Raw genomic sequence first — 453040 nt, 5'->3', positions numbered from 1 at the left:
GATTGACCTGCTGTGCGTCATGCTGTTTTTCAGCGGCTGCAACAGTGCTGTCCAGCTTGGGAATGGCCGAGCTCAGCCGCCCCAGAGTTCGCCGTTGGGACCGCTTTGCGGGGCGGTCACGCCGAAATGCTGATAGGCCAGGCCCGTGGCGATGCGCCCGCGCGGCGTGCGCTGCAGGTAGCCTTGCTGGATCAGGTAGGGCTCCAGCACGTCTTCGATGGTGTCGCGTTCTTCACCGATGGCTGCTGCCAGGTTGTCCAACCCGACCGGGCCGCCGCCGAACTTGAAGAGCACGGCTTCCAGCAGCTTGCGGTCCATCAGGTCGAAGCCGACCGGGTCCACGTCCAGCATCACCAGGGCGGCGTCGGCCATCTCGCGGGTGATGCGGCCTTCGCCCTTGACCTCGGCATAGTCACGCACGCGGCGCAGCAGGCGGTTGGCGATACGCGGCGTGCCACGGCTGCGGCGGGCGATTTCCAGCGCGCCTTCCTCGACGATGGGCGCATTCAACAACCCGGCGCTGCGGGTAACGATGCGGGCCAGCTCGGGCGGTGTATAGAACTCCAGCCGGGCGACGATGCCGAAGCGGTCGCGCAGCGGATTGGTCAGCATGCCGGCGCGGGTGGTGGCGCCCACCAGCGTGAAAGGCTGCAGGTCCAGGCGCACCGAGCGGGCGGCCGGACCTTCGCCGATCATGATGTCGATCTGATAATCTTCCAGCGCCGGGTAGAGGATTTCCTCCACCACCGGCGACATGCGGTGGATCTCGTCGATGAAGAGCACGTCATTGGCTTCGAGATTGGTCAGCAGCGCGGCCAGGTCGCCGGCGCGCTCCAGCACCGGGCCCGAGGTCTGGCGCAGGTTCACGCCCATCTCGCGGGCGATGATGTGGGCCATGGTGGTCTTGCCCAGGCCGGGCGGACCGAACAGCAAGGTGTGGTCGAGCGGCTCGCCACGCTTGCGGGCGGCCGAAATGAAGATTTCGAGCTGGGCGCGCACCTTTTCCTGGCCGACGTATTCGTCCAGCTGCTTGGGCCGCAGGGCGCGCTCGATGGCTTCCTCGTTGGCCGAGGCCGGGGTGGCGGAGATGATGCGCTGTTCGGAGAAATCGTCGGTCTGGATGCTCATGCTCTAATCCTTGTCTGGCCGGGCTCAGCCCTTGGAGAGCGCCTTGAGGGCCAGCTTGATGCCGTCCGAGACGCTGCTGTCCTTGGGCACCTGCTTCATGGCCAGGGTCGCTTCCTTGTCCGAATAGCCCAGCGCCAGCAGGGCGTTGAGGATGTCGGCCGAGGCGTCGCTGTGGACCACGCCGGCCACCGCGCCAAGATCGGCACCGAACTTGCCCTTCAGTTCCAGCAGCAGGCGTTCGGCGGTCTTCTTGCCGATGCCGGGCACGCGGGTCAGGCGGCCGGCTTCCTGCAGGGTCACGGCCTGGGCCAGGTCGGCCACCGACATGCCGGAGAGGATGGACAGCGCCGTGCGCGCGCCCACGCCGGAAATCTTGATGAGCTCCTTGAACGTATTGCGTTCTTCGGCGGTCCCAAACCCGAACAGGATGTGCGCATCCTCCCGGATGGCCAGGTGGGTCAGCAGCGTGACCTTTTCACCCAGGCCCGGCAGGTTGTAGTAGGTGCTCATGGGCACGGCCACTTCGTAACCGACGCCCTGGCAGTCGACCAGCAGGTTCGGGGGGATTTTTTCTAGAAGAATTCCGGAGAGGCGACCGATCATGGCGTCAGGGATGTGCGTGGGAGGCAGCTTCTGTGATAATCCCGCGATGATACAGCACTGTTCGGATAAACAGTATCCAAGCCACCCCGCAGAGATGAAGACAAAGGAAAAACATGGCCGGTAGCGCCTTCTTCGCATTGATTGACGACATCGCCACCGTGCTCGATGACGTTTCCCTGATGACCAAGGTGGCCGCCAAGAAGACGGCCGGCGTGCTGGGCGACGACCTGGCCCTCAATGCCCAGCAGGTCGCGGGCGTGCGCGCCGAGCGGGAATTGCCGGTGGTCTGGGCGGTCGCCAAGGGCTCGCTGAAGAACAAGGCCATCCTGGTGCCGGCGGCACTGGCCATCAGCGCCTTCATCCCCTGGGCGGTGACGCCGCTGCTGATGCTGGGCGGCGCTTTCCTCTGCTTTGAGGGCTTCGAGAAACTGGCGCACAAGTATCTTCCCCACGATGAGGAACATCATGAAGTCGCCGCCAAGGCGGACGACGACGTCGATCCGCTGGTCTACGAGCAGGAAAAGATCAAGGATGCCGTGCGCACCGACTTCATCCTCTCGGCCGAGATCATCGCCATCACCCTGGGTACCGTCGCCGGTGCCCCCCTGCAGCAGCAGATCACGGTGCTGGTGGGCATTGCCCTGATCATGACGGCGGGCGTGTATGGGCTGGTGGCCGGGATCGTCAAGCTCGATGACGGCGGCCTCTATCTGGTGCAGCATGCGGGCGCGAGCGCCTGGGGACGCTTCAAGGCCGGTATCGGCCGGGCCGTCCTGGCGGCGGCCCCGAAGATGATGCGCAGCCTGTCGGTGATCGGGACGATTGCCATGTTCATGGTCGGCGGCGGCATCCTGACCCACGGCCTGCCTTTCGCGCATCACGCCATCGAGGCGGCGGCGCAAGCCGTGGAGGGTGTGGCGGTAGTCGGACCGGTCCTCGGGGCGATCACTCCGGCGGTCTTGAATGCCCTCTTCGGCGTGGTCGCAGGGGCAGTGGTGCTGGTGATGGTGAAGCTGGTGCAGCGCGTACTGTCGCTCTTCAAGAAAAAAAACTAACCGACCAGACGCCCGCCACGCATGCGGATGCCCTTGCGCGCCAGCGCCGGGGCCAGCGCGCCGAGGTCCGACAAAAACCCTCCCCCATGCGCATGGCAGATCGCCACGCCCAGCGCGTCGGCAGCATCGGTGCCCGGCAGGCCGGGCAGCTTCAGCAGCCGCGCCACCATCTCCTGCACCTGCGCCTTCTGGGCGCGTCCGTGGCCGGCTACGGCCTGCTTGACCTGCAAGGCGGTGTATTCAGCTACCGCCAGGTCGGCGGCCACCAGCGCGCAAATGGCCGCGCCGCGCGCCTGCCCCAACAGCAGGGTGGATTGCGGATTGACGTTGACGAACACTTTTTCGATGGCCGCGCAGTCCGGTGCATAGGACTTCACCACTTCGCCGACGCTGGCCAGGATCACCTTCAGGCGTGAAGGCAGGTCGCCATCCGGCGTCTTGATGGTGCCGGAAGCGATATAGGAGAGCGTGTTGCCCTGCTTGTGGATGACCCCGAAACCGGTGGTGCGCAAGCCAGGGTCGATGCCGAGGATTTTCATGCCCGCCAGTCTAACCGATCAGGCGGGCATCCCGCGTCAGAACAAGACGCCCTGCCCCGGATCCGCGGTTTTCTGGCGCGGGCGGCGCTGGGTGGTCGCGGGCAGGCCGCTCTTGCGCGAGCCGTGCTTGTCCTGGATGGCATCGGCTTCGGCCCGCGCGGTACTGCTGCTGCGCTGGCCGTAGAGGGCGTCCTTGGCGTGCTGGAGGGCCGTCTTCTCATCCACGATGGGGTCGGGATAAGCCGCCGTGCCGACTTCCGGCACCCAGCGCCGCACGTACTGGCCCAGCGGATCATGATCGCGCGCCTGCTTGGCCGGCGAATAGATGCGCAGGGTATTGATGCCGGTGGTACCGGATTGCATCTGCATCTGGCTCCAGTGGATGCCCGGCTCAAAATCCAGGAACTGCCGCGCCAGGAACAGCCCCGGCGCGCGCCAGTGCAGCCACAGGTGATAGGCGGCAAAGCTGACCAGCATGGCGCGCATGCGGAAGTTGAGCCAGCCGGTGGCGCACAGCTGGCGCATGCAGGCATCGATCATGGGATAGCCGGTACGGCCTTCGCACCAGGCATCGAAACGCGCCTGCGCCTCCACGCCCCACGGACCGCCATCGCCCGGACGCAAGCCATCGAGCGAACGCGCCACGTTGCGCCATTCGATATCGGGCTGGTCTTCCAGCTTCTGCATGAAGTGGCAATGCCAGCGCAAGCGACTGGAAAAGCCGCGCAGGCCGTAGGCCAGCTCGCGGTCGGCCGTGTGTTCGATGGCCAGCTCGGTAGCCTGATGCACGCTGCGCATGGAAATGGTGCCGAAGGCCAGATGCGCACTGAGCCGGCTGCAGGCTTCGGGTGCGGTCAACGGACTGGACATGGCGCGCCGGTAATCGCGCCCGCCGCCGCCGAGGAAGGCGCGCAGCGTATCCCATGCCGCTGCCTCGCCAGCGGGTGGTTGCAGGCGCACCTCGGGCAAACCCAGTTCGGTCAATGTGGGCAGCCTGTCGGGCTGCATCCCTTGCGGCGCAAGGAAGCCGACCGGATTGGCAACCTGCGCTGCCTCCATGCGCTGCACCCAGCGCGCGGCCCAGCCATCGCGGCTGCGCAGGCGGCGCACCACGCCGGTTTGCGGAAACTCCTGCCACTGCACGCCTTGGATGCGGCTCCAGCGGTTCACCGAAATATCGCGGGCATAGCTCCAGGCCGGGCCGGTTTCTTCGTGGCTGAAGAGATGGGTCACACCCCGCTCGCGGCGCAAGGATTCCAATACCTGCACCGCCTCGCCAATGCGCACCAGCAACGGCAGGCCGCGCTGCTTCAATTCGATCTGCAAGGGGGCGAGGGAACGCAACAGGAAATCCACATGACGCGGATCGCATTCAAAACTCTGCAACCATGCAGGCTCGATGATGAAGACCGCAAACGCACGCTCACACCGTGCCGCCTCGGCCAGCGCCGCGTGATCGCGCAAGCGCAGGTCGCGCTTGAACCAGACCAGGCCGACGCTCATGTCAGCCTCGGTCCTGGCGGCGTTCGAGCCGCACCACCAGCCGTTGCACGGCCGGACGTACGCGCAGGAAGCCGCGATAGCTGCGCTCCATCAGCCACAGCATGCCGGGCAGACGCACCAGCCGGGCCAGCCAGCGCCATCCCGGCAAGGTGGCCCACAACTTCACGAAGGCCTCGGCACCGCTGAAGACCACGCCATCAGCGCGACGCACATGGAAGCGCGCCAGCAACTGCTCACGCGTCATGCCCGCAGGAAGCTCTGTGGCGGGCACATCCGCGCGGCTGATATCGCAAAAGCGCAGCGGGGCATCCTGCGCACCGCGCTGGTACACGCCGATCTCGCGCCGGCACAGCGGACAGGCACCGTCATACAGCACGGTGATCTCTTCCTGTGGCGCACGAGGGTCAGGGTCAGGCTGCGCCATCGCGCCGCTCCTTGCGCTCGGTGCGCGCCAGCAGCTCGGCGGCGCTCTGCAGGCCTTGCGTGCTGCGACGCCACCACTGGGTGAACAGGTCGCTGGGCTTGTCGACCACCGGGAACAGTTCCGGTGCCGCTACGCATTGCGCCCACAGCGGCAGCCAGGGAGCCAGATGCGGATCGGCCACACAACGCACGCTGCGCGCAGACTTCAGCGCACGGCCGACGGTGGCGGCATCACCATGCCAGCACAGCGATGTCAGCTCGCGCATGCGCGCACCAACGAAATCCCAGCGGCGCTGATCCCAGGGCCAGAGCAGATGGAAGTCCGACAGATACAGGCCCACCACCACAGTGTCAGCCGGCAGATCGGCGGGCAATTCGCCCAAGCTCCACGGATGGACCAGCCAGACATCCCGCCCGGCTACCGCTTCCGCCTCCGGGCTCACACTGCCCAAATGTTCAGGTGGCACTGGCAGCAGGGCCGGCTCCTTGCAGCGCTCCCGCGCGCGCTGGGCGGGTTCGGCGGCCACCGGGTCGGGATTGAGGGCGATTTCGCCCAACGCTTCATAAGTGGTATCTACCACCGTGCCCGGGCTATGCCACTCGGCCGGGGCGTACTTGGCCACGTTCTCGGCATTGAACAGATAAGGCTTGTGGCTGCCGGTCCCGGCCACCCACTGCCAGCTCAGGTGATTGCTGGCCAGGTCGCCATCCAGCAGATGGCCGACCATCCAGTCCGCCCCCGCGCGCCAATGCACCTTGCGCAGATGCACCACATAGCTGGCCAGCCACATGCGCGCGTGGTTGTGCAGGGTGCCGGTGGCATAGAGGGTGCGCACGGCCTGGTCGATCACCGGCAGGCCGGTGGCGGCCTCGCGGATATCGGCCGGCAGTTCGCGCGCATAGGCCGACTCCGGCAGCGGGCCGGCGTGCAGCGAATCAAAAATGCGCGCCCCGCGCCTGGCCCACACGTAGCGATAGAAGGCGCGCCAGCCCAGCTCATAGACGAACTTGTGCTGCACATCCAGCGCCTGGCGGCTGCACACGCCCGCCAGCACCTCGCGCAGGCTGACGAAACCGTGCGTGAGATAGGGCGACAAGCCGGTCACCGCGCCATCGAGGCTGTTGCGGGTGCGGGCATAGGCGCCGGGACGCACGGCGGCAATGCGCTCGCGCGCGGCGGCCAGGGTCGGCTGCAGGGGCAGCAGCGCCAGCGGTCGCGGCGTGGGGACCGCAGCGACGACAGCAGAGGCGGCGGGTGCAGCGGGTACGTCTTCCGGGGAAGGGGCATCCAGCACCAGGTCGAATTGATGTTTGCGATACATGGCTCGACTCCTCAAAGGCCAGGGTGGGCGCGCTTGCGGCGGCAGGCTTCGGAACAGTATTTGACCTCGTCCCAGTTCTTGGCCCAGGCGCGCCGCCAGGTCATGGGCAGGCCGCACACGGCGCAGGGCTTGCTGGGCAAGTGCGCCTTGTTGCCGCGATGTCCAGTGACTTGGCTTTTCTGTTTCATGACTCAAGATTGTACTGAATAAATGCTTCACACTTGACTCATGACGTCAAATTAGCGTCTATAATCTGTGTCAAACATGATTCACCGGAGCCCATCATGAGCCTTGCGCAACCGACCACTTCCCCGGCCCTTGTGGCCGACAAACCTGCTGGCGAAGCCTTGCGCCGCACTGGCGCCGTGGCGCGCATGCTGCGCATGCCGGTGGCCACGCTGCGGGTGTGGGAGCGCCGCTACGCACTGACCCAGGGCAAGCTCTCGCCCAGCGGCCAGCGCCTGTATTCGGAAGCCGATGTACGCCGGCTGGCGCTGATCCGGCAGTTGACCGAACTGGGCCACGCCATCGGCAGCCTGGCCGGGCTGGATATGGATCAGCTGCAGCAAGTGGCGGCCACCCACGCGGAACTGCACGCAGCCCGTCCGACGCCACCGGAAGCGGTGCAGGGTCAATGGCGGCTGGCCGTGATCGGCTCCACCCTGGCGCAGCGCCTGGACAAACCCGGCCTGCTGCAGCGCTTGGGCCGTCCGCTGCAATTGCTGGGTCCGTTCGAGAACATCGAACAGGCCGCCATGGCCTTGAAGCGGGAAGAAGTGGATGCCCTGCTGCTGCACGAGCCGCAGTTGCACGCCGGCTGGCTGGGGGCGCTGGAGAGTTCGGCGCCGGCCCTGAGCGGGCTGCCCATGGCGGTGCTCTATGGATTTGCCAGTGAAGCGGTGTGCGAGACGCTGGCGGCGGTAGGCATCAGCCTGCTGCGTGCGCCGCAGCCCGACGTGGTGATCCTGCAATGGCTGCGCGGCCTGGCGGCGCTGTCGTCACCGGCGCGCGATGAAGAGGCAGGCGACAAGGCGCTCCCGCCGCGCCGCTGGGATGACAATGAGTTGATCGCCTTTGCCAACCAGTCCACCACGGTGGCCTGCGAGTGCCCCCGTCACGTGGCGGAATTGCTGATGCAGCTGTCGCAGTTCGAGCGCTACAGCGCGCAATGCGCCAACCGCAACGTGGCTGACGCACAATTGCATCAATACTTGCAGCAGCTGACCTCGGAATCGCGGCAGCGGTTTGAAGCGGCCTTGACGCGCATTGCCATCCATGAAGGAATGATCAGCGAAAACAGCTGAGCCCAGCGCACTGCGGCACACGAAGCACCAACAAAAACGCCCGGCATGAAGCCGGGCGTTTTTTTCGGATCTGGCAGCGATCAGTGACGGAAGTGACGGGTCCCCGTCAGCAGCATGACGACATCGCGCTCATTGGCCGCATCGATGACTTCCTGGTCGCGCATGGAACCACCCGGGTGGATGACGCAGGTGGCACCGGCATCGACCACCACATCCAGGCCATCGCGGAACGGGAAGAAGGCATCCGACGCCACGGCCGAACCGGCCAGGGTCAGGCCGGCATTCTGCGCCTTGATGGAGGCGATGCGTGCGGAATCGATACGGCTCATCTGGCCGGCACCGACGCCCAAGGTCATGCCATTGCCGCAGAACACGATGGCATTGGACTTGACGAACTTGGCCACGCGCCAGGCGAACATCAGGTCCTGCAGTTGCTGCTGGGTCGGCTGCTTCTTGCTGACCACCTTCACATCGGCCAGCAGAACATTCTTGGCGTCCGGCGACTGCACCAGCAGGCCACCGCCGACACGCTTGAAGTCGTAGCCATTCAGACCGGTGCCCAGCGGGATTTCCAGCAGGCGCACGTTCTGCTTGGCAGCGAAGATCTGCTTGGCTTCAGCGCTGAAAGACGGGGCGATCAGCACTTCCAGGAATTGCTTGGCCACGGCTTCGGCCGCTGCGGCGTCCACTTCGCGGTTGAAGGCGATGATGCCGCCGAAGGCCGAGGTCGGGTCGGTCTGCAGGGCCTTGCTGTAGGCTTCCAGCGGGTGGGCACCGATGGCCACGCCGCAGGGGTTGGCGTGCTTGATGATGACGCAGGCGGCTTCCGTGGCAGGGTCAAAGCTCTTGACGCATTCCCAGGCCGCATCGGCATCGGCGATGTTGTTGAAGGACAGTTCCTTGCCCTGCAGCTGGGTGTAGTTGGCCAGGGCGCCATCGACCTTCTTGATGTCGCGGTAGAAGGCAGCGCTCTGGTGCGGGTTCTCGCCGTAGCGCATGTCCTGGACCTTCTCGAAATGAAGGTTCAGGGTCGAGGGGTAGGCGCTGCGGGTGCTGTGCTGCTTGTCTTCACCCAGGGCGGTGAAGTAATTGGTGATGGCGCCATCGTATTGCGCGGTGTGGGCGAAGACCTTCTTGGCCAGCGCGAAGCGCTTTTCGTAGGGCAGGTCGCCACCGGACTTCAGCTCGGCCAGCACGCCTTCATAATCGGTCGGATCGCAGATGACGATCACGTCCTTGTGGTTCTTGGCCGAGGAACGCAGCATGGCCGGGCCGCCGATGTCGATGTTTTCGATCGCATCTTCCAGCGAGCACTCATCCTTGGCCACGGTCTGCTGGAACGGGTACAGGTTCACCACCACCATGTCGATGGTGGGGATGCCGTGCTGTTCGAGGGCAGCCACGTGCTCGGGGAAATCGCGACGGGCCAGGATGCCGCCATGGACCTTGGGATGCAGCGTCTTCACGCGGCCATCCAGCATTTCCGGGAAACCGGTGTAGTCGGCCACTTCGGTGACCGGCACGCCATTGTCGGCCAGCAGCTTGGCGGTGCCGCCGGTGGACAGGATGTTGACGCCCATGGCGGACAGTGCGCGCGCGAAGTCGAGCACGCCTGCCTTGTCGGATACGGAAATGAGTGCTTGTTTGATCATGGTAGGCAAGACTGGTAAGGAAAAGGAAACCTGAAAAACCGTGGAAGGAAACTGCACCCGCGCACCCTCCCGGCGCCCGCTCTGGCGCGCCGGCAAGGCTGGTGGCGGCTACAGCAGGCCGTGCTGCTGCAGCTTCTTGCGCAGCGTGTTGCGGTTGATGCCGAGGATCTCGGCGGCCTGGGACTGGTTGCCCTCGGCGCGCGCCATCACGGTCTCGAAGACCGGTTTTTCGACCGTGGCCAGCACCATGTCGTAGACATTGGTCGGTAGCTGTTCACCCAGATCCCGGAAATATTTTTCCAGGCTCTTCTTGACGACATCCTCAATACTTTCTTTGCTCATTGTTCTGCTGCTTCTGTTCTTGTCGGCGCCACCCCGCAAGCCCGAATGCGCCGTTTTCCCCCGGGCGCGATGGTGCGTGGCGATGCCGTGTTGTTGATCAATTGCGCCCGCTGTTGCCGCTCGCGCCAGCGCATCCGAACCCCATTGTCCTGTCGTGCTGTCCTGCCATCCTGCGGTGTTGCTTCAGGCGGCCAGGGCTACCTCGTCGGCCAGTCCGTATTGCAGGCGATCGCCATGCACGGCCTGGTCGGCAAAGAATTGCCGCACCGCCTGCAACTGCTGGCCGCAGTCTTCGATGCGGTTCATGCTGCGGCGGAAGGTCTCGCCGCCCGGCAGGTCGCGCACATACCAGCCGATGTGCTTGCGTGCCGTGCGCACGCCCAGGTAGTCGCCATAGAAGGCGTAATGGGCTTGCAGGTGTTCATCCATCAGGTGCGCCACCTCGGTCACCAGCGGTGCCGGCAGGTGCTCGCCGGTGCGCAGGAAGTGATCGATCTCGCGGAAGATCCAGGGCCGTCCCTGGGCTGCACGGCCGACCATGACGGCGTCGGCCCCGGTCAGGCGCAGGACTTCGCGCGCCTTCTCGGGGGTGGTGATGTCGCCATTGGCCACCACCGGGATCTTCACGGCAGCCTTCACGGCGGCGATGGTCTCGTACTCGGCCTCGCCGCTGTAACCGTCGGCGCGGGTGCGGCCGTGCAGGGTCAGCATGGCGATACCGGCGGCCTCGGCGCGAGCGGCAATCTTGAGGGCGTTCTTGTTGGCGCGGTTCCAGCCGGTGCGGAATTTCAGGGTCACCGGCACATCCACCGCCGAGACCACCGCGTCCAGGATGCGCGCCACCAGTTCCTCGTCCTGCAGCAGGGCCGAACCGCACCAGCTGTTGCAGACCTTCTTGACCGGGCAGCCCATGTTGATGTCGATGATCTGCGCACCGCGCTCGACGTTGTACTTCGCGCAATCGGCCAGCATGACCGGATCGGCCCCGGCGATCTGCACCGCCTTGGGTTCCATCTCGCCATCGTGGTTGATGCGGCGCGAGGTCTTCTCGCTCTGCCACAGGCGCGGATCGGACGCGGCCATTTCCGAGACGGCATAGCCCGCCCCCAGCTGCTTGCACAACTGGCGGAACGGACGGTCGGTCACACCCGCCATGGGGGCGACGAACACGTTGTTGCGCAGGGAATAGGGCCCAATGTTCACGACGTGGATAGGGGGAGATACGGGGAAGGGCGCTATTTTAGCGCGATTGCCTGCCTCGCCCAACAAGAATCGGGCGCGGTTACATCTTTGGGGCTGATTATTTATTGGGCAGCGGAGATTGTTGGAGAAATGCTAATTCGCAGTATCATTCGACGGGAATCTCACGCCGATTTCACGAAGGCCAGCAGGCTGTCTGCCGATTGGCGCAAGCCTTTGAGGATCGCAGCGGCCACTTTGGGCGGGAACCCCTCCGGCAGATCGGCCTGCACGGTGGCAATGACTTTCTCGGTGTGCTCGCCCAGTTCGCGCAGCAGCGCCAGCGGCCCTTCGCCGTTCTCGGCCACGATGCCGAAGTGCGCGCCGAGGGCCGCCCAGTGACGTGGCAGGATATCTTTCATCCTGCGATGCACGTTGCGGGACCGTACTGCCATCGCCATGGCAGCCCGATGCGGCGACAACTTGCCGGGCCCTTCGCCGATCAGGGGCAAGACAGACAGCACGTCATACAGCGGCGTCAGTTCGTATCGGCCACCGGGCTTGAGGAAGAGCGAGAAATTCTTGGCATGGCCGTCGGTAGCCCACAACATCCAGAACAACACCTGGGCCTGGAAGAAGTACCGACGCGCGGCCACCGGATCGATGGCACCGCCCAACAGCGCCATGATTTCCTTCATGCCCGGGCCACCATCGGCTTCATATTTGCGCCAGGGTGAAATCCCGCTGGCCTGGCACAGGTCTTCCTGCGGCAAACGCAGCAGTACGGTCTGCCCGCTGACCGGATCGCGGCTCCAGCGGCGGTCGAAGCGCTCCACTGACAACACCCGCTGCGCTCCAAAACGCAAGATTTCGCAGGTGGCCACCGGCATGCCATAGGCTGCCAGGATGCGTGAGCACAGCCATTCATTCTCGACCGAATGGGGCAGATCGAGCTTGAGGCCACCGACCACACCCATGGGCAATTTCAGGATGTGCGTAGTGGGAGTGCTACCGTGAGGCAAGCACCATTGCTGCTGGTACCACAACAGGGCGGTCTTTTCCTGGGCACCTGCCAACGAGAGACGCAGCTCTTCATCGTCCTTCAGGCCCATTGGCAGGGGCTCCGTAATCTGATGCAGCAACTCTGCGACTTCGTTGTCACTCAAGGGCCTGGACTCGATCACCGGTCTGGCTGAGGGCACCACGCCCGCCGGCAGGATCTGGAGCGCGCCCACGCAATCCCGGCCCGCTTCGGCCAGCAGTGCAAAGGCATCAGTGTCGGCGGCCTGGTAGCGGCGTGCGAGGCGTTCGCGGATGAGCTTGCTGTCGGGAAGCAAGTTGTCGAAATAGTGATGGACGATCTCGCCGCGATGGGGTGGATTGCCGGGCTTGAAAGGCAGCGACAGCGACAAGGGACGGCCGCCGGGCGATGCCACCCACTGCGGGTCGTAGTGCAGGCTGTCGCCTTGCGCCGTGATGGCCCAGGTGCCAACGAAACTGCCATTCATCCACAGCCCCAGCTCCCTGGGCTTGCGACGCTGCGCGGTCACCATGAAGCGTCGTCGAGAGGAGGGGTATCGCTCGATGGGCGCGCATTGTCCGCTTTGCGCAGGACCAGCTCGACGCCCAGGATGTTGAGCAGTTCCACCAGCCGGTCGGCACTGACCTTGTCAGCGTTGCGCTCCAGCGAAGACAGGTTCTGCTGGGTCACGCCCAGGCGACGGGCAACCTCCGTCTGGGTCATGCCGGATTGCTTGCGGTAGGCCTGCAGCAGCTGTGGCAGCTGGTGGCCAGTACGGACGGGAAATTCACTCATACAACCCCACTACGAAGTGATATGAAACAAATCATACGTTGTTTCATCACTTTACGTGTTGTGGTTTGTATTCGAGTAATACAAATTTAAATTTGTATTTTTAAATTACAAATTATAGATTGTAGATAGCAAAAAGATCAGCGATCCACCTCATCCAGCGTCTCCCGCTGGAGATGCCCGATCTCGCCCCAGGAGCGGATGTGGGCACGTTCGCCATCCCAGTGCAGGCGATTGACGCTGGCATTGAAGATGTCAAACGTACGGGGCTGGGCAAAGGAAGTCTGGCTGGCCCAGTGATGCACGCACTCCAGCACGCCGCCATGGGTGACGATGGCCACCTTGCGATAGCGGCCCGAGGCCAGCACCCGCTGCACGGCCGCCACCGAACGTTCATAGAATTCGCGCATGGTCTCGGCGATGCGCTCGCCGGCGGGATAGCGGAAGTCCGGCTCGCGTGCCTTCCACTGGCGATACGCCTCGGGATAGAGCGCTTCGATCTCAGTATGGCGCAAGCCCTCGAAGCCGCCGTAGCAGCGCTCGCGCAAGCCCGCATCGATCTGCACCGTCAATCCCGCTGGCCCGGCCACGGCCTGGGCCGTATCGCGCGCACGCTGCAGGTCGCTGGCGAAGACGGCATCGATGCCCTCCCCCGCCAGCGCCTCGCCCAGCGCCAGGACCTGGCGCTGGCCGGCCTCGTTCAAGCCGATGTCGATATGCCCTTGCAGGCGCTTGTCCACGTTCCAGTCGGTTTCGCCGTGGCGGATCAGCAGGATGTCGGTCATGCAGTGCAGTCAGGTCAGCTACGCGGTACCGCGTTGGGGTTGAGGGTGTAGAGGCCCGTGATGGCGGCCTGATCCAGCACGTGGTCGCGCAGCGCAGTGACCACGACCGAGCCTTCCAGGTTGCCGGACACCGGCAGTTGTTCCACATCCAGCGCATACAGCGTGAAGATGTAGCGGTGCACCAGCGCATCGTTCCACGGCGGGCAGGGGCCGTCATAGCCGAAGTAGTCGCCGCGCATGTCGCCGTCGCCGGCGAACCAGCCGGTGTAGTCATTGATGCCCTGGCGCGCGCCCGGCATGACGTCGCCCAGTACGGCCGGGCCCGGCTTGCCGCGTGCGGTCACGCCGCTGCTGAACTGGCCGGCCTTGATCTGGCTCACGCCCGCCGGGATATCCACCAGGGTCCAGTGATAGAAATCCACCCGCGGCAGCTCCAGCGGCACGGTCTTGCCTTCCTGGTTCACGTCGTCGCCGCGCGAGGGCACGTCGGGGTCATGCACCACCAGCGCCAACGACTTGGTGCCGGCCGGCAGATCGCTCCAGGCGAAGTGCGGATTGCGATTGGCAGAAAGGGCCACGTGGGTCTTGGGATCCATCACCGCAAAGGCAAACTCGCCCGGGATGTTGGCACCGTCCTTGAAAGAATCGCTCCAGAATTTCATATCACCTCCAAAAAGTAAGGCCACATGCAACACGCATTACGAATTCATTTGGGGACGCGCCGCCGGGCTTCAATGCCGGGCTGGATTTTATTCAGTAACGTTCATATCGGCAGCCGGCGCCTTGGGCTTGACCTGCAGCCAGAAAGTCACCGGACCGTCGTTGGTGAGCGACACCTTCATATCGGCTCCGAAGCGCCCCGTTCCCACCCTTTCCTCGCCATGGCGCGCACGCGCCTGGGCCACGAAGTGGTCGAACAGTTGCCGACCCAGTTCCGGTGCCGCCGCAGGCGTGAAGGATGGGCGGGTGCCTGAATTGGTATCGGCCGCCAGCGTGAATTGCGGGATCAGCAGCAAGCCGCCTTGCACGTCGGCAACGCTGCGATTCATCTTGCCGGCCTCGTCGCTGAAGACGCGATAGGCCAGCAGCTTCTTCAAGAGGGCGTCGGCTTCGGCCGGGGTGTCGTGGCGCTCGGCGCAGACCAGCACCATGAGCCCGGTGCCGATGCTGCCCAGCGTCTGGCCATCCACCACCACCGAGGCCTGGCTGGCCCGCTGCAAGAGGGCAATCATGCGCGTTCCAGCTTACGCCAGGGTGACGCGGGCGAACTTGCGCTTGCCCACTTGCACCACGCACTGGCCGGCCTCGACCTTCAGGCCCTTGTCGCTGATGACGGTGCCGTCGATGCGCACACCGCCCTGCTCCACCATGCGCAGCGCTTCCGAGGTGGAGGCGCACAGGTTGGCTTGCTTCAACAACTGGCCGATGCCCAGCGGCGCGCCCGACAGCGAGACTTCCGGGATATCGTCCGGGATGCCGCCCTTGGAACGGTTCACGAAGTCGGCCAGTGCATCTTCGGCGGCCTGCTGCGAGTGGAAGCGGGCGACGATTTCCTGGGCCAGCGCCACCTTGATGTCGCGCGGGTTCTTGCCGGCCTCGACCTCGGCCTTGTAGCCGGCGATCTCGGCCATCGAACGGAACGACAGCAGGTCGTAGTAGCGCCACATCATCACGTCGGAAATGCTCATCACCTTGGCGAACATGGTGTTGGCCGGCTCGGTGATGCCGATGTAGTTGCCCTTGGACTTGGACATCTTCTCCACGCCGTCCAGGCCTTCCAGGAGCGGCATGGTCAGGATGCACTGCGGCTCCTGGCCGAAGTCCTTCTGCAGTTCGCGGCCCACCAGCAGGTTGAATTTCTGGTCGGTGCCGCCCAGCTCCAGGTCCGACTTCAGGGCCACCGAGTCATAACCCTGCATCAACGGGTAGAGGAATTCATGCACCGAGATGGGCGTGCCTTCCTTGAAGCGCTTGGTGAAGTCATCGCGCTCCATCATGCGCGCCACCGTGTAGCGCGAGGCCAGCTGGATCATGCCGCGGCTGCCCAGGGCATCGCACCATTCGGAGTTGTAGCGGATCTCGGTCTTGCTTGGGTCCAGCACCAGGCTGGCCTGGGCAAAATAAGTCTTGGCGTTGATCTCGATCTGCTCGCGCGACAGCGGCGGGCGGGTCGCATTGCGGCCGGACGGGTCGCCGATCATGGAGGTGAAGTCACCGATCAGGAAGATCACCTGGTGGCCCAGGTTCTGCAGCTGGCGCATCTTGTTGAGGACCACGGTGTGGCCCAGGTGCAGGTCGGGCGCGGTCGGGTCCAGGCCCAGCTTGATGCGCAGCGGCTGGCCGCTTTGCTCGGCGCGCGCCAGCTTTTGCGCGAATTCGCTTTCGATGAGCAGCTCATCGGTGCCGCGCTTGGTGATGGCCAGCGCCTCTTGCACCTTGTCGGTGAGGGGCAGGCGGGAAGGGGCTGCCTGGGCAGGCGCAGCGGCGGCGGAGGTGGACTGGTCGGCGTTCATCGATATAACTAAAAAATTGGCTTTTGTAGGACAGGACCGCTAAATCGTGTTGCTATAATTCCGACTTTCGTTTTTTCTGCCCAGCGCCAGGACGCGGCCTCAGAAGCTCAGCAGCAGGAAAACGTTCTCGACCCGTAAGCGATGTTACGCGGGCGCAACACGGCGGGGGGACAGGAAACGCCGCATTGCAGCCATCACCCGCCATCCGCCACGGAAACGTCAGATTTTAACGTATTCGGTTTGCATGTTCCCACAAGATAAACTCAAGCACGTCTCGTCCCTGTGCTTCTCCGCGTTGCAGTCCTGCCACCACAAAGTCGCCGCTTCCTCGCCCAAGACCCGCATCATCGGTGCCAGCGCCCTGTTCCTGGCCGCCTTCACCATCGGTGCGGCCGGCTTCGCCCCGGCCGAGCCGGACCTGCGCGATGCCCCGGTGAACCCGATTTCCAAGGAGCTGGCCCTGCCCGACCTGCAACAGCAGGTCAGCGCACTGGAAGAGCGTGCGCAGTATTACGTCAACGAAGAGAAGGTCCGCAGCGGCGACACCCTGGCCACCCTGCTCAACCGCCTGGGCGTGGACGACGATGAAGCCACCGCCTTCATCAAGTCCGATACCCTGGCACGCACCGTAATGCAGTTGCGCGCCGGCAAGCGCGTCGTGGCCCAGACCGATGACAACGGCGAGCTCATCAAGCTCTCCGCCACCCTCGACGATGGCAGCGATACCCCCAAGAACCTGGTCATTGCGCGCCAGGACGGCAAGCTCACCGCCCAAGCCCAGCCCGCCGTGCTGGAGCGCCGCGTGGAAATGCGCGCCGGCACCATCTTCTCCTCGCTCTTCGCCGCCACCGACACGGCGCAGATCCCCGATGCGGTGGCCATGCAGCTGGTGGACATGTTCGCCACCAACATCAACTTCGCCTCCGACCTGCGCCGCGGCGACCGTTTCAACGTGGTCTACGAGACCTACTACCAGAACGGCGACCTGGTCCGTACCGGCCGCGTGCTGGCCGGTGAATTCGACAACGCCGGCAACCGCTACCAGGCCGTCTGGTTCAGCGACCCGGCCAGCAAGACTGGCGGTGGCGGCTATTACGCCTTCGATGGCAAGTCGCTCAAGAAGGCGTTCCTGAAGTCGCCCCTGGCCTTCACCCGTATCTCTTCCGGTTTCTCGATGCGCCTGCACCCGATCCTGGGCCAGTGGAAGCAGCACACCGGCGTGGACTTCGCCGCCCCCACCGGCACCCCCATCCATGCAGCCGCCGATGGCGTGGTCGATTTCGTGGGCCAGCAGAACGGCTACGGCAACATCGTCGTCATCAAGCACTGGAGCGGCTACTCCACCGCCTACGGCCACATGAGCCGCTTCGCGTCCAACATCAAGAAGGGCATGAAGGTCAGCCAGAATGACGTGATCGGCTTCGTCGGCATGACCGGCTGGGCTACCGGCCCGCACCTGCACTACGAGTTCCGCGTCAACAACCAGCCGCGCAATCCGCTGTCGGTGGAGGTGCCCAACAACCAGGCCCTGACCGGCCCGCAGTTGCAGCGCTTCCGCACGGTGGCGGCCGACATGCAGCATCGCATGGCCATGCTGCGCGTGCCGGGTGCGCCCGATGTGAAGCTGGCGGCAGCCAAGTAAGGGACGGCTTTCCGAACTCCCCGACCAGGGCGGCGCTGTAGAATCAGCGGCCGCCCTTTTCTTTTTCCGAACTGCCTGCCATGAACGATTCTCCCTTTTTGACCATCGGCCTGATGTCCGGCACCAGTCTTGACGGCGTCGACGGTGTCCTGGCCGCCTTCGACGGCCAGGCCGTCTGCGCCACGCTGGCGGCGGCCTACGTGCCCTTCCCCGCCCACCTGCGCGCGGACCTGATGGCCCTGCAGGCCGCCGGGCCCAACGAGATCGAACGCGAAGCCCTGGCCGCCAATGCGCTGGCCGTGCATTACGCCGACTGCGTGGCGCAACTGCTGCTGCAGGCCGGCAAGACGGCGGCCGACGTGCGCCTGGTGGGCGTGCATGGACAGACCATCCGCCATCGCCCCGAACTCGGTTTCACGCGCCAGACCAACAACCCGGCGCTGCTGGCCGAACTGTGCAACATCGATGTGGTGGCCGACTTCCGCAGCCGCGACGTCGCCGCTGGCGGCCAGGGCGCACCGCTGGTGCCGGCCTTCCATCGCGCCATCTTCGGGGATGCGGGGCAGTCGCGGGTGGTCGTCAACATTGGCGGGATCGCCAACATCAGCATCCTGCCGGCGCAAGAAGAAGGCGCTTACGGCTTCGATACCGGTCCTGGCAATGCGCTCATGGATGGCTGGATTCACCTGCACCAGCAACGCGCCTATGACGCCAACGGCGACTGGGGCGCCTCGGGACAAGTGCATGCGGGACTGCTGGCGCAATTGCGTGATGAGCCCTTCTTCCGCTTGCCGCCACCCAAGAGTTCGGGACGCGACCTGTTCCATCTCGACTGGCTGCAGGCGGCGCTGCAACGTACCGGCGCCGAACTTGCACCGGAAGACGTTCAGGCCACGCTGGCCATGCTCACGGCCAGCACCATTGCCGACGCCATCATCGCGCACGCACCCACGGCGCAGCAGGTCTATGTGTGCGGAGGCGGGGCCGAGAATGCCTTCCTGATGCGGCTGTTGCAGCAGCAACTGGACGGCCGCGCAAGCGTGCAATCGACGGCTGTACTGGGCGTGGCACCGCAGCATGTGGAGGCGCTGGCCTTTGCCTGGCTGGCGCGGCGCTTTGAATTGCGCCTGCCAGGCAACCTGCCCGCTGTGACGGGCGCGCGTGGCCTGCGCGTGCTGGGAGCGCTCTACCCTGCGTAATACCGGGGCCGCGCCCACAACGAAAAAGCCGTCCAGTGTTGAGCCGGACGGCTTTTTTCATGTCGATAGCGAACGGTGCCTTACCGCACCAAGCTTTGGTAACAACAGTGACCAGATTAGTAACGGCTGATACGACCGTTATCCAGCCGGACGCGGTCGCCCACGCGGAAGTCGGTATTGTCTTCCTGCGCGAAGGTCTGCAGGGAACCATCGCTCATGCGCACGCGGATGTTGTAGACCTGATGGCCTGCGGCGCTGTTGCGCTGGACCTGGTTGCCCGCATAGGCACCACCGGCGGCACCGGCAACCGTAGCCAGCACCCGGCCCGTACCGCCGCCCACGGCGTTGCCCAGCAAGCCGCCAGCCACGCCGCCCACCACCGCACCGGCCACGCCGTTGCTTTCCTTGTGCGTCACTTCGATGGCTTCCACCACGCCGGTGCCGGAATAGGCGGCCACCCGTTCATAGTTCTGCGAGGCAGGCGCCGCGCCATAGGGGGCTTGCTGCGGGCTCGCGCAGCCAATGAGCAGGCCGGCGAAGCTGGCGCTGACCACGGCCAGCGAGACGGTGTGATGACGGATGGACATGATGTTCTCCTATGCGAAAACACGGATGCGCACCTCTGCGCGCCTGTGCGATGGATGATGATCGCAGTGTGCCGCGCACACCTTGTGCGCGGCATCGGAGAAGCCCGGGAATCGGTGTCGGAGAAATGAGGACGTCGCCGTCAGCAGACAGGCTTCAATTGAGCCAGCCGCGCCGACGGAAATACCAGAATGGTGCGATGGCCGACCCGACCATCATGAGAATGGCCAGCGGATAACCGACCACCCAGTCCAGTTCCGGCATGACCTTGAAGTTCATGCCGTAGATGCTGGCAATCAACGTCGGTGGCAGGAAAGCCACCGAGGCCACCGAGAAGATCTTGATGATCTTGTTCTGGTTGATGTTGATGAAACCGACGGTGGCATCCATCAGGAAGTTGATCTTGTCGAAGAGGAAGGCGGTGTGGCCATCCAGGGATTCGATGTCGCGCAGGATCTGGCGCGCATCCTCGAACTGCTCCGAACTGAGCAGACGTCCGCGCATCAGGAAGCTGACCGCGCGGCGCGTATCCATCATGTTGCGGCGGATGCGGCCGTTCAAGTCTTCTTCGTGGGCGATGGTGTTGAGCACGTCGGCGGCGGCCTGGTCGGAGAGGCTTTTCTTGAGCACGCTGGTGCTCACCGCTTCGAGCTTCTGGTAGATGCCTTCGAGCGCGTCGGCCGAATATTCGGCATCGGTCTCATAGAGGTCCAGCAGCACATCGCGGTAGTCGCCGATGGAACCGGGCCGCGAGCGCGCGCGCATGCGCACCAGGCGAAACACCGGCAGGTCCTCTGCATGCACCGAGAAGAGGATATTGCGTGCCAGGATGAAGGCCACCGTCATGGTGGAGGAAGAATCGTCGTCGCCTTCGAAGAGGAAGTCGGTGCGCAGGTGCAGGTCGCCGTTCTCGGCTTCGAAGTAACGGGCCGAGGCTTCGATGTCGCTGAATTCGTCCTCGTCGGGCAGGGTCACGCCGTAGATGCTCTTGACCCAGGCGCGCTCTTCGTCATTCGGCTCGGTCAGGTCCACCCAGACCGGCGCGGCCTGTTCGAGGTCGGTGCGGCTGTCGATGTTGACCTGGCTCAGCCGTCCGTTTTGCAACACGAATACATTGATCATGGGTTCTCGCTCGGTGGAACGCGGGGTGAAGAGTCCCGGGTGAAATGCGGCAGCCCGTGGCGACAGGCGCGAAACGTGCGCAAGTGTACGTTCAAGCCCCGTGCCAGGCAAGCGCCAATCCAGAGCGGGCGGTATGGCTGTGGTGAGCGTGGCGCGCTGTCATACGGCGGTCATCTGGCTGCGGCAGCAGCGCCGGTTTGGATTACTTGTGCGCCGGCGGCAGCGTGGCCGCGTTCATGCGGCGCAGGATCAGGCTGGTACGGGCGGCCAGGTAGCCGGAGCCACGATTGCGGTCGTAATAGCGCGGACGCGGCAGCATCACCGCCAGCCGCGCGGCTTGCTCCGCCCCGAGGCCGGCGGCGGTGGTGCGGTAGTAATGCTGGGCGGCCGCCTCGGCGCCGAAGACGCCGTTGCCCCACTCCACCACGTTGAGATAGAGCTCGAAGATGCGCTGCTTGTCCAGCAGGAATTCCAGCATGTAGGTGATGATGAATTCCTGGCCCTTGCGCAGGTAGCTGCGCTCGCCCGAGAGGAACAGGTTCTTGGCCAGCTGCTGGGTGATGGTGGAACCACCGGCCACTACCTTGCCCTTCTTCTCGTTCTTTTCGTAGGCCTTCTGCAGGGCCTCCCAGTCGACGCCGTCATGCTCGGAGAAATTGGAATCTTCCGAGGCGATGATGGCCCGCTTGAGATTGTTGGAGATGCGTGCATAAGGCACCCAGCGGAATTGCAGCTGGGCATTCGGGTCCTTCTCGCGCAGGAGGGACAACTGCTGGCGCATGAAACTGGTGGACTCGGGATTGTGGTCCTTCCACCACCAGATCTGCACGAAGAAGTACAGCTGCAGCAGCAGTACCAGCGTGACGGGCAGGACGATGATCCAGAAGAGCAGCTTGCGTAACGATTTCATGTGCCGGTGGTGGTTCTGTTCCAGGTTCTAGCGATGCGGGATCGAGGCCTCATGCAGATCTGCAGACCTGCAGTCCTGCAGTCCTGCAGTCTTCTACAGGTGTGACGGACTGCAGCCCGCCTCTATTGCGACAATTGCTGGCGCAGGCTGGCAAACACCTCGGCGGTGGCCGGCCGCACGCCGCGCCAGAGCAGGAAGGCTTCGGCGGCCTGCTCGACCAGCATGCCCAGGCCATCGCGCACGCTGGCGCCGTGTTGCTGGGCGCTCTGCATGAAGATCGTGGGCTGGCGGCCATACATCATGTCGTAGGCCAGGGTTTCGCTGCCATACACCGACACCGGCAGCGGCGGCAGGTCGTCCGACAGGCTGGCCGAGGTGGCGTTGATGATGAGGTCGAACACGCCGCCCAGCTCGGCATAGGCGGCGCTGCGCACCGGACCGTATTCGGCGAACTGCTGCGCCAGCTCCTGGGCCCGGGACTGCGTGCGGTTGACGATCACCAGCTCGGCCGGCCGCTGTTGCAGCAGCGGCAGCAGGGCACCGCGCGAGGCGCCACCCGCCCCCAGCAGCAGGATGCGGCGTCCCGCTAGCGCCTGGCCGGCATTGGTCACGATGTCGGTGACCAGGCCGGCGCCATCGGTGTTGTCACCAAGGATGCGGCCGCCTTCAAACTTGAGCGTATTGACCGCCCCCGCCAGGCGCGCGCGCTCGGTCAGCTGATCGGACAGGGCGTGGGCTTCCAGCTTGAAGGGGACAGTGACATTGGCGCCGCGTCCGCCGCGCCGCTGGAACACCTGCACCGCTGCCTTGAAGCCGTGCAGCGGCGCCAGCAGGCGATCGTAGTGCAGCCACTGGCCGGTCTGGGCAGCGAACTGCGCATGGATCTCGGGCGACTTGCTGTGGGCAATCGGGTTGCCGATGACGACGTATTCATCCATGGTGTTCTAACTGCTCCCTCGTTCTCTGTTCTTGTCTGTGGCCGGGCCGCTGATGCGCTCAGCTGGCGCCCAGTTGTGCCTGCACGCCCTGGTCGCGGGTAAAACGGAAGGTCACGATGACTTCCCATACGTCATCCTTGCCGCTGGTGCGCATGTTCTCGGGGAAGCGGCCGAACGGCGCCGAGCGCCGCACGATGGCCACCGCCGCCTGGTCCAGCGCGGCATTGCCGGAACTGGTGCGCACCACCACGCCGCCATCGCGCTCGTAGAGGCTGCCATCCTGGAACACCGGGATCACGACCAGCAGTTCACCGTAGAGCTTCTTGCCGTCGCGGGTCGGGAAATTCAGCGTGCCGACCTTTTCCACCTTGTCCTGCAGTGCCTTGAAATACTGCGCATAACCCACTTCGCGGGTGCTCGGCGTGATCTGGGTTTTCTTCGGGCGCTTGTTGTATTGCGCGATATCCTTGGCCAGCTCGGCTTCCATGCGCGCCATGGCCTTGGCGGTCTCGGTCAGGTCGCGCGCGTTGGGCTGCGGCGTCTCGGTCGGCTTTTGCAACTCGCTGCTGGCCACGTGCTGGCGCGCCTCCTGCAGCTGCGCCAGCATCTTGCGCTGCTGCTGTTCCAGCTCGGCCACCTTGCGCTGGGCAGCCTTGACGCTGTCGCCGCTTTCCACCCGCTGCATGTCCGGCAGCGGTGACCTGGCACGGCCGTCGTCGGCGTTGCCGCCGCCATCCAGGTTGGCCTGCGCCAGCGCCTGGGCATTGACCGGCTTCTTGTCATGCTTGGCGTTGACCAGGATGACTTCCAGCTCCGGATCGGACGGCTTGAAACGGAAGGCATCGGGCGCGGCGAAGTGCACGGCCAGCAAGAGGCCATGCACCAGCAGCGAGATTCCGAGCGCAACGCTCAGCAGACGGTGTTGGGCAAACAGATTCACAGCAAACGGGAAGCGACGACGATAAACACAGCGCCAATTCTACGCCAGCACCGGCTCATTGGGCCGCTTGCGCGGACGGGTTTTCGCCGGCGTCGGCTGCAGGATTGCGTGCATCATCCTGTGCAGCATCCTGATCCGAATCCTGTGCAGAATCTTGCGCAGCATCCTGTTCAGCGGCCGCTTCTTCGCCCTGCTCTTCGCTGCCCATGGAGGCCATGCCTTCGAGCAACTCGTCATCGTCTTCACCGAGGTCGCTGGCCAGCGCCTGGGCCGCGGCGGCCGGCACTTCCAGCAGGCGCGCCTCCACGGTCAGGTCGACCTCGTCCCAGCGCAGCAGGTCCAGCTTGACCTGCAGGCCGCGCGCCAGTTGCGGCAGGCCCGGCATGCGCAGCACCAGCGGGATGTCCACCAGACGCAGGATTTCATCCTTGAGCACCACGGCTTCCACGGTGCGGGCGTTTTCCTGCGCCAGCCAGCGCAGGCACCAGTAGCGTTCCATGGTCGATTGGAAATCGGCATAGCCGGAGTAAGCCGCATCGAAGCCCGAGACGATGGCGAAGAGATCGGCATCGCGCGGCTTGAAGGGCGCCACCAGCGGCGCGGTCACGCCGTGCTCGATGCAGGCCAGGATCTGCCACTGGTTGACCAGGTCGGTATAGCGGCGCAGCGGCGAGGTGCTCCAGGCATATTGATCCACGCCCAGGCCCTGGTGGGGCGCGGCGTGGGTGACCATGCGCACCTGCATCTTGGCGGCCCAGCCGCCGGCTCCGCCGCCTTGTGCGCGGTAGATGCCCGGCACGCCGTGATCGGCCATGAGCTTGCCCCAGGTGCTGTTGGCGAAGATCATCAGCTCGGCCACGATCTTGTCCAGCGGCGCGCCACGGCGGCGGCGCACGATGCTCACCACATCGTTCTCGACGTAGAAGTTGAAGTCGACGCGGTTGTTCTGTTCCGGGCGCAGGCCAAAGCTCTCGCGCTTGGCCATGCGGCCCTGTTCCAGCAATTGCACCCACTGCCACAGCAGCGCGATCTCTTCCTTGTGCGGATAGTCGCCGCGATTCTCGGCCAGGGCTTCCTCGGTGACCAGCTCGTCGAGGTCGTTGTGGCGCAGGTTGGCGGCGATCGGCACCCGCTCGGCGCGGGTCTCGGTGCCCAGCACTTCCCAGCTGGCCGCGTCCAGCGTGGCATACAGCGACAGCGCAGGACGGGCAGCACCGGCATCCAAAGTATAGGTGGCCACCAGGTCGTCGGGCAGCATGGTGATCTTTTCGCCCGGCATGTAGACGGTGGACATGCGCGCACGTGCAATCGCATCGATGGCATCGCCACGCTTGATGGCCAGGCCCGGGGCTGCGATGTGGATACCCACGCGCAGCTTGCCGTCAGGCAGACGGGTGACCGACAGGGCATCATCGATCTCGGTGGTGGTCACGTCATCGATGGAGAAGGCCTGCACATCGGCCAGCGGCAGGTCGGTGGTGGCCGTCGGGATATCGATGGCCGGAAAGCCGGTGCCGCGCGGGAAGAATTCGGAGAGGAACCGCGCGTAATGCAAATCCTTGGGCGAGGCCACGCCGCCGGCGGCCAGCATCAGGCGCTGCGGGGTGGTCTGCATTTCCTTGGCGGCGGCGTCCAGGGCCTTGAATTCGATGCCGTTCTTGTCCGGCTTGAAGAGCAGTTGCAGGGCGATGGGGCGGAAGGCTTCCGGCAGTTTGTGGGCCTTGAGTTCTTCCACATACACGGCCTGTGCGGCCAGTTGCTGCTTCTTCTTTTCCAGCCCGGCCAGGGCCGCCTGCAGCGAGGCTTGCGGGGCCGCCTTGTAGCGGCCACGGCCCTTCTTGTAGAAATAGATCGGTGCGCGATGCAGGCACAGCAGCAGGCCGGCCGCTTCCGGCGGCAGCGGGGCGTGGCCGAAATACTCGGCGGCCAGCTCGGTGAAACCGAATTCTTCTTCGCCGGCCACTTCCCACAGGAAATCCAGGTCGACTTCGTCAGCGATGGCCTGGGCCTGTTGCATCAGCTCCTGCGGCGCGGGGGCAGCGAATTGCAGCAGCGCATCGCGCGACTTGACCTTGGCGCGCTTGCCGGAGGCCATCTCGACCTGGTAGGACTCGCCCTGCTGGGTCATGATGGAGCCGGCCTTGAAGTCGCCGGATTCTTCGAACAATAAATTCATCTGCTTCTATCGCTTTTCAATCGGTACGTGGGCCGGCAGCGGACGCATGAGCGCCTCCAGTGCCGGCAGGAAAACATCGGTGACCATCAGCACGCCGCCGCGCCGGGTAAACAGGGAGCGGCGCGCCAGCAAACTGGTCGGCAATTCGGACCCGGGCAAGGCCTGCGCGATGCGGCGCATCAGCGGGTGGCCGGCGGACAGCCGAGCATACTGGATGGGGCTGCGCCCGACCAGCGGATCAAAGAACAAGTTGGCCCCCAGGGGCGTGGTGCCGAGCTTGCTGAAAAAGGGCCAGTCGGACTTGACCGAGCTGGTCGACAGCACCGTATGGCCGAACACTACCGGTTGCCCGTCGCCCAGCAGGATGACATCGCGCTCCACCACCCGGCTACGGGGCGATATGCACAAGGCTTCATGTTCATCGGCCAGGATGCGGCCCGGGCGCTGGCGCAGCAGGCGCACGCTGAAGCTTTCGGTCCGGCGCTTGAGCTTCAGGGTCATGGAACCGGGGTCGGCCAGCCAGGCGCGGGTGCGCCGCGTCAGGTCGCCATCAGTGGCCAAGAGCGCCGCCAATGCCTGCGGATGCGCCATCCAGCGCGCCTTGCGCACAGCCTGCGGCATCAGCGCACCGCCTTGCCGGGCAGGTCCACGCCACAGAAGGCCAGCACCTCGTCCAGATGGTCGGCAAACTCGGCCATGCCATGGTCGCTGCCCTCGATGACGGTCTGGCGCGCGCCGGGGTAATGGGCCACCATCTCGCGCCAGTCCAGCACTTCGTCACCGGTGGCCGCGAGCAGGAAATAGCGTTCGGGGCGCGTGATCGCCGGCACCGACAGGGCCAGCAGCTCGGCGATGTACTCGCGCTTGAATTCAAAGGGTTCGTCGGAGTGATATTGCGTGGTCACGCCGACATAGGATTCCAGGTCGCGCGGCGGCTTGACCGCCGGGTTGACCAGCACCGCCCTGCAGCCGGTGTGTTCGGCCAGCCAGGTGGCGTAGTAACCGCCCAGCGACGAGCCGACCACGGTCAGCTCGGCCGGGTCCACCCCTGCCACCAGCGCACCCGCCAGGGCGATGGCCCCGGCCGGCGAGGCCGGCAGTTGCGGGCAGACGTACTGGTCCTGCAGGCCGAGCCCGGCCATGCGCTGTCCCATCACGCGCGCCTTGAAGGACTGCGGCGAGGAACGAAAGCCGTGCAGGTACAGGATCATGCCAGCGCGTCCAACAGCTTCTGGTGTACGCCGCCGAAGCCGCCATTGCTCATCACCAGCACATGGTCGCCAGGCTGCGCGGCGGCCTTGACGGCTTGCACCAGCGCATCGAGGTCGTGGAAGGCAGCGGCCTTCTGGCCCAGCGGGGCCAGCGCCTCGGCCAGGTCCCAGCCCAGCGCATCACGCCCGGACTGGGCGCCGAAACCGAAGACCAGATCCGCTTCGGTGAGGCTGCCCGGCAGGGCTTCTTTCATCGTGCCCAGCTTCATGGTGTTGGAACGCGGCTCCAGCACGGCCAGGATGCGGGCGGCACCGACCTTCTTGCGCAGGCCGGCCACGGTGGTGGCGATGGCGGTCGGGTGATGGGCGAAATCGTCATAGACGGCCACGCCATTGGCGCTGCCGCGCAGCTCCATGCGCCGCTTCACGCTCTGGAACGCGCCCAAGGCCTCGATGGCCTGGGCCGCCGGCACGCCCACGTGGCGGGCAGCGGCAATGGCGGCCAGGGCGTTCATGCGGTTATGTTCACCGGTCAGCGACCAGTCCACCGTGCCTTGCGACTGACCTTCGAAGAAGACCTCGAAACGGCCATCCTCGTGGGTCTGCAGCGACCAGCCGGGCTGCCCGGCGGCCACGCCAAAATCTTCACGTTCACTCCAGCAGCCGCGCGCCAGCACACGCTGCAATGCGGCTTCGCGGCCATTGACGATGACCCGGCCGATCCCGGGCACGGTGCGCACCAGATGGTGGAATTGGGTCTCGATGGCGGCCAGATCGGGGAAGATGTCGGCGTGATCGTACTCAAGATTGTTCAGCACGGCGGTACGGCTGCGGTAGTGCACGAACTTGCTGCGCTTGTCGAAGAAGGCGGTGTCGTACTCGTCGGCTTCGATGACGAAGAAGGGAGACGGTCCACCCTGGCCATCACTGCCCAGGCGCGCCGAGATGCCGAAGTTCATCGGCACCCCGCCGATCAGGAAGCCCGGCTGGTAGCCCGCGTGCTCCAGCACCCAGGCCAGCATGGCCGAGGTGGTGGTCTTGCCATGCGTGCCGGCCACCGACAGGACCCACTTGTCCTGCAGGATGTTCTCGCCCATCCATTGCGGACCGGAGACATAGGGCAGGCCGCGGTTGAGGATCTCTTCCATCAGCGGGTTGCCGCGCGAGACCACGTTGCCGATGACGAACAGGTCCGGCTTGATCTCCACCTGGGACGGCTCGAAACCCTGGGTCAGGGTGATGCCCTGGGCTTCCAGCTGGGTGCTCATGGGGGGATAGACGTTGGCGTCGCAGCCGGTCACGGTATGGCCAGCCTCTTTGGCCAGCACGGCCAGGCCGCCCATGAAGGTGCCGCAGATGCCGAGGATGTGTATATGCATAGCGAATCTTGGGGTGTAATCCCGCGATTTTACCTGAGCCGGCGGGCGCCACCTCTAACGAGTATCATGTCGCCCATGCCTGAATTTGAATTCACCTCCCCCACCGAGCAGCTGCGCGCCGAAATCGCCGCCGCCGCGGCCCGCATGATCGCCGAAGATGGCGCCGACTACGGCAGCGCCAAGCGCAAGGCGGCCAGACAGATCCTGGGCAACCAGAAGGTACGCGGCGAGATCATGCCCGATAACGAGCAGATCGAAGAAGAAGTCCGCATCTACAACGAACTCTTCTTTGCCGACACCCAGCCGGCGCGCCTGTTGCACCTGCGCCAGGTGGCCCTGCAGCTGATGCAGGACCTGGAGCAGTTCAATCCTTATATTACCGGCGCGGTGTGGAATGGCACGGCAGGTGAACATTCGGACATCCACCTGCAGCTGTTCTCCCCCAGCGCCAAGGATGTCGAGATTTTCCTTCTGAACAAGAACGTGAACTTCGAGGTCGGGGAGACCAGCCACTTCCGTACCGGCCAGGCGGTGGAAACCCTGAGCTTCCTGCTGCCCCAGCGCGGTGCCGACCCCGAACTGGCCCATCTGGCCCTGTACGACGAAGACGACCTGCGCGGCAGCCTCCGTGCCGCCCCCGGCAAGCGCCCAGAGCGCGGCGATGCGGCTGCGCTGGCAGCGCTCATCGATGCCCCCTCCGAGGACTGATTCATGACGAAACTGAAAAATGTGATCCTGTTGGCCGTGGTTGCGGTCGTTTGCGTCGGTGTTGGCGTCTATGCCAGCCATCGCGCCAACCCGCCCGCCTCGCCCGAGACCCAGGCGCTCAACAAGCTGCTGTCGCAGTCCATGCCGGACGCCACCGGCCAGACCCAGTCCCTGGCGCAATACAAGGGCAAACCCCTGGTCGTGAATTTCTGGGCCACCTGGTGCGGCCCTTGCGTGGAGGAAATGCCCGAGCTGACGGCCTTGCAGCAGGAGATCGCGCCGGTGCAAATCCTCGGAATTGGCGTCGATAGTCAGGAAAATATCGCCAAGTTTGCGCAAAAGTACCAAATCCGCTATCCTCTCTTCGTTGCCGGAACCGGCGCCACCGATTTGCTGCGGCAATTCGGCAATCAGGCGGGCGGTCTTCCGTTCACCGCTCTGGTGGGCAAGGACGGCAACGTCAAGAAGGTCTACCTGGGCCGCATCAAGTTCGATGAACTGCGCGCCGACCTGTCTCAGCTCTGAATCGCAGAGTCACTTGCAGGGCCACCTCGGCGGCCCGCAAACGCAAATCCGTGAAAAGAAAGTTTTTCTTGCCAAATGATGGTATTTGACGGCAAAATGCGCGCATCGTCGTCAAACGGAGCTTAATCTCCATGGCAAAACAGCTTCTCCTGCTCAATGGACCGAACCTTAATCTGCTCGGAACCCGGGAGCCGGAAGTCTACGGATCCACCACGCTGGCCGATATCGAACAGCGTGCACAAGAACAGGCCCGCGCCGCTGGCGCGAACCTGGCCACCTTCCAGAGCAACCACGAAGGCGCCCTGATCGACCGCATCCACCAGGCGCGCCTGGAGGGGGTCGATGGCATCATCATCAATCCGGGTGGATTGACCCATACCAGCGTGGCACTGCGCGATGCGCTGGCCGGGGTGGCGATTCCCTTCGTGGAATTGCATATCTCCAATGTGCACCAGCGCGAGGAGTTCCGGCATTTTTCCTATCTGTCCGGCATCGCCCGGGCAGTCCTGTGCGGCTTCGGGGTCGATGGCTATCGTATGGCCGTTGATTTCTGGCTGCGTCAATCCTGAGGGCGGACACGCCGCTTCGAACGGATCGCTTCACGTACTGCAAGACCCAGACTGAACCCGCCGGGCGCCACAGAGCGCCGGCGTTTCGTTTAACACTACTCATCTACATTCCGAGGGATTCAAATGGATTTACGAAAACTCAAGACGCTGATCGACCTGGTTGCTGAATCGGCCATCGAAGAGCTGGAAGTCACCGAAGGCGAAAGCAAGGTCCGCATCGTCAAGTCGTCCCCGAATGCCCAGAACCAGGTCGTGATGGTGCCGCAACAGCAAGCCTACGCTCCCGCCGCTGCCCCCGTGGCCGCTGCCCCGGCTGCTGCTGCTCCCGCTGCCGCACCGGCGGCGCCGGCCGTGCCGGAAGGCTACATCGTCAAGTCGCCCATGGTCGGTACCTTCTACCGTTCCTCGGCACCGGGCGCACCGGCCTTCGTCGAAGTGGGCAAGGAAGTCAAGGAAGGCGATACCCTGTGCATCATCGAAGCCATGAAGCTGCTCAACGAAATCGACGCCGACAAGGGTGGCGTGGTCAAGCAGATCCTGGTGGAAAACGGCCAGGCCGTCGAGTTCGGCCAACCGCTGTTCGTGCTGGGCTGATTCCCGCCGCAGCAGTCCCTGGCCTGGCAGCAACGGCCGCCGCGCGGCACATGCCGGCTGCCGCGGCCCGGCTCCGGAACCTATAACGCTTGAACCTGGCGACGCCTCATTCCTGTTATGTTTGAAAAAATCCTCATCGCCAACCGTGGCGAAATTGCCCTGCGTATCCAGCGCGCCTGCCGCGAACTGGGTATCAAGACCGTGGTCGTGCACTCCGAGGCCGACCGCGAGGCCAAGTACGTGAAGCTGGCCGATGAGTCGGTCTGCATCGGCCCGGCCCCGTCGGCCCTGTCCTACCTGAACATGCCGGCCATCATCAGCGCCGCTGAAGTCACGGACGCCCAGGCGATCCATCCCGGCTACGGCTTCCTCTCGGAAAACGCCGATTTCGCCGAGCGCGTGGAACAGTCCGGCTTCGTCTTCATCGGCCCGCGCGCGGAAAACATCCGCATGATGGGTGACAAGGTCTCGGCCAAGCAGGCCATGATCCGCGCCGGCGTGCCCTGCGTGCCGGGCTCGGAAGGCGCGTTGCCGGACAACCCCAAGGAAATCGTCCAGATCGCCCGCAAGATCGGCTATCCGGTCATCATCAAGGCCGCCGGCGGTGGCGGTGGCCGTGGCATGCGCGTGGTGCATACCGAAGCCGCGCTGATCAATGCCGTGACCATGACCAAGACTGAAGCCGGGGCTGCCTTCGGCAATCCGGAAGTCTATATGGAGAAATACCTGGAAAATCCACGCCACGTGGAAATCCAGATCCTGGCCGACGAGCACAAGCAAGCCATCTGGCTGGGCGAGCGCGACTGCTCCATGCAACGCCGCCACCAGAAGGTGATCGAGGAAGCGCCAGCACCGGGCATCCCGCGCAAGATCATCGAGAAGATCGGCGAACGTTGCGCCGAAGCCTGCCGCAAGATGAACTATCGTGGCGCCGGTACCTTCGAGTTCCTGTACGAAAATGAAGAGTTCTACTTCATCGAGATGAACACCCGCGTGCAGGTGGAACACCCGGTGACCGAAATGATCACCGGTGTGGACATCGTGCAGGAACAGATCCGCATCGCCGCCGGCGAAAAGCTGCGTTACCGCCAGCGCGACATCGAACTGAAGGGTCATGCCATCGAGTGCCGCATCAACGCCGAGGATCCGTTCAAGTTCATCCCCTCGCCGGGCCGTATCACGGCGTGGCACGTGCCGGGTGGTCCTGGCATCCGCGTTGATTCGCATGCCTACTCGGGTTATTTCGTGCCGCCCAACTATGATTCGATGGTCGGCAAGGTGATTGCCTACGGTGCGACCCGCGAACAGGCCATCCGCCGCATGCAGATCGCGCTCTCGGAGATGGTGGTGGAAGGCATTTCGACCAATATCCCCCTACACCGCGAGCTGATGGTGGATGCGCGTTTCTTCGAAGGCGGAACCAATATCCATTATCTGGAACATAAGTTGTCGGAACGCCCGACGGCGCCGGAAGCGGACAAGTCCCTCAAGAAGTAAATCGCAGTTCAGCAGCAACAACGGTAATAACAGTAACAACAGTAACGACAGCAAAGGCAGGCAAGCATGGCTTGGGTAGAAATCGTCATCGAAGTGGCGCGCGAACAGGCGGAGGCATTGTCCGACGCCCTGATGGACTCTGGCGCCCTCTCGGTGTCGGTGGAAGATGCGGATGAAGGGACGGACGCCGAGCGTCCGCTCTTCGGCGAACCCGGCATGGAACCGGAAGAAGCCGCCTGGGACCGCAGCCGTGTGGTGGCGCTGGCCGGCAAGGATGCCGACCACGCCACCATCGTCATGGATGCCGCCAAGGCCATCGGCCTGGACTATGCCCTGCCCTTTGCCACGCGCAACGTGGAAGAGCAGGACTGGGTGCGCCTGACGCAATCCCAGTTCGAGCCCATCCACATCGGCCAGCGCATTTGGGTGGTGCCCAGCTGGCACGAGGCACCGTCCGATCCGGACGCCCTGGTGCTGGAACTGGACCCGGGCCTGGCCTTCGGCACCGGCAGCCATCCCACTACCCGGCTCTGCATGGAGTGGCTGGAAGCCAATGCCGCCCAGGCCCAAACCCTGCTGGACTACGGCTGCGGCTCGGGCATCCTGGCCCTGGTGGCCGCCAAGATCGGCGTGCCGCAGGTGATCGGGGTGGACATCGATCCACAGGCGCTGGAGTCGGCCCAGCACAATACCGAACGCAACCACTGCAGCGCGACTTATTACCTGCCGGAACCCTTCGCCGCAGCCCACCCGGAAGGTGAGCGCTTCGACGTGGTGGTGGCCAACATCCTGGCCGGCCCCCTGCAGCTGATGGCCCCCATGCTGGCCGGCCGCGTGCGCGCCGGCGGTTCGCTGGTACTCTCGGGCGTGCTGGATCGCCAGGCCCAGGAAGTCATCAACGCCTACGCGCCCTGGATCGCCCTGACCGTCTGGGCCGAACATGAAGGCTGGGTGGCCCTGGCAGGCCGCCTGCCGGAGTAATCCATGGCGTTGGCGACCCAGTGTCCGCACTGCCTGACCATCTTCAGGGTCGCCAGCGACCAGCTCAAACTGCGCGGCGGACTGGTCCGCTGCGGCAATTGCCGCCAGGTCTTCAACGGTAACGAATTCCTGGTCGAGGCCAGCGTGGCCGACGGCCACTACCAGCCGGCAGCGGGCAGCAAGGCCCAGGCCGGGATGGCGACACCGGTGTTTGCGCCGGCACCTTCGTCCTCCTCGGTCCCGACGCCCCCCGCTAACAGCCCCTATGAACGAACTGGCGCGCCGCTGACCGCGCAACAGCCTCCCTTCGTTCCCCCTGCTCAAACGCCCGTCCCCGAGGTGAACGTTCCTGCGCCGCAGCCAATGTCGGTAGCCGCGCCCGTCCAGGCTGCTGCGTCGGCTCCCTCGCCTGCCGCCATCCCGGTCATTGCCGAGCCTAAGGTGTTCCGCTCGCCGACCAGTCCGGGCTACCTTCCGGATCTTGGTGCGAACTTCAAACCCGCTGTGCCTGTGGACAAGACAAGTCCCGAGGATCAAGCCAGCAGCTCGATGCCACCGCAAGAGGACGGTCCCGACAGTGGTGCGTTGCTGCGCCGCTCTTCGGGCGAGCCTGACGAGATTGCCGCGCCGCCCGAGGTAGCTGCCGTCTTCCGCATCGACGACGAACCTGTGTTGCATGATGTGGCCGGTGACAAGGAGAGCCTGCGCGCCGATGACGAAAAAGCCGGCACGCAAGCCGCAGAGGACGACGACGAGCCCGCCGACGAACCCGGCTTCGTCAAACGCGCCGAACGCCGCGCGCGCATCAGCCAGGCCATGAAGATCGTGATGATGGTGCTGGCCGGCGTGATGGTGCCGGTGCTGCTGCTGCAATCGCTCTATTACTGGCGCAATCCGCTGGCGGCCTCCGTGCCGCAGTTGCGCCCCATGCTCAACGGCATGTGTGTGGCCTTGCATTGCACCGTGGGCCTGCCCACCGAGATCGAGCGCCTTTCGCTGGAATCCAATGAACTGCAGGTGGTGCCGCCCAACCAGAACGTCTATGCGCTCTCGCTGATGATGCGCAATCGCGGCACCAGCGCCCAGGCCTGGCCGCATATCGAGCTCACGCTCAACAATGACGATGAGAAAGCGGTGGTGCGCCGCGTCTTCCGTCCGCGCGACTACCTGGCCGACCCGGCGCAGGTCGACCGCGGCATCGCGCCCGAGAGCGAGCAGCAGATCAAGCTCAACTTCGAGCTCAAGGATGCGCTGGTCTCGGGTTATCGCATTTATCTCTTCTACCCCTGATCGCTGCTGATCTTCACGGATCATCAATGCACGGCCTGAAGACGAAACGACTTGCATCAGGTTCAGACTGCGCGTCGCTTTTCTTCTACAATGCGGCATTGTTCACTCACTTGTCCCGACCACGCCATGAGCTCACTGATCTGCGGTTCCCTCGCTTACGACAACATCATGCAATACGAGGGCCGCTTCGCTGAAGCGCTGCTGGCCGACCAGTTGCACAAGGTCAACGTCTCCTTCCTGGTGCCGACCATGCGCCGCGAGTTCGGCGGCTGCGCCGGCAACATCGCCTACAACCTCAAGCTGCTGGGCGGCGAGCCCATCGTGATGGCTACCGTCGGTCTGGACAGCGCGCCCTACATGGAGCGTTTTGCCACCCTGGGCATCTCGACCCAATGCGTGCGCCAGATCGAGTCCTCGTTCACCGCGCAGTGCTTCATCACCACCGATGCCGACAGCAACCAGATCACCGCCTTCCACCCCGGCGCCATGACCTGGTCGCACGAGAACAAGGTTGCTGACGCTGGCGCTGTCAAGTTCGCCATCGTTGCACCCGATGGCCGTGACGGCATGCTGCAGCACGCGCAGCAGGCTGCTGAACTGAAGATCCCGCTGATCTTCGATCCGGGCCAGGGCATGCCGATGTTCGATGGCAATGACCTCAAGAACTTCATTGACCTTGCCACCTATGTCGCCGTCAACGATTACGAAGCCGAACTGCTGACCGCGCGTACCGGACTGTCGCTGGCACAGATCGCTGAACGCGTCACTGCCCTGGTGGTCACGCGCGGCGAACTGGGTGCCGACATCTTCGTGGGCGGCAAGCACCATGCCATCCCGTGCGTTCCGGCCGACAAGATCGCTGATCCGACCGGCTGCGGCGATGCTTTCCGCGCCGGCATGCTGCATGGCCTGACCGAAGGCTACGACTGGGAAACCACCGGCCGCCTGGCCAGCCTGATGGGCTCCATCAAAATCGCCTCGCAAGGTCCGCAGAACCATGCGCCGTCCAAGGCGGAGATCGAGGAGCGCTTCCACAAGGCCTTCGGTTATCGTTTCGGCTGATGTAAACCGGGCTGCCGGCAGCCCGGCCTGACCAGGAGAATTGCGATGCGGAACCCTTCCCTGTTTGCCTTGCCTGCTGCTGTTCGCATGCGCCTGCGCCGCTGGTCTGGCGCCTCGCTGCTGTTGGGTGCGGCGCTGTGTTCGCAGGCTGCGCTGGCGGCATTGAAACCGGGCGACAAGGCGCCTGAATTCTCGGCCCCGAGTTCACTGGGCGGACAGGTCTCGACCTTTTCGCTCTCGGAAGCCCTGAAGAAGGGACCGGTGGTGCTGTACTTCTACCCGGCCGCCTTCACCTCCGGCTGCACCATCGAAGCCCATCTGTTTGCCGAGGCCGTGGATCGCTACAAGGCCCTGGGCGCGACCGTCATCGGCGTGTCAGGGGACAACATCGAGACCCTCAACAAATTCTCGGTCAGCGAATGCCGCAGCAAGTTTGCGGTGGCGGCCGACGTGGACAAGAAGATCATGAAGGCCTATGACGCCCAGTTCATGAAGGTCACCGGCTATGCCAGCCGCACCTCCTACGTCATCACGCCCGATCACGCCATCCTCTACGAATACACCGACATGAATCCGGAAAAGCATGTGGAGAACACCATGCAGGCACTGGAACAATGGTCGGCCAGACGGAAGCGCTGAGCGAAGGCCGCAGGGACTGCGCAGATGAAAAAAGAGCCGGACGATGTCCGGCTCTTTTTCATTGACGCGGCGCTGGCTGCCGGGTCAGAACACCCCGAAGAGCAGCGCACCCACCACCCGCACGGCGATCTGCAACAGGATCAACAGTACCAGCGGCGAGAGGTCCACGCCACCCAGCGGCGGAATGATACGGCGCAGCGGGCTTAGCAGCGGATCATTCAAGGCGCGCACGAACGGCGCCAGGGGTGCATGCGGGTTGACCCAGCTGAAGACGGCTTCGAGGATGAGCGTGGCCATGAAGCCATAGCAGATCCACTCGAAGAAGCGCTCCAGCGACACCAGGAAGATGAGCTTGAAATCGAAATTGGTCTGCCAGCCCAGGATGGCGATGATGGACAAGAGCACGATCAGGAACGCCCCCACCAAGCTGGCCCAGTCATGGCGGCCGCCCGGCATGAGCCGGCGCAGGGGCAGCACCAGCCAGTCCGAGAGCTGGTAGACGAATTGCCCCACCGATTGCGGCGGACGCACGCGCACTACCTGCATCCAGAAACGCAGCAGCAGGACACCGGCCAGGATGCTGGCGACGGCGTTGACGATCATCGTGAAAATACTATGCAGCACAGGGATCTCCATCAGTGAGAGGCAGGGCACATACTAGTGGGCAAGCGGCTGCAGCGCAATCGCAAGCTGAACGCGGTATCAGACGGCAGCCCAAGCGCGGGCGCCGCGAGCGAGCATACCTGAGCTTTCATATATTGTGCCATTGCGGTGATTTGCCAGAGCCTTGATGCAGCATGGATCGCCGTGGACATGGCGGCGCAATCGTGCGGACATAAAAAAACCGCTGCATGGCGCAATGCCATACAGCGGCCTTCAGTCTGAGGGGATCAGACTAGACGCGCGCCGATCTTACGGACGGCCAGCGCCGGTCGGGAACGGCCATGCAGCGGCCGGGTTCAGCACGGTCTTGGCGGCCGGTGCTGCTGCGGCGGCTGCCGGCTTGGCGGCTGCCTTCTTCGGAGCGGCGGCCTTCTTGGCGGCTGCCTTCGGAGCTGCAGCTGCCTTGGGCGCTGCGGCCTTCGGAGCGGCTACCTTCTTGGCGGCTGCCTTCGGAGCTGCAACCTTCTTGGCTGCTGCGGCCTTGGGAGCGGCTGCCTTCGGAGCGGCTGCCTTCTTGGCGGCGGCCTTGGGGGCTGCAACCTTCTTGGCGGCTGCCTTCGGTGCTGCAACCTTCTTCGCTGCAGCGGCCTTCGGAGCGGCTGCCTTCTTGGCGGCTGCCTTCGGCGCTGCAACCTTCTTGGCTGCTGCCTTCGGAGCTGCAACCTTCTTCGCTGCGGCGGCCTTCGGAGCGGCTGCCTTCTTGGCTGCTGCCTTCGGCGCTGCAACCTTCTTGGCTGCTGCCTTCGGTGCTGCAACCTTCTTGGCTGCGGCGGCCTTCGGGGCTGCGGTCTTCTTGGCTGCTGCCTTCGGTGCTGCAACCTTCTTCGCTGCGGCGGCCTTCGGAGCTGCGGTCTTCTTGGCTGCTGCCTTCGGTGCTGCAACCTTCTTCGCTGCGGCGGCCTTCGGAGCTGCGGTCTTCTTGGCTGCTGCCTTCGGTGCTGCAACCTTCTTCGCTGCTGCCTTCGGAGCGGCTGCCTTCTTGGCAGCTGCCGGCTTGGCGGCGGCCTTGGCCACGGTCTTCTTGGCGGCTGCGGCCTTGGGCGCGGCTACCTTCTTGGTGGTTTCCTTGGCGGCTGCCGCCTTCTTTGCCGCCGGCTTCTTCGCCGCGGTCTTCTTTGCTGCTGTTGCCATTTTGTTTCTCCTTCTTCACGTGAATGGAAAAAATCAAGCTTGATATAAGCAACCCGCACGCGACATCGCGATGACGCGGGCGAGCTATTCATCGGCACAAGCCGCCTGTGGCTTGCGCTAATGAATTCGGCACCAGCTGAACTGCTGCATCCCCTCACCTATGCAGCGCTTCAGCTATCTTGGCGACGCCCCTCCGGTAGTGCCCGCGCAATGGCGCAGGAAGATGCGACTACGGGAGCAGGCGCGACACCAAAAAAAACGCCAGCGTGTTCAAACGCTAGCGTCGGAATCGCGTTCCTGAAAAACCTTGGTGTTTTTCAAAGGAAAAGCCGCCTGACCCGACAAGATGGGGTTAAGCGGCGATAACAGAGAAGATGGATTCGGTCTCTGACTGTTCATTAATTTGGCGTAGGCCTTTTCCGTTTCAGCAGCCGGGCATCTTGCAAGCTACCCGGCTCCTGTTGTGCATCATGTCTCGATGAAGAGAACTTCAAGACTGCACATCATTCCCAACTCAGTGCGCCCCCGGTTTGGTATTCGATGACACGGGTCTCAAAGAAGTTGCGCTCCTTCTTCAAGTCGATCATCTCGCTCATCCACGGGAACGGATTTTCTTCTTGTGCGAACAGCGGGTCCAATCCGATTTGCTGTGCGCGGCGGTTTGCGATGAATCGCAGGTAGCCCTTGAACATGGTAGCGTTCAACCCGAGCACGCCTCGCGGCATTGTATCCTCTGCGTAACGATATTCCAACTCCACCGCGCGTAAAAACAACGATTTGATTTCGTCGCGGAACTCCGGAGTCCACAGGTGCGGGTTCTCCATCTTCACGGTGTTGATCAGGTCGATGCCGAAGTTGCAGTGCATCGATTCGTCACGCAGGATGTATTGATACTGCTCGGCCGCACCCATCATCTTGTTCTGGCGACCCAGTGCCAGGATCTGCGTGAAGCCCACGTAGAAGAACAAACCTTCCATGATGCACGCGAAGACGATCAGCGACTTCAACAGCTTCTGGTCATTCTCCATCGTGCCGGTCTTGAACTCGGGATCGGTCAGCGTATCGATGAAGGGAATCAGGAACTCGTCCTTGTCGCGGATCGATGCGACCTCGTGATACGCATTGAAGATCTCGGCTTCATCCAGGCCCAGCGATTCGACGATGTACTGGTAGGCGTGGGTGTGGATCGCTTCTTCAAAAGCCTGGCGCAGCAGGTACTGGCGGCACTCCGGCGCGGTGATGTGGCGATAGGTGCCCAGCACGATGTTGTTGGCGGCCAGCGAGTCGGCTGTGACGAAGAAGCCCAGGTTGCGCTTGACCAGACGGCGTTCGTCTTCGGTCAGGCCGTTGGGGTTCTTCCACAGCTCGATGTCGCGCTGCATGTTGATCTCTTGCGGCATCCAGTGGTTGGCGCAACCGGCCAGGTACTTGTCCCAGGCCCACTTGTACTTGAAGGGCACCAGCTGGTTGACGTCGGTGTGGCCGTTGATGATGCGCTTGTCGGCGGCATTGACGCGGCGGGTGGTGTCGACCTGCTCGCCGTTGCCGGCCATCAGTGCCGGATTGAGCGCGGCGTTGGTCTGGCCGAAGGCCGGTTGCAGTTGCGGCTGCAGGTTGGGGGTGCGCGGCGCCTGGGCCGGTTGCTTGACTTCATCATCCCAAGAAAGCATCTGTGGTTCCTCTTTACTTTATCGGTAGCTGCCGGCGAGGTCGCATGACCATGGCGCGGCGGGTGTCTATCAGGTGACAACGGCGCATCCGGTGAAGTTCACCGCGATGCGCCGGCTAGGGTGGGCAGGACTTGGGACAGTGGTGCTGCCGTCATCTCGGATGACCTTGAATCATCCTCATCAGCAGGCCGTCCCGGCCCTGCCCGGATTGCTTACTGGCAGGCCTCGCACTCTTCAAAGCCCGCGTCGCCCGGACGCATGGTGCAGACCGGACCATCGGCTTCGATCGAAGCACCCGGGGTCGGCATCACGTAGGCAGCCGAGGCAGCGGCGGCCGAAGCGATCGGTGCGGCCGGCACGGCAGGTGCCGACGCCATGGCACCGGCGCCGCCGTCAACGGCCACGGCGTTCAGTGCACCCGCACGGGAAGTGGACTTCTCGGTGTGGGTCGCGCCGATGGTGCGCAGGTAGTAGGTGGTCTTGAGGCCACGCAACCACGCCAGCTTGTAGGTCTCGTCCAGGCGCTTGCCGGAAGCACCGGCCATGTAGATGTTCAAGGACTGGGCCTGGTCGATCCACTTCTGGCGACGCGAGGCGGCTTCCACCAGCCAGGATGGATCCACTTCGAAGGCGGTGGCGTAGATGTCGCGCAGGTCTTGCGGGATGCGGTCGATCTTGGCCAGGCTGCCGTCGAAATACTTGAGGTCGGCGACCATGACTTCGTCCCACAGGCCACGGGCCTTCAGGTCGCGTACCAGGTACTCGTTGATCTCGGTGAATTCGCCCGACAGGTTCGACTTCACGTACAGGTTCTGGTAGGTCGGCTCGATGCAAGCAGACACGCCGATGATGTTGGAGATGGTCGCCGTCGGGGCGATGGCCACGCAGTTCGAGTTGCGCATGCCGTGTTCGGCGATGCGTGCACGCAGGGCGGCCCAGTCCAGGGTCTCGGTGGTGTCGGTTTCCAGGTAGCCGCCGCGCTCTTGCGCCAGCAGTTTCAGGGAATCCTGCGGCAGGATGCCGCGATCCCACAGCGAACCGCGGTAGGAAGCGTAACGGCCGCGCTCTTCAGCCAGTTCGGTCGAGGCCATATAGGCGTAGTAGCAGACGGCTTCCATGGAGCGGTCGGCGAATTCGACTGCGTCCATCGAGGCGTACGGCACGCGCTTGATGTGCAGGCAGTCCTGGAAGCCCATGATGCCCATGCCCACCGGACGGTGGCGCAGGTTGGAATCACGTGCCTTCTTGACGGCGTAGTAGTTGATGTCGATGACGTTGTCCAGCATGCGCATGGCAGTGCGGACGGTCTTTTGCAGCTTGGCATGGTCCAGCTCGCCATTGACCAGGTGCGCCGGCAGGTTCACCGAACCCAGGTTGCAGACCGCGATCTCGCTCTCGTTGGTGTTCAGGGTGATCTCGGTGCACAGGTTGGAGCTGTGCACCACGCCCACGTGTTGCTGCGGCGAACGGATGTTGCAAGGATCCTTGAAGGTGATCCACGGGTGGCCGGTTTCGAAGAGCATCGACAGCATCTTGCGCCACAGGTCGTTGGCTTGCACCTTCTTGAAGAGCTTGAGCTCGCCACGGGCAGCCTTGGCTTCATAGGCGGTGTAGGCTTCCTCGAAGGCACGGCCGAACTTGTCGTGCAGGTCCGGGGTGTCGGAGGGCGAGAACAGGGTCCACTCGCCCTTTTCCATCACGCGCTTCATGAACAGGTCGGGAATCCAGTTCGCGGTGTTCATGTCGTGGGTGCGGCGGCGATCGTCGCCGGTGTTCTTGCGCAGTTCGAGGAATTCCTCGATGTCCATGTGCCAGGTTTCCAGGTAGGCGCAGACCGCGCCCTTGCGCTTGCCGCCCTGGTTGACCGCCACGGCGGTATCGTTGACCACCTTCAGGAAGGGAACCACGCCTTGCGACTTGCCGTTGGTGCCCTTGATGTGCGCACCCAGGGCACGCACCGGGGTCCAGTCATTGCCCAGGCCGCCGGCGAACTTGGCCAGCAGGGCGTTTTCCTTGATGGCTTCGTAGATGCCGTCGAGGTCGTCGGCCACGGTGGTCAGGTAGCAGGAGGACAGCTGCGAACGCTGGGTACCGGAGTTGAACAGGGTCGGGGTCGAGCTCATGAAGTCGAACGACGACAGCAGGTCATAGAACTCGATGGCGCGGGTTTCGCGGTCGATTTCGTTCAGTGACAGGCCCATGGCCACACGCATGTAGAACGCCTGGGGCATCTCGATGCGGGTGCCGCCGATGTGCAGGAAATAACGGTCATACAGGGTCTGCAGGCCGATGTAGCCGAACTGCAGGTCGCGCTCGGGCTTGATGGCGGCAGCCAGCTTGGCCAGGTCAAACTGGGCCAGCTTGGTGTCGAGCAGCTCGGCTTCGATACCCTTCTTCACGTATTGCGGGAAGTACTCCAGGTACTCGGCCGGGGCGTCGGCCTGGGCCACTTCCTTGCCGAAGACTTCCTTGCGGATGGTGTGCATCAGCAGGCGCGAGGTCACCTGGCTGTAAGCAGGGTCCTTTTCCATCAGCGCGCGGGCAGCCAGGATGGCGGACTTGTACAGCTCTTCGACGGGCACGCCGTCATACAGGTTCTTGACGGTTTCGGAGAGGATGGCTTCGGCATCGACGTGCGATTCCAGGCCGACGCAGGCAGCGGCGATCAGGGAACGGACTTCGTTGATGTCCAGCGGACGGCTCTGGCCGTCTTCGGTCACATGCAGTTGCGGTGCGGCCACTTCGGCCTTGGTGGCGGCGCCTTGCTGGGCGCGCTCTTCCATGCGCTTGGCGCGGTACAGCACGTAGGCACGGGCGACGTCATGCTCGCCCGAACGCATCAGGGCCAGCTCGACCTGGTCCTGGATATCTTCAATATGGAAGGTGCCACCGGTGGGCTGGCGGCGCACCAGCGCCGACACCACGTTGGTGGTCAGTTGCTCGACCATCTCGCGCACACGCGCCGAAGCGGCACCCTGGCCACCGTTGACGGCCAGGAAGGCCTTGGTCACGGCGATGGAAATCTTGGAGGGCTCGAAACCGACCACGGCGCCGTTGCGGCGGATGATGCGGTATTCGCCCAGGCCAGCGGTCTGGGACACGATGGCCTGGCCTTCGGCGGAACCTTCCAGCTCGGCAGAGGTGCCGAACGGGGCGGGCGATTTGACGGAAATTTCTTGGGTTGAGCGCACTTAGCCTCCTGGGGTACATGGGGCAGATGGCCGGGGGTTGCCACCTGCGTTGCTAATAACTTCATCCGGGCCCCGAACGGCAAAGGGCCCGCGAACGGCGGAAGCGTCCCACAATGACTGTCCCTTGCGTGGACATTCATGCTGACGCAAAACTGCTTGAAACTGATGTGTGGAACGGAATTAAAAGAAGGAGAACCGGGGGCGTTGTCGTACTTGGTTACTGCCTCGCGGGTCTTGCACCTTCTGAAGCACTGCCTGAAACGGGCCTGCCGTGGATGAAGGCCCGACACCAACAACAAGTTCAACTGAACACTACATCTAGTATCAAAACATCGAATGGGACTAATTCTAGTAGCGGGTCCGGGCGGATGCAACCGCTATTTAGAGAATTTTTGTGCTGCTCAAGCTTGACTTTTGTGAAGGCCAAGAGGGAAGCGCAATTGCGCCGCGTTAACAATTTTCACCATTTTGTTGTGATAGCCGTCCCAGTCGAAGAAGGGGCCCGGGTCGGTCTTGCGCACCGGCGCGATGTGCTCGTGACCGGCCACGGCGGTCAATCCGTAGCGCGTTACCAGGGCCTGGGAGAGCTGCACCAACGTCGCATATTGGGCTTCGGTGAAGGGTTCGAAGTCGGTCCCTTCCAGCTCGATGCCGATGGAAAAATCATTGCAGCGCTCGCGTCCCTCGAAGCTGGACACCCCCGCATGCCAGGCGCGGCGATGGGCCGGCACGAACTGCACCACTTCGCCATCGCGGCGGATCAGGAAGTGGGCCGAGACGCGTAGCGGACGCAGCTGGTCAAAATAGGGATGCGCGTCAAAGTCGAGCCGGTTGCAGAACAGGTCGGCGATATAAGGGCCGCCGAATTCACCGGGCGGCAGGCTGATGTTGTGGATCACCAGCAGCTCGGCGGCCACACCGTCGGGACGTTCGTCGCAATTGGGCGAGGGTTCGCGGCGGGCGCGATCGCACCAGCCGTCGCCATCGATGATCCAGGCGCCGGGCTCAGGGAAGGCAGCGTCCATGCTCAGAAGGAAGCCAGGCGGCGATGCTCTTCGCAGCAGTATTGCGCGCCGGAGGCGTGAACCACCGCCTCGGAGGACGGGAAGTGGATGCCGCAATGGGCACACTGCACCATGGTCTCGACATTGCTGTCGCCACGGCGGCGAAAGCGCGAGGGCTTGGGACGCGGCATGCCCGGCTCGGGCTCACCGGCGGCCGGATTGCCATCGGCGGCACGGTCGCTGCCGGCCAGCATGGATTTCTTGGCGCGCTGGAACCACACCACCACGGCCAGCAGGACCACCAGCCAAATCAGATATTTCATGTCAGAACCCGATGCAGCACGACTTCGAGAACGAACCGGCTGCCCACATAAGCCAATAAAAGGATGGCGAACCCGGCCAGCGTGAAGCTCAGCGCGGTCCGCCCCCGCCATCCCTGCCAGCGGCGGCCGGCCAGGAGCAGGCCGAACAGCAGCCAGGACAGCATGGTGAAGACCGTCTTGTGGTCCCACTTGAATGGTGTCCCGAACAACTGCTCGGAGAAGACGACACCCGATAGCACCGTCAGCGTCAGCAAGGTGAAGCCGAAGGCGATCAGGCGAAACAGCAGTTTTTCCATGGTCAGCAGTGCCGGCAGGCGATCCAGCGCCAGCCCGAACCAGCCCGACTGGGCGGCCGGACCGGGCCGGGTATGCAGGCGCGACTCCTGCAGCACCATCAGCACCGCATGGAAGGCGGCGATGGTGAGCGTGCTGTAGGCCAGGATGGAGATGGCGATGTGCGCCAGGAACCAGTCGGACTTGCCAGCCAGCGCCACCATGTTGCCGGGGAAGGCACTGGGCAGCACCACCGCTACGGCTGCCACCGGCAAGACCAGCACGCGCATGCTGTCGAGCGAGAAATTGCGATTTTCGAGCCAGTAGGCCGCCACCGAAATCCAGAGCGTAGACGACAGCATGACCGCAAAGCCCACCCGCAGTGCGTCGGGCGCGAACATGTCCGACAGCAGCGCCCCGCCGTGCAGCATCCAGCCGGCCACGATGCCCGCCGAAATCGGCACGCGCCGCTCCGAGGGCATGAAGGCGCAGCCCAGATAGAGCAGTGCAGCCAGGATGAAAAAATAAGTTTGCATCACCCGAGTTTACACTATCTCGGCCTCCGGCCTTCTTGCGCCCGGTCAGCCGGCGCGCGAATCGGGCTCGCCAAATGCGACACGGCAGGGGTTGCCTGCCGTGTCGGACGCTTCACTATAGAGAGCCGCAGCCGCGTCAGTCGACCGCCGCCGCCTTCATCTCCGCATTGTGATGGCGCTGCTGCTCCTCCATCACCAGCTGGCCCAGTTCGCGTTTCAGGGCATTGAACTCAGGGTCCGCCGGATCGCGCAGGCGCGGCAGGTTCACCAGCATGTCGCGCTTGACCGTGCCTGGACGGTAGGTCATGACCACGATGCGGTCGGCCAGGTAGATGGCCTCCTCGATGCTGTGGGTGACGAAGACGATGGTTTTCCTGAACTCGTCCCAGATGCGCAGCAGCTCATCCTGCAGGTTGCGCCGGGTCAGCGCATCGAGGGCACCGAAGGGCTCGTCCATGAGCATGATGGGCGAATCCAGCGCCAGCACCCGGGCGATGGCCACCCGCTGGCGCATGCCGCCCGAAAGATCCTTGGGGAAGCGGGTGCGGAAGTCGATCAGGCCCAGCTTGTCCAGCAATTGCGTGACGCGCTGGTGGATCTCGGCCTTGGGCGTTCCCTTGATCTCCAGTCCGAAGGCCACGTTCTGTTCCACCGTCATCCAGGGGAAGAGCGCGTATTCCTGGAACACCATGCCGCGATCCGGTCCCGGCTCGGTAACCACCTTGTCGCCGGTGAGGATCTGGCCGGACGATGGCAGGGCAAACCCGGCGATGGCGTTCAGGAGCGTGGACTTGCCGCAGCCGGAAGGGCCCAGCAGGCAGACGAACTGGCCATCCGGGATATCGAAATGGATGTCCTTGAGGGCCACGACCTCGCGGTCATCGGTCTTGAAGACCTTGTGCACATTCTGTATACGAATGCGCGGGGAAGCATTTGTCTGGTTCATCTCAGTTCTCCAGCCCGCGATGCCAGCGCAGCATGTAATTGTTGAGGCGGCTCATGCCCAGGTCGATCGCCAGACCCAGGAGGCCAATGGTGATCATGCCGGCGATGATCTTGTCCGACCAGAAATATTCACGTGCCTCCATGATGCGGAAGCCCAGGCCATTGCTCACCGCAATCATCTCGGCCACGATCACCACGATGAAGGCGGTCCCGATGCCGATGCGCACCCCCGATAGGATGTAGGGCACCGCCGCCGGCAGCATCACCCGCAGGAACAGCGTGGACTGGCTCGCCCCCAGGTTGCGGGCCGCGCGCAGGTAGATGCTGTCGACCTGGCGCACCCCGGCAATGGTATTCATCAGCACCGGGAAGAAGGCCCCCAGCGAGATCAGGAACAGCGCCGGCGGATTGCCCAGCCCGAACCAGAGGATGGCCAGGGGGATGTAGGCAATCGGCGGAATCGGACGGATCACCTGCACCGTCAGGTTCATCAGCCCATAGATGCGCTGGCTGGAGCCCATCAGCAAGCCCAGCGGCAGGGCCAGCCCGGCACCGATCAGGAAGCCGGCCACCACCCGGTACAGGCTGCCGATGGCATCCATGATCAGTTCACCCGAAAAGGCCCAGGCCAGCCAGCTGCCGGCCTCAGGCTCATAGGGTTTCAGGGGGGTGGCGTATTCCACCCATTTCTTCAGGACCGCCCAGGGCGAAGGCAGGATCTGCGGATTGATCCAGCCAGCCCGGGAGGCGCCCTCCCACAGCGCGATCACGATGATCGGCACCAGCAGCCCCTGCAGGAAGCTGCCCTTGTTGTTCTTTGCCATCGAGATTCCCCCGTCTTACTTCAGGTTCATGCTCTTCTTGGCCTGCTCCAGCAGATCGGTCTTCACCCAATCCTTGGCCACAGGCGGCTTGGCCATCTTGCCGGTGCCGTACTTGGCCATGGTGTCGGTGGTGACCTGGATGTGCTCGGCCGTGATGTCGTAGGCGTAGGGCGAGTTGCCGATGGCGTCGTAGAAGTCTTCCTTGGTGATCTGGTTCTTGAAGATCACTTCACGCACGTACTTTTCGGCCACTTCCGGCTTGTCGATGAAGGTCTTGGTCGCCTCCAGGAAGCAGCGCATGAACTTCTCGGCCAGGGGACGCTTCTCGGTGTAGAACTTCTCGGTCATCACCATGGTGCGATAGGGCTCGCCGATGGGGGTGTCATACGGCTTCATCACTTCCACGCCGAAGCCCTTGTTGATGGCCTGCGAGGATTGCGGCTCGCTCTGCATCATGGCGTCGATGTTCTTGCCCAGCAGGGCCTGGTTCAGGTCGGCGAAAGCCAGATAGACGATGGTGACATCCTTGGCGGAAAGGCCGTTCTGGCCCAGTTCGGCATCCAGCAGCACTTCATGGATACCGCCCCGGGTGACGCCCACCTTCTTGCCCTTCAGGTCCTTGACCGACTTGATGCCGGAGTCCTTGCCCGCCACCAGGCGCGCGCCGCCCTTGGCGAAACCGGCCACCACATAGATCGGAGCGCCGTTGGCCCGGCCCGAAATGGCGGCCTCGGAGGCGGTCGTACCCACATCGAGCTCACCAGCCAGGATGCCCTGCATCACGTCCGGGCCCTTGGCGAAGACTTTTTCATCGACCTTGATGCCACACTTGGGGGCGATCTCCTTGATGTAGGACACCGCGCCATAGTGGGCGAACTTCAGGTTGCCCAGGCGGATGACGTCGTCGGCCGCGTGGCTGCTGGCCGAAAATCCGGCGCAGGCCAGCAGGGCCAGCGCGATCCATTGTTTTTGTTTTGGTTTTTGCTTTTGCTGATGCATTTCCACTCTCCTCTGGTGTGTATCGTTGTTGATACGGCGCGCCGGCGGCAGTCGTGCAGGCCGGCAGTCTCGATGGCGTTGGCCCGTGCTGCGTGGCAGGGGCCTTGATTATTCTGTGCGCTTGGAAATTCAGCGCCCATGTATACACAAAGAGCGCAAGCCGTACAAGCTGTTAATTTTACGTAGCGTCCCCATCTGCGGCGCACGCGCCGGCAGGGGCGCAGCGGGGCTGATCGGTTAGAATGCAGGATTGCCCGCCGCCCCCGCCTGCGCACTCCCGGTGCGTCGTAGTCCCGGCCAGCGGCCCTGCGGCCTTTCCGCCCCCATACATTTGCAGATATCACCATGCTAGACAACCTGACCCAACGCCTCGCCAAAGTCGTCAAAACCATGCGCGGCGAGGCGCGACTGACCGAATCCAATACCGCCGAGATGCTGCGCGAAGTGCGCCTGGCCCTGCTGGAGGCCGACGTGGCCCTGCCCGCCGTGCGCGAGTTCATCGCCAAGGTGAAAGAAAAAGCCATGGGCGAAGAGGTCATCGGCTCGCTCACCCCCGGCCAGGCCCTGGTCGGCGTGGTCCAGCGCGAGCTGGCCAGCCTGATGGGCGCCGACCTCGGTGCCGAAGCCTCGCAACTGAACTTTGCCACCCAGCCGCCGGCGATCATCCTGATGGCCGGCCTGCAGGGTGCCGGTAAAACCACCACCGTCGGCAAGCTCGCCAAATACCTGCGCGAGAACAAGAAGAAAAAGGTCCTGACCGTCTCCGCCGACGTCTACCGCCCGGCCGCCATCGGCCAGCTGCAGACCGTGACCGGCCAGGCCGGCGCCGATTTCTTCCCCAGCCAGCCCACCGACAAGCCGGTCGACATCGCCCTGGCCGCGCTGGATTACGCCAAGAAGCACCACCACGAAGTCTTGATCGTCGACACCGCCGGCCGTCTGGGCATCGACCAGGCCATGATGGATGAAATCCGTGCCGTGCACGCCGCCATCAAGCCCATCGAAACCCTGTTCGTGGTCGACGCCATGCTGGGCCAGGACGCCATCAACACCGCCAAGGCCTTCAACGACGCCCTGCCGCTGACCGGCGTGGTGCTCACCAAGCTGGACGGCGACTCGCGTGGCGGTGCTGCGCTGTCGGTGCGCCACATCACCGGCAAGCCCATCAAGTTCGCCGGTGTGGCCGAAAAGCTCGACGGCCTGGAAGCCTTCGATCCTTCGCGCATGGCCAACCGTATCCTGGGCATGGGCGACATCCTGGCCCTGGTGGAAGAGGCACGCAAGGGCGTGGACATGGAAGCCGCGCAGGACCTGGCGCACAAGATCAAGGGCGGCGGCAAGTTCGACCTCAATGACTTCAAGGCCCAGCTGTCGCAGATGAAGAAGATGGGCGGCCTCACCAGCCTGCTGGACAAGCTGCCGGCCCAGATGCAGGCCGCCGCCGGCAACGCCAACATGGACCAGGCCGAGAAACAGGTGCGCCGCATGGAAGGCATCATCAACTCCATGACCCCGCAGGAGCGTGCCAAACCCGAGCTGATCAAGGCCACCCGCAAGCGCCGCATCGCCGCCGGTGCCGGCGTGCAGGTGCAGGAAGTCAACCGCATGCTGTCGCAGTTCGAGCAGATGCAAACGATGATGAAGAAGCTCAAGGGCGGCGGCATGATGAAGATGATGCGCGGCATGAAGGGCATGCTGCCGGGCGGCATGCGCTGACCGTTCTGGCTGCAAAGCCTTGCTGGACAAGGCTTTGCGTCCCTTCTGCACGACCTCCGGCGGTCTCTGCTGCCGCCGGGAAAACTCCCCTCCTCCGCTTTTCCTCTCCGTTTTCGAGCCCCGATCCGGTCTCTCCGGATACGTTTTCTGCCCGCGTCGTGCGCACGAAAACATGCCCTTCTTTCATCGCTTTTGCTTCACCTCCGATATCGTCAAAGCAGCCCTTTTCCGGACTTCCACGATCCGCCGCGATCCCTTTACCGGCGCGGCTTGACGGCGGATCGGGCCGGCTCGTTGTTTCCTGGCGCTTTCACTGGAAAATCCACTAAAAAATACTTGCGTGGCCGTGCAAAGAGCACCACTATTAGCGGTGCGTAAATGACGCATTCATCTCATTCTTGTGAGGAGTCTTTCCGATGGCCACAGCAAAAAAAGCAGCAGCCGCAGTAAAGAAGCCAGCAGCAAAACCCGCAGCCAAACCCGCAGCCAAACCCGCAGCTAAAGCAGCCGCCAAACCGGCCGCCAAAGCCGCTGCTCCCAAGGCAGCAGCCAAGCCTGCAGCCAAGGCAGCGCCGAAAGCCGCACCGAAGGCCGCTCCCAAGGCAGCCGCTCCCAAGAAAGCCGCAGCAAAACCCGCCGCCAAGCCCGCAGCAAAACGCACTCCCAATGCCGCCTTCATGAAGCCGCTGACGCCGTCGGCAGCCCTGGGCGAAGTGGTCGGCGCCAAGCCGCTGCCGCGCACTGAAGTGACCAAGAAGGTCTGGGAATACATCAAGAAGCACAAGCTGCAGAACGCCGAAAACAAGCGCAACATCGATGCCGATGACAAGCTCAAGGCCATCTTCGGCGGCAAGAAGCAAGTCACGATGTTTGAAATGACCAAGCTGATCTCGGCTCACCTGAGCTGATCGACGCCCGCGGTTTGCAAGCGACTTGCAAACAAAAACGCCCGCAGAGGTCATGCGGGCGTTTTTGTTTCCGGGTGTTTCAGCAGCCGTGGCCTTGTCCACCGGTTTTCCTCTTGTCTGACGCCGCATGCAGCGCTTCTCTGATGGCCTCCAGGCCGCTCACCGCCTACCATGGCGGTTCTGCAGGGTGTGGCACTGGCCGCAAAGGCCGGTAATCAGCTTTCCAGCTCACATCGCCTCCGGCAGAACTGAATAAAAGAACCGAAAACCGGAAACCGGGTCTATCCCTGTGCCATCCACTGATGAGCCTGCACGCTCATGACCAAGAGAAAGGAAATGACCATGCCAAATCAAACCGCCACCCTGCGTCACCAGCTGCTGCGTTCGGCCAGCGCCCTCGTGATCGGCCTGGCCGCCCTGGGCGGCGCCTCGCACGTGTTCGCAGCGGGCAAGGCCGGCCAGTCGGAATACCAGCAGCAGATCGCCGCCTGCAAGAGCGGCGCTTCCACCGAAGACCGCGCCACCTGCCTGCGTGAAGCCGGCGCCGCCCAGCAAGCCGCTGCACGCGGCACGCTGACCGATCCCGGTACGGACCAACTGAAGGAAAACGCCCTTCGCCGCTGTGAGGGCCTGCCGCAATCGGATCGCATCGATTGCGAGAAGCGCGTCAACGGCCAGGGCAACAGCGATGGCAGCGTCGCCTCGGGCGGCATCCTGCGCGAGACCGTGACCATCGTCCCGGCCAAGTAACCGTCATTTCGCGCCGCCCAAAAACAAAGGCGGACGCCATGGCGTCCGCCTTTGTCATTGCAGCCTGTGGAAAGATCAGGCAGCCAGCTTGCCCTGGATGAAGGCCAGCGCCTCGGCCAGTGGCACCTGGGTAGCTTCGGCATCGCGACGGCCCTGGTACTCGATGTTGCCATCCTTGAGGCCACGGTCACCGACCACGATGCGATGCGGCACGCCGATCAGTTCCCAGTCCGCAAACATCGCGCCCGGACGCTCGCCACGGTCATCCAGCACCACATCCACGCCGGCTTCGGTCAATTGCGCATACAGCTTGTCGATCTCGGTCTTGACGGCTTCGCTGCGGTCATAGCCCATGGGGCAGAGCACCACTTCAAAGGGCGCAATCGAGGTCGGCCAGATGATGCCGCGGTCGTCGAAATTCTGTTCGATGGCCGCGCCCAGGATACGGGTCACGCCGATGCCGTAGCAGCCCATCACCAGCGGTTGCGGCTTGCCGGACTCATCCAGGTAAGTCGCCTTCATCGCTTCGGAATAGGTGGTGCCCAGCTGGAACACGTGGCCCACTTCGATGCCGCGCTGGATCGCCAGCACCCCCTTGCCGTCCGGCGAGGCATCGCCTTCGACGACGTTGCGGATGTCGGCCACCAGCGGCTCGGGCAGGTCGCGGCCCCAGTTGGCACCGGTGTAGTGGAAATCGGCTTCGTTGGCGCCGCAGACGAAATCAGCCATGTTGGCCACCGTGCGGTCGGCCACCACCTTGACCGGCTTCTTGGTGCCGATCGGGCCCAGGTAGCCCGGGGGCGTGCCGAACCATTCGACGATCTCGGCTTCGTTGGCGAAGCGGTAGGTGGACAGGCCCGGGATCTTGCTGGCCTTCACTTCGTTGAGTTCATGGTCGCCGCGCAGCAGCAGCAACCAGATTTCCTTCTTGGCCGGATCTTCGTTGTCCACCGCCAGCACGATGGATTTGACGGTGCGTGCCAGCGGCAGGCCCAGCAGTTCGGCCACGGCTTCGCACTTGGACTTGCCGGGCGTGGCGGTCTTTTCCAGCGCCTGGGTGGCGGCACCGCGGCTGCTGTCCACGGGCAGCGCTTCGGCCGCTTCCATGTTGGCGGCGTAATCGGAGGTGGGGCAATAGACCAGCGCGTCCTCACCGGTGGCGGCGATCACGTGGAACTCGTGCGAGCCGGAACCGCCGATGGCGCCGTTGTCGGCGGCCACGGCACGGAACTCCAGGCCGAAGCGGGTGAAGATGCGCACGTAGGCGTCATACATGGCCTGGTAGGACTTCTTCAGGCCATCGACATCGCGGTCGAAGGAGTAGGCGTCCTTCATCGTGAATTCGCGGCCGCGCATGAGGCCGAAACGCGGACGGCGCTCGTCGCGGAACTTGGTCTGGATGTGATAGAAGTTGACCGGCAATTGCTTGTAGCTGCGCAGCTCGGTGCGGGCCACATCGGTGACCACTTCTTCGGAGGTGGGCTGGATGGCGAAGTCGCGGCCATGGCGATCCTTCACGCGCATGAGCTCGGCACCCATCTTGTTCCAGCGGCCGGTTTCCTGCCACAGCTCGGCCGGCTGCACCACCGGCATCAACAGCTCGACGGCGCCGGCGCGATTCATTTCCTCGCGCACGATGGCTTCGACCTTGCGAATCACGCGCAGACCCATGGGCATGTAGGTGTAGATGCCAGCCCCCAGACGCTTGATCATGCCGGCACGCATCATCAGCTTGTGGCTCACGATTTCAGCGTCGGACGGGGCTTCTTTCAGGGTGGAAATAAAAAAACGTGAGGCGCGCATGACGGTCGGTTCTTTTTAAAAAGAGGAGGGTTATAATCGTTCCAATTTTAAAGGATTAGCTGGCTGATGCGCCCTTTCTTTGCAGATTTGCTCCTAGTTTCAATGACATCCGTGCATCGATGTGATTGCTCCTGACCCGCTTGGCGTACCGGTTTTTCCGTGTACGCCCGCAGTCGCATGAGCCTGCCTGAAAGGGACTTCCAGCCGCAGAAAGTTTGAGGATCACCATGCTGGATCGAGAAGGCTTCCGCCCGAACGTCGGCATCATCCTGCTCAACGCCAATAACGAGGTGTGGTGGGGCAAGCGCGTACGCGAGCACTCCTGGCAATTCCCGCAAGGCGGCATCAAGCACGGCGAGACCCCCGAACAGGCGATGTTCCGGGAACTGGAAGAAGAGATCGGCCTGCGTGCCGAGCACGTCAAGATCATCGGCCGCACCCGTGACTGGCTGCGCTACGAAGTCCCCGATCATTTCATCAAGCGCGAGGTGCGCGGCCATTACCGCGGCCAGAAGCAGATCTGGTTCCTGCTGCGCATGGTCGGGCGCGATTGCGACGTCAACCTGCGCGGCACCTCGCATCCGGAATTCGATGCCTGGCGCTGGCATGACTACTGGGTGCCGCTCGATGTGGTCATCGAGTTCAAGCGCGAGGTCTATCAGCAGGCGCTGCAGGAATTGTCGCGCTTCCTGAATCGTCCGGGCCACGGCCCGCGCCGTGCCGAGCAAGCCGCACGCAGTGCGCATCCCCACAAGAATCCGGGCCAGGCCGTACAAGCCCAGCCCTGCAACGGCGCGAGCACGCCGGAAACCAAGTGAGTTCCATGCCCTCTTTCCAGCAACCTGAACCCCCACATTCCCTGTTCACCGTGCGCGGCCTGCGCCGCGCGGTGCTGGCCTGCTCGCTGCTGGCGGCCTGCGCCGGCGCACTGGCGCAGAGCTTCGATGAAGAATTCGACGACGAGGACAAGCCCTGGCAGGAAATCGCCGTGCAGTTGCCGCCGACACCCCAGGAGCAGAACCTGGCCGAGTTCTACCTCAGCCCGAATGCCACCATGAAGGCCTACATCGATACCAATTCGGTGTCGATCGGCACCGACAAGGTGGTGCGCTACACCGTGCTCACCAAGACCGAAGGCGGTGCGGTCAACGTGATGTACGAAGGCATGCGCTGCGAGACCTGGGAAAAGAAGACCTACGCCTTCGGCCATCCCGATGGCAAATGGTCGCGCTCACGCCGCGACAAGTGGCAATACATCCGCGACATCGGCGTCAACCGCATCGATGGTGCGCTGTTCAAGGATTATTTCTGCGAAGGCAAGATCATTGCCGACAATGAGAACGTCAAGAGCATCGTCAATCGCCTCAAGACGCAGACGCGTATTGATCCTGTGCGCCGTTGATCCGTTTGCCGGTCTGCACTATGCAATAAAAAACGCGGCCTCGGCCGCGTTTTTTATTGCCTTCACGAAATGATTTATATCGTATATATCGTATAAATAATTTCTTTCAAGCAATGCGATACATCGCCTTCACAGCAACACCAGGTTATCCCGATGCACCAGCTCCGGCTCCTCGACGAATCCGAGGATAGCCTGGATCTCGGAGGAAGGATGGCGAATGATGCGCCGAGCATCCGAGCTGTTGTAGTTGCTCATGCCGCGCGCGATGGCGCGGCCGCTCTCGTCCACGCAGGTAATCACATCACCCCGGCCGAACTCGCCCGAGACTTCGACCACCCCGATGGGCAGCAGCGACTTGCCTTCCAGGCTCAGCTTCTGCACTGCGCCGGCATCGAGCACCACGCGGCCGGCGGTCTTGAGGTGATCGGCCATCCATTGCTTGCGCGCGGTCAGTTGCGCGGTCTCGGCATTGAGCTGGGTACCGATGGCTTCACCTGCGGCCAGGCGCGTCAAGACCTGTTCCTCTCGTCCCCACGCGATCACGGTATGTGCGCCGGAGGTGGCCGCGCGCTTGGCGGCGAGGATCTTGGTCAGCATGCCGCCACGGCCGATGCCGGTGCCGGTGCCGCCGGCGATGAGCTCCAGCGACGGGTCGCCGGCACGCGCTTCGGAAATGAGGGTAGCCGCCGGATCCTTGCGCGGATCGGCGGTGAACAGGCCCGGCTGGTCGGTGAGGATGATGAGCGCTTCGGCTTCGATCAGATTGGCCACCAGCGCGCCCAAGGTGTCGTTGTCGCCGAACTTGATTTCATCGGTGACCACCGTGTCGTTCTCGTTGATGACCGGCACCACGCCCAGTTGCAGCAGGGCGAACAGGGTGGAGCGGGCATTGAGGTAGCGTTCGCGGTCGGCCAGGTCGGCGTGGGTCAGCAGCACCTGCGCGGTGTGCAGGTCGTGCTTGCGGAAACTGGTTTCGTAGATCTGCGCCAGGCCCATCTGGCCCACGGCCGCGCAGGCCTGCAGGTGATGGATGCCGGTGGGGCGCTTGTCGAAGCCCAGGCGCTGCATGCCTTCGGCCACCGCACCCGAGCTGACCAGCACCACTTCCTTGCCCAGCGCGCGCAGCTGCGCGATCTGTTCGGCCCAGCGGGCGATGGCGTTGGCGTCCAGGCCCTTGCCATCATTGGTGACCAGGGAAGAGCCAACCTTGATGATGAGTCGCTTGGCGCGTTGAATGACCGATTGCATAGTGTTCCGGGTTCTGATTCTTCTGGGAGCGGTCGGAAAATCCGACAGGCAGAGATGATAGCCCGAACCGCCCCCGCGCGCAGCCCCAAGAAGCCTCAGGGCGGCGCCGGCATGAATCAGTCCAGGACCTTGAAGCGCGGATCGTCCGGATCAATGCTGGAGATGGCGCGGGCTTCCTCGGTCATCTGGGTTTCTTCGGCGCGGTGCTCTTCGGCGCGCTTGGTTTCCAGATACTTGTAGATGTCGTTGATGAGCTCTTCGCAGCCATCACGGTTCAGCGCCGAGATCTCGAAGACCGGACCCTTCCAGCCGAAGCGCTTGACGAAATCCTTCACGCGCTTGGCGCGTTCGGCCTCGGGCACCACGTCCAGCTTGTTCAGGACCAGCCAGCGCGGCTTGTCGAACAGGGACTGGTCGTACTTCTTCAGTTCCTGCACGATGGCCTTGGCTTCCTTGACCGGATCGACTTCTTCATTGAAGGGGGCCAGGTCGACGATGTGCAGCAGCAAACCGGTGCGCTGCAAGTGGCGCAGGAACTGCACGCCCAGACCGGCGCCATCGGCCGCACCTTCGATGAGGCCGGGAATGTCGGCAATCACGAAGCTCTTTTCATGGCTCACGCGCACCACACCCAGGTTGGGGTGCAGGGTGGTGAAGGGATAGTCGGCGATCTTCGGACGGGCGTTGGAGACGGCCGTGATGAAGGTCGACTTGCCCGCATTGGGCATGCCCAGCAGGCCCACGTCGGCCAGCACCTTCAGTTCCAGGCGCAGCTCGCGGCGCTCGCCTTCCTTGCCTTCGGTCTTCTGACGCGGGGCGCGGTTGGTGGAGGTCTTGAAGTGGATGTTGCCCCAGCCGCCTTCGCCGCCCTTGGCCAGCATCACGGTCTGGCCGTGGAAGGTCAGGTCGGCGATGTGTTCGCCGGTGTTGATGTCGACGATGAGCGTGCCCACCGGCATGCGCAGGTAGACATCATCGGCACCCTTGCCGTAGCAGTCCGAGCCACGGCCGTTTTCGCCGCGACCAGCGCGGTGCAGCTTGGCGTAGCGATAGTCGATCAGGGTGTTGACGTTGCGGTCGGCCACGGCCCAGATGGTGCCGCCCTTGCCGCCGTCGCCGCCGTCGGGACCGCCGAAGGGGCGGAATTTCTCGCGGCAGAAGCTGGCGACACCGTTGCCGCCATCCCCTGCCACGACTTCAATACGTGCTTCGTCGATGAATTTCATGATTTGGACGCCTCATGGGACATGGGAGCCGCTAACAAAACGTCGATGCATCCTCGGTCCTGGTCAGGACCCACCCCAGCGCTTCCGACGGAAGGCTGGGCTCGGCGCTTTGTTGACGGCTCTTCAAAAATCAAAAAGGCTCCACCATCGGCAGAGCCTTTTTTATGCCTGGTTTCCGGGCGAACCCGGATGACAGGAACGCTTACGCCGTAACGACGGTAGCGTATTGACGCTGTTGCAGGCCCTTGACAACGAACTTGACCTTGCCGTCCTTCAGGGCGAACAGGGTGTGGTCCTTGCCGACGCCGACGTTTTCGCCAGCGTGGACGCGGGTGCCGCGTTGACGGACGATGATGCCGCCAGCGTTGATCACTTGGCCGCCATAAACCTTGACGCCCAGGCGTTTCGATTCTGAGTCACGGCCGTTGCGCGTAGTGCCGCCGCCTTTTTTGTGTGCCATTTAAAACTCCTTGATGACTTTGGATGAGCAGTTCGTTCGGGTCAACGCTTAGGCGTTGATGGAGACGATTTGCAGTTCGGTGTAGTTCTGACGATGGCCTTGACGCTTTTGGTAGTGCTTGCGACGACGCATCTTGAAGATGCGGACCTTGTCATGGCGACCTTGTGCTACCACAGTAGCCAGCACCGTAGCACCTGCGACCAGCGGCGCACCGAACTTCACGGTTTCGCCTGCGCCCACTGCGAGCACTTGATCCAAAGTGATTTCGGAGCCAATGTCAGCCGGTATCTGTTCTACTTTGAGTTTTTCGCCAGCAGCAACTTTGTATTGTTTGCCGCCGGTTTTTATGACCGCGTACATGTGAAACCTCACGAATGAATGAATAAGAACGATTTTTCCCTTGCCGCGCCCGTCAAAAACCCATGGCGAAACAGGAAAACCGCAAATTATACAGGCACTTAGCCGCTCGGTCAAAAGACTTGACACTTTGGCCGACCTCTGTACAACACAGTTTCCGGCAGGACAATGCAAGCTGGCTTGCCTGCCTGACAACATGCGGCAACGCGATGGCATGCAGGCATTTTCATGGCGGCAATGAAAAACCTGCAGTTCCTGCCCACACGCTCTTTGGCGTGCTGCCTGCTTGTCATCGTATAATCCGGGGAATAACCATTTCCCACAGGTTCCGCCTTGTCTGCCGCCGTACAAAACGCTTCGCAACAAACCATCATGCATCCGATCGTCGCCGACATGGAGGCGGTCAACGCAGTCATCCGCCGGCAGCTGTACTCGGAGGTGCCGCTGGTCAACCAGGTCGCCGAATACATCATCAGTGCGGGCGGCAAGCGCCTGCGCCCGGTGCTGGTAGTGCTCATCGCCAATGCCTTCGGCTACAAGGGCGAGCATCACCATTCGCTGGCGGCCGTGATCGAATTCATTCATACCGCTACCCTGCTGCATGACGACGTGGTGGACGAATCGTCATTGCGCCGTGGCAAGCAGACTGCCAATGCCATGTTCGGCAATGCGGCCTCGGTGCTGGTGGGCGACTTCCTGTATTCGCGCGCCTTCCAGATGATGGTGTCGGTGGGCAATGCCCGCGTGATGGAAATCGTGGCCGATGCCACCAACGTCATCGCCGAGGGCGAGGTGTTGCAGCTGCTCAACATGCACAATCCGGATGTGGACGAGGCCGGCTACCTGCAGGTGATCCGCTCCAAGACCGCCAAGCTGTTCGAGGCTGCCAGCCAGATCGGCGCCCTCATTGCGGGTGCGGACGAAGCCGGGATCGAAGCCGCCGGTGAATATGGCCGCTCCATCGGTACCGCCTTCCAGCTGATCGACGACGTGCTGGATTATTCCGGCAACAGCGCCGAGATCGGCAAGAACGTCGGCGACGACCTGCGCGAAGGCAAGCCGACACTGCCGCTGATCTGGCTGATGCAGCACGGCACCCCGCAGCAGCGCGAACTGGTGCGCACCTGCATCGAGAACGGTGATGAACAGCATTTCGACGAAGTGCTGTCGGCTATCACCCATTCGGGCGCCCTGGCTTATACGCGCGAACAGGCGGAAATCGCCGCCCGGCGCGCTGCGGATGCAATTATTTCACTTCCTGATAGCCAATTCAAAAAATCCCTGTTAAAATTATCGGCTTTCGCAGTAGATCGAAATCACTGACTTAGATCTCACTCGACGGGGTGTAGCTTAGCCTGGTAGAGCGCTACGTTCGGGACGTAGAGGCCGGAGGTTCGAATCCTCTCACCCCGACCAGAATTACCTTGTAGATCAAGGACAAAAAAGCCCAGCAGCGATGCTGGGCTTTTTTATTTCCGGATTCCATTGCCCATTGCCGGCCACCACCCAACAAAAAGGCGGAATGCGCGACATCGCGCATTCCGCCTTTTCTTTCACATCGGCCTTGCGGACCTGCCCGCTCAGCCAGATTCCTGGCGGGGCATTTCCGAAAACTTCATTCAGGTTCCATTTCCTGCCAGACCGGGGCCTTGTCGACGCGGTGGCGCCACTCAACTGCCCCAATCCCCATCCAGCGTCGGATCCAGATTGTCGATCACCGCCCGCGCCCAGCCCATGCCGCGCTCCACGGCCAGCGCCGCGTTATCGAACCGTCCAGGCAGCTGGCGACGCGGAAACAAGGGCGGCTCCAGCCCGCTGCTGTCGGCGATATGAACTTCGGTAACCTCCCACAGCCCGCCCGCGCCATGACAGCGCAGCGAAATATGAAAGCCCTTGTACTGCTCCCGATGATTGACCGGAGCTTGCATATTTTTTTTCTTTCGCAAAACCGATCATGTGAGCACAGGCCGTCGCCGCAGGCGGGCAACCGCGAGATGTCAGGCGGCGCACCACTCCCGCAGGCGTGGGAGGGCGCGCCGCGCGAACTCAGCGGCGGCGGAAACCCGGACGGGGGCCGCTGGGGCCGCGCTGTTCCAAGTGACGGAAGATGATGCGACCCTTGTTCAGGTCGTAGGGAGACAGTTCCAGCGTGACCTTGTCGCCCGCCAGAATCTTGATGAAATTCTTCTTCATGCGACCAGCCGTGTAGGCGATCAGCGAATGGCCGTTGTCCAGCGCCACCCGGAAACGGGAGTCGGGGAGGACTTCGGAGACTTGTCCTTGCATTTCGATCAGTTCTTCTTTTGCCATTTTCTCTTTCTTGTGCGTGAGCACGCGACCTCGACAGAGGAAGGGCTCGGGGATTTGCAATCTCTGGCTTTGACGACTGGCCACGCCAAGGGAGGCCGGGAGCGTTAAGGTCGGAGGACAGTTGAACCCGCTGGCGGCGAGACCGGCAGCGCAGTGTCTTTACTCGGGGAAGCGGATGAAGATGCGAATCACGCGGATTGCAAGATGCTGTACGACAAGACGCGTGGGGATCAGGATTTCCGCTCGGTTCTTGAGCGATCCATGCATTATACGCGATTTTTGCCCCTCCCGCCAATGCGCGCCACAGCGCGCCCTGCTGTGGTTTATCTGCGCCATTGCACAATCGATATCGATTCATCGATGCCACAGATAAACAAAACATTGCGCCGCACGCCTTCAGCGCAAAAAAACGCCACCGCGAGGGTGGCGTAAAAAACTACCAGAGGTTCTGCAAAAACAGATAAATCATTTACACATTGCTGCGTTTCAGGCCGTCGGGCGGCCGATCTCATCGCTCGATGGTGCGGCTCCAGCGCGTATTCCAGACGGCGCGATTCTTGTTGATCTCATCCCAGTCCACCGCCCGTGCGGCCTTGACGAAGCCATTCATGCGCGCCTGCTCGGCCGCTGCCGTGCCGCTGACCTGGACCTTGGTATTGGTCGGGTTGTAGTTGCCGTTTTCCAGCGCCAGGGCTTGCGCCTGCGGCGAGAGCAGGTAGGCTGCCAGCTCCTGGGCCAGCTGCGGCTCGGTATTGTTGGCGATCACGCACTGCGCCACCATCAGCACGATGGCGCCTTCCTTGGGCTGCACGTATTCCACCGGCACGCCCTTGCTCTTCAAGAGCGTCGATTGCGTGGGCGTGTAAGGGAACAGGGCCGCCTCGCCGGTCTGTGCCATCTCGGAAATCTTGGCCGAGTTGGAGATGTACTCCAGCACATTGGGCCCGATGGTGGAGGGCCAGGCCTTGAAGCCGGGATCGACGTTGGCATCCGTGCCGCCTTTGAGCTGGTTGAAGGCGAGGAAGGCATGCAACCCGAAGGTGGACGAAGGCAGCGACTGGAACACCACGCGCCCCTTGAGCTTGGGGTCCGCCAGGTCGAGCCAGGAGGTTGGCGGCGCCCAGCCCTTCTCGGCATAGACCTTGGTGTTGTAGGCCAGGCCGGTGACGCTGATGGTCACGCCGGTAGCAAGGTCATCCTTGATGTGCGCCACCGGCAGCAGGTTGGCCAGGTGCGGATTGGGCTTCTGCTTCTCGCACAGGCCCATGCCGACGGCGCGATACATCACGCCATCGTCCAGGAACATCAGGTGCATCTGCGGCTTGTCCTTGGCGGCCTGGGCCTTGGCCAGGATGTCGGCCGACCCGCCGGGCACCACGGCGATCTTGACGTTGTACTTCTGCTCGAAGGGAGCGAACACCGCCTGCGTGAAGGTCTTCTCCATGTTGCCGCCATTCATGCCGACGTACAGCGTGCGGGTCTGCGCCTGCACCTGGGCGACGGTGGCGGCCAGCAACAGTCCGAGGGCAGCGGTGCGGGAAAGCGACATCATGAGATCTTCCTTTCAGGGTGGGAGGACAACAGGTCGACAGCGTCGGAACGTGGCGCCAGGAAACGGCCAATCGAGAAAGCATCCAGCGCGATGGTGCTGCGGCCATGCAGTACCAGCTCGGCCAGCGCCTCACCGGCAGCCGGCCCGATCTGGAAACCGGCACCGCAGAAACCGAAGCCATGCAGCAGGCCCAGTTGCGTGGTGCTGGGGCCGATCACCGGATGGTGGTCCGGCAGGTAGCCTTCCACCCCGCTCCAGCTGCGGATGATGTGGACATGGCGCAGCGCCGGCAGCAAGGCCGCCGCCTGCGGCAGCAGCCCGAGAATGGAATCGTGCGAGGCGCGGGCGCGCAGTTCATCCTGCTCGTAGCCGCGGCCGCCGCCCAGCACCACGTTGCCGCGCGCTACCTGGCGGCAGTAGATGGAGCCGCCCTCCACGCCCAGGCTCCAGGGCAGGAAGTGGGGAATCGGTTCGGTCACCACCATGCTGGGATGGCCGCTGGTCAGGGGGACGGTCTCGCCAAAAGATTGCGCCATGCGATTGGCCCAGGCACCGGCGCAATTGATGAGCACTTCCGCACGCACCTGCAGGGTATCGCCACCCTGCCGCGCTTCGGCCACGAAGTCGCGGCCATCGTGGCCCACCTGCATGACTTCGCAACGCTCGATCACGGTCGCACCTGCCGCTTCGGCCGCGCGCGCAAAGGCCGGCGAGACCAGGCGCGGATTGGCCTGGCCATCTTCGGGACACAGCGAGCCGCCGACCGCCGCGCCACCCAGCCAGGGACATTGCTGGCGCAGGCGTTCGCCGCTGATGAGTTCGATCCCCAGGCCATAGGGGCGGCTCAGTTCGGCATAGGCGATCAGCGATTGCATGTCGGCCTCGCTACGGGCCAGCTTGAAGTGGCCGCTGCGTTCGTATTCGCCGGTGGTGCCGATCAGGGACTGCAGATCGCCCCAGATCTCATGTGCGCGTTGCGACAGCGGCAGCTGCACTTCGGGCCGGCCCTGGCGGCGCACGCCGCCATAATTGATGCCGCTGGAACGCGCACCGCACAGGTCGCGCTCCAGGATGGTCACGCGGCGTCCGGCTTTGGCCAGCACCAGTGCAGCCGAGGTGCCGACGATGCCGCCGCCGATGATGAGGACTTCGGTATTGAGGCTCTTCATGAGGCATCCTCCTGCGCATGCAGCGCGATCACGCGCGCCGGGACCGGCTCGGGCGCCGGTACATGCATGCCCAATGGAATCGGCTTGATCGGTGCCTGGCCGCGCAGCCGTCCGACTTCCTGCACCGGCAGGCTGGCAGCATGCGCCAGGATTTCGGCGGCCGCCGCACCACACATGCGGCCCTGGCAACGGCCCATGCCAACGCGGGTAAGCGCCTTGAGCCGGTTCATTTCCGCTGCGCCTTTCTCGCGCACGGCCGCGCGCAATTCACCGGCGCGGATGTTCTCGCAGCGGCAGATCACCAGATCGTCCGGTGCGGTGGCCGCCCAGCGTTCGGGGAAGGGGAAGGCGCGTTCCAGTCCGAGTCGGAAAGCGCCGATGCGCGCCAGCTCGGCTTCGATCTGCGTCACACGGGCCGCATCGACGGCGATGCCGCGATCCTGTAGCAAGGCCAGCGCAGCGCGTTCGCCGGCCAGCTCGGCGGCATCGGCCCCCATGATGCCGGCACCGTCACCGGCGAGATAGACGCCCGGCACGCTGCTGCGGGTGCTCTTGTCGCGCACCGGCAGATGCGCGCGCTGCAGGCTGTCGAACTGGAAGCGGCAACCCAGCAGATCAGCCAGTTGCGTTTCAGAACGCAGTGCATAGCCGAAGCCGACGGCATCGCATTCTATGCGCTGCTCGGGACCGGGCTTGCCACCTGCGCTTGCCAGGTTCTCGCGGCGCCAGACCAGCGCCTGCACGCGCGCATCGCCTTCCACGCGCAGCACCCGCGCGTGCGAATGCACCGGCACGCCATGCAGCTTGAGCCAGGCGAGGTAGTAGATACCCTTGGCCAGCAAGGCCGGCTGGCCCAGCATGGCGGGCAGTGCGGCGATGCGGTCGGCCAGGCTGCTGCTGTCGAGCACCGCCGCCACCCGCGCACCGGCCTTGGCATATTGATAGGCCACCAGATAGAGCAGCGGACCATTGCCGGCCAACACCACCGAGCGCCCGATGGCACAGCCCTGGAACTTGAGCGCGACCTGCGAGCCGCCCAGCGTATAGACGCCCGGCGTGGTCCAGCCGGGGAAAGGCAGCACGCGGTCAGTCGCACCGGTGGCCACGATGATGTCTTCCCAGGCCAGGGTGGACGCGGATTGCGCACCGCCCTCCATCAGGTCCAGCAAACCCGGCTGGGCATTCCAGACGAGGGTGCCGGGACGATAGTCGATGGCCTCGCGCAGCGCATGGAAAGTACTGTGCACCGATTGCGCGCGACTGGCTTCAAAACCGTAGAGCGTCTTGCGGCTGCGCAGGAAACCGCGCGGCGGCTGGCGATAGATCTGGCCGCCAGCCTGCGCGGCTTCATCGATGACGATGGGCCGCACGCCATGGGCCAGCAGCGTCTGCGCCGCACGCACACCGGCCGGGCCGGCACCGACGATGACGGGAGCTGCGCGCGTCATGCGGGTTCCTCCTGGCCGCTGCGCAATTGCATGCCGGCACGGATGAAGGTGGAGCAGGCGCGCAGGCGCTCGCCGCTGTCGGTGGCGATCCAGCAATCCTGGCACGCGCCCATCATGCAAAAGCCGGCACGCGGCTGGCCGCTGAATTCATTGCGGCGCAGGCTGCAGGTATTGGTCAGCACGGCGGTCAGCACCGTGTCGCCTTCCAGCGCGGTCGCCGGGCGGCCGTCCAGCGTGAAGCTGACCGCAGCGCGATCGCCTTCGGCCAGCCGCACCAGCTGGGCCTGTGCAGGAGCAGAGGTGTGATTCATGAACGCCCCACCAGCACGCGGTCCAGGCCATAGACCCGATCCAGGATGATCATGGCCACCGCCGTGATGCCCACCATCAGCGCCGAGACGGCCGCCATCATCGGATCGATGGATTCGGTGGCATACATGTACATGCGCACCGGCAGCGTCACCGTCGAGGGCGAGGTCACGAAGATGGACATGGTGACTTCATCGAAGCTGTTGATGAAGGCCAGCAGCCAGCCCCCGGTGATGCCCGGCAGGATCATCGGCAGGGTGATGCGCAGGAACACCGTGGAGCGCGTGGCCCCCAGCGACAGGGCGGCATGCTCGGCGCTGCGGTCGAAGCCGATGAGCGCGGCCATGATCAGGCGCATGGTGTAGGGCGTCACCACCAGCGAGTGCGCCAGCACCAGCCAGCCGAAACTGCCCGCGCCACCCACCACCGAGAACAGGCGCAGCAGCGCCACGCCCAGCACCAGGTGCGGAATGATCAGCGGCGACAGGAACAGGCCCTGCAATACGCCGGACCAGCGATGCGGATAACGCACCAGCGCCATGGCCGCCGGAATGGCCAGCGCCGTGGAGATGGTGGCCGCTGCCAGCGCCAGCCAGAGGCTGTTCCAGAAGGAGCTCACGAAATCAGGAAACTCAAACACCGCCTTGAACCAGCGCAGCGAGAATTCAGGCCCGTTCATGGTCAGGGTGTTTTCGGGGGTGAAGGCGATCACGCACACCACCAGGATCGGGGCCAGCGTGAAGAGGATCACCAGCGCATTGAAGCACAATGCAATCGGTCCGTTCTTGTTCATGGTTCAGCCCAGCGCTTTCTTGTAGCGGCGTTCGATCATGCGGTTCCAGCCCAGCATGATGACCAGGTTGGCCACCAGCAGCAGCAGCGCGATGGCTGCGCCCAGCGGCCAGTTCAGTTCGTGCAGGTATTCGTCATAGATGATGGTGGCCATCATCTTCAGGCGGCGTCCGCCCAGCAGACCCGGAATGGCAAAGGAGCTGGCCGACAGGCCAAAGACGATCAGGCTGCCCGAGAGAATGCCGGGCATGATCTGCGGCAGCACGATACGGCGCAGCACCGTGATGGGCGAGGCACCCAGTGACAGCGCCGCGTTGGCCACGCCACCATCGAGTTTCTGCAGCGAGGTCCACACCGGGATCACCATGAAGGGCAGCATCACATGCACCAGCGCAATGACGATGGCCGTTTCGGTATAGAGCAGCTTGACCTTGGCAAAACCCAGCGCCACCAGCGTACCGTTGATGAGGCCTTCGGGACCGAGCAGCATGCTCCAGCCAAAGGCGCGCACCACCACCGAGATCATCAGCGGGGCCAGCACCACCAGCAGCATGATGGAGCGCCAGGGCTTGCGCATGCGGTTGAGGATGTACGCCTCGGGCGCACCGACGACGATGCAGATCAGCGTGACCAGGCCCGAGATCCACAGCGTGCGCCAGAAGATGCCGTAGTAATACGGATCGGTCAGCACCGCTGCGTAATGCTCCAGCGTGAAGGTACCGGCCTTGGGGCCGGTCTCGGCATCATAGGCGTTGAAGGAGAGCAGGAAGGTCAGCACCAGCGGCACCAGCAGCATCACCGTGCACAGCACGATGGCCGGGGCCGACATCAGCCAGGGCAGGCTGCGCTGGCCGGGCGCCTTGTCGCTGGCGGCGGCACTCACCACGGGCGGTGCCACGGAAGTCGTGCCGGCCGCGCTCATGCTGCGACCCCTTCATCGCTGCGGGCGGTGGAGACCAGGCGCAGGCTGTAGTCGCTCCATGCCAGGCCGACGGCAGCACCCTGCTCCAGTGCTTCGGCACCATCGTTGGCCGACAGGACCGAGAGCAGGCCCAGCGGGGTCTCCACTTCATACATCCATTGGCTGCCGAGGAAGAAGCGGCGCACCACTTCGCCATTGCAGCGGCCCTGGCCGGGCGCGGTACAGCGGATCTTTTCCGGACGCAGGCCCAGCACCACGCGGCCACCGCCGCGCAGTCCGCTGTCGGTGCTCTCCAGCGACAGCATCATGCCGCCCACCGCGATGTCGGCACGTTCACCTGCGGCACCGACCACCTGGCCTTCGAGCAGGTTGGCCTTGCCCACGAAGGTGGAGATGAAGCGGTTGGCCGGATGTTCATACACGTTCACTGGACGGCCGACCTGGGTGATGTGGCCGGCTTCCATCACCACCACGCGGTCGCTGATGGACATGGCTTCGCTCTGGTCGTGCGTGACCATGATGGTGGTGGTGCCGACCTTGCGCTGGATGTCGCGCAGTTCGAATTGCATCTCTTCGCGCAGCTTGGCGTCGAGGTTGGACAGCGGTTCATCCAGCAGCAGCACCGGCGGGGCGATCACCAGCGCGCGCGCCAGGGCCACGCGCTGGCGCTGGCCGCCGGAGAGTTCGCGCGGATAGCGCGCACCGTGTTTTTCCAGATGCACCAGCGACAGGGCCTGCGCCACGCGGTCGCGCTTTTCAGCGGCGCCGCACTTGCGCATCTCCAGCCCGAAGGCCACGTTCTGCTCCACTGTCATGTGTGGGAACAGCGCATAGGTCTGGAACACGATGCCCAGGCCGCGCGTATTGGGCTTGGCGTGCGTGATGTCGCGGCCGTCGAGTTCGATGCGGCCGCCGCTGACGGCCTCGAAGCCCGCGATCATCTGCAGGGTGGTGGTCTTGCCGCAGCCCGAAGGACCGAGCAGGGAGATGAACTCACCCTTTTCCACCGTGAGGTTGAACCCCGATACCGCCTGGGTATCGCCATAGAACTTACTGACATTGGTCAGCGTGAGAAATGACATTGCAAGCTCCCTGTCGCAAGGTTCGGGCGCTGCACGGCTGGCGGGCTTGTCGGCCGGCGGGCGCTCCGATGCATACTTTCAATTACGCAACCCCATCGCTGAAGCGATGTGAGCGGCGCGTCTCCTGTTTCGTTATTGATGCAATTTCGGTGCCAATTCTGCTATCGTATTTCGACAGTCGGGAAATTTTTTATATTTATTCCATTCAATGAAATGCATCGGCGAGCGAACCGCCGTCGATTCCACCCAGCAGACAAAGCCCCCTCATGAGCGAGCACAACGACGAGGCCACGGCCGCCAGCGCCCCCGCCTCCCTGCCGGTCAACGGCATCCAGCGCACCTTTGCGGTGTTGCGTGCACTGGCCGATGCACCACCGCAAGGCATGCGGGTGACGCAAGTGGCCAAGGCCATCGGCCTGACCCAGGGCACCACGCACCGGCTGCTGCAATCGCTGGCCGGGGAAGGCGTGGTGGAACAGGATGAGCGCAGCAAGCTGTATCGCCTGGGCATGGACCTCTTCGCCCTGGCCGCACGCGCCGGCAATGCGTCGGATGTGCGCAGCCTGTGCCGCCCGGCGCTGCTGCGGCTGTGCGGCAGCCTGGGCGACACGGTCTTCCTGCTGCTGCGCTCGCGCTTCGATGCGGTGTGCGTGGATCGCGTCGATGGTCCCTTCCCGATCCGCGCCTTCACCGGCGACATCGGCGGGCGGGTCGCCTTGGGTGTGGGCCAGGGCGCGCTGGCCATCCTCGCCTTCCTACCGGAAGAAGAACGCGAGGAAGTGATCCGCTACAACGTGCCGCGCCTGCGCGAGTTCGGGGTCTATGACGAGGTCTACCTGCGCACGGAAATCGAGCGTGTGCGCGAGACCGGCTATGCCGCGCGCCAGGCCGGCCTGCTCGATGGCATGGCCGGGCTGGGCGTACCGCTCTTCGATGCCGGCGGCAACATCGTCGGTGCCTTGAGCGTAGGCACGCTCACCGCGCGCCTGACCACGGAACGCCTGCCCACCGTAGTGCAGATGCTGCAGCGGGAAGCGGCCGCCCTGTCGCGCCGGATCAATCCCTTCGACCCGGCCTTGCGCCGGCCCATGCACCAGGCCAATCCCGTGGAGCCACAAGCATGAGCTCGCCCGCCTCTCCCCTTGCCCCCGTGCTGCTGATCAAGTCCGGCGGTGCCGCCGCGCTGGCCGAGTGGCGTGCCAGCTTTCATGAATTCGCGCCCGAACTGGGCCTCGACGTGCGCGCCTGGGACGATCCGCAAGTCGATCCGGCGCGCGTGCAGTTCGTGCTGGTGTGGCAACCCGAACCGGGGCGGCTGGCGCAGTTCCCCAACCTGCAGGCCATCATCAGTGCCGCAGCCGGCGTCGATCACATCCTTGCAGACCCGCACCTGCCGGCGCTGCCCATCGTGCGCATGGTCACCCCTGAGACGCAGCAGCGCATGGCCGAATTCACGCTCATGAGCAGCCTGATGCTGTTGAAGGACATGCCGCGCATCATCGCCCAGCAGGCGCGTGCCCAATGGCGCGAATTCTCCACGCCCCGCACCGCGCGCGAAACCCGCGTGGGCGTGCTCGGCCTGGGTGCGCTGGGCCTGTCGGCGGCGCGCATGCATGCGGCGGTCGGCTTCGAGACCGCCGGCTGGGCGCGCTCGCCGCGCAGCGAAAAGGACCTGGCCTGCTTTGCCGGGGCCGATGCCTTGCCGGACTTCCTGGCCCGCACCGATATCCTGATCTGCCTCTTGCCCGAGACCACCGATACCCGCCACCTCATCAATGCCGATCTCCTGCGCCAATTGCCGCAGGGTGCTGCGGTCATCAACGTCGGCCGCGGCAGCCACGTGTGCCTGACCGATCTGCTGGCCGCGCTCGACAGCGGGCACGTCTCCGGTGCGGTGCTGGATGTGTTCGATGAAGAACCGCTGCCTGCCGAGGCTGCCGTCTGGCGCCATCCGCGCGTGCTGGTCACGCCCCATGCGGCGGCTACGCCCTCGCGCCGCGAGCGCGCCAGGCAGGCGGCCGTGGCCATTGCCGCCATGCTGGGCGGGCTGCCGCCGCCGCATCTCTACGACCGGGCCAAGGGTTACTGAAGGGCAAGTCCGGGCGCAGCCGCCACACCGCCCCGCCGCCCGGCTTGCGGGATACGCCCCCATCGTCTAGACTTTGGCGCTCGCTGGCCGCCCTGGCTTGCCTGTCATGACGACACGCGAACAGGCCCGCCGACTCCCTCCCATGCGTGAGGGCAACCCACTGACGGCAACGTTTGGATACCGTACCCATATGGGTGCAAGCTCTTGCACTCCTCATTCTCATTCTGCTCTCGGCCTTCTTTTCCATGACCGAGACGGCGCTGATGGCCGCCAACCGCCATCGCCTGCGGCATTTGGCCAAACAGGGCAACCGGGCCGCCATCACCATCCTGTGGTTGCTGGATCGCACTGAGCGGCTGCTCTCGCTGATCCTCATCGCCAATACCCTCATCAATGCGCTGGCCACGGCCCTGGTGACGGCGCTGGCCATTGCCGCCTTCGGCAACCACCAGCGCGTGATCACGGCGGCCACCGCCTTCGTGGCGGCGCTCTTGATCATCTTTGCCGAGATCGTGCCCAAGGTGATCGGCGCCACCCATCCCGAACGCATTGCGCTCTTTACCAGCTTCATCCTGAAGCCGCTGATGCGGGTGGCCAAGCCGCTGGTGTGGTTCGTCAACATCTTCGTCTCGGCCATCCTCAAGGTCTTGCACATCAAGACCGGAGCGCGCGCGGCCGAGCAGCGCATTTCACCCGAAGAGCTGCGCTCCATCGTGCTCGAAGGCGGCAGTTTCATTCCGCAGAAGCACAAGAGCATCCTGCTGAACCTGTTCGACCTGGAAAAGATTTCGGTGGAAGACGTCATGACTCCGCGCGCCCAGGTCGAGGCCCTGAACCTGGCCGCCCCGGTGGAGGAGATCCTGCACCAGCTGGCCACCTGCTATCACAACAAGCTGCCGGTGTTCGAGGGCGAGATCAATCAGATCGTCGGCATCCTGCATGTGCGCAAGACGGTCTCGCTGTTCCGCCAGGAAGACGACATCACCCACGACGACATCCGCGCCCTGCTCTCGGCCCCGTATTACGTGCCGGTGGAGACCGATGTCTTCACCCAGCTACAGTACTTCCAGGAAAACCACGAACGCCTGGGCATCGTGGTCGATGAATACGGCGAAGTGCAGGGGCTGGTGACGCTGGAGGACATCATCGAAGAGATGATCGGCGAATTCACCACCTCCTCGCCCGGCTCCTCCGGCGAAGGCTTCGGCTGGGACAAGGACGGTACCTGCCTGCTCGAAGGCAGCGCCACCCTGCGCGACATCAACAAGCGCCTGGGCCTGAAGCTGCCGCTGGATGGCCCCAAGACCATCAACGGCCTGCTGCTGGAAACCCTGCAGGACATTCCCGAAGCCGCGGTGTCGGTCAAGATCGATGGCTGCGTGATCGAGATCGTACAGGTACAGAACCAGGCCATCCGCATGGTCAAGCTCATTGCCATGCCTGCGAAAGTGAAGGCACAGGACTGAGCCTGCGCCGGGCCTCGCAGGCCGGCATCGAACTCCTCCGATTTTGTCCCGCGCAAACGGCCGGCCCGCTTTTCGGGCGGCCACCGCGCGTGGGAGACTTGCCCTCCCCTGTGCGTTGCCCTGCGGCAGCGCCCCTGCGCGAGGTCTCCCATGCTGCACACTCCCGACACGGCCGTGGCCGAAGATGACGTTCCCGTGGTGCGCCTGTTGCACAAGCTGCTGGCCGATGCGGTCGGCATGGGCGCGTCCGACCTGCATTTCGAACCCTTCGAACATGTCTTCCGCGTGCGCCTGCGCCTGGATGGCGTGCTGCATGAGCTGGCGCAGCCGCCGCTGAGCTTGCGCGACAAGCTGGCCACGCGCCTGAAGATCCTGGCGCGGCTGGATATCGCCGAAAAACGCCTGCCCCAGGATGGCAAGATGCGCCTGGCGCTGGGCGCGCGCACGGTGGATTTCCGTGTCTCGACGCTGCCCACGCAGTTCGGTGAAAAGATCGTGCTGCGCATTCTCGATACTGCGCAGGCGGCTTTGTCGATCAGCGACCTCGGCTACGAACCGGCCCAGCAGGAAGCGCTGCTGCAAGCCATCAGCAAGCCGCACGGGCTGGTCCTGATGACCGGGCCGACCGGCTCCGGCAAGACGGTCTCGCTGTATGCCTGCCTGCAGCGGCTGAACCAGCCCGGCGTGAACATCGCCACCGCCGAGGATCCGGTGGAAATCAACCTGCCCGGCATCAACCAGGTCAGCATCAACGAACGCGCCGGACTGGACTTCGCCCTGGCGCTGCGCGCCTTCCTGCGCCAGGATCCGGATGTGCTGATGGTGGGCGAGATCCGCGACCTGGAAACCGCCGACATCGCCGTCAAGGCTTCGCAGACCGGGCACCTAGTGCTCTCCACCCTGCACACCAACGATGCCCCGGCCACGCTCACGCGGCTGCTCAACATGGGCGTGCCGGCCTACAACATTGCGGCATCGGTCAGCCTGATCGTGGCCCAGCGGCTGGTGCGCAAGCTGTGCCGCTGCCGCCGTCCGGCCGGTGGCACGCCGGCCACCTTCGTGCCGCACGGCTGCCCGGCCTGCAACCAGACCGGCTTTCGCGGGCGCACCGGCATCTATCAGGTCATGCCGGTCAGCGCGGCCATGCAGTCGCTCATCCTGGCCCAGGCCGGCACATTGGAACTGGGCCGGCAGGCGCAAGCAGAGGGCATCATCGACCTGCGGCGGGCGGGACTGCTGAAGGTCTTGCGCGGTGAAACCAGCGTGGGAGAAATCCTTGCCTGTACCTGATCGCAAGACATCGGCGTCCGTATTCCGCTGGGAAGGGCTGGACCGCCACAATCGTGCGCAACGCGGTGTGGTGCAAGCCAGCGATGAAGCGCAGGCACGTGCCCGGCTGCGCCAGCAGGGGATGCGTGTGGCGCGGCTGCGGCGCGAGGAGCGTGCGGCCGGACCCGACAACAGCCCGGCCCCTGCATCAAACCCGGCCACGGCCAGGACCCGTGGCCGCATCAGCGCCAAACAGATCGCCCTCTTCACCCGGCAATTGGCCACCATGCTGCGGGCAGGGTTGCCGCTGCTGCAGTCGCTGGATGTGGCCATTCGCGGCGCCGGCCAGAGCGCACTGGCCGCGCTGCTGGCCGATGTGCGCCAGGCCGTGGCGCGCGGCGAGAGCCTGCATGCGGCGCTGGCGCGCCATCCGCGCCAGTTCGATGCGCTCTTCTGCAACCTGGTGCGCGCCGCCGAAGAAGCGGGGATGCTCGACATCATGCTGGAGCGCATCGCCCTTTATCGCGAAAAGTCACTGGCCTTGCGCGGCAAGGTGCGCGCGGCCTTGGCCTATCCCTGCGCGGTGGTGCTGGTGGCCATCATCGTGACGGTGGTCATCATGCTGTGGGTGGTGCCGGCTTTCGAGCAGATGTTCCAGCAGTTCGGGGCCGAATTGCCGCTGCCTACGCGCATCGTCATGGCCACGGCGCGCCTGCTGGGCCAGCATGGCCCGTGGCTGCTGCTGGGCACGCTGGTGGCGGGCGTGCTGGCGACCCTGGCGTGGCGGCGCTATCTTCCGCTGCGACTGGCGGCGCAGCGCCTGAGCCTGTCCTTGCCGCTGTTCGGCAAGCTGTTGCGGCAAGCGGCGCTGGCGCGCTGGAGCCGCACCTTCGGCACCCTCTTCGGTGCCGGCATCGCCCTCGTGGAAGCACTGGAAACGGTCTCTGGCGCGGCCGGCAACGTGGTCTATGCCGACGCCTCGCTGGCCGTGCGCGACGCCGTGCGCAACGGCGCCTCGCTGCATGCGGCCATGCAGGCCACGGGCGTCTTCCCCGACCTGGCAGTGCAGATGACGGCCGTGGGCGAAGAGGCCGGCGCCCTCGACGCCATGCTGGCCAGGATCGCCGATCTCAACGAACGCGAGGTCGATGATGCCGTCACCGCCCTCACCAGCCTGATGGAACCCGTTATCATGGCGGTGCTGGGCGTGGTGATCGGCGGCCTGGTGGTGGCGATGTACCTGCCGGTGTTCCGCATGGGTGCAGTGGTGTAAACCGGCACGCCTGTCTTCCCCTTCTTTGACGACCAAACCAGTTGAACCCGACGATGTCTTTCCTGGATGCCCTGGCCCTCCCCGGCAACACCATGCTTGCCGGTGTGGCGGCGCTGCTGGGCCTGCTGGTCGGCAGCTTCCTCAATGTGGTGATTCACCGCGTGCCGCTGATGATGCTGCGCGAGACCGCCAACTTCGTCGCAGGGGAACGCGGCGAAGCCCTGCCCCATGCTGACCGCTACAACCTCTGGCTGCCCGCCTCCGCCTGCCCGCATTGCGCCGCGCCGCTGGCGCAGCATCACAAGATTCCCGTACTGAGCTGGCTGCTGCTGCGCGGACGCTGCGCCTTCTGCGCCCACCCCATCAGCGCGCGCTATCCGCTGGTGGAACTGCTGACCGCACTGCTGTTCGCCCTGCTGGCATGGCGTTTCGGCCTGGGCCTGCACGGCGCGGCGCTGATGATGTGCGCGTCCTTCCTGATTGCGCTGGCGGTGATCGATGCCCGCACCATGCTGCTGCCCGACGACCTCACCCTGCCCTTGATGTGGCTGGGCCTGCTGGTCAACGTGGTGCATCGCCTGGTGCCGCTGCAGGATGCCGTGCTGGGCGCGATGGCCGGCTATGGCGTGCTGTGGCTGATCTACTGGATCTTCAAGCTGGCGACCGGCAAGGAGGGCCTGGGCTATGGCGACTTCAAGCTCATGGCCGCGCTCGGGGCCTGGCTGGGCTGGCAGGCCTTGCCACTGGTCTTGCTGCTGGCCTCGGCGCTGGGCGCAGTGCTGGGGCTGGCGCTGATGGGCTTTGGCCGCCACCAGCGCGGCCAGGCCATTGCCTTCGGACCCTGCCTGGCCACTGCCGGCATGCTGACCCTGCTGATGGGCCATGGCTGGCTCACGCAACTACTCTATGACTTCTGATCCCATGACCTCATTGATTGAACGCTTCACCATCGGCCTGACCGGCGGCATCGGCAGCGGCAAGACCACGGTGGCCAACCTGTTTGGCGAACTCGGTGCTTCGCTGGTCGATACCGACGCCATCGCCCATGCACTGACCGCACCGCAGGGCCTGGCCATCGATCCCATCCGCGATTATTTCGGTGGCGAATTCATCGATGCGAACGGTGCCATGGACCGCACCCGCATGCGCCAGCACGTCTTCGGCAACCCGACGGCACGCCATGCGCTGGAAGCCATCCTGCATCCGCTGATCCGCAGCGAAACCGTGCGCGAGGCCGAGGATGCCGCCGGTCCCTATGTCATCTTCGTGGTGCCGCTGCTGGTGGAGTCCGGCACCTGGGTCGGCCGTGCCAGCCGCATCCTGGTGGTGGATTGTCCGGAAGAGTTGCAGATCGCGCGCGTCATGCAGCGCAACGGCCTGCAGCGTGAGGAAGTCGAAGCCATCATGGCCGCGCAGGCCAGCCGGCAGGCGCGGCTGGCGGTGGCACAGGACGTCATCGACAACGGCGGCAGCAATGCCGACCTGCCGCATCAGGTACGCGAGCTGCACGCGCGCTACATGGCGCTGGCGGGCGGGCACTGAGCGATGGTGCTGGCCGCGCGGCAGCGGCAATGCACTTGGGCAGCGCGGCAAATGCGATGCGCTCCTGCGGCTTCATTTGATGCCGACTGCATTTGTAATTTTCTGCTGCATGGGTCAGAATCACAGACATTGCACATGTTGACGAGGTTATTGCACCCACGCGGCCTGTCAGCGGCCTAACAAGTCCGGTTCAACCAATAAAGGGATCATGCTTTGATCGTCTACGAATACCCTTTCAATGAGCGTATTCGCACGCTGTTGCGACTGGAAGATCTCTACGAGAAATTCGTCTTCTTCCTGCACCAGGAAAGCCCGCATCAGCATCACATCGCCCTTGCCACCATTTTTGAAATGCTGGAGGTCGCCGGACGCGCCGACCTCAAGTCCGACCTGCTGCAAGAGCTGGAACGGCAAAAGCAGATCCTGCTGGCCTACCAGTCCAATCCCAATGTCGAGCCCGAGATGCTCAATGCCATCCTGGCCGAAGTCGACCAGGCCAGCAGCGCCCTCTCGGCCGCCCAGGGCAAGACCGGCCAGAACATCCGCGACAATGAATGGCTCATGAGCATTCGCGGCCGCACCATCATCCCGGGCGGTGCCTGCGAATTCGACCTGCCGGCCTATTACGCCTGGCAACAGCATCCCTACGAGCGCCGTTTCCAGGACATCTCCAACTGGTTCGCCCCGCTGATCCCGCTGTTCGATGCCATCGCCATCGTCATGCGATTGCTGCGCGAATCCGGACATGCAGTAAAAATCAACGCCGAAGGCGGCAGTTACCAGCAGATGCTGCAAGGCAAGGTCTACCAGATGCTGCGCCTGTCGCTGGACATCAACCTCGGGGCCATCCCCGAGATCTCGGCCAACAAATACATGCTGTGGGTGCGTTTCACCCAGCAGGATGGCGACGAGAAGCCGCGCTCCTTCGAGGGCGAAGTGCCCTTCGAACTGGCGCTGTGCGGCTTTTGATCCGTAATCTGAATTGAATGAAGTGAAGTAAAACGTATGGCAACGATCGTAGACTGCCCGACCTGCGGCACCAAGGTGGAATGGAGCGAGAAGAACAAGTATCGCCCCTTCTGTTCCGAGCGCTGCAAGCAAATCGACCTGGGTGCCTGGGCCGAAGAAAAGTACACCATCCCCGCAGTGAACCTGCCGCTGGAAGACGAAGGGGACAAGCCCGTGCAGTGATGACTGGCTTTTTCCTTCATTTCACCTTAAAACGACCCATCTTCAGGCTTTGTCGCCATAGCGCAGCTGATCCAGCCACTGGAGCAGCGGGATGGTGGCCGGCAGCAGCGGTTCCACCCCTACGCTGCCCTGCCAGGCAAAGGCCTGGCCTTCCAGGCTCTGCGGCTCGCCGCGCCACTGGCGGCTGATGTAGAAATGCAGGCGTACATGGGCATGCGGATAGACGTGCTCGACGCCGCACCAGGGCTCGCCGTCCAGCACCTCGATCCCCAGCTCTTCCTTGAGTTCGCGCTGCAACGCCGCGAAGATGCTTTCGCCCGGCTCCACCTTGCCGCCAGGGAATTCCCAGTACCCCGCATAAGGCTTGCCGTCCGGACGCTGGCCCAACAGCACGTCGCCGTTGGGCTGCATCAGGATGCCCACGGCCACGTCGATGGGCTTGGCCACCGCCTTGGAATCGCCGCTCATCAGCCTTGCGCCTTGCCGGCGTAGTCGCGCGCGAACTGCCAGGCCACGCGGCCCGAGCGCGAGCTGCGCTGCAGCGCCCAGCGCAGCGCATCAGCGCGGGCTTCGGCGATCTGCGCATCATTGCAGCCGAAGTGGCGCAGCCAGTGCGCCACGATGTCCAGGAAATCGTCCTGCTTGAAGGGGTAGAAGGTCACCCACAAGCCAAAGCGCTCGGAAAGCGAAATCTTTTCTTCCACCGTTTCGCCTGGGTGCAGGTCGCCATCCTCGGTGTGGGTGTAGGTATTGTTGTCGGAGAGGCGCTCCGGCATCAGGTGGCGGCGGTTGGAGGTGGCGTAGATCAGCACGTTGTCCGACTGCGCGGCGATGCTGCCGTCCAGGGCCACCTTCAGCGCCTTGTAGCCGCCCTCGCCTTCCTCGAAGGAAAGATCGTCGCAGAAGACGATGAAGCGTTCCGGACGCGCCGCCACCAGTTCCACGATGTCCTGCAGGTCGTGCAGGTCATCCTTGTCCACTTCGATCAGGCGCAGGCCACGGTCGGCGTACTGGTTCAGGCACGCCTTGATGAGCGAAGACTTGCCGGTGCCACGCGCGCCGGTCAGCAGCACGTTGTTGGCCGGGCGCCCTTCGACGAACTGGCGGGTGTTCTGGTCGATCTGTTCCTTTTGCGGCCCGATGTTATGCAGGTCCGACAGGCCGATCTTCGAGATCTGCCCCACCGCCTGCAGGTAACCGGGACGCTGGGCAGTCGCACCACGCCAGCGGAAGGCGACGGCGGCGTTCCAGTCGGGCTCACGGGCGGCGGCGTTGGGGAGGATGGCTTCGACGCGCGCCAGCAAGGCTTCGGCACGCTGCAGGAATTGGTCTAGCTGGGTCATGGTGATCGCAAATCGGGATGAACGGGGCGGGAATGCACGCGCCATTGTGGCGCAAGGCGCTGGCGGCCGGTGTGAATAAAATTGATCCGAGGGCGCGGGCATTCATGTTGCCGCCACCATCCCGGGCGCGCCACCGGCCCCGGGGATGGGTGGGCCGATGGCGGCGAAACGCCGCGAGGTGAAGAAAAACGCTCAGGAACGGTAGTCGGCGTTGATCGAGACGTAGTCGTGCGACAGGTCGCAGGTCCAGATGGAGGCCTTGGCCGTGCCGCGCGCCAGCTTCACGCGCACCACGATCTCGGCCTTCTTCATGACGCGCTGGCCGTCTTCTTCGCGGTAATCCGGGTTGCGGCCGCCGTCCTTGGCGACCCACACATCGTCCAGCCACAGGTTGATCTTCGACACATCCAGGTCGTCGATGCCGGCATAGCCGATGGCGGCCAGGATACGGCCCAGGTTCGGATCGGAAGCGAAGAAGGCGGTCTTGACCAGCGGCGAATGGCCGATGGAGTAGGCGATCTGGCGGCACTCTTCGATGCTCTTGCCGTCTTCCACGGCCACTTCGATGAACTTGGTCGCGCCTTCGCCATCGCGCACGATCTGGTGCGCCAGATGCTGCGACAGGTCGGTGACGGCAGCGGCCAGCTGCTTGTATTCATCGCTGTCGGCGCTGGTGATCTCCAGTTCGCCGGCACCGGTGGCCATCAGGATGAAGGAATCGTTGGTCGAGGTATCGCCATCGATGGTGATGCAGTTGAAGGAGTGGTCAGCGGCATCCTTGACCAGCTGGTTCAGCAGTGCCTGCGGCAGCTTGGCGTCGAAGGCCAGGAAACCCAGCATGGTGGCCATGTTGGGCTTGATCATGCCGGCGCCCTTGCTGATGCCGGTCATCACCACCTGCTTGCCGCCGATGGTGAGCGTACGCGAAGCGGCCTTGGGCTGGGTGTCGGTGGTCATGATGGACTCGGCCGCGTTGAACCAGTTGTCGGCTTTCAGGTTGCCGATGGCTTGCGGCAGGCCGGCGATGATGCGATCAGCCGGCAGCGGCTCCAGGATCACGCCGGTGGAAAACGGCAGGATCTGCTGCGGCTCCACACCCATCTGCTGGGCCAGCGCGGCACAGACCGACTTGGCGCGCTGCAGGCCTTCTTCACCGGTGCCGGCGTTGGCGTTGCCGGTGTTGATCACCAGGGCGCGGATGGGCTTGCCGGCGCTCAACTGCGCCAGGTTGGCCTGGCAGATCTGCACCGGGGCGGCGCAGAAGCGGTTCTTGGTGAAGACGCCTGCCACCGTGGCGGTCTCGGCCAGCTTCATGACCAGCACGTCCTTGCGATTGGCCTTGCGCACACCCGCTTCGGCATGGCCGAGTTCGATGCCGGCGACGGCTTTCAGGTCAGAAGGAACGGGAATCGGGGAATTGACGGCCATGGCGAGCTTTCAGCGTAAAAATCGGAACGCGTATTTTAAACACTTTCCGTCACCGGCTGATGACGCAGGAACTCGCTTTCGATGATCTCGGCGCTCATCCTGGCCCATTGCGCATACTGGCCGTGGCCCGGATGGAAGCGGTCAATCGCCATCTCATGCGGCAGCGCCCATTGCAGGGAGCAGTAGCGCAAGGCGGCCTCGGCATCGATCCAGTCGCGCAGGGCGCGGTCCAGCTTGCGCGCATAGCGGCCCAGATACCAGCGCAGCGGCTGCGGCGCCACCGGCAGCAGGTGCATGGGCGGCAAGCCCGAGAAGACGATGTGTTCCACCCCGGCCTGGGCCATGAGGCGTTCGCACAGCAGGCGCAGGTTGGCCACGTAGCGTTGCGGGCTCATCTGCGAGGTCACGTCGTTCACGCCCAAGGCCACCACCAAAACGGTAGCCGGACCGATGTCATGGCGCGTCAGCAGGTCCAGCGCTTCGAGCGAATTGACGCCGCTCTGGGCCACCAGTTGCCAGGCCACCGGATGGCCGGTGCGCTCGGCCAACTGGCGTGCCAGCGGCTGGGCCAGGGCTTGCTCCTGATGCTCCACCCCGACCCCGGCGGCCGAGGAATCACCCACCACCAGCACGCGCAGCGGCTCGGCCACCAGCCGGGGCTGCATGGGGGGAAACTCCATGCCGCTGCGCGGACCGGCCGCTTCCGGCAGGCGCAGCGCAGTCTGGCGCAGGCGTTTGGCTTGCGCCAGCAAGAGCGGTCCCAGCAACAGTTTGCCCAGGATCAGCATGGGCAGCCCATCACGGCAGCAGGTTCTTGACCACCACCAGCCACGGGCGCGCGGCAATCGGCTGGGCGCGGCCTTGCTCATCCACCGGGATCAGGGATTCGGAGACCGAATTGAAGACATTGCCCCCGATCACGCCAGCCCAGCCATCATCGGCATGCACCTCCACCACCAGGTCGCAATGGCCGGCCAGGCCGGGGCGGATCTCGTCGATGGAGGTGATGTTGTTGTTGCCGCGCGGGGCGCAGATCAGGTCCCCGGGCGCAATCGGCTCGCTCTCGGCGGGACGCAACACGAATTGCGGCGAGGGGCGCGACTGGCGGTCCTTGAGGAAGCTCAAGTAATTGAAATGGGTTTCGTTGGGTGCGAAATCCTGCGGCGGCACATTGGTGCTCACCATCAGCCAGGAAATGAAGGCCGCCGACCAGGCTTGCTGGCAGTCCGCACCGGTGAGGTTCTTGCCGACCGCGTGCCAATACTCGGCCACCCGCTGCACGGCCTCACCCTCGTCTTCCAGCAAGCCCAGGCGCGGGGCACTGAAGGGTTCATGGCGCATGTCGATCTGCTGGTTGCCAAAGAAATCCCACTCGGCCTTGGCCGCCTCCACCAGCGCCGCCCGCGTGGGGGCAGCGGTGCTGATGGCCACGGCGGGCACGCCGGTATTGGTCACCGGGATGGAGGGCGTGACGGGCGCGTAGCCGGGGTTGCCGCTGTCGCGCCACTGCGGCAGCGGCGAGGAAGCGCAGCCGGCCAGCAGGACGGCGATGGCGGTGGCAGTGAAGCTGAGACGGGAAGCACGAAACATCTTGGCGAGGCACATCTTCTTGTTCTCCTGGGCGGCAGGCGTGGGCTGCCGGAGCGTTCATCATAAAGGGAGCCAGGCCAATTTTGCAGAAGCCTTCACCTGCAGGATGTAAAAAAGGCCGCCCACCCGCTTGGGTGGACAGCCTCTTCACTTCTGGCCGGAATGCGGCCGAACCGGGGAACGTCTGGTTCAGGCCAGCTTGCCGTGGCACTGCTTGTACTTCTTGCCGCTGCCGCAAGGGCAGGGATCGTTGCGGCCGACCTTGGGGTATTCCGATCCGTCGTCTTCGCCATCGGCCTGGGCGGTCGGTGCCAGCAGTTCTTCCGGCGCGGCTTCGGGATCGAAGTCGGCGTGCTGGTAGTTGACGTTGATGGGCGAGCCACCGGACATGCTTTCCTCGGCCGCTTCGATTTCTTCGCGGCTCTGGATGCGCACGGTCATGACGACCTTGATGACTTCGTTCTTGATCAGGTCCAGCATCTGGGCGAACAGCTCAAAGGCTTCGCGCTTGTATTCCTGCTTGGGGTTCTTCTGCGCATAGCCGCGCAGGTGGATACCCTGGCGCAGGTGATCCAGTGCGGCCAGGTGTTCACGCCAGTGGTTGTCGATGCTCTGGAGCATGACGCTGCGCTCGAAACCGGCGAAGGCATCCACGCCGACCACGGCCACCTTGGCTTCGTAGGTGTCCTTGGCGGCGGTGAGCAGGCGCTCCAGCAGCTCGTCTTCGGCCAGGTCGGGTTCTGCCTTGAGCATGGCTTCCAGGTCGATGTCGAGCTGCCATTCGTTCTTCAGCACGGCTTGCAGGCCGGGGATGTCCCACTGCTCTTCCATCGACTCGGCCGGCACGTATTCGCGGAACAGGTCGGTGAAGACGCCCTCGCGCAGGGAGGCGATCATCTCTGCCATCTCGGCCGACTCCAGCAACTCGTTGCGCTGCTGGTAGATGACCTTGCGCTGGTCGTTGGCGACGTCGTCGTATTCCAGCAATTGCTTGCGGATGTCGAAGTTGCGGGCTTCCACCTTACGCTGGGCCGACTCGATGGAGCGGCTCACGATGCCGGCTTCGATCGGTTCGCCTTCGGGCATCTTGAGGCGGTCCATGATGGCGCGCACGCGGTCGCCGGCGAAGATGCGCAGCAGCGCATCATCCAGCGAGAGGTAGAAGCGCGAGGAGCCCGGGTCGCCCTGGCGGCCGGAACGGCCACGCAACTGGTTGTCCACGCGGCGCGATTCGTGACGCTCGGTGCCGATGATGTGCAGGCCGCCGGCATTGACCACGTGGTCGTGCAGGGACTGCCATTCATCGCGCAGCTGCTGCGACCTGGCGGCCTTGTCGGCATCCGACAGGGACTCGTCCGCTTCGATCAGCTGGATCTGCTTGCCCACGTTGCCGCCCAGCACGATGTCGGTACCACGGCCGGCCATGTTGGTAGCAATGGTGATCATCTTGGGACGGCCGGCCTGCGCCACGATCTCCGCTTCGCGCGCGTGCTGCTTGGCGTTCAGGACATTGTGCGGCAGCTTGGACTTGGTCAGGATGCCCGAGAGCAGTTCCGAGTTCTCGATCGAGGTGGTGCCCACCAGCACGGGCTGGCCGCGCTCGTAGCAGTCCTGGATGTCCTTGACCATGGCCATGTACTTCTCTTGCGCGGTCTTGTAGACCTGGTCCTGGCGGTCCTTGCGGGCATTGGGACGGTTGGGCGGGATCACCACGGTTTCCAGGTGATAGATTTCCTGGAATTCGTAGGCTTCGGTGTCAGCCGTACCGGTCATGCCGGACAGCTTGGCATACATGCGGAAGTAGTTCTGGAAGGTGATCGAGGCCAGGGTCTGGTTCTCGTTCTGGATCTTGACGCCTTCCTTGGCTTCGACGGCCTGGTGCAGGCCATCGGACCAGCGGCGGCCCGTCATCAGGCGGCCGGTGAATTCGTCGACGATCACCACTTCGCCGTTCTGCACCACGTAATGCTGGTCGCGGTGATACAGGGTGTGCGCGCGCAGGGCGGCGTACAGGTGGTGGATCAGGGTGATGTTGGCGGCATCATAGAGCGATGCGCCCTCGGGCAGCAGGCCCATCTGGGTCAGGATTTCCTCGGCCTTGTCGTGACCGGCTTCGGTCAGCAGGACCTGGTGGCTCTTCTCGTCCTTGGTGTAGTCACCGGGGACTTCGATCTTGCCCTTGCCATCCGGAGTCTCTTCGCCGATCTGCAGGGTCAGCAGCGGCGGCACGGCGTTCATCTTGTGATACAGCTCGGTGTGGTTCTCGGCCTGGCCGGAGATGATCAGCGGGGTACGCGCTTCGTCGATCAGGATCGAGTCCACTTCGTCGACGATGGCGAAGTTCAGGGCGCGCTGCACGCGGTCATCGGCATCGAAGACCATGTTGTCGCGCAGGTAGTCGAAACCGAATTCGTTGTTGGTACCGTAGGTGATGTCGGCGGCGTAGGCTTCCTGCTTGACGTCGTGTTCCATCTGCGACAGGTTCACGCCGGTGGTCAGGCCCAGCCAGCTGTAGAGGCGGCCCATGTCTTCGCAGTCGCGCTGCGCCAGGTAGTCGTTGACGGTCACCACGTGCACGCCCTTGCCAGCCAGGGCATTGAGGTAGGCCGGCAGGGTCGCCATCAGGGTCTTGCCTTCACCGGTGCGCATTTCGGCGATCTTGCCGAAGTGCAGCGCCATGCCGCCGATCAACTGCACGTCGAAGTGGCGCATCTTGAGCACGCGGCGGGACGCTTCGCGGCAGACGGCGAAGGCTTCCGGCAGGATCGCATCGAGCGTCTCGCCACCGGCGATGCGTTGCTTGAATTCGGGCGTCTTGGCTTGCAGTTCGGCGTCGCTCAGCTTCTCGACCGACGGCTCCAGCGCGTTAATCTGGCGGACGATTTTTTGATATTGTTTGAGCAGTCGCTGGTTACGGCTGCCGAAAATCTTGGTCAGGAATGACATGCTTGGATTCTATAAAAGCGCCGATGAACGATCCGGCAGAGTGACGTTGGGCTCCCGGCCGCGGGATTCCAGCCGACAACGCCCGAAAATAAACCATGGATTCTAGCATGCAGGCCGAGGGCATTGGCTCGCCAGCCCCTCTTCATGCCGCCTGCACGCCGCATTCGCTTTAGATCGGGCGTGTTTGCAAGGTTTCAATGGGAGAGGGAGATTTGGCAAAAATCGTCATGCCGGGCTTGCCAGAGATGCAATGATGCACCCGGAATGCGGCCTGCAGGCCACCCTGCCCGGCCGCAAACGCCCGCCCCACGGCGGCAAGCGCCTGACCGAACTCGGCTCAACGGGCTCAGCGGCCCGCGACGAAGACCGGCATCTGCTTGGGCTGGTTGCCGCCGGTGGCGCCGAGCGCCAGGAACTTGCGCGGATCCTGGGCGATGCCGCGGATGCGCACCTCGAAGTGCAGGTGCGACCCGGTCGAACGCCCGGTCGAACCCACATCGGCCACGTGCTGGCCGCGCTTGACGATGTCGCCCACCTTCACGAACAGGCGCGAGGCGTGGGCATAACGGGTGATGATGTTGTTGCCGTGGTCGATTTCCAGCATGTTGCCGAACTGATAATGATATTCCGAGGCGATCACCACCCCGGCGGCTGCAGCGACGATGCGGGTGCCGACCGGGGCCGGGAAGTCCAGGCCTTCATGGAAGGCGTTGTGGCCGCTGAAGGGGTCCAGCCGCCAGCCGAAGCTCGACGAGTTGTAGGCCACGTTGACCGGTTGATTGGTGGGCAGCAGGCGCGACTTGATCTTGTCGCCCATCAGCGTGGATTCCACCGCGTTGAGGTAATCGGCGCGGTGGCCGGCATCCTGGGCCAGGTTGTCGAGCATGCGGCGCAGCTCGTCCATGCCGACATCCCGGCCGGAGCCGGCGATGCTGGAGACTTCGGCGCCGCCGCGACCGGGCAGCTCCTTGAAATTGAATTCTTCCGGACGGATGCCGGCCAGGCCCTGCACGCGTTCGCCCAGTGCATCCAGGCGCATCATCTGGGCCTGCATCTCGCCGACCTTCACGGCCATCATGGCCAGGTTCTCTTTCAGGAATTTTTCGTTGCGGCCATCTTCTTCCTGGCTCATCGAGACGGCCAGCTTGTGCAGCATGGGCGCGGCATCCGGATCGCCGGCCTTGTTGAGGAGGAAATAGGTGATGGACAGCGAAGCGCCGGCGATCAGGCCCACCAGCAGCAGCAACATCAGCAGGAGGTGCTTGGTGCCGAGCGTGACCGATCGGGCTTTGGTGAAACGGGGGTGCAACAGGATAATTTGCATCTTTGCTCCTTGGTCTCCGGCCGGTCAGACACCGGATGTGATAAGGTTTAAAGATGAAGTACGCATCTACGTTTACCCCTTATCGGCCTGCTCCCACGAGTGCCCAACGCATGGCGAAGAGCACGAAGGGCGCCGCGGATTTCTTGCGGTCGAATTCGACGATGGCGGCGCTGTTGCCCGCCCTGGCTCGCATGGGCACGCTGCAGCAGTCAGTGGCCGCGAGCTTGCCGGCGATGTTTGCCGCGTGTCAGATCTTGCAGTTTGAAGCTGGCGTGCTGGTCATGAGCGCGCCCAATGCAGCGCTGGCGGCACGGTTGAAGCAGCAAACCCCGAGGCTGCAGGACCGCCTGCTGAAGGACGGATGGCAGGTTAATTCAATCCGAATCAAAGTGCAAGTTGGCCGGACGGCCCCCCCGTCCCCGCCAAAACGGGTGCTGGAGCTGACCGACAACGCCCTCACTTCCTTCGCCGAACTCAGCAGTACGCTGGCCCGCGATCCGCGCAGCCAGGGCCTGAAGGAAGCTATCGACGCCATGATACGGCGCCGCGACCAGCGCAGATTGGCCAAGCAGGCAGGAGAAGACCCGCCATTTCTCGAGGGAAAATAGTCCAAAAAATAGCCGGATGACGAAATCCTTCTAAAAAATTTACAAGATTTCTCTCGTCAGATCGCCAGCAAGCGCTCGCCAGAAAACCGAACGCCCCGGTCCAGGCCGGGGCGTTTTGCATTGAAGCGTCTGCAGCAGGGCAAGCGTCAGTTCAGCGCCCACTCCTGCTTGGCTTGCATCACATAGGTCTGCGGTGCCTGGTCGAGCTGGTCGAAGCTGACGATTTCATAGGCATCCGGCTGCGACAGCAATTCGCGCAGCAGCAGGTTGTTCAAGCCATGGCCGGACTTGTGGGCATCGTAGCTGGCCAGCAGCGGGTGGCCGATGATGTACAGGTCCCCGATGGCGTCCAGTATCTTGTGGCGCACGAACTCGTTGTCGTAGCGCAGGCCGTCGGCATTGAGGATGCGGTACTCATCCATGACGATGGCGTTCTCGAAGGAACCGCCACGGGCCAGGCCCATGCCGCGCAGGGTTTCCACATCCTGCATGAAACCGAAGGTGCGCGCGCGGGCGATTTCCTTGACGTAGGAGTCGATGCCGAAATCAACCTCGGCCACCTGGCCGGTACCGTCCACGGCCGGATGGTTGAATTCGATGAAGAACTTCAGGCGGAAGCCGTCATAGGGTTCCAGGCGCGCCCATTTTTCCTTGTCGCCGGTGCCTTCGCGCACTTCCACCGCCTTCTTGACGCGGATAAATTTCTTGGGCGCGTTCTGCTCCTGCAGGCCGGCCTGCTGCAGCAGGAACACGAAGGACGAGGCCGAGCCATCCATGATGGGGATTTCTTCGGCGGTCAGGTCGATGATGAGATTGTCGATGCCCAGGCCGGCACAGGCCGAGAGCAGGTGCTCGACGGTGGACACCTTGGCGCCATCCTTGGTCAGGGTCGAGGCCATGCGGGTATCGCCCACGCCGGTGGCGATCATCGGCAGCTCGACCACGGGATCGAGATCCACGCGGCGGAACAGGATGCCGGTATCGGCTGCGGCCGGACGCAGGGTCAGCTCGACCTTGGTGCCGGAGTGCAGGCCCACGCCCGTGGTCTTGACCAGATTCTTGATTGTGCGCTGTTTCAACATCCGGCCATTATAGCCAAGATGCCCCTGCCCCGCCCCGCGCGGTGCGGCTTTGTTGCAAATCGTTCCTATCTGTAAAACAGGGGACGGAGGCGCTCATTCATCGATCACAACGATAAATCCGTTTCCACAAGGAAAAACGGCATGCCGCAGCATGCCGTTTCTTCTCTGCCTGATCGCCGGGGCGATCCGGCACGTATCAGCCCAGCTGGCCCAGCAAGGTTTGGGCGTCGGAGACCTCGAACTTGCCCGGGGCTTCCAGGTTCAGCTGCTTGACCACGCCGTCTTCGACCAGCATGGAGTAACGCTGCGAGCGCACGCCCATGTTGCGTTCGGTCAGGTCGAATTCCATGCCCACGGCCTTGGTGAAGAGGGCGCTGCCGTCGCCCAGCATGCGCACGATGCCGGTGGCCTTCTGGTCGCGGCCCCAGGCGCCCATGACGAAGGCGTCATTGACCGAGATGCACCAGATCTCATCCACACCCTTGGCCTTGAACTGCTCGGCCAGGGCGATGTAGCCCGGCACGTGCTTGGCCGAACAGGTCGGGGTGAAGGCGCCCGGCAGCGCGAACAGCGCGATCTTCTTGCCCTTGACCAGGTCCGACACCTTGAAGGCGTTGGGGCCCAGGCTGCAGCCTTCGGTCTCGGTCTCGATGAATTCGGTCAGGGTGCCTTCGGGCAGGCGGTCGCCGATCTTGATGGTCATGGTGTTTCCTCGTCTGGTTGTAGGACAGTGAATTAAGTGGTGAAACAGATGCATCTGCCGCGATTGATCGATTCAGCAGATGAGTTGCCGGCGCGCTGCGCACGAAAAAACGCCGCGCACCAGGCGCGGCGTTAGTATGCCTTGGAACGGAGCGGCCTGCTGTGAAGCTGGCAGCCGTCCGTGGCCCAGCGACGATCAGTCCGCCTGCTTGCGCAGGAAGGCCGGGATGTCGTAGGTTTCCATGCCGTTCTTTTCCAGGGCACGCACGGTGTCGGAAGCCGACTCGCGACGCCACACGGCCGGGGCCTTCAGGCCGCCGAAAGTGGCACCGGCCGGTTGCGCGCTACCTTGCGGCATCACGCCACCGACGGCCATCATCGGCTCGTTGTGGGTACCGGTGCGCATGACCGGGGTCTGCACCAGTTGCACGGCCTTGCGGGCACGGCCCAGGCCGGTGGCCACCACGGTCACGCGGATCTCGTCACCCATGCTGTCATCGTAGGCGATGCCCTGGGCGATCGAGGCGTCCGGTGCCGCGAAGGCGCGCACGGTAGCCATGACTTCCTTGATTTCCTTGCCCTTCAAGCCACGGCTGGCGGTGACGTTGACCAGCACGCCGCGCGCGCCGGACAGGTCGATGCCATCGAGCAGCGGCGAGGCCACGGCCTGTTCGGCCGCCACGCGGGCGCGGTCCACGCCGGCAGCGGTGGCGGTACCCATCATGGCCTTGCCCTGCTCGCCCATGATGGTCTTGACGTCGTTGAAGTCGACGTTGATGTGGCCGGGCACGTTGATGATTTCGGCGATACCGGCGACCGCGTTGTTCAACACGTCATCGGCGTGGGACAGCCATTCGATCATGCTGTCGTCTTCGTAGATCTCTTCCAGCTTTTCGTTCAAGATGATGATCAGCGAATCGACGTGCTGGGTCAGCTCTTCCAGGCCGGCGTCGGCGATGTCCATGCACTTCTGGCCTTCGTAGGAGAAGGGCTTGGAGACCACGGCCACCGTCAGGGCGCCCAGCGACTTGGCCACTTGCGCCACCACCGGCGCAGCGCCGGTGCCGGTACCGCCACCCATGCCGGCGGCGATGAAGACCATGTGTGCGCCGCGCAGGGAGTCTTCGATGCGGGCGCGGGTTTCCTCGGCCAGGCGGCGGCCGACGTCGGGCTGCATGCCGGCCCCCAGACCGGTATCACCGATCTGGATGACGTTGTGCGCCTTCGATTGCTTCAGTGCCTGGGCATCCGTATTGGCGGCGATGAATTCGACGCCGGACACACCCTTGTTAATCATGTGCTGCACGGCATTGCCGCCAGCACCGCCAACGCCCACGACCTTGATGATCGTACCCAGCGTCGCATTGTCGACCATATCGATTTCCATGATGACTCCTTAAAATATATGTGTCCTGCAGCTGGCAGTTGATAGGCATCACGCGGTGTGACGACTAGCAACTGATCACTGCTGTCCGTATGTGTGCTTCCCTGTTGTTTCTATTTTTGATGCTGATACCGATGCTGCCAATGATGCGACTGATGCCTTGAAACCTTAATACACTGATACCGCTATTCTAAGAAAACACGGCTGCAAATTTGCTGCCGTTCTCATCAATTTTTACTGCCAGAACCGTACAACCGAACCGCCAGCAACGACCAATGCTTTTACATCCTGATGCATTCACCACAGGCCGCTCGTGGCAGCCGGCGGGAATGGATCAGAAATTGCCGAGGAACCATTCCTTCATGCGCTGCCAGACCGCCTTCACCGAGCCTTCCTGGCGCGTCACGATGTAGCCGCGCAGATACTGTTTCTTGGCTTCCTGCAGCAGGCCCAGTACGGTCGAGTAGCGCGGGCTGCGCACCACGTCGGCCAGCTGGCCGCTGTATTCGGGCGTGCCCAGGCGGGCCGGCTTGAGGAAGATGTCTTCAGCCAGTTCGGTCATGCCCGGCATCATCGCCGAGCCACCGGTGAGCACGATGCCCGAAGAGAGCACCTCTTCATAACCCGACTCGCGCACCACCTGGTGCACCAGCGCGAAGAGCTCTTCCACGCGCGGCTCGATGACGGCCGCCAGCGCCTGGCGCGACAGCGTGCGCGGATTGCGGTCACCCAGGCCGGGCACTTCCAGCGTCTCGGTCGGATCGGCCAGGATCTGCTTGGCCACGCCATAGCGCAGCTTGATTTCTTCGGCTTCCAGCGTCGGCGTACGCAGGGCCATGGCAATGTCGTTGGTGATCTGGTCGCCGGCAATCGGGATCACCGCGGTATGGCGGATCGCACCCTCGGTGAAGACGGCCACGTCAGTGGTGCCGCCGCCGATGTCGACCAGCACCACGCCCAGCTCGCGCTCGTCGGTGGTCAGTACCGAATCAGCCGAAGCCATCGGCTGCAGGATCAGGTCCGACACTTCCAGGCCGCAGCGGCGCACGCACTTGACGATGTTCTGCACGGCAGAGACGGCGCCGGTGACGATGTGTACCTTCACTTCCAGGCGGATGCCGCTCATGCCGATGGGCTCGCGCACGTCTTCCTGGTTGTCGACGATGAATTCCTGCGGGACCGTGTGCAGCAGCTGCTGGTCGGTCGGGATGTTGACCGCCTTGGCGGTCTCGATCACGCGCGAGACGTCGGCGGCGGTGACTTCCTTGTCCTTGATGGCGACCATGCCGCTGGAATTGAAGCTGCGGATGTGGCTGCCCGCAATGCCGGTATAGACATTGCGGATCTTGCAGTCGGCCATCAGCTCGGCTTCTTCCAGCGCGCGCTGGATGGATTCGACAGTGGCCTCGATGTTGACCACCACGCCTTTCTTGAGCCCCTTGGATTCGGACTGCCCCAGCCCGATCACTTCATGGCGGCCATCGGGCAGCACCTCGGCCACCACCGCCACCACTTTCGAGGTGCCGATGTCCAGACCGACGATCAGATTTTTTGCGTCTTTTGTCATAGCGTTCCGCTTATTTCTTTTTCCCGTTCATTGCCGCCAGCACCATTCCATCTGCCTTCAAGGCCATCCCGTTGGGATAGCGCAAGTCGACGCTTTCTATCTTGCCCTGCAACCTTTCCAGCAGCTGCGGATACACCGCCACCAGCCGCGCCACCCGTTCCTTCAACACCGCATCGCCCTGGTCACGGCCCAGCTCGACGGTCATGCCGTTATCCAGCCGCACGGTCCAGGCGTAGCGGTTGGACAGCACCAGCGACTCCGGCTCCAGCTTGATGGGCGCAAACCACTGGCGAAACAGCGCCAGCCGCGCCACCACCTGCTTCTCGCTGCCGGGCGGGCCATCGAACTCCAACAGGTCACCGTCATCCTCGGCCTCGGCCAGGTTGGCGGTGAACACGTCACCCTTCTGCGAGAGCAGCTTGCCATCCTCGCCCCAGGTGCCCAGGGCCTTGTGTTCCTCGATCTTCACCACCAGCCGGTCCGGCCATTCACGCCGCACCATGGCCTTGCGCACCCAGGGCACGGCTTCGAAGGCCGCCCGCACCGCCGTCAGATCGGCGGTGAAGAAATTGCCATGGATGCGCGGCACCGCAGCTGAGCGCACCGTCAACGCATTGACCTTCTCCAGCGGCATGTCGCCGGAGGATTCGATACGTATCGTGTGCAGCGTAAACATCGGCCGCTGCGCCACCCACCACAAACCCGATGCCACCAGGGCCAGCAGCACCAGCGCAATGAGCGCACTGCTGATGGCGTTGAGCATCTTGACGTCCTGCCACATCGACGCGTTCTTCCTTAAACCCGGGCCGTCACGGCTGGCCCGCCTGCGGCGTCCAGTCCTTGGAGGGCGTCATGTCCAGCGACGCCATCTGCAGGATCGTGCAGCACAGGTCTTCATAGCTCAGGCCCACGGCCTTGGCCGCCATCGGCACCAGCGAATGGCCGGTCATGCCCGGCGAGGTATTGATTTCCAGCAGGAAGGGCTCGCTCTTGCCATCGGCCTCGCGCAGCATGAAGTCCACACGGCTCCAGCCACGGCACCCGAGCGCATTGAACGCACGTACCGCCAGATCCTGCAAATGGCGAGTCAGTTCCTCGTCAAGGGGCGCCGGACACAAATATTTCGTGTCGTCGGTGAAATACTTGTTCTGGTAGTCATAGTTGCCCTCCGGTGCGCGGATCTCGATGACCGGCAGCGCGCGCGCCTCGCGGCCCGTGCCCAGTACCGGCACCGTCAGTTCGCGGCCACGGATGAACTCCTCGGCCAGCACCACGCTGTCATAGCGGGCGCAGAGATCGAAGCCTTCCTGCATGTCCGAATAACCGTTGACCTTGGCAATGCCGATGGTCGAGCCTTCGTGCGGCGCCTTGAGCATCAAGGGCAGGCCCAGCTCATCAGGGACCACGCGCAGCTGCTCGCGCGTGGTGGCCTTGGCATCCAGGCTCAGGAAGCGCGGCGTCGGCAGGCCGTGCGAGAGCCAGATGCGCTTGGTCATGATCTTGTCCATGGCGATGCTGGAAGCCATCACGCCGGGGCCGGTATAGGGCAGGCCCATCTGTTCCAGCGCGCCTTGCAGCGTGCCGTCTTCACCGTAGCGGCCATGCAGGGCGATGAAGACGCGGTCGAATTTCTCGGCCTGCAATTCACCCAGGCTGCGCTCGGCCGGGTCGAAGGGATGCGCATCCACGCCCTTGCTGCGCAAGGCCTGCAAGACGCCGTTGCCCGACATCATCGACACTTCACGCTCGGCGGAGCGGCCGCCGAAGAGCACGCCGACACGGCCGAAGGCCTTGATCTGGTCCTGGCTGATCATGCGGCCCCCTGTTCGTTCTTGCCACCGGCTTGCGCCACCAGGCGGCCGGGTACGGCGGAAATCGATCCCGCGCCCATGGTCATGACCACATCGCCATCGCGCACCACATTGCGGATGGTCTCGGGCATGTCGCCGATGTCGTCCACGAAGACCGGCTCCACCTTGCCCGCCGCACGCAGCGCATGCGCCAGCGAACGGCCGTCGGCGGCCACGATGGGCGCTTCACCGGCCGAATACACTTCGCCCAGCACCAGCACATCGGGCGAGGACAGGACCTTGACGAAATCCTCGAACAGGTCGCGCGTGCGGGTATAGCGGTGCGGCTGGAAGGCCAGCACCAGGCGGCGGCCCGGATAGGCGCCCCGGGCGGCGGCGATGGTAGCGGCGGTCTCGACCGGATGGTGGCCGTAATCGTCCACCAGCGTGAAATGGCCGGCCGGATTGCCCTGTGCATCGGTGATCGGCACTTCGCCATAACGCGTGAAGCGGCGGCCCACGCCATTGAATTCGGTCAGTGCCTTCTGGGTGGCGGCATCGTCCACGTCCAGTTCGCGCGCAATCGCGATGGCGGCGCAAGCGTTCTGCACGTTGTGCATGCCGGGCTGGTTCAGGCTCACCTGCATGGGGGCATAGCCGTCCTGGATCACGGTGAATTCCATCTTGCCGTCGACGGCCTTGGCATCGATGGCGCGCACATCGGCGTCTTCATGGAAGCCATAGGTGAGGATGGGCTTGGAGACCATGGGCATGATTTCGCGCACGTGCGGGTCATCCAGGCAGAGCACGGCCACGCCGTAGAACGGCAGGCGCTGGGTGAACTCGACGAAGGCCTGCTTCAGGCGCGCGAAGTCATGGTTGTAGGTTTCCATGTGATCGGCGTCGATGTTGGTGATGACTTCGATCACGGGCGTGAGGTTGAGGAAGGACGCATCGGACTCATCGGCCTCGGCCACGATGAACTCGCCGGTACCCAGCTTGGCATTGGCGCCGGCGCTGGTGAGGCGGCCGCCGATGACGAAGGTCGGGTCCAGCCCGCCCTGTGCCAGCACGCTGGCCACCAGGCTGGTGGTGGTGGTCTTGCCGTGGGTGCCGGCAATGGCGATGCCCTTCTTCAGGCGCATCAATTCGCCCAGCATCACTGCACGCGGCACGATGGGGATGTGCTTCTTGCGGGCGGCCAGCACTTCCGGGTTGTCGCCCTTGACGGCGGTAGAGGTGACGATGGCGTCGGCGCCTTCGATGTTCTCGGCCGCATGGCCGTAGCGCAGGTTCACACCCAGTTGCGCCAGGCGCTGGGTGGCGGCGTTGCTGCCCAGGTCCGAGCCGGAGACGCCATAGCCCAGGTTGAGCAAGACTTCAGCAATGCCGCTCATGCCCGAGCCGCCGATGCCGACAAAATGGATGTTCTTGACGCGATGCTTCATGGTGTTACCAGTCCTTCCAGCACGCGCGCGATTGCCTCATTGGCATCGCGCCGGCCTTGTTCGTACGCCGCCTGCGCCATGGCATGGCATGCAGCGCGGTCCAGTTTCTGCAGCAAACCGGCCAGGTGATCCGGCGTCAGTTCGCGTTGCGGCAGGTGAATGGCCGCCTTGTTCTGTGCCATCCATTTGGCATTGTCGATCTGGTGCGAGGTGGTCGATACCGCCAGCGGAACCAGCACGCTGGCCACACCGGCGGCCGTCAGCTCGGACACGGTGATCGCGCCGGCGCGACAGATCACCAGGTCAGCCTCGGCATAGCGGCGCGGCATGTCGTCGATGAAATCGACCACTTCGGCCTCTACGCCTGCGGCCTCATACGCTGAGCGCAAGGCGGCGATGTGCTGCTTGCCCGATTGATGCGTCACCTGCGGACGCAGCTCGGCGGGCAGTTTTGCCAGCGCCGCCGGCACGTTGTCGTTCAACACCTTGGCGCCCAGGCTGCCGCCGACGACCAGAATCTTCAGCGGGCCGCTGCGGCCGGCGTAACGCTGGGCCGGCTGCGGCAGCGCGATGATTTCCTTGCGCACCGGATTGCCGGTGACCTCGGCCTTGCCTGCGGCTTTGCCGAAATCGGCAGGGAAACCGAACAACACCTTGGTCGCCATCGGCGCCAGGGTCTTGTTCGACAGCAGCAGCGCAGCATCCGCATTGACCAGCACCAGCGGCTTGCCACGCAAGCGCGCCATCATGCCGCCCGGCACGGTGACGTAACCGCCCATGCCCAGCACCACATCGGGGCGGCGGCGGCCGAGGATGGCATGGCAATGCAAGAAGCTTGCCGCCAGGCGCCACACGCCCTTGACCGTATGCATCAGGCCCTTGCCGCGCAGGCCGGCGAAGACGATGCTGTCCATCTCCACACCATGGCGCGGCACCAGCTCGCGCTCCATGCCGTGGGTGGTGCCCAGCCAGCTCACCTGCCAGCCGCGTGCACGCATGGTGTCGGCAATGGCCAGGCCCGGGAAGATATGGCCACCGGTACCGGCGGCCATGATGAGCAATGTGCGGGGCGCGTTCATAGGCGGCCTCCGCGCATGAGCACCCGGTTTTCGTAATCGATGCGCAGCAGGATGGCCAGGCCCACGCAGTTCAACAGCACGCCCGAACCGCCATAACTCATCAGCGGCAGCGTCAGGCCCTTGGTCGGCAGCAGGCCCAGGTTCACGCCCATGTTGATGAAGGCCTGCACGCCCAGCCAGATGCCGATGCCCTTGGCCACCAGGCCGGCAAAGGTCAGATCCAGCGCGATGGCCTGGCGGCCGATCTCGAAGGCATGCTTGACCAGCCAGTAGAACAGCAGCACCACCACCAGCACGCCGACGAAACCGAGTTCCTCGCCGATGACGGCAAGCAGGAAGTCGGTATGCGCTTCGGGCAGGTAATGCAATTTTTCCACGCTGCTGCCCAGGCCCACGCCGAACAGTTCGCCACGGCCGAAGGCGATCAGCGAGTGCGAGAGCTGATAGGCCTTGCCCAGTGCGTTTTCTTCTTCCCAGGGATTCAGGTAGGCGAAGATACGCTCGCGCCGCCACGGGGAAGTCACGATGACCAGCGAGAACACCGCCACCAGCGTGGCGCCGATGCCGCCGAACCAGACGCCGTTGATGCCGCCCAGGAACAGGATGCCCATGGCGATGCAGACGATCACGCCGAAGGCGCCGAGGTCGGGCTCCAGCAGCAGCAGCAGGCCCACCAGGCCGACGGCGGCGGCCATCGGGAAGAAGCCCTTGACCAGCTTGTGCATCACCGCCTGCTTGCGCACCGTGTAGTCGGCGGCGTACAGCACGATGAAGAGCTTCATCAGTTCGGAGGGCTGCAGGTTGATGATCTTCAGCGAGAGCCAGCGTTTGGCGCCGTTCACACCCTTGCCCACGCCCGGGATGAGCACCATCAGCAGCAGGATCAGGGTGATGGCGAACAGATAGGGCGCCCACTTCTGCCAGGTCTCCATGCGCACGCGGAAGGCCAGCGCGCCCGCGATGATGGAGAGCACGATGAAGATCGCCTGGCGGATCAGGAAGTGATAATTCGAATAGGAGGCGTACTTGGGCGAATCCGGCAGTGCCACCGAGGCCGAGTAGACCATCACCATGCCGAACAGCATCAGCAGCAGCACCACCCAGATCAGCGGCTGGTCGTATTCCATCATGCGCGAACGCTGCTCGAAACCGATGCTGCCCGATGTGCTGCCACGGCCACTGCGACCGGCGGCCGCCGGCGCGGCTTCTTTCAAGCCACCCAGCCAGCTGCGCATCGAAGACAGGCCCAGTTTCATGCCAGCACCTCACCGCGCGAAAGCGCCAGTTCACGCACCGCATCCACGAAGACTTCGGCGCGATGGGCGTAGTTGCGGAACATGTCCAGGCTGGCGCAGGCCGGCGAGAGCAGCACGATGTCGCCGGCGGTGGCCAGTTCGCCCGCCTTTTCCACGGCGGCTTCCAGGCTGGCGCAATCGATCAGCTCGACCCCGCTGTCGGCCAGGGCGGCGCGCACGGCAGGAGCATCGCGGCCCATCAGCAAGACCGCACGTGCATATTTCTGTACCGGCAGGTCCAGCGGCGAAAAGTCCTGGCCCTTGCCGTCGCCACCGGCGATGAGCACGATGCGGTTGGGACGGCCACCCAAACCCAGGCCATTGAGCGCGGCGACAGTGGCACCGACGTTGGTGCCCTTGCTGTCGTCGTAGTACTCCACGTCCTGGATCACGCCGACCAGCTCCACCCGGTGCGGCTCGCCGGTGTACTCGCGCAGGCCGTGCAGCAGCGGCGCCATCGGCAGATCGATGGCGCGGCACAGGGCCAGTGCAGCCAGGGCATTCATGGCGTTGTGGGCACCGCGAATGCGCAGGGCATCGGCGGGCATGAGGCGCTTGAGGGTCACCGGCGGCGGCAGCATGTCCTTCTGCTTGCGGCGGCGCTTGCCTTCCGGCACCTCGTCGTCTTCATGCACGAAGGCATTGGCCAGCCACAGCATGCCGTTGTCGTTGACCAGGCCGAAGCTGTTGGGCGTGGACGGTTCATCCAGGCCGAAGGTGGACAGCGGCGCAGTGGCGGAGCTCATCTCCATCACCAGCGCGTCATCGCGATTGAGCACGCGCACGGTGTCCTGGCCAAAGATGCGGGCCTTGTCGGCGGCGTAGTGCTCCATGCTACCGTGCCAGTCCAGGTGGTCCTGGGTCAAATTGAGGACGGTGGCGGCGTGCGGCTGCAGGCTGTGCGTGGTGTGCAGCTGGAAGCTGGAGAGCTCCAGCACCCAGGCTTGCGGCATGGAGCCGCGATAGGTCGGCTCAGGCGGCGGCGGTGGCGGGACTTCCACCAGCGCATCTTCCTCGGCCTTGCGCGAGACTTCCATGAAGTCGCCCAGGTTCATGGCCTCGCCGGTGGTCGCCGGGGCGTCGATCTCGGCCTGCGGGATCACGTCGGAGGCCACCTCCAGGGTGGCTGCCTCGGCATCGACTTCGGAAGAGACTTCGGCGGCGAGCTGCTCAGCGTCCTGTACCGCTGGCTGTGCAGTGTCCGGGCCTGCTTCCTGTGCAATTTGCTGCGCAGGATCCTGTACACCTTCCTGGCCGTTTTCTTGCACGGTTTCCTGCACCTCTTCACCCGTCGCCAACAATTCCAGCTGCGGCGCCGGTTCGGGTTCAGATTCAGGTTCAGGTGCCGCTTCCGGCTGCGCCTGCAACACCGGCACCGCAATCGCAGCGGCCGCCTCGATGCTGGCGGCGGCACGGCGATGCTTCTCGGCTTCGGCCGCCTGCTGGGCCTCCAGCACGGCCTGTTGCGCGGCTTGCGCCTCGGCTTCAGCAGCCGCCTGTTCGGCGGCAATCACATCCTGCTCGGCCAGTTCGGCCAGGAACACCTTGTCCTTGATGACGGCTTCGCGCAGCACATCCAGTGCGGCCGGGCTGATGTTGCCCGCCACCTGCACCGACAGGCCGGCGCGCTGGCACAGCAGGCCGGTCAGGCGCGTCACGGTGGTCTTGCCGTTGGTGCCGGTGATGGCCAGCACCTTGGGTTGATACAGGGTCTCTTCGCGCAAGGCGGCCAGCGCCTGCGCAAACAATTCGATTTCGCCCCACAGCGGCAGGCCGCGTTCGGCAATGGCCGGCATCAGCGGAGCCAGCTCGCCCTCGGGCGCTAGGCCAGGACTGACGGCGACCAAGTCGATGCCATCCAGCAAGGCCGGCGACAAGGGCTGGCCCAGGACCGCTTCGGCCTCGGGCGCATCGGCGCGCAAGGCGGCCAGGCGCTCGGCCAGGGCCGCTTCGCCACGGGTATCGGCCACGCGCACGCCGGCGCCGCAGTAGACCAGCCACCGCGCCATTGCCAGGCCGGACTCGCCGAGTCCGAGCACCAGAACGTGTTTGCCCGAGTAATTCATCGTTGTTTCCAGACTCACTTCTTCACTTGTTTCTTGCCCTGCAGGGACTGCCCTGCCAACCACCAAGGCGCCGCTTGCCATGCTTCACAAGGGGCGCCGTTTTTGTTCATCCCGCCTGTTTACCGCAGCTTCAGCGTCGACAGACCGACCAGCACCAGCATCATGGTGATGATCCAGAAGCGGACCACCACCTGCGTTTCCTTCCAGCCCTTCTGCTCGTAGTGATGGTGCAGCGGCGCCATCAGCAGCACGCGGCGGCCGGTGCCGAAACGCTTCTTGGTGTACTTGAAATAGGCCACCTGGATCATCACCGAGAGCGTCTCCACCACGAAGATGCCGCCCATGATGAAGAGCACGATTTCCTGGCGCACGATGACGGCGATGGTGCCCAGCGCGCCACCCAGCGCCAGTGCGCCGACGTCGCCCATGAACACCTGCGCCGGGTAGGCGTTGTACCAGAGGAAGGCCAGCCCGGCGCCGCCCATGGCGCCGCAGAAGATCAGCAGTTCGCCGGCGCCCGGGATGTGCGGGATGATCAGGTACTTGGCATAGGACGCGTTACCGGTCAGGTAGGCGAACAGGCCCAGCGCTGCGCCCACCAGTACGGTCGGCATGATGGCCAGGCCATCCAGGCCGTCGGTCAGGTTGACCGCATTGCTGGTGCCGACGATGACGAAATAGGTCAGCGCGATGAAGCCCCACACACCCAGCGGATAGGTCACGGTCTTGAAGAAGGGCACGATCAGGTCGGCCTTGGGCGGCAGGTCCAGGCTGAAGCCGGAACGCACCCAGGCCACGAAGAGGTCGAAGACCTTCATGTTGCTCACTTCGGACACCGAGAAGGCCAGGTAGAACGCCGCCACCAGGCCGATCAGCGATTGCCAGAAATATTTTTCGCGCGAGCGCATGCCTTCCGGATCGCGATAGACCACCTTGCGGTAGTCATCGACCCAGCCGATGGCGCCGAAACCGAGCGTGACGATCAGCACGATCCACACGAAGCGGTTGGACAGGTCGGCCCACAGCAGGGTGGAAATGCCGATGCCGATCAGGATCAGCACGCCGCCCATGGTCGGGGTGCCCGACTTGATGAGGTGGGTCTGCGGACCATCCTGGCGCACGGCCTGGCCGACCTTCATGCGGGTGAGCATGCGGATCACGGCGGGGCCGGCGATCATGCCGATCAGCAGGGCCGTGAGCGTGGCAAACACCGCGCGGAAGGTGATGAAGTTGAACAGGCGCAGAAAGCCGAAATCCTGTTGAAAATTCTGTGCGAGCCAGACCAGCATGCTAATGGGTCTCCTGTTGATGTTGCGTGAGGGATTCAACGTTGACCAGATGCTGTACAACTCGCTCCATCTTCATGAAGCGTGAACCTTTTACCAAAACGGTCGCGCCCTGCGGCGCGGCCTGCTCCACCGCCGCATTGAGCGCGGTGATGTCGTCGAAATGCATGGCCTGCGCTACGTTTTGCAGCGTGGGACCATACGAAGTGACGGCGTATTTCGTCAATTCGCCCAGTCCGAAGAAGAGCGGGATGCCACGGCTGCGGGCATAAGCACCGATCTCGGCATGGAACTGCGGACCCTGGTCGCCGACCTCGCCCATGTCGCCCAGCACCAGCACGCGCGGCCCGGCAATGGCGGCCAGCACGTCGATGGCGGCGCGCACGGAATCGGGATTGGCGTTGTAGGTGTCGTCGATCACCAGCGCGCCGCTGCGCGCCACTTTGCGCTGCAGGCGGCCATTGACCGGGGCGAAGCTTTGCAGGCCGCGCACCACGGCGTCCACCGCAATGCCGGCACCCAGGGCGCAGGCGGCAGCCGCCAGCGCGTTGCGTACGTTATGTTCACCGACGGCGGCCAGTTCGACCTTGAACTGTGCGGGCGGCACGGCCAGCCCTTTCACCGTCACTTGCAGGGTGCTGCCGAAAGCGGTGGCCTGGTAGCTGGCGCTCACATCGGCTTGTGCATTCAGGCCGAAGGTCAGCACGCGGCGCGCACCGGCCTCTTCACGCCAGAGTGCGGTGAAATCGTCATCGGCCGGGAACACGGCCACGCCATCGGCGGGCAGGTGGCGGATCACGGCGCCGTTTTCGCGGGCCACCGCTTCCACGCTGGCCATGAATTCCTGGTGCTCGCGCTGGGCATTGTTGACCAGGCCCAGCGTGGGCGCCGCGATGCGCGAGAGCACGGCTATTTCGCCCGGATGGTTCATGCCCATCTCGATGACCGCCGCCTGGTGTTGTGCGCGCAGGCGGAACAGGGTCAGCGGCACGCCGATCTCGTTGTTGAAATTGCCGCGCGTACCCAGGTAGCCGTCGTCACCGAAGGCGGCCGCGAGGATGGCGGCGATCATTTCCTTGACGGTGGTCTTGCCGTTGCTGCCGGTGACGCCGATGACCGGAATCTGGCGCTGCGCCCGCCAGCCATGGGCGATCTGGCCCAGTGCGGCACGGGTGTCGGGCACCACGATGGCCGGCACGGCCAGGCCCGGCGGCACACGGTCGACCACCACGGCGGCAGCGCCCTGGGCCACGACCGTCTCGAGGAAATCATGCGCATCGAAACGTTCGCCACGCAGCGCGACGAAGACATTGCCGGGCTTGACCGCACGGCTGTCGGTGACCACGTCATTGAGGTCGAGCACGCCGGCCGGGGCATTGACCACGCCCGGCACGGTGTGCGCAGAGGCGGCTTCCTCGGCGGCGCGGATCCATTCCAGCAACTGGCGGAAATCGAATCGCATCATGCGCCCCCCATCATGGTCGAGCGCGCGGCAAGCGCCAGCGCGACGTGGTCGGCATCGAGGAAGGGCAATTTCTTGCTGGCGATTTCCTGGTAGGGCTCATGCCCCTTGCCGGCCAGCAGCACCACATCGGCCTTAGTGGCATGGCGGATCGCCCACAGGATGGCACCGGCGCGATCGGGCAGCACCGTCGGTTCAACGCGGCTCATGCCGGCGCGGATCTGCTCGATGATGGCATGGGGATCTTCGGTGCGCGGGTTGTCGCTGGTCAGCACGACCTGGTCGGCCTGCTCGGCGATCTGGCCCATCTGCGGGCGCTTGCCGGGATCGCGGTCGCCACCGCAGCCGAACACGCACCACAGCTGGCCGCCGCGCTGGGTAGCGACCTGGCGCAGGGTGGACAGGGTTTTGTCCAGGGCGTCGGGCGTATGGGCGTAGTCGATCACGATCAGCGGGACATCGGGTCCGCCGAATTGCTGCATGCGGCCGGGCGCCGGGCTCAGCGCGGCGGCGGCCGCGACCAGGGCATCCCAGGCCACGCCCTGGGTGAGCAGCACGCCCATGATGCCCAGCACGTTGCTGACATTGAAGCGTCCCACCAGCTGGGTCTTGACCTGGCCGCTGCCGAAAGGCGAATCGACATGGAAGGCAGTTCCGGCATGGCTGCTGCGCAGCTGGCTGGCACGCAGGGTCGGTACGCCGTGCGTGTCGCCGCCCTGCTCGTCGGCAATCGCGTAGCCGATCACCGGCAGCTTGCGCTCGGCCAGCAGCGGCAGCAGGCGCTGGCCCATGCCGTCGTCCAGGTTGACCACGGCGTGTTTCAGGCCGGGCCACTGGAACAGCTTGCGCTTGGCGTCTTCGTAGGTCTGCATGTCACCGTGGAAATCCAGGTGATCACGGGTGAAATTGGTGAACAGGGCGACATCGACGTGCATGCCGTTCATGCGGCCCTGGGCCAGTCCGATGGAGGAGGCCTCGATGGCCAGCGCACCCACGCGGGCCTGGGACAGCTTGAACAGGCTGCGTTGCAGCAGCACGGCATCCGGCGTGGTATAGCCGGTGACGTCAAAGCCTTGCGCCTTGCCGTTGATGAACGTACCCACGCCGAGCGTGCCGATCACGCCGGCAGTGCTGGCACCAGCCAGGCGAGAGAGTGCCGTCCCCAGCCAGTAGGCGCAGGAGGTCTTGCCATTGGTGCCGGTGACGGCCACCGTCAGCATGCCCTGGTCGGGCTGGCCATACCAGGCCGCAGCAATCTCGCCGGCACGTGCCTTCAGATCGGGCACGGCCAGGTGCGGCTCTTCGATCTGGGCGGGCCAGGTGTAGCCGTCGGCTTCATAGAGCACGGCTGCAGCACCGCGCTCGACGGCATCGGCAATATAGGAGCGGCCGTCGGCGTCGCCCACATAGGCGAGGAACACGTCGCCCGGCGCCACGCGGCGGGAATCCGAGGTCAGCTGCGCAGTCGGCGACGCCTGGCGCAGCCAGGCGAGGATCTCTTGAAGGCTCAGAACGCGCTGGGACATTACATGCTCTCCTCTAGCGGTTCTTTGGGAATGATGATGTTGGTCACGCTGGAATCAGGCGGTACGTTCAATGCGCGCAAGGCATTGGCGGCCACGTTGGCAAACACCGGACCGGCGACCGGGCCGCCGTAGTGCTGGCCTTGCGGCTCGTCGATCATCACCGAGATGATCAGGCGCGGGTCCGACATCGGGGCGATGCCCGAGAAGGAGGCCACGTACTTGCGCACATACTTGCCGCCCTCGATCTTGTAGGCAGTACCGGTCTTGCCTCCGACGCGATAGCCCGGCACCTGCGCCTGCGGTGCCGTGCCGCCGGGGGCGACCACGGTTTCCAGCATGCGCCGCATCTGCAGGGCGGTATCGGCCGAGATGACGCGCTGGCCGATGGGCGAATCGGTGACCTTGGTGAAGGACAGCGGAATGATGTCGCCATTGCGGGCGAAGATCAGGTAAGCGTGTGCCAGCTGGATCAGCGAGACCGAGATGCCGTGGCCGTAGCTCATGGTGGCCTGCTCGATCGGGCGCCACGACTTGTAGGGACGCACGCGCCCGGCCACCGCGCCGGGGAAGCCGAACTTGGGCTGCTGGCCGAAACCGACCGTGGTGAACATTTCCCACATCTCTTCCGGCGGCATGCCCAGCGCGATCTTGGCAGTGCCGATGTTGGAGGACTTCTCGATGATCTGCGCCACCGTCAGCGGACCGTGGGCATGCGAGTCGCCGATGGTGGCGGTGCCGATGGTCATCTTGCCGGGCGCGGTCTGGAACACGGTCGAGGGCGTGACGCGATGGGTATCCAGCGCCAGGGCGACGGTGAACGGCTTGAGGGTCGAGCCAGGTTCGAAGGTATCGGTCACGACGCGGTTGCGCAGCTGCGCGCCGGTCAGCACCGAACGGTCATTGGGGTTGTAGGTCGGCAGGTTGGCCAGGGCCAGCACCTCGCCGGTCTTGGCATCGACCACGATGATGCCGCCGGCCTTGGCCTTGAATTTGTCGACCGCCTCCTTCAGTTGGGTGAAGGCGATGTACTGGATCTTGCTGTCGATGGACAGGGTCAGGTCGCGGCCGTCATGCGGCTCGCGGATGGATTCGATGTCTTCCACCACGCGGCCCAGGCGATCCTTGATGACGCGGCGGCTGCCGGTCATGCCGGCCAGGGTCTTCTGGGCGGCCAGTTCCATGCCGTCCTGCCCGGCGTCTTCGATGTTGGTGAAGCCGACCACGTGCGCCATCACCTCGCCCTCGGGATAGAAGCGCTTGTATTCCTTGCGGGTCTCGATGCCGGGGATGCCCAGCTTGACGATCTTGTCGGAAGTCTCCTGCTCGACCTGGCGTTTCAGGTAGACGAAGCTGCGGTCCGAATCGAGCTTCTTGCGCAGTTCGGCGTCGCTCATGTCGAGCAGCTTGGCCAGCTGCACCAGCTTGTCCTTGGGGGCGGCCTGCACGTCTTCCGGGATGGCCCAGATCGCCTTGACCGGCACCGACGAGGCCAGCACCTGGCCGTTGCGGTCGGTGATCTTGCCGCGCGTGGCGGGCAGCTCCAGGGTACGCGCGTAGCGCGAAGCGCCTTGCTTCTGCAGGAAATCGGTCGATACGCCCTGCAGCCAGAGCGCGCGCACCACCAGCGCCACGAAGGCGGCAAACAGCACGAACAGCACGAAGCGCGAGCGCCACGCCGGCAGCTTGACCTGCAGGATGGGATTGGAGGAGAACGCCACGCCCTTGGAGGCGGCCACGCGGCCGCCGGAGAGGTTGGTACGCGGAGGCATCTTGGTCATGGCGCCCCCACGGTCAGGTATTGGGTCCGGGCGGCAGAGACCGGGACCATGCCCAGGTCACGGCGCGCCAGTTCCTCGATGCGGGCGTTCTTGCCCAGCGTCGATTGGTCCAGCTGCAGCTGCGCCCAGTCGACGTCGAGCTGGCGGGCCGCGCTCTGGGCGCGTTCCAGCTCGATGAAGAGGCTGCGGGCCTTGTACTGGGCGCTCACGACCGACAGCGCGCAACCCACCAGCATGATGGTCAGCAGGATGCACAGGCGCCCGGTCATGCAGGCGCCCCTTGGGCCGTGGTGGAAACAACGGGCGTGACCCGCTCCAGGCCGCGCATGACCGCCGAGCGGGCGCGCGGGTTGGCGGTGACTTCCTCAGTGCTCGGCATGACCCGCGGCAGCAGGCGGGCCGGGGCTTGCGGCAGGTCCACGGCGCGGATCGGCAGGCGACGGTCGGGCTGCGGCGCATGGGCTTTGGAGGCCATGAACTGCTTGACGATGCGATCTTCCAGCGAGTGAAAGCTGATCACGACCAATCTCCCGTGCTGCGCCATCTGGGCAAACGCCTTGTCCAGACCTACTTCGAGTTCTTCAAGCTCTTGATTGACGAAAATCCGTACAGCCTGAAAGGTACGAGTGGCCGGGTCTTTGCCTTTCTCGCGGGTTTTGACGGCTTGTGCCACGAGCGCGGCAAGCTGTCGTGTGCTTGAAATTGGCTCGATTGCCCGGCCAGCAACAATCTTCTTTGCAATCTGAAAAGCAAACCGTTCTTCCCCATAATCTCGTATCACCTTTGCAATCTGCTGTTCATCTGCCGTTGCCAGCCATTCCGCTGCCGACACGCCACGGGTGGTATCCATGCGCATGTCCAGCGGGCCATCGAGGCGAAAACTGAAGCCGCGCGCGGCGTCATCGACCTGCGGCGACGAGATGCCCAAATCCATCAATACGCCGTCGACCTGCGCAATGCCGCGTGCGGCCAGCGCCTCATCCATGGTCGCGAAGCTGTCGTGCACGATCTCGAAGCGTGCATCGTCAATCTTCTGCGCCGTGGCGATGGCCAACGGATCCTTGTCAAATGCGATCAGGCGCCCTTGCGGGCCCAGCCTGGACAGGATGGCGCGGCTATGACCGCCGCGGCCGAAGGTTCCGTCCAGGTAAATGCCATTGGCGCGCTCGCCCGCAATAGCCAGCGCGTCCACGGCTTCTTCCAACAGCACGGTGCGGTGCTGCAGCTCGGGCACCGGTTGCAGATTCATCTTGTGCGGCCGTCAGAAGGAAAAGTTGCTCAACACATCCGGCATGCCACCCGCCACAGCCTCGGCTTCGCTTTCGGCCAGCTTGACGGCATCCCAGATTTCGAAATGACTCCCCATGCCCAGCAACATCACATCACGCTGCAAACCAACGGCCGCGCGCAATTCAGGCGCGATCAGGATGCGGCCGGCGCTGTCGAGCTCCACGTCCTGGGCGTTGCCCAGGAAGATGCGCTGCCAGGCACGGGCCGACATCGGCCAGTTGGCGATCTGCTCACGATGCGTCTCCCAGGTCGGGCGCGGGAAAAACAGCAGGCAGCCATGCGGATGGCGCGTCACGGTGGCGCGTCCTTCGCACTGCACAATCAGGGCGTCACGATGCTTGGCCGGAATGGTCATCCGTCCTTTGGCATCGAGATTGAGTGCTGACGCGCCCTGGAACACTGTGTTTTTCCTTCGCCTGCGGCGAGTGAGATTGCTGATCGGGTGCCGTGTCCTGCCGGGCAAATGCAAATAACACCACATATGCCCCACAAAAAAACACTTTTTGACACTGCCGCCCACTTTAGTGGATGCACTATTGCAGGTCAAGCGGTATACACCGGGAAAAACCGCGATTTTGCTAATAAAGTCAAAGACTTAGCGCACTTCCTTAAAACCCGCACTTCATAACATTTGTGAGGAAAATGAAGGACTTAGCATTTACATTGAAGGTGCAACCTGAGCTATACACATGTGTTTGGCGCCAGAATTGCGCAACGGCGCGGATTTGCGCCGCATGGAAGAGGGGCTGTGCCCGATTTCGGGGCAGTCCGGCGAGGGGAAATCAAGGGAGTCCGGACGCACCCGATTTGCGAGTGGGGAGGACCAAGGGACATGGATTTTGCAGTGCAACTTAAGTTCAGTGGAAGTCGCTGAAAAGCGGAAAAAAAATCCTGCGGAATTCTGGCGAGCACCATGAGGAATTCGTCGGGAAGGATCGCCGCGTTCAGCGCACATGGGTGGTCAGCCGACGCCGAAATCCGCTTCAAACCCGAAACTTCATCAAATTCTTCAACAAATGAATGGCGGCAAGCGTTTTTGTTTTGACTTCCGCGGCGCGCAGCTTTTACTATCCGTGTCTTTGGGAAGATCGAACCGCAAAAATGGCGCTGGAAAACGTCGTTGGCGGGTGCTCAAAAGCACGTCGATTTTTTTCAATCAAAGGTCGGTCACGCGCAGGTCAAATCGGCTGAAAACGCAGATAGGGCTTGCGGATCCGCCTCATTCCAGTGCTAAAATCTGGGCACCTTAACAGTGAAAGGAATTTTAAAGTGAACAAATCTGAATTGGTTGACGTTATCGCCGCCGACACCGAGATCTCCAAGGCAGCAGCCCAGCGCGCGCTGGACTCCGTCATCGAGAACATCATCAAGGCCGTGACCAAGGGCGATACCGTGCAATTGGTTGGCTTCGGTTCCTTCTCGACCGGCAAGCGCGCTGCTCGCACCGGCCGTAACCCGCAAACCGGCGAAGAAATCAAGATCGCCGCTGCAACCACCGTGAAGTTCTCGGCTGGCAAGGCTTTCAAGGAAGCCGTGAACAAGAAGAAGAAATAATTTCACGCTTCGCGCATTTGAATGCCCTAAACCAGGTTCAGGGCATTCAAATCGAGGCCGATTCGACAGGATCGGCCGCCCCCCGCCTCCCTCGCTTGCCTCCCCGCTTCAGCACTCTCCCCTCCCCTGATTGATCTTCACTTGCGCACTGTGGGCAGTGAATGCATGATGCACCGCATCAGTTTTCGCGCAGGCCGCGCCAGCACAGTTGCCGCGCGGCGCAGCACACACAGCAGGAGCAGTCTGCGTGAGCCGCAAGCTTCGTTTGCCAAGGCCACCCGCAGCGCCTAGAATTTTTTCGACCCGCATTCTGAACACCGCTTCACTACCGCCAGCAGTCCCCGTGCACCATGAACAGCCGGCCCGTCCGGCCCATCCAAGGAGACCGTCGATGAATAGCCCTGCCCAGCGTCCGCCACTTCCTCCCTTCACCCGCGAGACCGCCGCCATGAAGGCGCGTGCCGCCGAAGATGCGTGGAATTCGTGCGATCCGCAACGCGTCTCGCTGGCCTATACCGAAGACAGCCGCTGGCGCAATCGCGCAGACTTCGTCCACGGACGCGCCGAGATCGTCGCCTTCCTCACCCGCAAATGGGCACGCGAACTGGATTACCGCCTCACCAAGGAAGTCTGGGCGCACGAAGGCAACCGCATCGCCGTGCGCTTCGCCTATGAATGGCACGACGATTCGGGGAGCTGGTTCCGCTCCTATGGCAATGAGAATTGGGAATTCGACGAGCATGGCCTGATGCGCCTGCGCCATGCCTCCATCAATGACCTGCCGATCAAGCAAGCCGACCGCAAATTCCACTGGGACCGTTCAGGCCCGCGCCCGGCCGATCATCCGGGCCTGTCCGAACTGGGTCTGTAAGGCCGGACCGCTGGCCCGGCCGGGGAGTGCCTGAAGCCTTTCAGGCACCCAGGTCAGCCAGCGGATGATCCGCCTGCGGCCACGGATCAGCGAAGAAACCGTCCACCCATTGCGGCGTGGCAGCGGCCAGCGAGGCCGGATTCCATTGCGGTTTCTGGTCCTTCTCGATGATCAGCGCGCGGATGCCCTCGACGAAATCGGGGCGTGCTGCGCAATGCAGCGAGACCACGAATTCCAGACGGAACACCTCCGCCAGCGACAGCGGACGCACCCGCTTCTGCAAGGCATAGCCCAGCCAGGCCGAGCCGGGCGAGCCGGCGCGCAGGGTCGCTTGTGCCTTGGCGAGCCAGGCATCCTCGGTCTGCAGAGTGAGGATGCCGTCCACGATCTCGGGCAGCGTGGGCCGGCGGCACAGCGAGTCGATCTGATCGAAATGCGTGCGCAGGTTGGAGGCCGCAAAGACGGCCGTGCCCTCGTTGGAGGAAGAGGCCTGCGCCATGCCCAACACCCGGTCCAGCAGTTCGGCATCATTGCCCTGCCCCCACGGCTGCATCAGCAGGGCATCGATTACCGAGGCCTTGGCGGCGTGCGCCACGCGGTAGTCGGCCAGCCCGGCGAAGAGCGCGTCGTTCGCGTTGAGGTTGGCGCCGGTCAGCGCCAGGAAAATGCCGGTCTTGCCCGGCATGCGCGCCAGGAACCAGCTGCCGCCTACATCCGGATAGAGCCCGATGGTGATCTCCGGCATGGCCAGGCGCGATTTTTCGGTGACCACGCGATGGCTGCAACCGGCCATGAGGCCGATGCCGCCGCCCATGACGATGCCATGGCCCCAGCACAGGATGGGCTTGGCGAAGCTGTGGACAAGATAATCCAGGCGGTACTCGTGCTCGAAGAATTCGGCTGCGTAGGCATTGGCGCGGATGTCCTCGCGCGCAGGCGAGGCGTGATGCCCGCGCATGGAGTGATAGAGCTGCTGCAAATCGCCCCCGGCGCAGAAGGCTTTGTCACCCTGCGCCTGCAGGATCACCATGGCCACGCCCGGATCGTCTTGCCACTGCTGCAGTTGCGGCGTGAGCAGCCGCACCATCTCCAGCGAGATGGCGTGCAGCGTCTTTTCGGAAGCGAGGGTGGCGATGCCGATACGACGGCCGTTGGCGGCCGTCAGTTCTTCGAATGCCACGGGGGCGGCGGTTTGATTCATGGGTCTCCTGGGTCTCTGGCGAGCCCGCAGTGCCCACGGGCCGCAGTGTGTTTTATGGAAATGAATTCAATGAAGCAGGCCGGTAGGCCGGATTCTGTTACGGCGGGAAACCCGCTATGACAGCCATTCCTCTAGGCGACGGATCACTCCGCCGCTCAAGCTTTCTACCCGCACGCTCCGCGAGCCACATCAACGCGTGCCTATTTGAAATTGCTCCGGGTGGAGGTTACCGCGTTTCACCGTAACTGAATACGCTCGTCTCTGTGGCCCTGTTCCTCGCCTTATACCGGCTTGCGCCGGCTTTCAGCGGACGGCCGTTAACCGTCACCCTGCTCTGTGGAGTCCGGACCTTCCTCCCGCCGCCTCCTTGCGAAGGCGGCCAGCGGCTGTCTGGCCTGCATCGGGCGCTATTGTAGCGCAGCATGGGCCGGCGCCGGGCATCGGCCGTTGCAAAACGCTTTTGCGCGCGCGCAAAAGCTCATGCCAATTCGGCATGTGACACGGTTGCGGCTCTTCGGTAGTCTGCTGCTGATCCGCTGCAGGCCACGCGCCGCGCGGTTCTTGACTGACTTCAACGAAATTCCATGCATATCTGCGTAATGGGCGCCGGCGTGATCGGCGTGACCACTGCCTACCGTCTCCTGCAGGATGGCCATCAGGTCAGCCTCATCGATGCTCGCCAACAGCCCGGCGAGGGCACCAGCCAGGGCAATGGCGCCCAGCTCAGTTACTCCTATGTGGCGCCGCTGGCCGACCCCTCGGTCTGGACCAAGTGGGCTTACTACCTGTTCAGCAAGGATTCGCCGCTGACCATCCGGCCTACCGCCGATCCCGGCCAGTACCGCTGGCTGCTGGACTTCCTGCGCTGCTGCAACGCGCAGCGGGTGCGCCAGACCACCATCGACCTGCTGCAACTTGCCTTCTACAGCCGCGATCAGCTCACGCAATGGAACGCCGGCCTGCAGCTGTCATTCGACCATCAACGATCCGGCAAGCTGGTGATGTTCACCGACGCGCAGGGACTGGAAGCCGCCGCGCAGCAGGTGCAATTCCAGTCGCAATACGGCTGCCAACAGGAAGTCCTGAGCGCGGCCGAATGCATCCGCATCGAACCGGCGCTGGGCCACTCGCAGCGCGACTGGGTCGGCGGCGTCTACACGCCCAGTGAAGAAGCCGGCGATTGCCCGCAGTTCTGCCGCGCGCTGGTAGCGTCCATGCAGGCCCATCCGAACTTCCGCTTCATCGGTGGTACCCGCGTCAGTGAGGTGCGCCTTGAAGGCCGCGCGCTGCGTGCGGTACAGGCCGGTGGCCAATGGATCGCCGCCGATCGCTTCGTGCTGGCGCTGGGCGCCGAGAGCGTGGAGTTCGCCCGCTTGCTGGACTTGCGCCTGCCGCTCTATCCGCTCAAGGGTTACAGCATCACCGTACCGCTGGAGGACGAAGCCAGCCGCACGGCAGCACCCCAGGTCTCCATCACCGACATCGCCCGGAAGATCGTCTATGCGCGCCTGGGCCAGCGCCTGCGCGTGGCCGGACGCATCGAGCTGGTGGGCCAGGATCACAGCATCCCGCCGGCGGCCATCGAAGAATTGAAGAACGGCCTGCGCGAACTCTTCCCTGGCTGTGCGCTGGGTGAGGATGCCACGCTGGCGCCGTGGATGGGCTTCCGTCCGGCCACCCCGAGCGGCGTGCCGATCGTGGGCGCCTCGCCGGTGGAGAATCTTCATCTCAACATCGGCCAGGGTGCGCTGGGCTGGACGCTGGCCTGCGGCAGCGCGGCGCTGGTGGCCGACCAGATCGCCGGCCGCCGGCGCGCCATCGACGACACGGCCTTCCAGTACCGCGGCTGAAGAAGTTTCATGCCAGGCTTCGGCATTCGGACTTAACATGGTCTCTGGCCTGCAATGGCGCAGGCCCATCCATGGGAGACGAACGATGCGGGAAAACCGGCTGCGCACCCTCTTCGCGCAACAGCAACTGGCCCTCTCGGGCTGGGTATCGATGGGCAATTCGCTGCTGGCCGAGGTGCTGGGCCACAGCGGCTACGATGCGGTGACGGTGGACTTGCAGCACGGTCCGTTCTCGATCGAATCGGCGCTGCCCATGCTGCAGGCCATCTCCAGCACGCCCGCCGTGCCGCTGGTGCGCTGTTCCGAAAACAGCCTGGGAGAAATCAACAAGCTGCTCGATGCCGGTGCCTATGGCGTGATCTGCCCGCTCATCAACACGGCGGCCGACGCCGAGCGCTTCGTGCGCGCCTGCCATTATTCACCGCGCGGCGGACGCAGCTATGGACCGGCGCGCGGTTTCCTGTATGGCGGCGCAGACTACTTCGCGCACGCCAACGCCACCATCCTGACCCTGGCCATGATCGAAACCCGCGAAGGCTACGCCAACGCTGAAGCGATCCTGCAGACCCCGGACCTGGACGGCATCTTCATCGGCCCCAGCGACCTGGCCATCGAATTGGGCCTGGCGCCGGATGCCTACGAGGATGCACGCCTCAACGAGGCCATCGATCATCTGCTGGCGCTGGCGCGCAAGCTGGGCAAATACGCGGGGATCTTCGCCGGCACCATGGAGATGGCGCAGCGCATGAAGGGCATTGGCATGAACCTGGTGGTGCCGGGCACTGACATTCAGCAGATCAAGGCGGAGGGGGCCCGCAGGATCGCTGCGTTGCGGTGATAAAGAGGAAATATGAAGTGTGCACCGGCCAATCGGACCTGGCCGGTTGAAATCGGGACGACTTGGTGAAGAAAAAGGCGGAAAACCATCTGCCTTTTCGTCAGGCACTCAACCGGCAAAACTGATTTGCGGCTTCAGTCCCAGCTTGCCGGCCAGGGTCACCAGCATATCCAGGCTGAAATCCTCGACCTTGCCTTTCAACAGCCGGGAAACGCGCGGCTGCGTGATGCCCAGTTCCTCGGCGGCCTTGGCCTGGGTCCATCCTTTTTCTTTCAGCCGCTGCGAGGTTTGCGCCAGTACCTTCACGCGCATGAGCATGACTTCCGCCTCGGCAGGTTCAAAGCCGAGATCAATGAACACGTTGCCGCTACCGGAAACAATGCTGTCGTCATTCCAGCGGGGATCAGTCGTTTGCATGTTCAAGCTCCTATCATTCGGTAACGCCGGGCTGCAAGATCGATATCGGCCTTTTCGGTTTTCTGCGTCTTCTTCTGAAAGGCGTGAAGCACATAGATCGCTTCGGCAAACTTGGCCACGTACATCACACGAAATGCACCACTGGCTTTGTCTCGATAGCGAATCTCGTAGACACCCTGGCCGACGTTTGGCATGGATTTGAAGTCGCTGGGCTCGACGCCGAACTGAACGCGAGCCAACTCTCCACCCAAGACGCGCCGCACATCGTCGGGCATATCACGCAGGTCAGAGAGACTGGAACCGAGAAAACGCAGGGGCTTCATGCAAAAATAATACAAGTACTTGCATATTTATGCAAGTACTTGAATAAGCATTAACCGCCTCCTGATGCGCCGTTCAGCCCCTCACCACCCGCCCAAAGAACGGATAATTCGGATCGTTGTACCCATGCGTGGACGCATGCCCCGGCGTGACCAGGCTGTCGACCAGTGCCTCTTCCTCGGCGCTGATCTTCATTTCCGCCGCATCGTAGTAATCCTCCATCTGCGCCAGCGTGCGCGGTCCGGCGATGACGCTGCTGATGGACGCGTTGGCCAGCACCCAGGCGGTGGCGAACTGGCCCAGCTTGATGCCGCGCGCTTCACAATGCTGCTGCAGGCGCTGGGCGATCAGCAGCGATTCCTCGCGGAATTCGGTCTCCATCATGCGCTTGTCGCCGCGGCCGGCTCGCGTGTCCTGCGGCGGCTTCTGGCCGGGCTGGTACTTGCCGGTCAGCACGCCGCGTGCAATCGGGCTGTAAGGCACCACGCCCAGACCATAGTTGGCGCAGGCCGGCAGGATTTCCACTTCGGGCTGGCGGTTCAACAGGTTGTAATACGGCTGGCACACCAGCGGCAGCGGGACGTTGTTCTTCTCGCACAGGCGCACGATCTCGGCAATGCGCCAGCCACGGAAATTGGAGACGCCAAAGCCGCGGATCTTGCCCGCACGGATCAAATCGCCCAGCGCCTGCACGGCCTCTTCCAGGTTCTCGTCCTGGTAGTCGCGGTGCATGTAGAGGATGTCGAGGTAATCGGTATCGAGCCGCTTGAGGATGCTTTCGGTCTCGCGCACGATCCAGCTGCGCGAGTAGTTCGACTCATTGGGCTTGCCGCTCATGGCATTGCCCAGCTTGCTGGCCAGCACCCACTCATGGCGCTGCCCGGCCAGCAGCTTGCCGACGATTTCCTCGGACTTGCCCTTGGTGTAGACGTCCGCCGTATCGATGAAATTGATGCCGTGCTCGCGGGCCGATGCCACGATGCGGCCGGACTCTTCCAGATCGGTCTGGTCCCCGAACATCATGGACCCCAGACACAGGGCCGATACCTTCAGGTTGCTCTTGCCGAGGCGACGATAATGCATGCTGTCTCCGAATCAAATGGGATGTGGATAACTTAACTGCCGCAAGCCGCTCATTCTAGCGAGCCTCCGCAACACCTGCTCAAGCTCACAGCACCGGCGCTTCCTCTTCCTGCCAGCGCCGCTTGTCGCGCAGCGGCGGCGCACCGAACAGGCGGCTGTATTCACGGCTGAACTGCGACGAACTCTCGTAACCCACGCGATGCGCGGCAGTGGCCACGCTGGCGTCGGCGGTGAGGATCAATTTGCGGGCTTCCTGCAGGCGCAAATTCTTCTGGTATTGCAGCGGACTCATGGCCGTCACCAGCTTGAAATGGTGATGCAGCGAAGAAACGCTCATATGCACATCGCGCGCCACATCCTCGATGCGCAAGGCCTGGTCATAACCCTCCTTGATGAGGCGGATGGCCTTGGCCACGCGGTTCATCTGGCTGTCCTGCAGCACGGTCTGGCGCAACAGCGCTCCCTGCCCGTTCATCAGCAGGCGATACAGGATCTCGCGCCGGATCATCGGCGCCATGATCGGCACATCGCGCGGGGTCTCATGCAGGCGCAACAGGCGCAGCACCGCATCGAGGAGGTCGACATCCAGGCGGTTCACATACAGGCCGCGCGCAGCCCCTTCGCCGACATTGGCGGAGGCGGGAAGATTCTCGTCGCCGATCAGCTCACCGATTTCCTGGGTATCGAGCTCCAGCCGCAAACCCAGATAGGGTTCATCGGGACTGGTCACCATGACCTTGCCGACCACCGGCAGATCCACCGAGGCAACCAGGTAATGCATGGGATCGTATTCGTAGATTTCATCGCCCACGAAGATGCGCTTGGAACCCTGCGCAATCACCGCAAAGACCGGCTTCTGCACCGCATGCTTGGGGCCGGTCGGACAGGTGATGCGATAGATTTCCAGGTTGGGGATGGCCGTGGCCAGCATGCCTTCGACGCCGGCCGTATAACGCTCCAGCAGTTGCAGCAGCTCCTGCTGCATGGCCTGGAAACGCGGATCATCCTGCGCCCGGGCGGGTGCACTCTCCACGGCCTCACTCAGCAGCAGCGGGCCGGCATCCTGAACGGAATGCAGATCGAGGTCCATAAGCTCCTCTCATTGAAAGACAGACGCGACTGTAGCGCGGACTGGCAACTGCCTGATCCTCCGCCCTCCATCGACGGAGAATCGGGCAAGAATTTTGCAGGATCAGGTATGCCCTTGCACGATTGAGCGCGGCCACCATCGCAACATATCGCCACAACACCCGTCCCAGCGCGATTCCACCTGAAACTCCAGCGACCAGGAATAGAGAATCGGGCAAAAAATCAGCAGCTTAAGGCACGCGAAAACACCGGCCCGCCCTGCATAATCCTCGCCGAACCCAAGCCAGATGTGCGCCGATCAGAACACGCTCTCGGCGATGTTGTATTGCTCCACCACCGTGCGCACCGTGGTCGACTCGGGCTTGTTGACGAAGTGGCACTCGCTGTCTTCCATGCCCATGGTGCAGGCCTTGTTCAGGGGGCAGGTGGCGAACAGTTCGGCCACCCAGTCCACGAAGGCGCGTACTTTGGGCGAGAGATGGCGGTTGTGCAGGTACACCACGGAAATGGGCAGCGGAGCCGGCTTCCATTGCGACAGCACCTCCACCAGGCGGCCCTCATCGAGGTGGCGCGACACCATGTAGAGCGGGGCCTGCACCATCCCGAACCCTTGCAGTGCGCACTCGACGTAGGCATCGGCATCGTTGACCGAGAGACGGCCATTCATCTTCACCTCGCGGGTGATGCCCTCGACCACGAAGTCCCAGTCGATGGTGCGGCCGGTGCGGCTGGAGAAGTAATGCACCGACTGGTGCTGCTGCAGGTCTTCGATGGTGTGCGGCACGCCATGGCGCTCCAGGTAGGTGGGCGAGGCGCAGGTGACGGTCTGGAAGGTACCGATGCGGCGCGCCACCATCGAGGAATCCTGCAGGTCGCCCACGCGGATGACGCAGTCCACCGCTTCCTGCACCAGGTCCACCGGACGGTCGCCCATGCCCATGACCAGCTCGATGTCCGGGTACTTGCTGTAGAAGTCGCACAGGTTGGGCAGCAGCATGAGCCGGCCGATGGAGCCGGGCACGTCGATGCGCAGCCGCCCCTGCGGGCCGCGGGTGACGTTGCGGAAGGATTGTTCAGTCTCGTCGACGTCGGCCAGGATGCGCACGCAGCGCTCGTAATACGCCGCGCCGTCGGGCGTGAGGCTGATGCGGCGGGTGGTGCGGTTCAACAGGCGCACCTTGAGCATGCTCTCCAGCCCCTGGATCAGGGTGGTCACGGTAGTACGCGGCAGGTTCAGGTTGTCGGCAGCGCGCGTGAAGCTGTTGGCATCCACCACAGCAGTAAAGACTTGCATGGCCTGGAAACGGTCCATCGCTCTCTCCTTTGAGGCCGCCGCCAGACAAACACCGGCGCGGCAAACGGGGGCCAAGACTGTTTCATGCAAGCCCAGGCGCCGCCCCCGGCGCGCCGTCTTGCGATGAGGGGATGGACCTCGATCAGGGTGACCAGCCTCATCCCAATTTAAACCAAATAACGACAAAAGCCAGCCAACTTTGCGTATCAGATGGCAACGTGACCCATATTGCTGCGCCACTTCCGCCCTCTGAACCCGCTGTAACAAGGCTTTTACTTCACTGAAAGGACCAGCAAAGTGAACGAATTGATCGTCCTGATTGTTCAGACTTACCGAACAGTGTTGTTGGATTATAGGTGTTTATTTGAGTCCCTGCTGTGGCGCACAATCCGCTTCATTCTTGGACAAGTGGCTTCGGCCCAGGCGCTCATCATGCAAGCTTCCGCTCCGCTGGACATCCGCAATTTCTTCGTTCCCGGCCCGCTGGGACGTATTCCCGTGCGCCTGTACCAGCCCGCTGCTGCCCTGGGCAAGGGCGAAAAACGCCCGCTGGTGCTGTACTTCCACGGTGGCGGTTTCACCAGCGGTTCGCTGGATGACGCCGATACCCCGGCCAGCTTCCTGGCCGAGCACAACCAGGCCGTGGTGCTGTCGGTGGGCTACGCGCTGGCGCCGGCCAAGCCCTTCCCGGCCGCGCCCGAAGATGCCTTCGCAGCTGCCACCTGGGCCTGCAAGAACGCCGCCGAGCTGAAGGTCGACCTGGACCGCATGGTGGTAGCCGGTGACGACGCCGGCGGCAGCCTGGCCGCCAGCCTGACGATGATGACCCGCGACCGCTGCGGCAAGCCGCTGGCCGCCCAGGTATTGATCAGCCCGATGCTGGACCCGAGCATGCGCCTGCTGGGTGATGCCACCCGCCTGCAATCGGACGTTACCGCCGAAAATTGCGCGGCCAGCTATCGCCAGTACCTGCCGCAAACCATGCAGCGCCTGCATCCCTATGCCGCGCCGCTGGAAGTGAGCCGCCTGGCGGGCTTGCCGCCGGCCTTCATCGCCACCGCCGAACGCGACGTGCTCTGCCCGGAGGCCGAGAAATATGCCTCCAGCCTGATCCTGGCCGGCGTTCCGACGCAGGTGTCGCGCTTCGTGGGCATCACCCATGGCGCGCTGCGCACCCACCTGCCCTTGCTGACCGAGATCGTCAATTTCCTGCGCTGCCGCTTCGCCACGCTGCGACGCGATGCCACGCTCCCCGAATTCCTGCCGCATCCGCTTCACCCCTCCACTTCACTCTGAGGATAAGAAAATGAATACTCCCGCTCCGCTGCGCAAACGCTTCGCTCTCACTGCCACGGTCGTGGCCGTCATCGCCCTCTCGGTCGGTGGCGCCATCTCCGTGGTGGGCCTGTCGGCCAATGCTTCCACTGCCCCGACCGCAGCTGCGGCTGGCGCGCCGGTGGATGTGGCCGAAGTGGTCCAGCGCCAGATCATCGACTGGCAATCCTATTCAGGCCGCATCGAAGCGGTCGATCGCGTCGAGGTCCGTCCGCTGGTAGGCGGAACCCTGACGGCCGTGCACTTCAAGGATGGCGCACTGGTCAAGAAGGGCGACGTGCTCTTCACCATCGATCCGCGTCCGTATGAAGCCGAAGTCGCCCGCGCCGAAGCACAACTGGCCGGCGCCGAAGCGCGTGCCGGCTATACCGCCTCCGACCTGGCCCGTGGCCAGCGCCTGCTGGGCGACAACGCCATCGCCAAGCGCGATTTCGAAGAGAAGCAGAACGCCTCGCGCGAAGCTTCGGCCAATGTCGCCGCCGCCCGCGCTGCCCTGCGTGCGGCCCGCCTGAACCTGGAATACACCCGCATCACCGCACCGGTCTCGGGCCGCATCTCGCGCGCCGAAGTGACCGTGGGCAACGTGGTGAACCCGGGTGCAGCCAATACCCCGCTGACCACGCTGGTGTCGGTAGCCAAGGTCTATGCCTCCTTCGACGTGGATGAACAAAGCTTCCTGAAGTACGTGAACCCGGCGCGCGCCGCCGGCGCCTCCGTGCCGGTGGAGCTGGGCCTGGCCAATGAAGACGGCTACTCCCGCAAGGGTCGCGTCGGCTCGGTGGACAACCGCCTCGATACTGCCTCAGGCACCATCCGCGTGCGCGCCATCTTCGACAACGCCGATGGCCAGCTGGTCCCGGGCCTGTATGCGCGCGTGCGCCTGGGCGGCGGCGAGCCGCACCAGGCCGTGCTGATCGACGAAAAGGCGCTCGGTACCGACCAGGACAAGCGCTTCGTCATGGTGGCCGACAAGGACAACAAGGCCAATTACCGCCAGGTGGTGGTGGGCGCCGGCCATGACGGCCTGGTGGTGATCGAAAAGGGTCTGCAGCCGGGTGAACGCATCGTGGTCAACGGCCTGCAACGCATTCGTCCGGGTGACCCCATCACCCCGACCGTGGTGCCGATGCAGGCGCAGAACGCCAAGGCTGCACCGGCCGCTGCCGCCGGCAAGGCCTGATCCGCACCAGCGCTCTCGCATTCAAGGAAGAACAAGTCGCAGGGGCTGCAAGGCCCGCTGCCAGGGCATTTGCATCCTGACGACTGACAAGGAACCCACATGAATATCTCAAAATTCTTCATCGACCGCCCGATCTTCGCGGGCGTGCTGTCGGTACTGCTGCTGCTGGGCGGCGTGCTGGCCATGCTGCAGCTACCCATCTCCGAATATCCGGAAGTGGTGCCGCCTTCCGTGGTGGTACGCGCGCAGTATCCCGGCGCCAACCCCAAGGTGATCGCTGAAACGGTGGCCTCGCCGCTGGAAGAGCAGATCAACGGCGTCGAAAACATGCTCTACATGCAGTCGCAGGCCAACAGCGACGGCAACCTCACCATCACCGTCAACTTCCGCCTGGGCGTCGATCCCGACAAGGCCCAGCAGCTGGTGCAGAACCGCGTCTCGCAAGCCCTGCCGCGCCTGCCGGAAGACGTGCAGCGACTGGGCGTGACCACGCTCAAATCCTCGCCCACGCTGACCATGGTGGTGCACCTGACCTCGCCCGACAACCGCTACGACACCACCTACCTGCGCAACTACGCGGTCCTGAACGTCAAGGACCGGCTGGCGCGTATCCAGGGCGTGGGTGAAGTCGGCCTGTTCGGCTCGGGCAACTACGCCATGCGCGTCTGGCTCGATCCCAACAAGGTGGCCCAGCGCGGCCTGACGGCCACCGACGTGGTGCGCGCCATCCGCGAGCAGAACGTGCAGGTGGCGGCCGGTGTGATCGGTGCCTCGCCCAGCTCGCCGGAAACGCCGCTGCAATTGTCGGTGAACGCCCAGGGTCGCCTGAAGACCGAAGGCGAATTCCGCGACATTATCCTGAAGGCCTCGCCGGACGGCGCCACCACCCGCCTGGGTGACGTGGCCCGCGTGGAACTGGCCGCCTCCGAATACGGCCTGCGCTCGCTGCTGGACAACAAGCCCGCCGTGGCCATCCCCATCTTCCAGGCCCCCGGTGCCAATGCGCTGGATGTCTCGACCCAGGTGCGCGCGGCGATGAAGGAATTGTCGGCCGACTTCCCCAGCTCGGTGAGCTACAGCATCGTCTATGACCCGACCCAGTTCGTGCGGGCTTCCATCGAAGCGGTGGTGCATACCCTGCTGGAAGCCATTGCATTGGTCGTGATCGTGGTGATCATCTTCCTGCAGACCTGGCGCGCTTCCATCATTCCGCTCTTGGCCGTGCCGGTCTCCATCATCGGTACCTTCTCGCTGATGCTGGGCTTTGGCTACACCATCAATGCACTGTCGCTGTTCGGGATGGTGCTGGCCATCGGTATCGTGGTCGATGATGCCATCGTGGTGGTGGAAAACGTGGAGCGCAACATCGGTGCCGGCCTCTCGCCGCGCGACGCTACCTATCGCGCCATGCAGGAAGTCTCGGGCCCCATCATCGCCATTGCGCTGACGCTGGTAGCGGTGTTCGTGCCGCTGGCCTTCATGACCGGCCTGACCGGCCAGTTCTACAAGCAGTTCGCGATGACCATTGCGATCTCCACCGTCATCTCGGCCTTCAATTCGTTGACGCTGTCCCCGGCCCTGGCCGCCCTGCTGCTCAAGGGCCACGGCGACAAGCCGGACTGGCTGACGCGCCAGATGGACCGTTTCCTGGGTGGCTTCTTCATCCGCTTCAACCGCTTCTTCAACCGTGCCTCCGACAACTACGGTGGCGGCGTGACCGGCGTGATCAAGCGCAAGGGTGCCACCATGGGTGTGTATGTGGTGCTGCTGGCGGCTACCCTGGGCGTGTCCTACATCGTCCCCGGCGGCTTCGTGCCAGGCCAGGACAAGCAGTACCTGGTGGCGTTCGCCCAGTTGCCCAATGGCGCCTCGATCGACCGCAGTGAAGAAGTGATGCGCAAGATGAGCGACATCATGCTGAAGGAACCGGGCGTGGCCAGTGCGATTGCCTTCCCTGGCCTGTCCATCAACGGTTTCACCAACAGCTCTTCGGCCGGTATCGTCTTCGTGGGCCTGAAGCCTTTCGAGGAACGCAAGAGCAAGGAACTGTCGGGCAATGCCATTGCCGCCTCGCTGAACAAGAAATTCGGCGGCATCAAGGAAGCCTTCACCGCCGTCTTCCCGCCGCCGCCGGTGATGGGCCTGGGTACGCTGGGTGGCTTCAAGATGCAGATCGAAGACCGCGATGCGCTGGGCTACGCCGAACTGGACAAGGCTGCGCAAGCCTTCATGAAGGCCGCTGCCAAGGAACCGGCGCTGGGCCCGATGTTCTCCAGCTACCAGATCAACGTGCCGCAGCTGGATGTGGAACTGGATCGCGTCAAGGCCAAGCAGCTGGGCATTCCGGTCACCGACGTCTTCAACACCATGCAGATCTACCTGGGTTCGCTGTACGTAAACGACTTCAACCGCTTCGGCCGCGTCTATCAGGTGCGGGCCCAGGCTGATGCGCCCTTCCGCGCCAAGGCCGAGGACATCGCGCAACTGAAGACCCGCAACGATGCCGGCGAGATGGTGCCGCTGTCCTCCGTGGTGAAGGTCAAGCAGACCTTTGGTCCGGAAATGGTGGTGCGCTACAACGGCTATACCGCGGCTGACATCAACGGTGGTCCGGCCCCGGGTTATTCCTCGGACCAGGCCCAGGCTGCGGCTGAAAGGGTGGCTGCAGCCACCCTGCCGCGCGGCATCAAGTTCGAATGGACCGACCTGACCTACCAGAAGATCCTGGCCGGCAATGCAGGCGTGTGGGTGTTCCCGATCAGCGTGCTGCTGGTGTTCCTGGTGCTGGCGGCACTCTATGAAAGCCTGACCCTGCCGCTGGCCGTGATCCTGATCGTGCCGATGAGCATCCTGGCGGCACTGACCGGTGTGTGGCTCACCCGTGGCGACAACAACATCTTCACCCAGATCGGCCTGATGGTGCTGGTGGGCCTGTCGGCCAAGAACGCCATCCTGATCGTGGAATTTGCCCGCGAACTGGAGATGCAGGGCCGCACTGCCGTGCAAGCCGCCATCGAAGCCAGCCGCCTGCGTCTGCGCCCGATCCTGATGACCTCGATCGCCTTCATCATGGGTGTGGTGCCGCTGGTGACCTCTTCCGGCGCCGGTTCGGAAATGCGCCATGCGATGGGCATTGCGGTGTTCTTCGGCATGCTGGGCGTGACCCTCTTCGGCCTGTTCCTCACGCCCGTGTTCTATGTCCTGCTGCGTACCATCGACCGCCGCGCACTGCACTCGGCATCGCATCACGAAGCCCCGATGACCGCCGGCACCCACATCGCCCACGCTGCACCGGGCGCACAGGATGATCGCTGATCTGCGGATCGGCCCATGAATGGAGCAAGAAAAATGATGACCCAATCTCTCTCGATCGGCCGCCTGCTGCGCCCCGTGCGCATCAGCTCGGCCCTGCTGGCGGCATTGCTGGTGTTAGCCGGCTGCTCGGTGGCCCCGACCTATGAACGTCCGGCGGTGGACACCCCGGCCGCCTTCAAGGAAGCCGCCCCTGCGCCGCAGACCGGCGAGAACGGCAGCCAGTGGAAGACCGCGCAACCGGCCGAAGACATCGCCCGTGGCCAGTGGTGGAAGATCTTCGGCGATGACAAGTTGAACACCCTCGAAGACACCGCCCAGCAAGCCAACCAGGACCTCAAGGCGGCCGCCGCCCGCCTGGGCCAGGCGCGCGCCCTGACCCGCGATGCGCGCTCGGGCTACTTCCCGCAGGTGGATGCAGGGGTCGGTGCGACCCGCCAGCGCCCGTCGCCCGCCTCGCAAGGCTTGCCGGCCGATGCCAACACACAACCGTTCACTCTTTATCGTGCTCAGGTGAACGTTTCTTACGAAGTCGACCTTTTCGGCCGGGTCGCCTCGACCGTCGATGCCGCCACCGCCGACGCCCAGCGCAGCGAAGCGCTGTTCCACTCGGTGCTGCTGGCCCTGCAGGCCGATGTGGCACAGCAGTACTTCCAGGTACGTGAGTTGGACGCCGCCGCCGAGCTCTATCGCGGCACCGTCGAACTGCGCCAGGAATCGCTGCGCCTGGTGCAGCGCCGCTTCGATGAGGGCGACATCAGTGAAGTGGACGTGGCCCGCGCCCGTTCCGAACTGGCCTCGGCCCAATCGGAAGCGCTGGGCATCGCCCGCCAGCGCGCCACCGCCGAACACGCGCTGGCCATCCTGCTGGGCCGCACCCCGGCCGAGTTCTCGCTGCCGCCGCAACCGCTGACGCGCCTGAGCGTGTCGGTGCCGGCCGGGCTGCCCTCGACGCTGCTGGAGCGCCGTCCGGACATCGCCGCTGCCGAACGCGCCATGGCCGCCGCCAATGCCCGCGTGGGCGTGGCCAAGTCGGCCTTCTTCCCGGCGCTGAACCTGACCGGTGGCCTGGGGTATGAGTCGGCACAACTGGGTGATCTGTTCAACTGGTCCAGCCGCACCTTCCTCCTGGGCCCGCTGGTGGGCACGGCGCTGTCGATGCCCCTGTTCGATGGCGGCCGCCGCCAGGCCGGTGTGGATCGTGCACGCGCCAGCTATGAAGAGCAGGTGGCGACTTATCGCGGCACGGTCCTGAACGCCTTCCGCGAAGTGGAAGACAACCTGGCCAACCTGCGCATCCTGGACGACCAGAATCGCGCGCAAGACGAAGCCGTAGCCGCTTCCTCGCGTGCCGCCAAGCTCTCGCACACGCAGTACCGCGAGGGCGCGGTCAGCTACTTCAGCGTCATCGATGCCGACCGTACCGTGCTGCAAACCCGGCGCGCCTCGGTCACGCTCGATGGCGAACGTGCCCGCGCAACAGTCAACCTGATCCGTGCCCTGGGCGGCGGATGGGGTGGACCGGCCACGCAGCTGTCCTCTTCGCAGTAAGCCCCTGCCGGGCCTGCTGTCCTGCGGCAGGTCCGGCCCGACCCAAGCCATTTCTGGAGAGATCACCATGACCATCACCCTTTACCAGGCCAGCATCCCGTTGCTGGTGCGCGGCCTGAACACCCTTTCCACACTGCTCGAGAAGGCCGAGCAGCATGCCAGCCAACACCAGCTGGATGCGCAGCAACTGCTGTCGGCCCGCCTGTATGAAGACATGTTCCCGCTGTCGGCCCAGATCCAGCGCGCCAGCGATACCGCCAAGGCCACCGCCAGCCGCCTCTCGGGCGTGGCCGCACCGGCCTTTGCCGATGACGAGGCCAGCTTTGACGAACTGCAGGCGCGCATCAACAAGACCCTGCTGTTCCTGGAAACGGTCACGCCCGAGACCGTTGACGGCCAGGAAGAACGCCCGGTCACCATGAAGCTGCGCGGCGAAGAGCGCACCCTGACCGCCCAGGAGTACCTGACCGTGTTCGGCCTGCCCAACTTCCTGTTCCACGTCACCACTGCCTACGGCATCCTGCGCCAGCAAGGCGTGAAGCTGGGCAAGATGGACTTCCTCGGCCTGTAATGCCCATGCAAAAGCGGCCCGCATCCTGCGATGCGGGCCGTTCCTGAAGCGATCGTTTTCCCGTGGTATTTTGCCCGCCCCGCGTCGTGTCTCCACGCGCCGGCGGGCTTTTTTACGCCACCTGCGGCAAGCCCGCGCGTTCCAGCAACTGGCTGCAACGCTGCGACAAGGCCACCACGCGCAGCGTCTTGCCGGTACGAACGTAGCGCTCGGCCAGGGTCTGCACGGCCGCGATAGCGGAGTGGTCGGCCAGGCGCAGGTGGCGGCAATCCAGGGTGACCTGTTGCGGATCGTTGGCCGTATCGAAGAGGTCGAGGAAGTGCGTGGTGGAGGCAAAGAACAGTGTGCCCTGCGGCAGGTAAGTACGGCTGCCGTCGGCCTCGTCGCGGCGCTCGGCGCTGATTTCACGCGCATGCTGCCAGGCGAAGTTGAGCGCGGTGATGACGATGCCGCACAAGACGGCCACGGCCAGGTCGGTCAGCACCGTGATGATGGTCACGGCGATGATGACCAGCGCATCGCTGCGCGGCACCTTGCCCAGCACGCGCAGCGAACCCCAGGCAAAGGTTTCCTGCGCCACCACGAACATCACACCAGCCAGCGCGGCCAGCGGAATGCGCTCGATGGCCGGTGACAGGAAGAGGATGAACAACAGGATCATCCCGCCCGCCACCACCCCCGAAAGACGCGAGCGCCCGCCCGAACCGAGGTTGATCATGGTCTGGCCGATCATGGCACAGCCACCCATGCCGCCGAACAATCCGGAGACGATGTTGGCCGCGCCCAGCGCCAGGCATTCGCGGTTGGCCTGGCCACGGCTGGCGGTGATCTCGTCGGTGAGGTTGAAGGTCAGCAGGGTTTCCAGCAGGCCGACGATGGCCATCAACACCGCATAGGGACCGATGATGCGCAGCGTCTCCAGGTTCATCGGCACGCTGGGCCAGTGCAGTGGTGGCAGGCCACCGGCGATCTGCGCCATGTCAGCCAGGGTGCGGGTGTGCAGGCCACTGAGGTAGGTCACCAGGCCCACGCCGAGAATGGCTGCCAGCGCCGGCGGAATCGCCTTGGTCACGCGCGGCAGCAGCCACACGACCAGCATGGTGGCCAGGGTCAGGCCGATCATGATGGCCAGCGCCCCACCCTGCAGCCATTGCGGACCAGCGGGCGTCTCGACGCGGAAATGTTCCAGCTGCGACATCGCAATCACGATGGCCAGGCCATTGACGAAGCCCAGCATCACCGGATGCGGCACCATGCGCACCAGCTTGCCCAGCCGCAGCGCGCCGAAGAGCAGCATGATCAGGCCCGAGAGCACCACCGTGGCCAGGAAATACTGTGCACCATGCTGGACGACCAGGGCCACGATGACCACCGCCATCGAGCCGGCCGCCCCGGAAATCATGCCCGGGCGGCCACCGAAGAGGGCCGTGATGGTACAGATGAAGAAAGCGCCATACAGCCCCATGAGCGGGTTCAACTGCGCCACCAGCGCAAAGGCGATGCATTCGGGCACCAGCGCAAACGAGGTGGTGAGGCCGGCCAGAACGTTCTGGCGCAGGTCGCGCAGGCGCGAAGTGGGAGCAATGGTCGTCATGGACAAGATCAGCAGGAAATCAGCCGCCGCAGGAGCAGACATTGCGGCAGGTGTGGAAAAACAAGGGAGACCGGCAAGATGCCGTGCCGGCAAGTCAGGCGCGCCGGGCAGGGATGAAGGCACTATTTTACCGCATTGCAGCATAAGGGCCCCGCAAGCCCTTTACGGTCTCATTCCCGCGAATACAGTACCCGCAGCGCCACGCGCCGCTCCTCCGGCGGCAACTGGTTGACCGCGCGCAGGTAGGCGATGGAGGCATCGCAGGTGGCATCGGGGTCGGCCTGGCGCCGCAAGGGTGAGGACAGCAGTTTCAATTGTTCCTGGGTCAGCGGCGCGAGCGCCTTGCGCATCACGCGGGTACGCTCGGCCAGGCTGTAGCGGCCGGCATTGGCCGGGTCGGCGTCCCGCAGCAGGCGCTGCGTCATCACCTGCTCGCGGTTGGCGAATTCCTGGGGCAACGCCGATTGCGGGGCTTCGCGGCCGGCCGCCGCCTCCGCGCGCGAGCGCGGGTAGATCAGTTCGGTGCAGGCCGCCACGCTGATGCCGCGCAGGGCCACGGCTTCGTCCAGCAGCAATTGCTGGAATTCGGCCAGCGACTGGTCCGAAGCGATGGGCAACAGGCGCCGGCTCAGCAGTCCGACCTGCTCGCGCCCCACGGCCAGGATCTCAGCATCCGAGGCATGGGCCTGCACCTTGGCCCAGGCCAGGTCGATGGTGCGGGCGAAGTCGGCGGGGTGATAGCGCGCCATGATGTCGAACAGCGCGCCCTTCTTGAATTCGGCCTCCAGCACGTCGCGCGAGGTGGCGATGGTGGCCAGCTGGGCGGTCTCGCCACCCGGCGCCAGCCGCGTCAGCACGCCCGCCTGCAAGAGCTGGCCCAGTTCCGGATACCAGCTTTGCGCGGCCGGCGTGTCGGCGATGCGTTCGATGAAATCATGCGGCAGACCCAGCTTGCCGTAGGTGTCGAAGGTCAGCTTGCGGTCGAAGCTCTTGTTGATGCGGTCATCACCGCCGACGGTATAGAGCGTATGGAAACCGATGTGGGCGCGCGGGTCCATGGCGCGATCGCGGCCGGCCAGGAAGGCCAGTGTGCAGGAAGATGAACACTCCTGCTCCACGTAGGTATTGAGCTGGTGGCGGCGGATCACATCGCCCACCAGCTTGCCTTCGCGCACCCAGCCGCCAGCCGAATAGAGCACCACTGTCCTCACTGCCGGATGCTGCTGCAGGAGGGCCTCCAAACCATCGGCGGCACCGTCGTTCATGCCCCCTTGCAGCAAGACCGAGCGGCCATCCACCCGCACCTGGTACACCACGGGCGGACCCAGCTGCTTGCCCAGCGCAATGTCGAATTGTTCACGTACCGAATGCGCCGCGCGCCAGGTGCTGGTGGCCATGCTGATGACGCCGCAGACGATGAGGAACTTGACCACCACCTCGGCCCAGCGCCGTCCGCCGCGCGCCACGTGCCGGCTGGCCGAGCGCCAGCAGCCGCACACGCCCCAGGTCCAGGCCAGGTAGCTGAAGGCGGCGATGCCCAGCACGCCGGCCATGCCGTAGCGCGCGGGCATGTCGTTGGTCAGCCGTGCCAGCACGGAAATGGCCAGCGCCGGCACCAGCGAGGTCAGCAGGACGGTATGCAGCCAGTAGGAACGGCCGAGCGAATAATCACCGCGCCAATGACGGCGCAGGAAACTGGCGGGCGGGCGAGCGGGAACGGACAATCGGGTTACTGCCTGGGACACGTGATGCTTTTCCTCGATGCGCCGGCGCACGTTGCGACGGCGTCTGCAATGAAGGGAAACGTCATGAAGCCATCAGCATAACCCAGCTTGGCCCGCTGTTGCGCTTTCAGCCGCCATGGCCGGGGATGCGCGACAGGTCGACCTCGTCGATCTGGCTGGGATGCATGAATTGCTCGGCGTATTTCTCGTAGATGCGTTCGCGCACGAACAGGTCGAACAGGTCGGGGTCGATGTGGTTGCGCGCCTTGAATCCGGCCAGGATGTCCACCGCCTCGTTGAGCGTGTTGCCGCGCTTGTAGGGACGGTCGGCGGCGGTCACCGCCTCGAAGATATCGGCCACCGCCATGATGCGCGCCTGTACCGACATCTGATCGCGCGTCAATCCCTTGGGGTAGCCCTTGCCGTCCATGCGCTCGTGGTGGCCGCCGGCGAACTCGGTCACGCGCGCCAGCTGCTTGGGCCACGGCAGCGACTCCAGCATGCGGATGGTGATGACGATGTGATTGTTGATGATGGCGCGCTCGGCATCGTTGAGGGTGCCGGCACGGATGCGCAGGTTGCCGGCTTCCTCGTCATCGAGCAGCTTGCGGACCTGGCCATCGGGACCGCGCCAGCTGCGCTCGGCGATGTCGAGCACGCGTTGCTGGTCTTCGGCGCGCATGCCCTCGTTGCCGTAGTTGATCCGGCGCAGGAAATTGCGCTCCTCGTCCAGCTGCAGCCGTTCGGCCTGCAAGGCAGCATCCAGCTCGGCCGCCTTGTCTGACGTCAAGGCCGCGCCCAGGGCCAGCTTTTCCTGCAGCACGCGGATCTCGGCGTCGCGCTTGAGGACTTCGAAACGGGTATCGACCAGGTGGATGCGGTCGAAGATGGTTTCCAGCTTGGTGGCTTTTTCGACGATGTGGCTGGGCGTACCGATCTTGCCGCAATCGTGCAGCAACGCGGCCAGCCACAGTTCGCGGCGGTCGGCGTCGCTCATGCGGAAGTCAGCCAGCGGACCTTCGGTGGCATTGTGCGCGGCCTCGGCCAGCATCATGGCCAGCTGCGGCACCTGCTCGCAGTGGCGGCCGGTGTGCGGGGACTTCTCGCCGATGCCGATGTTGATGAGCTTGATGAGGCTCTCGAAGAGGTTTTCCAGACGCCCGATGAGCTGCTGGTTGGTCATGGCCATGGCCGCCTGCGAGGCCAGTGCCTCGATGAAGCGCTGGTCGGTCTCGGAGAAGGGGACAGTCTGGCCGCTCTCGGGATCGATGGCATTGATGAGCTGCAGCACGCCCACCAGTTCGCCTTCGTGATCCTGCATCGGCACGGTCAGGATGGACTGCGAGCGGTAGCCATACTTCTCGTCGAAAAGCCGCATGCCGTTGAAATTGAAACCGGTGGCCTGGTAGACATCGGCAATGTTGACCGAATGCCGGGTGTTGGCCGCATAGGCCGCCACCGCCGCCAGGTTGGGCTTGCCGTCCGGCAGGGTCAGGGCGATGTCGGGAATGGAGACCGCCTGGCCGCTGCTGCCGCCCTGGTGCATCTTCAGGGTCTGGTTGACCGAGATGTCGAAGCACAGCGCCTCGCCGTTTTCGGTGCTGCGGTAGAGCGTGCCGCCATCGGCGCGGGTGATGTCGCGCGCGGTCAAGAGGATGCGTTCCAGCAACAGGGGAATGTCGCGCTGGCTGCCCAGCTCGCGGCACAGTTCGGTCAGCCGCTCCAGGCGATAGGCGATGTCGCGGTGCTCGCCGGCGGTGGGCGCCAGATCATGCCTGCTGGCCGGCGCGCTCATGCTGCCCGCTCCCCGGCGCGGCAGTGCTGGCACTGGCCGGTCTGGCAGGTATAGGCTGCTGGTTGGACTGCTGGCAACATGCGGCTCCCTGAAGCGTTGGCGGATGAACTCGGCGCGGTCATTGCGGCATGGCAACGCCGGCGCACTTTTTACGGATGCTTTTTCGGCATCATCTAGATTCTAGAACGAGAGCGCACGCCGTCTTGCAGCGAACTTGGGGGGAATTGGCCGCCAATTCTGCGCTTGGCGCAACCACAGTTGCAAACACGTCGCCACGGTTGAGCTCAGGGTTCTCCCGATTGCGCGTATGCGCCGAATCCCTTAACATCCCGGTATGTTGCATGATTTGCCACATCGTCCGCAAAGCCAGTCCTGGCAAGGGTTTCCGGACTGCAACAAGCTTCCTTTCCAGTCAGCACCGCGGGGGCGGCGACGGAAGCTTCCATCCTATGAGCGGCAATCACAATGCGTGTAGAAATTTTGGGCTGCAGCGGCGGCATCGGTGGCAATGGCATGCGCACCACCTCCCTGCTCATCGATGACGATATCCTGATCGACGCCGGCACCGGCGTAGGCGACCTGCCGCTGGCGCGGCTGGCGAAGATCGATCACGTCTTCATCACGCACGCGCACCTGGATCACATCGCCTGCCTGCCGCTGATGATCGACAGCGTGGGCGACATGCGCAGCACGCCCCTGACCATGCATGCCACGCCGGCGACCCTGGAGATCATCCGCAAGCACATCTTCAACTGGCACATCTGGCCCGACTTCAGCGTCATCCCCACGCCCGAGCAAGCCTTCTTGCGCTTTGCCACCCTCGAACTGGGCCAGCCGGTGGAGATCGGCCAGCGCAGCATCACGCCGCTGCCGGCAGCCCATACGGTGCCAGCGGTCGGTTACGAAGTGCGCAATCACGCCAGCGGCGCGTCGCTGGCCTTCAGTGGCGACACCTGTATCTGCCCGCCGCTGTGGGACGCGGTCAATCGCATCGCGCAGCTGCGCTATCTCATCATCGAAGCTGCCTTCGCCAACCGCGACCGCGAGCTGGCCCTGCTCTCCAAGCACCTGTGCCCCAGCCTGCTGCTGGAAGAACTGCAGCACCTGCAAGGCCGCCCCGAGGTCTTGATCACGCATGCCAAACCCGGCCAACTGGAAGAGATCGCCGCCGAGATCGCCGCCGGCCACAGCGTACACCAGCCGCGCATGCTGGCCGCGGGCACTCTCCTGGAATTCTGAGCCGCCGCCGCACCCGCAAAAAAAGGCGCCGCACCGGCGCCTTTTTTCATGGCCGCCTGCGGCGCCCTGGCGCTTACTGGGTCACGCAGGCATCGAGCTTGGCCGCCCCGATTTTTTGGGTACCGGTATTGCCGTTGCTGCTGATGGCCGGCGGCATCGTCACCGTCACGCCCTGCGCGGGCGGCACGATCACCGGCGGTTGCGAGAGCGAAGGCACGAAGCCGAACTGGCCCGCGCTATAGAGCTGCGTTCCGCTCGGGTTGGTGACCTGGATGGCCCCGGTCACCACATCCACGTGCAAGCCATTGGCCGGTGGCTGGCCGCTCGGGGTCGGTACGCCGCCGCAATCGTTCTGGCAGAACAGGGCACCGAAGTGGGTGCCGCGAATACCGATGGTGGCCGTGGGCGTATCGAAGTTGACCGCCTCGTGATTGCGCTTGCCCACCAGCCCGGTCACCGCGCGCAGGCCGCCCTTGACCAGGCCGATGGCAACGGCGTCGTTCTTCGGTTCTTTCTCGTCATAGAGGTATTTGCTTACGGCCACCTCGGAGCCCGGGCGCAGCACGATCTCGCCGTTGTCGACGAACTTCACGCGTGCATAGGTCTCGCGCTCGGTGATGAGCGTGTCGCCTTGCAGGATGGCCGATTTCACCGACAGCACCACGCGCGCTCCATCGGCATGGCGCACGCTCAACACGCCCGACAGGTGAGTCACCTGCCCGACCACCGGTTGCGATTGCGCAAAGGCCGACATCGCCACCATCCACAGGAACACCAGGAGCAGCGCTGCGCAAGGAATCCGCAGCGGCGCGGGCAGGTTTTGCTTGAAGAAATTCATGGGCTCACGTCATCCAATTGTTCAGGTACACATCGGCAGCGGTTTCTTGACCTGCTTGCGGTTGTCGCCTTCGTCGCCGAAGTGGTCCGCCGTCCCGCCCACGGTCTGGCTGGCACTGCTGGCCTGCTGCACCACGTTGCCGGTGCTGTGCGCTGCGCTGTCGGCCACCTGTGCATTGTTGAGCGTGGCCTGCAGGTTCGTGGTCTGCTGGTTCTGCTGTTGCTGCACGACCTGCGCGGTCTGGCTGGGCTCGGCAACCACGGCGATGGCGGCACTGTTACCCACGGTACTGCTTGCGCTGGTGGAGGCTACCGGCGTGCGCTTGCCGTTGGCGTCGGTGATGGTCACGCCCTGGGCATAGCCGATCAGCTGTCCGGAGACCACCGAGAACAAGGCCACGCCGGGTGCGGCCGTGGAGATGTTGGCATTGATGGTCATCGAGTCGCCGGCCGACAGATTGATGTTGCCGCCGGTGGTGACCAGCACGCCGTTGATGACCAGCGCATCGTTGCTGCCCGAGGACGCGCTGGCCGTCAGCGTGATGGTGCCGGTGGCGCTCACGCCGCCGCTGCCGATGGTCAGCGGGCTGTGCGTGACCAGGCTCACTGAGCCGTTGGCGCTCTTGACCTGGCCGCTGGCGTCGATGCCCAGCGAACTCAACAGGTTCGACGTGTTTAGCGTACTGCCATCATCCATCATCGGAAGATTGCCGAGGAAGCCGGCCTTGCCGCCAATGGCCGAGGTCACGATGCCGCCCGTATTGTCGATGCTGACGTTGCCGCTGGCGGTCGTGACGCCATTGATGGCCACGGCGGTCGCATCGGTGGTGTTGAGCGTATTGGTGAGCGTGATGTTGCCGCTGCCGCTGTTGTTGGCGGCGAAGCCGGCAATCTGGTTGCCGCTGTTGTTGAGCACGATGCCGCTGCTGGCCGAGGCCACCAGTTGCGAGCGCACGTGCAGGGCGCTGCCGCCGGCCTGTGCAATGTCGCCGTTGCGCGCCTGCAGCAACAGGTTGTCGGCGCTGATGTTGCCCACGCGCAGGGTACCGCTGTCCTGCAGCAGGGCCGCATCGGCCAGGCTCATGTTGCCGCCGGTCTGGCTGAAGGAGCCCGCCACCACCAGGCGCGAGCTGGCGTTGCCGGTGACCTGGCCGTCAGTGACCGACAGGCTGCCCAGCCGCACGTTGCCCCCCAGGGTCAGGTTGCCGCTCTGGAGATCCACCGTGAGCGCCGACTGCGACGCATTGTTGATCGTCAGGCTGCCCGGCATGACGGCCAGGCGTTCGTTGAAGCTGAACTCCTCCTCGCCGCAGTACTCGCAGGAACTGCCGATGGTGATGCTGCCGGAACCGCGGGTATTGCCATTGAGGACCATCGATCCCGATGAAATCTGTACGCTGCCGCTCACGTTGTTGGTGCCGTTGACGATGAGCGTATCGCTGACATCAATCTGGCCGCCCAGGCTGTTGATGCCATTCATGGTCACCGTGCCGGAGGACACATTGAGCGAGCCGGTGATGCTGGTGGCACCGCTCAGGCTCAGGTTGCCGCCATCCACGCGCACCCGGCCCGAGACGCTGGTGGCGTTGGCGACGCTGACGTTGCCTTCCCAGATGTTGAGCGTACCGCTGATGTTGGCGGCATTGCGCACGGTCAGGCTGTCACCGTTCTGGTAAAGGTAGCTGCCGCTCTCCAGGATCAGGTTGGCTATCGTATCGTTGCCGTCCTGGTGGCTCATTTCCTTGCCGGCGCCGATGACGACCGTATCGATCTGGGTCGGCAGGTAAGTGTTGCTGCTGCTGACCCAGTTGCGGCGGTCACCCCATCCGGCTTCATTCTGCGAACTGGCCAGCGTGAACGTATCCGGGCCGCTCAGCGCCAGGCTGACGGTGCCGCAGCTGTAGATGGCCTTGACCATCTTTTCGGTCCCGCCCAGGGTGACGATGTCGCCCGTGACGTAACGGAAATAGCTGTTGGTCGACATCGGGTTGGCGAAGCTGAACACCTGCAGGGCCGCCGACGAGCTGTAGCCGTTGAGCAGGCTGGTCTGCAAGGTGCCATTGAGGCTCACCGAGCTGGTGTTGAAATTGACGCGGTCATAGCCATTCTGCGCATCCGAAGCGATGTCAATGAGGATCTTGCCGCCACCGTATTGCTCGTACTTGCCGCCATTGAGGGTGAGCGTACCGATCTGGCCCCTGCCTCCCGGTGCCAGCGTGCCGTTGTTGCCGATGGTGCCTTCGGCGGTAATGACGCCATTGCCGGTGATGGTCGCATTGGCGTTGTTGTCGATATTGCCGAAGCTGGCACTGCCGTCGGCCAGCGTGATCGTGCCGTTGTTGGTCAGGCGGCCCGACCCGGAGAGGAGGAAGCGAGACTCCCCGCCCGCGCCCACCAGCATGCTGCCATTGGCGTTGTTGACCACCTGGCCGGTGGAGTAGACCTGCCCGGTACCGGTCATGCTGATGTTGCCGTTGTTGACCAGGCCGCTTTCACCGATGCTGACGTTGCTGTAGCCGCCACCCAGCGTGATGGTGCCGTTGTTGACCAGACCGGTGACATCGATCTGGCTACCGCCATCAGCCAGCAGCCGGCCACTGCTGCCCACGGCAACCTGCCCGGCCGCCAAGCCGCCGAGGCTGCCCAGGCTGACAGTCCCGTTGATGGACAGCGAGCCGTTGGTAAAGCCGCCGCTGGAGCCATTGCGTACATTCAGATTGCCGCCGCCCAGCGTGATGGTCGCGTTGCTGCCGACGGTGACCATGTGCGAGACATTCGGGTAACCGATGCCGGTGTTGAGCTCCAGGTTCAGCATGCCTTCGTCGGCGCGGATATTGGCGTTGATGCTGATGTTGTTGGCAGCGTTGAGCGTGAGCGTACTGGGTTCCTCGCCGCTCTTGACGATGTTGGCGCTGACGGTGATGTTGCCGCCCTGGCTGCCACCGGAGCCGGTCACCAGCCGCACATTGGTGCCGTTGCTGAGCTGCCCGGAAATGGTCGAGGCCAGGATCTGCGAACCGCTGCCGGTGGAGGTGATCGCATAATCGGTGGAGCAGGCGGCCACCCCCGTATTGACGTTCTGCGTGGTCGTGGAGACCACTTCCAGATCATAGGGGTCGATGAGCCAGGTGCCGCCCGAGCCCACCCTGGGCACCTTCACCACTTCCAGTTGCTGGAGCCCCGAGGTATCGACGAAACCGCCCTGCCCGGGCGCGCCCAGGGCCGAGACATCGCCATCGATATGTGCCGCGTTCCCGGCGTAGAGCGTGATGTTGCCGCCCTTGGTGCCATCGGCGGAGATGCTGGAGTTGGCCGTGGTGGTCAGGTTGCCCGAGGCGCGCAGGAAGATGCGTCCCCCCTCGCGCACCACGCTGGAGGCATTGATGACGCCGCTGTTGGTGATCAGGCCCGCGGCCACGCCGATGCGCCCCGCCTCGGCCGTGATCGTGCCCAGGTTGGTGACGTTGCCGGCACTGCCGGTGACGTTGACGGTCACCCCCGGGGTCGCGGTATCGGCCAGGGTGACAGTCTGGCCGGCGGCCAGGATGACCTCGCCCTGCGGGCTGGTGATGACACCGCTGTTGGAGACGCTGCCGCCGATCAGGTAGACGCTGCCGCCGGTCGCCGAACTGATCTTGCCCTGGTTGTCCACCAGGCCGGCCGTCCCATCCTTGGCGAAGTTGAGCCGCCCGGCCAGGAAGTCGCTGTCGCTGATGGCCAGCGAGGTGGCGATGAAGCGCCCCGCATCGATGGTGCCGCTGGGCCCGATCACCACGCCATTGGGGTTGTACAGCACCACCGTGCCATTGGCCGAGAGCTTGCCGTAGATCTGCGAGATGTCCGCCCCGCTCACCTTGGCCAGCAAGGCGGACGCAGCACTCGGCTGGGCCACGTTGACCGCCGCATCGGCGCCGATGCTGAAGGAGGCGAAGCGCGCGATGGCCTGCGGCGACAGCTGGTTGATGTTGAGCGTATTGCCGTTCTGGCTGAAGCTGAGGTTGCCGTTGACCACGCTCCAGCCGGTGGGCAGGGTGCCGGGTGCGGGCGCGGCGGCCAGCACCGGTGCCTGCCAGGCCGCGCACACGGCGAGGGCCGCCAGGGAAAGGCGCGCACCGGGCGCCAGCACGCGCTGCCAGGCGCGGCGCAACAGGCGCGACAGCAGCATCGGCAGCGGCTTGCGCGCACGCCACGACAGCGTCAGCCTGCGCTTGCCCACGCGCACCGTGACCGACGGGGGCAGCAGTTCGATGGCCGGCTGCGCCGGGGCTTGCACGGGAGTGGATGTCGATGTCATGTCAGAACCCCAAGGTGGCGCTCAGATGGGCGTTGAGATCGCCCCGCTGTTCGGTGGCTGATTTGCCATTGAGCAGAACCCGCGCCACGTCCAGGCGCAAGCTGAAGTCGCGGCCCAGCGTGTAGCGCAAGCCTGCGCCCAGACTGGCCAGCGTCACCGTCGAAGACAGCGTGGACGCCGCAGTGACATTGTTGTTGGCACCGCGCCCGGCATCGACGAAGCCGAGCAGGCGCAGGTTGCCGCGCATCTCGCTCTTGGCCAGCAGGTCGGGCGTGTAGAGTTCGTTGTTGATGACCACGCCGCTGTCGGCGGCCACGGCGCGCTCGGTGAAGCCGCGCACCGCCGTGGCGCCGGCCAGGCCGAACTGCTCCACCGCAGGCAAGGCCTGGGACGACACCTGCAGCACACCGGCCAGGCGCACCTGCCAGTCATCCTTGAACACCTTCAGCCAACTCGCGCCGCCACGGATGACGACGAAGTTGTCCATCGACTGGCGCGACCCGGAGAAGAGCGAATAGCGGTCCGTCACCCCCAGCGTGTCGTTGCGGCGCGCCTGGCCGGTGGCCAGGTTGCGGGCGATGCCGAGGTTGTAGTCCAGCAGCTGGCCCACCCCTTGTTGCTGGGCGCTGTAGCTCACCGACAGCGGCAGCGTGGAGTACGGCAGGCAGGTATTGAGCGAGGCGCCATTGAGCAGACCGCCATTGATGTTGCAGGAGGAATCGACCTTCTTGTAATCGGCACCGATGACCAGCTTGCTGCTCCACTCGCCGCTGCGCGCAAAGTAGTGGTTCCAGCGCAGCGCATAGATTTCGCCGCGGCCGGTGATGTTGAGGGTGGAATTGAGCGCCAGCGTCTGGCCCGAACTCACGTTGGATTTGCCGTAGATGAGATCGAGGCTGTCCCCCATGCCGTAGAGCGGCACGCGATAGCCCAGCGAATAGAGATCGACCTTGGCGCCGGAGGGACTGTCGGGCGAAGTGGTGTAGGCCACGGTGCCCACGTGATCGCGGTCGAACAGGTTGCTGTGCTGCAGGGCCACGCCGGTGCGCCAGTGCCCGGTATCGCCGCTGCCGCTGTTGTCGACGTTGAGCATCACGCGCAGGGGACGTTCATCCTTGACCGCGATGGCGGCATCGATCTGGTTGGTGGTCTCGGAGGCGGTCAGCGTCACGTTGACCTGCTTGGCCGGGTTGTCGTTGGCCAGTTGCACCGACTCGGAAATGCGCCGCAGGTTGGGTGCGCTGCCCTCCACCAGCTGGGGAATGCTGGCACGAATGTTCTGCTCGCTGAAATGGCGGTTGTCGCTCACCACCACCTTGCCCACCACCGTCTCGACCACTTGCAGGCGCACCACGCCACCGGTCAGTTCCTGCTCCGGCACGCTCACTTGCACGGCCGTGTAACCGGCGCTGCGATAGGCGTTTTCGAGGGCTTCCAGCGCTTGCTGGATATCGCCATAGACACGGCCGGCCCCCTGGAAGGGCGCCACCGCAGCATCGAGCGTGGCCTGGGGCAGCAAGGTATTGCCTTCCACCGCAAAGCGCGTGATGTCGAAGCGTTCGTCATTGTGTGCTGGCGCACCCTCGACCGTGGTAGCGGCATTGCCGGGCGCCGGTGCTGCCGGTTGCGCGAAAACGGCCATGGCACTGCCCAGCAGCGCCATGCCCATCAGAGAATGCCCCAAGCATCGTTTCATCGTTTCAGTGACCCGCCCCCCGGCGAGCCCTCCCAGTTTTCTTGTTGTGGAGCACGGCCTTGGCCCTGCTCTCACTGCCACCTTTCCATCTCGCTCGCTGCCTGCGGCGGTGCCACTACCAGAGTGGCACGGACGCAGGACCTGGCCGACGCACGCTGCGCCCTGGCCACGGAAACCGACAACAAAAAAAGATGAAAAGGAACCCCTGAAGCAGACTTGCCCGGCAGCGACATTCCACTTCTTGCAGGAGGGATCGCATCGCGGCCGGGGGCGCTACCGCCTTGCCAGGCGGCATCGCACTTGATGCTTGTAAAGTATACTGACAAGGGCTGACCGCGTCGACAAGATTCGACCAAAAACCGCCTGTGGCGGGCGTTTGCGGGCCATTGCCCAACGTTTGATTGCCGTCCGGAAATCATTTCCGGGGGCCGGGTGCAAAGAATTTCAGGCAAACCCATCCGGCGAGAACATTTGCGCACAACGTGTCAGGGCGCTGTCAGGATGCCAATTTCCCGGCGGAAAAAGGAGGCACCAACGTCCGGACGAACTCCTCGCGCGCCATCGCTGTTGCCGACCGGCACCCGGGCGCGCGCTGCTTACTTGGTCTCGAAAGTGGTCACGCCATCCCAATCGGCCGGGGGCGGTGCCTGGCGGTAATGGGCAATGCGCTCCAGGTAGAGCGCATACAGTCCACGCGCCTGGGCGGCCTGCAGCGCCTCGATGGCGGCCTGCGCCTCATCCCAGCGTTGCGCACGCACCAGGGCCAGTGCCGCATGCCACTGCTCCACTTCGGCGCGCAGCACGGCATCGAGTTCGCTCTCCAGGGCCAGCGGTTCGAAGATGGGCACCGGCTCGTTCTTGCCCTTCACGCGCACCCGGTCCAGCTCGCGGTAGGCGAACTGCGGCGCAGCCTGGCGCGTGGCATCACCGACCAGCACGCCGACCCCGTAGACCTTGGTGATGGACTCCAGGCGCGAGGACAAATTGACCGCATCGCCCATCACCGTGTATGCGCGGCGGATGCGCGAGCCCATGTCGCCCACGCGCATCTGGCCGCTGTTCAAACCGATGCCGATCTTCAGCGGCGGCCAGTTGCGGCGCGTGAATTCCTCGTTGAGCAGCAGCGTGGTCTGCTGCATCTTCAGTGCTGTCGCTACTGCGCGGGCGGCGTGATCGGGTACGTCCAGCGGGGCTCCCCAGAAGGCCATCACGGCGTCGCCGATGTACTTGTCGAGGGTGCCGCGATTGCCGCGAATGTCTTCCGACATGGCCGTCAGGTACACGTTGATGTATTCGCGCAGCTCGTTGGGCTGCAGGCTCTCCGAGATGGTGGTGAACCCGCGCACGTCGGAGAACATCACGGTCAGTTCGCGGATCTCGCCTTCCATGTTGTAGCTGGCCGGATTGGCCGCCATTTCGGCCACCAGTTCCGGTGCCACGTATTCGCCGAAGAGGTTGACGATGGCCTTGCGGTTGCGATATTCGAACAAGTAGCCCCAGGCCAGGTTGCTGATGAACAGCAGCGCCACCAGCAGCAGCGAGGACGCCAGCGGCAGCACCAGGCCGGCGCTGTCATAGAGCCAGTAATTGAGTCCGCCCAGGGCCGCCGCCGTCGCCAGCGACAGCAGCACCGAGGCCAGCGGCCCCAGCGCGGGCAGCAGCAAGCCCAGCAGCAGGCCGGCCAGCGCCACCTGCAAGCCGTCATAGCCGACCGCGAAATCGGGCCGGGTCTTGAAGTCATCATCGATGATGGAGGCGATCAGGTTGGCGTGGATCTCCACCCCCGGATAGACCGGGCTCACCGGCGTGGCCCGCAAGTCGTTCAAGCCCGGCACGGTGGTCCCCACCAGCATGACGCGGCCATCGAGCTGGTCATGCGGATAGGTGCCACGGATGACGTCCACCGCCGGGACATAGCGAAAGGCACCGCCCTGCGGTCCGCCACGGCCGCGATAGGTCACCAGCGTGGTCAGCCCGCGCTCCACCGGAATGATCAACGGCTGCGGACGCGCCTCCACGGCGATGGCGGCCAGCGCGTCGTAGTTCTCCTTCTGGCTTCCCAGCAGTCCGTCGGCGCTGGTCAGGAAGACCGGCTTGATGCGCTTGCCATCGACCGCGACCCGGGCCGTGGCCAGGGCCAGCGACTCGTAGAAGTCGTCGCCATGCCGCGCCAGCAGCGAGACCGTGCGAATGAGTCCGTCGTCATCGGGGACCGGATTGAAGAAACCACCGGCGCGCGCGGCCGCCTGCAACTGCGGCAGGTTGGCGCCATAGGCGCGCCAGCGCACCACCTGCACATCGCGCCCGCCCAATGCGGCCACGCCGAAGGCGGGTGGCGGCAACTGGCCCTTGACCACGGCGCCCTCTTCGTTGGAGAAGGCATAGCCCATCACTACCGGCTGGCCCTGCAGGGCAGCGGCCAGGCGTGCGTCGTAATCCATCTGCGGCTTGAGCAGGCGCAATTGCTGCGCCAGCTGCGGCACGTCCTTCAAGGGCCCGTGCGCCAGGTCTTCCAGGCGCCCGTACCCGGAGGTGGTGTCGGGCTCGGCGAAGACCACGTCGAAACCGACCGACTGCGCCTGGTAGGCATGGGTCATCTGCTCCACCAGCTTGGCCACCAGGTCGCGGCTCCAGGGCCAGCGGCCCAGCTCGTTGATGCTGCGTTCGTCGATGTCGACGATGACGATGCGCGGATCCAGCGCCGGCTTGGCCACGCGCATGCGCAAGTCATAGAAGAACAGGTCCATGCGCTCGACCACGCGATTGGGCAGCACGCCCACCACCACCGCCTCGGCCAGGCCGATGAGCACCAGCGCCAGCAGCCAGCGCGCCCAGTACTTGGCGAAGACGGTACGCAAACGACGCAACATGGACTTTCCCCCGATTCCCTTTTTGATTGGCTGCGATCATGCCACCAGTTGCCTGCGCCCACAATCGGCGCTGCACGCCGGGAGTTGCCACACGGCATGACTGCATGAATAGGGGAAATAAGCCAGACGCGATGAACCGATGCGCAAAATGGGTTCTAATGATTTCCCGCCACCGATGAAGGAGCCCCGCATGCAGCCCATTCCCATGATCACCCTGCGCAATGGCGCGCAAGTCCCGGCACTTGGCCAGGGCACCTGGAACATGGGCGAGTCGGCCGCGGCCGCCGGCGCCGAGGTGCGCGCCCTGCAGGCCGGCATCGACCTGGGCATGACCCTGATCGATACCGCCGAGATGTATGCCGATGGGCAGTCCGAACGCATCGTCGGCCGTGCCATCAACGGCCGCCGCGAACAGGTCTATCTGGTCAGCAAGGTGTTGCCGCACAACGCCAGCGAGCGCGGCACCATCGCCGCCTGCGAGGCCAGCCTCAAGCGCCTGGGCACCGATCACCTGGACCTCTACCTGCTGCACTGGCGCGGATCGCATCCGCTGGCAGCCACCATCGCGGGCATGGAGACGCTGATGGCGCAGGGAAAAATTCGCGGATGGGGCGTCAGCAATCTCGACACCGACGACATGGACGAGCTGGCCGATGCGCCCGGTGGCGAGCAGGTGCTGTGCAACCAGGTGCTCTACAACCTCTCGCGCCGGGGGATCGAATATGACCTGCTGCCGCAGGCAGCGCAAAGCGGCGTGGCCGTGATGGCCTATTCACCCATCGAGCAGGGCCGCATCCTCAAGCAGGCGGCCCTGAAGGCGGTCGCGCAGCGCCACGGCGTGACACCGGCTCAGGTAGCGCTGGCGTGGGTGTTGCGCCGTCCCGGGGTCTTCGCCATTCCCAAGGCCGCCGATGTCGCGCACGTGCAGGCCAACCGGGCCTGCCTGGCGCTGCATCTGAACGAAAATGACTTCAGTGAACTGGATGCGGCCTTTCCACCGCCACGGCGCAAGCAGCCGCTGGCGATGTTGTGAAGCAATGACCCCTCAGGCCGCTGCTTCCAAGGCTTGCAAGGTCTTGAGCAAGTAGCGCACGGCCGCCGGAATCGGCGCAATCACCGGCACCGGAAAACGCTGCGCCAGTGCCATCGCCGCCTGCCCCAAGGGGCCGCCGCCTATCACCACCGCCTCGGCACCATCGCGCTCCACGCAGGCGCGCACGGCTTGCGCCAGTGCCTCTTCCAGGGCCAGCGGATCGGCCGCCAGCGCGCGTGGATCACCGGCGGTCAGGCGAATGCCGGTGTAGAGCGCAGCCACGCCAGCCTGCTGCGCTTTTTCACCAATCACCTCAGCCAGCTCCGGGGTGACGGTGGCCACACCGAAGCGGCGCCCTCCCTCGGACGCCTCCAGCATCGACGCTTCACACAGCCCGGCGACGGGCCGGCCATCGAGCGCACGCAAGCGCTCGATGCCGGGGTCGCCGAAGGCGCTGATGATGGCGCCCACGCTATGCCGACCGCCTTCGCGCCAGTTGCGCTCGACCTCCGCCCCCGCCGCCGCCAGCTCCACGGCATTGACGATCATCTCCGGCCCCTGCCGCGCACTCACACCGCTGAGCGCGTATCCCGCTGGCAGCGTGGTGCGGGCGATGGCCACCATCATCTCGGTGGTGGCCTGGGAGGAATTGGGATTGATCAACAGGATATGCGGCATGCCAGACTCATGAAAAAGGAAATCAACTACGCGCAACGACCGCCTGCACCCCAGCCTCCGGCGCAGTCTCCTCCAGCGGTGCATCGGGCGATTTGCCATAGGTCTCGGGCACGGTACGGATGGCCACAGTGAAGATGCCGTACATGGCAGCGATCATGCCGAACACGCCCGCCAGCCCGAAGGCATCGAACAGGCGGCCGGCCACCAGTGGCATCAGGGCACCCGCCGCCGTGCCGGTGGCGAGAATGAAGGCAGTGCCGAAGGCGCGCACGCGGGTCGGATACAGCTCCGGCGCGAAGATCCAGATGGTGGTGTTGAGCAGCAGCACGAAGAACTGGAACACCGCCCCTGCCGCCAGGATCAGCACGATGCTCTTGGCCAGGAAACCAATGGCCAGCGCCGCCAGGCAGGCGCACATCGCACCTGCGGTCAGCACGCGCTTGCGCGGCAGATGGAATCCGAAGACCGAAGCGGCAATTGCCCCCAGCAGGCTGCCGCTCTGCATGACCATGGTGAACAACAGGCTCTTGGAAATGGTGTAGCCCAGGCTCACCAGGATGGTCGGCATGAGCGTGAGCACCGAGATCTGTGCGCCATAGGTCATCCAGATGGCGATGCACAGGGGCAGCGTGCGGCGCGCCAGCGCACCCTGGAAGATTTCCATGGAGCGCACCTTGGCCGGGGCGGCCTGCTGGCGGCTGCCATCGTCGCTGATCCAGTCACGGCCTTGGGGTGCCGGGCCGGAGAGCTTGCCACTGGCCAGCCGCGCCAATACCTCGTTGGCCTCGGCGATCTTGTGGCGCGAGAGCAGGAAGCGCGGCGTCTCCGGAATGTAGCGGCGATAAAAGGCCCCCAGCAGCGCCGGCAGCATCAGGCAGAAGAACAGCCAGCGCCAGCTGTTTTCACCAGGAAAGAGCGAAAACACCAGCAGCCCGAAGGCCGGTGCCAGGAAATTGCCCATGCCGCCCGCGCCCACATTGACCAGCCCCACGGCGGTGCCGCGGAATTTGCTGGAACAGAACTCGGCCAGCATGGTGACCGCAATGGCGATCTCGCCACCGAGACCGAAACCGACGATGGCGCGGCCCACGGCCATGACCGTCAGGTCCGGGGCCAGCGCGCAGATGCCTGCCCCCAGCGTGAAGAGCAGCAGGTCCAGGCTCAGCATGACGCGCCGACCATAACGGTCAGCCACCAGACCCGAGACGATGCGGCCGATGGCGGCGCTGGCGAAGGTGACCGTGTTGAGCAGGCCGATGTCGGTCGCCGTCAGGCCCCACTGCTGCTTGAGCAACGGGCCGACCAGGCCGATGGCGTTCTGTTCGAAGCTGTCGAAGAGACAGCCGATCAGGATCAGGAAGATGATGGTGTGATGCGAACGGGTTACCCCGATCTTGTCCAGCGCGCCGTCCAGTTCGGCCACGCGCGGCGAGTGCGGCAGGTCGGGCGATGAAAGTGTGGGTCCGGCCATGGTCTGCTCCTCTTGCGTTGGAAGGTCCAATGAGTGCTGCTCGGTATGTGCATCGGGTGATGCGAGGCGGTGAGACCACGGCGACCTGACCTTGCGGCCATGAAAATACTGTAGTCCAGCATGCCCAGGAATGAAAGTACGATTTCAATTTATATTGTTAATTGAAATTTGAATTTCATTCGTGCAGCAGCACTAGCAATCTGCGTGCCAACCATCGCCCCCGTATGAAATCTGGATTTCAGGACAAAATGACCTGCCGGAAGGGCCCGGTACGCGCCGCAAGAGGGCGTGCAGCGCGGTCAGCGCACTGCCAAGGGGCGGCACGCATGAAAATCGTGAGTCAAAAAAGGGAAGCGCCTGAAATCAGGATTTCAATGTGGAAAGAAGGCAATTCTCCAACATTCCACCGCAGCAACTCAATCGAAGTCGCCCAGCTCCTCATGCTCCTGCTCCACTGCCGCCAGCCGCTTGCGTCCGGCCGCACCACTGGCGTCGATCACCAGGGTGGACAGCAGATCACACAGCGCCATCACGCCGACGTGATTATCCAGCGAGCCGGGACCACGGCAATGCGCCTGCAGCGACCAGGTGGCCAAGGCATAGTCGGATGAAGCCTGGTCACTGATGTAGAGCAGATAGGACCCGGCGCGCGTGGCGGCCTCCAGCAGGCGTTCCATCTGCCCGGTCTGGCGGCGCGTGCCGAAGACGATCACGCAATCGCGCTCGGACAGGCCGGCGGTATATTCGGCGAGGGTCTCGCCCGGCCCCGGCAGGCAGCTCACGCGCGGCAAGACCTGGATGATCTGCCAGCGCAGGTAGAGTGCGAAGGCCTGGCTGCTGCGGCTGCCGAAGATCAGCACCTGGGGCGCGTTGACGATGGCGCGGGCAATCTCGGCCAGGGTGGCGTCGGAGAGGCGCTCGAAGGTTGCCGCCAGGTTCTGCTGGGATTGCTGGAAGTGCGCCGCCACCGAACGCACCTGGCGCGCAACACCGGCGCTGCTGGCGTGGAACAGCGGGGAGCCGGTTTCCTGTTCCTCGCGCACGTGGCGGCGGGCTTCCTCGTAGCTCTCGTAACCGACGCGGCGGATGAAGCGGCTCACGGTCGAAGGCGACACGCCCGCCAGTTGCGCCAGCTCGTTGCCGGCATAGCTGGCCAGCTCGCCCGGAAACTCCAGCAGGAAGTCCGCCAGCTGGCGTTCGGTACTGGAGAGTTCGTCGAGTTTGCTGCGCACGCGGCGCACGAAGGATTCGGCAGAAGGTTTCATGTCGGTGCGGGGCAGATCGGCGATGCAGTTCAATGCGGGCGGTCGCGAAGCCGTGGCGGGCGAACTGCTTCATCTCGCCGCAAACCCGCGCGATCCGGACCGGGTCGCCGCATTGTATAGCAGCCCGGACCTGCGGCGTCAGCCGAACTTGCGCGCCGCGTCGATGGCCAGGCCGCTGCCGATGCTGCCGAACAGGTCGCCTTCCACATGCCGCGCCTGCGGTGCCAGCGCACTGATGCGTTCGCGCAGCAGGCGCACGCCGCTGGAGCCGCCGGTGAAGAACACGCTGTCGATGTCGTCGGCGCGCAGGCCGGCCTGCTGCAACAGCGCCAGCACGGTCTGCTCCACCGATTGCACCAGGTGGTCGACGGCACCGTTGAAGTCGCGGCGCATAAGCGGCAACTGCTCGGGCTGGCGCAGGCGGTCCAGGTCCAGCAGGGTCTGCTCGGCGCTGGAGAGCGCGATCTTGCCCGCCTCCACCTGCAGCGCCAGCCAGTGGCCGCAACGCTGCTCGACCACATCGAGCAGGCGCGCAAAGCGCTCGCGGTCGGCCACTTCGCGCGCCACGTCCTGCAGCTGCTGCCAGGCCTTGCGGGTGTAGAGCTGGTTGATGGTGTGCCAGGTGGCCAGGTTGAAGTAATAGCTGGAGGGGATCTCGGCATTGCCCTGCAGGCGGCCGCCCAGGCCCAGCAGCGGCATTACGCAGGCCAGGCTGAAATACTTGTCGAAGTCGGTGCCGCCGATGTGCACGCCGCCATTGGCCAAGATGTCCTCGCGCCGCTCGCTGCGCGCCGCGCGCTCGGGCGAAAGACGCACCAGCGAGAAGTCGGACGTACCGCCGCCGATGTCGACGATGAGCACCAGCTCTTCCTTGTCGATGCGCGACTCGTAATCGAAGGCGGCGGCAATCGGTTCGAACTGGAAGGCGATGTCCTTGAAACCGACATCGCGCGCAATCTCTTCCAGCGTATCCTGGGCCAGTTGGTCGGCGGCCGCATCGTCATCGACGAAGTGTACCGGACGGCCCAGCACCACCTTGGAGAACGAGGTCCCGGCCGCGCGTTCAGCCCGCTGCTTCAATTCACCGATGAACTGCGAGAGCAGGCCGCGATAGGGCAGCGCACGGCCGCCCACTTCGGTCTGGCCATCGATGGCGCCGGAACCGAGCAAGCTCTTCAGTGAACGCATCAGGCGGCCTTCGTAGCCGGCCAGGTATTCGCCCAGGCCAGCGCGGCCATAGCTGAAGCTGTTCTCGTCGGCATTGAAGAACACCACCGAAGGCAGCGTGGCCTTGCCGTCTTCCAGCGGCAGCAGCAGGGAATCCCCGGCCTGCGGACGCAGCCAGCCGACCGTGGAATTGGAGGTGCCGAAATCCACACCGCACGCGTTCGCCATCGATCACTCCTTCTTTTTTGGGTCGGCAATCATATAGAAAACCACCGTGCTTGTCTGCACGGCGTCATGGCGGCGTTTGAAGCAAACAACATGCCGCCGTGAAACCATTGCCGACCCGGCAATGCCAGGATGACAAGCCAACGAAAAACGGCACCGCCAGGCAAGGCTGCCCGGCGGTGCCGTGGGAGGCACTGGCTAAAACCGCTGTGGAAAACTTAGAATTCCTGCGCCACCGGGCGCAGCACCACTTCGCTGATATCCACATTGGCCGGCTGCTCGATGGCATAGGCAATGGCGCGCGCCACCGAATCGGACGGAATCTGGTTGGCTTCATACCAGGCCAGCAGGGCTTCCGAGGTTTCCTTGTCGCTGCTGTGGGTCTTCAGTTCGGAATCCACCGCCCCCGGGGAGATGATGGTGGTGCGCACACCGTCCGGTGCTTCGGTGCGCAGGCCTTCGGTGAGGGCGCGCACGGCGAACTTGGTCGCGCTGTAGACGGTACCCATGCCGGCGAAGACCTTGATGCCCGCCACCGAGGACACATTGATGATGTGGCCCGAGCCCTGCGCGGCAAAGCGCGGCAGCGCGGCGGCGACGCCATAGAGCACGCCCTTGACGTTGACGTCGATCATGCGGTCCCACTCCTCGACCTTGAGCTTGGCCATCGGGGCCAGCGGCATGATGCCGGCATTGTTGACCAGCACGTCGATGCGGCCGAAGTGCTGCTCGCCCTTGGCGACCAGGGCTTCGACGTCGTCGCGGCGCGCCACGTCAGTGGTCACGGCGATGGCCTGGCCACCGGCGGCGGTGATGTCGGCCACCAGTTTTTCCAGACGCTCGGTGCGGCGTGCACCCAGTACCAGCTTGGCACCCAGTGCAGCCAGGTGACGTGCGGTGGTTTCGCCCAGGCCGCTGCTGGCGCCGGTGATGACGACGACTTTGTCCTTGATGTTGTTGCTCATGATGAATCCTTTCCAGTGATGGGGGTTGGCTTGCGGTTGCTGCGTGTCGATGGAAGGATTATGGGTGGCGCCACTATGCCAAACAATGGAAATGATAAGATTACAGAATTCCATTTTAAGGAATCATCATGCTCAACCGACTGGAGATGCTGCGCATCTTCTGCGCTGCCGCCGATACCGGCAGCTTCAAGGACGCCGCCATCCGGCTCGGCATTTCACCGCAGGCGGTCACCCGCGCCATCCAGGAACTGGAACGCCTGCAAGGCGAGATGCTGTTCCATCGCAATACGCGCCAGGTGCGCATCACCAGTTTCGGCGAAGCGCTCGCCGAACGCGCACGCGAAAGCCTGCGCGATCTCGATGGGCTCTTCGACACGGAGGCCGCCAGTCCGGCCGACGAGATGAGCGGATTGGTGCGCCTGGCCGCACCATCTGCGTTCGGACGCAGCCGCCTGCTGCCCATCGTGGAGCGATTGGCGCAGGCACATCCCGGCTTGCGCTTCGACCTGCGCCTGACCGATCAGCGCGCCGATGTGGTGGGAGAAAAGATCGACATCGGCATCCGCGTCGGCACCGTGCCGGACAACCGCTTCGTGGTGCGGCGCCTGGCCAAGGTGCGCTTTTATGTGGTGGCCACGCCGCGCTTCCTGCGGCGCCATGGCACCCCTGAGGACACCGAAGCCCTGCGCGCCCTGCCCTGCACCGCCATGCTGGACCGGGGCACGGGCCGGCCCTGGCCCTGGCTGTTCGCGCAGGAGCACCAGTGGATGGCCGACCATGCCCGCTTCCTCTGCGATGATTCCGAGGGGGAATATCTGTTGGTGAGAAGTGGCGTGGCCATCGGCCAGATCGCCGGTTTCCTGTGCGAGGACGATATCGCGGCAGGACGGCTGGTCCCCGTCATGACTGATCTCGAACCCGATCCCTGGGACATGTACCTCTACCGCCCGCAACGCGGGCCGGTGCCGCCGCGCCTGCGGCTGGTGTTCGATACGCTGGTGCGCGAATTCGCCGAATGAACGTGCAGGCTTACCAGCGGCAGTCGTGATCCATCAGCACTTCGGCACTGCCCTGTTCCTCGCGGTCGAAATTGACCGGCATGTTGACCAGGAAGAAGCCGGTGCTGCCATCGGCAAAACGCGCGCCGGTCAGCAGCAGTGACTGCGAGGCCATGTTGTCGGCCGCATAGGCGCTACGGGCAGCGGCCAGCTTGAAGGGATCGTGCTGCGCCAGGGCATCGGCAGGCAGGCGCATGACCCAGTAGCGATGGCCTTCGAAATACCACGGCAGCCATTGCTGGAAAGGATCGCCCCGGTGATCGGCGAGGCTGGCCGCCACATCGCGGCGCATGCAGTCGATGTGCAGATGCAGGTGCAATTGCGAACGGCCGGCGGCCGAATTGATTTCAATGCCCAGCTGTTCATCGGAGAGCGGACGGCCCAGGGCCTGCGCCACACGGGCGCGCTGCTCCCAGGCATAGGCCCAGTAGTTGGGGGCATCCGCTTCCAGCAAGGCGGGACTTTCAATGCCGGTAAGCCGCCGGGTCGGCATGAGCAGGTACTGCGCCGGGCCGACGATGTCCTTGAGGACCACAAAGCCGCGCGCCAGATCGACCATCACGCACGGTTGCGGGCGGCCGGTGGCCTGCATGCCGGGGACGCATTGCTGGCTGGTGATTTCCCACAGCTTGTGGGGATCGGCAGCCTGGGCCGGCGCAGCCGGCAGCGTCAGCCACAGTCCCAGCAGCAGGGAAAGGCAGGAAGGAAAACGGGAAAGCAGTCGCATCGGAACCGTCCGGAGCAAGGGGCAGCAAGGCCGTGCAGGGTAGCGGGCCGGTGTTTCCGCAGGATGACAGCGATGCGGCCGGAAGGATTACTTGTCGCGCGTGGCCTGGACCAGGCACTTGGAAAGCTTGTCGAAATGCAGCCAGGCGGCCTGGCTCAGTTCGACCTGCTTGCGGCGCGGGTCTTCGGTATCGGCCAGCACGATCCAGCCCTTCTCGCGCATGGATTTGAGGCGCGCATGCAGCATGGCGGGCGAACCGAATTCGCTTTGCGCCATCAGGTCGCGCACCGACAGCCGCTGCTGGTCCTGGCCGGCGCGGGCGATGAAGGCCAGGATCCGGTCTTCGAGCGGATCCAGCGTAGCCAGTGACGGCAATCCCCGCAGTGCTTCGGCCAGTTGCAGAAATCTCAGGTAGATATCCGCCGGCCGCTTGTTTTTACCCATATGGCGATGGTGTTGGTTGTTGTCGTGCAAGTCCGCAACGTGCTACGTACGCAGAACGCACAACGCGTAACGCGCGCGCGACATCGTTCCAGAATTGATAGCGAATCATACGCCGGGCCTGCCTGAAAGTGCAATCTTTACCGCCTTTACCGGCAGCAATGCCTCCGGCGGTAACGTTTGCACGCCGATTTGCGAGGCGTATGCGCCACACTGCTGAAAATTGTTGAAGTGCAGCGCCCTGCCGCATTGGGTAACATACGCGCCGTTCCGCATGTCCCAGCCGCCCCCGCCATGCCAGCCTCGTCCGACCACCGTTCCGTCCTGCGCACCCACCTGGCCGCCATCGCCGGCACGGCGCTGTGCTATTTCCTGTTCTATTCCATCAATGAATGGCTGTTCCGGCGCACCGAGTTCACTGAGGGCATCGCCTGGATCTACCTGCCGGCCGGCGTGCGCCTGATCTGCACCCTGCTCTTTGCCGAGGCCGGCTGCGTGGGCCTGCTGGTGGGCTCCCTGGCCACGGCGGCCACCTACCAGCTGTTCCCGCATGACCTCATCGCCGCCGCCGGTTACTGCCTGATCTCGGCCGGCGCACCCTACCTGGCCTACCAGCTCACCCTCTCCGGCATGGACCTGGGCCGCAACCTGGCCAAGCTCAACACCACCCGGCTCATGGCCTGCATCCTGCTCTATGCACTCTCCAATCCGCTGTTCCAGCTGATCTGGTTCGTCATGCGCGGGGTCTATCCGGATTTCTGGAGCGGCTTGATCGTCATGTCCATCGGCGATCTCTCGGGCTCGCTGATCGTGGTCTACCTGTGCAAATTGCTGCTGTCATTCTTGCCCCGCATGCCGCTGCCGCGGCGCTGACCGCAGTGCGCGCACTGTCGCCGGCAGGCGTCAGTCGGCAGGACAACTTCGAACTTGCGGGTAACCTGAGGCAACATTTTCTTCACCCGGGTTAACACCAACCTGCGTGGTGTAATACGCCCGACACATTTCCTCGCTACGCTGCGCATCGCTATAAAAACTATAGCGCTACAAATCGTATAACGAAGCTTCGAGGAGTGTGGCATGCGCAGTTGGGACGAACCCAAAAAACGGAAGGCCCGCGTCGAGATCATCCCGATGATCGACGTGATGATGTTCCTGCTGGTCTTCTTCGTGCTGATCAGCCTGAACGTGATTCCGGCCCTGGGCCTGAAGACCCAGCTGCCCAGGTCCTCCACTGCGCAGGACCTGAAGCCCCAGACCAAGGCCATCATCACCATCGCCAAGGATGACGTGATCCAGGTCGATGGCGACAATACCACCCTGGACGCCCTCACCGCCCGCCTCGACAAGCTGCGCAAGGGTGACGAGAAACTCAATCTCATCATCAACAGTGACCGTGGCGTGGAAGTGCAGCGCCTGGTCGACGTGATGGATACGCTCAAGAAGGGCGGCTTCGATTCCATCTCGATTGCCACCCGCAAGCCGTGATGATGAACGCTCCCGTCCTCTTCCGTTTGCGCGAGCCGCTGGCCACGCTGCCCTCGCTGGCAGTACTGGCCGTGCTGATCATCGCCGGTGTGCAGAAGGCCACCGAACTGCAGCGCAAGGAAGATCCGCAGCCGGTCCAGATCTCGCTCACGGAAGTGCCGCCCCCTCCGCCGCCGCAACCCAAGCCGCAAGTGCAACCGCAGCCCAAGCCGGTGGAGCCGCCCAAGAAACAGGAAGCCCCCAAGCCCGTGGCCAAGCCAGCCCCGGCCAAGCAGGCGAGCGCGCCGGCAGAGCCGGCACTGCCCTCGGCCACCGCACCGATCCTGCCGGCCACACCGCCGCAGGCGAGCGCCCCGGCCGCGCCGCCCGTGCAAGCGGCACCGGTGGCACCACCATCGCCGCCACCGGCCAACACCGCCAACATCGAACAGACCTACGTGGGCCAGTTGCGCGCGCATCTCAACAGCATCAAGCGCTATCCCACCGGCCGCGAAGCCAGCACCCTGCGTCCGCAAGGCAAGGTGCGCGTGTGGTTCGTGTTGAAGCGCGATGGCAGCGTGGTCGACAGCGGCATCGAGAGTTCATCGAACTCCATGCTGCTCGATGATGCCGCCCGCAAGACCATCAACCGCGCCGCCTTCGCGCCCTTCCCGGAAGACAGCTACAAGGGCGAGAGCACGCACCGGTTTACCGCCGATCTGGAATTCATTCCCGTCTGACGCGGCTCGCAGCAGTGTGCCGGGGCCGCGTACCAGCCGCAACGATTTCAACAGCAGTCCAACAAACCCAGGGGAACACGACATGCAATGCAAACTCACCCGGCTGTCCTTGCTGATATCCGGGCTCTTCATGGCAGGCGCACCGGCCTATTCCTTCGCCCAGACCACCACCGACGTCGGCACCGTGACCGTGCAGGGCGGCGGCAGCGCCAGTGCCGGTACGGCGGCGGCCACCGGCCTGATCCAGGCGGAAGATTCGCCCAAGGCGCGCAGCTCGGTCAACCGTGACTACATCGAGAAGCAATCGCCCACCGGCACGCCCTACCAGATGATCAACCTGCTGCCGGGCGTGAATACCTACGACAACGACGGCTCGGGCCTGTTCGGCGGCAACATCCGCGTGCGCGGCTTCAACAGCGACCAGCTGGGCTTCACCATCAACGGCGCACCGGTCAACGACTCCGGCAACTTCGCGGTCTATCCGCAGGAGTACACCGAGCCCGACAACCTGTGCAACGTCTTCGTGACCCAGGGTTCGACCGACACCGAAGCGCCGCACGTGGGCGCCACCGGCGGCAACATCGGCATGACCTTCTGCGCACCGGAAGACCAGCAGCGCATCCGCGTGACCAATGCCTTCGGCTCCAACAGCCTGTGGAAGCGCTATGTGCGCTTCGATTCGGGCAAGCTGCTGGACAACAAATTCAAGTTCTTCATCTCGTATTCCAAGACCACCGCCGACAAGTTCAAGGGTCCGGGCGGCGCCATCAAGGATCACGTCGACATTGGCACCAACTTCGACCTGGGCCAGGGCAGCTTCATCAACGCCAACCTGCTCTACAACCGCCAGCTCAACAACAACTACCGTTCGCTGACCAAGACCCAGATCTCCCAGCTGGGCCGCAATGCCGACTTCGGCAGCACCGTGCCGCAGCACCAGCCTGCGGTGGGCGGCACCGCCCAGAACGACACCACCTATGCGCCCAACGTGGCGGCCAATATCGCCAACAACGCGTACTACGCCTACAACCTCAATCCCTTCGAGAACTGGCTGGGCACCATCAATGCGCACTTCCAGCTCAGCCCCACCTCCAGCCTGGATATCGATCCGTATTTCTGGTACGGCTTCGGCACCGGCGGCAACCAGCTGCAGACCGTACGTGAAGGCGGCGTGGCCGGTGCCAGCCAGCTCGGTGGCGGCGCACGCGACGTCAACGGCGACGGCGACCGTCTCGATACCGTCTACGCCTACGAAGGCAGCCGCACCCGCACCTATCGTCCGGGCGTGACCTTCAAGTTCAACCAGCAGCTGGACAATCACCGCCTCCTGGCCGGCTACTGGGTCGAGCGCGCGCGCCATCAGCAGACCGGTCCCTTCAGCCGCGTGGACAACAACGGCAACATCGCCGACCTGTGGCAGGACAACTCCGACCTGTGGCTGCGCAATGCCGATGGCTCCATCCTGCAATACCGCGACACCATGACGGTCAGCACGGCACAGTCGATCTTCCTGCAGGACAGCATCAGCATGATGAACGACAAGCTCAACGTGCAAGTCGGCGGCCGCTATTCCTCCATCGACCGCGATTTCACCAACAACCCGAGCACCGGTTCCACCAGCGGCACCAACAGCTATTCCAGCGCCGGCTACTACAAGGTCAAGAAGAACTACGCCGACTTCCTGCCCAGCCTGGGCGTGCGCTTCCAGCTCGATGAGAAGCAGTCGGTGTTCTTCAACGCCGCCAAGAACTTCAAGGCACCGGGCAACTTCTCCTACTTCGGCCTGCTCTCGGGCGGCACCATCGTCAACGGCCAGCTGGTCGGCGCCACCCAGCGCGAAGTGCCGGTGGACAAGGAAACCTCCTGGAACTACGACCTCGGCTACCGCTACAACACCGAGAAGTGGATGGCTTCCGGTTCGCTGTTCTACATCGATTATCACAACCGCATCGCCAGCGCCTACAACCCGAGCACCAACAACAAGACCGACTACAACGTCGGCGACGCCAGCTCGCATGGCCTGGAACTGGAAACTGGCTACGCCTTCAACCGCAACCTGTCGATGTACGGCTCGCTGTCCTACATCAAGAGCAAGATGAAGCAGGACCTGCGCAACGGCTCGACCCAGTTCCTGCCGACCTCCGGCCGCGAATTCCCGGATACGCCTAACTGGCTGTCGGGACTGTCGCTGCAATATCAGCAGGATGGCTGGTACGTGTTCGGCCAGGCCAAGTACACCGGCCGCCGCTACACCACGCTGGTCAACGACGATGCACTGGGTGGCTACACCCTCTTCAACGCCGGTGCCGGCATGACCTTCGCGTCCACCACCTGGCTGAAGAAGCCGACGGTGCGCCTGAACGTCTACAACCTGTTCGACAAGCAGTACCTCAACCTCAACGGCGGCAGCGGCAGCCAGTTCACCACCAACGCAGTGGCGGTCAACGGCATCCCTGGCACCGATCCTTCGCTCTACATCGGTGCCCCGCGCACCTTCACCGTCACCCTGACCGCGGATTTCTGATCGCGGCCTGAACCGGGCGGCCCGCACCTGCAACACGGGCCGCCCATCACTGTAAGAGAGGCAAGCATGAACATGCAATTACTCCACGAACTGGCCTTCTACCTGATGTACGCCTGCGCGGCGCTGGCCATCTTCGTCATCGTCGAACGGGGCCTCTTCTTCGGCTATACCATGCGCCAGGCCACGGGCCTGGAGCGCGCCATGACGCACGCGGTGCAGCATCTGGAGGAACTGCCGGCCAACCTGACGTCCCGCCCCAGCCTGCCGCTGGCCCTGGTGTCGGACATCCTGGCCGAAAAGCATCACCTGCATACCGAGAAGGACCTGGAAGATTTCAGCGAGTCGGTCTACATTGCCAAGCGCGGCGAAGTGCAGCAGCGCCTGTGGATCCTCGATACCATCGTGACGGCCGCCCCCCTGCTGGGCTTGCTGGGTACCATCCTCGGCATCATCGACACCTTCAAGGCACTGGCGGTGCAGGGCGTGTCCGATCCGGGCCAGGTGTCGCAGGGCATCGGCACGGCGCTCTATGCGACGGCACTGGGCATTGGCATTGCGGTGGTCGGCATGTTCTTCTTCAACCTGTTCCAGGAACGCATCGAGCGCATCAACGATCACCTGAAGGTCCTGATGCTGCGCGCCTGCGTCGGCCGCCTGAACCCGCAGCCGCAACACAGCCCGCAACCGCAGGGCAAGCTGCACATCGCCTGAACGCAACACTGACCACGCCTTTGCTGACATCATGATCCTCGCACCACGCCGTCTGCTGCTTCGTCTCGCCGCCGCCTTCGGGCTGGTTCTGTCGCTGGCCACGCCGGTGCGGGCCGAGTTCGCCATTCCGGGCTTCGAGCTGGTCCACACCGTGCCGCGCGAAACCGCGCTGGCCACGCCCGACCTGCGTGATGCGGCCGTGGTGTGGAAGGAGATGTTCGACAGCGCGCAGCGCGAGATCGTGTTCGGCCAGTTCTACGTGGCCGGGCAGGACGGCGAGGCGCTCGACGACATCATGGCGCACCTGGAGGCAGCCGGACGGCGCGGCGTGAAGATCCGCTTCCTGATGGAAAAGAAGGGCGAGTTCGCCTCGGTCCCGGCCACCATCGAGAAGCTCAAGCGCATCCCGAACCTGGACTTCCGCCAGATCGATTATTCCCGCATGACCGGCAACGGCATCATCCACGCCAAGTATTTCGTGGTCGATGGCCGCAGCGCTTATGTGGGCAGCCAGAACTTCGACTGGCGTTCGTTCTCGCACATCCATGAGACCGGATTGAAGATCACCGACCCGGCCGTGGCAGCGCAGGTGCAGGCCATCTTCGAGATCGACTGGGCGGCGCAGGCGGCCATCGCCGCCGGACAAACCCCGGTCATGACCAATCGCAGCGTGGTCCCGGCCGATGTGGCGCGCGGCAATTACCTGGTGGCCAGCCCGAATGCCTACAACCCGCCCGGTGTGGGCGATTCGCAAAGCGAACTGGTGCGCCTGATCGGGGCAGCGCAACAGGAAGTGCGGGTGCAGTTGCTGGACTATGCGCCGCTCTCCTATGGCCCCAACCACACCCGCCCGTATTACGCCGTGATCGATGACGCCCTGCGCGCCGCGGCCACGCGGGGCGTGAAGATCAAGCTGATGGTCTCCAACTGGAACACCGAGGCCCCCGCCATCGGCTACCTGCAAAGCCTGGCGGTGCTGCCCAACGTGGAGATCCGCATTGTCACGCTGCCGCAGGCCAGCAGCGGTTTCATCCCCTTCGCACGGGTGATCCACACCAAGGCCATGAGCATCGATGGCAAGGTGGCCTGGGTCGGTACCAGCAACTGGGCCGGCGGTTACCTGGACAACTCGCGCAACCTGGAAGTGGTGCTGCATGACGCGGCCATGGCGCAGCGCGTGGCGGCCCTGCATGAGCAGACCTGGAGTTCGACTTATGCCCAGCCCATCGACGTGCTGAAGGTTTATCCCAAGCCGGCCAAGGGCAAGCCATAAGTGGCACTCAGGGAGCCAGGCCCATCATCTGCCGGGCCAGTCCCACCAGGTCAAAGACGGGACGCCCGGTACGCTGGGCTATGAGGCCCGCCACCGGCGGCATGTTGGTGCATTCCAGCAGGATGGCGCGCACCTGGGGCTGGGTGGCGACCAGGTGATCAGCTGCCGCCACCATCTCGGCATGCACGCGTTCCATATCCCCTTCGGGCTGATTGCCCACGATGACGCGGGCGAATTCAGAGTCCACCGGCATGCCCACGATGGGCGACTCCATGCTGCCCCCCAACGCAGCCAGGTGCGCCGCACCGAGACTGGCACCGGATGCCGTCAGGATGCCGACATGGCGGGCACCGCCGAAGGCGTGATACAGCGTGGGTAGCCAGCACAGGCTGGAACTGGCAAAGGGAATCTCCAGCGCCGCCGCGATGGTCTGCTGATGCAGCGCCAGGAAACCGCAACTGGTCACGATGGCCTTGCAGCCATCCGCCTGCAAGGCCTGCGCCGCATCGACAAAATCGTCCACCATGCCGCTGGCCCGTTCGAAGATCACCTTCTGGGGCGAGGCCCGGCTGACCTTGCGCAAGCGCACCGGGAAAGGAAAGGTCTCGGGATTGCCGATATCGCCCACGGGACGCGGAAAAACGGTATCGAGCATGACGATGCCAAGCATGCGGGTCCTCTGCAAAAAATCGGAAGGTATGCCCGGCATTCTACCCCGGGCAATCCGCCTGCTATGCGCCACCCACAGCCAATGGGTCCTTGCCCATGGCCTTGATCCATGAATAGACCGGCGGACATTCATCGACAATGGATTCGGAGACGATATCGATAAGCACCGGCCCGTCGCTGGCAAAGGCCTCATCGAGTGCCGCGACCAGTTCTTCGGCATTGGCCGCGCGCAAGCCCTTCAGGCCAAAGCCTTGCGCGATACGCGCCACGTCCAGCCGGGTGAAATCGACCGAAAGATATTGCGCATCGTTGTGCAGCTTCTGCAGCGCCTTGATCCAGCCGAAACAGCCATTGTTGAAATGCAGCAGCACGGCAGGTACCTGCAGGCGGGTCAGCGTTTCCAGTTCGCCACAGGACATCGAGAAGGAGCCATCGCCAAACAGGCCGATGGGCCGCACATCGGGCCGCGCCAGCCAGGCGCCGACCACCGCCGGAATCGCATAGCCGAGTCCGCCGAAGGCGCGCGGAATCACCAGGCGCGAGCCATCACCGGGCAGGCGCAGATAGCGCGTCATGTGCGGCGTAGGGGTGCCGGCGTCGGAGACCATGACCGCACGCGGCGGCAGTCGGCGATTCAATTCGTGGACTACGCGCTGGGGCTTGAGCGGCAAGGCATCGCTGTGCAAATCGGGTTGCGCCAACGCCCAGAACTGCCGGCGCAAGCCATTGAGCTCGCCATTCCAGGCGCGCGGTTCATGATCCTGCACCAGGGGCAGCAGGTCCTGCAAGACCGAGCGCACATCACCGGCCATGTTGAGATCATTGCGACCGGTATTGCCCAGCACGGCCGGGTCGATGTCCACCTGCACGCGCTTGCGCTCCTGCTTGCTGGTGGGGAAGGTCCAGCCGATGGTGACCACCGATCCCATCTTGCAGCCCAGGTAGACCAGCAGGTCACTCTCCTCCACTGCCCGTGCTGCATGGGGATGGAAGCCGTTGTCGCCGATGACGCCCAGCGCCAGCGGATGCTCGTCCGGCACCGCCCCCTGACCGGTGATGGTGGTCACCACGGCGGCATGGATCTTCTCGGCCAGGGCCAGCAGGGCGGCACCGCCATTGGCGTGCATCACGCCGCCACCGGCGACCAGCACCGGACGGCGCGCCTCATCGAGCAGGGTCGCCAGCTGCCGCACCAGATCCGCATCGGGACGCATGGGGAAGGCCGGAAAGCGCCGGCACTCGGGCTCGGCGTAAATCTCGTCGGCGGTACTGGCCGAGTCGTGGGCCAGGATATCTTCGGGGAAGGTCAGGTGCACCGCGCCCGGACGACCCGAGGTTGCGGTCCGGAAGGCGCGCCTGACTGCCTCCGGAATCTTGGCCGTGGTCTTGACCTGGAAGGAGAGCTTGCACACCGGCTCGAACAGCTTGGCGTTGTCCAGCTCGGTAATCATCCCGCGTCCTTCGCCCTTGAGCGGAATATCGTTGGTCAACAGGATCAGCGGGATGGAAGAACTGTTGGCCTCGGCCATGCCGGGCAGCGAATACATCGCACCGGCCCCGCTGGGACATTCAGCCACGCCGGGCTTGCCGCTGTAGCGCGCATAGGCGTCGGCCATGTAGAGCGCCGAGCGCTCGTCGCGCGCCATGACGTGGCGCACCCGGCCAGAACGGTTCAGGGCCTTGTAAAAGGCCACATTGGTATCGCCGGGCACGCCGAAGATCACTTCCACGCCGTATTCTTCCAGCAGTTTCACGAGGACGTCTGCACCAGTCATTTTTTCTCCGTTGAGGTAGGGATAAGTCAGGTCTTGCTCATTGATAACGGGCCAGGGTCAGGCCATCGATGTCGATGGCCGGCGGGGTACCCGTGATGAGGTCCGCCACCACACGGCCGGAACCCAGAGACATGGCCCAGCCGGTCGAACCGTGACCCAGGTTGAGGAACAGGTTGCGGACCGGCGTGGGGCCCAGCACGGGCGGTCCATCAGGCGTCATGGGGCGGCGTCCGACCCAGAACTGCGCGTCATCAAGATCGCCGGCCAGCGGGAACCAGTCACGCATCACCTGACGCAAGGTGTGCAGGCAAGCGGCACGCAACTGCAGACGGTCATCGCCCAGTTCGGCGGTACCGGCCACCCGCACCACGTCACCCATGCGGGTGATGGCCGTCTTCAAGGATTCATCCATGACGGCCGCACGCGGTGCCGCCTCGGGAAAGCGGACGGGAATGGTGGCCGAATAGCCCTTGACCGGATACAGCGGCACCCGTATGCCCAGCGGTGCCAGCAAGGCATGGCTGTCCACGCCGGCGGCAACCACCAGGGCATCGCATGCCACCTGCCCGGCTTGCTCTGCGCTGCGCACCTGCAGGCCCTGCACCTGTCCACCCTGCACCAGCAGACCGCTGACCTGCGTACCGAAGCGGAACTGCACGCCCATCTCCTCGCACAGGCGCCGCAATTGGCGCGCGAAGACCGCGCAATCCCCGGCCTCGTCATCGGGCAGGTACAGGCCCGAACGTGGCTCGACGCGTGCGTGCTGCAGCCCCGGCTCGGTCGCCACGCACTGCGCTGCGCTGAGCCGCTGGTGGGCAATGCCGGCTTGCTCCAGCAAGGCCAGCGCCGGGGCCGCCATCTCCTCGTCGAAGCGGCTGCGAAAAAGTTGCAGATAGCCCTGGCTGCGGCCGTAATCGCAGGGATGCTGCGCCAGGAACTCGTGCAGGCAATCGCGGCTGTAATAGGCGATGCGCTGCATGCGCAGCTTGTTGCGGCGAAAGCGTTCCAGCTCACAGTTGCCGAGCCACTGGCTGATCCAGCGCCATTGCCGCAGGCTCAGGCGCGGCCGGAACACCACCGGCGAACTGGCCTTGAAGAGATACTTCAGGATCTTGCCCGGCATGCCCGGTGCCGCCCACGGCGTGACGTAGCCCGGGGCAATCACGCCGGCATTGCCGGCACTGGTCTGGCAGGCCACATCGGCCTCGCGCTCGATGAGCACCACCTCGACCTGGCGGGTGGCCAGCCAGTACGCGGTGGCCGTGCCGATGATGCCACCTCCGATGACGACGACTTTCATGTGCGCTGCACCTGCAAAAAGAGTGGAGCATGGAAGGGACCGGTGGTTTCGCCGGCATGGAGAGCGCAGTCTAGGCGGCAGCGCTGACACAAAAAAGGGCAAGATCGTCGAAAAGCTGGTCTAAACTGACGTATTGACGTGCCGTTTCGTCATTTTGTAGTGTTTGACGTCTTTTTTTCCCTTCTCCGGAACCCACAGCATGATCAGACTGGACCAGCTGGACGATGTCGATCGCCAGATCATTTCCGAACTGCAGATGAATGCGCGCGCCTCGGTGACCGACATGGCGCGCCGCCTGGGCCTGGCGCGCACCACCATCCTCGCCCGTGTGGAGCGTCTTGAAAAAAGCGGCATCATTGCCGGCTATACCCTCAAGCTGGGGCGCGACGTGCTTGACCCCAGCCTGCAGGCGTACGTCGGCATCACGCTGCAGCCCAAGGCCGGCAAGGATGTGGTGCGGCGCTTCAATCGCATGCCGGAGGTCCACCAGCTCTGCGCCGTCAGCGGCGAGTTCGACTATGTGGCCTGGCTGCGCGTGAGCACGCCGGAACAGCTTGATCGCATCCTCGATGAAATCGGCGAGATGGATGGCGTCATCAAGACCACGACCTCGGTCGTGCTGGCCCGCAAGATCGACCGCGGCGATGCACCGAAGACCCGCTGAGCGCGCGGATTTCGACGTCACGCTACAAATCGACGAAATGACACTACGAAACGTAGTGTCCTGCACTACTTTCTGACGTTTTGTCCGTATATTCTGTCCAGAAAGCTCCCTAGAATGAAGACCAGCCTCTTCGTCTTTTTCCTCAGGGAGTTTCATCATGCGCACGGTTCTATTGGGTTCGGGTCACATTGGCCAAACGATTGCACGCTTGCTTTCCGAGAGCGGCGACTACAACGTCACCATCGCCGACCGCGATGCCCAGGCGCTCAAGGCTGTCAGCGCACTCAACATCGAAAAGGCGGTGGTCGATTCCTCGGACGCTCAGGCACTGGAATCGCTGCTGCGCACGGCCGATATCGTCATCAACGCGCTGCCGTATCACATGGCCGTGAAGGTGGCAGGTGCTGCGCGCAATACCGGCACCCACTACTTCGACCTCACCGAAGACGTGCAGGCCACCAAGGCCATCGCTGCCCTGGCGGCGGACGCGCCCGTGGCATTCATGCCGCAATGCGGGCTGGCGCCGGGGTTCATCGGCATCGCCGCGCATCATCTGGCGGGGTCCTTCGATGAGGTCTACGACGTCAAGATGCGCGTGGGCGCATTGCCACAGTATCCGACCAACGAGCTCAAATACAACCTGACCTGGAGCGTGGACGGACTGGTCAACGAGTACTGCCATCCCTGTGAGGCCTTGCGCGATGGCGTCAAGGTGGCCGTCGATCCGCTGGCCGACATCGAGCACTTCTCGCTGGATGGCGTGGAGTACGAGGCCTTCAACACCTCCGGTGGACTGGGTACGCTGTGCGAGACCCTGGCGGGCCGCATCCGCAATCTCGACTACAAGTCGGTGCGCTATCCCGGGCACCAGCAGCGCATGAAGTTCCTGCTCAGCGATCTCGGCCTGAAGCACGACCAGGAACTGCTCAAGGACATCCTGCGCAAGGCGGTGCCCACCACCATGCAGGATGTGGTGCTGGTCTTCGTCACGGTCAGCGGCATGCGCGGCGACAAGTTCGTCCAGGAAGTCTTCACCCGCAAGATCTTCGCCATCCATGAGGAAGGCCGCTACGAAAGCGCCATCCAGAGCACCACCGCCTCCGGTGTCTGCACCGCGGTCGACCTGTTCCGCCAAGGGAAGTTGCCGCAGCGCGGCTTCATCAGCCAGGAGGCGATCAGCCTGCCGGACTTCCTGGCCAATCGATTCGGCCAGGTCTACGCCTGATCCCCGGCGCGCCCGTCTTCCATGTCCGGCACCCATCCTGACGGCCTGGAGGACGACGGTACCGTCGCCGGCCGTCGCCTCCATCAGGCCAGCTGCCATTGCGGCGCGGTGCGCCTGCGTTTCCTCTCCCGCATCGAGGAGGTGGTCCAATGCAATTGTTCCTACTGCACGCGCAAGGGCGCGCTGCATCATCGCATCGAGGCCCGGTGCTTCGAGCTGCTGGCCGGTGCACAGATGCTGAGCCAATACCGCTTCGGGACACTGCGCGCCACGCATTTCTTCTGCCGCCGATGCGGCACCCATACCCATTGCCATCCGCGCTCGGCGCCCGCCCAGATCAACGTCAACGTGCGCTGCGTGGAAGACGTGCACACCTGGCTGGCCTCAGTGAGGATACGTGACCATGACGGCCGGGCATGGCCGCTGCAGCCGCCCTGAGCGCCAAGGCATTGCGATTTGCACTGCAGCGTGCGCCGGGTGGCATCAGCGAGGATAATTGTTAAATAATTTCGCAGTACGGAGCGCCAGCTTCTGCAGCGACAGTCACAACGACAGCGACAAGAACGACCATAGCGAACGCGAGCGAGGAGCACCCGGCCCTGGTGCTCCATCACCTTGGTGCAGACCCGGACGATCATGGTGCAGCCGGCCTTCCAAAAGACGCTGGCGGGGATCGTGCAGCATCGTGGTTCCCTCCGGGTGGATGGCATGAAAATCGCTAGGTCGACACAGCTTCAATGCGCTTTGGCGCTGTCCTGTTTTTTTTTAAAACGAACACCAAGAGCACGAGCCACGACCCACCCACCCAGGAGACTCACATGAGCATTTCACGCAGACACTTCATCCAGTCGGCACTGGCCGGCACCGCCGCCTTGAGCATGCCGGCGGCCTTTGCGCAGGATATCGAATCGACCATGGCGCGCATCAAGCGCACCGGCAAGCTGCGCCTGGGCGCGATCAACGGCGCCGTCCCTTATTTCAACAAGGATCTGGTGACGCAGGAGTGGAAGGGATTCTGTGCCGATTTCGGGCGCGACCTGGCCAGGTATCTCAAGGCAGAAGTCGAATGGGTCGAGACCACCTGGGGCAATGCGGTACTGGACGTGCAGACCAACAAGATCGATGCGCAACTGGCGATGGCGCCCACACCGCAGCGCCGCGAAGTGGTCGATTTCAGCAATCCGCTCTACAACAACATCAATACCGTCGTTGCCCGCAAGGGGCTGGAGTTCAAGGCCTGGGAGGACCTCAACAAACCCGAGATCAAGATCGCCGTGGACGTGGGTTCTTCGCACGACCAGCTGGTCACGCGCATCCTGCCCAAGGCCACCATCCTGCGCTTTGAAACCTCGGCTGCGGCCACCATGGCCCTGCAATCGGGGCGCGCCGACTGCCAGGTGCTGGTGGTGCTGCTGTCGACCTCGCTGCTGGTGAAGCTGCCCAACATCGGCCACATCGTCTTCCCTACGCCGGATGAAACGGCGCCCACCAACATCGGCATTCGCAAGCAGGCCGACCAGAGTTTCGTGACGGCCGTCAACGGCTGGCTGGAGGAATCGCGCAAGGCCGGCCGCATTCGCGACATCATCGTGGCCAACATGGAAAATCTCGCCAAGGTGCCGTCGACGGCCTTCCCACCGCAGCTCAAGTTCTGAGGAGCGGCCATGTACAGTTGGGATTTCGGGATGCTGTGGCAGTACCGCGGCATTATCGTTTCGGGTGTCATCACCACGGTACTCTTCACCATCGTGGTGGTCATCACCGGCATGATGGTTGGGGTGCTCGTGGGACTGGGCCGGGTTTCCTCCAACCGTTACGTGTGCGGTGTGTTGCGCGGCTATGTGGAAGTGTTCCGCTGTACGCCGGTGCTGGTGCAGCTGATCTGGTTCTACTACGCCCTGCCGGTACTGCTGGGCATCGAACTGTCACCCTGGATGGCGGCCGCGCTGGCATTGACGCTGTACGGGGGCGCTTTCTACTCGGAGATCGTGCGGGGCGGGATCGTCTCCATCGATGCCGGGCAGACCGAAGCGGGCCAGGCCATCGGCATGACCCGCTGGCAGGTGATGCGGCGCCTGGTGCTGCCGCAGGCCTTCCGGCGCATGACGCCGCCGCTGGTGAGCCAGTCCATCATGCAGTTGAAGAACACCTCCCTGCTCTCGGTGCTGGCCGTCCCCGACCTGGTCTACCAGGGCCAGCTGATCGCCCACGATACCTATCGCCCGCTGGAAATCTACACCTTGGTGGCCGTGCTGTATTTCATCATCCTGTTCCCGGCCACGGTGGTGGCCAAGCGGCTCGAACTCCATCAGATCAAGGCTTGAGGAAGCGCCATGAGCAAACCCATCATGATTTCGGTACGCGGCTTGAAGAAGTCCTTCGGCGAGCAGACGGTGCTCAGGGACATCAACCTGGAAATTGCCAAGGGCGAAGTGGTGGCCCTGATCGGCCCCTCGGGCTCGGGCAAGTCCACCCTGCTGCGCTGCCTGAACCTGCTTGCCGCTCCCAACCACGGGGTCATCAAGATCGGCGGCGAATGTTTTGACTTCGACCAGACAGTGCCCGAAAAACTGAGCGACCGCACCATGGCGCGCTTCCGTGCCCAGACGGGGATGGTCTTCCAGCACTTCAATCTCTTTCCCCACATGACCGTCGTGCAGAACGTCATGGAAGGTCCCGTGACGGTATTGCGCCACCCCAAGGCCCATGCACGGACCCAGGCCATGAAGCTGCTGGCGCAGGTGGGGCTGGCGGAGAAGGCGGAGATGTACCCCGAGAAGCTCTCCGGCGGCCAGAAGCAGCGCGTGGCCATCGCCCGCGCGCTGGCCATGGATCCGGAGGTGATGCTCTTCGATGAAGCCACCTCGGCACTGGATCCGGAGCTGGTCGGCGAGGTCCTCAACGTCATCAAGCAACTAGCCGAGCGCGGCATGACGATGATCCTGGTCACCCACGAAATCGCCTTTGCCCGCGAGGTGGCCGACAAGGTGATCTTCATGCGCGATGGCGTGGTGGTCGAGGCCGGTCCGCCGGCCCAGGTGATCGATGCCCCGACCGAGGCCGCCACCCGGGCCTTCCTCGCGCGCGTGCACAAGATCGCGGCCTGATCTCAGGAGCCCGGCTTCACTTGCCGCCGGTCACGTCGAGAAAGGTTCCCGTACTGAAGGAAGCTTCGTCGCTGGCCAGCCAGAGGATGGCGCGCGCCACTTCCTCGGGCTGGCCGCCCCGCCCCATGGGGATGGATTCGCGGACCCGGTTGACCCGGTCCGGCTCGCCGCCGCTGGCATGCATCCCGGTGTAGATGTGGCCGGGCCGCACGCAGTTGACGCGGATGCCTTCACGCGCGACCTCCTTGGCCAGGCCCGTGGTGAAGGTTTCCAGTGCGCCCTTCGAGGCGGCATAGTCGACATACTCGTTGGGACTACCCAGGCGGGCCGAGGCCGAAGACACGTTGATCACCACGCCTCCCTTGCCCTGATGGCGATAGGCCATGCGCTTGACCGCCTGCTGTGCGCACAGCATGGGTCCGATGGCATTGACCGCGAAGATGCGCTGCATGCGCTCGAAACCCAGGTCTTCCAGGCGTGACTGGCGCTCCAGCATGGCCGCATTGTTGACCAGCGCGTCGATGCGGCCGAAGCGCGCATCGATGGCAGCGAAGAGCTGCGCCACCTGCTCCGGGTCGGCGCTGTCGGCCTGCAGCGCCAGCGCCCGTGCGCCGCGCTGCACGACATCGGCCGCCACCGAATCGGCCGCAGCCGCATCGCGCAGATAGCTGAAGGCTACATCGTAGCCACGGTCAGCGGCCAGCCGCGCGGTGGCGGCGCCCATGCCGCGGCTGCCGCCCGTGATGAGGATGACGGGCTTGGTTGATGCGTGAGTCATGATAGATCTCCATGGAGTGAGCAAAACGGGAGGGGACCAGGAACGGCCATCGGGTCAACCGATCAGTACCGTCCCCGCTGCGATGGCAGCACAGGCCAGCATGCGCGGCCAGGTCAGGGTCTCGCCCAGAAACAGACGGCCGATGACGGCGGCGAACAGCACGCTGGTTTCGCGCAGCGCCGAGACCGCACCCATCGGTGCCAGCGCCATGGCCTGGATGACGATGCCATAGGCCAGCAGCGACACCAGCCCGCCCGTGAAGGCGGTGGCGCAGGTCGCCGCCGAGGCGGGCGGCTGCCACAATGCGCGGGGGCCGCGCCAGGCCATGAAGACGGCGGGCATCAGCAAACCCCAGCCGGCGCACATCCATGCGGTATAGGCCATGGGGCTGCCGGAGAGCCGCACGCCCAGGCCATCGACCACGCTGTAGGCGGCGATGAAGCAGCCGGTGCCCAGGGCATAGCGCAGGCCGGACAGCGCCACCCGGCGGCCCCTGGACGCCAGCGCGAGGATGCCGCCCGACACCAGCCCTATTCCCAGCAGCGCTGCCGGGCCCGGCGTTTCACCGGCCAGCAGGGCCGCACCCAGCGTGACCAGCAGGGGCGAGCTGCCACGCGCGATGGGATAGGTCTGGCCCAGTTCACCACTACGGTAACTGCGCACCAGGAACAGGTTGTAGCCCACGTGCAGCAGGGCCGAGAGCAGCCCGTACGGCCAGCTGGCCGGCAACGGCACGGGCAGCCATGGGGTGGCGGCCAGGCTGGCCACGGCTACGGCCAGGCACATCACGGTCATCGACCAGAGGCGGTCCGCGCCGTTGCGCAGCAGCGCATTCCAGCTGGCATGCAGGAAGGCGGCAAGAAGGATGAGCAGGACGACAGGCAAAGGCATGCGCCATGGTAAGCAGGAGCGCCGCCGGACAAAAGCGAAGTCTCCTCATCCCGCCATGAGCAAATCCTCATGCCTGGCGCCGAGGCGGCAAGCTTGCATCTCAGTAGCGCGCACCGGCGGCCTGTGACTGCGCCTGCAGCCAGGCCCGGAAGCTGGCCACGTGCGGCTGCGTTTCCACGCCCTTGGGACAGACGAAGTAATACGCCAGCGGAGAAGGCAAGGCCAGCTCGAACAGCCGCACCAGGCTGCCATTGGCCAGTTCCTGCTCGACGTGGCCGCTGCGGGCCAGGGCCACGCCCTGGCCCAGCAGCGCGGCTTCGATGGTCATGTTGGTATCGGCCAGGCGCACGCTTTCGCGCAAGGCCGAAACGCTCACCCCGGCTTGCTGGAACCACAGGTCCCACTTCGGCACCATGTCGGCCCCGGCGCGCGTGAGCAGGGGATAGCGGCGCAGATCGGCCGGCTTGCGGGGCATGCCCAGGCGCGCCAGCAGGGCCGGACTGGCCACCGGGAAGACCTGCTCGCGGAACAGGAATTCCGAAAACAGGCTGGGGTAGTGGCCGGGACCGAAACGGATGGCCACATCCGGTTCGGCCGGCGTGAAGTGGATGGCCACATCGGTGGTCTCCAGCGTCACCAGCAGCTCGGGATGGGCTTGCGCCAGCGCCGGCAGCCGGGGCAGCAGCCATTTGAGCGCGAAGGAATAGGTGGTGCTGACCTTCAGCGGCTGCCGCCCTTCCTGCGCGCGCAACTCGGCCAGGGTGGCCTCCAGCCGGGCGAAGAACTCGCGCACCACCGGCGCCAGCGCGGCCCCGGCCGGGGTCAGCGTGTTGGACTTGCCGCGCTGGAACAGCGTCATGCCCCACAGCGCTTCGAGGTGGCGCAGCTGGTGGCTGACCGCACTCTGGGTGACATGCAGCTCTTCCGAGGCGGAGGTGAAACTGGCATGGCGGGTCGCCACTTCAAAGGCCCGCAAGGTGGCCGTGGGGGGAAGGTCTCTCATGGGTGCGCTCAGGGATGGACGGCTGGAAACAACGGTCATGAATGAAAGCTCATGATAGCAACAGCCGCTGTCTTGCAGTCCGGAAAGCCCCTCGCAAGCGCACGAGAAAACCGGGAAAAATCCCATCTATACATACCGTCTAATTTTAGATAATATGTATCGCATGACCTCCCGCTCCCGCAAAAAGAAAACCGACCGTCCCGACCACGCGCTGCTGCTTTCGCAATTGCAGCAGGTGGCCAGGGGCCTGGGCGAGACCTTCGCCCCTTTCTGCGAAGTGGTGCTGCACGACCTGCGGGACGCGGATCACTCCATCGTCGCCCTGCACAACAACCTGTCCGGCCGCGAGGTGGGTGACGCCACCACCGAACTGGGTCTGGCGCGCATCGCCGACGAGAGCTATCCGCAAGTCCTCACCAATTACGCCAACACCCTGCCCGACGGACGCCAGGCCAAGAGCACCTCGATCGGCATCAAGGATGCCGACGGCAAATACGTGGCCGCGCTGTGCATGAACATCGACCTGACCCTGTTCGGCGCACTGCAAGGCATGCTGCGCCAGTTCGGCGGCATCGACAACGCGGTGCGGGTGGCCGAGACGCTGGAGCCGGCGGGTGCCGATGCCTTGCGCCAGCGCATCGATGCCTTTGCCGCGCGGCTGTCGGCCACGCCGCGCAGTCTCAAGGCTGAGGACCGGCGCCAGCTCATGCGTGAGTTGCGCCAGTCCGGCTGCATGGACGTGCGGCGCGCAGCCGAGATCGTGGCGGCGCACCTGGGGGTGTCGCGGGCGACGGTCTACAACGACGAGAAGCAGTGAGGCGGTGCGCGCCGCTATCGCCCGCCATGTTTACGGTCCTCATCTTTCCATCCCACTTGAAGGAAACCTCATGATTCCCCTCTCCAGCGCTACCGAATTGCCCAGCTTTGCCGACGTCCTGCTGGCCGCCGAACGCATCAAGCCCTGGGCGCACAGGACGCCCGTGCTGCGCTCGCGCACGGCCGATGCGGAAGTGAGCGCGCAACTGTTCTTCAAGTGCGAGAACTTCCAGCGCATGGGCGCCTTCAAGTTCCGTGGCGCCATGAATGCGCTTTCACAGTTCGACAGCGAGCAGCGCAAGCATGGCGTGATCACCTTCTCCTCCGGCAACCATGCCCAGGGGACGGCGCTGGCGGCGCAGCTGCTGGGCATTCCGGCGGTGATCGTGATGCCCCAGGATGCCCCTGCGGCGAAGGTCGCCGCCACCCGCGGCTATGGTGCCGAGGTGGTGATGTATGACCGCTATACCGAGGACCGTGAAGCCATCGGTGCGCGCCTGGCCGCCGAACGCAAGATGACGCTGATCCCGCCCTACGACCATCCGCACGTGATGGCCGGCCAGGGCACGGCCACGCTGGAACTGCTGCAGGAAACCGGGCCGCTGGATGCCCTCTTCGTTTGCCTGGGCGGCGGTGGCCTGCTCTCCGGCGCGGCGCTGGCGGCGCGGGCGCTGTCGCCCGAGTGCAAGATCTATGGCGTCGAGCCGGAAGCCGGCAACGATGGCCAGCAATCACTGCGCGCAGGCCAGATCGTGCACATCGATACCCCCAAGACCATTGCCGATGGCGCCCAGACGCAGCACCTGGGCAAGTACACCTTCGAGGTCATCCGCCAGCTGGTGGACGACATCCATACCGTCAGCGACGCCGAGCTGGTGTCGGGCCTGCGCTTCTTCGCCGAACGCATGAAGATGGTGGTCGAACCGACCGGCTGCCTGGGCTTTGCCGCGGCCCGCAAGCTGAAGGACCAGCTGCAGGGCAAGCGCGTGGGCGTCATCATCAGCGGCGGCAACATCGACCTGGGCAAGCTGTCGGGGTATTTGTCCTGATGATTGGCCGTATCAGCGCCCCCAATCTCGCGCGGGCTCGTTTTGGCTTACAGTGTTGAGCCCTCATCGTTGACTGTTGATCCCTCCACTCACTCACAAGGACTGGAAACACCATGCCCCATCTCGTTCTGGAATACACCGGCAATCTCGCACTCGATGTGCAGCCCACGCTGCTCAAGCTCAATCAGGCGCTGGTGGCCAGCGGCCACTTTGAAGAGAACGCCATCAAGGCGCGTGCCGTGCGCTTGGACAACTACCTGGTCGGTACCGCTGCCGAGGCCAAGCGTGCCTTCGTGGCGCTGCGCCTGGCCATCCTGACCGGCCGCACGCTGGAAGAAAAGAAGTCGGTGTCGGACCTGCTGGGTGCGGCGATCCAGAAGGACCAGAGCTGGCCCAAGGACCTGCAGGTGCAGATCACCGTGGAAGTGGTCGACATGCAGCGCGAGACCTATTTCAAGGTCGCCCTGCAATAAGCCGATGGCGTGCCGCTGCTGCCCTGGCAGCGGGTCCTCCAAAACGAAAAGCCGCGCGGTGCAAACCGGGCGGCTTTTTCTTGGGCGAAGGACGCAGCGCGATGCTGTTCTTGTGATGCCGCGCTGGCGTCTGCTCAGTGCCTCAGGCGTTCAGGAGGCCAGTGCCGTTTCACGCAGGACTTCGCGGAACTGCACCACGTTGCCTTCTGGATCGAAGCCATCGCAGGCCCGGAAATCCGGTCCGCTCCATTCGGCAAAGGCGGGCTTCATGCCACCGCCGAGCTGCTCGGCAGACAGGCGTGCATGGGCAAGTGAACGAACGGGAAGGAAGAGCTTCACCGGCACGTTTTCACGCAGCACCGGTGGTGAACAAATCTCCACCCTGGCTGCCGTGGCTGGTGGAATCGCATGAATCACCAGCAGGAAATCCTCGGCCTCGATCACTACCTTCTCGGCCTGGGCCTGCTTGGGAACCACCGCCAGCACCTGCGCATAAAACGCGGCGAGGCGGGCTACATCTTTGGCGAACAGGACTGCGCCTGCTTTGGGCTGGGTCGACATCTCTGCTTTCAAAAACGTTGATCGGATCAAACAAGGAACGGCAGAGTTTATTTACGACCATTGCGCTTGGCAAGCATTAATCGTCACCTTGTGGCGACGCTGTTGTGTCGCCATCCGGCGACGCCCTTCTGTCGCTCTTCGCCCGACATATTGCAGAGCAATATAAGAATCCGCTGACACGCGAAAGTGGTGCTGTCCGATGCGCATTTCTTCACATTGAAACTAAGCTTATGCATCGCCGAGAAGAGACTAACAAAACGTCAATTGTCAGCATGATCAGCCAAGCTGTTTGTATGTGATCGGAATAGCATCGTTTCAGCTTCGAACGCGTATAAATTGTAAGAGGATGTTCCAAAACGCTTTACTTCCGAACTTGATCTGCTACCTTGATGTCGCAGGGCAACATGATGTGCAGTGAAGAAAAAGAAAAATATTTCCACTTGCGCAGCGAGATGCCACGCCGTCCTCCCCACTGCATTCCACGATGCGCTGACGGCGACCAACGACAACGCCAATCAACCCTCACGAGTAACGCGCCATGAACATTCGAGACCTGCACGCTCAGTACACTCCCGAACGCTCCATTTTCAAGCGGTCCACTTCCGCGCACGGTGCCGCCAGCGTAGGCACCGCAGACCGCATCGAGCTCGCGCACACCGACAGCGATGCCGACGCCTGGCTGGAGCCGGCACTGTCGGATTTCATTTCGCTGGCCTCCAGCGTCTGCGGCACGCCCATGGGCATGTTCAGCCAGCTGCATGCCGACATCGGGCTGCAGCATCCTTACCTCTCCGTCAACAATGGCCGTGGCGATGCGCGCAATCAATGGTGGCGCTTCCCTGGCCAGACGGGCGTACTGCGCAATGCGGTGGACTTCTCGCTGTGCGAACTGGCCGCACGCACACCTGGCCAGATCACCGAGGTCAATGACCTCAGCAGCGACCTGCGCTTTGCCAACGGAGCGCTGGCACGCGGCAATCCGGCGGTGCGCTTTTATGCGGGTGTACCGCTGGTGTCGGGCAATGGCGACGTCATGGGCACCCTGTGCGTGATGGACCGCCAGCCGCGTACGCTCACTCCGGCACAACGTGACGCATTCCAGAAATTGGCACGCCAGCTGGAAGCGCAGATCGACAGCCATCGCGCCATGCAGAAGCTGGAACAGCAGACCATGACCGATGCCCTGACTGGCATCGGCAACCGCCGCAGCTTCGATTCGCGCCTGCGTGAAGAGTGGACGCGCCACCTGCGCAACGCCCGTCCGCTGACCATGCTGATGGTGGATGTGGATTACTTCAAGCAATACAACGATACCTACGGCCACCCGGCCGGTGATGCGCTGCTGGTGCAATTGGCGCGCGTGCTGCGCTCGCCGCTGCGGGCCAGCGATTTCCTGGCGCGATATGGTGGCGACGAGTTTTCGCTGATCCTGCCGGATACCGATGAGACTGGCGCGATGCAGGTGTCGGATCGCATCAAGAAGGCGGTGGCCCGCGTGAAGTGGCCGCACACCGACATCGAGATCAGCCTGGGCGCGGCCACCGTGACACCGTCGGAAATGTGCGACTTCAGTGCCTTGCTGCATGCGGCGGACCAGGCCATGTATCAGCGCAAGCATGGGCGTAATCCGCGCAATGCTTGACGGATGGAATCGATGAACGAGTGAGGAATTGAAATAAGATATCGGTTCGCGGCCTTTCCTGTCTCCGCCAAACGCCGCTGTGCTCACAGCGGCGTTTGTCGTTTGAGGATGCTCACCCGGCGCCGCTGTCTGTCACCGTGGAAATCAGCGCGGCACCGCAACTGGTGCGATGGCCTTCGAAAGCCACTGCAACGCCATCGACCTGGATCGTGGGATGGCCCTCGATGATGATGCAATCCTCATGCCCCTTGAGCGGGCAGGTGCAGGAGTCTCCGACGCGGGCAACGGCTTTTCCCCTTACCGCTGTACGCGCACCGGCACTGACGACTTTGCCGCCGTGGGTGGTCGGATCGCCGAGACGGATGACGCCTTTCATCTTGATCTCCTTTTCAGATGGATGACCGGCTGGTCAGTCCGAGTAGCCTTGCATATAGGTCGACCAGTCGAGGTCCTTCCTCAGCCCCCACCAAGGCAGGTAGGCGTAACCTTCGCCACGCGCGCGGAACCAGTTTTGCTCGGGATCGAAGACGCGGGAACGATCAGGTGGCGTCACCACCACCGCCGTAGCCTTGTCGGGCTCGGTCGTGCCGACCACCATCACCGGCCTGCCTTTGTGATGGGCCCAGGCGATGGCCAGTGCCACGTTGGTGATGGCTGTGCCCGCACGCATGTCGCCCAGCAATTGCGGGGTGTTGAAAGTCTGCTTGAGTACATCCAGTTCGGGCAGGCTCTGCGTCATGGCCTGCGCCAGCGTGCCGATGCGACGGCCTGCTTCTTCCGTTCCTTTGCCAGCGTCGTGGATGACATAGCGGATGTCGTAGGGTGAGATGGATGCCTGTTCTGCGGCTGACTGGATTGCGCTTTTCCACCCACTTGCGGTTCGGCTTTCTCCTTCAGTGGTAGCGAAATCCTCGACCCTGCGAACTGCGGGTCGGGCGATCCATGCAAGAGGTTCGCGGCCTGTGTTGAACTTCGGTCCCGCCAGGATCAGCAAAGTACAGTTCTCGCTGATCCGACCATACTCGGGAAACTCTGGCGCATCCATATTCATGACCCAGACCGTTTTATCCGGGTGCGCTTCCAGATAATCCATCCCGGCTGAGAGGGAAGTGAAACCGGCGCTGGCGCCGCCTCTGGCAACATTAACGTCAGCGGGGATGTTCCCAGTAGATATCTCTGGGTTATGAAACTCGAACTCTCCTTTAAATGCCTCTCGCGTGCGCTCCGACGCATCATCTGACGTCAAGATTGGGACATCAGGAATCGCAACTTCGACTCGGATGCCATGGAGTTCGCGCCACTTCTTCCGGTTCTCCGGCTGGATCGTGTAGAAGTAGTCGCTATTCAGCGCATACTGACGACCAATAGGCTTAACGATTTCTCTTAAATAATCGGATAGATAGCCTGGGAAGACGCTGCTTCCATCCTTAAATACACTTTTCCTATCGAAATTGAAGGTCAATGGCGCAATTGCTTGGATACTCGTGAACGTGGCCGGGTCTCTTCGGACCTCGTCGTCATCCTTGTTAGGCTTCGCTATTCCCAAGGTCCAAAGCAACTGCCACTCCGTCGGATAATCTCTTCGCATCAATGGGTTAAGCCATTGAACACCAAAGACCTGCACCTGAAAAATTTCTGCACTCGCAGCCACCAAGGACACTTCGTTGACTTCGATAGCTCTCGAAGAACGATGCATGACAGCAGTTACGACAAGCACCACAAGTGCCGCAATAGATAGCGGCAACAAAATGAATCGATTCTTCATGTCCTTTTCCAACGATGGGGCAGCCTTCGCCGCGAAAGCTCGTGCTGACCTCTCCTGTCAGTCCGAGTAGCCTTGCATATAGGTCGACCAGTCGAGGTCCTTCCTCAGCCCCCACCAAGGCAGGTAGGCGTAACCTTCGCCACGCGCGCGGAACCAGTTTTGCTCGGGATCGAAGACGCGGGAACGATCAGGTGGCGTCACCACCACCGCCGTGGCCTTGTCGGGCTCGGTCGTGCCGGCCACCATCACCGGCCTGCCTTTGTGATGGGCCCATGCGATGGCCAGTGCCACGTTGGTGATGGCTGTGCCCGCACGCATGCCTGTCGCGCACGGACTTGATGAGCCGCGCCAGGCGCAGCGCGGCGTGGACATAGTAGGCGCGGTGCGGGCAACGATAGACGTCGCGCCCGGGCACCGGATTGAGATGCTGCGCAGTCAGCCACAGGAACAGGCGGTCATTGAGGCCTTCCGTCCAGAGATCGGCGATGGTCGAGCAACCGTTGGCGAAGGGCCCGCCGCCCCAGTAATCGTTCTCGTTGAGCCAGACGTTCTTGCCGAATTGCCTGAGCTCGGTCTTGCTGGCCTTGTATCCCCAGCGAAAACGAATGACCGGCGAATAGTGGGACCCTGCATTGATGAAGTTCTCCGCACCGCGCCGGGGCGCAAGATAGCCGTCGGCCGTCAGTTCGGGCGTGTATTGCGCCGGCATCAGGCGTCCCGAACCCGGCCCGCTGTAGACCATCTGCTCGGGCCGCCGGGCCAGCCTTTCGTTGAGCCCCTCGCACAGGCCGCGTTCAGTGCTCTCGTACCACTCCCCGTCGGAGTTCACGCCATGCACCAGGATGATGACCCCGGGCAAGGGCAAGTGCTTGTAGAAAAGCGCCTCGCCATGGTTGGGCAAGAGGGGGACCTTGCCGCCACTCACCACGCGGCGGGATTGTGCGGCATCGGATGTCGTGCTCATGGACTCGTTCTCCTTCAGGAATCGGCGTCGAGAAAGCGAATGCGCAGCTGCTCGAATGCATCACTGGAAATCGCACCGGAAGTGCCCTTCTCATCGGTCTCCCCGGTCAGCCCGGCACCGTCACTGCGGTCGATCTCGAAGCGTGCGCCCGGCACGCTCTGGCCATCGGTCGGGCGGACCAGGACAGGCTTGCGGCCCACTGCCTCCTTGGCGAACCTGGGCAACTCGCCGGGCGTGGTCTGTGCATCGAGCCAATGATGCTTGGCCGCATGGATCGACGCCGCTCCGCTGCAACCCAGGTCGATCTTTCCTCTCCCAAGACGCAGATAGCTGCCGTCCGAGGTCGCCAGCAGGATCTCGTCGGCCGCGATGACTTGCACCTTGCCCTCGCTGGCGCTCAGCGTCAGGTTCCTGGCCGCCTCCACACTGGTGTCGTTGTGCTGCGATTGCAGCTTGAGCTGGCCCTGGTGCGCGATGAGCTTGAGGTCTTCCGACTGGGCAAACAGCGACATGCCCTTGCCTGCATTGGCCGTCAGGTGTTCGCCGCTGGCCAGCTGGATGTGGCGCAGTGCCACGGTGTCGCAGTTCTCGCCGGCATGCGTGACGGCGGTCTCGGGGGTACTGAAATGCAGGCCGGCCGGTGCCGTGATGGCGACCACCGGCGTACCGCCGTCTCCTGCGGAGGGTGCGGTATTGGAGCCATGCTCCCAATGCTGCAACTGGCGATACAGGCGCTCATGGGCAGCATGATCGGCGGCCATGGCCTGGTGTCGCGCTGCGTAATCGCCAATGCCGGTAAAGAGCTGCACGCATTGCTGCATCAGTGCGAGCGTTTCTTCCCTGGCAAGCTGGTGGCCGCTGGCGTTGAGGCGGGCAAAGGCGGTGATGAGCAGGCCATGGGCCGTGCGCAAGCAACCTGCGGCATCGGTGGCCAGCTCAAACCCTTCGCCGCGCGGTGCCGAATTTCCTTCGTTGCGTGGGGAGCCCAGCCAGCCCTGGTTGAGTTGGGTGGCAGCGTGGTCCGACAAGAGCTGGGCACTGATCTGGCCTGCGCTATCGTCGAAGCGCAGGTGGCTGTGCCGGTCCGCCTTGAATTCCTTGCTGCGGATCCCGGAGAGCGCGCTGTTCTCCGGCAGCTTGCCCTGGTGCGAAAACTGCGGCGGGCAATGCGTGCCATCGTAGAGGCAGCCCAAGGCCACCGGCTTGTCCGGATGATTCTGCAGGAAGGCGATCAGGATCTCGCTGCCGACCCTGGGCCAGAAGGCGGTGCCGAAGCCGGCATCGGCCCAGGGCTGCAAGACGCGGATGCGGGCCGAGTCAGCAGTGGAGCCGCTGGCACCGCGCTGGCCGGGGTGTTCATGCGGCCGGGCAAAGAGAAACCGGACGGCGATGCGTCCCATCTCGTCGACATCGACGTCCTTGTCACCATCGCCGACCACGACGGCACTCATCATGCCCAGCTTGGGCACCTGGTCCGGGTCATACGACGGCACGATGACGGTATCGCGCGCAACGCACTCAAATGCATTGCAGTAGACGGGTACGTCCACCGCAGCCTGGTCACCCAAGGCGGCGCGCGCCGGCAACCAGTCCTCCATCAAGGCGGCCATCCAGGGGGCGTCCAGCACCAGGGCGTTGCGCGCATAGAGCCGCAGTTGCGTGACGGTGAAGCGGCGCGCGCGTTCAGGCAAGGTATCGATATGGGGCTGCCCGCTCAGCGCGAACTGGGTTCCGGCCCGCAAGGAGCGCACCACGCTGCGGGCGCGATAGCCACGCGCCGCCAGCTCATGGGCTTGCATCCTGGTGCGGGCCATCTGCTGCTGGTGTGCACGTCCGGCCGCCAGGAAGGGCGGGCCATATTCATACTCGCCCAGGCTGCGCGCCAGGGAAAGACCTGCCTGACCTTGCTCCCTGAGCGCGCCTTCCTGCACTTCCATACACCGGTTGGATTTGTAATCGAAGGCGCTCAGCGTGACTTCGCCAGGCAATGGCTCACACCACGCTTCCCATTGATTGACGGTATCCGTACGTTCCAGGGCGTCCGCACGGTGGTAGCGCAAGGCAACGGCGGTTTGATCCGGGTAGGCTGTCGGATGGTCGGCCAGATGCAGATGATGGACCGGCTCCCCGCCCTCGAGCGTGAAGCGGAAGTGCCATGCGATCCCTTCCTGGCGCCAGATGCGCTGCAGGAAAGCGGCATCGCTCTCGCCGGCCTGCATGATGAAGGCGCGCTGCGGGTAGGTCTTGTGCAGGCCCCGCGTATGCCAGCGTAAGGCGGCGGCGAGGATGTTGTTGTCGTGGCGGTGCTCGGACAGTATCTGGTCGCTGATCTCAACTACCGAACGATCACAGAAGACACGCCAGGTCTTGCGCTGCTCCAGCAGATGCAGGGCATCGCAGAGCTCGATCTCGAAGAGCACGGCACCCGCTTCAGAATGCAGCTGCCGTACGGAAGCGGCGAGACCGCACACGAAGGCAGGACCACCGTCAACATCCTTGACGGAAAAACCGACCGGCATTCCTTGCAGATCGTCGATACCGACATCCGGCGTACTGCTGGCGCATTGCAGCCGGTAGCGCACATTGCCGCACACGGTCTCGCTTCCGCTGACTTGCAGCGCGACCAGCTGGCCTACCTGGGGGGTTGCAGAGGCTGGCCAGTGAAGCTTGAGCAGGCGCCGCTCGTGCGTCAGGAGTTTGAGCATCGCGCCCAGGGGCGCAGAGGTCATGTCGGGTGAGGCTGTCATGGAGCGAACACAGAGCCGGGAAAGCTCTGCATGCTACCGAACAGCCGGGCAAAATCATTTAGTCAAATTTCTAAATTTCAGCTTCATTGCGCGCCTGCTTTTTGCGGATAGCAAAATGTTTTGCTCAATTGCCCGTTTTCACTGAACGTAGCAAATGGAGCGCCACCAGCATCGCCAAGCCCACCACCACCGCCCCCGCCAGATACACATCCTGCACACCCGCATGGCTGGCCAGCGCACCGGCCAGCGGGCTGGTGATGCCCAGCGACAGATCCAGGAAAGCCACATACGCCCCCATGGCCAGGCCGCGCGTCTGCGGTGGTGCGCGGCGCATCGCTTCCACGCCGAATCCGGGGAACACCAGCGAATAGCCAAAACCGGTCAGTGCCGCACCCGCATAGGCCATCCAGGCGCTATCAGCCTGCCAGATCAGCAACTGGCCGCACACCTCGATGACCACACACACCAGCGCCACTTTTGCGCCACCGACCTGGTCCGGCAGATGGGCAAAGAACAGTCGCGCCACAATGAACGCCACACCGAAACTGGTGAAGGCCAGCGAGGAATCCCCCCACGACCGTGCCGCAAACAGCAAGGCAATGAATGCCGTGATGACACCGAAACCGACGCTGGAGAAGGCCAGTCCCAGTCCAGGCTGCCATACCGCACCGAGTACCTGGTAAAACGGCGTGCGGCGGCTGGCACCGGGCGCTACGCCACGCACGGGACTGACGGCCAGCAGGGCCACTATCGGCAAGAGCACGCTCACGCCGGCAATTCCCGCAAATCCCCAGGCCTTGCTGACCGCCACACCCAGCGGTGCACCGCCGGCCATGGCCGCATAGATGGCGATGCCGAGCCAGGCCATCACCTTGCCGCCATGCTGCGGTCCGACCAGGGCAATCCCCCAGCCCATGGTGCCGGTGATGACCAGGCTCTCGCCCAGCGCCAGCAGCACGCGTCCGGCCAACAGCACGGCCACCGAGAGCGCAGGCTGGTCCAGCCACAGCAGGGAGGCCAGATAAACCAGCCCCGACAGCGCCGCCGCCACGAAGCCGCTCACGACGGCTCGCTTGGCACCGCGCAGGTCAGCCACATTGCCGGCCCAGGCACGCGAGAGCAGGGCCGCAGCGAACTGCGCACCGACCACCACACCGACCACGGTGGCGTTCATGCCCAGCGCTTCTTTCAAATGCAGGGGTAGCACCGGCAACTGCAGGCCGATGGTGAGAAAGGCGATGAAGACCGCCAGCGTCAGCGGCGCCAGTGCCAGGAAGACCGACGTGCTGGAGTGAGGCTTGCCAGCCTGTTTTCCATTCATGGATATACCTCGAAGATAAGGGTTGATGGTTGCTTGCAGGAGTGCTGCGCATGGCTGCCGTTGAAGGATGGGATGATGCGCAGTAGAATGCGACGAATCCGTCATATTCGATGCGAAGCAGTATGCGACGGATTCGTCAGGTTTCCTAGTCGCATTCCATTGAGGTCTTTTTCTCTCCCCTGTCCTTGCCATGAACAAGCCCCGCCGCCCCGAGATTTCCCTGCGCAAGACACCCCAGCAGGCCCGCTCCACCGAACTGGTATCGGCGATCCTGCAAGCGGCTGTTCAGGTTTTGCTGCGCGAAGGGGCGACGCGCTTTACCACCGCGCGCGTGGCCGAGCGGGCGGGTGTGAGCGTGGGATCGGTGTACCAGTATTTCCCCAACAAGGCGGCCATCCTGTTCCGCCTGCAAGCCGACGAATGGCAGCAGACCACGGGGATGGTGCGCCAGCTGCTGCAGGATACGAACAAGCCTCCGGCACACCGCCTGCGCGAACTGGTGCATGCCTTTTTGCGCAGCGAATTCGAAGAGGCCCAGGTACGGATGGCGCTGGCCGATGCCGCACCGCTCTACCGCGATGCGCGCGAAGCTGAAGAAATGCGCCATGACTGGGACGGCATCATCGCGCACTTCATGCGCGAAGCCTTGCCGGGGGTGTCCGCACCACGGCGCAAACGCGCAGGGCAAATGATGATGACCACGCTGACCACGGCGGGCGAGCATCTCTCGCGCGATACGCCACCGGCCAAGGAAATACGCGCCTATGGCGAGGCCATGGCCGACATGTTCTGTGCTTACCTGGAGAGCCTGCAGCGCTGAATTGCGCTCATGCCTTGCGCTTGCGCGGTGCCGCCGTGGAAGCGCGCTGCACCAGTTGCGGTGTCGCGGTCACCCGCATTACGGGTGAGGGACTGCGGCCCTCGATCAGGGCCAGCAGGAGGTCGATGGACATGCGCGCGGCCTCTTCCGTGGGCACGGCCACGGTGGTCAGGGCCGGACGCGAGACCCGCGCCCACTGGATGTCGGTGATGCCGATGACCGAGATGTCGCGCGGTACGTTCAACCCGAGATCGGCGATGGCATTCATCGCACCCAGTGCGGGCAGGTCATTGCTGGCGAAGATGGCCGTCAGTGCCGGCTCTTCGCGCAGCAGCGTCATGGTGGCCTGATAGCCCGCCTCAACCGTATCACCGATGTAGCGCGCACTCTGCAAGGTGTGCTTGATGCCAGCCGCGGCGCAGGCCTCGACGAAGCCTCGGTAGCGTTCGGCATGGATGCCGCTCTTCTTGCTGCCTACCAGCGCGCCGATGTGGCGATGGCCCAGCCCCAGCAGGTGCTGCGCAGCCGTCGCCCCGGCCGCATAGAAATCCACTGCGATGCAGGGCAGCTCGGGCGGGGCATCCGGTTTCTCCCACATGCACAGCACCACCGGGGCACCGCGCTGCTCGGTCTTCTTCAACTCATCCATGGGCAGGTTGGCGTTCATGATGAGCACTCCATCGGAGAGCGTGCCGGCAATCTGGTCCAGATAGGCGCGGCCGGTATCGGGATCGTCGTTGGTGTTGCAGACGATCAGGAAGCGGCCCCGCTCGCGCGCCGCACGCTCGGCCGCCAGCGCGAACTCCGGATAGAACGGGTTGGCGATGCTGGAGACCACCAGCGCCAGCGTCGGCGCACGCCCTTCAGCGAGCGCGCGCGCAGTCAGGTGCGGGCGATAGCCGAGCTGGGCGACTGCCTCCAGCACGCGCTGGCGCGTCTGCTCGCCGACCTTGCCGCGCTGGCGCAAGACGTTGGACACAGTGGCCGAGGTGACACCGGCCAGACGGGCGACTTCGGATAAGGTGGTCATGGGTGCATGGAGTTGGAAGCCCTCGCATTCAAACCGCTTATGCCAGGCTTGTCAACGCGCACGGACCACCGGCATTGGCCGCAATGGGTGCGATACGCAAGAAAAATTGAGAAATGATTTACGCCTTTCGCGGGCCATCACGGCCGCGCTTGCTGACAAAACGCTGGCGGTTTCCGGTTACAGGATTGTTGTTGCAGAGGCCATCCAAGATGGGTATGATCGACCAAAATATTTGCCAACCCAAGACGGCAACACGCTCAGAACAACGACGTGGAGACAACCCCCGATTGCACACAGGAAACTCAGGCGATCTTTTTTTTGGGTCACTTGATTAAGCGCTTAACCTGACGCCCCGCCTGCCTCGTGGCGCCCTGCCCTGCAATCCATTTCTGTTAGGAAATCGTGATGGCCAGCATCAGCTTGCGTGCAGCACAAAAAGCCTACGGCGACGCACCGCCGGTAATCCGCAATGTCGACCTCGACATTGGCGAACATGAATTCTGTGTCTTCCTGGGTCCGTCCGGCTGCGGCAAATCCACGCTCCTGCGCAGCATCGCGGGGCTGGAGGATCTCACCAGCGGCGACCTTTACATCGGCGGCAAGCGCGTCAATGACGTGCCTTCGGCGCAGCGTTCGGTGGCGATGGTGTTCCAGAGCTATGCGCTGTTCCCGCACATGACGGTGTATGAAAACATGAGCTTCGGCCTGACCCTGGCCAAGCTGCCCAAGGCCGAGATCGAACAGAAGGTGCGCGAGGCCGCACGCATCCTGCAGCTGGAAGAACTGCTGCTGCGCAAGCCCAAGGAACTCTCCGGCGGCCAGCGCCAGCGCGTGGCCATCGGACGCGCCATCGTGCGCCGTCCCGGCGTGTTCCTGTTCGACGAACCGCTCTCCAACCTCGACGCCACCCTGCGCAGCCAGACCCGTATCGAGATCGCCCGCCTGCATCGCCAGTTCGAACAGGCCAGCGTGGTCTACGTCACGCACGACCAGGTCGAGGCCATGACCCTGGCCGACCGCATCGTGCTGCTGCATGCCGGTGCCGATACCCAGCGCTTCGGCAGCATCGCCCAGGTCGGTGCGCCCATGGAGCTGTATCACCATCCGCGCAACCGTTTCGTGGCCGGCTTCATCGGTTCGCCGCGCATGAACTTCCTGCCCGCGCAGGTGGTGAATACGCAGGAAAACGGCATCCTGATCCGCCTGCAGCAGAGCGACGAAACCCTGCTGGTGGCGGCCAAGGGGCCGCTGCAGCCGGGCCAGCCGGTGACCCTGGGCGTGCGCCCCGAACACATGGACATCGGCAACCAGGGCCAGTACGGCATCACCCGCGAAGTGATGCTGGTGGAGCGCCTGGGCGAGCAGACCTATGTGCACCTGGACGAACCGGCCGGCCAGCCACTGGTGGCCAAGGCCCCGGGCGATGCCCACATCGCGCGCGGCGAGCGCCTGCGCGTGTCAGTCGCGCCAAGCTGCGCCTATCTGTTCGATGCGGACGGCGTGGCGCTGGCACGCACACAAGTTCATCCGGGCCTGGCTGCCGCCGCCTGATCAGGCAGTGCGCACGCGCCCTCTTCTCTTGACGCTTCACTACCGCTAAGGAACCACGATCATGTCGTTACGATTGGGAGTCTGTTACTACCCCGAACATTGGCCAGAGACCATGTGGGAAAGCGATGCCCGGCGCATGAAGGCGCTCGGCATCAAGCAGGTGCGCATCGGCGAATTCGCCTGGAGCCGCATCGAACCTTCGCCTGGCGAGCTGCGCTGGGACTGGTTGGACCGCGCCATCGAGGTACTGGCCAGCCACGGCCTGGAAGTGGTGATGTGCACCCCGACCGCGACCCCGCCCAAGTGGCTCATCGACCGCCATGACGACGTGCTGGCGGTGGACGCCAACGGCCGCGAGCGCGCCTTCGGTTCGCGCCGCCATTATGATTTTTCCTCGGACTCGTACTACGAAGAATCGCAGCGCATCGTGCGCCTGCTGGGCGAACGCTACGGCCAGCATCCGGCGGTGACCGCCTGGCAGCTGGACAATGAATACGGCTGCCACCAGACCGTGGTCAGCTATTCGCCCTCGGCCCAGCGCCGCTTCCGCCAGTGGCTGCGCCAGCGCTATGGCAGCATCGATGCGCTCAATACCGCCTGGGGCACGGTGTTCTGGAGCATGGAATACCGCAGCTTCGACGAGATCGATGCGCCCGTCGGCACCGTCACCGAGGCCCATCCCTCGCATCGCCTGGACTATCGCCGCTTTGCCTCGGACGAAGTGGTGCGCTACAACCGCATGCAGGTCGAGATCCTGCGCCCGCTCTCGCCGGGCCGGCTGATGGTGCACAACTTCATGCAGATGTTCCTGGAGTTCGATCATTATCCGGTAGCGGCCGACCTCGATGTCGCCACCTGGGACAGCTACCCGCTGGGCGCACTCGAAGTGATGTGGTACGACGCCGAAACGAAGGCCCGCTGGCTGCGCACCGGCCATCCCGATTTCGCCAGCTTCAACCACGACCTGTATCGCGGCATGTCGGCCCAGCCCTTCTGGGTGATGGAACAGCAGCCCGGCCCGGTGAACTGGGCGCACTGGAATCCGGCCCCGCTGCCCGGCATGGTGCGCTTGTGGAGCTGGGAAGCCTTCTCTCACGGAGCCGGTTGCGTCTCCTACTTCCGCTGGCGCCAGTGCCCGTTCGCACAGGAGCAATTGCACGCCGGGCTGAACCGTCCTGACAATCGTCTCGACGTGGGCGGCACCGAAGCCGAACGCGTGGCCCAGGAAATCATCGCGGTGGAAAACGCCAGCGGTGCCCTGGCCCAGCCGCGCGGCAAGGTGGCGCTGCTGTTCGACTACGATGCCAAATGGCTCTTCGAGATCCACTTCCAGGGTATCGACTTCGAGTATGCGCATTTCGCCTTCGACTATTACTCGACCCTGCGTTCGCTCGGTCTGGACGTGGACATCGTCCCCCTCAACGCCGACCTGCAAGGCTACGCCATGATCGTGGTGCCGCCGCTGCCCATCGTGCCGGACGACCTGCCGGGCCGCATCGCAGAGAGCGGCGCGCAGGTGGTGTTCGGGCCGCGCAGCGGTTCCAAGACCAAGTCGCTGCAGATTCCCTCGACCCTGCCGCCGGGCCCGCTGCAACAATTGTTGCCGATGCGCGTATGGCGCGTGGAATCGATGCGCCCCAACGTCAGTGAAACAGTACGGTTCGGTACGGAAGAAGGCCAGGCCCGCTACTGGCGCGACCTGATCGAAGCCGATGGCGACGGCCTGCAGACCATCGCCACCTTCGCCGACGGCCATCCGGCCATCGTGCAGAAGGAGCGCGCGCACTACCTGGCCGGCATCTTCGATGCCGGGCTGACCACGCACTACTTCGAGCACGTGGCGCGCGCGGCCGGACTGGCCCCGCAACGCCTGCCGGAAGGCTTGCGCCTGCAGCAGCGCGGCGGCCTGCAGTTCGCCTTCAACTACAGCGACGCACCGATTGCGCTGCCGCACGCCGACGGTGCGCAGTTCCTGGTCGGACAGGCGGCGCTGGAACCGCAGGGCGTGGCGATCTATCATCCGCGCACGCAAGGATAAGCAACACGCCGGCCTCACTCTGGAAGACAGCACGGCCGCTGCGGCAGCCGTGCATGAGCAGGCAACAGAACCTGCGCAGCAACGCCTTACCGTGAACCCAAAAGAACCTGGAAGATCCACGACACAGCTGTTTGAACCAAACATTCGGAGACAACAATGAAGAAAATGATGCGCATGACCGTGATCGCCGGCTGCCTGGCCGCCTCCGCCGCCTGGAGCGCCGCCGCCCTGGCCGGCACGCTGGCCGTCAACATCGCCTACAAGGGCGCCGTGCAACGCACCGTGTGGCAATCCACGGTCGATGAATTCAAGAAGGCCAACCCGGACGTCGACGTCAAGGTGTCCTTCATCGAGGAAGAAGCCTACAAGGTGCAACTGCCGGGCTGGCTCTCGACCCAGGCCCCGGACATCATCAACTGGCACAACGGCGAACGCATGGCCTTCTACGCCAGCCGCGGCCTGCTGGAAGACCTGAGCGAAGACTGGAAGAAGAACGGCTGGGACAGCACCTACGCCTCCACCAAGGAAGCCTCGTCCTGGCAGGGCAAGCAATACTCGGCACCGACCGTGTATTACTCCTGGGGCATGTTCTATCGCAAGGACCTGTTCAAGAAGGTCGGCGTTGCTGCAGAACCCAAGAGCTGGGATGAATTCCTGGAGGCCTGCAAGAAGTTGAAGGCCGCCGGCATCGCCCCCATCGCCGTGGGTGGCCGTGACGCCTGGACCCTGGCCGGCTGGTTCGATTACCTCGACCTGCGCATCAACGGCAACGCCTTCCACCAGCAGTTGATGGCCGGCGAGGTGGCCTATACCGACCCGCGCGTCAAGAAGGTCTATACCGCCTGGAAGAGCCTGATCGACAACAAGTATTTCATCGACAATGCGCTGTCCTATGACCTCGATGGCGCCCAGCCCTTCCTGTTCCAGGGCAAGGCCGCCATGATGTTGATGGGCACCTTCATCGCTAAGGGCTTCCCGGCCAAGCTGGCACCGGAGATGGGTTACTTCCAGTTCCCCATCATCGATGCCAATGTACCGACCGCCGAAGAAGGTCCGACCGAATCCATCCACATCCCGGCCAAGGCGCGCAACAAGACCGATGCACGCCGCTTCATCGCCTTCGTGGGTACGCCTGCCATCAGCGCCAAGCTGGCCGATGGCCTGGGTTCGCTGCCGGCCAACAGCAAGTCGCCGGCCCCGGCCGATCCGATCTCGCGCATCGGCTTCGAGATCCTCTCCAACGCCAAGGGCGGCATCTCGCAGTTCTATGATCGCGACATGACCAAGGAAATGGCCGATGAAGGCATGAAGGGCATGCAGAAGTTCCTCAGCGACCCGACCAGGATCGATGACGTGCTCAACGAGCTGGAACAAAGCCGCAAACGTATCTACAAGAAGTCCTGATCGTCGTCGTTGATGCCTGGCTGGTCCAGGCAGTCCATCCGGGCCATCCCGCCTGCCCCGTGCAGCAGCGGGATGGCCCGCAGAAAAAGAAGGAGACCCCGCCATGCTAGCGCCCACATCCGCCGCGCAACCGCCTGCGACCCAACCCGCTGCCACGCCGGTCTCGGGCCCGCAGCGCAGTGCCGCCCGCCGCAATCGCGCTGCCTTCTGGTTCCTGGCGCCGGCCTGCGTGATGACGCTGGTCTACGTGCTGTACCCGATTCTTTATACGATCTATCTCAGCTTCTTCAGCTGGGATGGCATGACCGATCCCAAGTACGTGGGCCTGGCCAACTACATCGAACTGTTCCATGCGCCGACCTTCTACACGGCCTTGAAGAACAACGTACTGTGGCTGCTCATGTTCCTGCTGGCCCCGCCCATGGGCCTGGCCATCGCGCTCTACCTGAACCAGAAAGTGGCCGGCATGCGCGTGGTAAAGTCGCTGTTCTTCGCGCCCTTCGTGCTCTCGGGCGTGGTGGTCGGGCTGATCTACAGCTGGTTCTATGACCCCAGCTTCGGCCTGCTGTCGCTGATCCTGGGCCAGGGCGTGCCGGTGCTGGGCGATGCGCGCTATGCCACCTTCGGCATCATCTTCGCCGCCCTGTGGCCGCAGACGGCGTATTGCATGATCCTGTTCCTCACCGGTCTCACCGCCCTGAACCATGACCAGGTGGAAGCGGCCCGCATGGAAGGGGCCAAGGGCTGGAGCATGCTGCGCTACGTGATCCTGCCGCAGCTGCGTTCAACCACCTTCATGGCCTTCGTGGTCAGCATCATCGGCGCGCTGCGCAGCTTCGACCTGATCTCGGTGATGACCAGCGGCGGTCCTTACGAAAGCTCCACCGTGCTGGCCTATTACGCCTATGACCAGGCCATCAAGTATTACCGCCAGGGCTATTCGGCGGCCGTGGCGGTGACGCTCTTTGCCATCATGCTGGTCTACATCATCTATCAACTGCGCCGCATGCTGCGCGACGAACGCTGATCATCCGTCGCCGCACGTCCATCGCCCAACGTTCAAGAGAAAAGAGAGATCGCCATGTTCCCCATGCCGATAGAAAAATGGAAGCCGGTCAACCGCGCGCTCTACCGGGCTTCGCTGCCGGTGGCGCTGCTGATCTGGCTGCTGCCGATGCTGACCGCGCTGGTCACCTCGATCCGCTCCAACGATGAACTGATGACCGGCAACTACTGGGGCTGGCCGCAGGACTTCGCCATGCTGGAGAATTACCGCGAGGCGCTGACCGCCTCGCCCATGCTGCATTACTTCTGGAACAGCTGCCTCATCACCATCCCCTCGGTGATCGGCGCCATCTCGCTGGCGGCCATGGCCGGCTTTGCGCTGTCGACTTACCAGTTCCGGGGCAACACGGTGCTCTTCGCCACCTTCGTGGCCTGCAACTTCGTGCCGCAGCAGATCCTGATGATTCCGGTGCGCGACCTGTCGCTGTCGCTGGGCCTGTTCAACACCATCACCGGGATGATGCTGTTTCATATCGCCATGCAGACCGGATTCTGTACCTTGTTCCTGCGCAATTTCATCAAGCAGTTGCCCTTCGAGATGATCGAGGCGGCGCGCATTGAAGGGGCCAGCGAATGGACCGTGTTCCATCGCATCGTGCTGCCGCTGATCCGGCCGGCACTGGCCGCGCTGGCGGTGCTGGTATTTACCTTCGTGTGGAATGATTACTTCTGGGCGCTGGTGCTGACCCAGGGTGATGACGTGGCGCCCATCACCGTGGGCGTGGCTGCGCTGCGCGGACAATGGACCACGGCCTGGAACCTGGTCTCGGCCGGATCCATCCTGGCAGCGCTGCCCTCGGTGATCCTGTTCTTCGTGATGCAGAAGCAATTCGTGGCCGGGCTGACCTTCGGGGCCAGCAAGGGCTGAAGCGTCGCGGCTCCCTTGCCGCAGGGCTGGCACTCCCGCCTCGGCGCCTCTCAGTGGTACCGGGGCGGGAGCCCGCTCTGGATCATCAATGGGTCATTGCGCCAGCGGCGGCGAGGCGCCGACAGCGGGTATCGGCGCTTGCGCAGCCTGGGCCGGCGTTTCGTACCCAACACCCATGGCCTGGTAGAGCGTGGCCGTATCGTTCATGCGGCTGGCGGTCGCACGAATCTCACCCAGCCTGGCATTGAGATATTGGCGCTCGCCCGCGCGCGCCGCACTGGCCGGGTAGGCTCCCAGTTGCGCACGCCGCTGTGCATTGCGCCAGCCCTGTTCGGAGGCCGTGCGCGCGGCGGCCGAGGCCTGCAAGGCATCGGCATCCTGGGTCAGCGCCACCAGGCTATCGGCCACGTTCTGGAAAGCATTCAACACGGTCTGGCGATAATGCGCTTCGGCGGCGAAATAGGCTTCCTTGGCCGCATCGCGCCTGGCGCGCAGGGCACCACCATGGAACAGCGGCTGCGTCAGCGACGCCCCCAGTCCCCAGACTGCGCCGGCACCGCCGGTGGCCTTGGCCCAGGAAAACCCGGACTGGCCGAAGGACGCACTGATGGACAGGCTGGGGAACATCTCGGCCGTGGCCACCGCCTGTTCGGCCGCCGCCACCTTCAGCGCCGCATCGGCGGCGAGGATGTCGGGACGCTGCTTGAGCAGTTCGGAAGGCACCGTCATCGGCACCTGCTCGGGCAGCTTGAGGCTGGCGATATCGAGATCGCTTGGCGCGGCGTCCGGCGTACGTCCCATCAGCACCGCCAGGGCATGGCGCGCCCCCTGCCATTGCGCCTTCAGCGCCGGCAGGCTGGCGCGCAATGATTGGGCGCTGGCCCGCGCGGACAACACATCATCATTGGAGACTGCACCCAGTGCGAGCCGCCGCTGCAGCTCCTCCACATCGGCATCGGCCAGTGCCACCAGGCGTTCGGTATCGGCCACCTGCGCGCGCAGCGAGGCGGCATTGATGGCGGTGATGACCACATTGGCGGCCACCGCCCGGCGGGCCGCGTCGAACTGGTAGGACTGGGCATCGACTTGCGCAGCCAGTGCCGAGTTGGCGAAGCGCTCCACGCCGAACAGATCGAAGGTATAGCTGGCGCGGATCTGGCCGGCGAAGACGTTGTAGAGATTGGTGGTCGGGCCGATGTTGGGCAAGCCCAGGGCACGCTGGCGCTGGGCCTGGCCGACCGCATCGATGGTGGGCCAGAGCGATTCATCGATCTGCGCACGCAATTGCAGGCGCGCGCTGGCCAGGTTGCGGTCCGCCTCGGCCAGCGAATGATTGCTGCGCAAGGCTTCCTCGACCCAGGCGGACAATGCCGGCGAGCCATACGCGCGCCACCATTGCGGCACGGAGCGCTGGCCCAGCACGAAGGTCTGGCGGGCCTCCTGCGGACCCAGTGCCGCCCGGGTGGCCTCGGCGGCGTAATGGGCCGGCTGGGGCGTGGCAGGCGCCTCCCCGGTCGGGCCCAGGGCGCATCCGGAGAGCAGCAGCGCGGCGGCCAGGGCCACGACGCGCACCTGCGGGGCGGACATCAAACGAACTGCGCTCATCAGTGACTCCCTTGCGCGGCATGGTCGCGGTGATGGGTTTCATCCGGCTTGACCCGGTAGCACAGCGCATACAGCGCCGGCAGGTAGAACAGGGTCAGGATGGTGGCGATGGTGATGCCGCCCATCAGGGCAGTGGCCATCGGACCGAAGAAGTTGCTGCGCAACAGCGGGATCAATGCCAGCACGGCCGCTGCAGCGGTCAGCGTAATGGGGCGGAAGCGGCGCACGGTGGCCCCGACGATCGCATCAAAACGGCCTCGGCCGGCGGCGATGTCCTGCTCGATCTGGTCCACCAGAATCACCGAGTTGCGCATGATGATGCCCAGCATGGCGATGGTGCCCAGCATGGCCACGAAGCCGAAGGGCTGGCCAAACAGCAGCAGTGCCCCCACCACGCCGATCAACCCCAGCGGTGCGGTCATGATCACCATCAGGGTGCGGCCGAAGCTTTGCAGCTGCACCATCAGCAGCAGCAGCACGGCGATGACCATCAGCGGCATCTGCTCCGAGATCGAGGATTGCGCCTTGGCGTTTTCTTCCACCGGTCCGCCGACGTCGATGCGATAGCCCACCGGCAACTCGCTGCGCAATGCATCGAGCTTGCGGTTGACGTCATTGGTGACGTCGATGCCCTGCACGCCGGCGTGCACGTCAGCCAATACGGTGATGGTCGGCTGGCGATCACGCTCCCAGATCACGCCGTATTCCAGCGTGTTGTGGAACTGGCCGAGCGCGGCCAGCGGCACCGGGCCGTTGGCCGTGGGCATGGACAAGGTGGCCAGGCGCGAGGGGTCCACCCGCTCGCTGCGCGGGGCACGCAGGTCGACGCCGATGAGCTTGTCGCGTTCACGGTATTGCGTCACCGTGAAGCCCGACAATTGCATGGCCAGGAAATTGGCAATCTGCTGGCTGCTCAAGCCCAGTTCACCGGCACGCTTCTGGTCGATCTCGAAAGACACCGAACGCTGGGCCGGTTCATCCCAGTCGAACTGGATGTTGGTGGCGCGGCTCTCCTTGCGCAATTCGGCGGCGACCTGTTCGGCAATGGCGCGCACCTTGGGAATCTGTTCGCCGCTGATGCGGAACTGCACCGGGAAGCCCACCGGCGGGCCGTTCTCCAGCCGCGTCATGCGTGTACGTGCGCCGCTGAACTGCTTGCGCAGCGGCTCCTCCAGGGCGCGGGCCAACGCTTCACGATCTTCCACCGACTTGGCGGTGACCACGAATTGCGCAAAGTTGGGGCTGGCCAGTTGCTGGTCCAGCGGCAGGTAGAAGCGCGGCGCACCGACCCCGACGAAACTGACTACGTGGTCGATCTGCGGACGGTCCTTGAGCAGGGCTTCCATGCGCACGGCCTCACGTTGCGTAGCTTCAAAGGAGGCGCGCTCCGGCAGGTGCAGGTCGATCAGCAATTCGGGGCGGTCGGAGCTGGGGAAGAATTGCTGCGGCACCAGCGCAAAGGCCGCCAGGGAACCGATGAAGAGCACCGTGGTGGCAATCACCACCCGCCCCCGGAAAGCCACGCACCAGGCCACCGAACGGCGCAGCCAGGTGTAGATGCGGGTCTGGTAGATGGGATGGTCGTGGTCTTCCTCATCATGGCCGGCATGCGGATTGGCGGCGATCTGTTCATCGGTGAGCGCGCCCGGTTTCTCCTTGAGCATGTGGTAGCCCAGGAGCGGAATGAGCACCACCGCCGCCAGCCACGACAGCAGCAACGCAATGGCCGAGACCTCGAAGATGGATCGCGTGTATTCCCCCGTGCCGGACTTGGCCAATGCGATCGGCAGGAAGCCGGCCACCGTCACCAGGGTGCCGGTCAGCATCGGGAAGGCGGTGCTGGTGTAGGCGAAGGCCGCGGCGCGGCGGCGGTTCCAGCCCTGCTCCAGTTTCACTGCCATCATTTCGACGGCGATGATGGCGTCATCCACCAGCAAGCCCAGCGCCAGCACCAGCGTGCCCAGCGAGACCTTGTGCAGGCCGATGTCGAACAGGTACATGAACAGCGACGTCACCGCCAGCACGATGGGAATCGAGATCACCACCACCATGCCGGTGCGGATGCCCAGCGATACCAGGCTCACCACCAGCACGATGGCGACCGCTTCGGCCACGGCTTCCAAAAAGTCATCGACTGATTTTTCCACCGCATGCGGCATGCTGGAAACCGCCGTCAGCGTGAGACCTGCGGGCAGGCGCTTGCGCAATTGTTCAGTGCGCTCGTCCAGGGCACGGCCCAGGTGGATCACGTCGCCGCCCGGCTGCATGGTCACGCCGATGCCCAGCACCGGCTGGCCATTGGCACGCATCTCCTGCTCCTGCGGTTCGTCGTAGCCGCGCGTGATGGTGGCGATGTCGCCCAGGCGGAAGTTGCGGTTGTTGACGTGGATGATCTTGTCTTCCAGCGCGCGCAGGTTGTCGAACTGGCCGGTGGGACGCACGTAGACGCGGTCACTGCTGGTGGTGATGAGGCCGCCCGGCACCACCGCATTTTGCCCGCCGATGGCGTCGGCCAGTTGCTGCGGGCTGATGCCCAGGCGCGTCATGCGGGTGTTGCCGATGTCGATGTAGATGCGTTCCTGGCGCTCGCCGAAGTAATCGATCTTGGCCACGCCCGGCACATGCAACAGTTCGCCGCGCAGCTGGTCGGCATAGTCGCGCAGTTGCGCTGGCGTAAAACCATCGCCGGCCAGTGCATAGATGTTGGTATAGACGTCGCCGAACTCGTCATTGAAGTAAGGGCCCTTGACGCCCTGTGGCAAGGTGGCCGCGACGTCACCGACCTTCTTGCGCACCTGGTACCAGGTCTGCGGCACTTGCGAGGCGGGGGCCGTGTCCTTGATGGTGAAGAAGAGCTGCGACTGCCCCGCGCGCGAATAGCTGCGCAGGAAATCCACATCGGGCGTTTCCTGCAGCTTGCGCGCGATGCGGTCGGTGATCTGCTCCTGAACCTGGCGCGCGGTGGCGCCGGGCCAGTCGGTCTGGATCACCATCACCTTGAAGGTGAAGGGCGGATCTTCCGATTGCGACAGGCGCGAGTAGGAACCGATACCCAGCAGGGTCACCAGCGCCAGGATGAAGGTCACCAGCGCCTGGTGCTGCAGGGTCCAGGCGGAGAGATTGAAACGGCCGGGCGCGCTCATAGGGCGAAGTCCTCGGCATGCAAGGGCGCTACCGGCTTGACCTTCTCGCCCACGGTGAGGGTATGCACGCCTTGCACCACCACCTTGTCCTGTGTGGCCACGCCTTGCGAGAGCGAGATGCTGCGCTCGCCATAAGCGGCCACCGTGACCGCACGCAATTCCAGCTTGCCCTCGTTGCCAACGATCCATACCGCAGGCTTGCCGCCCTGATGGAACAGGGCGGTCGCCGGGAGCAGCAGCACCTGGCCCTGCGCCGTATCGGCCGGGGTGATCTTCACTTCACCGGTCATGCCCAGGCGCACGCTGGCGTCCGGCTGTTCCAGGGTGACCTTGATGCGGAAGGTACGGCTCTGCGGATCGGCCGCCGGGCTGACTTCACGCACGCGGCCCTTGTAGGTCTTGCCGGGCAAGGCCGCCAGCGTGACCTCGGCGGCGGCACCGGGCTGCAGGCCGGCCAGCTGGCGGTCCGCGACATCAGTGACCACGTCCACCGCACCCGACCAGGCCAGCGAATAGACCGGCTGGCCAGGACTCAACACGTCTCCGGTATTGGCCTGCTCGGCGCTGATGACGCCATCATGCTGGGCCACCAGGGTGGTGTAGTCGCGCTGGTTGCCGGCCACCGAGGCGCGGGCCTGGGCGGCCTTGAATTGCGAGAGGGCAGCGGCGTGCGCATCCTGGCTCTGCTCCAGTTGCTGGGCGCTGATGAGCTGTTCGGCGGCTTGTGCGGTGTCGCGCTGCAGTTGCTTCTGCGCCGCGTCCAGATGCTGGCGGGCGGAGTCCAGTTCGGCGCGGGCCGAGGCGGCATTCTGGTCGGCGTCCGAGGGATCGAGACGCGCCAGCACCTGGCCCTTGCGCACGGGGTCACCCAGATGCACGCGGCGTTCCACCAGCTGGCCGGCCACGCGGAAAGAGAGCGAGGTCACATAGCGCGACTGCACTTCGGCCGGCAGGTGCAACGGCCGGGTGCTGCCACGTTCCTGCGCCTGCAGCACCACCACTTCACGCGGAGCCTCGGCCACCGGCGCGGGCTTGCTGCAGGCCGAGAGCAACAACGTGAAGGGAATCGCCAGCAGCGCCACGCGCGCCAGCGGGGCGCGGCGAGAAACCGGGACAGATGTGGAAAGACGGCCGGAACACGGACGGTAGACTGGCTTCACAGCATTCCTTTCGGGAAAGGGTGGTGTCAGGTGTCGGATCGCGGCGCGTTCCGCATCTTTACAAAAGTTCAGCGATTCTAATGCACATATGAATTCAGATGCAAGCTTGTATCCGAATACAACAGTGTTAGAATCCAGCCCCATGACACGCCAACGACTCAGCCGCGAGCAAAGCCGTGAGCAGACCCGGGAACGTCTGCTGGAGGCGGCGCACGCGGTGTTCATGCAGAAGGGATACGCGCAGGCCAGTGTGGAGGATATCAGCACGGCCGCCGGATATTCGCGCGGCGCCTTCTATTCCAATTTCGATGACAAGGAGCAGCTTTTCTTCGAGCTGCTGCGCCGTGAAGGCGAGAGCATCGACCGCGGCTTCGAGCGCATCCTCGATGGCGGACTGACCGATCCGGCAGCCCTGCGCGACGCGCTGGCGGTGCAGTATTCGGCGCTGTACCGCGATGACAAGTGCAGCCTGCTGTGGATGGAAGCGCGCATCATCGCACTGCGCGACGAGAAATTCCGTGCCCAGCTCGATACCTTCCTGGAACAGCGCTACGGCCAGATCACCGCCTTCGTCGAAGCCTACTGCCACCTGACCGGTACCGCCCCGGGCGCACCGCCGCGCGAGATCGCCATCGGCCTGATGGCCTTGTGCGAAGGCGTGAGTTTTTCCTATCGCTGCGTGCCGCACATGGTCGATGGCAAGACCGCCGAATCGGTGCTGGCGTGGTTCCTCAAGGCGTCCATTGCGGTCGCTGCCCCCGTGGCTCCCCCTGCTGCTCCCGACGCAAAAAAGGCGGTGCGCAAACCCGCCACCGCCCGCAAGAAACGCCCGCCTGCCGACTGATCCGGGCTAGCCGGCCGTCTTCAACGGCGCGCAGAGCCACTGCGCGATCTGCGGCCAGGCCTCGGCCAGCGTGCGTCCCCCCATGAACAGGCCGATGTGGCCGCCCGGCACCACGCGCTGCGTGATGTGCTCGGGTGCCGTACCCACCAGCTGCGCCGCGTTGAGCACCTGCTCGGGGGTGGTGATGTCGTCGCGCTCGCCGGCCAGCAGGTAGAGCGGGCAGGTGATGTCGCGCAGGTTCAGCATCTTGCCCAGGGCGACGTACTGGCCGCGCGCCAGCAGGTTGTCCTTGAAGATCTGGCGGATGGCCTGGAGATACCAGCGTCCCGGCAGGTCGATCGGGGTTTCGTACCAGGCGGCGAAGGTCTCGCGCTTGGCCAGGTAGACGGGATCATCGATGTGCTGGAACAGGTCCACGTGTTCGGTGAAATAGTGCTCGTCGGGGTGCATGTTCTTCCAGCCCTGCAGCATGAAGCTGCCGCGCATGAGTCCGCCGCCGGTACGCACCAGGTCTTCGTAGAAGCGGATAGGAGTGCGGTCCACCATCTGCTTGAGCGGCCCGTCGCCGGCCCCGGCATCGATGGGGGAACCGGCCAGCACCAGGCGCTGTACCTTGTGCGGAAAGCGCGCGGCAATCATGGCCGAAATCCATCCGCCCTGGCACAGGCCGACCAGGTTGGCGCGCCCGCCCAGTTCATCGATGACCACGCACAGGTCGGCCAGGTAGTTGTCGATCTCCAGGTCCTTCATGTCTTCGCTGGCGCTGTGCCAGTCCGTCAGGAAGACGTGCCGCACCCCATGTTCGAGCAGAGTCTCCACCAGGCTCTGGCCCTGGTAATAGTCGGCAATCACCGAGGTGTGCCCGGCATAGGGCGCCACCACCAGCGTGGGCACCGCATGGGACGCAGCGGCCTTGCCGTATTCGCGCAGGCTCAGGGTACGCAAGGCCAGGCGCACCTTATTGGCGGTGGCCATCTGCGGGTGATGCAAGGCGTGCAGCTTGGCCTCCTCTTCCAAAAAGCGCAGGTGCTTGTCCACTACGTCCTGCCCCTGGCGGAAGACTTCGGTGGCCAGCATCATGGGCCAGAACAGCGGGACGCAGCCGGGACCGGCGGGCGCGGCATCGTGCGCGGCATGGGGGGCGTGGCTGGCAGGGGAAGTCGTCATGGAAGGCTCCGGGGGGATTGGATGAGTCTTGCCGCATCGTCGGCAATGACCTGTTCTTCATTGGTCGGGATCACCAGCACCCGCACACGGCTGGCCTGGTGGCTGATGCATTCGAGATGCTGGGCATTGGCGCTCTCGTCGAGCTGCACGCCGAGCCAGTCGAGGCGCGCGCAGATGGCCGCACGCATGCGGGCGTCGTGTTCGCCGATGCCGGCCGTAAAGACCAGCGCATCCATGCCACCCAGGGTGGTGGCCAGGCGCGCGGCTTCGCCGGCACAGCGCAGGGCAAACAATTCGAGCGCCTCGCGCGCGGCCGCCTCCTTGCTCTGCTGCAGGGTCCGCACGTCGGCGCTCACACCGGACACCCCCAGCAGGCCTGACCGGTGATACAGCAAGTCTTCCAATGCTGTGGGCGTCATGCCCTGCTGCAGCAGGTACAGCAGCACGCCCGCATCGAGCGCCCCGCAGCGCGTGCCCATGGGCACACCCTCCAGCGTGGAAAATCCGGTACTGGCATCGACGCTGCGTCCGTTCTGGATGCCGCACAGGCTGGCACCGTTGCCCAGGTGCGCCACCACCACGTTGCCGTGTGCCTCGGGCAACTGGCGGCGCCGCAATTCACTGGCGATGTAGCTGTAGGAAATGCCGTGGAAACCATAGCGCAGCACGCCCTCCTCATGCAGCTTGCGCGGTAGCGCAAAGCGGCGCGCCAGGGCATCCTGGCTGGCGTGAAACGCGGTATCGAAGGTGGCGGTCTGCGGCAGCCCCGGACGCAGCCGCGCGATGGCGCGGATCAGGCGCAGGTTCTGCGGCTGGTGCAAGGGCGCCAGCGGGGCCAGGGCTTCCAGTTCCTGTTCGATGCGTTCGTCCAGCAGGACCGGGTGCGCCAGATGCAGCCCGCCGTGCACCACGCGATGGCCCACCGCACACAGGGCGCCCTGCTCATGGCCCACTTCGAGCTGGTGCAGCACCTGTTCCAATACCTTGTCCATGGAGGCGGCAGGATCAGCATCGATGCCCATCTCGGAAGTCACCCCCTCGATCTCCAGGCGCAGCCGCAAGGGAAACAGATGCAGGTCGAGCTGGCCGTGGCCGATCTTGCTGGCGCTGCGGCCGTCGAGGCGAAAGACGCCCAGCTTGATCGAGGAGGAACCCGCATTGAAGGTCAGCAGCCAGCGGTTCATGTGCTCTCCTTGCCGATGGCCTGCACCTTGCTGCGCGACGCGAACAGGCGCGCCAGTGCAGAAGAGGCCAGCCGCACGCGCAGGCTGTCGGCGCGGCTGGTGAGAATCACCGGCACGCGCGCCCCCAGCACCAGCCCGGCGGCCTCCGCCTGCGACAGGTAGATCAATTGCTTGGCCAGCATGTTGCCGGCCTCCAGGTCGGGCACCAGCAGGATGTCGGCGCTGCCCGCCACGGGCGAATCGATCTGCTTGATGCTGGCCGATTGCAGGCTGATGGCGTTGTCGAAGGCCAGCGGTCCGTCCACCAGCGCGCCGGTGATCTGGCGCCGCGTGGCCATGACGGTAAGGGCCGCCGCATCCAGGGTGGAGGGCATGGCCGGGTTGACCGTTTCGACTGCCGCCAGCACCGCCACATGCGGACGCGGCACGCCCATCACGTGCAGCAGGTCGATGGCGTTCTGGCAGATGTCGCGCTTGTGGGCCAGGGTGGGCGTGATGTTGATGGCCGCGTCGGTGATGATGAGCGGCTTGGCGTAGGTGGGAATGGCCATGGCGTAGACATGGCTGATGCGGCGTTCGGTGCGCAGCCCCGAACCGGCGGCGACCACCGCACCCAGCAATTCATCGCTGTGCAGGCTGCCCTTCATGAGCGCGGCCACCCGCCCCTGGACGGCCAGTTCGACCGCGCGTGCGGCAGCGGCGTGGCTGTGTTCGGTGGATTCGATCTGCAGGCCCGCCAGCGACAGGCCCGCCGCTTCGGCGACCCGCCGTATCTTGGCTTGCGGCCCCACCAGGAGCGGCTCCAGCAGGCCTTCTTCACGCGCCTCGAGTGCGCCCTGCAAGGCCTCGGCAGAACAGGGATGGACCACGGCCACCCGCATGGGCTGTGCGCCCAGGGCATCGCGGATGAGTTGACCGTAGCGCTCGGCAGGCGTGGCCTGCGCAGGTGGGAACATGTCGACCTCCTTTGGGGGATGGCATGACGCAGGACGCGCTCATGCGGGCTTGCTGTGTCGCAGCATATCCCCGGCAGGAGGTGAGTTCAATTGCAGGGCTGTCCGCCGGGGGGACAGAGAACACAAAGCTTGATCTGGTTCAACTTTGGTCCCGTGATCCGGTCGATCAGGCCGGCGCCAGAGCCAGCACATGCTGGCGCGCGCGCTCGGCGGGCATCGGTTCGGCGAAGTAATGGCCCTGCATGGCGTGACAGCGCATGGCTTGCAACACCTGCAGGTCTTCCTCGCTCTCCACGCCTTCGGCCACCACCTGGAAGCCGAAGGACTCGGCCAGCTGCAGCACCGCCGAGACCAGGGCCTGGTTCTCGGTCTGGTCGGCCAGGCCGGTGACGAAGCTGCGGTCGATCTTCACGCGCGAGACATGCATCTGGCGCAGGAAACCCAGCGAGGAATAGCCCACCCCGAAGTCGTCGATGGCGATGCTCACGCCCTGCATCGCCAGCGAAGTCAGTGTCTGGGTGGCGGCCTGCAGGTCCAGCGCGGTCTCTTCGGTGATCTCGATTTCCAGCATGCGGGCGGGCAGGTTCTGGCGCTTGAGGGTGTCCGCCACCAGGTCCTCGATGACGATGCGCTCCATTTCGCGCGGCGAGATGTTCATCGACACGCGCAAGTCGCTGCGGCCGTTGTCCTGCATGAAGCGGATCATCGCCGCGACTTCCCCCATGATGAAACGCAGCAGTTCTTCGGACAAACCGGCCAGTGCCGCAATCTCGATCAGATCAGGCGGTGCGATGGCGCCGTGGCGGCGGTGGGTCCAGCGCAGCAGCGCTTCGAAGCCGTCCAGCGCACGCCCGCCATCACAGACGATGGGCTGGAACCAGACCTGCAGTTCGCCATCGGCCAGTGCCTGCGCAAGGTCGCGCTCGACATCGCGCTTCATCTGCAGATGCGCATCGAGCACCGCGTTGAAGACCTGGTACTGGTTGCGGCCACGGCGCTTGGCCTCGTACATGGCGGCGTCCGAGCAGACCAGCATCTCGTTGATGTCGTCCCCGCGCGAGAGGTAGATGCCCACGCTCAGGCCGATGTGGCGATGGGCCAGGCGGGAGAAGGGCTGGCGGATGGCCGCGATGAAGCGCTGGGCCACCTGTTCCGGCAGCTCTGCCTGTGCCGTCAGCCGATAGAGGATCACGAATTCATCGCCGCCCAGGCGCGCCAACGTGGCGCCCTCGGGCAGGGCGGCCTGCAGGCGCCGTGCCACTTCGATGAGCACCTGGTCGCCCGCTTCGTGGCCATAGGCGTCGTTGATGACCTTGAAGCCATCGAGGTCGAGGAACATCAGGCAATGCCGGTCCTGCTGCTGGGCCAGCACCTGGGTGGCCACCTGCATGAAACCGGCGCGGTCCAGCAGGCCGGTCAGCAGGTCGTGCTCGGCCTGGTACTGCATGCGCGCGGCGAACTGGCGCAGGTCTTCGTGCGCCACGGCCAGGGCCTGGTTGGCGGTGGTGGCTTCGTTCTTCAGCGCGCAGGCGCGCGAGAACATGCGCTCGCCCACGCGCGCACCGCGGATCAGCCCGGCGAGATAGATCACGGCGGTGGCGGCCAGGGCCAGGCGGGTCGGGGTACGGTTGAATGCGAGCAGGCAGAAGATCACCGACAACAGCGGCGGCGTGATGAAACTGATGGGGATGCGGGCAAAGGCAAATCCGTGCGTGACCGCACCGGCCGTGATGCCGCACACGCAGGTGAGGTAGAACAGCGTTTCGGGCGTGGTGTAGCCCTCGCTCAGCCAGGGCATGCCGGCCCAGGCGATGCCCGAGACCAGGGCCAGGATCCAGTGCAGGCGCAGGTTCAGTTCCACCACGGCGCCCTGGCCGGCGGGCTCGCCGCGCCGGTGCATCCACGGCACCAGCTGCGCCACGCGCTGCGGCGACAGACGGCACAGCGGGATGCGCACCACATTGACCAGCGTGGCGCAGGCCAGCCACACCAGGGCAATCCAGATCTTGCCGGAATGCCAGGCCACGAAAGTGGAAATGCCACTGAGCACGAAGGCCACCGGAATGGACAGCATGACCGTATGTCGCGCAGCCGATAGCTGGTCGGCGCGGATCAGTTGTCGCAGTGCGATCCGGGAGGCCTGGTCCCCGGCGCCGGTTTCTGTCTTGAGTTCGTTCACTTCTCCATCCCGTCATGCCCGTCTGCGCTGCCGGCCGAGCGGCCAGGCAGAACCGGCTGGGCCTCCCTGCCCAGGGTAGCGCTACCGGTCGCGCGTATTATCCAATGAATAAGAAGAATTCCCGTCAAAACATGAGCCCGATTGAGATGTATCAACGAGTTGTTGGCGCGGAAGAGACAAGCTCCGGGCTTGTTGGAACCCATTTCATGACCTGGAGAACCCTCATGTCCCAAGACAACGGCAACTGGTTATCGGCCGAACAGGCCGTCATGCCCGATGGCAGCGAACGTCACAACTTGCCCCTGGTCAACAGGAAACTGCCGCAGTTGTCGCCGCAACAGGCCGCCGGGGACGCCTCGGTGGCGGCATCTGAAGACGCGCCGCCACTGCCCACCACGCCATCGGCGGCCGGCTGAGTTTTCCCGCAGCAACAATTCCTGGAGGGATTTCCGGGCACATTGCCACGGAAGGCTAAAATGGAGCGGTATTTACTGCGCGGCAAACTGGCGCTGCTCCTGTCATGGCTCTCGATCCCTCCACTCTCCTCATCCTCACCATTGCGCTGGCGGCAGCCGCCTCCCTGTACCTGGCCATCGAATGGGGCAGCGTGCGGGAACGCTCGCTGCTGCTGTGGAGCAGCGGTTTCGCCATCATCACGGTCGGCTCCTTCCTGGCGCTGCTGCGCTCGCGCGGCTACCTGGTGGTGGGGATCTGGTTCGCCAATGGCTTGCTGATCGCCGCCCACGGCTGCTTCCTGGCGGGGGTGGCCAGGTTCACGCGGACCCGTGTCTCGCGCGGATGGTGGCTCATTGCGCTGCTCTGGCTGCTGATGCTGCTGCTGCCTGCGCACGCCTGGTGGTCGCGCGTGATGCTGGGGCTGCAGTCGCTGATGATCGCCGCCCTCACCTTGCACGCCAGCCTGCTGCTGCGTCCGCACGGCGCCTCCTTGAGCGTGGGCGCGGTGCAGCTGCGCTATGTGCTGCTGATCCACGGGCTGTTCTATCTCGCCAAGGCGGTTTCGGCACTGGCGCTGGGGGCGTTCGTGGATCTGGCGGCCTTTGGTGGCACGCTGATCCAGATCTCGCTGGTGGAAGGATCGATGGCGGTCATGCTGATCGCCTTGTCGATGACGGGCACCGAACGCCATCGCCGCGAAGAACGCATCGGCCAGCTGGCCGCGCGGGACCCGCTGACCGGCCTGCTGAACCGCCGTGCCCTGCAGGCAGGCGCGCCGGCACTGCTGGCACAGGCCAGCGAGACTCATCCGGGCGCGCTGCTGCTCATCGACATCGACAACTTCAAGCAGGTCAACGACCTGCACGGTCATGCAGCGGGCGACAAGCTGCTCGAAGCCCTGAGTACCCTCCTGCGTGATGTGCTGCCCGCCGATGCCCTGGCCGCGCGGCTGGGCGGGGATGAATTCGTGATCCTGTTGCGGGATGTGCGGGAAGAACAGGTAGCGCATCTTGCAGAACAATTGCGGATGGCCTTCGCCCACGTGGCGCGCAAGGGAGTGCAGACTCCCGATGCGGTCAGCCTGAGCGTGGGTGCCAGCCTTTACACCACGCCCGCGCTGACGCTGGAAGAGCTGATGGCGGCAGCCGACGCCGCCCTGTATGACGCCAAGCGGGCCGGGCGCGACCGACTCATCGTGAGCCCGGCACACCTCACTGCAGCCAATCCTTGAGCCGGTACCAGGCCCCGACCAGGGGCAGGAACCAGGGCTTGCCCAGGTGACCGGGAATGGCCGGCCAGTCGAAGTCTTTCCATGGATTGAGATCGGTCCGGCCGTCCATGACCTCGGCCATCAGTGTCCCCATGAGGCTGGCCATGTGGGTGCCGTGGCCGCTGTAACCCATGGAATAGAACACGCCATCACGCTGTCCGGCACGCGGCAGGCGGTCCATCGTCATGTCGACCATGCCGCCCCAGCAGTAGTCGATGCGGACCTTGGTCAATTGCGGGAACACCTCCAGCATCTGGCTGCGCAAGATCTCGCCGCTCCGGGCGTCGGACTGCGGATTGGACACCGCGAAACGCGCGCGTCCGCCGAAGAGCAGGCGATTGTCCGGCGTCGCCCGGAAATAATTTACAAAATTCTTGGTGTCGGTGTACATGCGCCGCGTCGGCAGCAACTGTGCCAGCAGCTCCGCCGGCAAGGGTTCGGTGACAATCAGGAAAGCGCCGACCGGCACGATGCGGCGGCGTATCCAGCCAAACGGACCGACCTGTGAAATGCCGCTGGCCAGCAGCACCTGGCTGGCACGCAGGCTGCCTGCCGGCGTCTGCACCTGATAGCCGCCTCCCTGCGCCTTCAGGCCCAGTACGGGCGTGTGTTCGAGGTAGACCGCACCGCGCCGCTGGGCGGCGTGGGCCAGGCCACTCACATAACGGCCGACGTGCATGCCGGCACTTTTTTCCATCAGCAGTCCACCGTAGTAACGGTCGCTGCCCAGTTCGTCACGCAGCTCGGCGCGGGTGATCAGGCGCGTGTCTGCATCGACATTGGCGGCCAGCAGGGCCTGGCTGCGCGCCAGCTTGTCGACGTGCTCGGGCTTGGCTGCCAGCTTGAGCTTGCCGTAGCGTGCAAAACTGCAGTCGATGGATTCCTCGCGCACCAGCCGTTCCACCGTATCGACGCCGGCATCGAAGGCGCGATAGAGCCGGTTGGCCCATTCCGTTCCCAGGCGTTGTGAGAGGGCAGCGTAGTCCTGCGCGAAGCCGTTGTTGCACATGCCGCCATTGCGGCCGGAGGCGGCACCGCCGACAACATCCGCTTCGCACACCACCACCCTGGCCCCCTTGCGCGCCAGCGCCAGGGCCGCCGCTGAACCGGTGATGCCGCCGCCGACGACCAGGACGTCGCAACCGCCCTCGGGCAAGGCGGTGTGGGTGCTGACGAAGGGGGACGAGGTGTCCAGCCAGTACGACTTCAATTGCATCAGGAGCTCCATCGACAGTCGGCAGCCGGATCATGAACGCAGGGGACGAGGCCGCAACGGGGTGTGGACTGATTATGGTGCGCGCTCCCGGTACGGTGATTAATGCTCATTGAACGCAGCATTAAACGCAGGTTAATGCTCGTGCAGCGCCCGCCCTTGCTGGCTGCCAGCAGGACGAGCGGCGCAGCGTAACGAAAAATGCCGGAAAGCCGCCGTTTAAAAGTAGAAGCTGCTCCGATCCCGGCGCAATAAGAATTATTAGTTGGAGGCCGACGGCCATACTTCTTCCATCCCCAACGAAGGAGTTTGAGCAAATGACTTTCAAGCCGAAGTACATCAGTTTTGACTGCTATGGCACCCTGATCAATTTTGAAATGGGCCCGACCGCCCGCAGGCTCTTTGCCGATCGTGTCGACGAGAAGCGCATGCCGGCCTTCCTGGACAGCTTCCGTTTCTATCGTCTGGACGAAGTGCTGGGCGCCTGGAAGCCCTTCTTCGACGTGGTGGAATGCGCCATCCAACGCGCCTGTCACGCCCACGGCGTGGAGTACCGCGCCAGCGATGCGCAGGCGCTCTATGCGGCCGTGCCGACCTGGCAGCCGCATCCGCATGTGGTGGAGACGCTGGAGAAGATCGCGCCCCACATCCCGCTGGTGATCCTGTCGAACTCCATGATCGACCTGATTCCGCACAGCGTGGCGCACCTCAAAGCACCCTTCCATGCGGTCTACACCGCCGAGCAAGCGCAAGCCTACAAGCCGCGCGGGCAGGCCTTTGAATACATGTTCGACCAGCTGGGCTGCGGCCCGGAAGAGATGGTGCATTGCTCGTCGAGTTTCCGCTATGACCTGATGACGGCCAAGGATCTCGGCTTCATGGGCAAGGCTTACATCGACCGCAATCACGAGCCGTACTGCGATGGCTATGGCGTGAGCCGGCTGACGGACTTCCGCCAGCTGGCCACACTGGTCGGCCTTTGATGGCTGCCGTCGCGCCTACGAGAGACGGGACGCATCATGCTTGAGACCGCATTGCAAGAACCCGCCGCCTTGAACACGGCGGCACCTGATCTTGCGCCGGCAGCGCTGGAACAACTGGCCGCGGCCCTCTATGGCATCGCGGGCAAGTCCAGCGCGCTGGGAGGTGAGCGCGACCAGAACGCCTGCATCGAGAGCGCCGATGGCACGCGCTACGTGCTCAAGATCAGCAATCCTTCCGAACAGGCCACCGTGGTGGATTTCCAGATCGCCGCGCTGGATCACATCGCGCGGGCGGCACCGGACCTTCCGATTCCCCGCGTACTGCGCTCCCTGAACGGGCAAAGCATCGAACAGGTGACACTGCCGGATGGCAGCATGAGCATGGTGCGCCTGCTGACTTACCTCGATGGCGTACAGATCAAGCATACCGAACGCAGCGACGGCCAGCGGCGCGCCATGGGCAGTGGCCTGGCCAGGCTGGACCTGGCCCTGCAAGGATTCAGCCATACCGGGGCGCATCATGACCTGCTGTGGAATGTCTCCACAGCGCACCGCTTGCGCGACAAGATGGAGAGCCTGCAGGATCCGGCCAAGCAGCAGCTGGCACGGCACTTCATGGCGCGCTTCGAACGAGATGTGCTGCCGCACCTGGGCGAGGTACGGGCGCAGGTGATCCACAACGACTATCACCTCTACAACGTGCTGGTGGCACCGCAGGAGCAGGAACGCATCACCGGCATCATCGATTTCGGCGACATGCTGCACGCGCCGCTGGTGGGTGAAGTCGCCACGGCGGCGGCCTTCCACATGACTGGCAGCGAGGATCCGTTTTCCGGTCCGGCGCAGTTCGTCGCCGCCTATCACGCCGAGCTGCCGCTGACCGCGCCGGAACAGGAGATCGTGGCCGACCTCATGGTCACGCGCCATCTGGTCACGGCGCTCATTTCCGAATGGCGCGCGGTACGCTATCCCCACAACCGCGCCTACATCATGCGGCACAACCCGGCGGCCTGGGAGGCGCTCGGCCAGTTGGCCGACCTGCCACGGCAGGACGCGCGTGACCGCCTGCTTTCCGACATCTGACACAGGAGCATTGCATGAGCACCCCTACCGACCTCACCATGGTCAACGCCTACATCCCCGGCCGCGCCGACGTCGGGCCCGTCACCGGGGCCCTGATCGAACGCCGCAATGCCCTGCTGGGGCCGGCGTACCGGCTGATGTATGAACATCCCTTGCACATCGTGCGTGGCGAGGGCGTCTGGCTGATCGATCCGCAGGGGCGGCGTTATCTGGATGTGTACAACAACGTCACATCGCTGGGACACTGCCATCCGGCCGTCACCGCAGCGATCTGCGAACAGGTGCAGACGCTGGCCACCAACACGCGCTACCTGCATGACACCATCCTGGAGCTGGCTGAACGCCTGCTGGCGACGGTGCCGGAAACAGCGCTGGCACACCTGATGCTCACCTGCACCGGCAGCGAAGCCAATGACCTGGCCTATCGCATCGCCAAGGTCCGCACCGGCGGCACTGGGGTGATCGTCACCGACACGGCTTATCACGGCATCACCGATGCGGTCTCGCAGTTCTCGCCCTCGCTGGGCAGCAGCGTCAACCTGGGGCCGCATGTGCGCCTGGTGCCGGCCCCGCGCGCCTATCACACGCCGGGGCAGGATTTGGGAGAAAAATTCACGCGCGACGTAGAAGCCGCCATCGCCGACCTGCAACGGCACGGCATCCGGCCTGCTGCCCTGATCGTGGATTCACTGTTCACCAGCGACGGCATCCTCCCCGGACCTGCGGGCTTCCTGCAGGGCGCGGTGCAGGCCATCAAGGCAGCCGGTGGCTTGTTCATCGCCGATGAAGTGCAACCGGGCTTCGGCCGCACGGGCCAACACATGTGGGGCTTCCAGCGGCATGGCGTAGCGCCCGACATCGTGACCATGGGCAAGCCGATGGGCAATGGCCAGCCGGTCGCCGGCATCCTGGCCACTGCGGAGGTGCTGCAGGAATTCGGGCAGCGTTCGCGCTACTTCAATACCTTTGCCGGCAATACGGTCTCGTGTGCCGCCGCGCTGGCGGTACTGAAGACGATAGAAAGCGAAGGCCTGATTCCCCATGCACGGGAGGTCGGTGGCGTGCTGCTTGACGGCATCCGTGCGCTGGCCGAACGCCATGAAGCCATCGGCGACGTGCGCGGTACGGGCATGTTCGTGGGCGTGGAACTGGTGTCGGACCGGGCACTTCGTACGCCAGACCGGACACTCACCAGCGAGGTGGTCAACCGGATGCGCCAGAAGGGCGTGCTGCTCAGTGCCTGCGCGATGGGCCACAACGTGCTCAAGATCCGGCCGCCGCTGGTGCTTTCGGCCGATCAGGCGGGCATGGTGATCGATGCGCTGGACCAATCGCTGACCGAAGCCCGGGCCGCTGCGGTACGCGGCTGAGGCCGATGATGCGGTGCTATGATCGATCCATGCGCACCCCCGACCCCATCGACCGCACCGACATCAAGATCCTCGAGCACTTGCAGCGCGAGGGCCGCTGTTCGAACGTGGAGCTGGCCGAGGCCGTCAATCTCAGTCCCAGCCCCTGCCTGACCCGGACCAAGCGCATGGAAGAAGCCGGCGTCATCGCCGGCTATGCCGCCCAGGTCGCGCTGGACAAATTGGGCAGCCATGTCGTGGTGTTCTCCGAAATTACGCTGGGCAGCCACCGCCCGGCGGACTTTCGCAAGTTCGAACAGGGCGCGGCCAAGTATGCGGAAATCGTGGAGTGCTACAACGTCAGCGGGGGGTATGACTATTTGCTCAAGATCGTCTCGCCCACCGTGGCGCTGTTCCAGGAGTTGATGGAACGCCTGCTGGAGGACGAGATCGGCATCGAGAAATTCGCCAGCCGCATTGTGTTGCGCCATCCCTATGAGCGGCGGGTAGAGCCGGTGGAGGTGATTGCTTCGGGGAAGAGCAGCTGGAAGTAGCGAGGATGTGGTGATCTCTGCATGCTGGCGGCTTGTCATTTCTCCGATGACAGGTAATAGCCGCCAGCGCAGTCCAGGTAACGATAGTCAAAGACGGGAGATAAGACTACGTCGCCTTGCTCATCAAGCCACACGCCATAGTTGGACCGCTCAAAATAATCCAGGCAGGCCGTCTTTTTCTCCGGCTTCAGGTAGGACATGACCAGTGCGACGGCATCCTTGTTCAACTGCAGGAAATTTCCTTGCGTGCGGACACCTGCCTTGCGCAGGGAGGGGGCATATCGATTGATCAGCGCTATGGGTGGAAGCTGCTTTCCCGTGCTGATATCGAAGGTCCATCCCACTTTGTCGAAGACATGGTTTCCAGCGCATGCACTGGTGACGTTAAAGACGATGCTCATGGTTCGGAACGCCATCAGGGCTTCATCAAACTCTGCTTCATAAGCCCATGCACCACCTTGTGGATCGGGACGACAGGTTTTCCCCTGTGCAAACAGCGATTGATAAAACTTTTCCATGGCGGCATGGATCTGGCTGGCTGCGTCCTTCGATATCCTTCCTCCTGGCTTCACCCTTATCTTCTCGGTATAGATGCGATTCATTGCGTCACGTGGACCGGTTTTTCTGTAGACGGATATATCGAATTTTTGGTCGTCGAGTTCGAGTTCTCGTGCTTGACCGAATTGGCACAGCGAGCACATCGAGAGTGTGGCAATCAGCAAAAACATGATGTTCACGGCGCCACCTTTCGATGCGGCCGAATGAAATACTCTCGGCGGCATTCGGTATAGGGATACGCTCAGTGTCAGTTTCGACGTCTCTGGCGCGTGTTCCAGGCAACCTTATTTCGCCAAAGAAGTGGCGAACTTCTCACTCAGGACGGGAGCGCCTCTTGATCCCCGGCAGATGTTGTCGAGACATGCGCCTGTTCTTCTCGGTGCTGGGGCGCGCGTCAAAGCCGGACTTTTGATTTTGGGCCAAGAGGGTGTCGGGATACTCAAGAAGGAAAATAAGGATGTCCTCGACGAACAGTTAATGGAATCCTGCGCCAGATTTCTTGCAACCGCAGGCTTTCGAGTGTGGGTCCGGGATGGAGTGTTGGTCCTGATGCCCTCCTTTCAGTATCTCCCGCATAATTGACTTGGTCAAAAAGCACCTCGTATCCCCATGGCGCGGTTGAGTCAGGATCTTTGCAATCTGTCGCCTCTGAATAAAGAGATGCGTACAAATGCTCAAGTGCAAGATTGATCCTTCTAGCCTTAGCCTTCGCAAGTATTCTTGACGTTCTTATTTCTATCTTTTCGATGTAGAGCCTGTTCACTGCCTTCAAGGATCCGGTTTGACGGTAGAGAGAGCGGGTGAATTCCAGATCACCATATTTACGCTCTTCAGCAAGAGCGTATGGCAAAAATATTATCCCAGCGCATATCGCTGTCAAAAACCAAACGGATTTCATAGCATCACCTTTTTGATCCTCTTTGTATGCGAAATACGATCCTCCAGTGAGGAGCTTTTCTCCCATTCTTTGTTATCTCTCCCGCCGTTTATCGCGTGTGTCACCGCTCTAACGTTGTCGAGGTCCATGGCGGATAGGGTAGGAGGCTTCAACAGCACCACGTACCATGTGCCGATGTCGACGCAGTTATAAGCCTCCTCAAGAATCACGTTTGGATTTGCGATATGCGGCGGTCGAAGTGGTTTGCTTTCATTCGTTCCATCTTTCTTCTTTACTTCCCATCCAACATCGAAATCTCCTCCTTTTTTCAACCACCCTCTGAATGACCAATATTCGACGTAGTTGTAACGGCCAGTAAGCTGTTTGATTCCGCGCCCCTTGAATTTTCTGCCATCGACAGCCATGATGTTGCCGATATCTGTTCTTCCTTCGTACTGGCTGCCGTCCGACCTCTCAAGCATTCGGTTAAGACTTTCGGATTCAACGGCGGCTTGACCAAAGAAATGCGCCATCCGCAACCGACTGTTGAGCCCATACTTGAAACAGCACTTATTGATCTCAGCGCGATACTTTTCCCGGAGTTCTTCTGAGGTGCCATGACTGATCGTGGCAGCAGCGAGAGAGCCCGTGGACGGATAAACCAATGCCAGCTCTTCCTTCGACAACCACATGCACTTCGCCAGATGCTCAATAAACTTGATCGGATGCACATGCCAAACTCCGCGCGCATCCGGCAATCCCGGCACCTTCTCCCAGAAGGTCTGGCGTTCGATATGCCGGAGCAACTTCTGAAACTGCTCTTGCGTCAATTTCTGCGCACCGAAGTCCTCCCTGGTCACACGCTCATAGCGCTGAGCGATGCCCTGGTTGCTCCACTCGGTGGGATGACGGGTAACCACATGGCGGACCAGTTCATCCTTGTCTGACTGCGCAGTCGTCGTGTCAGTGCGCCCTTTCTGACTCTCCTGAATCAGGCGCTGCAGGCCCTCGTCATCCATGAAGCCGTCAGCACTGAATTGACCATGCTCCTCAACCTTCCTGAAATCCTTCCAGTCGCCATCGCTGAGATACTTCACCGTACTTTTTTCGGCCCAGAAGATCTTGTTTTGATCCGGTTTGAAGATCTGGATCCAGAGTTTGCCTTCATATTGGCGCTCCTGGAATTCGCCGGCCTTCAACCACGGTCCGCTCCACGGAACGATCAAACTGCCAGCTTCCAATGTGCGGGCATTCGTGACAGGATTCTTGGCATATGCGCACGATGTGACCCAGCGAGAGCTGACTGCATTGATGATCGGACTTCAACTGGACCTGCAGTTGTTCAGGCGTATCGTCGAGAACCAGATGATTGCCACGTCCGCCCGGCGCATTTCCAGTGCCCGTTGCAAGCTCGCGGCTGCGCCAGCCAGTCAGTGCCCGCTGCTCGGGCAAGGTCCAGGGTGGCATGTTCCGGCGATTTGCCAGGGCAGCGAGAATGATCGGTCGATCAGGGTCACCGGATAGCCAGTGCACGACGACTTCCGAGCCCACCCGGGGAATGGCCGCGCTTCCGAGCTCAGCACCAGCCCACGGTCCGGCGACCCTGATCCAGGCCGAACTGCGGTGATCGTTGCTGCCGATCCGGTCCCAATGAAACTGGACCTGGACTCGTCCATATTCATCCGTCAGGATACTGTCGGAACTGGAAAGACCCACTACGGTTGCAGTCTGCGGAGCCGAGATGCGCGTGTCTTCACTGTTGAACTGGCGCCCTGGCCGCCAAGGCACACTGCGGCGTGAACAAGTCAGCCAGTGATGGTATTGGAAAAACTCGGACTGGCCCCTTTGGAGTACATTGTTGACGGCCTTGTGCCTGATGGAAAGGATCAGGAAATCATCCTTGCCGCTGGCATCGGCCCTGCCGTAAGGCCCGTGGTTGAAGTGATCGACCAGGCGGAAGTAGCGGCCTGGCTCCATGTAGCGCGAATTGCCTTCACCCTGATGAAATTTACCAACGGCCTCTATTTCTTCCATACGTAGCTTGGCCATCTCGTACCCTGCATCGCCATCACGGAATCCATAGGCGCCGACAAACTCATGCGACTCCACATGGGGCACGCATCCCTGCTGATTGATCGTAGGCGCATTGCGCGAGATGGGCCACGGATCCTTGAAATTGAAGGAACTCAACGCTACGCTGGCCGGCACGATCTCGCGCACGGATATCCACCGGTGCATGCCATCTTCTTCATCCGTCCCGCCCTGGTCATGGAATCGTACCTCGGGGCCACCGTCGATCGGCAGACAGCGCGTGGAATCGCTGGCGACGACGAATGTATGACCCTGTTCATCGTGCCGATAAAAATAGTGCCATCCTGCGGCTTCCCACCGACGGCTGAGATAATTGAAATCGGTCTCGTCGAATTGACAGGCATCGGTCATGGGAGGGTCTTCGCCTATGACCAGCCATTCCCAACGGGGATAGAAGGAATAGTTCTTGAAGATGATCTCGCTTTGTTCGCGCAACGATTTGCCGTGAAAGAGATAGCTGTCCCTGCGCAAGCTGAGCAATTTCATCCATGGCCCGAGGTGCGCTTCATAGAGAGTGAGCGCGCCGTCGGAATGCATACGCCGAAAGCCAAAAACATAGCCGGATAAGTAACGTACACCGCCATCTGCGCGGATCATGGCCACATTGAGCAGCTTGCCCTGCATCTCCTTGAGAGAGAGACAGGGCTCATCCGACACCAACTGTACTTTGAAAGAAAAGTCACGCGAGAGGCATTCCTCAGCCTCGATTTGATGAACCGCGAAGTTGGCCTCCGGGGCATCCCGATGCGGAAACCGCAGCCGCAGAAAGCGCTGCTGCTCTGCGCTCTGCATCAGCAGGGCCAGGGATTTCAAGGTCTCGTTCATCACTCCTCCTTTAAATTTTTACCTGCGCTGAAGCGAGGTGAAAAGGAGGAAGATGTTATTCACTTCGAGTCCGTCTCGATAGCGAATAAATCCTAGAATTGGAGCCAGAATAAAGTGGCCGACCGGCTCACAGTCAGCAACCCGTCGTGTAACTTTTGATAAACTACCGATTACTTTTGAAACATTGCTAGCAATGGGATTTCAGCACAACTTGAAGGGGCGGTGCGCCGACTAGGTCCATCGCCCCTTCAATAATGCTTATGCAGCGCCAACCATAGGAGAGGAGCCCGGCATCAGCCAAACTGCCTGAAATCCGGCTTGCGCTTCTCGAAGAACGCCGTGAACGCTTCCTTGGCCTCGGGCGCGGTCAGCATGCGCGAAAAGTGCTCGATCTCGGCCACCATCTGCTGTTCGGTCGCGGTGACGCGATTCTTCTTCATCAGCTGCTTGGTCACCCGGATCGACGCCGCCGGCAGCGCCGCCAGCTTGGCGGCCTGCTGCTGCGCATAGGGCAGCAATTCCTCCAGCGGCAGCACGCGGTTGACCACACCCATCTGGCAGGCTTCGTCTGCGCCGAAGGCTTCGCCCAGCAACAGCTTCTCGGCCGCACGCTGGTAACCCGCGATGTGCGGCAAGAGGAGCGAAGACGCCGCCTCCGGACACAAACCCAGTTGCGTGAAGGGCATCGAGAACTTGGCATTGTTGGCCGCATACACCAGGTCGCAATGCAGCAGCAGCGTGGTACCGATGCCCACGGCCACGCCGGAGACGGCGGCCACGATGGGCTTGCTGGCATGGCTGATCTGCCAGAGGAACTGGAATACCGGCGCATCCTGGGTCTTGGGCGGATTTTTCAGGAAGTCTTCCAGGTCATTGCCGGCCGAGAAGGATTTGGGCTTGCCGGTGAAGAGGATGGCGCGGACCGCATTGTCAGTCTCGGCCTCCTTCAAGGCATCGGCCAGCTGCTGGTACATGGCCGCGGTGATGGCATTCTTCTTGTCTTCGCGGTCGAAGTGGATGGTCAGGATGCCATCGGCCTTGGTGAGCTGGATATCCATCTGCACAGTCTCCTTGAATGTTATAAATGATTTATAAGGTTCATGAAAAAAGCCGCACGGCATGCGCAGTGCGGCTTTTGCATCAGGCCTTGCAGGCGCGGATCAGACGCGTTCGAAGATGCCCGCCGCACCCATGCCGGTGCCCACGCACATGGTCACCATGCCGTACTTCAGGTTCTTGCGGCGCAGTGCATGGATGGTGGTGGCGGCACGGATCGCACCGGTAGCCCCCAGCGGGTGGCCCAGGGCAATCGCACCGCCCATGGGGTTGACCTTGCTCGGGTCCAGGCCCAGGTCGCCGATGACGGCCAGCGCTTGTGCCGCGAAGGCTTCGTTCAGTTCGATCCAGTCGATCTGGTCCTGGGTCAGGCCACCGGCCTTCAGGGCCGCAGGAATCGCTTCCTTCGGACCGATGCCCATGATCTCCGGCGGCACGCCGCGCACGGCGAAGGAGACGAAGCGCGCCAGCGGGGTCAGGTTGAACTGCTTCAGGATCTTTTCCGAAACGATGATCAGCGCACCTGCGCCATCGGAGGTCTGCGAGCTGTTGCCGGCAGTGACGCTGCCCTTGGCGGCGAAGACGGGTTTCAGCTTGGCCAGCGCGGCCAAGTTGGAATCGGCGCGCGGACCTTCGTCCAGGGCGACGGTACGGGTCTTGATGTCGATCTCGCCGGTGGCCAGGTTGGGGAAGCGCTCGACGATCTCGACCGAGGTCATCTCGTCGGCGAATTCACCGGCCTGCTGTGCGGCGATGGCCTTCTGGTGCGAAGCCAGCGAGAACTCGTCCTGCGCTTCACGCGAGACCTTCCACTGCTGCGCCACCTTCTCGGCGGTCAGGCCCATGCCATAGGCCATGCCGACGTTCTCATCCTTGAAGGCATTGATGTTGATGGAAGGATGGAAACCCATCATCGGCACCATCGACATCGATTCCGCACCGGCGGCGATCATGACATCGGCCTCACCGACGCGGATACGGTCGGCGGCCATGGCGATGGCGGTGATGCCGGAGGCGCAGTAGCGGTTGATGGTGACGCCGCCGATGGTGTTGGGCAGGCCGGCCAGCAGCACGGCATTGCGCGCCATGTTGAGACCCTGTGCGCCTTCGGGGAAGGAGCAGCCGACGATGGCGTCCTCGATCAGCTTGGGATCCAGGCCCGGCACCTGCGCCACGGCGGACTGGATGGCACGTACCAGCAGGTCATCCGGGCGGGTGTTCTTGAACATGCCACGCGGCGCCTTGCCGATGGGGGTGCGGGTGGCGGCGACGATGTAGGCGTCTTGCAGTTGTTTGCTCATTACCAAATCTCCTTGGACTCTCCCTCCCCTTCAGGGGGGAGAGAGGTTTCATTAATTGCGCACAGGCTTGCCGGTTTGCATCATGCCCATGATGCGTTCCTGGGTCTTGGGGTGGTTGAGCAGCTCCATGAAGAACTTGCGCTCGATGTCGAGCAGCCATTGTTCATTGACGATGCTGCCCTCTTCCACTTCACCACCGGCGACGGTCTCGGCGATCATCTTGCCGAGCTTGAAGTCGTGGGCCGAGATGAAGCCGCCATCACGCATGTTGACCAGCTGCGCCATGATGGTGGCCAGGCCGTTGCGGCCGATCACCGGCACCTGCGGCGGCAGTTGCGGACGATAACCGGCATCGAACAGCGCGCGCGCCTCGACCTTGGCCACGTGCAGCAATTCATAGGGGTTGAAGACGATCACGTCATCCTCGCGCAGGTAACCCAGCTTGCGCGCTTCCAGTGCGGACTTGGAGACGTTGGCAGTGGCTGCAGCGAGCATGTATTCCTTCAGGAATTGCAGGATGTCGTTGCCACGGGCTTCCTTGGCAGCGCGCACGGCGGCTTCCTTCAGGCCGCCACCGGCCGGGATCAGGCCCACGCCCACTTCCACCAGGCCGATGTAGGACTCGATGGAGACTACGCGCTTGGCGGTATGCAGCAGCAATTCGCAGCCACCGCCCAGCGACAGGCCGGCGACAGCGGCGATTACCGGCACGCTGGCGTACTTCAGGCGCTGGTGCGCCTGCTGCAGCTGGTGCACCACCGGCTCGATGGCCTTGACTCCACCGGACATGAACAGCGGCAGCATCGACTGCAGGTCGGCACCTGCGGAGAAGGCACCGCCTTCGGCTGCATCCGGATGCCAGATCACCAGGCCCTTGAAGTTCTGTTCGGCTTCGGTGACAGCCTTGTTCATGCCATCGATCACGCCCTGGCCGATCACGTGCATCTTGGTCTTGAAGGACAGGATCAGCACATCGTCGTTCTGGTGCCAGATGCGCACCGATTCGTCTTCGAAGAAGGTGGTACCGGCGCTCTTGCCATCGGCTGCACCCTCGCCCACCAGCGGGGCACGGAAGGCCTGGCGCTGGTAGACCGGCAGCTCGGAACGGGCCACGTCGGCCTTCTTGGAGGGCGACCAGGAGCCCTTCGCCGAATGCACGCCGTCACGGCCATCGAAGACCCAGTCGGGCAGCGGTGCGCTCGACAGTGCCTTGCCGGCCTCGATGTCTTCCTTGACCCATTGCGCGATCTGCTTCCAGCCGGCAGCTTGCCAGGTCTCGAAGGGACCGACGCTCCAGCCGAAGCCCCAGCGCATGGCGAAGTCCAGGTCACGGGCGTTGTCGGCCACCGATTCCAGGTGCACGGCGATGTAGTGGAAGGCATCGCGGAAGATGGCCCACAGGAACTGGCCTTGCGGATTGGTCGAATCATGCAGCGCCTTCATGCGCTTGACCGGATCCTTTTCCTTGAGGATGCGGGCGATGATGTCATCGGCCTTGGCGCCGCCAGGAACGTAATCGCCCTTGGCCGGATCGATGCGCAGGATGTCCTTGCCCACCTTCTTGTAGAAACCGGCACCGCTCTTCTGGCCCAGTGCGCCCTGCTCGACCAGCTTGGCCAAGAGCGGCGGGGTGGCATAGGAGGAGGAGAAGGGATCGTCCTTCAGGTTGTCCTGCATGGTCCGGATGACGTGGCCCATGGTATCCAGGCCCACCACGTCGGCGGTACGGAAGGTACCGGACTTGGCACGGCCCAGCTTGGCACCGGTCAGGTCATCGACCACATCGACCGAGAGGCCGTACTTCTCGGCTTCGATGATGGTGGCCAGGATGCCGAACACGCCCACGCGGTTGGCCACGAAGTTGGGGGTGTCGAAGGCCCGCACCACGCCCTTGCCCAGGGTGGTGGTGAGGAAGGCTTCGAGCTGGTCGAGGATGTGCGGTTCGGTCGATTGGGTCGGGATCAGTTCGACCAGGTGCATGTAGCGCGGCGGGTTGAAGAAGTGCACGCCGCAGAAGCGCGCCTTCAGGCCCGCATCGAAACCTTCGGAGAGAGCATTGATCGACAGGCCCGAGGTATTGGAGGCGAAGATTGCCTTGGGGCCGATGTGCGGGGCGACCTTCTTGTAGAGGTCGTGCTTCCAGTCCATGCGCTCGGCGATGGCTTCGATGATGAGGTCGCAGCCTTCCAGCACGGCCAGGTCATCCTCGTAGTTGGCGACCTGGATCAGGGCCGCGTCATCCTTGTTGCCCAGCGGAGCGGGGCTCAGTTTCTTGAGGTTCTCGATGGCGCGTTGCACGATGCCGTTCTTCGGGCCATCCTTGGCCGGCAGGTCGAACAGCACGACCGGCACGCGGGCATTGATGCAGTGGGCGGCAATCTGGGCCCCCATGACGCCCGCGCCGAGCACGGCCACTTTTTTGACGATGAAATTGGACACGCAAATCTCCTTTGCTGGTGCTGCAAACATGAAACATGAATTCGGGCCTGGCAAGGTGCTGCGCCGCTGGGACGAGCGCTCACTGTACGCTCTTTATCCCGGGTGCGGCGGCTCACAGCATGCCCTGCCGCAGTGACGCCCGCGTGACGCCGTCACGGGCCGCATTGCGTTGGATCAACGCCGCGTGCAGGCGTGCAGCCCGCGCGCGGCGTGGTGTTGCGATCAGAACAGTTCTGCGTCCAGCGCCATCAGGTTGGCCGCACCCGAACGGGCCTGGCGGATCAGCATCGCGGTTTCCGGCAGCAGGCGCGCGAAGTAGAAGCGCGCCGTGGCCAGCTTGGCGGTGTAGAAGGCGTCGCCGCTGTCCTGCTTTTCCAGCGCGATCTTGGCCATGCGGGCGAACAGGTAGGAGAACACCAGGTGGCCCACCACGCGCAGGTAGGGCACGGCCGCCGCACCGGCTTCATCCTGGTTGGCAAAGGACTTCATGCCGATTTCCATGGTCAGCTTGGTCACCTTGTCGCCGATGTCGGCCAGCGGGGTGATGAACTCGGACATGGACTCATCGGTACCATGCTCTTCCACGAAGGCCTGGATCTGCGCGCCGAATTTCTTCAGCTTGGCACCGTTGTCCATCAGGATCTTGCGGCCCAGCAGGTCCAGCGACTGGATGGTGTTGGTTCCTTCATAAATCATGTTGATGCGGGCATCGCGCACATATTGCTCCATGCCCCACTCGGCGATGTAGCCGTGGCCGCCGTAGACCTGCAGGCACTCGGAGGTGGCCATCCAGGCGTTGTCGGTCAGGAAGGCTTTCACCACCGGGGTCAGCAGGGCCACGATGTCGGCGCTGTCCTTGCGCACCTGCTCATCGGGGTGGGTCAGTTCCTTGTCCAGCTCCAGCGCGACGTAGGAGGTGAAGGCACGGCCACCTTCGGCGAAGGCCTTGGCGGTCAGCAGCATGCGGCGCACGTCCGGATGCACGATGATCGGGTCAGCCGGCTTGTCGGCGGCCTTGATGCCGGACAGGCTGCGCATCTGCAGGCGGTCCTTGGCGTAGACCAGGGCGTTCTGGTAGGCCACTTCGGTCAGGCCCAGGCCTTGCATGCCCACGCCCAGGCGCGCCGCGTTCATGAACACGAACATGGCCTGCAGGCCCTTGTGCGGCTGGCCGATCAGCCAGCCGGTAGCGCCGTCCAGGTTCATCTGGCAGGTGGCGTTGCCGTGGATGCCCATCTTCTCTTCGATGGCACCGCAGAAGATCGGGTTGCGCGCGCCCAGCGAGCCATCGGCATTGGGCAGGAACTTGGGAACCAGGAAAAGTGAAATCCCCTTCGAACCTTCCGGCGCATCGGGCAGACGTGCCAGGACCAGGTGAACGATATTGGCGGACACGTCGTTTTCACCGGCGGAGATGAAAATCTTGTTGCCGGTGATCTTGTAGGATCCATCGGCCTGCGGCTCGGCCTTGCTGCGCAGGAGGCCCAGGTCGGTGCCGCAATGGGCTTCGGTCAGGCACATGGTGCCGGTCCATTCGCCCGAGACCAGCTTGGGCAGGTAGAGCTGCTTCTGTTCATCCGAACCGTGCGCATGCAGGCACTCGTAGGCGCCGTGCGACAGGCCGGGGTACATGGTCCAGGCCTGGTTGGACGAGTTCAGCATCTCGTAGAAGGAATTGTTGATGGTCAGCGGCAGACCCTGGCCGCCGAAGTCCGGATCACAGGACAACGCCGCCCAGCCGGCCTCCACGTACTGCTTGTAGGCTTCCTTGAAACCCTTGGGCGTGGTCACGGCCTTGCTCTCGCGATCGAAATGGCAGCCCTCGCGGTCACCCGAATGGTTCAGCGGGAACAGGACCTGCGAGGCGAACTTGCCGCCCTCTTCCAGCACCTGGTCCACCAGTTCGCGGTTGGTGTCGGCGTGGGGCGGCAATTCCTTGAACACTTCCTCGACATTGAGCAGCTCGTGCAGCACGAATTGCATGTCGCGCAAGGGGGCGTTGTATTGGGGCATGAATGTCTCCGGACGGGTTACGCTGCCTTCCTGGCAGCCGATTTGGAATTCTTGGGGGCGCTGGTACTGGCGCTGTCGCTGCCCTGCGGGCGGTAGCTGTCGATGAGGCGGCGGAAGCTGGCCTCGGCACGCTCGACGCTGCCGGGGATGTGCAGGAAGCGCGCATCGTGATGCAGGGCCAGGATCAGGCCATACATTTCATAGACCATCTGGCTGACCTCGATGTCGGTGCGCAGGTGGCCGGCTTCCATGGCCTGCTTGATGCAGCGCTCCAGCGCATCGCGCCAGGCCTGGACCATGGCAACGAGGTGATCGCGGATCGCACCAGGACGGTCGTCATACTCGACCGCGCCGCTGATGTAGATGCAGCCCAGGGCGATTTCCACCGTGACCTGCTTGATCCAGCGCGCGAACATGCCTTCCAGGCGCGGCAGGCCGCGCGGCTCCTTGATGGAGGGATAGAACACGTCCTGCTCGAAGCGGTTGTGGTACAGGCGCACGACCTCGATCTGCAGGTCCTCGCGCGAGCCGAAATGGGCGAAGACGCCGGACTTGCTCATCTTCATCTTCTCGGCCAGGAGGCCAATGGTGAGCCCTTCCAGGCCATCACGGCTGGCCAGCTCCAGCGCCACATCCAGGATGGCGGCGCGGGTCTGCTCGCCCTTGCGCAGGAACTTGGGCCGGGCGGGCGCGGTGGTCACCTTGCTTGTCTCAGTCATCGTTGTCTCTTTGATATCCGCCGCAGGCGGCGACGGGAAGGAACCGGTTCGACGGGCGCGGCTCGGGGTCCGCTGTCTTGTGCCCTGGATAACCCGGCATGAATTTATCTTCATGCAGAATTTATTCGAACGATCGTACTATTATTCATCGCGCCGCAAATGTCAAACAAAAAATCGGGCTGTCTTGTGGTACGGTTTTTTTCCGGGCAGCAAGCCTTCAGGCGGATTCGGGAGGGGGGCTGGCGGCGCCCAGCAGGTCGTGGGCGTCGAGCAGGGCGTAGACGATGGTGGGGTTGTTTTCCAGGCACTTGCGGATGGCCGCCGGGATGGTGTCGCGCGTCTTGCGGCACAGGCCGGGCTGCTCGGCCAGGTGGATCTGCAGGCCGCGCACGGTGCGCACCTCGTTGGCACCAGGGCTGATGTGCAGGTGGATGCCGAGGTTCTTGCGCATGAGGCTGCCCACATGCAGCAGCTCGTCGTAGGTGCTGATGCGGGTGATGCGTTCGATCAGGCGTTTTTCTTCTTCACGGGTGAGCCAGAGCACGCGGGCTTCCGGCGCGTGCAGGCATTCCAGCAGCGCCTCACGCTGGCAATCGCAGGCACCGGGCGGGCACTCCTTGCGCAGGGGCCGGGCCACGGGGACGGACTGCATCGATTCGGAAGAGACCACCTGAGACATCTGCACCTTTGCACCTGGGTTGGAGAAAAGACAGGCCGGGGAAAACGGCCTTCATCTTACAACGAGCCAGCGCTGCGGCGGGATCAGGATGAGGACCGGTCCAGCAGGCGGCGGTCACGCTTGGTGGGGCGTCCCTTGATCTCGGCCGAGGGTTCGCGGAAGAGGCGATGGCGTTCGGCCAGCGCGGCACGGCGCGTGATGCTCTCTTCGGTTTCCTGATAGAGGGTAGCGGCAATGGCGGCCGAGCCGCGCTTGTCGGCGATGCCGGTGACCAGTACTTCCCATTCGGTGGAACCGTTGTCGATGTCCAGGCGGTCGCCGTTCCTGACGTTGTGGGCGGGCTTGGTGCGCTCGCCGTTGAGCTTGATGCGGCCGCGCTCCACGGCTTCGGTGGCCTGCGACCGCGTCTTGAAGAAGCGTGCGGCCCAGCACCATTTGTCGATGCGGGTGGTGTCCATGTCGGGATGAGAGTTGATCAGTGATGCTCAGTGAGTAGCGGTAATTATCGATATTTTTTGAATCATTTGCTCAAGAAAATCGGGATTCACTTCCTTTCTTTGGTGAATCCATGACCTGGCGGGGAGGCGTCACTATGCTGGCCAGTTTTTGTGACCGCGCTTGTCGCTGCCGTCCATTCCGCCATGACAGATCACTTCCAGAGCATCACTGCGGCGTTTGCGAGCGCCGTACTCTCGCAGCAACACCGTCCGCTCAGGCTGCGCTGGCGACCGCAGGAAAGTCGTTTCGCGCAATGGCTGCTGGTGCAGCGGGTCGATATCGAGGAAGCCTGGCTGGAAGGACTGCAGGCGAAACTGACCTGCGTGTCCGGCGATCCTGAACTGCCGCTGCAGGCCCTGCTGGGACAGCCACTGGGCATCGAGATGGTGACCGATCGTGGTGGAATGCATCACACCAACGGGATCATCACCGAGGCGCGTGCCGGCCAGGCCGACGGTGCGCTGCGGGTCTACCAGCTCACGCTCAAGGACGCGCTGTCGATCATGGAGGAGCGCATCAATACCCGCGTCTTCCGTCAACTTAGCGTGCCGCGCATCCTGGAGATCATGCTGGGTGAATGGCGCCAGCGCAGCCCGGCATTGGCCATGGCGTTTCAGTTCAACCTGGATCGTCTGGAATCTCGCCGCTATCCGGCGCGCGAGATCAGCCATCAGTTCAACGAATCCGATGCGCACTTCATAAGACGCCTCTGCCGGCGCGAAGGCATCGGCTGGTACGTGGCCAGTCCCCAGCCTGCTGACGATACAGGCAAGACGGCCGATGCGGGCATTCCCGTGCACACGCTGGTGTTTTGCGACTACGCCCCTCTGCTGTCCCAGGCCGCTGCCGGCACCGTGCGTTACCACCGCAGTGGCGCCACAGAGCAGCGCGACACCATCAGCGCGTGGAGCCGTCAGCGCAGCCTGGTGCCGGGGCGGGTGTGGCGCGGCAGCTGGGACTACAAGGCGGTACGCGTGGACGAAGCGGCCAGCCAGAATGTGCTCGACCAGGGCGATACGGGCCGGGCCTTGGCATGCGTCCTGGGCGACGGGCTGATCGAGGCCCCGCACGCGGCCGATGGCCAGCAGGATCACTTGCGCCTGGCGCATGCCCGCATGCAGGCGCACGAGGGCCGCAGCGAATCCTTTGAGGCCAGTGGCACGGTGCGCGACCTGGCGGTGGGGCACTGGTTCGAGCTGGAAGGGCATCCCGACATGCACGGCCACGATCGCACCTTGCGCGAATTCATCGTGACCTCATTACGCCAGCAAGCCGAAAACAATTTCCCCAAAGCGCTGCAGGATGCCATCGAGCGCCTGCTGCCCGCCTCTACCTGGCAGACCGATGTGCCGGGCGCAACCGACATGCGCTACCGCAACCAGCTCACCTGCCGCCGCCGCAGCGCATCGCTGACGCCGCACTACGATCCCGGGCTGCATCTGCCGAGTGTGCATCCGATCACTGCCCTGGTGGTTGGCCCTGCACGGGAAGAGGTGTACTGCGACGAACTTGGCCGTATCAAGGTGCAACTGCAGGGGCTGCAGGCGGAAGATCATGTTCACGCGCAAGGTGCAGGCACCAGCGGAGAGGATCGCGACAGCGCTTTCGTGCGCGTATCGAGCGCATGGGCGGGTGCGGGATATGGACACGATGCCGTGCCGCGGGTCGGCATGGAAGTGCTGATCGATTTTCTCGGGGGTGATCCGGACAAGATGTTCGTCGCCGGTGTCCTGCACAACGGCATCAACCATCCGGCCCGTTTCAGCCATGGTGGTGGCTTGCCTGGCAATCGTTTTCTCTCCGGGATCAAGTCCAAGGAGATCGACGGGATACGCTACAACCAGCTGCGCTTGGATGACACGCCCGGACAGATCAGCACGCAACTGGCCAGCGAGCATCAGCACAGCCAGATCAACCTGGGTTATCTCACCGAGCCGCGCCACGATGGGCAGGGCGATGACCGTGGCGAGGGATTGGAGGCGCGCACGGACGGGCATGGTGTCCTGCGCGGGGCCAAGGGCGTCCTCATTACGGCGCAAGCGCAGGACAGTGGGCGCGGCCGCATGCTGGAGCGCGAGACCCTGCTGGACACCCTGCACAGCCTGGAGGAACTGGCGCAGCGCCTGAGCCACGACGCCGCCAGGCACCACGCAGAAGCGACCGATCTGGCGCAACTGGCGCGCATCAGGAAGCAGCTGCAGGCATGGGATACCGGCGAAGGGGGCGGCGGCACAAGGCACGCTGCGGCGCCCATGGTCGCCCTCGACGCCCCGGCTGGCGTGAGCGTGACCAGCCAGGACACCATGGTGCTGGGCGCGGCCCGGCATATCGACCTGGTCAGCCGGGACAATACCCAGCTCAGTGCCGGACGCAAGCTGCTGATGCGGGCAGGAGAAATGTTCGCTGCCTTTGCCGGCAAGCACATGAAGCTGATCAGCGGCAAGGGCAGCATCAAGGTGCAGGCTCACGAAGAACACGTCGAGCTTCAGGCTGCGCGACGCATCCTGCTGGAGGCCAGCGAAGAGATCATCCTGCAGGCCCCCAGGATCAGCATCCGCTCGCGCGATGACACGCAAATCCATGGCGGCGGCAGCTTCAGCCGCTGGAATGCCAGCCTCATCGAACACGGCACCAGCGGACAGTGGCGACAACAGGCTGCCGAACACAATGTGCTGGGTCCGGCCAATTGTCCGTCACCGGAGATCCCGCCGCCGCCCACCTATGAAGACTTACAAAAGAGCAACAGTTTGCTGGTACGCCTGCGCAGCCATGCGCGCGATGGAAGGCCGCTGGCATACCAGCCCTATACGCTTTTCAAGCAGGGGGCGCAGATCGCCGTGGGCGTCACTGACGCGGCCGGGCGATTAAGGATCGAAGGCCATCAGCCGGGCGACGACAGCTACTCGGTCAAGCTCCCCAATGGCTACTGCTTTGATTTACCGGTCCACGAACAGATCAGTGCACTGGACCAGCAACTGGCGGCCTCGGGCTACCGCAGCACAGAAGCGGACGCAGACAGCCGCCTGCGCCATGCAGGCGCCTGAACCCCTTCCCTTTTTGGATCATCGCCATGACACAGACTTACCACCCGGGCAGCGTTCCTATCGACTTGCGCAAACGAAGCGCCACCGCAACCGCGCAATGGCTGCTGGAGCGCGCAGAAGACAGCAATGCCCCGATCTATCACGCCAACCAGCTTGAAGTATTGATCTGCGGCGAAGAAGGCTTTGCCCGTATCTTGCAAGACATCCGCCAGGCAAAGCACAGCGTGGAAATCATCTGCTGGGGCTTCGACCCTGCCATGGAACTGGAACGCAAGGGCAACACCTGGCCTCGCGGTCCGACCTGGGGGGATTTGCTCAGGGAGGTCGCGGCCGGCAAGTACAACAATGGCAGCCCGGTCAACGTACGCGTGCTGTGCTGGAACGAGAGCCCGATCTCGGGCATGGCAAAGAATACGCCTGGCTACGACGAGCTCGACGCAAAGAAGCTCAAGAACATCCGGGATAAGGAACGCCTTTCCGGCAAGCCGCACGAAGCCGGTCTCACGCCGCAGGAGCGCCGCAGCCATTTCAATGCACTGTGGTTCTTTGAAGCGACCCATGGCACGCATGCTCATCTCACTTTCAAGGTCCGTGCAGGCAATGCCGACAAGGTCCGGGAGAGTCTCAAAGAGGAGAAATCGACCAAGCTTACAATCACTGAGCATCACTCCCTGGTTCAGGCATCGACTGCTCATCAAAAAACGATACTGATCGACTATGCCCATGCCAACGGTGAACATGCCGTCGGCTATGTAATGGGCTTGAACAGCGTGACAGACTACTGGGACACGCGCCGGCATCTGTTTCACGATCCGCGCCGGGGGGCAGCATGGGAAGGCGGCGGGGATGCTCTGCCCGGATTGAAGCCGTTTCAAGATTACGCTTGCCGCATTTGCGGCGAGGCGCTCATCAGCGTGAGCAAGAATTTCGTCGATGCCTGGAACCGGGTGGCCACGGCTGACCAGAAAATACAACGTGCGCATGACCTGCGGTCGCCACCTGCCGGCCTCAAGCTACGCGCGGGCAAGGCCGCTCACCGCGCCCAGATCGTGCGCACCCAGGCGGAGGAAGGCGACAAGACCATCCAGCGCCTGTACCGGCAAGCGACCAGCTTCGCCTCCAACTACATCTACATTGAGAACCAGTATTTCCAGTACACCGAATGGGCGCGGTATCTCAAGCAGCTTCGGCGAGACTTCATCGCAGCGTGGCAGGCGCCTGGACAGTCATTGAAAAAACTTCCCAATCTGCATGTCTTCATCGTCATCCCCACCCCGGAGCGCGCGCAGAAGCAAGCCGACGACGAGGCCGAGCAATGGTTCAGAGAAGGACTCGCCGTTACCAGTTATGACCTCTGGCCGGACGATCGAGATTACGTAAAAGCAGCCCTTCTCTGGAAGAAAGCTGCCGAAAAAGATCACTGGCGCGCCATGCTGAACCTTGCCAGTCTCCATCTCAACGGAACAGGCGTAGAGCACAATACTGAGCGCGCTGTGCAACTGGTGGAGAAGGCTATGCTCACGGGCGCCCCGAAGGCCTTTGACCTCATGGGAACTTATCACATGAACGGAACGGGTGTTACGCAAGATGCAACACGAGCATATGCTTTCTGGTGGTACGCAGCCGAAATGGGGAATCCCGACGCACTAGCTTATCTTGGGGATAAACTCAACGCCTCTTATGATGATCCCAAAGGAGGCTTCTGGGGAAACAAAGGTATAGCCTTAGAAATGCTTGAATGTGGCTACAAGCAAGAGAATGGAAGCGCTGCATATCAGTTAGGTCAGGAGCTGAATTTCGATAAGCAGTATGAACGCGCTTTAAATATTCTCCATGACGGCGTCAAGTTCGGCAGCGAGGAAAGCGCCAACAAGCTGTTCGTCAACTTTGATCAGGGACGAGAATTAGTTAGCGGACTTGTGGACCAAGACCGCGCAGAGCGTTACGCCGTCGTTGCTGACATGCTCCGCCTCAACCCCGATCTGCGCCTCCCCAACCTTGACAAGGTCCTCCCCCTGCCTCCCGCCATCCTTCCCTATTGGGACGGCGAAGCGCAAACCCTGATCGATGGTGCCAAGCCCGTCAAGACAGCCTCACTGGCGGACATCAAACCCTCCCCCGCTTCACTGCGTCAGGGCCGCGCTCACATCCCGGACGGCTTTGTCCTCCCCGACGAGCCGCAAGGTGGTCACCTGATTCAGCATCTGCATACCGATGCCATCATCAGCGGCTTTTGGCTCGCCCAATTGGCCAAACCTTACACACCCAAGCAAGTGGCATGGAATGCTGCGCAGGTACCGATGTACTACGCCCTGGGCGAACCCTTCACACCCCCTGAAGACATCACAAAAGAGTCCGGCGTCCTTCGTTTCCACTATCTCGGCACACCGATTGCCAAACCGCTGGCTGCACGGCATATCCCTAACTGGCGCGTTCCGCAAGGTGTGTTGCGGGAGGTCCCCGTCCCTTCACGCGAATTGCGCTCCAGCGGTTTGCTCCCGGCGCCTGCTACTGGTATCTGGCATGGCGAGGTCGATCCCACACATCCGCTGGCCAAGGTCTTCAACCAATGGAACCGCCAAGCCTACGTCGAAGAGGGACAGCCTTTCCCTGACCCGCGTGAGCGCGGCCTGGACATTTCTCCAAAAGATATCCAGTGGCAATGGCTGGACCAGGCCAATGAGCCTCTGCCATCAGGACGCAAGGACATCACCATCCGCAACTTCAGTCCGTCAGAACCGGCATCAACAACCCGCTGAGCTGCACCAACCCGCTCTTGCCCCAAAGAAAAACGCCGGCTCGCAAGCCGGCGTTTCTTCATCACAACAAGGTGTTCAACAAGCTCAACGCTCCACGGCCAGCGCCACACCCATGCCGCCACCGATACAGAGGCTGGCCAGACCCTTCTTGGCATCCCGGCGCACCATCTCGTGCAGCAGCGTCACCAGCACGCGGCAGCCGGAGGCACCGATGGGGTGGCCCAGGGCGATGGCGCCGCCGTTGACGTTGATCTTGCTGGTGTCCCAGCCCATCTGCTTGTTCACCGCAATGGCTTGCGCGGCGAAGGCTTCGTTGATTTCCATCAGGTCCAGGTCCTGCGCAGTCCAGCCCGCCTTCTTCAAGGTCAGCTGCGATGCCGGTACCGGGCCCATGCCCATGATGCTGGGATCCAGGCCCGCCGAAGAATAGGCCTTGATCCTGGCCAGCACCGGCAGACCCAGTTCAGCGGCCAGCTTGGCCGAGGTCACCACCACGGCTGCTGCACCATCGTTGATGCCGGAGGCGTTGCCGGCCGTCACCGTGCCGGCCTTGTCGAAGGCCGGACGCAGCGCGGCCAGGGCTTCGGCAGTCACGCCGTGCTTGACGAATTCATCGGTATCGAAGACCACGGTTTCCTTCTTGCCCTTGATCTCGATGGGCACGATCTCATCCTTGAACCTGCCAGCCTTCTGCGCCGCTTCAGCCTTGTTCTGCGAGGCGGCAGCGAAAGCATCCTGCTCTTCGCGGCTGATCTCGAACTTCTTGGCCACGTTCTCGGCGGTGATGCCCATGTGGTACTGGTTGTAGACGTCCCACAGGCCGTCCACGATCATGGTGTCGGTCAGCTTGGCATCGCCCATGCGGAAGCCGTCACGCGAGTTGTTGAGCACATGCGGCGAGGCGCTCATGTTTTCCTGGCCGCCAGCGATGACGATCTGCGCGTCGCCGCAGCGAATCGCCTGCGCCGCCAGCTGCACCGCCTTCAGGCCGCTGCCGCAGACCTTGCCGACCACGAAGGCCGGGACCATGTCAGGCAGGCCCGACTTGATGACCGACTGGCGCGCCGGGTTCTGGCCCAGGCCCGCGGTCAGCACCTGGCCGAGGATGACTTCGCTGATGGCTTCGGGCTTGATGCCGGTCTTGGCCAGCAGGGCCTTGATGACTTGCGCACCCAGATCGGCCGCCGCAATCTTCGACAAGGATCCGCCGAATTTGCCGATCGCCGTTCTCTGTGCTGCGACAATGACCACATCATCCATAACTCGCTCCTTTTATTGAAAGTGCAGGAAGCCGCGCGCGGCCGCCCTTCGAAAACCGGGATGGTCATCTTATTCCATTTCAGCTTCGAAGGCGATATGGTGAATTTTCGGTAAATCAAACACCTGGCAAAAAGCCTCAGGCATCTTTTCCGAGCGTGATGATGTGAATTACCGTGCGATAAAGGAGGAAGGCCGCACCATACGCCGCCCGCTTGTACCAGGGCACGTGCAGGAAGTCCGACAGGTGCACCACCCTGCCCCCGGCCGCACCGGCTTCGATCTCCTGGCGCAGGTAAGCGGCGAAGGCCGGATCCTGCACCACCACGTTGGCTTCCTGGTTGACGAACAGCGACAGGCCGTCATAGTTGCTCGACCCCACAGTGGCCCATTTGTCGTCCACCACAGCCACCTTGGCATGCAATTCGGTATGGGTGTATTCGACGATGCGCACGCCCGCGCGCAAGAGCTTGGGATAGAAGGAATGCGCCACCGCATCCTGCATCACGAACTGCCCCACGCCCAGCAGCAGGGTCACCTTCACCCCGCGCATGGCGGCTTCCTCCAGCGCGCGGCGCATCTTGCGGCCCGGCGCGAAGTAAGGATTGGCAAGGAAGGCGGTCTCGCGGGCACGCCCGAGCGCCTGCAGATAGGCGCGCTGGATGGTGCGCCGGTTGCGGAAATTGTCGCGCACCACCAGCGCAGCCTGGGTCTGGTCATGCACCGGACCCGGATGGCCATGGCGCAGCCGCTTGAAGTTGCGCCAGCGCGCCTTCAGTTTCATGCGCCCCACGCGCAGCCACTGCGCCTGCACTTCACGATAGATATCCTGCACCAGCGGACCCAGCACGCTCACGGCGAAATCCCAGCGCGGTGCGGGCAGCGCTGTGATGTGGTCACGGTCGGAGACCATGTCGTCATTGATGTTGAGCCCGCCAACGAAAGCCACCTGCCGATCCACCACGCACAGCTTGCGATGGCTGCGCGCCACGCCGCGCCGGAACCAGGGATTGAAGGAACGATGCTGCACCCCGGCCGCCGTCAAGGCAAGGCGTAATTTGTTAGTATTTTCACGGCCGGTGCCGAGCCAGTCATTGATGACATAGACCACAACGCCGCGCCCGGCGGCCCTTTGCAGGGCTTCACAGACAAGTACCCCCGTATCGTCCAGGGAGAAAATGTAAGTTTCCAGATAGATCTCGACGCGTGCCGCATCGATGGCGCTGATCAGGGCGGGATAGAAACCCACGCCACTGTGCAGCAGCGCAATCTGGTTGCCGTCGGTAAAGGTGAGGTGGCGCAAGATCAGGCCAGCTGCAGTTCGGTCACGATCGGGGCGTGGTCCGACAGACGCGCCCAGGGGCCATCCTTGAGGACCTCCGCCGTTTCCACGCGGAAACCACGGACGTAGATGCGATCCAGCCGCAGCCACGGCATCATGGCCGGGAAAGTGCGCGCCGGGCGGATCGGTGCCGACAGGCCACCCAGCCGGCGCAAGCCCTGCATCACGCCGCGCGCATTGGGCTGTGGCTGGTCGAATACTTCGGTCACGCCCAGGTTCTGGTACAGCGTGCGGCTCAGCTGGTTGGTCCAGTCATTGAAATCGCCGGCGATCAGCAGGGGCGCATCCGGCGGCGAGGAGCTGCTCACGGCCTGGATCAGCGCATCGATCTGGCGCCGGCGGCCGCCGGCGAACAGCCCCAGGTGAATCACATAGCAATGCACCTCCACCCCTTCGATGGGCACCACGCAATGCAGGATGCCGCGCGACTCGTAAGCGTGGTCGGAGACATCCTGGTTGCGGATGGACGCGATTTCAAAACGCGAGATGAGCGCATTGCCATGATGGCCATGGTCATACACGGCATTCATGCCGTAGGCGGCATGATGCGTGTCGCCGGCAAGATATTCATGCTGCCCCTGCTGCGGCCAGTTGGAGGCGTGGCGCAGGGCGTTGAGGTCGTGGCGGCCCTGCACTTCCTGCAGGAACAGGATGTCCGGATCCAGTTGTGCCAGCGCCTGCTTCAACGCCAGGATGCGCGGGCGGCCGGCAAAGGAGGTCACGCCCTTGTGGATGTTGTATGTGGCAACGCGCAGCTTCATCGATGCAACCTTTCTCTTGTTCTTGTCCGGTGGCGGTCCCGCGCAAGACGCTGGCTAGGTCGCCAGATAGCGCGGCAACTGCAGGATCGCTTCCGCATTGGAGGGCGAGAAACAGCGGTCGGCCGCCTCGCGATACGGCAGCCAGACATGGCGGGTGTGCTCGCGCGGGGCCAGCGTCACCGGAATATCGCGCGGCACCAAGAGGCCAAAGACATGTTCGGTGTTTCTCGTCACGCCTGGCGCATAGCGGTGCCGCCAGACCGGATAGATGTCATAGATGTTGGAAAGTTGCCAGTCACGCAGGTGCGCACGCGGCACGCGGTTTCCGCCATCGTGCAAGGAGTCTACGCCGGTGTCGGCCACCACGATGCCGGTTTCTTCCTCCACTTCGCGTCGGGCGGTCTCCGACAAGGGCTCATCAAGGGCATCCTTGGAACCGGTCACCGATTGCCAGAAACCGGGCTGGTCGGCGCGTTCGATCAACAACACGTGCTGATCGGCGCTGTGGATCACCACCAGCACCGATTCGGGAATCTTGTAGGGCTTGGCTTGCGTCATGGGCCTGTCCGTGAGGCGTGAAAGGCTCCATTGTATCGGGACGGCAGCGTTTCAGAGCAGCGAGGCTTCGCTCTCGTCCACCAGCCAGCTGCGAAAGGCGCGGGCGGCTGCGTGCTCGATGCGGTCGCGCGGCCACACTGCGTAATAGCCGCCGCCCAGGCTGGCGCTGGCTTCACAGGCGCGCACCAGCAGCCCTTGCTCCATGCAGGCGTCGATCATGTGGCGCCAGGCCAGCACGATGCCCTGCCCTTCCATGGCCAGTTGCAGCAGCACCGGATATTGATTGGAAAGGATCTGCTGTTCGATGCGTACATCGTCCACCTCGTTGTGCGCCAGCCAGTTCTGCCAGGACATCCACTGGCGCTGCCCGTCTTCCAGCATCAGCAGGGTCTCCTGGGGCAGCTCGGCCGGGGCCAGCGTGCGGCCCTTCAGATAGGCCGGCGAGCAGACCGGGAACACTTCCTCGTCATACAGCCGGCGCACCGCCAGGCCCGAGGGCGGGCCATCGCGCAGGAAGTAGATGCCCATGTCGAAATCGGTTTCGGAGAGCTGGGCCAGGCTGTCATTGACGACCAGGCGCAGGTGGCAATCCGGATGCTGGGCACGAAAACGCGCCAGGCGCGGCGTCAGCCACAGCACCGCCACCCCCTGCGAACAGGCCACCGTCAGTTCCTGGTGGCCCTTGCGCTTCATGATGTCTTCGGTGGCCTCGGCACAGTCGACCAGCAGGCGCTGCACCAGCGCGGCATAGCGCTGGCCGCTCACCGTCAGGCGCAACGCGCGTGGCTCGCGCAGGAACAGCTTCTTGCCGAGAAAGCGCTCCAGCTGGGCGATCTGTCGGCTGATGGCGCTTTGCGTGAGGTGCAGTTCAGCCGCCGCGCGGGTGAAGCTGCCATGGCGCATGGCCGCCTCGAAGGCGATCAGCGAAGGTAATGGGGGAAGGGGCGATATACGCATGGTCGGCGCTCCGGCTCGAAAGGTCTCATCCAGGTCGAGATGGTAGAGCGAAAAGCATGCCCGCCGCTGCTTTCCCATGACGTACGGAAAGCGGCGGCGGAAAAGATGCATCAGCGGCTGCGGTGGATATGGCCGGATTGCATGACCAGCGACAGGTGTTCGCCCTGCCCGGTCAGCAGCGTGATGTCTTGCAGCGGATTGCCGTCGACCACGATCAGGTCGGCCAGCGCACCGGCACGCACAGTGCCCAGTTCGCCTTCGCGCTGCAGAATGGCAGCGGCAATCGAGGTGGCCGAGCGGATGGTGTCGAGGTTGCCCAGGATCTCGGCGCGGATCAGGAATTCGGTCGACTGATCCTGATGCATCTCGCCCAGCAGGTCCGAGCCGAAGCCCATCTGCACGCCGTGCTCGGCATAGATGCGCAGCGAGTCACGGCCAGCCTGGCGTACCGATTCGATCTTGGCCACCGAATCGGGCGGCAGGCCCAGGCGCGCGCCATCACGGGCCAGTGAGTCGTAGGTAACCAGGGTGGGCACCACGAAGGTACTGTGCTCCCGCATCACGCGTGCGGCCTCGGCATCGACCAGGTTGCCGTGCTCGATGGTGCGCACGCCGCAGCGCACGGCGCGGGCGATGGCGCGGCCAGTGTAAGCGTGCGCCATCACGTAGGTCTGCGCGGCCTCGGCTTCGGCCACGATGGCGCGGATTTCATCTTCGCTGTATTGGGTATTGCCGATGGGGTCGGTGGGCGAAGCGACGCCGCCCGAGGCCATGATCTTGATCTGGGTTGCCCCCTTCTGCAATTCCTCGCGGGCCGCCAGGCGCACGGCATCCACACCATCGGCCACGCGCGCAATGGCACCGGCGCGGAAGGCACAGGAGCACGGCTCCAGCACATCGGAACGCGGCCGGAAATCGCCATGGCCACCAGTCTGCGACAGCGCCTTGCCCGAGGGGAAGATGCGCGGGCCCGGCACCAGGCCGATGGCAATGGCTTGTGCCAGGCCCCAGTCGGCACCACCGGCATCCCGCACACTGGTGAAGCCGCGATTCAACATGGCTTCGACGATGGGCAAGGCGCGAATCGAGGTCAGCGAGCCGGGCTGCAAGGCATTCAGGCCCAGGTTGGCCAGCGAGGCCAGCACGTGAACGTGGCAATCGATCAGGCCGGGCATGACGGTCTTGCCGGTGACGTCGATCACGCGTGCACCGCTCACCTCCAGCGGGGTGGCGGAGACATCGATGATGCGGTCTTTTTCAATCAGGACATCATGGCGCGGGAAGAGGCTACCCAGTGCCGGGTCGAGGACGTTGCCGCCCTTCAGGAGAATCTTGGTCATGGCGAAATTCAATGTTGTTGCAGGTACTGCGGCTCACGCACGAAGCGGGTGCCGACGAAGCTGATGGCAGCGGCAATCATCACGTAGAAGGCCGGCGCCATGTTGTTGCCGGTGGCGGCGATGAGCCAGGTGATGAAGAAGGAAGCAAAGCCGCCGAAGATGGTCACGGCCAGGTTGTAGGCCACCGACAGTCCGGTGGAAAGCACCTTGGCCGGGAACAGTTCGGAGAAGGCCGCCAGGATCGGGCCGGTATAGGCCGCAATCAGGGTGCCGAAGACCAGCTGGAAGATCAGCAGCGTGGACAGGCTGGGCGCGCTGTTGATGTAAGCGAACATGGGATAGGCCAGCACCAGGATCAGCGCGGCAGCACCCGAGAGCAGCGGACGCCGTCCGATGCGGTCGGCCAGGCGGCCGACGATGGGGGCCAGCACCATGATGCAGAGTCCACCGACCATGCCGGCGATGAAGCCGGTGGTTTGCGGCAGCTTCAGCACCTTCACCGAATAGGTCGGCATGTAGAACAGCAGCACATAGGTACAGACCGTCCACAGGATCACCATCGAAAAGCTGGCCGAGGTCTCGCGCGGGAAGTTGCGGATCACTTCCTTCAAGGGCGAATCGGTCTTGTCCTTTTCTTCCAGGAAGGTCGGCGTTTCTTCGAGGTGATTGCGGATGTAGTAACCGACCGGGCCGATGATGATGCCCAGCAGGAAAGGCAGGCGCCAGCCCCAGCTGGCCAGTGCTTCCGGTTCCAGGCTGGTGGTGACGAAGGTACCGACGGCCGCCCCCAGCAGCACGGCCACGCCGATGCTGGCCTGAATCCAGCTGGAGTAATAGGCGCGTTCACGCTCGGGTGCATATTCGGTCAGGAAGGCAGTGGCGCTGCCCATTTCGCCGCCGGCCGAGAAGCCTTGCAGCAGGCGTGCCACGACGATGATGAGCGGAGCGAACAGGCCCACGCTCTCATAGGTCGGTGCCAGGCCGATCATGGTGGTACCCACCGCCATGAGCAGGATGGTGACCGACAGCGCCGCCTTGCGGCCCACGCGGTCGGCGTAGATGCCGAGCAGGATGCCGCCCACCGGGCGCATGAAGAAGCCGACACCGAAGGTGGCCACGGCCAGCAGCAAGGAGGTCAGGTCGTTACCGGTCGGGAAGAACAGCTTGGCAATGATCACCGCGAAGAAACTGTAGACGGTGAAATCGAACCATTCGAGACCATTGCCGATCACGGTGGCAATGATCGCGCGGCGGCGCTGGTGATTGGTCACCACCGGAATCCCGCCGGCTGGTAATGTCGTTGCTTGCATGCTCTCCCCTCATGTCAGACGTTGATATGCGGCCGATAATAGGGTCAGCGGGAGACGGGCGGAAATGATATCTGCGCATGCCGCCATGCTCTGTGCGCATGCATGCGTAAATGATTTGGCGATTTTCCGCCTTAACTTTTTATATTGTTTATATCGTTTAGAAATCCGCTGCCGGAATGAAAAAAGCGCGTGCATTTCTGCACGCGCTTTTTTGTTGCTGCCCTTTTCGATTCATCAACCCCATCAATGAATCGATGGGGAGATGAATGTCGAATCGATGAATCGAAAAACTGAAAATCAGTAAATCGATCAGGCCTTCACTGCCGGCTCGGTATTGCGCAGGCGGATATGCAGCTCGCGCAGCTGCTTCTCGTCCACTTCCGACGGGGCGTGGGTCAGCAGGCACTGGGCGCGCTGGGTCTTGGGGAAGGCGATCACGTCGCGGATCGATTCGGCCCCGGCCATCATGGTGACCAGGCGGTCCAGGCCGAAGGCGATGCCGCCGTGCGGGGGCGCGCCGTATTGCAGGGCGTCCAGCAGGAAGCCGAACTTCAGGCGGGCTTCTTCGTCATCGATCTTCAGGGCGCGGAACACCTTGCTCTGCACGTCGGCGCGGTGGATACGGACCGAGCCGCCGCCCAGTTCCCAACCGTTCAGGACCATGTCGTAGGCCTTGGCGATGGCCGCACCCGGGTTGGTCGAGATGAAGTCTTCGTGGCCATCCTTGGGCGAGGTGAACGGGTGGTGCAGGGCAACCCAGCGCTGGCCGTCTTCGTCGTATTCGAACATGGGGAAGTCGACCACCCACAGCGGACGCCATGCGTCGTCGAACAGGCCGTTCTTCTTGCCGAATTCGCTGTGACCGATCTTCACGCGCAGCGCGCCGATGGCATCGTTGACCACCTTGGCCTTGTCGGCACCGAAGAAGATCAGGTCGCCGTCTTGTGCGCCGGTCTTTTCCAGGATGGCGTTCAGGGCCGCATCGTGGATGTTCTTGACGATGGGCGACTGCAGGCCGTCACGGCCCTTGGCCTTTTCATTGACCTTGATGTAGGCCAGGCCCTTGGCGCCGTAGATGGCGACGAACTGGGTGTAGGCGTCGATTTCCGAACGCGGCATTTCAGCACCGCCCGGCACGCGCAGGCCGACCACGCGGCCGCCTTCGCTGTTGGCAGCGCCCGAGAAGACCTTGAAGTCCACGTCCTTCATGACATCGGTCAGCTCGGTGAATTCGAGCTTGACGCGCATGTCCGGCTTGTCCGAACCATACATGCCCATGGCGGTGGCGAAGTCCATCACCGGGAACGGGTTCGGCAGGTCGATGTCCAGCGCATTCTTGAAGACCAGGCGGATCATGCCTTCGAACAGGTCACGGATTTCCTGTTCGTTCAGGAAGGAGGTTTCGCAGTCGATCTGGGTGAATTCCGGCTGGCGGTCAGCGCGCAGGTCTTCGTCACGGAAGCACTTGGTGATCTGGTAGTAGCGGTCGAAGTTGGCCACCATCAGCAGCTGCTTGAATAGCTGGGGCGATTGCGGCAGGGCGAAGAATTCACCGGCGTTCACGCGCGAGGGCACCAGGTAATCGCGGGCGCCTTCCGGGGTGGACTTGGTCAGCATCGGGGTTTCGATGTCGATGAAGCCTTGGGCATCCAGGAACTTGCGCACTTCCATGGCGACCTTGTAGCGCAGGCGCAGGTTGTTCTGCATCTGCGGACGGCGCAGGTCCAGCACGCGGTGGGTCAGGCGGGTGGTTTCGGACAGGTTTTCGTCATCCAGCTGGAACGGCGGCGTCACCGACGGGTTCAGCACTTCCAGTTCCTGGCACAGCACTTCGATCTTGCCCGACTTCAGGTTGGCGTTGGTGGTGCCTTCCGGGCGGTTGCGCACGAGACCGGTGATGCGCAGGCAGAACTCGTTGCGCACCGATTCGGCATTCTTGAAGACATCCGCGCGATCCGGGTCGCAGACCACCTGGACCAGGCCTTCGCGGTCGCGCAGGTCGATGAAGATCACGCCGCCGTGATCGCGGCGACGGTGCACCCAGCCGCAGAGGCTGACGGTTTGGCCGAGCAGTGCCTCGGTAGTGAGGCCACAGTATTGGGTTCGCATGGACATGGTTTGATTCCGTTGACAGTGTTCTTGTTGGATTCTAGAGAGAAGACGCTAAGGGCGAAGGCGGGGCTGGCCGGGCAGCGGACTGCCGGCCGCCCCCTCAATTCTTCGGCGCCGCCGCGTCGGTGATGATCTTCTTGTCGGTGACCATCTCGGGGGCGACCACGCCCATGGAGACGATGTACTTCAGGGCTGCATCCACCGACATGTCGAGCTCGATGGCATCGGCACGCGGCAGCATCAGGAAGAAACCGGAAGTCGGGTTGGGGGTGGTGGGCACATACACGCTGATGAACTCACCCTGCAGGTGGTTCTTGACCTCGCCACCAGGTGTGCCGGTCAGGAAGGCGATGGTCCACGAACCCTGGCGCGGGTACTGGATCAGCACGGCCTTGCGGAAGGCATTGCCGGAGGGCGAGAACAGCGTATCGGAAACCTGCTTGACGCTGGAATAGATCGACTTCACCACCGGAATGCGGGTCAGCAGGCCTTCCCACAGCAGCACCAGGCGGCGGCCGATGAAATTGCGCGCGGCCAGGCCCGTGATGAAGATGATCAGCAAGGTCAGGATCGCCCCCAGGCCGGGGATGTTGTGGCCCAGCCAGTGCGCCGGCCGCCAGGCCTCTGGCAGCAGGAGCAGCGACTGGTCCATGGTACTGATGATCAGATTGAGCACCCACAGCGTGATGGCCAGGGGAACCAGGATCAGCAGACCCGTGATGAAGTATTTGCGCATGGGGGAAAGGAAGACCTCGTTAGCTGGCGCTGGGGGTGGACGGTGCCGCCGCAGGGGCAGCCGCCGCCGGCGCCGGTGCGGGCGCAGCCGCCGGGGCTGCAGCGGCAGGTGCTTCGGCAGCCGCAGCGGGGGCGTCGGTGGCGCCGGCAATGCCGGTGCCATTGGCACCCTTGCTGTTGGCCGTGCCACTGCCATTGCCCCGGAAATCGGTCACGTACCAGCCCGAACCCTTCAACTGGAAGCCGGCCGCAGTCAATTGCTTCCTGAAGCTGTCCTTGTTGCAAGAGGGGCAAACGGTCAACGCATCGTCAGAGATCTTCTGCAAGACATCCTTGGCAAAACCACACGCTTTGCAGCGATACGCATAAATGGGCATGACTCACTCCGCAAAAAACTTCCAAAACCCTGAATTATAAAGGCTTTTGGCGGAGTTTTAGTGAACCTGCCCGCGCAGGCGATGCGCTGGCGCGACGGCCACTACCGTCGCGCCAGGCAAAGTTTGCCATTTTGCAATTTTATTCACTGCCCTTGAGGGCAGCGGCTCAACTCTCCACCGGGGCGGCGCGGCTGCTGCGCAGGGTGTCAAGAAATTCACGACACCACCAATGCACGTCGAACCGGCGGATGTTTTCCATCAGCGCGGCATGGCGCTCGCGCCGTTCGCCCTGCGACATCTGCAGGGCCTGCTGGATGACCTGGGCGGTGCCGTGGGTGTCATACGGGTTGATGATGAGCGCATCCTTCATCTGCTCGGCCGCACCGGCAAAGCGCGAGAGCACCAGTACGCCCGGGTCCTCCGGATCCTGGGAGGCGACGAATTCCTTGGCCACCAGGTTCATGCCGTCACGCAGGGGCGTCACCAGCGCCACCGCGCAGGCGCGGTACAAACCCGGCAGGCGGCGGCGCGCCACGGTACGGTGGATGTAGCGGATCGGCATCCAGTCGAAGTCGCCAAAGTCGCCGTTGATGGAGCCGCACAGGCTTTCCAGTTCGCGCTGGATGTCGCCGTAGGCTTCCACGTCTTCACGGCTGGGCGAGGCGATCTGCAGCAAGGTGGCGCTGTGGCGATTCTCCGGATACAGGCGCAGCAGCTCGCGGAAGGCGCGGATGCGCTGCGGCAGGCCCTTGGAATAATCCAGCCGGTCCACGCCGATGAGCAGGCGCCGGCGCGAATATTCGGCCTTGGTGCTTTCATAGGTATCGCGCGCTTCCTTGGCCTGGCCCAGGCGCTGGAACTCGGCCACGTCGATGCCGATCGGGAAGGCGTTGGCATGCACCGTGCGGTTGAAGGCGCGGAACTGGTTGGGACCGACCGGTTCGGCGGTCGCTTCGGCCTGCACGTACTGGGCGAAGTGCTGCAGGTCGGCGTGGTTCTGGAAGCCCACCAGGTCGTACGCAAACAGCGCACGCATGAGCCATTCATGCGAAGGGATGGCAGTGAGGATCGGCGGCGGCGGCAGCGGGATGTGCAGGAAGAAGCCGATGCGCGCCTCGCAGCCCATGGCGCGCAGTTCAGCGGCCAGTGGGATGAGGTGGTAATCGTGGATCCAGACGATGTCATCGCGCTTCAAGAGCGGAAACAATTTACGCGCGAAGAGTTGATTGACCCGGCGATAACCGCCCAGATGGCCCGCTTCGAAATGCGCCAGGTCCAGCCGATAGTGGAAGACCGGCCACAGCACGCCATTGGCGTAGCCGCGATAGTAAGCATCATGGTCTTCCTGCGACAGGTCCAGTTCAGCCAGCGTGACGGGGCCGGCCTGGTTGACGCGCAGCTCGCCCTCGCCGGGCGTGCCGTTCTCGGCGACCTTGCCGCTCCAGCCGAACCAGAGTCCGCCGGTCTTCTTGAGGGTCTCGCCCAGGGCGACGGCCAGCCCGCCGGCAGCCGGCTTGCGGGGATCGGCGAGGCGATTGGAAACGACGACGAGTCTGCCCATCAGATCACCGCCTCCCACGAAGCCGACAGGCGCATCGCACAGTTGATGATGCCCACCATCGAATAGGTCTGCGGGAAGTTGCCCCACATCTGGCGCGTGACCGGATGCGTATCCTCGGACAGCAGGCCCAGGTGGTTGCGGGCATCGAGCATGGCCTGGAAGATCTCGCGCGCCTGCTCCTTGCGGCCGATGCGCGCCAGCGCATCGATGCGCCAGAAGGTGCAGATGTTGAAGGCAGTCTCGGGACGGCCGAAATCATCCGGGGCTTCGTAGCGGCGCATGTAGGGGCCGTCGCAGAGGGACTTCTCCAGCGCTTCCACGGTAGAGATGAAGCGCGGATCGGTGGGCGAGATCAGGCCCACTTCCACCATCAGCAGCACGCTGGCATCGAGGTCGCGCCCGCCGAAGCTTTCGGCATAGGCCTGGCGCTGTTCATTCCAGGCTTCGGTAAGGATGCGGTCGCCGATTTCCTTGGCACGGTCGCCCCAGTAGCGGGCGCGCTCGGGCAGGTCCACGCGGGCGGCGATCTTGGCCAGGCGGTCGCAGGCGGCCCAGCTCATGAGCGCCGACGAAGTATGGATGCGCGAACGGGTACGCAGCTCCCACATGCCGGCGTCGGGCTGGTTGTAGACTTCATAAGCACGTTCGCCCACCGCTTCCAGATGCTGGAAGTGTTCGGCCCCGGCGCGATGGTGCAGGCGCATGTCGTGGAAGGCCTGCGCCGCGCCCAGCACGATGTTGCCATAGACGTCGTGCTGGAAATGTTCATACGCCTGGTTGCCCACGCGCACCGGCTGGTGATGCTGGTAGCCCGGCAGGTGATCCAGGATCTGTTCGGGCAGCGCTTCTTCCAGGCCGATGCCGTAGAGCGGCTGCACGTGGCCGCCGCCGGAACGCACCACCACATTGGTCAGCCAGCGCAGGTAGTCTTCCATGGTGCCCAGCTCGGAGAGACTGTTGAGGGCTCGCACCACGAAGAAAGCGTCACGCAGCCAGCAATAACGGTAGTCCCAGTTGCGCTGGCTGCCCGGTGCTTCGGGCACGCTGGTGGTCATGGCGGCGATGATCGCGCCCGTATCTTCATACACCGACATTTTCAGCGTGATGGCGGCGCGGATGACGGCATCCTGCCACTCCAGGGGCGTGGCCAGCGCACGGCTCCAGTTGCGCCAGTAGGCCGTGGTTTCCTGCTCGAAATCACGGGCGGTATCGTTGATGCCGCCATGCAGGGTTTCGTCCGGACCGAGGATGAAGTTGTAGGGGCGGCTGACCACGAAGGCGGTCTCGTCGACGATGTAGCTGATGGGCGCATCGGTATTGAGGCGCAGGGTCTGTTCCTGGCCGACATAGCGGATGTGGTTGCTGCCGCGCGTCTGCAGCGGCACTTCGCGGCCCCAGTCGAACTTGGGACGCAGCACCACGCGCATGCGCGGCGCGCCTGAGAGCGGATGAATGCGGCGCACCAGCTGCAGCGGACGGAAGAAGCGGCCGCGGCTCTGGAAGCGCGGCGCCAGGTCGGTGATCTCGATGCCCTGCCCCAGCGTGTCGTACAGGCGGGTGCGCAGCACGGCGGTATTGGGTTCATACCACTGCTCGCTGTGGGAAAAATTCTCCAGCTGGAAGGCCCACAGTGCCCCGCTGTCGGTAGGGTCGAGCAGCGCATTGAAGACCGGATCGCCATCGAAACGTGGCAGGCAGCACCAGACGATGCGGCCCATCTTGTCCACCAGCGCCGAGAAGGCGCAATTGCCGATCACGCCCAGCTCCAGCGAGGAGGTCGAGGGCATGTCATGCGCCTGGGCGGCCAGGTGCGGTTGTTCGGTGTGCTGCGTCTGGGAATGCGGCTGCGGTTGCGCTTCTTGCTGCGGATCGGGGCTGGGCTGGCTCATGGTTCCTCGTGCTCTGTTCTGTGGGTCAGATTTCTTGGTGGAAGGCGATGTGCTGCGAGCCGGCAAACATGCCGGCAAGACGGCTATCCGGAGGTGCTGCGCACCTCCACGCTCTGGCGCAGCAGGTGCAGGACGGCGGCCGGATCGGCCAGCCGCTGCAGGGCCTGGCTGGGGCCGGCACCGATCTTGATGCCGAGTCCGCCGAAGACTTCACCCTGGGCGATGGCAAAGCCGGCCTCGTCGGTGACGTCATCGCCAATGAAGACCGGACGGCGGCCCCGGAACGGGGCCTCATGCAGGAAGGCGGCGACGGCATCGCCCTTGTTGATGTGCGGCTTGGCTTCCACCACCATCTTGCCGTGCAGCAGGGTAAAGCCCGGTTCATGGCGCAGCGCGTCCATCATGGTCTCCACGCAGCGCTGTTCCAGATGGGCGGCGTGGCGGTAATGCAGCGCCAGTGCGCCGCGCTTGAGTTCCAGCTGCAGGCCGGGATGCGACTCCACCAGCGGCAGCAGGCGCTCGCGCAGGTGATGCACGTCCGGCACCGGTTGCTGCAGGATGCGGCCATCGGCCGTGCGGCGCTCGGCACCATGCACACCGGCCGCCGGCAGGCGCAGCGGGGCCAGGAAGAAGTCCAGTTGATCCAGCGGGCGGCCGCTGACGATGGCCAGTGCGCCGTCCGATTCTTGCTGGATGCGCTGCAGGAGCGTGATCAGCTCCGGCGGCACCACGATCTCTTCAGGCTGGGGTGCCAGGTCGACCAGGGTGCCGTCAAAGTCCAGAAACAATGCATCCGCAGACACATCGTAGGGGCGTGTGTGCTCAGTCATGCCATTTCAGGTTGATGGAAAGCAAATAAGTTCCGGGTGGACCTCGAATTATTGTCAAATAAATATCGAATAAGTTCGAAAACCCGGGCGTCGGAATTGCTTTGACAGCGCCTGGCCCAGCAGTTCTGGCGGCCTCCCGAAAAAGACAAAACGGCCGCGCGGCAAGGCCGGGCGACCGTTTCAATCAGGCAAGAGCGATCAGGACTGTACGCTGCCCTCGGTGGGCACCGCCACCATGGGCGGCACCGGGGCCAGCACCTGGGGCATGAGCGAACCGACCACCATGCCGCCGATGGAGAACAGCAGGCCGGCCAGTTGCGGCGGCCACAGGCCGTCCGGGGCGGCGTATTCCAGCGTGATCCAGGAGACCAGGCCCAGCACCATGGCCATCAACGCCCCCTGGCGGGTGGCGCGCTGCCAGTAGACGCCGAAGGCCAGCGGCACGAAGGCGGCCACCAGGGTCACCTTGTAGGCGTTCTCGACCATTTCATAGATGCTGGACTGGCTGTTCAGGGCCAGCGAGGTCACGCCCACCGTGAAGAGCAGCACCACTGCACGCATTGAGAACAGGAATTCACGGTCGTTCTTCCACGGGCGAATTTCCTTGAGCACGTTCTCGGTGAAGGTCACCGAGGGCGCCAGCAAGGTCGCGCTGGCGCAGCTCTTGATGGCCGACAGCAAGGCGCCGAAGAACATCACCTGGGCGAACACCGGCATCTTTTCCATGATGAGGGTCGGCAGCACCAGCTGGGAATCGGTTTCCAGCAGGCGCGAGACCATGGCCGGGTCGATCAGCGTAGCCGAATAGGCCAGGAAGATGGGGATGAAGACGAAGAAGAAATAGATCACGCCACCCAGCACCGAGGCGTTGCGCGCCACATTCTCGTTCTTGGAAGACATGACACGCTGGAACACGTCCTGCTGCGGGATCGACCCCAGCATCATGGTGATCCAGGCGGCAAAGAACCAGAGGACGTCTTTCAGTTCAGCGGCCGGCCAGAAGTTGAACTTGCCGGCCTCCGCAGCGTGCGCAATCACGACCCCCGGACCGCCGACCATGCCCGAAACTTCAACTCCGATATACAGCATGCCGACCACCACGATGATCATCTGCAGGAAGTCCGTGATGGCCACGGCCCACATACCGCCCATGAGGGTGTAGACCAGCACGCTGCCGGCACCGATGATCATGCCCCAGTGCATGGGGATGTAGCCGCCCGAGACCACATTGAAGACCAGGCCCAGCGCCTTGATCTGCGCGGCCACCCAGCCGAGGTAGGAAATGACGATGCAGATCGTCACCAGCATTTCAGCGGCACGGCCGTAGCGCTTCTTGTAATAGTCGCCGATGGTCAGCAGGTTCATGCGGTAGAGCTTCTTGGCGAAGAACACGCCCACCAGGATCAGGCACAGCGACGAGCCGAAGGGATCGGCCACGATGCCGCCCAGGCCGTCCTTGAGGAAGGTCGAGGATACGCCCAGCACCGCCTCGGAGCCAAACCAGGTCGCAAAGACGGTCGCGGTCACCACCGACATCGGCAGCGAGCGGCCGGCGACGGCGTAGTCCTTCGAACTCTTCACATAGCGGGTGGCATACAGGCCGATACCGACCGAGATGACCCAGTAGAGGACGACGAACCAGAGCAGTGCATTCATGCCTTTTTCCTTGCAGGGGGGGGTAAGAAAAACGCGCATTATAGCGGCAACTTCCTCGCGCAAAGCCGCTTGCGGCAAGACTTTTCATCTGTCGCCGCGGGACCACAGCCGGGCTGGCCAATGCGCGCGGATCACCCGCAGGGCAAGCAAGAATTGCTCCCGCCTGCAGGGGGCGGACATTCAGGATTTTGTCAGGGGAGATGAAGCGGGAGTGAAGCTTCCTGCGCCGCCGGAGCCGGCAGCGCAGGAGCAAGCGGAATCAGGCGCCTTCGTTGTTGCGCTCGTAGGAGGGGCAGCCGTTCTTGCCCCACTTGCCGTCGCACAACTTCCAGAGGCAGCTTTCGCGGGCAAAGACCGACAGCGCACTGCATTGCTTGACCTGCTCGGCCAGCGTCGGCACGGCCTGCACTTCGACCACCTCCGGCACGGGCACGACGGCCTGGGCGCGTTCGGCCTTGGCACGGGCATTGGCCAGTTGCGCCTCGGCTTCGCGGCGCCGCTGTTCGCGCAGGGCCAGGGCAGCATCCTCGCGACGGTGGCGGGCCTCGGCGCTGGCACGCTTCTGGGCCAGCAGATGGGCTTTTTCGTCGGCTTCCTGCTGCAGCCCGGCGATGGCCTCGGGGCCAGGTGCAAGCTCGCTGGCCGACGGTTCGGCCGCCTCCTGGCTGGCCACCGGCACCACCGGCTCGGCCGGGGCGGGCTTGGACAGCGAGGGTAATTGCTGCATCACCGGCTTGAGAGCGCGTTGCGGCCATTGGGCGCCCAGCCACAGGGCCACACCGATGATGGCCAGGGTCAGCAGCGACACCAGCAAGGCGCCTCGGGTCGAGGCCTGCACCTCGGGTTCGGTGCGCGCACCGCGTGGCCCCCGGCGGGTGGCCGGTGCGGGCTCCTCCTGCACCGCCACGGCGGGCGCCTCGTCTTCGTAAGGCAGGCTGGCGACGGCCGCCGTCACGGCAGCCGCTGCGACCGCCGCTGCGGTGATGTGCGAGGCACGGACTTCGAGTTCTTCCTCACTGAGCGCCGGCGGCGATATCACCGTGCGTGCGCGCTGAGCCGGCTCATTGACATGACTGGCATGACTGACGTGGCCGGCAGGCTGCACGCCCTCGCTGGCGGTGCGCCGGTCACGATCTTCCTCTGTACGTTCCAGAACTTGCATTGGAATTCCCCTGTATTGCGCTACCGACCACCGTCCCGGTGGCCCTGGTGTGCTCCCTCACGTCCATGATGGCTGCCTGGTCTCCAGTGTCGGGCGTATAGGCCCCCAGGCGGTTTTGATGCTGCGTTTGTTTTTTGGACGGATGGCTATTTTGCGCCGAAATTTCTGAAAGGCAAAACAAAAATGCGGCTCTGCAAAAAATATCTGTGGCCCAAGCCGGGCGTGACTTGCCGGGCGATTAACAATCCGGCGTCAAAGAATGTGAAAAAAGAAACGGCAGCCCCGTTTCCGGGACTGCCGCTTGTCAGACTGACAGCAAAACGTCTCAGTCCACGATCTTTTCCAGCGCGAACAGGTCGGCCGGATTTTCGCGCGCACGGACCAGATGGGCCTGGCTGCCCTCGACCAGCACTTCGGCTGCACGGCCACGGGTGTTGTAGTTGGAGGCCATGGTCATGCCGTAAGCACCGGCCGACATCAAGGCCAGCAGGTCGCCCTCATGGATGGCCAGTTCGCGCGAGCGGGCCAGCCAGTCGCCGGATTCACATACCGGGCCGACGACGTCGTAGATGCGGGGCTGGCCGGCGTTTTCCTTCACGGTCTGCACGCCATGCCAGGCTTCGTACATGGCCGGACGCATCAGGTCGTTCATGGCGGCATCGACCACGGCGAAGTTCTTTTCTTCACCATGCTTGAGGTATTGCACTTCGGTCAGCAGCAGGCCGGCATTGCCGACCACCGAGCGGCCCGGCTCGAACATGACCTGGATCGGGCGGCCGTCGTACTTCTTTGCACGCCAGGCATCGACGCGGGCGAACACGCGGGCCAGATAGTCGCCGATGGCGACCGGCTGCTCGTCGTCATAACGGATGCCGATGCCGCCGCCGATGTCGAGGTGGTGAATGGGGATGCCCTCGGCTTCCAGGGCATCGACCATGTCGATGACCTTGTCCAGCGCTTCCAGCAGCGGGGCGTCGTCCAGCAGCTGCGAACCGATGTGGCAGTCGATGCCGACCACTTCGATGTTGGGCAGGGCGGCCGCTGCGCGGTAGCAGTTCAGGGCATCGTCATAGGCCACGCCGAACTTGTTTTCCTTCAGGCCGGTGGAGATGTAAGGGTGGGTTTTGGCATCCACGTTGGGGTTCACGCGCAGCGAGATGCGCGCGCGCTTGCCGAGCGCACCGGCCACCTCATTGAGGCGCGCCACCTCGGGGATGGATTCGACGTTGAAGCAGAGGATGTCATGTTCCAGCGCCAGCTTCATCTCGTCGCGGCCCTTGCCCACGCCCGAGAAGATCACCTTGCGCGCATCACCGCCGGCGGCTACCACCCGCAGCAGCTCGCCGCCGGAGACGATGTCGAAGCCCGAGCCCAGCTTGCCCAGCAGGTTCAGCACCGCCAGGTTGGAATTGGACTTGACCGAGTAGCACACCAGCGCGCCGCCCTTGCCGCCCTGGTCACGGCCGGCCGCACGGCAGGCATCGGCATAGGCCGAGAAATTCTGCACCAGCGCCGCCTTGGAATAGACGTAGAGCGGGGTACCGAACTGGTCGGCCAGGGCTTGCAGGGAGACGTCTTCGGCGTGCAGCGCGCCGTTGCGGTAGGAAAAGTGGGACATGGGGATCCGGAAAAGTCAGCGGAAAAAGGCAGTTCGGTGGAGTCGCCTGGCGCAGTCCCCGCCCTCATCACGGGGGGACCGGCTGCGTTGCAGCGTGATGTTTCAGCCCGGCATCATCGTTTGGGGGCCTCGGCGGCCGGCGTGTCGTCGGCGCCAGCTGCGGCTCCCGCCTGGTCCTTCGCCGCTGCCGGGGCGGCCGGCTGGGTGCGCACGAACGGATCCGGCGGCACCTTGGGCATGTACAGCGGGCCTTTCTGGCCACAGCCGGCCAGCATCAGGACGGCGGCGCACAGCGCCAGGGAAGCTGCACAACGAGCAGGAGAATAGTGTGACTTCACGATAAAATGGCGGATTACATCGAAATCTTAGAATGACTTGGAGTGTAGCATGACCGAATCGGAATTCCTGGACCTGGCTGACGCCACCCTCAACGCCATCGAGACGGCCCTGGAAGATGCCTGCGACGCCAGCGACCTGGATGTGGAATGCAGCCGCAGCGGCAACGTGCTGGAAATCGAGTGCGTGGACAATGGCTCCAAGATCATCATCAACAGCCAGGCCCCCATGCAGGAAATGTGGCTGGCCGCGCGTTCCGGGGGCTTCCACTACAAGTTCGACGGCAGCCACTGGCTCAACACCCGCGACGGCAGCGAGCTTTACGCCACGCTGTCGGAAGTGGTCAGCAGCCAGGCCGGCGTACCGGTCACCATCAAGCCCTGAAGCGGTGCGGCGCCCGCCTGTGTCTTGCCGCATCCGCGGGGGCGCAGTTGAGCGGGCGCCGTTCCGCCTTCACCCGTCCACGTGAATAAATCCGCAGCATCCATGCGTCGATCCCTCCGACATCCTGCCTTCCTGTTCCTGCAGCGCGGCCTGGCGCGCCTGCGCTGGATCCTGGTGCTGACCGTCCTGGCCGTGGCCGCCGCCCTGCTGCTGCCGCCGCTGGTGACACGCTTCAACCACGACCACAGCCCCCAGGCCCAGGCCGCCGAAAAAGACATGCAAGCCATCGCCGCCGGGCTGGAACGCTATCGCCAGGACAACGGCCGCTATCCCAGTGCCGCCCAAGGCCTGCTGGCCTTGGTGATCAAGCCCACCCGCGCGCCGGTTCCGGCGAACTGGCCCATCGGCGGCTACGTCGAGCGCCTGCCGCGCGACCCTTGGGGCAATTCCTACCAGTACGGTGCCGAGGATGACGGCAGCGCCTACGAGCTCTATTCCTTCGGCCAGGCCGGACCGGAAGGCGGCGCTGACGGCGAGCAGGTCATCCGGCAGCACTGAAGCGGTCCATCACCCTCACTTGTGCAACGGGGCGGCTCAGGCCGCCCCGTTTTGTTTCATCCCGGCTATCCGGCCTTACACCACATCAGGGAAGGCCGTGCGCAACCGGTACTGGCGCTGCCGGTAATTGCCTTCCGGCCCGCTGAAACCACAGTCCACGTCACCAAACAAACGGCTCACGCGATTGATGGCGGCGCGCTGGGCTTCGGTCTGCACGGCAATCAGGCGGCGCTTGCTGCGGGCGTGATGGGCGCAGATGTCAACCACCAGACAGTGGCCGTAATCGGCCTGCTTGATGTCGATGAGCAGCGCTTCCGGCTTGGTCAGCCCGAACGTCGCCGCCAGTTCGATACGGGCGCTGAGGAAGGGATTGCTGTTGCGCAGCTTGTCGCTGAGCTGCGCCAGTGCCTGCTGCGCCCAGGGCTGGGCAGTTTCCTCGGCCATGAACGGCCGCAGCGCTTCAAGCGCACTCGTTTCTCCCTGCGCGGCCGCCTGCTGCCACCAGTAGAGCGCCTTCACGTCGTGCATGGGGTCATCGCGGCGATTGCGCCAGAAAATCTGCGCCAGTTCGCACTGGGCCTCGACCAGCCCGGCCTCGGCGGCCTTCTCCAGATACTGCTGGGCTACCTGCAGGTTGCGCTGTGAATAGATCGAGCGCGAATAGATGCGTGCCAGCGCATGCCAGGCCTGGGCCGAACCGCCCTCGCCGGCCAGCAGCAGCCAGTGCAGCGCCTTCTTGAAATTGGCCAGCCCCTGCTCCATGAACACACGGTTGCCGGCGCGGTCGATCTTGGCGCACAGCAGTCCCAGTTCCAGGCGTGCCTCGACATCGCCCGCCACGGCCGCCAGTTCGAACAGGCGCATCAGTTGAGACAGGTCCGGCGTGGCCGCGCGCGCGTGCCACTGGCCATAGCGCAGCAGCAGCGTGGCTTCCTCGGCGTTGAGCTGCACCAGGCCGGCGGCATCGCCATCCTTCTCCAGTTGCGCCAGGGCTGCGCTGTTGCGTTCCATCAGGCGCTTGACGAGCACCACGGCGCCGCGCGCAAAGGCCTCGCCCTGGCCCTGGTGCCAGGCTTTGTCCAGCAGCGCGTATTGCGCCTGCTCGATGCCGGCGCGTGCGGCTTCCCGCACCAGCCTTTCCTCCACGGCCGAGGTCGGCAGGCCGGGGACCATGGGCTGGCCGTGACGCTGCATCTGTTGTGCCAGCAACCATTGCGCCTCATGATCATCGCGGCTGGCCAGCAGCGACAGTGCCGCAATCGCACGCGCATGCGCATTGCTGTCGAACTGTTCGGTGTGTTCCAGCACCAGGCGGGCAAAGATGATGCCGGCCTGCGGTACGCCGGCTTCGAAAGCCTTCTCGTACCAGATGGCCGCTTCCTGCGGCGAAGACAATTCCTTGACCTGATCGTAGGTGATGTTGCGGCCGATGATCATCCATGCATCGTCCACGCCCTGTTGCGCAGCGCGACGCAGCCAGTAGAAAGCAGTGCCCTTGCTACGCGGCAGGCCGCTGCCGCCGTTGAGGTAGCGACGACCCAGGGCCAACTGCGCACGGGACTCACCTGCACGCGCGGCCTTGATGACGGCCAGCTCTTCTCTCGTTGCCATGTTCTTTTCCTTTCTCAGCAAATCCGCAGTCACGAAACTGCGGACGAAAACGTCCCCGCTGGCGCAGCAAGCTGCGTCAGTCCGGTGTGCATCAAAAACTAAGTATTTGAATGCGGGTCCGCCACGGCGTTGTGGGGCGGTGCGATGCGCGGGTCATGGGAGAGGATGAGCTCATCGCGCATCGAAGTAGTGCTCTCATTAGAGCAGTGCGCCGCAAAAAAGTGCGCGCTGGCGAGAGCTTATTACGCTTTCTTTACAGTCATCAAGATCGGCCTCCAGTAAGGCTTTTGTCAGCTTATTGCGATCGGAAAGCGAGTATTTTGCAGTGCAGAAAATGAGCTTTACCGCACGCCATGGGCACTGGCGATGCACCAAACCCGAGTGCAATGCGAAGAGAAAAATGGGCCGGCGGAAAAATGGCTGCATTCATGCGCCAGGCGAGAAAGTCAGTTACAAAATCTAACAAAATGACAGCAACGGAAGTACATGAAGCGAACATGAAAAAAGCGCCGCATGAACCTCATGCGGCGCTTTTTTTGCTCACTTGTGCATCACACTGCGCCGCCGGGAAGACGACGCAGCTCAACTCACATTAGAACTTGTGACGGATACCCACGGCGACGGCGCCTTGGTTGCCATCGGTGCCGGTGCTGTCGGAGACGCCCGGGTTGACCATGTCGCTAGCCTTGGTGTAAGCCAGGAAGGCGTACAGGTCGGTGCGCTTGGACAGCCAGTAGTCGGTACCCAGGCTGACTTGGGTCAGCTTGGTCTTGTTGGACACGCCGTCGAAGTTGGCACGGGTGTGGTCCACAGCGGCCAGCAGCTTCAGCGACGGGGTCAGCGAGTAAGCGGTACCGATTTCGTAGATGTCAGCCTTGTTGGAACGAGCCAGGGTGCGGTTGGTCACCGAGGTCAGCGAACCGACGCCCACGGCGGTCAGGTTGGCCTGGTTGTTCAGGTCTTGCTTGACGCGCGACCAGTTACCGTACACACGTGCCGGACCGAACTGGTAGGACGCTGCCACGTTGAGGACCTTCTGCGCGGTGCTGCCCGAGTTCGCGGCCAGGGTGTTGACGCTGGCGGTGGTCGAGGTTGCAGGGATCAGCGAGACGTCAGACGGAGTTGCACCGGCCTTGGACTGGTAGTAGTTGATGCCCAGACCCAGCGGACCGTTGTCGTACTTGCCGCCAACGCCGAAGGATTGACCGGCGGAGGTCTGGCCAGCGGTTTCGCCGAAGCCGTACATCAGGTTACCAGTGAAGCCGCTCAGGTTGGCCGTGGTGTAGCTGATGGAGTTGTTGGTGCGGGTGCCTTGCAGGCGATCCAGGCTCGAACCGGAGTTGTTGATCCAGCCACCGAAGTCTTGCACGGCGGTGTAAGCCGAGATGGTGTCTGCGAAGTCGGTTTGACGGCCGACCAGCACGGTACCGAAGTTGCCAGCCAGACCGACCACGGACTTGCGGCGGAACAGGTTGGAACCGGTGGAAGCGTCGGAGCCTTGCAGGCCGCCGTTGTCGTTGGTGAAGCCGGTTTCCAGTTGGAACACAGCCGACAGACCGCCGCCCAGATCTTCAACACCCTTGAAGCCGATACGCGAACCCTGGATGATGCCCGAGTTCAGGCCAAACTTGGTGCCAGTGCCGCCGGCGGCGGTAGCAACCTTGCTTTGGTAGACAACACCGGTATCGACGATACCGTAGATCGTGACGGAGCTTTGCGCATTGGCTGCGCCTGCGAACGCGCCCAGAACGGCGAGTGCCAGCAGAGATTTTTTCATGTGACGTCCTTCTCTAAAAATAGTCTTGAGGATCCGCACTTGCAGTCGGATGGGCAAACATTAATGCTTCTCGCCGCGCATGACTGCACCTTGGTCGATAGAAGTCATTTTTTAGACGGGAGCCAAAGATTGAAATGGCAATTGTTGTATTTTTTTATCGCCAGTTTCGCTTCCACGTTTGCAGCCCCGCTTCAACATCGGCCGCCATCAAGGAAAAAGCGCCGGTATCGCTACCGGCGCTTTGCGTCATTTCTAACATTTTGATACATCTTTGCCGGCAGAGCTTGCCTGCATTCTCATTCCTTTTCAGGATTACCGACGAGCTTCTTCAACAGGTCCGACTTCAATTGCTGGCGCTGTGCTGAGGCATTCTTGCGATGCGCACCCGCGCCACCGGCACGCTGCTGCGCGGCCAGCGCCACCGGATTGCGTGGCCTGGATTGCGATGGCTCGATGCGAAAACTCAGCTTCTGCCGTGTTCCCAAAGTCTTGTTGGCCATCGCATTCTCCTTGCCTCAGCGGGCGTCATGCCAGCATCGCGTTACAGCACGTAGCGCGACATGTCCTCATCCACGGCCAGCTCGCCCAGGCGCTCGTCGACATACCCGGCATCGATGAGCAGGCCGTCCACACCGGCTTCGCCTGCGGTGAAGGAAATCTCTTCCAGCAGCTTTTCCATCACGGTATAGAGACGGCGCGCACCGATGTTCTCGGTCTTCTCATTGACCGTATGCGCGATCTCGGCCAGGCGCTTGATGCCGCTGTCGGCGAATTCGATCTTCACGCCTTCGGTGGCCAGCAGCGCTTCGTACTGCCTGGTGAGGCAGGCATCGGTGCCGGTCAGGATGCGCTCGAAATCGGCGATCGACAGCGAATCCAGCTCCACGCGGATCGGGAAACGACCCTGCAGTTCCGGAATCAGGTCGGAAGGCTTGGACAGATGGAAGGCACCGGAGGCGATGAAGAGAATGTGGTCGGTCTTGACCATGCCGTACTTGGTGTTGACGGTCGTGCCCTCTACCAGCGGCAGCAGGTCGCGCTGCACGCCGGCGCGCGAGACGTCGGCATTGCCGTTCTGCGAGCGGGTGGCGATCTTGTCGATCTCATCGAGGAAGACGATGCCGTTCTGCTCGACATTGGCGATGGCCTTCTGCTTGAGCTCTTCGTCGTTGACCAGCTTGGCGGCTTCTTCCTCGATCAGCAGCTTCATGGCTTCCTTGATCTTGATCTTGCGCGCCTTCTTGCGCTGGTTGCCCAGGCCCGAGAACATGGACTTGATCTGCTCGGTCATTTCTTCCATGCCCGGCGGCGCCATGATTTCCATCGACGGTGCAGCGTCATTCAATTCCAGCTCGATCTCGCGATCATCCAGCGCCCCTTCGCGCAGGCGCTTGCGGAAGGTCTGGCGGGTGGTGTTCTTGTCGTCCTTCTCGCCGCTGGCACCGCCCTCGGGCGTAAAGCCAAAATCGCGGGCAGGGGGCAGCAGCACGTCCAGGATGCGATCCTCGGCCGCATCCTCGGCGCGGGTGCGCACCTTGCGCGTTTCCAGCTCGCGGGTCTGCTTGATGCCGATGTCGACCAGGTCGCGGATGATGGTGTCCACGTCGCGGCCGACGTAACCGACTTCGGTGAACTTGGTGGCTTCGATCTTGATGAAGGGCGCATCGGCCAGCTTGGCCAGGCGCCGCGCAATCTCGGTCTTGCCCACGCCGGTGGGGCCAATCATTAGGATGTTCTTGGGCGTGATCTCGTGGCGCAGCGGCTCCTCGATCTGCTGGCGGCGCCAGCGGTTGCGCAGGGCGATGGCCACCGCGCGCTTGGCGCGAGCCTGGCCGACCACGTGCTTGTCGAGTTCGGAGACGATTTCCTTGGGAGTCATATTCATGGTGGTGATCTTTACGCTGTGACGATTCATCGGAGAAATAGGCAGGAAATGCGCGCTGCGCGGCTTATTCCAGCGTCTCGATGATGTGGTTCAGGTTGGTGTAGATGCACAGCTCCCCGGCGATGGTCAGCGACTTCTTGACGATCTCGGCCGGGGTCAGCTCGGTGTTCTCATACAAGGCCTTGGCGGCCGATTGGGCATAGCTGCCGCCGGAACCGATGGCGCCGATACCGTCATTGGGTTCGAGCACGTCGCCATTGCCGGTGATGACCAGGGTGGTATCGCGGTCCGCGCACAGCAGCATGGCTTCCAGGCGGCGCAGCATGCGGTCGGTGCGCCAGTCCTTGGCCAGCTCGACCGAGGCGCGCATCAGGTTGCCCTGGTGTTTTTCCAGCTTGGCTTCGAACAGGTCAAGCAGGGTAAACGCGTCAGCCGTGCCGCCGGCGAAACCGACCAGGACCTTGCCGTGATAGAGCTTGCGCACCTTGCGCGCACTGCCCTTCATGACGATGTTGCCAAGCGTCACCTGGCCGTCACCGCCGAGCGCGACCTGGTTGCCGCGACGGACGGAAAGGATGGTGGTGCCGTGAAATTGTTCCATGCTTGCCTCTGTTCAATATGTGCCGGGGAGCAGCGGAGGGACGTACCGGTTCCGCATTCCTGTCGAGATGGGGCTGGCCGGCCGGATTGCAAGTCATGCCATCGGGTGGGCCGCCATCGAGGGCAATATTCTACGCCCACAAGAAAAACGGGCGCCCTGGCCACAAGGCCGGGGCGCCCGTCTCAGGCGGCGGGAGCGATTACACCGAAATCGTCATCAGGCTGGCATTGCCGCCGGCGGCCGTGGTGTTGACGCAAAGCGCGCGCTCAGCCAGCAAGCGCCACAGGGGAATGGCACCGTCTTCGCTGCACAGGATCAACGGCACCAGCGCACCTTCGCGCTCGGCCAGGCGCACGCGCCATGCGGCAGCCTGGTGGCTGTCCACCAGGGCGGCCTGCAGCGCTTCGGCCTCCAGCTGGCTGGCACGGCGGATGGCCGCACGCACCGGCGCGGGCAGGCCGGCCGGCAACAGCGCCGCGGTGGTCTCATCGACCACCACCGTATTGCCGGTGGCGAAGGCCGCTGCCAGTTGATTCAACAACGTACCGACGCTGGCGGCCACGCACAGCACCAGGCCACGCGGGGCGAAGCCCAGGGTATTGCGCTCGCCGGTGGGGCCAGGCAGCAGCAGGCTGCGCTGCAGCAGGCTGTCGCGGTGATAGCGCTCACCGCTGGCGGCCAGGCGCTCGTGGCCATGGGTGCGGGCCCAGTCCAGCAGGCTGTCCAGCAGCGTGTTGGGCACTTGCGCCGGTTGCGCGCGGGTCAGTTCCTCATGCAGTTGCGCATGGCGCTGCAGGCGCTTGAGGTAGAGCGGGCCACCGGCCTTGGGACCGGTGCCGGACTTGCCTTCACCGCCGAAGGGCTGCACCCCCACCACCGCGCCCACGATGTTGCGGTTGACGTAGATGTTGCCCACGTGCGCACGCTGGGCCACGAAATCGATGGTCTCGTCGATACGCGAATGCACGCCCAGGGTCAGGCCATAGCCGGTGGCGTTGATGGCATCGATCAGCTGTGGCAGCGCATCGCGGCGATAGCGCAGCACGTGCAGCACGGGGCCGAAGACTTCGCGCTGCAGTTGCGCCAGGTCGTCGATCTCGATGACGGTCGGCGCCACGAAGGTGCCGTGCTGGCAATCCTCGCCCAGCGGCAGCTGGTGCACGGCACGGGCGCTCTTGCGCATGCGCTCGATGTGGGCCAGCAGGTTCTGCTGGGCCTCGGCATCGATGACCGGGCCGATGTCGGTGGAGAGACGGTCCGGACGGCCCACGCGCAGTTCGGCCATGGCGCCCTTGAGCATCTCCAGGGTACGGTCGGCGATGTCTTCCTGCAGGCACAGGATGCGCAGGGCCGAGCAACGCTGGCCGGCACTGTCGAAGGCGGAGGACAGCACGTCCTGCACGACTTGTTCGGCCAGTGCCGAGGAATCGACGATGAGCGCATTCTGGCCGCCGGTCTCGGCGATGAGCGGGACATCGCCATGTTCGCCGCTGCCGTCGCCATCATCGTGCTTGCGCTGGGCCAGGGTGCGGTTGATGAGCTGCGCCACTTCGGTGGAACCGGTGAAGATCACGCCCTTGACGCGCACATCCGAGGTCAGTGCCGCACCCACGGTCTCGCCCCGGCCCGGCAGCAGCTGCAGGGCGGCGCGCGGCACACCGGCCTCATGCAGCAGTTGCACGGCGCGATGGGCGATCAACGCAGTCTGCTCGGCCGGTTTGGCCAGCACCACGTTGCCGGCCGCCAGCGCAGCGCTGACCTCGCCGATGAAGATCGCCAGCGGGAAATTCCACGGGCTGATGCACACCACCGGCCCCCAGGCCAGCACGTTGCCATCGTGACGCGAGGCGATGGCGTAGTAGCGCAGGAAGTCGACCGCTTCACGCACCTCCGCAATCGCATTGGGTAGCGACTTGCCGGCTTCGCGCACGGCCAGGGCCATCAGTTCGGCGATATGGTCTTCCAGCAGGTCGGCCGCGCGTTCGAGCATGGCGGCGCGCTCGGCGGCCGGGGTCGATTGCCATTGCGGCGCGTAGGCCGTGGCGGCGGTCAGCGCCGTATCGACATCGGCCACGGTGGCTTCGCTGACCTGGCCGACGACTTCACGATGGTCGGCCGGATTGCGCACGGCCTGTGCGGGCTGCGCAGCCAATTCGCCCGCGATCAGCGGTGCGGCCTGCCACTGGCGCTGGGCCATGGAGACGAACAGTTCACCCAGTTGCTGCAGGCGCGATTCATTGGAGAGATCGATACCCGAAGAATTCTTGCGCTCCTGGCCATACAGCTGCTGCGGCAAGACGATGGCCGGATGCGGCACGCCGCCCTGGGCGCGCACGGTCTCGATGGGATCGGCCACCAGACGGTCCAGCGGCACGGCCTCGTCGACGATCTGGTTGACGAAGGAGGAATTGGCACCGTTTTCCAGCAGGCGGCGCACCAGGTAGGCCAGCAGGGTCTGGTGCGAACCGACCGGGGCATAGATGCGGCAGGCCTTGCCCAGGTTCTCGGCACCGACCACCTGGTCGTACAGGGTCTCGCCCATGCCGTGCAGGCACTGGAATTCGTAGTTGTCGACCTGGTGCTGCTTGGCCCAGTGATAGATCGCCGCCAGCGTGTGGGCGTTGTGCGTGGCGAATTGCGGATAGATGACGTCGGTCGCCGCCAGCAGCTTTTGTGCGCAGGTCAGGTAGGACAGGTCGGTATGCACCTTGCGGGTATAGACCGGATAGCCCTCCAGGCCATCGACCTGGGCGCGCTTGATTTCGCTGTCCCAGTAAGCGCCCTTGACCAGGCGGATCATCAGGCGGCGGCCGTTGCGGCGGGCCAGGTCGACCAGGTAGTCGATGACGAAGGGGCAGCGCTTCTGGTAGCCCTGCACCACGAAGCCCAGGCCGTCGAAGCCGGCCAGGTCGGGGTCGGCCACCAGTTCTTCCATCATGTCCAGCGACAGTTCGAGGCGGTCGGCTTCTTCGGCGTCGATGTTCAGGCCAATGTTGTATTGCTTGGCCAGCAGCAGCAACTGCTTCAGGCGCGGCAGCAGTTCACCCATCACGCGTGCATGCTGGGCGCGCGAGTAGCGCGGATGCAGGGCCGAGAGCTTGACCGAGATGCCCGGGCCATCCTTGATGCCGCGGCCGTTGGAGGCGCGGCCGATGGCGTGGATGGCGGTCTCGTAGGACTGGTAGTAGGCATCGGCGTCATGCATGGTCAGGGCGGCTTCGCCCAGCATGTCGTAGGAATAGCGATAGCCGCGCTTTTCGTTGTCGCGGCTGTTGTCCAGTGCTTCTTCGATGGTCTGGCCGGTCACGAACTGGTTGCCCAGCATGCGCATGGCCAGGTCGACGCCCTTGCGGATGAGCGGCTCGCCGCCCTTGCCGATCAGGCGCGTGATGGCTTGCGTGAGGCCGCTTTCGCTGCTGGTGGAGACCAGCTTGCCGGTGATGAGCAAGCCCCAGGTGGCGGCATTGACGAACAGCGACGGCGACTCGCCCAGGTGCTTGCGCCAGTCGCCCTTGCTGATCTTGTCGGCGATGAGGCGGTCGGCGGTCTGGCGGTCGGGGATGCGCAGCAGCGCTTCGGCCAGGCACATCAGCGCCACGCCTTCTTCGGAGGACAGCGAGAATTCATGCATCAGCGCATCCACGCCGGAGGACCGGGTGCGCTTCTCGCGCACCTGCTGCACCAGCTTTTTGGCCAGTTGCTGGGTGGCGTCCTTCCAGGACTGCTGGCCCTGCACCTGCTGCAGCAGCCATTGCACGGCCTCGCGCTCGTCGCGGCGATAGGCGGCGGTGATGGCCGCACGCAGCGGGCTGGGGGCCGGCAGCAACTCGGCCTGGAATGTGCCAAAAGGCAGGCTGGAAGCGGAGGCCGCAGGGGCGGCGGAGGCGACGGTGGTCATGGTCTGGAGTCGAAATGGGATGGAAATGGGCAACCGGATTCTATGTGCTTGATGCCAATATTAATTCTGTATTTCATGCTTTCGCCCAATATTTAATTCGGCCCATTTCATTTATACGATTTTTAATTTTCCACATCGGTGCCCCCATAGCGCCTTTCGCAGTACTGTCGCGGCTTCCGGGGCGATGAACGGTCCGAGCTGGCCTGAGCCCGGGTCATTGCCCCCCTGGCGAGGCAATTCCCAATTTATTCGAAACATTTTTCGGTGCCTTTCGAGCTTTGCCCGGGATTTTCTTGGATTTTCTGGAAGTACGAAGTTGCCGAACAAGAATGACGGCCCGTCATTGTCCTGGGGCTTGTCATGGATCACGCCAGTCAGTTGCTCTCTCGTCTGCTCCCCTTCTCGGCGGCAACGCGCCTCTATCGTCTGGAGATCGCCGGCCAGGCTGAGGACTGCTTGCTGGTCGAGGCCTGGGCGGCGGCAGAGGCCCTGCATGCAGTGGGCGCCACCGAGCTGATCGTCCTTAGCCTGGATACGGAGGTGGCGGCCCGTTCCCTGCCGGGTTGCCGCGCTACGCTGGAAACACGGCTGGCCGAGGGCGGCCTGCGTCGCAGCAGCGGTCTCATCCACGAAGTGGCCAGGCTGGGCGGCGATGGTGGATTCTGTCGCTATCGACTGCGCATGGCCCCCTGGCCCTGGCTGCTGTCGCAAGCCACTACCAGCCGCGTGTGGCAGGACAAGCGCCTCATCGAGGTGGTCGATGAAGTCTTCCGCGAGTTTGCACCCCATGCGGATTGGCACTGGAGCAGCGATGCGCTGGCCTGCCTGCATCACCTGCCGCCGCGCAGCTACACCGTGCAGTACCGGCAGACGCATCTGGACTTCATCAGTCGGCTGCTGGCTGGCGAAGGGCTCTCCTGGCGCATCGAAGAACATGCGGCCAGCCCGCAGGAACATCGGCTGGTGATCTTTGCCGACAGCGCCGCGAGCAGCGCTTTTCCGGAGGATCCCACCAGTGCGGCCCATGATGGCATCCGCTTCCACGCGGCCCGCGAGCAGGAGCAGCAGGACGGCATCCAGGCCCTGGCGGCATACCGCAGCCTGCAGGCGGCCAGCTACACGCTGCTGTCCTATGACTACCAGAACAAACATTCCATCGCCGCCCGCATTCCCACGCATCACGACTTCGGAGGCCAGACTGCCCCCAGGCTGGAAAGCTATGACAGCGCTGGCCCGGTCACCGAGGACAACGACGCTGCAGACCGCCATGCACGCCTGATGATGGAAGCCGCCGAGGCCCGCAACAAGCGCTGGCGTGGACGCAGCACGGTGCGCAGCTTGCGGGCCGGCTCGCGCTTTACCCTGAGGCAAGGGCCGCTGGCGGGCAAGGAGCAGGAATATGCCGTGCTGGCGGTGCTCAGCGTGGGCGTCAACAATCTGCCCGCCGATACGCAAGCGGCGCTGGCCGAGCTGTTTGGTCCCCTGCCGGTCTTGCTGGAAGACGCCCTCCATGCCTGCCTCAAGGCCGCCACGGTGGACGCGATACAGGCGCCGGACCGCAGCCTGATCGATCTGGCACGCCGCACGGGCCATGCCAACCTCTTCGAGGCGATCCGCGCCGATATTGTCTGGCGGCCCGTGCTGGCCGATGGCACCGGCCTGGAGCGCAGGCCGCACGCATGGGCGCGGGGCAGCCAGAGCGCCATCGTGGTCGGCCATGAGGGCCAGACCACGCCCAATGGTCCCGACGAAATCTGCTGCGACCATCTCGGCCGCATCCACATCCGTTTCCACTGGCAGGGACGGCATGGCGATGCGGGGGCCACTTGCTGGGTCCGTGTGGGCCAGCGCTGTGCCGGCCCGGGCATGGGGATGCAGTTCTTGCCGCGCATCGGGCAGGAAGTGCTCGTCCAGTTCATTGAAAACGACCTGGAACGACCGATTGTGCTGGGGGCCCTCTACAACGGCCGTGGGGAGGGAGGTGTCACACCGACGCCGGGAGGCGAGGTGAAGTTTTCTGCAAACACGCAGGTATTTCAATGGGCCAGCGATACCGCCATCGGCGGCCAGGGCAATCTGGCCGGGGGAAACGCACCGACCTGGCATGGTGCCAGCGCGGATCTGGACGGGCACCGCAATCCTGCGGCGCAATGGGGCATCCGCTCCAAGGAATTCGGTGGCTGGGGGTACAACCAGCTGCTCTTCGACGACAGCGACGGCCGAGGCCGCATCCAGCTCAAGAGCACCCAGGCGGGGAGCGAGCTCAATCTCGGGCACCTGATTCATGGTGCCGACAATTATCGTGGCAGCTTCCGTGGCACGGGCGTGGAATTGCGCACCGATGCCTACGGCGTGATGCGTGCGGGGCGCGGCCTGCTGTTTTCCAGCTACCGGGTGGAACATCACGCAAGCCATCGTGACCCGGCCGGGGACAACATGGGGCAGCGGGCCATGGTGCGACAGGCTGCACAGACACGCAAGACCTTCGATGAAGCGGCGCGCACGCATCGCACCGCAGGCATGGCCGAGGGGCTTGATGCGCTCAACAAGGCCATCGCCGCGCAAGCCGGGATCGCGCAGCAGGACCTGCCTGCCAGCAGCACGCCGCTGATTCAGGTCGCTGCGAAGGAAGGGCTGGGGGTGGTGGCGGGCCAGCATCTGCAGATGGCCAACGGCGAGAGTGTGAGCCTCATTGCCGGCCAGGATGCGCAGCACGTCAGCGGGCAGCATTTGCGGGTGCGTACGCAGCAGGCCATCGGTGTGCTGGCCGGGGCCACCGCTGCAGGTGACAAGGGCATCGGCTTGCAGATGATTGCCGCACAGCGCGACATCGATGTGGGGGCGCAGGCGGGCAGTTTGACCGTGCAGGCGCGTGACCAGTTGCAGGTGGTCAGTGCCAATGCCGGCGTGAGCTGGGCGGCGGCACGCAAGATTACGCTGGCCACGGCGGGTGGGGCCAGCATCGTCATTGATGGCGGGAATATCACGGTGCTCTGTCCGGGGACCCTAACCGTGCATGCAGGGCAAAAGCTGCTGGAGGGGGCCGCGCGCATCAAGTTCGAGCTCCCTCTTTTGCCCAAAGCCCCTCTTCAGGAAAAAAACCGGTCACCGTTTTCAAAGTGAGACCCCATGCTGCTGAGCCCTCCTTTCTTGCCTCCTCGCCCTGGCAATCTCTCTGATGCTGCATGGCTGAACACGCTCTTGCCCGATCCACCGGCTGGCGAGGGCTTGTTTCCTGTCAGCCGTGATCTCAACTGGCATGGCGGCCTGCATGTGCAGGCTCCTGCTCACGCCAAGGGTACGGAATGGGTCCATGCCATTGCCGATGGCACGGTCATCTTCAGCCGTAGCGCCACGCCAAAGAACGACAATCGTGAACATGCCCTGAACTATCTGGGCTGGACCGATGATGGTTGCGTCGTGATTCGCCATGACACGGACATCGGCGAGGGCGCGGCGGCCACCCAGATCGTCTTCTATTCTCTCTACATGCATCTGAGCCAAGTGGAAGCCGGCATGAAGGCGGGCAAAAAAGTCTACCGCAAGGATTTGCTGGGGATGACCATCAACAACAAAATGCTGATGCTTTCTCTTTCATTTCTTCTTGTTGCAGAAAACACTTGGGGTAGTACAGGAGACTCCTTGAACAGCATGCGCGCTATCGAAGTGGTATCAGAGAGAAACTGCGGCCTAAAAATGCTGATGCCCGCGACTGTGGAGTCGGTCGATTGCGGCGCTCATCTTCATGAGAATGAATATACGACGCTCTCCATCGGATACCTTCTCAGGCAGTTCGAACATAATGACTTTGACAGGACTATCGAAGGGATCATTCGGAAAATATCTCTGGACGACTATTTCGCCAAGGGAGCGGCAGGTCAATTGACTCCCAATGACCATGACAGCGCCGAGCCTCATCGGCCGCATCGAGATCCGGCGCTCACTCAATCCAGTATGCGGGAGGTATGCACCAAGCCGAATGCCGCTGGCCAAATGCGCAGAATCGCTGGAGACAACTGGTCTGGTTATTTGTGGGTAAGGGAGTCAAGACTGAAACACGCTGATCTTGGCAACCTATGCATGGCTTCAGATATTTCAGAAGCATGTTTCATCGCCATTATCGGCAATAGTTCCAGAATCTTGCACTTCTCTCCGATCTGCTTACCCAGAAATGGTAAGAAAACATACCCCAGTGAATTTGACTTTGAGGATTTCCTCAAGATGATTCACAGCATCAGGTTCAATACAGATTAGTTTTCCTTTTCTTGAACAGACGGATGACCTACTTGCGCCCTCTGCTCGGGAACCACCATCTTCCATTCAGGAGAATATCGTTGAATATGCGTCCGCTTTATTGCTCGTTCTTGCTCACAGCCACGCTGGCAACGACCAGCATGGCAGGAACCCGCGAAGCCTTCGCACATGACGCCCAAAGTGATGTCCGACGCAAATGTCTTCTCGATATGCAGCTCCCTCGCAGTGCTGCGTTCATCACCTGTGCGAATCTTCCCCACTACCCTGGCGCCAAGGTGCTGCAGATAGGCCATTATCCGCAGGACTTTCCGGGACCTGGCCTATTGGCCTTCACGGAGGGTTTTCTCTCTGGACAATCGACGCGGGACTTCCTCGCTTCAGGCATCTCGGACTGGATCGCCGTCCCAGCGCCCACTGGAGATTTGGATCAGAACGATGATGCTATACAGCTCAACGAATACGGTGTGGATTTTCTCTGGGCCACCCGGCCAGATGAGATAAAACGCGAGAAGCTTCGCGGCAAGGACTGGACCGGCTATCTCTGGACGCGGCGCACGGAGCTGACACGCAAAGAGATGGGCGATGCGGCACCTAAACGGCCACAACGATGTTTCATCGCGTTGATCGGCAATCAGAAAAACAGCCTGGAGTTCGCCACCTGCCTCGCTCGGGATCGTAATCCTCGGGCGCCAACCGAACTGCATTATCGAGACTTCATGGGCGCATTGAAGAGCATCGAGTTTAGCCACTAGCGATTGCCGATGGAACCATCATAACGATTCATGCGTGCCGATGTAGGCCCTCACCCAACGCCCCTCTTCGGGATAACAGCCGGCCACCATTTTCAAAGTGAGACACCATGCTGCTGAGCCCTCTCTTCCTCCCTCCTCTCCCTCGCAATTTCTCTGATGCTGCATGGCTGAATACGCTCTTGCCCAATCCACCAGCTGGCGAGGGGTTATTTCCTGTCGGTCGTGATCTCAACGGGCAGAAAATAACGGACACAAACGTCCAAGCCCAGCGAAGGGACAGATAATGAGCCGGATTATCACGGCCGCGAAAATCTCCCTGCTTGCAGCAATATCATTCTCCGCTGGCGCAGCAGCGGTCGACCAAGAGCCTATCTATCTGGATGTAGAAATGCAGAATCGTTGTGGGTTCGCAATCACTCTGGCCGATACGATTGACGGGGTTAGCTGCAGTGGGGATCGGCAATTGACCGATGCCTACCGGGCGATGAGCATCAGCTACTTCGTGAATCAGTTTGAGCATAACGACTTTGCTCGCCAGATTACTTTGGGAATTACCAATCGTTCTTTAGAAAAGCTTGTTGGACCCGGAGCAAAAGGAAAGCTCAAGAGAAATGACGATACCGGCGAATCAATCCCTGGCGAAGAACTGCATCTCACCGAACAATTAGTGACGGACCTGTGCGCAAAGAGCATGAGACAGATTCAGGTAGAAAAGATCGCGGCCAACAACTGGCGAGGCTACCTTTGGCGCAGATCATCCCGACTGAAAAAGAGCGACCTTGTACGGGATTGTCCCTACGATGCAATCGACAAGGAATGCTTTCTCCTGATCATCGGGAATGCGACCGTGACGCTGTACTCGGATCTCATCTGCTTGCCGCGTAATGGAAAAAAAACCGACCCCGCAGAGTTCGATGTGGGCGACTTCATGAAGATGATCTACAGCATCACTTTCGATAGTCAATGAGACTTTCCCCTTCCATGAACACAGAACCAAACCTGTCGCCCGGATCCCTCCAACAATCCTCATCGGTGAAGATACTGATTTCGCTCCTGATGCTGTGTCTCGCGTCAAGCTGTCACGTCCATGCGGCCGCCGCTAACGCAGCTACTCTTTTCAAATTCAAGCAACGCAGGATCAAGGAAACCTGCCATTTTTCGATGCGTCCACCGAGCAGCTCACCCATCATCACATGCACTGCGCTTGCACACTATCGTGGTGCCAAGGTACTTCAGATGGGCCATTATCCAGAAGACTTTCCCGGCCCCGGACTGCTGGCGAATACGGAAGGATTTCTCTCGGGACAATCCACACAGGACTACCTCGCTTCGGGCATCTCCGACTGGATCGCCGTCCCTGCCCGTACTGACCACCTGGATCAGGAAGATGATGCGATACAGCTCAACGAGTACGGTGTGGATTTTCTCTGGGCCACCCAACAAGATGAAATCAAGCGGGAGAAGATCCGCGGCAAGGACTGGACCGGCTATCTCTGGACGCGGCGCACGGAGCCGACGCGCAAAGAGATGGGCGATGCGGCACCGAAACGGCCACAACGATGTTTCATCGCCGTGATCGGCAATCAGAAAAACAGCCTGGAGTTCGCCACCTGCCTTGCGCGGGACCGTAATCCCCGAGCGCCGAACGAACTGCATTATCGAGACTTCATGCGCGCATTGAAGAGCATTGAGTTTGGCCGATAGCGATTGCTCATCACTGTATATACGTGATCCCATCCAAACGAAGCACCAGATTTATACGAAAAAAACGCAGCCAAGGCTGCGTTTTTTTAATCGATACTTCACAAATGATTTATATCATTTACGAATTGATGGATAGCCTTATCCCTCACCCAGATAAGCCGCCTTCACCCGTGGATCATCCAGCATCTGCTGCGCCTGCCCTTCCATGGTGATCAGGCCCGACTCCATCACGTAACCACGATGCGCCGCCTGCAGTGCCAGCTTGGCGTTCTGTTCCACCAGCAGGATCGTGATCCCCTGTGCCGACACATTGCGGATCACTTCAAAGATCTTCTCCACCATGATCGGCGACAAGCCCATCGACGGCTCATCCAGCAACAGCAGCTTGGGATGGCTCATCAATGCGCGCGCCATCGCCAGCATCTGCTGTTCACCACCCGACAAGGTACCCGCCATCTGCGCCGCACGTTCCTTCAGGCGCGGGAAGACCTCGAACCAGCGGTCCACGTCAGCCTGGATCTGGCCCTTGTCATTGCTGGTGTAGGCACCCATCAACAGGTTTTCCTGGATGCTCATGCGCGTAAATACGCCACGGCCTTCGGGCACCATCGCCAGCTTGTCCTTGACCAGCTCGAAGGACTTCTTGCCCTTCAACGGATTGCCCATGTAATACACGTGACCATCGACCTTGCTGCTGGGCAGCGTGCCGGTGATGGCTTTGAGGGTGGTGGTCTTGCCGGCGCCATTGGCGCCGATCAGGGTAACCAGTTCACCGTCGTTGACTTCCAGGCTGATGCCCTTGACGGCCTTGATGCCGCCATAGGCCACGCTCAGTTGGTCGACTTTGAGAATGTTCGTTGTCATGTTCTGTGGTCTCGCTTAATGTCCTGCACCGAGGTAGGCCTCGATCACCGCCGGGTTTTTCTGCACGTCAGCCGGCACGCCTTCGGCAATCGGCTTGCCGTAGTCCAGCACCGTGATGCGATTGCACAGGCCCATCATCAGCTTCACGTCGTGTTCGATCAGCAGAATGGTTTTACCCTCGGCCTGGATTTTCACCAGCAGCTCGCGCAAGGCCAGTTTCTCGGTAGCGTTCATGCCGGCCGCCGGTTCATCCAGGGCCAGCAGTTGCGGATCGGTCGCCAGGGCGCGCGCGATTTCCAGACGGCGCTGGTCGCCATACGACAGATGGCGCGCCGTGCGCTTGGCGAACTGGCCGATGCCCACGAAGTCCAGCAGCTGCTGCGACTTGGCGCGGATCGCCGCTTCTTCCTCACGCGCCGCCTTGTGGCGGAACACGGCACCGAAAACATTTTGCTTGGTGCGCACGTGGCAACCGACCATCACGTTTTCCAGCACGGTCATTTCACCGAACAGGCGAATGTTCTGGAAGGTGCGGGCGATGCCAGCCTTGGCCACCTCGTGCGGGGCGCTCGGCGAATAAGGCTTGCCGTCCAGTTCGAAGCTGCCGGTATCGGGTTGGTACAGGCCCGTGATGACATTGAAAAACGTGGTCTTGCCGGCGCCGTTGGGGCCGATCAGGCCATAGATCTGGCCGCGCTCGATGGTGATGCCCACGCCATTCAAGGCTTGCAGGCCGCCGAAACGCTTGCTGACGTCACGGATCTTGAGCAGTGTTTGTGTCATGTTCTGTGCTCCAGATTAAGCTTTGACTTCGCCGGTGGTACCGACTTTGGTGTGGTCCACTTCGGGACGGTCTTCATGGCGCGGCGAGGGCCACAGGCCAGCCGGACGGGTCAGCATGATGATCACCATGGCCAGGCCATAGAGCAGCTGGCGCAGCACTTCCGCATCGATCCAGACCTTGCCGAAGATCGCCATCTGCAGCGGCTCCACCACGTGGCGCAGCACTTCCGGCAGCGCGGCCAGGATCACGCCACCCAGCACCACGCCCGGAATGTGGCCAATGCCGCCCAGCACCACCATGGCCAGCACGGCGATGGATTCGGTCAGGGAGAAGGATTCCGGCGAGACGAAGCCCTGGAAGGCACCGAACATGGCACCGGCCACGCCACCGAAGGACGCGCCCATGGCGAAGGCCAGCAGCTTGACGTTGCGGGTGTTGATGCCCATCGCCTTGGCGGCGATTTCATCTTCACGGATCGCCACCCAGGCACGGCCCAGGCGCGAATCCTGCAGGCGGCTCGAGAAGAAGATCACGAAGATGCACAGCACCAGGAACAGGTAGTAGTACGCGTTCACCGAGGGCAGGTTCATGCCGAAGACCTTCAGCATCGAACCCGAACCCGGTTCACCGGCCAGCGATACACCGAAGACGCGGATCGGGTCGATCAGGTTGATGCCCTGCGGACCGTTGGTGATGTTCACCGGCGCGTTCAGGTTGTTCATGAAGATACGGATGATCTCGCCGAAGCCCAGCGTCACGATGGCCAGGTAGTCACCACGCAGCTTCAGGGTCGGCGCACCCAGCAGCGCACCGAAGAGCGCCGCCAGCATGCCCGAGATCGGCACGATCAGCCACAGCGACAAGTGGATGCCGTTCTGCACGATCTGCGGACCGCACAGCCAGACCAGGAAATTGCCGATGGCCGGATAGGTGTTGATGAAGGATTCGATCACCTGCGCGAACTGTGGCGAGGCCAGCAAACCAGCGGTGTACGCACCGATGGCATAGAAGGCGATGTAGCCCAGGTCCAGCAGGCCGGCAAAACCCACCACCACGTTCAGGCCCAGGGCCAGCATGATGTAGAGCAGCGCCATATCCATGATGCGCACCCACGAATTGCCGAAATGCTGGGCGATCATGGGGAAGATGATCATCAGCGCCAACAGCGCCAGCAGGCTGAACTGCGCCTGCCGGGGGTTGCGCTTCATGTCGAAGGTCATGAGAGCCATAGTGTTCTCTTCCGATTTCTTAAGTTTCTAAATTTCTGCTTTTAAGTTTTTGTTTCTAAGTTTCAACAATGAACTAACTTAAAAACTCAGGCCCGATCCGCCACACGCTCACCCATGATCCCGGACGGGCGCAGGGTCAGCACGATGATCAGCACGATGAAGGCGAAGATGTCCTGGTAGTTGCTGCCCAGGAAGTTGCCGGTCAGGTCACCGATGTAACCGGCACCCAGGCTTTCGATCAGGCCCAGCAGGATGCCGCCCAGCATGGCGCCGTAGATGTTGCCGATACCACCCAGCACCGCGGCCGAGAAGGCCTTCAGGCCCGGCACGAAGCCCATGGCGAACTGCGCGGTGGAATAGTTGGCAGCCCACATCACGCCGGCAATGGCCGCCAATGCAGCACCGATGGCGAAGGTGACGATGATGACGCGGTTGGCGTCCACGCCCATCAAGCCAGCGATGCGCGGGTTCTCGGCGGTGGCGCGCATGGCGCGGCCCATCTTGGTCTTCTCCACGATCAGCACCAGGCCGATCATCGCGGCCAGGGCCAGGATCAACAGCATGATCTGGGTTGGCGAGATCAGGGCACCGGCGATGTTGACCGGGGTCGAGGGCATGATCTGCGGGAACGGCAGCGGGCTGCGGCCCCAGATCATCATGGCGAAGGTCTGCAGCAGGATCGACACGCCGATGGCGGTGATCAGCGGCGCCAGGCGCGGCGCGTTGCGCAGCGGACGGTAAGCGATGCGCTCGATCAGCAAGCTCACGATCACGCACACAGGAATGGCACCGACGATGGCGATGATCAGCTTGACGATGCCCGGCAGGTCAGGCGCGACCTGCTGCACCAATTTGAGGATCGACAGGCCGACCATGGCGCCCACCATCAGGATGTCGCCGTGGGCAAAGTTGATCAGGTTCAGCACCCCGTACACCATGGTGTAGCCCAGGGCGATCAGTGCGTACATGCTGCCTAGCACCAATCCGTTGATGATCTGCTGGATGAAAATGTCCATGAAACGGTGTCTCCTTCAGGAGGATGATTGTTGTGAAACGTCAGGAAATTGCAAGGAAACCGCAAACGCACGGGCGTTCGCGAAAAAAGCGTAAATTATTTATCAAATTAAGCGCGCATGCACGCGCAATTTTCAGATCCCCAGTGTGGTGCGCATCACGCGCGCTGCCGCCAGGTCCCACGCGGCCTGGCCCACGGTCTTGAACACCGGCAGCGCCCCTGCACTGTCGAGCGTGTTCACCGCCGTCTTGCCGGCCAGCACATCGCCGATGCCGGCCACGCCCGCCCAGTCCACCTTGGCCTGGATCAGGTCGCCTGCTTCGTGATGCGCGCCGGCCAGGTCATCGACCACGATGCGGCGTGCATGCAGCAGGCTGGCCGGGAACTCCACCATGTCCGGCTTGAAGGCACCGACGCCGATGGCCAGCGTATCGGCCGCGATCTGCTCGGGAATGACGGCCACGCGTGACGTGGTCAAGGCAATCACCACATCGGTGCGCGGTAAGTCCTGTTGCAACATCTGTGCCGGGAGCGGACTGGCCACCACTTGCGGATGGCGTTCGCTGATGGCCTGGCAGAAGGCCTGGGTACGTGCGAGGTCGCGTGCGGCGACCCAGAACTGACGCACACCATACACTTCGGCCAGGGCATCGGCATGCGCCGCCGCCTGCGCGCCGGTGCCGATCAGCAGCGCCGATTGCGGCGTGCGCGGCAACAGCGTACGAATGCCAAGGAGGCTCATGGCTGCGGTGCGGCGCGCCGTGGCGGTGGGGCCATCCATCAGGGCCAGGCGTCGGCCGGTGCCGGTCTCGAAGGCAATCAACTCACCCTGGATCGCCGGCAACTGATGGCGGGCGTTGTCGCCATGCACGGTAATGAGCTTGGTCACCGAGATATCCTCGGCAATGGCGGGCATGCCCAGCAAGACGCTGTTGGCATCGATGGGAACCACCTGGCGCTCTGGTGCGCGGATGGCACCGCTGGCCAGTTCCTGCGCGGCGTGTGCGAGGGCATCGACCAGTGCGGAATAGGGCAGTGCCTGCGCGGTCTGGAGGGAGTCGAGGATGTGCATGGGAATCCTGTGGGGGAAGTCAGCGCAGGAAGAAACCGGTCGGGAAGGGATCGGACTCTTCCAGCACCCACTGGTTGGTACTCATGATGTGGGCATAGCCGCTCACTTCGGTGAGCGCGCCATCGAAGTCACCCACCTTGGTCGCAGCAGTCACGCGCACGCCGAAGTTGCTGCCGACGATGCTGCCGTTGACGTAAGGCTGGTTCAGCGCCAATTGTCCGCGCAGGAACAGCTGGGCCGCGCGGCCCGAGGTACCGGTGCCGGTGGGCGAGCGGTCCACTTCGCGGTCGGCGAAAATGCAGACGTTGGACTGGTCCGCGCCGGGGAAATTGGGTTCGCTGTCGATGATGGTGCCATACAGCGTGTTGAGGCCCGGCTCCAGCGGATGGGCGATGGCGACCTTGGCCATGACGGCGGCCTTGGTTTCGGCACCCAGCTGGATCAGCTGGCGCACCAGTTCAGGCTTGACGGTGAGGCCGGCCTGCGCCGCATTGATGTAGTAGTAGAAGGCGCCACCGAAGACAATGTCGCCGGTGATCTTGCCAAACCCGGGCGTCTCGACTTCGACGTCGCGGCGATAGATGAAGGCGGGCACGTTGTTGAAGCTGACCTTGCCGGCGCGCACGCCATCCCACTCGACGAAGGCTTCGATGAAGCCGGCAGGGGCATCGAAGCAGATGCGTGTCTGCGGCTGCGTACGTTCGACGTAGCCCATCTCGACCAGCACCTTGCCGAGCGCGATGATGCCGTGGCCGCACATGTCGCTGTAGCCTTCATTGTGAATGAAGATGACGCCGAAGTCGGCACCGGCCGTGAATGGCGGCAGCAGGTAGGCCCCATACATGTCGGCATGGCCGCGCGGTTCGTTCATCAGGAAACAGCGCAGGTCGTCGCGATGTTCACGCAGCCAGGCGCGCTGCTCCAGGATGGTGCCAGCGGGGATCTTGGGCAGGCCCGAGACCACGATGCGCAGCGGTTCGCCGCCGGTGTGGGCATCGATGGTCTGGACGGTACGGGTATAGCTGAGCATGGTCTTCCTTCCGAATGTGCTGCGGGCCCGCCAGGGCAGAGGGTAACACTACGGCCACGGCATGGGCACCGCAAACGGGTACGGCAAGCCGCTCCCGGGCCGGTCGGAACCGGCGGGAAGCGGGATACTGCAAGATGGAGCTGGGACTGGAGCCTGGCGTGCCGCCCGCTACTGCGGGCGGCAAGACCGGGCCAGAGAAAGGACCGAGGACCGATCAGTAGCTGGTCAGGGGAACCGGCAGACCATCCTTGAAGCGATAGACGGTCACGGGCGATTGCTTCAGGTCGTGATTTTCGTCGAAGTCGTACTGGCCGGCCACACCCTTGTAGCTGATCTTGGCCAGGGCCGGGCCGAAGGTCTTGGGTTCGACCGAGTTGGACTGCTTCATGGCTTGTGCGATGAGCATCATGCCATCGTAGAACGAGACCGCATAGGTTTCTGCAGGACGGCTGAACTTCTTCTGGTAGTCGTCAGCGAAGACCTTGCCATCCTTGGCCTTGTCCAGCATGGTGCCGCCTTGGGTGCAGTAGACGGTTTCACCGATGGCGTCGCCACCCAGGCGACCCATTTCCGGCGAACAGATGCCGTCGCCGCCCATCAGGGGCACGTCGATGCCCAGCTGCTTCATCTGGCGCTTGATCGGGCCGCCTTGGGGAGCGTAGCCGCCCAGGAACACGGCGTCGGGCTTCTTGCCCTTGATGGAGGTCAGGATGGCGGTGAAGTCGGTGGCCTTGTCGTTGGTGAAGTCCTTGCTGATGACTTCGATGCCGTTGGCCTTGGCGACCTTGGCGAATTCCTCGGCCAGGCCCTGGCCGTAGGCGGTGCGGTCATCGATGACGGCCACGCGCTTGAGTTTCAGTTCCTTGGCTGCGTACAGGGCCATCTTGCCGCCCAGCTGGCTGTCGCTGGCGGCCACGCGGAACAGGGTGGCAAAACCTTGCTGGGTGATCTTGGGATTGGAGGCCACGGTGGCCACCACGATGCCGGCATCGTTGTAGACGCGCGAGGCAGGAATGGTCACGCCCGAGTTGTAGGGACCGACGATGGCCTTGACGCCCTGGTCAGCCAGCTTCTGTGCCACGGCCACGCCCTGCTTGGGGTCGGCCTGGTCATCTTCTGCCAGGACTTCGAACTTGATCTTCTTGCCGCCCACGGTGATGGGTTGCGCATTCAGACGCTCGACGGCCATCATCAGGCCGCCCTGGTTGTCCTTGCCGGCCGATGCCTGGGGACCGGTCAGCGGGCTGGAGAAACCGATCTTGACGACCTGGGTTTCCTGCGCCATGGCGAAAGCAGGGATCAGCGCCAGCGAGGCGGCGATGATGTTGAGTCCGGAGACGCGCTTGAACATGGGGTGTTTCCTCTCTTCTAGAAAGTCAGACTGCGGTGGGTGATTGCATTGAAAACGCCGGAAAAGCAGGATTTGCGCCATCCCCCGCCTTGTGGGCCGAAGTGGTGCATTCCGTTGATGCCGGACCGGCCGCGTGAGGCTGGTCTTCACCGCCGCCCGCTTGCTGGCCCTGGCACACAAAACTCGTCAAGTCTCTTGTCGAGATACTGCTGTGATCCGCGCAGAAACGAAGTGAACTTCGCTTCATGCCCGCATTACGTTATGTTTTTTATGAGGGAGGATTCTATTGACTCTTCCTTGATATTAGGCGCGCTTATTCCCCTTATAATCGGAATAAAATTTTCTCTATATATTTTTAACTGAATAAAGTTCAGAAACCATGGCCGGACTCGACAAGATCAGCAAGAAAATTCTGGCGGAGCTGCAAAACGACGGCCGCATCAGCAACGTCGACCTCGCCGGCCGCGTGAACCTGTCGCCGGCCGCTTGCCTGGAGCGGGTTCGCAAACTGCAGGAAGCCGGCTACATCCTGGGTTATGCGGCGCAGCTGAATCCGGAGTTGCTGGATGTCTCCCTGCTGGTCTTCATCGAAGTGGTGCTGGACCGCACCACGCCGGATGTCTTTGCCGAATTCAAGAAGAGCGTGCAGAGCATCCCCGAGATCATGGAGTGCCACATGGTGGCCGGCGGCTTCGATTACCTGGTCAAGTCGCGGGTCAAGGACATGAACGCCTACCGTGAATTCCTGGGCAAGTCGCTGCTGCAATTGAAGGGTGTGCGCGAGACCCACACTTATGCGGTGATGGAAGAAGTGAAGAACACCATCCGCCTGCCTATCCGCTGATCCCCACGGCATCTGCGGGGTCGTTCCCCGCCACTGCCTGCCCCTGCTCCAGCCTGCCCTTGCGCCGGTACGCTCCCGGCCCCATCCCGGTCAATTTCTTGAATACCCGGTTGAACGCTGCTTCGGACTGATACCCCACAGCTTCGCCGATCTGGGCCGTGCCCATTTTGCTGTAGCTCAATAGCTGCGCGGCACGCGCCATGCGCAATTGCTGCAGGAGTTCGCCTGGCGTAGTGCCGCCGACCTCCTGGAAGCGCCGCACGAAGGTCGCGCGCGACATGTGGCACAACGCTGCCAGCCGAGGCAGCGTCCATTCCTGCTGCGGGGCCTCCAGCATGGCCTGCATCGCATGTTGCAGGCCGGGATGGGCCAGCAGCGCCAGCAAACCCGGTTGCGGGCCGCCCTGGGCCAGCCAGGCGCGCAGGGCCAGTCCGAACAGCGCCGCCGCCAGCCCGGCTACCACCGCCTGGGCGCCGGCGCGCAATTCTCCGCGGCCATCGGCGCCCCCGCACTCGTTGCGCAGCAGGGTGGCCAGGGTGTGCAGGCCATCCCCTTGCGGCAGCTGCTGGCCCCGCACCAGCAAGACTTCCGGCAGCGCCTGCACCAGGGCGTTGGAGTGCGGGGCATCGAAATGGAACTGCCCGCAGAGGAAATCCGACAGGGGCTGCGCGCCGCCGGCATCCTCATCATTCACATTCAGTTGCACCGGCGCTGCAGTCACGCCCGGGCGCGCCGCGATGGCTTCGCCGACGGGCGCGATGAAGAGATCATGCGCTGCGCCACGGGTGAGCACCACCAGGTCGCCAGCCTCCAGCAGCACAGGCTCGCCCGCCGCCAGGCGCAGCTGCGCCCGGCCCTCCAGGATGAAGTGATAAGGCGCCACGCCCGCTGGCAAGGCCGCATGCGGCAGGTTCCAGGGCTGGCCGAAACGGCAGCGGATATCCAGCGCGGCACGCACCGGATGCAGGGACAGGAGGCGGCTGAGGGCATCCATCATTTTCCTTGGTTGAGCTTTTTGAGCAATTTTATGTCATTTTCAGGCATTCATAATTTCATCTTGGAAGCCTACAGTACATCCATGCGCAACACGGACCAGCGGCAATCCTGCCCCGGCCAAGGCGCTGACCTTCACCAAGGAGAAATATCATGTCCCGTTTGAACACTGCCCCCATCAGCGAAGCCAGCGGCCAGGCCGCCCAACTGTTTGCCGCCATCAAGTCCGCCGTGGGCATGGTGCCCAACGCCTACGCCGGCATCGGCAGCCTGAGCCCGGTCGCGCTGGAGTCGGCCCTGCACCTGGATGGCGCCCTGCGCAAGAGCAGCCTGTCGGCCAAGGAAATCGAAGCGATCAAGCTGGCCGTGAGCGAACAGGCCGGTTGCGACTACTGCGTGGCGGCCCACGCGCTCATGGGCAAGAAAGTCGGCCTCTCCGCCCAGGCCATCGACGGCGTGCGCCATGACCGCCCCTCGGGCGATGACCGCCTGGATGTGCTGGCCGATTTCGCCCGCCGCCTGGTCGCTACCCGTGGCACCGTGCCCGCCGATGTGGTCGAACGCGTGCGGGCCGTCTACAGCGATGCCCAGATCGTCGATACGCTGCTGGCCGTCACTGCAATTACCTTCACCAATCTGTTCAATCGTGTGAACGATACTGTTCTGGATTTCCCGCCGGCACCGTAATCGGCCAGTAAAAAATCCGGAAAATTGACTCATTGCTTCATACGCGCCATACAGGCGAAAAAAAGCCCGGCAGCCTCCTTGCGGAGACGGCCGGGCAAGCTGCGCTGGCGGGAGGCGCAGTCTCCCGCCGGCACCCGATGACGCCGCTGCCCGGGGCAGCTGGCGTTTCGTTCATATCGGTCAAAAGGCGGTGCGCACCCCCACGATGAAGTTGCGGCCACCCAGCGGCACCGTCTCGCGCAGCACCGAGGTGGACAAACGGATGTCCTGCTTCAGCAGGTTGCGGGCCAGTGCGAACCAGGTCAGCTTCACGCCGTTGAGGCGCTGGGTATAGGACAGGTTGGCATCCAGCTGGGTGTAGGACGGGGTCTCGTAGGTTTCGAAGGAGGCCAGGCGATCCTGCTTCTGCGCGCGCAAGACCTTCACGCCGCTGGCCCAGGGGCCGGTCTTGTAGCCCAGCTCGATGCCATAGCGGGTGGACGGTTGCAGCGGCAGGTTGCCGAGATTGTCGAGCGTGCCGCGCGAGGTATCGGCAAAGACCCGGCCGGAGACGCCTTCGCCGTTCCAGTTGTACGTGACCTCGGCTTCCACGCCGCGGATGGTGGCATCGCCCTGCGACCAGAAGCGCTGGGTGAATTCGCCATTGGGATCGGCCGCGCCGGTATCGTCCACCTGGCCGTTGGTACGACCGTAGATGAAGTTGTTGACCTTGTTGCGGAAGACATTGCCCTTCCAGCGCACCAGTCCTTCGGTCTTCTGCAGGCTCAGCTCGATGTTGTGTGACGTTTCCTTCTTCAGCTGGTTGTCGCCGATGTCGTAGGTGGAAGTCGATTCATGCGGGCCGTTGGAGTACAGCTCTTCCACCGTCGGCGCACGCTGGGCGAAGGAATAGGTCAGGCCCAGGCCGTATCCGGGCTGGAAGGTCCACAGGCCGCCGGTGGACCAGGAGAGCAGGCTGAAATCGCGTCCCGGCAGGCCGCTGCCGCTGTCGGGACGGCGGCTCACGCTCTCGGCGCGCAGGCCGGCACTGGCCAGTACCTGGCCGAACTGGCGCTCTTCCACCAGGAAGCCGGCAAAGGACCTCGACCGCGTGGGCGGGGTCAGCTCGGAGACCCCGGTATCGGGAGTCAGGGCCGAATAATTGCTCTGCTCGGTCTGCACGCCTAAAGTGCCGTGCCAACCGGCCAGCGGCGCGTGCGTCAGTTCCCAGCGGGTCTGCACGGCGCGGTTGGCGAAGACCGTGTTGGGCGTGCCGTCCTGCGCCTTCTCGATGTGGGTGTAGTCGGTGTAGCCCATGCGGAAGCGGAACTTCTCGATGCCGGCGAAGGGGTTGTTGACGACGGTATCGAGGTCGTAGCGGTTCTGGTGCAGGTCGATGAAGGACTTTTCATCGGTCGGGATGCCGTAGTGGTCGTCCAGCGTCGCCGCCGACAGGCCGATGTAGCCCCAGTTGGTCACATAGGAGAAGCCGCCACCCAGGCTGGTCTCGTGGGTGAAGGAATTGGGCAGGCGGCCCGATGCGCTGCTGCTGTCCCCCTGGCGGGCGTTGCCGGGGATTTTGTAGTTGTCGGTATCGCGGTAGTTGCCGTCCAGGTGCAGGCCGATCTGGCCGGCCGAGGTGTCCAGCGAGAAGGACGTGTTCTTTTCGCCATCGACGGTGCCGTAGCGGCCTTCGACCGTGCCGGTGGGCTTGCCGACCAGCTCGGTGGGGATGCGGTCATTGACCACGTTGACCAGGCCGCCGATGGCCCCCGAGCCATACAGCAGCGCGGCCGGACCGCGCAGGATTTCGATCTGGCGGGCGGTGGCGGCTTCGGTGGCGACCGCATGGTCGTTGGAGACGGTGGAGACGTCGGAGACGCCCATGCCGTTCTGCAGGATCATCACGCGCGGACCTTCCATGCCGCGGATGATGGGACGCGAGGCGCCGGCACCGAAGGCCGAGGCGGACACGCCCAGTTCGCCCGAAAGCGTGTCGCCCAGCGAGTTGCCGAGCTTGTTGCGCAGTTCGTCACCGGCGATGACCTTGGCGGGCGTGAGCACCTGCACGTCTTCCTGTGAAGCAAAAGGCGTGGCGGTGACGACGATGGGTTGCAGGGCCGCTTGGGCCGCAGGCGTGGCAGCGGGTGCAGCTGGGGTGGCGCTGGTGTCGGCAGTCTGGGCTGCAGCAGAGACGGACCAGGCCGCCAGGGCCGAGAAGACGGCCGAGGCGATGCGTTGGCGTTGAAAAGCCATGTGAATTCCTTGTTATGCAAAAAGGCGCCGCCCGCTTGTCGTGAGGGGGATGGGCGGCGCGGATACACCGGCCGTCGGCACGCGATCGCACGCAGCGGCGGCGTCAGGACGACGCGGCACCACGCGCGGATGCGCGAGCGACAACCGGTAACCAGTAAGGCGGGTCTTGCAGGGGGAAGGAATTCAGCGCGGCGGGGCGCGCGAGGAGAAATGGCAGTTCAGCGGCGCGTCCCAGGACGCGAAGGCCAGCCACAAGGCCAGCACACGCACTGGCGGCAGCAGCGGCAGGGGAGGAAAATCGAAGTGCACGCCGGCCGACAGGGCGGCGGCATCATAGGCCACGCAGGAGTGATGCAGGTCGTGGGCGTGCGGGTGGGAATCGTGGGAACCGAAGGCAGCGGCCGCAGCGGCCGTGGCAGCCGGCTCGGCATGCGCCTCATCACCTTCATCGAACAGGGCATCGCTGATGAGCGAATGTACGGTGCCAGGCGCCCAGCCCACGTGAGCGATACCGTGCACGAAACCCAGCATCTGCGCAAACAGCAGCGCCATCGCCAACAGGGCGATGACGGCAGGGCTTCGCAGGGCACGCAGACGGGTCATGGAGCGGGGCCGGGTGAAAAGTGACAGCGACGGCCGTCGCGACGGCGGCGACAGGGGCACTGCGCCTGCGCACCGGACGGCGCAGGCGTCATCATGCAGGGCGCAGGTCAGTCGCCGTAGAGTTTCTGCTTCAGTTCGCGGCGTTGCTGGGCTTCCAGCGACAGGGTCGCGGTCGGACGCGCCAGCAGGCGCGGGATACCGATCGGTTCGCCCGTTTCTTCACACCAGCCGTACTCGCCGTTGTCGATGGAGACGATGGATTGCTGCACCTTCTTGAGCAGCTTGCGCTCGCGGTCGCGGGTGCGCAGTTCCAGGGCGTGTTCTTCCTCGATGGTGGCGCGGTCAGCCGGGTCCGGCACCAGCACGGTTTCGCGCAGGTGTTCGGTGGTTTCATCCGCGTTCTTGAGCAGATCCTTTTCCAGCTGCTGGAGACGGGCCTTGAAGAAAGCAAGCTGCGCTTCGTTCATATAGTCCTTCTCGTCCATCTTGAGGATTTGTTCCTCGGTCAGCAACTGCGCTGCAGGGGTAGTTTTGGGAGTCTTGGTTGCCACTTCGCTTACTTTCAATACTACGGGTTTTTCAACTATATCCATTTCCGGCTGATGCACGGCTGCCGGAACAGGTCGCTTGTGAATCCACTTCCCTTGCCGCGTTGGCACCTCTTCGATTGACGTTGTCGCGATCAGTGCGCAGGTCCGGGCTATCTGGACCGGGGCGCGCTGCCGATGGCGTACGCTTTTTCGCGGTCAAGGATTGTACACCAACGATTCCGTATGCCAAGCCTTTGGCGCGGCGGCCCGCTGGCCATCTCATCGGGCGGCGTTCCGGTTCATGGAGCGGTTCATGACTTCCCCTGTGACGGGCTAGGCGGGGCGGGCTGATCGCGCTTATGAATTGTCGTCGTTCGGAACATCAGCCTGGCGCATGCTGCATGCTATTTGCATTGCAACATCCATCCGTGTTTATACCAGAAGAACGGGGGCCGATGGAAGCGCCGAAGCGTGCCATCGGCCGCGCCCGCGTCTATCCGTGCCGCCGGGCACACACCGGGCACTGGCGGTCGCGGCCGATGCCGATGCTGGTCCATTGCATCTCGCGCGCATCCAGGATCAGGAGGCGTCCGGCCAGCGAGCGGCCGATACCGGCCACCAGCTTGATGGCCTCGGCCGCCTGCATGGTGCCGATGATGCCGACCAGGGGCGAGAACACGCCCATGGTGGAACATTGCACTTCCTCGAACTCGCGCTCGGGTGGAAACAGGCAGGCATAGCAGGGGCTGGCCTCCTGGCGCGGGTCGAATACGCTGACCTGGCCATCAAAGCGGATCGCTGCCCCCGAGACCAACGGCACCCCGGCCGCCACGCAGGCACGGTTGACGGCATGGCGGGTAGCGAAGTTGTCGCTGCAGTCCAGCACCACATCGGCCGCCGCCACCAGCGCCTGCAGGCGCTCCCCTTCCACCCGCTCGGCCAGCGCCGTGACCTGTACGCCGGGGTTGATCTGGTGCAAGGCTTCGCGCCCGGACGCCACCTTGGGCTGGCCCACGCGCGCGGTGGTATGCATGATCTGGCGCTGCAGGTTGGTCAGATCGACGGTGTCATGATCCACCAGGGTGATGTGGCCCACCCCGGCCGACGCCAGGTACATGGCCGCCGGCGAGCCCAGGCCGCCGGCGCCGATCACCAGCGCATGGCCTTGCAGCAGGCGGGTCTGGCCTTCGATGTCGATCTCGTCGAGCAGGATGTGGCGCGAGTAGCGCAGCAGCTGTTGGTCATCCATCGTCATATCCGACAAGGTTGAGATGAAAAAAAGGGCCGCTGGCAAGTGCTAGCGGCCCGATATGCCTGCCCGCAGGCAGCGTATTACTTGGTGGTGTCGATCTTCTCGGCGGGCGCCTTGTTGTCTTTGCGCTCGTCCTTCACCGGGGTGTCGTTCTTGCCTTCTTCATTGCGCACTTCCGGCTTGGCGTTGGAGACCTTCACCGGCAAACCCTTGAGCTGGTTCAGGGCCTGGGTCAGCTGGAAGTCATCCTTGCTGCCGAAGTCCAGCGGCTTGCGCTTCTTCTCGGCGGCGATCAGGCGTTCTTCCGATTGTTCATCCATGGCCTTGGCCTTGACCTCGGCGGACTTGTCGGTGTCGTTGGTGAGGTGCTTGGAGAGATCGGCTTCACGCAGGCGCAGGCCGTTCAGGCCATCGCCATCGGGGTATTCGTCCACCATGATGTCCGGCACGATGCCGCGCGCCTGGATGGAACGGCCCTTGGGCGTGTAGTAGCGGGCGGTGGTCAGCTTGACGGCGGTGTTCTTCTCCGGCGGCAGGGCGATGACCGATTGCACCGACCCCTTGCCGAAAGATTGCGTGCCCATGATGGTGGCGCGCTTGTAATCCTGCAGGGCACCGGCCACGATTTCGGAAGCCGAGGCCGAGCCGCTGTTGATCAGGACCACCATCGGCACCTTCTTGATGGCATCCGGCAAGCGCGACAGCGGATCCGACAGCGGGTTGGCGGCGTAATACTCGCGCTTGGCGTAGAAGGTCTGCTTGGAGCTCGGCAGCTGGCCATTGGTGGAGACCACCACCGAATCCTTGGGCAGGAAGGCCGCCGCCACGCCGATGGCGCCCGGCAGCACGCCGCCCGGGTCATTGCGCAGGTCCAGCACGATGCCCTTCAGGTTGGGTTCCTGGGCGTAGATGGCGGCCAGCTTCTTGGACATGTCGTCCACCGTCGGTTCCTGGAACTGGGTCACGCGCAGCCAGGCGTAGCCGGGTTCGACCACCTTGGACTTGACGCTCTGCACGCGGATCTCCTGACGGGTGATGGTCAGGATGACGGGCTTGTCTTCTTCCTTGCGGGCGATGGTCAGGGTGATCTTGGTGTTGGGTTCGCCGCGCATCTTCTTGACGGCTTCATCCAGGGTCAGGCCCTTGACCGGGGTGCTGTCCAGGCGGGTGATCAGGTCACCAGCCTTGATCCCGGCGCGGAAGGCCGGCGAATCCTCGATGGGGGAGATGACCTTGACGTAGCCATCCTCCATGCCGACCTCGATGCCCAGGCCCACGAACTTGCCCATGGTGCCTTCGCGCAGCTCCTTGTAGGCCTTCTTGTCCAGATAGGCGGAGTGCGGGTCGAGCGACGCGACCATGCCGGAAATGGCCTCGGTCAGCAGCTTCTTGTCATCGACCTGCTCGACGTAATCCGACTTGATGAGACCGAACACGTCGGCCATCTGGCGCAGCTCCTCCAGGGGCAGCGACGCCGTTGCATTCTTTTGCGCGATGGCGTCGAACTGAATCATCGCAGTGGCACCTGCCACCATGCCCAACCCGATCAAACCGATATTCTTGAGTTTGCTGCCCATGTGTCACCTAGAAGTTACCCACCCCTGTGGGTCGAATGCGCGGCCTTGATACCGCATTTCAAAGTATAAACCCGATTGCTCATTGCCGCCGCTGTTGCCTGCAGTGGCAATGGTTTCCCCGGTCTTGACCAGGTCACCGGCGCGTTTCAATACCGACTGGTTGTTGCCGTAAATGGTCATATACTGGTTGCCGTGATCGACGATGATCAGGTTGCCGAAACCACGCAACCAGTCCGCGAAGACCACGCGTCCTGCCGCCACCGCCCGCACTTCCGCGCCTTCCTGGGCGCGCAGGAACAGGCCCCGGCTGGTCGGTCCGTCGCCGCGGCGGCTGCCGAATTTCGATACCAGCTCGCCCCTGACCGGCAGGTGCAATTGTCCGCGCAGGCTGGCAAAGGGCTTGCCGAAATTGTCCGCCTGCGGCTCGGGCAGCGTGTCATTGCGCCCCAGTGAAGCCTGTTGCGGCGGTTCGTCATCATCGATGGCGTCGGCCGGATCGGGCATCTTCGGCGCCGGCTTGCCTTCCTTGGCGGCCTTGGCCGCTTCGGCGGCGCGCTTCTCGGCGCGGGCACGCTGCTCAGCCAGACGCTTCTCGCGTTCGGCCTTGGCTTTGGCCAATTGTTCCTGGCGACGTTTCTCGCGGGCTTCGGCTTCGGCCTTTTTCTGCTGCTCGATGATCTGCGCCAGCTTGTCCACCAGGCTGGAGAGGCGCTGCTGATCCTGCTCGATGCGGCCGGCTTCCTGGCGCTGGGCGTTGAGTTTGGTGGAAAGCTGCGAAAGCAAGCTCTGGCGGCGGCCCTTCTCGCGTTCCAGTACCTTTTTCTGTTCCTGTTCTTCCTGGGCGATTTCATCCAGTTCGAACTTGGCATTCTGGGTATCGGCCTTGTTGGCGCGGATCGCCTGCTGGTTGGCACGCAGCGTTTCAATCAGCTTGGCCTGGGCTTGCGAGACATAACCCATGTACTGCAGCTCGCGGTTGATGCGATTGGGATTGTCGCCCGAGAGCAGCAGCTTGATGCGATCTTCGTTGCCGGCCACGTATTGCTCGCGCAGCAGCTTGGAGAGCTGCGCCTGCTGGGCGTTGACCAGCGCGGTCAGTTCATTCAACTGCTTGACCAGCTGCGCCAGGCGCGCTTCGGTGGCCTGCTGTTCCTGCGCCAGGTCGCGCAGCGATCGATTGGCCTTGGAGATCGCCTGCTCAGAGGCGGCCAGGGCATCGGCGGCGTTGTCCTTGGCGGTCTCGGTCTGGTCGATATCGCGCTTGAGTGTGGTCAGGCGCTGCTGCAGGTCGGCCTGTTCCTTCTCGGCGGCCTGCTTCTGCCGGGTCCGCTCGGTGATGGGCTGGCCTTGCACCGCTACACACAGCAGCAGACCGGACACCATCGCGGCCAGCAAGCGAAAGACTCCCCGCGGCGCGCCCGACAGGAGAGCCTGGCGCGCCGGTGGAATGCACTTTCCGGAAAGGGACGCCTCCTGTGCGGCCGGCGTCTTGCTGGAGCAACGCAGTTTTATTTCGACTTCCCTTGATTGGCCACGGCCTTGAGCGCTGCTTCGATGGCGGACTGGTCGCCCAAGTAGTAGCTCTTGATGGGCTTGAGATCGGCGTCCAGTTCATAGACCAGCGGCTGGCCGTTGGGGATGTTCAGGCCGACGATGTCGTTGTCGCTGATGCCGTCCAGGTACTTGATCAGGGCACGCAGGCTGTTGCCGTGGGCCGAGATGATGATCTGCTTGCCGGCGCGGATGGCCGGGGCGATGGAATCATTCCAGGCCGGCAGCACGCGGGCAACCGTGTCCTTGAGGCATTCGGTCAGCGGCACCTGCTCGCGCGAGAGGCCGGCGTAGCGGGCGTCGCCGAAGGCATCGCGCTCTTCGCCCGGCGTCAGCGGGTTGGGCGGGGTATCGTAGCTGCGGCGCCAGACCAGCACCTGCTCGTCGCCGTACTGGGCGGCGGTCTCGGCCTTGTTCAGACCTTGCAGGGCACCGTAGTGGCGTTCGTTGAGGCGCCAGTCATTCTTGATCGGGATGTACATCTGGTCCATCTCGTCCAGCGTGGTCCAGAGGGTGCGGATGGCGCGCTTCAACACCGAGGTGTAGGCCAGGTCGAAGGAGAAACCGGCTTCCTTGAGCAGCTTGCCGGCCTGGCGGGCTTCGGCCACGCCCTTTTCGGTCAGGTCGACATCGACCCAGCCGGTGAAGCGGTTGGCCAGGTTCCAGGTCGATTCGCCGTGGCGCATGAATACGATTTTGTACATAGCAGGACTTGTATTGATGATGGATAAACCGCTGCGGCTGCCCCAAAGATCGACTACGCGAGACCGGGTGCACACCTTAAACTAGACTGTTCGGTCCGGATGCAAACCGCGAATGCTTCTATTTTATAATGCCGGGATTCAGTAAACTCATTGGACTGCCGTGAAATTCATCATCGACAATATTTTCCTGATCGCCCTGGCCTTGGTCTCGGGCGGTGCGCTGCTGGTTCCCTACCTGCAGCAGCGCGGCAACAAGCTGAGCCTCTTGCAGGCCACGCAGATGCTCAACCAGGGCAAGGTGCTGGTGCTGGATGTGCGTGATGCCGAGCAATTCGCCGCCGGCCACCTGCGCGACGCCCGCAACATTCCCTTGAAAGAGTTGCCGCAGCGCATCGGCGAGCTCGACAAGCTCAAGGGCCGCCCGGTCATCGTGGTGTGCCAGACCGGCACCCAGGCCAACCGTGCCGAAGCTTCCCTGAAGAAGGCCGGCTTCACCGAAGTCTACGGCTTGAACGGCGGCATCGCCGCCTGGCAGGGCCAGGGCCTGCCGCTGACCACCAAGGAGGCAAAATGAGCGCCCCCGTGACCATGTACTGCACCGCCGTGTGCCCGTATTGCATGATGGCCGAGCGTTTGCTGGCCAGCAAGGGAATCACGCAGATCGAGAAGATCCGCGTGGATCTCGAACCTCAGCAGCGTGAGCTGATGATGCAAAAGACCGGCCGCCGTACCGTGCCCCAGATCTATGTCGGCGACACCCATGTCGGCGGCTTCGATGACCTGAGCGCTCTGGACCGTGCCGGCAAGCTGGACCCGCTGTTGCAAGCCTGAGGCCAGCGCAGCAACTCCCCCCTATCGATTCACCGAACCTGAAAGAGATCCATGTCGGAACAGACCCAAGAAGCCCAAGAGCAACCCGTTTTCCAGATCCAGCGCGTCTACCTGAAGGATCTGTCGTTGGAACAGCCCAATTCCCCGGCCATCTTCCTGGAGCAGGAAGCCCCTTCGATCGAAGTGTCGGTGGACGTCGGTGCCGAAGCGTTGGCTGAAGGCGTGTTCGAATCGACCGTGACCATCACCGTGACCGCCAAGGTCAAGGACAAGGTCGCCTTCCTGGTCGAGGGCAAGCAAGCCGGCATCTTCGAGATCCGCAACGTGCCGGCCGAACAGTTGGACCCGCTGCTGGGCATCGGCTGCCCCAACATCATCTACCCGTACCTGCGCGCCAACATCGCCGACGCCATCACCCGCGCCGGTTTCCCGCCGGTGCACCTGGCCGAGATCAACTTCGAGGTGTTCTACCAGCAGCGCCTGCAGGCCCTGGCCGAGCAACAAGGCGCGACCCTGGTCAACAACGGCTCCACCGCCGTCAACTGATCGGGTTTCACCCCTGTCCGCCTGCCGCGCCAGCCGCATCCCCTGCGGCAGCCCGGCACGACAACGAGCCGCCGCAGCCTGTGCTGCGGCGCTTTCCCTTCTGCGGAGACCTTCACGATGAAACGCCTGCCCCTGATTCTTTGCGCCACCCTGCTCGGCGCCTTCATGGCCAAGGATGCCCTGGCCCTGGACTTCAAGTCGGTCGGCGCCTCGCCCGCCATCATGTACGATGCCCCTTCCGAAAAAGGCCGCCGCGTCTATGTCGCGCCGCGCGGCATGCCGGTCGAGGTGGTGCTGACCTATGGCGACTGGAGCAAGGTCAGGGATGCCGCCGGCACGCTGTCCTGGATCTCCTCCAAGGCCTTGACGCCCAAGCGCATGCTGGTGGTGTCGGTGGCCAATGCGCGCATCTTCAATGCCGCCGATGAAAGCAGCCCGGTGGTCTTCACGGCCGACAAGTCGGTCCTGCTGGAGATGCTGGAAAGCCCCAACAATGGCTGGGTCAAGGTCCGCCATCGCGACGGCCAGAGCGGCTTCGTGAAGGCCGGCGATGTCTGGGGCGATTGAGCGAAGAGCGGCCTGAAATGAAAATCACCATTCTGGGCGCTGGCGCATGGGGTACCGCGCTGGCCATTCCCTTGGCGCGCAAGCACCAGGTCGTGCTGTGGGGGCGCAATGCCCAGGCCATGCAGGCCGCCAGCGAGCAACGCGAAAACAGTCTGTACCTGCCCGGATTCCCGCTGCCGCCCGAACTGGCGGTGAGTTCGGACTTCGATGCCGCCGTGCGCCATGTCTGCGACGACCCCTCCGATTCGCTGCTCATTGCCGCGTCTTCGGTGTCCGGTCTGCGCGAGCTGGCGGGCCATCTGCGCGCCTATGCCATCCCCAACCTGGTTTGGCTGTGCAAGGGCCTGGAAGAAGGCACGCGCCTGCTGCCGCATCAGGTGGTGCAGGAAGTGCTGGGTTCGGCAGTGGCCGCCGGTGTCCTCTCCGGCCCTTCCTTTGCCCAGGAAGTGGCGCGTGGCCTGCCCTGCGCGCTGACCATCGCCGGTGCCGATGCGGCGCTGTGCGAGCGTGTGGTCGCGGCAGTGCACGGCAACAACATCCGCATCTATTCCAGCGATGACCTGGTGGGGGTGGAGATTGGCGGCGCGGTCAAGAACATCCTGGCCATCGCCACGGGCGTGGCCGATGGCCTGCAACTGGGCTTGAACGCCCGTGCCGCATTGATCACGCGCGGCCTGGCGGAGATCACGCGCTTGGGCGTGGCGCTGGGCGGACGTGCAGAAACCTTCATGGGACTCTCAGGGGTGGGCGATCTCATCCTCACCTGCACCGGCGACCTCTCGCGCAACCGGCGCGTGGGCCTGGGACTGGCTCAAAACAAAAAACTGGACGATATCGTCGCCGAACTCGGCCACGTGGCCGAGGGCGTGCGCTGCGCACAGGCGGTGCGGGCGCTGGCGCGCGAAAAAGGCATCGAAATGCCGATCACCGATGCGGTGGCGGCAGCCTTGTTCGATGGCGTGTCGGTGCAAGACATGGTGGCCCGGCTGCTGGCGCGGGATCCGCGCGAAGAAAGCCTTTAAGGCAGCCTCTCCCGCTCGCACACTGGGACGGGAGATTCACCAAACCTCACCTGAAAGTGAAGCGGAGAAAATGACAGCCGGAGCAGAAATGCCTCCGGCTGTTTTTTATCGCACGGGAGTTGCAAAGGATTCAGGCAGGATACCGCCTGAATCCGCCCTGTCTCAACGCGCGATGATGTCGCTTTCCATCTTGGGACGCTTGAAGCGCTGCGGCGAACCGCCTTCAAGCGCGTCATCCATCTGCTTGGAGATCTTGTCGTAACGCGCGCTGCAGTCATCGTCCTCATGGGCGGCTTCGGCACCCTTGAGGCGCTTGGCCAGACGGGTACTGCGCGCTTCCCCGCCCATGACGTATTGCTGGGCGGCGCGGCCGGCGTGGTTGTTGTTCGTGGTCTTGTTGCGTTGTATGGCTTGCATCGTATTTCCTCTTACGTCGCTGACGCTCAACGTTCTTCCATCCTGAGTTGTTGTTCGGAAGAACACGCAGCGCCCCGGAAGATGTTGCCTGCTGCCTTGATTCCGGGAGACTGCTCCAGATACAGAAGCACTGCTTTTCTTGACAGTGCTTTAGGTATGTAACGCCCGAGCGGCGTTTTGGAATACGCGAAAAGTCAGTATTTTGTCAGCCAAATCGAAATTACTCGACTGAAACAATTCCGTGCGGCTCTGCAAAAATGGCGCAAACCCGCAGCCGTCAAGGCTGACAGCGCTGTCAGAATGCGCCGGATTGTGCACTTTTACTGAACAAAAAAAGAGAAAAAAAAGTGTTGCGAAACGTATCTACCTTCACGTTACTCGACAAAAATACGACGGAAAACTTACTCCAAGGCATGTTTATCAAGCGCTGCGACAGCTCAGGCATGCACCGGAACCGGCAGGCCGAGGTCGCCCGGCACCAGTGAAAAAACCTTCGCATCACGTGGTTCGCCATGAAAGACCAGGCGATTGCGGGCCAGGCACTCCAGGGTGGCACCGGCCTTCTCGGCGACGCGCTGGCTGCGCAGGTTGCCCGCCTGGGCGACGATTTCCAGGCGGGTCAGTCCGGTTTTGGAAAAGGCGAAGGCCGCCGCCGCCCGCGCGGCCAGGGCCGCGATGCCACGGCCGGTGTAGCCCTCGCGTACCCAGTAGCCGAGGTTGGCCATCTGGTTCAGCTGGCTGACCTGGTTGATGGCCACCGAGCCGATCACCAGGCCGTTGCTGCGATCGATGATGTTGAAATCGTAAGCCGCGTGTACATGCCATTGCTCGATGGAGCGCTGCAGGAACAGCTTGGCGTCCAGCAGGCCGTAGTCGGGCGTGCACCAGGCTTCCCACTGGCCGATGGCCTCTCTGGACTGGCGCACGGCGTCATACAGCGCTGGCGCCTCGCGCAGGCCGAGCGGGCGCACTTCGATGGCGCGGTCGCAATGGATGATTTGCCGTTCGCGGTCTAGGGAGCGGAGCATGGAGGCCGAAGATGAATTTTCTTGCTGATCTTACCGAAATTGGGCGCTGCCGGAACTGTCCCTGGGGTCAGCCCAGTTGGGCCCGCAACTGGGCCAGATGGGTGATGACCGCCACTTCGGCTGGCAGCTCAGGATGTACGCCATGTTCCTGCAGGGCGATCACCCGCATGCCCGCCGCCAACCCGGCCTGCACGCCCGGCAGGCTGTCTTCCACCACAGCGCAGCGCTGCGGCGCCACGCCCAGCCGTTCTGCGGCAAACAGGAACAGGGCGGGATCGGGTTTCCAGCGTTGCACGTCGTAGGCGCTGAAGATGCGGCCGGCGAAATGCGGCAGCAGGCCGGTCACACGCAGGCACAGCTCGATCTTGTGATGCGGGGCGTTGGACGCCAGGGCAAAGGGCAGGTGCAGCTGCTCCACCATCGCGACGGCACCGCTGATGGGTTGCAGGTGCTGTTCCAGCATGCCGCCCATGAGGGCGCGCAGTTCCTGCTCGAAGTGGTCCGGCAGGGTCTGGCCATGCAATTGCTCGATGTGCGAGATGCACCACTTCATGCTCACGCCACGAAAGCGCGCCAGCGCCTCTTCCGGGCTGAGGGTGACACCGTAGCCGGCCACGTACTCGGACCAGGCCCGGGCAGCCACCACTTCGCTGTCGACCAGGGTCCCGTCACAGTCGAAGATGACCAGTTCGGGCGCGGCAGGGGGCTGATTCATCGTTGCTCCTTGTTGTTCGGGGGCGTTGGCCGCCCTCTTCAAGGAGCCGCCACCACCATCAAAGTTCGCCGTAGGAATGCAGGCCCGAGAGGAACATGTTCACACCCAGGAAGGCAAACGTCGTCACCAGCAGGCCCACCAGCGCCCACCAGGCGGCGGTGCGGCCACGCAGGCCCTTCATGAGGCGCATGTGCAGCCAGGCAGCATAGTTGAGCCAGACGATCAGGGCCCAGGTTTCCTTGGGATCCCACGACCAGTAGCCGCCCCAGGCTTCAGCGGCCCACAGCGCCCCCAGGATGGTGGCAATGGTGAAGAAGGCAAAGCCAACGGCGATGGCCTTGTACATCACGTCATCCAGCACTTCCAGCGTGGGCAGGCGATCGGCCAGGATGCCGCGCTCGCGCAGCAGGTAGGCCACCGCCACCATCGCGGCCAGGGCGAAGGTGCCGTAGCCGATGAAGTTGGCCGGCACGTGGATCTTCATCCACCAGCTCTGCAACGCCGGCACCAGCGGCTGGATCTCGGCCGCATCCCGCGAGACGGTATACCACATCAGGAATCCGACCGCTGCCGTAATGACGGTCAGCACGAAAGCACCCAGCTGCCGCGTGGCGTAACGTTCTTCGTAGTACAGGTAGAAAAGGGCCGTAATCAGGCAAAACAGGACGAAAACTTCATATAAATTGGAAATGGGGATGTGGCCCACATCCGGGCCGATCAGGTAGGACTCGTACCAGCGCACCATCATGCCGGTGAAGCCCAGCACCACGGCCGCCCAGCACAGGCGCGAGCCGATCGCGCTGCCGGTGCCGGCGGTGGTGGCCAGGCCGCCCCAGTAGAACAGTGTAGAGAGGCAGAACAGCGCGCTCATCCACAGGATCGCGGACTGGCTGGAGAGCATGTACTTGAGGAAGAATTTCTTGTCCGCCAGTTCCAGTGCGCCGCCATACATGGCGATGGCCCCCAGCGAAAGCACGGCGATCACCAGCATCAGCAGGCGAACCGGCTTCCAGTGCCAGCCCAGCCAGGCGAAGGTCGGTGCGGCCAGCAGCAGCACGGCCTTCTCGTAGTAATCCATATAGCTGCCGAAGCGCCCGAAGGCGTACAGTGATCCGGCCACCAGCGCGGCGGCGTAGATCCAGTCGACGAGACTGAGCCGCCGGAAAAAGCCCTGCTCTTGCTCGTAGGCCTGGTTTGCTTGGGTCAGTTGCATTGCGTTCTCCACTGCTGCTGTCCCGGACCATGGCCCGGGGGATCGCCGCCATTACCGGCGGCATGAAGGGTTCAGGCCGAAGGACCCGCGGCGGGCTGGCCCGCGCCGGTCAGACGGCTTTTCATCTGTTCGAATTCCTTGTCGAAGTCCAGCGTGCGGCGCTGCGTGCTCATGGCCAGCAGGGCCTGGCTGCCCTGGCCACCGGGGCCGGGCTTGATCCAGATCCACAGGCGCCGTTCACGAATGTACAGCATCGAGAATACGCCCAGTACCAGGAACAGGCAGCCCAGGTAGACCACCTTCTTGCCCGGTGAACGCGTCACCTGCAGCACCGAGGCCTTGATCTCCTCGAAACTGGTGAGCTGCAGGAACACCGGTGCCGGATAGAAGGCCGCATCGGCCAGGGCATTGATGGCCAGTTGCAGGTAGCGGCCATGCTTCTCGTCGCTGGCCACCGGAGCGAGGCCCTCTTGGGCGCGCGCGGCTTGCCACAGCTCCCACATGCTGCCGTTGAGGATCTTCATGAAGATGTCGGCGGCCTTTTCCTGTTCGGCTGCGGGCAGTTGCTCCAGGAAGCGCGTTACCGCGATGTAGCCGGAGACCTTGCCGTCGCCGGCAAAGATGGTCAGCCCGCGCAGGGCCGATTGCTCCAGTTGCTCGCGCAGCACGGGCGAGGCTTCGCGGCCGCTGCTGATGGCCTGCCGCGCATAGCGGCGTGCCGCTTCCTGGCGCAAAGCCGGATTGGCCAGGGCCGCGCGCAGGCGCATCCACTCGGCTACGCTGTCGTTGTCATCGGCGGGAATGCGCAGGTAGCGGAAGGGCTGGTCCGGCTGCTCGCGCATGCCGGCCAGGAACACGTCGGCACCATCGATGGGCAGCGACTGCATGTAGTTGAAGTATTCACGCGCCTGCCCGGTTTTATCGCGCAGCTTGTACTGCACGCTCGGGCCGACATTCTTGAAGTCCTTGCTGTTGGCGTTCTTGGCGCTGGAGCCCAGGTGTTTGTCCAGGCCGTCCATGAAGCCGCGATTGACATCCTTGCCCACGTTGACCGCGCGCGCATCGCCCGAGGTCGAGCCTGACGCCCGGCCGGATGCAGCCGCCTGCATGTTCTCGACGTTGAAGGGGCGGAAGCCGCTCCACTCGATGGTGTAGTCGCCGCTGCCGGAGGACAGCGGTGTGCTGCCGTTGATTTCGCCGGACAGGTCGAAGTGGCTGTTGCTGCCGCCGCGCATCGGGTAGGCGACCAGCTTGAGCTTGCTGCCGCCGTCCTCGAAGCTGGACTGGTAAATGGCCACGCCCTTGTAGATCAGCGGCTCATTGACCTTGATGGTAGCGGCGGTTTCCTTGCCGGTTTCATGGTCGCGCACCACCACTTCGCTGGCGAAGAGCTTGGGCATGCCGGTCGAGTAGAAATCGATGATGAAGCGCTTCAACTGGATGGTGAAAGGCAGGTCCTGGATCATCACGCCATCCTTCTGCGGGATGATGGCGGTGCTGCTGCTGGAGCCCTCCGGAATGAGCGTGTTGCCGCGGAAAGTCGGGTTGTTCAGGCCCAGGCGATAGCGTTCGGGGATCTCGGAAATGATGCCATTGCCGGCAAAGGCCGACTTGCCGTAGAACCATTGCTGGAAACGGATCGGCAGATCCGAATCGAGCAGGCCGCCCAGGCAGATGATGACGATGGCCGCGTGCGCGAAGATGTAACCCCACTTGTTGGCCGCGCCCTGCTTGGCCGCCAGCAGCGTGCCGCCTTCCTTGTCGGCCAGCTTGGTCTTGTAGCCGCGCGCGCCGACCTGGCGCTGCAGCCGTGCCGCAGCCTCGGCCGGGCCTTCAGTGGTCGTCCATTCATGCTTGTGATGGAAATTGCGCAGCGACTGCTCGCGCACGTTGTCGCGCCAGCTCTTCACATCGCGCAGCATCTTGGGCGCATTGCGGGCGATGCACAGCGAGGTCGACAGCACCAGGAAGCCCATGATCAGCAGGAACCACCAGGCCGAATACACCGCATACAAGCCGGCCTTGCCGAAGATCTCGAACCAGAACGGACCGAACTGGTTCACGTAGTTGGGCATCGGTTCGTTCTGCTTCATGACCGTCCCGATCACCGAGGCGATGGCGATCAGGGTCAGGAGGCTGATCGCAAAGCGCATCGATGAGACCAGTTCCACGGCCTCGCCGAGCCAGCGTTGGCGGGTCCTGATCTGGATTCCTTGGGTACTGCTGCCCGTCGTCATATTCCTGCCTTACCGGACCGGGCCTGCCGGTTCCGCTTACCTTGGGGGGATCGCCTTGCCGGCCGGCAAAGCGATGCGAACCCGGATTTTACCGCTCCGGGGGAAAGTCCGTGATACGCGCCTGCGTAATCCGGGTATGCCGGGGCGATTATCTGGTCCGGCGGGAAGGCATCATGCCGTGTTGGACGATGTTTCACCACGACGTGCGTCAAGCTGCATGAAAAAAGGCGGCACGCCGGCCGCCTCTTTCCTGCCCGCGCCGTGTGGCGGCAGGCTGATTACTTCAGGCCGGCGATGTAGTCGGCCACGGCCTTGATCTCCTTGTCCGACAGGCGATCGGCGATGGCGGTCATCTGGGCGCTGTTGGTGCGCGCACCGCCACGGAAGTTGGTCAGCTGGGCTACCGTGTAATCCTGATGCTGGCCGGCCAGGCGCGGATACTGGGCCGGGATGCCGGCACCATTGGGGCTGTGGCAGCCGGCACAGGCCGGCACGTTCTTGGAGGCGATGCCGCCGCGCCAGATGTGCTTGCCCAGCTCAATGGTGTCCTTGTTCTTGGCGGCGCCCGGCTTGGGGGCCTGCGCGGCCAGGTAGGCGGCGACGTTGTGGATGTCGTCATCCGAGAGCGCCTTGGCCAGCGGCGACATCACCGGGTTGTTGCGGTCAGGGGTACGGAAGTTGAGCAGCTGCTTGGCGATGTAGGCCTCATGCTGGCCGGACAGCTTGGGATTCTGGGTGATGGTCGAATTGCCGGCTGCGCCGTGGCAGGACACGCAGGCCACGATGTTGCGGGCATTGTCGCCATTGGTGTAGAGGGCTTCCCCCTTGGCCGGATCGGCCTTGATCGGGGCTTTCTTGTCATCGGCCGCATGGGCCGCCGAGGACACTGCCAGCACGGCAGCAAGAACGGTATACAACAGTGGGGAAAAGGCACGGTTCATTCGTCACCCTAATACTTATTGTGGAATTGAGAGATTTTGCCCGTTCGGCGGCTGGCTGCCCCCTGCCCAAATGCCCGTTGTTTGACCTGTCTCCAATGGCCGCCATATTTTTTGCTTGCTTGGCGTCAACGAGGCGCTGGGTTTCGGGCCATTGTACAATAGCTTCTCCGCGTTTTTCCCTCCTCTTTCGGATTTCCCCCCACCATGTCGCAACTTTGGCAAGCCCGTTTCTTCACCACCGTCAATCACCTGCGGGACCTGCCCAAGACCAGTGTGCCGGAAATCGCCTTCGCCGGCCGTTCCAACGCCGGCAAATCCAGTGCCATCAACGTACTGTGCAACCAGAAGCGCCTGGCCTTCGCCTCCAAGACACCGGGACGCACCCAGCACATCAACTATTTCTCGCTGGGCGGCGCCCACGTCGGCCAGCACCGCAATGACGAGGCGCGCCCCGACGAGATCCGCGCCATGCTGGTGGACTTGCCCGGCTATGGCTACGCCGAGGTCTCCGGCTCGGCCAAGCATCACTGGCAAGCCCTGCTGGGGGATTACGTGCGCCAGCGCGAGCAGCTGGCGGCGCTGGTGATGATCGTCGATTCGCGCCGTCCTTTCACCGACCTGGATATCCAGATGATCGAGTGGTTCGCCCCCACCGGCAAACCCATCCATTGCATCCTGAGCAAGGCTGACAAGCTCAACCGCAACGAATCCACCAATGCCCTGCGCCAGGCCCAGACCTTCCTGCAAAGCTATGTGGATGCGGATGGCCAGCCCTTCCCGTTCACGGCCCAGCTGTTCTCGGCCTTGAAGCGCATCGGTCTCGATGAAGCCAACGACAAGATCCTGGAGCTGGCCGGCCTGAACCAGCCAGTTGAGACGGCCGAGCCGGTGGCACCGGCTGCGCTGGCAAATGAAGCTGCTGGCAGCGCCGACAGCAACATCCCGCAAGCCTGATCGCCGACAAGGCAAGATCTTTCCGGACGGAGCACAACGCATGAATAAAAAAACCCCGGAGAACAGGGAAATTCTCCGGGGAAGAACGCCTTTCGCTTGCGCGATCAGCCCCGCTCAGGGAGGGAAGGGGAAGCGGGAGGTGAAAAAATCACCTGCCGACAAGATAATGTAAGCCACGGAAATTGGAGCAGATTTGCAATCAAAGGAATCAAATCTCCGAAGATAGCGATATTTGCCTCGAAATAATTCCAAGATAGCCTCAAATAACATCTAATTTTTGAAAGCTGACCTATGTCCTTGACCGATTTCAGTTCCAACGCCGGCTACCCTGCCCTGCGCATGCGCCGCATGCGCCGCGACGCTTTTTCGCGCGCCCTGATGGCCGAAAACGTCATCACCAGTGCCGACCTGATCTACCCCGTGTTTGTGCAGGAGGGCCAGAACCTGCGCACCCCCGTGGCCTCGCTGCCGGGCGTGGAGCGCCTGTCGCTGGATACGCTGTTGCCGGTGGCGGAGGAATGCGTGAAGCTGGGCGTGCCGGTGCTGGCGCTGTTCCCGGTGATCGATCCGGCCCTGAAGACGCCCGACGGCATCGAAGCCACCAACCCCGACGGCCTGGTACCGCGCGTGGTGCGCGCTTTGAAAGACCGCTTCCCCGAACTGGGCGTGCTGTGCGACGTGGCACTGGACCCCTACACCAGCCACGGCCAGGACGGCGTGCTCGACGAAACCGGCTACATCCTCAACGATGAAACCATCGCGCTGCTGGTCAAGCAGGCGCAAACCCAGGCCGATGCCGGCGTGGACGTGGTGGCCCCCTCGGACATGATGGACGGCCGCATCGCCGCCATCCGCGCCATGCTGGAAACCCAAGGCCACATCTATACCCGCATCATGGCCTACTCGGCCAAGTACGCCTCGGCCTTCTACGGCCCCTTCCGTGACGCCGTGGGCTCGGCCGCCAACCTGGGCAAGGGCAGCAAGGCCACCTACCAGATGGATCCAGCCAACAGCGACGAAGCCCTGCGCGAAGTGGCGCTGGACCTGCAGGAAGGTGCCGACATGGTGATGGTCAAGCCAGGCATGCCCTACCTGGACATCGTGCGCCGCGTGAAGGATGAATTCCGCGTGCCCACCTTCGCCTACCAGGTCAGCGGCGAATACGCCATGATCAAGGCCGCCGCCCAGAACGGCTGGCTGGACCACGACAAGACCATGATGGAAGCCATGATGGCCTTCAAGCGCGCTGGCGCCGATGGCGTGCTGACCTACTTCGCGCTGGACATCGCGCGCAAGCTCAAGCAGGGCTGACCGCTTTGCCACCCCCGGCCCCGCCGATGACCGACGACCCCGCGCTCGTCCAGTTCTCGCAGCTGCGGCCACGCCTGTTTGGCGTGGCCTACCGCATGCTGGCCTCGCGCAGCGAGGCCGACGACGTCCTGCAGGACGCCTGGCTGCGCTGGCACGCCCAGGACAAGTCGGTCCTGGACTCGGCCGAAGCCTGGCTGGTGACGGTGGTGACCCGCCTGTGCATCGACCGCCTGCGCCAGCTGCAGCAGGAGCGCCAGCACTACGTCGGCCACTGGCTGCCGGAGCCGCTGGTGGGACTGGCCGAACCGGCGCCGGAGATCGACCTGTTCGGCGCGGCCCGCCTGGCTCCCTCGCCGGAAGCCCTGCTGGAGCAGCAAAGTGACGTTTCCTTCGCCTACCTCCTGCTGCTGGAGCGCCTCAAGCCCGAGGAACGCGCGGCCTTCCTGCTACGTGAAGTATTTGACAACGACTACCCCGACATCGCTGCCATCCTGCAGAAGTCCGAGGCCAGTTGCCGCCAGCTGGTGCATCGCGCCCGCGAGCGCCTGGCGCGGCAGGAGGCCGATGGCGTCGCCCGCCCCGCCGTGCGCGCCGCTTCCAGCCACGTCACGCGCGAAACCCACGCCCTGCTGCTGGAGAAATTCATGCAGGCCGTGCAAAGCGGCCAGCGCGAGGCCATGCTGGGCCTGCTGGCCGAGGATGCGCGCCTGATCAGCGACGGTGGCGGCAAGGTGGCCTCGTTCCCGCACCCGCTGGCCGGTGGCGAGCGCATCTCCTGGCTGTACTACGCCAATGTGCGGCGCTTCGCCCAGCGCATCGTCTATCGCGCGGCCTGGATCAACGGCAGCCCGGGCTTGCTGCGCTACGTCGATGGTGCGCTGGAATCGGCCCAGGTACTGGAATCGGATGGCCTGCGCATCCACGCCATCTATGTGGTGCGCAACCCCGACAAGCTGGCCGCCATCGCACAGCAGAACACGGCACCCTGAGATTTTTCAGGTTTCTTCATTTATTTTTCATCGGATCTGTCACAAGGGGCGAGCCCGCTCCGTCTAGAAGGGGAACAGCGGCGATTGGCGTCGTTGTCACCTTATCCCCGATGGAGAATCCTCATGTCCGACTTCAAGCAACGCCTGCCCCACGCCAAGCTCGCCGCTCCTGCCTTCAATGCCCTGCTCAAGGCCAGCGAAGTGGTGCACCAGAGCGGTGTCGATCCCAAGCTGCTGGAACTGGTATTCCTGCGCGTGTCACAGCTGAACGGCTGCGCCTTCTGCACCGACATGCATTCGCATGACCTGCTGCAAAAGGGCGAAGACCAGCAGCGCTTGAACACCCTGGCGGCCTGGCGCGAGATCGCCTTCTTCACCGAGGCCGAACGCGCCGCGCTGAACTGGGCCGAGCGTTTCACCCACCTGCACCAGCCCGATGCCGAGAAGGAAGACGCCGCCTTCGCCCTGCTGCAGCAGCACTTCAACGATACCGAGATCGCCAACCTGACCTTCGCGGTCGCCATCATCAACGCCTGGAACCGGCTGGGCGTGGCCATGCGCCCGCAGGCTCCGCGCCGCGCCTGATCGGCCCACCGGCATCTCACACAGGTGAAAAAAAACGCACCCGGGTCACCCGGGATGCGTTGAACATGGTCCGATCCACATCAGACTTCTTGCTCAAAACCTGGCCGGCGGCGGCTTCACCAGCGCCACCCGGCTTGATGCTTCATGGCGTAGGTGCGCTCACTTCCACAGTGCGCACTTGGATTCCGCCTTGGTCATGTAGGCTTGCTCGCCGGGGATGGTCTGCACCAGCTTGTAGTAATCCCATGGGCGCTTGGATTCGGAAGGTTTCTTCACTTCCATCAGGTACATGTCGTGCACCATGCGGCCGTCCGGGCGCACCACGCCATTGCTGGTGAAGAAATCCTTGATGCGGTTCTTGCGCAGGTAGTCCATGACCTGGTCGGCATCGGTACTGCCCACGGCCTTGACCGCCTTCAGATACTGGCCCACGGCCGACGCGTCACCGGCCTGGAACATGGACGGCATCTTCTTCATCTTCAGGAAGTAGCGATTGGCCCAGGCACGGCTCTCATCGTTCAGGTCCCAGTACCAGCCATCGGTGAGGTACATCCCTTGCGTCATCTGCAGACCCAGCGAATGGGTATCGTTGATGAAGATCAGCAGGCCGGCCAGCTTCATGGTCTTGTTCACGCCGAATTCATTGGCGGCCTTGATGGCATTGATGACATCGCCCCCGGCCACGGCCAGCCCCAGGATCTGCGCCTTGGAGGACTGCGCCTGCAACAGGAAGGACGAGAAATCCGACGTCGCCAGCGGCACGCGGGTCGCACCGATGACATTGCCGCCATTGCTCTTGACGACCTCGCTGGTGTCCTTCTCCAGCGAGGTGCCGAAAGCATAGTCCGCCGTCAGGAAATACCAGGACTTGCCGCCCTGGCGCGTGATGGCCGCACCCGTGCCGCGCGCCAGGGCCGTGGTGTCGTAGGCGTACTGGACGGTGTAGGCATTGCACTCCTCATTGGTCTGGCGGGTGGTGCCGGCACCGACCGAGATGAAGACCTTCTTCTTCTCGCCCGCCACCTTGCCCATGGCCAGGCTGGCAGCCGAGTTCACGCCGCCGACCAGCATGTCCACGCCATCGCGGTCGAACCATTCGCGGGCCTTGTTGGCGGCGATGTCGGCCTTGTTCTGGTGGTCGGCAAAGACCAGTTCCACTTTCTTGCCATTGATGGTGCCGCCGGCGTCGGCAATGGCCATGCGGATGGCTTCGACGCCGCCCTGGCCGTCGAAGTCGGCATAGGTGCCGGACATGTCGGTGATGAAGCCGATCTTGATGGTGTCGCCCGCCGCCTGGGCGGATGGCAGGGTGGCTGCGCCCAGCAGGGCACAGGCGGCCGACAGCGCGGCGCGCCGGATGAATGCGGTCATGGGGTCTCCTCCTTTGGGGGTCCTGGAATGTGATTCTTGTTGCGACCCCGCAATCGAGTGCGGGGAAGGTCCTGCGGGACCGGCAGTGCCTCGCCGGTCCGGTCCTGCTTGTGGATGATCAGCCGACGGTAGCGCGCGTCTGTTCGCCATCGACCAGGCGCATCAGGCCCAGCGGGTTGGCGTTCTGCAGCGCGGCCGGCAGCATCGCGTCCGGGTAGTTCTGGTAGCACACCGGGCGCAGGAAGCGCTCGATGGCCAGCGTGCCCACCGAGGTGCCACGGGCGTCGGAGGTGGCCGGATAGGGGCCGCCGTGGACCATCGCATCGCACACCTCGACGCCGGTCGGGAAGCCGTTCAGCAACAGGCGGCCGGCCTTCTGTTCGAGGATGGCGATGAGGTCCTGGTTGCCTTGCAGGTCGCCGATTTCGGCTTGCAGGGTGGCGGTCAGCTGGCCGTTCATCTTGGCGGCGAAGTCCAGCAGTTGCTCACGGCTTTCCAGCTCGACGATCACGGTGGAGGGGCCGAAGACTTCTTCTTCCAGCGGCGCTTCCTTGGAGAACAGCAGGGCCGCATCGGCCTTGAACAGGTGCGGCACGGCCTGGGTATAGCTGGTGCCGCCGGTGGCGATGACCTTCACGCCGGGCAGCTGGGTCAGGCGCGCCACGCCACCGTTGTAGTGGGTCAGGCCGCCGCTGTTGAGCATGGTGGCCGGGTTGGTGCCACCGAAGGCGGCCGACAGCTTCTCGATGAAGGCGGTCAGTTCCGGCGAACGCACGCCCAGCAGCAGGCCGGGGCTGGTGCACAGCTGGCCCACGCCGACCGTGACCGAGCCGGCCAGGTCCTTGGCGATGGCGTCACCGCGTACCTTCAGGGCTTCGGACATCAGGATGATGGGGTTGATGCTGGACATCTCGGCAAACACCGGGATCGGCTGCGGACGGGCGGCGGCCATGTCGCACAGGGCGCGGCCACCACGCAGCGAGCCGGTGAAGCCGACGGCCTGGATGCCGGCGCTCTTGACCAGCTGGGCACCGACGCGATCACCGTAGATCATGTTGAAGGTACCGGCCGGCATGCCGGTCTTCTTGACGGCGCGCTCGATGGCGTTGGCCACCAGTTCGGAGGTGACCAGGTGGCCGCTGTGGGCCTTGAACACCACCGGGCAGCCGGCGGCCAGCGCGGCAGCAGTATCGCCACCGGCCACCGAGAAGGCCAGCGGGAAGTTGCTGGCGCCGAACACGGCCACCGGACCCACGCCGATCTTGTACTGGCGGATGTCCGGGCGCGGCAGCGGCTGGCGTTGCGGCAGGGCGGTATCGATGCGGGCACCGTAGAAGTCGCCACGGCGCAGGACCTTGGCGAACAGGCGCATCTGGCCGCTGGTGCGGGCGCGTTCGCCGGCCAGGCGCGGGGTGGCCGGCAGGGCGGTTTCACGGGCCACGGCGGCCAGGAAGTCGTCGCCCAGGGCATCGATCTCGTCGGCGATGGCTTCCAGGAACAGCGCGCGCTGTTGAGCCGGAACGGCGCGGTACAGCGGATAGGCCTTCTCGGCTGCATCCACGGCGGCAGCGACTTCGTGCTCAGTGGCGGTCAGGAAAGGGGTTTCAAAGAGGGCGCCGGTGGCCGCGTCCGCGCTGTGCAGGGCGACGTCGCCCTGGCCGCTGCGCTGGCCGCCGATGTAGTTGTGTCCTAGGATCTTGTCGCTCACGTTGTGCTCCTGCTGGTGTCGTTGATGCCGCCCGGGGCCGGGTCAGGCAAGAAAGCTGCGCCCGCGCGAGGCAGGAGCAGCTGAGGGGGAAATGCGCAGCAGGCAGATGGTGGCCTGCCGGCGCTGTTCATTGTCGGCCATCACATGGATTGCTGCAGCATGTTCAGGTAATCCTGTTCCGAGGCTTCGCGCGGGTTGGTCTTGTGGCTGTGATCAGCCAGGGCTCCCTTGATGATCTGCGGGAACAGGGACTCGCTCACGCCCAGCTCGCGCAGGCCGGCCGGCAAGCCGAGGCGGCGGCTCATGTCGCGGATGGCCGGGCCGATCCCGGCACCGCTGGCCAGGCCCATGGCGTGGGCCATGCGCGCCATCTTGTTGTCCTTGACCATGCTGGGCGCGCTTTCGTTGAAGGCGATGATGGCCGGCAGGAAGATCGCATTCAGGGTGCCATGGTGCAGCTTGGGATTGATGCCGCCCAGCGAGTGCGACAGGCTGTGCACGCAACCCAGCCCCTTCTGGAAGGCCATGGCGCCCTGCATGGAGGCGCTCATCATGTTCAGCCGCGCTTCGCGGTCACCCGGTTCACGGGTGGCGCGCTCGATGTGCGCCCAGGCGCGCCAGAGGCCATCCAGCGCGATACCGTCGGCGGGCGGGTTGAAGGCCGGGGCCATGAAGGTTTCCAGGCAGTGCGCGATGGCATCCATGCCGGTGGCGGCCGTCATCAGCGGCGGCAGGCCCCGGGTCAGTTCGGGGTCGCAGAGGGCCAGCTTGGGCACCAGGTGCGGCGAGATGATGCCGACCTTGCGGCCATCGTCGAGGATCAGGATGGCGCCACGGCCGACTTCGCTGCCGGTGCCGGCGGTGGTCGGGATGGCGATCACCGGGGCGGTCTTGGCCGTGATGTTGGCCAGGCCGCCTTCGATGAGCGCAAAGGATTTCAGCGGGCCTTCGTGGGTACCGCAGACGGCCACGCCCTTGGCCAGGTCGATCGAGGAACCGCCGCCAACAGCCACGATGCCATCGCAGCCATGCTCGCGGAACAATGCCACGGCAGCGCGCACGGCACCCTCATTGGGGTTGGGCGGGGTCTGGTCATAGACCACGGTGGCGGCACCGTCCTTCAACTGGGCCAGGACCTTGTCCAGCAGGCCGGCGTTGCGGATGCCCGGGTCGGTCACCACCAGCGGCTTCTTGATGCCCAGGCGGTCGCATTCCTGCTGCAGCAGCGCCAGCGCGCCGTAGTCGAACTGGACCTGGGTAATGTAGTTGATGAGTGCCATTACATAGCCTTGATTTATAGATGTCTCCACCGGGTCTGCCATCGGCGGGCTTGCTCCGAAACCCTGCAGAAGCCGATGCTTCCCAATGGGGACCGGCTTTGGAAAGCCAGACTCTAAGCCATCAAGGGGCGCTTGGCTAATGAGAGCTGTTGATATGGGTATAACCAGCGCTCATACTAGCGACTTCTTTGAGGAGGATTTTCCATGCACACCACCTTGCCCTCGCTGGCCTCCATCACTTCGCGCCTGCACCTGCGGCAGTTGCGGCTGCTCATCGCACTGTCCGACCATGGTTCCCTGCTCAAGGCGGCCGAGCAGGTGGCGCTGACCCAGCCGGGGGCGAGCAAGGCTTTGCAGGAAATCGAAAGCACGCTCGGTGCGCAATTGTTCACCCGTACCAATCGCGGCCTCGAGGCCACCGAGCTGGGCCATTGCGTGATCCGCTATGCGCGGCTGATCCAGACCGACCTGACCCACCTGCGTGAAGAAATGTTATCCATCATGCAAGGCCATGGTGGACGGCTGGCGGTGGGCACCATCATGGGGGCGGTACCGCTCTTGACGGATGCGCTCACGCAATTGCTGGAGGCGCATCCGACCCTGTCCGTGGAAATTGTGGAAGACACCAGCGCCCGCCTGCTGCGCCTGCTGGATCAGGGGCGGCTGGACCTGGCGATCTGCCGCACCAGCATCAGCCAGCGCCCGGATCTCTATGACGCCTTCAACATCCACGAGGAAGAGCTGGCCGTGGTGGCCAGCGTGCAGCATCCGCTGGCGGAAGCGAGCAGCCTGCAACTGGCGGACCTGGCCGATTCGCGCTGGGTGGTCTATTCGGCCAACATGCCAATGCGGCTGACGCTGGAGCGTGAATTCCATGATGCCGACCTGCGCTTCCCGCTGCACCTGATGGAAACCACCTCGGCCTTCACCACCTTGTCGCTGCTGCAGAAGAATCCGCACTTCGTGGCGCTGCTGTCGGTGGATGTGGCGCAGTTCTGCACGCGCTTCGGCATGACGCGCATCCTGCCGCTGAAGCTGCATACGCGCAGCGAGCCCTATCAGCTGGTGACGCGGCGCGGTACGCTCCTGTCGCCGGTGGCGCGGTTGTTCGTGGATGGATTTGCGCGAGCGGTGGCGGGCTGACTAGGCCGAGTCAATCGAAGCGCCGAATCCACGCGAGGGTTTCTTCCGTGCCGTCCAGACCCTGCGGAACGCGGAACAGACCGCTGCGGTATGTCTCGAAACGGATCGATTTGGTATAGCGAGCCACCAACCTGTAGGCCTCTGGAACCTCATCACGCCAAGTGTCGCCGATCTGCGGAAAGGCTCCGGCCTGAATCACCACTCCGCCGGGATAGTCGTGCACCTTGCACACCGGCTCCAACGTCGTATGCATCTTGTCGCGTCCACCCAATTCTTCAACCAGCGCATCACACAGCACGGTCAGCCAGTTCACACATTTGATGCGGTTGCGAACATCTCTGGCCTCGAAAGAGAACGAGCCCGTATCCTGGAAATCGAACCCCGGAAAACGTTTGAACAATTGTTGGGTGTACTCACTCTTTTGGTCATTCTCGAAGATGAAGACAAACCCAGCACTGCCATGTACTGGCTGGCAAATGGCGCACCAGCGCAATGTGGCAGCCAGCAGCACCTCGAAGTTTGGCTCGCCCTGATCATTGCAGATTTGAAAATGGGCGTTTACGAAGGAAAGATTGTTCTCTTCTGCGCGGCGGACCAGCACGTCAGAACGGTACGGATTCACATTGTCAATCTTCATGCCAATGTCGACCATGCCCATCAGCGCCGCGCTGTAACCATATTGCGGCTGACGGTCCATATCGGTTTGAATACGGACACGAGGGTCGCCAGAGAACTTGACCGTGCGAGTCGTTTCGTCGGCCAGGAAGCGGTCGACCTTGTCTGGAAAGGTCTTCCAGTAATCCACCAAGAACTCCAGTGCGCGATGGAGTAGCAGGGGCTGATCAGTCGGCGACATGAACAGTTCGGCACCGAGACCGAATTTGCAGGCGACGGCGTCGGTGTTGTAGGGCAAAGGGAAAGCAATCTTGTCGAAAACGCAGATACCGCCTTCGCGCTGCACAAGTTCAGCTATGGTTTGATTGATGTCCATGGGGGTCTCATTCTCCTGGTTGATGGTGCGGCATGAGGGCGAGCAATTACCCCTTCAGCCCTCTCACCCAATCCATGTCAATCGAAGCGTCGAATCCACGCGAGGGTTTCTTCCTTGTCGTCCAGACCCTGCGGGACGCGGAACAGACCGCTGCGGTATGTCTCAAACCGGATCGCTTTGGTATAGCGGGCCACCAACCTGTAGGCCTCCGGAACCTCATCACGCCAGGTGTCGCCGATCTGCGGCGTGGCCCCGGCCTGGATCACCACACCGCCGGGATAATCGTGCACCTGGCACACCGGCTCCAGCGCCGCACGCATCTTGTCGCGTCCTCCCAATTCTTCAACCAGCGCATCACACAGCACAGTCAGCCAGTTCACGCATTTGATGCGGTTGTGAATGGCTCGGGCCTGGAAGGAGAACGCCCCCGCATCTTGGAAATCGAACCCCGGAAAGCGTTTGAACAGTTGCTGGGTGTACTCACTTTTTTGATCGTTCTCGAATATGAAGGCACACCCTGCACTACCGTGCACCGGCTGGCAAATAGCGCACCAGCGCAATGTGGCAGCCAGCAGCACCTCGAAGTTTGGTGCGCCCTGGTCATTGCAGATTTGAAAATGGGCGTTTGCGAAGGAAAGATCGTTCACTTCTGCGCGACAGACCAACACTTCGGCTCGGTACGGATCAACATGGTCAATCTTCATGCCAATGTCGACCATGCCCATCAACGCCGCGCCATAACCATATGGCGGCTGATGGTCCATATCGGCTTGAATACGGGCGCGAGGGTCGCCGGAAAACTTGACAGTGCGAGTCGTTTCGTCGGCCAAGAAGCGGTTGACCTTGTCTGGAAAGGTCTTCCAGTAATCCACCAAGAACTCCAGTGCGCGATGGAGTAGCAGGGGCTGGTCAGTCGGCGACATAAACAGCTCGGCACCGAGACCGAATTTGCAGGCGACGGCATCGGTGTTGTAGGGCAAAGGGAAAGCAATTTTGTCGAAAATGCAGATACCGCCCTCGCGCTGTACAAGTTCAGTAATGGCTTGGTGGATGTCCATGGGATGTCATTCTCCTGGTTGATAGTGCGGGATGAGGTCAAGGGATGGGGATGGCATTGCGAGGCGGGAAGAGCCGCGTAACTTCGGAAATGATCAGCGCCAGCGCCAATAGCCCTCCTGTCAACTGCACACCGGTGGCCGAGTGGATCACGTCGCCGAACTTGTCGATGAAACTCTTTTCCGGCTCAGCCGCAGTGACCGGTACCGGATGTTGCGGGGGTTCATCGTCCTCGCAGTTACAGCGTTCATCGACTTCGAACTTCTCGAAGTTCTTGTCGCTACCCGTATGCCTTTCGGCAATACTGCGATAGTCATTGCCCGCTTTGTCTGCGAGCGAATCCCCCGGAAATTTCACATCGAAGACCTTGCTCAACTTGCCATCCGCTCCGACGCGGCCAATATCCAGACGGCGCGAATTGGCCCACGGGTATTGCGAGCTGGGCAGGCCCGGGTTGGACTTGCTGCCGATCATCTCCCAGTTGTTGCCGCGGTCGAAGGACACTTCGCGCCACATGCGGGCATCGGGCTTGGGATAACGACCGTTGCGGGTATTGGACGGCCCGCCGTAGTACTTGTCATCGATTTTCTTGCGCATGCATTCCTGAAACGTATGCCCTTTTGGCAGCGGCTGCGGCCCGTCTTTTTTGTGGGTATTCCAGCACTCGCAGGCCAGCTCGCAAATCTCGTCAAAAAAGTCCTGATCCGGCTTGGGCAGATCGCGCTGCTTCAGCCCGGCCATGTTCACCGTGTTGCGATGGTTCATGAACAGCTTGTCGGTGAGCCGGCAGGCGGGCTTGCCTTCGAAGAACACGTCGAAAGAGTGGCTGATCCAGTCGGTCTCGGCTGAATGGGTGCCGGAAACGATGCCCCCCATCGAACCGGCTTCGTCGAACACACTCCTGGCGAATTGGCTGCCATCCTTGGCAATGCTGTGGCCGCCGTCGGCGAACACGCTGACGGTCCCCTTGGCAAGGTCGCGCGAGTAGGCCTCGTTCTGATAGGGCAGCGGGATGCCCTTGTCGGGCGTCTTGCACACATTGGGCAGCGTGTTGTGGCTGACGCCGCCACTGCCGCGATGGCACAGGCTCAGGCCGTTGACGTTGATGGTGATCGCCATGCGCGAATCTCCGGAAGGTTCTCAATGGGTGGATTGGCGGCCAGCACGGCAGCGCCGCGCAGGCTGTCGTCCGAGCTGGCGAGCACCAGGGTCGGGTTGGCCTGTGGCCGCCTCAGCTGGCCGTAGGCGGCCAGCGCGACATGGGCCACGGCGCTGGCGCAGTGCAGGTCACCGCTGGCGAGCGCCGGTACGCTGCGTTGCCAGTCCGGGGTGAGCAAACGGCCCAGGCGCAAGGCGGTGAACCCGAACGCGTCGGCGCGGGAGGGTTCGCCGTTCAGATCAGCGAACAGATGGCCGATCCGGGCCGGGCCATGCTGGTACGCCTGTTCGATCGCCTGTCGTGCCGCCTGGGCGAGTCCTTGGCCTGTACAGGGCTGGGACGACGCATGAGTCACAGGTTCAATGGCGGTCGCGCAGCCCAGCAAGCGCCCCCAGCTTGACGAGGCGTGCTGCGGCGAGGCACTGAGGGCGATGGCGGCGGCTCCCTCGCCCGGCACACGTCCGTAGGCGTTGCGGCGCAGTTGGCCGTGGTGCGGCACGCTGGCACCATGCAGCAGCCCTTGCATGTCGAGCCAGTACATGGCTTCGCGACCCAGGCCCGCTTCGACGGCCAGCACCACGGCCAGGGCGTCGGGCTGGGCGTCCAATGCCAGCCTGGCTTCGACCAGTGCGGCCATGCCGGCGGCGTGCCCGCCGCAGACCAGGTGCGTACGCTGCCACGGCCATTGTTCGTGCTCGACGGCGGCGCTGACTTGCGCCACCAGGCCGCTTGGCATGTATGGCCGGGCCGCGTCGGGAAGCACCAGCCAGAGCAGGCGGGGCGACGCTTGCAGTGCCGGCCATCGCGGCGTGAGGCTTTGCGTGAGTTGGGCAAGGGCGTGGCGCGCTAGCCAGCCCCAACGGGCGGCATCGAAGGATGGCGGGTCGGGGAAGCAACTGATGCGCGGCGCAGCACCCGCGCTGTCCAGGTACTGCGGGTGGTATTGCAGCAGCGAGAGCTGGCTGCGTAGCGCTGCATCGGCCAGCGGGAGGCTGGGGCCGGAGGGAAAGGCGCAGGAGGCGCCGAGGATGAACACCGCGTTGCTCATTGATCCGGTCCTTCCTGATCGTCACCGGCAGGCCACTCCAGATCTGCGTGAACAGGACTGAACGGACGATCGAGGGGACGCCGTTTTTGCAGGATGCGTGTCTTGTCCAACCGGTTGATGTGCTCATGGCAAGGCAAGGCCATGTGGTGCACGATGCTCACGCGTGGATGATCCGGCTCCAGGATCACGGTGTGGATCCTGGAGCGACTGGTCACCGAGTGGCCGTCGGTGAAGTAGGTCTGGAAGGCCAGGGTGAGCTTGGGCAGCCTGAACGACAACCTGCCATCAGCCGCAAAGCCGGGCGGGGTAAGGTTCACCAGCACCACCTCCTCGCCACCTCGCAGATGACCGTCTACCTGCTGCGCGGCCGGTGCCAGCTGCCAGTGGCGTGGATCAAGATCTTTCGGCGGCAGGGGGAAGCGTTGCTCCAGCCAGGCTTCATCACAGGTGCCGGCGTACTGCTGCCGCTCAGGCCAGTGGCAGGGGAGCGGACCAAAGCTCATGGGTGCAGGCCTGTCGCCTGGCTTGTGGATGGGATGAGTGAGCAGCTCGACATTGGGCAACCAGACCCGCCCATCTGCGTCTGGCGAAACACCACGGCCCAGTGGATTTGCGCTGCCATGTCCGGCATCCGGCGCATCGCCGCCGAAAGCGCGTTCATACACCAGGGGCATTCGCATGAAGGGAACAGCCTTGCTCGCCGAAGTCAGCAGCATGCCGCGCCGCCAGTAACGATCTCCCGACACCTTGGCCAAGCGCTTCATGCTGCCCACGCGAAAGCCCACATGGAGTTCTTCCACGGGCTGCGTGCCTTGTGCATAGGCGTGGCCATTGAGGAGGATGTCGGTGGCGGGCTTGGACGGACCAAGGTCGATGTCGTAGCGCAGACTGCGCAAATCATCGTGGGGCACTGGGCCGCTGTGCACCGGCACCTGCTCGGAGGCGATGCGCGTGTCGCCGTCGCGCAGAATGTCATAGGTGGCCTTGACGGCGACGATCCAGACTTCGGCACCGTCACTGTCACGAATCCAGCCGCTGTCGGCCGCGAAGGGGGTGCGGTTGTCGAGCGCCCACATGGATCAGTTCAGCTCCACCTGACCGCCGACGATGCGGTTGAGACCTTCCGCGTCGCTCAGGATGTATTCGCCGCGCAGCGCGATTTTTCCGTTGGGATAGAGCGTGATGCTGGACTTCCCGCATTGCAAGGTGATTTGCCGCCTGGCTTCGAGGACAAGCTCTTCGGACAGCGGAGCGGGAGGTTCACACGTGGGTGCAACCGAAGTTGCAGCATCGGCTTCTGGTTTGGCTAACAACAGTTCGTGTTCCTGTTCCATGCGATTTCATTCCTCTCTTCAATTGAGTTCATGAAGCCGCTGACGCTGCACGTCGGCGGGCAAGTCCGTGGGAAACAAAGGCGCGTGGACCAAGCGCTGGCGGTGCTCGGCCGCCAAGGCCCGCCAAGGCAGCGGACCAGTGCGCAGGACCGTCGCAAGCCATTCGGGCGTGAGCGGTCGCCCGGCGAAATAGCGCTGGTCTGCGGCAAATCGTTCGCTGTGCTTGCGCCACCAGGCAGCGAAGGCGGGTGGGTCCGGCCAAGGCAATTCGTGGTCATCGGGGTGTGCGGAAAGTTGATCGCCCGGCTCTGGGGGACGTTGGCGACGCTCAGGCTTGGGACCTGACCAGCCGTCGCGACCAGGATCGGAGCCGGTAACGAGTGCCAGCGAGGCGGCAGCGGCGCGGCCATGGTGGCGATCCTCCATGGCCGCCATCAGACCGGGAATGGCGTCCGCCCGCCCCATCAAACCGAGGGCCAGCAGGTAGCGTCGGCGGTGCTGCGGCATCGCGGCCAGGCGGGCCAATACCGGTTCGGTGTAGGCCGGCGCATGCAAAGCGAGGGCGCGCAACGCGGCGGTTGCAGTTGCGTCCTGCTCGCTCACTGCCAGGGGTTGCAAGGTGGCGCAGGCAGGACCATGGTGATCGGGTGATCCGAGCATCAGCAAGGTCTGCGCCGCCGCCAGGCGTACTGCAGGATGATCGTCGTCGAGGTGGCGCAGGCCCGTGTGTGCCAAGTCGGTTCGGCCGAGATTGCGGATCAGTTGGAATGCCGCGCTGACGCTCTCTGCATCGGATTGCTGCGCTCGCAGGCAAGCCAATACGCGTTCATCCAGGTCCGGCCATTGGCGGTAGCCCAGACCCACCAGTCTGAGTTGCTGCACCATGGACAGCGAATCGATGGCCGATATGCGCAGCGCAGAGTCCGGTGCCCACTGCAACGCAGCCACCTTCGCCGGCATCAGGTCAGCGATCGCCGTGGTCAGTGCACTGGCGGCGCTGAAGAGCTCGCCGTCTTGCGTGGCCAGCGCGTAACAAGTCACCGCAAACAGCTCGGCGCTGCGCACAGGTTCCTCAAGGAGTTTGTGGAAGTGTTGCCGGGCTGGCTCTCCCAGGTGAACCAGCGCCGTCAACGACGCCTGCATGCGGTCGTCGTAAGCGGCAAGATCGGCGAAGTCCAATGCCGGGTTGGCCAGGCGATCAGGCCGGCGACGCCATCCGAAGGCCAACTGATCCGTATGGCGGTCAGTGAGTTTTTCAGCGGTCGTCGCCAGCAAATCAGGGAGGGCCGCAGCTTGCTCGACGTTCAGCATTGGCGGCAAGCGCCATCGTTTTTGCCAGCGCCGACTCCCGCATCAGCGTTTGCAGTCGTGCCGACTGCACAGCAAATGGACCTGCATCCCATACCGTCTCCAAGTTGGCGAAACGGCATACGTTATCAACATCATTTGCGCTCGATAAGGCTCAGGACAGCAGGCGGAGCCGAAACGGTGAAAAGGTCTACGGTCCTCGAAAAACCTTCTAGAAATCGTTCTATCAAGTCTTCGCCAGAACGCTTGGCTATTGCACCTTCGGCCAGCTACGTGCGATTCCTCTGCGCATAAAAAAACCCCGTGTTCGCAAACACGGGGTTCTTCATGCCTCATCCGAAAGCGCACCTTCAGAAGCGCTTTCGGGCTGTACGGCGGGTCAGGCTTACTTGTTCGGCTGCGGCGTAATACGCAGGTACGGACGCGGCGACTTGTAGCCCTTCGGATACTTCTGCTTGATGACTTCCTCATCCTTGACTGACAACGGGATGATGACGTCGTCGCCATCCTTCCAGTTGCCCGGGGTGGCCACCGTGTAACCGTCGGTCAGTTGCAGCGCATCGATGACGCGCAGCACCTCGTCGAAGTTGCGGCCGGTGCTCATCGGGTAGGTGATGATGAGGCGCACCTTCTTCTTCGGGTCAATCACGAAGAGCGAACGCACGGTCGCCGTTTCGGACTGGTTCGGATGGATCATGTCGTACAGGCCCGCGACCTTCTTGTCGACATCGGCCACGATGGGGAAGCCGACCACGGTCTGCTGGGTTTCCTCGATGTCCTTGATCCACTGGTTGTGGGCCTCGGCACCATCCACCGACAGCGCGATGGCCTTGACGTTGCGCTTGTCGAATTCGGGCTTGAGCTTGGCCGTCAGCCCCAGCTCGGTGGTGCAGACCGGCGTGAAGTCGGCCGGGTGCGAGAACAGCACGACCCAGGAGTCACCCGCCCAGTCGTGGAATTTGATCTTGCCGATCGAGGATTCTTGCTCGAAATCCGGTGCGGTATCGCCCAGGCGCAGCGTCATGGTGGTCTCCTTGGTGGACAGAATGAAAACAGAAGGCTGACTATAACGCGAGGCCAGCCTCAGGCCAACGACTATAAAGTGCTTTTCAAATTACCTTGCGACATGTGGAACTACAGATGTTGCAGCGTAGAGATGAACCGGTCGGCATCCTGATAACCGATCACGCGGCGCTGTGCCAGTTCCCGGCCATCGGCATCGAAAAACATGATGCCCGGCGGACCGAAGAGATTGAAGCGCTTCAACATGGCGCGGTCGTCGGCATTGTTGGCGGTCACGTCGATCTGCAGCAGCAGCATCTGGCCGAAACGTTCCTTCACACGCGCATCGGAGAAGGTGAAGCGTTCCATTTCCTTGCAGGAAACGCACCAGTCGGCATAGAAATCCAGCATGACCGGGCGGCGCTCGCCAGCGGCGTTTTCCTTCAGGGCCGCATCCAGCTCAGCGCTGGAGCGGATGCGCACGAAGTCGGTGGGCTGCGCGGCGGCTGACTGGCCGCGCAGATGCGAGAGCGGCGCCAGCGGATCTCGCCCGCCGGTGGCCACGCTGACCAGTTGCAGCAAGCCCAGCGTGACCACCACCAGGCCCAGTGCCCGGGATATCCATCCAGCCGGGCGCGTCCACAGCAGGAAAGCGCCATAGCCGATGCCCAGCGCCGCCCAGCCAGCCACCTGCAGCCACGCAGGGATCACCGGCGACACCATCCACAAGGCCGTGCCCAGCATCAACACGCCAAAGAAGCGCTTGACCGCATCCATCCAGGCACCGGCACGCGGCAGCAGGGCACCGGCGGAGGCGCCGACCAGCAGCAGCGGCACGCTCATGCCCAGTGCCATGGAAAACAGGGCACTGCCCCCCAGCACCACATTGCCGGTCTGGCTGATGTACAGCAGAGCCCCGGCCAGGGGAGCCGCCACGCAGGGGCCCACGATCAGCGCCGAAATCGCGCCCATCAGGAAGACGCCGATCCATTTGCCACTGCCTCCGCCGGAGGCTGTGGATAATCTGGATTGCAGCGACGCGGGGACTTGCAGGGTGTAGAGGTCGAACATCGACAACGCCAGGCCGGCCATCAACACGGCAAACGCACCCAGCACCCAAGGGTTCTGGAGATAGGCCGACAAGCCCTCTCCCAGCATCCCGGCGGCCACGCCCAGTGCCGTGTAGACCAGCGCCATGCCCAGCGAATAATCGACCGACAGCAGGAAGCTGCGCGCGCGTCCGCCGCCGGCGCCCGGCTGCTGGCCGATGATGATGGAGGACAGGATGGGCAGCATCGGCAACACGCAGGGCGTAAAGGACAAACCGATGCCCAGCAGGAAGAACAGCGAGAGGATGCTCCACAGCTTGCCGCCCTTGAGCACGGCGGCAATGCCATCGATATCGCTGCCGCCCGCGCCCGGCGCATCAGCATTGATGCCCACCGGGGTGACGCTCTTGCCAATATCCTGGGCCGACATTGCCAGCTTCAAGGTCATCGGTGGATAACACAATCCCTTGTCGGCGCAGCCTTGCGATACCGCTGAAACGGCAAAATCCTTCACTGCGCCGCTGACCGGAATCCGGGCAGTTACCGACTGATGGTAGGTTTCAACTTCCTTCTGGAAGTTTTCGTCATACTTGCGTTTACCCGCCGGGAATTGCGGCTCGCCCAGCGTCGCGCCTTCGGCGCTGAAGTGGAAGCGGTCGCGATACATGTAGTAGCCATCTGCAATCCGATAGCTCAGCTCCAGCGTCTGGGCGTCGACCATGCGGCCGGTGAGCTGGAAGGCCTGTTCGGGCGGCAGGTAATCCTCAGCCGCCTTGGCAGCCTTGGCCACCAGCAGGCCGAGCAGGGCCAGCAGCGCCAATACGATCAGCAGGGGATATCTTGTCAGGCGCGTGCGCCGGTTGATGCGGTTCAACGGTGTTCCTCGTTCGATGGGAGTGCTCTGAGCTTATACGCGCAGGGGACGGACGGTCTCGTCCTGCATCCAGGCCAGATACGCGGGCAGACCCGCCGTGATGGGCAGGGCGATGATCTCGGGCACGTCGTAGGGATGAGCCTCGACAATGGCCTGCTCAAGTTCCTGGTAGCGGCTCTGGGTGGTCTTGATCAGCAAGGGAATCTCGGTATCGCGCTGGACCTTGCCCTGCCAGCGATAGACCGACTGCACCGGGGCCAGAATGTTGACACAGGCAGCCAGGCCTTGTTCCACGAGGGAATTGGCCAGGCGTTCGGCCAGCGCCTGGTCGGGCACATTGGCCAGTACCAGCAGCGGCTGGTTCAACAGGGATGCGGACATGAAAGGTCTCCTTGCAGAGACCGTATTCAACCACATCCGCAGGCCAGGCGTGACGGCGCACATCAGCCGGATGAAAGAAAATGCAGCCGCGCAAAACAAAAAAGCCAGGCAGAGCCTGGCTTTTTCTTGATGATGCAGCGTCCGGTGAATTATTCAGCGGTCGGTGCGTCAGCAGCGTCGGTGACTTCCGGACGATCGACCAGCTCAACGAAGGCCATCGGTGCGTTGTCGCCTTGACGGAAGCCCATCTTCAGGATGCGCAGGTAGCCGCCGTTACGGGCAGCGTAGCGCGGGCCCAGTTCGGAGAACAGCTTGCCGACGATTTCGCGATCGCGCAGGCGGTTGAAGGCCAGGCGCTTGTTGGCCAGGGTGTCGGTCTTGCCCAGGGTCAGGATCGGCTCGACGACGCGGCGCAGTTCCTTGGCCTTCGGCAGGGTGGTCTTGATGGCTTCATGACGCAGCAGCGAGACAGTCATGTTGCGCAGCATGGCCAGACGGTGGGACGAAGTACGATTCAGTTTGCGGAGACCGTGACGGTGACGCATGGTAATTTCCTTTCAGGTTACAGTTTTGATCCAGTTCTTCTATCGGCAGGCCAGCTGGGCTGTCCTGACCGCGGACCGGTAAATATCGGATAAAAGTTCTTTGCTACGGATACGACGAATACTTCAGGTACTGCTTCCTATCAGCCTAGGGGTGCGGCTCTCACCGCAGCCCGCCAGGTGACGAGAATTACTTTTCCAGACCAGCCGGCGGCCAGTTTTCCAGCTTCATGCCCAGGGTCAGGCCACGCGAAGCCAGGACTTCCTTGATTTCGTTCAACGACTTGCGACCCAGGTTCGGGGTCTTCAGCAGTTCGTTTTCGCTGCGCTGGATCAGGTCGCCGATGTAGTAGATGTTCTCGGCCTTCAGGCAGTTTGCCGAACGGACGGTCAGTTCCAGGTCGTCGACCGGACGCAGCAGGATAGGATCGACCTGCGGTGCGCGCGACGGTGCTTCTGCAGTCGCTTCGGTGCCTTCCAGGGCAGCGAACACGTTCAGTTGATCAACCAGCACGCGGGCCGATTGGCGGATCGCTTCTTCCGGGGTGATGACGCCGTTGGTCTCGATGTTCATGACCAGCTTGTCCAGGTCGGTACGCTGTTCCACGCGAGCGGATTCGACGGCGTAGGACACGCGGCGCACCGGCGAGAACGACGCATCCAGGATGATGCGGCCGATGGTCTTGTTGGTGTCCTCGGACAGGCGACGCACGTTACCCGGCACGTAGCCACGGCCCTTTTCGACCTTGATCTGCATGTCCAGCTTGCCGCCACCGGTCAGGTTGGCGATGACGTGATCCGGGTTGATCAGTTCGACGTCGTGCGGCAGATCGATATCGGAAGCCAGGACGGCGCCTTCGCCTTCCTTCTTCAGGGTCAGGGTGACTTCGTCACGGTTGTGCAGCTTGAAGACCACGCCCTTCAGGTTCAGCAGAATGTCGACGACGTCTTCCTGCACACCGTCCAGCGAGGAGTACTCGTGCACGACGCCAGCGATGGTGACTTCGGTGGGAGCGTAACCGCTCATGGTCGACAGCAGGACGCGACGCAGCGCGTTGCCCAGGGTGTGACCGTAACCACGCTCGAACGGCTCCATCACGACCTTTGCGTGACCGGGGGCCAGGGTTTCCACTTCGATGATGCGGGGCTTCAACAAACTGTTTTGCATGAATTGTCCTTTTCAATACCCTCGGCTCGTTACACCGATAAGGCTGATGGCAGTTCGGAAAAATGCCCACCATGAGGTGGGCACAGGGGTACGGCAGTACTACGAATTAACGCGAGTACAGTTCGACGATCAGCGATTCGTTGACGTCGGCAGCGATTTCGGTACGGTCCGGCGACGACTTGAAAGTGCCTTCCAGCTTCTTCGAATCCACGGAAACCCACTGCGGGAAACCGTTCGACTCGGCCAGCGACAGGGCTTCGGCGATACGCACTTGCTTCTTGGCCTTTTCACGGATGGCGATGACGTCGCCAGCCTTGACGGAGTACGAAGCGATGTTGACGACTTGACCGTTCACGGTCAGGGCCTTGTGGGACACCAGCTGACGCGCTTCAGCGCGGGTCGAGCCGAAGCCCATGCGGTAGACGACGTTGTCCAGGCGAGATTCCAGCAGCTTCAGCAGGGTTTCGCCGGTGTTGCCCTTGCGGCGGTCGGCTTCAGCGAAGTAGCGGCGGAACTGGCGCTCGAGGACGCCGTACATGCGCTTGACCTTCTGCTTTTCGCGCAGCTGGTTGCCGTAGTCGGAGGTGCGGGCACCCGAAGTGCGGCCGTGCTGACCCGGCTTGGAATCCAGCTTGCACTTGGAATCCAGCGAGCGGCGTGCGCTCTTGAGGAACAGGTCGGTGCCTTCGCGGCGGGAGAGTTTTGCTTTCGGTCCGATATAACGTGCCACGGTATTTCCTTTATCAATGACGTCCCATGTTGCCGGACGCTAGTCTGGCCTGCATGCGGCCAGACAGTGGTCTTAAGAACAAAACCCGCCAAGGTGATTGGCGGGTGATTTGCCTGCGCTTTTGCCTGACGAACAGGCGAAAGCGCAAGATTATACTACAACTTAGATGCGACGGCGCTTCGGCGGACGGCAGCCGTTGTGCGGGACCGGAGTCACGTCCTGGATCTGGGTGATCTTGATGCCCAGGTTGTTCAGAGCGCGCACTGCGGATTCACGGCCCGGGCCTGGGCCCTTGATACGCACTTCCAGGTTCTTGATGCCGCATTCGATGGCAACCTTGCCGGCGCTTTCAGCGGCGACCTGGGCTGCGAACGGAGTCGACTTGCGCGAACCCTTGAAGCCAGCACCACCCGAAGTTGCCCACGACAGAGCGTTGCCCTGACGGTCGGTGATCGTGATGATGGTGTTGTTGAACGAAGCGTGAACGTGCGCGATGCCTTCAGCAACGTTCTTCTTGACTTTCTTACGAACACGCGATGCTGCTGCGTTGTTGGGGGACTTTGCCATAATTTCTTCCTTGAATCCGACCAGTGCTTGCGCCTGCCGGGATTATTTCTTCAGCGATTGAGCGGCCTTGCGCGGACCCTTGCGAGTACGGGCGTTGGTGCGGGTACGTTGACCGCGAACCGGCAGACCACGACGGTGACGCAGACCGCGGTAGCAACCCAGGTCCATCAAACGCTTGATGTTCATGGACAACTCACGGCGCAGATCGCCTTCCACGACGAACTTGGCGATTTCGTCACGCAGCTTTTCCAGCTCGTTATCGTCCAGGTCCTTGACCTTCTTGTTGGTCGGAACGCCGGTAGCAGCGCAAATGTCTTGTGCGCGCGGACGGCCAATACCATAGATGGCGGTCAGGCCGATTACGGTGTGCTGATGGTTGGGGATGTTGACCCCTGCAATACGTGCCATTCGTTATTCCTCGATCAATAACGTTAAGTTAACCCTGGCGCTGCTTATGGCGAGGTTCGGTGCAGATCACACGAACGATACCATTGCGCTTGATGATTTTGCAGTTGCGGCAGATCCGCTTGACTGATGCGAGCACTTTCATTGTGGCCCTCTTTCTTTCAATGTTTCACTGTTACTTGGTTCGGAACACGATACGTGCCCGGCTCAAATCGTAAGGCGTCAGTTCCACCGTTACCTTATCGCCGGGCAGGATACGGATGTAATTCATGCGCATCTTGCCGGAAATATGGCCGAGTACAACGTGACCGTTTTCCAACTTAACCCTGAATGTCGCGTTGGGCAGATTTTCAAGAATCTCGCCCTGCATCTGAATAACGTCGTCTTTTGCCATTCCGTGTCTTCTTCCCTGGAGCATGAGCCCGCTTATCGCGGTGTCATGCCACCCTTGAAATTAGCTTTGCGGAGCAACGATTCATACTGCTGAGACATCACATAGTTCTGCACTTGGGCCATGAAATCCATCGTCACGACCACAATGATCAGCAGCGATGTGCCACCGAAGTAGAACGGTACCTTCCAGCGTGCGATCAGGAACTCTGGCAGCAGGCACACCAAGGTGATGTACACGGCGCCGGCCAGGGTCAGGCGCATCAGGATCTTGTCGATATAACGCGCTGTCTGGTCACCCGGACGGATACCCGGAACAAAAGCACCACTCTTCTTCAGGTTGTCTGCCGTTTCCTTGCTGTTGAACACCAGTGCGGTGTAGAAGAAGCAGAAGAAGACGATAGCCACCGCATACAGCAAGGCATGGATCGGTTCGCCTGGTGCCATCGATGCCGCCAGATCCTTCAGGAAACGAATGAAGGGATTGGACGTATCACCGGAGGTGAACCAGCTGGTGATCGTGGCCGGGAACAGAATGATCGACGATGCAAAGATCGGCGGAATCACGCCAGCCATGTTCAGCTTCAGCGGCAAGTGGCTGCTCTGGCCACCGTAGATCTTGTTGCCGACCTGACGCTTCGCATAGTTCACCAGGATCTTGCGCTGGCCACGTTCGATGAAGACCACCAGGAACGTCACCAAAGCCACGATCACGCAGATCAGGATTGCCGACAGAGCGTTCATCGAACCGGTACGGACCAGCTCGAACAAGCCACCCAGAGCATTCGGCAGACCTGCCGCAATACCGGCGAAGATGATGATCGAGATGCCATTGCCCAGACCACGTTCAGTGATCTGTTCACCCAGCCACATCAGGAACATCGTACCGGTAATCAAGGTCACCACCGTGGTCAGACGGAAGGCCAGACCCGGATCCAGCACCAAGCCGGCTTGCGATTCCAGCGCCACCGCGATGCCCAGCGCCTGGAAGGTCGCCAGCACCAGGGTGCCGTAACGGGTGTACTGCGTGATCTTGCGACGACCGGCTTCACCCTCTTTCTTCAATGCTTCCAGCTGCGGCGAAACCACCGACAGCAGCTGCATGATGATCGATGCCGAGATATACGGCATGATCCCCAGTGCGAAGATCGTAAAGCGCGACAGGGCACCACCGGAGAACATGTTGAACATGCCCAGAATGCCGCCCTGATTCTGCTTGAACAGCTGCGCCAACTGCGTCGGATCAATACCCGGAACCGGGATATGTGCACCGATGCGATAAACGATCAACGCCCCCAGCAGGAACCACAAACGACCCCAGGGGAATCCTTTTGCGGCACCTTTTGCTAATTGAGGAGTAGTTGCCAATTAATGCTCCGGGACCGGATCACTCAGCGATGGAACCACCGGCAGCTTCGATAGCGGCCTTGGCACCAGCGGTTGCGATCAGACCCTTGACGGTTACCTTCTTGGTCAGTTCGCCAGCCTTGATGATACGCACGACACGAGCCAGTTCCGACACGAGGCCGGCTTGCTTCAGTGCCAGCACGTCGATCTCGGCGACGGGCAGCTTTTCCAGGTCGGACAGGCGCACTTCAGCCTTGTAGGGCGTTGCCAGCGACTTGAAACCACGCTTGGGCAGACGACGTTGCAGGGGCATCTGGCCGCCTTCAAAGCCGACCTTGTGGAAACCGCCCGAACGCGACTTCTGACCCTTGTGGCCACGACCGGCGGTCTTGCCCAGGCCAGAGCCGATACCACGACCGACGCGACGCTTAGCGTGCTTGGCGCCGTCTGCGGGTTGGATAGTGTTTAATTGCATGATTCGCTCCGTTCGCAAGCCGCGGCTTACGACACAACTTTCACAAGATAGGACACTTTGTTGATCATGCCGCGCACCGACGGGGTGTCTTCCAGTTCGGACACCGAGTTGACGCGACGCAGACCCAGACCGCGCACGGTAGCGCGGTGGTCCTGACGAGTACCGATCAGACCCTTGACCAGTTTGACTTTGATTGTGTTAGCCATCTCGATCACCTTAGCCCAGGATTTCTTCGACCGACTTGCCGCGCTTGGCAGCAATTTCAGCCGGAGTGTTCATCTTCGACAGACCGTCCAGGGTGGCACGGACCATGTTGTAGGGGTTGGTCGAACCAGTCGACTTGGCCACCACGTTGGTCACGCCCATCACCTCGAAGATCGCGCGCATCGGACCACCGGCGATGACGCCAGTACCGTCCTTGGCCGGCGAGATCATCACCGACGAAGCGCCGTGCTTGCCGATGACGGTGTGTTGCACGGTACCGTTCTTCAGGGTCACCTTGATCAGCTTGCGACGAGCTTCTTCCATCGCCTTCTGCACGGCAACGGGCACTTCCTTCGACTTGCCCTTGCCCATGCCGATACGGCCATCGCCGTCACCGACCACTGCCAGCGCTGCGAAACCCATGATGCGGCCGCCCTTCACCACCTTGGTGACGCGGTTGACCGCGATCATTTTTTCGCGCATGCCGTCATCTGGCTTGTCGCTTTGCGTTTTCGATTGCATTTTTGCCATGATCGATAATCCTTAGAACTTCAGGCCGGCTTCACGCGCAGCCTCAGCCAGCGCCTTGACGCGACCGTGATAACGGAAACCGGAGCGGTCGAATGCGACTTCAGTCACACCGGCCTTCAGAGCCTTCTCCGCCACGCGCTTGCCGATCAGGGCAGCAGCGGCAGCATTGCCGCCCTTGCCGGTCTGACCTGCCAGCTGGGCGCGGACTTCTGCTTCCAGGGTGGAAGCGGAAGCCAGCACGTTGGCGTCGGGGCCGATGACGCTGGCGTAGATGTGCGTGTTGGTACGGTGCACAGCCAGACGATTCACCTTCAGTTCTGCGATCTTGGCGCGAGTCTGAGTCGCACGGCGCAGGCGAGATTGTTTCTTGTCCATCGTCAACCCCTATTACTTCTTCTTGGTTTCTTTGAGCGTCACCACTTCGTCAGCGTAGCGCACACCCTTGCCCTTGTAGGGTTCGGGTTCGCGGTACGCGCGAATTTCAGCGGCGACCTGGCCAACCACCTGGCGATCGATACCCTTGATCAGGATTTCGGTCTGGGTCGGGGTCTCAACCTTGATGCCGGCGGGCATCTGGTGAACGATGGGGTGCGAGAAGCCCAGCGACAGGTTCAGCTTGTCGCCTTGTGCTTGTGCACGGAAACCCACGCCAACCAGGTTCAGCTTCTTTTCGAAGCCCTTGGTGACGCCGTTGACCATGTTGTTGACCAGAGCACGCAGGGTGCCCGACATCGCGTTGGCTTCGCGGCTGTCATCAGCCACTTCGAAGCTCAGCGAGCCATTGTTGTTGACCACCTTGACCTTCTTGGTCAGCGGTTGGGTCAAGGAGCCCAGCGGGCCCTTGACGGTGATTTGCTCTGCAGTGATGGTCGCTTCCGCGCCATTCGGCAGTGCAACAGGCATTTTACCTACACGAGACATCTTGCACTCCTTAGGCCACGTAGCAAATCACTTCGCCACCGACACCGGTTGCGCGTGCTTTGCGATCAGTCATCACGCCGCGCGGCGTGGACACGATTGCCACACCCAGGCCGTTCATGACGTTGGGGATATCGTCCTTGCCCTTGTAGATGCGCAGACCCGGACGGGACACGCGCTCCAGGCGCTCGATGACCGGACGGCCAGCGTAATACTTCAAACCGATTTTCAATTCAGCCTTGCCATCAGCGGCAACCACGGCGAAATCTTCGATATAGCCCTCGTCCTTGAGGACGTTGGCAATGGCAACCTTCACTTTGGAAGACGGCATGACGACGGTCGTCTTGTTCACGCCTTGCGCATTGCGGATACGGGTCAGCATATCGGCGATAGGATCGCTCATACTCATTGCTTCTTCTCCTATTACCAGCTAGCTTTGGTCAAACCCGGGATTTCGCCGCGCATGGCGATTTCACGGACCTTGATACGGCCCAATCCGAACTTGCGGAAAGTACCACGGGGACGGCCAGTCAGCGCGCAACGGTTGCGCTGGCGGGTCGGAGCGGAGTTACGCGGCAGAGCCTGCAGCTTCAGGCGGGCTTCGTAACGCTCTTCTTCCGACTTCGATTGGTCGTCGATAATAGCCTTCAACTCGGCGCGCTTGGCAGCATACTTCTTCACCATTTCTGCGCGCTTCTGTTCACGGTTAATCAGTGCCAGTTTTGCCATGGCATCCTCAGTTTCTGAACGGGAATTTAAATGCGGCGAGAAGCGCCTTCGCTTCGTCGTCGGTCTTTGCAGTCGTGGTGATGCTGATGTTCATGCCACGCAGTGCATCGATCTTGTCGTACTCAATTTCGGGGAAGATGATCTGCTCTTTCACACCGATGTTGTAGTTGCCACGACCATCGAACGCACGACCGGACACGCCACGGAAGTCACGCACGCGCGGCAGGGCCACGGTGATCAGACGATCCAGGAATTCGTACATGCGGGCGCCACGCAGGGTCACCATGCAACCGATCGGGTAGCCTTCGCGGATCTTGAAACCTGCGATAGCCTTGCGAGCCTTGGTCACCACCGGCTTCTGGCCAGCGATCTTGGTCAGATCGCCAACGGCGTGCTCGATGATCTTCTTGTCCGCAACTGCTTCGGACAGACCCATGTTCAGGGTGATCTTCAGGATGCGCGGAACTTCCATCACCGACTTGTACGAATACTTCGTAGTCAGATCGGCGACGACCTTATCTTTATAAAACTGTTGAAGACGTGCCATGATGTTTAAACCTTAACGACTTCGCCGTTGGACTTGTAAGCGCGGACCTTCTTGCCGTCCACTTCCTTGTAAGCCACACGATCTGCCTTGCCGGTCGCAGCGTTGAACAACGCGACGTTCGACACATGAATTGGCATCAGCTTATCGACGATGCCGCCAGTTGCACCCGTCATCGGGTTCGGACGGGTCGCTTTCTTTGCGACATTCACGCCTTCCACGATGACATAATCGGCGTCCACACGAGCAGTCACGACACCGCGCTTGCCCTTGTCTTTGCCGGTCAACACGATGACTTCATCGTTTTTACGAATCTTTGCCATGACTACTCCTTACAGAACTTCAGGCGCCAGGGAGACGATCTTCATGAAGCGCTCTGTACGCAGCTCACGAGTCACCGGCCCAAAGATACGGGTGCCGATGGGCTCCAGCTTGGCGTTCAGCAGGACGGCAGCATTACCATCGAACTTGACCAGCGAACCATCCTGACGACGCACGCCCTTGGCGGTACGAACGACGACAGCGTTATAAATTTCACCCTTCTTGACGCGACCACGCGGTGCGGCGCTCTTGACAGTAACCTTGATCACATCGCCAATGCCCGCATAGCGGCGCTTGGAACCACCCAAGACCTTGATGCACAGAACTTCGCGCGCACCAGTGTTGTCGGCCACTTCGAGCCGGCTTTCAGTTTGAATCATGATATTTTCTTTCCCAACTTAATCCGCTTCGCAGGATGCGCTGGCGGTCAGTCTTGGTCCTGTTAGCAAGCGAACTCGCTAGTTAGGGGACGAATAGAGCTACTCTTGAGTCTTCCTCTGCACACATTAGTTTGCAAAGAAAGAGCTCGATATTATGGCACCATAATATCGAGCACGCAAGTACTACCTTTACTGCTTAAACGATTTGTGCTTCCTGTACCACACGGGTCACAGTCCACGCCTTCGTCTTGGAGATCGGACGGCTTTCGGTGATTTCCACCACATCGCCGGCCTTCGCCGTGTTTTGCTCATCATGCGCGTGGTACTTCTTGGTGCGCTTGATGATCTTGCCGTACAGCGGGTGCTTCATTTGACGCTCGATTTCGACAGTGACGGTCTTATCCATCTTGTCCGACACAACTTTGCCAATCAGCGTGCGCTTGAGCGCTTGTTTCACTTGATCGTTCATTGTTGGCCATCCTTCGAGTTGATCACAGTTTTCACACGTGCGATGTCGCGACGTACCTTCTTCAGCTGTGCGGTATTGTTCAGTTGCTGGGTCGCAATTTGCATGCGCAGGCTGAACTGAGCTTTCAACAGCTCGCCCAGTTCCTTTTCCAGTCCTGCCTTGTCCTTACCGCGGAGTTCAGATGCTTTCATGTTCCGCTCCTAATTATTGACCGACTTGGCGAACAACGAAAGTCGTCGACAGCGGCAATTTGGCAGCAGCCAAACGGAACGCCTCGCGCGCCAGGGCTTCGTCCACACCGTCCATCTCGTACAGTACCTTACCCGGCTGGATTTCAGCCACGTAGTACTCCGGATTACCCTTACCGTTACCCATACGCACTTCTGCGGGCTTCTGGGAAATTGGCTTGTCCGGGAAAACGCGGATCCAGATACGACCACCGCGCTTGATGTGACGGGTCATCGCACGACGAGCAGCTTCGATCTGACGGGCAGTGATACGGCCGCGGCCGGTTGCCTTCAGACCAAAATCGCCGAACGAGACGGCGGTTCCGCGGGTGTGCGAAATGCCGGTGTTACGACCTTTTTGTTCTTTACGATATTTTCTACGTGCTGGTTGCAGCATGATTATTCTCCTGCTTTCTCAGCCGATACACCGGCATCGGCAGCTTGAGGACGACCACCGCCACGCTTTGCACCGGCGCCAGGAGCACCAGTCTTGGAGCGGGGACGTGCACCCGGCTTGCCGTCGTCACGACGGGGACCACGACGCTTCTTGTCGTCTTCCAGTTCGCCAACCAGCACCGGCGATTCGCCGTTTGCCAGGCGGTCGCCCTTGTAGACCCACACCTTCACACCGATGATGCCGTAGGTGGTTTCAGCTTCGCCGAAGCCATAGTCGATATCGGCGCGCAGGGTGTGCAGGGGCACACGGCCTTCGCGGTACCATTCGGTACGTGCGATTTCGATGCCGTTCAGACGGCCCGACGACATGATCTTGATGCCTTGGGCGCCCAGACGCATGGCGTTCTGCATCGCACGCTTCATGGCGCGACGGAACATGATGCGCTTTTCCAGCTGCTGGCAGATCGAGTCAGCGATCAGCTGAGCATCGGCTTCCGGCTTGCGGATTTCTTCGATGTTGACGTGCACGGGCACGCCCATGAGCTTGGCCAGTGCCGACTTCAGCACTTCGATGTCTTCACCCTTCTTGCCAATCACAACGCCCGGACGGGAGCTGTAAATGGTGATGCGGGCGTTCTTGGCCGGACGCTCGATGACCACGCGGCCAACCGAAGCGTTCTTCAGCTTCTTCTTCAGGTAAGCGCGGACCTTCAGGTCCTCGTTGAGCATGTCGGCAAAGTTGTTGTTGCCTGCATACCAACGCGAGCCCCAGTTACGCGTAACCGCCAGACGGAAACCGGTTGGATGAATCTTCTGTCCCATCGTGACTCCTTAGTTTCCGACGGTCACGTAAATGTGACACGACTGCTTGGAAATACGATCACCACGGCCCTTAGCACGCGCCGTGAAGCGCTTGAGGACCGCACCCTTTTCCACATAAATGGTCTTGACTTTCAGCTCGTCAATGTCGGCACCATCGTTGTGTTCGGCGTTCGCGATAGCGGACTCCAGAACCTTCTTGATGATGACCGCGCCCTTCTTGGGGCTGAAGGCCAAGATATTCAGTGCCTGATCAACTTTTTTACCGCGGATCAGGTCTGCAACCTGGCGGCCCTTCTGGGCCGACAGGTGCACACCGCGCAGAGTAGCTTTAGTTTCCATCATAGGACCTTATTTCTTAGCCTTCTTATCGGCAGCGTGACCCTTGAAAGTACGGGTCAGCGCGAATTCGCCGAGCTTGTGACCAACCATGTTTTCCGACACATAGACCGGCACGTGTGCCTTGCCATTGTGCACGGCAATCGTCAGGCCGATGAAGTCCGGCATGATGGTCGAACGACGCGACCAGGTCTTGATCGGCTTCTTGTCCTTGGTAGCCTGGGCAGCCTCAACCTTTTTCACCAGGTGGGCGTCGCAGAAAGGACCTTTTTTCAATGAACGTGTCATGTTTTATCCTTTATTTCTTGCCGCGACGCGAGACAATCATCGAAGTCGTACGCTTGTTGCTACGAGTCTTCTTGCCCTTGGTCTGCTGGCCCCACGGGGAAACCGGGTGACGGCCAGCGGCGGTCTTGCCTTCACCACCACCGTGCGGGTGATCCACCGGGTTCATGACAACGCCACGAACGGTCGGACGCACACCGCGCCAACGGGTTGCACCGGCCTTACCGATCTTGCGCAGGTTGTGCTCGCCGTTACCGACTTCACCGATGGTGGCGCGGCATTCGATGTGAACGCGACGCACTTCACCGGAGCGCAGACGAACCTGAGCGTAGGTGCCTTCGCGTGCCATCAGCACGACAGCAGCACCAGCGGTACGGGCGATTTGCGCGCCCTTGCCCGGCAGCATTTCCACGCAGTGGATGGTGGTACCGACGGGGATGTTGCGGATCGGCAGAGTGTTGCCCGACTTGATCGGAGCTTCAGAACCGCTGATCAGCTGATCGCCAACCGACACGCCCTTGGGAGCGATGATGTACTTGCGCTCGCCGTCCGCGTAGCACAGCAGTGCGATGTGCGCGGTACGGTTCGGGTCGTATTCGATACGCTCAACCTTGGCAGGAATACCATCCTTGTTGCGACGGAAGTCGACAACACGGTAGTGCTGCTTGTGACCACCGCCGATGTGGCGGGTGGTGATGTGGCCGTTGTTGTTACGGCCGGCGGTCTTGGACTTCTTTTCGACCAGCGATGCCAGCGGACGGCCCTTGTACAGGTCGGGATTGACGACCTTGACCATGCCGCGCCGACCGGGCGAGGTCGGCTTCACTTTTACGAGTGCCATTATTTAGCCTCCTCGGTGAAGTTGATTTCTTGACCCGGCTTCAGGCTGACGAAAGCACGGCGGGTGTGGTTGCGGCGACCCATACCGTTGCGCGAGCGCTTCTGCTTGCCCTGACGGTTGGCGACTTGCACCGATTCCACTTCCACCTTGAACAGCAGTTCGACGGCGGCCTTGACTTCCAGCTTGGTAGCATCCTTGGCGACCAGGAAGACGACTTGCTCGTTCTTCTCGGCGACAAAGGTTGCCTTTTCGGAGATCACCGGTGCCAGCAGCACCTTCATCAGGCGCTCTTCGCTATGTTTCACGATTGCGTTCATGCCAGCAACTCCTCAATCTTTGCCAGAGCCGGCTTGGTGATCAAGACATTCTTGAAGTACACCAGCGACACGGGATCAGCTTGACGCGGCTCGACCACCAGCACGCCCGGCAGGTTGCGCGAGGCCAGCAGCAGCTTTTCGTCCAGGCTGTCGGTAATAACCAGCACCGATTCCATGCCCATGCCCTTCAACTTCTGGGCCAGCAGCTTGGTCTTCGGGGCTTCGACGGCGAACTCTTCGACGACCGACAGGCGGCCTTCACGAGCCAACTGGGACAGGATCGAGCAGACACCTGCGCGATACATCTTCTTGTTGACCTTGTGGGTGAAGTTTTCGTCAGGCGAGTTCGGGAAGATACGGCCACCACCGCGCCACAGAGGCGACGAGGACATACCGGCACGTGCACGGCCAGTACCCTTTTGACGCCAAGGCTTCTTGGTGGTGTGGCTGACTTCTTCACGATCCTTTTGCTTGCGGTTGCCGCTACGCGCGTTGGCTTGGTAGGCAACCACGACCTGGTGGATCAGGGCTTCGTTGTAGTCACGACCGAAAATGGTATCCGGTGCGGCGACGTTCGAAGCAGCTTGACCTTGGTCATTCAGGAGCTTCAGTTCCATTATTAAGCCCCCTTCTTCGCTTTGACTTTGACTGCCGGCGAAACGATCACTTGACCGTTCTTGGCGCCAGGAACGGCACCCTTGACCAGCAGCAACTGACGCTCTGCGTCCACACGGGCGATTTCCAGGTTCTGGACGGTGGTCTTGACATCACCCAGATGACCGGTCATGCGCTTGCCGGGGAACACGCGGCCCGGATCCTGCGCCATACCGATGGAGCCAGGAACGTTGTGCGAGCGGGAGTTACCGTGGGTCGCGCGACCCGACGAGAAGTTGTAACGCTTGATGGTACCGGCGTAGCCCTTACCGATCGACACGCCTTGCACGTCGACTTTCTGGCCAGCTTCAAACATGCCGATGCCAACGACGTCGCCAGCCTTCAGTTCGGCAGCCTTGGAAGCGTCAACACGGAATTCTTTGAGGACAGTACCTGCCTCGACGCCAGCTTTGGCGAAGTGGCCGGCGGCGGCTTTCACCACGCGCGAAGCGCGGCGTTGACCGAAGGTCACCTGAACAGCGGAATAACCATCCACTTCAGGCGTTTTGATTTGAGTCACGCGGTTGTTGGACACGTCCAGCACGGTCACAGGGATCGAATCCCCATCTTCCGTGAAGATGCGCATCATACCAACCTTGCGACCAACAAGGCCCAGGCTCATTGTTTTCTCCATTCCCGCCTGCGATTGGGCGGGGCTGATGTTCGTACTACCATAAATTATGGGCTTTGCAAACGCAAAACCCACATCGAAGCCGAGCATTATAGCCCGTAAAACAAAAGCGCACAACCGAGGTTGTGCGCTTTTCCAACACTATGCCAGCTGATTACTGCAGCTTGATTTCAACATCAACGCCAGCGGGCAGGTCCAGCTTCATCAATGCGTCAACCGTCTTGTCGGTCGGATCGACGATATCCATCAGGCGCTGATGGGTACGGATTTCGAACTGATCGCGGGAGGTCTTGTTGACGTGCGGCGAACGCAGGACGTCGAAGCGCTGGATGCGGGTCGGCAGGGGAACCGGGCCCTTGACGACAGCACCGGTACGCTTGGCGGTGTCAACGATTTCCAGTGCGGACTGGTCGATCAGACGATAGTCGAAAGCTTTCAGACGGATACGGATTTTTTGGCTAGGAACCGACATGATTTTCCTTTAAAGAACGAACCGGGGATGGGGATCATCCCCGGCGATGTTAAAAATGCGACTAGTGTTACAGGGTACTGCTACTGCTGATCCGACGATTAGTCGAAGATCTTGGCAACCACGCCGGCGCCGACGGTACGGCCGCCTTCACGGATAGCGAAGCGCAGACCTTCTTCCATGGCGATCGGGTTGATCAGTTGCACGGTGATCGACACGTTGTCGCCCGGCATGACCATTTCCTTGTCCTTCGGCAGTTCGATCGCACCGGTCACGTCGGTGGTACGGAAGTAGAACTGCGGACGGTAGTTGTTGAAGAACGGGGTGTGACGGCCGCCTTCGTCCTTCGACAGAACATAGATCTCGCCGGTGAAGTGCTTGTGCGGCTTGATCGAACCCGGCTTGGCCAGAACCTGGCCACGCTGCACGTCTTCACGCTTGGTGCCGCGCAGCAGCACGCCAACGTTGTCGCCAGCTTGACCTTGGTCCAGCAGCTTGCGGAACATTTCCACGCCGGTGCAGGTGGTCTTCTGGGTGTCAGCGATACCGACGATTTCGATTTCTTCGCCGACCTTGATGATGCCGCGCTCAACGCGACCGGTCACCACGGTGCCACGGCCGGAGATCGAGAACACGTCTTCCACCGGCATCAGGAAGGTACCGTCAACGGCACGTTCCGGGGTCGGGATGTAGGTGTCCAGGGCTTCAGCCAGAGCCATGATGGCTTGCTCGCCCAGGGGACCAGTGTCGCCTTCCAGCGCCAGCTTGGCCGAACCCTTCACGATGGGCAGGTCGTCGCCAGGGAACTCGTACTTCGACAGCAGTTCGCGCACTTCCATTTCCACCAGTTCCAGCAGTTCAGCGTCGTCCACCATGTCAGCCTTGTTCAGGAAGACGATGATGTAAGGCACGCCAACCTGACGCGACAGCAGGATGTGTTCGCGGGTCTGGGGCATCGGGCCGTCAGCGGCCGAGCACACCAGGATCGCGCCGTCCATCTGGGCTGCGCCGGTGATCATGTTCTTCACATAGTCGGCGTGGCCTGGGCAGTCAACGTGCGCGTAGTGGCGGTTTGCGGTTTCGTATTCGACGTGCGCGGTGTTGATGGTGATGCCGCGTGCCTTTTCTTCAGGCGCTGCGTCGATCTGGTCGTAGGCCTTCGCTTCGCCGCCGAACTTCTTCGACAGAACGGTTGCGATTGCAGCGGTCAGGGTGGTCTTGCCGTGGTCAACGTGACCGATGGTGCCGACGTTCACGTGCGGCTTGGTCCGTTCAAACTTGCCTTTTGCCATTTTAAATTTCCTTCAAAAGAACGATATGTTCGATGTTCAATATTCAATGTAAGGCTGGTGATCCAGCCAGCGATCTCCCCCAACTCGGAAGAGATCGCCATTCCTGCAACTTACTTGGCCTTGGAAGTGACGATTGCGTCGATCACGTTCTTGGGCGCTTCGGAGTAGTGCTTGAATTCCATCGAGTAGGTTGCACGGCCTTGAGTAGCCGAACGCAGCGTGGTCGAGTAACCAAACATTTCCGACAGGGGCACTTCAGCCTTGATGATCTTGCCACCACCGCCGGCGATTTCATCCATGCCCTGGACCATGCCACGGCGGGAGGACAGATCGCCCATCACGGTACCGGCGTAATCTTCCGGGGTTTCCACTTCGACAGCCATCATCGGCTCCAGGATGACGGGGCTGGCGCGGCGGCAACCATCCTTGAAGGCCATCGAACCGGCCATGCGGAAGGCGTTTTCGTTCGAGTCCACATCGTGGTACGAACCGAAGAACAGGGTGACCTTGACGTCAACGACAGGGTAACCAGCCAGCACGCCGGTGTTCAGGGTTTCACGCACGCCCTTTTCAACGGCCGGGATGAATTCGCGAGGAACGGTACCGCCCTTGATCGCGTCGACGAACTCGAAGCCCTTGCCGGCTTCTTGCGGCTCGATCTTCAGGACGACGTGACCGTACTGACCACGACCACCCGACTGCTTGACGAACTTGCCTTCGGACTCTTCGCAGGTCTTGCGGATGGTTTCGCGGTAAGCCACTTGCGGCTTGCCGACGGTGGCTTCAACGTTGAATTCGCGCTTCATGCGGTCAACGATGATGTCCAGGTGCAGCTCGCCCATACCGGCGATGATGGTCTGGCCCGATTCTTCGTCGGTACGCACGCGGAACGACGGATCTTCAGCAGCCAGGCGGTTCAGGGCCAGGCCCATCTTTTCCTGGTCGGCCTTGGTCTTGGGTTCCACAGCCTGCGAGATCACCGGCTCGGGGAAGACCATGCGCTCCAGCACGACCATTGCCTTGTCGTCGCACAGGGTGTCACCGGTGGTGGTGTCCTTCAGGCCCACGACGGCGGCGATGTCACCGGCCATCATTTCCTTGATTTCTTCACGCTGGTTGGCGTGCATCTGAACGATACGGCCGATACGTTCCTTCTTCGACTTCACCGAGTTCAGCACGGTGTCGCCCGAGTTCAGGGTACCGGAGTAGCAGCGGATGAAGCACAGCTGGCCAACGAACGGGTCGGTAGCGATCTTGAAGGCCAGGGCGGAGAACTTCTCGTCGTCCTTGGCTTCGCGCACGACCGGCTCGTCGTCTTCGTTCAGGCCCGGAACCGGGGGAATGTCCACCGGCGACGGCAGGTATTCAACGACGCCGTCCAGCATGGCTTGCACGCCCTTGTTCTTGAAGGCGGTGCCGCACATCATCGGGACGATTTCGCCGGAGATGGTGCGTTGACGGATCGCGCCCTTGATTTCGGCTTCGGTCAGGTCGCCTTCTTCCAGGTACTTGTTCATCAGGTCTTCCGATGCTTCAGCAGCGGTTTCGACCAGGTTTTCACGCCACTTCTGCGCGTCAGCCTTCAGGTGCTCGGGGATGTCGCGGTAGTCGAACTTCATGCCCTGGGAAGCGTCGTCCCAGTAGATTGCGCGCATCTTGACCAGGTCGATCACGCCTTCGAAGTTTTCTTCGGCGCCGATAGGCACTTGCATCGGGATCGGGTTGGCCTTCAGGCGAGCACGCATCTGCTCATAGACCTTGAAGAAGTTGGCACCGGTACGGTCCATCTTGTTGACGAAGGCCAGACGCGGGACCTTGTACTTGTTGGCCTGACGCCACACGGTTTCCGACTGCGGCTGCACGCCGCCCACTGCACAGTAGACCATGCAGGCGCCGTCGAGCACGCGCATCGAACGTTCCACTTCGATGGTGAAGTCAACGTGACCCGGGGTGTCGATGATGTTGATGTGGTGGGCCGGGAAGTTGTTCGCCATGCCCTTCCAGTAACAGGTGGTCGCAGCGGACGTGATGGTGATGCCGCGCTCTTGTTCCTGTTCCATCCAGTCCATGGTGGCGGCGCCGTCGTGCACTTCACCGATCTTGTGGTTCACACCGGTGTAGAACAGCACGCGCTCGGTCGTGGTGGTCTTGCCAGCATCGATGTGCGCGGAGATACCGATGTTGCGGTAGCGCTCAATGGGGGTCTTGCGAGCCATGATTTATTCCTAAGTCTTTAATGCACGAAACCGAGCGTCATTTTTTTCAAATAAACGCTCGGCTCGAACCAATTTAGATGCAGGCCAGGAAACACCCGGATAGGGTACGCCCCGGCCCAGTCTTGATTAGAAGCGGAAGTGCGAGAACGCCTTGTTCGCTTCTGCCATACGGTGCACTTCATCACGACGCTTCATGGCGCCACCACGGCCTTCGGCGGCTTCCATCAGTTCACCACCCAGGCGCTGCGGCATCGACTTTTCGCTGCGCTTGTTGGCGGCTTCACGCAGCCAGCGCATCGACAGGGCCATACGGCGCACCGGACGCACTTCAACGGGCACCTGGTAGTTGGCGCCACCGACGCGGCGGGACTTCACTTCCACCATCGGCTTGCAGTTGTTCAGGGCTGCAGAGAACACTTCCAGCGGGTCCTTGCCCGACTTGGTCTGGATGTAGTCGAAGGCACCGTAGATGATGTTTTCAGCGACGGACTTCTTGCCCGACAGCATCAGCACGTTCACAAACTTGGCGACTTCAACGTTGCCGAACTTCGGATCCGGCAGAATTTCCCGCTTGGGGACTTCACGACGACGTGGCATTTCGATTCCTTTCAATCTTCAGTTGAGTGGGCGAACCCTGCTTCAACTTCGCCTGCACTCGCGGAGAGCCATCATGGCTTCCACTTACTCGGCCCAACCTGGACCGACTCTGAGTCTGTTCACACGACGCGCGAAAGCGTCATGATAAACACCAATTATTACTTCTTCGCTGCCTTGGCGCGCTTGGCACCGTACTTCGAGCGAGCTTGCTTACGATCCTTGACGCCCTGGGTATCCAGTGCACCGCGAACCATGTGGTAACGCACACCCGGCAAGTCCTTCACACGGCCGCCGCGGATCAGCACGACGCTGTGTTCTTGCAGGTTGTGGCCTTCACCGCCGATGTACGAAATGACTTCGAAACCGTTGGTCAGGCGCACCTTGGCCACCTTACGCAGCGCCGAGTTCGGCTTCTTCGGGGTGGTGGTGTACACGCGGGTGCAGACACCGCGCTTTTGCGGGCTGTTTTCCAGCGCCGGCGACTTGCTCTTCACGATCGCGCGGACACGTGGTTTGCTAATCAGTTGATTGATGGTTGGCATCGTTTTAATCCAACAAAGTACAACATTGAAAACAGGTTCCGGAATCGGTTGCCCGGAACCACACAGGAAACTCTTGTGCGCAAGACAATGCGCAAATCGGATTTAAGACCGCAAGGGAAGGTAGCGTCGCAGAAGCGATGTTTCAGACCAAAGAACGCATAAGCCCGGGAGAGCCTAAATTCGAGAACTCGCGAGTGTACGCCGGAATGTCCAGCGGGTCAACCCGAAGCGGGCTGCGGTGCCGGTTTGACGCGGTTTATGGCCATTTCGCCACGGTTTGCGGGTGGCGAAATGGCAATGTTTTCCATCATGCAAGAGTTGCGTGCGGCGCTTCCATTGCCTGCGCGGCAAGTTCAGCCGCGCGGCAGCGCCTCGACCATGTTGCGCCACTGCATCGTCTCGGGTTGACCGCGGTCGCGGCGGGAGAAGAAGTTGACGATCTGCCGGCCCTGGGCATCATAGAACTCCACCGAGGTGATCATGCCGTGATCGGTCGGACGGCGCACCACCCAGCCGTGATCCACCGCCTTGGCGCGCAGGTGCAGGTTGAACTCCGGATCGAGGACGTTGTACCAGTCCCCCGCCACGGCAGTCTTGCCGATCAGGCCGCTATAGATCTGCGTCATGCCGCCATTGCTGACGAAGACCATGATGGGCTGCTGGCGTTGCCTGGCATCTTCCAGCAGCGCCTGGGCCGCCTGCGGCGCGATACGCCAGGCGGAGTCGGGACCAATGAGCTGCAGTGCCTGTTCGCGGGTCAGCTTGAGCTCGCGCAGCAGGCGCGGGAATTGGTGCACGTCGGTCAACTCATGCCAGGACTGGCGCAGTTCGCGGATCGCCTCGGCACTGGGTGGCGCAGCCGGCTGTGTAGTCGCCGTCACCGGGCCGGGCTCGATGTGCAAGGCGGCCTGTTGATCGGGCAACCTGAAGTCCGCCACCAGGCGATCGAATTGAGCCACGTGCTGCTCATTGTCCAGATAGACCTTGTGCACGGCATCGCCCTGGCGGTCGAAGAACTGCAGGCTGCGGCTGGTCTTGCCATCCCGGCCCGCTTGCACTACCGCAAAGGCGCTGCCCCATTTGGTGGTGGCAAAACGCAGATCAATGGGGCCGCCCGCGAAGCCGGTCCCGGGGATCACCCTGCCCTGCTCATCCCGTTTGACGGGCGTGACTTCGCCGCTGCGCTCCAGCACGGCATCTTCATTGCGCGTAATGGCCTTGATGCGGCCCAGCTCCGGGAGACGCTCGAACAGGGCCTCGATATCGGCCGGGTCCCCCTTGAGGCGTACGGCATTGCGGCCGACCTGGGTGGCCAGCAAGGCCGATTCTTTGACACCGAGTTCACGTGCAGCATCTCGGGTATGAAGTTTTGGCTGCGAACGCTGCAGCTCTGCCCAGCGTTCGGACAAGGAGGGCTGGGTCGCGCAACCGGCAGCGGCCAGTGTCGTGGCCAGCAACACGGCCAGGGAGGTACGGTGCAACGCGCGGCGGGCGATGATGTGCTTGCTCATGGAATTCCTTCAGGATGAATGAGAGGTGGAGGGGTCCGGCGAATCAGTAGGCGATCTTCAGGCTGACGTTGAAGCTGCGCCCCGGCTCGGTATAGGCATCCTTGTTGACCGCGCTGTCGGCCAGCGACAGGCCGCGGATGTCGGTCCAGCTCCAGTACTTGCGGTCGAACAGGTTGCGGATGCCGGCGGTGACGGTCATGTTGCGGGTGAGGTGATAGCCGCCCGAGAGATCCATCACGAAGAAGGAAGGCGAGACGAAGTTGGTGGCCGTCGCAATGTCTTCCTTCTTCTTGGCCGCGTTGTAGACCAGGTCGCTCTGCACGAACCATTGCTGCGGGCGCTCATAGCGCAGGCCCGCCACCACCGACAGCGGGGCCACGGACTCCAGTCCCTGCTCGACGCCATTGGCAGTCGTGGTGCCCTTGGTCCAGGCGAACCCGCCCTTGACCGTGAAGCCATTGTCGAGCGCGTAATCGATACGCCCTTCCAGCCCGTGGATCTCGGCCTTGGCCGCATTGCGGTACTGGAAGATGGTCGGGTTGGCCACCGTCAGGTTGCCGCGCACGGTCACCAGGTCGATGAAGTTGCGGTAATTGCCCTTGTACGCCGCCGCGCTGTATCGCAGCGCTCCCGGCCCGGCCGCCAGCTTGCCGCGCAGGCCGACTTCGACCGTGTTGCTGGTCTCGGGCTTGAGGTCAGGATTGGAGATCTGGCGATAGACAGTATTGTTGAAGAAGGAATTGATCTCCTGCGGCGAGGGTGAACGGAAGCCGCGCGCATATTGGATGTAGGGGATGAAAGCCGGCGTGACTTCATAGAGGAACGCCAGGCGCGGCGAGAAGGCGCTGTCGCGGCTGCTCACTGCCGGCTGCCCGTTGGCGATGGCCTGGGCGTCATATTTCGCGCTGGCCTTGGGCTTGAGTTCATAGCTGTCCAGTCTCAGGCCGGCGATGGTGGTCAGCGCGCCGGTGCGCATCTCATCTTGCACATAGGCACCAAGCTGCGTGCTCTCAGTCTTGGGGAAGTACTGGCAATACTGCGTGCCGGTGCAACTGGTCCAGCCGGTGCCGTCGGCGCTGGTCTGCAAGGTGGACAGGCTCAGGTCCAGCCCATAGACCAGCTTGTGCCGCCAGCGGTCGGAGCCGAAGTTGCTCTCGGCCAGCAGGCTGCCGCTGATCATCTGGTCGCTGTACGAAACGGCACGGAAACGCGGCCGCACGATGCTCGCCGTACTGGTGCCGGCCTCATTGGTGAACTGCTCGGTGTCGGCATTGCGCCAGGTGAGGCTGGCCTTGAATTTCTGTATCCACGGCTGATCCGCATCGTTGCGTTCATAGGCCAGCGTGGCGCGCTGTCCGGTGGACTTGCTGCTGGTGCTGTAGGCGGTCACGCCGTTGCCGATCGCAGAAAGGCTGTCCCCGCTCTCGCGCTCTTCGGTGGCCTGCAGGGTGAGCTTGAAGGTGTCGATGCCATTGGGCTTGAAGACCAGTTTGCCCAGAGCCGAGCGATTGGTATAGCTCATCGGGTCGGGCATGGTGCGAGCGCTGCCGCGCACGTCATTGGCCCCCTTGTTGTCGCTCTCGTTGCCGTGGCGCGCATTGAGGATCAGCATGCCCTGCCACTGCTCGCTGCCCCAGGCCGCGCTGGCGGTTGCCCCAAAGCTCTTGTCGACCGAGTCGTAGGAAGGCTTGAAGGAGAAATAGCTGGACTTGCCATAAACGTCCAGCAAGTCGGACGGATCCTTGGTGATGAAGTTGACCGCGCCGGTGAGCCCATCGCTGCCGTAGAGCGAAGACGCAGGCCCGCGCAGCACTTCGATGCGGCGATACAGTTCGGTGTCCGTAGTCGCACCCCGCCCGACGCTGGCCACGCCCTGGCTGAAAGCACGCGGCATGACGATGCCGTCCTCCAGCATCAGCACGCGATTGCCATCGAGGCCACGGATGGTGATGCCCTCATTGCCGCCACGCCCGGTGGTGGCCGTCGCCCCCGTGATGCCGGACATGCGATACACCGAGCGCCGCACCTCCACCCCCGGCTCGTAGCGCAAGGCATCCTTGATGTCCTTGGCGTTGTGCTCCTCGATCTCCTCGGAGGTGATGACGGAGACGGTGGCGGCCGCGTGATCGAGGTCACTGCTGCCGGAACGATTGGCCGTGACCACCACGTCCTGCAGCTTCTTGCCGCTGGCTTGCGCCAATGTGATGGATTCACTCGCCGACGCGCGAGCGGGATTGGCTTGGGTATTGGCATCGGCTGATTGCGCAAAGGCACTCGCACACAGCCACTGCTGCAGCGCCAGGAACACGGCCGCTGCACACTTCGATTTGCATGGAAACACTGGTAACCACCCCTTGGTCTGGTTCGGTTACTAGCGCTGGCTGGCTACCTCTTGGATAAAAACGGCCTGTGGAAACAGGTCGTCATCGATATGAAGATTGATTCCACGCGACGGGAACCAAATGAGAATCATTATTATTTGTAGATGATAAAAGATTCACTCATCCTTGGCAATGCCGCAAGCAGCAAGGCCTACCGCCAGTAGGGACAAACAGGGATATGAAAGCCGTGATGCCCCGGCAAACACCGCCCATGAACGAAAAAACGGCACCGGAATTGCTCCCGGTGCCGTTCTCTCTTGCAGCTTGTTGTCTTGCCGGGGCGGCCGGTCCTGCTGGCCGCCCCGTGATGCCTTGCCAGCGATGCTTACGCTTCGCCTTCGCCGCCACCGATGGATTCGGTCGAGGAGACTTCCTCGTCGGCGAAGTCGGAACGGGAGGCACGTTCGGCTTCGAGCAGTGCTGCGCGCTCTTCGGCTTCCCATGCATCCTTTTCCTTGCGGGCGCGGTGGAAGGCCAGGCCAGTACCGGCCGGGATCAGGCGGCCGACGATGACGTTTTCCTTCAGGCCGCGCAGGCCGTCCTTCTTGCCCATGATCGCCGCTTCGGTCAGCACGCGGGTGGTTTCCTGGAACGATGCGGCCGAGATGAAGGAGTCGGTCGACAGCGATGCCTTGGTAATACCCAGCAGCACGTTTTCGTAAGTCGCCGGGATCTTGCCTTCGGCGGTCACGCGGTCGTTCTCGTCCAGCAGTTCGGAGCGCTCGACCTGCTCACCGGTGATGTAGTTGGTGTCGCCCGGCTCCACCACTTGCACGCGGCGCAGCATCTGGCGCACGATCACTTCGATGTGCTTGTCGTTGATCTTCACGCCCTGCAGACGGTACACGTCCTGCACTTCGTCCACGATGTAGCGGGCCAGCGCTTCGATACCCAGCAGACGCAGGATGTCCTGCGGATCGGCCGGACCGTCGACGATCATTTCGCCCTTGTTCACCACCTGGCCGTCGTGCACCAGCACTTGCTTGTCCTTGGTGATCAGGAACTCGTGCTTGGTACCTTCCATGTCGGTGATTTCCAGACGCTGCTTGCCCTTGGTTTCCTTGCCGAAGGCAACGGTACCAGTGACTTCGGCCAGCATGCCGGCATCCTTCGGCGAACGGGCTTCGAACAGCTCGGCCACGCGCGGCAGACCACCGGTAATGTCACGGGTCTTCTGCGATTCGGTCGGGATACGGGCCAGCACTTCACCCACATGCACCTGCTGGCCGTCCTTGACGGTGATCAGCGCGCCGACCTGGAAGCCGATGGTCACCGAGTGTTCGGTGCCGGCGATCTTCACTTCTTCGCCTTGTTCGTTCAGCAGTTTCACCTGCGGACGCATGACCTTGGACGACGGACCACGACGCTTGGCATCGATGACCACCAGGGTCGACAGACCGGTGACTTCGTCGATCTGCTTGGCCACGGTCGAACCCTCTTCCACGTTTTCGAACTTCACGGTACCGGAGTACTCGGTGATGATCGGACGGGTCAGCGGATCCCAGGTCGCCAGTGCGGTACCGGCCTTGATGGTCAGGCCATCCTTGACGATCAGGGTGGCGCCGTACGGCACTTTGTGACGCTCGCGCTCACGGCCCAGGTCGTCGGTGATCAGCACTTCGCCGGAACGGGAAATGACGATCTGTTCGCCCTTGCCATTGGTCACGTAACGCATCGTGGCGGTGAAGCGCACGGTGCCGTTGGACTTGGCTTCCACCGAGGAGGCCACCGCTGCACGCGATGCTGCACCACCGATGTGGAAGGTACGCATGGTCAGCTGGGTACCCGGCTCACCGATGGACTGCGCAGCCACCACACCAACCGCTTCGCCGGAGTTCACCAGCAGGCCACGGCCCAGGTCGCGGCCATAGCACTTGGCGCACAGGCCATAGCGGGTGTCGCAGGTCAGCGGAGTACGAACCTTCACTTCGTCGATACCCATGCGTTCGATCTCTTCGACCTTGTCTTCGTCCAGCAGGGTGCCGGCTTCGAACAGGGTGGCTTGATCTTCCGGGTTGACGATGTCGGTCGCAGCCACACGGCCGAGGATACGGTCGCGCAGGGCTTCGATGACTTCACCGCCTTCAACCAGCGCCTTCATGGCCGAACCGTTGGAGGTGCCGCAATCGTCTTCGATCACGACCAGATCCTGGGTCACGTCCACCAGACGACGGGTCAGGTAACCGGAGTTTGCGGTCTTCAGCGCGGTGTCGGCCAGACCCTTACGGGCGCCGTGCGTCGAGATGAAGTACTGCAACACGTTCAGGCCTTCGCGGAAGTTCGCGGTAATGGGCGTCTCGATGATGGAGCCGTCAGGCTTGGCCATCAGGCCGCGCATACCGGCCAGCTGGCGAATCTGGGCCGCCGAACCACGGGCGCCGGAGTCGGCCATCATGTAAATCGCGTTGAACGATTCCTGAGTGGTCTTCTTGCCTTCGCGGGTGATGACGTCTTCCACCTTCAGCTGGTCCATCATGGCCTTGCCGACTTCGTCACCGGCCTTGCCCCAGATGTCCACGACCTTGTTGTAGCGCTCGCCTGCGGTCACCAGACCCGAGGAGTACTGCTGTTCGATCTGCTTGACTTCGGACTCGGCAGCCGCGATCAGGGTAGCCTTTTGCGGCGGCACCAGCATGTCGTCCACGCAGATGGAGATACCGGCGCGGGTCGCCAGGCGGAAGCCCGACTGCATCAGCTGGTCAGCAAACACGACCGTGGCACGCAGACCGCACTTGCGGAAGGACGTGTTGATCAGCTTGGAGATTTCCTTCTTCTTCAGCGCGCGGTTCAGCACCGAGAACGGCAGGCCCTTGGGCAGGATCTCGGAGAGGATGGCGCGGCCGATGGTGGTCTCGTAGCGCTTGACGGTACGCACGAATTCGCCGGTGACCGGATCCTTCGGGTGTTCCACGATACGCACCGTGATACGGGTAGCCAGCTCGACTTCCTTGTTGTCGTAAGCGCGGATGACTTCCGACACGTCCTGGAACATCATGCCTTCGTTCTTGCCGTTGATGGCTTCACGGGTGGCATAGTACAGACCCAGCACGATATCCTGGGACGGCACGATCGACGGTTCGCCGTTGGACGGGAACAGGATGTTGTTGGAGGCCAGCATCAGGGTGCGGGCTTCCATCTGTGCTTCGATCGACAGCGGAACGTGGACAGCCATCTGGTCGCCGTCGAAGTCGGCGTTGAACGCTGCGCACACCAGCGGGTGCAGCTGGATCGCCTTGCCTTCGATCAGGACCGGCTCGAACGCCTGGATGCCCAGACGGTGCAGGGTCGGCGCACGGTTCAGCATGACCGGGTGTTCGCGGATGACTTCTTCCAGGATGTCCCAGACCACCGGCTCTTGCGCTTCCACCAGCTTCTTGGCGGCCTTGATGGTGGTCGACAGACCCATCAGTTCCAGCTTGTTGAAGATGAAGGGCTTGAACAGTTCCAGGGCCATCAGCTTGGGCAGGCCGCATTGGTGCAGCTTCAGCTGCGGGCCCACCACGATGACCGAACGGCCCGAGTAGTCCACGCGCTTGCCCAGCAAGTTCTGACGGAAACGGCCGCCCTTGCCCTTGATCATTTCGGCCAGCGACTTCAGCGGGCGCTTGTTGGCGCCGGTCATGGCCTTGCCGCGACGACCGTTGTCCAGCAGCGAGTCGACCGCTTCCTGCAGCATGCGCTTTTCGTTGCGCGTGATGATTTCTGGAGCACGCAGCTCCATCAGGCGCTTCAGGCGGTTGTTACGGTTGATGACGCGGCGGTACAGGTCGTTCAGGTCGGAGGTCGCGAAGCGGCCGCCATCCAGCGGCACCAGCGGACGCAGTTCCGGCGGCAGCACGGGCAGCACTTCCATGATCATCCAGTCGGGCTTGATGCCCGAGCGCTGGAACGCCTCCAGCACCTTCAGGCGCTTGGCGTACTTCTTGATCTTGGCTTCGGACTTGGAGTCCTTCAGTTCCTGGCGCAGGGTTTCCGCTTCGCGGTCGATGTCGATCGAGCGCAGCAGTTCGCGGATACCTTCGGCGCCCATGAAGGCGATGAAGTCGTCGCCGTACTCTTCGTACTTGGCGGCGTAGTCGTCTTCGGACATGATCTGGCACTTCTTCAGCGGGGTCATGCCAGGATCGGTCACGACGTAGGCTTCGAAGTACAGCACGCGCTCGATGTCGCGCAGGGTCATGTCCAGCACCATGCCCAGACGGGACGGCAGCGACTTCAGGAACCAGATGTGGGCAGTCGGGGACGCCAGCTCGATGTGGCCCATGCGCTCACGGCGCACCTTGGCCAGGGTCACTTCCACGCCGCACTTTTCGCAGATCACGCCACGGTGCTTCAGGCGCTTGTACTTGCCGCACAGGCACTCGTAGTCCTTGATGGGGCCGAAGATCTTGGCGCAGAACAGGCCGTCGCGCTCAGGCTTGAAGGTACGGTAGTTGATGGTTTCCGGCTTCTTGACTTCGCCGAAGGACCACGAGCGGATCTTGTCAGGCGAAGCCAGACCGATCTTGATCGCGTCGAATTGTTCGTTTTGCTGGACTTGCTTGAATAGATCGAGCAGTGCTTTCATGTATCACTCCAGGTTGGCGTGAGAAACTAAATTTACGTGTGGCCGGTTCACCCTGCTTAACCCTGTTCGCATCAGCGGGAGAGCCACCGAAGCTTCTGCTTCGTGGTGCCGCTCGATACCGGGACAGACCTCCCCAGCTTACTGCCGTACTTCGCTTGAATCTCTTGATTCTCTTGATTCGTTCACATCGCCCGTGGAGCGATGCGTCACTACTGAATTCTTGAATTCTTGTTTTGCCGGAAAAACCGGCGGGGTGCGCAGCCTGCGCCGCGCACCCCTTTACATCATTCGCGTTCCAGGTCGATGTCGATACCCAGCGAGCGGATTTCCTTCACCAACACGTTGAAGGATTCCGGCATGCCGGCATCGATCACGTGATCGCCCTTGACCAGGTTCTCGTACACCTTGGTACGGCCGTTCACGTCGTCGGACTTCACCGTCAGCATTTCCTGCAGGACGTAGGAGGCACCGTAAGCTTCCAGTGCCCACACTTCCATTTCGCCGAAACGCTGGCCGCCGAACTGCGCCTTGCCGCCCAGCGGCTGCTGGGTCACCAGCGAGTACGGGCCGGTGGAACGAGCGTGCATCTTGTCGTCGACCAGGTGGTGCAGCTTCAGGTAGTGCATGTAGCCAACGGTCACGGTGCGCTCGAAAGCTTCGCCGGTACGGCCGTCATACATGGTGACCTGGTTCTTGGACGGGGTCATGCCCAGCTGCTTGGCGATCGGGTCCGGGTAGGCCAGATCGAGCATGCGGCGGGTTTCATCTTCATGCGCACCGTCGAACACCGGGGTCGCGAAGGGCACGCCCTTCTTCAGGTTGGTCACCAGCTCGATGATTTCCTCATCGCTGAAGGTATCCAGTTCTTCCTTCTTGCCCGATTCGTTGTAGATGGTGGTGAGGAACTTGCGCAGTTCCGCGACCTTGGCTTGCGCCTGCACCATCTCGCCCAGACGCAGGCCCAGACCCTTGGCCGCCCAGCCCAGGTGAACTTCCAGCACCTGGCCGACGTTCATACGGGACGGAACGCCCAGCGGGTTCAGCACGATGTCGGCGGGGGTACCGTCGGCCATGTGCGGCATGTCTTCGATCGGCAGGATACGCGAGACCACACCCTTGTTACCGTGACGGCCGGCCATCTTGTCGCCAGGCTGCAGGCGGCGCTTCACGGCCAGGTAGACCTTGACCATCTTCTGCACGCCCGGCGGCAGTTCGTCGCCCTGGGTCAGCTTCTTGCGCTTCTCTTCGAAGGCCAGGTCGAACTGGTGACGCTTCTCGGCGATGGATTCCTTGATGGCTTCCAGTGCGTTGGCGATGTCGTCGTCGGCCGGGCGGATGTCGAACCAGTGGAACTTGTCCAGGTCGTCCAGGTAAGCCTTGTCCAGCTTGGTACCCTTGACCAGCTTCTTCGGACCGCCGTTGGCGACCTTGCCGATCAAGAGACGCTCCAGACGCTGGAAGGCATCGCCTTCCACGATACGCAGCTGGTCGTTCAGGTCCAGGCGATAGCGCTTGAGTTCATCATCGATGATCTGCTGGGCGCGCTTGTCGCGCTGGATGCCTTCGCGGGTGAACACTTGCACGTCGATGACGGTGCCGACCATGCCCGAGGGCACGCGCAACGAGGTGTCCTTCACATCGGAAGCCTTCTCGCCGAAGATCGCGCGCAGCAGCTTCTCTTCCGGGGTCAGCTGGGTCTCGCCCTTCGGGGTGACCTTGCCGACCAGGGTGTCGCCGGCTTCGACTTCGGCGCCGATGTAGACGATACCCGACTCATCCAGGCGGGCCAGTTGGTTCTCGGCCAGGTTGGAGATGTCGCGGGTGATTTCTTCTGCACCCAGCTTGGTGTCACGTGCAACGACCGACAGTTCCTCGATGTGGATCGAGGTGTAGCGGTCATCGGCCACGACCTTCTCGGAGATCAGGATCGAGTCTTCGAAGTTGTAGCCGTTCCAGGGCATGAACGCCACCAGCATGTTCTGGCCCAGGGCCAGCTCGCCCATGTCGGTGGAGGCACCGTCGGCGATCACGTCATGCTTGGCCACGCGGTCACCGATCTTGACGATCGGGCGCTGGTTGATGTTGGTGTTCTGGTTGGAACGGGTGTACTTGATCAGGTTGTAGATGTCCACACCGACTTCGCCCGCTTGCGCTTCGTCGTCGTTGACGCGGATCACCACACGGCCTGCATCGACGTAGTCCACCACGCCGCCACGCAGGGCTTGCACGGTAGTACCGGAGTCGACTGCCACGGTACGCTCGATGCCGGTGCCGACCAACGGCTTTTCCGGACGCAGGCAAGGCACGGCCTGGCGCTGCATGTTGGCGCCCATCAGTGCACGGTTCGCGTCATCGTGTTCCAGGAACGGAATCAGCGAGGCTGCCACCGACACCACCTGGCCCGGGGCCACGTCCATGTACTGCACGCGTTCCGGCGAGACCAGGATGGTTTCGCCAGCTTCACGGGCCGACACCAGTTCGTCGGACAGCTTGCCTTCGCCGTCGATGGTCGCGTTCGCCTGGGCGATCACGTAACGACCTTCTTCGATGGCCGACAGGTAGTCGATCTGGTTGGTGACCTTGCTGCCCTCGACCTTGCGGTACGGGGTTTCCAGGAAACCGTATTCGTTCAGGCGGGCATACAGCGCCAGCGAGTTGATCAGGCCGATGTTCGGGCCTTCAGGCGTTTCGATCGGGCAGACGCGGCCGTAGTGGGTCGGGTGCACGTCGCGTACTTCGAAGCCGGCGCGTTCGCGGGTCAGACCGCCAGGGCCCAGGGCGGAAACGCGGCGCTTGTGCGTGATTTCCGACAGCGGGTTGGTCTGGTCCATGAACTGCGACAGCTGGGACGAACCGAAGAACTCGCGGATGGCAGCCGAGATCGGCTTGGAGTTGATCAGGTCGTGCGGCATCAGGTTGTCCGCCTCGGCTTGGCCCAGGCGTTCCTTGACGGCACGCTCCACGCGCACCAGGCCGGCGCGGAACTGGTTTTCGGCCAGTTCGCCCACGCAACGCACGCGACGGTTGCCCAGGTGGTCGATGTCATCGACTTCGCCACGGCCGTTACGCAGTTCGACCAGGATCTTGATGACGGCCAAGATGTCGTCATTGGACAGGGTCATCGGACCGGTCAGCTCGTCGCGGCTGACGCGACGGTTGAACTTCATGCGGCCCACGGCCGACAGGTCGTAGCGGTCTTCGCTGTAGAACAGGCCGTTGAACAGCGCTTCCACGGACTCTTCGGTCGGCGGTTCGCCAGGACGCATCATGCGGTAGATCGCCACGCGAGCGGCGGTCTGGTCGGCGGTGTCGTCGGTGCGCAGGGTCTGCGAGATGTAGCCGCCCTGGTCCAGGTCGTTGGTGTACAGGGTCTGGATGGCCGAGATGTTGGCTTCGCGCAGCTTGGCCAGCAGTTCTTCGGTCAGTTCGTCGTTGGCGCTGGCCACGACTTCACCGGTGTCCGGATCGACGATGTTCTTGGCCAGCACGCGGCCCAGCAGGTAGTCCTCAGGCACGGAGATGTGCTTGATGCCGGCGGCTTCAATGTCACGCACGTGCTTGGCGTTGATGCGCTTGTCCTTGGCGACCATCACCTTGCCCGACTTGTCGGTGATGTCGAAACGTGCGACTTCACCGCGCAGGCGCTCGGAGACGAACTCCATGTCCGCGCCTTCGGCGTGCAGGTTGAAGTTGTCGAAGACGAAGAAGTTCGCCAGGATCTGCTCGGAGGTCATCCCGATGGCCTTCAGCAGAATCGTCACCGGCATCTTGCGGCGGCGGTCGACGCGGAAGAACAGGATGTCCTTCGGGTCGAATTCGAAGTCCAGCCAGGAGCCACGGTAAGGAATGATGCGGGCCGAGAACAGCAGCTTGCCGGAAGAATGCGTCTTGCCGCGGTCGTGTTCGAAGAACACGCCCGGGGAGCGGTGCAGCTGGGACACGATCACGCGCTCGGTGCCGTTGATGACGAAGGAACCGGTGGTGGTCATCAGGGGCAGTTCGCCCATGTAGACTTCCTGTTCCTTCATTTCCTTGACGACCGGCTTGGTCGGCGATTCCTTGTCCAGGATCACCAGGCGCACCTTGGCACGCAGCGGGGACGCGAAGGTCAGGCCACGTTGTTGGCACTCTTTGACGTCAAACGGCGGAGCGCCCAGCACATACGACAGGAATTCGAGGCGCGCAAAGCCATTGTGCGACACGATGGGGAAAATCGAGGTGAAAGCCGATTGCAGGCCTTCATTCTTGCGTTCCGATGCGGCACGTTCGGGTTGCAGGAAATTCTGATACGACTCTATCTGAGTCGCGAGCAGGAACGGAACGTTGTGGACGTTTGCGCGTTTCGCGAAGGATTTGCGAATGCGCTTCTTCTCAGTAAATGAGTAGTGCATGGACACTCCGTGAGTGACAGGAAGGATAGAGAATTCAAGATTCGATCAGACCGCGCGACTTGCCGGCAAAGCAGTCCGGGCCATCGGCACTCAAATCTTCAAATGTCTACCCTAGTTTTTTGCTGAGATCGCGCTTAATATTCCCGACAACGAATACTGCGGCGCATCAACATCACCAGCAAAAATAAGAAACGACAAAGGAGCCAAAGCCGAATCCCTTTTTCAAGGGATTCTGCACTTTGACTCCGGAGTAATGACTCGCCTTGGTAGGCAAGAGAATTACTTCAGTTCGGCCTTGGCGCCAGCTTCTTCCAGCTTCTTCTTGGCAGCTTCAGCGTCAGCCTTGGCGATGCCTTCCTTGACCGGCTTCGGTGCACCGTCAACCAGATCCTTGGCTTCCTTCAGGCCCAGACCGGTGATTTCACGCACGGCCTTGATGACGCCGACCTTGTTGGCGCCGACTTCAGCCAGCACAACGGTGAACTCGGTCTGCTCTTCAGCAGCCGCAGCGGCACCAGCGCCACCGCCAGCAGCGGGAGCGGCCATTGCGGCAGCGGAAACACCAAACTTCTCTTCGAATGCCTTGACCAGGTCATTCAGTTCCATCACGGACAGCGCGCCAACGGCTTCCAGGATGTCTTCTTTGCTAATTGCCATTTGAAACTCCTAAATTTATTTCGGTAATAACATCAGATTGGTAGTGACGCGAAAGCATCGAAACTGCAGAGCGGGGCCGCCTCAGGCGGCCGTGCCTCATGCGGCTTCGGCTTCCTTCTTGGCTGCCAGGGCAGCCAGAGCGCGCGCAAAGCCCGACACCGGAGCCTGCATCATGCCCAGGACCTGGGCCAGCAGAACTTCGCGAGACGGGATGTTTGCCAGCGAAGCCACAGCAGCCTTGTCCAGCTGCTTGCCTTCGTAGTTACCTGCCTTCACAACCAGCTTGTCGTTGGTCTTGGCAAAGTCCGACAGGACTTTGGCAGCGGCCACGGCATCTTCCGAGATCGAGTAGATCAGCGGACCGGTCAGTTGCGGGGCGAGGTCGGCAAACTTCGTGCCTTCAACAGCGCGACGAGCCAGCGTGTTTTTCAACACGCGCAGGTACACGCCTTGGGCACGCGCTTGTGCGCGCAGTTGCGTCAAGGAACCAACCTGGATGCCACGGTATTCGGCCACGACGATCGTTTGCGCAGTTGCTACCTTTGCGGAAACTTCGGCGACGACGGCCTTCTTGTCATTCAGATTGAGACTCAAGATCAACCTCCAAAAATAGTACTCGGCCACTACACAGGCCACTGCCTGCTTGCCTTGCACCGGTTCGAACACGGCGTCCGACGTTTAGGAGTTCACTGCAGCATAGGGCAAAACTGAATATGCTGCCTGAGACTACGAAACTTGCTCGGGTTCACCATCTGCGTTGGGTTCACTGGACTTGCGGCCAGCGTTTTTAACTTCATCCGGCTTGTTGCTGCCGGCTTCCGCCCAACGGTCTTTGAAGGCCTGCCGCAATCGATTGCTGATTGCATTCAACTGCGGCAGCCCAAAGAGATGCCCCGCCTCCTCTCGGAAACGGGGACTGTATTGCTTGCTTAGGCAGCCAGGGAAGCCTGGTCCACGCGAACGCCAGCGCCCATGGTGGACGACAGAGCGATCTTGCGCAGGTAAACACCCTTGCTGCTGGCCGGCTTGGCCTTGTTCAGGGCATCGATCAGGGCCATCAGGTTGGCCTTCAGATCGGCGTCGGAGAACGACTTGCGGCCGATGGTGGCGTGGATGATACCGGACTTGTCGGTACGGTATTGCACTTGACCAGCCTTGGCGTTCTTGACGGCAGTCGCCACGTCCGGGGTCACGGTGCCAACCTTCGGGTTAGGCATCAGGCCGCGGGGACCCAGGATCTGACCCAGGGTACCGACGATACGCATGGTGTCGGGCGAAGCGATGACGATGTCGAACGGCATGTCGCCGGCCTTCACGCGCTCTGCCAGGTCTTCCATGCCGACCACGTCAGCGCCAGCTGCCTTGGCAGCTTCAGCCTTGTCGCCGGAGGCGAACACGGCCACGCGAACGGTCTTGCCGGTACCGGCAGGCAGCACCACCGAACCACGGACCACTTGGTCCGACTTCTTCGCGTCCACGCCCAGCTGGACGGACACGTCGATCGATTCGTTGAACTTGGCGGTTGCAAATTCCTTGATCAGGGAAACGGCGTTGTCGAACGGATAGGCCTTGGTACGATCGACCTTTTCCTTCATTGCCTTGACGCGCTTGGATACCTTAGCCATTACAGACCCTCCACCGTGATGCCCATCGAACGTGCGGAACCAGCGATGGTACGCACGGCAGCTTCCAGATCAGCAGCGGTCAGGTCCGGCTTCTTCTGGGTTGCGATCTCTTCCGCTTGCTTGCGGGTGATCTTGCCGACCTTGTCGGTATGCGGCTTGGCGGAACCCTTCTGGATACCAGCAGCCTTCTTGATCAGGATGGTCGCCGGCGGAGTCTTCATCACGAAGGTGAAGGACTTGTCCGCGAAGGCGGTGATCACGACCGGAATCGGCAGACCGGGTTCGACACCTTGAGTCTGGGCGTTGAAGGCCTTGCAGAACTCCATGATGTTCAGACCGCGCTGACCCAGGGCCGGGCCGATCGGGGGGGACGGGTTTGCTTTACCAGCTGGCACTTGCAGCTTGATAAAACCAATAATCTTCTTTGCCATGACGGCTCCTTATTGATTGAGTTGTAGCGCCGACTCATTCGCCTTGCGGCTCCTTACTGCGGCTCCTCGGATGGCTGGATGATCGGACGATGACTTGTCCGGTACGCTCCAGCGGGCGTTGAAAACTTGACAGGGAAAGGCGGGATTCCGGAGGGCGGGATCAGACTTTTTCCAGTTGGCCGAATTCGAGTTCGACCGGGGTGGCGCGACCGAAGATGGTGACCGAGACGCGCACGCGCGATTTCTCGTAGTTCACTTCCTCGACGTTGCCGTTGAAGTCGGTGAACGGGCCTTCCTTGATGCGGACCATTTCGCCAACTTCGTAGAGCACCTTCGGACGGGGCTTCTCGACGCCTTCTTGCATCTGGCGGAGCAGCGAGTCCACTTCGCGCTGCGGCAGCGGAGTCGGACGATTCGACTTGCCACCGATGAAACCGGTCACTTTGGCGGTGTTCTTCACCAAGTGCCAGGTCTCGTCCGTCATTTCCATCTCGACCAGGACGTAGCCCGGGAAGAAACGACGCTCGGTCACGGACTTGTGACCATTCTTCATATCAACGACTTCTTCAGTCGGCACCAGGATCTGGCCGAACTGTTCTTGCATGCCGGCGCGGTTGATGCGCTCGGTCAGCGCGCGCTGCACGCTCTTTTCCATGCCGGAATACGCATGCACCACGTACCAGCGCTTGTTTCCGGCGCTTGAAACGCTTTGCGCACCAATCGGTGCGCTGTCTTGCGTGCTATCGCTCATGTTATTTCCAGCCCAAAATTACGTCGTACAACAGGAACTCGAGCAACTTGTCCGTACCCCAGAGGAAGATGGCCATGATCAGCACGAAGGCGAAGACCACCGCCGTGATCTGCATGGCTTCCTTGCGGGTGGGCCAGACGACTTTCTTGGTTTCGCGCACGGATTCCTTGGCGAAACCGACGAAGCCGCGGCCTTGTGCAGACGTCCAGGCAAACGCCACAGCCACCAGCAGACCGGCGACCAGGGCGACAGCGCGCACCGGAGTCGACTGATCAGACAACACAAAAAAACCGACCACGCCTGCAACCACAGCCACGATCGCCAATGCGATCTTGATCTTGTCGTTGGAGGTGTTGACGGTTTGAACTGGCTGGCTAGACATATTTACTTTCAGTACCCTGCACCAGAGTCGGTGGCAGGGGCGGAGGGCATCGAACCCCCAACCTTCGGTTTTGGAGACCGACGCTCTGCCAATTGAGCTACGCCCCTACAAAAACTCGCGATTGAGACACGAATGCCGCGATACGTTACGCACCGCGGCAAAGTGTTTTACAGCTTGATCTTAGTCGAAGATCTTGGCAACCACGCCGGCGCCGACGGTACGGCCGCCTTCACGGATAGCGAAGCGCAGACCTTCTTCCATGGCGATCGGGTTGATCAGTTGCACGGTGATCGACACGTTGTCGCCCGGCATGACCATTTCCTTGTCCTTCGGCAGTTCGATCGCACCGGTCACGTCGGTGGTACGGAAGTAGAACTGCGGACGGTAGTTGTTGAAGAACGGGGTGTGACGGCCGCCTTCGTCCTTCGACAGAACATAGATCTCGCCGGTGAAGTGCTTGTGCGGCTTGATCGAACCCGGCTTGGCCAGAACCTGGCCACGCTGCACGTCTTCACGCTTGGTGCCGCGCAGCAGCACGCCAACGTTGTCGCCAGCTTGACCTTGGTCCAGCAGCTTGCGGAACATTTCCACGCCGGTGCAGGTGGTCTTCTGGGTGTCAGCGATACCGACGATTTCGATTTCTTCGCCGACCTTGATGATGCCGCGCTCAACGCGACCGGTCACCACGGTGCCACGGCCGGAGATCGAGAACACGTCTTCCACCGGCATCAGGAAGGTACCGTCAACGGCACGTTCCGGGGTCGGGATGTAGGTGTCCAGGGCTTCAGCCAGAGCCATGATGGCTTGCTCGCCCAGGGGACCAGTGTCGCCTTCCAGCGCCAGCTTGGCCGAACCCTTCACGATGGGCAGGTCGTCGCCAGGGAACTCGTACTTCGACAGCAGTTCGCGCACTTCCATTTCCACCAGTTCCAGCAGTTCAGCGTCGTCCACCATGTCAGCCTTGTTCAGGAAGACGATGATGTAAGGAACGCCAACCTGACGCGACAGCAGGATGTGTTCGCGGGTCTGGGGCATCGGGCCGTCAGCGGCCGAGCACACCAGGATCGCGCCGTCCATCTGGGCTGCGCCGGTGATCATGTTCTTCACATAGTCGGCGTGGCCTGGGCAGTCAACGTGCGCGTAGTGGCGGTTTGCGGTTTCGTATTCGACGTGCGCGGTGTTGATGGTGATGCCGCGCGCCTTTTCTTCAGGCGCTGCGTCGATCTGGTCGTAGGCCTTCGCTTCGCCGCCGAACTTCTTCGACAGAACGGTTGCGATTGCAGCGGTCAGGGTGGTCTTGCCGTGGTCAACGTGACCGATGGTGCCGACGTTCACGTGCGGCTTGGTCCGTTCAAACTTGCCTTTTGCCATCTTAGACTCCTAAATTTGATGAGAATGTCCAGGCAACACGCCCGACTGATTACTGACTTGTCAGCGATACGACGAGAAACTGGTGCCCTTGACGTGGATTGAACACGTGGCCTCTCCCTTACCAAGGGAGTGCTCTACCACTGAGCTACAAGGGCATTTTTCCGACTGCACAACAACCAAACATGCAACCGGACCAAAACTTGGAGCGGGTGAAGGGAATCGAACCCTCGTCTTAAGCTTGGAAGGCTTCAGCTCTACCATTGAGCTACACCCGCGAGGAAACAACGTTCACTTCACAACCGCCGCGTCTTTCGATCGCGTATGTACTGCAGACTGCTTTGACTCCCGGCCTATTGGTGGAGAGGGCTGGATTCGAACCAGCGTACTCGTAAGAGGGCAGATTTACAGTCTGCTGCCATTAACCACTCGGCCACCTCTCCGTGCAGGGAACTCAAAACTATAGAGGAACATCTTTGGACTGTCAACTAAATTTTCGCTTCGAGGCAAAATATTTTATCAACTGCCGGATATTGCTCAGAGGAACGACCCGCGACGTTTTTTCGAATCTTCAGGCTTTTTGTGTCTGCGACTCAACCGGCTTTTCATTCCAGGGCGCAATTCTAGGCAACATCAGCATTCCAGGCAAGGCCAGAACGAAACAAATTAGAAAAAAATTTAACCAGCCGGTGTCGGCGACGATATAACCCACCGAAGAATTCACAAAAGTTCGAGGCACGGCCATCAAACTGGTGAACAGGGCAAACTGGGTGGCGGTGTAGCGCGGATCGGTCTCACGCATGATGTAGGCTACGAAGGCCGTGGTCCCCAGGCCCACACCAAAGGCTTCCAGCCCGATCACCACCGCCAGCACCGGCAGGCTGGCACCGACGTGGGCCAGCCAGGCAAACCCGAGGATGGGCACCGCCTGCAGTACCCCGAACACCCACAGCCCGCGATTGATGCCCAGCCGCACCATCCAGATGCCGCCGATGATGCCGCCGGCCACGCTGGCCCACAGGCTGGTCGTCTTGGAGACCACGCCGATCTCCGTCATCGAGAAGCCCAGGTCGATGTAGAACTTGGTGGCCAGCGCCGTGGCCATGCTGTCGCCCAGCTTGTAGAGGAAGATGAAGCCCAGTACCCACAGCGCATTGCCCCAGCCGCCGCGGGCGATGAATTCGCGGAAAGGCAGCACCACGGCTTCGGTCAGGCTCTTGGGTGGCGTCCCGTAGACCTTCGGTTCCTTTACCACCAGCGAGCACAGCAGGCCCGGCAGCATGAAGGCTGCGGTGATCCAGAACACGGTCGGCCATGGCATCTGGTCGGCCAGCACCAGCGACAGCGCGCCCGGCACCATGCCGGAGAGCTTGTAGGCATTGACGTGGATGGCGCTGCCCAGGCCCAGTTCGGCTTCGGGCAGGATCTCGCGCCGATAGGCATCGATGGCGATGTCCTGGCTGGCCGAGAGGAAGGCCACCACCGAAGCCATGAAGGCGATCGTGCTCACGTCAGTGAGAGGATCGAGCATGCCCATGCCGCCAATGGCCAGGAACAGCAGCAGCTGGGTGAACACCATCCAGCCGCGCCGACGACCGATGCGGCCGAAGTGGAAGCGGTCCATCAACGGCGACCACACGAACTTCCAGGTATAGGGGAACATCACCAGCGCGAACAGCCCGAGCGTCTTGACGTTCAGGCCGGACTTGGCCAGCCAGGCCTGCAGCAGGCTCAAGAGGATAAAGAGCGGCAGGCCGGAAGTGAATCCGAGGAAGACGCAGATCAGCATGCGCCGGTTCAGGTATTGCTGCCAGGAAGCGGCGGGTGCGGTCATGGGCGGATCAGCTCGAAAAACGCGAAACATGAAACAAAAACGCCGGTCGCCAGCGATAGGCACTGCCGGACCGGCGTCTGCGGGGCATGGTGAAGCTTTTTGCAAAATCCTGGTGATCGGATTTCCGCTTACTTCTTGCGCAGCCGGAAGACCGCCAGGCTGCCGCGCCAGTTCGGGAAGTAGCGCACCGGCTTGCCGTCCTTGAGAGCCACGCATTCCAGCACTTCCAGGCCCAGCTCGTTGGCCAGTGCCTCAAAGTCCCTGATCGTGGCGCAGCGCAGGTTGGGCGTATCGTACCACTGGTAGGGCAGGCTCCTGGACACCGGCATGCGTCCGCGCAGCAGCGCCACGCGGTGCGGCCAGTAGGCGAAGTTGGGGAAGGACACCGTCACCTCGCGCCCGACCCGGGCGATCTCGCGCAAGGTTCCCTCCACATCCTTGACCATCTGCAGCGCCGACAGGCACAGCACGGTATCGAAGGCATTGTCCTCGAACATGGCCAGGCCACCGTTCAAGTCCTGCTGGATCACCGAGACATTGCGCGCCACGCACTTGGGGATCTGCTCATCGTCGATCTCCACGCCATAGCCCGAGCAGCCCTTGTCGGATTGCAGATAGTCCAGCATCACGCCGTCGCCGCAACCCAGGTCCAGCACCTGCGACTTCTCGCGCACCCAGTGGGCGATGAAGGCCAGGTCGGGGCGCAACGCGCTCAATTGTTCGAAAGTCATGCGCGGCCCTCCTGCTGCAGTTCAGTCCAGATGCTTCCGTAGTACTCGCGCACCACCTTCATGTAGCGCGCATCATCCAGCAGGAAAGCGTCGTGCCCGTGCGGGGCGTCGATTTCGGCATAGCTCACGCGGCGCCTGTTGGCCACCAGTGCCTCCACCATCTCACGGCTGCGTTCAGGCGAGAAGCGCCAGTCGGTCGTGAAGGACACCAGCAGGAACTTGGCCTTCGTGCGGGCGAAGGCACGCGCCAGGTCGCCGCCGAATTCGCGCGCCGGATCGAAGTAGTCCAGCGCCTTGGTGATGAGCAGATAGGTGTTGGCGTCGAAGTAGGTCGAGAACTTGTCGCCTTGGTAGCGCAGGTAGGATTCGATCTCGAAATCCACCCCATAGCCGAACTGGTACTCGCCCGAACGCAGGTCACGGCCGAATTTTTCGGCCATGTCGTCGTCCGACAGATAGGTGATGTGGCCCACCATGCGCGCCACCCGCAGGCCGTTCTTGGGCACCACGCCATGCGCATAGAAATCGCCGCCGTGGTACTGGGGATCGGTCAGGATGGCCTGGCGCGCGACGTCGTTGAAGGCGATGTTCTGCGCCGACAGCTTGGGCGTGGAGGCGATCACCAGACAGTGGCGCAGACGGTCCGGATACATCATGCTCCAGGCCAGCGCCTGCATGCCGCCCAGCGAGCCGCCCATGACGGCGGCGAAGCAGTCGATGCCGAGCCGGTCGGCCAGGCGCGCCTGGGCGTTGACCCAGTCTTCCACCGTCACCACCGGGAAGTCCGCACCGTAGGGTTGGCCGGTAGCCGGGTTGGGATGCATCGGCCCGGTCGAGCCAAAACAGGAGCCCAGGTTGTTCACGCCAATGACGAAGAAGCGGTCCGTATCCAGCGACTTGCCGGGACCGACCATGTTGTCCCACCAGCCCACGTTGTCCGGGGCGTCGGCGTAGACGCCAGCCACGTGATGTGAAGCATTGAGCGCATGGCAGACCAGCACGGCATTGGATTTGTCGGCATTCAAGGTGCCGTAGGTTTCATAGGTCAGCGAGTAGTCCGCCAGCGCGGCACCGCTTTGCAGCGGCAGCGGCTCGGCGAAATGCATGACCTGGGGCGATACGATTCCGATCGACATGATTGTTCTGCGTAAGTGACTCGGCGCCAGGCGGCTATTGGGAGCGGCATGGCGGTCGCTTCGCCGGGCGGAGTGACCAGTCTCGTGCGCGGGCAACAAAAAAGCCCGGAAGCAATGCTTGCGGGCTCACTCATCGATGGGGCGGGGCAGTCTTGGGAGAAACAGCTGATCCAAGCTCGCTTTAGCCGCATTTAGATGGGATCAGGATCCCGGCGCCCGCAAGCTGAAGTTGGTCAAACCGTTCAAATCGGCGCAGTGGCGTAAGAATACCCAAGTCGGGCAGGCCCGTCAAACGGCCCTGCCCGGCGCACTTGCGGCTAGCGGCGGCGCGCCGCCACCTTGGCTTCAGGCACGGCCGGCTCGGCATGCAAGGCTTGCAACTGTGCCATGGCCGCACTGATGGCAGCGGGCTCGGTGGCACGCAGGACCTTCTTGACCTGCGGTTCGAGCAGGCGCAGGTCGCTGTTCAAGATCTCGTTCTTCACCGACAAGATCTGCGAAGGGTGCATGGAGAACTCCAGCAGCCCCATGCCCAGGAGCAGGCGCGTCCATTTCAGGTCACCGGCCATTTCGCCGCACACCGAGACCGGAATGCCGGCCTTGCGGCCTTGGGCAATCACGGTCGAGAGCAGGAACAGCACCGCCGGATGCAGCGGATCGTAGAGATGCGCCACCTCATGGTCCACGCGGTCAATGGCCAGGGTGTACTGGATCAGGTCATTGGTGCCGATGGAGAGGAAGTCCAGCCGCTTGATGAACAAGGGCAGCGCCAAAGCAGCCGCCGGGATTTCGATCATGGCACCGACCGGGATCTCTTCGTCGAACTTCTGCTTGCGGTCGCGCAACTGCTGCTTGGCCTGTTCGATCATGGACAGCGTCTGGTCGATCTCGAAGGCATGGGCCATCATCGGCACCAGCAGCTTGATCGGGCCATAGGCCGAGGCCCGCAGGATGGCCCGCAGCTGCGTCAGGAACATCTGCGGCTCGGACAGGCAATAGCGGATCGCGCGCAAGCCCAGCGCCGGGTTCAGGGCGGTTTCCTCGTCCTCGTCCAACGGCTTGTCGGCCCCCACGTCCAGTGTACGGATGGTGACCACCCTGCCCTTCATGGCGATGACGGCCTGCTTGTAGGATTCAAACTGCTCATCCTCGCTGGGGAATTTCTCCAGATGCCCGGCCCGCCCCATGAAGAGGAATTCCGAACGGAACAGCCCGATGCCCATCGCGCCCGCCTCGAAGGCGTTGGCGGCATCGTTGGGCAGCTCGATGTTGGCCAGGAGCGTGATCGGCTCGCCATCCTGGGTGATGGACGGGGTCTTCTTGAGACGTGAAAGTTTCTTCCGCTCGCGCAGCAGCCGCTCCTGCCGTGCGCGGTACTGCGCCAGTACCAGCGGGGATGGATCGACGATGACCACACCGGCGTCGCCATCGATGATGAGCACATCATCGTGCTTCACCAGCACCGACGCATTGTGCATGCCGACGGCCGCCGGAATGGCCAGGCTGCGCGCCACGATGGCGGTATGCGAATTGGGACCGCCCAGGTCGGTGACGAAGCCGGCAAAGGCGCTCTCGCGGAACTGCAGCATGTCGGCCGGCGAGATGTCGTGGGCCACTACGATGATGTTGGCGGCGGCCTCGCCGGTGGGCGGCAGGTGGGTGGCGCTGCCGGTCAGTATCTTGAGGATGCGCTCGCCAACCTGCTGGATGTCGGCTTTGCGCTCGCGCAGGTAAGGGTCTTCGATCTCGTCGAACTGGGCCGACAATTCCTCGATCTGGGTCACCAGCGCCCACTCGGCGTTGTAGTAACGATGCCGGATGATGTCCTGCGGCACCTCGGCCAGCATCGGGTCCGACAAAATGAGCGAATGCACATCAATGAAGGCGCCCAGCTCGGGCGGCGCATCCTTGGGCAATTCGGAGCGGATGATATGAAGTTCCTGGTGCACCGCCTTGACCGCACTCTTCAAGCGCTCGATCTCGGCCTCGACCTGGTCGGGCGCGATCAGGTAGTGTTTGACGTCCAGGGCGGCCGGCGCCATCAAGTGCGCGCGTCCGATGGCGATGCCTTGCGACACCGCGATTCCATGTAAGCTGAATGAAGCCATCGCGTATCTCCTGCCTGTTTTCTTATAGTCCGCCGTGTTGCCAGCGCGCGGTAGCTGGAGCAAGTTACCGAACAAAAAGCGGTTTGGCAATCAGGACCGGGCGCGACACACTGAAGACAGATGGACAGGCAGCGTATATGAACATTGTTTCAGCCCGCACAGGAAGTGCGCGGGCCTTGACATATCGCAAGAAGCATTCCAGCCGCGCCGCGGTGCTGCGGCGCAATACCGCGAGCGCGGTGAGGGGAATTACTGGCCTTCGCCGAACTTGTCGGCAATCAGGGCTTCCAGGGCGGTGAAGCATTCCTGCTCATCGGCACCGTTGGTTTCCAGGGTGACGATGCTGCCCTTGCCGGCGGCCAGCATCATCACGCCCATGATGGACTTGGCATTGACGCGGCGCTTGTTGAAGGTCAGCCAGACTTCGCTCTTGAACTTGCCGGCCAGCTGGGTGAGCTTGGCCGAGGCGCGTGCGTGCAGGCCCAGCTTGTTGACGATTTCGAGTTCTTTTTGAATCATGTTCTGCTTTCGTTTTTATCGTATTGGCGCGGTTCGATGCAGCCGGGCAAGCAAGGTTCAGGCCGAGGCCGCCACCCGGATGCGGTTGTCGATCCGCACCGCACCATTCTGGCCCCCTGCCAGCGCCATTTCCACCACCACATCCAGCGTATCGTTGCGGTAGGTCAGCGCCCGCAGCAGCATGGGCAGGCTGATGCCGGCGATCACCTGGACGTTGCCCAGCCCGCACAGGAAGCCCGTACAGTTGGAGGGCGTGCCACCCATCACATCGGTGATGACCAGTACGCCACTGCCATCATCGAGGCGTTCAACCGCCTCGATGGCCAGTTTTTGCACTTCCGCCGGGTTCTGGTCGGCGATCACGTCGATCGCCTCCATCCGTTCGGGGCGGCCGCGGAAAACGTGCGTGGCGGCAGCCAGGAAAGCTTGCCCCAGCGGGGCGTGCGTCAAGAGAAGAATACCAACCATGGAATTGTTGCCATCTGATGCGACGCGCTTTTCCCCGAGCAGCCCGTCATGCTCTGTCGATCCCATTATCCGACCGACCCTGTTGCTTCTGCTGCCCCTGCGGCTGCCTCCAGCGCATCCACGAACATCGCCGCCACATCAAACCCGGTCTGCTCGGTGATTTCCTGGAAGCAGGTCGGGCTGGTGACGTTGATTTCGGTGAGATAGTCGCCGATAGCGTCCAATCCTACCAGTAACAGACCACGTTGATACAAGATCGGCCCCAGCGCCTCGCCGATCTCGATGTCGCGTGCCGATGCCGGCTGTGCTTTGCCCAACCCGCCTGCGGCCAGGTTGCCGCGCACCTCGTTGCCCTGCGGAATGCGTGCCAGCACATTGGGCACCACCTTGCCGCCGATCAGGAGAATGCGCTTGTCGCCTGCGCTGATCTGGGGAATGAAACGCTGCGCCATGATCGTGCGTTGACCGTTGTCGGTCAGGGTTTCGATGATGGAGCCCAGATTCATGCCGTCAGCCTTGACGCGGAAGATGCCCATGCCGCCCATGCCATCGAGGGGCTTCAGGATCACGTCCTGGTGCTCATCGTGGAAGGCGCGCAGGCGCTTGGCGTCGCGCGTGACCAGGGTCGGCGCGGTGTACTGCGGGAACTGGGCAATGGCCAGCTTCTCGTTGTGGCTGCGAATGGCGGCCGGCTTGTTGAACACGCGCGCCCCCTGCTTCTCGGCCAGCTCCAGCAGGTAAGTGGTGTAGATGTACTCCATGTCGAAGGGCGGATCCTTGCGCACGATCACCGCATCGAATTCGGAGAGGAAGGTCGACGCCGGCTTGTCGGCGCGATACCAGTCATCGGCCTCGCCGGTCAAGCTGACCTTGAAGGCATTGGCGGTCACTAGGCCGTTTTCCAGCACCAGGTCGCCCTGTTCGAAGGCGTAAATGCCGTGCCCGCGACGCGCGGCCTCGCGCATCATGGCGAAGGTGGAATCCTTGTACGTCTTGAACGTGTCCAGAGGATCGGCGAGGAAAGCGATTTTCATGAGGCTGGGGTCCTGTTGAGCCTGGCAAAGGCGCGATATTAATAAACTTCCGGGTTGGGGTCGGTCTTTTCCATTTCCACCGAGGCCGCCAGCAGCGCCAGTCGCGCCACCACGCCATACATGTAGAAACGGTTGGGCGCGGCCGTGCCCGGCTTGGCATGCATGTCAGGCAGGGCATGCTGCTGGGCGAAGGCCAGCGGCACGAAATGCGCACCGGGGGCGTTGAGGTTTTCGTTCACGCCACGCTCGGCGTGCACACGGTAGAAACCGCCCACTACATAGCGGTCGATCATGTAGACCACCGGCTCGGCCACGGCCTGGTTGATGCGCTCGAAGGAGTGCACGCCTTCCTGCACGATCACTTCCGAGACTTCCAGGCCTTCCTTGCCGGCCAGCATGCCGGTGCGCTGCTTGCGGTTGAGGTCCTTGATCTCGCTGGCATCCTTGACCGCCATGATGCCCATGCCATAGGTGCCGGCATTGGCCTTGATGAACACGAAGGGTTGTTCCTTGATGCCGTATTCCTTGTACTTCTTGCGGATCTTCGACAGCAGCGAGGAGACGCTGTCGGCCAGCGCGTCGGTACCCGTGTTGTCCTGGAAGTCGATATCGCTGACCTTGGCGAAGAGCGGGTTGAGCATCCAGGGGTCGACCTCGACCATTTTGGAAAACTTCTTCACCACTTCATCGTAGGCGGCAAAGTGGTTGCTCTTGCGGCGCAGCGCCCAGCCCGCGTGCAGCGGCGGCAGGACGCTTTGTTCATGCAGGCCTTCCAGCACCGAGGGGATGCCGCTGGAGAGGTCATTGTTGAGCAGCACCGTACAGGGATCGAAGTTCTTCAAGCCCAGGCGGCGGCCGTTGGCCGAGCGCTCAAGCGGCTCCAGCGTGATGTGGGTGCCATCGGGCAGTTCGATCTGCTGCGGCTTTGTTGAACCCTGTGCCAGTGTCCCCAGGCGTACGTTCAGGCCGGTCTGGCGGAAGATCTGCATCAGCCGGCCGATGTTCTGCAGGTAGAAGGTATTGCCGGGCTGGGTTTCCGGGATCAGCAGCAGGTTGCGGGCATCCGGGCAGTATTTCTCGATGGCCGCCATGGCCGCTTGCACCGCCAGCGGCAGCATTTCCGGCGAGAGGTTGTTGAAGCCGCCCGGGAACAGGTTGGTATCGACCGGTGCCAGCTTGAAACCGGCGTTGCGCAGGTCCACCGAGCAATAGAAGGGTGGCGTGTGCTCCTGCCACTCCATGCGGAACCAGCGTTCGATGGCCGGCGTGGCACCCAGGATTTTCTTCTCCAGCTCCAGCAGGGGACCATTCAGAGCGGTGACGAGATGCGGGACCATAAAAGACCTTAACGATATGTAAATGCCGGCAGCGAGTGTCGATTTTAGCGGATTCCTGAAACCGTGTTGCAACGCAGTAGACGCCGCTGTTGCCATTTCAGCAAAACCTGGACCCCGCCACGGTCGCTGCGAAGGCGTGGCTGGGAGTGTTCACATGGCGATGATGGCGGCATTTTAAAGAGCCCGACTCAAATACTCGGGAATTATCCGCCTCCGACGCGGCAATGCATCAGGAAACCGTTTTACCTGAAGGAAATGGCCAAAAAACGACAACTTGGCGATGTGACAAGTATGCGCTCCTCTTCACTCTTTTGCGTCTGCAAATGAAAAAAGGCGCCCGAAGGCGCCTTATAAAGAGGCCGTTTCCAGCCCCGAAGGAATACTGCAGACTCAGTACGGCAGATGCTTAGTGGTAGGCCGATTCGCCGTGGCTGGAGATATCCAGGCCTTCGCGTTCTTCTTCCTCGGTCACACGCAGGCCGATGACGACGTCGACGATCTTGTAGGCGATGAAGGAGACCACACCCGACAGGATCACGGTGGTCAGCACGCCCTGGAACTGGATCCAGACCTGGCCGCCGATGGAGTAATCCGGAGCGACGGCATTGGTGACGTAATCGTAGATGCCGGTGCCGCCCAGGCTGGGGGCTGCGAACACGCCGGTCAGGATGGCACCCAGGATGCCGCCCACGCCGTGCACGCCGAAGACGTCCAGCGCATCGTCCGAACCCAGGATCTTCTTGAGGCCGCTCACGCCCCACAGGCACAGCAGGCCGGCCAGCAGGCCCATGACCACGGCGCCGATGACGCCCACGAAGCCCGCCGCCGGGGTGATGGCCACCAGGCCGGCAACGGCACCCGAAGCAGCACCCAGCATGGACGGCTTGCCCTTGCCGATCCATTCGCCGAAGCTCCAGGACAGGACCGCGGCAGCAGTGGCCAGGATGGTGTTGACGAAGGCCAGGGCGGCGCTGCCGTTGGCTTCCAGGGCCGAGCCGGCGTTGAAGCCGAACCAGCCGAACCACAGCAGCGAGGCACCAACCATGGTCAGGGTCAGGCTATGCGGCTTGAAGGCTTCCTTGCCGAAACCGATACGCTTGCCGATCACGTAGGAACCGACCAGGCCAGCGATGGCGGCGTTGATGTGCACCACGGTGCCACCAGCGAAGTCCAGCGCGCCCTTCTGGAACAGCCAGCCCGAGACGGCGGTCGCCTTTTCAGCGGCGGCGGTATCGGTGAAGGCGTCCGGACCCGGCCAGAACCAGACCATGTGGGCCATGGGCAGATAGGAGAAGGTGAACCACAGGATCGAGAACAGGATCACGGCGGAGAACTTCACGCGCTCGGCGAAGGAACCGATGATCAGCGCCACGGTGATGGCGGCAAACGCACCCTGGAAGGCGACGAAGACCAGTTCCGGAATGACCACGCCCTTGCTGAAGGTGCCGGTGTTGGAGTCACCGGTCAGGCCGTGCAGGAACAGGCGATCGAAGCCACCGAAGAAGGCATTGCCCTCGGTGAACGCGATGCTGTAGCCGTAGACGAACCACAGGATGTAGATCAGCGAGAAGATCATGAAGCACTGCATCAGCACCGACAGCATGTTCTTGCTGCGCACCAGGCCGCCGTAGAACAGGCCCAGGCCCGGCAGGGTCATCAGGATGACGAAAGCGGTACAGACCAGCATCCAGGCGGTATCGCCCTTGTTGGGGACAGGAGCCGGCGCGGCAGCAGCAGCGGCCGGCGCAGCAGGTGCAGCAGCAGCCGGGGCGGCGGCCTCAGCCTTGGGCGCAGCCGGAGCGGCTGCGGCCGGGGCAGCGGCGGTGGCCGCTGCAGCTTCAGGCTTGGGCGCGTCCTGCGCCTGGGCCGGAGCGGTAAAGCCTACCGCCAACAACAGCGCGCCAATGGCGAGCGCGCCGGAAAACATTTTCTTCATGCTCATTAGAATTCCCCTTTTTTACAGAGCGTCTTTGCCGGTTTCGCCGGTACGGATACGGATCACATCCAGCAGATCCTGGACGAAGATCTTGCCGTCGCCGATCTTGCCGGTACGAGCGGCGGTCTCGATGGCTTCCAGGGCGCGTTCGACGATGGCGTCGTCAACGGCAGCCTCGATCTTGGTCTTGGGCAGGAAATCGACCACATACTCGGCACCGCGGTACAGCTCGGTATGGCCTTTCTGACGACCGAAGCCCTTGACTTCAGTCACGGTGATGCCTTGCACCCCGATCGCGGAGAGAGCTTCGCGCACCTCATCCAGCTTGAAGGGTTTGATGATCGCAGTGATCAGTTTCATACGAACCTCTTGTTAGAAAGTTTTGCTGATGGAGAAGACGAGACCGTTCTTGCCGACGTTCTTGGAACCATCCGATGCCGGGGTGGTGGAGATGCCATCCTTGAGGTCGGTACCCACGTAGGCCACGCCCAGGGTGATACCGGCTGCGTCATCGAAGGTCTTGGACAGGCCGATCTTCCAGTCGTTGTAGCTCAGCTGGTTGGGGTTGCCGCGCACGCTCTGGTGACCGAGGTGCAGGCCCAGCATGATGCCGTAGTAGGTTTCGATGTTGGCACCCAGGTCGAAGTACTGGCTGTACTTGCTGTTGGGCGTGCCGAAGAGGTTGGTCAGGGCCTGCGAATACTTGAAGTAGGCAGGGCCATAGCCGACCTGGCCATAGAGTTCGAAGGTATTGGCGTTCTTGGCGACCTTGTCCAGGTTGTTGCCAGGGTAGTAGTAGTACAGGCCGCCGACGTCATAGGTGAAGCCGCCGCCGATGTCACCGCGCTTGCCGCCGTAGATGTCCCATTCGACGTTGCCCTTGGTGTCGGTACCGGCCAGGGTGCCCGCATCCTTGATCCACTTGATGTTGGACAGCCAGGTACCGGCGTACAGACCGGTCGGGTTGTGCGTGTAGTCAGCGCCAACCTGCAGGGCCGGGTCGAAGCGGGTCTGGGTCAGGCCACGGTAGCGATATTCGCTCACCACGGCGGCGTTGAAGGTCAATTCATTGTCCGGCTTGGCGTCCTCTGCGCGGGCCACGGTAGAAACGAAGGATGCTGCGATGGCTGTTGCAAGAATCAGTTTCTTCATGACTTTCCCTCTGGTTTATGTTTGAACAATAAAGTCTTTTTTATCTTTGCCCCCAACCTTTAGCAGGAGCCGTGCCATGTCCTTTCGGCAAGGCAGACTTGTGTTTTCGCGTGAAACCAGAGATTTGCAACGATTTTTTTCGAGATCAGCTTCAAAATAGTGCATGAGCCAGGGAAATGCACGCCATTGGTGCGATATTCCTTGTTTTTTGTCAAACCTGCATCGAACGCGGCAAACACATTTTGGTGCGCGGGCGGCGGGCCCCTCCCGGATCACCAAGTCGGCGCATTTCCCGAAGGAAAATTCAGCCTTAATCCGGCACCTGTGCACAAAAATGCGGTCTACACAGGACATCGCGGTTTGAGGATGGGCGGGAAACCGCTAAACTTGCAGTACAGCTATCTGCCAAGGAGATCCGACATGGACAAGCCCCCATTTTTTGAAGACCTGCAATCCAAGATCAACAAGGCGATCGAGAACTCTCCGGCCAAGGACATCGAGAAGAACGTCAAGGCCATGCTGAGTCAGGGTTTTGCCAAGCTGGACCTGGTCACGCGCGAGGAATTCGACGTCCAGGCCCAGGTGCTGGCCAAGACCCGTGCCCGCCTGGAGGCGCTGGAAGCGCGTGTTGCCGAGCTTGAGGCTCAGCAAAAACAGACTCCATGATCCTGGCCCAGACACTTTTCTCTTTCCCTCCCCCTTCCCTTCTTTCTTCTGACGAGCTGCCAGGCGCATTGCGATGAGCCTGGCGGTCTTGCGCAGCCGCGCCCTGGCCGGCATGAGCGCCCCGCCGGTCACGGTCGAGGTGCATCTGGCCAATGGCTTGCCGGCCTTCACCATCGTCGGGCTCCCCGAAGCTGAGGTGAAGGAAGCCCGTGACCGCGTCCGGGCGGCGCTGCAGAACGCCCGGTTCGACTTCCCTGCCCGCCGCATCACGGTCAACCTGGCGCCGGCCGACCTGCCCAAGGAATCCGGGCGATTCGACCTGGCCATCGCCCTGGGCATCCTGGCGGCCTCCGAACAGATCCCGGCCGACCGGCTCGATGCGCATGAATATGCGGGCGAGCTCTCGCTGTCAGGCCAGTTGCTGCCCATCCGCGGCGCCCTGGCCATGACCTGCGCCATGCAGCGTGATAGCGAGGGCGAGGGCCCTCCTGCGCGCAGCTTCATCCTGCCGGCCGCCAATGCGGACGAAGCCGCACTGGTGCCGCAGGTACAAATCCTGCCGGCGGGCTCCTTGTTGGAGGTCTGCACCCATTTCAGCAGCCGCGATCCCGCAGGCCGCCTGCAGCGGCATGAGCCGCAGCCGGCCAGCAGCGTGGCGCACTATCCGGATTTCAGCGACATCAAGGGGCAATTGCAGGCGCGGCGCGCCATGGAGGTGGCGGCAGCGGGCCAGCACAGCATGTTGCTGGTGGGCCCGCCGGGCGCGGGCAAGTCGATGCTGGCCACGCGCTTTCCCGGGATCCTGCCGCCGATGACGCAGGAAGAGGCGCTGGAGTCAGCTGCAGTGCAATCCTTGAGCGGCGGTTTCGACATCGCCCGCTGGCGCCAGCGGCCTTACCGGGCACCGCATCACACGGCCTCCGCCGTGGCGCTGGTGGGAGGCGGCAGTACGCCCCGGCCTGGCGAGATCTCGCTGGCCCATCATGGGGTCCTGTTCCTGGACGAGATCGCCGAATATCCGCGCAGCGTGCTGGACGTACTGCGCCAGCCGATGGAATCGGGCCACATCGTCATCTCCCGGGCCGCGCGGCAAGCGCAGTTTCCGGCGCGGTTCCAGTTGATTGCGGCGATGAATCCCTGTCCGTGCGGGCTCTATGGCGATCCCTCGGGACGCTGCCGCTGCACGCCGGAACTGGTCAAGCGCTATCAGGCGCGGCTGTCAGGTCCGCTCCTGGACCGGATCGACATGCAGTTGCACGTGAGCGCCCTGAGCCCGGCCGATCTGGCCACACAGCAAGCGGGCGAAGCCAGTGCTGCGATCGCGCAACGCGTGGCCAGCGCTTTTGAACGCCAGGGGCTGCGCCAAGGCAAACCCAACAGCCTGCTCAGTGGCAGCGAAATCGACCGGCATTGCCAGCACGACGAGGCCGCCACCCAATTGCTGCAGGCCGCCATGCAGCGGCTGAACTGGTCGGCGCGGTCCTATCACCGCGTGTTGAAACTGGCGCGCACGATCGCCGATCTGGCCGGGTCCGACAGGATCACGCAGGCGCATGTGGCCGAGGCTATCCAGTATCGACGGGGGTTCGGCGGCGACTGAGGCAGGGCGGGCGGACCTGGCGTTGTTCTGTTGTGATCTGCCAGCGAACTGTCTGTATCTTCTCCGCGGGCAGGCCGGGCTTTAGCCTTGAGGTTCTTGCGGCACTACCTGGTGCCGCCCATCTCCCGATCCAAAGAGGATGCCCGCCATGCCAAGTTTCACCACCCTGCTGGCCTTCGCCGCCCTCTGCCTGGGCATGGTCCTCACTCCCGGTCCCAACATGCTTTATCTGGTCTCGCGTTCGGTCTGCCAGGGTCGCAAGGCCGGCCTGATCTCGCTGGCCGGTATCGCCTTGGGGCTGGTGTTCTACATGCTCTGTACAGCCCTGGGCATCAGCGCCCTGCTCATGGCCCTGCCCCTGGCGTATGACGCGCTACGACTGGCGGGTGCGCTCTACCTGCTCTACCTGGCCTGGCAAGCCCTCAAGCCGGGCGGCCGCTCACCCTTTGCACTACGTGCCCTGCCGCCGGACAGTCCTCGCAAGCTCTTCAGCATGGGGCTGTTGACCAGCCTGCTCAATCCCAAGATCGCGGTGATGTATCTCTCGCTGCTGCCCCAGTTCATCCAGCCCGACCACGGCAGCGTGCTGCTGCAGTCCTTCGCCCTCGGCCTGACCCAACTGGTCGTGGGCATCAGCATGAATGCAGTCATCACGCTCTCGGCCGCCTCCATCTCCGCCCTGCTGGCCACCCATCCAAGCTGGCAACGCCTGCAGCGCTGGCTGATGGGCGGTGTGCTGGCCGGGCTGGCGGTGCATATGCTGACCCAGCGCCGCTGAACGTCTCCCCCTCCCCAGACGCAGCGATCCGCTCACCGAGGCGCATCGCTGCAACGTCGCCCCAAGCCGATGACATTGCGTCAACGCGCCTCTCGAACAGCGACGAGAAATCCCCCCTCATTCCCTCGAATTCCACTTCTGCTCGCATCAGCCGGGAACAGAAGACGCCAATGCGTTGCCTAAGGTGAGCTTCGCCCGACACAACAAATAACAAATCAGAATCGACAACAAGGACGATCCTCCATGCCCTCTCCCCTTCCCGACCACCGTGCGGCAGGTGCCGCGTGATCAGCATCTATCAACTCAAACCCCGCTTCCAGGCGCTCTTGCGGCCCATGGTGCGCGCCCTGGCCCGGGCCGGCGTGACAGCCAATGCGGTGACCGTGCTGGCCATGCTGGTCTCGCTGGCACTGGGCGTGCTGTTGTTCGTGGCCGGGCCGCAGCGGCCGGCGCTGTTCCTGCTGCTGCCGCTGTGGATGTTCCTGCGCATGGCCTTCAATGCCGTCGATGGCATGCTGGCGCGGGAATTCGGCCAGCAGTCAGCACTGGGGGCCTATCTCAACGAGCTCACCGACGTCATCTCCGATGCGGCGCTGTACCTGCCCTTTGCGCTGGTGGCCCCGTTCGGCTGGGCCAGCGTGGGCGGGGTGATCTTCCTGTCGGCAGTGTCTGAGATGACAGGAGCGCTTGGCCCCATGGTCGGTGCGCCGCGCCAGTACGACGGCCCCATGGGCAAGAGCGACCGCGCTTTCCTGTTCGGCGCGCTGGGCCTGTGGCTGGGACTGGCCGGCAGCCTCCCCGCCTGGATCTTCTGGGCCCTGCCGCTGGCTATCGCCGCCATCCTCCTCAATATCGTCAACCGCATCCGCAGCGGCCTGCGCGCCGCCTCCCACCCATGACACGATCCTGCCAGGAACACCAGTTCACCACCCACGATGGCCAATCCCTGTTCTATCGCCGCTGGCCGGCCACCGGCGCGCAGCGGCGCGGCGCAGTCGTCATGTTCCATCGCGGCCACGAACACGGCGGGCGGATGGCGCACCTGGTCGATGAACTGGGCCTCTCCGATTTCGATTTCTATGCCTGGGATGCGCGCGGCCATGGCCGCTCGCCCGGCCCGCGCGGCTATTCCCCCAGCTTTGCGCACTCGGTGCGGGACGTGCAAACCTTCATCCACCACCTGCGCGACCAGTGGCAGGTGGCCGAGGAAGACATGGCCGTGCTGGCCCAGAGCGTGGGCGCGGTGCTGGTCTCGACCTGGGCGCATGACTACGCGCCCCGCGTGCGCTGCCTGGTACTGGCCTCGCCCGCCTTCAAGGTGAAGCTTTATGTTCCCTTCGCCCGCCCGGGACTGGCCCTGCAGCAGAAGCTGCGTGGCAATTTCTTCGTCAACAGCTACGTCAAGGCGAAGTACCTGACCCACGACCGGCAGCGCCAGGCCTCCTACGACAGCGATCCGCTGATCAGCCGCCCGATCTCCGTGAACATCCTGCTGGCGCTGTATGAAGCGGCCGAACGCGTGGTCGCCGATGCCCAGGCCATCACCATTCCCACGCAATTGCTCATTTCAGGCGCGGACTGGGTGGTGCACCATGGCCCCCAGCACGATTTCTTCGCACGTCTGGGCACACCAGTGAAGGAAAAGCACGTCCTCCCCGGCTTCTATCACGACACCTTCGGCGAGAAGGACCGCAAGATTGCCACTGACCTGGCGCGTGAATTCATCCTGCGCCAATTCTCCCAACCCTGGGCCCGTCCGGACCTGCGCCAGTCGCACCGTCAAGGCCCGACCTTCGAGGAGTCGCGCCAGCTGTCCGCAGCGCTGCCCGCCCTCAGCCCAAAGGGGCTGTACTGGGCTGGTTACCGCGCCAACATGAAGCTGGGCGGCCTGCTCTCCAAGGGTGTGGCGCTGGGGCATCGCACCGGTTTTGATTCGGGCAGCACGCTCGATTACGTCTACCGCAATACCCCCGAAGGCGTCGGTCCGCTGGGCCGCGCCATCGATCGCCAGTATCTGGAGGCGATCGGCTGGAAGGGCATCCGCCAGCGCAAGTTGCATGTAGAAGAATTGCTGCGTACGGCCCTGGCGCGCCTGCAGGCGCAAGGACAGCCACTGCACGTGCTCGACATCGCCGCCGGCCACGGCCGCTACGTGCTGGAAGCGCTGGGCCAGGGGCCGCGTCCCCAATCCATCCTGCTGCGCGACTACAGCGAACTGAACGTGCAGCAAGGGACGGCGCTCATTGCCGACAAGGGCCTGGCCGACATCGCCCGCTTCGTGCAGGGCGACGCCTTCGACCGCGCCAGCCTGGCCGCCGTCACGCCGCGCCCGACAGTGGGCATCGTCTCCGGCCTCTACGAACTGTTCCCGGACAATGACGCCGTGGCCACCTCCCTGACCGGAATGGCCGACGCCATCGCGCCGGGCGGCTATCTGGTCTACACCGGCCAGCCCTGGCATCCGCAACTGGAACTGATCGCCCGCGCCCTGACCAGCCATCGCGGCGGCCAGGCCTGGGTCATGCGCCGCCGCACGCAAGCCGAGATGGACCAGTTGGTGGCCGAGGCGGGGTTCGAAAAGATCGAGCAGCGCATCGACCAGTGGGGCATCTTTACCGTCTCGCTGGCCCGGCGCAAGGCTGCATGAGCCAGGCCGACCGCCTGCTGCCCGCGGCAGCACCGGCCACGCCGCTGCCCTGGAAGCGCGGGGTGGCATGGCTGCTGTTGCTGGGGCCGCTGTTCTTCCTCAGCTATGGCTTGGCCAACCATACGGCGGCCGCGCGCGCCAGCGTGCCCAGCTTCTTCTATGGCTGGGAGCGTCATGTTCCCTTCCTGCCCTGGACCATCCTGCCCTATTGGTCCATCGACCTGCTCTACGGATTTTCCTTCCTGTGCTGCCGCACCCCGCGCGAGACCGATCGCCATGCGCTGCGGCTGCTGACGACGCAGCTGATCGCGGTGGCCTGCTTCCTGGCCTTCCCGCTGCGCTTTGCCTTCGTGCGGCCGGCCACCGATGGACTGTTTGGCGCGCTCTTCGCGTCACTGGCGGCCTTCGACCTGCCCTTCAACCAGGCCCCCTCGCTGCATATCGCGCTGCTGGTGCTGATCTGGGTCCAGTTCGCCCGGCTGCGCACCCACTGGTTCTGGCAGCTGGTCATCCACGGCTGGGCGCTGCTGATCGGCCTGTCCGTGCTGACGACCTGGCAGCATCACTTCATCGACCTCCCGACCGGTGCCATGCTGGGCTTGTTCTGCCTCTGGCTGTGGCCGGATGAGGGGGGTACGCCGCTTCGCCGCAGCGGCCAGCGCAGTGGGCGCCGCAGGCGTCTGGCGCTGGCCTACGCGCTGGGGGCCTTGCTGGCACTGGCGCTGGCAGTGGCCGTGCGCGCCCTCGCCGCCCCGCTGGGCTGGCTGGCCCTGTCGCTGGCCATCGTTGCATGGAACTACACCCATGCCGGTGCCGCCGGTTTCCAGAAGCAGGACGGCCGCCGCTCGCTGGCCGCCGCCTGGTTGCTGGCCCCCCATGCATTGGGGGCGTGGATCAATGCCCGACTGTGGACGCGCCGCCGTCCGCAGCCTGATGCCATCACCGGGGATGTGTGGCTGGGCCGCTTGCCCAGCGCTGCCGAGCTGCGCGCCAGCCCGTTCGCCGCCCTGTGCGACCTCTGCGCCGAATTGCCCGCCCCGCGCGGCCCATGGGCTTATGCCGGCCATGCCTGGCTGGATCTGGTCGCGCCCGACCCCGATCAATTGCTGGCAGCCGCCCGCAGTATCGAATCGCTGCGCGGCCATGGGCCGGTGCTGGTGGCCTGTGCGCTGGGCTATTCGCGCAGCGCTGCTGCAGTGGCGACCTGGCTGTGCCTGAGCGGACGCTGTCCCGACATGGACTCTGCTCTTGCGCGATTGGCCGAACGCCGCCCAACGGTAGTCATCAACGCGGCGCTGCGGGAACGCCTGCGGGAGGTCGAGCAGCACTTGCTGAAGGGAGAACGCCATGCCTGACCTGCGCCAAGGATCCGGTAGCGATGCCGCCAACGACGCCGCTCATCAAGGCCTCCCGCCTGAAAACTCGCCCGCTGTGCAGCAGGCAGCCCACCAGGCCGACATTGCCTTGGCGATCCTGGCCGTGAGCCGTCCGCTGGACAACACCAGCCGCTTGCTCAGCATCAGCGCGCTGGTCCTGCTGGTCTGGCATCCGGGCGGCCCTGCCGTCTGGGCTGCGCTCGCGCTGTCCATCGTCTTCGGAATCGCTGAATGCGGTTTCGCCCTGCGCTGCGCCTTCGATATCCCCATCTTCACCTCATGGGCGCGCCGCTGGCACCAGGGACATCCACCGCAGGACGACCTGGCCGCCTTTGACCTGGCCCTCGCAGACAGCGGCCTGGGCCCCAAGGCCAGTGCGGTGCCGCGCCCGCTGGCCCAACGCATCGCCGGGGTACGCCGACTGGTGAAGAATCAGGTCCGATGCCTGGCCTTGCAGGGTGCGGCCTGGGTCGCCACCCTGGCGTTGCTGTTCCTTTCCTGATCCTTGAAAACTGAATTTGTATGCTGATCGACCGCCTCTTCGCCTCCGCCATCTGCACCTTCGCCCGCGTGCTCACGGGCGTGCGCGCCCGCTGGTTTGCCGCGCCCGATCCCGGCAAGCTGCGCGTCTACTATCCCAACCACCGCAGCCACGGTGATTTCGTGCTGGTCTGGAGCATGCTGCCGCGCGCCATGCGCAAGCGCACCCGGCCGGTGGCCGGATCGGACTACTGGCTCAGGAGTGCCGTGCGGCGCTATGTGATCAATCGGGTGTTCCGGGGTGTGCTGGTGGACCGCCAGGCTGGCCGTAGCGCCGATCCCATCGGCGTGATGGGGCAGGTGCTGGCGGGTGGTGAATCGCTGATCCTGTTCCCGGAAGGCACGCGCAACCTGGACGAGGGCCTGCTGCCCTTCAAGAGCGGCCTGTATCACCTGGCCTGCGCGCATCCCGAAGTGGAACTGGTGCCGGTATGGATCGAAAACCTCGGCCGGGCCATGCCCAAGGGCCATCTGGTGCCGCTGCCGCTGCTCTGCACCCTCAGCTTCGGCGAGCCCCTGATGCTGCGCCCCGACGAAAGCAAGGAACAGTTCCTGGCCCGCACCCGCCAGGCCCTGCTCGCCCTGGCCCCCGTGGCCGAATGATCCGCGACGAACGACCATGACTCCCCAAGATACCCTCTTCGCCCTGTTTGGCGGCGTGTTCGCCGTCCTCGCCCTGGCCAGCTCGGTCGGTGGCCTGCTGCGCTGGCGCCTGGCCGGACGCAGCAGCAGCGTCATCGACAATCTCAATGCCCGCATCAAGGCCTGGTGGTGGATGATCGGCGCGCTGGCCATTGCGTTCTGGATCGGCAAGACCGGCGTGGTGGTGCTGTTTGCCTTCATTTCGCTGCAGGCGCTGCGTGAATTCATTTCCGTCACCTACACGCGCGTGGGCGACCATCGCGCGCTGCTGTGGTGCTTCTTCGTGTTCCTGCCGCTGCAGTACGTGCTCATCGGGATGGACTGGTATGGGCTGTTCTCCATCCTGATCCCGGTCTACGCCTTCCTGCTGCTGCCGATCTCGGCCTCGCTTTCCACGGATACCAAGCACTTCCTGGAGCGTGCAGCCAAGGTGCAGTGGGGGCTGATGATCTGCGTCTACTGCATCTCGCACGTGCCGGCCCTGCTGACGCTGCCCATCGCGGGATTCGAAGGCCGCAACCTGCAGTTGATCGTGTTCCTGGTGCTGACGGTGCAATCCAGCGACGTGTTCCAGTACGTGTGGGGCAAACTGTTCGGCAAGCGCAAGCTGGCCCCGCAGATTTCCCCTTCCAAGACGCTGGAAGGCCTGGTCGGGGGCGTGCTGACCTCTACCGCTGTCGGTGCTGCGCTGTACTGGATCACGCCCTTCAATGTCTGGCAGGCGGCGCTGGTGGCGCTGACCATCAACATCCTGGGCTTCTTCGGGGGATTCGTGCTGTCGGCGATCAAGCGTGACCGCGGACTCAAGGACTGGGGTGCCATGATCGAAGGCCATGGCGGCATGCTGGACCGGGTCGATTCGATCAGTTTCTCGGCACCGATTTTCTTTCATATCCTGCGCTACTGGTGGGTGCACTGAAGCACCACCAGCAGCGCATTCCCGCTGGTCTTAGCGCGCCGGCAGGATGCGGCGCGCAAACGCGATCAGCACCAGCACCAGCGCAACCAGGCCCAGCCACTGCCCGGTCGATTCAAACGCCCCCGACACCACGGCCAGCGGCGCATCCTTGCCGGTAAAGCCGATGATGGCGGCCAGCAGCACGCCGACCAGACTCTCGCCCACGATCAGGCCGGAGGCTACCAGGATGCCGCGCTGGCGCGGCTTGTCGGCATAGGCTTCCGGGTCCGCACCGGCAGCCAGCGCCCGGCGGCGCAGGGCGCGTTCGATCAGCCAGCCCAGCACCGCGCCCAGGAACAGGGCGCTGCTGACCATCGGCGGCAGGTAGATGCCAATGCCCACCGCCAGCACCGGCAAGCGCGCCACGCCGCCACGGCGGGCCAGCAGCCAGTCGATGACGATCAGCACGATGCCCAGTGCCACGCCCACGCCCAGCATGGTCCAGTTCAGCTCGCGGGTGAAGATGCCGGTGGCAATGGCCGTCATGAGCGTGGCCTGCGGGGCCGCCAGAGCCTGGGCCGCATCCATGCCCGCGCGCGGCAGGGCACCGGTGAAGCCATAGGCGTTGTAAAGCAGGTTCAGCACCGGCGGGATGATGAGCGCGCCCACCACGCAACCGACCAGCAGCGCCACCTGCTGGCGCCAGGGAGTGGCACCGACCAGCTGGCCGGTCTTCAAGTCTTGCAGGTTGTCATTGGCAATGGCCGCCACCGCAATGATGGCCGCCGTGACGAACAGCGCCACCGCGATGGCCAGCTTGCTGCCTTCGGGCGTGGCCAGCAGCGGATCGACCGCGCCCGAGACCAGCAGCAGCACCGACACCAGGATCACGGCCACGATGCCGATGCCCGAGATCGGGCTGGAGGAGGAACCGATCAGTCCGGCCATGTAGCCGCAAGCCGCCGCCACCAGGAAACCGAACACGAAGGCGAACACCACCGCATAGACGATCAGCCCGATGAACAGCGCCGGCGACACCGGTGCGTCCGACAGGAAGGAGGCGAACACCACCGCCAGCAGCGCAATCATGGCCAGGCTGATGGCGATGATCCAGCGCGGGGACATATCCTGGTCGGTACGCTCGGTGCTGCCCTGCTGACGGCGCGAGAGCGTCGACAGCGAGGCCTTGACGCCTTCCAGCATGGGCTTGAAGAGCGTGGCCAGGGTCCACACTGCGGCCACGCCGATCATGCCGGCACCGATGAAGCGCACCTGGCTCTTCCACAATCCATTGGCAAAGTCCGACAGGGCGACATCGGCCGCATGCGGGGTCACGGCGGTGAGATAAGGCACGGCCACGCCCCAGGCGATCACCAGGCCGATCAGGATGGCGATGCCGGAGACGATGCCGATCATGTAGCCCGCACCCACCAGCGCCAGCGAGAAGCCCATGGTCAGGCGGACCACCGAAGCACCGGCGGCAAACCAGAGGCTGATGCTTTCGGCAAACAGCTTCAGTCCGCTGGCGATCACGCTGAACGCTGCTGCCAGCGTGCCGCCGAAGAGGATGTCACGCAGGCCGCGCCGGGTTTCCTCGCCGCCATCGGCGTCGGCGCTGCCTACGCGCAGGATTTCCGCCGCCGCCACGCCTTCCGGATAGGGCAGCGCGCTTTGCACCACCATCACCCGGCGCAGCGGGATGGAGAACATCACCCCCAGCATGCCGCCGGCGGCGCAGATGCCCAGCGTCTGCAGGAAGGGGAAGCCCTGCCAGTGGCCCATCATCACCAGGCCGGGCAGGATGAAGATGATGGAGGAGAGCGTGCCGGCGGCCGAGGCCTGGGTCTGCACCATATTGTTTTCCAGGATGTTGGCATTGGAAAACAGGCGCAAGACCGCCATCGAGATCACCGCAGCAGGGATCGCCGAGGAAAATGTCAGGCCGACCTTCAACCCGAGATACACGTTGGAGGCGGTGAAGACCACGGTGATGAGCGCGCCCAGCAGCATTCCGCGCAAGGTCAGTTCCGGCAGGCCGGTTTGGGTGTCTTGATTCATATCGGGAGAGGGTTCCGTTTCGATGCGTTCTTATACCGCAAGAATTGCCGTACGGCCATCGGACAATCGCGCTATTTGCTTCACCTGTGCCGCAAACCAGCTTTGATATGATGCCCGTCTCCCCGTTCCGGACCTTTCTCATGCCCCGCCTTCGTCCTGTCCTGCTGTTGCTGTCCGTAGCCTGCCTGTGCCTGGCGGCCTGCTCACCCCGCTACAACTGGCGCGAGGCCAGCGACAATGGTGCCCATTTCGTGGTCCTGCTGCCGGCCAAGCCGGCCAGCGTGACGCGCCCGGTGGACCTGGACGGCCCCAAGGTCGACATGAGCATGACGGCCGCCGAAGTCGATGGTCTCACCTTTGCCGTGGGTACGGCCGAGCTGCCCGACGCGGCCGCGGCCAACCGGGCATTGGAAGCAATGCGCACCGCCCTGCTCAACAATATCGGTGGCCAGGCGCAGGGCGCGCCGCTGTGGCCGGGCAAGACCACGGGCCTGGCGCGCACGCTGGACCTCGATGCGCGGGGCGTCTCCCGCGGCCGTCCCCTGCGGCTGGTGGCGCGGCTGGCGGTGCGGGAGCGGCGGGTCTACCAGGTTCTCATCGTGGGAGAGGAAAAGGCCTTCACCGAAGAAAATATTGAAACCTTTTTCAGCTCTTTCAAACCAACCTGAGCGGGACCGGGGCGGATGACAAGATTCCGGCTCCCGGAGTATTCTTGTCCTGCCCGTCACTCCAAACGGGTACTCCCGCAGAAATGCGGATGCAGTCTGCAGCGCATTTCCAGCGCTCCGCCCCCGGCGGGCGCCCCAAAAAACGTTTTCATTCAAAGACCCTGAGGAAATATGCTGATCACATTCAAATCAAAAGCGGCTGCCGATGTGGTGATGTACGAGTCGCACGCCAAACCCATCCTGGACCTGCTGCACAAGGACCCCGCCCGTGGCGTGATCACCGCCGCCGAGGCCGGTGACGCCATCGCGGTGCTGGAACAGCAGATCAACGCCAGCAAGTCGCATGAAGCGGCCGAAGCACTGGCGCGTGACGTCAACGCCCACCACAACGCCGACGTCGACGACCACAACCACGAAAAGATCGAACCGGTCAGCTTCTCGGCGCGCGCCTATCCGCTGCTGGACATGCTGCGCGAAGCCCAGAAGGGCAATCACGACATCCTCTGGGGCGTCTGATCCCTTCCGGGGGGCAGGCGGAGAAGCGCCGCACAAGCAGCTCCCGGCCTGATACGCCCGCACAACGGCTGCCGCGATCATCCACCGCGGCAGCCGTTTTTGCGTGCCCCCATCGCGTTGCAGAAGACCGCCCCTGCAGGCCGGCGCCGGCGCAATTGCAACTGGAAGGTGTGGGCAGCATTGGCCGCTGGTACACTGGCGGCCCGCGCCCATTGCACCGACCATTGCCTTTTTGCAACAAGGGCGCAGCCTTATCTTCCTGAGCCTGCAACGACGTGATCCAGATTTCTCTCCTTCCCCCCGCCGCCAAGGCCGATTCTCTGGCCTATCAGCTGGCCTATGCCGCCCAGGCGGTGGCTGCCGTGCGCGCCGGCCACGCCCTGCCGCAGGCACTGGCGCAGATCTTCACGCGCAGCGACGCGCCGCCGCCGGCGCGCGGCGCCATCCAGGACCTGAGCTACCGCGCCATGCGCCAGCTGGGCCTGACCGACAGCCTGCTCAGCCTGCTGGCCAACAAGCCGCCGCAGCCAGAGGTGTTGCACGGCCTGCTGGTGACGGCCCTGGCGCTGCTGGTCAATGAAGAAGAGGCGGGCTATGACAGTTTCACCGTGGTCGACCAGGCCGTGCAGGCCGCGGCCATCAGCCAGGAAATGAGTTTCGCCAAGGGTGTGGTCAATGCCATCCTGCGCCGCTTCCTGCGTGAACGCGCGGCGCTCATGCCACAGGCCACCAAGACCCCGCCCGGTACCTGGAATTACCCGACCTGGTGGATCGACCGCCTCAAGGGCGCCTATCCAGAGCAGTGGCAAGCCATCCTGCACGCCGGCAACCAGCCGCCGCCGCTGACGCTGCGCGTGAACCGCCGGCGCGCCAGCGTCGAGCAATACCTGTCCACCCTGCAGCAGGCCGGCATGGGCGCGCGCGCCGTCGGCCCGTATGCCGTGCGGCTGGACAAGCCTGTCCCGGTGCAGCAAATCCCCGGCTTTGCCGAGGGCGTGGTCTCGGTGCAGGATGCTGCCGCCCAGCTCGCCGCGCCGCTGCTGGATGTGGCCGATGGCATGCGGGTGCTGGACGCCTGCGCTGCCCCCGGCGGCAAGACCGGGCACCTGCTGGAACTGGCCGAGCTCGACCTGCAGGCCCTGGACCACGATCCGCGCCGCCTGCAGCGCATCGCCGAGAACCTCGATCGCCTGCAGCTCAAGGCCCGGCTCACGGCCGGTGACGCGCGTGAAGACGGCTGGTGGGATGGCCAGGGCTTCGACCGCATCCTGGCCGACGTGCCCTGTACGGCCTCCGGCATCGTGCGGCGCCATCCGGATATCCGCTGGCTGCGCCGCAAGACCGACACCGCGCAGCTTGCAACACTTTCCGCGCAAATTTTGGACAAGCTTTGGCAGATGCTGCGACCCGATGGTAAATTGCTGCTCGTAACCTGCTCGCTGTGGCCCCAGGAATCGGAGCAGCAAGCGATTGCCTTCGCGCAGAAAAACAATGCCATCCGGCTGCCCGCTCCAGGCCAACTGCTGCCCACCGCCGGTGCCGATGCCGATCACGATGGCCTGTTCTATGCGCTGTTCCAAAAACCTGGTGCATGAATTTGACGCAATCGGTCCCCTCCCCCGCCTCGATGCCGGCGCTCTTGCGCAACGGCCGGCCACCGCTGCTGCGTGCGGTGCTGCAATGGCTGCTGGCGCTGCTGCTGGCTTGTTCCGCGCTGGCCGTGCAGGCCGCCGAAATCACCGTCAACCAGGCCGCCATCGAAGCCAGCGACGAAGGCTACCGGCTCTCGGTGTCCTATGACTTCGATTTGAATCGTGGCCTGGAAGACGCGCTCTCGCGTGGCGTGCCGCTCTACTTCACTACCGATATCCAGCTCACGCGCCGGCGCTGGTACTGGTTCGACGAGACCAGCCTGTCGGCCACGCGCACGCTGCGCCTGTCCTACAACGTGCTGACCCGGCAGTACCACACCGCCATCAGCGGCCAGCTGCAGCAGAGCTTCACCAACCTGGACGACGCCCTGACCCTGATCCGCCGCCCGCCGCGCTGGATCATCGCCGACAACAACGCGCTCAAGAGCGGCGAGACCTATCACGTCGGCCTGCGCATGCGGCTGGACGTGGCGCAGCTGCCCAAGCCCTTCCAGGTCAATGCGCTCAACAACAGTGACTGGCGGCTGTCTTCCGACTGGATCGAATTCAACTTCAAACCCGAATGAGCCGCACCTTACGCTATCTGCTGGTGGTCGGCGGGGGCGTCATCAGCGTCCTGCTGTTCCTGCTGGCCTCGGCCTCCGAAAACTCCGCCCTCTTCGAGCAGCACTATCCGTGGCTGCTGTTCTTGAACGGCCTGGCCGCGATCTCGCTGCTGGGGCTGGTGCTGCTGCTGCTGGGCCGTCTCTACAAGCGCTACCGGCGCGGCAAGTTCGGCTCCAAGCTGCTGGCGCGGCTGGTGCTGATGTTTGCCCTGGTGGGCATCGTGCCGGGGGCAGTGATCTATTTGATGTCGGTGCAGTTCGTGTCGCGCTCCATCGAATCCTGGTTCGACGTGCGCATGGAAGCGGCGCTCGAATCGGGCCTGAACCTGGGCCGCAATGCGCTGGACTCCTCGCTCTCGGACCTGGTCTCGCGGGCGCGTGGCATGGCCCAGGAGCTCTCCGACATGAGCGACTCCGAGCAGGTGACCTACCTCTCGCGCCAGCGCGACCAGAACATGGAAATCACCATCGTCAACGGCAATGGCCAGGTGATGAGTACGGTAGGCGGCTCCATCGGTTCGCTCACGCCCATCCTGCCGAGCAGCCAGGCAATGCGCCAGGCGCGGGTCTCGCGCGCCTTCTCGGCGGTGGAAAGCGATGACAGCCGCCCGCCCGGCGGCTCCGACACCGACGGCAACCTGCGGCTGCACGTGGTGGTGCTGGTGCCGGCGCCCAGCCGCGGGATGTCCCTGCAGAACGAAACGCGCTACCTGCAAATCCTGCAGCCGGTCCCGGACTACCTCGCCACCAATGCAGAAACCCTGCGCCTGGCCTACAACGAGTACCAGCAGCGCTCGGTCTCGCGCTCGGGACTGCGCAAGATCTACCTGGTCACGCTCACGCTCACATTGCTGCTGGCCATCTTCGCCGCCATCGCCAGCGCCTTCCTGATCGCCAGCGACCTGGCCAAGCCGCTGCTGCTGCTGGCCGAAGGCACCAAGGCAGTGGCAGAGGGCAATCTTTCGCCCCGGCCCATCGTCAGTACCTCCGACGAGCTGGGCACGCTCACGCAATCCTTCAACACCATGACGCGCCAGCTGCTGGAGGCGCGCACCTCGGTGGAAAGGAACCGCGCCGAGCTGGAAAACGCCAAGGCTTACCTGGAATCGGTGCTGGCCAACATGTCGGCCGGGGTGATGGTGCTGGACGGTCAATTCAACATCGTCAGCGCCAACGATTCGGTACGCCGCATCCTGGGTTACGACTTCTCGGCCAACATCGGCACGCCCCTGCAGACCATCGAAAGCCAGGCCCCCTTTGCCCAGGCCATCATCCGCGCCTTCTCCGAACAGCTGGCCCAGCACAGCAGCGAGGGCGCCGACGGCCTGCACTGGCAACGCCAGTTCGAACTCTCGCGCCAGCCCGGGGCCGTGCTCGATGCCAGCGATGAACAAGGCGGCAAGCCCGACCATGACAAGCTGACCCTGCTGGCGCGCGGCTCGCACCTGCCGGTGGAAAACGGCGTGGGCTACGTGGTGGTGTTCGATGACATCAGCAACGTCATCTCGGCCCAGCGCTCGATTGCCTGGGGCGAAGTGGCCCGCCGCCTGGCCCATGAGATCAAGAATCCGCTGACCCCCATCCAGCTCTCGGCCGAACGCCTGCAGCATCGCCTGGCCGACAAGCTCATGCCGGCCGATGCGGCCATCCTGGACAAGGGCACCACCACCATCGTCAACCAGGTCACGGCCATGAAGCGCATGGTCGACGACTTCCGCGACTACGCCAAGACCCCGCCGGCCAAGCCGGTGGCGCTCGATCTCAATGCGCTCATCGAGGAAATCCTCAACCTCTACCTGGCCGGCGATGGCCGCGACGTGATCCACGCACGCCTGGCCCCGGCAATGAGCAAGGTCATGGGCGACGCCACCCAGATGCGCCAGGTCATCCACAACCTGCTGCAAAATGCCCAGGATGCCGTCACCGATGAGGGGCAAAGTGCGCCGCGCATCGACGTGCTGACCGAGCAGATCGACATCGCCGGCGCCGATGGCCAGCGCCGGCCGGCCGTGCGTCTGTCGATCATGGATAACGGTCCCGGCTTCTCGCCCACCATCCTGGCGCGCGCCTTCGAACCCTACGTCACTTCCAAGGCCCGGGGAACCGGACTGGGGCTGGCGATGGTCAAGAAAATCGTCGAGGAACATGGCGGGCGCATCGATATCCAGAATCGGACCGATGGCAGAGGCGCAAAAATTGTAATTTTGCTGGTAAAGTTAGCACCTATTGATTAAGAGACAGTTTTCTCAGGAAACCGTCCCCAGGGTCAAGATTCGACAGCAAGGCGCCGGGAAGGCCCCGGCAGTTCATCAAGGCACGCTCGCTAACGCCGCGTCGAGCGCGCCGGCCCGGAACAAGATCGAAAACTTGGACAATGAACTAGCAGCGAGGAAAGCAGCACATGGCTAACATCCTGGTCGTCGATGACGAAATGGGTATCCGCGAATTGCTCTCAGAAATTCTGGGCGATGAGGGGCATGTCGTGACCACTGCGGAAAACGCGCAGCAGGCACGCGAGCTTCGCCAGGCCGGTGTCCCCGACCTCGTGCTGCTCGACATCTGGATGCCCGATACCGACGGCGTCACGCTCCTGAAGGAATGGCAGCGCGATGGCCTGTTGACCATGCCGGTCATCATGATGTCCGGCCACGCCACCATCGACACCGCCGTCGAAGCCACTCGTATCGGCGCACTGAATTTCCTGGAAAAGCCGATCGCGCTGCAAAAGCTGCTCAAGGCCGTGCAGCAGGGCCTGTCGCACAGCCGCGAAGCAGTGCGCCCGGCCAGCTATCGCCCGGCCCCGGTGGCCGCCGTAGCCAATGGCGCATCCGATAGCCTGCACACCCCCGAACACGTCGCCCCGGTGGCCGCCTACGCCCCGGCCATGGGCAGCGAACCGCTGCATCACGGCACGCCAGCCGCCGCACCCTTCGGACAGGTGGCCGACAATGCCGCCAACATCTCCTTCGACCTGCCGCTGCGCGAAGCCCGTGACGCCTTCGAGCGCGCCTATTTCGAATACCACCTGGTGCGCGAAAACGGCAGCATGACGCGGGTGGCCGAACGTACCGGCCTGGAACGCACCCACCTCTACCGCAAGCTCAAGCAGCTCGGGGTGGAACCGGGCAAGCTGGCGCGCAAGAATCACTGAGCCGCACCGGCATGAACACCAGGACAACGGGATCGCAGCGCGGTCCCGTTTCTTTTGGTAGTCTGATCATGTTTTGGGGGCAGTCCGCCACAGGGGTGTGGTGGCGTCAGAAATTTCCTGATGTTCTTTTGCGTCCGACAGCGGCATGCTGAAGGCGTGATGAGGCTTGCCAGGCCGCAACCCGGCCTGCTGCAAGGCGATGAACTTCCGGGCGGGCTTGTCATCTATCTTCAGCAGGTGACGGTGCATCATGAAGAAACATGCAAGATTTCGTGCATGCGGAAAGGCAACACGGCAGCCATCAAAGTTTTTCGGACAAACTGCCGTCAACAGACTCAGGCGCGCAAGCGACGCGGCGTTGCCCGAGGGAGCTGTATCGAAGCAGCAGAGATGCACACGAGGCGCGGCCCAGGTGAAGGGTCTTGAAATTTACGGTGAAGGCGCCACTTCCTTTTCGAAGCAGTATTCCAGCATAAGGAGTCACTATGAACCTGATCTACAACAGTGAGCAGTACAGCGTCGTCGAATTCGGTGCCGATTCCGACCACGAAGCCCTGCGCTTCGGCGGCTACGAGATCATGGACAAGTCCGGCCAGCGTGAAATCTACATCGATGGCCCGGCGGCCGAACTGTTCCGCAAGGATGTCCAGGAACTGATCGCCTCCGAACCCACCATGGACGATATCGACAACTTCCTGAGCCGTTATGACGTGATGATGCGTCATCCGATGACCTTGCACTGATCGGGTCAAGCACTCCCGCTTTACAGGCAGTGACGCCGCGCCCACCGCGCGGCGTTTTCTTTTGGTCAGCTTGCCATCAACGGCGGGGGCGCGGCGTCCATTAAAATGGCGTTTTGCCGCCTTGACCGCCTTGTCGTGAATTCATCCCCCATCAGCAGCGCCCAGACCGGCGTGCATGAGCAACTGGCCACCCTGGTGGCGCGCCATGCCGACCCGGCCCACCCATTCCGCAAACCCGTCACCGACTACAACCAGCGCGCCTTCGATGCCAGCATGGCGGCCTGGCGCGCCGCGGGCGAGCCGCCGCTAATCCTCGATACCGGCTGTGGCGTGGGCTTGTCGACGCTGCACCTGGCGGCGCAATACCCGGATCATTTCGTCATCGGCATCGACCAGTCGGCCGACCGGCTGGCGCGCAATACGCATTGGGACGGCCCGGAACCCGGGAACCTCTGCTTCGTGCGCGCCGACCTGGTCGATTACTGGCGGCTGGCGCAGCAAGCCGGGCTGCGGCCGGCGCGGCATTACCTGCTCTACCCCAATCCCTGGCCCAAGATCGGCCACCTGGCCCGGCGCTGGCAAGGCCATCCGGTGTTTCCCTTCATCGTGGCGCTGGGCGGGCAGCTGGAATGCCGCAGCAACTGGCAGGTCTATGTCGAAGAGTTCACTTCGGCCCTGAACCAGCTCACTGCGGGCAGTTTCCAGGCCCAAGCCTGGCAGCCCGCTGAGCCCATCACGCCCTTCGAGCGCAAGTACCTGGCCTCGGGCCACACGCTGTGGCGCGTCGTGGCCGATCTGGATGCGCAGGCACTGACGGGCGGCCGCACATGACGCTCCCGGTCATCGCCCTGGTCCTGGCCGCCGCACTGCTGCACGCTTCCTGGAACGCCCTGCTCAAAAGCAGCCAGGATCGCCTGGCCTCGCTCTCGCTCATGACCCTGGGCGCGGGGCTGGGCGCGATCCCGCTGGTGCTGTGGCGGCCGTGGCCGCAGGCGGAGAGCTGGTTCTACATCCTGCTCTCGGGCCTGCTGCACACAGGCTACAACCTGTTCCTGATCCGCGCCTACCGCATCGGCGACTTCGGCCAGTCCTATCCGATTGCGCGCGGCTCCTCACCCTTGCTGGTGGCGCTGGGGGCGGCGGTCTTTGCGGACGAGCAGCTGGGCATCTATACGGTGATCGGCATCGCCCTGGTCTCGCTGGGCATCGTCAGCCTGGCCAACCTGCGCGCCATGCGCCAGCGCGAGCACCTGTCCGCCCCGCTGGCGGCGCTGGCGACCGGAGCCTTCATCGCGGCCTACACCATCACCGATGGCATCGGTGCGCGGCTGGCGGGCGACGCCATCGCCTATGCGGGCTGGCTGTTCGTGGCCGACAGCATTCCGCTGGCCCTGCTCTACCAGTACAAGCATGGACGCTCGCCGGTGGTGCTCTCGCACAAGGACACCTGGATCGGATTGGCGGGCGGCGTGATGTCGCTGCTGGCCTATGGCATCGTGATCTGGGCCGTGACGCTCGCCCCCATGGGCATGGTCTCGGCGCTGCGCGAGACCTCGGTGCTGTTTGCACTGCTGATCGGCACGCTCATCCTGGGCGAGAAGCTGACCCTGCGGCGCGTGCTGTCCTGTGCCGTGATTGCGGCGGGAGCCATCGTGCTGGGCGCGCATCACTGAGCCTGCAATGAAAAACGCCGGGATTCGTCCCGGCGTTTTTGCTTGTCGCTTACAGCACCTTGCGCAGGAAATCGCGCGTGCGCTCATGGACCGGTTCGCCCAGCACCTGCTGCGGCGGACCTTCTTCCATGATGACGCCCTGGTCGATGAAGAAGACCCGGTCCGCCACTTCACGCGCAAAGCCCATCTCGTGCGTGACCACCACCATGGTCATGCCTTCTTCGGCCAGCTGCTTCATGACGGTCAGCACTTCGCCCACCAGTTCCGGGTCCAGCGCGGAGGTCGGTTCATCGAACAGCATCACCTTCGGTTCCATCGCCAGCGCGCGGGCAATGGCCACGCGCTGCTGCTGGCCGCCGGAGAGCTGGTTGGGGAAGGCATCGATCTTCTCCAGCAGGCCCACCTTCTGCAGCAGCTTCTCGGCCACCAGGACCGCGTCGCGGCGCGACAGCTTCCTCACCTGCATGGGTGCCATGATCAGGTTTTCCAGCACCGTCATGTGCGGGAACAGGTTGAAGCGCTGGAACACCATGCCCAGCTCCGCACGCAAGGCATTGAGGTTGACCTTGGGGTCATTGAGCTTGACGCCTTCGATGAAGATGTCGCCATCGCTGACTTCTTCCAGCCCGTTGAGGCAGCGCAGGAAGGTGCTCTTGCCCGAGCCCGAGGGCCCGATCACGCACACCACTTCACGCGCGCGGATTTCGCAATCGATGCCGCGCAGGATGTGCGCCTGGCCGAATCGCTTCTGCAGTTGATTGACCTTGATCATCGTGCTCATCGTGCATCTCCCTTGCCGTAACGTGCTTCCAGATGGCGTACCAGCGCCGCCAGCGCCAGCGTGATGACCCAGTAGATCACCGAGATGGTGAGGTACGGCTCCCAGTAGCGCGCGTAAGCGCCCGACACGGTACGCGCCGCATAGGCCAGTTCAGCCAGGCCGATGGCCGAGGCCAGCGAGGAATCCTTGACGATGGCAATGGCGTTGTTGCCCAGCGGCGGCAGCATGCGGCGGAATGCCTGCGGCAGCACCACGCGGCGCAGCGTGCCCAGGTAGCTCATGCCCAGCGAGCGCGAGGCTTCGCTCTGGCCACGGTCGATGGACTGGATGCCGGCGCGGAAAATTTCCGACACATACGCACCCGAGTTGAGGGTGATGGCCAGCACCGCCGAAGCGAAGGCCCCGTAGTGCGAGCGGATCTCGCGCGCCAGGTCACCCGAGAGGATCAGGCCGCCGCTGGGGTTGATCAGCATCGGCATGAGCGCAAAGTGGATCAGCAGGATCTGCACGAACAAGGGTGTGCCGCGCAGGAAGCTGACATAGAAGCGAATCGGCCACTGCACGCAGTAGCACAGGAAATATTTCCAGAAACCATGGCGTGCCTCGGCCAGGCGGCCCACGCCCAGCACCAGGCCCCAGCAGGTGCCGGCGATCACGCAGATGATCGCGGCCTTCAAGGTCATCCAGGTGCCTTCGACGAACAGCGGCGCGTATTCGCCGATGATTTCCCATTGGAAGAAGGAATGCATGATGAATCCGTTCAAACGGAGAGGTTAAGAAAAGCAGGGAACGCGGAAAACGCGGAACAAGCAGGACAGGCAGCGCCCCGCACCCCGGCGGAGCGGCGCTCAGGCAGGCGCCCGGCCACCAGGGGCCGGGGCCGGAAGGATTACTTCAGCGGCAGGGTCGGCACTTCGCCGTCGAACCAGGTCTTGTAGATCTTGGCGTAGGTGCCATCGGCGACGATCTGCTTCAGGCCGGCGTTGATCTTGTCCAGCAGTTCCTTGTTGCCCTTCTTGACGGCGATGCCGAAGTACTGGCGCACGAACTTGGTGTCGCCGACGACCTTGAATTTCTTCTCCGGATGGCTCTTGATGTAGAACTTGATCACGCCCACGTCGCCCACGGCCGCATCAACGCCGCCGCGATACAGTTCTTCCAGCATCAGCACGGTGTTGTCGAAGCGGTGGATGGCGGTGCTGGCCTTGCCCAGCTCTTCGGAGACCACGATGTCACCGGCGGTGGAGTTGACCACGGCCACTTGCGTCTTCTTCAGGTCGGCCAGCGAGGCGATCTTGGCATCGGCGTTGGTGATGATGACTTGTTCGGCCGGGAAGTAGGGCAGCGAGAAGTCGACCATCTGGGCGCGCTTGTCGGTGATGGTGATGCCGGAGATGATGATGTCGCGGTCACCTTGGCCGAGGGTGGCGAAGATGCCTTCCCAGGGCGTGCTCACCAGCTGGATCTTGAAGTTGGACGCTTGCGAGATGGCCTTGATCAGGTCGATGTCGAAGCCGACCAGTTCCTTCTTCGGGGTTTCGAATTCGAAGGGGCGGTAGGTACCGCCGGCGCCGACCACGTAGGTCTGGTCAGCTGCGAAGGTGCTGCCGACAGCACAGGACAGGGCCAGCGCGCTGGCGGCGCCGATGAACAATTTCTTGAAGGGCATGATGACTTCTTTCTGACGGAGGAGTAATCCGGGAGAGCAAGGTGCGTGCGCACCCCGCTGTCGCCCCCGGCGTGCGAGTGCTTCCCGGCACGCGGGAATACGAGGTCAATACCCTGTTCCCGCGCGCCGGACGCTACAAAACCCTGAATGATCGGGCATTGCCCGCAATCCTTCAACCTCCAATTGCATACAATGAGAGGCGTCGGCCAAACTCAGCGAATCAGTGTGGATTTCCCGAACAAACTTTCGACCAGGTCCACCACCACCTCCGCCGTCTGGTTGCGCACGTCGCAGGCCGGATTGAGTTCCATCACATCCAGTGAAGCAAGACGGCCGGTATCGGCAATCATCTCCATGCACAGCTGGGCTTCGCGATAGGTCGGCCCGCCCAGTACCGCCGTGCCCACGCCCGGTGCCAGTGCGGCATCGAGGAAATCCACATCGAAACTCACGTGCAGATGGGTATCCGGGCCCATGCCCGCCAGCGCCTCCTGCATGGTGGCGCGCATGCCGTATTCATCGATGTGGCGCATGTCGAAGACACGCACGCCCAGTTCGCGCAGGTGGCGCTTTTCTTCACGGTCCACGCTGCGGATGCCGATCTGGCAGATCTGCTGCGGCTGCATGGCCGGCGTCTGGCCCCCCAGGCGGGTCAGCGCCTCGGGCCCGACGCCCAGCAGACAGGCCACCGGCATGCCGTGGATATTGCCGGTCGGGGTGGATTGACTAGTGTTGGCATCGGCATGGGCATCCAGCCACAGCACGCGCAAGTCCCGGCCATGGGTGCGGCAGTGCCGCGCCACGGCGGCAATCGACCCGACCGCCAGCGCGTGGTCGCCCCCCATGAGCAGCGGCACCTCACCCTCGGCCAGGCTGCCCGATACGGCATCGAAGACGGCCTGGTTCCACTGCACCACCTGTTCCAGATGGCGCAATCCCTGCACCGGCGGCTGCTGCGGATTGGCCGGACCGCCCAGGTCGCCGCCATCGGTCACTTCCAGTCCATGCTGCTGCAGGCTGCGCTGCAGCTCGGCCACGCGCAGGGCGGCCGGTCCCATGGAGGCACCACGGCGGCTGGCGCCCACATCGGTGGGGGCGCCCATCATCCTGATCTTGTTCATGCGTTTGCCTGCTCCTTGTAGGGAAGAACCGGGATGGCCAAGCCAACCAGGTCCTTGGGGTTGTCCAGTGCGGGGACCAGATCGATCTGCTGCGCATGATGCGCATCGATATGGTCATCCAGGTATCGCAGCGCCGAGAAATCTTCCAGCGCGAAACCGACCGAATCGAAGACCGTCACCTCATGGGCATCGCGGCGGCCCAGCGAGATGTCGGCCAGCACTTGCCACAATTCGGTCACGGCAAAGTCCGGCGGCATCTGCTGCACTTCCCCTTCGATACGTGATTGCGGTGCGAATTCCACCACCACGCGCGCTTTCTCCAGCACGCCGCGATGCAGTTCGGTCTTGCCGGGGCAATCGCCGCCGACCGCATTGAGGTGCATGCCCGCTTCGATCATGTCCGGATGCACGATCACGGCCCGGCGCTTGTCGGCCGTCACGGTGGTGACGATGTCGGCTCCCGCCACCGCTTCGGCCGTGCTGCGCGCACGAATCAGCCGCAGCGCTGGCCAACCCCGGAGGTTGCGCACCAGCTTGTCGGTGGCGGCCGGGTCGACGTCAAAGAGGCGCAATTCCGTGATGCCCAGTTGGGTATGGAAGGCGATGGCCTGGAAGTCCGCCTGGGCGCCATTGCCGATGAGCGCCATGCTGCGGCTGTTCGGGCGCGCCAGGTGATGCGCCGCCAGTACCGAGGTCGCCGCCGTGCGCAAGGCCGTGGTCAGTGTCAGTTCCGACAGTAGGCGCGGATAGCCGCTGGCCACCTCGGCCAGCACGCCAAAGGCGGTCACCGTCAGCAAGCCCTGCGCCGTATTGGCGGGATGGCCGTTGACGTACTTGAAGGCATACCAGCGTCCATCCGAAATGGGCATCAGCTCGATCACCCCGCGCACCGAGTGGCTGGCCACGCGCGCGCTCTTGTCGAATTGCGGCCAGCGCAGGAAGTCCTCGCGCAGATACTGCACCATGCCACTGATCACCTCCGGCAAGGGATGCATGGCCAGATGGGCTTGCAGGTCCGACGTTCCGATGTACTTGACCATGATGCATCAGCCCCTTGTGCAAGGGCTGCCTCGGCAGTGACGATGGATGAAATCTTATCCACAACGATGCGAAACAGGCTTTCGTTTTTCGTCATGATTTGCCATGATGACGAAATATTATTTCGTGGCAATGAATCTCATGGACAAGATCGACATCAAGATCCTGGAACTGCTGCAAGCCGACGGCCAGATCAGCAACGTCGACCTGGCCGAGCGCATCCACCTCTCGCCGCCGCAGTGCATGCGGCGCGTGCGTGCGCTGGAGGAGCAAGGCGTGATCCGCCGCTATGCTGCCCTGGTGGCACCGGCCGAGGTCGGACTCAATGTCACGGCCTTCGTCTCGCTGTCGCTGGACCGGGCGCAATTCAAGCAGGTGCGCGCGGTGGAAAAGGTGATCAAGGCCTTTCCTGAAATCGTCGAGTGCTACACCATATCGGGCGACTTCGATTACCTGCTCAAGGTGGTCTCGCAGGATCTCAAGAGCCTGTCGCACTTCCTCACCGACCGTCTGATGCAGGTCCCCGGCGTGGCCGGACTGCGTTCCATGATCTGCCTGGAAGAGGTCAAGCCGACCTCACCGCTGCCCATCACCCTGCCCCCGCGATAAGTCCGGGCACTCCACAAAAAAACAGGGCCGCCCCGAAGGACGGCCCTGCCTTTGCATCACGCGGCCAGTGCGGTGCCGCTCAGATCTCTACCTTGGTGCCCAGCTCCACCACCCGGTTGGCCGGGATGTGGAAGAAGTCCGACGGCTTGGCCCCGTTCTGGTACATCCAGGCAAACAGGCGCTCGCGCCACAGCGACATGCCCAGCAGCTTGCTCGGCACCACCGTGTCGCGCGCCAGGAAGAAGGAGGTGTCCATCAGGTCGAAGTGATGGCCGAACTGCTGTTCGGTCAGCGTCATGACCTTCTGCACTTCCGGCGCTTCCTTGAAACCGAAGGCTGCGCGCAGCAGGTAGACTTCGCCGCCCAGTTCCTTCATGGTCAGGCGCTCGCTGTCGGCCACGTAGGGCACGTCCCAGATGCTGATCTTGAGGAAGAACACGCGCTCATGCAGGATGCGGTTGTGCTTCAGGTTGTGCAGCAATGCTACCGGGACGGTGGCGATATTGCCGGTCATGAAGACGGCGGTGCCGCCCACGCGATGCGGCGGATGCGCCAGCAGGCCTTCGATGAAGGGCTCGATGGGAATGCCGTCATCCTTGATGCGCATGCGCAGCAACATGCGGCCCGAGTACCAGGTCATCAGCAGGAAGAAGGCCGCGCCGCCGATGACCAGCGGGAACCAGCCACCCTCGGTAAGCTTGAGCAGGTTGGCCGCGAAGAAGGCCACGTCGACCACCAGGAAGCAGCCGATGGCTACCACCACGGCCGGCATGCGCCACTTCCAGATGTGGCGCATCACCACGCCCAGCAGCATGGTGGTGATGACCATGGTGGTGGTCACGGCCACGCCGTAGGCGGCGGCCAGGTTGTCGGATTTCTTGAAGGCCAGCACCACGGCCACCACCAGCACCAACAGCATCCAGTTGATCAGGGGGATGTAGATCTGGCCCTGTTCATCCTCGGAGGTATGCAGGATGCGCATGCGCGGCACAAAGCCCAGCAGGATGGCCTGGCTGGTCAGCGAGAAGGCTCCCGAGATCACGGCCTGCGAGGCGATCACCGTGGCGCAGGTGGCCAGCAGCACCATGGGCAGCACCAGCGGCTCGGGGATCATCAGGTAGAAGGGATTGGCGATGGCCTTGGGATTGGCGATCAGGTTGGCCCCCTGGCCGAAGTAATTGATCAAGAGCGACGGCATGACCGTAAAGAGCCACGCATAGCGGATCGGCTTGATGCCGAAGTGGCCCATGTCGGCATACAGCGCCTCGGCCCCGGTCAGCACCAGCACCACCGAGCCCAGGACGATGAAGGCCTGCAGCGAATGCTCGGCCATGAAGTGCACGGCGTAATACGGGTTGATTGCCACCAGCACCTCGGGTGCCTTGACGATGTTGTAGAGGCCCAGCAAGGCCAGCGAGAAGAACCACAGGAACATCACCGGCCCGAAGAAGCGGCCCACCACGCTGGTGCCATGCCGCTGGATCAGGAACAGGATCACCACGATCACCAAGGTCAGCGGGATGACCGCATGCGCCGTCTGTGGCGCGGCGATCTCCAGCCCTTCCACGGCCGACAGCACCGAGATGGCCGGCGTGATGACGACGTCGCCATAGAACATGCAGGCGCCGAAGACGCCCAGCATCATCAGGAGCTTGGCGCGCGGCGAACCCGAGATGGCAGAGCGCAGCGACAGCGCCATCAAGGCCAGCACGCCGCCTTCGCCGTTGTTGTCGGCGCGCAGCACGAACATCACGTACTTGATGGTGACCACGATGGAGATCGACCAGAACAGCATCGAGATGATGCCCAGCACCGCGCCCGGGGAAAAGGCGATGCCGTGGTCAGGGCTGAAACATTCTTTCAGTGCATACAGCGGGCTGGTACCGATATCGCCGAAGACCACGCCCAGCGCCGCCAGGGTAATGAAGTGGAATTTGGTCGACCGGAGGGAAAGGCCTGGATTGGTGTGAGATGAACTCATCTTGCTCCCTTTGCTTCTTCAAATAGAGTGCCGGCGGACAGGGATCCGGGGGAGGACGCCACCCTCGGCGGGGAGGGCTGGCCACTGTCCGGGCAGGACGCGTACTTTAGCGCACTCTACCCGTGGTGCGCTCAAAATGCCGCTGACGGCATCCTGACGTTGCGCGCGCGCCTCTCGCCCGGCCTGCGAAGCTTGACAGCCGGGCAAGGACGCGGTTCCGGAATTGCACTGCCGCAAAAACCTTCATATCGCCTGGAACCGCCGTGGGACAAGGCGTTGCGGCCTATACAGCGGCCGCATATCGATATGCGGTAATCGAGTTTTTCTTTCTCCCCTGCCCTTTATATACTCCGAACGAATAAAGAACCGCGTTTTACCACCATGACGGTTCTAAGCCGAAGCCGCACATCCACTGCCGGATTCTCCACCGAAGCCGGCGACCTCCACCGCACAGGACACCATGACTACACGACTCTCTTCCAAGGGACGCCTGCGGCGCCTCTTTACCACCACCTTGGCGCTGTCGCTGCTGGGCGCGCCGCTGGTGGCGCGCGCCGAAGGCCAGCTGCGCATTGCCGAGCAGTTCGGCATCGTCTACCTGCTGTTGAACGTGGCGCAGGACCAGCAACTGATTGAAAAGCACGGCAAGGCCGCCGGGGTGGACATCAAGGTCGAGTGGCTAAAGCTCTCCGGCGGTTCGGCCGTCAATGACGCGCTGCTGTCGGGTTCGGTCGATATCGCCGGCGCCGGCGTGGGCCCGCTGCTGACCATCTGGGATCGCACCTATGGCAAGCAGAACGTGCGCGGCGTCGCCTCGCTGGGCAACTTCCCCTACTACCTGGTGAGCAACAATCCCAAGGTCAAGACCATCGCCGACTTCAGCGACAAGGACCGCATCGCCGTGCCGGCGGTGGGCGTGTCGGTGCAGTCGCGCGTGCTGCAGCTGGCCTCGGCCAAGCTGTGGGGCGACGCCCAGTACAACAAGCTGGACAAGATCAGCATCGCCGTGCCGCACCCGGATGCGACCGCCGCCATCATCAGCGGCGGCACCGAGATCACCGGCCACTTCGGCAATCCTCCTTTCCAGGAACAGGAACTGGCGGGCAACCCCAACGCGCACATCGTGCTGAAGTCCTATGACGTGCTGGGTGGCCCCTCCTCGGCTACCGTGCTGTACGCCACCGAGAAATTCCGCAAGGACAATCCCAGGACCTACGGTGCCTTTCTCGGCGCCCTGGATGAAGCGGCCAAGTTCATCAGCGCCAATCCCGAGAAGGCAGCCGACATCTACCTGAAGGTCAACAAGGGCAACACCGACCGCAAGCTGCTGCTGCAGATCATCAAGAACCCGGAAGTGCAGTTCAAGATCGCCCCGCAGAATACCTATGGCCTGGCCGAGTTCATGCATCGCGTGGGAGCCATCAAGAACAAGCCCGCCTCGGTGAAGGATTACTTCTTCGACGATGCGCATATCCAGGGAGGTAGCTGAAATGGCGTTTTCCCTGAAATCATATAAATCATTTGCCGCCATGCTGGCCGGCGTCATCGCGCTGGGCAGCGCAGCCTCTGTCCACGCCGAAGGCACGATTCGCATCGCCCAGCAATTCGGCATCGGCTACCTGATCCTCGACGTGGTGCAGGACCAGAAGCTGATCGAAAAATACGGCAAGCAGGAAGGTGTGGACATCAAGGTCGAGTGGACCAGCCTGTCGGGCGCCACCGGCATGAACGAAGCCCTGCTGGCCGGGGCGCTGGACGTGGTCTCGGCCGGTGCGCCGCCGGCCCTGGTACTGTGGGACCGCACGCGCGGACGCCAGAACGTCAAGGCGATTGCCTCGCTGGGCTCCATGCCCAACTACCTGCTGAGCAACAATCCCAAGGTCAGGACCATCAAGGACTTCAGCGACAAGGACCGCATCGCCGTGCCGGCCGCGGGCGTCGGCTTCCAGTCGCGCACGCTGCAGATCGAGACCGCCAAGGTGTTCGGCAAGGAAGATTTCAAGCGATTCGACAGCATCAGCGTGAGCCTCTCGCATCCGGATGCCACGGCGGCGCTGATCGCGGGCGGCTCGGAAATCAATGCGCACTTCTCCAGCCCGCCCTTCCAGTACCAGGCGCTGGAGAACAAGAACGTGCACAAGGTCATCAGCTCCTACGACATCATGGGCGGCCCGGCGACCTTCAACGTGCTCTACACGACGCAGAAATTCCACGACGAGAACCCCAAGACTTACCGCGCCTTCTACAAGGCGCTGGTGGAAGCGGCCGAATTCGTGCGCAACAACAAGGCTAAGGCGGCCGATACCTTCATCCGCGTGCAGAAGTCCAAGCTCTCGCCGGCGTTCGTGCGCTACATCGTGGAAGACCCGGAAATCAACTTCACCGTCTCGCCCGAGCGCACCTTCGTCTATGCCGAGCAGCTGCATGCGCTGGGCGTGCTGAAGAATCGCGCCAACAGCTGGAAGGATTACTTCTTCGAGGAAGCGTATGCACAACCCGGCAGCTGAAACCGCCAGCGTGAGCGCCGCAGCCGGCCTGCAGCCCCTGCTGCAGGTGGACCGCGTGAGCCTGCAATACCGTACCGCCACGGCCGTGGTGCAGGCCACGCATGAAGTCAGTTTCGACGTGCATCCGGCGGACCGCTTCGTGCTGCTGGGGCCCTCGGGCTGTGGCAAGTCCAGCCTCCTCAAATCGGTCGCGGGCTTCCTGCCGCCGGCCGGCGGCGAGATCCGTCTCGATGGCCAGGTGGTGCATCAGCCGGAGCCGGACCGCATCGTGGTGTTCCAGGAATTCGACCAGCTGCCGCCGTGGAAGACGGTGCTGCAGAACGTGATGTTTCCGCTGCTGGCCTCGCGCACGCTGGGCAAGCGCGAAGCTGCCGAGCGCGCCCGCCATTACCTGGAGAAGGTGGGCCTGGCGCGCTTTGCCGATGCCTATCCGCATACGCTCTCAGGCGGCATGAAGGCGCGCGTGGCCATTGCGCGCGCGCTGGCGATGCAACCCAAGATGCTGCTGATGGATGAGCCCTTCGCCGCCCTCGATGCGCTGACCCGCCGCAAGATGCAGGAAGAATTGCTGGCCCTGTGGGACGAGGTGCGTTTCACCCTGCTCTTCGTGACGCACTCCATCGAAGAGGCGCTGGTGGTGGGCAACCGCATCCTGCTGCTCTCGCCCCATCCGGGCCGCGTGCGCGCCGAGATCAACAGCCATCAGTACGACTTGTCCAGCCTCGGTGGCGTGGGCTTCCAGCAGACCGCGCAGCGCATCCATCGCCTGCTCTTCGATGAGGGCGGCGAGACCAGCGCGCCCAGCACAGCGGCACCGGTCATCAATTTCAGCGATGTCCGTTTTTCTTACTAAAGACCGAAATACGCCATGCCCCAGACTCCCCCGATCCGCGACGAATACGAACTGCCGCTGACTCCCCTGCCCGGCCTGGTGCTGCAGCGCCAGTTCTCGCTGCCGCAGCGCATCTGGCAACAGGGCTGGGTGCGCAAGGGTGCGATTCTTCTCTTGCTGGCGTTGATATGGGAAGGCGTCGCGCGCTGGCAGAACAATGACCTGCTGCTGCCGACCTTCCTGCAGACGGCGCAGGCCTTCATCGATGGCCTCAAGACGGGCGAACTGTTCGGCAAGACCTGGCTGTCGCTGCAGGTGCTGCTGAAGGCCTACCTGCTGGGCATCGTGGCGGCCTTCGTGCTGACCACGCTGGCGGTGTCGACGCAATTCGGACGCGACCTGCTGGGGACGCTCACCTCGATGTTCAATCCGCTGCCGGCCATTGCGCTCTTGCCCATCGCCCTGCTGTGGTTCGGGCTGGGCGAAGGCAGCCTGATCTTCGTGCTGGTGCATTCGGTGCTGTGGGCGCTGGCGGTCAATACCTATGCAGGCTTCCTGGGCGTCTCGGACACCCTGCGCATGGCCGGCCGCAACTATGGCCTGCGCGGCCTGGGCTTCGTGCTGCAGGTACTGGTGCCGGCCGCCCTGCCCTCCATCCTGGCGGGACTGCGCATCGGCTGGGCGTTTGCATGGCGCACGCTCATTGCTGCAGAACTGGTCTTCGGGGCTACCAGCGGCAAAGGTGGACTGGGCTGGTACATCTTCCAGAATCGCAACGAACTCTATACCGACAAGGTCTTCGCCGGCCTGGCCATGGTGATCTTGATTGGCCTGCTGGTAGAGAACCTGGTCTTCAATACGCTGGAACGCGTGACCGTGAAGAAGTGGGGCATGCAGCGCTGAACGCGCTGCACGGCCACGCTGGCTGTTGCTCAGGAGTTAGTTGCGTTTTCGGACTTACAGCAGCGACAGCTGGTTGGGATCTTCGCGACGCCGCGATTGCGCCTTGCGGCGCGGGTCGATGACCTGGCCGATATCGCGGCCTTCGGTGGAAATGCCCTCGATGGCCAGCAGCAGTTTCTTGACGTGCAGCCCGCCGGCAAAGCCGGTCAGTTCGCCGCCGGTGCCGATGACGCGATGGCAGGGCGCGATGATGGAGATGGGATTGCGGCCATTGGCAGCCCCTACGGCGCGCACCGCCTTGTCGTTGCCGAGCTGGCGTGCGATATCGAGATAGGTGCGGGTCTGGCCATAAGGGATGTCAAGCAGGGCCGACCATACCTGGCGCTGGAACTCGGTGCCTTCAAAATGCAGCGGGATGTCGAAGCTCTCGCGTTCGCCGGCAAAATATTCGCGCAGCTGATGTTCGGTTTCGATCAGGACCGCACGGTCTTCATCTTCTACCATCTCACCCAGGCGCACGCGCAGGGCGTCGTCGTCCTCCCACAGGATGGCCGCCAGGTGATCCCCCTTGGCCACCAGCTTGAGCAAACCGGCCGGGGAGGCCATCAGCTTGTACGCATATTCCATTGGCATCTCTTTTGTTGCGTTGAGGGGGCTGATTCTACTGTGCGAGCAGGCAAGATAGTCAGAGGAACCTAAAGAAAATTCGAGACCTCCGGTTTCGCGGATGATATATGATATGTATATCATCTAACATTAGGAGTCCATGATGAGCCGTATCCTCGTCGATCTCCCTGAGTCTCAGCTTGCGGATCTCACTCAACTCGTCGAAAGTCAGCGACGCCCCCGTGCCGTCATCATCCGGGAGGCCATCGCAGCCTACATCACTCAGCATAAGCTGGAGCATGATATCGACGTATTCGGTCTCTGGAAAAAGAAGAAGGTGGATGGACTGGCCTATCAGCGGGAGCTACGTTCCGAATGGTAAAGGCGCTCTTTGACACCAATATCCTGGTGGACTATCTCAATGGCATAGGGCACGCAAAAAAGGAACTGGCGCGCTATGAGTATCGCGCGATCAGCATCATCACCTGGATGGAGATCATGGTGGGTGCCAACGAGGAAAATGAGGAGGCGTTGCGGTATTGGCTTTCCTCGTTTCAAGTTATCCCCCTCGACGGCTTCATCGCTGAACGCGCGGTGCAGATCCGGCAACAACGGCGTATTCGATTACCTGACGCAATTGTCTGGGCTTCTGCAATGGAGCAGTCGTTGCTGTTGATCTCCCGCAATACCAAGGACTTCCCGGCAGACGAGCCAGGGGTTCGCGTTCCTTATAAGATCTAGCTTCTGCTTGCGCAAATGAAAAGGGCGCTGCCTTCCTGCAGCGCCCTGCACGTGAGGATGCTTCGCTTCACACCGTCAGCACCGAATGCCCGCTCTCGTTGAACGCGTCATACACCCGCGTGCACACGCGGCAGAACAGATGGCTGCGCTTGACATGGTGATGCCGCAGCACCAGCTGCAGCGCCACGCCTTCACAATGCGGGCAAGCCTCGCGCATCGGGCCCACCGGCGTGACCTCGGCGGCCAGGAAGCCGTTGGGGGTCATGATGCCGTCCACGACTTCGCGCGGATCCAGTTCCACCAGTTTCAACAGCAGGGGTGTGGTGCGCTGGTGGTAGCGCGCGCGTTCGCGCGGGGGAACGAGGGGACTGAAGGGCAGGGGCGGGGACGATCGGACATCCGGTTGCCGGGTGGCCATGCTCATGGGTATCTCCTGGGTGAGAACTGCTGAGACTGTTCGGATCTGCGTGAGAAGGAAGGGCGCGCGCCACTTCCGGGTGCCGCATCCGGGCTGGCTGTTCTCTCCGGGTGGAAGCAGCTGGCGGCGCGACGAGTCTTTACTCTAGTCGGCGCCGCGGCGGACTTCAATGGCCACTTGCAAAGAAATTTTGTGTTGTCTGGACTGCAATTGGTCACGTGGCGGTTATCACCCACCGTACAAAAATCCACGGCCGCGCTTTTCGAATTTGCAAGCCGGAGGGCCCATGGCTTCGATTTCACGCCATCCTTGCGCCGCGCATGAGCGAACTGCTACAAACCCGCGCATTGGCTCTACAATCTTGGCATGACAACGCTCAACGACATCGAAGCCGCCGCCCTGCGGCTGCAAGGCCAGATCCTGGAGACACCCTGTGTGGAATCGCGCACGCTGTCCCAGATCGTCGGCGCCCAGGTCTTCCTGAAATTCGAAAACCTGCAATTCACCGCCTCCTTCAAGGAACGCGGCGCCTGCAACAAGATGGTCGACGTCGCCGCCAGCGAAGGCGGCGCGCGCGGCGTGGTGGCCATGTCGGCCGGCAACCATGCACAGGGCGTGGCCTATCACGCACAGCGGCTGGGCTTGCCGGCCACCATCGTCATGCCGCGCTTCACGCCCGGCGTAAAGATCGAGCGCACACGCGGCTTCGGTGCCAATGTCGTGCTGCATGGCGACACCCTGGAAGCGGCCCGCACCCACGCCTACGAACTGGCCGAAAAAGAGGGCCTGACCTTCGTCCATCCCTATGACGACGAAGCCATCATCGCCGGGCAAGGCACGGTCGCGCTGGAGATGATGAAGGCCGTGCCGGACCTGGATTGCCTGGTGGTCTCCATCGGCGGCGGCGGCCTCTTGGCCGGCATGGCCGTGGCCGCGCGTGCCATCAAGCCGGAGATCGAGATCGTAGGGGTGCAGACCCGCCGCTTCCCGACCATGTTCAATGCCGTCAAGGGGACGGAACATCCGGTGGGCGCCAGCACCATCGCCGAAGGCATCGCGGTCGGCACGCCCGGCACGCTGACCCGCGCCATCATCGCGCGCGAAGCCGACGAGCTGCTGCTGGTCGATGAAGGCGATATCGAACAGGCCGTGCTGATGCTGCTGGAAATCGAAAAGACCCTGGTGGAAGGGGCAGGCGCGGCCGGACTGGCAGCGCTGGTGCGCTATCCGGACCGCTTCCGCGGCAAGCGCGTGGGGCTGGTGCTGTCGGGCGGCAACATCGATCCGCTGTTGCTGACCGCCATCATCGAACGCGGCATGGTGCGCGCCGGACGCCTGGCCCGCGTCAAGGTCAGCTCACGCGACGTGCCCGGCACGCTGGCGCGCATCACCGGCATCGTCGCCGAGGCCGGTGCCAACATCGATGAGGTCCACCATCAACGCGCCTTTACGCTGTTGGCCGCGCAGAACGTGGATATCGAACTGGTGCTGCAGACCCGTGGCCGTCCGCATCTGGCGCAGGTGCTGCAAGCCTTGCGCGCGGCCGGCTTCGAGGCCGAAGAGCTGCACTGAGCGCAAGCCTGGCCGCCGCGCAGGATCCTGGATTCAGCGGCGGCGATGGAACTGGATCTTCTGTTCCAGCGGCGGCAGGGCGTCGCCGCTATCGCCACAGCCATCACACGCACCGCCCCCGCAGCCGCTGCTTTTGGCGGGCGGCAGCCAGCGCCGGCCCAGCGCCTGCCACATCCCCGAACGACGACGTATCAGCCAGCTCGCCAGCCGCGCCTGCCAGCGCCAGCTTGCCGAGGGCGCCAGCTTGCGCAGCATGTAGCACGCACTGGCCGTCACCAGCGCGGCAATGACCGCGTATTGCCACCACAGCGTGTGATTCATGCCAGCCACCTTGCGATGTTGTAGGTGAGGAAGGACGCAGCATACGCCAGCACGAACATGTAGCCGAAGGACAGCGCCACCATGCGCCAGGACTGCGTCTCGCGGCGGATGATGGCCAGCGTGGACATGCACTGCGGCGCAAAGGCGAACCACACCATCAGCGACAGCGCACTGGCCAGCGAGATGTGCGTGGCCAGCGCGCTTTGCAGGGCGGCACCTTCTTCACCGCCCACCGCATAGACGGTGGCCAGGGTGGCCACGGCGGTTTCCCGCGCGGCAAAGGCCGGGATCAGCGACAGGCTGATCTGCCAGTTGAAGCCCAGCGGCGCAAAGAGCACTTGCAGGCTGTGGCCGATATAGCCAGCGATGGAATAGTCGATGGCTGCACGGGTAGCGCCCTCCGGTGCCGAGGGGAAATTGCAGATGGCCCACATCAGCACGGTCAGCGCCAGCATCACGCCGGTCAGGCGCTTGAGGAAGATGGCACCGCGCTCCCACAGGCCCAGCGCAATGTCGCGCCAATTCGGCAGGCGATAGGAGGGCAGCTCCATCAAGAGCGCCCGCTCTTGGCGCGAGCGGCCGATGCGCTTGGCCACCCAGGCTACGAACATGGCCGCGGCGATCCCCGCCACATAGAGACAGAACAGCGCCAAACCCTGCAGGTTGAAAATCCCCAGCACCGGACGATGCGGGATGAAGGCGCCGATCAGCAGCGCATACACCGGCAGGCGCGCCGAACAGGTCATCAGCGGCGCGACCAGGATGGTTGCCAGCCGGTCACGCGGATCGGTGATGCTGCGCGTGCCCATGATGCCGGGAATGGCACAGGCGAAGCTGGAAAGCAGGGGAATGAAGGAACGTCCCGACAAGCCCACCGAGACCATCAGCTTGTCCAGCACGAAGGCTGCGCGCGGCAGGTAGCCGGATTCCTCCAGCAACAATATGAAGAAGAACAGCACCAGGATCTGCGGCAGGAAACCCAGCACCGTCCCCAGCCCGGCCAGCAGCCCATCGGTGACCAGCCCGCGCAAGGGGCCCTCCGGCAGCCACTCGCCGACCACGCCGCCGAGCGTGCCGAAGGCATCGGCGACGGCATCCGTCATGGGCTTGCCGATGGCATAGACCGCCTGGAACACCAGGAACATGGTCAACGCCAGCAACAGCACCCCGAAGACCGGATGCAGGGCGATGCGGTCGATCGCGTCATCACGGCGATCGGTCGGGGCCGGCATCACCACGGTATCGGCCAGCAGGGCGCGCACTTCGACGTGCAAGTCATCCGGTTCTTCAGCGGCCGGGGAAGGCACGGGAGCCTGCGTATCGATGGCCGCCACCAGCGCGCGCGTGCCGCCGCGCCTGACCGCAATGGTCTCGATGACCGGCATGCCCAGCCGCTGCGAGAGCGCGGCCACATCGATGCGGATGCCACGCCGCGCGGCTGCATCCATCATGTTCAGCGCCAGCACCATGGGCCGGCCCAGGCGGCGCACTTCCAGCACGAAGCGCAGGTGCAGGCGCAAATTGGTGGCATCGGCCACGCAGACGATCAGGTCCGGCACGGCCTCGCCGGGATAGCGTCCCTGCAGCACCGCCTGCGTGACCCGTTCATCGGGGCTCACCGATTGCAGGCTGTAGGCGCCGGGCAGGTCGACCACCCGCACCTGGCGCCCGGAAGGGGCGGTGAAGGCACCGGACTTGCGCTCCACCGTCACGCCGGCGTAGTTGGCGACCTTCTGGCGCGCGCCGGTCAGCTGGTTGAAGAGGGCGGTCTTGCCGCAGTTGGGGTTGCCCACCAGGGCGATGTTGAGGGCGGCGCTGCTCATGCTGCCGCTCCCGCAGCCAGCGTCACGCGCTCGGCTTCGGCGCGGCGCAGGGCAAAGCGCGTCGAGCCGATCTGGACCACGATAGGGTCGCTGCCAAAGGGCGCGCTGGCCACCACCCGCACCGGCTCACCGCGCACGAAGCCGAGATCGCGCAGGCGCGCGGCCACCGCGTCGGCGGCGTGCAGGTCGGTCACTTGGTCGACGATGGCGCCGACCCCCTTGGCTAGTTCAGTAAGACGCATGGTTTTTTCTTCTGATCGGGATTCAGGAACGATTCTCATTATATTGCTTCACCCTGAGAAACGCCTGACGGCTGCTGACCCGGCAGCCGCCCTGCAAGCGCCATCCTGCGGGCTTGGCGCGATGCTGCGGCGATATGCCGCAGCCGGACCGGTGCAATCCTTCTCAAAGTGTTGGATTACAGACAATGAAAAAACGCAACTTCGTGATTTTCTTTTATCATTCCAGCAACAATCACGGCATTCGTGTCGCTTCTTCGCCGAATTCCCTTGAAATTTCCATGCGTAAATTTTTGCAGCGCACTATACTTTCCGATGTTTCCGCAGGGAAATGCAATCCCGGCTGCGCAGGCCGGATGACTGGGAGCCGGCAGTGCCGCGCGGGGGCGGCGAGGTTGGCGCGATCGATTCAAGCAGCTTGCACGGGACCAGGCCTGTCGGCCTGAGTGACAACAACAAGATGATTCCACATCCAGCAGGGCCCGCCGGAGCCGACATGCCGCAGCAGATGCCGCTGCGCACATTGCTCGCGGAAATCAGCGCACTGACGCTGCACGTGCAGCAACTGAGCCGCATGGCCGGGGAAGCCAGCGCACTCATCGACAACAGCCAGATGCCGGCGCCTGCCGATCCCGCCCCCCTGCAGGGGCAGGACCACGAAAGCCAGGCAGAACCGGACCAGCAGGCGCAATGGGTGGAGCTGGAAGAGGCCATCCTGCGCATCTTCGACGAGACCTTCGGTCCGCGCAGCGACACCCTGGAACGCCAGATGAGCATGAGCCTGATCGCCGAGATCGGCCCGGCTGCCTTCGTGCAGAAGGTGCTGTGGGGCGAGGAGATCAGCGACATCGCCCTCACCATCGCGCTGGAGCGCATGCTGCCGGCGCTGGAACTGCTGGTGGAGGCGCATCCGCGCGCCTTCCTGCGGCAGGCCAATTCGGTGCTGGGGCGCTTCAAGTCCAACTAGCACCGGCTCATTTGTCCGGCACACCGCGTTTGAGCGAACGCTGCAAATGCGCCGCAAAGCGCGAGGCCGCAATCGACTGCCGGTGATAGGCCAGCGAGAGTTGCGCGCGCGGTGCCGGCTCGCGGATGTCGATGTAGCGCACCTGGGCCAGCTGCACCTGTTCAATCGCCTCGGGCACGATGGAAATGCCCAGGCCGGCCGCGACCAGGTTGATGGCCGAGGTCAGTTGCGGGGCCAGCTGGATCACCTGCGGATCGAAGCCGGCGGCCTGGCAGGCGCTGAAGATGTTGTCATAGAGCGCCGAGCCCTTGCCGCGCGGGACCATGATGAAGTTCTCTTGCGCCAGGTCCTGCAGGTGCAGCGACTTGCGCCGCGCCAGCGGATGCGAACGCGGCAGCGCCACCTTCAGTTTTTCGGCCGGCAGTTCCACCACGCCCAGCTCGGCCGAGGGCGTGGTGACGATGCGCACGAAGGCCGCATCGAGCTGGGAGGCGGCGATATCGGCCAGCAGTTGTTCGGTGATGCCTTCGCTCAGGGAAATCTCCAGCTTGCGGTGACGCTCGCGAAACTGCTGCAGGGCGTGCGACACCACCGGATGAAACACGGCCGATGAAGTAAATCCCATCCGCAACAAACCCACTTCGCCGCTGGCGGCCTGCTGGGCCGCGCGCAGCGCCTGCTCGGCATCGTCCACCGCCTTCTGCGCATGCGGCAGGAAGACGCGGCCCACCTCCGAGAGCTCCACCCCGTGTGAGGTGCGCAGGAAGAGCGCACCGCCGATCTCGGCTTCCAGATCCTTGATCTGCATCGACAGGGGAGGCTGGCCGATGCCGATCTTCTCGGCTGCGCGGGTGAAGCTGCGCTGTTCGGCCACGGCGAGGAAATAGCGGAGGTGTCGGAGTTCCATGATGAGCGCGCAAGTCCTGTGATATCTGTTTCATAGATGGGCAGGGTGCCTGCCATATATTGGACAATATAGCCGATTTATTCCAGACTGCCTCCCTCCACAACACACCCGTGCACCGCCACCTCCCCGGTGCGCACATTGCCATGCAATCCCTCTCGGATTCTCCCAAGGCCGGCACCGCTGCCGGCCACAGCGCCGCCGCTCCCCTCAAGAAGCCAGCGCCCAGCCTGCTGCGTGGCGCCGTGCGCGGTTCGGCCGCCTATCGCAACATCGTGCTGGCGCTGTTCTGTTCCGGTTTCGCCACGTTCTCGCTGCTGTATTGCGTGCAGCCATTGCTGCCGGCCTTTGCCCGCGAATTCCAGATCGGTGCGGCCAGTGCCTCGCTGGCACTGTCGCTGTCGACCGGTTTCCTGGCGGTGTCGATCCTGTTGGCGGGCATGGTCTCGGAGCGTTACGGCCGCAAGGAACTGATGTTCGCCTCGCTGGCCACGGCCGCCTGCTGCAACCTGCTGGCCGGCGTGGCCCCCAATTGGGAAATGATCCTGGTGGCGCGCGCACTCGAAGGCATGGCCCTGGGCGGCGTGCCGGCAGTGGCCATGGCTTACCTCGCTGAAGAAATCGATGCCGGCGGGCTGGGTTATGCGATGGGTCTCTACGTGGGCGGCAATGCCTTTGGCGGCATGGTCGGGCGGGTGGCGATGAGTACGCTCTCTGAGCATATCGGCTGGCGCCATGCCATGCTGGCCATCGGTGCGCTCGATCTCGCGCTGGCGGTGGCCTTCGTGATGATGCTGCCGGCCTCGCGCAACTTCGTGCGCAACGGCACGATGCAGCTGCGCGACCACGTGGCCCTCTGGAAACGCCACCTGGGCCATGCGCGCCTGCCGCTGACCTTCGGCATTGCCGCGCTGAACATGGGCATCTTCGCCACCTCCTACAACTATGCGGGCTTCCGGTTGATGAGCCCGCCGTTCTCGCTCTCGGCCACGCTCACCGGGCTGATCTTCAGCGCCTATATCTTCGGCATCGTTTCCTCCTCATGGGCTGGCTCGCTGGCCGACCGCTATGGCCGCGCACCGCTGGTCGCGGCCGGCATCGCCACCTCGTGCGCAGGGCTGTTCCTGACCTGCACCTCTTCACTGGCGCTGGTGATCACGGGCATCGTGCTGCTGACCATCGGCTTTTTCACCACGCATTCGGCCGCCAGCAGCTGGGTCGGCCGCATGGCCAGCAGCGGCCGCGGCCATGCGGCCTCGCTTTACCTGCTGTCCTACTACCTGGGCGGCAGCATCCTCGGTTCGGCCGGCGGCTGGTTCTGGGAACACTCGGGCTGGAATGCGGTGGCAGCCTTCATGCTGTTGCAGGTGGTGACGGCGGCCTGGCTGGCGCGGCGCTTGTGGCGGCAGGGACGCAATTGACGCAGCATGCAGACAAAAATGCCGGCACATCGCCGGCATTTTTTTTGACGCTGCAATGGCTCACACCTGCGCCATGCCGCCATCGACGAACAGCTCGATGCCATTGACGAAGCTGGCTGCATCAGAGGCCAGGAAAGCCACCGCCTTGCCGATTTCCTGCGGTTCACCCAGGCGGCCCAGCGGCACCTGTGCAGCGAGGAAGTCGAACAGGCCCTGGCGCGCTTCATCAGGCACCAGGCCACCCAGGCCAGGCGTGCGCACCGGACCGGGGCTGACGACGTTGACGCGGATGCCACGGTCCTTCAGGTCCAGCGCCCAGGAGCGGGCGAAGTTGCGCACGGCGGCCTTGCTGGCGCTGTAGACGCTGAAATTGGCGGTGCCCTGGATCGACACGGTCGAGGCCGTCAACACCACCGAGGCGCCATCGACCAGCAGCGGCAAGGCCTTCTGCACGGTAAAGAGCACGCCGCGCACATTGGTGCCGAAGATGCGGTCGAAGTATTCCTCCGTGATCGCCCCCAGCGGCATCATGTCGCCACCGCCGGCATTGGCGAAGAGGATGTCGAGCTTGCCTGCGCTTTTGGCGATCTGCGCATAGACCTGGTCGAGGTCTGACAGCACCGAGGCGTCGGCCCGGATGCCGGTAGCGGCCGCGCCGATGCTGGCCACGGCCGCATCGAGTTCGGCCTGGCGGCGGCCAGTGATGAAGACGCGCGCGCCTTGCGCGGCCAGTTCCTGGGCGGTGGCCAGGCCGATGCCGGTGGTGCCGCCGGTGACGAGTGCGATCTTGCCGTCGAGTTGCTTGTTCATGGTGATGCTCCTTGAAAGTGTCTGCTGCCATTGGGAAGAGGTGGATGCCTGTCACGCTTGGGCCGGGCCGTCTTGCGTGGAAGGCATGGCTGCACTTTAGCGAGCCGGGCTTTGTGGATAAAGTGTGTAAAATCGAAATGACTATCTACCTGCGTGGATAATCAAATCCGCTCTTTCCCTACAGGCATTCCGAAAGGACTCAGGCAACATGGATCAACTGATGGCCATCCGTGGCTTCGTGCGCGTGGTGGAGGCGGGCAGCTTCACGCGCGCCGCCGACTCGCTGGACATGCCCAATGCGACCTTGAGCAAACAGGTGCAGGAGCTGGAGGCACACCTGGGGGTACGCCTGCTGCAGCGGACCACCCGCCGCGTGACGGTCACCCCCGAAGGGCGCGACTACTACGAAAAGACCACCCGCATCCTGCGCGACCTGGAGGATATCGACACCTCCTTCGACGTCGCCCGCAGCAAGCCGCGCGGCCACCTGCGGGTGGACGTGGGCGGCTCCACTGCGCGCGACGTGCTGGTGCCGGCGCTGCCCGGCTTCACGGCACGCTATCCCGATATCCGCATCGACCTGGGGGTTTCGGACCGCTCTGCCGATCTCATCAGCGACAACATCGACTGCGTCATCCGTGGCGGTGCGCTGGACAGTTCCTCGCTGGTGGCGCGCCATATCGGCGATGCCTCCCTGTTGACCTGCGCCGCGCCCGCTTACCTGAAGCAGTTCGGCACGCCCGCCTATCCGCAGGAATTGAAGAACGGCCACCGGCTGGTGAGCTACCTGTCACCGCAGAACGGGCGCGCGTTTCCCTTCCGCTTCGCGCGCGGCGCGGAAAAACTGGAGATCAAGGTGGAACATCGTGTGGGCGTCAATGAGAGCAACGCCCACCTGGCCGCAGCCGTGGCCGGGCTGGGGATCGTACAGACCTTCGGGTATGCCGCGCGCGCGGCACTGGAGAACGGAGCGCTGGTGGAAATCCTGCGGCCATGGCGGCCGCCGGCCTATCCCTTCCATGTGGTCTATCCGCAGAACCGGCATGTGAGCCAGCGCTTGCGGGTCTTCATCGACTGGCTATTGGAAAGCCTGCCGTCTCGCATCGCGGCCGAGCCGGAGAGACCGGCCAGTCCCGCGCGCAAGCGCCGCAGCTGAAGCACGCGGGCAAAAAAATCCCCGGCCGCAGCCGGAGACAATCCTCAAGACCTCACACTGTCAAATCAGGGCGTCTTGTCAGTCGGGGTGGCCGGCGATGCCGCCAGGGCTTCATTGCGCTGGGCAGTGGAGTCCTTCTTTTCCTGCTTCAGCTGCGCCTTGGCAGCCTTCTTGTCGGACTTGTACTCTTGCTTGGCAGCCTTCTTCTGGGCCTTGTACTCGGCCTTGGCGTCGGCATCAGCCTGGCGCTTCTGGACGAACGGGTCGTTGGAAGGCACTGCCGAGGGCGTGGTCGCGGTGGCGCTCATGGGCGCGGCCGGTGCGGCACCGGTGACGTTGCCGTTGGTCGGTGCATTCTGGGCCATGGCGCTACCGGCCAGGGCCATGAACAGGGACGAAACCAGGATATGACGAGTCTTCATGCTTACCTCCTTGCGTTGTGTTTATCAAAAAAGCCCGAGGCTTCAACAATCAGGAATGTCGGGACGCCGGATCAGTGATCCATGTCCATCACTATAGGCAGGCTTGCTGTTGCGCTATGTCGGACAAGGCCTGATTCTCAGCTTCCCCGATGCCGCAAATTGATGAGCGGTTTCATGTACCACCGCGCTGCTCGATTTGCGTCATGCGTGATGCTCTGAGCACGGGCTGTGCCACAAGGTTCGGAGGAAAGTGCAAGTGTCGGTGAGCGATGCAAGCAATCGTAACAAGCGGGAACTGCCCGCCCGGCAAGGCTTACGGGCAGTTTCCGGCGGGCATCGCTACAGCGCTCTTCAACGATCGGTGCGCACCACCACCTTGCCGAAGGTGGCCACGTTCCAGATGCGCCAGGGCATCGGGCAACTGCGCAAAGCCATATTCCTGTTCCACCACCGGCACCAGGCGCAGGTGATCCACTGCGCGCACCAGGTCTTCCAGCGCGCGGCGATGGCCCACGCCGATGCCCTGGATGACGTGGCGACCCAGCAGCAGGGGGAAGATCGAGGTCTGCAACTGCACATCGCCCAGCACGCCAATCACGGACAAGCGGCCGCCTTGCGTCAAGGCCTGCAGGGAGCGCCCGACGTTCTCGCCGCCCACCAGCTCCAGCACATGATCGGCACCCCGTCCACCGGTAAGCGCGCGCACTTCGTGTTGCCATTCAGGATGCTGGCCGCGCAAAAGGCCATGCGTGGCGCCCAGCGCCCGCGCGCGGTCCAGCTTGCCGGCGTCGCCCGAGATGACGATGGTGCGGGCGCCATGCGCGGCCGCCAGTTGCAGGCCGAAGAGCGCAACGCCGCCCGTGCCCTGCAGCACCACCGTCTGCCCGGCGTGCAGATGGCCTTGCTCCACCAGCGCCATCCATGCGGTCAGGCCGGCGCAGGGCAGGGTGCTGGCCTGGGCATCGGTGAGATGCAGCGGCGCCGCGACGGCCCAGTCTTCATGCAGCAGCACGTAGTCGGCCAGCATGCCTGGCCCCGGCGCGCCCAGCGCCTGTGCCCCCTGCGGCCAGGGGCCATCGAGCCAGCCGCCCCAGAAGGTGGAGATCACGCGTTGGCCAGGAGCGAAACGTTGGACGCCCGCGCCGACCGCCACCACCTCGCCGGCCATGTCCGAGGCCGGCGTGAAGGGCGGCTGCACCTGGGCGCCGCCGGTACCGTTATCGATGTTCATCTTGTCGCGATAGTTGAGCGCGACGGCCGCCACGCGGACCAGGATCTGGCCGGCAGCAGGCCGGGGAATGGGCAGGGTCTGCAATTGCAGGTGGGCTTTGCCGAACTGGTCCAGATGCCAGCGGCGCATGGTCTTGTCCATGGAGACTCCTCGTGATCGGGATGGGAAATGAAGAGGCGCCAGTGTAGGAAGAATGCCGGCCACGGTGTGGCGGTACTTTTTCCCATGCTTGTAGAATTGAATTCACCAATCAACTTGCATTGCGGACAGCGTGCGCCACCCCCGGAGAAATACATGGACAGCTTCAGCGGAATCTCGGTCTTCATCCAGGCGGTGGAAGCGGGCAGTTTCATCCGTGCCGCCGAACGCCTGCACCTGACACGCTCGGCCGTAGGCAAAACCATCGCGCGGCTGGAACAGCGGCTGGGGGTGCGCCTGTTCCAGCGCAATACGCGCAGCCAGAGCCTGACCGCCGAAGGCCGTGCCTATTACCAGCGCTGTCTGCGCGCGCTGGAAGAACTGGAACAGGCCCAGGCTCTGGTGGGCGATGGCCAGCGCGAGCCGGCCGGGCAGGTGCGCATCAGCACGCCGGTGCTGTTCGGACGCCTGCGCGTGGCGCCGGTGCTGGTGGAACTGGCACGGCGCTGGCCGCAGCTGGAGATCGTGGCGTCCTTCACCGACCGCAGGGTCGACCTGATCGAGGAAGGGGTGGACCTGGTCCTGCGCAGCGGGCCGATGCCCGATACCAGCACCCTGATGGCGCGCAAGATGGGGGTGCAGACCATGATGCTCTACGCCTCGCCGGATTACCTCGCGCATCACGGCCGGCCGCGCCGCTTCAGCGACCTGGCGCAGCATCACGGCATCCTCTATGGCAAGACCGGCGGCTGGCCGATCCGCGATGAAAGCGGCCAGGTACGCGCCGCGCCGGTGGCCAGCCGGCTGCGCTTGGATGACCTGCAAGCCATTGCCGACGCCGCAGTCGCAGGCGCCGGCCTGGCGCACATGCCGCACTGGCTCGTGAGCGAACACCTCAAGGCAGGACGGCTGGTCAAGCTCATGCCCGAGGCCTCCTTTGCCACCATCGACATGCACCTGGCCTGGCCGGCCACGCGCCACCTGCCCCTGCGGGTACGCACCGTCATCGACGCCCTGGCGCAAGCCCTGCCGCCCGTGCTGGGCAGCGGGTACCGCAAGACAGCCGCAGGCAAAGGGTGAGCCCTTGCCTGGCGCACGATCGCCCCCGTCATGGCGATTGGCTGCAGGAACTCGCTCAAATTTATTGAACAAGTCATTGTCATTCACTATCGTCGCGATAGAAAAATCTGTGCGGCAGTGCAATAGAGGAAACTGCCTGAAAGAGTGTCTTATGACGATTCTTCGGAACTATCCTATATAAATCAGCAGGTTACGCACTCGCCTACGTAGCCGGATATGCAACTTATTGTCAAATTCCCATGTGCAGATGCGAGACAAAATCCCCGATACAGCCTCGAAAAAACTGATTGTTCGCATATCTGGAATGATGTATTCCGCTTTGTCCGCTTTTTCCGGACGGCTTGAATCCCTAAACTTGGTTTCACGATGACAGCACACAACGACTGAACCACAGAGGTAGTCACAGGTTGAAGTGCTCATCCTCTTACTCACAAAGGAACGATCATGAACACCAAGAACATTGCCAAGAATCTGTTTGCCGGTCTGCTGCTCACCACCGCCGTTGGCGCCGCCATGGCTGAAGCCCAGTATCCCGCCGAAACCCGCATCGTCTCGACCAAGAGCCGCGCCGAAGTGATCGCCGACCTGCAACAGGCCCGCGCCAACGGCGAAGTCCTGGTCACCGACCAATATCCGGCCGACAAGCCTTTCGTCTCCACCAAGACCCGCGCCGACGTACGTGCCGAATTGAAGGAAGCCCGCGCCAATGGCGAACTGCTGGTGAGCGAACAGTATCCGGTGGACAAGACCTTCCACTCGACCCTGACCCGCGCCCAGGTGCAGCAAGAACTGCAACAAGCCCGCCGTGACGGCAGCGCCATCAGCAACACCCAGGCACCCTCGCTGTAATCGGCAAGGGCTTGACCCCTTGAGCCCGGACCGGGCACACACACCTGGTCCAGGCGGCAGCATCCGCAGCGGCGACCCCGCTGCGACAGTCTCTCCCCAGGCGGGCCTCATGAAAGCGACGTTCTCTCCCCTCGGTCGCCGGTAGTGTGGCCCGCCTGCCTTTTCTGCGTCCTGTGTGCGACGGCGCCGCTGCATCTTGCCGATTCCATCCGTGCAGATCGACGCAATTCTTCTCTCCGATTTTCTAAGTTTTTAGGACGGCAATGCCTGTTCAATTTCAGATCATTTCTCCTCTGTGGAGAAGCGATTTATCTGTGCTATTCCTGATCTCAAAAACTTAAATTTCGAATTTTACGTTTATAATTTTTGGTGATATCGAGTTATAAGTTTTTGGCGATGAGCTTGTTCTGAATTCCGGAATGATGAATTCCGGTTTAGCTTCTTTATCCAGGCACCGCGGACCTCTACACTTGATCCCAAGATGACAGCACACAACGACTGAACCACCAACGTCGGCCCAGGTTGACGTGCTCATCTCCTCACTCACAAAGGAACGATCATGAACACCAAGAACATTGCAAAGAACCTCTTCGCTGGCCTGCTGTTGACTACCGCTGTTGGCGCCGCCATGGCTGAAGCCTCCTACGTGCCGCAAACCAAGTTCGTCTCCACCAAGACCCGTGCCGAAGTCATCGCCGAACTCCAGCAAGCCCGCGCCACCGGCCAGCTGCTGGTGAGCGACCGTGACCAGGACGTCAAGGCCGTGGCCTCCACCAAGACCCGCGACGAAGTGCGCGCCGAACTGGTCCAGGCACGCAACAATGGCGAACTGGCCATCTCCAACCAGTAATCGCTGACGCGCCAGCGTCACACCGCGCCGGCACTGCCGGCCACAGCGTTTCTCCCCAGGCGGGCCCACGAAAGCGACATTCTCTCCCTCTGTCGCCGGTAGTGTGGCCCGCCTGCCATTTGTGCGCGAGGCATGCGGGAGCGCTGCACATTGCGTCCGTCTCTGAGGCAACTCTGCCAATCCGGTTTTCTAAGTTTTCGCTATTGCTCAATCTTAGAAATCATCGATACCCATTCTAAGTTTTTTGTTCGCGGCATCCGTGTTGAGGAACCTGCGGATCTCCTCACAGGGTGGCCGGCCGATGACTGCCTCCGATGATCCCGAATTGTTAGTGTTTTACGGAACAATGAATTCCGGTTTTTCGGCTTTTTCTTTGGGTCGGGACTCTCTAAACTTGGTTTCACGATGACAGCACGCGATGACTGATCCAACACCTCCGGAACGGGTTGACGTGCGCATCCTCTCTCACTGAAAAGGAAACCATCATGAACACCAAGAACATTGCCAAGAACCTGTTTGCAGGCCTGCTGCTGACCACCGCCGTTGGCGCCGCCATGGCTGAAGCCCAGTACCCCGCCGAAACCCGTTTCGTCTCCACCAAGACCCGCGCCGATGTCGTGGCCGAGCTGCAACAAGCCCGTGCCAATGGCCAACTGCTGGTGAGCGATCGCGACCAGAACGTCAAGGTCGTGGCCTCCACCAAGAGCCGTGAGGAAGTGCGCGCCGAACTGGCCCAAGCCCGCGCCAACGGCGAGATCTCCATCTCGAATCAATAAGTTGCGGTCGCAAAAAAGGCGCCCCGGACCAGCCGGCGCGCCAGATTCCCCTCCAGGCGGGCCCCACGAAAGTGCGGCCCGCTTCGTTTTGTTCAGCTGCTTTTCTCTCCCGGCGCGCCATCGATGATGGACTCGAGCGCCTCCGGCTGGTTGCGGGGCGACACTTCCGCGCGCAGGCGGGGCAGGGCATCCGGATAATTACTGGCGATGAAGCCGATCATGTGTTCGCGGATCTGGCAGCGCAGGTCGAAGGCCGAGCCCGAATCCCGGGCCGATACCAGCAAGCGGACCTGCATGTTGCGCTCGCTGGTATCGGTCACGTGCATCACGCAGACGCGCTTGTCCCACTGCGGCAGGGTCTGGCAGACGCGCTCGAATTCGGCGCGGATGGCTGCCGTCGGTACCGTGAAATCCAGCCACAGGAAGACCGTGCCCAGGATGGTGGAGGAGGTGTGGGTCCAGTTCTCGAAGGGATTTTCGATGAACCATTGCAGCGGCACGATCATGCGCCGCTCATCCCAGATCCTCACCACGACGAAAGTGCCCGTGATCTCTTCCACGCGGCCCCATTCACCCTTGACGATGAGCACGTCATCGATGCGGATCGGTTGCGAAAACGCAATCTGCAGGCCCGCAAAAAAATTGCCCAGCACCGGCTTGGCCGCAATACCGGCGACGATGCCGGCCACCCCGGCCGAGGCCAGCAGGCTGGCGCCGAACTGGCGCGCACCCGGCAGGGTCAGCAGCACGAAGGCCAGTCCCAGCAGGGCGATGATGAAGTAGGCACTGCGCGACAGGACGCGGGTCTGGGTCAGGATGCGGCGGGCCTTGAGGTTGTCGGCCACGTCATAGGGATTGAGATTGGTGACCGTGGTGCTGACCGATTTCACGCAGCGCATGAGGAACCAGGTCAGCGCCAGGATGAAGGCCACCGAAGTCAGGTAGGAGATGCGGGTGAGGCCCGGCGTATTGTCCGGGGCCCCGGCCAGCACCAGGCGCAGCATGAAGAGGATCACGCAGGTGCGGCTGGCATTGAAGGTGACCTGGGTGGCAGTGGTGGTGAAGGGCCGCCCGCGTGCCAGGCGCCGCACCAGGGCCACCCCCATGCGGTGCAGGAGAATGGCCACCAGCACCGCGACCAGGGCCACGCCCAGCACGATCAGGCCGGAGCGCAGCGGCCCCTCGTTCATGTTGTACAGAAAATCGAGATCCAGGCTCATCCGTTCCCTTCCATCCAGAGTGTTGTCGATCCGCTACGCGCGGGGCGTTTTCCGGTTCGAACAGGGAAGGGGGATTTTGTTTCCGCTAATTGGCCGAAGCGGCGGCCCCGGCCTCCAGTGCCGCCACCAGCAGGCAGGCCGTTTCCACCGCCGCCGCCTGGGCCAGCTGCACCGGGGCCGGGCGCTGGCGCGTGAGGGCGTGAAGGGCGCTCGTCTCCTGGTCCTGCAGGGCTTGCGCCAGGGCGCGCAGCCACTCCAGCAAGGCCGGTTCGGCGGGGCAGGGATGCGCCCACAGGTGGCTGGCGGCCGCGGCCAGCCGGCGCGACAGGGCCACGGCGGTGCGCCCGCGCCCCTGGTCGCGCTCCAGCCAGCCGCGTTCGCGCGCCTGCCGCTGCAGCAGCAGGCCGGCTTCCACATTGGCCACGCAGGCCGCACGCCGGTGGGCATGCAGTTGCACCAGGCTGGCCTTGTCCTGGAGCGCGTCGCGCCCGGCCAGTGCGGCTGTCAGGTAAGCCAGGTTGAGCTGAGCCATGGCCTGCAGTTGCTGCTGCGGGTCCGCCTGCTGGCGACGCGGCCAGAACAGATAGCTGGCGGCCACCGCCACCAGCGCGCCGATGACGTTGTTGCCGGCACGCAGGGCGGCATTGGCCAGCTCATGCGCCGGATCGCCGCCCACATCGGCCACCAGCACGAAGACTGGGGTGAGGAAGGTCGCATAGAGGCCATAGCTCACCGGGCGCAGCGCCATGGTCAGCACCGTCAGCGGAAACACCAGCAGTGCCAGCCCCAGCGGCGAATGCACCACCAGGCAGACGGCCACGGCCAGCGCACCGCCGACCACGCTGCCGATGGCGCGCTCCATGCTGCGCGACCAGCTCTCGGCGATGCTGGGCTGCATGACCAGCATGGTGGCCATGGTGGCCCAATAGCCGAAGGGCAATTCCAGCAGATGCACGATCAGGTAGGTGGCACCCGCTGCGGCTGCGCAACGCCAGGCGTGGTGCCACTCGGCCGACCCGGCCCGCACGTGCAGGGCGGCCTTGCGCGCCAGCGTACGCAGCCGGTGCAGCAGGGCGGCCAGGCCACGGCGCTCTTGGCGTGCGGTGCGGGCGGCTTGTTTGAGGCGCGCCGGATCATCGGCGCCCAGTGCCAGCGGCGTGTCGATCTGCTGCAACAGTTGCCCGGTACCGCTGGGCAGGCGCGCCACCAGTTGCCGCAAACGCAGCATGATGCGCGCATCTTCATCGGCGGCAATCGCCTCGCCGCGCTGCATCTCGCGCTGCATGGCCTGCAACTGGCGGGCAATCGCACCCAGCACGCGGGCACTGCGCTGGCGCGCGCGCAGGGGCTGGTAATGGGTCAGCTGCAGGTCGGCCAGCACGGTGATGCCATCGAGCAGGGCATCAGCCCGCGCCAGGCGCACCAGCAGGTTTTCGTACAGGCGGCGCGACTCGGTGCGTTCGATGGCCACGGCCTCCAGCGCGCGATGGGCCGCAGCCAGGTCAAAGCGCGCATGACGGCGCGTATGCGCGGCCAGTTCGGCGGCATGGACGGCATAGGCGGCATCGTCCAGGTCGGTGGCCGCGGCCAGGCCAGCCAGTTCGGCCAGCGTGCCATAGGCACGCGCCACTGCCTGGCGCGCCGGGGCGAAAGGGTGGATGCGCCACACTGTCAGGCCCAGCAGCAGCGCCCACAGGCAACCGGCGAAATAGATCAGCACGTGGCTTTGCGCCAGCGGCCACAGCACCACCGGGGCATCGGCCATGATGGCCGACACGCCTGCGGCCAGCATCAGCACCAGGCCGGCGGCAGCACCATAGATGCGCGAAAAACCGGCCACGCCGGCGCAGGCCATGATGGCCAGCAAACCCGCCTCCACGCTCCAGCCGGCAGCGGTGGCGGCGACCATGCCGCCCAGCGTCGAGGCCAGGGCAAAGCCGCCCATCGAGGCCAGGCGCGCGCGGTTGGAACCGGCACTGTCGGCCAGGCTGGTGAGGAAGGCGCCGATGGCCGCCCACGAGAACAGCGGATTGCCCAGCCACTCGCCCAGCAGCAGCATGGCCGCCGCCCCGCAGGCCGCGCGCAGGCCCTCGGAGAGGTTGGCGTGGCGCAGCGGGAACTGCAGGCGCCAGCGCTCCACCCGGGTGCGGCAGCGGCGGCAGTAGTGCAGCAGCAGGAAACGATAGAGGGAAAAACGAATGGAAAATCGCGACGACAAGAGCGGCGGCATGATCGTGCTGGGGAGCGGGCAGGTGGAGGAGGGCAAGGCACTTGTGGAGAGCACCGACACCTGCGCACTCACGGCGTCAAGACGTCATTCCGGTTCCGAATTGACGAGTGAGGAGGGGCGGCAGGTATCGGCAAGGCCAGTATAGGAATCGGGAGGTATGCATGGCATGACTTAAATTCACCGGTTCCATTCCAAAATGGAATGCTGACGCTTTTTGCACCGAGGCACTTTGCACCGCCATTTTCCCTTTACCTGCGCCCACGGCCACCGGCAAACAACTCATCGCTCAAGGCCATCCACGCCCGCGCCGCATGCGAGAGATAACCGCCGCCGCGCGTGACATAGGCTACCTGCCATTGCACTTCCGGCTCCACCAGCCGCACCGCCTGCAGCTGGTCGGTGGCCAGGCGGTGGATGAAGGGTTCCGGCAGCAGGGCCACGCCCATGCCGGCCAGGGCCATGGCCACCAGCCAGTCCCACTGGGCGCTCTGGGCCACGATCTCCGGCTGGATCCCCAATTCCCCGAACATGCCGCGCAGGCTGCGGGTGAGCCCGAACTCGTTGTTGAGCAGCACCAGCGGCATGCCATCAAGCTGCTGGCAGCGCAGGGTGGCGCGGTTCTTCTGGAAGCGTCCGGCCTGGGCCACCGCCCACATGGGATAGCGCGCCACCGGCAGGGTCTGCAGTTCCAGTTCGGGGTCGGCCGGCAACACCGTCATGCCGATCTCCAGCTCGCCATTGGCCACGCGCTCTTCGATCTGCGGGCCGGTGTCTTCCTTCAGGACGATGGCGATCTCGGGATGGCGCTCGCGGAAGGCCTTCAGCACCGGGGTGCAGAGAATGTTGATCATGGGCGGGATGCCGATCTCCAGTCGGCCGCAGCGCAGCGCCTTGGTATCGCGCACTTCGGCGTCCAGCCGCTGCATGGAGGCCAGGATCTGCTGGCCCTGTTCATACACCACGCGCCCGGTATCGGTGAGCTGCAGGCGGCGGCCATCGCGCACCAGCAGCGGGGCGTCGACCTCGTCTTCCAGCTGGCGCACCATCTTGCTGACGGTGGACTGGGTCACGTGCAAGGCATCGGCCGCCCGGCTGAAGCTGGCCTGGCGGACCGTCTCGGTGAAATAGCGCAGGGCGCGGATGTCCATGGCAGCGGCTTTCGGCGGTGTTTTCGGGGGGCAGGGAAGTATGCATTTTCCGACTGGAACGGCGGAATTTTAATCATACAGTGCATACCTGCCGGCTCCTATACTTGGTCCAAACAAGATGCAAGAAGTCCGCCAAGGATGCACTTCTCACCCCCTAAAGAACCCGAGCAGGAGCACACTCTCATGGATAGCCAGCGCATTCGCCAGCCCGCCTTGGCCGGCAAAGTCATGTCCGCCGCCCAGGCGGCCACCTTCTTCCACAACGGCATGACCATTGGCCTGAGCGGCTTTACCCGCGCCGGCGATGCCAAGGCCATGCCGCGCGCGCTGACCGACCGCGCCGCGCACGAAGAACTGCATTTCACCGTCATCACCGGCGCCTCGCTGGGCAATGGCAGCGATGGCCTCATGGCCGAAGCGGGCCTGCTGGCGCGGCGCCTGCCGTTCCAGGTCGACCCGACGCTGCGCAAGAAGATCAACGCGGGCGAGGTCATGTTCATCGACCAGCATCTTTCGGAGACGGCCGAACAATTGCGCAGCGGTACGCCCTCGCGCATCGACATCGCCGTCATCGAAGCGGCGGCCATTACCGAAGAGGGCATCGTGCCGACCATGTCGGTGGGCAATTCGGCCAGCTTCGTGGAGCAGGCGCGCCACATCGTCATCGAACTCAACACCAGCGTGCCGCTGGCGCTGGAGGGCTTGCACGATATCTACCTGCCAGCCGCACGCCCCGAGCGCAAGCCGATTCCGCTGACGGCCGCGGGCGACCGCATCGGCCGTCCGACCATTCCCTTCGATCCCGAGAAGGTGGTGGCCATCGTGCTCACCGAGACGCCCGACAGCCCCTCCTCGGTGCTGCCGCCGGACGATGAGACGCGCGCCATTGCGCGCCACGTGATCCATTTCCTCGAATGCGAAGTGGAAGCGGGGCGCCTGCCGCATACGCTGGCGCCACTGCAGGCCGGCATCGGCACGATTGCCAATGCGGTGCTGCACGGGCTGGTGGAGTCCCCGTTCCGCAATCTGGTGATGTATTCGGAAGTGCTGCAGGACAGCGCCATCGACCTGCTCGATTCGGGCCAGCTGGCCTTTGCCTCGGCCTCCTCGATCACGCTGTCGCAGGCCAAGTATGCGCATTTCCTGGCCAACCTGGATCGTTATCGCGACAAGCTGGTGCTGCGTCCGCAGGAGATCAGCAATCATCCGGAGCTGGTGCGCAGGCTGGGCATCATCGGGCTCAATACCGCGCTGGAATTCGACCTCTACGGCAACGTCAATTCCACCCACGTGGGCGGCACCCACATGATGAACGGCATCGGCGGCTCGGGCGACTTTGCGCGCAACGGGCAACTGTCGATCTTCGTCTCGAAGTCGGTGGCCAAGGACGGCGCCATTTCCAGCGTGGTGCCCATGGTCTCGCATGTGGACCACAGCGAACATGACGTGGACGTGCTGGTCACCGAATGGGGCCTGGCCGACCTGCGCGGCCTGGCGCCGCGCGAACGGGCGGTGAAGGTGATCGAGCAGTGCTGCCATCCGGATTACCGGCCGCAGCTGCGCGACTACTTCGAACGCGCCTGCCAGGCCGGCGGCCATACCCCCCATCTGCTGGCAGAAGCCTTCACATGGCATCAGCACTACGCCAGCCACAAGACCATGCGGCTGGACTGATTCTTCACATCGCGCCCGGATCCACGCCGGGCGCTCCCCGTCCCACGGCCTGGTGCACCACGGAGGGCATCGCTTCCTTCATGGTGTCGATGAAATGGCGCAGCCGGGCCGGGTAGAAACGTGCATACGGGTACATCAGCGACACCGGCAGCGGCGCCGGCTCCCATTCCGGCAGCAATTGCACCAGGCGCCCGGCGGCCACATCCTCGGCCAGCACCCATGACGACCCCACGGCCACGCCCATGCCTTCGATGGCGATGTTGCGCAGCGCATACAGGCTGTCGGTGACCAGCTGCGGGCGGAAAGCCACCTGGCGCTGCTCGCCGGTGGCGGCGTGGGTGAGCGTGATCTCGCGGCGGTAGAAGGCGGGAATGGCGATCCACGGGAAGTCGGCCAGCTCTTCCGGCTCGCGGGGCAGGGCGCGCCCCTGCAGCACGGAGGGTGCCACCACCGTCATGCGCGGCACCTCGGCCAGGTGGATGGCCACCACTGAAGGATCGTTGACCTCCCCGACCTGGATGGCGCAATCGATGCCCTGGCTGATGAAATCGGCCGCCCGGTCATGCAGCAGCCATTCCACCGTGATGCGCGGATGATGTTGCATGAACTGCAACAAGGGCGCGATCAGCTGCTTCTGGCCAAAGGCGTGCGGTACCACCACCCGCAGGGTGCCTTCGGCGTGTTGGCGGGCGCCGCGCAATTCGCTTTCGAACTCATCCCAGCCGGCCAGCAGTTCCTTGGCCCGCTCGAAACAGCGCTCGCCGTCCTCGGTCATCTTCATGGCGTGGGTGGAGCGCTGCAGCAGGCGCACGCCCAGCGAGCGCTCCAGCGCCTGCAGGCGGCGGCTGATGGTGGGTTGCGTGGTCGCGAGCTGGGCCGCCGCCGCCGACAGGCTGCCGGCCTCGACGATGCGCACGAAGGTCTGGATCAGCTCGATGCGGTCGGTGAGGCCGGTCGCGGAAAAGCTCGGGGCGGGGGAGGCGGGCTTGGTCATACGGCTAACGTATAACAATTCTGCCGCGGGCGCTACTACCAGATGCGAGCCGGGAAGCGGACAATCCGTTCCAACGCTGGCAAAGAGGGGGATTTCCCGGGCCGGCCGCCAGACCCACCTTATCGAGGTTCTACCATGAACAGCATTCCCAAGACGCATACAGCCGCTCCCGCTGCGGCTACTCCCCATTCCCATGGGCTATCGACCGGCCTCATTGGCCTGTTGGCCACCGGTGCCGGCCTGGCCGTGGCATCGCTTTACTATTCGCAGCCCATGCTGGGCGTGCTGGCCGATGACATCGGCGCCTCCGAGCGCGCCGTGGGCATGGTGCCGATGTCGACCCAGCTCGGCTATGCGCTGGGCATCCTGCTGCTGGCGCCCCTGGGCGACCGCTACGACCGCCGCCGCATCATCCTCATCAAGGCTGCCATCCTGACGGTGGCGCTGCTGCTGGCCGGTGCCGCCTCGGGCGTGGCAACCTTGCTGGCCGCCAGCCTGGCCATCGGCCTGACCGCCACGATGGCGCAGGACATCATCCCGGCTGCTGCCACCCTGGCGCCGGAACAGCATCGCGGCCGCATCGTCGGGACCGTCATGACCGGCTTGCTGCTGGGCATCCTGCTCTCGCGCGTGGTCAGCGGTTTCGTGGCTGAGCACTTCGGCTGGCGCACCATGTTCGTGGGCGCCTCGGCCAGCATCGCCCTGATCGGCCTGGCCGCATGGCGTGGCCTGCCGCGCTTCCATCCGACCTCGCACCTGTCGTATGGCGCGCTGCTGGGTTCGCTGGGCACCCTGATCAAGAAGCATGGCGCCCTGCGCCGTGCGGCGCTGGCCCAGGGCTTGCTGTCGGTGGGTTTCTCGGCCTTCTGGTCGACCCTGGCCATCATGCTGCATGGCGCGCCCTTCCACCTGGGCAGTGCAGCCGCCGGTGCCTTCGGCCTGGCCGGTGCGGCAGGCGCCCTGGCAGCGCCCCTGGCCGGCCGCATCTCGGACAAGAAGGGCCCTGAATTGGTGACTCGCCTGGGGATCAGCCTGGCGGCCTTGTCCTTCGCCGCGATGGCGCTGTCGCCCTGGTTCTCCACGCAAGGCCAGCTGGTGTTGCTGGCTTTGGCAGCGATCGGTTTCGACCTGGGTGTGCAGGCGACGCTGGTATCGCACCAGACCATCGTCTACGGTATCGAACCGGGTGCCCGCAGCCGTCTGAATGCGGTGCTGTTCGTGGGCGTGTTCGTCGGCATGGCGTCCGGTGCCGCCCTGGGCAGCCTGGCGCTGGCACAGTGGGGCTGGATCGGTGTGGTCGGCCTGGCCGTGGTGGCAGCGGTGCTGGCCCTGGTGGTGCGCATGTGGCCGGGGGCAGCCAAGGCGCGTTGATTCGTCGTCTTGCAGCGGTTGTGCCAAGAACAACGGTCCCGGCTGATGCCGGGACCGTTTTTTTTATATTTTTTCCACAGGCTGGACCATTTTTGCCGGATGGGAAGATGTGCTGCCGGCCCCCCTCGCCGGGTCCACATCTTTTATAATCCGGGACAGGAGACAACCCATCGCCAGCATGTTGCCCGCCCATCCACGCGCCCTGCGGCGCTGCCCGGCGGCCATGCAGCGAGACACAAAGCAGGGTGAACGGCATGGCACTGTATTTCAAGAACAAGCGGCAGAAGACCTTCCTGGGCGCGCCCGTGGGGTGGCCATTGATGTTCCTGATGGCGGTCGACCTGTGCATTGCTGCGCTGATGTTCCTGTCGGACCATGACTGGAGCGGCCTGATCCTGCTGTATCCGCCGCTGGCCTTTGCGCTGGCCATGCTGGCCGATGCCCGCAAGGAAAAGCAGGCCGCCGAAGAAGCCAGGCGCCAGGCGGCCCGCCGCCAGCGCAACTGATGGCAGTTGCACCCGCCCCCTATCGCATCCCACGATCCCACCGATGACCCAAGCTTCCGACCGCGCAGCGCTGCTGCTGGTATCGCGCCTGAATTTTTCCTATCCCGGCCTGGACCTGTTCCAGGATTTCTCGGCCCGCATCGCGCCCGGCGTGACGCTGGTGCGCGGTGGCGATGGCCGTGGCAAGACCACGCTGCTCAACCTGCTGGCCGGCTTGATGCCGGCGCATGATGGGGTGCTGGAGTTGAACGGCCTGCGGCTCGACAGCGAGCCTGAGAATTATCGCCGCCAGGTGTTCTTCATCGATCCGCGCAGCGAGGCCTATGACCAGATGACGCCGCCGGAAGTGTTTGCCGCACTGGCCGAACGCTATCCGCATTTCGATCATGGCTTGTTGCCGGCGCTGACGGAAGGCTTGTCCTTGACGCCGCATCTGGAGAAGAAGCTCTTCATGCTCTCCACCGGCAGCAAGCGCAAGGTCTACCTGGCGGCGGCCTTCGCCGCCCACGCCACGCTCACGCTGCTGGACGATCCCTATGCCAGCCTGGATCGCGCTTCGATCAACTTCGTGGCGGCTACGCTGAACGGACATGCCACCGATGCCGACCGGGCCTGGATGGTGGCCATGTATGAGACGCCGGAGGCGGTGCGGTTGGCGGGGACGATCGATCTGGGGGATTGAAGGTCAGCTTGGCGCTTGCCTCGTTGCCCGTCCAGTCTCAAGGGAAGTGCAGCATTTTCGCCATGGAAATATCGGCCAGATACCTGCCGTCAGCCAGCTTGATGCGCCTCTCGAATCGACCTTCCTCGACGAAGCCGAAGTGCTCATACAGCCGCAGCGCCGCCGTGTTGCCCTCCCGTACGCGCAATTCCAGTTTTTCCACGTGAGGCTGCTGTTCTGCCCAATGCAACAGCGCGGCCATCAAGGCGTGGCCGATTCCCTTGCCTGTGTGGCCAGGATGAACCACGATGGTCAGTGAGAACACATGCGCCATCGCGCGCAAGGGCAGCGGCTCCAGACTGGCATGGCCGACGGGCTGCCCTTCGGCTTGGGCGACCAGGTAGCAGCCGCACTCACGCAGCCAGACGATCTTGGCTGCGAAGGCGGACGGGTCAAGTTCGTCCGGACATGAGATGAGCCGCCCAGGGATCATGCTGGTCTGGTGCTCGGCCTGGAAGAGAAGGGCGGCATCGACCTCCATGGCAGGTCTGATCTGAAGGCTCGATGATGTCGTCAAGTTCTCTCCATGGCGCGATTGGCAAGCCGCCATGATAGCGTCGATACCAGGCAGCCCTGGCCCCATCGCATCGGCAAGACCAGACCGTACCCTCTCCCCGCCGACGCAACGCTGTCGCGCTTGGCTTCCACCCGCCCGTCACCTAAGCTGAAGCAGACCGGCCGCAACTGATTGCCATGTATTTGTTGCTTTCCGGTTACGTCGCACCATCGGCTTGCCTGCCGACAACCAACGATAACAAGGGGGAATCCATGCAACTTTCCAACGTGAGCATTCGCGCGCGCCTGTGGCTGGGCTTTGGCCTGCTGATGATCCTGATGCTGGCCATGGCGGCCAGCGGCATTGCCCGCCTGGGGCAGCTCAACGGCCAGATGAAGGATGTGATCCACGACAAGTATCCCAAGACCGTGGTGGCGGGCGATATCGTCGACCAGCTCAACCTGATCGCGCGCTCGGTACGAAACATTCTGCTCCTGAAGCGCGAGCCGCAGATCAAGAGCGAATACGACCGCATCACCGGTGCCGACCGCGCCATCCGCGAAGACCTGGCGCAGCTGGACAAGCTACTCACCGACGACGACAGCCGCAGCGCCCTGGGCAAGCTGGTCACGGCCCAGAGCGCCTATTTCGAGAAGCGCGACAAGGTGCTGGCGATGGTGCAGCAGGGCGGCAAGGAGGGCGCCATCGACATGCTCATCGACGAAGTGCGGCCCGTGCAGAGCGCCACCATGACTGCGGCCGATGCCCTCATCAAGCAGCAGCACGACCTGATGAAGAATGCTGGTGACGAAGTCGAAAGCAACTACGGCCAGGCCCGCGCGCTGCTGCTGGCGCTGGCCGCCGCCGGGCTCATCGCTGCGGCCTTGATCGCGTGGATGATCACGCGCAGCATCACCATGCCGCTGGACCGCGCCGTGCGCGTGGCCGAGACGGTGGCCGCCGGGGACCTCACCTCGGCCATCGAGGCGCATGGGCGTGACGAGACCAGCATGTTGCTGCGCGCACTCAAGAAGATGAATGACCGCTTGCTGGACATCGTCGGCCAGGTCCGCGTCTCCACGGAGACCATCGCCACGGCCAGCAGCGAGATCGCGCGCGGCAACCTGGACCTGTCTTCGCGCACGGAGCAGCAGGCAGCTTCGCTGGAGGAAACGGCTTCCTCGATGGAACAGCTCACCGCGACCGTCAGGCAGAACGCCAGCCATGCGGGACAGGCCAATCAATTGGCGGGATCGGCCTCCGACATTGCACGCCAGGGTGGGGCCGTGGTGAGCCAGGTGGTGGACACCATGGGCGCCATCGATGCCTCTTCCAAGAAGATCGTCGACATCATCGGGGTGATCGACGGCATTGCGTTCCAGACCAACATCCTGGCCTTGAATGCGGCCGTGGAAGCGGCGCGCGCCGGGGAGCAGGGACGCGGCTTCGCGGTGGTGGCCTCGGAAGTGCGGGCCCTGGCCCAGCGCTCGGCCACGGCCGCGCACGAAATCAAGGCGCTCATTGCCGACTCGGTGGCGCGTGTGGGCAATGGCAGCAAGCTGGTGGAGCAGGCGGGACAGACCATGCAGCAGGTGGTGCAGAGCGTGCAGCGGGTGGGGGAAGTGGTCAGCGAGATCAGTGCCGCCGGCCAGGAGCAGAGTGCGGGCATCGAACAGGTCAACCTGGCCATCGTGCAGATGGATCAGGTGACCCAGCAGAACGCCGCGCTGGTCGAGCAGGCCGCCGCTGCCGCGCAATCCCTGCAGGACCAGGCAGCGCAGCTGGCGCGGCTGGTGTCAGTGTTCAAGCTGGAGGGTGGCGCGCCGGAACTCAAGCGCGTGGTGGCGCCATCGGCTGCGCGATTGGCCTATGCCTGAGATGGGCGGTTCGCTGTCGTGACGTACACGCGCATTCCGCTAAGACGCGCTGAAGCTGCCGGTACTGGCGATGAGCGTGGCACCACAGCTGGTCTTGTGGCCTGCGTAGGCGACGGCGATGCCATCGATCTTGTGATGGGGATGTCCTTCGGCGATGGTGCAGTTTTCGTGCCCCTGCTGCGGGCAGCTGCAGGCGTCGCCGACCCGCGCGACGGGCAATCCGCCGACCTTGAAATGGGTGGCGCTGACTTGCGTGACTTTGCCCCCGTGGGAGGTGGCGTCACCGAGGCGGATGATGTTGGGCATGCGGATTCCTTTCGAAGGGGATGGGGAAGGGCAGGGGAGTCAAGGCTCGTGCACGCTATGGCGACGGGCTTGCGGCTTGGGGCAACCGGGTCGGGCGCAGGCGGAAGCTGCCCAGCACGTCGTCCCATAGTTTCATGGCTTGGGCGTCAGTTATGCTGGTCGGTTGCGCATTGCTGTTCTGGTCGTGATGGCCGGTGGTCAGTTCGATCTTGATGGCGGGAGTATCGAGCGTGCCTTGGCCTTCGGTCTCCCAGATGAAACTGTGACTGCGTCCGCCGCCGCTGTTGGGCGTAGTGACCAGGAATTCCTGTCCCTGGTAAGGGCCCACCTGCCGGTCGCCCTTGCGCAGCGTGCGCACAGCGGTGGCGAGCTGGCCGAGAGCCTGCAGGCCGCTGCTCATGCGCTCCAGCAGCGGCCGGTCGTGCCTGCTCATGGCCAGCGGGTAGAACCAGACGGAGACAAAGGCATCGGGGTGGCCGGCGATGTCGATATCGATGCCGGCTTCTTCGTTTTCCCAATCCGGATTGGCGATGAAGCCGCCTTCGAAGCAGTAGCCGGGGTCCGTAGGAATGTCGTGGTCTTGACGGATTCTAAGGTTGGCGAGCAATTTTTTCATTTGAGAAACGGCATAGTCCTGGCGACTGCTCATTCCATGGGGAGGAGGGCTCATGCCTGCATCAGTCCTGAAATGAAATTGAATGCCATTCACCCAGAGATATCCATCTATTTCGACGACAGTGGTGACAAAAGAACTTTCCCAGTAGACGTGTATTCTGGAATGGGCGTCAGGCATTTCTACCAATCTCAGGAGACTGGGTTCACTCTCATGCTTTTCACTTTTGAGAAACTGCTCGCGATCGGCGAGGCGGGCCAAAAAATCCTCAATCTTCATGGCCTGCGGAGGCTCGATCCGGGTGAAGTCATACAGGTAGTTTCCTCCACTCAAAGTAGAGCCTATCGGCGCATCGATCAGAAAGCGACCTGCACAAAAGGTCGTCATCGGGATGGCTGGTTTGTTCATGGTTGAAGATCCGGGATAGAGTGACAGGTCTCCGGACATCGCGACGGTACACATCACCAGCGAGATGCCATTGATCAAGAAGGGGCTCTTGAAATTCATGATTGCTTGAATTCGTCTCGCAACCATTCTGATTCACAGGCGATGTTGACGATGGAATAGAGGGTGACCGCCTGCGTGATCTTGCTGTCGTAGGAATACTGATGGTCGTAACTGTCATGCCCCTTCAGCGCGCCTTCATGCCTGAAGATCTGCCGCACATATGGCGTGGGAGCTGCGCCCGATTCGGCGGGAACCGTTCCGTCGCCAGGTCCGGCCGCCCCCTGCAAGACGAAGCGCCGGGCAACATCTCGTTTGAATGACAGGAAGACTTCCCCATTCAGGTTGTCGCTTCTGAGTTTGGCCGCCTTGATATCCTCAGGAAGAGAAACCGGGCACTTCCATTGCACTTCGTTCCAAGACGAGCGTTGACGATCTTCTGCGCGCCCAGCATGGCTGCATCCTGCCGGTCCATCACCAGCTCCTTCCAGTGCGAAGTGAGCCGGGTTCCCTGGCTGGCAGGATCGAAGATCATTGCCATGCTGGTCTCCAGCAGCGAGAGAATGCCGAGATAGCTGTCTGCGTGCAGCTGTCCCCATCCGCGCCATTTGATGCGCTCGGCATCGCTTTGGGTTTCTCCAGCCGTGCGAAATCGTAGCGATAATTGCCGCCACTGAGGACTGAACCCGCAGGCATATCGATAAGAAAATGACCGGTACAGAAGGTTGAAACGGCAGGACTAGGCTCACTTGCGCGGGCAGTGTTCATCATTTGCGATCCTTGTTGATGTGAGATGCCCCCAGATAAAAATAACCAGACTGTGAAGGCCATAGCAGCGATAAAGCGAACGGGATTCTTCATGAGCATTTTTCACCTGAGGGTGTTTTCAACTTCGCCGATGAGTTGACGATCCTGATGATGGAATAGAGGGTGACCGCTTGCGCAATCCTGGCGTTGTAGGAAAACTGGTGGTCATAACTGTCATGAGATTTCAGCTTTCCTTCATGCTTGAATATCTGGACAACGTGAGGCTTTGGCGCACCACCCGACTCCGCCGGAACAGTGCCATCCCCTGGGCCAGTTCCGTTTTGGAGCGTGAAGTGATGGAGGTGATGCTCTCCGAAACGGAGTTCCAGCATTCCGTTCAGATCATCTATTTCCATTCGTGCTTTGGCAGCATCGCCAGGCACCAGCGGGCCACACTTCCAGTTAATCTCGTTCCAGGCAGGTCGTTGCGGGTCTGCTGCGTAATAGGCGTAGGTATTGGCGTGATAGCGGTCTTCAATCTGTTGATGAAGCCTCAGTGCCGCTTCCATTTTCTTTGTGAATCTCTCAAAATCCGATAACTCTTGATCCTCCCGAATCAATACTCTTCCCTCTCTTTTAGCCCTCTCCGCATCTTCCTTCCCCGCCGGATCAATCAAATCCTCGCGTACCAGCTTCCACCAGTCCGACGTATTGTTCAGATAGATCTCTCTGTACGGATCCCCCTCGCCCAAAAAGCTGTCCATCTCCTCGGGCATCCCTCGCTGGCCAATAGCTCGATAGCTGGCGCGCAACCAATGCCGCTCTCCTTGATTGGTCCAGGTCTTGTATTGCGCCGTCGGCAGCAGTTCCAATGCACCCGGCGCGTTGGCCATCACCGCAGTACAGTCGGCCGCGTTGCGTCCCAGGATGACCTGGGCTACACCTTCAAACCCGGCCCGCATACGCTTGTAGGTAGCCGGTGCGCCAATGGCCGGCATCACGCCATGCACGACGCCCAGAATGCGTTCGGCCATTCCCGGCAATTGCGCACAAGCCCGCGCCACCAGACCACCCATGCTGTGCGTGATCAGGATCACCCCCTCACAGCGCTTCCCCTTGCTGCGGTAATACGCCGTAATACGCTCGATCTCGTCAGCCAATCGCCGCGCCGACACCAGATTGCTCTGCAGCCAGTTGTAGCCCACCGCATGCACCGGATAAAGCACCTCGGCCGCATCCCTCAAGTGTTCTTCCGAAATTGCAACAAAGGGCTTTTGCGCGCCCAGCATGGCTGGATCCTGCCTGTCCATGACCAGCTCTTTCCAATGCGAAGTGAGCCGCTCACCCTGGCTGGCAGGATCAAAGATCATCGCCATGCTGGTCTCCAGCAAGGAAAGAATTGGCAGGTAGCTGTCTGCATGCAGCTGTCCCCATCCGCGCCACTTGATGCGCTCGGCATCGGTCGCACCGGGTGCCAGCGCGAGCAAGGTCTTGCTGGTCTCGTCCGGTGAGGCCGGTCCATCTTCATCCACCTCGGTGATCTCGGGATTGAGCAGTCGCTGCCGGTCGGCCGACGTGCGGATCAAGTGCTTGAGCAGCAATCCGATGGCTTCCCAGGTGCCCTCCGGCGGAAACCATGCCGCCCCCTTGTCACGCGCGCTGATCTTGAGCCGCGTCCCCATGATCCCCGGTACGAACAGCAGCGGCACCACCACCTCCGGCGTCGTCAGGCACCAGGCCCGGACCTTCATGTTCTCTCCGGTCAGCACGGATTGCGCCACATCATTGCCGTCTTCATCCCAGCTCGTGCCGACCAGGCGGGTCGGTTCTGATTCACTCATCGTCTATTCCTTCACAATGCGCAGGCGCGCGATACGTATGGCCATGTCCTGGCTCAACGCAGTACGGCCCAGTTCATCGGTGACACCTTCGATGACGCTGCCGTCATCCAGCTCGATGCGATAGCGCTGGCGTACGTGCGGCCTTCCGCTGCCGCGCCGGGCAAGGACGAATCGTTCGTCGGTACGCAGCCCGCCGGCCGGTAGCTCCACACCGGGCGGCGCACTGTCGGTACCGCTCACATGGTGGAAATCGGCCGAGCGGATGGTGTGGTCGCCGCGGCTCTGCTGGGTGATGACACCCCGGCCCAGATCGATCCGGGCACCCTCGGCCAGCAGCTGCAGCCTGGGGGCCTGCAGCACGATCTCATCAGCCGCAGTGAGGACGATGCGGCGCGCTGAAGTCGCTTCGATGTCCCCCTTGTGCGCCTGCAATTGCAGCTTGCCGTTGGCAGCGGTCAACTGGAGGCCCAGGCGCTGGGCAAAGAGGCTGATGCTCTCGGCCACGCGTACCAGCAGCTTCCTGCCCGCCGAAAGCTGCGTGTTGCCCACGCTGATGAGATCGATCTCCTTCTGCGCACCGATCACTACGCCCTCGTCGCTGCTGATGGCCACGCCCGCGGGCGCCGTCACGGCCACCACCGGCTGGCCGCCGCCATGGCCCTCGGCCTGCGTGTTGCTGCCCGCTTCCCAGGCATCGAGCCGCTCACGCAAACTGCCCAGACTCCGGAATTGCAGATCGTCGGCATGATGCTTGCGGGCCAGTGCAGCCAGTTCCTGCTGCACGTCCTGCAGCACGCGCAGCAGGCCCAGCATCTCGCCGCGATCCAATTGCGAACCTCCAGCCGCTTGCCGGGCCACCGCACTGATCAGCACGCCTTGACCGCCCCGCAAGGCCAGCGCCCGGTCGGTGCGCAGTTCGGCGCCTTCGCCACGGGCATCGCTGCTGCCGTCGGTGCGGGCATGGGCAAGCCAGCCCAGGTTCAGTTCGCTCTGCCCATGTTGCGAAGCCAGCTGGGCGCTGATCTGGTGTGGCGTGTCGTCCAGCCGCAGCTGGTTGTAGCGATGGCCCTGGATCTCCTTGCTTCTGATGCCCGCCAGGAAGCGATTTCCCGGCAGGCTGCCGACGCCGCTGAAGGCCGGTGGCAGGTGCTGGCCGTTGTAGAGCCGGCCGATCACGATGGGCTTGTCAGGATCGCCGCCGAGGAAATCGACCAGCACTTCATCACCCACGCGCGGCAGGCTGATCGCCCCCCATTGCCGTCCCGCCCAATGGCTGGCCACGCGCACCCAGGCCGAATCACGTTCGCTGTCGCTGGCACCGGCAGCACCCGTATGCTGGTGATCCTGCATGCGGGTGCCGTGAAAGCGCAGCTTCACGCGGCCCAGCGCGTCGCAGTACAGCTCTTCGCCTGCCGGACCGACCACGTGCGCGTTCTGCAGACGCGGTCTGGGCAGGTCCACGCGCGGGTCAAAGGACGGCACCAACGGCGTGCCGCGCCGCACGCAAGCGAAATGATTCAGATAGCGGCGGCCCTGCTCGCGGCAACGGCGCCGCAACGATACCAGTTCGCCGCTATCGCCCTCTTGATCCGATGCCGCGCGCGTCAGCCGCTCTTCAAGCGAAGCCGGAAGATTGTTCTCGGCGTAGATCGCCAGCCGGGTCACGATGAATTCGCGCTCGTGCGCAGGATGCTGCTCCAGTTCAGGGTGATCCTCCACGCTGATCCACTCGCCCACCCGCAGCGCGCGCACCGTGGAGTCGGCCTGGAACTCCTTGCTCTCCAGCGCCATGCGCTGCATGCGCGCACTGGCCAGTTGGGCAAGATCTTCACCATCGTCGGCCACGTGCAGCGCCTCCACCAGATAGTCCTCCAGCAGCAGGGCGAATCGGTCGCCCAGCTCGCCCTGCGCTGCCGACATCTTCACGTGGCTGCGCAGCGGGGCGTCCTGCACATGGTCCCAGGTATGGCGGCTGATGCTGCCCGCACGCAGGCGGCGCGTGGCCCGCCAGCGGAGGATGGCATCCTGCGTGCCGGGCGCATGGTCGCGTCGGTAGGGGACAGCCCCTGCCGCATTGCGCGGCAGCTGCATGCCATCGTTGAAGAGCACGAGGGTATGGCGCGGGCAAGCGGCGTGCCCGGGCATCGGCGGCTCTCCCGGGCGGATGTGCCAGCCGATGCCGCGCCGCTTCCACAGGCGCCGCAGGAAATCGGCATCGGATTCGTTGTGCTGCATGATGAATTCACGGACCGGGTAGCGCTCCGCCAAGAGCGACCAATCCACCTCGATGCAGCTGGCCAGCAGCGGACTGTTCTGCCGCCATTCGCTGATGATGGCCTGAGTAACATCGACCTCGCTGGCATGCAGGAAGACACGCGTATTGATGCGCTGGCCCATGAGACTGAGTGCATCGCGCAGCACCAGGCGATACGTACTCACGTCGCCATCGATCTGGCCCGCATGCACCTCGGCGACGAGACCGCATATCGACCGCAAGCGCCCTTCATCGGTCACCAGCTGGACTTCCACCGGCAAGGCCATGAAGTCCTTGAGTGCCAGATCCTCGCGCGGCGAAAGGCACAGCAGCTCATGTTCAGAAGCGCCACACAGGGATTCGCACCCCGTCAGCTGCTGCACCAGCAGCGCCTCCTGCAAGGCGGTGTGCGATTGCGGCAAGCGCAGCCGGATGGCGCGATCCTGCTGGGTCCAGAGGGCAAATGCGTCGGAAAGCGTGTGGGTGGGCATGCGGACATCCTTGCTGGAGAAGCCGTCGAGGCCGCATCCGGGATGTCACGAAGATGCGCGCTGAACGGCAAATGGCGAGAGGAGGGGCCATGCTAGAAGAGGCCGGCGGGCAGTGGTGAGAAAGGAAAAAGCTTTTGCTGCAAACTCGTCCGAGTTCGATGGTGCGCATTGCGCGCATGGCATTGTGTTGTGCCCTGACGCTCCCCGGGCGGGGGCGCTATGATAGGCGGCGTGCCGGCACCGACCGGCCCGTCCGGAGCCGCGCCCGATGCAGGCAGGCCCATCGCACACCCTACAGGAGACAAGACGTGCCCCCAGACATCGCGCCACGCCCCCTCATCACCGCGGCCCATTACGTCGCCGACACCCCCGCTGCCTATGACTGGCAGATCCCCGAGCACTTCAACATCGGCCTGGCCGCCTGCGACCGCTGGGCCGACGGCAGCGGCCGACCTGCCATCATCAGCGAGGACGCCGACGGCAGCGTCACCACCTGGAGCTTCGACCAGCTCAAGGTCATGAGCGACCAGTTCGCCAATGTGCTGGCCGAGGCCGGCATCCGGCGCGGCGACCGCATCGGCATCTACCTGTCGCAGCGCATCGAAACGGTCATCACCCATCTCGCCGCCTACAAGCTGGGGGCGGTGACGGTGCCGCTGTTCTACCTGTTCGGGCCGGAAGCGATTGCCTATCGCCTGGACAACAGCGAAGCCGCCGCCCTGGTGACCGATGCCTCCGGCATGGACAAGGTCCATCTGGCCGGCGCGCTGCCGGCGCTGAAGGTGGTGTTCTGCGTGGAGCAGTCCGACATCGTGCTGCCGCAGACCACCGACTTCTGGGATCGCCTGCGCGCGGCTTCGCCCGTCTTTGAAACGGTGAACACGCTGGCCGATGATCCGGCCATGATCATCTACACCTCCGGTACCACCGGCAAGGCCAAGGGCGCGCTGCATGCACAGCGCGTCCTGCTGGGCCACCTGCCGGGCGTGGAAGTCTCGCACGACAGCTTCCCGCAGCCGGGCGACCGCTTCTGGACACCGGCCGACTGGGCCTGGATCGGTGGCTTGCTGGATGTGCTGCTGCCTTCGCTGTATCACGGCGTGGCGGTGGTGGCGCGGCGGCTGGAAAAATTCGATGCAGCGACCGTCTTCGGTTTGCTGGCGCGGCATGGCATCCGCAATGTGTTCTTCCCGCCCACCGCGCTCAAGATGCTGCGCGGCACCCCCGACCCGCGCGCGCACTGGGATTTCAGCTTGCGCAGCGTGGCCAGCGGCGGCGAGACGCTCGGGGACGACCTCATCGCCTGGGGCCGCAGCGCGCTGGGCGTGACCATCAACGAGTTCTACGGCCAGACCGAATGCAACCTCGTCGTATCGTCCTCGTCGCAGCTCTACCCCAGCGCCTCGGGCAGCATGGGCCGCGCCGTGCCAGGGCACGACGTGCAGATCGTCGACGAGGAAGGTGCCATCCTGCCGCGCGGCGAAGTCGGCAATATCGGTATCCGCGCGCCGGACCCGGTGATGTTCCTGCGCTACTGGCGCAATGAAGAAGCCACCCGCGAAAAATTTGCGGGCCAGTTCCTGCTCACCGGCGACCTGGGCAACATGGACGAAGCCGGCTACATCCGCTACCTCGGCCGCAATGATGACGTCATCACCAGCGCCGGTTACCGCATCGGTCCGGCACCGATCGAGGAATGCCTGATGCGCCATCCGGCCGTGCGCATCGCGGCCGTGGTGGGTGTCAAAGATGCGCTGCGTACGGAGGTGGTGAAAGCTTTTGTCGTCCTGCAGGACGGGCATGCCCCGGAACCCGCACTGGTGGCGGCCCTGCAGCAGCACGTGCGCTCACAGCTTGCAGCGCATGAATATCCGCGCGAAATTGCCTTCGTCGATGCGCTGCCCACTACGGCCACCGGCAAGATCATGCGCAAGGCCTTGAAGGAAAGTGCGGAGCAGGCCTCCTGAGGCCCGTGCTCAAACCCCGTGTACCAGCCATTGCATCAGCCACGACAAGCCGAACAGCAGGGCGCCGATCAGGCCGCCCACCAGCGTCCCGTTGATGCGGATGTACTGCAGGTCGCGCCCGATGTTGAGTTCGATCTGGCGTGACAGTTCGGCCGTGTCCCACTGCTTGATGGTGTCGCTGATGTGGCGCGTGAGCAGTTGCGCCACGTCCGGGCTGAGGCTGGCGATGGCCTGTTCCAGATGTGCGTTGAGCGAACTGCGCAGTTCGGCATCTTCCTGCAGGGCGCGACCTATCCATTGCGTGGCCGCGCTGGCCTGGGCATGCAGGGCCGAATCGGGGCGCGCCAGGTCCTGCCGCAGCCACTGGCGCAGGCTTTCCCAGAGGCCGCCCACATAGGCGTTGACGGCCTCCCCTTGCAGGATCTCGCGCTTGATGGCTTCGGCCCGTTCGCGCAGCGCCGGATCGTCCTTCAGGCGTGCCACGAAGCCGGCCAGCTGGCGATCGAAGGCCTGGCGCAGCGAGTGCTGCGGATCATCGGCAATGCCGGTAAGGAGCTTGTCGAGGATGTCGGCCAGCGTGTCGGCGGACTTCTCGCCGATCCAGTTCGACGGCAGCAGTTTCTCGATCTTGGGATATTCGCGCTGCAGCCATTCCACCATGCGCTCGGCAATGAAGGCGCGCGTCTGTTCGCGGTTGAGCAGTTCGGCCAGGGCCACGATGGCGCGATCCAGCAATTGCTGGTGGCGGCCATCGAGGGTGAGCGTGTCGAGGATGCTGGCCAGCGAGCGCGACAGGTCCAGCTTGCCCAGCGCGGTCTGCAAGGCCTCCCGCACGAAGGCCTGGATGCGGCGGTCATCGGTGAGCGTGAGCACGCCTGCGACGGCCTGCGCCATGTAGCCGCCCAGGCGCGCTGCGTTCTCGGGCGCGGCCATCCAGGCCGAGAGCCGCTGTGCCGGATCATGGCGGCGCACCAGGCCGGCCAGCGATTGCGGACTCAGGAATTTTTCTTCCACGAAGACGGCGAGGTTGTCGGCGATGCGCTCCTTGTTGCGCGGGATGATGGCCGTATGGCGCGCCAGGAAGGGCAGGGGCACGCGGCGAAACAGGGCCGTGACCGCAAACCAGTCCGCCAGCGCGCCCACCATGGCGGCCTCGGCCATGGCGCGCAGCAAGGCCGTCCAGAGCGAAGGCGGTGCCAGCGACGCGGTGACGAACAACACCCCCGATCCCAGCAGGCAAGCCAGGGCGAGACGTTTGGCACGATGCAAAGCGAATGACTTATCCATGGCAGCTCATGAGAAGGGATCCGGCGGTGAACTCGCGGCATGAGACGAGGAGTACAAACTAAAGGCAAAGTTCTAAAGATTTTCGAAAGATCACTAGTAGATTTTCGAAAAATACGCACTCAAATATCGGCCGTAATCTCGATAAATTTCGATTATTTAGCAAGAGATTCGAGGGTATAAGTGCATTGTCACCGATAGTTTGTGCGTTTGTAATTGTAGCTAATCGACCGTCACCCCTAGCCGCCTGATCCTTGCGCTCATGAAAAACACAGAGACTCCACCGAGCGCCCGCGTCATCTTCGGACAGAACGTCCGCAGGGTACGCCGGCTGAAAGAGATGTCACAAGAAGAACTGGCCTTCCGTGCTGACATCAGTCGCACCTACCTGAGCGAAGTCGAACGCGGGGAAAGGAATATTTCTGTCGACAACATGGAGGCATTGGCCTTCGCGCTGGAGATGGAACTGCCTGACCTGATGCGCCTGCGGCTGTTGTCGCTGCCCAGTGAGGAATCGCGCTGAGGGCCATGTTCCCCTTGAGGGCGCGTTGCACGCGCGGCTGCTTCACGGCGCTGGCTTGCGGCTTTTTTTAACCTTGTTTACGTACGTTTTTCCGTACAGATTTTTGTACCTTCTGTCCCAAGCTTTTCTGTACGTCTTTCAGTACAGTTCTTCTGCTTCATTCCACTCCACCCTGACGCCGCCCAAGTCCGATTGCCAGCGTCAGGTTTCACCTCCCGTTGACCGCTACCTGTGGGAATCGCAGGGTAAATACCGTGCGCTTTCCCGCTTCACTGGAGGCGCTGGCAGCGCCTCCATGCAAGCCCATGATGGTGCGCACGATGGCCAGCCCCAGGCCGCTGGAACCGCTGGCGCTGCTGCGCGAGGGGTCGGCGCGGTAGAAGCGGTCGAAGATGCGTTCGATCTGATCCGGCGGGATCCCCGGCCCGGGATTGGCCACCCCGATCAGGGTCGCGCCCGCTACCACGGTGGCCTCCAGGCTGATGACGCCCTGCGGCGGCGTATAGCGGATGGCATTGGCGACGAGGTTGCCCACGGCCCGGCGCAGCAGGGTGACATCGGCGTGCAGGATGCCGCTGCCGGCCACCGCAATGCGCACTTGCGCCTCTTCGGCGATGCCCTCGAAGTACTCGGCGATGCGGTTCAGTTCCTCGGCCACATCCAGCGGCTGGATCTGCAGGACCACGTGGGCGTTGTCGGCGCGGGCCAGGAACAGCATGCTCTCCATCATGCGCGAGAGGCGTTCGTATTCCTCGATGTTGGAACTGAGCAGGGCCTGGTATTCATCCAGGCTGCGCGGCTTGCCCAGCGCCACCTGGGTCTGCACCATCAGGTTGTTCAAGGGCGTGCGCACGTCATGCGCAAGATCGGCGGAGAATTGGCTCAGCTGCTGGAAGCTGCGATGCAGGCGGTCCAGCATGTCGTTGAAGGATTGCACGATCTCGTGCAGTTCGCGCGGGGCGGCCTGCAGATCGAGCCGGGTATCGAGCTTGTGGGCCGAGATGGCGCGCGTCTGCGCGGCCATCGTGCGCAAGGGACGCAAGCCGCTGCGCACCAGGAAGTAACTCAACAACGTTGCCAGCAAGGTCCCGATGGCCGCTGCCCCCCACACATCGGCGCGATAGTCCGCCAGCAGCAGCATGCGGTCCGAGGCCGTACGCACCACCAGCACGATGGCTTTTTCGCCCGAGCGCGTGACCGGCATGCTGGCCATGTAGCGCGCGCGCAGGTCGCCCATGCGCAAGGTCTCGATATGATCCCAGCTGCGGATCTTGATGGTGGACAGGTCCATGCCCGGCGCGGTGCGCGTGGGGTCATGGCTTTCCAGCAGGGTGCTGCCATCGGCGCGGGCGATGCGCACCAGCAGCTGGTCATGGCCGGAGAGGGTGTCCAGTACCAGGTGGCGGCGCGCGAGGATGTCCTCCAGTGAGGCCGCATGCTCGACCAGGTGATTGATGGAGCGGCACTTGCCGGCCAGCTCTTCATCATCGCGCGCTTCCAGCTGCATGTGCAGCGATTGCGAGAGATAACTGCCCACCGCGGTGAAGAGCACCAGGGCCAGCAGCCCGAACAGCACCACCAGCCGCAGGCTCATCGAGGCCGTGGCACGTCTCACCGGCGCACCTCGAACACGTAGCCCATGCCCCAGACGGTGTGCAGCAGCTTCTGCTCGAATCCTTCATCCAGTTTGGCGCGCAGACGGCGCACGGCCACGTCCACCACGTTGGTATCGCTGTCGAAATTCATGTCCCATACCTGCGAGGCAATCTGAGGGCGCGACAGCACCTCGCCCGGACGGCGGATCAGCATGTGCAGCAGCGCGAATTCCTTGGCGGTCAGATCGATGCGCTGGCCGGCACGTGTGACCTTGCGGCGGATGACATCGACCACCACATCCTCGTACTCGATCAGGTCGGCCTCGCGGCTCGGGCCGCGCCGCAACAGGGTGCGCACGCGCGCCAACAGTTCGGTGAAGGCAAAGGGCTTGACCAGGTAATCGTCGGCACCCAGTTCCAGCCCCTTGACGCGGTCTTCCACTTCGTCGCGGGCGGTGAGGAAGAGGACGGGGGTGTCATGCGTGCGGCGCAGTTCGCGCAGGATGTCCCAGCCGTTCATGCCGGGCAGCATCACGTCCAGGATGATCAGCTTGTAATCCAGCGTGCGAGCGTTGTGCAAGCCATCCACGCCGGTCTGTACCCAGTCCACCACGAAACCGGACTCGGTCAGGCCGCGACGCAGGTACTCGCCCGATTTGGGCTCGTCCTCTACCAACAAGATATGCATGATCGGAATTCCTGACGGACAAGCCCGTATTGTGGCCCAGCCGGAGGCGGCATTCATTACAAATGTGTAATGACTGGGCAATGTTTCTGTACGGACCCACTCCCTAGAATCCATTCCAACGACTCGCCAACACAGCACGGCGAATCGCGCCCTCCCTGGCAGCGCACATCCTGTGCCGCGCCAGTGGTCTTGTGAAACCGAACTCAAAGGAATCCCATCATGAAAACCTCGCACCTCGTCCTCGGCGCCCTGGCTACCGCCTTCTCCCTGTCTGCCTTCGCCCAAACCACCGTGACCACCCAGGCCGCACGTGACCAGGCCAACCTGAACGCCCGCAACAACTATCCGGTGGTGCAATTCCAGGCCAGCAAGACGCGCGCTGATGTGGTCGCCGAGCTGCAAGCCGCACGCCTGGGCGAACCGATGCAAAGCACCGGCGCCAAGCCTTCGGTTGCCGACAGCAGCACCCAGGGCCAGGCGCTGGACTCCTCGCTCTACAACGGCGCCTGAGCCATCAGGCCACGCGCTGCCGGCCTTCCAGCAGCGCGGTGAAATGTTCACCGCCCATGGGCCGGCCGTACCAATAGCCTTGATACAGCGTGCAACCCTGCGCATGCAGCAGGTCACGCTGTTCCATCGTCTCCACCCCTTCGGCGATGATGGACAGTCCCAGGCTCTGGCCCAGCATGATGATGCTGCGGATGATGCTGGCCGTGGCTGCATCGTCCTGCATCCTGCGCACGAAGCTCTGATCGATCTTGAGCTGGTCGATGGGGAAGCGCCCCAGGTAGGACAGGGACGAATACCCGGTCCCGAAATCATCGAGCGAAATCGAGACCTGATGCGACTTCAGGTCATTCATTTTTTCGATGACCTCATCGATTCTGTCGATCATCATGCTTTCGGTCAGTTCCACCTTCACCGCCTTGGAGCTGATGCGGTGCTGGCGGATGGTCTCGTGGAAGCGCGCCACGAAGTGGTCCGCCTTGAATTCCTGCGCTGACACATTGACCGCCACCACAAGCTCCTTGGCCAGACCCTCGCGCTGCCAGGCCTCGAGATCGCGGCAAATGGCTTCCAGCACCTGGTGGCCGATCTCTTCCATCAATCCCAATTCTTCTGCCACCGGAATGAACAGCGCCGGCGACACCATCCCCTTGAGCGGATGCTTCCAGCGCACCAGCGCTTCGGCTCCCACCACATCGCCGTCAAAGGTGACCTGCGGCTGGTAATGCACCACGAACTGGTGCTGCGCCACCGCGGTGCGCAATTCCACTTCCAGTGCGCTGCGCTGGCTGGCCAGGGCCTGCATGGCCGGATCGAAGAAGCGGAACACATTGCGGCCCGCAACCAGTGACTGCACCATGGCCAGCTTGGCCTGCATCACCGCTTCCTCGGCCGATTGCACTTCCCCGCGCAGGATGTTGATGCCGATGTTGAGGGAGTAGGGGAAGCTCACGGTGCTGCCGAGCGGTTCGGCCAGTGCGGCGATGAGGCGATTGGCCATGGCTTCGCAGAAACGGATGCCTTCGGCCAGTTCGCTCATCGGCAGATCGCAGCCCAGCGCGAAGCGTTCGCCATCCAGCCGGGCCAGCGTCTGATCGGCGGCCACACAGGCGCCCAGCCGCCACGCGCACTCCCTGAAGAGCCGGTCCGCATCATCGGCCTTGACCAGGCCGTGCGAGAGGTCGGCGCGATGCATTTCCATGTAGAACACCACCAGCGGCAAGCCGTGTGCCTGCTGCCGCCCCAGTCCGCGCCGCAGCCGGTCGAGGAACAGCTTCTTGTTGGGCAGCTCGGTGACGGGGTCATAGAAGGCCAGACGGTCGATGCGGCTCTCGGCTTCCAGCCGTTCGGAGACATCGATGATGACCCAGATCTGGTCGCTCTGACGCGTACCATCGATGAGCGAGGTATGCAGCTCGGCCGGGAAGCTGCGGCCGTCGGCGCGCTTGAGCAGCACGATCTCGCCGGTCGCGCCGTGCGGGCGCAACAGGGTCTGGTTGATGTAGAGGTTCTGCTGCTGCGCATCTTCGAAGATCTGCGCACTGGCCAGCGCGGTGAGCCCGGCGCCATTGAGCGCGAGCATGGACTGCGCAGCATCATTGGCGAAGGCGATCCGCCCATCGCGCACGAACAGCACGCCCGCCGGGATATTGCCGAGGATCGCCGCCTGTTCGTCGAAGAGGGTTTTGAGGCTGGTCTGCATGGCCTCCATGCGGTGAGCCAGCAGACCGATCTCATCCTTCTGCGTGAGGGCGATACGGGTATCGAATTGTCCGCGTTCGATGCGGCCGGCCGCGACGGTCAGCTTGCGGATGGGCGCGAGGATGCGGCGATAGACCAAGAGGCCGATGATGAGCAGCGCCACCACGGCCTGCGCCAGCAGCACCCGGGTCTGGAAGCGCTTGTCTGCGGCGAGCTTGCGCTGCAGCTGGGCGTCCGACACCACCACCTGCACGCTGCCCAGCGTGACCATGCGGTCCGGCTGCTGCATGGTCAGCGGCAAGGTACGGGTGAGCAGGCTGCCGGCGCGGCGCAGCGGTTCTTCCTTGCGCACGAGGACGCGCTCCTCGGGATCGCGCACTTCCACCGAGACCACCTGGGTATCGAGCATGCTTCCCTGCAGCAGGGCCATCATGTCGTTCTGGTCGAGACTCCAGACCGGGAGCACCAGGCTGTGGGCCAGGGTCTGGCTTTTTTCATCCACCAGGGCGGTCATTTCCTGGCTGATCTGCTGCTCGCGCGTGCCATTGAGGATGGTCAGCGCCACCACGACCGGCAGGCTCATGGCCACCAGCATGGCACAGGCGATGTAGAGGCCGAGGCTGGTGGTCTTCTTGATCATGGCGGGCCGTGCGGTTCAGAAGGTGGATGGGAGGGCGGCGTGGACTATTTGAACCAGTCCATTTTGTAAGTCTCGATGGCCTGGCGTTCGATGGGGGTGAGCCTGTCGTTGTACAACTCGATCACGCGCGGACGCGTGCCGCGCATGGCCTGGCGCACTTGCCGGGTGGAACTGTGTTTCTGGATCAGGTCCAGCAGGGCGCCATTGCGATGGATTTTTTTCAGGCCCTCCAGTAGGGCATCGCGGATATCGTCGCGCCCCGGGGAGGTGTAGAAGAAGAGCTCGGTCGGGTAGTACAGCACGAGATCAGGGACGATGGCCAGCTGGTGGGCGGAGTCGTAGGTTTCCAGTTCGCTGGTGGCTTCGAAGATGGAGCGGTTGTAGAAGTCGAAGCGGCCGGCCTTGAGCATCTCGAACAGGTTCAGGTAGTTGCTTTGCGCCACCTTGAGCTGGTTGGCCTGCATGATGCTGGTATCGACCCAGCCGATGCCGGAGCCGATGGTGAAGGTACGCAGGTCGTCCAGGGTGCGGATGGTTCGGGCGCTTTCAAGGCTCTTCCGGTTGGCCAGCAAGACACGATAGCCGCCGCCGCCCAGATAGATGGGGAAGGGGATGGGTTCGAGGGTGCGGGTCATGCCGCTGCCGGCGGAGGTCGTGATGAGGTTGCAGTACTGGCCGGCTTGAATCAGCTGGATGTAGCGCTGATCGGAGGTGGAGACATTGGCGACGCGGCAGCCCTTGATGGAAAAGGGACGGCCGCTGGCGCGCATGGCCAGTTCGAGGACGGCTTTGCGGTAGTTGATCAAGGGATTGTCGTCATTGAGATCGGCGAGCTTGATCTCGATGACTTGCGCATTGTCGGCAGGCGATTGGGCGCGGGCGGAGGCGGCGCAGAGCAGACTCATCGCCAGGACGAGCAAGACCGCGACTACGCTTCGGGCGCTCGACTTGTCTCTACTCATGGCGGTGGGGAGCTCGAATTGTTCAGATGATGTTATGCAAGCGGGGAGGGAATCGCAAGGATTTGTGTGGGGTGGTGAGGATTTTGTGGTGTGGGGGCAGCGATGGGGGAATCGGCTGCGAAGCCGACAGGGAGCGGGATTGCGGTCGTGAGGAATTGAGATTTTTTGCTGATGGGAATGGCTCAGGCGGTCGCCTTGAGCCGAGCGCGATAGTCGACGGCTTCCAGTTCAAGATTGGATGAAATCGTGCCGCGTAGGATGAAGAGCTTGGGGGAAGTAGCGAACTCGAAGAGACGATATAAACAGAAAGCGTCGCCGACCTCTTCCGAAAACTCCAATTCGTTCCGAGTCACGATGAAGGACGTCAGCGGACCGCCGTTGGTCGTTTTCACCTCAATGAATCGCGCCTGATCCACGGACTCATACGACAGGATGTCATACCCGGCGCCATCCCCAATACGGTCAGCGATCCAGTCGACCCGGCCTGCGAGATCATCACGTCCTTCGTCATGGAGTCTGAATTTTTCAAACGACACCGTCCACGCTTCGCCAGCGTGACCCAATTGGCGGTTACGCTCTTCACGCGCGGCGTAGTCCAACTTGCGCGGAAGCCTTAGACGCTTGGGAATACGTATCGTTGGCTCCACTGTTGGTCGAGCAACGAGCACGCCACGAAACTGCTGTTGCGCGGGCTCGGTTTGTGCGTCAAAACTATCCATCATTTTGGCGAGCTCGCCACGCTGTGCGTCGATGAAGGTAAACACGGTGCGACGGAGCAATTCCTGCAAATTGGTCCGCGGTTTGTAGCCGCGAATATAGGGTAGTCCCAGCTGATCCAGCACTGCCGAAATATTTTGGTGCTTGAGCTCAATGGAAGATTTGCTGCGAGTCGTCAGCTGGCGGCGCAGGTGTTCATTGTGTTCGGCTTTGTTGTACGGAAGCCCGAATGCCTCCGCGCGGAGCATATTAAAGTAGTCACGAACGGTGGCCTCCACCTCTTCAGCAGTCCAGTCCTGACCGATCCTGACTACCTCGAAGTCCAGTTCACGAAGAATCGCTTCAGCGGAAACGCCACCGTCAGAGAAGGTCTCCGATCGGAGGGGACCAGTATCTGGAAATGCAACGCCATAAGCCACCCCCACGACGGCCGCTGCATCGTAGAGCTTGCCTGAGTGACGATCACGGAGCATGTAATCGCGTGACTTGCCGTAGCCGTACTTCTCAAGAAAGTAGGTTCTGCCAAGGCGGTCGTATTCACTCATTGCCGCACGAATGGCTTCGGGCGAATTCAAGTTCTTGAGCGGCATCATCTCAGTACACTTGCCCGGCCAGGAGGTGCTGGTAATCGCTGCTCAATGGGCCAGTCTGCCCGACGCCGGACCAACACTGGGAGGAGGTTGCATAGGCGTGGTGATAGGCCCAATACGCAATACGCCGCATGGCGGGCTCATCGCAAACAAAGCCCGCGCCTAGCTGCTCGGACAAATACGCTCCATGCGTACGGTTGCGTTCCTGCCACTTCGCGAGATGGATGGCAGCCGGCAACAGATCTCTTTTATCACCATTGCAGCGGCGATGCGCCAGAACAAAGTTTTCGCCCAGATTGCGTGGATAACGTGACCAGGGAATGAAGTGATCGACCTCGCCATTCTCCTGAAGAGATTGCTGGCAATAAAAGCACTGGCCTTTTTGTATGGTGTTCAGGACCGGGCGCACGGCGCTCAGGTTGGCGCGATCGGCGCCAAACAGGAGCTGCTCCAGATCCGATCCCGTGCCCAGCACGGCGGCATTGAGCGGATTGGCGTGCAAATGCTGAATCCAGGCATGGCGACTCAATTGATGAAGAAGTCCATGGAAGCGACGAAGATTGAACATCACGCCTGGTAACAGGCGTATTGCGGCTTCTGAAGCAGGCTCATAGAGAAAGCGGACTTGCTCTCGACGGAGTATCTGCAGTCGCCACAACGGCATTTCCTTCAACAGCGCGACGGTCTTGCGTAAGGCCTTCGCCCAGTCCGCAGACGCACGCGCCTTTGGAAGCGTGCCGTGCCGACTGCGCAGCTCCTGCAATAGCGTGATCGTTGCCGCCTGTCTGCCACTGTTCTGGATCAGGACGGCGGCCAATCCGTCGCGGGTATAGGGCGCAACTTGCGGCCAGTAGATCTCCAAAAACTTGTCAGCGATTAGTTCGAAGGAAAGCTCAAGACTCTCGCCAGAATCTTCTCCATGCTCGACAGCCAGCTCGGTAATCGACTGCAGCAGGGCGAACTTGTAGGTAGCCGAAAATTCGCCCTCGTCGAACAGGCGTTGGACATGATCGAGAAAAGAAAGCTGTTGAGCCGGAGTGGGGATCTCCATCATGATCAGCGTTGGCTCCAGTAATCCGCCTTTTCCGCAATCACCCAGCGCACCCCGCCTCGCGGATCAGGGAGATCGCCTGCATAGCGCGGAATGAGGTGCATGTGGAGATGCATCACTGTCTGCCCTGCGGCGGCCCCGTCGTTGATTCCGATGTTGTATCCATCGGGATGGCATTGCGTGTCCAATGTCCGTTTTGCTTCATCCAGAAGTACGAACAGGGCGGACCGCTCCTCTTCGCTTAGCTCGAAGAACGAGGCAACGTGTCGTCTGGGGATGATGAGCGTATGACCCAAGGACACCGGAAATCCATCGCGGATCGCAATAGCGAAATCATTCTGGGCAATGAGCCGCTCAGAGGGCAAAGAACAGAACACACATGACATGGTTGAGTCCGGCAGAAAGTCGCGCAATAGGAAAGAGTATTCATTTTATCTTCTCTTGGTGCGAACAAACCGTCGTACTTTAGGCGTCCCTGAATGTCTGCATCTTGGGCGCGCTGATGATGTCTTCAGACGAAAAAAAACCTGGCCACCGAAGTGGCCAGGTTTTTGCGAAGAATGGGGTCAACCTAATCAGGGCCCAAGAAGGGATCTACCGTCAATCCATCAGCTCGCCGACTGTGAAATCCCTGAGCTGGCTGTGTAGCGCGACCCATAACTTGAGAATCGGCGCCCCGTAAACTCGGGCCTCCTGCGGGAAGGTGGAAGCAAGGATTGAGAAATCTGGAAGCATTTCTTGAGACAGGTCCGCGCCGTCGGCTACTCACCACTTTCGACAGCGCTACTGGACGAGATACTCTCCCATGCCCCCAAGAGGAAATCGATTTAAGCGTAAGGTTTTGTGCAGGCTGCAGCGACTGAATTGCAGTCTGGTCCAGAGCATGTCAAGCGGGGTGGGTCATTTCTCTCAGAGCTTTTCGTCAGACCGGCGGACTTTTGGGAAACACGGCCCAACGCTGGAATGCTTGGTGCACAAGCTGTCTAGCCAAATGCATGGGTCAATTGCGTGCAAATTGACCCATGTTGATTTGCATTGAAAACTGACCCACTTTCCCAGGAAATTTGCATCCAAAGTTGACCCATGTTTAGACCACAATCCTGCTCATGACAGCGAGCGGGAGAACGGAGTGATAGACGTGGCCCTACTTGGAATTATTCGACGCTGGTACATCAGAGACCGCATCTCAATTCGGGAAATCGCCCGCAGGCTCGACATATCCCGCAACACAGTTCGCCGCTACATCCGATCCGATGTCAGCGAACCTGCTTATCCAGCAAGGCGTTCGCCAAGCTCGCTCGATGACTTCACCGCCAGGCTCTCCGCTTGGCTCAGCGCAGAGGCGGTCAAATCTCGGAAGCAAAGAAGGACCCTGAAACAGATGTTCCTGGACTTAAGAGAGCTGGGATACGAGGGGTCGTATGACCGGGTGGCTGCCTTCAGCAGGCAATGGAAGGTGGGTCAAATGGAGAGGGTCAAATCTGCGAGCAAATCAACATACATCCCTCTTTCATTCGCCCCCGGAGAGGCATTTCAATTCGACTGGAGCGAGGATTGGGTAGTCATTGGTGGCGAGCGAACCAAGCTCCAAATCGCCCACTTTAAGCTCAGCTACAGCCGCGCTTTCTTCCTACGAGCTTACCTTCTGCAGACGCACGAGATGCTTTTCGATGCACATGCTTGTGCATTCGAGGCCTTCGGGGGAATTCCCCGCCGCGGCATCTACGACAACATGAAGACCGCTGTCGATAAAGTGATGTCTGGCAAGCAACGCGAGGTGAATGCCCGCTTCACCGCAATGACGAGCCATTATCTTTTCGATGCAGAGTTTTGCAACCCGGCCTCCGGGTGGGAAAAAGGGCAAATCGAAAAGAACGTCCGTGACAGCAGAAACCGCATATGGCAAAAGGCTCCAGAATTTGCCAACCTCGCTGCACTGAACCAGTGGCTCAGCACGGAATGCAAGCGGCACTGGAAGCAAATCAAGCACCCCGAACTCAACGAAAGCGTTTGGACAGTTTGGGAGAGCGAACGCCCGCATCTTCTGGCCACAGGAAAGAGATTTGACGGATTCGTCGAGCAATCAAAACGCGTGTCACCGACATGTCTCGTTACGCTCGACCGGAATCGATACAGCGTCCCGTCATCGTTTGCCAATCGCCCAATCAGCCTACGCATCTATGCCGAACGCCTGGTCTTCATCGCAGAAGGAAAACGCATTGCTGAGCATAACCGGGTCATCAACCGCGACCACGGCCCTGGCCAAACAATCTATGACTGGCGTCACTATTTGACGGTTTTGCAACGGAAACCTGGGGCCTTACGCAACGGCGCTCCATTTTCAGACTTACCTGCCGCATTCAAAGAGATGCAGGCGATTCTGCTTAAACGTCCTGGCGGAGATCGCGAAATGGTCGAGGTACTTGCACTTGTGATGTTTCACGACGAGAACATTGTTTTATCCGCCGTGGAGACCGCCCTGAAGAGCGGCGCGCCCTCAAAGCAGGTGGTCCTCAATGTACTGAGTCGTTTATTGGACGGCTCGCCAGCTCCGAAAGTTACTCCACCGGAAGCACTTCAACTGACCAAAGAACCCAAGGCAGACGTTGGGCGTTATGACATTTTGAGAGATAAGGATGGAGACCATGTCGATGCAGCCTGAATCACTACTGGAAATGTTTCGAATCTTGAAACTGCGGGGAATGGCACTAGCCGTAGCCGACCTATCCGAGCAGAATTCGCCGGCATTTCAAGCGGCCCTTCCTGTTCTCTCAGACTTGGTCAAAGCGGAAATCGCTGAACGGGAGGTGCGGTCGCTTGCTTATCAAATGAAAACCGCTAGGTTCCCCGCTTATCGCGATCTCAGCGGCTTCGACTTCGGTGCAAGCGAGGCGAACGAAGCGCTAGTGCGCAAGCTACATACTTGTGCGTTCCTAGGAGGCGGACAGAACGTAGTCCTGGTTGGCGGCCCAGGTACCGGCAAGACACATTTAGCAAGTGCAATTGGGATTCAAGCTATTGAGCATCACGGTGCCCGCGTACGCTATTTCTCCACAATCGAGCTCGTGAACATGCTTGAACAGGAAAAGCAACAAGGGCGAGCGGGAAACTTGGCAACACGCCTTCTACATACTGATCTCGTAATACTAGATGAGCTTGGCTATCTTCCATTCAGCCAAGCAGGCGGGGCTTTGCTATTCCACCTCATCAGCAAACTCTATGAGCGTACCAGCCTAATCATCACCACTAACCTCGGATTCGGAGAATGGGGAACCGTATTCGGAGACCCCAAAATGACTACCGCTCTACTCGACCGACTCACTCATCACTGCCACATTGTCGAAACAGGCAATGACAGCTACCGTTTCAAGAACAGTTCCACTCGAAACACGAAGAAAGGAGGAGCCGCAGAAAAGGCATCTGCGTAATAATAGAAACTCGTACGGGTCAGGATTCGATGCAAATCCTGGGTCAGTATTTAGTGCAATAACACACCAATCAGGTCACTCACTATGTCCTGAATTCCCCACAAGTTTCCCGAATAGTCATCACATCCTCCACGGCAAGAATAACTTATGCTTTAGACGGCACCTTCCTCCGGAGTGAGCAAAAGACGTCTCATCGAAAATCAGTCCTACGCGCCTGGCTGGAGCTTGACACGGCGTCGCATAGGAACGATAAATTTATCCAATGAACACTCGAGTCAAAGACGTCGTTGCCAAACTGTACCGGCCCTCTGCACAAGGCAGACAGGTATTCGCCCTGTCCCGAGGCGACGCGGAACGCATCCCGTTGATTGACGGGGTGGCCATGATTTCCATCACGACCCCTGAAAAACCTCCCGCCCAACTGCCTGAGTACCAGTATCTGCTTCGACTCAGCTTCGCAGACGTCGATTTCCTTGGCGAGCTCTCAGCACGTGCGGCAGAGAAGCTCCCTGCGGCAATGACTAAAGATGACGCAGAAGACATATTGCGATTCGCCCAAGCACTTCCAGATACCGTTCACACTTTGCTCGTCCACTGCGAGGGCGGATTCTCAAGGTCAGCCGGCGTTGTGACGGCCCTGAGAGACCTGTATGGCTACGCGGCTGAGAATGCAAGGCTCGTCCAGGCAAATCCTAGTGTCGTCAAAACCATCATAGAGGCTGCACGACCGGAAACAACCAAGAAACGAAAATCAAAAAGGTAGAGAAAAACCTTACCTTGATGCCATAGGAGCCTAAACCTAAAGGGGGGGATATCTTGGGTTCTTGTTCGACGCCACTGTCGCGAATGCAGAAGCCCCGACTAGCGGGGCCTCTGGTCCATCGGATCCGATTCCTCTTATCTAGCGGCGCCCCCCACAAGTCGGCTCGAGGGGCCCTTTAATGCAGGTTACCAAGCCGGCGTTCTTACTGCAAACCTTAATGTAAATTGGGGGCAATACCGTCTACATATTCCATCAGGTATCCAAGCAGAGCATCGCATGTCCGAAACAGGTGCCGATTTGTCCCGGCCTGTCCGAAAATCACTTCGATTTATGGTTCTTCTGTCCGAAAAGTACATAGATTTCCTGAATCGTTTCCGCAAGCACATCGCTCGACCGCCGTTATCCAGAATTATCCTGCGTCGGGATAATTATCCGAAGTTGGTATAACGCGGTATAACGCCGCTCCCACCTAGCGTTCGGCAGGCCTACAACTAAATGACATCGAGAGAAGAGGGATGCCCAGGGCGCCTCCGAGCCTTTATTCCCACTTACGAGACTCAATTGCCCCGGCGCCGTCGAGCAGCATCATTAATCACCAAAGGTGGGAATTATGGGAAGGACGATAAGGACGGAGGAAGAAGTGCTCCATCCGCACGCATCAAACATGACGGCGCTGGGCCGAATACTGCGGCACCGTCGGACCAGCGGTGGCATCAAACTGATTGACGCCGCAGACCAGCTCCGCATTTCTAAGAGCGCGCTCTCCCGACTGGAGAACGGCAAGTCGACGAACATCGAATTGCTTTTCACCGTGCTCGCTGGCATGTGGCTGAATCTCCTCGTGACCGACAAGGGAGAAACCAGGGATGCGCTTGAGGCCGTCGACAAGTGCCGCGGCATGCGGGACGATGAGAGGCTTGCCTTCGAACACGGCAAGACATGGCCATCAAAGTAGGATATTTCGAATAAATCCTACTTTGCTGCCCATTCGGAATTGAAACTTATGAGGCATCGATGCGAAATCTAGTAGACATCGCGACTCTAATGCGCGACGCGATGAAGAAGCAGAAGATAACCCAACAGGACCTACGTGAGCGTGCCGGCATTGCCAGGCGAACTCTGACCGGGGTACTTAGCGGGGAGTCGGACTATAAGGTCACCACCTTGATGGCGGTGCTTGACCGATTGGGCTACGAAATGGTTATCGTGCCCAAAGCGGCCGTGCGTGCATTTCCGGCTGAGTGGGAGGTTACCGAGCCAGCGGTGAAAACGAAGGTGCAGATTGCGCTTGAGAAGTTCGGCGGATAGCCCATCGGTTATCTGAGGCCGAGGAGGGTCCGAGTCTCGGTCGACAATTTCTTGGTCGTCTATTCCAAGGTCGTTCTTATAAAAAGAGAGCAACGTCTTTTGTTCAATGTCTTCGAGGTTGTTCTTCACCTCGTCGACGTTCTCGCACAAATCGTAAGCAGCCAGGAAGCCGTTGCTCTTGGCCGCCAGAACCTGGCCAAGGTTCTTCAACGTGATTCCGTTGCCATACAAACAATCAATCCACAAAAAAGTGAATAAAAGACGGTTCTAAAAGAGATAACGCCTCTTGGAGGGCACTTCGTGACCATTTTGCGAAGCGAAAAGCCCGTAGCCTTGCTTTCGCGAAACGCCACTGACCAAAAGTTGCGTACGACAAAACGCGTTATAGGCTCTTCAGGTGGGTTCGTTAAACCCTCTTTGTTAACTTTTGAAAGTATCAACATGACGACACAGCAACCACTCACCCCTATCGCATCACTTGGCGGTCCTACATCACCGCCACCTTCCGCCCCCAAGCGCAACATTCCTTTGATACCACTGCTCTCACTCTTCGGTGGACTGGTCACAGGCATCGGTTCCACTCTTTATGCCGGTGGCGAGCTGCTGTACAAAAACGCTCTGACCCAAGCGCAATCCGAAAAGGCACAGGAGCTGTCGACTCTTACGGTCCAACTGGGCAAAGAGCAAGCCAGAGCCGACCGTGCCGAAGACCTGCTGAAGCAAATGAATGAAAAGCTGGCAGCCAAGGTTGCCGAGCTTGCCACGGCTAAGAAGGACGTCCAGCAGCTCCAAGCCAGCGCCTCCTCAGCACCAAACTGCGCCTTCGTGAAGAAACGCCTCAACCGTGTCGACGCAGATATCGCCGACGTTACATACGTCAGTGAATTCAAGCTAGTTGGAGAGGAAACCCGTCCGAGGGCACCGGAAAAGGTTGAAAAACTCGCAGCCCTGCGCAATGAGCAGGAGCTCCTCTTGCGCCAAGTCTCAACCTGCCGATGACCTAGCACCGAACGCGACTCATCGTCTGAGCCGCGTTCTCTTTTCGAAAGATGCTAGACGCAATAAATGAATGTATAGTTGTACGAGTATCCCCACTACGTAGATATCTATATATATGCCTCCGCGCCCCCGCGCCATCTGGCAGCTCCCTCCATCTACCCAAACCGCCCTCGAAAAGCTTGGTGCCGACCTCGCCGTGGCACGCCTGCGCCGTAAAGAGTCCCTCAAGGTCTGGGCTGGTCGCATGGGCGTCTCAATCCCCACCCTCCAGCGCCTTGAGGCCGGCGACCCGACTATAAGCGTCGGCATCCTGGCCACCGCTCTGTGGCTCCTCCGGCGTGACCATGAATTGGCTCAGTTGGCGAATCCTGAACAAGACCTGGGTGCCATTGACCGGGACGTCCGTAAAGCGATGGAGTTGGGTAGAAAGCGGGCGAGAGCCTCGGCGGAGGCACGTATTGGGCGTCAGCGGAAAGATGAAACAACGGAAACTGGGGCCGACGAAAGGAAATAAGGCTGGCCAGAGCTCGACGCACCTCCACAGCAGTGGAGTAGATTCATCTGATGAATACCAGAGTCAAAAATGTCATGGCCAAGCTGTACCGTCCGCCTGCTCAAGGCCGACGGATATTCGCGTTGGGTAGGCTAATACATCGTCCCGTGAATTGCATATACTCAATGCAACGACCTACATGAGACTCGCCGCGCACAATGCCGCCAAGTCAGATGGCCGCCCTATCCAGTCGATAGGATTCGGTAATGTGGTAATTGCCGCCGGCGTGGACGAGGTGCTAACCACCAGCACGCCGGGGATACTGGACTCTGGGGGGTAGTTCTGAGATGTCCGGCGCGCTGGCGAAGGCAGAGGCGCGGAACGAAAGTCTGCCGGGCGAGGCTGGCTCCATACCGTAGCACTACGGGTAACAGCTGAGTGAAGGCTCATCCTTGGCTACGCCAGGGAGGGCTGGGCTCAGCCTCACCGCCCGTAGCTTATAAGAACAAGGAGGCTTATTGGTTTTACGGCTGAGCCTTTTAGCATTCTGTCTGTTCTCGAAAAAGCGCATGTACGTAGAGAGCGGTGCTGCCAGTAACCTATGACGTTTTACAAGAATACCTAACAGGACGCGATAGCCATTTCCCTCTTCTAACACAGTGGCAGCGGCTTCACTCATGTTGAGAAAATTCAACAGCAATGAAACCGCCTGTTACGAGGGGAGACAACAAGCAGGATTACTCAGGCTCAGCAGGAACAAACAGGTCCTGTCCGGCCCTTGCTCCAAGAACCGCTAAGCGTCCCAGCTCGGCGACTCGAATCAGCACTCCGCGAACAGCTCCACTCGGCAGCTGTTGGGCACCAACCAATTCGATACCAGACAGTAGTCTAAGTAGCGCAGACGACTTGGTTCCCATGCCACGTGCCAGGTCGGCAAGCGGAATGTAGGATTGTCGGAACGCCAGCAGCTGATGCGGCAACACGACTCGACAGTGCTGGCCGCGACGTTGAATCGATTCGGAGGCAAGCAGCCCTTCGTCCATCCAGTGCGAAATTGACTCCCATTTCCACCCTGTCACTTTAGCCAACTCCTGAATCGACATACCAGCCTCAAGCAATGGAGTGCCGAAGTAGCGTGACACATCCGACCTCAGGAAAGGCATTTCGCCCAACGTTCGAGCACGAGCGACGGCTTTCACATTGCCCTCCGCAATGGCTTTCATCAGTGACTCAATGGCCTGCTTTTCTCCCATACGACGGCTAGTCAGCTCTGCCCATGTGAGCATTACGTCGTCATCGACGGCGCCAGGTTCTGCCGACCGAACCACACGTTCATAGAGGTCCAGAAGAGATTTCTGCTCGACCGCACCACCTTTCAGGAGGTCTTCGCGCCATCGAGCATCAAACTCAACAACGCCGGCGGCTTTCATGCGCTCAAGCACGCTAGGCGAAATCCGCGCCAACTCGCAGGCAGCGGTGTCTGAAATCCATTCATCACGTCTCCGTTTGATACGCTCAACTTCGGTGCATGGAATTTCGTACACCTGGCCACGCGTGCCTGTACGCCGTGCGCGGTGCTCACATTCGCCCGCTTGAATCGAGTCGTGCAGCCTTGAGACGCTGACACCTATGGCTTTGGCTGCATCCGGCGCCCGCATATATCCCGTTGCATCCTCGGCCATAGTCTTGGCCGAATCCAGTCCCAGTACGCAATCGGATTTTTCAGCGGCGACGTCGATGATGATCTGAAGTAGCGGTTCAAGCGTTGTGCCCTGGCAGAGCTTGCGCAGGCTGATATACCAGTCACCCAGCAACGTGTTTAAGGTGCGAGCATCCGTGCGGCCGGCCCCAATGCGTTGTTCAACATGCCCCCGAAAACCCGTTGGCCACTCGGCCAACAAAGCTTCGAGCGGGGAGAGGAATTCGACAGCCTCAGCAACAGACTTTGGTAAAGCTACCCGACGCGACAATCCCCGCTGCTTCGGGTCGGAATACAGACAAAGTGTCCGAATGACCTTCACCAGAACATCAACTTTCACGTCTTTCAATGCTGGCTTCAGGCTGATCAAACGTCAATATTCCCCGCCTGCAACGCATTGGATTCAATGAACGCCCGACGCGGCTCCACATCATCGCCCATCAAGGTCATGAAGATCTGATCCGCAGCAATCGCATCCTCGATCTGCACCTTCAGCAAACGGCGCACGGTCGGATCCATGGTGGTTTCCCACAGCTGCTCAGGATTCATCTCACCCAGACCTTTGTAACGCTGCTTGTTCACGCCGCGCTCGGCCTCATCACGCAGCCACGCCATGGCCTGGCGGAATTCAGTGATGACCGATTCCTTGCGCTTCTCGCCCTGGCCGCGCGCCACGATGGCGCCCTTGCCGATGAGTCCCTTGAAGGTCTCGGCTGCCGTCGACAACTGCTGGTAATCCGGACCGCTCACAAAGTCCGCATCGATCACGGTCACCTTGATGTTGCCATGCTGGCGACGATGGATATGCAGCGCCACCTTCTCGCTATGCTCATCCACGCGCGCCTGCACGTCGATGTTGATGTCGTTGATGGCCTTCTTCAGTTCTTCCGCGGTAGCGGTGGCCTGCTCGATGTTGTCCATCTTCAGGGCCACGCCGCCGGTCATGATGGCGTTCAGCGCCGATTCATCGATGGCGCGCGACAGGCGCATGATGATCGCGTTGGCCGTGTTGTACTGGCGTGCCAGTTCCACCAGCGCCTCGCCGCTGATCGGCGCAGCACCTTCGGAAGGCTTGATCTCGGCATCGTTCAGGGCGATCTGCATCATGTACTGCGCTTCCTCGAAGTCGTCCTTCAGGTAGCGCTCGTCCTTGCCCGCCTTGACCTTGTACAGCGGCGGCTGGGCGATGTAGATGTGGCCGCGTTCGACCAGCGCCGGCATCTGGCGATAGAAGAGCGTCAGCAGCAGCGTGCGGATGTGGGCGCCGTCAACGTCCGCATCGGTCATGATGATGATGCGGTGGTAACGCAGCTTGTCCGGATTGAATTCGTCAGCACCGATGCTGGTGCCCAGGGTCGCGATGAGCGTCGTGATCTGCTCGGAAGAAAGCATCTTCTCGAAGCGCGCCTTCTCCACGTTCAGCACCTTGCCGCGCAGCGGCAGGATCGCCTGGAACTTGCGGTCCCGCCCTTGCTTGGCCGAGCCGCCTGCGGAGTCACCCTCGACGATGTACAGCTCGCACAGCGCCGGGTCGCGTTCCTGGCAATCCGCCAGCTTGGAAGACAAACCCAAACCATCCATCACGCCCTTGCGGCGCGTCAGTTCGCGCGCCTTGCGCGCAGCCTCGCGGGCGCGCGCGGCTTCGACGATCTTGCCGCAGATGATCTTGGCGTCGTTCGGCTTCTCGGCCAGGAAGTCGGTCAGGGTCTTGGCGACGATTTCTTCCACCGGGCCGCGCACTTCGCTGGAGACCAGCTTGTCCTTGGTTTGCGAACTGAACTTCGGTTCCGGCACCTTCACCGACAGCACGCAGGTCAGGCCTTCGCGCATGTCGTCGCCGGAGATCTCGACCTTGGCCTTCTTGGCGAGATCGTTTTCTTCGATGTACTTGTTGATGACGCGGGTCATGGCCGCGCGCAGGCCGGTCAGGTGAGTGCCGCCGTCACGCTGCGGGATGTTGTTGGTGAAGCAGAGCACCTGCTCGTTGAAGGCATCGTTCCATTGCATCGACACGTCCACCGACACCAGCGTGCCCTGGTCGGATTGCTTCTCGCCGGTGGCCTGGAAGATGGTCGGGTTCAGGATGCTCTTGTTCTTGTTGATGTATTCCACGAAGCCGCGCGTGCCGCCTTCAAAGGCGAAGTCCTCTTCCTTGCCGGTACGCTGGTCGGTCAGCTTGATATGAACGCCATTGTTCAGGAAGGACAATTCGCGAATACGCTTGGCCAGGATCTCGTAGTGGAATTCGACGTGGGTGAAGATTTCTTCGTCGGCCCAGAAGTGGACTTCGGTGCCGCGCTTGTCGGATTCGCCCACGACCTTGATCGGGGAGACCTGCACGCCATCGATCATCTCCAGTTCGCGGTTCTGCACGATGCCCTTGGCGAATTCCATCGCGTGGACCCGGCCGTCGCGGCGGATGGTCAGCTTCAGCTTCTTGGACAGTGCATTCACGCAGGACACGCCCACGCCGTGCAGGCCGCCGGAGACCTTGTAGGAGTTCTGGTCGAACTTGCCGCCGGCGTGCAGTTCGGTCATCACGATTTCGGCCGCCGAACGCTTGGGTTCGTGCTTGTCGTCCATCTTGAGGCCCGTGGGGATGCCGCGGCCGTTGTCGGTGATCGAGATGGAGTTGTCGGCGTGGATGGTGACGTGGATCTCGCTGCAATAGCCGGCCAGGGCTTCGTCGATCGAGTTGTCCAGCACTTCGAACACCAGGTGGTGCAGGCCGGTGCCGTCAGAGGTGTCGCCAATGTACATGCCGGGACGCTTGCGCACCGCCTCCAGGCCTTCCAGGATCTGGATGGAAGAAGCGCCATAGCTTTGTTGCGCGGAATTGGTGTTGTCTGCGGGGCTGGAGGACATGGTTACCTTCTGAAAATGCTAGCCAAACGACTAGGGAGCTGCAAAAAACGGAATTCTGGGGATGAATCTTTGGAATTCTTAAAAGCAACCGAGGGGCCGTCTGGGACGGCCCCTCGTGCGCGTGGAGCGGGTTTGCTCAGATCCGCATCGGCATGACGACGTACTTGAAGTCGGCGTTGTCAGGGATGGTGATCAGGGCCGACGAGTTGGCATCGCCCAGGGCGATGTTGACGTAGTCGTTCTTGAGGTTGTTGAGCACGTCCAGCAGGTAGCTGACGTTGAAACCGATGTCGACGGTGTCGCCGCCGTAGTCGATTTCCAGTTCTTCGACCGCTTCTTCCTGGTCGGCATTGGTGGAGCTGATCTTCAGGCTGCCTGGGGCGATCACCCAGCGTACGCCCTTGAACTTGTCGCTGGTCATGATGGCCGCGCGTTGCAGCGAGCGCAGCAGCTGGTCGCGGCTGATGGTGAAGCTGTTCTTGTAGCCCTTGGGCACCACGCGGGTGTAGTCGGGGAACTTGCCTTCGACCAGCTTGGAAATGAGCTCGATGTCGGCAAAGGTCAGCTTGACCTGGTTGTTGGCGATCTGCAGCTGGACTTCATCATCGCTGTCGTCGAGCAGGCGTTGCAGCTCGATGATGGTTTTGCGCGGGATGATGACTTCCTGGCGCGGGAAGTCCTGTTCGGTCTCGACCTGGCAGAAGGCCAGGCGGTGGCCGTCGGTGGCGACCGCAATGACGTTCTTGCCTTCCACCACCAGCAACAGGCCGTTCAGGTAGTAACGAATGTCCTGCTGGGCCATGGCGAAGTGAACCATGTTGAACAGGTGCTTCAGGGTCTTCTGCGGCAGGTTGACCTGGGCGTTGTAGTGCTCGGCCTGGGCTACCGTCGGGAATTCTTCGGCGGCCAGGGTCTGCAGGGCGAAGCGGGACTTGCCCGATTGCACGGTCAGACGCTTGTTGGAGAGGGAGACCGACACTTCGCCGGAATCCGGCAGGGCGCGCAGGATGTCGAGCAGCTTGCGGGCCGCGACCGTGGTGGCCGTGGACTCGCTACCCGAACCGACGTCGGCGTGCGTGGTGATCTGCACTTCGATGTCGGTGGACAGGAAAGACACCTTCTCGCCGTCCTTGCGAATGAGAATATTGGCCAGAATCGGCAATGTGTGCCGACGCTCGACAATACCACTCACGATCTGCAGAGGACGCAGGAGCGTGTCTCGTTGGGTTTTAACCAATTGCATAGTCAGTTTGTCCTTGCTAATAGTGGTTTAAAGGGCGCCGTTGGCCGGCGTTCAGTCATGCCCATGTCGCGCGTGTTCCTCCTCTGGTGAAAAACAGCTGCTGCCTGCAGTGCAACCTGCCCACGCACTGCTGAACTCACTTCCCGAAATACGCAACGCTCCTGCTAGTGCATGACCGGCCGCTGCCGGTCCGATACCCGTTCCCGAAGAGCTGGTGATACAGCGACCCGGCATTGTCCATCTGCGCCTGACAAACCCGGGCAGCCAGAACCACTTGGCTATACGTTTGGAACATTTGAATACTTTTGCCGGAACTTGCCGGTGTTTTATTCGAAGTTTCCGTGATACTTCGCGGATTTCCTGCTCCGTGGCCGGCCCTTGCGTCCGCCTGCGAAATAACGCCTTCCATTGTACCAATCATCCCCTCTTCAGAGTAGTGCGGCAGGGGTCAGGCGAGGGCTTTGGAAGGGAAAAAAGGGCAGGCGAGCGGGCGGGTTGTCTTTTCTTTCATATGCCGCCGAAGGCGGCATTTTTCAATTATCCACAGGCGCTTTTGGCGAAATGCACCGTCGTTTTGCCGCAATGCCCTGTGGAAAAGAAATGCCGCCCGGTTCACGCTGGAAGCGGGCGGCATGTCGATTTATCCACAGGCGTTTTCGCGCCTGTGCGTTGTCAGGCGGATCAACCCTTCAGGGTCTGTTCCAGCACGTGCAGCTCGTGGTTGCATTCCGGGCTCTTGGCGCGGTCGGCGGCGATCTTGCGCACTGCGTGCAGCACGGTGGTGTGGTCGCGCCCGCCGAAGAGGTCGCCGATTTCCGGCAGGCTCTTCTGGGTCAGCTCCTTGGCCAGGTACATGGCGATCTGGCGCGGACGGGCGATGTTGGCCGGGCGCTTCTTGGAATACATGTCCGCGACCTTGATGTTGAAGAAATCGGCCACGGTCTTCTGGATGTTTTCCACCGAGATCTGGCGGTTCTGCACCGAGAGCAGGTCCTTCAGGGCTTCCTTGACCACGTCGATGGTGATGTCCTTGCCGTGGAAACGGGAGTAAGCCAGGATCTTGCGCAGCGCGCCTTCGAGCTCGCGCACGTTCGAACGCAGGTGCTTGGCCACGAAGAAGGCGACGTCGTCGGACAGCACCACATCTTCTGCGGAAGCTTTCTTCATCAAAATCGCCACCCGCATCTCAAGCTCGGGCGGCTCGATGGCCACCGTCAGGCCAGAGTCGAAGCGGGAGATCAGGCGGTCGTCCATGCCGCTGATTTCCTTGGGATAGGTATCACTGGTGATGATGATCTGCTTCTTGGCCGCGATCAGGGCTTCGAAGGCGTAGAAGAATTCTTCCTGGGTGCGGCTCTTGCCGCCGAAGAATTGAATATCGTCGATCAGCAGCAGGTCCAGCGAGTGGTAATAACGCTTGAAGTCGTCAAAGCCCTTGCGCTGGTAGGCCGTCACCACGTCGCGCACATATTGCTCGGCGTGGATGTAGCGGATCTTTGCACCCGGGTTATCCACAAGCACCTGATTGCCGATGGCGTGGATGATGTGGGTCTTACCCAGACCCACGCCGCCATACAGGAACAGCGGGTTGTAGGACGTGCCAGGGTTGTTGGCCACCTGGGTGGCGGCCGCGCGTGCCAGCTGGTTGGCCTTACCGGTCACCAGGTTGTCGAAGGTCAGCACCGGGTTGATGCGCGACTGTTCCTGGCGCGGGGCGACGGCGCGCACTGGCTGGGCCGGTTCCGGATCCAGGTGCAGCTGCTCGTGGTTGGGCAAACCCAGGCCGTTGGCGCCACCGCCATTGGCTTGCGCATTGGCGGCCGGGCGGCGGCCCTGGTTGCCGCGCGGGTCCAGCACGAACTGCACTTCGGTGGGCGCGTCCCAATACTCGCAGGCCAGCGCGGTGATGCGGTTGGCGAACTGCGTCTTGACCCAGTCCAGCTTGAAGCGATTGGGCGCGGCAATGCGCAGCAGCCCGTCCTCGAAGTCGAGCGGGACCAGCGGCTTGATCCAGGCGCTGTATTGCTGAGGCGTCAGCTCCTGCTCAAGTTTGTGGGAGCAGGCCTGCCAGAAGTTTTCCAT

418 protein-coding genes, 5 tRNA genes, 1 other RNA gene and 3 pseudogenes are annotated in these 453040 nt (G+C 63.1%); 144 read left to right on the top strand and 283 right to left on the bottom strand.

Annotation, left to right across the window (positions count from 1 at the left end):
• Positions 1-72 precede the first annotated feature (72 nt).
• Positions 73-1128, bottom strand: coding sequence for a Holliday junction branch migration DNA helicase RuvB (ruvB, locus tag ACLRDN_RS02135; RefSeq protein ID WP_413458769.1), 1056 nt, complete (start codon positions 1126-1128; stop codon positions 73-75).
• Between the two features lie 24 nt (positions 1129-1152).
• Positions 1153-1731, bottom strand: a complete 579-nt coding sequence (gene ruvA, locus ACLRDN_RS02130; protein ID WP_413458768.1) for a Holliday junction branch migration protein RuvA — start codon at positions 1729-1731, stop codon at positions 1153-1155.
• 113 nt (positions 1732-1844) lie between these two features.
• Between ruvA and ACLRDN_RS02125 the strand changes: the two genes are divergently transcribed.
• Positions 1845-2786 (top strand): DUF808 domain-containing protein, encoded by a 942-nt coding sequence (locus ACLRDN_RS02125; protein ID WP_413458767.1) that lies wholly within the window; start codon positions 1845-1847, stop codon positions 2784-2786.
• Here the strand turns inward: ACLRDN_RS02125 and ruvC are convergent.
• The 5 genes from ruvC to ACLRDN_RS02100 are packed head-to-tail and all read right to left on the bottom strand — an operon-like array spanning position 2783 to position 6761.
• Positions 2783-3325: a crossover junction endodeoxyribonuclease RuvC gene (gene ruvC / locus ACLRDN_RS02120; protein WP_413458766.1), complete on the bottom strand. Its 543-nt coding sequence runs from the start codon at positions 3323-3325 to the stop codon at positions 2783-2785. The two genes, ACLRDN_RS02125 and ruvC, sit on opposite strands and share 4 nt — an antisense overlap.
• Positions 3326-3361: 36 nt before the next feature.
• Entirely contained in the window at positions 3362-4828 is a 1467-nt protein-coding gene (locus ACLRDN_RS02115; protein WP_413458765.1) for an FAD-binding domain-containing protein, read from the bottom strand.
• Position 4829: 1 nt separating this feature from the next.
• On the bottom strand, positions 4830-5252 hold the full coding sequence (locus ACLRDN_RS02110; protein ID WP_413458764.1) for a thiol-disulfide oxidoreductase DCC family protein: 423 nt from the start codon (positions 5250-5252) through the stop codon (positions 4830-4832).
• On the bottom strand, positions 5239-6573 hold the full coding sequence (locus ACLRDN_RS02105) for an FAD-binding domain-containing protein (RefSeq protein WP_413458763.1): 1335 nt from the start codon (positions 6571-6573) through the stop codon (positions 5239-5241). The genes ACLRDN_RS02110 and ACLRDN_RS02105 overlap by 14 nt, the downstream gene beginning before the upstream one ends.
• A gap of 11 nt (positions 6574-6584) precedes the next feature.
• The gene (locus tag ACLRDN_RS02100; protein ID WP_084320263.1) at positions 6585-6761 is read right to left on the bottom strand and encodes a DUF2256 domain-containing protein; all 177 of its coding nucleotides are present in this window, start codon (positions 6759-6761) and stop codon (positions 6585-6587) included.
• A gap of 96 nt (positions 6762-6857) precedes the next feature.
• Between ACLRDN_RS02100 and ACLRDN_RS02095 the strand changes: the two genes are divergently transcribed.
• The gene (locus ACLRDN_RS02095) at positions 6858-7877 is read left to right on the top strand and encodes a MerR family transcriptional regulator (RefSeq protein ID WP_413458762.1); all 1020 of its coding nucleotides are present in this window, start codon (positions 6858-6860) and stop codon (positions 7875-7877) included.
• Positions 7878-7957: 80 nt separating this feature from the next.
• Here the strand turns inward: ACLRDN_RS02095 and purH are convergent, their stop codons facing one another.
• The 9 genes from purH to tyrS all read right to left on the bottom strand — a co-directional run bounded on the left by purH (position 7958) and on the right by tyrS (position 16161).
• Complete coding sequence (purH, locus tag ACLRDN_RS02090) at positions 7958-9529, bottom strand: bifunctional phosphoribosylaminoimidazolecarboxamide formyltransferase/IMP cyclohydrolase (protein WP_039789248.1); 1572 nt, start codon at positions 9527-9529, stop codon at positions 7958-7960.
• A gap of 108 nt (positions 9530-9637) precedes the next feature.
• Positions 9638-9871, bottom strand: coding sequence for a Fis family transcriptional regulator (locus ACLRDN_RS02085; RefSeq protein WP_006463627.1), 234 nt, complete (start codon positions 9869-9871; stop codon positions 9638-9640).
• Between the two features lie 183 nt (positions 9872-10054).
• The gene (dusB, locus tag ACLRDN_RS02080) at positions 10055-11074 is read right to left on the bottom strand and encodes a tRNA dihydrouridine synthase DusB (protein ID WP_343741405.1); all 1020 of its coding nucleotides are present in this window, start codon (positions 11072-11074) and stop codon (positions 10055-10057) included.
• A 161-nt stretch (positions 11075-11235) separates the two neighbouring features.
• Positions 11236-12603, bottom strand: coding sequence for a type II toxin-antitoxin system HipA family toxin (locus ACLRDN_RS02075; RefSeq protein ID WP_413458761.1), 1368 nt, complete (start codon positions 12601-12603; stop codon positions 11236-11238).
• On the bottom strand, positions 12597-12866 hold the full coding sequence (locus ACLRDN_RS02070) for a helix-turn-helix domain-containing protein (protein WP_413458760.1): 270 nt from the start codon (positions 12864-12866) through the stop codon (positions 12597-12599). Before ACLRDN_RS02070 ends, ACLRDN_RS02075 begins: the two co-directional genes overlap by 7 nt.
• Positions 12867-13003: 137 nt before the next feature.
• On the bottom strand, positions 13004-13648 hold the full coding sequence (locus ACLRDN_RS02065) for a histidine phosphatase family protein (RefSeq protein ID WP_413458759.1): 645 nt from the start codon (positions 13646-13648) through the stop codon (positions 13004-13006).
• A 14-nt stretch (positions 13649-13662) separates the two neighbouring features.
• A complete protein-coding gene (locus ACLRDN_RS02060) occupies positions 13663-14310 on the bottom strand; it encodes a YbhB/YbcL family Raf kinase inhibitor-like protein (RefSeq protein WP_413458758.1) in 648 nt (215 codons plus the stop codon).
• A gap of 87 nt (positions 14311-14397) precedes the next feature.
• Entirely contained in the window at positions 14398-14880 is a 483-nt protein-coding gene (dtd, locus tag ACLRDN_RS02055; RefSeq protein ID WP_134221212.1) for a D-aminoacyl-tRNA deacylase, read from the bottom strand.
• Between the two features lie 12 nt (positions 14881-14892).
• The gene (tyrS, locus tag ACLRDN_RS02050; RefSeq protein ID WP_413458757.1) at positions 14893-16161 is read right to left on the bottom strand and encodes a tyrosine--tRNA ligase; all 1269 of its coding nucleotides are present in this window, start codon (positions 16159-16161) and stop codon (positions 14893-14895) included.
• Positions 16162-16405: 244 nt separating this feature from the next.
• Here tyrS and ACLRDN_RS02045 point away from each other — a divergent pair, with 244 nt between their 5' ends.
• Complete coding sequence (locus ACLRDN_RS02045) at positions 16406-17803, top strand: peptidoglycan DD-metalloendopeptidase family protein (RefSeq protein ID WP_413458756.1); 1398 nt, start codon at positions 16406-16408, stop codon at positions 17801-17803.
• Positions 17804-17883: 80 nt separating this feature from the next.
• The gene (locus ACLRDN_RS02040) at positions 17884-19002 is read left to right on the top strand and encodes an anhydro-N-acetylmuramic acid kinase (protein WP_413458755.1); all 1119 of its coding nucleotides are present in this window, start codon (positions 17884-17886) and stop codon (positions 19000-19002) included.
• Between the two features lie 116 nt (positions 19003-19118).
• Here the strand turns inward: ACLRDN_RS02040 and ACLRDN_RS02035 are convergent, their stop codons facing one another.
• The 9 genes from ACLRDN_RS02035 to mpl all read right to left on the bottom strand — a co-directional run bounded on the left by ACLRDN_RS02035 (position 19119) and on the right by mpl (position 28263).
• Positions 19119-19589, bottom strand: a complete 471-nt coding sequence (locus ACLRDN_RS02035; RefSeq protein ID WP_413458754.1) for a glycine zipper 2TM domain-containing protein — start codon at positions 19587-19589, stop codon at positions 19119-19121.
• Positions 19590-19743: 154 nt separating this feature from the next.
• Positions 19744-20709 (bottom strand): magnesium/cobalt transporter CorA, encoded by a 966-nt coding sequence (gene corA / locus ACLRDN_RS02030; protein WP_413458753.1) that lies wholly within the window; start codon positions 20707-20709, stop codon positions 19744-19746.
• Positions 20710-20911: 202 nt separating this feature from the next.
• Positions 20912-21619, bottom strand: coding sequence for a monofunctional biosynthetic peptidoglycan transglycosylase (mtgA, locus tag ACLRDN_RS02025; protein WP_413458752.1), 708 nt, complete (start codon positions 21617-21619; stop codon positions 20912-20914).
• A 122-nt stretch (positions 21620-21741) separates the two neighbouring features.
• Positions 21742-22557, bottom strand: coding sequence for a shikimate dehydrogenase (gene aroE, locus ACLRDN_RS02020; protein WP_413458751.1), 816 nt, complete (start codon positions 22555-22557; stop codon positions 21742-21744).
• Positions 22558-22615: 58 nt separating this feature from the next.
• Complete coding sequence (locus tag ACLRDN_RS02015) at positions 22616-23497, bottom strand: energy transducer TonB (RefSeq protein ID WP_413458750.1); 882 nt, start codon at positions 23495-23497, stop codon at positions 22616-22618.
• 55 nt (positions 23498-23552) lie between these two features.
• On the bottom strand, positions 23553-25673 hold the full coding sequence (locus ACLRDN_RS02010; protein ID WP_413458749.1) for an RNB domain-containing ribonuclease: 2121 nt from the start codon (positions 25671-25673) through the stop codon (positions 23553-23555).
• 6 nt (positions 25674-25679) lie between these two features.
• Positions 25680-26294, bottom strand: coding sequence for a chorismate--pyruvate lyase family protein (locus ACLRDN_RS02005; RefSeq protein ID WP_413458748.1), 615 nt, complete (start codon positions 26292-26294; stop codon positions 25680-25682).
• A complete protein-coding gene (locus ACLRDN_RS02000) occupies positions 26294-26884 on the bottom strand; it encodes a YqiA/YcfP family alpha/beta fold hydrolase (RefSeq protein ID WP_413458747.1) in 591 nt (196 codons plus the stop codon). Before ACLRDN_RS02000 ends, ACLRDN_RS02005 begins: the two co-directional genes overlap by 1 nt.
• The gene (gene mpl / locus ACLRDN_RS01995; protein ID WP_413458746.1) at positions 26881-28263 is read right to left on the bottom strand and encodes a UDP-N-acetylmuramate:L-alanyl-gamma-D-glutamyl-meso-diaminopimelate ligase; all 1383 of its coding nucleotides are present in this window, start codon (positions 28261-28263) and stop codon (positions 26881-26883) included. Before mpl ends, ACLRDN_RS02000 begins: the two co-directional genes overlap by 4 nt.
• Before the next feature lie 66 nt (positions 28264-28329).
• Between mpl and ACLRDN_RS01990 the strand changes: the two genes are divergently transcribed.
• The 9 genes from ACLRDN_RS01990 (at position 28330) to ACLRDN_RS01950 (ending at position 36128) form a co-directional block, all read left to right on the top strand.
• Entirely contained in the window at positions 28330-28971 is a 642-nt protein-coding gene (locus ACLRDN_RS01990; protein ID WP_413458745.1) for a hypothetical protein, read from the top strand.
• 3 nt (positions 28972-28974) lie between these two features.
• A complete protein-coding gene (locus ACLRDN_RS01985) occupies positions 28975-29496 on the top strand; it encodes a TlpA family protein disulfide reductase (protein ID WP_413458744.1) in 522 nt (173 codons plus the stop codon).
• Between the two features lie 131 nt (positions 29497-29627).
• A complete protein-coding gene (gene aroQ / locus ACLRDN_RS01980) occupies positions 29628-30065 on the top strand; it encodes a type II 3-dehydroquinate dehydratase (RefSeq protein ID WP_413458743.1) in 438 nt (145 codons plus the stop codon).
• A gap of 123 nt (positions 30066-30188) precedes the next feature.
• Positions 30189-30659 carry an acetyl-CoA carboxylase biotin carboxyl carrier protein gene (accB, locus tag ACLRDN_RS01975; protein WP_413458742.1) on the top strand — a complete coding sequence of 157 codons (471 nt, stop codon included), beginning with the start codon at positions 30189-30191 and terminating at the stop codon, positions 30657-30659.
• A 117-nt stretch (positions 30660-30776) separates the two neighbouring features.
• The gene (gene accC / locus ACLRDN_RS01970; RefSeq protein ID WP_209580186.1) at positions 30777-32156 is read left to right on the top strand and encodes an acetyl-CoA carboxylase biotin carboxylase subunit; all 1380 of its coding nucleotides are present in this window, start codon (positions 30777-30779) and stop codon (positions 32154-32156) included.
• A gap of 66 nt (positions 32157-32222) precedes the next feature.
• The gene (prmA, locus tag ACLRDN_RS01965; protein WP_413458741.1) at positions 32223-33137 is read left to right on the top strand and encodes a 50S ribosomal protein L11 methyltransferase; all 915 of its coding nucleotides are present in this window, start codon (positions 32223-32225) and stop codon (positions 33135-33137) included.
• A 3-nt stretch (positions 33138-33140) separates the two neighbouring features.
• Positions 33141-34427 carry a DUF3426 domain-containing protein gene (locus tag ACLRDN_RS01960; protein WP_413458740.1) on the top strand — a complete coding sequence of 429 codons (1287 nt, stop codon included), beginning with the start codon at positions 33141-33143 and terminating at the stop codon, positions 34425-34427.
• A 126-nt stretch (positions 34428-34553) separates the two neighbouring features.
• Positions 34554-35489, top strand: a complete 936-nt coding sequence (locus ACLRDN_RS01955; RefSeq protein ID WP_413458739.1) for a carbohydrate kinase family protein — start codon at positions 34554-34556, stop codon at positions 35487-35489.
• 45 nt (positions 35490-35534) lie between these two features.
• Complete coding sequence (locus ACLRDN_RS01950) at positions 35535-36128, top strand: peroxiredoxin (RefSeq protein ID WP_413458738.1); 594 nt, start codon at positions 35535-35537, stop codon at positions 36126-36128.
• Positions 36129-36212: 84 nt separating this feature from the next.
• Here the strand turns inward: ACLRDN_RS01950 and ACLRDN_RS01945 are convergent, their stop codons facing one another.
• The 10 genes from ACLRDN_RS01945 to ACLRDN_RS01900 form a co-directional block, all read right to left on the bottom strand.
• Positions 36213-36752, bottom strand: coding sequence for a YggT family protein (locus tag ACLRDN_RS01945; protein ID WP_413458737.1), 540 nt, complete (start codon positions 36750-36752; stop codon positions 36213-36215).
• A gap of 288 nt (positions 36753-37040) precedes the next feature.
• Positions 37041-37922: a histone H1-like repetitive region-containing protein gene (locus tag ACLRDN_RS01940; RefSeq protein ID WP_413458736.1), complete on the bottom strand. Its 882-nt coding sequence runs from the start codon at positions 37920-37922 to the stop codon at positions 37041-37043.
• A 503-nt stretch (positions 37923-38425) separates the two neighbouring features.
• Positions 38426-39592, bottom strand: coding sequence for a ribonucleotide-diphosphate reductase subunit beta (locus ACLRDN_RS01935; RefSeq protein ID WP_413458735.1), 1167 nt, complete (start codon positions 39590-39592; stop codon positions 38426-38428).
• A gap of 212 nt (positions 39593-39804) precedes the next feature.
• Positions 39805-42783: a ribonucleoside-diphosphate reductase subunit alpha gene (locus ACLRDN_RS01930; RefSeq protein ID WP_413458734.1), complete on the bottom strand. Its 2979-nt coding sequence runs from the start codon at positions 42781-42783 to the stop codon at positions 39805-39807.
• 401 nt (positions 42784-43184) lie between these two features.
• On the bottom strand, positions 43185-43808 hold the full coding sequence (ampD, locus tag ACLRDN_RS01925) for a 1,6-anhydro-N-acetylmuramyl-L-alanine amidase AmpD (RefSeq protein ID WP_413458733.1): 624 nt from the start codon (positions 43806-43808) through the stop codon (positions 43185-43187).
• Between the two features lie 2 nt (positions 43809-43810).
• The gene (locus ACLRDN_RS01920) at positions 43811-44110 is read right to left on the bottom strand and encodes a PP0621 family protein (protein ID WP_145606080.1); all 300 of its coding nucleotides are present in this window, start codon (positions 44108-44110) and stop codon (positions 43811-43813) included.
• Positions 44107-44919 (bottom strand): inner membrane protein YpjD, encoded by an 813-nt coding sequence (locus tag ACLRDN_RS01915; RefSeq protein ID WP_204726176.1) that lies wholly within the window; start codon positions 44917-44919, stop codon positions 44107-44109. Before ACLRDN_RS01915 ends, ACLRDN_RS01920 begins: the two co-directional genes overlap by 4 nt.
• Positions 44920-45055: 136 nt before the next feature.
• A complete protein-coding gene (locus tag ACLRDN_RS01910) occupies positions 45056-45865 on the bottom strand; it encodes an ABC transporter ATP-binding protein (protein WP_034334689.1) in 810 nt (269 codons plus the stop codon).
• Between the two features lies 1 nt (position 45866).
• Positions 45867-46688: an ABC transporter permease gene (locus ACLRDN_RS01905; RefSeq protein ID WP_088756260.1), complete on the bottom strand. Its 822-nt coding sequence runs from the start codon at positions 46686-46688 to the stop codon at positions 45867-45869.
• A 15-nt stretch (positions 46689-46703) separates the two neighbouring features.
• On the bottom strand, positions 46704-47687 hold the full coding sequence (locus tag ACLRDN_RS01900) for an ABC transporter substrate-binding protein (protein ID WP_413458732.1): 984 nt from the start codon (positions 47685-47687) through the stop codon (positions 46704-46706).
• Between the two features lie 345 nt (positions 47688-48032).
• On the opposite strand from ACLRDN_RS01900, the gene ffh reads away from it, so the two are divergent.
• The 3 genes from ffh to ACLRDN_RS01885 all read left to right on the top strand — a co-directional run bounded on the left by ffh (position 48033) and on the right by ACLRDN_RS01885 (position 51061).
• Entirely contained in the window at positions 48033-49403 is a 1371-nt protein-coding gene (gene ffh, locus ACLRDN_RS01895; protein ID WP_413458731.1) for a signal recognition particle protein, read from the top strand.
• Positions 49404-49819: 416 nt separating this feature from the next.
• Positions 49820-50311 carry an SWIB/MDM2 domain-containing protein gene (locus tag ACLRDN_RS01890; RefSeq protein WP_343725991.1) on the top strand — a complete coding sequence of 164 codons (492 nt, stop codon included), beginning with the start codon at positions 49820-49822 and terminating at the stop codon, positions 50309-50311.
• Positions 50312-50653: 342 nt separating this feature from the next.
• Positions 50654-51061: a hypothetical protein gene (locus ACLRDN_RS01885; protein WP_413458730.1), complete on the top strand. Its 408-nt coding sequence runs from the start codon at positions 50654-50656 to the stop codon at positions 51059-51061.
• Between the two features lie 75 nt (positions 51062-51136).
• Here ACLRDN_RS01885 and ACLRDN_RS01880 read toward each other — a convergent pair whose 3' ends face one another.
• Positions 51137-52864, bottom strand: a complete 1728-nt coding sequence (locus ACLRDN_RS01880) for a proline--tRNA ligase (protein ID WP_134221187.1) — start codon at positions 52862-52864, stop codon at positions 51137-51139.
• A 227-nt stretch (positions 52865-53091) separates the two neighbouring features.
• Here ACLRDN_RS01880 and ACLRDN_RS01875 point away from each other — a divergent pair, with 227 nt between their 5' ends.
• Together ACLRDN_RS01875 and ACLRDN_RS01870 are read left to right on the top strand one after the other, a co-directional pair.
• A complete protein-coding gene (locus tag ACLRDN_RS01875; RefSeq protein ID WP_413458729.1) occupies positions 53092-53682 on the top strand; it encodes an RNA pyrophosphohydrolase in 591 nt (196 codons plus the stop codon).
• Between the two features lie 5 nt (positions 53683-53687).
• The gene (locus tag ACLRDN_RS01870; RefSeq protein ID WP_413460332.1) at positions 53688-54266 is read left to right on the top strand and encodes a CNP1-like family protein; all 579 of its coding nucleotides are present in this window, start codon (positions 53688-53690) and stop codon (positions 54264-54266) included.
• A gap of 129 nt (positions 54267-54395) precedes the next feature.
• On the opposite strand, the gene proB is transcribed toward ACLRDN_RS01870, so the two are convergent.
• The 4 genes from proB to rplU all read right to left on the bottom strand — a co-directional run bounded on the left by proB (position 54396) and on the right by rplU (position 57560).
• Positions 54396-55514 carry a glutamate 5-kinase gene (gene proB, locus ACLRDN_RS01865; RefSeq protein ID WP_121042575.1) on the bottom strand — a complete coding sequence of 373 codons (1119 nt, stop codon included), beginning with the start codon at positions 55512-55514 and terminating at the stop codon, positions 54396-54398.
• A 116-nt stretch (positions 55515-55630) separates the two neighbouring features.
• Positions 55631-56740 (bottom strand): Obg family GTPase CgtA, encoded by a 1110-nt coding sequence (gene cgtA / locus ACLRDN_RS01860; protein WP_121042573.1) that lies wholly within the window; start codon positions 56738-56740, stop codon positions 55631-55633.
• Between the two features lie 202 nt (positions 56741-56942).
• Positions 56943-57200 carry a 50S ribosomal protein L27 gene (gene rpmA, locus ACLRDN_RS01855; RefSeq protein ID WP_006713216.1) on the bottom strand — a complete coding sequence of 86 codons (258 nt, stop codon included), beginning with the start codon at positions 57198-57200 and terminating at the stop codon, positions 56943-56945.
• A gap of 48 nt (positions 57201-57248) precedes the next feature.
• Positions 57249-57560: a 50S ribosomal protein L21 gene (gene rplU / locus ACLRDN_RS01850; RefSeq protein ID WP_006713215.1), complete on the bottom strand. Its 312-nt coding sequence runs from the start codon at positions 57558-57560 to the stop codon at positions 57249-57251.
• A gap of 369 nt (positions 57561-57929) precedes the next feature.
• Between rplU and ispB the strand changes: the two genes are divergently transcribed.
• Both ispB and ACLRDN_RS01840 read left to right on the top strand, forming a co-directional pair.
• Positions 57930-58880: an octaprenyl diphosphate synthase gene (ispB, locus tag ACLRDN_RS01845; RefSeq protein WP_413458728.1), complete on the top strand. Its 951-nt coding sequence runs from the start codon at positions 57930-57932 to the stop codon at positions 58878-58880.
• Between the two features lie 16 nt (positions 58881-58896).
• Positions 58897-58973: transfer RNA gene (locus ACLRDN_RS01840), tRNA-Pro, on the top strand.
• Between the two features lie 254 nt (positions 58974-59227).
• On the opposite strand, the gene ACLRDN_RS01835 is transcribed toward ACLRDN_RS01840, so the two are convergent.
• Positions 59228-59485, bottom strand: coding sequence for a hypothetical protein (locus ACLRDN_RS01835; RefSeq protein ID WP_413458727.1), 258 nt, complete (start codon positions 59483-59485; stop codon positions 59228-59230).
• A gap of 118 nt (positions 59486-59603) precedes the next feature.
• Complete coding sequence (infA, locus tag ACLRDN_RS01830) at positions 59604-59867, bottom strand: translation initiation factor IF-1 (protein ID WP_006713209.1); 264 nt, start codon at positions 59865-59867, stop codon at positions 59604-59606.
• Positions 59868-60071: 204 nt separating this feature from the next.
• Between infA (ACLRDN_RS01830) and ACLRDN_RS01825 the strand changes: the two genes are divergently transcribed.
• A complete protein-coding gene (locus tag ACLRDN_RS01825; protein ID WP_413458726.1) occupies positions 60072-60299 on the top strand; it encodes a hypothetical protein in 228 nt (75 codons plus the stop codon).
• Positions 60300-60375: 76 nt separating this feature from the next.
• On the opposite strand, the gene ACLRDN_RS01820 is transcribed toward ACLRDN_RS01825, so the two are convergent.
• The 7 genes from ACLRDN_RS01820 to ACLRDN_RS01790 are packed head-to-tail and all read right to left on the bottom strand — an operon-like array spanning position 60376 to position 67141.
• Entirely contained in the window at positions 60376-61419 is a 1044-nt protein-coding gene (locus tag ACLRDN_RS01820) for an ABC transporter substrate-binding protein (protein WP_413458725.1), read from the bottom strand.
• A complete protein-coding gene (locus ACLRDN_RS01815) occupies positions 61416-62588 on the bottom strand; it encodes an NAD(P)/FAD-dependent oxidoreductase (RefSeq protein WP_413458724.1) in 1173 nt (390 codons plus the stop codon). Before ACLRDN_RS01815 ends, ACLRDN_RS01820 begins: the two co-directional genes overlap by 4 nt.
• Positions 62585-64036: an FAD-dependent oxidoreductase gene (locus ACLRDN_RS01810; protein WP_413458723.1), complete on the bottom strand. Its 1452-nt coding sequence runs from the start codon at positions 64034-64036 to the stop codon at positions 62585-62587. Before ACLRDN_RS01810 ends, ACLRDN_RS01815 begins: the two co-directional genes overlap by 4 nt.
• A complete protein-coding gene (locus tag ACLRDN_RS01805) occupies positions 64033-64347 on the bottom strand; it encodes a (2Fe-2S)-binding protein (protein ID WP_039790460.1) in 315 nt (104 codons plus the stop codon). The genes ACLRDN_RS01810 and ACLRDN_RS01805 overlap by 4 nt, the downstream gene beginning before the upstream one ends.
• The gene (locus ACLRDN_RS01800) at positions 64344-65138 is read right to left on the bottom strand and encodes an ABC transporter permease (RefSeq protein WP_039790459.1); all 795 of its coding nucleotides are present in this window, start codon (positions 65136-65138) and stop codon (positions 64344-64346) included. The genes ACLRDN_RS01805 and ACLRDN_RS01800 overlap by 4 nt, the downstream gene beginning before the upstream one ends.
• A gap of 3 nt (positions 65139-65141) precedes the next feature.
• The gene (locus tag ACLRDN_RS01795; RefSeq protein ID WP_413458722.1) at positions 65142-66059 is read right to left on the bottom strand and encodes an ABC transporter permease; all 918 of its coding nucleotides are present in this window, start codon (positions 66057-66059) and stop codon (positions 65142-65144) included.
• Entirely contained in the window at positions 66056-67141 is a 1086-nt protein-coding gene (locus tag ACLRDN_RS01790; RefSeq protein ID WP_413458721.1) for an ABC transporter ATP-binding protein, read from the bottom strand. Before ACLRDN_RS01790 ends, ACLRDN_RS01795 begins: the two co-directional genes overlap by 4 nt.
• Before the next feature lie 266 nt (positions 67142-67407).
• Here ACLRDN_RS01790 and ACLRDN_RS01785 point away from each other — a divergent pair, with 266 nt between their 5' ends.
• The 9 genes from ACLRDN_RS01785 (at position 67408) to yacG (ending at position 75971) form a co-directional block, all read left to right on the top strand.
• Positions 67408-68265: an IclR family transcriptional regulator gene (locus ACLRDN_RS01785; RefSeq protein WP_209533714.1), complete on the top strand. Its 858-nt coding sequence runs from the start codon at positions 67408-67410 to the stop codon at positions 68263-68265.
• On the top strand, positions 68262-69230 hold the full coding sequence (locus ACLRDN_RS01780; RefSeq protein ID WP_413458720.1) for a 2-hydroxyacid dehydrogenase: 969 nt from the start codon (positions 68262-68264) through the stop codon (positions 69228-69230). Before ACLRDN_RS01785 ends, ACLRDN_RS01780 begins: the two co-directional genes overlap by 4 nt.
• A gap of 173 nt (positions 69231-69403) precedes the next feature.
• Complete coding sequence (locus tag ACLRDN_RS01775) at positions 69404-70696, top strand: HlyC/CorC family transporter (protein ID WP_413458719.1); 1293 nt, start codon at positions 69404-69406, stop codon at positions 70694-70696.
• 150 nt (positions 70697-70846) lie between these two features.
• Positions 70847-71986 (top strand): GspE/PulE family protein, encoded by a 1140-nt coding sequence (locus ACLRDN_RS01770; RefSeq protein WP_413458718.1) that lies wholly within the window; start codon positions 70847-70849, stop codon positions 71984-71986.
• Complete coding sequence (locus ACLRDN_RS01765) at positions 71973-73238, top strand: type II secretion system F family protein (RefSeq protein ID WP_413458717.1); 1266 nt, start codon at positions 71973-71975, stop codon at positions 73236-73238. The genes ACLRDN_RS01770 and ACLRDN_RS01765 overlap by 14 nt, the downstream gene beginning before the upstream one ends.
• 53 nt (positions 73239-73291) lie before the next feature.
• Positions 73292-74155: a prepilin peptidase gene (locus ACLRDN_RS01760; RefSeq protein ID WP_413458716.1), complete on the top strand. Its 864-nt coding sequence runs from the start codon at positions 73292-73294 to the stop codon at positions 74153-74155.
• A gap of 4 nt (positions 74156-74159) precedes the next feature.
• Positions 74160-74780, top strand: coding sequence for a dephospho-CoA kinase (coaE, locus tag ACLRDN_RS01755; RefSeq protein WP_413458715.1), 621 nt, complete (start codon positions 74160-74162; stop codon positions 74778-74780).
• A 213-nt stretch (positions 74781-74993) separates the two neighbouring features.
• The gene (gene zapD, locus ACLRDN_RS01750; RefSeq protein WP_088755872.1) at positions 74994-75749 is read left to right on the top strand and encodes a cell division protein ZapD; all 756 of its coding nucleotides are present in this window, start codon (positions 74994-74996) and stop codon (positions 75747-75749) included.
• 36 nt (positions 75750-75785) lie between these two features.
• Positions 75786-75971, top strand: coding sequence for a DNA gyrase inhibitor YacG (yacG, locus tag ACLRDN_RS01745; RefSeq protein WP_034336666.1), 186 nt, complete (start codon positions 75786-75788; stop codon positions 75969-75971).
• Positions 75972-76013: 42 nt separating this feature from the next.
• On the opposite strand, the gene mutT is transcribed toward yacG, so the two are convergent.
• The 7 genes from mutT to ACLRDN_RS01710 all read right to left on the bottom strand — a co-directional run bounded on the left by mutT (position 76014) and on the right by ACLRDN_RS01710 (position 84602).
• Positions 76014-76439 (bottom strand): 8-oxo-dGTP diphosphatase MutT, encoded by a 426-nt coding sequence (mutT, locus tag ACLRDN_RS01740; protein WP_413458714.1) that lies wholly within the window; start codon positions 76437-76439, stop codon positions 76014-76016.
• The gene (locus ACLRDN_RS01735; RefSeq protein ID WP_039790449.1) at positions 76439-77314 is read right to left on the bottom strand and encodes an ATP-binding protein; all 876 of its coding nucleotides are present in this window, start codon (positions 77312-77314) and stop codon (positions 76439-76441) included. Before ACLRDN_RS01735 ends, mutT begins: the two co-directional genes overlap by 1 nt.
• Positions 77315-77506: 192 nt before the next feature.
• Positions 77507-78742, bottom strand: coding sequence for a bifunctional glutamate N-acetyltransferase/amino-acid acetyltransferase ArgJ (gene argJ / locus ACLRDN_RS01730; RefSeq protein WP_134135682.1), 1236 nt, complete (start codon positions 78740-78742; stop codon positions 77507-77509).
• A gap of 35 nt (positions 78743-78777) precedes the next feature.
• Positions 78778-79530, bottom strand: a complete 753-nt coding sequence (locus ACLRDN_RS01725; RefSeq protein WP_413458713.1) for an SGNH/GDSL hydrolase family protein — start codon at positions 79528-79530, stop codon at positions 78778-78780.
• Positions 79531-79540: 10 nt separating this feature from the next.
• Positions 79541-80347, bottom strand: a complete 807-nt coding sequence (locus ACLRDN_RS01720) for a DUF2272 domain-containing protein (protein ID WP_413458712.1) — start codon at positions 80345-80347, stop codon at positions 79541-79543.
• 174 nt (positions 80348-80521) lie between these two features.
• On the bottom strand, positions 80522-83278 hold the full coding sequence (gene secA, locus ACLRDN_RS01715) for a preprotein translocase subunit SecA (protein WP_413458711.1): 2757 nt from the start codon (positions 83276-83278) through the stop codon (positions 80522-80524).
• 346 nt (positions 83279-83624) lie between these two features.
• On the bottom strand, positions 83625-84602 hold the full coding sequence (locus ACLRDN_RS01710) for a M23 family metallopeptidase (RefSeq protein WP_413458710.1): 978 nt from the start codon (positions 84600-84602) through the stop codon (positions 83625-83627).
• 53 nt (positions 84603-84655) lie between these two features.
• On the opposite strand from ACLRDN_RS01710, the gene ACLRDN_RS01705 reads away from it, so the two are divergent.
• Positions 84656-85210: a DciA family protein gene (locus tag ACLRDN_RS01705; RefSeq protein ID WP_413458709.1), complete on the top strand. Its 555-nt coding sequence runs from the start codon at positions 84656-84658 to the stop codon at positions 85208-85210.
• Positions 85211-85356: 146 nt separating this feature from the next.
• Here ACLRDN_RS01705 and lpxC read toward each other — a convergent pair whose 3' ends face one another.
• The 17 genes from lpxC to mraZ all read right to left on the bottom strand — a co-directional run bounded on the left by lpxC (position 85357) and on the right by mraZ (position 105365).
• A complete protein-coding gene (lpxC, locus tag ACLRDN_RS01700; protein ID WP_413458708.1) occupies positions 85357-86292 on the bottom strand; it encodes a UDP-3-O-acyl-N-acetylglucosamine deacetylase in 936 nt (311 codons plus the stop codon).
• 196 nt (positions 86293-86488) lie between these two features.
• Positions 86489-86995, bottom strand: a complete 507-nt coding sequence (locus ACLRDN_RS01695; protein WP_413458707.1) for a peroxiredoxin — start codon at positions 86993-86995, stop codon at positions 86489-86491.
• 195 nt (positions 86996-87190) lie between these two features.
• Positions 87191-88381: a cell division protein FtsZ gene (gene ftsZ, locus ACLRDN_RS01690; protein ID WP_413458706.1), complete on the bottom strand. Its 1191-nt coding sequence runs from the start codon at positions 88379-88381 to the stop codon at positions 87191-87193.
• 331 nt (positions 88382-88712) lie between these two features.
• A complete protein-coding gene (ftsA, locus tag ACLRDN_RS01685; RefSeq protein ID WP_008334543.1) occupies positions 88713-89945 on the bottom strand; it encodes a cell division protein FtsA in 1233 nt (410 codons plus the stop codon).
• A 10-nt stretch (positions 89946-89955) separates the two neighbouring features.
• On the bottom strand, positions 89956-90726 hold the full coding sequence (locus ACLRDN_RS01680; RefSeq protein ID WP_039790437.1) for a cell division protein FtsQ/DivIB: 771 nt from the start codon (positions 90724-90726) through the stop codon (positions 89956-89958).
• A gap of 28 nt (positions 90727-90754) precedes the next feature.
• On the bottom strand, positions 90755-91759 hold the full coding sequence (locus ACLRDN_RS01675; RefSeq protein WP_413458705.1) for a D-alanine--D-alanine ligase: 1005 nt from the start codon (positions 91757-91759) through the stop codon (positions 90755-90757).
• Positions 91756-93183 carry a UDP-N-acetylmuramate--L-alanine ligase gene (gene murC, locus ACLRDN_RS01670; RefSeq protein ID WP_413458704.1) on the bottom strand — a complete coding sequence of 476 codons (1428 nt, stop codon included), beginning with the start codon at positions 93181-93183 and terminating at the stop codon, positions 91756-91758. Before murC ends, ACLRDN_RS01675 begins: the two co-directional genes overlap by 4 nt.
• On the bottom strand, positions 93180-94262 hold the full coding sequence (murG, locus tag ACLRDN_RS01665; RefSeq protein ID WP_413458703.1) for an undecaprenyldiphospho-muramoylpentapeptide beta-N-acetylglucosaminyltransferase: 1083 nt from the start codon (positions 94260-94262) through the stop codon (positions 93180-93182). Before murG ends, murC begins: the two co-directional genes overlap by 4 nt.
• Positions 94259-95518 (bottom strand): putative lipid II flippase FtsW, encoded by a 1260-nt coding sequence (ftsW, locus tag ACLRDN_RS01660; protein WP_413458702.1) that lies wholly within the window; start codon positions 95516-95518, stop codon positions 94259-94261. The genes murG and ftsW overlap by 4 nt, the downstream gene beginning before the upstream one ends.
• Entirely contained in the window at positions 95515-97623 is a 2109-nt protein-coding gene (gene murD / locus ACLRDN_RS01655) for a UDP-N-acetylmuramoyl-L-alanine--D-glutamate ligase (protein WP_413458701.1), read from the bottom strand. The genes ftsW and murD overlap by 4 nt, the downstream gene beginning before the upstream one ends.
• Before the next feature lie 119 nt (positions 97624-97742).
• On the bottom strand, positions 97743-98912 hold the full coding sequence (gene mraY, locus ACLRDN_RS01650; protein ID WP_413458700.1) for a phospho-N-acetylmuramoyl-pentapeptide-transferase: 1170 nt from the start codon (positions 98910-98912) through the stop codon (positions 97743-97745).
• A 1-nt stretch (position 98913) separates the two neighbouring features.
• Positions 98914-100374 (bottom strand): UDP-N-acetylmuramoyl-tripeptide--D-alanyl-D-alanine ligase, encoded by a 1461-nt coding sequence (locus ACLRDN_RS01645; protein WP_413458699.1) that lies wholly within the window; start codon positions 100372-100374, stop codon positions 98914-98916.
• Positions 100371-101897: a UDP-N-acetylmuramoyl-L-alanyl-D-glutamate--2,6-diaminopimelate ligase gene (locus ACLRDN_RS01640; RefSeq protein ID WP_413458698.1), complete on the bottom strand. Its 1527-nt coding sequence runs from the start codon at positions 101895-101897 to the stop codon at positions 100371-100373. Before ACLRDN_RS01640 ends, ACLRDN_RS01645 begins: the two co-directional genes overlap by 4 nt.
• Positions 101897-103675, bottom strand: coding sequence for a peptidoglycan D,D-transpeptidase FtsI family protein (locus ACLRDN_RS01635; protein WP_413458697.1), 1779 nt, complete (start codon positions 103673-103675; stop codon positions 101897-101899). Before ACLRDN_RS01635 ends, ACLRDN_RS01640 begins: the two co-directional genes overlap by 1 nt.
• Positions 103672-103944, bottom strand: coding sequence for a cell division protein FtsL (ftsL, locus tag ACLRDN_RS01630; RefSeq protein WP_088755852.1), 273 nt, complete (start codon positions 103942-103944; stop codon positions 103672-103674). Before ftsL ends, ACLRDN_RS01635 begins: the two co-directional genes overlap by 4 nt.
• Positions 103941-104924 carry a 16S rRNA (cytosine(1402)-N(4))-methyltransferase RsmH gene (rsmH, locus tag ACLRDN_RS01625; protein ID WP_413458696.1) on the bottom strand — a complete coding sequence of 328 codons (984 nt, stop codon included), beginning with the start codon at positions 104922-104924 and terminating at the stop codon, positions 103941-103943. Before rsmH ends, ftsL begins: the two co-directional genes overlap by 4 nt.
• Before the next feature lie 12 nt (positions 104925-104936).
• Entirely contained in the window at positions 104937-105365 is a 429-nt protein-coding gene (gene mraZ / locus ACLRDN_RS01620; protein WP_006465511.1) for a division/cell wall cluster transcriptional repressor MraZ, read from the bottom strand.
• A 553-nt stretch (positions 105366-105918) separates the two neighbouring features.
• Here mraZ and ACLRDN_RS01615 point away from each other — a divergent pair.
• The 3 genes from ACLRDN_RS01615 to ACLRDN_RS01605 all read left to right on the top strand — a co-directional run bounded on the left by ACLRDN_RS01615 (position 105919) and on the right by ACLRDN_RS01605 (position 107390).
• Positions 105919-106215 carry a hypothetical protein gene (locus tag ACLRDN_RS01615; RefSeq protein WP_413458695.1) on the top strand — a complete coding sequence of 99 codons (297 nt, stop codon included), beginning with the start codon at positions 105919-105921 and terminating at the stop codon, positions 106213-106215.
• Positions 106216-106234: 19 nt separating this feature from the next.
• A complete protein-coding gene (locus ACLRDN_RS01610) occupies positions 106235-106519 on the top strand; it encodes an HU family DNA-binding protein (RefSeq protein WP_006465510.1) in 285 nt (94 codons plus the stop codon).
• Between the two features lie 391 nt (positions 106520-106910).
• Positions 106911-107390, top strand: a complete 480-nt coding sequence (locus tag ACLRDN_RS01605) for a DUF1348 family protein (RefSeq protein WP_413458694.1) — start codon at positions 106911-106913, stop codon at positions 107388-107390.
• A gap of 40 nt (positions 107391-107430) precedes the next feature.
• Here ACLRDN_RS01605 and ACLRDN_RS01600 read toward each other — a convergent pair whose 3' ends face one another.
• Entirely contained in the window at positions 107431-108591 is a 1161-nt protein-coding gene (locus ACLRDN_RS01600) for an enoyl-CoA hydratase/isomerase family protein (protein ID WP_413458693.1), read from the bottom strand.
• A 67-nt stretch (positions 108592-108658) separates the two neighbouring features.
• Positions 108659-108993, bottom strand: an RNA gene (gene rnpB, locus ACLRDN_RS01595) — RNase P RNA component class A.
• A 182-nt stretch (positions 108994-109175) separates the two neighbouring features.
• Here rnpB and ACLRDN_RS01590 point away from each other — a divergent pair.
• Positions 109176-110441: a D-amino acid dehydrogenase gene (locus tag ACLRDN_RS01590; protein ID WP_413458692.1), complete on the top strand. Its 1266-nt coding sequence runs from the start codon at positions 109176-109178 to the stop codon at positions 110439-110441.
• Between the two features lie 85 nt (positions 110442-110526).
• Positions 110527-111279, top strand: coding sequence for an HpcH/HpaI aldolase family protein (locus tag ACLRDN_RS01585; RefSeq protein WP_413458691.1), 753 nt, complete (start codon positions 110527-110529; stop codon positions 111277-111279).
• Positions 111280-111387: 108 nt separating this feature from the next.
• Here the strand turns inward: ACLRDN_RS01585 and ACLRDN_RS01580 are convergent, their stop codons facing one another.
• The 5 genes from ACLRDN_RS01580 to ACLRDN_RS01560 form a co-directional block, all read right to left on the bottom strand.
• The gene (locus ACLRDN_RS01580; RefSeq protein ID WP_034330433.1) at positions 111388-111696 is read right to left on the bottom strand and encodes a helix-turn-helix domain-containing protein; all 309 of its coding nucleotides are present in this window, start codon (positions 111694-111696) and stop codon (positions 111388-111390) included.
• 2 nt (positions 111697-111698) lie between these two features.
• Positions 111699-112019, bottom strand: coding sequence for a type II toxin-antitoxin system RelE/ParE family toxin (locus ACLRDN_RS01575; protein ID WP_209533736.1), 321 nt, complete (start codon positions 112017-112019; stop codon positions 111699-111701).
• A gap of 73 nt (positions 112020-112092) precedes the next feature.
• Complete coding sequence (locus ACLRDN_RS01570) at positions 112093-113100, bottom strand: aldo/keto reductase (RefSeq protein WP_413458690.1); 1008 nt, start codon at positions 113098-113100, stop codon at positions 112093-112095.
• Positions 113101-113185: 85 nt separating this feature from the next.
• Entirely contained in the window at positions 113186-114190 is a 1005-nt protein-coding gene (locus ACLRDN_RS01565) for an AraC family transcriptional regulator (RefSeq protein ID WP_413458689.1), read from the bottom strand.
• Positions 114191-114487: 297 nt separating this feature from the next.
• Entirely contained in the window at positions 114488-115501 is a 1014-nt protein-coding gene (locus tag ACLRDN_RS01560; protein ID WP_413458688.1) for a LysR family transcriptional regulator, read from the bottom strand.
• Between the two features lie 414 nt (positions 115502-115915).
• Here ACLRDN_RS01560 and ACLRDN_RS01555 point away from each other — a divergent pair, with 414 nt between their 5' ends.
• The 5 genes from ACLRDN_RS01555 (at position 115916) to ACLRDN_RS01535 (ending at position 123432) form a co-directional block, all read left to right on the top strand.
• Positions 115916-116779: an alpha/beta hydrolase gene (locus ACLRDN_RS01555; protein WP_413458687.1), complete on the top strand. Its 864-nt coding sequence runs from the start codon at positions 115916-115918 to the stop codon at positions 116777-116779.
• Between the two features lie 10 nt (positions 116780-116789).
• A complete protein-coding gene (locus ACLRDN_RS01550; RefSeq protein WP_413458686.1) occupies positions 116790-117998 on the top strand; it encodes an efflux RND transporter periplasmic adaptor subunit in 1209 nt (402 codons plus the stop codon).
• Positions 117999-118097: 99 nt separating this feature from the next.
• Complete coding sequence (locus ACLRDN_RS01545) at positions 118098-121313, top strand: efflux RND transporter permease subunit (RefSeq protein WP_413458685.1); 3216 nt, start codon at positions 118098-118100, stop codon at positions 121311-121313.
• Between the two features lie 33 nt (positions 121314-121346).
• Positions 121347-122861: an efflux transporter outer membrane subunit gene (locus ACLRDN_RS01540; RefSeq protein ID WP_413458684.1), complete on the top strand. Its 1515-nt coding sequence runs from the start codon at positions 121347-121349 to the stop codon at positions 122859-122861.
• A 67-nt stretch (positions 122862-122928) separates the two neighbouring features.
• On the top strand, positions 122929-123432 hold the full coding sequence (locus tag ACLRDN_RS01535; protein ID WP_413458683.1) for a DUF1993 domain-containing protein: 504 nt from the start codon (positions 122929-122931) through the stop codon (positions 123430-123432).
• A gap of 112 nt (positions 123433-123544) precedes the next feature.
• Here the strand turns inward: ACLRDN_RS01535 and ACLRDN_RS01530 are convergent, their stop codons facing one another.
• From ACLRDN_RS01530 to ACLRDN_RS01520, 3 genes are all read right to left on the bottom strand, one after another.
• Complete coding sequence (locus ACLRDN_RS01530; protein ID WP_413458682.1) at positions 123545-125026, bottom strand: SulP family inorganic anion transporter; 1482 nt, start codon at positions 125024-125026, stop codon at positions 123545-123547.
• A gap of 170 nt (positions 125027-125196) precedes the next feature.
• On the bottom strand, positions 125197-126771 hold the full coding sequence (locus ACLRDN_RS01525; protein WP_413458681.1) for a hypothetical protein: 1575 nt from the start codon (positions 126769-126771) through the stop codon (positions 125197-125199).
• Between the two features lie 106 nt (positions 126772-126877).
• Positions 126878-128545 (bottom strand): HD-GYP domain-containing protein, encoded by a 1668-nt coding sequence (locus ACLRDN_RS01520; RefSeq protein ID WP_413458680.1) that lies wholly within the window; start codon positions 128543-128545, stop codon positions 126878-126880.
• A 465-nt stretch (positions 128546-129010) separates the two neighbouring features.
• On the opposite strand from ACLRDN_RS01520, the gene ACLRDN_RS01515 reads away from it, so the two are divergent.
• Complete coding sequence (locus tag ACLRDN_RS01515; RefSeq protein ID WP_413458679.1) at positions 129011-129784, top strand: MBL fold metallo-hydrolase; 774 nt, start codon at positions 129011-129013, stop codon at positions 129782-129784.
• Positions 129785-129857: 73 nt separating this feature from the next.
• Here the strand turns inward: ACLRDN_RS01515 and ACLRDN_RS01510 are convergent, their stop codons facing one another.
• From ACLRDN_RS01510 to ACLRDN_RS01495, 4 genes are all read right to left on the bottom strand, one after another.
• Positions 129858-130622 (bottom strand): FecR domain-containing protein, encoded by a 765-nt coding sequence (locus ACLRDN_RS01510; RefSeq protein ID WP_413458678.1) that lies wholly within the window; start codon positions 130620-130622, stop codon positions 129858-129860.
• Positions 130623-130643: 21 nt separating this feature from the next.
• On the bottom strand, positions 130644-134915 hold the full coding sequence (locus tag ACLRDN_RS01505; RefSeq protein ID WP_413458677.1) for a beta strand repeat-containing protein: 4272 nt from the start codon (positions 134913-134915) through the stop codon (positions 130644-130646).
• Position 134916: 1 nt separating this feature from the next.
• Entirely contained in the window at positions 134917-136599 is a 1683-nt protein-coding gene (locus tag ACLRDN_RS01500; RefSeq protein WP_413458676.1) for a ShlB/FhaC/HecB family hemolysin secretion/activation protein, read from the bottom strand.
• Positions 136600-137207: 608 nt separating this feature from the next.
• Complete coding sequence (locus ACLRDN_RS01495; protein ID WP_413458675.1) at positions 137208-139481, bottom strand: CHASE2 domain-containing protein; 2274 nt, start codon at positions 139479-139481, stop codon at positions 137208-137210.
• Positions 139482-139671: 190 nt separating this feature from the next.
• Between ACLRDN_RS01495 and ACLRDN_RS01490 the strand changes: the two genes are divergently transcribed.
• The gene (locus ACLRDN_RS01490) at positions 139672-140514 is read left to right on the top strand and encodes an aldo/keto reductase (protein ID WP_413458674.1); all 843 of its coding nucleotides are present in this window, start codon (positions 139672-139674) and stop codon (positions 140512-140514) included.
• Positions 140515-140526: 12 nt separating this feature from the next.
• Here ACLRDN_RS01490 and ACLRDN_RS01485 read toward each other — a convergent pair whose 3' ends face one another.
• The 5 genes from ACLRDN_RS01485 to ACLRDN_RS01465 all read right to left on the bottom strand — a co-directional run bounded on the left by ACLRDN_RS01485 (position 140527) and on the right by ACLRDN_RS01465 (position 146285).
• Positions 140527-141192 (bottom strand): aspartate/glutamate racemase family protein, encoded by a 666-nt coding sequence (locus ACLRDN_RS01485; protein ID WP_413458673.1) that lies wholly within the window; start codon positions 141190-141192, stop codon positions 140527-140529.
• Between the two features lie 22 nt (positions 141193-141214).
• A complete protein-coding gene (locus tag ACLRDN_RS01480; protein WP_413458672.1) occupies positions 141215-142663 on the bottom strand; it encodes an MFS transporter in 1449 nt (482 codons plus the stop codon).
• 416 nt (positions 142664-143079) lie between these two features.
• A complete protein-coding gene (locus ACLRDN_RS01475; RefSeq protein WP_413458671.1) occupies positions 143080-143928 on the bottom strand; it encodes a MurR/RpiR family transcriptional regulator in 849 nt (282 codons plus the stop codon).
• A 138-nt stretch (positions 143929-144066) separates the two neighbouring features.
• On the bottom strand, positions 144067-145323 hold the full coding sequence (locus ACLRDN_RS01470; protein ID WP_413458670.1) for an Hsp70 family protein: 1257 nt from the start codon (positions 145321-145323) through the stop codon (positions 144067-144069).
• A 215-nt stretch (positions 145324-145538) separates the two neighbouring features.
• Positions 145539-146285 (bottom strand): SDR family oxidoreductase, encoded by a 747-nt coding sequence (locus ACLRDN_RS01465; RefSeq protein ID WP_075256029.1) that lies wholly within the window; start codon positions 146283-146285, stop codon positions 145539-145541.
• A gap of 128 nt (positions 146286-146413) precedes the next feature.
• On the opposite strand from ACLRDN_RS01465, the gene ACLRDN_RS01460 reads away from it, so the two are divergent.
• Positions 146414-147304: a LysR substrate-binding domain-containing protein gene (locus ACLRDN_RS01460; RefSeq protein ID WP_413458669.1), complete on the top strand. Its 891-nt coding sequence runs from the start codon at positions 146414-146416 to the stop codon at positions 147302-147304.
• Positions 147305-147314: 10 nt separating this feature from the next.
• On the opposite strand, the gene ACLRDN_RS01455 is transcribed toward ACLRDN_RS01460, so the two are convergent.
• The gene (locus tag ACLRDN_RS01455; protein ID WP_413458668.1) at positions 147315-148070 is read right to left on the bottom strand and encodes a CDP-diacylglycerol diphosphatase; all 756 of its coding nucleotides are present in this window, start codon (positions 148068-148070) and stop codon (positions 147315-147317) included.
• 87 nt (positions 148071-148157) lie between these two features.
• The gene (locus ACLRDN_RS01450) at positions 148158-148514 is read right to left on the bottom strand and encodes a MarR family transcriptional regulator (RefSeq protein ID WP_034330473.1); all 357 of its coding nucleotides are present in this window, start codon (positions 148512-148514) and stop codon (positions 148158-148160) included.
• Between the two features lie 291 nt (positions 148515-148805).
• Here ACLRDN_RS01450 and ACLRDN_RS01445 point away from each other — a divergent pair, with 291 nt between their 5' ends.
• The 6 genes from ACLRDN_RS01445 to ACLRDN_RS01420 all read left to right on the top strand — a co-directional run bounded on the left by ACLRDN_RS01445 (position 148806) and on the right by ACLRDN_RS01420 (position 155223).
• Positions 148806-149384, top strand: a complete 579-nt coding sequence (locus ACLRDN_RS01445) for a hypothetical protein (RefSeq protein WP_209580272.1) — start codon at positions 148806-148808, stop codon at positions 149382-149384.
• 204 nt (positions 149385-149588) lie between these two features.
• Positions 149589-149996 carry an ExbD/TolR family protein gene (locus ACLRDN_RS01440; protein ID WP_413458667.1) on the top strand — a complete coding sequence of 136 codons (408 nt, stop codon included), beginning with the start codon at positions 149589-149591 and terminating at the stop codon, positions 149994-149996.
• Positions 149996-150715: an energy transducer TonB gene (locus ACLRDN_RS01435; protein ID WP_413458666.1), complete on the top strand. Its 720-nt coding sequence runs from the start codon at positions 149996-149998 to the stop codon at positions 150713-150715. The genes ACLRDN_RS01440 and ACLRDN_RS01435 overlap by 1 nt, the downstream gene beginning before the upstream one ends.
• A gap of 82 nt (positions 150716-150797) precedes the next feature.
• Complete coding sequence (locus ACLRDN_RS01430) at positions 150798-153239, top strand: TonB-dependent receptor (protein ID WP_413458665.1); 2442 nt, start codon at positions 150798-150800, stop codon at positions 153237-153239.
• Positions 153240-153305: 66 nt separating this feature from the next.
• A complete protein-coding gene (locus ACLRDN_RS01425; RefSeq protein WP_413458664.1) occupies positions 153306-153950 on the top strand; it encodes a MotA/TolQ/ExbB proton channel family protein in 645 nt (214 codons plus the stop codon).
• 31 nt (positions 153951-153981) lie between these two features.
• A complete protein-coding gene (locus ACLRDN_RS01420) occupies positions 153982-155223 on the top strand; it encodes a phospholipase D-like domain-containing protein (RefSeq protein ID WP_413458663.1) in 1242 nt (413 codons plus the stop codon).
• A gap of 7 nt (positions 155224-155230) precedes the next feature.
• On the opposite strand, the gene ACLRDN_RS01415 is transcribed toward ACLRDN_RS01420, so the two are convergent.
• The 3 genes from ACLRDN_RS01415 to ACLRDN_RS01405 form a co-directional block, all read right to left on the bottom strand.
• Positions 155231-155893, bottom strand: coding sequence for an aspartate/glutamate racemase family protein (locus ACLRDN_RS01415; protein WP_413458662.1), 663 nt, complete (start codon positions 155891-155893; stop codon positions 155231-155233).
• A 61-nt stretch (positions 155894-155954) separates the two neighbouring features.
• Positions 155955-157667, bottom strand: a complete 1713-nt coding sequence (locus ACLRDN_RS01410) for a thiamine pyrophosphate-binding protein (protein WP_413458661.1) — start codon at positions 157665-157667, stop codon at positions 155955-155957.
• 37 nt (positions 157668-157704) lie between these two features.
• Positions 157705-158967, bottom strand: a complete 1263-nt coding sequence (locus ACLRDN_RS01405; RefSeq protein ID WP_413458660.1) for a D-amino acid dehydrogenase — start codon at positions 158965-158967, stop codon at positions 157705-157707.
• A gap of 199 nt (positions 158968-159166) precedes the next feature.
• On the opposite strand from ACLRDN_RS01405, the gene ACLRDN_RS01400 reads away from it, so the two are divergent.
• The 6 genes from ACLRDN_RS01400 (at position 159167) to ACLRDN_RS01375 (ending at position 163963) form a co-directional block, all read left to right on the top strand.
• Positions 159167-159631 (top strand): Lrp/AsnC family transcriptional regulator, encoded by a 465-nt coding sequence (locus ACLRDN_RS01400; RefSeq protein ID WP_413458659.1) that lies wholly within the window; start codon positions 159167-159169, stop codon positions 159629-159631.
• Between the two features lie 157 nt (positions 159632-159788).
• Positions 159789-160856: a saccharopine dehydrogenase family protein gene (locus ACLRDN_RS01395; RefSeq protein WP_413458658.1), complete on the top strand. Its 1068-nt coding sequence runs from the start codon at positions 159789-159791 to the stop codon at positions 160854-160856.
• Between the two features lie 21 nt (positions 160857-160877).
• On the top strand, positions 160878-161294 hold the full coding sequence (locus ACLRDN_RS01390) for a GFA family protein (RefSeq protein ID WP_413458657.1): 417 nt from the start codon (positions 160878-160880) through the stop codon (positions 161292-161294).
• Between the two features lie 380 nt (positions 161295-161674).
• A complete protein-coding gene (locus ACLRDN_RS01385; RefSeq protein WP_413458656.1) occupies positions 161675-162511 on the top strand; it encodes a transporter substrate-binding domain-containing protein in 837 nt (278 codons plus the stop codon).
• Positions 162512-162520: 9 nt separating this feature from the next.
• Positions 162521-163180 carry an amino acid ABC transporter permease gene (locus ACLRDN_RS01380; RefSeq protein ID WP_413458655.1) on the top strand — a complete coding sequence of 220 codons (660 nt, stop codon included), beginning with the start codon at positions 162521-162523 and terminating at the stop codon, positions 163178-163180.
• 9 nt (positions 163181-163189) lie between these two features.
• Positions 163190-163963, top strand: coding sequence for an amino acid ABC transporter ATP-binding protein (locus ACLRDN_RS01375; RefSeq protein ID WP_413458654.1), 774 nt, complete (start codon positions 163190-163192; stop codon positions 163961-163963).
• A 16-nt stretch (positions 163964-163979) separates the two neighbouring features.
• Here ACLRDN_RS01375 and ACLRDN_RS01370 read toward each other — a convergent pair whose 3' ends face one another.
• From ACLRDN_RS01370 to gcvA, 3 genes are all read right to left on the bottom strand, one after another.
• Positions 163980-164741: an SDR family oxidoreductase gene (locus ACLRDN_RS01370; protein WP_413458653.1), complete on the bottom strand. Its 762-nt coding sequence runs from the start codon at positions 164739-164741 to the stop codon at positions 163980-163982.
• Between the two features lie 54 nt (positions 164742-164795).
• The gene (locus tag ACLRDN_RS01365; RefSeq protein WP_413458652.1) at positions 164796-165632 is read right to left on the bottom strand and encodes an EamA family transporter; all 837 of its coding nucleotides are present in this window, start codon (positions 165630-165632) and stop codon (positions 164796-164798) included.
• 100 nt (positions 165633-165732) lie between these two features.
• Entirely contained in the window at positions 165733-166635 is a 903-nt protein-coding gene (gene gcvA / locus ACLRDN_RS01360) for a transcriptional regulator GcvA (protein WP_413458651.1), read from the bottom strand.
• A gap of 154 nt (positions 166636-166789) precedes the next feature.
• On the opposite strand from gcvA, the gene ACLRDN_RS01355 reads away from it, so the two are divergent.
• The 3 genes from ACLRDN_RS01355 (at position 166790) to ACLRDN_RS01345 (ending at position 168973) form a co-directional block, all read left to right on the top strand.
• On the top strand, positions 166790-167452 hold the full coding sequence (locus ACLRDN_RS01355; protein ID WP_413458650.1) for a transcriptional regulator: 663 nt from the start codon (positions 166790-166792) through the stop codon (positions 167450-167452).
• 70 nt (positions 167453-167522) lie between these two features.
• On the top strand, positions 167523-168500 hold the full coding sequence (locus tag ACLRDN_RS01350) for a threo-3-hydroxy-L-aspartate ammonia-lyase (protein ID WP_413458649.1): 978 nt from the start codon (positions 167523-167525) through the stop codon (positions 168498-168500).
• A gap of 113 nt (positions 168501-168613) precedes the next feature.
• A complete protein-coding gene (locus ACLRDN_RS01345) occupies positions 168614-168973 on the top strand; it encodes a 5-carboxymethyl-2-hydroxymuconate Delta-isomerase (RefSeq protein WP_413458648.1) in 360 nt (119 codons plus the stop codon).
• A gap of 150 nt (positions 168974-169123) precedes the next feature.
• Here ACLRDN_RS01345 and ACLRDN_RS01340 read toward each other — a convergent pair whose 3' ends face one another.
• Positions 169124-169534: a VOC family protein gene (locus ACLRDN_RS01340; RefSeq protein WP_413458647.1), complete on the bottom strand. Its 411-nt coding sequence runs from the start codon at positions 169532-169534 to the stop codon at positions 169124-169126.
• Between the two features lie 553 nt (positions 169535-170087).
• Between ACLRDN_RS01340 and ACLRDN_RS01335 the strand changes: the two genes are divergently transcribed.
• On the top strand, positions 170088-171176 hold the full coding sequence (locus ACLRDN_RS01335; RefSeq protein WP_413460453.1) for a GGDEF domain-containing protein: 1089 nt from the start codon (positions 170088-170090) through the stop codon (positions 171174-171176).
• Positions 171177-171288: 112 nt separating this feature from the next.
• Here ACLRDN_RS01335 and ACLRDN_RS01330 read toward each other — a convergent pair whose 3' ends face one another.
• The 5 genes and pseudogenes from ACLRDN_RS01330 to ACLRDN_RS01310 all read right to left on the bottom strand — a co-directional run bounded on the left by ACLRDN_RS01330 (position 171289) and on the right by ACLRDN_RS01310 (position 177973).
• Entirely contained in the window at positions 171289-171552 is a 264-nt protein-coding gene (locus tag ACLRDN_RS01330; RefSeq protein ID WP_413458646.1) for a PAAR domain-containing protein, read from the bottom strand.
• Positions 171553-171585: 33 nt separating this feature from the next.
• Entirely contained in the window at positions 171586-172941 is a 1356-nt protein-coding gene (locus ACLRDN_RS01325) for a hypothetical protein (protein ID WP_413458645.1), read from the bottom strand.
• Positions 172942-172998: 57 nt separating this feature from the next.
• Positions 172999-173259: pseudogene (locus ACLRDN_RS01320) on the bottom strand (hypothetical protein); the annotation flags it as partial.
• Positions 173260-173919: 660 nt separating this feature from the next.
• Complete coding sequence (locus ACLRDN_RS01315) at positions 173920-176634, bottom strand: type VI secretion system Vgr family protein (protein WP_413458644.1); 2715 nt, start codon at positions 176632-176634, stop codon at positions 173920-173922.
• A 142-nt stretch (positions 176635-176776) separates the two neighbouring features.
• Entirely contained in the window at positions 176777-177973 is a 1197-nt protein-coding gene (locus tag ACLRDN_RS01310; RefSeq protein ID WP_413458643.1) for an arabinose transporter, read from the bottom strand.
• A gap of 190 nt (positions 177974-178163) precedes the next feature.
• Between ACLRDN_RS01310 and ACLRDN_RS01305 the strand changes: the two genes are divergently transcribed.
• On the top strand, positions 178164-178793 hold the full coding sequence (locus ACLRDN_RS01305; RefSeq protein WP_413458642.1) for a TetR family transcriptional regulator: 630 nt from the start codon (positions 178164-178166) through the stop codon (positions 178791-178793).
• Positions 178794-178800: 7 nt separating this feature from the next.
• On the opposite strand, the gene ACLRDN_RS01300 is transcribed toward ACLRDN_RS01305, so the two are convergent.
• Positions 178801-179823: a LacI family DNA-binding transcriptional regulator gene (locus ACLRDN_RS01300; protein ID WP_413458641.1), complete on the bottom strand. Its 1023-nt coding sequence runs from the start codon at positions 179821-179823 to the stop codon at positions 178801-178803.
• A gap of 405 nt (positions 179824-180228) precedes the next feature.
• Here ACLRDN_RS01300 and ACLRDN_RS01295 point away from each other — a divergent pair, with 405 nt between their 5' ends.
• From ACLRDN_RS01295 to ACLRDN_RS01275, 5 genes are all read left to right on the top strand, one after another.
• Positions 180229-181374: an ABC transporter ATP-binding protein gene (locus tag ACLRDN_RS01295; protein ID WP_413458640.1), complete on the top strand. Its 1146-nt coding sequence runs from the start codon at positions 180229-180231 to the stop codon at positions 181372-181374.
• 61 nt (positions 181375-181435) lie between these two features.
• Positions 181436-183412 (top strand): beta-galactosidase, encoded by a 1977-nt coding sequence (locus tag ACLRDN_RS01290; RefSeq protein WP_413458639.1) that lies wholly within the window; start codon positions 181436-181438, stop codon positions 183410-183412.
• Positions 183413-183568: 156 nt separating this feature from the next.
• Positions 183569-184816: an ABC transporter substrate-binding protein gene (locus ACLRDN_RS01285; protein WP_413458638.1), complete on the top strand. Its 1248-nt coding sequence runs from the start codon at positions 183569-183571 to the stop codon at positions 184814-184816.
• A gap of 103 nt (positions 184817-184919) precedes the next feature.
• On the top strand, positions 184920-185843 hold the full coding sequence (locus tag ACLRDN_RS01280; protein WP_145605906.1) for a carbohydrate ABC transporter permease: 924 nt from the start codon (positions 184920-184922) through the stop codon (positions 185841-185843).
• A 54-nt stretch (positions 185844-185897) separates the two neighbouring features.
• A complete protein-coding gene (locus tag ACLRDN_RS01275) occupies positions 185898-186749 on the top strand; it encodes a carbohydrate ABC transporter permease (protein WP_413458637.1) in 852 nt (283 codons plus the stop codon).
• Between the two features lie 93 nt (positions 186750-186842).
• Here the strand turns inward: ACLRDN_RS01275 and ACLRDN_RS01270 are convergent, their stop codons facing one another.
• From ACLRDN_RS01270 to ACLRDN_RS01260, 3 genes are read right to left on the bottom strand one after another with little or no spacing between them, the layout of a single operon-like run.
• Complete coding sequence (locus tag ACLRDN_RS01270) at positions 186843-188354, bottom strand: efflux transporter outer membrane subunit (RefSeq protein ID WP_413458636.1); 1512 nt, start codon at positions 188352-188354, stop codon at positions 186843-186845.
• Positions 188354-191497 carry an efflux RND transporter permease subunit gene (locus ACLRDN_RS01265; RefSeq protein WP_413458635.1) on the bottom strand — a complete coding sequence of 1048 codons (3144 nt, stop codon included), beginning with the start codon at positions 191495-191497 and terminating at the stop codon, positions 188354-188356. Before ACLRDN_RS01265 ends, ACLRDN_RS01270 begins: the two co-directional genes overlap by 1 nt.
• The gene (locus tag ACLRDN_RS01260) at positions 191494-192657 is read right to left on the bottom strand and encodes an efflux RND transporter periplasmic adaptor subunit (RefSeq protein ID WP_413458634.1); all 1164 of its coding nucleotides are present in this window, start codon (positions 192655-192657) and stop codon (positions 191494-191496) included. Before ACLRDN_RS01260 ends, ACLRDN_RS01265 begins: the two co-directional genes overlap by 4 nt.
• A 142-nt stretch (positions 192658-192799) precedes the next feature.
• On the opposite strand from ACLRDN_RS01260, the gene ACLRDN_RS01255 reads away from it, so the two are divergent.
• Positions 192800-193501 (top strand): TetR/AcrR family transcriptional regulator, encoded by a 702-nt coding sequence (locus ACLRDN_RS01255; RefSeq protein WP_413458633.1) that lies wholly within the window; start codon positions 192800-192802, stop codon positions 193499-193501.
• Between the two features lie 6 nt (positions 193502-193507).
• Here the strand turns inward: ACLRDN_RS01255 and ACLRDN_RS01250 are convergent, their stop codons facing one another.
• From ACLRDN_RS01250 to ACLRDN_RS01235, 4 genes and pseudogenes are all read right to left on the bottom strand, one after another.
• Positions 193508-194668, bottom strand: a complete 1161-nt coding sequence (locus ACLRDN_RS01250; RefSeq protein ID WP_413458632.1) for an alpha/beta fold hydrolase — start codon at positions 194666-194668, stop codon at positions 193508-193510.
• The gene (locus ACLRDN_RS01245; protein ID WP_413458631.1) at positions 194665-195852 is read right to left on the bottom strand and encodes an acetate/propionate family kinase; all 1188 of its coding nucleotides are present in this window, start codon (positions 195850-195852) and stop codon (positions 194665-194667) included. The genes ACLRDN_RS01250 and ACLRDN_RS01245 overlap by 4 nt, the downstream gene beginning before the upstream one ends.
• A pseudogene (locus ACLRDN_RS01240) lies at positions 195849-196802 on the bottom strand (bifunctional enoyl-CoA hydratase/phosphate acetyltransferase); the annotation flags it as partial. The pseudogene ACLRDN_RS01240 and the gene ACLRDN_RS01245, both read right to left, overlap by 4 nt.
• Positions 196803-196974: 172 nt before the next feature.
• A complete protein-coding gene (locus ACLRDN_RS01235) occupies positions 196975-198987 on the bottom strand; it encodes a putative bifunctional diguanylate cyclase/phosphodiesterase (RefSeq protein ID WP_413458630.1) in 2013 nt (670 codons plus the stop codon).
• Between the two features lie 224 nt (positions 198988-199211).
• Between ACLRDN_RS01235 and ACLRDN_RS01230 the strand changes: the two genes are divergently transcribed.
• The gene (locus tag ACLRDN_RS01230) at positions 199212-199403 is read left to right on the top strand and encodes a hypothetical protein (protein ID WP_413458629.1); all 192 of its coding nucleotides are present in this window, start codon (positions 199212-199214) and stop codon (positions 199401-199403) included.
• Positions 199404-199507: 104 nt separating this feature from the next.
• Positions 199508-200674 carry a GGDEF domain-containing protein gene (locus ACLRDN_RS01225; protein ID WP_413458628.1) on the top strand — a complete coding sequence of 389 codons (1167 nt, stop codon included), beginning with the start codon at positions 199508-199510 and terminating at the stop codon, positions 200672-200674.
• On the opposite strand, the gene ACLRDN_RS01220 is transcribed toward ACLRDN_RS01225, so the two are convergent.
• Positions 200655-201929, bottom strand: coding sequence for an NAD(P)/FAD-dependent oxidoreductase (locus ACLRDN_RS01220; protein WP_413458627.1), 1275 nt, complete (start codon positions 201927-201929; stop codon positions 200655-200657). The genes ACLRDN_RS01225 and ACLRDN_RS01220 overlap by 20 nt on opposite strands.
• A gap of 314 nt (positions 201930-202243) precedes the next feature.
• Here ACLRDN_RS01220 and ACLRDN_RS01215 point away from each other — a divergent pair, with 314 nt between their 5' ends.
• From ACLRDN_RS01215 to ACLRDN_RS01200, 4 genes are read left to right on the top strand one after another with little or no spacing between them, the layout of a single operon-like run.
• Positions 202244-202909, top strand: a complete 666-nt coding sequence (locus ACLRDN_RS01215) for a haloacid dehalogenase type II (RefSeq protein WP_413458626.1) — start codon at positions 202244-202246, stop codon at positions 202907-202909.
• A 36-nt stretch (positions 202910-202945) separates the two neighbouring features.
• Positions 202946-203992, top strand: a complete 1047-nt coding sequence (locus ACLRDN_RS01210; protein ID WP_413458625.1) for a phosphotransferase — start codon at positions 202946-202948, stop codon at positions 203990-203992.
• A gap of 14 nt (positions 203993-204006) precedes the next feature.
• On the top strand, positions 204007-205362 hold the full coding sequence (locus tag ACLRDN_RS01205; protein ID WP_413458624.1) for an aspartate aminotransferase family protein: 1356 nt from the start codon (positions 204007-204009) through the stop codon (positions 205360-205362).
• 29 nt (positions 205363-205391) lie between these two features.
• Positions 205392-205895 carry an Lrp/AsnC family transcriptional regulator gene (locus ACLRDN_RS01200; RefSeq protein WP_413458623.1) on the top strand — a complete coding sequence of 168 codons (504 nt, stop codon included), beginning with the start codon at positions 205392-205394 and terminating at the stop codon, positions 205893-205895.
• A 35-nt stretch (positions 205896-205930) separates the two neighbouring features.
• On the opposite strand, the gene ACLRDN_RS01195 is transcribed toward ACLRDN_RS01200, so the two are convergent.
• The 11 genes from ACLRDN_RS01195 to ACLRDN_RS01145 all read right to left on the bottom strand — a co-directional run bounded on the left by ACLRDN_RS01195 (position 205931) and on the right by ACLRDN_RS01145 (position 218911).
• A complete protein-coding gene (locus ACLRDN_RS01195) occupies positions 205931-206632 on the bottom strand; it encodes a hypothetical protein (RefSeq protein WP_413458622.1) in 702 nt (233 codons plus the stop codon).
• A gap of 260 nt (positions 206633-206892) precedes the next feature.
• Positions 206893-207351, bottom strand: coding sequence for a hypothetical protein (locus ACLRDN_RS01190; protein WP_413458621.1), 459 nt, complete (start codon positions 207349-207351; stop codon positions 206893-206895).
• Positions 207348-208529: a glycoside hydrolase family 19 protein gene (locus ACLRDN_RS01185; RefSeq protein WP_413458620.1), complete on the bottom strand. Its 1182-nt coding sequence runs from the start codon at positions 208527-208529 to the stop codon at positions 207348-207350. Before ACLRDN_RS01185 ends, ACLRDN_RS01190 begins: the two co-directional genes overlap by 4 nt.
• Positions 208495-210246, bottom strand: a complete 1752-nt coding sequence (locus ACLRDN_RS01180; protein ID WP_413458619.1) for a type VI secretion system Vgr family protein — start codon at positions 210244-210246, stop codon at positions 208495-208497. The genes ACLRDN_RS01185 and ACLRDN_RS01180 overlap by 35 nt, the downstream gene beginning before the upstream one ends.
• Before the next feature lie 293 nt (positions 210247-210539).
• The gene (locus ACLRDN_RS01175) at positions 210540-211304 is read right to left on the bottom strand and encodes an enoyl-CoA hydratase (protein WP_413458618.1); all 765 of its coding nucleotides are present in this window, start codon (positions 211302-211304) and stop codon (positions 210540-210542) included.
• A 102-nt stretch (positions 211305-211406) separates the two neighbouring features.
• Positions 211407-212603, bottom strand: a complete 1197-nt coding sequence (locus ACLRDN_RS01170; protein ID WP_008334355.1) for an acetyl-CoA C-acyltransferase — start codon at positions 212601-212603, stop codon at positions 211407-211409.
• 51 nt (positions 212604-212654) lie between these two features.
• Positions 212655-215042 (bottom strand): 3-hydroxyacyl-CoA dehydrogenase/enoyl-CoA hydratase family protein, encoded by a 2388-nt coding sequence (locus ACLRDN_RS01165; protein WP_413458617.1) that lies wholly within the window; start codon positions 215040-215042, stop codon positions 212655-212657.
• Positions 215043-215264: 222 nt separating this feature from the next.
• Positions 215265-217055 carry an acyl-CoA dehydrogenase C-terminal domain-containing protein gene (locus ACLRDN_RS01160; RefSeq protein ID WP_034329395.1) on the bottom strand — a complete coding sequence of 597 codons (1791 nt, stop codon included), beginning with the start codon at positions 217053-217055 and terminating at the stop codon, positions 215265-215267.
• Positions 217056-217072: 17 nt separating this feature from the next.
• Positions 217073-217774, bottom strand: a complete 702-nt coding sequence (locus tag ACLRDN_RS01155; RefSeq protein ID WP_034329398.1) for a TetR/AcrR family transcriptional regulator — start codon at positions 217772-217774, stop codon at positions 217073-217075.
• 217 nt (positions 217775-217991) lie between these two features.
• Entirely contained in the window at positions 217992-218453 is a 462-nt protein-coding gene (locus ACLRDN_RS01150) for a hypothetical protein (RefSeq protein WP_413460452.1), read from the bottom strand.
• A gap of 83 nt (positions 218454-218536) precedes the next feature.
• Positions 218537-218911: an RNA-binding S4 domain-containing protein gene (locus ACLRDN_RS01145; RefSeq protein ID WP_039785255.1), complete on the bottom strand. Its 375-nt coding sequence runs from the start codon at positions 218909-218911 to the stop codon at positions 218537-218539.
• A gap of 183 nt (positions 218912-219094) precedes the next feature.
• On the opposite strand from ACLRDN_RS01145, the gene ACLRDN_RS01140 reads away from it, so the two are divergent.
• Positions 219095-221995, top strand: coding sequence for a type VI secretion system Vgr family protein (locus tag ACLRDN_RS01140; RefSeq protein WP_413458616.1), 2901 nt, complete (start codon positions 219095-219097; stop codon positions 221993-221995).
• Between the two features lie 26 nt (positions 221996-222021).
• Positions 222022-224754 (top strand): DUF6396 domain-containing protein, encoded by a 2733-nt coding sequence (locus tag ACLRDN_RS01135; RefSeq protein WP_413458615.1) that lies wholly within the window; start codon positions 222022-222024, stop codon positions 224752-224754.
• A gap of 84 nt (positions 224755-224838) precedes the next feature.
• Here ACLRDN_RS01135 and ACLRDN_RS01130 read toward each other — a convergent pair whose 3' ends face one another.
• From ACLRDN_RS01130 to lptM, 17 genes are all read right to left on the bottom strand, one after another.
• A complete protein-coding gene (locus tag ACLRDN_RS01130) occupies positions 224839-226014 on the bottom strand; it encodes an acetyl-CoA C-acetyltransferase (protein WP_413458614.1) in 1176 nt (391 codons plus the stop codon).
• 136 nt (positions 226015-226150) lie between these two features.
• Positions 226151-227314: a phospholipase D-like domain-containing protein gene (locus ACLRDN_RS01125; RefSeq protein ID WP_413458613.1), complete on the bottom strand. Its 1164-nt coding sequence runs from the start codon at positions 227312-227314 to the stop codon at positions 226151-226153.
• Between the two features lie 2 nt (positions 227315-227316).
• Positions 227317-228114, bottom strand: a complete 798-nt coding sequence (locus tag ACLRDN_RS01120; protein ID WP_413458612.1) for an endonuclease/exonuclease/phosphatase family protein — start codon at positions 228112-228114, stop codon at positions 227317-227319.
• A 54-nt stretch (positions 228115-228168) separates the two neighbouring features.
• Complete coding sequence (gene nudB / locus ACLRDN_RS01115; protein ID WP_413458611.1) at positions 228169-228672, bottom strand: dihydroneopterin triphosphate diphosphatase; 504 nt, start codon at positions 228670-228672, stop codon at positions 228169-228171.
• 51 nt (positions 228673-228723) lie between these two features.
• Positions 228724-229629: a LysR substrate-binding domain-containing protein gene (locus tag ACLRDN_RS01110; RefSeq protein ID WP_413458610.1), complete on the bottom strand. Its 906-nt coding sequence runs from the start codon at positions 229627-229629 to the stop codon at positions 228724-228726.
• Positions 229630-229739: 110 nt separating this feature from the next.
• Positions 229740-230969 (bottom strand): amidohydrolase family protein, encoded by a 1230-nt coding sequence (locus ACLRDN_RS01105; protein WP_413458609.1) that lies wholly within the window; start codon positions 230967-230969, stop codon positions 229740-229742.
• A gap of 8 nt (positions 230970-230977) precedes the next feature.
• Positions 230978-232279 (bottom strand): MFS transporter, encoded by a 1302-nt coding sequence (locus ACLRDN_RS01100; protein ID WP_413458608.1) that lies wholly within the window; start codon positions 232277-232279, stop codon positions 230978-230980.
• A gap of 309 nt (positions 232280-232588) precedes the next feature.
• Positions 232589-234394, bottom strand: coding sequence for an aspartate--tRNA ligase (gene aspS, locus ACLRDN_RS01095; RefSeq protein ID WP_209533794.1), 1806 nt, complete (start codon positions 234392-234394; stop codon positions 232589-232591).
• Between the two features lie 97 nt (positions 234395-234491).
• On the bottom strand, positions 234492-235127 hold the full coding sequence (locus ACLRDN_RS01090) for a DUF502 domain-containing protein (protein WP_413458607.1): 636 nt from the start codon (positions 235125-235127) through the stop codon (positions 234492-234494).
• A gap of 19 nt (positions 235128-235146) precedes the next feature.
• Positions 235147-235503, bottom strand: a complete 357-nt coding sequence (locus ACLRDN_RS01085) for an FmdB family zinc ribbon protein (protein WP_413458606.1) — start codon at positions 235501-235503, stop codon at positions 235147-235149.
• A 166-nt stretch (positions 235504-235669) separates the two neighbouring features.
• Complete coding sequence (gene otsA / locus ACLRDN_RS01080) at positions 235670-237064, bottom strand: alpha,alpha-trehalose-phosphate synthase (UDP-forming) (RefSeq protein ID WP_413458605.1); 1395 nt, start codon at positions 237062-237064, stop codon at positions 235670-235672.
• Positions 237064-238953 (bottom strand): glycoside hydrolase family 15 protein, encoded by a 1890-nt coding sequence (locus ACLRDN_RS01075; protein WP_413458604.1) that lies wholly within the window; start codon positions 238951-238953, stop codon positions 237064-237066. Before ACLRDN_RS01075 ends, otsA begins: the two co-directional genes overlap by 1 nt.
• 83 nt (positions 238954-239036) lie before the next feature.
• A complete protein-coding gene (otsB, locus tag ACLRDN_RS01070) occupies positions 239037-239783 on the bottom strand; it encodes a trehalose-phosphatase (protein WP_413458603.1) in 747 nt (248 codons plus the stop codon).
• 198 nt (positions 239784-239981) lie between these two features.
• Positions 239982-241439 (bottom strand): sodium:solute symporter family protein, encoded by a 1458-nt coding sequence (locus tag ACLRDN_RS01065; protein WP_413458602.1) that lies wholly within the window; start codon positions 241437-241439, stop codon positions 239982-239984.
• A gap of 259 nt (positions 241440-241698) precedes the next feature.
• The gene (locus tag ACLRDN_RS01060; RefSeq protein WP_413458601.1) at positions 241699-242601 is read right to left on the bottom strand and encodes a phage tail protein; all 903 of its coding nucleotides are present in this window, start codon (positions 242599-242601) and stop codon (positions 241699-241701) included.
• Between the two features lie 325 nt (positions 242602-242926).
• Positions 242927-244219 carry a diaminopimelate decarboxylase gene (gene lysA / locus ACLRDN_RS01055; RefSeq protein ID WP_413458600.1) on the bottom strand — a complete coding sequence of 431 codons (1293 nt, stop codon included), beginning with the start codon at positions 244217-244219 and terminating at the stop codon, positions 242927-242929.
• Positions 244220-244332: 113 nt separating this feature from the next.
• Entirely contained in the window at positions 244333-244557 is a 225-nt protein-coding gene (gene lptM, locus ACLRDN_RS01050) for an LPS translocon maturation chaperone LptM (RefSeq protein ID WP_413458599.1), read from the bottom strand.
• A gap of 49 nt (positions 244558-244606) precedes the next feature.
• Here lptM and cyaY point away from each other — a divergent pair, with 49 nt between their 5' ends.
• On the top strand, positions 244607-244939 hold the full coding sequence (gene cyaY, locus ACLRDN_RS01045) for an iron donor protein CyaY (protein WP_088755766.1): 333 nt from the start codon (positions 244607-244609) through the stop codon (positions 244937-244939).
• A gap of 102 nt (positions 244940-245041) precedes the next feature.
• Positions 245042-245497 carry a type II secretion system major pseudopilin GspG gene (gspG, locus tag ACLRDN_RS01040; RefSeq protein WP_413458598.1) on the top strand — a complete coding sequence of 152 codons (456 nt, stop codon included), beginning with the start codon at positions 245042-245044 and terminating at the stop codon, positions 245495-245497.
• Positions 245498-245572: 75 nt separating this feature from the next.
• On the opposite strand, the gene ACLRDN_RS01035 is transcribed toward gspG, so the two are convergent.
• From ACLRDN_RS01035 to putA, 6 genes are all read right to left on the bottom strand, one after another.
• Positions 245573-247108, bottom strand: coding sequence for a hypothetical protein (locus ACLRDN_RS01035; protein WP_413458597.1), 1536 nt, complete (start codon positions 247106-247108; stop codon positions 245573-245575).
• Between the two features lie 592 nt (positions 247109-247700).
• Positions 247701-248885, bottom strand: a complete 1185-nt coding sequence (locus ACLRDN_RS01030; protein ID WP_413458596.1) for a porin — start codon at positions 248883-248885, stop codon at positions 247701-247703.
• Between the two features lie 296 nt (positions 248886-249181).
• On the bottom strand, positions 249182-249385 hold the full coding sequence (locus tag ACLRDN_RS01025) for a hypothetical protein (protein ID WP_413458595.1): 204 nt from the start codon (positions 249383-249385) through the stop codon (positions 249182-249184).
• Positions 249386-249426: 41 nt separating this feature from the next.
• On the bottom strand, positions 249427-250770 hold the full coding sequence (gene hslU / locus ACLRDN_RS01020) for an ATP-dependent protease ATPase subunit HslU (RefSeq protein ID WP_413458594.1): 1344 nt from the start codon (positions 250768-250770) through the stop codon (positions 249427-249429).
• Between the two features lie 64 nt (positions 250771-250834).
• A complete protein-coding gene (hslV, locus tag ACLRDN_RS01015; protein ID WP_145605824.1) occupies positions 250835-251371 on the bottom strand; it encodes an ATP-dependent protease subunit HslV in 537 nt (178 codons plus the stop codon).
• Between the two features lie 199 nt (positions 251372-251570).
• Positions 251571-255269 carry a trifunctional transcriptional regulator/proline dehydrogenase/L-glutamate gamma-semialdehyde dehydrogenase gene (putA, locus tag ACLRDN_RS01010; RefSeq protein ID WP_413458593.1) on the bottom strand — a complete coding sequence of 1233 codons (3699 nt, stop codon included), beginning with the start codon at positions 255267-255269 and terminating at the stop codon, positions 251571-251573.
• 360 nt (positions 255270-255629) lie between these two features.
• Between putA and ACLRDN_RS01005 the strand changes: the two genes are divergently transcribed.
• From ACLRDN_RS01005 to ACLRDN_RS00985, 5 genes are all read left to right on the top strand, one after another.
• Positions 255630-258392, top strand: coding sequence for a type VI secretion system Vgr family protein (locus tag ACLRDN_RS01005; protein ID WP_413458592.1), 2763 nt, complete (start codon positions 255630-255632; stop codon positions 258390-258392).
• Positions 258393-258398: 6 nt separating this feature from the next.
• Entirely contained in the window at positions 258399-259523 is a 1125-nt protein-coding gene (locus ACLRDN_RS01000) for a M23 family metallopeptidase (protein WP_413458591.1), read from the top strand.
• Positions 259524-259609: 86 nt separating this feature from the next.
• On the top strand, positions 259610-260275 hold the full coding sequence (locus tag ACLRDN_RS00995) for a hypothetical protein (protein WP_413460451.1): 666 nt from the start codon (positions 259610-259612) through the stop codon (positions 260273-260275).
• 283 nt (positions 260276-260558) lie between these two features.
• On the top strand, positions 260559-261242 hold the full coding sequence (locus tag ACLRDN_RS00990) for a hypothetical protein (protein ID WP_413458590.1): 684 nt from the start codon (positions 260559-260561) through the stop codon (positions 261240-261242).
• A gap of 14 nt (positions 261243-261256) precedes the next feature.
• A complete protein-coding gene (locus ACLRDN_RS00985; RefSeq protein WP_413458589.1) occupies positions 261257-261979 on the top strand; it encodes a hypothetical protein in 723 nt (240 codons plus the stop codon).
• A gap of 138 nt (positions 261980-262117) precedes the next feature.
• On the opposite strand, the gene ACLRDN_RS00980 is transcribed toward ACLRDN_RS00985, so the two are convergent.
• From ACLRDN_RS00980 to ACLRDN_RS00950, 7 genes are all read right to left on the bottom strand, one after another.
• Complete coding sequence (locus ACLRDN_RS00980) at positions 262118-262843, bottom strand: ABC transporter ATP-binding protein (RefSeq protein WP_034331852.1); 726 nt, start codon at positions 262841-262843, stop codon at positions 262118-262120.
• Between the two features lie 15 nt (positions 262844-262858).
• The gene (locus ACLRDN_RS00975) at positions 262859-263626 is read right to left on the bottom strand and encodes an ABC transporter ATP-binding protein (protein ID WP_413458588.1); all 768 of its coding nucleotides are present in this window, start codon (positions 263624-263626) and stop codon (positions 262859-262861) included.
• A gap of 15 nt (positions 263627-263641) precedes the next feature.
• A complete protein-coding gene (locus tag ACLRDN_RS00970; RefSeq protein WP_413458587.1) occupies positions 263642-264856 on the bottom strand; it encodes an ABC transporter permease subunit in 1215 nt (404 codons plus the stop codon).
• An 86-nt stretch (positions 264857-264942) separates the two neighbouring features.
• Positions 264943-265872 carry a branched-chain amino acid ABC transporter permease gene (locus ACLRDN_RS00965; protein ID WP_034338197.1) on the bottom strand — a complete coding sequence of 310 codons (930 nt, stop codon included), beginning with the start codon at positions 265870-265872 and terminating at the stop codon, positions 264943-264945.
• 132 nt (positions 265873-266004) lie between these two features.
• Positions 266005-266943 carry a delta(1)-pyrroline-2-carboxylate reductase family protein gene (locus ACLRDN_RS00960; RefSeq protein WP_413458586.1) on the bottom strand — a complete coding sequence of 313 codons (939 nt, stop codon included), beginning with the start codon at positions 266941-266943 and terminating at the stop codon, positions 266005-266007.
• 19 nt (positions 266944-266962) lie between these two features.
• A complete protein-coding gene (gene lhpH, locus ACLRDN_RS00955; protein ID WP_413458585.1) occupies positions 266963-267973 on the bottom strand; it encodes a trans-3-hydroxy-L-proline dehydratase in 1011 nt (336 codons plus the stop codon).
• 214 nt (positions 267974-268187) lie between these two features.
• A complete protein-coding gene (locus tag ACLRDN_RS00950) occupies positions 268188-269324 on the bottom strand; it encodes a branched-chain amino acid ABC transporter substrate-binding protein (RefSeq protein ID WP_413458584.1) in 1137 nt (378 codons plus the stop codon).
• Between the two features lie 379 nt (positions 269325-269703).
• Between ACLRDN_RS00950 and ACLRDN_RS00945 the strand changes: the two genes are divergently transcribed.
• Positions 269704-270168, top strand: coding sequence for an Lrp/AsnC ligand binding domain-containing protein (locus ACLRDN_RS00945; protein ID WP_034340473.1), 465 nt, complete (start codon positions 269704-269706; stop codon positions 270166-270168).
• Here ACLRDN_RS00945 and ACLRDN_RS00940 read toward each other — a convergent pair.
• Positions 270158-271162 (bottom strand): AraC family transcriptional regulator, encoded by a 1005-nt coding sequence (locus ACLRDN_RS00940; RefSeq protein ID WP_413458583.1) that lies wholly within the window; start codon positions 271160-271162, stop codon positions 270158-270160. The genes ACLRDN_RS00945 and ACLRDN_RS00940 overlap by 11 nt on opposite strands.
• 152 nt (positions 271163-271314) lie before the next feature.
• Between ACLRDN_RS00940 and ACLRDN_RS00935 the strand changes: the two genes are divergently transcribed.
• A complete protein-coding gene (locus ACLRDN_RS00935; RefSeq protein WP_413458582.1) occupies positions 271315-271848 on the top strand; it encodes a carboxymuconolactone decarboxylase family protein in 534 nt (177 codons plus the stop codon).
• 180 nt (positions 271849-272028) lie between these two features.
• On the opposite strand, the gene ACLRDN_RS00930 is transcribed toward ACLRDN_RS00935, so the two are convergent.
• From ACLRDN_RS00930 to gpmA, 7 genes are all read right to left on the bottom strand, one after another.
• Positions 272029-274083 carry a TonB-dependent receptor gene (locus tag ACLRDN_RS00930; protein ID WP_413458581.1) on the bottom strand — a complete coding sequence of 685 codons (2055 nt, stop codon included), beginning with the start codon at positions 274081-274083 and terminating at the stop codon, positions 272029-272031.
• A 183-nt stretch (positions 274084-274266) separates the two neighbouring features.
• A complete protein-coding gene (locus ACLRDN_RS00925) occupies positions 274267-274686 on the bottom strand; it encodes a hypothetical protein (protein WP_413458580.1) in 420 nt (139 codons plus the stop codon).
• Between the two features lie 107 nt (positions 274687-274793).
• A complete protein-coding gene (gene dksA, locus ACLRDN_RS00920) occupies positions 274794-275279 on the bottom strand; it encodes an RNA polymerase-binding protein DksA (protein ID WP_182993485.1) in 486 nt (161 codons plus the stop codon).
• 430 nt (positions 275280-275709) lie between these two features.
• Entirely contained in the window at positions 275710-276465 is a 756-nt protein-coding gene (locus tag ACLRDN_RS00915; protein WP_413458579.1) for a HesA/MoeB/ThiF family protein, read from the bottom strand.
• Between the two features lie 83 nt (positions 276466-276548).
• A complete protein-coding gene (locus ACLRDN_RS00910; protein ID WP_413458578.1) occupies positions 276549-278045 on the bottom strand; it encodes a S41 family peptidase in 1497 nt (498 codons plus the stop codon).
• A 3-nt stretch (positions 278046-278048) separates the two neighbouring features.
• Positions 278049-279428, bottom strand: coding sequence for a murein hydrolase activator EnvC family protein (locus ACLRDN_RS00905; protein WP_413460450.1), 1380 nt, complete (start codon positions 279426-279428; stop codon positions 278049-278051).
• Between the two features lie 125 nt (positions 279429-279553).
• Positions 279554-280300, bottom strand: a complete 747-nt coding sequence (gene gpmA / locus ACLRDN_RS00900) for a 2,3-diphosphoglycerate-dependent phosphoglycerate mutase (RefSeq protein WP_006464885.1) — start codon at positions 280298-280300, stop codon at positions 279554-279556.
• Positions 280301-280460: 160 nt separating this feature from the next.
• Here gpmA and ACLRDN_RS00895 point away from each other — a divergent pair, with 160 nt between their 5' ends.
• From ACLRDN_RS00895 to ACLRDN_RS00875, 5 genes are all read left to right on the top strand, one after another.
• On the top strand, positions 280461-280874 hold the full coding sequence (locus ACLRDN_RS00895) for a rhodanese-like domain-containing protein (protein ID WP_088757369.1): 414 nt from the start codon (positions 280461-280463) through the stop codon (positions 280872-280874).
• On the top strand, positions 280871-281131 hold the full coding sequence (gene grxC / locus ACLRDN_RS00890) for a glutaredoxin 3 (RefSeq protein WP_034340510.1): 261 nt from the start codon (positions 280871-280873) through the stop codon (positions 281129-281131). Before ACLRDN_RS00895 ends, grxC begins: the two co-directional genes overlap by 4 nt.
• 51 nt (positions 281132-281182) lie before the next feature.
• Positions 281183-281677 (top strand): protein-export chaperone SecB, encoded by a 495-nt coding sequence (gene secB / locus ACLRDN_RS00885; RefSeq protein ID WP_413458577.1) that lies wholly within the window; start codon positions 281183-281185, stop codon positions 281675-281677.
• A 117-nt stretch (positions 281678-281794) separates the two neighbouring features.
• Complete coding sequence (locus tag ACLRDN_RS00880) at positions 281795-282244, top strand: SH3 domain-containing protein (protein WP_034340513.1); 450 nt, start codon at positions 281795-281797, stop codon at positions 282242-282244.
• A gap of 17 nt (positions 282245-282261) precedes the next feature.
• Complete coding sequence (locus ACLRDN_RS00875; RefSeq protein ID WP_413458576.1) at positions 282262-283266, top strand: NAD(P)H-dependent glycerol-3-phosphate dehydrogenase; 1005 nt, start codon at positions 282262-282264, stop codon at positions 283264-283266.
• Positions 283267-283428: 162 nt separating this feature from the next.
• Here the strand turns inward: ACLRDN_RS00875 and ACLRDN_RS00870 are convergent, their stop codons facing one another.
• The 6 genes from ACLRDN_RS00870 to ACLRDN_RS00845 form a co-directional block, all read right to left on the bottom strand.
• On the bottom strand, positions 283429-283683 hold the full coding sequence (locus ACLRDN_RS00870) for a hypothetical protein (protein WP_413458575.1): 255 nt from the start codon (positions 283681-283683) through the stop codon (positions 283429-283431).
• Between the two features lie 437 nt (positions 283684-284120).
• On the bottom strand, positions 284121-284711 hold the full coding sequence (locus ACLRDN_RS00865) for a GNAT family N-acetyltransferase (RefSeq protein WP_413458574.1): 591 nt from the start codon (positions 284709-284711) through the stop codon (positions 284121-284123).
• Between the two features lie 67 nt (positions 284712-284778).
• Positions 284779-285426: an HAD family hydrolase gene (locus ACLRDN_RS00860; protein WP_413458573.1), complete on the bottom strand. Its 648-nt coding sequence runs from the start codon at positions 285424-285426 to the stop codon at positions 284779-284781.
• A 58-nt stretch (positions 285427-285484) separates the two neighbouring features.
• The gene (ccsB, locus tag ACLRDN_RS00855; RefSeq protein ID WP_034340529.1) at positions 285485-286639 is read right to left on the bottom strand and encodes a c-type cytochrome biogenesis protein CcsB; all 1155 of its coding nucleotides are present in this window, start codon (positions 286637-286639) and stop codon (positions 285485-285487) included.
• A 71-nt stretch (positions 286640-286710) separates the two neighbouring features.
• Positions 286711-288876, bottom strand: a complete 2166-nt coding sequence (locus ACLRDN_RS00850) for a cytochrome c biogenesis protein ResB (protein ID WP_413458572.1) — start codon at positions 288874-288876, stop codon at positions 286711-286713.
• 278 nt (positions 288877-289154) lie between these two features.
• Entirely contained in the window at positions 289155-289817 is a 663-nt protein-coding gene (locus tag ACLRDN_RS00845; RefSeq protein WP_413458571.1) for a c-type cytochrome, read from the bottom strand.
• A gap of 204 nt (positions 289818-290021) precedes the next feature.
• Between ACLRDN_RS00845 and yihA the strand changes: the two genes are divergently transcribed.
• The 4 genes from yihA (at position 290022) to ACLRDN_RS00825 (ending at position 293656) form a co-directional block, all read left to right on the top strand.
• Positions 290022-290771, top strand: coding sequence for a ribosome biogenesis GTP-binding protein YihA/YsxC (gene yihA, locus ACLRDN_RS00840; RefSeq protein ID WP_413458570.1), 750 nt, complete (start codon positions 290022-290024; stop codon positions 290769-290771).
• Positions 290772-291062: 291 nt separating this feature from the next.
• Positions 291063-292082: a porphobilinogen synthase gene (gene hemB, locus ACLRDN_RS00835; protein ID WP_204726240.1), complete on the top strand. Its 1020-nt coding sequence runs from the start codon at positions 291063-291065 to the stop codon at positions 292080-292082.
• Positions 292083-292108: 26 nt separating this feature from the next.
• Positions 292109-293071 (top strand): RNA polymerase sigma factor SigJ, encoded by a 963-nt coding sequence (gene sigJ / locus ACLRDN_RS00830; protein ID WP_413458569.1) that lies wholly within the window; start codon positions 292109-292111, stop codon positions 293069-293071.
• A 123-nt stretch (positions 293072-293194) separates the two neighbouring features.
• The gene (locus tag ACLRDN_RS00825; protein WP_039789618.1) at positions 293195-293656 is read left to right on the top strand and encodes a carboxymuconolactone decarboxylase family protein; all 462 of its coding nucleotides are present in this window, start codon (positions 293195-293197) and stop codon (positions 293654-293656) included.
• Positions 293657-293815: 159 nt separating this feature from the next.
• Here ACLRDN_RS00825 and ACLRDN_RS00820 read toward each other — a convergent pair whose 3' ends face one another.
• The 3 genes from ACLRDN_RS00820 to ACLRDN_RS00810 form a co-directional block, all read right to left on the bottom strand.
• Positions 293816-295027 (bottom strand): ABC transporter substrate-binding protein, encoded by a 1212-nt coding sequence (locus tag ACLRDN_RS00820; protein WP_204726241.1) that lies wholly within the window; start codon positions 295025-295027, stop codon positions 293816-293818.
• Between the two features lie 118 nt (positions 295028-295145).
• The gene (locus ACLRDN_RS00815) at positions 295146-296735 is read right to left on the bottom strand and encodes an aldehyde dehydrogenase (NADP(+)) (protein ID WP_413458568.1); all 1590 of its coding nucleotides are present in this window, start codon (positions 296733-296735) and stop codon (positions 295146-295148) included.
• Positions 296736-296875: 140 nt separating this feature from the next.
• Positions 296876-298015: an iron-containing alcohol dehydrogenase gene (locus ACLRDN_RS00810; RefSeq protein ID WP_413458567.1), complete on the bottom strand. Its 1140-nt coding sequence runs from the start codon at positions 298013-298015 to the stop codon at positions 296876-296878.
• A 204-nt stretch (positions 298016-298219) separates the two neighbouring features.
• Here ACLRDN_RS00810 and ACLRDN_RS00805 point away from each other — a divergent pair, with 204 nt between their 5' ends.
• Complete coding sequence (locus tag ACLRDN_RS00805) at positions 298220-299158, top strand: LysR substrate-binding domain-containing protein (protein ID WP_413458566.1); 939 nt, start codon at positions 298220-298222, stop codon at positions 299156-299158.
• 10 nt (positions 299159-299168) lie between these two features.
• Here the strand turns inward: ACLRDN_RS00805 and ACLRDN_RS00800 are convergent, their stop codons facing one another.
• The 10 genes from ACLRDN_RS00800 to cutA all read right to left on the bottom strand — a co-directional run bounded on the left by ACLRDN_RS00800 (position 299169) and on the right by cutA (position 309360).
• Positions 299169-300149, bottom strand: coding sequence for a type VI immunity family protein (locus tag ACLRDN_RS00800; protein WP_413458565.1), 981 nt, complete (start codon positions 300147-300149; stop codon positions 299169-299171).
• A gap of 77 nt (positions 300150-300226) precedes the next feature.
• Positions 300227-301207 (bottom strand): type VI immunity family protein, encoded by a 981-nt coding sequence (locus ACLRDN_RS00795; RefSeq protein ID WP_413458564.1) that lies wholly within the window; start codon positions 301205-301207, stop codon positions 300227-300229.
• A 37-nt stretch (positions 301208-301244) separates the two neighbouring features.
• Entirely contained in the window at positions 301245-302324 is a 1080-nt protein-coding gene (locus tag ACLRDN_RS00790; protein WP_413458563.1) for a DUF4150 domain-containing protein, read from the bottom strand.
• Entirely contained in the window at positions 302294-303412 is a 1119-nt protein-coding gene (locus ACLRDN_RS00785) for a beta-ketoacyl synthase (protein WP_413458562.1), read from the bottom strand. Before ACLRDN_RS00785 ends, ACLRDN_RS00790 begins: the two co-directional genes overlap by 31 nt.
• Entirely contained in the window at positions 303409-304488 is a 1080-nt protein-coding gene (locus tag ACLRDN_RS00780) for a DUF2169 domain-containing protein (protein ID WP_413458561.1), read from the bottom strand. Before ACLRDN_RS00780 ends, ACLRDN_RS00785 begins: the two co-directional genes overlap by 4 nt.
• A 3-nt stretch (positions 304489-304491) precedes the next feature.
• Positions 304492-304746, bottom strand: coding sequence for a hypothetical protein (locus tag ACLRDN_RS00775; protein WP_413458560.1), 255 nt, complete (start codon positions 304744-304746; stop codon positions 304492-304494).
• 18 nt (positions 304747-304764) lie between these two features.
• Complete coding sequence (locus tag ACLRDN_RS00770; protein ID WP_413458559.1) at positions 304765-306057, bottom strand: hypothetical protein; 1293 nt, start codon at positions 306055-306057, stop codon at positions 304765-304767.
• 382 nt (positions 306058-306439) lie between these two features.
• The gene (locus tag ACLRDN_RS00765; RefSeq protein WP_006464905.1) at positions 306440-307078 is read right to left on the bottom strand and encodes a peroxiredoxin; all 639 of its coding nucleotides are present in this window, start codon (positions 307076-307078) and stop codon (positions 306440-306442) included.
• A gap of 110 nt (positions 307079-307188) precedes the next feature.
• Positions 307189-308979, bottom strand: coding sequence for a protein-disulfide reductase DsbD (gene dsbD, locus ACLRDN_RS00760; protein WP_413458558.1), 1791 nt, complete (start codon positions 308977-308979; stop codon positions 307189-307191).
• 33 nt (positions 308980-309012) lie between these two features.
• Positions 309013-309360, bottom strand: coding sequence for a divalent-cation tolerance protein CutA (gene cutA, locus ACLRDN_RS00755; RefSeq protein ID WP_413458557.1), 348 nt, complete (start codon positions 309358-309360; stop codon positions 309013-309015).
• On the opposite strand from cutA, the gene ACLRDN_RS00750 reads away from it, so the two are divergent.
• A complete protein-coding gene (locus ACLRDN_RS00750) occupies positions 309359-309490 on the top strand; it encodes a hypothetical protein (RefSeq protein ID WP_413458556.1) in 132 nt (43 codons plus the stop codon). The two genes, cutA and ACLRDN_RS00750, sit on opposite strands and share 2 nt — an antisense overlap.
• 19 nt (positions 309491-309509) lie before the next feature.
• Here the strand turns inward: ACLRDN_RS00750 and rplQ are convergent, their stop codons facing one another.
• The 59 genes from rplQ to ACLRDN_RS00455 all read right to left on the bottom strand — a co-directional run bounded on the left by rplQ (position 309510) and on the right by ACLRDN_RS00455 (position 359024).
• Positions 309510-309905 (bottom strand): 50S ribosomal protein L17, encoded by a 396-nt coding sequence (gene rplQ / locus ACLRDN_RS00745; protein ID WP_008334167.1) that lies wholly within the window; start codon positions 309903-309905, stop codon positions 309510-309512.
• Positions 309906-310092: 187 nt separating this feature from the next.
• Complete coding sequence (locus ACLRDN_RS00740; protein ID WP_006464909.1) at positions 310093-311070, bottom strand: DNA-directed RNA polymerase subunit alpha; 978 nt, start codon at positions 311068-311070, stop codon at positions 310093-310095.
• Between the two features lie 106 nt (positions 311071-311176).
• Positions 311177-311800 (bottom strand): 30S ribosomal protein S4, encoded by a 624-nt coding sequence (rpsD, locus tag ACLRDN_RS00735; protein ID WP_075256125.1) that lies wholly within the window; start codon positions 311798-311800, stop codon positions 311177-311179.
• A 162-nt stretch (positions 311801-311962) separates the two neighbouring features.
• On the bottom strand, positions 311963-312367 hold the full coding sequence (gene rpsK, locus ACLRDN_RS00730; RefSeq protein ID WP_006464911.1) for a 30S ribosomal protein S11: 405 nt from the start codon (positions 312365-312367) through the stop codon (positions 311963-311965).
• A 42-nt stretch (positions 312368-312409) separates the two neighbouring features.
• Positions 312410-312775, bottom strand: coding sequence for a 30S ribosomal protein S13 (rpsM, locus tag ACLRDN_RS00725; protein ID WP_006464912.1), 366 nt, complete (start codon positions 312773-312775; stop codon positions 312410-312412).
• A 28-nt stretch (positions 312776-312803) separates the two neighbouring features.
• Entirely contained in the window at positions 312804-312917 is a 114-nt protein-coding gene (rpmJ, locus tag ACLRDN_RS00720) for a 50S ribosomal protein L36 (RefSeq protein WP_013232189.1), read from the bottom strand.
• A 30-nt stretch (positions 312918-312947) separates the two neighbouring features.
• A complete protein-coding gene (gene infA / locus ACLRDN_RS00715; protein ID WP_005663428.1) occupies positions 312948-313166 on the bottom strand; it encodes a translation initiation factor IF-1 in 219 nt (72 codons plus the stop codon).
• A gap of 32 nt (positions 313167-313198) precedes the next feature.
• Positions 313199-314530 (bottom strand): preprotein translocase subunit SecY, encoded by a 1332-nt coding sequence (gene secY / locus ACLRDN_RS00710; protein ID WP_013232188.1) that lies wholly within the window; start codon positions 314528-314530, stop codon positions 313199-313201.
• Between the two features lie 19 nt (positions 314531-314549).
• On the bottom strand, positions 314550-314984 hold the full coding sequence (rplO, locus tag ACLRDN_RS00705) for a 50S ribosomal protein L15 (protein WP_008334147.1): 435 nt from the start codon (positions 314982-314984) through the stop codon (positions 314550-314552).
• A gap of 26 nt (positions 314985-315010) precedes the next feature.
• Entirely contained in the window at positions 315011-315190 is a 180-nt protein-coding gene (gene rpmD / locus ACLRDN_RS00700) for a 50S ribosomal protein L30 (protein ID WP_006464916.1), read from the bottom strand.
• A gap of 10 nt (positions 315191-315200) precedes the next feature.
• Complete coding sequence (gene rpsE, locus ACLRDN_RS00695) at positions 315201-315719, bottom strand: 30S ribosomal protein S5 (protein ID WP_006464917.1); 519 nt, start codon at positions 315717-315719, stop codon at positions 315201-315203.
• A gap of 12 nt (positions 315720-315731) precedes the next feature.
• Positions 315732-316094, bottom strand: a complete 363-nt coding sequence (rplR, locus tag ACLRDN_RS00690) for a 50S ribosomal protein L18 (RefSeq protein ID WP_008334143.1) — start codon at positions 316092-316094, stop codon at positions 315732-315734.
• 12 nt (positions 316095-316106) lie between these two features.
• Positions 316107-316640, bottom strand: coding sequence for a 50S ribosomal protein L6 (rplF, locus tag ACLRDN_RS00685; RefSeq protein ID WP_008334141.1), 534 nt, complete (start codon positions 316638-316640; stop codon positions 316107-316109).
• 10 nt (positions 316641-316650) lie between these two features.
• Positions 316651-317046: a 30S ribosomal protein S8 gene (rpsH, locus tag ACLRDN_RS00680; RefSeq protein ID WP_006464920.1), complete on the bottom strand. Its 396-nt coding sequence runs from the start codon at positions 317044-317046 to the stop codon at positions 316651-316653.
• Positions 317047-317060: 14 nt separating this feature from the next.
• Entirely contained in the window at positions 317061-317366 is a 306-nt protein-coding gene (gene rpsN, locus ACLRDN_RS00675) for a 30S ribosomal protein S14 (RefSeq protein ID WP_008334139.1), read from the bottom strand.
• A 7-nt stretch (positions 317367-317373) separates the two neighbouring features.
• A complete protein-coding gene (gene rplE / locus ACLRDN_RS00670) occupies positions 317374-317913 on the bottom strand; it encodes a 50S ribosomal protein L5 (RefSeq protein ID WP_006464922.1) in 540 nt (179 codons plus the stop codon).
• Between the two features lie 5 nt (positions 317914-317918).
• A complete protein-coding gene (rplX, locus tag ACLRDN_RS00665; protein WP_034339785.1) occupies positions 317919-318233 on the bottom strand; it encodes a 50S ribosomal protein L24 in 315 nt (104 codons plus the stop codon).
• Positions 318234-318242: 9 nt separating this feature from the next.
• Positions 318243-318611: a 50S ribosomal protein L14 gene (gene rplN, locus ACLRDN_RS00660; protein ID WP_006464924.1), complete on the bottom strand. Its 369-nt coding sequence runs from the start codon at positions 318609-318611 to the stop codon at positions 318243-318245.
• 196 nt (positions 318612-318807) lie between these two features.
• Positions 318808-319080 carry a 30S ribosomal protein S17 gene (gene rpsQ, locus ACLRDN_RS00655; protein WP_034333526.1) on the bottom strand — a complete coding sequence of 91 codons (273 nt, stop codon included), beginning with the start codon at positions 319078-319080 and terminating at the stop codon, positions 318808-318810.
• A complete protein-coding gene (gene rpmC / locus ACLRDN_RS00650; RefSeq protein WP_006464926.1) occupies positions 319077-319271 on the bottom strand; it encodes a 50S ribosomal protein L29 in 195 nt (64 codons plus the stop codon). The genes rpsQ and rpmC overlap by 4 nt, the downstream gene beginning before the upstream one ends.
• Before the next feature lie 13 nt (positions 319272-319284).
• Positions 319285-319704, bottom strand: a complete 420-nt coding sequence (gene rplP, locus ACLRDN_RS00645; RefSeq protein ID WP_008334136.1) for a 50S ribosomal protein L16 — start codon at positions 319702-319704, stop codon at positions 319285-319287.
• Positions 319705-319706: 2 nt separating this feature from the next.
• Entirely contained in the window at positions 319707-320525 is an 819-nt protein-coding gene (gene rpsC / locus ACLRDN_RS00640) for a 30S ribosomal protein S3 (protein ID WP_008334135.1), read from the bottom strand.
• A gap of 9 nt (positions 320526-320534) precedes the next feature.
• On the bottom strand, positions 320535-320867 hold the full coding sequence (gene rplV / locus ACLRDN_RS00635; protein WP_413458555.1) for a 50S ribosomal protein L22: 333 nt from the start codon (positions 320865-320867) through the stop codon (positions 320535-320537).
• Between the two features lie 6 nt (positions 320868-320873).
• Entirely contained in the window at positions 320874-321149 is a 276-nt protein-coding gene (rpsS, locus tag ACLRDN_RS00630; RefSeq protein WP_006464930.1) for a 30S ribosomal protein S19, read from the bottom strand.
• A gap of 10 nt (positions 321150-321159) precedes the next feature.
• The gene (gene rplB, locus ACLRDN_RS00625) at positions 321160-321987 is read right to left on the bottom strand and encodes a 50S ribosomal protein L2 (protein WP_006464931.1); all 828 of its coding nucleotides are present in this window, start codon (positions 321985-321987) and stop codon (positions 321160-321162) included.
• Complete coding sequence (rplW, locus tag ACLRDN_RS00620) at positions 321987-322304, bottom strand: 50S ribosomal protein L23 (RefSeq protein ID WP_006464932.1); 318 nt, start codon at positions 322302-322304, stop codon at positions 321987-321989. The genes rplB and rplW overlap by 1 nt, the downstream gene beginning before the upstream one ends.
• Positions 322301-322921, bottom strand: a complete 621-nt coding sequence (rplD, locus tag ACLRDN_RS00615; protein WP_006464933.1) for a 50S ribosomal protein L4 — start codon at positions 322919-322921, stop codon at positions 322301-322303. The genes rplW and rplD overlap by 4 nt, the downstream gene beginning before the upstream one ends.
• A gap of 2 nt (positions 322922-322923) precedes the next feature.
• A complete protein-coding gene (rplC, locus tag ACLRDN_RS00610; RefSeq protein WP_013232185.1) occupies positions 322924-323592 on the bottom strand; it encodes a 50S ribosomal protein L3 in 669 nt (222 codons plus the stop codon).
• 151 nt (positions 323593-323743) lie between these two features.
• Entirely contained in the window at positions 323744-324061 is a 318-nt protein-coding gene (rpsJ, locus tag ACLRDN_RS00605) for a 30S ribosomal protein S10 (RefSeq protein WP_006464935.1), read from the bottom strand.
• 98 nt (positions 324062-324159) lie between these two features.
• Positions 324160-325350, bottom strand: coding sequence for an elongation factor Tu (gene tuf, locus ACLRDN_RS00600; RefSeq protein WP_008334097.1), 1191 nt, complete (start codon positions 325348-325350; stop codon positions 324160-324162).
• 110 nt (positions 325351-325460) lie between these two features.
• Entirely contained in the window at positions 325461-327566 is a 2106-nt protein-coding gene (fusA, locus tag ACLRDN_RS00595; RefSeq protein ID WP_198984395.1) for an elongation factor G, read from the bottom strand.
• A 126-nt stretch (positions 327567-327692) separates the two neighbouring features.
• A complete protein-coding gene (rpsG, locus tag ACLRDN_RS00590; RefSeq protein WP_006465489.1) occupies positions 327693-328163 on the bottom strand; it encodes a 30S ribosomal protein S7 in 471 nt (156 codons plus the stop codon).
• 158 nt (positions 328164-328321) lie between these two features.
• Positions 328322-328705 (bottom strand): 30S ribosomal protein S12, encoded by a 384-nt coding sequence (rpsL, locus tag ACLRDN_RS00585; RefSeq protein WP_006465490.1) that lies wholly within the window; start codon positions 328703-328705, stop codon positions 328322-328324.
• A 353-nt stretch (positions 328706-329058) separates the two neighbouring features.
• A complete protein-coding gene (locus ACLRDN_RS00580; RefSeq protein ID WP_413458554.1) occupies positions 329059-330216 on the bottom strand; it encodes a hemin-degrading factor in 1158 nt (385 codons plus the stop codon).
• A 43-nt stretch (positions 330217-330259) separates the two neighbouring features.
• The gene (locus tag ACLRDN_RS00575; protein WP_413458553.1) at positions 330260-332524 is read right to left on the bottom strand and encodes a TonB-dependent hemoglobin/transferrin/lactoferrin family receptor; all 2265 of its coding nucleotides are present in this window, start codon (positions 332522-332524) and stop codon (positions 330260-330262) included.
• Positions 332525-332922: 398 nt separating this feature from the next.
• The gene (rpoC, locus tag ACLRDN_RS00570; RefSeq protein ID WP_039790487.1) at positions 332923-337164 is read right to left on the bottom strand and encodes a DNA-directed RNA polymerase subunit beta'; all 4242 of its coding nucleotides are present in this window, start codon (positions 337162-337164) and stop codon (positions 332923-332925) included.
• 284 nt (positions 337165-337448) lie between these two features.
• Positions 337449-341555 (bottom strand): DNA-directed RNA polymerase subunit beta, encoded by a 4107-nt coding sequence (gene rpoB, locus ACLRDN_RS00565; RefSeq protein ID WP_413458552.1) that lies wholly within the window; start codon positions 341553-341555, stop codon positions 337449-337451.
• 279 nt (positions 341556-341834) lie between these two features.
• On the bottom strand, positions 341835-342212 hold the full coding sequence (rplL, locus tag ACLRDN_RS00560) for a 50S ribosomal protein L7/L12 (RefSeq protein ID WP_034333536.1): 378 nt from the start codon (positions 342210-342212) through the stop codon (positions 341835-341837).
• A 96-nt stretch (positions 342213-342308) separates the two neighbouring features.
• Entirely contained in the window at positions 342309-342806 is a 498-nt protein-coding gene (rplJ, locus tag ACLRDN_RS00555; RefSeq protein WP_006465496.1) for a 50S ribosomal protein L10, read from the bottom strand.
• 335 nt (positions 342807-343141) lie between these two features.
• On the bottom strand, positions 343142-343837 hold the full coding sequence (gene rplA / locus ACLRDN_RS00550) for a 50S ribosomal protein L1 (RefSeq protein ID WP_413458551.1): 696 nt from the start codon (positions 343835-343837) through the stop codon (positions 343142-343144).
• Complete coding sequence (gene rplK, locus ACLRDN_RS00545) at positions 343837-344268, bottom strand: 50S ribosomal protein L11 (RefSeq protein WP_007875265.1); 432 nt, start codon at positions 344266-344268, stop codon at positions 343837-343839. The genes rplA and rplK overlap by 1 nt, the downstream gene beginning before the upstream one ends.
• 160 nt (positions 344269-344428) lie before the next feature.
• Positions 344429-345019 (bottom strand): transcription termination/antitermination protein NusG, encoded by a 591-nt coding sequence (gene nusG / locus ACLRDN_RS00540; protein ID WP_034333546.1) that lies wholly within the window; start codon positions 345017-345019, stop codon positions 344429-344431.
• Position 345020: 1 nt separating this feature from the next.
• Positions 345021-345401, bottom strand: coding sequence for a preprotein translocase subunit SecE (gene secE / locus ACLRDN_RS00535; RefSeq protein WP_013232176.1), 381 nt, complete (start codon positions 345399-345401; stop codon positions 345021-345023).
• Positions 345402-345432: 31 nt separating this feature from the next.
• Positions 345433-345508, bottom strand: a tRNA-Trp gene (locus tag ACLRDN_RS00530).
• A gap of 73 nt (positions 345509-345581) precedes the next feature.
• Positions 345582-346772 (bottom strand): elongation factor Tu, encoded by a 1191-nt coding sequence (gene tuf / locus ACLRDN_RS00525; protein ID WP_008334097.1) that lies wholly within the window; start codon positions 346770-346772, stop codon positions 345582-345584.
• Between the two features lie 80 nt (positions 346773-346852).
• Positions 346853-346927 (bottom strand) — tRNA-Thr (locus tag ACLRDN_RS00520).
• A 46-nt stretch (positions 346928-346973) separates the two neighbouring features.
• Positions 346974-347047 (bottom strand) — tRNA-Gly (locus ACLRDN_RS00515).
• A gap of 79 nt (positions 347048-347126) precedes the next feature.
• Positions 347127-347212, bottom strand: a tRNA-Tyr gene (locus ACLRDN_RS00510).
• Between the two features lie 128 nt (positions 347213-347340).
• On the bottom strand, positions 347341-348603 hold the full coding sequence (locus tag ACLRDN_RS00505; RefSeq protein WP_039790490.1) for an AmpG family muropeptide MFS transporter: 1263 nt from the start codon (positions 348601-348603) through the stop codon (positions 347341-347343).
• 128 nt (positions 348604-348731) lie between these two features.
• A complete protein-coding gene (gene metW / locus ACLRDN_RS00500) occupies positions 348732-349334 on the bottom strand; it encodes a methionine biosynthesis protein MetW (protein WP_034337480.1) in 603 nt (200 codons plus the stop codon).
• On the bottom strand, positions 349331-350470 hold the full coding sequence (metX, locus tag ACLRDN_RS00495; protein ID WP_413458550.1) for a homoserine O-succinyltransferase MetX: 1140 nt from the start codon (positions 350468-350470) through the stop codon (positions 349331-349333). The genes metW and metX overlap by 4 nt, the downstream gene beginning before the upstream one ends.
• Before the next feature lie 317 nt (positions 350471-350787).
• Complete coding sequence (ptsP, locus tag ACLRDN_RS00490; RefSeq protein ID WP_413458549.1) at positions 350788-352578, bottom strand: phosphoenolpyruvate--protein phosphotransferase; 1791 nt, start codon at positions 352576-352578, stop codon at positions 350788-350790.
• 249 nt (positions 352579-352827) lie between these two features.
• A complete protein-coding gene (locus ACLRDN_RS00485) occupies positions 352828-353097 on the bottom strand; it encodes an HPr family phosphocarrier protein (RefSeq protein WP_034335020.1) in 270 nt (89 codons plus the stop codon).
• Between the two features lie 57 nt (positions 353098-353154).
• A complete protein-coding gene (locus ACLRDN_RS00480) occupies positions 353155-353565 on the bottom strand; it encodes a PTS sugar transporter subunit IIA (protein ID WP_186450237.1) in 411 nt (136 codons plus the stop codon).
• A gap of 65 nt (positions 353566-353630) precedes the next feature.
• Positions 353631-354599 (bottom strand): glutathione synthase, encoded by a 969-nt coding sequence (gshB, locus tag ACLRDN_RS00475; RefSeq protein ID WP_413458548.1) that lies wholly within the window; start codon positions 354597-354599, stop codon positions 353631-353633.
• A 38-nt stretch (positions 354600-354637) separates the two neighbouring features.
• Entirely contained in the window at positions 354638-355936 is a 1299-nt protein-coding gene (gene gshA / locus ACLRDN_RS00470) for a glutamate--cysteine ligase (protein WP_413458547.1), read from the bottom strand.
• 406 nt (positions 355937-356342) lie between these two features.
• On the bottom strand, positions 356343-357878 hold the full coding sequence (locus ACLRDN_RS00465) for an ammonium transporter (RefSeq protein ID WP_413458546.1): 1536 nt from the start codon (positions 357876-357878) through the stop codon (positions 356343-356345).
• 15 nt (positions 357879-357893) lie between these two features.
• On the bottom strand, positions 357894-358232 hold the full coding sequence (locus tag ACLRDN_RS00460) for a P-II family nitrogen regulator (RefSeq protein WP_006713297.1): 339 nt from the start codon (positions 358230-358232) through the stop codon (positions 357894-357896).
• Positions 358233-358244: 12 nt separating this feature from the next.
• On the bottom strand, positions 358245-359024 hold the full coding sequence (locus ACLRDN_RS00455; protein WP_413458545.1) for a TorF family putative porin: 780 nt from the start codon (positions 359022-359024) through the stop codon (positions 358245-358247).
• Between the two features lie 420 nt (positions 359025-359444).
• Here ACLRDN_RS00455 and ACLRDN_RS00450 point away from each other — a divergent pair, with 420 nt between their 5' ends.
• The 9 genes from ACLRDN_RS00450 (at position 359445) to ACLRDN_RS00410 (ending at position 368192) form a co-directional block, all read left to right on the top strand.
• Complete coding sequence (locus ACLRDN_RS00450) at positions 359445-359690, top strand: accessory factor UbiK family protein (protein ID WP_008334075.1); 246 nt, start codon at positions 359445-359447, stop codon at positions 359688-359690.
• 73 nt (positions 359691-359763) lie between these two features.
• Positions 359764-361290 (top strand): YifB family Mg chelatase-like AAA ATPase, encoded by a 1527-nt coding sequence (locus tag ACLRDN_RS00445; protein WP_413458544.1) that lies wholly within the window; start codon positions 359764-359766, stop codon positions 361288-361290.
• Between the two features lie 148 nt (positions 361291-361438).
• Positions 361439-362068 (top strand): LysE family translocator, encoded by a 630-nt coding sequence (locus ACLRDN_RS00440; protein WP_413458543.1) that lies wholly within the window; start codon positions 361439-361441, stop codon positions 362066-362068.
• A 284-nt stretch (positions 362069-362352) separates the two neighbouring features.
• Positions 362353-362967 carry a CDP-alcohol phosphatidyltransferase family protein gene (locus ACLRDN_RS00435; protein ID WP_413458542.1) on the top strand — a complete coding sequence of 205 codons (615 nt, stop codon included), beginning with the start codon at positions 362353-362355 and terminating at the stop codon, positions 362965-362967.
• On the top strand, positions 362964-364715 hold the full coding sequence (locus ACLRDN_RS00430; protein WP_413458541.1) for a bifunctional alpha/beta hydrolase/class I SAM-dependent methyltransferase: 1752 nt from the start codon (positions 362964-362966) through the stop codon (positions 364713-364715). The genes ACLRDN_RS00435 and ACLRDN_RS00430 overlap by 4 nt, the downstream gene beginning before the upstream one ends.
• Positions 364712-366070 (top strand): phosphatase PAP2/dual specificity phosphatase family protein, encoded by a 1359-nt coding sequence (locus ACLRDN_RS00425; RefSeq protein WP_413458540.1) that lies wholly within the window; start codon positions 364712-364714, stop codon positions 366068-366070. The genes ACLRDN_RS00430 and ACLRDN_RS00425 overlap by 4 nt, the downstream gene beginning before the upstream one ends.
• Positions 366063-366593: a hypothetical protein gene (locus ACLRDN_RS00420; protein ID WP_413458539.1), complete on the top strand. Its 531-nt coding sequence runs from the start codon at positions 366063-366065 to the stop codon at positions 366591-366593. The genes ACLRDN_RS00425 and ACLRDN_RS00420 overlap by 8 nt, the downstream gene beginning before the upstream one ends.
• Positions 366594-366613: 20 nt before the next feature.
• Positions 366614-367234, top strand: coding sequence for a lysophospholipid acyltransferase family protein (locus ACLRDN_RS00415; protein WP_413458538.1), 621 nt, complete (start codon positions 366614-366616; stop codon positions 367232-367234).
• Between the two features lie 16 nt (positions 367235-367250).
• Positions 367251-368192: a phosphatidate cytidylyltransferase gene (locus ACLRDN_RS00410; protein WP_088757186.1), complete on the top strand. Its 942-nt coding sequence runs from the start codon at positions 367251-367253 to the stop codon at positions 368190-368192.
• Positions 368193-368222: 30 nt separating this feature from the next.
• On the opposite strand, the gene ACLRDN_RS00405 is transcribed toward ACLRDN_RS00410, so the two are convergent.
• Positions 368223-370229: an OPT family oligopeptide transporter gene (locus tag ACLRDN_RS00405; RefSeq protein WP_413458537.1), complete on the bottom strand. Its 2007-nt coding sequence runs from the start codon at positions 370227-370229 to the stop codon at positions 368223-368225.
• A 140-nt stretch (positions 370230-370369) separates the two neighbouring features.
• On the opposite strand from ACLRDN_RS00405, the gene ACLRDN_RS00400 reads away from it, so the two are divergent.
• From ACLRDN_RS00400 to ACLRDN_RS00375, 6 genes are all read left to right on the top strand, one after another.
• Complete coding sequence (locus tag ACLRDN_RS00400; RefSeq protein ID WP_413458536.1) at positions 370370-370897, top strand: hypothetical protein; 528 nt, start codon at positions 370370-370372, stop codon at positions 370895-370897.
• 171 nt (positions 370898-371068) lie between these two features.
• Positions 371069-371413, top strand: a complete 345-nt coding sequence (locus ACLRDN_RS00395; protein WP_413458535.1) for a DUF1840 domain-containing protein — start codon at positions 371069-371071, stop codon at positions 371411-371413.
• A 275-nt stretch (positions 371414-371688) separates the two neighbouring features.
• Positions 371689-373008, top strand: coding sequence for a 16S rRNA (cytosine(967)-C(5))-methyltransferase RsmB (rsmB, locus tag ACLRDN_RS00390; protein ID WP_413458534.1), 1320 nt, complete (start codon positions 371689-371691; stop codon positions 373006-373008).
• Positions 373005-373631, top strand: a complete 627-nt coding sequence (locus tag ACLRDN_RS00385) for a DUF4390 domain-containing protein (protein ID WP_413458533.1) — start codon at positions 373005-373007, stop codon at positions 373629-373631. The genes rsmB and ACLRDN_RS00385 overlap by 4 nt, the downstream gene beginning before the upstream one ends.
• The gene (locus tag ACLRDN_RS00380) at positions 373628-375904 is read left to right on the top strand and encodes an ATP-binding protein (RefSeq protein WP_413458532.1); all 2277 of its coding nucleotides are present in this window, start codon (positions 373628-373630) and stop codon (positions 375902-375904) included. The genes ACLRDN_RS00385 and ACLRDN_RS00380 overlap by 4 nt, the downstream gene beginning before the upstream one ends.
• Positions 375905-376071: 167 nt before the next feature.
• A complete protein-coding gene (locus tag ACLRDN_RS00375; RefSeq protein WP_288067766.1) occupies positions 376072-376821 on the top strand; it encodes a response regulator in 750 nt (249 codons plus the stop codon).
• Between the two features lie 66 nt (positions 376822-376887).
• Here ACLRDN_RS00375 and ACLRDN_RS00370 read toward each other — a convergent pair whose 3' ends face one another.
• Positions 376888-377073 (bottom strand): hypothetical protein, encoded by a 186-nt coding sequence (locus ACLRDN_RS00370; RefSeq protein ID WP_413458531.1) that lies wholly within the window; start codon positions 377071-377073, stop codon positions 376888-376890.
• A 233-nt stretch (positions 377074-377306) separates the two neighbouring features.
• Between ACLRDN_RS00370 and ACLRDN_RS00365 the strand changes: the two genes are divergently transcribed.
• From ACLRDN_RS00365 to ACLRDN_RS00355, 3 genes are all read left to right on the top strand, one after another.
• On the top strand, positions 377307-377564 hold the full coding sequence (locus ACLRDN_RS00365) for a DUF3567 domain-containing protein (RefSeq protein ID WP_034332163.1): 258 nt from the start codon (positions 377307-377309) through the stop codon (positions 377562-377564).
• A gap of 135 nt (positions 377565-377699) precedes the next feature.
• A complete protein-coding gene (gene trmB / locus ACLRDN_RS00360; protein WP_413458530.1) occupies positions 377700-378395 on the top strand; it encodes a tRNA (guanine(46)-N(7))-methyltransferase TrmB in 696 nt (231 codons plus the stop codon).
• Positions 378392-379237 carry a DMT family transporter gene (locus tag ACLRDN_RS00355; RefSeq protein ID WP_413458529.1) on the top strand — a complete coding sequence of 282 codons (846 nt, stop codon included), beginning with the start codon at positions 378392-378394 and terminating at the stop codon, positions 379235-379237. Before trmB ends, ACLRDN_RS00355 begins: the two co-directional genes overlap by 4 nt.
• Before the next feature lie 49 nt (positions 379238-379286).
• Here the strand turns inward: ACLRDN_RS00355 and ACLRDN_RS00350 are convergent, their stop codons facing one another.
• The 5 genes from ACLRDN_RS00350 to ACLRDN_RS00330 all read right to left on the bottom strand — a co-directional run bounded on the left by ACLRDN_RS00350 (position 379287) and on the right by ACLRDN_RS00330 (position 383848).
• Positions 379287-380009 carry an amino acid ABC transporter ATP-binding protein gene (locus ACLRDN_RS00350; RefSeq protein WP_413460449.1) on the bottom strand — a complete coding sequence of 241 codons (723 nt, stop codon included), beginning with the start codon at positions 380007-380009 and terminating at the stop codon, positions 379287-379289.
• Positions 380010-380014: 5 nt separating this feature from the next.
• The gene (locus ACLRDN_RS00345; protein WP_034332175.1) at positions 380015-380767 is read right to left on the bottom strand and encodes an amino acid ABC transporter permease; all 753 of its coding nucleotides are present in this window, start codon (positions 380765-380767) and stop codon (positions 380015-380017) included.
• A gap of 140 nt (positions 380768-380907) precedes the next feature.
• Positions 380908-381687 (bottom strand): basic amino acid ABC transporter substrate-binding protein, encoded by a 780-nt coding sequence (locus tag ACLRDN_RS00340; RefSeq protein WP_413458528.1) that lies wholly within the window; start codon positions 381685-381687, stop codon positions 380908-380910.
• A gap of 212 nt (positions 381688-381899) precedes the next feature.
• Positions 381900-382808, bottom strand: a complete 909-nt coding sequence (gene rocF / locus ACLRDN_RS00335) for an arginase (protein ID WP_413458527.1) — start codon at positions 382806-382808, stop codon at positions 381900-381902.
• Positions 382805-383848, bottom strand: coding sequence for an ornithine cyclodeaminase (locus ACLRDN_RS00330; RefSeq protein ID WP_413458526.1), 1044 nt, complete (start codon positions 383846-383848; stop codon positions 382805-382807). The genes rocF and ACLRDN_RS00330 overlap by 4 nt, the downstream gene beginning before the upstream one ends.
• Before the next feature lie 139 nt (positions 383849-383987).
• On the opposite strand from ACLRDN_RS00330, the gene ACLRDN_RS00325 reads away from it, so the two are divergent.
• Entirely contained in the window at positions 383988-384455 is a 468-nt protein-coding gene (locus tag ACLRDN_RS00325) for an Lrp/AsnC family transcriptional regulator (RefSeq protein WP_083859554.1), read from the top strand.
• Between the two features lie 79 nt (positions 384456-384534).
• On the opposite strand, the gene ACLRDN_RS00320 is transcribed toward ACLRDN_RS00325, so the two are convergent.
• Positions 384535-386436: a potassium transporter Kup gene (locus ACLRDN_RS00320; protein ID WP_413458525.1), complete on the bottom strand. Its 1902-nt coding sequence runs from the start codon at positions 386434-386436 to the stop codon at positions 384535-384537.
• Between the two features lie 460 nt (positions 386437-386896).
• Between ACLRDN_RS00320 and ACLRDN_RS00315 the strand changes: the two genes are divergently transcribed.
• From ACLRDN_RS00315 to ACLRDN_RS00300, 4 genes are read left to right on the top strand one after another with little or no spacing between them, the layout of a single operon-like run.
• The gene (locus tag ACLRDN_RS00315; protein ID WP_413458524.1) at positions 386897-387925 is read left to right on the top strand and encodes an ABC transporter substrate-binding protein; all 1029 of its coding nucleotides are present in this window, start codon (positions 386897-386899) and stop codon (positions 387923-387925) included.
• Between the two features lie 40 nt (positions 387926-387965).
• Positions 387966-388943: an ABC transporter substrate-binding protein gene (locus tag ACLRDN_RS00310; protein WP_413460448.1), complete on the top strand. Its 978-nt coding sequence runs from the start codon at positions 387966-387968 to the stop codon at positions 388941-388943.
• Positions 388924-389796 carry an ABC transporter ATP-binding protein gene (locus ACLRDN_RS00305; RefSeq protein ID WP_413458523.1) on the top strand — a complete coding sequence of 291 codons (873 nt, stop codon included), beginning with the start codon at positions 388924-388926 and terminating at the stop codon, positions 389794-389796. Before ACLRDN_RS00310 ends, ACLRDN_RS00305 begins: the two co-directional genes overlap by 20 nt.
• Positions 389797-389811: 15 nt before the next feature.
• On the top strand, positions 389812-390678 hold the full coding sequence (locus tag ACLRDN_RS00300; protein ID WP_039782903.1) for an ABC transporter permease: 867 nt from the start codon (positions 389812-389814) through the stop codon (positions 390676-390678).
• 54 nt (positions 390679-390732) lie between these two features.
• On the opposite strand, the gene ACLRDN_RS00295 is transcribed toward ACLRDN_RS00300, so the two are convergent.
• Positions 390733-391305, bottom strand: a complete 573-nt coding sequence (locus ACLRDN_RS00295; RefSeq protein ID WP_413458522.1) for a methylated-DNA--[protein]-cysteine S-methyltransferase — start codon at positions 391303-391305, stop codon at positions 390733-390735.
• Between the two features lie 142 nt (positions 391306-391447).
• Between ACLRDN_RS00295 and ACLRDN_RS00290 the strand changes: the two genes are divergently transcribed.
• Both ACLRDN_RS00290 and ACLRDN_RS00285 read left to right on the top strand, forming a co-directional pair.
• Positions 391448-391666 carry a ribbon-helix-helix protein, CopG family gene (locus ACLRDN_RS00290; protein ID WP_413458521.1) on the top strand — a complete coding sequence of 73 codons (219 nt, stop codon included), beginning with the start codon at positions 391448-391450 and terminating at the stop codon, positions 391664-391666.
• Entirely contained in the window at positions 391660-392025 is a 366-nt protein-coding gene (locus ACLRDN_RS00285; RefSeq protein ID WP_413458520.1) for a type II toxin-antitoxin system VapC family toxin, read from the top strand. The genes ACLRDN_RS00290 and ACLRDN_RS00285 overlap by 7 nt, the downstream gene beginning before the upstream one ends.
• A 67-nt stretch (positions 392026-392092) precedes the next feature.
• Here the strand turns inward: ACLRDN_RS00285 and ACLRDN_RS00280 are convergent, their stop codons facing one another.
• Positions 392093-392449 (bottom strand): hypothetical protein, encoded by a 357-nt coding sequence (locus ACLRDN_RS00280; RefSeq protein WP_039782899.1) that lies wholly within the window; start codon positions 392447-392449, stop codon positions 392093-392095.
• Positions 392450-392809: 360 nt separating this feature from the next.
• Between ACLRDN_RS00280 and ACLRDN_RS00275 the strand changes: the two genes are divergently transcribed.
• The gene (locus ACLRDN_RS00275) at positions 392810-394015 is read left to right on the top strand and encodes a threonine ammonia-lyase (RefSeq protein ID WP_039782897.1); all 1206 of its coding nucleotides are present in this window, start codon (positions 392810-392812) and stop codon (positions 394013-394015) included.
• Between the two features lie 33 nt (positions 394016-394048).
• Here ACLRDN_RS00275 and ACLRDN_RS00270 read toward each other — a convergent pair whose 3' ends face one another.
• Genes ACLRDN_RS00270 through ACLRDN_RS00260 form a run of 3 tightly spaced genes read right to left on the bottom strand, consistent with a single transcriptional unit; the run spans position 394049 to position 396401 of the window.
• A complete protein-coding gene (locus tag ACLRDN_RS00270) occupies positions 394049-394336 on the bottom strand; it encodes a DUF6587 family protein (RefSeq protein ID WP_413458519.1) in 288 nt (95 codons plus the stop codon).
• Complete coding sequence (feoB, locus tag ACLRDN_RS00265) at positions 394333-396159, bottom strand: ferrous iron transporter B (RefSeq protein ID WP_413458518.1); 1827 nt, start codon at positions 396157-396159, stop codon at positions 394333-394335. Before feoB ends, ACLRDN_RS00270 begins: the two co-directional genes overlap by 4 nt.
• Positions 396156-396401 carry a FeoA family protein gene (locus ACLRDN_RS00260; protein WP_413458517.1) on the bottom strand — a complete coding sequence of 82 codons (246 nt, stop codon included), beginning with the start codon at positions 396399-396401 and terminating at the stop codon, positions 396156-396158. Before ACLRDN_RS00260 ends, feoB begins: the two co-directional genes overlap by 4 nt.
• A gap of 185 nt (positions 396402-396586) precedes the next feature.
• Here ACLRDN_RS00260 and ACLRDN_RS00255 point away from each other — a divergent pair, with 185 nt between their 5' ends.
• Both ACLRDN_RS00255 and ACLRDN_RS00250 read left to right on the top strand, forming a co-directional pair.
• On the top strand, positions 396587-396844 hold the full coding sequence (locus tag ACLRDN_RS00255) for a hypothetical protein (protein WP_413458516.1): 258 nt from the start codon (positions 396587-396589) through the stop codon (positions 396842-396844).
• 50 nt (positions 396845-396894) lie between these two features.
• Entirely contained in the window at positions 396895-397365 is a 471-nt protein-coding gene (locus ACLRDN_RS00250; RefSeq protein WP_413458515.1) for a hypothetical protein, read from the top strand.
• A 7-nt stretch (positions 397366-397372) separates the two neighbouring features.
• On the opposite strand, the gene ACLRDN_RS00245 is transcribed toward ACLRDN_RS00250, so the two are convergent.
• Positions 397373-398272, bottom strand: a complete 900-nt coding sequence (locus tag ACLRDN_RS00245) for a LysR family transcriptional regulator (protein WP_413458514.1) — start codon at positions 398270-398272, stop codon at positions 397373-397375.
• 143 nt (positions 398273-398415) lie between these two features.
• Here ACLRDN_RS00245 and ACLRDN_RS00240 point away from each other — a divergent pair, with 143 nt between their 5' ends.
• The gene (locus ACLRDN_RS00240) at positions 398416-399690 is read left to right on the top strand and encodes an MFS transporter (RefSeq protein ID WP_413458513.1); all 1275 of its coding nucleotides are present in this window, start codon (positions 398416-398418) and stop codon (positions 399688-399690) included.
• Positions 399691-399750: 60 nt separating this feature from the next.
• On the opposite strand, the gene ACLRDN_RS00235 is transcribed toward ACLRDN_RS00240, so the two are convergent.
• Positions 399751-400500 carry an SDR family oxidoreductase gene (locus ACLRDN_RS00235; RefSeq protein ID WP_413458512.1) on the bottom strand — a complete coding sequence of 250 codons (750 nt, stop codon included), beginning with the start codon at positions 400498-400500 and terminating at the stop codon, positions 399751-399753.
• Between the two features lie 208 nt (positions 400501-400708).
• On the opposite strand from ACLRDN_RS00235, the gene ACLRDN_RS00230 reads away from it, so the two are divergent.
• Entirely contained in the window at positions 400709-401656 is a 948-nt protein-coding gene (locus tag ACLRDN_RS00230) for a LysR family transcriptional regulator (RefSeq protein ID WP_413458511.1), read from the top strand.
• A 65-nt stretch (positions 401657-401721) separates the two neighbouring features.
• Here ACLRDN_RS00230 and ACLRDN_RS00225 read toward each other — a convergent pair whose 3' ends face one another.
• Both ACLRDN_RS00225 and ACLRDN_RS00220 read right to left on the bottom strand, forming a co-directional pair.
• A complete protein-coding gene (locus ACLRDN_RS00225; protein ID WP_413458510.1) occupies positions 401722-402078 on the bottom strand; it encodes a hypothetical protein in 357 nt (118 codons plus the stop codon).
• A gap of 351 nt (positions 402079-402429) precedes the next feature.
• Positions 402430-403450, bottom strand: a pseudogene (locus ACLRDN_RS00220) (zinc-dependent alcohol dehydrogenase family protein).
• A 153-nt stretch (positions 403451-403603) separates the two neighbouring features.
• Here ACLRDN_RS00220 and ACLRDN_RS00215 point away from each other — a divergent pair.
• From ACLRDN_RS00215 to ACLRDN_RS00200, 4 genes are all read left to right on the top strand, one after another.
• Positions 403604-404527, top strand: a complete 924-nt coding sequence (locus ACLRDN_RS00215) for a LysR family transcriptional regulator (protein ID WP_413458509.1) — start codon at positions 403604-403606, stop codon at positions 404525-404527.
• A gap of 444 nt (positions 404528-404971) precedes the next feature.
• Positions 404972-405376, top strand: a complete 405-nt coding sequence (locus ACLRDN_RS00210; RefSeq protein ID WP_145607595.1) for a DUF4148 domain-containing protein — start codon at positions 404972-404974, stop codon at positions 405374-405376.
• A 559-nt stretch (positions 405377-405935) separates the two neighbouring features.
• On the top strand, positions 405936-406226 hold the full coding sequence (locus tag ACLRDN_RS00205) for a DUF4148 domain-containing protein (protein WP_413458508.1): 291 nt from the start codon (positions 405936-405938) through the stop codon (positions 406224-406226).
• Positions 406227-406711: 485 nt separating this feature from the next.
• Positions 406712-407002 (top strand): DUF4148 domain-containing protein, encoded by a 291-nt coding sequence (locus tag ACLRDN_RS00200; protein ID WP_145607597.1) that lies wholly within the window; start codon positions 406712-406714, stop codon positions 407000-407002.
• A gap of 92 nt (positions 407003-407094) precedes the next feature.
• Here ACLRDN_RS00200 and ACLRDN_RS00195 read toward each other — a convergent pair whose 3' ends face one another.
• The 3 genes from ACLRDN_RS00195 to ACLRDN_RS00185 form a co-directional block, all read right to left on the bottom strand.
• On the bottom strand, positions 407095-408222 hold the full coding sequence (locus tag ACLRDN_RS00195) for a mechanosensitive ion channel family protein (protein ID WP_413458507.1): 1128 nt from the start codon (positions 408220-408222) through the stop codon (positions 407095-407097).
• 85 nt (positions 408223-408307) lie between these two features.
• A complete protein-coding gene (locus ACLRDN_RS00190) occupies positions 408308-410524 on the bottom strand; it encodes an FUSC family protein (RefSeq protein ID WP_413458506.1) in 2217 nt (738 codons plus the stop codon).
• 176 nt (positions 410525-410700) lie between these two features.
• Positions 410701-411600 carry a LysR substrate-binding domain-containing protein gene (locus ACLRDN_RS00185; protein WP_413458505.1) on the bottom strand — a complete coding sequence of 300 codons (900 nt, stop codon included), beginning with the start codon at positions 411598-411600 and terminating at the stop codon, positions 410701-410703.
• A 183-nt stretch (positions 411601-411783) separates the two neighbouring features.
• Here ACLRDN_RS00185 and ACLRDN_RS00180 point away from each other — a divergent pair, with 183 nt between their 5' ends.
• Complete coding sequence (locus ACLRDN_RS00180) at positions 411784-413274, top strand: acetyl-CoA hydrolase/transferase family protein (RefSeq protein WP_413458504.1); 1491 nt, start codon at positions 411784-411786, stop codon at positions 413272-413274.
• 4 nt (positions 413275-413278) lie between these two features.
• Here the strand turns inward: ACLRDN_RS00180 and ACLRDN_RS00175 are convergent, their stop codons facing one another.
• Positions 413279-414268: a LysR substrate-binding domain-containing protein gene (locus tag ACLRDN_RS00175; protein WP_413458503.1), complete on the bottom strand. Its 990-nt coding sequence runs from the start codon at positions 414266-414268 to the stop codon at positions 413279-413281.
• Between the two features lie 135 nt (positions 414269-414403).
• Between ACLRDN_RS00175 and ACLRDN_RS00170 the strand changes: the two genes are divergently transcribed.
• The 3 genes from ACLRDN_RS00170 to ACLRDN_RS00160 all read left to right on the top strand — a co-directional run bounded on the left by ACLRDN_RS00170 (position 414404) and on the right by ACLRDN_RS00160 (position 416827).
• Positions 414404-415639 carry an MFS transporter gene (locus ACLRDN_RS00170; protein WP_413458502.1) on the top strand — a complete coding sequence of 412 codons (1236 nt, stop codon included), beginning with the start codon at positions 414404-414406 and terminating at the stop codon, positions 415637-415639.
• 254 nt (positions 415640-415893) lie between these two features.
• The gene (locus ACLRDN_RS00165) at positions 415894-416145 is read left to right on the top strand and encodes a hypothetical protein (protein ID WP_413458501.1); all 252 of its coding nucleotides are present in this window, start codon (positions 415894-415896) and stop codon (positions 416143-416145) included.
• Between the two features lie 43 nt (positions 416146-416188).
• Entirely contained in the window at positions 416189-416827 is a 639-nt protein-coding gene (locus ACLRDN_RS00160) for an ATP-binding cassette domain-containing protein (protein WP_413458500.1), read from the top strand.
• Positions 416828-416864: 37 nt separating this feature from the next.
• Here ACLRDN_RS00160 and ACLRDN_RS00155 read toward each other — a convergent pair whose 3' ends face one another.
• Complete coding sequence (locus tag ACLRDN_RS00155; protein WP_413458499.1) at positions 416865-417416, bottom strand: N-acetyltransferase family protein; 552 nt, start codon at positions 417414-417416, stop codon at positions 416865-416867.
• 218 nt (positions 417417-417634) lie between these two features.
• Here ACLRDN_RS00155 and ACLRDN_RS00150 point away from each other — a divergent pair, with 218 nt between their 5' ends.
• Positions 417635-419239 carry a methyl-accepting chemotaxis protein gene (locus ACLRDN_RS00150; RefSeq protein ID WP_413458498.1) on the top strand — a complete coding sequence of 535 codons (1605 nt, stop codon included), beginning with the start codon at positions 417635-417637 and terminating at the stop codon, positions 419237-419239.
• Positions 419240-419278: 39 nt separating this feature from the next.
• On the opposite strand, the gene ACLRDN_RS00145 is transcribed toward ACLRDN_RS00150, so the two are convergent.
• The 6 genes from ACLRDN_RS00145 to ACLRDN_RS00120 form a co-directional block, all read right to left on the bottom strand.
• On the bottom strand, positions 419279-419545 hold the full coding sequence (locus ACLRDN_RS00145; RefSeq protein WP_413458497.1) for a PAAR domain-containing protein: 267 nt from the start codon (positions 419543-419545) through the stop codon (positions 419279-419281).
• A gap of 55 nt (positions 419546-419600) precedes the next feature.
• Positions 419601-420665 (bottom strand): T6SS immunity protein Tli4 family protein, encoded by a 1065-nt coding sequence (locus ACLRDN_RS00140; protein WP_413458496.1) that lies wholly within the window; start codon positions 420663-420665, stop codon positions 419601-419603.
• A complete protein-coding gene (locus ACLRDN_RS00135; RefSeq protein WP_413458495.1) occupies positions 420662-421012 on the bottom strand; it encodes a hypothetical protein in 351 nt (116 codons plus the stop codon). Before ACLRDN_RS00135 ends, ACLRDN_RS00140 begins: the two co-directional genes overlap by 4 nt.
• A 121-nt stretch (positions 421013-421133) precedes the next feature.
• The gene (locus ACLRDN_RS00130) at positions 421134-421463 is read right to left on the bottom strand and encodes a hypothetical protein (RefSeq protein ID WP_413458494.1); all 330 of its coding nucleotides are present in this window, start codon (positions 421461-421463) and stop codon (positions 421134-421136) included.
• Entirely contained in the window at positions 421460-423190 is a 1731-nt protein-coding gene (locus ACLRDN_RS00125; RefSeq protein WP_413458493.1) for an esterase/lipase family protein, read from the bottom strand. Before ACLRDN_RS00125 ends, ACLRDN_RS00130 begins: the two co-directional genes overlap by 4 nt.
• Positions 423191-423193: 3 nt before the next feature.
• Positions 423194-425935, bottom strand: coding sequence for a type VI secretion system Vgr family protein (locus tag ACLRDN_RS00120; protein ID WP_413458492.1), 2742 nt, complete (start codon positions 425933-425935; stop codon positions 423194-423196).
• 308 nt (positions 425936-426243) lie between these two features.
• On the opposite strand from ACLRDN_RS00120, the gene ACLRDN_RS00115 reads away from it, so the two are divergent.
• Positions 426244-427902, top strand: a complete 1659-nt coding sequence (locus tag ACLRDN_RS00115) for an acyl-CoA synthetase (protein WP_413458491.1) — start codon at positions 426244-426246, stop codon at positions 427900-427902.
• Between the two features lie 9 nt (positions 427903-427911).
• Here ACLRDN_RS00115 and ACLRDN_RS00110 read toward each other — a convergent pair whose 3' ends face one another.
• Positions 427912-429189, bottom strand: a complete 1278-nt coding sequence (locus ACLRDN_RS00110; protein ID WP_413458490.1) for a DUF445 domain-containing protein — start codon at positions 429187-429189, stop codon at positions 427912-427914.
• A gap of 259 nt (positions 429190-429448) precedes the next feature.
• Between ACLRDN_RS00110 and ACLRDN_RS00105 the strand changes: the two genes are divergently transcribed.
• On the top strand, positions 429449-429709 hold the full coding sequence (locus ACLRDN_RS00105; RefSeq protein ID WP_145607617.1) for a helix-turn-helix domain-containing protein: 261 nt from the start codon (positions 429449-429451) through the stop codon (positions 429707-429709).
• A gap of 208 nt (positions 429710-429917) precedes the next feature.
• On the opposite strand, the gene ACLRDN_RS00100 is transcribed toward ACLRDN_RS00105, so the two are convergent.
• Together ACLRDN_RS00100 and ACLRDN_RS00095 are read right to left on the bottom strand one after the other, a co-directional pair.
• On the bottom strand, positions 429918-431324 hold the full coding sequence (locus ACLRDN_RS00100; protein WP_413458489.1) for a heavy metal sensor histidine kinase: 1407 nt from the start codon (positions 431322-431324) through the stop codon (positions 429918-429920).
• Positions 431321-431992, bottom strand: coding sequence for a heavy metal response regulator transcription factor (locus ACLRDN_RS00095; protein WP_413458488.1), 672 nt, complete (start codon positions 431990-431992; stop codon positions 431321-431323). The genes ACLRDN_RS00100 and ACLRDN_RS00095 overlap by 4 nt, the downstream gene beginning before the upstream one ends.
• A gap of 219 nt (positions 431993-432211) precedes the next feature.
• Between ACLRDN_RS00095 and ACLRDN_RS00090 the strand changes: the two genes are divergently transcribed.
• Positions 432212-432502, top strand: coding sequence for a DUF4148 domain-containing protein (locus tag ACLRDN_RS00090; RefSeq protein ID WP_413458487.1), 291 nt, complete (start codon positions 432212-432214; stop codon positions 432500-432502).
• 4 nt (positions 432503-432506) lie between these two features.
• Here the strand turns inward: ACLRDN_RS00090 and ACLRDN_RS00085 are convergent, their stop codons facing one another.
• From ACLRDN_RS00085 to ACLRDN_RS00065, 5 genes are all read right to left on the bottom strand, one after another.
• The gene (locus ACLRDN_RS00085; protein WP_413458486.1) at positions 432507-434840 is read right to left on the bottom strand and encodes a putative bifunctional diguanylate cyclase/phosphodiesterase; all 2334 of its coding nucleotides are present in this window, start codon (positions 434838-434840) and stop codon (positions 432507-432509) included.
• Positions 434841-434884: 44 nt separating this feature from the next.
• On the bottom strand, positions 434885-435745 hold the full coding sequence (locus tag ACLRDN_RS00080) for a hypothetical protein (RefSeq protein WP_413458485.1): 861 nt from the start codon (positions 435743-435745) through the stop codon (positions 434885-434887).
• Between the two features lie 239 nt (positions 435746-435984).
• Positions 435985-437112: a DUF3883 domain-containing protein gene (locus ACLRDN_RS00075; protein WP_413458484.1), complete on the bottom strand. Its 1128-nt coding sequence runs from the start codon at positions 437110-437112 to the stop codon at positions 435985-435987.
• Position 437113: 1 nt separating this feature from the next.
• A complete protein-coding gene (locus ACLRDN_RS00070) occupies positions 437114-438163 on the bottom strand; it encodes an HNH endonuclease (protein WP_287019772.1) in 1050 nt (349 codons plus the stop codon).
• Positions 438164-438165: 2 nt separating this feature from the next.
• Positions 438166-438546, bottom strand: coding sequence for an HIT family protein (locus ACLRDN_RS00065; protein ID WP_287019771.1), 381 nt, complete (start codon positions 438544-438546; stop codon positions 438166-438168).
• A gap of 743 nt (positions 438547-439289) precedes the next feature.
• Here ACLRDN_RS00065 and istA point away from each other — a divergent pair.
• The 7 genes from istA to ACLRDN_RS00030 all read left to right on the top strand — a co-directional run bounded on the left by istA (position 439290) and on the right by ACLRDN_RS00030 (position 444658).
• Complete coding sequence (gene istA, locus ACLRDN_RS00060; RefSeq protein ID WP_413458483.1) at positions 439290-440822, top strand: IS21 family transposase; 1533 nt, start codon at positions 439290-439292, stop codon at positions 440820-440822.
• Positions 440812-441588, top strand: a complete 777-nt coding sequence (istB, locus tag ACLRDN_RS00055; protein ID WP_413460447.1) for an IS21-like element helper ATPase IstB — start codon at positions 440812-440814, stop codon at positions 441586-441588. Before istA ends, istB begins: the two co-directional genes overlap by 11 nt.
• 262 nt (positions 441589-441850) lie before the next feature.
• On the top strand, positions 441851-442351 hold the full coding sequence (locus tag ACLRDN_RS00050; RefSeq protein WP_413458482.1) for a hypothetical protein: 501 nt from the start codon (positions 441851-441853) through the stop codon (positions 442349-442351).
• A gap of 640 nt (positions 442352-442991) precedes the next feature.
• Entirely contained in the window at positions 442992-443306 is a 315-nt protein-coding gene (locus ACLRDN_RS00045; protein WP_413458481.1) for a helix-turn-helix domain-containing protein, read from the top strand.
• Positions 443307-443365: 59 nt separating this feature from the next.
• Positions 443366-443659 carry a helix-turn-helix domain-containing protein gene (locus ACLRDN_RS00040; RefSeq protein ID WP_413458480.1) on the top strand — a complete coding sequence of 98 codons (294 nt, stop codon included), beginning with the start codon at positions 443366-443368 and terminating at the stop codon, positions 443657-443659.
• A 51-nt stretch (positions 443660-443710) separates the two neighbouring features.
• A complete protein-coding gene (locus ACLRDN_RS00035) occupies positions 443711-443917 on the top strand; it encodes a hypothetical protein (protein WP_413458479.1) in 207 nt (68 codons plus the stop codon).
• A gap of 42 nt (positions 443918-443959) precedes the next feature.
• Positions 443960-444658 carry a hypothetical protein gene (locus tag ACLRDN_RS00030; RefSeq protein WP_413458478.1) on the top strand — a complete coding sequence of 233 codons (699 nt, stop codon included), beginning with the start codon at positions 443960-443962 and terminating at the stop codon, positions 444656-444658.
• 1230 nt (positions 444659-445888) lie between these two features.
• Here ACLRDN_RS00030 and ACLRDN_RS00025 read toward each other — a convergent pair.
• The 5 genes from ACLRDN_RS00025 to dnaA all read right to left on the bottom strand — a co-directional run bounded on the left by ACLRDN_RS00025 (position 445889) and on the right by dnaA (position 453040).
• Positions 445889-447220, bottom strand: a complete 1332-nt coding sequence (locus ACLRDN_RS00025) for a hypothetical protein (RefSeq protein WP_413458477.1) — start codon at positions 447218-447220, stop codon at positions 445889-445891.
• On the bottom strand, positions 447217-449715 hold the full coding sequence (gyrB, locus tag ACLRDN_RS00020) for a DNA topoisomerase (ATP-hydrolyzing) subunit B (protein WP_413458476.1): 2499 nt from the start codon (positions 449713-449715) through the stop codon (positions 447217-447219). The genes ACLRDN_RS00025 and gyrB overlap by 4 nt, the downstream gene beginning before the upstream one ends.
• Positions 449716-449851: 136 nt before the next feature.
• Positions 449852-450958 carry a DNA polymerase III subunit beta gene (dnaN, locus tag ACLRDN_RS00015; protein ID WP_039782907.1) on the bottom strand — a complete coding sequence of 369 codons (1107 nt, stop codon included), beginning with the start codon at positions 450956-450958 and terminating at the stop codon, positions 449852-449854.
• Between the two features lie 448 nt (positions 450959-451406).
• Positions 451407-451592, bottom strand: a complete 186-nt coding sequence (locus tag ACLRDN_RS00010; protein ID WP_413458475.1) for a hypothetical protein — start codon at positions 451590-451592, stop codon at positions 451407-451409.
• Positions 451593-451639: 47 nt separating this feature from the next.
• Positions 451640-453040, bottom strand: a complete 1401-nt coding sequence (gene dnaA / locus ACLRDN_RS00005) for a chromosomal replication initiator protein DnaA (RefSeq protein ID WP_338717371.1) — start codon at positions 453038-453040, stop codon at positions 451640-451642.

Source organism: Herbaspirillum huttiense, from assembly GCF_047300815.1.
GTDB classification, from domain to species: domain Bacteria; phylum Pseudomonadota; class Gammaproteobacteria; order Burkholderiales; family Burkholderiaceae_D; genus Herbaspirillum; species Herbaspirillum huttiense_A.
This window is presented reverse-complemented; position numbering and strand designations above follow the sequence as displayed.

Coding starts and splice junctions, on each gene's coding strand:
- ruvB (WP_413458769.1), bottom strand. CDS start 1,128: ATGAGCATCCAGACCGACGATTTCTCCGAACAGCGCATCATCTCCGCC.
- ruvA (WP_413458768.1), bottom strand. CDS start 1,731: ATGATCGGTCGCCTCTCCGGAATTCTTCTAGAAAAAATCCCCCCGAAC.
- ACLRDN_RS02125 (WP_413458767.1), top strand. CDS start 1,845: ATGGCCGGTAGCGCCTTCTTCGCATTGATTGACGACATCGCCACCGTG.
- ruvC (WP_413458766.1), bottom strand. CDS start 3,325: ATGAAAATCCTCGGCATCGACCCTGGCTTGCGCACCACCGGTTTCGGG.
- ACLRDN_RS02115 (WP_413458765.1), bottom strand. CDS start 4,828: ATGAGCGTCGGCCTGGTCTGGTTCAAGCGCGACCTGCGCTTGCGCGAT.
- ACLRDN_RS02110 (WP_413458764.1), bottom strand. CDS start 5,252: ATGGCGCAGCCTGACCCTGACCCTCGTGCGCCACAGGAAGAGATCACC.
- ACLRDN_RS02105 (WP_413458763.1), bottom strand. CDS start 6,573: ATGTATCGCAAACATCAATTCGACCTGGTGCTGGATGCCCCTTCCCCG.
- ACLRDN_RS02100 (WP_084320263.1), bottom strand. CDS start 6,761: ATGAAACAGAAAAGCCAAGTCACTGGACATCGCGGCAACAAGGCGCAC.
- ACLRDN_RS02095 (WP_413458762.1), top strand. CDS start 6,858: ATGAGCCTTGCGCAACCGACCACTTCCCCGGCCCTTGTGGCCGACAAA.
- purH (WP_039789248.1), bottom strand. CDS start 9,529: ATGATCAAACAAGCACTCATTTCCGTATCCGACAAGGCAGGCGTGCTC.
- ACLRDN_RS02085 (WP_006463627.1), bottom strand. CDS start 9,871: ATGAGCAAAGAAAGTATTGAGGATGTCGTCAAGAAGAGCCTGGAAAAA.
- ACLRDN_RS02075 (WP_413458761.1), bottom strand. CDS start 12,603: ATGGTGACCGCGCAGCGTCGCAAGCCCAGGGAGCTGGGGCTGTGGATG.
- ACLRDN_RS02070 (WP_413458760.1), bottom strand. CDS start 12,866: ATGAGTGAATTTCCCGTCCGTACTGGCCACCAGCTGCCACAGCTGCTG.
- ACLRDN_RS02065 (WP_413458759.1), bottom strand. CDS start 13,648: ATGACCGACATCCTGCTGATCCGCCACGGCGAAACCGACTGGAACGTG.
- ACLRDN_RS02060 (WP_413458758.1), bottom strand. CDS start 14,310: ATGAAATTCTGGAGCGATTCTTTCAAGGACGGTGCCAACATCCCGGGC.
- dtd (WP_134221212.1), bottom strand. CDS start 14,880: ATGATTGCCCTCTTGCAGCGGGCCAGCCAGGCCTCGGTGGTGGTGGAT.
- tyrS (WP_413458757.1), bottom strand. CDS start 16,161: ATGAACGCCGACCAGTCCACCTCCGCCGCCGCTGCGCCTGCCCAGGCA.
- ACLRDN_RS02045 (WP_413458756.1), top strand. CDS start 16,406: ATGTTCCCACAAGATAAACTCAAGCACGTCTCGTCCCTGTGCTTCTCC.
- ACLRDN_RS02040 (WP_413458755.1), top strand. CDS start 17,884: ATGAACGATTCTCCCTTTTTGACCATCGGCCTGATGTCCGGCACCAGT.
- ACLRDN_RS02035 (WP_413458754.1), bottom strand. CDS start 19,589: ATGTCCATCCGTCATCACACCGTCTCGCTGGCCGTGGTCAGCGCCAGC.
- corA (WP_413458753.1), bottom strand. CDS start 20,709: ATGATCAATGTATTCGTGTTGCAAAACGGACGGCTGAGCCAGGTCAAC.
- mtgA (WP_413458752.1), bottom strand. CDS start 21,619: ATGAAATCGTTACGCAAGCTGCTCTTCTGGATCATCGTCCTGCCCGTC.
- aroE (WP_413458751.1), bottom strand. CDS start 22,557: ATGGATGAATACGTCGTCATCGGCAACCCGATTGCCCACAGCAAGTCG.
- ACLRDN_RS02010 (WP_413458749.1), bottom strand. CDS start 25,673: ATGAATTTATTGTTCGAAGAATCCGGCGACTTCAAGGCCGGCTCCATC.
- ACLRDN_RS02005 (WP_413458748.1), bottom strand. CDS start 26,294: ATGCCGCAGGCTGTGCGCAAGGCGCGCTGGATGGCGCATCCGCAGGCA.
- ACLRDN_RS02000 (WP_413458747.1), bottom strand. CDS start 26,884: ATGATCCTGTACCTGCACGGCTTTCGTTCCTCGCCGCAGTCCTTCAAG.
- mpl (WP_413458746.1), bottom strand. CDS start 28,263: ATGCATATACACATCCTCGGCATCTGCGGCACCTTCATGGGCGGCCTG.
- ACLRDN_RS01990 (WP_413458745.1), top strand. CDS start 28,330: ATGTCGCCCATGCCTGAATTTGAATTCACCTCCCCCACCGAGCAGCTG.
- ACLRDN_RS01985 (WP_413458744.1), top strand. CDS start 28,975: ATGACGAAACTGAAAAATGTGATCCTGTTGGCCGTGGTTGCGGTCGTT.
- aroQ (WP_413458743.1), top strand. CDS start 29,628: ATGGCAAAACAGCTTCTCCTGCTCAATGGACCGAACCTTAATCTGCTC.
- accB (WP_413458742.1), top strand. CDS start 30,189: ATGGATTTACGAAAACTCAAGACGCTGATCGACCTGGTTGCTGAATCG.
- accC (WP_209580186.1), top strand. CDS start 30,777: ATGTTTGAAAAAATCCTCATCGCCAACCGTGGCGAAATTGCCCTGCGT.
- prmA (WP_413458741.1), top strand. CDS start 32,223: ATGGCTTGGGTAGAAATCGTCATCGAAGTGGCGCGCGAACAGGCGGAG.
- ACLRDN_RS01960 (WP_413458740.1), top strand. CDS start 33,141: ATGGCGTTGGCGACCCAGTGTCCGCACTGCCTGACCATCTTCAGGGTC.
- ACLRDN_RS01955 (WP_413458739.1), top strand. CDS start 34,554: ATGAGCTCACTGATCTGCGGTTCCCTCGCTTACGACAACATCATGCAA.
- ACLRDN_RS01950 (WP_413458738.1), top strand. CDS start 35,535: ATGCGGAACCCTTCCCTGTTTGCCTTGCCTGCTGCTGTTCGCATGCGC.
- ACLRDN_RS01940 (WP_413458736.1), bottom strand. CDS start 37,922: ATGGCAACAGCAGCAAAGAAGACCGCGGCGAAGAAGCCGGCGGCAAAG.
- ACLRDN_RS01935 (WP_413458735.1), bottom strand. CDS start 39,592: ATGCTTTCTTGGGATGATGAAGTCAAGCAACCGGCCCAGGCGCCGCGC.
- ampD (WP_413458733.1), bottom strand. CDS start 43,808: ATGGACGCTGCCTTCCCTGAGCCCGGCGCCTGGATCATCGATGGCGAC.
- ACLRDN_RS01920 (WP_145606080.1), bottom strand. CDS start 44,110: ATGAAATATCTGATTTGGCTGGTGGTCCTGCTGGCCGTGGTGGTGTGG.
- ACLRDN_RS01915 (WP_204726176.1), bottom strand. CDS start 44,919: ATGCAAACTTATTTTTTCATCCTGGCTGCACTGCTCTATCTGGGCTGC.
- ACLRDN_RS01910 (WP_034334689.1), bottom strand. CDS start 45,865: ATGAACCAGACAAATGCTTCCCCGCGCATTCGTATACAGAATGTGCAC.
- ACLRDN_RS01905 (WP_088756260.1), bottom strand. CDS start 46,688: ATGGCAAAGAACAACAAGGGCAGCTTCCTGCAGGGGCTGCTGGTGCCG.
- ACLRDN_RS01900 (WP_413458732.1), bottom strand. CDS start 47,687: ATGCATCAGCAAAAGCAAAAACCAAAACAAAAACAATGGATCGCGCTG.
- ffh (WP_413458731.1), top strand. CDS start 48,033: ATGCTAGACAACCTGACCCAACGCCTCGCCAAAGTCGTCAAAACCATG.
- ACLRDN_RS01890 (WP_343725991.1), top strand. CDS start 49,820: ATGGCCACAGCAAAAAAAGCAGCAGCCGCAGTAAAGAAGCCAGCAGCA.
- ACLRDN_RS01885 (WP_413458730.1), top strand. CDS start 50,654: ATGCCAAATCAAACCGCCACCCTGCGTCACCAGCTGCTGCGTTCGGCC.
- ACLRDN_RS01880 (WP_134221187.1), bottom strand. CDS start 52,864: ATGCGCGCCTCACGTTTTTTTATTTCCACCCTGAAAGAAGCCCCGTCC.
- ACLRDN_RS01875 (WP_413458729.1), top strand. CDS start 53,092: ATGCTGGATCGAGAAGGCTTCCGCCCGAACGTCGGCATCATCCTGCTC.
- ACLRDN_RS01870 (WP_413460332.1), top strand. CDS start 53,688: ATGCCCTCTTTCCAGCAACCTGAACCCCCACATTCCCTGTTCACCGTG.
- proB (WP_121042575.1), bottom strand. CDS start 55,514: ATGCAATCGGTCATTCAACGCGCCAAGCGACTCATCATCAAGGTTGGC.
- cgtA (WP_121042573.1), bottom strand. CDS start 56,740: ATGAAATTCATCGACGAAGCACGTATTGAAGTCGTGGCAGGGGATGGC.
- rpmA (WP_006713216.1), bottom strand. CDS start 57,200: ATGGCACACAAAAAAGGCGGCGGCACTACGCGCAACGGCCGTGACTCA.
- rplU (WP_006713215.1), bottom strand. CDS start 57,560: ATGTACGCGGTCATAAAAACCGGCGGCAAACAATACAAAGTTGCTGCT.
- ispB (WP_413458728.1), top strand. CDS start 57,930: ATGCATCCGATCGTCGCCGACATGGAGGCGGTCAACGCAGTCATCCGC.
- ACLRDN_RS01835 (WP_413458727.1), bottom strand. CDS start 59,485: ATGCAAGCTCCGGTCAATCATCGGGAGCAGTACAAGGGCTTTCATATT.
- infA (WP_006713209.1), bottom strand. CDS start 59,867: ATGGCAAAAGAAGAACTGATCGAAATGCAAGGACAAGTCTCCGAAGTC.
- ACLRDN_RS01825 (WP_413458726.1), top strand. CDS start 60,072: ATGCTGTACGACAAGACGCGTGGGGATCAGGATTTCCGCTCGGTTCTT.
- ACLRDN_RS01820 (WP_413458725.1), bottom strand. CDS start 61,419: ATGATGTCGCTTTCCCGCACCGCTGCCCTCGGACTGTTGCTGGCCGCC.
- ACLRDN_RS01815 (WP_413458724.1), bottom strand. CDS start 62,588: ATGAAGAGCCTCAATACCGAAGTCCTCATCATCGGCGGCGGCATCGTC.
- ACLRDN_RS01810 (WP_413458723.1), bottom strand. CDS start 64,036: ATGACGCGCGCAGCTCCCGTCATCGTCGGTGCCGGCCCGGCCGGTGTG.
- ACLRDN_RS01805 (WP_039790460.1), bottom strand. CDS start 64,347: ATGAATCACACCTCTGCTCCTGCACAGGCCCAGCTGGTGCGGCTGGCC.
- ACLRDN_RS01800 (WP_039790459.1), bottom strand. CDS start 65,138: ATGAACAAGAACGGACCGATTGCATTGTGCTTCAATGCGCTGGTGATC.
- ACLRDN_RS01795 (WP_413458722.1), bottom strand. CDS start 66,059: ATGAGCGCGGCCGGCACGACTTCCGTGGCACCGCCCGTGGTGAGTGCC.
- ACLRDN_RS01790 (WP_413458721.1), bottom strand. CDS start 67,141: ATGTCATTTCTCACGCTGACCAATGTCAGTAAGTTCTATGGCGATACC.
- ACLRDN_RS01785 (WP_209533714.1), top strand. CDS start 67,408: ATGAGCGAGCACAACGACGAGGCCACGGCCGCCAGCGCCCCCGCCTCC.
- ACLRDN_RS01780 (WP_413458720.1), top strand. CDS start 68,262: ATGAGCTCGCCCGCCTCTCCCCTTGCCCCCGTGCTGCTGATCAAGTCC.
- ACLRDN_RS01770 (WP_413458718.1), top strand. CDS start 70,847: ATGCTGCACACTCCCGACACGGCCGTGGCCGAAGATGACGTTCCCGTG.
- ACLRDN_RS01760 (WP_413458716.1), top strand. CDS start 73,292: ATGTCTTTCCTGGATGCCCTGGCCCTCCCCGGCAACACCATGCTTGCC.
- coaE (WP_413458715.1), top strand. CDS start 74,160: ATGACCTCATTGATTGAACGCTTCACCATCGGCCTGACCGGCGGCATC.
- yacG (WP_034336666.1), top strand. CDS start 75,786: ATGGCAACGATCGTAGACTGCCCGACCTGCGGCACCAAGGTGGAATGG.
- mutT (WP_413458714.1), bottom strand. CDS start 76,439: ATGAGCGGCGATTCCAAGGCGGTGGCCAAGCCCATCGACGTGGCCGTG.
- ACLRDN_RS01735 (WP_039790449.1), bottom strand. CDS start 77,314: ATGACCCAGCTAGACCAATTCCTGCAGCGTGCCGAAGCCTTGCTGGCG.
- argJ (WP_134135682.1), bottom strand. CDS start 78,742: ATGGCCGTCAATTCCCCGATTCCCGTTCCTTCTGACCTGAAAGCCGTC.
- ACLRDN_RS01725 (WP_413458713.1), bottom strand. CDS start 79,530: ATGCTGATCCTGGGCAAACTGTTGCTGGGACCGCTCTTGCTGGCGCAA.
- ACLRDN_RS01720 (WP_413458712.1), bottom strand. CDS start 80,347: ATGTGCCTCGCCAAGATGTTTCGTGCTTCCCGTCTCAGCTTCACTGCC.
- secA (WP_413458711.1), bottom strand. CDS start 83,278: ATGTCATTCCTGACCAAGATTTTCGGCAGCCGTAACCAGCGACTGCTC.
- ACLRDN_RS01710 (WP_413458710.1), bottom strand. CDS start 84,602: ATGCAAATTATCCTGTTGCACCCCCGTTTCACCAAAGCCCGATCGGTC.
- ACLRDN_RS01705 (WP_413458709.1), top strand. CDS start 84,656: ATGAAGTACGCATCTACGTTTACCCCTTATCGGCCTGCTCCCACGAGT.
- lpxC (WP_413458708.1), bottom strand. CDS start 86,292: ATGTTGAAACAGCGCACAATCAAGAATCTGGTCAAGACCACGGGCGTG.
- ACLRDN_RS01695 (WP_413458707.1), bottom strand. CDS start 86,995: ATGACCATCAAGATCGGCGACCGCCTGCCCGAAGGCACCCTGACCGAA.
- ftsZ (WP_413458706.1), bottom strand. CDS start 88,381: ATGGAAATCGATATGGTCGACAATGCGACGCTGGGTACGATCATCAAG.
- ftsA (WP_008334543.1), bottom strand. CDS start 89,945: ATGACAAAAGACGCAAAAAATCTGATCGTCGGTCTGGACATCGGCACC.
- ACLRDN_RS01680 (WP_039790437.1), bottom strand. CDS start 90,726: ATGTGGCAGGACGTCAAGATGCTCAACGCCATCAGCAGTGCGCTCATT.
- ACLRDN_RS01675 (WP_413458705.1), bottom strand. CDS start 91,759: ATGATCAGCCAGGACCAGATCAAGGCCTTCGGCCGTGTCGGCGTGCTC.
- murC (WP_413458704.1), bottom strand. CDS start 93,183: ATGAAGCATCGCGTCAAGAACATCCATTTTGTCGGCATCGGCGGCTCG.
- murG (WP_413458703.1), bottom strand. CDS start 94,262: ATGAACGCGCCCCGCACATTGCTCATCATGGCCGCCGGTACCGGTGGC.
- ftsW (WP_413458702.1), bottom strand. CDS start 95,518: ATGAAACTGGGCCTGTCTTCGATGCGCAGCTGGCTGGGTGGCTTGAAA.
- murD (WP_413458701.1), bottom strand. CDS start 97,623: ATGAATTACTCGGGCAAACACGTTCTGGTGCTCGGACTCGGCGAGTCC.
- mraY (WP_413458700.1), bottom strand. CDS start 98,912: ATGCTGGTCTGGCTCGCACAGAATTTTCAACAGGATTTCGGCTTTCTG.
- ACLRDN_RS01645 (WP_413458699.1), bottom strand. CDS start 100,374: ATGATGCGATTCGATTTCCGCCAGTTGCTGGAATGGATCCGCGCCGCC.
- ACLRDN_RS01640 (WP_413458698.1), bottom strand. CDS start 101,897: ATGTCCCAGCGCGTTCTGAGCCTTCAAGAGATCCTCGCCTGGCTGCGC.
- ACLRDN_RS01635 (WP_413458697.1), bottom strand. CDS start 103,675: ATGACCAAGATGCCTCCGCGTACCAACCTCTCCGGCGGCCGCGTGGCC.
- ftsL (WP_088755852.1), bottom strand. CDS start 103,944: ATGACCGGGCGCCTGTGCATCCTGCTGACCATCATGCTGGTGGGTTGC.
- rsmH (WP_413458696.1), bottom strand. CDS start 104,924: ATGAATCTGCAACCGGTGCCCGAGCTGCAGCACCGCACCGTGCTGTTG.
- ACLRDN_RS01615 (WP_413458695.1), top strand. CDS start 105,919: ATGGGTGGTCAGCCGACGCCGAAATCCGCTTCAAACCCGAAACTTCAT.
- ACLRDN_RS01605 (WP_413458694.1), top strand. CDS start 106,911: ATGAATAGCCCTGCCCAGCGTCCGCCACTTCCTCCCTTCACCCGCGAG.
- ACLRDN_RS01600 (WP_413458693.1), bottom strand. CDS start 108,591: ATGAATCAAACCGCCGCCCCCGTGGCATTCGAAGAACTGACGGCCGCC.
- ACLRDN_RS01590 (WP_413458692.1), top strand. CDS start 109,176: ATGCATATCTGCGTAATGGGCGCCGGCGTGATCGGCGTGACCACTGCC.
- ACLRDN_RS01585 (WP_413458691.1), top strand. CDS start 110,527: ATGCGGGAAAACCGGCTGCGCACCCTCTTCGCGCAACAGCAACTGGCC.
- ACLRDN_RS01580 (WP_034330433.1), bottom strand. CDS start 111,696: ATGCAAACGACTGATCCCCGCTGGAATGACGACAGCATTGTTTCCGGT.
- ACLRDN_RS01575 (WP_209533736.1), bottom strand. CDS start 112,019: ATGAAGCCCCTGCGTTTTCTCGGTTCCAGTCTCTCTGACCTGCGTGAT.
- ACLRDN_RS01570 (WP_413458690.1), bottom strand. CDS start 113,100: ATGCATTATCGTCGCCTCGGCAAGAGCAACCTGAAGGTATCGGCCCTG.
- ACLRDN_RS01565 (WP_413458689.1), bottom strand. CDS start 114,190: ATGGACCTCGATCTGCATTCCGTTCAGGATGCCGGCCCGCTGCTGCTG.
- ACLRDN_RS01560 (WP_413458688.1), bottom strand. CDS start 115,501: ATGGACCGTTTCCAGGCCATGCAAGTCTTTACTGCTGTGGTGGATGCC.
- ACLRDN_RS01555 (WP_413458687.1), top strand. CDS start 115,916: ATGCAAGCTTCCGCTCCGCTGGACATCCGCAATTTCTTCGTTCCCGGC.
- ACLRDN_RS01550 (WP_413458686.1), top strand. CDS start 116,790: ATGAATACTCCCGCTCCGCTGCGCAAACGCTTCGCTCTCACTGCCACG.
- ACLRDN_RS01545 (WP_413458685.1), top strand. CDS start 118,098: ATGAATATCTCAAAATTCTTCATCGACCGCCCGATCTTCGCGGGCGTG.
- ACLRDN_RS01540 (WP_413458684.1), top strand. CDS start 121,347: ATGATGACCCAATCTCTCTCGATCGGCCGCCTGCTGCGCCCCGTGCGC.
- ACLRDN_RS01535 (WP_413458683.1), top strand. CDS start 122,929: ATGACCATCACCCTTTACCAGGCCAGCATCCCGTTGCTGGTGCGCGGC.
- ACLRDN_RS01530 (WP_413458682.1), bottom strand. CDS start 125,026: ATGACGACCATTGCTCCCACTTCGCGCCTGCGCGACCTGCGCCAGAAC.
- ACLRDN_RS01520 (WP_413458680.1), bottom strand. CDS start 128,545: ATGAGCGCGCCGGCCAGCAGGCATGATCTGGCGCCCACCGCCGGCGAG.
- ACLRDN_RS01515 (WP_413458679.1), top strand. CDS start 129,011: ATGCGTGTAGAAATTTTGGGCTGCAGCGGCGGCATCGGTGGCAATGGC.
- ACLRDN_RS01510 (WP_413458678.1), bottom strand. CDS start 130,622: ATGAATTTCTTCAAGCAAAACCTGCCCGCGCCGCTGCGGATTCCTTGC.
- ACLRDN_RS01505 (WP_413458677.1), bottom strand. CDS start 134,915: ATGACATCGACATCCACTCCCGTGCAAGCCCCGGCGCAGCCGGCCATC.
- ACLRDN_RS01495 (WP_413458675.1), bottom strand. CDS start 139,481: ATGTTGCGTCGTTTGCGTACCGTCTTCGCCAAGTACTGGGCGCGCTGG.
- ACLRDN_RS01490 (WP_413458674.1), top strand. CDS start 139,672: ATGCAGCCCATTCCCATGATCACCCTGCGCAATGGCGCGCAAGTCCCG.
- ACLRDN_RS01485 (WP_413458673.1), bottom strand. CDS start 141,192: ATGCCGCATATCCTGTTGATCAATCCCAATTCCTCCCAGGCCACCACC.
- ACLRDN_RS01480 (WP_413458672.1), bottom strand. CDS start 142,663: ATGGCCGGACCCACACTTTCATCGCCCGACCTGCCGCACTCGCCGCGC.
- ACLRDN_RS01475 (WP_413458671.1), bottom strand. CDS start 143,928: ATGAAACCTTCTGCCGAATCCTTCGTGCGCCGCGTGCGCAGCAAACTC.
- ACLRDN_RS01470 (WP_413458670.1), bottom strand. CDS start 145,323: ATGGCGAACGCGTGCGGTGTGGATTTCGGCACCTCCAATTCCACGGTC.
- ACLRDN_RS01465 (WP_075256029.1), bottom strand. CDS start 146,285: ATGAGCAACAACATCAAGGACAAAGTCGTCGTCATCACCGGCGCCAGC.
- ACLRDN_RS01460 (WP_413458669.1), top strand. CDS start 146,414: ATGCTCAACCGACTGGAGATGCTGCGCATCTTCTGCGCTGCCGCCGAT.
- ACLRDN_RS01455 (WP_413458668.1), bottom strand. CDS start 148,070: ATGCGACTGCTTTCCCGTTTTCCTTCCTGCCTTTCCCTGCTGCTGGGA.
- ACLRDN_RS01450 (WP_034330473.1), bottom strand. CDS start 148,514: ATGGGTAAAAACAAGCGGCCGGCGGATATCTACCTGAGATTTCTGCAA.
- ACLRDN_RS01445 (WP_209580272.1), top strand. CDS start 148,806: ATGCCAGCCTCGTCCGACCACCGTTCCGTCCTGCGCACCCACCTGGCC.
- ACLRDN_RS01440 (WP_413458667.1), top strand. CDS start 149,589: ATGCGCAGTTGGGACGAACCCAAAAAACGGAAGGCCCGCGTCGAGATC.
- ACLRDN_RS01435 (WP_413458666.1), top strand. CDS start 149,996: ATGATGAACGCTCCCGTCCTCTTCCGTTTGCGCGAGCCGCTGGCCACG.
- ACLRDN_RS01430 (WP_413458665.1), top strand. CDS start 150,798: ATGCAATGCAAACTCACCCGGCTGTCCTTGCTGATATCCGGGCTCTTC.
- ACLRDN_RS01425 (WP_413458664.1), top strand. CDS start 153,306: ATGAACATGCAATTACTCCACGAACTGGCCTTCTACCTGATGTACGCC.
- ACLRDN_RS01420 (WP_413458663.1), top strand. CDS start 153,982: ATGATCCTCGCACCACGCCGTCTGCTGCTTCGTCTCGCCGCCGCCTTC.
- ACLRDN_RS01415 (WP_413458662.1), bottom strand. CDS start 155,893: ATGCTTGGCATCGTCATGCTCGATACCGTTTTTCCGCGTCCCGTGGGC.
- ACLRDN_RS01410 (WP_413458661.1), bottom strand. CDS start 157,667: ATGACTGGTGCAGACGTCCTCGTGAAACTGCTGGAAGAATACGGCGTG.
- ACLRDN_RS01405 (WP_413458660.1), bottom strand. CDS start 158,967: ATGAAAGTCGTCGTCATCGGAGGTGGCATCATCGGCACGGCCACCGCG.
- ACLRDN_RS01400 (WP_413458659.1), top strand. CDS start 159,167: ATGATCAGACTGGACCAGCTGGACGATGTCGATCGCCAGATCATTTCC.
- ACLRDN_RS01395 (WP_413458658.1), top strand. CDS start 159,789: ATGCGCACGGTTCTATTGGGTTCGGGTCACATTGGCCAAACGATTGCA.
- ACLRDN_RS01390 (WP_413458657.1), top strand. CDS start 160,878: ATGTCCGGCACCCATCCTGACGGCCTGGAGGACGACGGTACCGTCGCC.
- ACLRDN_RS01385 (WP_413458656.1), top strand. CDS start 161,675: ATGAGCATTTCACGCAGACACTTCATCCAGTCGGCACTGGCCGGCACC.
- ACLRDN_RS01380 (WP_413458655.1), top strand. CDS start 162,521: ATGTACAGTTGGGATTTCGGGATGCTGTGGCAGTACCGCGGCATTATC.
- ACLRDN_RS01375 (WP_413458654.1), top strand. CDS start 163,190: ATGAGCAAACCCATCATGATTTCGGTACGCGGCTTGAAGAAGTCCTTC.
- ACLRDN_RS01370 (WP_413458653.1), bottom strand. CDS start 164,741: ATGACTCACGCATCAACCAAGCCCGTCATCCTCATCACGGGCGGCAGC.
- ACLRDN_RS01365 (WP_413458652.1), bottom strand. CDS start 165,632: ATGCCTTTGCCTGTCGTCCTGCTCATCCTTCTTGCCGCCTTCCTGCAT.
- gcvA (WP_413458651.1), bottom strand. CDS start 166,635: ATGAGAGACCTTCCCCCCACGGCCACCTTGCGGGCCTTTGAAGTGGCG.
- ACLRDN_RS01355 (WP_413458650.1), top strand. CDS start 166,790: ATGTATCGCATGACCTCCCGCTCCCGCAAAAAGAAAACCGACCGTCCC.
- ACLRDN_RS01350 (WP_413458649.1), top strand. CDS start 167,523: ATGATTCCCCTCTCCAGCGCTACCGAATTGCCCAGCTTTGCCGACGTC.
- ACLRDN_RS01345 (WP_413458648.1), top strand. CDS start 168,614: ATGCCCCATCTCGTTCTGGAATACACCGGCAATCTCGCACTCGATGTG.
- ACLRDN_RS01340 (WP_413458647.1), bottom strand. CDS start 169,534: ATGTCGACCCAGCCCAAAGCAGGCGCAGTCCTGTTCGCCAAAGATGTA.
- ACLRDN_RS01330 (WP_413458646.1), bottom strand. CDS start 171,552: ATGAAAGGCGTCATCCGTCTCGGCGATCCGACCACCCACGGCGGCAAA.
- ACLRDN_RS01325 (WP_413458645.1), bottom strand. CDS start 172,941: ATGAAGAATCGATTCATTTTGTTGCCGCTATCTATTGCGGCACTTGTG.
- ACLRDN_RS01315 (WP_413458644.1), bottom strand. CDS start 176,634: ATGACCTCTGCGCCCCTGGGCGCGATGCTCAAACTCCTGACGCACGAG.
- ACLRDN_RS01310 (WP_413458643.1), bottom strand. CDS start 177,973: ATGAATGGAAAACAGGCTGGCAAGCCTCACTCCAGCACGTCGGTCTTC.
- ACLRDN_RS01305 (WP_413458642.1), top strand. CDS start 178,164: ATGAACAAGCCCCGCCGCCCCGAGATTTCCCTGCGCAAGACACCCCAG.
- ACLRDN_RS01300 (WP_413458641.1), bottom strand. CDS start 179,823: ATGACCACCTTATCCGAAGTCGCCCGTCTGGCCGGTGTCACCTCGGCC.
- ACLRDN_RS01295 (WP_413458640.1), top strand. CDS start 180,229: ATGGCCAGCATCAGCTTGCGTGCAGCACAAAAAGCCTACGGCGACGCA.
- ACLRDN_RS01290 (WP_413458639.1), top strand. CDS start 181,436: ATGTCGTTACGATTGGGAGTCTGTTACTACCCCGAACATTGGCCAGAG.
- ACLRDN_RS01285 (WP_413458638.1), top strand. CDS start 183,569: ATGAAGAAAATGATGCGCATGACCGTGATCGCCGGCTGCCTGGCCGCC.
- ACLRDN_RS01280 (WP_145605906.1), top strand. CDS start 184,920: ATGCTAGCGCCCACATCCGCCGCGCAACCGCCTGCGACCCAACCCGCT.
- ACLRDN_RS01275 (WP_413458637.1), top strand. CDS start 185,898: ATGTTCCCCATGCCGATAGAAAAATGGAAGCCGGTCAACCGCGCGCTC.
- ACLRDN_RS01270 (WP_413458636.1), bottom strand. CDS start 188,354: ATGAGCGCAGTTCGTTTGATGTCCGCCCCGCAGGTGCGCGTCGTGGCC.
- ACLRDN_RS01265 (WP_413458635.1), bottom strand. CDS start 191,497: ATGAGCGCGCCCGGCCGTTTCAATCTCTCCGCCTGGACCCTGCAGCAC.
- ACLRDN_RS01255 (WP_413458633.1), top strand. CDS start 192,800: ATGACACGCCAACGACTCAGCCGCGAGCAAAGCCGTGAGCAGACCCGG.
- ACLRDN_RS01250 (WP_413458632.1), bottom strand. CDS start 194,668: ATGACGACTTCCCCTGCCAGCCACGCCCCCCATGCCGCGCACGATGCC.
- ACLRDN_RS01245 (WP_413458631.1), bottom strand. CDS start 195,852: ATGAACCGCTGGCTGCTGACCTTCAATGCGGGTTCCTCCTCGATCAAG.
- ACLRDN_RS01230 (WP_413458629.1), top strand. CDS start 199,212: ATGTCCCAAGACAACGGCAACTGGTTATCGGCCGAACAGGCCGTCATG.
- ACLRDN_RS01225 (WP_413458628.1), top strand. CDS start 199,508: ATGGCTCTCGATCCCTCCACTCTCCTCATCCTCACCATTGCGCTGGCG.
- ACLRDN_RS01220 (WP_413458627.1), bottom strand. CDS start 201,929: ATGCAATTGAAGTCGTACTGGCTGGACACCTCGTCCCCCTTCGTCAGC.
- ACLRDN_RS01215 (WP_413458626.1), top strand. CDS start 202,244: ATGACTTTCAAGCCGAAGTACATCAGTTTTGACTGCTATGGCACCCTG.
- ACLRDN_RS01210 (WP_413458625.1), top strand. CDS start 202,946: ATGCTTGAGACCGCATTGCAAGAACCCGCCGCCTTGAACACGGCGGCA.
- ACLRDN_RS01205 (WP_413458624.1), top strand. CDS start 204,007: ATGAGCACCCCTACCGACCTCACCATGGTCAACGCCTACATCCCCGGC.
- ACLRDN_RS01200 (WP_413458623.1), top strand. CDS start 205,392: ATGCGCACCCCCGACCCCATCGACCGCACCGACATCAAGATCCTCGAG.
- ACLRDN_RS01190 (WP_413458621.1), bottom strand. CDS start 207,351: ATGAAATCCGTTTGGTTTTTGACAGCGATATGCGCTGGGATAATATTT.
- ACLRDN_RS01180 (WP_413458619.1), bottom strand. CDS start 210,246: ATGAACGAGACCTTGAAATCCCTGGCCCTGCTGATGCAGAGCGCAGAG.
- ACLRDN_RS01175 (WP_413458618.1), bottom strand. CDS start 211,304: ATGGATATCCAGCTCACCAAGGCCGATGGCATCCTGACCATCCACTTC.
- ACLRDN_RS01170 (WP_008334355.1), bottom strand. CDS start 212,603: ATGAGCAAACAACTGCAAGACGCCTACATCGTCGCCGCCACCCGCACC.
- ACLRDN_RS01160 (WP_034329395.1), bottom strand. CDS start 217,055: ATGCCCCAATACAACGCCCCCTTGCGCGACATGCAATTCGTGCTGCAC.
- ACLRDN_RS01155 (WP_034329398.1), bottom strand. CDS start 217,774: ATGACTGAGACAAGCAAGGTGACCACCGCGCCCGCCCGGCCCAAGTTC.
- ACLRDN_RS01150 (WP_413460452.1), bottom strand. CDS start 218,453: ATGTCTCAGGTGGTCTCTTCCGAATCGATGCAGTCCGTCCCCGTGGCC.
- ACLRDN_RS01145 (WP_039785255.1), bottom strand. CDS start 218,911: ATGGACACCACCCGCATCGACAAATGGTGCTGGGCCGCACGCTTCTTC.
- ACLRDN_RS01140 (WP_413458616.1), top strand. CDS start 219,095: ATGACAGATCACTTCCAGAGCATCACTGCGGCGTTTGCGAGCGCCGTA.
- ACLRDN_RS01135 (WP_413458615.1), top strand. CDS start 222,022: ATGACACAGACTTACCACCCGGGCAGCGTTCCTATCGACTTGCGCAAA.
- ACLRDN_RS01130 (WP_413458614.1), bottom strand. CDS start 226,014: ATGGATGATGTGGTCATTGTCGCAGCACAGAGAACGGCGATCGGCAAA.
- ACLRDN_RS01120 (WP_413458612.1), bottom strand. CDS start 228,114: ATGAAGCTGCGCGTTGCCACATACAACATCCACAAGGGCGTGACCTCC.
- nudB (WP_413458611.1), bottom strand. CDS start 228,672: ATGACGCAAGCCAAGCCCTACAAGATTCCCGAATCGGTGCTGGTGGTG.
- ACLRDN_RS01110 (WP_413458610.1), bottom strand. CDS start 229,629: ATGCGTATATCGCCCCTTCCCCCATTACCTTCGCTGATCGCCTTCGAG.
- ACLRDN_RS01105 (WP_413458609.1), bottom strand. CDS start 230,969: ATGACCAAGATTCTCCTGAAGGGCGGCAACGTCCTCGACCCGGCACTG.
- ACLRDN_RS01100 (WP_413458608.1), bottom strand. CDS start 232,279: ATGCAAGCAACGACATTACCAGCCGGCGGGATTCCGGTGGTGACCAAT.
- aspS (WP_209533794.1), bottom strand. CDS start 234,394: ATGTCCATGCGAACCCAATACTGTGGCCTCACTACCGAGGCACTGCTC.
- ACLRDN_RS01090 (WP_413458607.1), bottom strand. CDS start 235,127: ATGCGCAAATACTTCATCACGGGTCTGCTGATCCTGGTTCCCCTGGCC.
- ACLRDN_RS01085 (WP_413458606.1), bottom strand. CDS start 235,503: ATGCCCATTTATGCGTATCGCTGCAAAGCGTGTGGTTTTGCCAAGGAT.
- otsA (WP_413458605.1), bottom strand. CDS start 237,064: ATGGGCAGACTCGTCGTCGTTTCCAATCGCCTCGCCGATCCCCGCAAG.
- ACLRDN_RS01075 (WP_413458604.1), bottom strand. CDS start 238,953: ATGAGCCAGCCCAGCCCCGATCCGCAGCAAGAAGCGCAACCGCAGCCG.
- otsB (WP_413458603.1), bottom strand. CDS start 239,783: ATGACTGAGCACACACGCCCCTACGATGTGTCTGCGGATGCATTGTTT.
- ACLRDN_RS01065 (WP_413458602.1), bottom strand. CDS start 241,439: ATGAATGCACTGCTCTGGTTCGTCGTCCTCTACTGGGTCATCTCGGTC.
- ACLRDN_RS01060 (WP_413458601.1), bottom strand. CDS start 242,601: ATGCAAGTTCTGGAACGTACAGAGGAAGATCGTGACCGGCGCACCGCC.
- lysA (WP_413458600.1), bottom strand. CDS start 244,219: ATGTCCCACTTTTCCTACCGCAACGGCGCGCTGCACGCCGAAGACGTC.
- cyaY (WP_088755766.1), top strand. CDS start 244,607: ATGACCGAATCGGAATTCCTGGACCTGGCTGACGCCACCCTCAACGCC.
- gspG (WP_413458598.1), top strand. CDS start 245,042: ATGCGTCGATCCCTCCGACATCCTGCCTTCCTGTTCCTGCAGCGCGGC.
- ACLRDN_RS01035 (WP_413458597.1), bottom strand. CDS start 247,108: ATGGCAACGAGAGAAGAGCTGGCCGTCATCAAGGCCGCGCGTGCAGGT.
- ACLRDN_RS01030 (WP_413458596.1), bottom strand. CDS start 248,885: ATGAAAAAATCTCTGCTGGCACTCGCCGTTCTGGGCGCGTTCGCAGGC.
- ACLRDN_RS01025 (WP_413458595.1), bottom strand. CDS start 249,385: ATGGCCAACAAGACTTTGGGAACACGGCAGAAGCTGAGTTTTCGCATC.
- hslU (WP_413458594.1), bottom strand. CDS start 250,770: ATGAATATGACTCCCAAGGAAATCGTCTCCGAACTCGACAAGCACGTG.
- hslV (WP_145605824.1), bottom strand. CDS start 251,371: ATGGAACAATTTCACGGCACCACCATCCTTTCCGTCCGTCGCGGCAAC.
- putA (WP_413458593.1), bottom strand. CDS start 255,269: ATGACCACCGTCGCCTCCGCCGCCCCTGCGGCCTCCGCTTCCAGCCTG.
- ACLRDN_RS01005 (WP_413458592.1), top strand. CDS start 255,630: ATGGATCACGCCAGTCAGTTGCTCTCTCGTCTGCTCCCCTTCTCGGCG.
- ACLRDN_RS01000 (WP_413458591.1), top strand. CDS start 258,399: ATGCTGCTGAGCCCTCCTTTCTTGCCTCCTCGCCCTGGCAATCTCTCT.
- ACLRDN_RS00995 (WP_413460451.1), top strand. CDS start 259,610: ATGCGTCCGCTTTATTGCTCGTTCTTGCTCACAGCCACGCTGGCAACG.
- ACLRDN_RS00990 (WP_413458590.1), top strand. CDS start 260,559: ATGAGCCGGATTATCACGGCCGCGAAAATCTCCCTGCTTGCAGCAATA.
- ACLRDN_RS00985 (WP_413458589.1), top strand. CDS start 261,257: ATGAACACAGAACCAAACCTGTCGCCCGGATCCCTCCAACAATCCTCA.
- ACLRDN_RS00980 (WP_034331852.1), bottom strand. CDS start 262,843: ATGACAACGAACATTCTCAAAGTCGACCAACTGAGCGTGGCCTATGGC.
- ACLRDN_RS00975 (WP_413458588.1), bottom strand. CDS start 263,626: ATGACACAAACACTGCTCAAGATCCGTGACGTCAGCAAGCGTTTCGGC.
- ACLRDN_RS00970 (WP_413458587.1), bottom strand. CDS start 264,856: ATGGCTCTCATGACCTTCGACATGAAGCGCAACCCCCGGCAGGCGCAG.
- ACLRDN_RS00965 (WP_034338197.1), bottom strand. CDS start 265,872: ATGGACATTTTCATCCAGCAGATCATCAACGGATTGGTGCTAGGCAGC.
- ACLRDN_RS00960 (WP_413458586.1), bottom strand. CDS start 266,943: ATGCACATCCTCGACTCCCTCCAGACCGCGCAGGCACTGCCCTATTCC.
- lhpH (WP_413458585.1), bottom strand. CDS start 267,973: ATGCTCAGCTATACCCGTACCGTCCAGACCATCGATGCCCACACCGGC.
- ACLRDN_RS00950 (WP_413458584.1), bottom strand. CDS start 269,324: ATGTTCAAGCGCGTCTCCGGACTCAACATCATCGCCGCCTCGCTGGCG.
- ACLRDN_RS00945 (WP_034340473.1), top strand. CDS start 269,704: ATGGCCGGACTCGACAAGATCAGCAAGAAAATTCTGGCGGAGCTGCAA.
- ACLRDN_RS00940 (WP_413458583.1), bottom strand. CDS start 271,162: ATGGATGCCCTCAGCCGCCTCCTGTCCCTGCATCCGGTGCGTGCCGCG.
- ACLRDN_RS00935 (WP_413458582.1), top strand. CDS start 271,315: ATGTCCCGTTTGAACACTGCCCCCATCAGCGAAGCCAGCGGCCAGGCC.
- ACLRDN_RS00930 (WP_413458581.1), bottom strand. CDS start 274,083: ATGGCTTTTCAACGCCAACGCATCGCCTCGGCCGTCTTCTCGGCCCTG.
- ACLRDN_RS00925 (WP_413458580.1), bottom strand. CDS start 274,686: ATGACCCGTCTGCGTGCCCTGCGAAGCCCTGCCGTCATCGCCCTGTTG.
- dksA (WP_182993485.1), bottom strand. CDS start 275,279: ATGGATATAGTTGAAAAACCCGTAGTATTGAAAGTAAGCGAAGTGGCA.
- ACLRDN_RS00915 (WP_413458579.1), bottom strand. CDS start 276,465: ATGGATGACCAACAGCTGCTGCGCTACTCGCGCCACATCCTGCTCGAC.
- ACLRDN_RS00910 (WP_413458578.1), bottom strand. CDS start 278,045: ATGGGCAGCAAACTCAAGAATATCGGTTTGATCGGGTTGGGCATGGTG.
- ACLRDN_RS00905 (WP_413460450.1), bottom strand. CDS start 279,428: ATGGTGTCCGGTCTGCTGCTGTGTGTAGCGGTGCAAGGCCAGCCCATC.
- gpmA (WP_006464885.1), bottom strand. CDS start 280,300: ATGTACAAAATCGTATTCATGCGCCACGGCGAATCGACCTGGAACCTG.
- grxC (WP_034340510.1), top strand. CDS start 280,871: ATGAGCGCCCCCGTGACCATGTACTGCACCGCCGTGTGCCCGTATTGC.
- secB (WP_413458577.1), top strand. CDS start 281,183: ATGTCGGAACAGACCCAAGAAGCCCAAGAGCAACCCGTTTTCCAGATC.
- ACLRDN_RS00880 (WP_034340513.1), top strand. CDS start 281,795: ATGAAACGCCTGCCCCTGATTCTTTGCGCCACCCTGCTCGGCGCCTTC.
- ACLRDN_RS00875 (WP_413458576.1), top strand. CDS start 282,262: ATGAAAATCACCATTCTGGGCGCTGGCGCATGGGGTACCGCGCTGGCC.
- ACLRDN_RS00870 (WP_413458575.1), bottom strand. CDS start 283,683: ATGCAAGCCATACAACGCAACAAGACCACGAACAACAACCACGCCGGC.
- ACLRDN_RS00865 (WP_413458574.1), bottom strand. CDS start 284,711: ATGCTCCGCTCCCTAGACCGCGAACGGCAAATCATCCATTGCGACCGC.
- ACLRDN_RS00860 (WP_413458573.1), bottom strand. CDS start 285,426: ATGAATCAGCCCCCTGCCGCGCCCGAACTGGTCATCTTCGACTGTGAC.
- ccsB (WP_034340529.1), bottom strand. CDS start 286,639: ATGCAACTGACCCAAGCAAACCAGGCCTACGAGCAAGAGCAGGGCTTT.
- ACLRDN_RS00850 (WP_413458572.1), bottom strand. CDS start 288,876: ATGACGACGGGCAGCAGTACCCAAGGAATCCAGATCAGGACCCGCCAA.
- ACLRDN_RS00845 (WP_413458571.1), bottom strand. CDS start 289,817: ATGAACCGTGCCTTTTCCCCACTGTTGTATACCGTTCTTGCTGCCGTG.
- yihA (WP_413458570.1), top strand. CDS start 290,022: ATGTCGCAACTTTGGCAAGCCCGTTTCTTCACCACCGTCAATCACCTG.
- hemB (WP_204726240.1), top strand. CDS start 291,063: ATGTCCTTGACCGATTTCAGTTCCAACGCCGGCTACCCTGCCCTGCGC.
- sigJ (WP_413458569.1), top strand. CDS start 292,109: ATGACCGACGACCCCGCGCTCGTCCAGTTCTCGCAGCTGCGGCCACGC.
- ACLRDN_RS00825 (WP_039789618.1), top strand. CDS start 293,195: ATGTCCGACTTCAAGCAACGCCTGCCCCACGCCAAGCTCGCCGCTCCT.
- ACLRDN_RS00820 (WP_204726241.1), bottom strand. CDS start 295,027: ATGACCGCATTCATCCGGCGCGCCGCGCTGTCGGCCGCCTGTGCCCTG.
- ACLRDN_RS00810 (WP_413458567.1), bottom strand. CDS start 298,015: ATGGCACTCATCAACTACATTACCCAGGTCCAGTTCGACTACGGCGCG.
- ACLRDN_RS00805 (WP_413458566.1), top strand. CDS start 298,220: ATGCACACCACCTTGCCCTCGCTGGCCTCCATCACTTCGCGCCTGCAC.
- ACLRDN_RS00800 (WP_413458565.1), bottom strand. CDS start 300,149: ATGGACATCAATCAAACCATAGCTGAACTTGTGCAGCGCGAAGGCGGT.
- ACLRDN_RS00795 (WP_413458564.1), bottom strand. CDS start 301,207: ATGGACATCCACCAAGCCATTACTGAACTTGTACAGCGCGAGGGCGGT.
- ACLRDN_RS00790 (WP_413458563.1), bottom strand. CDS start 302,324: ATGGCGATCACCATCAACGTCAACGGCCTGAGCCTGTGCCATCGCGGC.
- ACLRDN_RS00785 (WP_413458562.1), bottom strand. CDS start 303,412: ATGAGCAACGCGGTGTTCATCCTCGGCGCCTCCTGCGCCTTTCCCTCC.
- ACLRDN_RS00780 (WP_413458561.1), bottom strand. CDS start 304,488: ATGTGGGCGCTCGACAACCGCACCCCCTTCGCGGCCGACAGCGGCTGG.
- ACLRDN_RS00775 (WP_413458560.1), bottom strand. CDS start 304,746: ATGGAACAGGAACACGAACTGTTGTTAGCCAAACCAGAAGCCGATGCT.
- ACLRDN_RS00770 (WP_413458559.1), bottom strand. CDS start 306,057: ATGCTGAACGTCGAGCAAGCTGCGGCCCTCCCTGATTTGCTGGCGACG.
- ACLRDN_RS00765 (WP_006464905.1), bottom strand. CDS start 307,078: ATGACGCTGCGCCTGGGCGATACCGCACCGGATTTCGAGCAAGAATCC.
- ACLRDN_RS00750 (WP_413458556.1), top strand. CDS start 309,359: ATGAAAGGTCTCCTTGCAGAGACCGTATTCAACCACATCCGCAGGCCA.
- cutA (WP_413458557.1), bottom strand. CDS start 309,360: ATGTCCGCATCCCTGTTGAACCAGCCGCTGCTGGTACTGGCCAATGTG.
- rplQ (WP_008334167.1), bottom strand. CDS start 309,905: ATGCGTCACCGTCACGGTCTCCGCAAACTGAATCGTACTTCGTCCCAC.
- ACLRDN_RS00740 (WP_006464909.1), bottom strand. CDS start 311,070: ATGCAAAACAGTTTGTTGAAGCCCCGCATCATCGAAGTGGAAACCCTG.
- rpsK (WP_006464911.1), bottom strand. CDS start 312,367: ATGGCAAAGTCCCCCAACAACGCAGCAGCATCGCGTGTTCGTAAGAAA.
- rpsM (WP_006464912.1), bottom strand. CDS start 312,775: ATGGCACGTATTGCAGGGGTCAACATCCCCAACCATCAGCACACCGTA.
- rpmJ (WP_013232189.1), bottom strand. CDS start 312,917: ATGAAAGTGCTCGCATCAGTCAAGCGGATCTGCCGCAACTGCAAAATC.
- infA (WP_005663428.1), bottom strand. CDS start 313,166: ATGGCAAAAGACGACGTTATTCAGATGCAGGGCGAGATTCTTGAAAAT.
- rplO (WP_008334147.1), bottom strand. CDS start 314,984: ATGCAATTAAACACTATCCAACCCGCAGACGGCGCCAAGCACGCTAAG.
- rpmD (WP_006464916.1), bottom strand. CDS start 315,190: ATGGCTAACACAATCAAAGTCAAACTGGTCAAGGGTCTGATCGGTACT.
- rpsE (WP_006464917.1), bottom strand. CDS start 315,719: ATGGCAAAAATGCAATCGAAAACGCAAAGCGACAAGCCAGATGACGGC.
- rplR (WP_008334143.1), bottom strand. CDS start 316,094: ATGGACAAGAAACAATCTCGCCTGCGCCGTGCGACTCAGACTCGCGCC.
- rplF (WP_008334141.1), bottom strand. CDS start 316,640: ATGTCTCGTGTAGGTAAAATGCCTGTTGCACTGCCGAATGGCGCGGAA.
- rpsH (WP_006464920.1), bottom strand. CDS start 317,046: ATGAGTATGAGCGATCCTATCGCCGATATGCTGACCCGTATCCGCAAT.
- rpsN (WP_008334139.1), bottom strand. CDS start 317,366: ATGGCAAAACTGGCACTGATTAACCGTGAACAGAAGCGCGCAGAAATG.
- rplE (WP_006464922.1), bottom strand. CDS start 317,913: ATGGCACGTCTTCAACAGTTTTATAAAGATAAGGTCGTCGCCGATCTG.
- rplX (WP_034339785.1), bottom strand. CDS start 318,233: ATGGCAAAGATTCGTAAAAACGATGAAGTCATCGTGTTGACCGGCAAA.
- rplN (WP_006464924.1), bottom strand. CDS start 318,611: ATGATTCAAACTGAAAGCCGGCTCGAAGTGGCCGACAACACTGGTGCG.
- rpsQ (WP_034333526.1), bottom strand. CDS start 319,080: ATGAACGATCAAGTGAAACAAGCGCTCAAGCGCACGCTGATTGGCAAA.
- rpmC (WP_006464926.1), bottom strand. CDS start 319,271: ATGAAAGCATCTGAACTCCGCGGTAAGGACAAGGCAGGACTGGAAAAG.
- rplP (WP_008334136.1), bottom strand. CDS start 319,704: ATGCTGCAACCAGCACGTAGAAAATATCGTAAAGAACAAAAAGGTCGT.
- rpsC (WP_008334135.1), bottom strand. CDS start 320,525: ATGGGACAGAAGATTCATCCAACCGGTTTCCGTCTGGCGGTTACGCGT.
- rplV (WP_413458555.1), bottom strand. CDS start 320,867: ATGATGGAAACTAAAGCTACTCTGCGCGGTGTGCACCTGTCGGCCCAG.
- rpsS (WP_006464930.1), bottom strand. CDS start 321,149: ATGACACGTTCATTGAAAAAAGGTCCTTTCTGCGACGCCCACCTGGTG.
- rplB (WP_006464931.1), bottom strand. CDS start 321,987: ATGGCACTCGTAAAAGTGAAGCCGACCTCGCCCGGTCGGCGCGGCATG.
- rplW (WP_006464932.1), bottom strand. CDS start 322,304: ATGAACGCAATCGTGAAACATAGCGAAGAGCGCCTGATGAAGGTGCTG.
- rplD (WP_006464933.1), bottom strand. CDS start 322,921: ATGGAACTGAAGCTCCTGAATGACCAAGGTCAAGCTGCTTCGAACGTC.
- rplC (WP_013232185.1), bottom strand. CDS start 323,592: ATGGAGAAAACAATGAGCCTGGGCCTTGTTGGTCGCAAGGTTGGTATG.
- rpsJ (WP_006464935.1), bottom strand. CDS start 324,061: ATGTCGGTTCCTAGCCAAAAAATCCGTATCCGTCTGAAAGCTTTCGAC.
- tuf (WP_008334097.1), bottom strand. CDS start 325,350: ATGGCAAAAGGCAAGTTTGAACGGACCAAGCCGCACGTGAACGTCGGC.
- fusA (WP_198984395.1), bottom strand. CDS start 327,566: ATGGCTCGCAAGACCCCCATTGAGCGCTACCGCAACATCGGTATCTCC.
- rpsG (WP_006465489.1), bottom strand. CDS start 328,163: ATGCCACGTCGTCGTGAAGTCCCCAAGCGGGAAATTCTGCCGGATCCG.
- rpsL (WP_006465490.1), bottom strand. CDS start 328,705: ATGCCAACCATCAATCAACTGATTAGCAAACCACGTGTCCGCGCGATC.
- ACLRDN_RS00580 (WP_413458554.1), bottom strand. CDS start 330,216: ATGAGCAAGCACATCATCGCCCGCCGCGCGTTGCACCGTACCTCCCTG.
- rpoC (WP_039790487.1), bottom strand. CDS start 337,164: ATGAAAGCACTGCTCGATCTATTCAAGCAAGTCCAGCAAAACGAACAA.
- rpoB (WP_413458552.1), bottom strand. CDS start 341,555: ATGCACTACTCATTTACTGAGAAGAAGCGCATTCGCAAATCCTTCGCG.
- rplL (WP_034333536.1), bottom strand. CDS start 342,212: ATGGCAATTAGCAAAGAAGACATCCTGGAAGCCGTTGGCGCGCTGTCC.
- rplA (WP_413458551.1), bottom strand. CDS start 343,837: ATGGCTAAGGTATCCAAGCGCGTCAAGGCAATGAAGGAAAAGGTCGAT.
- rplK (WP_007875265.1), bottom strand. CDS start 344,268: ATGGCAAAGAAGATTATTGGTTTTATCAAGCTGCAAGTGCCAGCTGGT.
- nusG (WP_034333546.1), bottom strand. CDS start 345,019: ATGAGCGATAGCACGCAAGACAGCGCACCGATTGGTGCGCAAAGCGTT.
- secE (WP_013232176.1), bottom strand. CDS start 345,401: ATGTCTAGCCAGCCAGTTCAAACCGTCAACACCTCCAACGACAAGATC.
- tuf (WP_008334097.1), bottom strand. CDS start 346,772: ATGGCAAAAGGCAAGTTTGAACGGACCAAGCCGCACGTGAACGTCGGC.
- ACLRDN_RS00505 (WP_039790490.1), bottom strand. CDS start 348,603: ATGACCGCACCCGCCGCTTCCTGGCAGCAATACCTGAACCGGCGCATG.
- metW (WP_034337480.1), bottom strand. CDS start 349,334: ATGACTTTCGAACAATTGAGCGCGTTGCGCCCCGACCTGGCCTTCATC.
- metX (WP_413458550.1), bottom strand. CDS start 350,470: ATGTCGATCGGAATCGTATCGCCCCAGGTCATGCATTTCGCCGAGCCG.
- ptsP (WP_413458549.1), bottom strand. CDS start 352,578: ATGGCTTCATTCAGCTTACATGGAATCGCGGTGTCGCAAGGCATCGCC.
- ACLRDN_RS00485 (WP_034335020.1), bottom strand. CDS start 353,097: ATGATTCAAAAAGAACTCGAAATCGTCAACAAGCTGGGCCTGCACGCA.
- ACLRDN_RS00480 (WP_186450237.1), bottom strand. CDS start 353,565: ATGGTTGGTATTCTTCTCTTGACGCACGCCCCGCTGGGGCAAGCTTTC.
- gshB (WP_413458548.1), bottom strand. CDS start 354,599: ATGAAAATCGCTTTCCTCGCCGATCCTCTGGACACGTTCAAGACGTAC.
- gshA (WP_413458547.1), bottom strand. CDS start 355,936: ATGGTCCCGCATCTCGTCACCGCTCTGAATGGTCCCCTGCTGGAGCTG.
- ACLRDN_RS00465 (WP_413458546.1), bottom strand. CDS start 357,878: ATGAGCATGAAGAAAATGTTTTCCGGCGCGCTCGCCATTGGCGCGCTG.
- ACLRDN_RS00460 (WP_006713297.1), bottom strand. CDS start 358,232: ATGAAACTGATCACTGCGATCATCAAACCCTTCAAGCTGGATGAGGTG.
- ACLRDN_RS00455 (WP_413458545.1), bottom strand. CDS start 359,024: ATGAAGAAACTGATTCTTGCAACAGCCATCGCAGCATCCTTCGTTTCT.
- ACLRDN_RS00450 (WP_008334075.1), top strand. CDS start 359,445: ATGGACAAGCCCCCATTTTTTGAAGACCTGCAATCCAAGATCAACAAG.
- ACLRDN_RS00445 (WP_413458544.1), top strand. CDS start 359,764: ATGAGCCTGGCGGTCTTGCGCAGCCGCGCCCTGGCCGGCATGAGCGCC.
- ACLRDN_RS00440 (WP_413458543.1), top strand. CDS start 361,439: ATGCCAAGTTTCACCACCCTGCTGGCCTTCGCCGCCCTCTGCCTGGGC.
- ACLRDN_RS00430 (WP_413458541.1), top strand. CDS start 362,964: ATGACACGATCCTGCCAGGAACACCAGTTCACCACCCACGATGGCCAA.
- ACLRDN_RS00425 (WP_413458540.1), top strand. CDS start 364,712: ATGAGCCAGGCCGACCGCCTGCTGCCCGCGGCAGCACCGGCCACGCCG.
- ACLRDN_RS00420 (WP_413458539.1), top strand. CDS start 366,063: ATGCCTGACCTGCGCCAAGGATCCGGTAGCGATGCCGCCAACGACGCC.
- ACLRDN_RS00415 (WP_413458538.1), top strand. CDS start 366,614: ATGCTGATCGACCGCCTCTTCGCCTCCGCCATCTGCACCTTCGCCCGC.
- ACLRDN_RS00410 (WP_088757186.1), top strand. CDS start 367,251: ATGACTCCCCAAGATACCCTCTTCGCCCTGTTTGGCGGCGTGTTCGCC.
- ACLRDN_RS00405 (WP_413458537.1), bottom strand. CDS start 370,229: ATGAATCAAGACACCCAAACCGGCCTGCCGGAACTGACCTTGCGCGGA.
- ACLRDN_RS00400 (WP_413458536.1), top strand. CDS start 370,370: ATGCCCCGCCTTCGTCCTGTCCTGCTGTTGCTGTCCGTAGCCTGCCTG.
- ACLRDN_RS00395 (WP_413458535.1), top strand. CDS start 371,069: ATGCTGATCACATTCAAATCAAAAGCGGCTGCCGATGTGGTGATGTAC.
- ACLRDN_RS00385 (WP_413458533.1), top strand. CDS start 373,005: ATGAATTTGACGCAATCGGTCCCCTCCCCCGCCTCGATGCCGGCGCTC.
- ACLRDN_RS00380 (WP_413458532.1), top strand. CDS start 373,628: ATGAGCCGCACCTTACGCTATCTGCTGGTGGTCGGCGGGGGCGTCATC.
- ACLRDN_RS00375 (WP_288067766.1), top strand. CDS start 376,072: ATGGCTAACATCCTGGTCGTCGATGACGAAATGGGTATCCGCGAATTG.
- ACLRDN_RS00370 (WP_413458531.1), bottom strand. CDS start 377,073: ATGATGCACCGTCACCTGCTGAAGATAGATGACAAGCCCGCCCGGAAG.
- ACLRDN_RS00365 (WP_034332163.1), top strand. CDS start 377,307: ATGAACCTGATCTACAACAGTGAGCAGTACAGCGTCGTCGAATTCGGT.
- ACLRDN_RS00355 (WP_413458529.1), top strand. CDS start 378,392: ATGACGCTCCCGGTCATCGCCCTGGTCCTGGCCGCCGCACTGCTGCAC.
- ACLRDN_RS00350 (WP_413460449.1), bottom strand. CDS start 380,009: ATGATCAAGGTCAATCAACTGCAGAAGCGATTCGGCCAGGCGCACATC.
- ACLRDN_RS00345 (WP_034332175.1), bottom strand. CDS start 380,767: ATGCATTCCTTCTTCCAATGGGAAATCATCGGCGAATACGCGCCGCTG.
- ACLRDN_RS00340 (WP_413458528.1), bottom strand. CDS start 381,687: ATGCCCTTCAAGAAATTGTTCATCGGCGCCGCCAGCGCGCTGGCCCTG.
- rocF (WP_413458527.1), bottom strand. CDS start 382,808: ATGAACAAGATCAGGATGATGGGCGCCCCCACCGATGTGGGCGCCAGC.
- ACLRDN_RS00330 (WP_413458526.1), bottom strand. CDS start 383,848: ATGGTCAAGTACATCGGAACGTCGGACCTGCAAGCCCATCTGGCCATG.
- ACLRDN_RS00325 (WP_083859554.1), top strand. CDS start 383,988: ATGGACAAGATCGACATCAAGATCCTGGAACTGCTGCAAGCCGACGGC.
- ACLRDN_RS00320 (WP_413458525.1), bottom strand. CDS start 386,436: ATGAGTTCATCTCACACCAATCCAGGCCTTTCCCTCCGGTCGACCAAA.
- ACLRDN_RS00315 (WP_413458524.1), top strand. CDS start 386,897: ATGACTACACGACTCTCTTCCAAGGGACGCCTGCGGCGCCTCTTTACC.
- ACLRDN_RS00310 (WP_413460448.1), top strand. CDS start 387,966: ATGCTGGCCGGCGTCATCGCGCTGGGCAGCGCAGCCTCTGTCCACGCC.
- ACLRDN_RS00305 (WP_413458523.1), top strand. CDS start 388,924: ATGCACAACCCGGCAGCTGAAACCGCCAGCGTGAGCGCCGCAGCCGGC.
- ACLRDN_RS00300 (WP_039782903.1), top strand. CDS start 389,812: ATGCCCCAGACTCCCCCGATCCGCGACGAATACGAACTGCCGCTGACT.
- ACLRDN_RS00295 (WP_413458522.1), bottom strand. CDS start 391,305: ATGGAATATGCGTACAAGCTGATGGCCTCCCCGGCCGGTTTGCTCAAG.
- ACLRDN_RS00290 (WP_413458521.1), top strand. CDS start 391,448: ATGAGCCGTATCCTCGTCGATCTCCCTGAGTCTCAGCTTGCGGATCTC.
- ACLRDN_RS00285 (WP_413458520.1), top strand. CDS start 391,660: ATGGTAAAGGCGCTCTTTGACACCAATATCCTGGTGGACTATCTCAAT.
- ACLRDN_RS00280 (WP_039782899.1), bottom strand. CDS start 392,449: ATGAGCATGGCCACCCGGCAACCGGATGTCCGATCGTCCCCGCCCCTG.
- ACLRDN_RS00275 (WP_039782897.1), top strand. CDS start 392,810: ATGACAACGCTCAACGACATCGAAGCCGCCGCCCTGCGGCTGCAAGGC.
- ACLRDN_RS00270 (WP_413458519.1), bottom strand. CDS start 394,336: ATGAATCACACGCTGTGGTGGCAATACGCGGTCATTGCCGCGCTGGTG.
- feoB (WP_413458518.1), bottom strand. CDS start 396,159: ATGAGCAGCGCCGCCCTCAACATCGCCCTGGTGGGCAACCCCAACTGC.
- ACLRDN_RS00260 (WP_413458517.1), bottom strand. CDS start 396,401: ATGCGTCTTACTGAACTAGCCAAGGGGGTCGGCGCCATCGTCGACCAA.
- ACLRDN_RS00255 (WP_413458516.1), top strand. CDS start 396,587: ATGAAAAAACGCAACTTCGTGATTTTCTTTTATCATTCCAGCAACAAT.
- ACLRDN_RS00250 (WP_413458515.1), top strand. CDS start 396,895: ATGCCGCAGCAGATGCCGCTGCGCACATTGCTCGCGGAAATCAGCGCA.
- ACLRDN_RS00245 (WP_413458514.1), bottom strand. CDS start 398,272: ATGGAACTCCGACACCTCCGCTATTTCCTCGCCGTGGCCGAACAGCGC.
- ACLRDN_RS00240 (WP_413458513.1), top strand. CDS start 398,416: ATGCAATCCCTCTCGGATTCTCCCAAGGCCGGCACCGCTGCCGGCCAC.
- ACLRDN_RS00235 (WP_413458512.1), bottom strand. CDS start 400,500: ATGAACAAGCAACTCGACGGCAAGATCGCACTCGTCACCGGCGGCACC.
- ACLRDN_RS00230 (WP_413458511.1), top strand. CDS start 400,709: ATGGATCAACTGATGGCCATCCGTGGCTTCGTGCGCGTGGTGGAGGCG.
- ACLRDN_RS00225 (WP_413458510.1), bottom strand. CDS start 402,078: ATGAAGACTCGTCATATCCTGGTTTCGTCCCTGTTCATGGCCCTGGCC.
- ACLRDN_RS00215 (WP_413458509.1), top strand. CDS start 403,604: ATGGACAGCTTCAGCGGAATCTCGGTCTTCATCCAGGCGGTGGAAGCG.
- ACLRDN_RS00210 (WP_145607595.1), top strand. CDS start 404,972: ATGAACACCAAGAACATTGCCAAGAATCTGTTTGCCGGTCTGCTGCTC.
- ACLRDN_RS00205 (WP_413458508.1), top strand. CDS start 405,936: ATGAACACCAAGAACATTGCAAAGAACCTCTTCGCTGGCCTGCTGTTG.
- ACLRDN_RS00200 (WP_145607597.1), top strand. CDS start 406,712: ATGAACACCAAGAACATTGCCAAGAACCTGTTTGCAGGCCTGCTGCTG.
- ACLRDN_RS00195 (WP_413458507.1), bottom strand. CDS start 408,222: ATGAGCCTGGATCTCGATTTTCTGTACAACATGAACGAGGGGCCGCTG.
- ACLRDN_RS00185 (WP_413458505.1), bottom strand. CDS start 411,600: ATGGACATCCGCGCCCTGCGCTATTTCACCGAGACGGTCCGCCAGGCC.
- ACLRDN_RS00180 (WP_413458504.1), top strand. CDS start 411,784: ATGGATAGCCAGCGCATTCGCCAGCCCGCCTTGGCCGGCAAAGTCATG.
- ACLRDN_RS00175 (WP_413458503.1), bottom strand. CDS start 414,268: ATGACCAAGCCCGCCTCCCCCGCCCCGAGCTTTTCCGCGACCGGCCTC.
- ACLRDN_RS00170 (WP_413458502.1), top strand. CDS start 414,404: ATGAACAGCATTCCCAAGACGCATACAGCCGCTCCCGCTGCGGCTACT.
- ACLRDN_RS00165 (WP_413458501.1), top strand. CDS start 415,894: ATGGCACTGTATTTCAAGAACAAGCGGCAGAAGACCTTCCTGGGCGCG.
- ACLRDN_RS00160 (WP_413458500.1), top strand. CDS start 416,189: ATGACCCAAGCTTCCGACCGCGCAGCGCTGCTGCTGGTATCGCGCCTG.
- ACLRDN_RS00155 (WP_413458499.1), bottom strand. CDS start 417,416: ATGGCGGCTTGCCAATCGCGCCATGGAGAGAACTTGACGACATCATCG.
- ACLRDN_RS00150 (WP_413458498.1), top strand. CDS start 417,635: ATGCAACTTTCCAACGTGAGCATTCGCGCGCGCCTGTGGCTGGGCTTT.
- ACLRDN_RS00145 (WP_413458497.1), bottom strand. CDS start 419,545: ATGCCCAACATCATCCGCCTCGGTGACGCCACCTCCCACGGGGGCAAA.
- ACLRDN_RS00140 (WP_413458496.1), bottom strand. CDS start 420,665: ATGAATTTCAAGAGCCCCTTCTTGATCAATGGCATCTCGCTGGTGATG.
- ACLRDN_RS00130 (WP_413458494.1), bottom strand. CDS start 421,463: ATGAAGAATCCCGTTCGCTTTATCGCTGCTATGGCCTTCACAGTCTGG.
- ACLRDN_RS00125 (WP_413458493.1), bottom strand. CDS start 423,190: ATGAGTGAATCAGAACCGACCCGCCTGGTCGGCACGAGCTGGGATGAA.
- ACLRDN_RS00120 (WP_413458492.1), bottom strand. CDS start 425,935: ATGCCCACCCACACGCTTTCCGACGCATTTGCCCTCTGGACCCAGCAG.
- ACLRDN_RS00110 (WP_413458490.1), bottom strand. CDS start 429,189: ATGGATAAGTCATTCGCTTTGCATCGTGCCAAACGTCTCGCCCTGGCT.
- ACLRDN_RS00105 (WP_145607617.1), top strand. CDS start 429,449: ATGAAAAACACAGAGACTCCACCGAGCGCCCGCGTCATCTTCGGACAG.
- ACLRDN_RS00095 (WP_413458488.1), bottom strand. CDS start 431,992: ATGCATATCTTGTTGGTAGAGGACGAGCCCAAATCGGGCGAGTACCTG.
- ACLRDN_RS00090 (WP_413458487.1), top strand. CDS start 432,212: ATGAAAACCTCGCACCTCGTCCTCGGCGCCCTGGCTACCGCCTTCTCC.
- ACLRDN_RS00085 (WP_413458486.1), bottom strand. CDS start 434,840: ATGATCAAGAAGACCACCAGCCTCGGCCTCTACATCGCCTGTGCCATG.
- ACLRDN_RS00080 (WP_413458485.1), bottom strand. CDS start 435,745: ATGAGTCTGCTCTGCGCCGCCTCCGCCCGCGCCCAATCGCCTGCCGAC.
- ACLRDN_RS00075 (WP_413458484.1), bottom strand. CDS start 437,112: ATGATGCCGCTCAAGAACTTGAATTCGCCCGAAGCCATTCGTGCGGCA.
- ACLRDN_RS00070 (WP_287019772.1), bottom strand. CDS start 438,163: ATGATGGAGATCCCCACTCCGGCTCAACAGCTTTCTTTTCTCGATCAT.
- ACLRDN_RS00065 (WP_287019771.1), bottom strand. CDS start 438,546: ATGTCATGTGTGTTCTGTTCTTTGCCCTCTGAGCGGCTCATTGCCCAG.
- istB (WP_413460447.1), top strand. CDS start 440,812: ATGCAGCCTGAATCACTACTGGAAATGTTTCGAATCTTGAAACTGCGG.
- ACLRDN_RS00050 (WP_413458482.1), top strand. CDS start 441,851: ATGAACACTCGAGTCAAAGACGTCGTTGCCAAACTGTACCGGCCCTCT.
- ACLRDN_RS00040 (WP_413458480.1), top strand. CDS start 443,366: ATGCGAAATCTAGTAGACATCGCGACTCTAATGCGCGACGCGATGAAG.
- gyrB (WP_413458476.1), bottom strand. CDS start 449,715: ATGTCCTCCAGCCCCGCAGACAACACCAATTCCGCGCAACAAAGCTAT.
- dnaN (WP_039782907.1), bottom strand. CDS start 450,958: ATGCAATTGGTTAAAACCCAACGAGACACGCTCCTGCGTCCTCTGCAG.
- ACLRDN_RS00010 (WP_413458475.1), bottom strand. CDS start 451,592: ATGCCGCCCGCTTCCAGCGTGAACCGGGCGGCATTTCTTTTCCACAGG.
- dnaA (WP_338717371.1), bottom strand. CDS start 453,040: ATGGAAAACTTCTGGCAGGCCTGCTCCCACAAACTTGAGCAGGAGCTG.